The sequence below is a fragment of the Pseudomonas sp. Irchel 3A18 genome (assembly GCF_900187465.1).
In the GTDB taxonomy this organism is placed as follows: Bacteria; Pseudomonadota; Gammaproteobacteria; order Pseudomonadales; family Pseudomonadaceae; genus Aquipseudomonas; species Aquipseudomonas cichorii.
This window is the reverse complement of sequence record NZ_FYDI01000003.1, coordinates 57,672-516,619: the sequence shown is the minus strand read 5'-3', so window position 1 is coordinate 516,619 and position 458,948 is coordinate 57,672. Positions and strand designations below refer to the sequence as shown.

General features: G+C 58.4%; 404 protein-coding genes, 1 tRNA gene, 1 other RNA gene, 6 pseudogenes and 1 riboswitch (1 of these 413 only partly in view). Of the genes and pseudogenes, 201 read left to right on the top strand and 211 right to left on the bottom strand.

The window, feature by feature from the left end:
- The first annotated feature begins 269 nt into the window (after window positions 1-269).
- Window positions 270-1,229: a GDP-mannose 4,6-dehydratase gene (locus tag CKW23_RS08065; protein WP_095067361.1), complete on the top strand. Its 960-nt coding sequence runs from the start codon at window positions 270-272 to the stop codon at window positions 1,227-1,229.
- A 38-nt stretch (window positions 1,230-1,267) separates the two neighbouring features.
- On the opposite strand, the gene gmd is transcribed toward CKW23_RS08065, so the two are convergent.
- A complete protein-coding gene (gene gmd / locus CKW23_RS08060; RefSeq protein WP_025257911.1) occupies window positions 1,268-2,314 on the bottom strand; it encodes a GDP-mannose 4,6-dehydratase in 1,047 nt (348 codons plus the stop codon).
- Window positions 2,315-2,571: 257 nt separating this feature from the next.
- Window positions 2,572-3,351, bottom strand: a complete 780-nt coding sequence (locus tag CKW23_RS08055) for an exodeoxyribonuclease III (RefSeq protein ID WP_025257912.1) — start codon at window positions 3,349-3,351, stop codon at window positions 2,572-2,574.
- Window positions 3,352-3,433: 82 nt separating this feature from the next.
- Here CKW23_RS08055 and pyrE point away from each other — a divergent pair, with 82 nt between their 5' ends.
- Window positions 3,434-4,075: an orotate phosphoribosyltransferase gene (gene pyrE, locus CKW23_RS08050; RefSeq protein WP_095067392.1), complete on the top strand. Its 642-nt coding sequence runs from the start codon at window positions 3,434-3,436 to the stop codon at window positions 4,073-4,075.
- A 33-nt stretch (window positions 4,076-4,108) separates the two neighbouring features.
- A complete protein-coding gene (locus CKW23_RS08045; protein WP_095067391.1) occupies window positions 4,109-4,705 on the top strand; it encodes a DUF4124 domain-containing protein in 597 nt (198 codons plus the stop codon).
- 289 nt (window positions 4,706-4,994) lie between these two features.
- Here CKW23_RS08045 and argB read toward each other — a convergent pair whose 3' ends face one another.
- The 4 genes from argB to coaBC are packed head-to-tail and all read right to left on the bottom strand — an operon-like array spanning window position 4,995 to window position 10,227.
- The gene (gene argB / locus CKW23_RS08040) at window positions 4,995-5,900 is read right to left on the bottom strand and encodes an acetylglutamate kinase (RefSeq protein WP_025257915.1); all 906 of its coding nucleotides are present in this window, start codon (window positions 5,898-5,900) and stop codon (window positions 4,995-4,997) included.
- Window positions 5,901-5,929: 29 nt separating this feature from the next.
- Entirely contained in the window at window positions 5,930-8,500 is a 2,571-nt protein-coding gene (locus tag CKW23_RS27195; protein ID WP_025257916.1) for a phosphomannomutase/phosphoglucomutase, read from the bottom strand.
- 56 nt (window positions 8,501-8,556) lie between these two features.
- Window positions 8,557-9,012, bottom strand: coding sequence for a dUTP diphosphatase (dut, locus tag CKW23_RS08030; RefSeq protein WP_025257917.1), 456 nt, complete (start codon window positions 9,010-9,012; stop codon window positions 8,557-8,559).
- Between the two features lie 6 nt (window positions 9,013-9,018).
- Window positions 9,019-10,227 (bottom strand): bifunctional phosphopantothenoylcysteine decarboxylase/phosphopantothenate--cysteine ligase CoaBC, encoded by a 1,209-nt coding sequence (gene coaBC / locus CKW23_RS08025; protein WP_025257918.1) that lies wholly within the window; start codon window positions 10,225-10,227, stop codon window positions 9,019-9,021.
- A gap of 134 nt (window positions 10,228-10,361) precedes the next feature.
- Between coaBC and radC the strand changes: the two genes are divergently transcribed.
- Window positions 10,362-11,036 carry a DNA repair protein RadC gene (gene radC, locus CKW23_RS08020; protein WP_025257919.1) on the top strand — a complete coding sequence of 225 codons (675 nt, stop codon included), beginning with the start codon at window positions 10,362-10,364 and terminating at the stop codon, window positions 11,034-11,036.
- Between the two features lie 65 nt (window positions 11,037-11,101).
- On the opposite strand, the gene CKW23_RS08015 is transcribed toward radC, so the two are convergent.
- Window positions 11,102-12,688, bottom strand: coding sequence for an ABC transporter substrate-binding protein (locus tag CKW23_RS08015; RefSeq protein WP_025257920.1), 1,587 nt, complete (start codon window positions 12,686-12,688; stop codon window positions 11,102-11,104).
- Window positions 12,689-13,062: 374 nt separating this feature from the next.
- On the opposite strand from CKW23_RS08015, the gene rpmB reads away from it, so the two are divergent.
- Entirely contained in the window at window positions 13,063-13,296 is a 234-nt protein-coding gene (gene rpmB, locus CKW23_RS08010; protein ID WP_025257921.1) for a 50S ribosomal protein L28, read from the top strand.
- 10 nt (window positions 13,297-13,306) lie between these two features.
- Entirely contained in the window at window positions 13,307-13,462 is a 156-nt protein-coding gene (gene rpmG, locus CKW23_RS08005) for a 50S ribosomal protein L33 (protein WP_007894709.1), read from the top strand.
- A 184-nt stretch (window positions 13,463-13,646) separates the two neighbouring features.
- Here rpmG and CKW23_RS08000 read toward each other — a convergent pair whose 3' ends face one another.
- Window positions 13,647-13,850 carry a hypothetical protein gene (locus tag CKW23_RS08000; RefSeq protein ID WP_025257922.1) on the bottom strand — a complete coding sequence of 68 codons (204 nt, stop codon included), beginning with the start codon at window positions 13,848-13,850 and terminating at the stop codon, window positions 13,647-13,649.
- A 72-nt stretch (window positions 13,851-13,922) separates the two neighbouring features.
- Window positions 13,923-14,294 carry a cupin domain-containing protein gene (locus tag CKW23_RS07995; RefSeq protein WP_095067360.1) on the bottom strand — a complete coding sequence of 124 codons (372 nt, stop codon included), beginning with the start codon at window positions 14,292-14,294 and terminating at the stop codon, window positions 13,923-13,925.
- Window positions 14,295-14,543: 249 nt separating this feature from the next.
- On the opposite strand from CKW23_RS07995, the gene CKW23_RS07990 reads away from it, so the two are divergent.
- The gene (locus CKW23_RS07990; RefSeq protein ID WP_095067359.1) at window positions 14,544-16,037 is read left to right on the top strand and encodes an aldehyde dehydrogenase; all 1,494 of its coding nucleotides are present in this window, start codon (window positions 14,544-14,546) and stop codon (window positions 16,035-16,037) included.
- A gap of 282 nt (window positions 16,038-16,319) precedes the next feature.
- Window positions 16,320-17,468: an MFS transporter gene (locus CKW23_RS07985; RefSeq protein ID WP_095067358.1), complete on the top strand. Its 1,149-nt coding sequence runs from the start codon at window positions 16,320-16,322 to the stop codon at window positions 17,466-17,468.
- On the opposite strand, the gene CKW23_RS07980 is transcribed toward CKW23_RS07985, so the two are convergent.
- Both CKW23_RS07980 and CKW23_RS07975 read right to left on the bottom strand, forming a co-directional pair.
- On the bottom strand, window positions 17,465-19,042 hold the full coding sequence (locus CKW23_RS07980; protein WP_095067357.1) for a phospholipase D family protein: 1,578 nt from the start codon (window positions 19,040-19,042) through the stop codon (window positions 17,465-17,467). The two genes, CKW23_RS07985 and CKW23_RS07980, sit on opposite strands and share 4 nt — an antisense overlap.
- A gap of 67 nt (window positions 19,043-19,109) precedes the next feature.
- Entirely contained in the window at window positions 19,110-20,531 is a 1,422-nt protein-coding gene (locus CKW23_RS07975) for a PLP-dependent aminotransferase family protein (protein WP_025257927.1), read from the bottom strand.
- A gap of 174 nt (window positions 20,532-20,705) precedes the next feature.
- On the opposite strand from CKW23_RS07975, the gene CKW23_RS07970 reads away from it, so the two are divergent.
- A complete protein-coding gene (locus CKW23_RS07970) occupies window positions 20,706-20,942 on the top strand; it encodes a DUF1127 domain-containing protein (RefSeq protein ID WP_025257928.1) in 237 nt (78 codons plus the stop codon).
- A gap of 1 nt (window position 20,943) precedes the next feature.
- On the opposite strand, the gene CKW23_RS07965 is transcribed toward CKW23_RS07970, so the two are convergent.
- Window positions 20,944-22,245 (bottom strand): FAD-binding oxidoreductase, encoded by a 1,302-nt coding sequence (locus CKW23_RS07965; protein WP_095067356.1) that lies wholly within the window; start codon window positions 22,243-22,245, stop codon window positions 20,944-20,946.
- Window positions 22,246-22,352: 107 nt separating this feature from the next.
- On the opposite strand from CKW23_RS07965, the gene CKW23_RS07960 reads away from it, so the two are divergent.
- Complete coding sequence (locus CKW23_RS07960; protein ID WP_025257930.1) at window positions 22,353-22,706, top strand: YkgJ family cysteine cluster protein; 354 nt, start codon at window positions 22,353-22,355, stop codon at window positions 22,704-22,706.
- A gap of 28 nt (window positions 22,707-22,734) precedes the next feature.
- Here the strand turns inward: CKW23_RS07960 and CKW23_RS07955 are convergent, their stop codons facing one another.
- Window positions 22,735-23,223 carry an Lrp/AsnC ligand binding domain-containing protein gene (locus CKW23_RS07955; protein WP_025257931.1) on the bottom strand — a complete coding sequence of 163 codons (489 nt, stop codon included), beginning with the start codon at window positions 23,221-23,223 and terminating at the stop codon, window positions 22,735-22,737.
- A 156-nt stretch (window positions 23,224-23,379) separates the two neighbouring features.
- On the opposite strand from CKW23_RS07955, the gene dadA reads away from it, so the two are divergent.
- The 6 genes from dadA (at window position 23,380) to CKW23_RS07925 (ending at window position 29,571) form a co-directional block, all read left to right on the top strand.
- Entirely contained in the window at window positions 23,380-24,681 is a 1,302-nt protein-coding gene (gene dadA / locus CKW23_RS07950; protein ID WP_025257932.1) for a D-amino acid dehydrogenase, read from the top strand.
- On the top strand, window positions 24,653-25,006 hold the full coding sequence (locus tag CKW23_RS07945) for a RidA family protein (protein WP_025257933.1): 354 nt from the start codon (window positions 24,653-24,655) through the stop codon (window positions 25,004-25,006). The genes dadA and CKW23_RS07945 overlap by 29 nt, the downstream gene beginning before the upstream one ends.
- A 121-nt stretch (window positions 25,007-25,127) precedes the next feature.
- Complete coding sequence (gene alr, locus CKW23_RS07940) at window positions 25,128-26,201, top strand: alanine racemase (RefSeq protein WP_025257934.1); 1,074 nt, start codon at window positions 25,128-25,130, stop codon at window positions 26,199-26,201.
- A 106-nt stretch (window positions 26,202-26,307) separates the two neighbouring features.
- Complete coding sequence (locus tag CKW23_RS07935; protein ID WP_025257935.1) at window positions 26,308-26,856, top strand: cupin domain-containing protein; 549 nt, start codon at window positions 26,308-26,310, stop codon at window positions 26,854-26,856.
- A 182-nt stretch (window positions 26,857-27,038) separates the two neighbouring features.
- On the top strand, window positions 27,039-27,461 hold the full coding sequence (locus tag CKW23_RS07930) for a cytochrome c5 family protein (protein ID WP_025257936.1): 423 nt from the start codon (window positions 27,039-27,041) through the stop codon (window positions 27,459-27,461).
- Window positions 27,462-27,639: 178 nt separating this feature from the next.
- On the top strand, window positions 27,640-29,571 hold the full coding sequence (locus CKW23_RS07925) for an acetyl-CoA hydrolase/transferase C-terminal domain-containing protein (protein WP_095067355.1): 1,932 nt from the start codon (window positions 27,640-27,642) through the stop codon (window positions 29,569-29,571).
- Window positions 29,572-29,578: 7 nt separating this feature from the next.
- Here the strand turns inward: CKW23_RS07925 and CKW23_RS07920 are convergent, their stop codons facing one another.
- The 4 genes from CKW23_RS07920 to rep form a co-directional block, all read right to left on the bottom strand.
- Entirely contained in the window at window positions 29,579-30,403 is an 825-nt protein-coding gene (locus CKW23_RS07920; RefSeq protein WP_025257938.1) for a sulfite exporter TauE/SafE family protein, read from the bottom strand.
- A 74-nt stretch (window positions 30,404-30,477) separates the two neighbouring features.
- On the bottom strand, window positions 30,478-31,362 hold the full coding sequence (locus CKW23_RS07915) for an MBL fold metallo-hydrolase (protein WP_095067354.1): 885 nt from the start codon (window positions 31,360-31,362) through the stop codon (window positions 30,478-30,480).
- A 65-nt stretch (window positions 31,363-31,427) separates the two neighbouring features.
- Window positions 31,428-31,997 carry a xanthine phosphoribosyltransferase gene (locus CKW23_RS07910; RefSeq protein WP_095067353.1) on the bottom strand — a complete coding sequence of 190 codons (570 nt, stop codon included), beginning with the start codon at window positions 31,995-31,997 and terminating at the stop codon, window positions 31,428-31,430.
- 54 nt (window positions 31,998-32,051) lie between these two features.
- Entirely contained in the window at window positions 32,052-34,061 is a 2,010-nt protein-coding gene (rep, locus tag CKW23_RS07905) for a DNA helicase Rep (RefSeq protein WP_095067352.1), read from the bottom strand.
- Between the two features lie 203 nt (window positions 34,062-34,264).
- Between rep and CKW23_RS07900 the strand changes: the two genes are divergently transcribed.
- Complete coding sequence (locus CKW23_RS07900; protein WP_095067351.1) at window positions 34,265-35,929, top strand: bifunctional diguanylate cyclase/phosphodiesterase; 1,665 nt, start codon at window positions 34,265-34,267, stop codon at window positions 35,927-35,929.
- Between the two features lie 21 nt (window positions 35,930-35,950).
- Here the strand turns inward: CKW23_RS07900 and CKW23_RS07895 are convergent, their stop codons facing one another.
- Complete coding sequence (locus CKW23_RS07895) at window positions 35,951-37,351, bottom strand: NorM family multidrug efflux MATE transporter (protein ID WP_095067350.1); 1,401 nt, start codon at window positions 37,349-37,351, stop codon at window positions 35,951-35,953.
- A gap of 156 nt (window positions 37,352-37,507) precedes the next feature.
- Between CKW23_RS07895 and CKW23_RS07890 the strand changes: the two genes are divergently transcribed.
- From CKW23_RS07890 to CKW23_RS27185, 3 genes and pseudogenes are all read left to right on the top strand, one after another.
- Window positions 37,508-38,428: a LysR substrate-binding domain-containing protein gene (locus CKW23_RS07890; protein WP_095067349.1), complete on the top strand. Its 921-nt coding sequence runs from the start codon at window positions 37,508-37,510 to the stop codon at window positions 38,426-38,428.
- Window positions 38,429-38,618: 190 nt separating this feature from the next.
- Window positions 38,619-39,740: pseudogene (locus CKW23_RS27190) on the top strand (Cache 3/Cache 2 fusion domain-containing protein); the annotation flags it as partial.
- Window positions 39,735-40,595 carry a methyl-accepting chemotaxis protein gene (locus CKW23_RS27185; RefSeq protein WP_371856557.1) on the top strand — a complete coding sequence of 287 codons (861 nt, stop codon included), beginning with the start codon at window positions 39,735-39,737 and terminating at the stop codon, window positions 40,593-40,595. The pseudogene CKW23_RS27190 and the gene CKW23_RS27185, both read left to right, overlap by 6 nt.
- Before the next feature lie 57 nt (window positions 40,596-40,652).
- Here the strand turns inward: CKW23_RS27185 and CKW23_RS07880 are convergent, their stop codons facing one another.
- From CKW23_RS07880 to CKW23_RS07845, 8 genes and pseudogenes are all read right to left on the bottom strand, one after another.
- On the bottom strand, window positions 40,653-41,168 hold the full coding sequence (locus tag CKW23_RS07880; RefSeq protein ID WP_095067347.1) for a Bro-N domain-containing protein: 516 nt from the start codon (window positions 41,166-41,168) through the stop codon (window positions 40,653-40,655).
- 559 nt (window positions 41,169-41,727) lie between these two features.
- Window positions 41,728-43,221, bottom strand: a complete 1,494-nt coding sequence (locus CKW23_RS07875; RefSeq protein ID WP_095067346.1) for a YifB family Mg chelatase-like AAA ATPase — start codon at window positions 43,219-43,221, stop codon at window positions 41,728-41,730.
- 768 nt (window positions 43,222-43,989) lie between these two features.
- Entirely contained in the window at window positions 43,990-44,571 is a 582-nt protein-coding gene (locus CKW23_RS07870; protein ID WP_095067345.1) for a DUF4326 domain-containing protein, read from the bottom strand.
- The gene (locus CKW23_RS07865) at window positions 44,568-45,020 is read right to left on the bottom strand and encodes a DUF488 family protein (protein WP_256590430.1); all 453 of its coding nucleotides are present in this window, start codon (window positions 45,018-45,020) and stop codon (window positions 44,568-44,570) included. The genes CKW23_RS07870 and CKW23_RS07865 overlap by 4 nt, the downstream gene beginning before the upstream one ends.
- Before the next feature lie 8 nt (window positions 45,021-45,028).
- Entirely contained in the window at window positions 45,029-45,691 is a 663-nt protein-coding gene (locus tag CKW23_RS07860; RefSeq protein WP_095067344.1) for a hypothetical protein, read from the bottom strand.
- 266 nt (window positions 45,692-45,957) lie between these two features.
- Window positions 45,958-46,185 (bottom strand): annotated as a pseudogene (locus tag CKW23_RS07855) (magnesium chelatase); the annotation flags it as partial.
- Between the two features lie 205 nt (window positions 46,186-46,390).
- A complete protein-coding gene (locus tag CKW23_RS07850; protein WP_095067343.1) occupies window positions 46,391-46,855 on the bottom strand; it encodes a DUF6392 family protein in 465 nt (154 codons plus the stop codon).
- Complete coding sequence (locus CKW23_RS07845; RefSeq protein WP_095067342.1) at window positions 46,855-48,369, bottom strand: S-type pyocin domain-containing protein; 1,515 nt, start codon at window positions 48,367-48,369, stop codon at window positions 46,855-46,857. Before CKW23_RS07845 ends, CKW23_RS07850 begins: the two co-directional genes overlap by 1 nt.
- A 721-nt stretch (window positions 48,370-49,090) precedes the next feature.
- On the opposite strand from CKW23_RS07845, the gene CKW23_RS07840 reads away from it, so the two are divergent.
- Complete coding sequence (locus CKW23_RS07840; protein WP_095067341.1) at window positions 49,091-49,714, top strand: LysE family translocator; 624 nt, start codon at window positions 49,091-49,093, stop codon at window positions 49,712-49,714.
- On the opposite strand, the gene CKW23_RS07835 is transcribed toward CKW23_RS07840, so the two are convergent.
- Window positions 49,692-50,591, bottom strand: a complete 900-nt coding sequence (locus tag CKW23_RS07835; RefSeq protein ID WP_095067340.1) for a LysR family transcriptional regulator — start codon at window positions 50,589-50,591, stop codon at window positions 49,692-49,694. The genes CKW23_RS07840 and CKW23_RS07835 overlap by 23 nt on opposite strands.
- A 202-nt stretch (window positions 50,592-50,793) precedes the next feature.
- Here CKW23_RS07835 and CKW23_RS07830 point away from each other — a divergent pair, with 202 nt between their 5' ends.
- Window positions 50,794-51,336 carry a hypothetical protein gene (locus CKW23_RS07830; protein ID WP_095067339.1) on the top strand — a complete coding sequence of 181 codons (543 nt, stop codon included), beginning with the start codon at window positions 50,794-50,796 and terminating at the stop codon, window positions 51,334-51,336.
- 26 nt (window positions 51,337-51,362) lie between these two features.
- Here the strand turns inward: CKW23_RS07830 and CKW23_RS07825 are convergent, their stop codons facing one another.
- Entirely contained in the window at window positions 51,363-52,337 is a 975-nt protein-coding gene (locus CKW23_RS07825) for a hypothetical protein (RefSeq protein WP_025257951.1), read from the bottom strand.
- A 25-nt stretch (window positions 52,338-52,362) separates the two neighbouring features.
- Window positions 52,363-52,629, bottom strand: a complete 267-nt coding sequence (locus CKW23_RS07820) for an accessory factor UbiK family protein (RefSeq protein ID WP_025257952.1) — start codon at window positions 52,627-52,629, stop codon at window positions 52,363-52,365.
- 421 nt (window positions 52,630-53,050) lie between these two features.
- On the opposite strand from CKW23_RS07820, the gene glnK reads away from it, so the two are divergent.
- The 4 genes from glnK (at window position 53,051) to sutA (ending at window position 55,859) form a co-directional block, all read left to right on the top strand.
- Entirely contained in the window at window positions 53,051-53,389 is a 339-nt protein-coding gene (glnK, locus tag CKW23_RS07815; protein ID WP_002555808.1) for a P-II family nitrogen regulator, read from the top strand.
- 33 nt (window positions 53,390-53,422) lie between these two features.
- Window positions 53,423-54,760 (top strand): ammonium transporter, encoded by a 1,338-nt coding sequence (locus CKW23_RS07810; protein ID WP_025257953.1) that lies wholly within the window; start codon window positions 53,423-53,425, stop codon window positions 54,758-54,760.
- Window positions 54,761-55,002: 242 nt separating this feature from the next.
- Window positions 55,003-55,428: a secondary thiamine-phosphate synthase enzyme YjbQ gene (locus CKW23_RS07805; protein ID WP_038399722.1), complete on the top strand. Its 426-nt coding sequence runs from the start codon at window positions 55,003-55,005 to the stop codon at window positions 55,426-55,428.
- 98 nt (window positions 55,429-55,526) lie between these two features.
- Window positions 55,527-55,859: a transcriptional regulator SutA gene (gene sutA / locus CKW23_RS07800; protein ID WP_025257954.1), complete on the top strand. Its 333-nt coding sequence runs from the start codon at window positions 55,527-55,529 to the stop codon at window positions 55,857-55,859.
- A 114-nt stretch (window positions 55,860-55,973) separates the two neighbouring features.
- On the opposite strand, the gene CKW23_RS07795 is transcribed toward sutA, so the two are convergent.
- Genes CKW23_RS07795 through CKW23_RS07770 form a run of 6 tightly spaced genes read right to left on the bottom strand, consistent with a single transcriptional unit; the run spans window position 55,974 to window position 60,544 of the window.
- On the bottom strand, window positions 55,974-56,663 hold the full coding sequence (locus tag CKW23_RS07795; RefSeq protein ID WP_025257955.1) for an HAD family hydrolase: 690 nt from the start codon (window positions 56,661-56,663) through the stop codon (window positions 55,974-55,976).
- Window positions 56,656-57,555 (bottom strand): tyrosine recombinase XerC, encoded by a 900-nt coding sequence (gene xerC, locus CKW23_RS07790; RefSeq protein ID WP_025257956.1) that lies wholly within the window; start codon window positions 57,553-57,555, stop codon window positions 56,656-56,658. Before xerC ends, CKW23_RS07795 begins: the two co-directional genes overlap by 8 nt.
- A 2-nt stretch (window positions 57,556-57,557) precedes the next feature.
- A complete protein-coding gene (locus CKW23_RS07785; RefSeq protein WP_025257957.1) occupies window positions 57,558-58,292 on the bottom strand; it encodes a DUF484 family protein in 735 nt (244 codons plus the stop codon).
- 13 nt (window positions 58,293-58,305) lie between these two features.
- Window positions 58,306-59,136 (bottom strand): diaminopimelate epimerase, encoded by an 831-nt coding sequence (gene dapF / locus CKW23_RS07780; RefSeq protein ID WP_025257958.1) that lies wholly within the window; start codon window positions 59,134-59,136, stop codon window positions 58,306-58,308.
- 4 nt (window positions 59,137-59,140) lie between these two features.
- Window positions 59,141-60,388: a diaminopimelate decarboxylase gene (gene lysA / locus CKW23_RS07775; protein WP_025257959.1), complete on the bottom strand. Its 1,248-nt coding sequence runs from the start codon at window positions 60,386-60,388 to the stop codon at window positions 59,141-59,143.
- Between the two features lie 9 nt (window positions 60,389-60,397).
- Window positions 60,398-60,544, bottom strand: a complete 147-nt coding sequence (locus tag CKW23_RS07770; RefSeq protein WP_038399723.1) for a lipoprotein — start codon at window positions 60,542-60,544, stop codon at window positions 60,398-60,400.
- A gap of 217 nt (window positions 60,545-60,761) precedes the next feature.
- Between CKW23_RS07770 and cyaY the strand changes: the two genes are divergently transcribed.
- The 3 genes from cyaY to rnk all read left to right on the top strand — a co-directional run bounded on the left by cyaY (window position 60,762) and on the right by rnk (window position 61,890).
- Window positions 60,762-61,094 (top strand): iron donor protein CyaY, encoded by a 333-nt coding sequence (cyaY, locus tag CKW23_RS07760; protein ID WP_025257960.1) that lies wholly within the window; start codon window positions 60,762-60,764, stop codon window positions 61,092-61,094.
- A gap of 2 nt (window positions 61,095-61,096) precedes the next feature.
- Window positions 61,097-61,345 (top strand): DUF1289 domain-containing protein, encoded by a 249-nt coding sequence (locus tag CKW23_RS07755; RefSeq protein WP_025257961.1) that lies wholly within the window; start codon window positions 61,097-61,099, stop codon window positions 61,343-61,345.
- Window positions 61,346-61,482: 137 nt separating this feature from the next.
- On the top strand, window positions 61,483-61,890 hold the full coding sequence (rnk, locus tag CKW23_RS07750) for a nucleoside diphosphate kinase regulator (RefSeq protein WP_025257962.1): 408 nt from the start codon (window positions 61,483-61,485) through the stop codon (window positions 61,888-61,890).
- 35 nt (window positions 61,891-61,925) lie between these two features.
- Here rnk and CKW23_RS07745 read toward each other — a convergent pair whose 3' ends face one another.
- From CKW23_RS07745 to CKW23_RS07735, 3 genes are all read right to left on the bottom strand, one after another.
- Entirely contained in the window at window positions 61,926-64,778 is a 2,853-nt protein-coding gene (locus CKW23_RS07745) for a class I adenylate cyclase (RefSeq protein WP_025257963.1), read from the bottom strand.
- A 314-nt stretch (window positions 64,779-65,092) separates the two neighbouring features.
- Window positions 65,093-65,341 carry a TIGR02647 family protein gene (locus tag CKW23_RS07740; protein WP_025257964.1) on the bottom strand — a complete coding sequence of 83 codons (249 nt, stop codon included), beginning with the start codon at window positions 65,339-65,341 and terminating at the stop codon, window positions 65,093-65,095.
- A gap of 195 nt (window positions 65,342-65,536) precedes the next feature.
- On the bottom strand, window positions 65,537-65,812 hold the full coding sequence (locus tag CKW23_RS07735) for a hypothetical protein (protein WP_025257965.1): 276 nt from the start codon (window positions 65,810-65,812) through the stop codon (window positions 65,537-65,539).
- 178 nt (window positions 65,813-65,990) lie between these two features.
- On the opposite strand from CKW23_RS07735, the gene CKW23_RS07730 reads away from it, so the two are divergent.
- Window positions 65,991-66,665: a glutathione S-transferase family protein gene (locus CKW23_RS07730; protein ID WP_025257966.1), complete on the top strand. Its 675-nt coding sequence runs from the start codon at window positions 65,991-65,993 to the stop codon at window positions 66,663-66,665.
- Window positions 66,666-66,717: 52 nt separating this feature from the next.
- Here the strand turns inward: CKW23_RS07730 and argH are convergent, their stop codons facing one another.
- Window positions 66,718-68,112, bottom strand: coding sequence for an argininosuccinate lyase (gene argH / locus CKW23_RS07725; RefSeq protein ID WP_025257967.1), 1,395 nt, complete (start codon window positions 68,110-68,112; stop codon window positions 66,718-66,720).
- A gap of 147 nt (window positions 68,113-68,259) precedes the next feature.
- Here argH and CKW23_RS07720 point away from each other — a divergent pair, with 147 nt between their 5' ends.
- The 8 genes from CKW23_RS07720 to rsd all read left to right on the top strand — a co-directional run bounded on the left by CKW23_RS07720 (window position 68,260) and on the right by rsd (window position 75,818).
- Window positions 68,260-69,327, top strand: coding sequence for a sensor histidine kinase (locus tag CKW23_RS07720; protein WP_095067338.1), 1,068 nt, complete (start codon window positions 68,260-68,262; stop codon window positions 69,325-69,327).
- Window positions 69,324-70,070, top strand: coding sequence for a LytTR family DNA-binding domain-containing protein (locus CKW23_RS07715; protein ID WP_025257969.1), 747 nt, complete (start codon window positions 69,324-69,326; stop codon window positions 70,068-70,070). The genes CKW23_RS07720 and CKW23_RS07715 overlap by 4 nt, the downstream gene beginning before the upstream one ends.
- 228 nt (window positions 70,071-70,298) lie before the next feature.
- Entirely contained in the window at window positions 70,299-71,240 is a 942-nt protein-coding gene (hemC, locus tag CKW23_RS07710; protein ID WP_025257970.1) for a hydroxymethylbilane synthase, read from the top strand.
- On the top strand, window positions 71,237-72,016 hold the full coding sequence (locus tag CKW23_RS07705; protein WP_025257971.1) for a uroporphyrinogen-III synthase: 780 nt from the start codon (window positions 71,237-71,239) through the stop codon (window positions 72,014-72,016). Before hemC ends, CKW23_RS07705 begins: the two co-directional genes overlap by 4 nt.
- Before the next feature lie 50 nt (window positions 72,017-72,066).
- On the top strand, window positions 72,067-73,185 hold the full coding sequence (locus CKW23_RS07700) for a uroporphyrinogen-III C-methyltransferase (RefSeq protein ID WP_025257972.1): 1,119 nt from the start codon (window positions 72,067-72,069) through the stop codon (window positions 73,183-73,185).
- Window positions 73,182-74,426 carry a heme biosynthesis protein HemY gene (locus CKW23_RS07695; RefSeq protein WP_095067337.1) on the top strand — a complete coding sequence of 415 codons (1,245 nt, stop codon included), beginning with the start codon at window positions 73,182-73,184 and terminating at the stop codon, window positions 74,424-74,426. Before CKW23_RS07700 ends, CKW23_RS07695 begins: the two co-directional genes overlap by 4 nt.
- A 217-nt stretch (window positions 74,427-74,643) precedes the next feature.
- Entirely contained in the window at window positions 74,644-75,171 is a 528-nt protein-coding gene (locus CKW23_RS07690; RefSeq protein WP_095067336.1) for a disulfide bond formation protein B, read from the top strand.
- A 173-nt stretch (window positions 75,172-75,344) separates the two neighbouring features.
- The gene (gene rsd, locus CKW23_RS07680; protein WP_095067335.1) at window positions 75,345-75,818 is read left to right on the top strand and encodes a sigma D regulator; all 474 of its coding nucleotides are present in this window, start codon (window positions 75,345-75,347) and stop codon (window positions 75,816-75,818) included.
- A 59-nt stretch (window positions 75,819-75,877) separates the two neighbouring features.
- Here the strand turns inward: rsd and CKW23_RS07675 are convergent, their stop codons facing one another.
- Window positions 75,878-76,552 (bottom strand): FKBP-type peptidyl-prolyl cis-trans isomerase, encoded by a 675-nt coding sequence (locus tag CKW23_RS07675; protein ID WP_095067334.1) that lies wholly within the window; start codon window positions 76,550-76,552, stop codon window positions 75,878-75,880.
- 216 nt (window positions 76,553-76,768) lie between these two features.
- On the opposite strand from CKW23_RS07675, the gene CKW23_RS07670 reads away from it, so the two are divergent.
- Complete coding sequence (locus CKW23_RS07670) at window positions 76,769-77,770, top strand: AlgP family protein (RefSeq protein WP_095067333.1); 1,002 nt, start codon at window positions 76,769-76,771, stop codon at window positions 77,768-77,770.
- Here the strand turns inward: CKW23_RS07670 and CKW23_RS07665 are convergent.
- Window positions 77,767-78,231, bottom strand: a complete 465-nt coding sequence (locus tag CKW23_RS07665; protein WP_095067332.1) for a TIGR02444 family protein — start codon at window positions 78,229-78,231, stop codon at window positions 77,767-77,769. The two genes, CKW23_RS07670 and CKW23_RS07665, sit on opposite strands and share 4 nt — an antisense overlap.
- A 46-nt stretch (window positions 78,232-78,277) precedes the next feature.
- Between CKW23_RS07665 and CKW23_RS07660 the strand changes: the two genes are divergently transcribed.
- From CKW23_RS07660 to rhtB, 3 genes are all read left to right on the top strand, one after another.
- Entirely contained in the window at window positions 78,278-80,188 is a 1,911-nt protein-coding gene (locus tag CKW23_RS07660) for an ATP-binding cassette domain-containing protein (RefSeq protein ID WP_095067389.1), read from the top strand.
- Between the two features lie 16 nt (window positions 80,189-80,204).
- On the top strand, window positions 80,205-80,798 hold the full coding sequence (locus tag CKW23_RS07655; RefSeq protein ID WP_025257980.1) for a mechanosensitive ion channel family protein: 594 nt from the start codon (window positions 80,205-80,207) through the stop codon (window positions 80,796-80,798).
- Window positions 80,799-80,864: 66 nt separating this feature from the next.
- On the top strand, window positions 80,865-81,497 hold the full coding sequence (gene rhtB, locus CKW23_RS07650) for a homoserine/homoserine lactone efflux protein (RefSeq protein WP_025257981.1): 633 nt from the start codon (window positions 80,865-80,867) through the stop codon (window positions 81,495-81,497).
- 70 nt (window positions 81,498-81,567) lie between these two features.
- Here rhtB and CKW23_RS07645 read toward each other — a convergent pair whose 3' ends face one another.
- Genes CKW23_RS07645 through CKW23_RS07630 form a run of 4 tightly spaced genes read right to left on the bottom strand, consistent with a single transcriptional unit; the run spans window position 81,568 to window position 84,714 of the window.
- Window positions 81,568-82,305, bottom strand: coding sequence for a hypothetical protein (locus CKW23_RS07645; protein WP_025257982.1), 738 nt, complete (start codon window positions 82,303-82,305; stop codon window positions 81,568-81,570).
- A gap of 3 nt (window positions 82,306-82,308) precedes the next feature.
- The gene (gene lpoB, locus CKW23_RS07640) at window positions 82,309-82,896 is read right to left on the bottom strand and encodes a penicillin-binding protein activator LpoB (protein WP_177434630.1); all 588 of its coding nucleotides are present in this window, start codon (window positions 82,894-82,896) and stop codon (window positions 82,309-82,311) included.
- A gap of 38 nt (window positions 82,897-82,934) precedes the next feature.
- Entirely contained in the window at window positions 82,935-83,306 is a 372-nt protein-coding gene (locus tag CKW23_RS07635) for a YcfL family protein (protein WP_025257984.1), read from the bottom strand.
- Between the two features lie 13 nt (window positions 83,307-83,319).
- Complete coding sequence (locus CKW23_RS07630; protein ID WP_025257985.1) at window positions 83,320-84,714, bottom strand: COG3014 family protein; 1,395 nt, start codon at window positions 84,712-84,714, stop codon at window positions 83,320-83,322.
- 337 nt (window positions 84,715-85,051) lie between these two features.
- Between CKW23_RS07630 and CKW23_RS07625 the strand changes: the two genes are divergently transcribed.
- Entirely contained in the window at window positions 85,052-86,926 is a 1,875-nt protein-coding gene (locus CKW23_RS07625) for a cytochrome c/FTR1 family iron permease (RefSeq protein WP_025257986.1), read from the top strand.
- Window positions 86,927-86,984: 58 nt separating this feature from the next.
- On the opposite strand, the gene CKW23_RS07620 is transcribed toward CKW23_RS07625, so the two are convergent.
- Window positions 86,985-87,632, bottom strand: coding sequence for a DedA family protein (locus tag CKW23_RS07620; RefSeq protein WP_025257987.1), 648 nt, complete (start codon window positions 87,630-87,632; stop codon window positions 86,985-86,987).
- Window positions 87,633-87,864: 232 nt separating this feature from the next.
- Here CKW23_RS07620 and hemB point away from each other — a divergent pair, with 232 nt between their 5' ends.
- The gene (gene hemB, locus CKW23_RS07615) at window positions 87,865-88,875 is read left to right on the top strand and encodes a porphobilinogen synthase (protein WP_025257988.1); all 1,011 of its coding nucleotides are present in this window, start codon (window positions 87,865-87,867) and stop codon (window positions 88,873-88,875) included.
- A gap of 16 nt (window positions 88,876-88,891) precedes the next feature.
- The gene (gene ppk1 / locus CKW23_RS07610; RefSeq protein WP_025257989.1) at window positions 88,892-91,105 is read left to right on the top strand and encodes a polyphosphate kinase 1; all 2,214 of its coding nucleotides are present in this window, start codon (window positions 88,892-88,894) and stop codon (window positions 91,103-91,105) included.
- Here ppk1 and ppx read toward each other — a convergent pair.
- From ppx to CKW23_RS07585, 5 genes are all read right to left on the bottom strand, one after another.
- Window positions 91,092-92,594 carry an exopolyphosphatase gene (gene ppx, locus CKW23_RS07605; protein WP_025257990.1) on the bottom strand — a complete coding sequence of 501 codons (1,503 nt, stop codon included), beginning with the start codon at window positions 92,592-92,594 and terminating at the stop codon, window positions 91,092-91,094. The genes ppk1 and ppx overlap by 14 nt on opposite strands.
- Window positions 92,595-92,704: 110 nt before the next feature.
- Complete coding sequence (locus CKW23_RS07600; RefSeq protein ID WP_025257991.1) at window positions 92,705-93,439, bottom strand: amino acid ABC transporter ATP-binding protein; 735 nt, start codon at window positions 93,437-93,439, stop codon at window positions 92,705-92,707.
- On the bottom strand, window positions 93,426-94,076 hold the full coding sequence (locus CKW23_RS07595) for an amino acid ABC transporter permease (RefSeq protein WP_025257992.1): 651 nt from the start codon (window positions 94,074-94,076) through the stop codon (window positions 93,426-93,428). Before CKW23_RS07595 ends, CKW23_RS07600 begins: the two co-directional genes overlap by 14 nt.
- Window positions 94,073-94,738, bottom strand: a complete 666-nt coding sequence (locus CKW23_RS07590; protein ID WP_025257993.1) for an amino acid ABC transporter permease — start codon at window positions 94,736-94,738, stop codon at window positions 94,073-94,075. Before CKW23_RS07590 ends, CKW23_RS07595 begins: the two co-directional genes overlap by 4 nt.
- Before the next feature lie 29 nt (window positions 94,739-94,767).
- Complete coding sequence (locus tag CKW23_RS07585; RefSeq protein ID WP_025257994.1) at window positions 94,768-95,553, bottom strand: transporter substrate-binding domain-containing protein; 786 nt, start codon at window positions 95,551-95,553, stop codon at window positions 94,768-94,770.
- A gap of 251 nt (window positions 95,554-95,804) precedes the next feature.
- On the opposite strand from CKW23_RS07585, the gene CKW23_RS07580 reads away from it, so the two are divergent.
- The 6 genes from CKW23_RS07580 (at window position 95,805) to CKW23_RS07555 (ending at window position 102,050) form a co-directional block, all read left to right on the top strand.
- Window positions 95,805-96,509: a FadR/GntR family transcriptional regulator gene (locus CKW23_RS07580; RefSeq protein ID WP_025257995.1), complete on the top strand. Its 705-nt coding sequence runs from the start codon at window positions 95,805-95,807 to the stop codon at window positions 96,507-96,509.
- Window positions 96,510-96,631: 122 nt separating this feature from the next.
- A complete protein-coding gene (gene trxA, locus CKW23_RS07575) occupies window positions 96,632-96,961 on the top strand; it encodes a thioredoxin TrxA (protein ID WP_025257996.1) in 330 nt (109 codons plus the stop codon).
- A 227-nt stretch (window positions 96,962-97,188) separates the two neighbouring features.
- On the top strand, window positions 97,189-98,448 hold the full coding sequence (gene rho / locus CKW23_RS07570) for a transcription termination factor Rho (protein ID WP_025257997.1): 1,260 nt from the start codon (window positions 97,189-97,191) through the stop codon (window positions 98,446-98,448).
- 311 nt (window positions 98,449-98,759) lie between these two features.
- On the top strand, window positions 98,760-100,226 hold the full coding sequence (gene ubiD / locus CKW23_RS07565; RefSeq protein ID WP_025257998.1) for a 4-hydroxy-3-polyprenylbenzoate decarboxylase: 1,467 nt from the start codon (window positions 98,760-98,762) through the stop codon (window positions 100,224-100,226).
- Window positions 100,226-101,194 (top strand): CDP-6-deoxy-delta-3,4-glucoseen reductase, encoded by a 969-nt coding sequence (locus CKW23_RS07560; RefSeq protein ID WP_025257999.1) that lies wholly within the window; start codon window positions 100,226-100,228, stop codon window positions 101,192-101,194. Before ubiD ends, CKW23_RS07560 begins: the two co-directional genes overlap by 1 nt.
- Before the next feature lie 181 nt (window positions 101,195-101,375).
- On the top strand, window positions 101,376-102,050 hold the full coding sequence (locus CKW23_RS07555; RefSeq protein WP_025258000.1) for a gamma-glutamylcyclotransferase: 675 nt from the start codon (window positions 101,376-101,378) through the stop codon (window positions 102,048-102,050).
- Between the two features lie 7 nt (window positions 102,051-102,057).
- Here CKW23_RS07555 and glpT read toward each other — a convergent pair whose 3' ends face one another.
- Entirely contained in the window at window positions 102,058-103,395 is a 1,338-nt protein-coding gene (glpT, locus tag CKW23_RS07550) for a glycerol-3-phosphate transporter (RefSeq protein WP_038399726.1), read from the bottom strand.
- Between the two features lie 272 nt (window positions 103,396-103,667).
- On the opposite strand from glpT, the gene CKW23_RS07545 reads away from it, so the two are divergent.
- Genes CKW23_RS07545 through CKW23_RS26450 form a run of 3 tightly spaced genes read left to right on the top strand, consistent with a single transcriptional unit; the run spans window position 103,668 to window position 105,148 of the window.
- On the top strand, window positions 103,668-104,351 hold the full coding sequence (locus tag CKW23_RS07545; protein ID WP_095067330.1) for an energy transducer TonB: 684 nt from the start codon (window positions 103,668-103,670) through the stop codon (window positions 104,349-104,351).
- Complete coding sequence (locus tag CKW23_RS07540) at window positions 104,352-104,996, top strand: energy transducer TonB (protein WP_256590429.1); 645 nt, start codon at window positions 104,352-104,354, stop codon at window positions 104,994-104,996.
- A gap of 14 nt (window positions 104,997-105,010) precedes the next feature.
- A complete protein-coding gene (locus CKW23_RS26450; protein WP_159918419.1) occupies window positions 105,011-105,148 on the top strand; it encodes a hypothetical protein in 138 nt (45 codons plus the stop codon).
- A 446-nt stretch (window positions 105,149-105,594) separates the two neighbouring features.
- On the opposite strand, the gene CKW23_RS07530 is transcribed toward CKW23_RS26450, so the two are convergent.
- The gene (locus tag CKW23_RS07530) at window positions 105,595-106,572 is read right to left on the bottom strand and encodes an NADPH:quinone oxidoreductase family protein (protein WP_095067329.1); all 978 of its coding nucleotides are present in this window, start codon (window positions 106,570-106,572) and stop codon (window positions 105,595-105,597) included.
- 131 nt (window positions 106,573-106,703) lie between these two features.
- On the opposite strand from CKW23_RS07530, the gene CKW23_RS07525 reads away from it, so the two are divergent.
- Window positions 106,704-107,111 carry a flagellar basal body-associated protein FliL gene (locus tag CKW23_RS07525; protein ID WP_025258004.1) on the top strand — a complete coding sequence of 136 codons (408 nt, stop codon included), beginning with the start codon at window positions 106,704-106,706 and terminating at the stop codon, window positions 107,109-107,111.
- A gap of 5 nt (window positions 107,112-107,116) precedes the next feature.
- Here CKW23_RS07525 and CKW23_RS07520 read toward each other — a convergent pair whose 3' ends face one another.
- Window positions 107,117-107,566, bottom strand: a complete 450-nt coding sequence (locus CKW23_RS07520) for an EVE domain-containing protein (protein WP_025258005.1) — start codon at window positions 107,564-107,566, stop codon at window positions 107,117-107,119.
- A 188-nt stretch (window positions 107,567-107,754) separates the two neighbouring features.
- Between CKW23_RS07520 and CKW23_RS07515 the strand changes: the two genes are divergently transcribed.
- Window positions 107,755-107,907: a hypothetical protein gene (locus CKW23_RS07515; RefSeq protein WP_038399728.1), complete on the top strand. Its 153-nt coding sequence runs from the start codon at window positions 107,755-107,757 to the stop codon at window positions 107,905-107,907.
- Window positions 107,908-107,958: 51 nt separating this feature from the next.
- On the opposite strand, the gene CKW23_RS07510 is transcribed toward CKW23_RS07515, so the two are convergent.
- The 4 genes from CKW23_RS07510 to CKW23_RS07495 form a co-directional block, all read right to left on the bottom strand.
- Entirely contained in the window at window positions 107,959-108,579 is a 621-nt protein-coding gene (locus tag CKW23_RS07510; protein ID WP_095067387.1) for a 5-formyltetrahydrofolate cyclo-ligase, read from the bottom strand.
- A gap of 91 nt (window positions 108,580-108,670) precedes the next feature.
- A non-coding RNA gene (ssrS, locus tag CKW23_RS07505) (6S RNA) lies at window positions 108,671-108,849 on the bottom strand.
- Between the two features lie 30 nt (window positions 108,850-108,879).
- Window positions 108,880-109,209, bottom strand: a complete 330-nt coding sequence (locus CKW23_RS07500; RefSeq protein WP_025258007.1) for a cell division protein ZapA — start codon at window positions 109,207-109,209, stop codon at window positions 108,880-108,882.
- Window positions 109,206-109,415 (bottom strand): TIGR02449 family protein, encoded by a 210-nt coding sequence (locus CKW23_RS07495; protein ID WP_025258008.1) that lies wholly within the window; start codon window positions 109,413-109,415, stop codon window positions 109,206-109,208. Before CKW23_RS07495 ends, CKW23_RS07500 begins: the two co-directional genes overlap by 4 nt.
- Before the next feature lie 148 nt (window positions 109,416-109,563).
- On the opposite strand from CKW23_RS07495, the gene CKW23_RS07490 reads away from it, so the two are divergent.
- The 8 genes from CKW23_RS07490 to gcvH all read left to right on the top strand — a co-directional run bounded on the left by CKW23_RS07490 (window position 109,564) and on the right by gcvH (window position 118,467).
- Window positions 109,564-110,118 (top strand): YecA family protein, encoded by a 555-nt coding sequence (locus CKW23_RS07490; protein ID WP_025258009.1) that lies wholly within the window; start codon window positions 109,564-109,566, stop codon window positions 110,116-110,118.
- Window positions 110,119-110,192: 74 nt separating this feature from the next.
- On the top strand, window positions 110,193-111,527 hold the full coding sequence (gene pepP, locus CKW23_RS07485; protein WP_025258010.1) for a Xaa-Pro aminopeptidase: 1,335 nt from the start codon (window positions 110,193-110,195) through the stop codon (window positions 111,525-111,527).
- A complete protein-coding gene (gene ubiH, locus CKW23_RS07480) occupies window positions 111,524-112,711 on the top strand; it encodes a 2-octaprenyl-6-methoxyphenyl hydroxylase (RefSeq protein WP_025258011.1) in 1,188 nt (395 codons plus the stop codon). Before pepP ends, ubiH begins: the two co-directional genes overlap by 4 nt.
- 51 nt (window positions 112,712-112,762) lie before the next feature.
- Entirely contained in the window at window positions 112,763-113,983 is a 1,221-nt protein-coding gene (locus tag CKW23_RS07475) for a 2-octaprenyl-3-methyl-6-methoxy-1,4-benzoquinol hydroxylase (protein ID WP_025258012.1), read from the top strand.
- A 125-nt stretch (window positions 113,984-114,108) separates the two neighbouring features.
- Window positions 114,109-115,110 carry an extracellular solute-binding protein gene (locus tag CKW23_RS07470; protein ID WP_025258013.1) on the top strand — a complete coding sequence of 334 codons (1,002 nt, stop codon included), beginning with the start codon at window positions 114,109-114,111 and terminating at the stop codon, window positions 115,108-115,110.
- Window positions 115,111-115,187: 77 nt separating this feature from the next.
- Window positions 115,188-116,804 (top strand): iron ABC transporter permease, encoded by a 1,617-nt coding sequence (locus CKW23_RS07465; RefSeq protein WP_095067328.1) that lies wholly within the window; start codon window positions 115,188-115,190, stop codon window positions 116,802-116,804.
- Between the two features lie 148 nt (window positions 116,805-116,952).
- Window positions 116,953-118,035, top strand: a complete 1,083-nt coding sequence (gene gcvT, locus CKW23_RS07460; protein ID WP_025258015.1) for a glycine cleavage system aminomethyltransferase GcvT — start codon at window positions 116,953-116,955, stop codon at window positions 118,033-118,035.
- A gap of 45 nt (window positions 118,036-118,080) precedes the next feature.
- The gene (gene gcvH / locus CKW23_RS07455) at window positions 118,081-118,467 is read left to right on the top strand and encodes a glycine cleavage system protein GcvH (RefSeq protein WP_025258016.1); all 387 of its coding nucleotides are present in this window, start codon (window positions 118,081-118,083) and stop codon (window positions 118,465-118,467) included.
- A gap of 53 nt (window positions 118,468-118,520) precedes the next feature.
- On the opposite strand, the gene CKW23_RS07450 is transcribed toward gcvH, so the two are convergent.
- From CKW23_RS07450 to CKW23_RS07430, 5 genes are all read right to left on the bottom strand, one after another.
- The gene (locus tag CKW23_RS07450; RefSeq protein ID WP_025258017.1) at window positions 118,521-118,841 is read right to left on the bottom strand and encodes a DUF2388 domain-containing protein; all 321 of its coding nucleotides are present in this window, start codon (window positions 118,839-118,841) and stop codon (window positions 118,521-118,523) included.
- Window positions 118,842-118,898: 57 nt separating this feature from the next.
- Window positions 118,899-119,351, bottom strand: a complete 453-nt coding sequence (locus tag CKW23_RS07445) for an NfeD family protein (protein ID WP_025258018.1) — start codon at window positions 119,349-119,351, stop codon at window positions 118,899-118,901.
- 10 nt (window positions 119,352-119,361) lie between these two features.
- Entirely contained in the window at window positions 119,362-120,282 is a 921-nt protein-coding gene (locus CKW23_RS07440; RefSeq protein WP_025258019.1) for an SPFH domain-containing protein, read from the bottom strand.
- 39 nt (window positions 120,283-120,321) lie between these two features.
- Window positions 120,322-122,106 (bottom strand): GspE/PulE family protein, encoded by a 1,785-nt coding sequence (locus CKW23_RS07435; protein WP_025258020.1) that lies wholly within the window; start codon window positions 122,104-122,106, stop codon window positions 120,322-120,324.
- 110 nt (window positions 122,107-122,216) lie between these two features.
- The gene (locus CKW23_RS07430; protein WP_095067327.1) at window positions 122,217-122,564 is read right to left on the bottom strand and encodes a hypothetical protein; all 348 of its coding nucleotides are present in this window, start codon (window positions 122,562-122,564) and stop codon (window positions 122,217-122,219) included.
- Window positions 122,565-122,691: 127 nt separating this feature from the next.
- Here CKW23_RS07430 and CKW23_RS07425 point away from each other — a divergent pair, with 127 nt between their 5' ends.
- Window positions 122,692-123,162 carry an Lrp/AsnC family transcriptional regulator gene (locus CKW23_RS07425; RefSeq protein WP_025258022.1) on the top strand — a complete coding sequence of 157 codons (471 nt, stop codon included), beginning with the start codon at window positions 122,692-122,694 and terminating at the stop codon, window positions 123,160-123,162.
- Between the two features lie 223 nt (window positions 123,163-123,385).
- On the opposite strand, the gene CKW23_RS07420 is transcribed toward CKW23_RS07425, so the two are convergent.
- The gene (locus CKW23_RS07420; RefSeq protein ID WP_095067386.1) at window positions 123,386-124,753 is read right to left on the bottom strand and encodes a CYTH domain-containing protein; all 1,368 of its coding nucleotides are present in this window, start codon (window positions 124,751-124,753) and stop codon (window positions 123,386-123,388) included.
- Between the two features lie 160 nt (window positions 124,754-124,913).
- Here CKW23_RS07420 and argE point away from each other — a divergent pair, with 160 nt between their 5' ends.
- The gene (argE, locus tag CKW23_RS07415; protein ID WP_025258024.1) at window positions 124,914-126,062 is read left to right on the top strand and encodes an acetylornithine deacetylase; all 1,149 of its coding nucleotides are present in this window, start codon (window positions 124,914-124,916) and stop codon (window positions 126,060-126,062) included.
- 126 nt (window positions 126,063-126,188) lie between these two features.
- Complete coding sequence (argA, locus tag CKW23_RS07410; RefSeq protein ID WP_025258025.1) at window positions 126,189-127,487, top strand: amino-acid N-acetyltransferase; 1,299 nt, start codon at window positions 126,189-126,191, stop codon at window positions 127,485-127,487.
- Between the two features lie 57 nt (window positions 127,488-127,544).
- Here argA and CKW23_RS07405 read toward each other — a convergent pair whose 3' ends face one another.
- The gene (locus CKW23_RS07405; protein WP_095067326.1) at window positions 127,545-128,474 is read right to left on the bottom strand and encodes a glyoxylate/hydroxypyruvate reductase A; all 930 of its coding nucleotides are present in this window, start codon (window positions 128,472-128,474) and stop codon (window positions 127,545-127,547) included.
- Between the two features lie 273 nt (window positions 128,475-128,747).
- Here CKW23_RS07405 and gabT (CKW23_RS07400) point away from each other — a divergent pair, with 273 nt between their 5' ends.
- From gabT (CKW23_RS07400) to CKW23_RS07385, 4 genes are all read left to right on the top strand, one after another.
- Entirely contained in the window at window positions 128,748-130,052 is a 1,305-nt protein-coding gene (gene gabT, locus CKW23_RS07400; RefSeq protein WP_095067325.1) for a 4-aminobutyrate--2-oxoglutarate transaminase, read from the top strand.
- 77 nt (window positions 130,053-130,129) lie between these two features.
- On the top strand, window positions 130,130-130,786 hold the full coding sequence (locus tag CKW23_RS07395; RefSeq protein WP_025258028.1) for an HAD family hydrolase: 657 nt from the start codon (window positions 130,130-130,132) through the stop codon (window positions 130,784-130,786).
- Window positions 130,787-130,832: 46 nt separating this feature from the next.
- Window positions 130,833-131,321 (top strand): Lrp/AsnC family transcriptional regulator, encoded by a 489-nt coding sequence (locus CKW23_RS07390; RefSeq protein ID WP_002555947.1) that lies wholly within the window; start codon window positions 130,833-130,835, stop codon window positions 131,319-131,321.
- Window positions 131,322-131,471: 150 nt separating this feature from the next.
- Window positions 131,472-132,965 carry a methyl-accepting chemotaxis protein gene (locus CKW23_RS07385; protein ID WP_025258029.1) on the top strand — a complete coding sequence of 498 codons (1,494 nt, stop codon included), beginning with the start codon at window positions 131,472-131,474 and terminating at the stop codon, window positions 132,963-132,965.
- Between the two features lie 3 nt (window positions 132,966-132,968).
- Here the strand turns inward: CKW23_RS07385 and CKW23_RS07380 are convergent, their stop codons facing one another.
- The 8 genes from CKW23_RS07380 to CKW23_RS07345 all read right to left on the bottom strand — a co-directional run bounded on the left by CKW23_RS07380 (window position 132,969) and on the right by CKW23_RS07345 (window position 143,577).
- The gene (locus CKW23_RS07380) at window positions 132,969-134,552 is read right to left on the bottom strand and encodes an ABC transporter ATP-binding protein (protein ID WP_095067324.1); all 1,584 of its coding nucleotides are present in this window, start codon (window positions 134,550-134,552) and stop codon (window positions 132,969-132,971) included.
- 1 nt (window position 134,553) lies between these two features.
- The gene (locus tag CKW23_RS07375) at window positions 134,554-135,576 is read right to left on the bottom strand and encodes an ABC transporter permease (protein WP_025258031.1); all 1,023 of its coding nucleotides are present in this window, start codon (window positions 135,574-135,576) and stop codon (window positions 134,554-134,556) included.
- Entirely contained in the window at window positions 135,576-136,643 is a 1,068-nt protein-coding gene (locus tag CKW23_RS07370) for a microcin C ABC transporter permease YejB (RefSeq protein ID WP_025258032.1), read from the bottom strand. Before CKW23_RS07370 ends, CKW23_RS07375 begins: the two co-directional genes overlap by 1 nt.
- 1 nt (window position 136,644) lies before the next feature.
- The gene (locus CKW23_RS07365) at window positions 136,645-138,528 is read right to left on the bottom strand and encodes an extracellular solute-binding protein (protein WP_095067323.1); all 1,884 of its coding nucleotides are present in this window, start codon (window positions 138,526-138,528) and stop codon (window positions 136,645-136,647) included.
- 146 nt (window positions 138,529-138,674) lie between these two features.
- Window positions 138,675-141,398: a TonB-dependent receptor gene (locus CKW23_RS07360; protein WP_177434627.1), complete on the bottom strand. Its 2,724-nt coding sequence runs from the start codon at window positions 141,396-141,398 to the stop codon at window positions 138,675-138,677.
- Window positions 141,399-141,590: 192 nt separating this feature from the next.
- Window positions 141,591-141,992 carry a biopolymer transporter ExbD gene (locus CKW23_RS07355; protein WP_025258035.1) on the bottom strand — a complete coding sequence of 134 codons (402 nt, stop codon included), beginning with the start codon at window positions 141,990-141,992 and terminating at the stop codon, window positions 141,591-141,593.
- Window positions 141,992-142,678, bottom strand: coding sequence for a MotA/TolQ/ExbB proton channel family protein (locus tag CKW23_RS07350; RefSeq protein WP_038399729.1), 687 nt, complete (start codon window positions 142,676-142,678; stop codon window positions 141,992-141,994). Before CKW23_RS07350 ends, CKW23_RS07355 begins: the two co-directional genes overlap by 1 nt.
- 71 nt (window positions 142,679-142,749) lie before the next feature.
- Entirely contained in the window at window positions 142,750-143,577 is an 828-nt protein-coding gene (locus CKW23_RS07345) for an energy transducer TonB (RefSeq protein ID WP_095067322.1), read from the bottom strand.
- Between the two features lie 1,156 nt (window positions 143,578-144,733).
- Between CKW23_RS07345 and CKW23_RS07335 the strand changes: the two genes are divergently transcribed.
- Window positions 144,734-146,317, top strand: a complete 1,584-nt coding sequence (locus tag CKW23_RS07335; protein ID WP_025258039.1) for a methyl-accepting chemotaxis protein — start codon at window positions 144,734-144,736, stop codon at window positions 146,315-146,317.
- Between the two features lie 13 nt (window positions 146,318-146,330).
- On the opposite strand, the gene CKW23_RS07330 is transcribed toward CKW23_RS07335, so the two are convergent.
- Complete coding sequence (locus tag CKW23_RS07330; protein ID WP_025258040.1) at window positions 146,331-146,612, bottom strand: hypothetical protein; 282 nt, start codon at window positions 146,610-146,612, stop codon at window positions 146,331-146,333.
- A 394-nt stretch (window positions 146,613-147,006) separates the two neighbouring features.
- Between CKW23_RS07330 and CKW23_RS07325 the strand changes: the two genes are divergently transcribed.
- The 7 genes from CKW23_RS07325 (at window position 147,007) to CKW23_RS07295 (ending at window position 154,629) form a co-directional block, all read left to right on the top strand.
- Entirely contained in the window at window positions 147,007-147,411 is a 405-nt protein-coding gene (locus CKW23_RS07325) for an FdtA/QdtA family cupin domain-containing protein (protein ID WP_236249429.1), read from the top strand.
- Window positions 147,404-147,868 (top strand): acyltransferase, encoded by a 465-nt coding sequence (locus CKW23_RS07320; protein ID WP_025258042.1) that lies wholly within the window; start codon window positions 147,404-147,406, stop codon window positions 147,866-147,868. Before CKW23_RS07325 ends, CKW23_RS07320 begins: the two co-directional genes overlap by 8 nt.
- Complete coding sequence (locus CKW23_RS07315; RefSeq protein WP_025258043.1) at window positions 147,865-148,989, top strand: DegT/DnrJ/EryC1/StrS aminotransferase family protein; 1,125 nt, start codon at window positions 147,865-147,867, stop codon at window positions 148,987-148,989. The genes CKW23_RS07320 and CKW23_RS07315 overlap by 4 nt, the downstream gene beginning before the upstream one ends.
- Window positions 148,990-148,993: 4 nt before the next feature.
- On the top strand, window positions 148,994-150,754 hold the full coding sequence (locus tag CKW23_RS07310; protein WP_038399730.1) for an ABC transporter ATP-binding protein: 1,761 nt from the start codon (window positions 148,994-148,996) through the stop codon (window positions 150,752-150,754).
- A gap of 283 nt (window positions 150,755-151,037) precedes the next feature.
- Window positions 151,038-151,916, top strand: coding sequence for a hypothetical protein (locus CKW23_RS07305; RefSeq protein WP_025258045.1), 879 nt, complete (start codon window positions 151,038-151,040; stop codon window positions 151,914-151,916).
- Window positions 151,909-152,910 (top strand): glycosyltransferase, encoded by a 1,002-nt coding sequence (locus CKW23_RS07300; protein ID WP_025258046.1) that lies wholly within the window; start codon window positions 151,909-151,911, stop codon window positions 152,908-152,910. Before CKW23_RS07305 ends, CKW23_RS07300 begins: the two co-directional genes overlap by 8 nt.
- 66 nt (window positions 152,911-152,976) lie before the next feature.
- Window positions 152,977-154,629 carry a hypothetical protein gene (locus CKW23_RS07295; protein ID WP_143008713.1) on the top strand — a complete coding sequence of 551 codons (1,653 nt, stop codon included), beginning with the start codon at window positions 152,977-152,979 and terminating at the stop codon, window positions 154,627-154,629.
- 163 nt (window positions 154,630-154,792) lie between these two features.
- On the opposite strand, the gene CKW23_RS07290 is transcribed toward CKW23_RS07295, so the two are convergent.
- Window positions 154,793-154,869 (bottom strand) — tRNA-Arg (locus tag CKW23_RS07290).
- A 474-nt stretch (window positions 154,870-155,343) separates the two neighbouring features.
- On the opposite strand from CKW23_RS07290, the gene gabD reads away from it, so the two are divergent.
- The 3 genes from gabD to CKW23_RS07265 all read left to right on the top strand — a co-directional run bounded on the left by gabD (window position 155,344) and on the right by CKW23_RS07265 (window position 159,733).
- Complete coding sequence (gene gabD / locus CKW23_RS07280; protein ID WP_025258049.1) at window positions 155,344-156,786, top strand: NADP-dependent succinate-semialdehyde dehydrogenase; 1,443 nt, start codon at window positions 155,344-155,346, stop codon at window positions 156,784-156,786.
- A gap of 120 nt (window positions 156,787-156,906) precedes the next feature.
- Window positions 156,907-158,187 (top strand): 4-aminobutyrate--2-oxoglutarate transaminase, encoded by a 1,281-nt coding sequence (gene gabT / locus CKW23_RS07275; protein WP_025258050.1) that lies wholly within the window; start codon window positions 156,907-156,909, stop codon window positions 158,185-158,187.
- Window positions 158,188-158,347: 160 nt separating this feature from the next.
- The gene (locus CKW23_RS07265; RefSeq protein WP_038399732.1) at window positions 158,348-159,733 is read left to right on the top strand and encodes a response regulator; all 1,386 of its coding nucleotides are present in this window, start codon (window positions 158,348-158,350) and stop codon (window positions 159,731-159,733) included.
- Window positions 159,734-159,765: 32 nt separating this feature from the next.
- Here CKW23_RS07265 and CKW23_RS07260 read toward each other — a convergent pair whose 3' ends face one another.
- Together CKW23_RS07260 and desA are read right to left on the bottom strand one after the other, a co-directional pair.
- A complete protein-coding gene (locus tag CKW23_RS07260; protein ID WP_025258052.1) occupies window positions 159,766-160,767 on the bottom strand; it encodes a sensor domain-containing diguanylate cyclase in 1,002 nt (333 codons plus the stop codon).
- Between the two features lie 136 nt (window positions 160,768-160,903).
- Complete coding sequence (gene desA, locus CKW23_RS07255) at window positions 160,904-162,088, bottom strand: delta-9 fatty acid desaturase DesA (RefSeq protein WP_025258053.1); 1,185 nt, start codon at window positions 162,086-162,088, stop codon at window positions 160,904-160,906.
- Between the two features lie 157 nt (window positions 162,089-162,245).
- Between desA and dibA the strand changes: the two genes are divergently transcribed.
- The 6 genes from dibA (at window position 162,246) to CKW23_RS07225 (ending at window position 168,521) form a co-directional block, all read left to right on the top strand.
- Window positions 162,246-164,180, top strand: coding sequence for a phosphodiesterase DibA (gene dibA / locus CKW23_RS07250; protein ID WP_025258054.1), 1,935 nt, complete (start codon window positions 162,246-162,248; stop codon window positions 164,178-164,180).
- 206 nt (window positions 164,181-164,386) lie between these two features.
- The gene (gene oscA / locus CKW23_RS07245; protein ID WP_025258055.1) at window positions 164,387-164,569 is read left to right on the top strand and encodes a sulfur starvation response protein OscA; all 183 of its coding nucleotides are present in this window, start codon (window positions 164,387-164,389) and stop codon (window positions 164,567-164,569) included.
- 145 nt (window positions 164,570-164,714) lie between these two features.
- Entirely contained in the window at window positions 164,715-165,722 is a 1,008-nt protein-coding gene (locus CKW23_RS07240; protein ID WP_025258056.1) for a sulfate ABC transporter substrate-binding protein, read from the top strand.
- Window positions 165,723-165,826: 104 nt separating this feature from the next.
- Window positions 165,827-166,648, top strand: a complete 822-nt coding sequence (cysT, locus tag CKW23_RS07235; RefSeq protein WP_025258057.1) for a sulfate ABC transporter permease subunit CysT — start codon at window positions 165,827-165,829, stop codon at window positions 166,646-166,648.
- Between the two features lie 10 nt (window positions 166,649-166,658).
- Window positions 166,659-167,531 carry a sulfate ABC transporter permease subunit CysW gene (gene cysW / locus CKW23_RS07230; RefSeq protein ID WP_025258058.1) on the top strand — a complete coding sequence of 291 codons (873 nt, stop codon included), beginning with the start codon at window positions 166,659-166,661 and terminating at the stop codon, window positions 167,529-167,531.
- A 3-nt stretch (window positions 167,532-167,534) separates the two neighbouring features.
- Entirely contained in the window at window positions 167,535-168,521 is a 987-nt protein-coding gene (locus tag CKW23_RS07225; RefSeq protein ID WP_025258059.1) for a sulfate/molybdate ABC transporter ATP-binding protein, read from the top strand.
- Window positions 168,522-168,586: 65 nt separating this feature from the next.
- Here CKW23_RS07225 and CKW23_RS07220 read toward each other — a convergent pair whose 3' ends face one another.
- The gene (locus CKW23_RS07220; protein WP_025258060.1) at window positions 168,587-169,111 is read right to left on the bottom strand and encodes a DUF962 domain-containing protein; all 525 of its coding nucleotides are present in this window, start codon (window positions 169,109-169,111) and stop codon (window positions 168,587-168,589) included.
- A gap of 84 nt (window positions 169,112-169,195) precedes the next feature.
- Between CKW23_RS07220 and CKW23_RS07215 the strand changes: the two genes are divergently transcribed.
- Window positions 169,196-169,906, top strand: a complete 711-nt coding sequence (locus CKW23_RS07215) for a Crp/Fnr family transcriptional regulator (protein WP_095067321.1) — start codon at window positions 169,196-169,198, stop codon at window positions 169,904-169,906.
- Between the two features lies 1 nt (window position 169,907).
- Here CKW23_RS07215 and CKW23_RS07210 read toward each other — a convergent pair whose 3' ends face one another.
- Together CKW23_RS07210 and CKW23_RS07205 are read right to left on the bottom strand one after the other, a co-directional pair.
- On the bottom strand, window positions 169,908-170,582 hold the full coding sequence (locus CKW23_RS07210) for an Abi family protein (protein ID WP_095067320.1): 675 nt from the start codon (window positions 170,580-170,582) through the stop codon (window positions 169,908-169,910).
- Window positions 170,583-170,834: 252 nt separating this feature from the next.
- Window positions 170,835-171,827, bottom strand: coding sequence for an AraC family transcriptional regulator (locus CKW23_RS07205; protein ID WP_095067319.1), 993 nt, complete (start codon window positions 171,825-171,827; stop codon window positions 170,835-170,837).
- Between the two features lie 389 nt (window positions 171,828-172,216).
- Between CKW23_RS07205 and CKW23_RS07200 the strand changes: the two genes are divergently transcribed.
- The 7 genes from CKW23_RS07200 to CKW23_RS07170 all read left to right on the top strand — a co-directional run bounded on the left by CKW23_RS07200 (window position 172,217) and on the right by CKW23_RS07170 (window position 178,800).
- Window positions 172,217-172,798, top strand: coding sequence for an alpha/beta hydrolase (locus CKW23_RS07200; RefSeq protein WP_025258063.1), 582 nt, complete (start codon window positions 172,217-172,219; stop codon window positions 172,796-172,798).
- 97 nt (window positions 172,799-172,895) lie between these two features.
- Entirely contained in the window at window positions 172,896-173,828 is a 933-nt protein-coding gene (locus CKW23_RS07195; RefSeq protein ID WP_095067318.1) for a sigma 54-interacting transcriptional regulator, read from the top strand.
- Between the two features lie 219 nt (window positions 173,829-174,047).
- The gene (locus tag CKW23_RS07190; RefSeq protein WP_025258065.1) at window positions 174,048-174,830 is read left to right on the top strand and encodes a MetQ/NlpA family ABC transporter substrate-binding protein; all 783 of its coding nucleotides are present in this window, start codon (window positions 174,048-174,050) and stop codon (window positions 174,828-174,830) included.
- A 195-nt stretch (window positions 174,831-175,025) separates the two neighbouring features.
- Window positions 175,026-175,922: a TauD/TfdA family dioxygenase gene (locus CKW23_RS07185; protein WP_025258066.1), complete on the top strand. Its 897-nt coding sequence runs from the start codon at window positions 175,026-175,028 to the stop codon at window positions 175,920-175,922.
- 16 nt (window positions 175,923-175,938) lie between these two features.
- Complete coding sequence (locus CKW23_RS07180) at window positions 175,939-176,820, top strand: ABC transporter ATP-binding protein (protein ID WP_025258067.1); 882 nt, start codon at window positions 175,939-175,941, stop codon at window positions 176,818-176,820.
- A gap of 41 nt (window positions 176,821-176,861) precedes the next feature.
- A complete protein-coding gene (locus CKW23_RS07175) occupies window positions 176,862-177,728 on the top strand; it encodes an ABC transporter permease (RefSeq protein ID WP_025258068.1) in 867 nt (288 codons plus the stop codon).
- A 52-nt stretch (window positions 177,729-177,780) separates the two neighbouring features.
- Window positions 177,781-178,800 carry an ABC transporter substrate-binding protein gene (locus tag CKW23_RS07170; protein ID WP_025258069.1) on the top strand — a complete coding sequence of 340 codons (1,020 nt, stop codon included), beginning with the start codon at window positions 177,781-177,783 and terminating at the stop codon, window positions 178,798-178,800.
- Between the two features lie 748 nt (window positions 178,801-179,548).
- Here the strand turns inward: CKW23_RS07170 and CKW23_RS07160 are convergent.
- From CKW23_RS07160 to CKW23_RS07135, 7 genes and pseudogenes are all read right to left on the bottom strand, one after another.
- Window positions 179,549-180,091 carry a hypothetical protein gene (locus tag CKW23_RS07160; protein ID WP_177434626.1) on the bottom strand — a complete coding sequence of 181 codons (543 nt, stop codon included), beginning with the start codon at window positions 180,089-180,091 and terminating at the stop codon, window positions 179,549-179,551.
- Window positions 180,092-180,558: 467 nt separating this feature from the next.
- Window positions 180,559-180,786, bottom strand: coding sequence for a hypothetical protein (locus CKW23_RS26890; protein ID WP_236249425.1), 228 nt, complete (start codon window positions 180,784-180,786; stop codon window positions 180,559-180,561).
- 27 nt (window positions 180,787-180,813) lie between these two features.
- Window positions 180,814-181,284, bottom strand: coding sequence for a hypothetical protein (locus CKW23_RS07150; protein ID WP_095067316.1), 471 nt, complete (start codon window positions 181,282-181,284; stop codon window positions 180,814-180,816).
- A gap of 126 nt (window positions 181,285-181,410) precedes the next feature.
- Window positions 181,411-181,881: a hypothetical protein gene (locus CKW23_RS07145; RefSeq protein ID WP_025258077.1), complete on the bottom strand. Its 471-nt coding sequence runs from the start codon at window positions 181,879-181,881 to the stop codon at window positions 181,411-181,413.
- Window positions 181,878-182,402 (bottom strand): hypothetical protein, encoded by a 525-nt coding sequence (locus CKW23_RS07140; RefSeq protein ID WP_095067315.1) that lies wholly within the window; start codon window positions 182,400-182,402, stop codon window positions 181,878-181,880. Before CKW23_RS07140 ends, CKW23_RS07145 begins: the two co-directional genes overlap by 4 nt.
- A gap of 253 nt (window positions 182,403-182,655) precedes the next feature.
- The gene (locus CKW23_RS26165; protein WP_143498919.1) at window positions 182,656-182,928 is read right to left on the bottom strand and encodes a hypothetical protein; all 273 of its coding nucleotides are present in this window, start codon (window positions 182,926-182,928) and stop codon (window positions 182,656-182,658) included.
- A gap of 29 nt (window positions 182,929-182,957) precedes the next feature.
- Window positions 182,958-185,267 (bottom strand): annotated as a pseudogene (locus tag CKW23_RS07135) (polymorphic toxin type 46 domain-containing protein); the annotation flags it as partial.
- 361 nt (window positions 185,268-185,628) lie between these two features.
- Here CKW23_RS07135 and CKW23_RS07130 point away from each other — a divergent pair.
- Window positions 185,629-185,841 carry a DUF6124 family protein gene (locus CKW23_RS07130; protein ID WP_095067314.1) on the top strand — a complete coding sequence of 71 codons (213 nt, stop codon included), beginning with the start codon at window positions 185,629-185,631 and terminating at the stop codon, window positions 185,839-185,841.
- A 116-nt stretch (window positions 185,842-185,957) separates the two neighbouring features.
- On the opposite strand, the gene CKW23_RS07125 is transcribed toward CKW23_RS07130, so the two are convergent.
- From CKW23_RS07125 to CKW23_RS07115, 3 genes and pseudogenes are all read right to left on the bottom strand, one after another.
- Window positions 185,958-186,308: a hypothetical protein gene (locus tag CKW23_RS07125; protein ID WP_095067313.1), complete on the bottom strand. Its 351-nt coding sequence runs from the start codon at window positions 186,306-186,308 to the stop codon at window positions 185,958-185,960.
- A gap of 2 nt (window positions 186,309-186,310) precedes the next feature.
- Window positions 186,311-186,718: a hypothetical protein gene (locus CKW23_RS07120; RefSeq protein ID WP_095067312.1), complete on the bottom strand. Its 408-nt coding sequence runs from the start codon at window positions 186,716-186,718 to the stop codon at window positions 186,311-186,313.
- Between the two features lie 460 nt (window positions 186,719-187,178).
- A pseudogene (locus tag CKW23_RS07115) lies at window positions 187,179-187,674 on the bottom strand (RHS repeat-associated core domain-containing protein); the annotation flags it as partial.
- Between the two features lie 341 nt (window positions 187,675-188,015).
- On the opposite strand from CKW23_RS07115, the gene CKW23_RS07110 reads away from it, so the two are divergent.
- Window positions 188,016-188,228: a DUF6124 family protein gene (locus CKW23_RS07110; protein WP_095067311.1), complete on the top strand. Its 213-nt coding sequence runs from the start codon at window positions 188,016-188,018 to the stop codon at window positions 188,226-188,228.
- 124 nt (window positions 188,229-188,352) lie between these two features.
- On the opposite strand, the gene CKW23_RS07105 is transcribed toward CKW23_RS07110, so the two are convergent.
- Together CKW23_RS07105 and CKW23_RS07100 are read right to left on the bottom strand one after the other, a co-directional pair.
- Window positions 188,353-188,703 (bottom strand): hypothetical protein, encoded by a 351-nt coding sequence (locus CKW23_RS07105; RefSeq protein WP_095067310.1) that lies wholly within the window; start codon window positions 188,701-188,703, stop codon window positions 188,353-188,355.
- Window positions 188,704-189,086: 383 nt separating this feature from the next.
- Window positions 189,087-190,313: pseudogene (locus CKW23_RS07100) on the bottom strand (RHS repeat domain-containing protein); the annotation flags it as partial.
- A gap of 357 nt (window positions 190,314-190,670) precedes the next feature.
- Here CKW23_RS07100 and CKW23_RS07095 point away from each other — a divergent pair.
- Window positions 190,671-190,883, top strand: a complete 213-nt coding sequence (locus tag CKW23_RS07095; protein WP_095067309.1) for a DUF6124 family protein — start codon at window positions 190,671-190,673, stop codon at window positions 190,881-190,883.
- 115 nt (window positions 190,884-190,998) lie between these two features.
- Here CKW23_RS07095 and CKW23_RS07090 read toward each other — a convergent pair whose 3' ends face one another.
- The 10 genes and pseudogenes from CKW23_RS07090 to CKW23_RS07050 all read right to left on the bottom strand — a co-directional run bounded on the left by CKW23_RS07090 (window position 190,999) and on the right by CKW23_RS07050 (window position 201,659).
- Entirely contained in the window at window positions 190,999-191,349 is a 351-nt protein-coding gene (locus CKW23_RS07090; RefSeq protein ID WP_095067308.1) for a hypothetical protein, read from the bottom strand.
- 223 nt (window positions 191,350-191,572) lie between these two features.
- Entirely contained in the window at window positions 191,573-191,695 is a 123-nt protein-coding gene (locus CKW23_RS27180; RefSeq protein ID WP_369003502.1) for a hypothetical protein, read from the bottom strand.
- Window positions 191,681-191,880: pseudogene (locus tag CKW23_RS26885) on the bottom strand (IS5/IS1182 family transposase); the annotation flags it as partial. The gene CKW23_RS27180 and the pseudogene CKW23_RS26885, both read right to left, overlap by 15 nt.
- Window positions 191,881-192,087: 207 nt before the next feature.
- On the bottom strand, window positions 192,088-192,267 hold the full coding sequence (locus CKW23_RS27175) for a hypothetical protein (RefSeq protein WP_369003486.1): 180 nt from the start codon (window positions 192,265-192,267) through the stop codon (window positions 192,088-192,090).
- A gap of 346 nt (window positions 192,268-192,613) precedes the next feature.
- Window positions 192,614-193,054 carry an SMI1/KNR4 family protein gene (locus tag CKW23_RS07075; RefSeq protein WP_095067307.1) on the bottom strand — a complete coding sequence of 147 codons (441 nt, stop codon included), beginning with the start codon at window positions 193,052-193,054 and terminating at the stop codon, window positions 192,614-192,616.
- Between the two features lie 73 nt (window positions 193,055-193,127).
- Window positions 193,128-193,466, bottom strand: a complete 339-nt coding sequence (locus CKW23_RS07070; RefSeq protein WP_095067306.1) for a hypothetical protein — start codon at window positions 193,464-193,466, stop codon at window positions 193,128-193,130.
- Entirely contained in the window at window positions 193,463-198,292 is a 4,830-nt protein-coding gene (locus CKW23_RS07065) for an RHS repeat-associated core domain-containing protein (protein ID WP_256590423.1), read from the bottom strand. Before CKW23_RS07065 ends, CKW23_RS07070 begins: the two co-directional genes overlap by 4 nt.
- Entirely contained in the window at window positions 198,289-199,032 is a 744-nt protein-coding gene (locus CKW23_RS07060) for a DUF4123 domain-containing protein (RefSeq protein ID WP_095067305.1), read from the bottom strand. Before CKW23_RS07060 ends, CKW23_RS07065 begins: the two co-directional genes overlap by 4 nt.
- Window positions 199,022-201,064 carry a type VI secretion system tip protein VgrG gene (locus CKW23_RS07055; protein ID WP_095067304.1) on the bottom strand — a complete coding sequence of 681 codons (2,043 nt, stop codon included), beginning with the start codon at window positions 201,062-201,064 and terminating at the stop codon, window positions 199,022-199,024. The genes CKW23_RS07060 and CKW23_RS07055 overlap by 11 nt, the downstream gene beginning before the upstream one ends.
- Before the next feature lie 79 nt (window positions 201,065-201,143).
- Window positions 201,144-201,659: an Hcp family type VI secretion system effector gene (locus CKW23_RS07050; RefSeq protein WP_025258081.1), complete on the bottom strand. Its 516-nt coding sequence runs from the start codon at window positions 201,657-201,659 to the stop codon at window positions 201,144-201,146.
- Between the two features lie 471 nt (window positions 201,660-202,130).
- On the opposite strand from CKW23_RS07050, the gene CKW23_RS07045 reads away from it, so the two are divergent.
- From CKW23_RS07045 to CKW23_RS07030, 4 genes are all read left to right on the top strand, one after another.
- Complete coding sequence (locus CKW23_RS07045) at window positions 202,131-203,063, top strand: RHS repeat-associated core domain-containing protein (protein WP_095067303.1); 933 nt, start codon at window positions 202,131-202,133, stop codon at window positions 203,061-203,063.
- 150 nt (window positions 203,064-203,213) lie between these two features.
- A complete protein-coding gene (locus CKW23_RS07040; protein WP_095067302.1) occupies window positions 203,214-204,332 on the top strand; it encodes an efflux RND transporter periplasmic adaptor subunit in 1,119 nt (372 codons plus the stop codon).
- Window positions 204,329-205,399 carry an efflux RND transporter periplasmic adaptor subunit gene (locus tag CKW23_RS07035; protein WP_025258084.1) on the top strand — a complete coding sequence of 357 codons (1,071 nt, stop codon included), beginning with the start codon at window positions 204,329-204,331 and terminating at the stop codon, window positions 205,397-205,399. Before CKW23_RS07040 ends, CKW23_RS07035 begins: the two co-directional genes overlap by 4 nt.
- On the top strand, window positions 205,396-208,437 hold the full coding sequence (locus CKW23_RS07030) for an efflux RND transporter permease subunit (RefSeq protein ID WP_095067301.1): 3,042 nt from the start codon (window positions 205,396-205,398) through the stop codon (window positions 208,435-208,437). The genes CKW23_RS07035 and CKW23_RS07030 overlap by 4 nt, the downstream gene beginning before the upstream one ends.
- A gap of 33 nt (window positions 208,438-208,470) precedes the next feature.
- Here the strand turns inward: CKW23_RS07030 and CKW23_RS07025 are convergent, their stop codons facing one another.
- The 13 genes from CKW23_RS07025 to CKW23_RS06965 form a co-directional block, all read right to left on the bottom strand.
- Window positions 208,471-208,938, bottom strand: coding sequence for a hypothetical protein (locus tag CKW23_RS07025; protein ID WP_143498916.1), 468 nt, complete (start codon window positions 208,936-208,938; stop codon window positions 208,471-208,473).
- A 166-nt stretch (window positions 208,939-209,104) separates the two neighbouring features.
- On the bottom strand, window positions 209,105-209,731 hold the full coding sequence (locus CKW23_RS07020; RefSeq protein ID WP_095067299.1) for a bifunctional 2-polyprenyl-6-hydroxyphenol methylase/3-demethylubiquinol 3-O-methyltransferase UbiG: 627 nt from the start codon (window positions 209,729-209,731) through the stop codon (window positions 209,105-209,107).
- Window positions 209,732-209,795: 64 nt separating this feature from the next.
- Window positions 209,796-210,440: a methionine ABC transporter permease gene (locus tag CKW23_RS07015; RefSeq protein WP_025258088.1), complete on the bottom strand. Its 645-nt coding sequence runs from the start codon at window positions 210,438-210,440 to the stop codon at window positions 209,796-209,798.
- Window positions 210,430-211,551 (bottom strand): methionine ABC transporter ATP-binding protein, encoded by a 1,122-nt coding sequence (locus CKW23_RS07010; RefSeq protein WP_095067298.1) that lies wholly within the window; start codon window positions 211,549-211,551, stop codon window positions 210,430-210,432. Before CKW23_RS07010 ends, CKW23_RS07015 begins: the two co-directional genes overlap by 11 nt.
- Window position 211,552: 1 nt before the next feature.
- Window positions 211,553-212,341 carry a MetQ/NlpA family ABC transporter substrate-binding protein gene (locus CKW23_RS07005; protein ID WP_025258090.1) on the bottom strand — a complete coding sequence of 263 codons (789 nt, stop codon included), beginning with the start codon at window positions 212,339-212,341 and terminating at the stop codon, window positions 211,553-211,555.
- 62 nt (window positions 212,342-212,403) lie between these two features.
- A complete protein-coding gene (locus tag CKW23_RS07000) occupies window positions 212,404-213,798 on the bottom strand; it encodes an LLM class flavin-dependent oxidoreductase (RefSeq protein ID WP_025258091.1) in 1,395 nt (464 codons plus the stop codon).
- Window positions 213,798-214,991, bottom strand: coding sequence for an SfnB family sulfur acquisition oxidoreductase (locus CKW23_RS06995; RefSeq protein WP_025258092.1), 1,194 nt, complete (start codon window positions 214,989-214,991; stop codon window positions 213,798-213,800). Before CKW23_RS06995 ends, CKW23_RS07000 begins: the two co-directional genes overlap by 1 nt.
- 24 nt (window positions 214,992-215,015) lie before the next feature.
- Window positions 215,016-216,188: an SfnB family sulfur acquisition oxidoreductase gene (locus CKW23_RS06990; RefSeq protein WP_256590432.1), complete on the bottom strand. Its 1,173-nt coding sequence runs from the start codon at window positions 216,186-216,188 to the stop codon at window positions 215,016-215,018.
- A 502-nt stretch (window positions 216,189-216,690) separates the two neighbouring features.
- Entirely contained in the window at window positions 216,691-217,416 is a 726-nt protein-coding gene (locus tag CKW23_RS06985; protein WP_025258094.1) for a hypothetical protein, read from the bottom strand.
- Between the two features lie 580 nt (window positions 217,417-217,996).
- Window positions 217,997-218,740 (bottom strand): L-cystine ABC transporter ATP-binding protein TcyN, encoded by a 744-nt coding sequence (gene tcyN, locus CKW23_RS06980; protein ID WP_095067296.1) that lies wholly within the window; start codon window positions 218,738-218,740, stop codon window positions 217,997-217,999.
- Between the two features lie 3 nt (window positions 218,741-218,743).
- Window positions 218,744-219,412: a cystine ABC transporter permease gene (gene tcyL, locus CKW23_RS06975; RefSeq protein ID WP_025258096.1), complete on the bottom strand. Its 669-nt coding sequence runs from the start codon at window positions 219,410-219,412 to the stop codon at window positions 218,744-218,746.
- The gene (gene tcyJ, locus CKW23_RS06970) at window positions 219,409-220,206 is read right to left on the bottom strand and encodes a cystine ABC transporter substrate-binding protein (protein ID WP_025258097.1); all 798 of its coding nucleotides are present in this window, start codon (window positions 220,204-220,206) and stop codon (window positions 219,409-219,411) included. The genes tcyL and tcyJ overlap by 4 nt, the downstream gene beginning before the upstream one ends.
- Window positions 220,207-220,356: 150 nt before the next feature.
- Entirely contained in the window at window positions 220,357-221,355 is a 999-nt protein-coding gene (locus CKW23_RS06965; RefSeq protein ID WP_025258098.1) for a D-cysteine desulfhydrase, read from the bottom strand.
- Between the two features lie 197 nt (window positions 221,356-221,552).
- Between CKW23_RS06965 and epsC the strand changes: the two genes are divergently transcribed.
- Complete coding sequence (epsC, locus tag CKW23_RS06960) at window positions 221,553-222,506, top strand: serine O-acetyltransferase EpsC (protein WP_025258099.1); 954 nt, start codon at window positions 221,553-221,555, stop codon at window positions 222,504-222,506.
- A 247-nt stretch (window positions 222,507-222,753) separates the two neighbouring features.
- Entirely contained in the window at window positions 222,754-224,712 is a 1,959-nt protein-coding gene (gene betT / locus CKW23_RS06955; protein WP_218250565.1) for a choline transporter BetT, read from the top strand.
- Window positions 224,713-224,779: 67 nt separating this feature from the next.
- Here betT and CKW23_RS06950 read toward each other — a convergent pair whose 3' ends face one another.
- Window positions 224,780-225,826, bottom strand: a complete 1,047-nt coding sequence (locus CKW23_RS06950; RefSeq protein WP_095067294.1) for a LacI family DNA-binding transcriptional regulator — start codon at window positions 225,824-225,826, stop codon at window positions 224,780-224,782.
- A gap of 216 nt (window positions 225,827-226,042) precedes the next feature.
- Between CKW23_RS06950 and CKW23_RS06945 the strand changes: the two genes are divergently transcribed.
- The 4 genes from CKW23_RS06945 to mgrA all read left to right on the top strand — a co-directional run bounded on the left by CKW23_RS06945 (window position 226,043) and on the right by mgrA (window position 231,870).
- Entirely contained in the window at window positions 226,043-228,310 is a 2,268-nt protein-coding gene (locus tag CKW23_RS06945; RefSeq protein ID WP_095067293.1) for a TonB-dependent receptor, read from the top strand.
- A 45-nt stretch (window positions 228,311-228,355) separates the two neighbouring features.
- On the top strand, window positions 228,356-229,684 hold the full coding sequence (locus tag CKW23_RS06940; protein ID WP_025258103.1) for an LLM class flavin-dependent oxidoreductase: 1,329 nt from the start codon (window positions 228,356-228,358) through the stop codon (window positions 229,682-229,684).
- A gap of 154 nt (window positions 229,685-229,838) precedes the next feature.
- Window positions 229,839-230,783, top strand: coding sequence for a sulfonate ABC transporter substrate-binding protein (locus CKW23_RS06935; RefSeq protein WP_095067292.1), 945 nt, complete (start codon window positions 229,839-229,841; stop codon window positions 230,781-230,783).
- A 49-nt stretch (window positions 230,784-230,832) separates the two neighbouring features.
- On the top strand, window positions 230,833-231,870 hold the full coding sequence (mgrA, locus tag CKW23_RS06930; RefSeq protein WP_025258105.1) for an L-glyceraldehyde 3-phosphate reductase: 1,038 nt from the start codon (window positions 230,833-230,835) through the stop codon (window positions 231,868-231,870).
- Window positions 231,871-231,938: 68 nt separating this feature from the next.
- Here the strand turns inward: mgrA and ntrC are convergent, their stop codons facing one another.
- The 7 genes from ntrC to glnA all read right to left on the bottom strand — a co-directional run bounded on the left by ntrC (window position 231,939) and on the right by glnA (window position 238,623).
- Window positions 231,939-233,375, bottom strand: coding sequence for a nitrogen regulation protein NR(I) (ntrC, locus tag CKW23_RS06925; protein WP_025258106.1), 1,437 nt, complete (start codon window positions 233,373-233,375; stop codon window positions 231,939-231,941).
- Window positions 233,372-234,457 carry a nitrogen regulation protein NR(II) gene (glnL, locus tag CKW23_RS06920; RefSeq protein ID WP_025258107.1) on the bottom strand — a complete coding sequence of 362 codons (1,086 nt, stop codon included), beginning with the start codon at window positions 234,455-234,457 and terminating at the stop codon, window positions 233,372-233,374. Before glnL ends, ntrC begins: the two co-directional genes overlap by 4 nt.
- A gap of 303 nt (window positions 234,458-234,760) precedes the next feature.
- Entirely contained in the window at window positions 234,761-235,405 is a 645-nt protein-coding gene (locus tag CKW23_RS06910) for a DUF4124 domain-containing protein (protein ID WP_025258108.1), read from the bottom strand.
- Window positions 235,389-235,919, bottom strand: a complete 531-nt coding sequence (locus CKW23_RS06905) for a DUF4124 domain-containing protein (RefSeq protein ID WP_051427761.1) — start codon at window positions 235,917-235,919, stop codon at window positions 235,389-235,391. Before CKW23_RS06905 ends, CKW23_RS06910 begins: the two co-directional genes overlap by 17 nt.
- A 61-nt stretch (window positions 235,920-235,980) precedes the next feature.
- A complete protein-coding gene (locus CKW23_RS06900; RefSeq protein WP_025258110.1) occupies window positions 235,981-236,538 on the bottom strand; it encodes a chorismate mutase in 558 nt (185 codons plus the stop codon).
- 87 nt (window positions 236,539-236,625) lie between these two features.
- Window positions 236,626-237,048: a cupin domain-containing protein gene (locus tag CKW23_RS06895; RefSeq protein ID WP_025258111.1), complete on the bottom strand. Its 423-nt coding sequence runs from the start codon at window positions 237,046-237,048 to the stop codon at window positions 236,626-236,628.
- 168 nt (window positions 237,049-237,216) lie between these two features.
- Window positions 237,217-238,623, bottom strand: coding sequence for a glutamate--ammonia ligase (glnA, locus tag CKW23_RS06890; protein ID WP_025258112.1), 1,407 nt, complete (start codon window positions 238,621-238,623; stop codon window positions 237,217-237,219).
- Between the two features lie 332 nt (window positions 238,624-238,955).
- On the opposite strand from glnA, the gene thiI reads away from it, so the two are divergent.
- A complete protein-coding gene (gene thiI / locus CKW23_RS06880) occupies window positions 238,956-240,410 on the top strand; it encodes a tRNA uracil 4-sulfurtransferase ThiI (protein WP_025258113.1) in 1,455 nt (484 codons plus the stop codon).
- A gap of 140 nt (window positions 240,411-240,550) precedes the next feature.
- Window positions 240,551-242,371: a translational GTPase TypA gene (gene typA / locus CKW23_RS06875; RefSeq protein WP_025258114.1), complete on the top strand. Its 1,821-nt coding sequence runs from the start codon at window positions 240,551-240,553 to the stop codon at window positions 242,369-242,371.
- 100 nt (window positions 242,372-242,471) lie between these two features.
- Here typA and CKW23_RS06870 read toward each other — a convergent pair whose 3' ends face one another.
- The 3 genes from CKW23_RS06870 to CKW23_RS06860 form a co-directional block, all read right to left on the bottom strand.
- Window positions 242,472-242,927 carry a YkgJ family cysteine cluster protein gene (locus tag CKW23_RS06870; RefSeq protein ID WP_025258115.1) on the bottom strand — a complete coding sequence of 152 codons (456 nt, stop codon included), beginning with the start codon at window positions 242,925-242,927 and terminating at the stop codon, window positions 242,472-242,474.
- A 135-nt stretch (window positions 242,928-243,062) separates the two neighbouring features.
- Entirely contained in the window at window positions 243,063-244,448 is a 1,386-nt protein-coding gene (locus CKW23_RS06865) for a GTPase/DUF3482 domain-containing protein (RefSeq protein WP_025258116.1), read from the bottom strand.
- Window positions 244,441-245,820: a DUF2868 domain-containing protein gene (locus CKW23_RS06860; protein WP_025258117.1), complete on the bottom strand. Its 1,380-nt coding sequence runs from the start codon at window positions 245,818-245,820 to the stop codon at window positions 244,441-244,443. Before CKW23_RS06860 ends, CKW23_RS06865 begins: the two co-directional genes overlap by 8 nt.
- A gap of 103 nt (window positions 245,821-245,923) precedes the next feature.
- Here CKW23_RS06860 and CKW23_RS06855 point away from each other — a divergent pair, with 103 nt between their 5' ends.
- Complete coding sequence (locus CKW23_RS06855; RefSeq protein ID WP_025258118.1) at window positions 245,924-246,436, top strand: dihydrofolate reductase; 513 nt, start codon at window positions 245,924-245,926, stop codon at window positions 246,434-246,436.
- Between the two features lie 210 nt (window positions 246,437-246,646).
- Complete coding sequence (locus CKW23_RS06850) at window positions 246,647-247,702, top strand: phosphorylcholine phosphatase (RefSeq protein WP_025258119.1); 1,056 nt, start codon at window positions 246,647-246,649, stop codon at window positions 247,700-247,702.
- 78 nt (window positions 247,703-247,780) lie between these two features.
- On the opposite strand, the gene ilvD is transcribed toward CKW23_RS06850, so the two are convergent.
- Together ilvD and CKW23_RS06840 are read right to left on the bottom strand one after the other, a co-directional pair.
- Window positions 247,781-249,628: a dihydroxy-acid dehydratase gene (ilvD, locus tag CKW23_RS06845; RefSeq protein ID WP_025258120.1), complete on the bottom strand. Its 1,848-nt coding sequence runs from the start codon at window positions 249,626-249,628 to the stop codon at window positions 247,781-247,783.
- A 488-nt stretch (window positions 249,629-250,116) separates the two neighbouring features.
- Entirely contained in the window at window positions 250,117-251,313 is a 1,197-nt protein-coding gene (locus CKW23_RS06840) for a class I SAM-dependent rRNA methyltransferase (RefSeq protein WP_025258121.1), read from the bottom strand.
- A 190-nt stretch (window positions 251,314-251,503) separates the two neighbouring features.
- Between CKW23_RS06840 and CKW23_RS06835 the strand changes: the two genes are divergently transcribed.
- The 3 genes from CKW23_RS06835 (at window position 251,504) to CKW23_RS06825 (ending at window position 253,661) form a co-directional block, all read left to right on the top strand.
- Window positions 251,504-252,370: an HDOD domain-containing protein gene (locus CKW23_RS06835; protein ID WP_025258122.1), complete on the top strand. Its 867-nt coding sequence runs from the start codon at window positions 251,504-251,506 to the stop codon at window positions 252,368-252,370.
- A 45-nt stretch (window positions 252,371-252,415) separates the two neighbouring features.
- The gene (mutM, locus tag CKW23_RS06830; RefSeq protein WP_025258123.1) at window positions 252,416-253,228 is read left to right on the top strand and encodes a bifunctional DNA-formamidopyrimidine glycosylase/DNA-(apurinic or apyrimidinic site) lyase; all 813 of its coding nucleotides are present in this window, start codon (window positions 252,416-252,418) and stop codon (window positions 253,226-253,228) included.
- A 94-nt stretch (window positions 253,229-253,322) separates the two neighbouring features.
- Window positions 253,323-253,661 (top strand): hypothetical protein, encoded by a 339-nt coding sequence (locus CKW23_RS06825; protein ID WP_025258124.1) that lies wholly within the window; start codon window positions 253,323-253,325, stop codon window positions 253,659-253,661.
- 32 nt (window positions 253,662-253,693) lie between these two features.
- On the opposite strand, the gene CKW23_RS06820 is transcribed toward CKW23_RS06825, so the two are convergent.
- The 3 genes from CKW23_RS06820 to CKW23_RS06810 all read right to left on the bottom strand — a co-directional run bounded on the left by CKW23_RS06820 (window position 253,694) and on the right by CKW23_RS06810 (window position 256,084).
- Window positions 253,694-253,945 carry a YfhL family 4Fe-4S dicluster ferredoxin gene (locus CKW23_RS06820; RefSeq protein WP_025258125.1) on the bottom strand — a complete coding sequence of 84 codons (252 nt, stop codon included), beginning with the start codon at window positions 253,943-253,945 and terminating at the stop codon, window positions 253,694-253,696.
- Between the two features lie 88 nt (window positions 253,946-254,033).
- Entirely contained in the window at window positions 254,034-254,516 is a 483-nt protein-coding gene (gene coaD, locus CKW23_RS06815; RefSeq protein ID WP_025258126.1) for a pantetheine-phosphate adenylyltransferase, read from the bottom strand.
- Window positions 254,517-254,674: 158 nt separating this feature from the next.
- Window positions 254,675-256,084, bottom strand: coding sequence for a coniferyl aldehyde dehydrogenase (locus CKW23_RS06810; RefSeq protein ID WP_095067291.1), 1,410 nt, complete (start codon window positions 256,082-256,084; stop codon window positions 254,675-254,677).
- Window positions 256,085-256,250: 166 nt separating this feature from the next.
- Between CKW23_RS06810 and CKW23_RS06805 the strand changes: the two genes are divergently transcribed.
- Both CKW23_RS06805 and CKW23_RS06800 read left to right on the top strand, forming a co-directional pair.
- Window positions 256,251-256,922, top strand: coding sequence for a TetR/AcrR family transcriptional regulator (locus CKW23_RS06805; RefSeq protein ID WP_025258128.1), 672 nt, complete (start codon window positions 256,251-256,253; stop codon window positions 256,920-256,922).
- Between the two features lie 50 nt (window positions 256,923-256,972).
- On the top strand, window positions 256,973-257,827 hold the full coding sequence (locus tag CKW23_RS06800; RefSeq protein ID WP_095067290.1) for a sulfurtransferase: 855 nt from the start codon (window positions 256,973-256,975) through the stop codon (window positions 257,825-257,827).
- A 51-nt stretch (window positions 257,828-257,878) separates the two neighbouring features.
- Here the strand turns inward: CKW23_RS06800 and CKW23_RS06795 are convergent, their stop codons facing one another.
- Both CKW23_RS06795 and CKW23_RS06790 read right to left on the bottom strand, forming a co-directional pair.
- Window positions 257,879-258,925, bottom strand: a complete 1,047-nt coding sequence (locus CKW23_RS06795; RefSeq protein ID WP_095067289.1) for a hydrolase — start codon at window positions 258,923-258,925, stop codon at window positions 257,879-257,881.
- Between the two features lie 120 nt (window positions 258,926-259,045).
- Window positions 259,046-261,484 (bottom strand): penicillin-binding protein 1A, encoded by a 2,439-nt coding sequence (locus CKW23_RS06790; protein WP_371856556.1) that lies wholly within the window; start codon window positions 261,482-261,484, stop codon window positions 259,046-259,048.
- Window positions 261,485-261,695: 211 nt separating this feature from the next.
- Between CKW23_RS06790 and CKW23_RS06785 the strand changes: the two genes are divergently transcribed.
- The 11 genes from CKW23_RS06785 (at window position 261,696) to hemE (ending at window position 277,548) form a co-directional block, all read left to right on the top strand.
- Complete coding sequence (locus CKW23_RS06785) at window positions 261,696-262,760, top strand: pilus assembly protein PilM (protein WP_025258132.1); 1,065 nt, start codon at window positions 261,696-261,698, stop codon at window positions 262,758-262,760.
- Window positions 262,760-263,332: a PilN domain-containing protein gene (locus CKW23_RS06780; RefSeq protein WP_095067287.1), complete on the top strand. Its 573-nt coding sequence runs from the start codon at window positions 262,760-262,762 to the stop codon at window positions 263,330-263,332. The genes CKW23_RS06785 and CKW23_RS06780 overlap by 1 nt, the downstream gene beginning before the upstream one ends.
- The gene (pilO, locus tag CKW23_RS06775; RefSeq protein WP_025258134.1) at window positions 263,329-263,952 is read left to right on the top strand and encodes a type 4a pilus biogenesis protein PilO; all 624 of its coding nucleotides are present in this window, start codon (window positions 263,329-263,331) and stop codon (window positions 263,950-263,952) included. Before CKW23_RS06780 ends, pilO begins: the two co-directional genes overlap by 4 nt.
- Entirely contained in the window at window positions 263,949-264,476 is a 528-nt protein-coding gene (locus CKW23_RS06770) for a pilus assembly protein PilP (protein WP_095067286.1), read from the top strand. Before pilO ends, CKW23_RS06770 begins: the two co-directional genes overlap by 4 nt.
- Before the next feature lie 47 nt (window positions 264,477-264,523).
- Window positions 264,524-266,623, top strand: a complete 2,100-nt coding sequence (pilQ, locus tag CKW23_RS06765; protein WP_177434625.1) for a type IV pilus secretin PilQ — start codon at window positions 264,524-264,526, stop codon at window positions 266,621-266,623.
- 4 nt (window positions 266,624-266,627) lie between these two features.
- Window positions 266,628-267,146 (top strand): shikimate kinase AroK, encoded by a 519-nt coding sequence (aroK, locus tag CKW23_RS06760; protein WP_095067284.1) that lies wholly within the window; start codon window positions 266,628-266,630, stop codon window positions 267,144-267,146.
- 115 nt (window positions 267,147-267,261) lie between these two features.
- A complete protein-coding gene (gene aroB / locus CKW23_RS06755) occupies window positions 267,262-268,365 on the top strand; it encodes a 3-dehydroquinate synthase (protein ID WP_095067283.1) in 1,104 nt (367 codons plus the stop codon).
- Window positions 268,366-268,375: 10 nt separating this feature from the next.
- Window positions 268,376-269,995 (top strand): AAA family ATPase, encoded by a 1,620-nt coding sequence (locus tag CKW23_RS06750; RefSeq protein WP_095067282.1) that lies wholly within the window; start codon window positions 268,376-268,378, stop codon window positions 269,993-269,995.
- Between the two features lie 357 nt (window positions 269,996-270,352).
- Window positions 270,353-274,798, top strand: a complete 4,446-nt coding sequence (gene gltB / locus CKW23_RS06745; protein WP_025258140.1) for a glutamate synthase large subunit — start codon at window positions 270,353-270,355, stop codon at window positions 274,796-274,798.
- A gap of 121 nt (window positions 274,799-274,919) precedes the next feature.
- Window positions 274,920-276,338, top strand: coding sequence for an FAD-dependent oxidoreductase (locus CKW23_RS06740; protein WP_095067281.1), 1,419 nt, complete (start codon window positions 274,920-274,922; stop codon window positions 276,336-276,338).
- A 145-nt stretch (window positions 276,339-276,483) separates the two neighbouring features.
- Entirely contained in the window at window positions 276,484-277,548 is a 1,065-nt protein-coding gene (hemE, locus tag CKW23_RS06735; RefSeq protein ID WP_025258142.1) for a uroporphyrinogen decarboxylase, read from the top strand.
- 53 nt (window positions 277,549-277,601) lie between these two features.
- On the opposite strand, the gene CKW23_RS06730 is transcribed toward hemE, so the two are convergent.
- The 3 genes from CKW23_RS06730 to CKW23_RS06720 all read right to left on the bottom strand — a co-directional run bounded on the left by CKW23_RS06730 (window position 277,602) and on the right by CKW23_RS06720 (window position 280,860).
- A complete protein-coding gene (locus tag CKW23_RS06730) occupies window positions 277,602-278,264 on the bottom strand; it encodes a retron system putative HNH endonuclease (protein WP_095067280.1) in 663 nt (220 codons plus the stop codon).
- Window positions 278,261-279,529, bottom strand: coding sequence for an AAA family ATPase (locus tag CKW23_RS06725; RefSeq protein ID WP_025258144.1), 1,269 nt, complete (start codon window positions 279,527-279,529; stop codon window positions 278,261-278,263). The genes CKW23_RS06730 and CKW23_RS06725 overlap by 4 nt, the downstream gene beginning before the upstream one ends.
- A gap of 77 nt (window positions 279,530-279,606) precedes the next feature.
- Complete coding sequence (locus CKW23_RS06720; protein ID WP_038400143.1) at window positions 279,607-280,860, bottom strand: MFS transporter; 1,254 nt, start codon at window positions 280,858-280,860, stop codon at window positions 279,607-279,609.
- A gap of 116 nt (window positions 280,861-280,976) precedes the next feature.
- Here CKW23_RS06720 and CKW23_RS06715 point away from each other — a divergent pair, with 116 nt between their 5' ends.
- Complete coding sequence (locus tag CKW23_RS06715) at window positions 280,977-281,876, top strand: LysR family transcriptional regulator (RefSeq protein WP_025258146.1); 900 nt, start codon at window positions 280,977-280,979, stop codon at window positions 281,874-281,876.
- Between the two features lie 45 nt (window positions 281,877-281,921).
- Here CKW23_RS06715 and CKW23_RS06710 read toward each other — a convergent pair whose 3' ends face one another.
- The 21 genes from CKW23_RS06710 to CKW23_RS06610 are packed head-to-tail and all read right to left on the bottom strand — an operon-like array spanning window position 281,922 to window position 300,732.
- Entirely contained in the window at window positions 281,922-282,725 is an 804-nt protein-coding gene (locus tag CKW23_RS06710; protein WP_038399734.1) for a hypothetical protein, read from the bottom strand.
- Between the two features lie 26 nt (window positions 282,726-282,751).
- Window positions 282,752-283,978 carry a beta-ketoacyl-ACP synthase gene (locus CKW23_RS06705; protein ID WP_095067279.1) on the bottom strand — a complete coding sequence of 409 codons (1,227 nt, stop codon included), beginning with the start codon at window positions 283,976-283,978 and terminating at the stop codon, window positions 282,752-282,754.
- Window positions 283,978-284,706, bottom strand: coding sequence for a 3-oxoacyl-ACP reductase FabG (gene fabG / locus CKW23_RS06700; protein ID WP_095067278.1), 729 nt, complete (start codon window positions 284,704-284,706; stop codon window positions 283,978-283,980). Before fabG ends, CKW23_RS06705 begins: the two co-directional genes overlap by 1 nt.
- On the bottom strand, window positions 284,703-285,158 hold the full coding sequence (locus CKW23_RS06695) for a hotdog family protein (RefSeq protein ID WP_095067277.1): 456 nt from the start codon (window positions 285,156-285,158) through the stop codon (window positions 284,703-284,705). Before CKW23_RS06695 ends, fabG begins: the two co-directional genes overlap by 4 nt.
- Complete coding sequence (locus CKW23_RS06690) at window positions 285,155-286,351, bottom strand: beta-ketoacyl-[acyl-carrier-protein] synthase family protein (RefSeq protein ID WP_095067276.1); 1,197 nt, start codon at window positions 286,349-286,351, stop codon at window positions 285,155-285,157. The genes CKW23_RS06695 and CKW23_RS06690 overlap by 4 nt, the downstream gene beginning before the upstream one ends.
- On the bottom strand, window positions 286,348-286,830 hold the full coding sequence (locus CKW23_RS06685; protein WP_095067275.1) for a hypothetical protein: 483 nt from the start codon (window positions 286,828-286,830) through the stop codon (window positions 286,348-286,350). Before CKW23_RS06685 ends, CKW23_RS06690 begins: the two co-directional genes overlap by 4 nt.
- Complete coding sequence (locus tag CKW23_RS06680) at window positions 286,827-287,561, bottom strand: class I SAM-dependent methyltransferase (protein WP_025258152.1); 735 nt, start codon at window positions 287,559-287,561, stop codon at window positions 286,827-286,829. Before CKW23_RS06680 ends, CKW23_RS06685 begins: the two co-directional genes overlap by 4 nt.
- A complete protein-coding gene (locus CKW23_RS06675) occupies window positions 287,558-288,805 on the bottom strand; it encodes an NAD(P)/FAD-dependent oxidoreductase (protein WP_025258153.1) in 1,248 nt (415 codons plus the stop codon). The genes CKW23_RS06680 and CKW23_RS06675 overlap by 4 nt, the downstream gene beginning before the upstream one ends.
- The gene (locus tag CKW23_RS06670; RefSeq protein WP_025258154.1) at window positions 288,792-289,964 is read right to left on the bottom strand and encodes a sodium:proton antiporter; all 1,173 of its coding nucleotides are present in this window, start codon (window positions 289,962-289,964) and stop codon (window positions 288,792-288,794) included. Before CKW23_RS06670 ends, CKW23_RS06675 begins: the two co-directional genes overlap by 14 nt.
- On the bottom strand, window positions 289,961-292,282 hold the full coding sequence (locus tag CKW23_RS06665) for an MMPL family transporter (protein WP_025258155.1): 2,322 nt from the start codon (window positions 292,280-292,282) through the stop codon (window positions 289,961-289,963). The genes CKW23_RS06670 and CKW23_RS06665 overlap by 4 nt, the downstream gene beginning before the upstream one ends.
- On the bottom strand, window positions 292,266-292,877 hold the full coding sequence (locus CKW23_RS06660) for an outer membrane lipoprotein carrier protein LolA (RefSeq protein WP_025258156.1): 612 nt from the start codon (window positions 292,875-292,877) through the stop codon (window positions 292,266-292,268). Before CKW23_RS06660 ends, CKW23_RS06665 begins: the two co-directional genes overlap by 17 nt.
- Window positions 292,874-293,299 (bottom strand): thioesterase family protein, encoded by a 426-nt coding sequence (locus tag CKW23_RS06655; protein WP_095067274.1) that lies wholly within the window; start codon window positions 293,297-293,299, stop codon window positions 292,874-292,876. Before CKW23_RS06655 ends, CKW23_RS06660 begins: the two co-directional genes overlap by 4 nt.
- Window positions 293,289-294,836 (bottom strand): histidine ammonia-lyase, encoded by a 1,548-nt coding sequence (hutH, locus tag CKW23_RS06650; protein ID WP_095067273.1) that lies wholly within the window; start codon window positions 294,834-294,836, stop codon window positions 293,289-293,291. Before hutH ends, CKW23_RS06655 begins: the two co-directional genes overlap by 11 nt.
- Window positions 294,817-295,761, bottom strand: coding sequence for a glycosyl transferase (locus CKW23_RS06645; protein WP_025258159.1), 945 nt, complete (start codon window positions 295,759-295,761; stop codon window positions 294,817-294,819). The genes hutH and CKW23_RS06645 overlap by 20 nt, the downstream gene beginning before the upstream one ends.
- Window positions 295,758-296,492, bottom strand: coding sequence for a glycosyltransferase family 2 protein (locus CKW23_RS06640; RefSeq protein WP_025258160.1), 735 nt, complete (start codon window positions 296,490-296,492; stop codon window positions 295,758-295,760). The genes CKW23_RS06645 and CKW23_RS06640 overlap by 4 nt, the downstream gene beginning before the upstream one ends.
- Entirely contained in the window at window positions 296,485-298,173 is a 1,689-nt protein-coding gene (locus tag CKW23_RS06635) for an acyl-CoA synthetase family protein (RefSeq protein ID WP_177434629.1), read from the bottom strand. The genes CKW23_RS06640 and CKW23_RS06635 overlap by 8 nt, the downstream gene beginning before the upstream one ends.
- A 10-nt stretch (window positions 298,174-298,183) precedes the next feature.
- Window positions 298,184-298,729: a membrane protein gene (locus CKW23_RS06630; RefSeq protein WP_025258162.1), complete on the bottom strand. Its 546-nt coding sequence runs from the start codon at window positions 298,727-298,729 to the stop codon at window positions 298,184-298,186.
- Complete coding sequence (locus CKW23_RS06625; RefSeq protein ID WP_025258163.1) at window positions 298,726-298,980, bottom strand: acyl carrier protein; 255 nt, start codon at window positions 298,978-298,980, stop codon at window positions 298,726-298,728. The genes CKW23_RS06630 and CKW23_RS06625 overlap by 4 nt, the downstream gene beginning before the upstream one ends.
- A 9-nt stretch (window positions 298,981-298,989) precedes the next feature.
- A complete protein-coding gene (locus tag CKW23_RS06620; RefSeq protein ID WP_025258164.1) occupies window positions 298,990-299,250 on the bottom strand; it encodes a phosphopantetheine-binding protein in 261 nt (86 codons plus the stop codon).
- A complete protein-coding gene (locus CKW23_RS06615; protein ID WP_025258165.1) occupies window positions 299,225-300,037 on the bottom strand; it encodes a 1-acyl-sn-glycerol-3-phosphate acyltransferase in 813 nt (270 codons plus the stop codon). The genes CKW23_RS06620 and CKW23_RS06615 overlap by 26 nt, the downstream gene beginning before the upstream one ends.
- Window positions 300,013-300,732 (bottom strand): beta-ketoacyl synthase chain length factor, encoded by a 720-nt coding sequence (locus tag CKW23_RS06610; RefSeq protein WP_025258166.1) that lies wholly within the window; start codon window positions 300,730-300,732, stop codon window positions 300,013-300,015. Before CKW23_RS06610 ends, CKW23_RS06615 begins: the two co-directional genes overlap by 25 nt.
- Before the next feature lie 334 nt (window positions 300,733-301,066).
- Between CKW23_RS06610 and CKW23_RS06605 the strand changes: the two genes are divergently transcribed.
- On the top strand, window positions 301,067-301,846 hold the full coding sequence (locus tag CKW23_RS06605) for a ParA family protein (protein ID WP_025258167.1): 780 nt from the start codon (window positions 301,067-301,069) through the stop codon (window positions 301,844-301,846).
- A gap of 42 nt (window positions 301,847-301,888) precedes the next feature.
- On the opposite strand, the gene CKW23_RS06600 is transcribed toward CKW23_RS06605, so the two are convergent.
- A complete protein-coding gene (locus CKW23_RS06600) occupies window positions 301,889-302,290 on the bottom strand; it encodes a PAAR domain-containing protein (protein ID WP_038400145.1) in 402 nt (133 codons plus the stop codon).
- Window positions 302,291-302,544: 254 nt separating this feature from the next.
- On the opposite strand from CKW23_RS06600, the gene CKW23_RS26160 reads away from it, so the two are divergent.
- A complete protein-coding gene (locus tag CKW23_RS26160; protein ID WP_074568910.1) occupies window positions 302,545-302,991 on the top strand; it encodes a hypothetical protein in 447 nt (148 codons plus the stop codon).
- Between the two features lie 74 nt (window positions 302,992-303,065).
- Window positions 303,066-303,881: a hypothetical protein gene (locus CKW23_RS06595; protein WP_025258168.1), complete on the top strand. Its 816-nt coding sequence runs from the start codon at window positions 303,066-303,068 to the stop codon at window positions 303,879-303,881.
- Here CKW23_RS06595 and selO read toward each other — a convergent pair.
- From selO to CKW23_RS06580, 3 genes are read right to left on the bottom strand one after another with little or no spacing between them, the layout of a single operon-like run.
- The gene (selO, locus tag CKW23_RS06590) at window positions 303,865-305,328 is read right to left on the bottom strand and encodes a protein adenylyltransferase SelO (protein WP_095067271.1); all 1,464 of its coding nucleotides are present in this window, start codon (window positions 305,326-305,328) and stop codon (window positions 303,865-303,867) included. The two genes, CKW23_RS06595 and selO, sit on opposite strands and share 17 nt — an antisense overlap.
- Before the next feature lie 48 nt (window positions 305,329-305,376).
- Entirely contained in the window at window positions 305,377-308,763 is a 3,387-nt protein-coding gene (mscK, locus tag CKW23_RS06585; protein WP_025258170.1) for a mechanosensitive channel MscK, read from the bottom strand.
- 39 nt (window positions 308,764-308,802) lie between these two features.
- Window positions 308,803-310,545 carry a potassium/proton antiporter gene (locus CKW23_RS06580; RefSeq protein ID WP_025258171.1) on the bottom strand — a complete coding sequence of 581 codons (1,743 nt, stop codon included), beginning with the start codon at window positions 310,543-310,545 and terminating at the stop codon, window positions 308,803-308,805.
- A gap of 198 nt (window positions 310,546-310,743) precedes the next feature.
- On the opposite strand from CKW23_RS06580, the gene CKW23_RS06575 reads away from it, so the two are divergent.
- Window positions 310,744-313,323, top strand: a complete 2,580-nt coding sequence (locus tag CKW23_RS06575) for a dermonecrotic toxin domain-containing protein (protein ID WP_095067270.1) — start codon at window positions 310,744-310,746, stop codon at window positions 313,321-313,323.
- Here the strand turns inward: CKW23_RS06575 and CKW23_RS06570 are convergent.
- Together CKW23_RS06570 and putA are read right to left on the bottom strand one after the other, a co-directional pair.
- Window positions 313,320-315,122, bottom strand: a complete 1,803-nt coding sequence (locus tag CKW23_RS06570) for an acyl-CoA dehydrogenase (protein ID WP_025258173.1) — start codon at window positions 315,120-315,122, stop codon at window positions 313,320-313,322. The genes CKW23_RS06575 and CKW23_RS06570 overlap by 4 nt on opposite strands.
- 148 nt (window positions 315,123-315,270) lie before the next feature.
- Window positions 315,271-319,224, bottom strand: a complete 3,954-nt coding sequence (putA, locus tag CKW23_RS06565; RefSeq protein WP_095067269.1) for a trifunctional transcriptional regulator/proline dehydrogenase/L-glutamate gamma-semialdehyde dehydrogenase — start codon at window positions 319,222-319,224, stop codon at window positions 315,271-315,273.
- Between the two features lie 455 nt (window positions 319,225-319,679).
- Here putA and putP point away from each other — a divergent pair, with 455 nt between their 5' ends.
- On the top strand, window positions 319,680-321,167 hold the full coding sequence (gene putP, locus CKW23_RS06560; RefSeq protein WP_025258175.1) for a sodium/proline symporter PutP: 1,488 nt from the start codon (window positions 319,680-319,682) through the stop codon (window positions 321,165-321,167).
- A 67-nt stretch (window positions 321,168-321,234) separates the two neighbouring features.
- Here putP and CKW23_RS06555 read toward each other — a convergent pair whose 3' ends face one another.
- Window positions 321,235-321,906, bottom strand: coding sequence for a polysaccharide lyase family 7 protein (locus CKW23_RS06555; RefSeq protein WP_025258176.1), 672 nt, complete (start codon window positions 321,904-321,906; stop codon window positions 321,235-321,237).
- Window positions 321,907-322,215: 309 nt separating this feature from the next.
- Here CKW23_RS06555 and CKW23_RS06550 point away from each other — a divergent pair, with 309 nt between their 5' ends.
- Genes CKW23_RS06550 through CKW23_RS06540 form a run of 3 tightly spaced genes read left to right on the top strand, consistent with a single transcriptional unit; the run spans window position 322,216 to window position 325,234 of the window.
- The gene (locus CKW23_RS06550; RefSeq protein WP_095067268.1) at window positions 322,216-324,342 is read left to right on the top strand and encodes an EAL domain-containing protein; all 2,127 of its coding nucleotides are present in this window, start codon (window positions 322,216-322,218) and stop codon (window positions 324,340-324,342) included.
- A 41-nt stretch (window positions 324,343-324,383) separates the two neighbouring features.
- Window positions 324,384-324,911: a M48 family metallopeptidase gene (locus CKW23_RS06545; RefSeq protein WP_025258177.1), complete on the top strand. Its 528-nt coding sequence runs from the start codon at window positions 324,384-324,386 to the stop codon at window positions 324,909-324,911.
- A gap of 26 nt (window positions 324,912-324,937) precedes the next feature.
- A complete protein-coding gene (locus CKW23_RS06540; protein ID WP_095067267.1) occupies window positions 324,938-325,234 on the top strand; it encodes a helix-turn-helix domain-containing protein in 297 nt (98 codons plus the stop codon).
- A gap of 12 nt (window positions 325,235-325,246) precedes the next feature.
- Here the strand turns inward: CKW23_RS06540 and CKW23_RS06535 are convergent, their stop codons facing one another.
- A complete protein-coding gene (locus tag CKW23_RS06535) occupies window positions 325,247-325,705 on the bottom strand; it encodes a GNAT family N-acetyltransferase (RefSeq protein WP_095067266.1) in 459 nt (152 codons plus the stop codon).
- A gap of 256 nt (window positions 325,706-325,961) precedes the next feature.
- Here CKW23_RS06535 and CKW23_RS06530 point away from each other — a divergent pair, with 256 nt between their 5' ends.
- Window positions 325,962-326,714, top strand: a complete 753-nt coding sequence (locus tag CKW23_RS06530) for an ABC transporter substrate-binding protein (RefSeq protein ID WP_095067265.1) — start codon at window positions 325,962-325,964, stop codon at window positions 326,712-326,714.
- Here the strand turns inward: CKW23_RS06530 and yccS are convergent.
- The 12 genes from yccS to CKW23_RS06470 form a co-directional block, all read right to left on the bottom strand.
- Window positions 326,680-328,875, bottom strand: coding sequence for a YccS family putative transporter (yccS, locus tag CKW23_RS06525; protein WP_095067264.1), 2,196 nt, complete (start codon window positions 328,873-328,875; stop codon window positions 326,680-326,682). The two genes, CKW23_RS06530 and yccS, sit on opposite strands and share 35 nt — an antisense overlap.
- A gap of 124 nt (window positions 328,876-328,999) precedes the next feature.
- On the bottom strand, window positions 329,000-330,178 hold the full coding sequence (locus CKW23_RS06520; RefSeq protein ID WP_025258182.1) for an NAD(P)/FAD-dependent oxidoreductase: 1,179 nt from the start codon (window positions 330,176-330,178) through the stop codon (window positions 329,000-329,002).
- Between the two features lie 68 nt (window positions 330,179-330,246).
- A complete protein-coding gene (gene dbpA, locus CKW23_RS06515) occupies window positions 330,247-331,626 on the bottom strand; it encodes an ATP-dependent RNA helicase DbpA (protein WP_025258183.1) in 1,380 nt (459 codons plus the stop codon).
- A 185-nt stretch (window positions 331,627-331,811) separates the two neighbouring features.
- Window positions 331,812-333,206, bottom strand: a complete 1,395-nt coding sequence (mdtD, locus tag CKW23_RS06510; protein ID WP_371856554.1) for a multidrug transporter subunit MdtD — start codon at window positions 333,204-333,206, stop codon at window positions 331,812-331,814.
- 97 nt (window positions 333,207-333,303) lie between these two features.
- Window positions 333,304-334,629: a TldD/PmbA family protein gene (locus CKW23_RS06505; RefSeq protein WP_095067263.1), complete on the bottom strand. Its 1,326-nt coding sequence runs from the start codon at window positions 334,627-334,629 to the stop codon at window positions 333,304-333,306.
- Window positions 334,629-336,071: a TldD/PmbA family protein gene (locus CKW23_RS06500; protein WP_025258186.1), complete on the bottom strand. Its 1,443-nt coding sequence runs from the start codon at window positions 336,069-336,071 to the stop codon at window positions 334,629-334,631. The genes CKW23_RS06505 and CKW23_RS06500 overlap by 1 nt, the downstream gene beginning before the upstream one ends.
- A 75-nt stretch (window positions 336,072-336,146) precedes the next feature.
- Window positions 336,147-337,853: a choline dehydrogenase gene (betA, locus tag CKW23_RS06495; RefSeq protein WP_025258187.1), complete on the bottom strand. Its 1,707-nt coding sequence runs from the start codon at window positions 337,851-337,853 to the stop codon at window positions 336,147-336,149.
- 133 nt (window positions 337,854-337,986) lie between these two features.
- Entirely contained in the window at window positions 337,987-339,459 is a 1,473-nt protein-coding gene (gene betB, locus CKW23_RS06490) for a betaine-aldehyde dehydrogenase (protein WP_025258188.1), read from the bottom strand.
- A gap of 106 nt (window positions 339,460-339,565) precedes the next feature.
- Entirely contained in the window at window positions 339,566-340,159 is a 594-nt protein-coding gene (betI, locus tag CKW23_RS06485; RefSeq protein WP_095067262.1) for a transcriptional regulator BetI, read from the bottom strand.
- 202 nt (window positions 340,160-340,361) lie between these two features.
- Window positions 340,362-341,540 carry a choline ABC transporter ATP-binding protein gene (gene choV, locus CKW23_RS06480; protein ID WP_025258190.1) on the bottom strand — a complete coding sequence of 393 codons (1,179 nt, stop codon included), beginning with the start codon at window positions 341,538-341,540 and terminating at the stop codon, window positions 340,362-340,364.
- Window positions 341,537-342,382 (bottom strand): choline ABC transporter permease subunit, encoded by an 846-nt coding sequence (gene choW / locus CKW23_RS06475; RefSeq protein WP_025258191.1) that lies wholly within the window; start codon window positions 342,380-342,382, stop codon window positions 341,537-341,539. Before choW ends, choV begins: the two co-directional genes overlap by 4 nt.
- A 63-nt stretch (window positions 342,383-342,445) precedes the next feature.
- Window positions 342,446-343,393, bottom strand: coding sequence for a choline ABC transporter substrate-binding protein (locus CKW23_RS06470; RefSeq protein ID WP_025258192.1), 948 nt, complete (start codon window positions 343,391-343,393; stop codon window positions 342,446-342,448).
- Between the two features lie 706 nt (window positions 343,394-344,099).
- Here CKW23_RS06470 and CKW23_RS06465 point away from each other — a divergent pair.
- Complete coding sequence (locus tag CKW23_RS06465; RefSeq protein ID WP_025258193.1) at window positions 344,100-345,203, top strand: GlxA family transcriptional regulator; 1,104 nt, start codon at window positions 344,100-344,102, stop codon at window positions 345,201-345,203.
- Window positions 345,204-345,260: 57 nt separating this feature from the next.
- Here the strand turns inward: CKW23_RS06465 and CKW23_RS06460 are convergent, their stop codons facing one another.
- Entirely contained in the window at window positions 345,261-346,886 is a 1,626-nt protein-coding gene (locus CKW23_RS06460; RefSeq protein WP_095067261.1) for a methyl-accepting chemotaxis protein, read from the bottom strand.
- A 28-nt stretch (window positions 346,887-346,914) separates the two neighbouring features.
- Between CKW23_RS06460 and CKW23_RS26445 the strand changes: the two genes are divergently transcribed.
- The 3 genes from CKW23_RS26445 (at window position 346,915) to CKW23_RS06450 (ending at window position 347,799) form a co-directional block, all read left to right on the top strand.
- Window positions 346,915-347,088: a hypothetical protein gene (locus CKW23_RS26445; RefSeq protein WP_155951527.1), complete on the top strand. Its 174-nt coding sequence runs from the start codon at window positions 346,915-346,917 to the stop codon at window positions 347,086-347,088.
- Window positions 347,089-347,266: 178 nt separating this feature from the next.
- Entirely contained in the window at window positions 347,267-347,500 is a 234-nt protein-coding gene (locus tag CKW23_RS06455; protein ID WP_025258195.1) for a hypothetical protein, read from the top strand.
- Window positions 347,497-347,799, top strand: a complete 303-nt coding sequence (locus CKW23_RS06450; RefSeq protein WP_025258196.1) for a cell division protein ZapA — start codon at window positions 347,497-347,499, stop codon at window positions 347,797-347,799. The genes CKW23_RS06455 and CKW23_RS06450 overlap by 4 nt, the downstream gene beginning before the upstream one ends.
- 55 nt (window positions 347,800-347,854) lie before the next feature.
- Here the strand turns inward: CKW23_RS06450 and CKW23_RS06445 are convergent, their stop codons facing one another.
- On the bottom strand, window positions 347,855-348,895 hold the full coding sequence (locus CKW23_RS06445; RefSeq protein WP_025258197.1) for a low specificity L-threonine aldolase: 1,041 nt from the start codon (window positions 348,893-348,895) through the stop codon (window positions 347,855-347,857).
- A gap of 103 nt (window positions 348,896-348,998) precedes the next feature.
- Between CKW23_RS06445 and CKW23_RS06440 the strand changes: the two genes are divergently transcribed.
- The 10 genes from CKW23_RS06440 (at window position 348,999) to CKW23_RS06395 (ending at window position 361,063) form a co-directional block, all read left to right on the top strand.
- Entirely contained in the window at window positions 348,999-349,742 is a 744-nt protein-coding gene (locus CKW23_RS06440; protein WP_025258198.1) for a TraX family protein, read from the top strand.
- A gap of 205 nt (window positions 349,743-349,947) precedes the next feature.
- Window positions 349,948-351,150 carry an alanine transaminase gene (gene alaC / locus CKW23_RS06435; RefSeq protein ID WP_025258199.1) on the top strand — a complete coding sequence of 401 codons (1,203 nt, stop codon included), beginning with the start codon at window positions 349,948-349,950 and terminating at the stop codon, window positions 351,148-351,150.
- 220 nt (window positions 351,151-351,370) lie between these two features.
- On the top strand, window positions 351,371-352,624 hold the full coding sequence (gene glyA, locus CKW23_RS06430; RefSeq protein ID WP_025258200.1) for a serine hydroxymethyltransferase: 1,254 nt from the start codon (window positions 351,371-351,373) through the stop codon (window positions 352,622-352,624).
- A gap of 17 nt (window positions 352,625-352,641) precedes the next feature.
- Window positions 352,642-353,892, top strand: a complete 1,251-nt coding sequence (locus CKW23_RS06425; RefSeq protein ID WP_025258201.1) for a sarcosine oxidase subunit beta family protein — start codon at window positions 352,642-352,644, stop codon at window positions 353,890-353,892.
- 158 nt (window positions 353,893-354,050) lie between these two features.
- Window positions 354,051-354,347: a sarcosine oxidase subunit delta gene (locus tag CKW23_RS06420; protein ID WP_025258202.1), complete on the top strand. Its 297-nt coding sequence runs from the start codon at window positions 354,051-354,053 to the stop codon at window positions 354,345-354,347.
- Window positions 354,344-357,364 carry a sarcosine oxidase subunit alpha gene (locus CKW23_RS06415; protein WP_025258203.1) on the top strand — a complete coding sequence of 1,007 codons (3,021 nt, stop codon included), beginning with the start codon at window positions 354,344-354,346 and terminating at the stop codon, window positions 357,362-357,364. The genes CKW23_RS06420 and CKW23_RS06415 overlap by 4 nt, the downstream gene beginning before the upstream one ends.
- Before the next feature lie 79 nt (window positions 357,365-357,443).
- Window positions 357,444-358,076 carry a sarcosine oxidase subunit gamma gene (locus CKW23_RS06410; RefSeq protein WP_025258204.1) on the top strand — a complete coding sequence of 211 codons (633 nt, stop codon included), beginning with the start codon at window positions 357,444-357,446 and terminating at the stop codon, window positions 358,074-358,076.
- Window positions 358,077-358,153: 77 nt separating this feature from the next.
- Complete coding sequence (purU, locus tag CKW23_RS06405; protein WP_025258205.1) at window positions 358,154-359,011, top strand: formyltetrahydrofolate deformylase; 858 nt, start codon at window positions 358,154-358,156, stop codon at window positions 359,009-359,011.
- Window positions 359,012-359,134: 123 nt separating this feature from the next.
- Entirely contained in the window at window positions 359,135-360,334 is a 1,200-nt protein-coding gene (fdhA, locus tag CKW23_RS06400; protein WP_025258206.1) for a formaldehyde dehydrogenase, glutathione-independent, read from the top strand.
- Between the two features lie 162 nt (window positions 360,335-360,496).
- Window positions 360,497-361,063, top strand: a complete 567-nt coding sequence (locus CKW23_RS06395; RefSeq protein WP_025258207.1) for a DUF2780 domain-containing protein — start codon at window positions 360,497-360,499, stop codon at window positions 361,061-361,063.
- Here CKW23_RS06395 and CKW23_RS06390 read toward each other — a convergent pair.
- Entirely contained in the window at window positions 361,043-361,942 is a 900-nt protein-coding gene (locus tag CKW23_RS06390) for an acyltransferase (RefSeq protein ID WP_025258208.1), read from the bottom strand. The genes CKW23_RS06395 and CKW23_RS06390 overlap by 21 nt on opposite strands.
- 185 nt (window positions 361,943-362,127) lie before the next feature.
- On the opposite strand from CKW23_RS06390, the gene CKW23_RS06385 reads away from it, so the two are divergent.
- Window positions 362,128-362,628 carry an ATP-dependent zinc protease gene (locus CKW23_RS06385; RefSeq protein ID WP_025258209.1) on the top strand — a complete coding sequence of 167 codons (501 nt, stop codon included), beginning with the start codon at window positions 362,128-362,130 and terminating at the stop codon, window positions 362,626-362,628.
- A gap of 25 nt (window positions 362,629-362,653) precedes the next feature.
- Here the strand turns inward: CKW23_RS06385 and CKW23_RS06380 are convergent, their stop codons facing one another.
- From CKW23_RS06380 to CKW23_RS06350, 7 genes are all read right to left on the bottom strand, one after another.
- A complete protein-coding gene (locus CKW23_RS06380; protein WP_025258210.1) occupies window positions 362,654-363,283 on the bottom strand; it encodes a glutathione S-transferase family protein in 630 nt (209 codons plus the stop codon).
- Window positions 363,284-363,407: 124 nt separating this feature from the next.
- Complete coding sequence (locus CKW23_RS26560) at window positions 363,408-363,575, bottom strand: hypothetical protein (protein WP_038399736.1); 168 nt, start codon at window positions 363,573-363,575, stop codon at window positions 363,408-363,410.
- Window positions 363,572-364,678, bottom strand: a complete 1,107-nt coding sequence (locus CKW23_RS06370; RefSeq protein WP_025258211.1) for a PepSY domain-containing protein — start codon at window positions 364,676-364,678, stop codon at window positions 363,572-363,574. Before CKW23_RS06370 ends, CKW23_RS26560 begins: the two co-directional genes overlap by 4 nt.
- A gap of 61 nt (window positions 364,679-364,739) precedes the next feature.
- Window positions 364,740-367,157, bottom strand: coding sequence for a TonB-dependent siderophore receptor (locus CKW23_RS06365; protein ID WP_095067260.1), 2,418 nt, complete (start codon window positions 367,155-367,157; stop codon window positions 364,740-364,742).
- Window positions 367,158-367,245: 88 nt separating this feature from the next.
- Window positions 367,246-368,244, bottom strand: a complete 999-nt coding sequence (locus tag CKW23_RS06360; RefSeq protein ID WP_025258213.1) for a FecR domain-containing protein — start codon at window positions 368,242-368,244, stop codon at window positions 367,246-367,248.
- Window positions 368,241-368,759 (bottom strand): RNA polymerase sigma factor, encoded by a 519-nt coding sequence (locus CKW23_RS06355; RefSeq protein ID WP_025258214.1) that lies wholly within the window; start codon window positions 368,757-368,759, stop codon window positions 368,241-368,243. Before CKW23_RS06355 ends, CKW23_RS06360 begins: the two co-directional genes overlap by 4 nt.
- 155 nt (window positions 368,760-368,914) lie before the next feature.
- On the bottom strand, window positions 368,915-369,736 hold the full coding sequence (locus CKW23_RS06350; RefSeq protein WP_025258215.1) for a DeoR/GlpR family DNA-binding transcription regulator: 822 nt from the start codon (window positions 369,734-369,736) through the stop codon (window positions 368,915-368,917).
- A 165-nt stretch (window positions 369,737-369,901) separates the two neighbouring features.
- Between CKW23_RS06350 and CKW23_RS06345 the strand changes: the two genes are divergently transcribed.
- From CKW23_RS06345 to CKW23_RS06335, 3 genes are all read left to right on the top strand, one after another.
- Window positions 369,902-370,741, top strand: a complete 840-nt coding sequence (locus CKW23_RS06345) for a DMT family transporter (protein ID WP_025258216.1) — start codon at window positions 369,902-369,904, stop codon at window positions 370,739-370,741.
- Between the two features lie 11 nt (window positions 370,742-370,752).
- Window positions 370,753-371,151: an MAPEG family protein gene (locus tag CKW23_RS06340; RefSeq protein ID WP_025258217.1), complete on the top strand. Its 399-nt coding sequence runs from the start codon at window positions 370,753-370,755 to the stop codon at window positions 371,149-371,151.
- 80 nt (window positions 371,152-371,231) lie between these two features.
- A complete protein-coding gene (locus CKW23_RS06335; protein ID WP_236249396.1) occupies window positions 371,232-371,675 on the top strand; it encodes a cytochrome c in 444 nt (147 codons plus the stop codon).
- A gap of 60 nt (window positions 371,676-371,735) precedes the next feature.
- Here the strand turns inward: CKW23_RS06335 and CKW23_RS06330 are convergent, their stop codons facing one another.
- Both CKW23_RS06330 and ligB read right to left on the bottom strand, forming a co-directional pair.
- Window positions 371,736-372,137 carry a DUF1090 domain-containing protein gene (locus CKW23_RS06330; RefSeq protein ID WP_038399737.1) on the bottom strand — a complete coding sequence of 134 codons (402 nt, stop codon included), beginning with the start codon at window positions 372,135-372,137 and terminating at the stop codon, window positions 371,736-371,738.
- A 53-nt stretch (window positions 372,138-372,190) separates the two neighbouring features.
- Window positions 372,191-373,873: an NAD-dependent DNA ligase LigB gene (gene ligB / locus CKW23_RS06325; RefSeq protein ID WP_095067259.1), complete on the bottom strand. Its 1,683-nt coding sequence runs from the start codon at window positions 373,871-373,873 to the stop codon at window positions 372,191-372,193.
- A gap of 185 nt (window positions 373,874-374,058) precedes the next feature.
- Here ligB and CKW23_RS06320 point away from each other — a divergent pair, with 185 nt between their 5' ends.
- A complete protein-coding gene (locus CKW23_RS06320) occupies window positions 374,059-374,679 on the top strand; it encodes a LysE family translocator (RefSeq protein ID WP_025258220.1) in 621 nt (206 codons plus the stop codon).
- A gap of 7 nt (window positions 374,680-374,686) precedes the next feature.
- Here CKW23_RS06320 and CKW23_RS06315 read toward each other — a convergent pair whose 3' ends face one another.
- The 3 genes from CKW23_RS06315 to CKW23_RS06305 form a co-directional block, all read right to left on the bottom strand.
- Window positions 374,687-375,106 carry a hypothetical protein gene (locus CKW23_RS06315; RefSeq protein ID WP_025258221.1) on the bottom strand — a complete coding sequence of 140 codons (420 nt, stop codon included), beginning with the start codon at window positions 375,104-375,106 and terminating at the stop codon, window positions 374,687-374,689.
- A gap of 355 nt (window positions 375,107-375,461) precedes the next feature.
- Window positions 375,462-376,652: a methionine adenosyltransferase gene (gene metK, locus CKW23_RS06310; protein ID WP_025258222.1), complete on the bottom strand. Its 1,191-nt coding sequence runs from the start codon at window positions 376,650-376,652 to the stop codon at window positions 375,462-375,464.
- A 20-nt stretch (window positions 376,653-376,672) separates the two neighbouring features.
- Window positions 376,673-377,668 (bottom strand): metalloregulator ArsR/SmtB family transcription factor, encoded by a 996-nt coding sequence (locus CKW23_RS06305; protein WP_025258223.1) that lies wholly within the window; start codon window positions 377,666-377,668, stop codon window positions 376,673-376,675.
- A 257-nt stretch (window positions 377,669-377,925) separates the two neighbouring features.
- Here CKW23_RS06305 and tkt point away from each other — a divergent pair, with 257 nt between their 5' ends.
- From tkt to fba, 7 genes are all read left to right on the top strand, one after another.
- Entirely contained in the window at window positions 377,926-379,923 is a 1,998-nt protein-coding gene (tkt, locus tag CKW23_RS06300; RefSeq protein WP_095067258.1) for a transketolase, read from the top strand.
- 113 nt (window positions 379,924-380,036) lie between these two features.
- Window positions 380,037-381,086: an erythrose-4-phosphate dehydrogenase gene (gene epd / locus CKW23_RS06295; RefSeq protein WP_025258225.1), complete on the top strand. Its 1,050-nt coding sequence runs from the start codon at window positions 380,037-380,039 to the stop codon at window positions 381,084-381,086.
- Window positions 381,087-381,102: 16 nt separating this feature from the next.
- Window positions 381,103-382,266, top strand: coding sequence for a phosphoglycerate kinase (locus CKW23_RS06290; RefSeq protein ID WP_095067257.1), 1,164 nt, complete (start codon window positions 381,103-381,105; stop codon window positions 382,264-382,266).
- Between the two features lie 28 nt (window positions 382,267-382,294).
- Complete coding sequence (locus CKW23_RS06285; protein ID WP_095067256.1) at window positions 382,295-382,525, top strand: hypothetical protein; 231 nt, start codon at window positions 382,295-382,297, stop codon at window positions 382,523-382,525.
- A gap of 82 nt (window positions 382,526-382,607) precedes the next feature.
- Window positions 382,608-382,805 (top strand): hypothetical protein, encoded by a 198-nt coding sequence (locus CKW23_RS06280; protein WP_095067255.1) that lies wholly within the window; start codon window positions 382,608-382,610, stop codon window positions 382,803-382,805.
- Window positions 382,806-382,859: 54 nt separating this feature from the next.
- Window positions 382,860-383,186: an MliC family protein gene (locus CKW23_RS06275; RefSeq protein WP_095067254.1), complete on the top strand. Its 327-nt coding sequence runs from the start codon at window positions 382,860-382,862 to the stop codon at window positions 383,184-383,186.
- Between the two features lie 115 nt (window positions 383,187-383,301).
- Window positions 383,302-384,366 (top strand): class II fructose-bisphosphate aldolase, encoded by a 1,065-nt coding sequence (gene fba / locus CKW23_RS06270; RefSeq protein WP_025258230.1) that lies wholly within the window; start codon window positions 383,302-383,304, stop codon window positions 384,364-384,366.
- Window positions 384,367-384,580: 214 nt separating this feature from the next.
- Here fba and CKW23_RS06265 read toward each other — a convergent pair whose 3' ends face one another.
- The gene (locus tag CKW23_RS06265; RefSeq protein ID WP_095067253.1) at window positions 384,581-384,994 is read right to left on the bottom strand and encodes a DUF3010 family protein; all 414 of its coding nucleotides are present in this window, start codon (window positions 384,992-384,994) and stop codon (window positions 384,581-384,583) included.
- A gap of 56 nt (window positions 384,995-385,050) precedes the next feature.
- Window positions 385,051-385,461 (bottom strand): lysozyme inhibitor LprI family protein, encoded by a 411-nt coding sequence (locus CKW23_RS06260; protein WP_095067252.1) that lies wholly within the window; start codon window positions 385,459-385,461, stop codon window positions 385,051-385,053.
- A 228-nt stretch (window positions 385,462-385,689) separates the two neighbouring features.
- On the opposite strand from CKW23_RS06260, the gene CKW23_RS06255 reads away from it, so the two are divergent.
- From CKW23_RS06255 to CKW23_RS06230, 6 genes are all read left to right on the top strand, one after another.
- A complete protein-coding gene (locus tag CKW23_RS06255; RefSeq protein WP_025258233.1) occupies window positions 385,690-386,667 on the top strand; it encodes a dipeptidase in 978 nt (325 codons plus the stop codon).
- Between the two features lie 85 nt (window positions 386,668-386,752).
- Window positions 386,753-387,283, top strand: a complete 531-nt coding sequence (locus CKW23_RS06250; protein ID WP_025258234.1) for a DUF5943 domain-containing protein — start codon at window positions 386,753-386,755, stop codon at window positions 387,281-387,283.
- A gap of 15 nt (window positions 387,284-387,298) precedes the next feature.
- Entirely contained in the window at window positions 387,299-389,359 is a 2,061-nt protein-coding gene (gene dgcA, locus CKW23_RS06245) for a dimethylglycine demethylation protein DgcA (RefSeq protein WP_025258235.1), read from the top strand.
- A 109-nt stretch (window positions 389,360-389,468) separates the two neighbouring features.
- Entirely contained in the window at window positions 389,469-391,430 is a 1,962-nt protein-coding gene (gene dgcB / locus CKW23_RS06240) for a dimethylglycine demethylation protein DgcB (protein WP_095067251.1), read from the top strand.
- Entirely contained in the window at window positions 391,430-392,650 is a 1,221-nt protein-coding gene (locus CKW23_RS06235) for an electron transfer flavoprotein subunit alpha/FixB family protein (protein ID WP_095067250.1), read from the top strand. The genes dgcB and CKW23_RS06235 overlap by 1 nt, the downstream gene beginning before the upstream one ends.
- Window positions 392,640-393,461, top strand: coding sequence for an electron transfer flavoprotein subunit beta (locus tag CKW23_RS06230; RefSeq protein ID WP_095067249.1), 822 nt, complete (start codon window positions 392,640-392,642; stop codon window positions 393,459-393,461). Before CKW23_RS06235 ends, CKW23_RS06230 begins: the two co-directional genes overlap by 11 nt.
- Before the next feature lie 728 nt (window positions 393,462-394,189).
- Here the strand turns inward: CKW23_RS06230 and gbcA are convergent.
- On the bottom strand, window positions 394,190-395,488 hold the full coding sequence (gbcA, locus tag CKW23_RS06225) for a glycine-betaine demethylase subunit GbcA (RefSeq protein WP_025258239.1): 1,299 nt from the start codon (window positions 395,486-395,488) through the stop codon (window positions 394,190-394,192).
- Window positions 395,489-395,811: 323 nt separating this feature from the next.
- Here gbcA and gbcB point away from each other — a divergent pair, with 323 nt between their 5' ends.
- On the top strand, window positions 395,812-396,912 hold the full coding sequence (gene gbcB, locus CKW23_RS06220) for a glycine-betaine demethylase subunit GbcB (protein WP_095067248.1): 1,101 nt from the start codon (window positions 395,812-395,814) through the stop codon (window positions 396,910-396,912).
- Between the two features lie 44 nt (window positions 396,913-396,956).
- Here gbcB and CKW23_RS06215 read toward each other — a convergent pair whose 3' ends face one another.
- Window positions 396,957-397,217 (bottom strand): hypothetical protein, encoded by a 261-nt coding sequence (locus tag CKW23_RS06215; protein ID WP_095067247.1) that lies wholly within the window; start codon window positions 397,215-397,217, stop codon window positions 396,957-396,959.
- Between the two features lie 360 nt (window positions 397,218-397,577).
- On the opposite strand from CKW23_RS06215, the gene CKW23_RS06205 reads away from it, so the two are divergent.
- Both CKW23_RS06205 and CKW23_RS06200 read left to right on the top strand, forming a co-directional pair.
- Window positions 397,578-398,546: a YncE family protein gene (locus CKW23_RS06205; protein ID WP_143498910.1), complete on the top strand. Its 969-nt coding sequence runs from the start codon at window positions 397,578-397,580 to the stop codon at window positions 398,544-398,546.
- 131 nt (window positions 398,547-398,677) lie between these two features.
- Window positions 398,678-399,514: a 23S rRNA (adenine(2030)-N(6))-methyltransferase RlmJ gene (locus tag CKW23_RS06200; RefSeq protein ID WP_025258243.1), complete on the top strand. Its 837-nt coding sequence runs from the start codon at window positions 398,678-398,680 to the stop codon at window positions 399,512-399,514.
- Window positions 399,515-399,685: 171 nt separating this feature from the next.
- Here CKW23_RS06200 and msrA read toward each other — a convergent pair whose 3' ends face one another.
- From msrA to aceE, 4 genes are all read right to left on the bottom strand, one after another.
- On the bottom strand, window positions 399,686-400,333 hold the full coding sequence (gene msrA, locus CKW23_RS06195; RefSeq protein WP_025258244.1) for a peptide-methionine (S)-S-oxide reductase MsrA: 648 nt from the start codon (window positions 400,331-400,333) through the stop codon (window positions 399,686-399,688).
- An 89-nt stretch (window positions 400,334-400,422) separates the two neighbouring features.
- Entirely contained in the window at window positions 400,423-403,116 is a 2,694-nt protein-coding gene (locus CKW23_RS06190; protein WP_025258245.1) for a GGDEF and EAL domain-containing protein, read from the bottom strand.
- A 306-nt stretch (window positions 403,117-403,422) separates the two neighbouring features.
- Window positions 403,423-405,048 (bottom strand): dihydrolipoyllysine-residue acetyltransferase, encoded by a 1,626-nt coding sequence (gene aceF / locus CKW23_RS06185; RefSeq protein ID WP_095067244.1) that lies wholly within the window; start codon window positions 405,046-405,048, stop codon window positions 403,423-403,425.
- 152 nt (window positions 405,049-405,200) lie between these two features.
- Window positions 405,201-407,846, bottom strand: coding sequence for a pyruvate dehydrogenase (acetyl-transferring), homodimeric type (gene aceE / locus CKW23_RS06180; RefSeq protein ID WP_025258247.1), 2,646 nt, complete (start codon window positions 407,844-407,846; stop codon window positions 405,201-405,203).
- 384 nt (window positions 407,847-408,230) lie between these two features.
- Here aceE and glnE point away from each other — a divergent pair, with 384 nt between their 5' ends.
- From glnE to CKW23_RS06140, 8 genes are all read left to right on the top strand, one after another.
- Complete coding sequence (glnE, locus tag CKW23_RS06175; protein WP_095067243.1) at window positions 408,231-411,188, top strand: bifunctional [glutamate--ammonia ligase]-adenylyl-L-tyrosine phosphorylase/[glutamate--ammonia-ligase] adenylyltransferase; 2,958 nt, start codon at window positions 408,231-408,233, stop codon at window positions 411,186-411,188.
- Window positions 411,189-411,391: 203 nt separating this feature from the next.
- On the top strand, window positions 411,392-412,426 hold the full coding sequence (gene waaF, locus CKW23_RS06170) for a lipopolysaccharide heptosyltransferase II (RefSeq protein WP_095067242.1): 1,035 nt from the start codon (window positions 411,392-411,394) through the stop codon (window positions 412,424-412,426).
- Between the two features lie 2 nt (window positions 412,427-412,428).
- The gene (waaC, locus tag CKW23_RS06165; protein WP_025258250.1) at window positions 412,429-413,493 is read left to right on the top strand and encodes a lipopolysaccharide heptosyltransferase I; all 1,065 of its coding nucleotides are present in this window, start codon (window positions 412,429-412,431) and stop codon (window positions 413,491-413,493) included.
- On the top strand, window positions 413,493-414,617 hold the full coding sequence (locus CKW23_RS06160; RefSeq protein ID WP_025258251.1) for a glycosyltransferase family 4 protein: 1,125 nt from the start codon (window positions 413,493-413,495) through the stop codon (window positions 414,615-414,617). Before waaC ends, CKW23_RS06160 begins: the two co-directional genes overlap by 1 nt.
- On the top strand, window positions 414,614-415,420 hold the full coding sequence (gene rfaP / locus CKW23_RS06155) for a lipopolysaccharide core heptose(I) kinase RfaP (protein WP_095067241.1): 807 nt from the start codon (window positions 414,614-414,616) through the stop codon (window positions 415,418-415,420). The genes CKW23_RS06160 and rfaP overlap by 4 nt, the downstream gene beginning before the upstream one ends.
- Window positions 415,420-416,154 (top strand): lipopolysaccharide kinase InaA family protein, encoded by a 735-nt coding sequence (locus CKW23_RS06150; protein ID WP_025258253.1) that lies wholly within the window; start codon window positions 415,420-415,422, stop codon window positions 416,152-416,154. Before rfaP ends, CKW23_RS06150 begins: the two co-directional genes overlap by 1 nt.
- Complete coding sequence (locus CKW23_RS06145; protein WP_025258254.1) at window positions 416,151-416,930, top strand: lipopolysaccharide kinase InaA family protein; 780 nt, start codon at window positions 416,151-416,153, stop codon at window positions 416,928-416,930. The genes CKW23_RS06150 and CKW23_RS06145 overlap by 4 nt, the downstream gene beginning before the upstream one ends.
- Window positions 416,930-418,363, top strand: coding sequence for a lipopolysaccharide kinase InaA family protein (locus tag CKW23_RS06140; RefSeq protein WP_038399738.1), 1,434 nt, complete (start codon window positions 416,930-416,932; stop codon window positions 418,361-418,363). The genes CKW23_RS06145 and CKW23_RS06140 overlap by 1 nt, the downstream gene beginning before the upstream one ends.
- Before the next feature lie 115 nt (window positions 418,364-418,478).
- Here the strand turns inward: CKW23_RS06140 and CKW23_RS06135 are convergent, their stop codons facing one another.
- Window positions 418,479-424,571: a membrane-targeted effector domain-containing toxin gene (locus tag CKW23_RS06135; RefSeq protein ID WP_095067240.1), complete on the bottom strand. Its 6,093-nt coding sequence runs from the start codon at window positions 424,569-424,571 to the stop codon at window positions 418,479-418,481.
- 321 nt (window positions 424,572-424,892) lie between these two features.
- Between CKW23_RS06135 and CKW23_RS06130 the strand changes: the two genes are divergently transcribed.
- Genes CKW23_RS06130 through CKW23_RS06120 form a run of 3 tightly spaced genes read left to right on the top strand, consistent with a single transcriptional unit; the run spans window position 424,893 to window position 428,492 of the window.
- Complete coding sequence (locus tag CKW23_RS06130) at window positions 424,893-426,647, top strand: carbamoyltransferase (RefSeq protein ID WP_025258256.1); 1,755 nt, start codon at window positions 424,893-424,895, stop codon at window positions 426,645-426,647.
- Complete coding sequence (locus tag CKW23_RS06125; RefSeq protein ID WP_095067239.1) at window positions 426,640-427,536, top strand: glycosyltransferase family A protein; 897 nt, start codon at window positions 426,640-426,642, stop codon at window positions 427,534-427,536. Before CKW23_RS06130 ends, CKW23_RS06125 begins: the two co-directional genes overlap by 8 nt.
- Window positions 427,536-428,492 (top strand): glycosyltransferase, encoded by a 957-nt coding sequence (locus CKW23_RS06120; RefSeq protein WP_025258258.1) that lies wholly within the window; start codon window positions 427,536-427,538, stop codon window positions 428,490-428,492. Before CKW23_RS06125 ends, CKW23_RS06120 begins: the two co-directional genes overlap by 1 nt.
- A gap of 15 nt (window positions 428,493-428,507) precedes the next feature.
- Here the strand turns inward: CKW23_RS06120 and CKW23_RS06115 are convergent, their stop codons facing one another.
- Entirely contained in the window at window positions 428,508-429,101 is a 594-nt protein-coding gene (locus CKW23_RS06115) for a lipopolysaccharide kinase InaA family protein (RefSeq protein ID WP_236249395.1), read from the bottom strand.
- Between the two features lie 57 nt (window positions 429,102-429,158).
- Between CKW23_RS06115 and msbA the strand changes: the two genes are divergently transcribed.
- From msbA to hldE, 4 genes are all read left to right on the top strand, one after another.
- Window positions 429,159-430,946: a lipid A export permease/ATP-binding protein MsbA gene (gene msbA / locus CKW23_RS06110; protein WP_025258260.1), complete on the top strand. Its 1,788-nt coding sequence runs from the start codon at window positions 429,159-429,161 to the stop codon at window positions 430,944-430,946.
- Window positions 430,946-431,842: a GNAT family N-acetyltransferase gene (locus CKW23_RS06105; RefSeq protein WP_025258261.1), complete on the top strand. Its 897-nt coding sequence runs from the start codon at window positions 430,946-430,948 to the stop codon at window positions 431,840-431,842. The genes msbA and CKW23_RS06105 overlap by 1 nt, the downstream gene beginning before the upstream one ends.
- Window positions 431,843-431,856: 14 nt before the next feature.
- Entirely contained in the window at window positions 431,857-433,284 is a 1,428-nt protein-coding gene (locus CKW23_RS06100; protein WP_025258262.1) for a PIG-L deacetylase family protein, read from the top strand.
- Window positions 433,285-433,354: 70 nt separating this feature from the next.
- Window positions 433,355-434,776: a bifunctional D-glycero-beta-D-manno-heptose-7-phosphate kinase/D-glycero-beta-D-manno-heptose 1-phosphate adenylyltransferase HldE gene (gene hldE / locus CKW23_RS06095; protein ID WP_025258263.1), complete on the top strand. Its 1,422-nt coding sequence runs from the start codon at window positions 433,355-433,357 to the stop codon at window positions 434,774-434,776.
- Window positions 434,777-434,841: 65 nt separating this feature from the next.
- Here hldE and CKW23_RS06090 read toward each other — a convergent pair whose 3' ends face one another.
- Genes CKW23_RS06090 through CKW23_RS06075 form a run of 4 tightly spaced genes read right to left on the bottom strand, consistent with a single transcriptional unit; the run spans window position 434,842 to window position 438,209 of the window.
- Complete coding sequence (locus CKW23_RS06090; protein WP_025258264.1) at window positions 434,842-435,804, bottom strand: hypothetical protein; 963 nt, start codon at window positions 435,802-435,804, stop codon at window positions 434,842-434,844.
- 36 nt (window positions 435,805-435,840) lie between these two features.
- Window positions 435,841-436,656, bottom strand: coding sequence for an aldo/keto reductase (locus CKW23_RS06085; RefSeq protein WP_025258265.1), 816 nt, complete (start codon window positions 436,654-436,656; stop codon window positions 435,841-435,843).
- Window positions 436,653-437,828, bottom strand: a complete 1,176-nt coding sequence (locus tag CKW23_RS06080) for an FAD-binding oxidoreductase (protein ID WP_025258266.1) — start codon at window positions 437,826-437,828, stop codon at window positions 436,653-436,655. Before CKW23_RS06080 ends, CKW23_RS06085 begins: the two co-directional genes overlap by 4 nt.
- Window positions 437,829-437,876: 48 nt before the next feature.
- Window positions 437,877-438,209: a multidrug efflux SMR transporter gene (locus CKW23_RS06075; RefSeq protein WP_025258267.1), complete on the bottom strand. Its 333-nt coding sequence runs from the start codon at window positions 438,207-438,209 to the stop codon at window positions 437,877-437,879.
- A gap of 135 nt (window positions 438,210-438,344) precedes the next feature.
- On the opposite strand from CKW23_RS06075, the gene waaA reads away from it, so the two are divergent.
- The gene (gene waaA, locus CKW23_RS06070; protein WP_095067238.1) at window positions 438,345-439,622 is read left to right on the top strand and encodes a lipid IV(A) 3-deoxy-D-manno-octulosonic acid transferase; all 1,278 of its coding nucleotides are present in this window, start codon (window positions 438,345-438,347) and stop codon (window positions 439,620-439,622) included.
- 37 nt (window positions 439,623-439,659) lie between these two features.
- On the opposite strand, the gene CKW23_RS06065 is transcribed toward waaA, so the two are convergent.
- Window positions 439,660-441,099, bottom strand: coding sequence for a TolC family outer membrane protein (locus CKW23_RS06065; protein WP_095067237.1), 1,440 nt, complete (start codon window positions 441,097-441,099; stop codon window positions 439,660-439,662).
- A 157-nt stretch (window positions 441,100-441,256) separates the two neighbouring features.
- Window positions 441,257-441,361, top strand: a riboswitch (TPP riboswitch).
- A gap of 142 nt (window positions 441,362-441,503) precedes the next feature.
- Here CKW23_RS06065 and thiC point away from each other — a divergent pair.
- Window positions 441,504-443,393, top strand: coding sequence for a phosphomethylpyrimidine synthase ThiC (thiC, locus tag CKW23_RS06060; RefSeq protein ID WP_025258270.1), 1,890 nt, complete (start codon window positions 441,504-441,506; stop codon window positions 443,391-443,393).
- 72 nt (window positions 443,394-443,465) lie between these two features.
- Here the strand turns inward: thiC and CKW23_RS06055 are convergent, their stop codons facing one another.
- On the bottom strand, window positions 443,466-444,212 hold the full coding sequence (locus CKW23_RS06055; RefSeq protein WP_025258271.1) for an RsiV family protein: 747 nt from the start codon (window positions 444,210-444,212) through the stop codon (window positions 443,466-443,468).
- A 208-nt stretch (window positions 444,213-444,420) separates the two neighbouring features.
- On the opposite strand from CKW23_RS06055, the gene CKW23_RS06045 reads away from it, so the two are divergent.
- From CKW23_RS06045 to CKW23_RS06005, 9 genes are all read left to right on the top strand, one after another.
- A complete protein-coding gene (locus CKW23_RS06045; protein WP_025258272.1) occupies window positions 444,421-445,038 on the top strand; it encodes an NUDIX domain-containing protein in 618 nt (205 codons plus the stop codon).
- Window positions 445,029-445,481, top strand: a complete 453-nt coding sequence (locus CKW23_RS06040; protein WP_025258273.1) for a DUF1249 domain-containing protein — start codon at window positions 445,029-445,031, stop codon at window positions 445,479-445,481. Before CKW23_RS06045 ends, CKW23_RS06040 begins: the two co-directional genes overlap by 10 nt.
- A 99-nt stretch (window positions 445,482-445,580) precedes the next feature.
- On the top strand, window positions 445,581-446,387 hold the full coding sequence (gene cpdA, locus CKW23_RS06035) for a 3',5'-cyclic-AMP phosphodiesterase (protein ID WP_025258274.1): 807 nt from the start codon (window positions 445,581-445,583) through the stop codon (window positions 446,385-446,387).
- Window positions 446,388-446,476: 89 nt separating this feature from the next.
- Entirely contained in the window at window positions 446,477-447,112 is a 636-nt protein-coding gene (locus tag CKW23_RS06030) for a YqiA/YcfP family alpha/beta fold hydrolase (RefSeq protein WP_095067236.1), read from the top strand.
- Between the two features lie 16 nt (window positions 447,113-447,128).
- The gene (parE, locus tag CKW23_RS06025) at window positions 447,129-449,033 is read left to right on the top strand and encodes a DNA topoisomerase IV subunit B (protein WP_025258276.1); all 1,905 of its coding nucleotides are present in this window, start codon (window positions 447,129-447,131) and stop codon (window positions 449,031-449,033) included.
- A complete protein-coding gene (locus CKW23_RS06020) occupies window positions 449,030-450,010 on the top strand; it encodes an esterase-like activity of phytase family protein (protein ID WP_025258277.1) in 981 nt (326 codons plus the stop codon). The genes parE and CKW23_RS06020 overlap by 4 nt, the downstream gene beginning before the upstream one ends.
- Window positions 450,007-450,528 (top strand): TIGR02281 family clan AA aspartic protease, encoded by a 522-nt coding sequence (locus CKW23_RS06015; protein WP_025258278.1) that lies wholly within the window; start codon window positions 450,007-450,009, stop codon window positions 450,526-450,528. Before CKW23_RS06020 ends, CKW23_RS06015 begins: the two co-directional genes overlap by 4 nt.
- A gap of 10 nt (window positions 450,529-450,538) precedes the next feature.
- The gene (gene parC, locus CKW23_RS06010) at window positions 450,539-452,794 is read left to right on the top strand and encodes a DNA topoisomerase IV subunit A (RefSeq protein ID WP_025258279.1); all 2,256 of its coding nucleotides are present in this window, start codon (window positions 450,539-450,541) and stop codon (window positions 452,792-452,794) included.
- A 179-nt stretch (window positions 452,795-452,973) separates the two neighbouring features.
- The gene (locus tag CKW23_RS06005) at window positions 452,974-453,669 is read left to right on the top strand and encodes a membrane integrity-associated transporter subunit PqiC (RefSeq protein WP_025258280.1); all 696 of its coding nucleotides are present in this window, start codon (window positions 452,974-452,976) and stop codon (window positions 453,667-453,669) included.
- A gap of 74 nt (window positions 453,670-453,743) precedes the next feature.
- Here the strand turns inward: CKW23_RS06005 and CKW23_RS06000 are convergent, their stop codons facing one another.
- On the bottom strand, window positions 453,744-455,288 hold the full coding sequence (locus CKW23_RS06000) for a HAMP domain-containing protein (protein WP_095067235.1): 1,545 nt from the start codon (window positions 455,286-455,288) through the stop codon (window positions 453,744-453,746).
- 129 nt (window positions 455,289-455,417) lie between these two features.
- On the opposite strand from CKW23_RS06000, the gene serB reads away from it, so the two are divergent.
- A complete protein-coding gene (serB, locus tag CKW23_RS05995; protein ID WP_025258282.1) occupies window positions 455,418-456,632 on the top strand; it encodes a phosphoserine phosphatase SerB in 1,215 nt (404 codons plus the stop codon).
- 48 nt (window positions 456,633-456,680) lie between these two features.
- Here the strand turns inward: serB and CKW23_RS05990 are convergent, their stop codons facing one another.
- Together CKW23_RS05990 and asd are read right to left on the bottom strand one after the other, a co-directional pair.
- On the bottom strand, window positions 456,681-458,465 hold the full coding sequence (locus CKW23_RS05990; RefSeq protein WP_025258283.1) for a hypothetical protein: 1,785 nt from the start codon (window positions 458,463-458,465) through the stop codon (window positions 456,681-456,683).
- A 259-nt stretch (window positions 458,466-458,724) separates the two neighbouring features.
- A protein-coding gene (gene asd, locus CKW23_RS05985; protein WP_095067234.1) for an archaetidylserine decarboxylase crosses the window boundary here: on the bottom strand, window positions 458,725-458,948 show its 3' end. The gene runs 640 nt beyond the window's last position; 224 of the gene's 864 nt are visible here — the last part of the coding sequence; its start codon lies off the right edge, out of view; its stop codon occupies window positions 458,725-458,727.

Below are 458,948 nucleotides of genomic sequence, written 5' to 3'. Positions count from 1 at the left end.
TCAAGCTGGTATTGAACATAGGGGCTACACCAACAGTGATGGATATTCAGTGCTATCGACTGAAAGCGTAGAAGGGTTAATGCTCTTCGTCAGGTGACAGTGGGAAAAATTTCGGGCTGAACTCGGGCAGTAAAAAAAGCTCTGATAGTGACCCGCGAGTCCCATTTCAGGACAAAGCCGGATACTCGGGCTAGCCTGCTTGCAACGGCTCCAGAAAGCCTGTCTTTCAAGCTCCAATGCTTGCCAAAAGCCACTGAGGAAGCTCCACGATGCAGCGCATCCTGATCACCGGCGCCAACGGTTTCGTTGGGAAGATTCTATGTGAGAGCCTGCAGAGCGCCGGTCATCACGTGATTGCCCTGATAGGCAACACTTCGCCTGCGCCCTCCCATGCCGACCAGTACCTGCAATGCGATATTCGCGATGCCGAGGCTCTGGAGCAGGCAATTGCCGAAGCTGCGCCCACCCATGTCGTGCACCTGGCTGCCATTACCCATGTGCCGACCAGCTTCAAGGAGCCGCTGCTGACCTGGCAAACCAACGTCATGGGCAGCGTCAACCTGCTCCAGGCCTTGCAGAACAAGGCGCCCAAGGCATTTGTGCTGTTCGTCAGCTCTTCGGAGGTCTACGGCGGCAGCTTCAAACAGGCGATTCCCCTGACGGAAAGCAGCCCGTGCCAGCCGCTCAATCCTTACGCCGCCAGCAAACTGGCTGCCGAGGCCGCGGTCAACGAGTACTTCCGCCAAGGCCAGCCGGGCATTATCGTGCGCCCTTTCAATCATATCGGCGCACAACAGTCGCCCGACTTTGCCACGGCGTCCTTTGCCCGCCAGATCGCGCTTGTCGAAGCCGGCGAGCAGGCGCCGTTATTGAAGGTGGGAAACCTGCAGGCCGAACGCGATTTTCTTGATGTGCGGGATGTCTGCAACGCCTACATCGCGCTGCTGCAACTGGCCGACAGGGATGGCGACTATCCGCGCTGCTTCAATATCTGCAGCGGTCAGCCGCGCAAGATGCAGACGATGCTCGACCTGCTGCTGGCCATGAGTTCCAGAGACATTGAAGTGGGTGAAGATCCAGAGCGCATGCGCCCTTCGGATATCCCCAGCGCAGTCGGCGATAACTCGGCCATCCGCAATGCCATCGGCTGGCAACCCGGTATCGACCTTCAGGAAACCCTCGCCGCGCTGCTGGATTACTGGCGTGCCGAGGTAAAAGCGGCTCGCTGAGGACCGAATGCCAAGGCACTCGGGGGCGTCAGGATCGATCAGAACGAAGTGCCGTTCTTGTTGCGCTTCAGATCGGTTTCCACCATCAACTGGCAGAGTTGTTCCAGGTTGGTACTGGCTTGCCAGCCCAGCACTCGTTTGGCCTTTTCAGGGTTGCCGATCAGCAGTTCGACTTCTGCCGGGCGATAGAACTTCGGGTTGACCCGGATCACGGTCTTGCCGGTGCGGGTGTCGATGCCGTGCTCGTTATCGGCGCTGCCTTTCCAGTCCAGATGGATATCGACGGCCTTGAACGCCATGGACACGAAGTCGCGAACGGTTTCAGTGCGATTGGTGGCCAGCACGAAAGTGTCCGGCTCGTCGGCCTGCAACATGCGCCACATGCCTTCGACATATTCCTTGGCGAAGCCCCAGTCCCGTTTGGCGTCCATGTTCCCCAGCTCAAGCACGTCCTGCATGCCCAGGGAAATACGCGCCACGGCATCGGTGATCTTGCGGGTCACGAACTCTTTGCCGCGCAACGGAGATTCGTGGTTGAACAGAATGCCGCTCGCACCAAAGATGCCGTAGGACTCGCGATAGTTGATGGTCATCCAGTGCGCATACAGCTTGGCCACGCCATAAGGGCTGCGCGGGTAAAACGATGTTTCTTCGACTTGCGGAACCTGCTGCACCTTGCCGAACATCTCCGAGGTCGAGGCCTGGTAGAAGCGGATCTTCGGGTTGACGATGCGGATGGCTTCCAGCAGGTTGACTGCGCCAAGCCCGGTAATTTCGGCGGTGGTCAGCGGCTGGTCGAAAGAAACCCCCACAAAGCTCTGGGCTGCAAGGTTGTAGACTTGTGTCGGTTCGGCTTTTTGCAGGAGGCGAATGCTTGCGCTCAGATCCGTAAGGTCATGCTCGACCAGATGCAGATTGGGATGGTTAGTGACTCCAAGCTCCTCAAGCCGCCAGAAGGTGACTGAGCTGGTACGACGATAGGTACCGTAGACCTTGTAGCCTTTTTCCAGCAGCAATTGAGTCAGATAGGCGCCATCCTGGCCCGTGATGCCTGTGATGATGACGGATTCTTTCGGTGCATTCATGTCTGGTTTCCGGTCTGGGAGGCTGGTCCTGCTGTGTTGCATAGCCATGTGTTCATGCTCTCGGCGATACCTGCCATTCCTGCACAACAGGTTTTAGCCAAACTGAAGTCACTACTATAGATCGGAATTGGAACCGCACGCGGGCGTTGTGGAGTATCCAGTTATTACGCACAAGAAAAATGCCCGTATCTTGCGATACGGGCATTTTCTCTATCGACCTGCAACGGCCCGGTTTTCATGGGGACCGGGTGGCCGGATCAGATCGTCAGGGTCCAGTCGTAGTCCACGATCAGCGGCGCATGCTGCGAGAAGCGTGGCTGACGCGGCAAGCGAGCACTGCGCACGAAGCGACGCAGACCCGGCGTCAGGATCTGATAGTCGAAGCGCCAGCCCAGATTCAGCATCTCGGCCTGTTCGCTGTCAGGCCACCAGCTGTACTGATCGCCTTCGCGGTTGACTTCGCGCAGGGCATCGACATAACCCATGGTGCCGACAATCTCGTCCATCCAGGCACGTTCCGGTGCCAGGAAGCCGGGAGATTGCTGGCTGTCACGCCAGTTCTTGATGTCGAGCTTCTGCTGCGCCACATAGAACGAGCCACAGTAGATGTATTCGCGACGCTTGCGGCGTTGCTTGTCCATGTACTTGGCGAAGTCGTCCATGAGCTTGAATTTCTGATTCAAGTCTTCGTCCCCGTTCATTCCCGACGGGAAAAGCAGGGTTGCAATACTGACTTTATCGAAATCTGCTTGCAGGTAGCGCCCGTAGCGGTCGGCTGTTTCAAAGCCCAGGCCGCTGATTACCGCCTTCGGTTGCAACCGCGAATACAGCGCCACGCCACCCTGGGCAGGAACTTCGGCTTCGCAGGCATAGAGGAAGTAGCCATCCAGCTGAAAAGCCGGATCATCCAGTTCAAAGGTGGAGGCGCGGGTGTCCTGTAGACAGATGACGTCGGCATTCTGCGCTTGCAGCCAACTGAGCAAACCACGCTCGACTGCCGCTTGAATGCCATTTACGTTCACACTGATGATCCGCATAAATGGCCCCAAAAATCACGTGCGTGTATGATACCCGAGCTCTACCTATTTAGCTAAATCCGTGGTATTCGGGGCTTTTTTCATGCAGGCGTATCAACGCGATTTCATTCGTTTTGCCATCGATCGCGGGGTTTTGCGCTTCGGTGAGTTCACTCTCAAGTCCGGGCGCACCAGTCCGTACTTCTTCAATGCCGGTCTGTTCAACAGCGGTTCGGCCCTGTCTCAGCTGGGGCGTTTCTACGCCGCGGCGGTGGTCGACAGCGGCATTTCCTTCGACGTCCTGTTCGGGCCAGCCTACAAGGGTATTCCCCTGGCAGCCGCGACAGCCGTGGCTCTGGCTGAACATCACGGCATCGATCTGCCCTGGTGCTTCAACCGCAAAGAGGCCAAGGCACACGGCGAAGGCGGCAGTCTGGTGGGTGCTCCGTTGACCGGCAATGTGCTGATCATCGACGACGTCATCACCGCTGGCACCGCGATTCGCGAGGTCATGCAGATCATCAAGGGCCAGGACGCGACAGCGGCCGGTGTCCTGATCGCCCTCAACCGCCAGGAGCGCGGCAATGGCGAGCTTTCGGCCATTCAGGAAGTCGAGCGTGACTTTGGAATTCCGGTGGTGAGCATCGTATCCCTGAATCAGGTTCTACAATTCCTTGCAGACGATCCTCAACTCAAGCAGCACTTGCCTGCGGTTGAAGCCTACAGGGCGCAATACGGGATCTGACAAGGGGCGTGTATGGCTGTCGCTCGTATCGACATGCGTCTGCTGAGTGTTCTGGCGCTGTGGCTGTCACTGGGTGTTTTTGCGCCCGTGACGGCTCATGCCGCCGATCCTGACGCGCTGTTCTATCGCTACATCGACAGCCGTGGCGTGACCGTCCTGGATCGCCAGGGTGTACCGCCGGAATATGTCGCCAAGGGTTACGAAGTGCTCAATGCCCGCGGGCGAGTGGTACAGACCGTCCCTCCCGCACCGACTGCCGAAGAAGTCCGCAAGGCGGCAGCCGACAAGCTTCAGGCCAATGCCGATGCGCAGTTGCTGAGCCTCTACAGCAGCGTCGAAGAGGTGGACCGTGTCAAGGCCCGCAGACTGGCCGAGCTGGATGCCTTGATCGGCGTGGCCCAAGGCAATATCCAGGGGCTCAACGCCCAGCAACGCAACCTGCAAAGCCAGGCTGCCGACCTTGAGCGCGCAGGCCGTCCCATCCCCCAGGTTCTCATCGATCAGTTGAACGACGTGCAGGACCAGCAACAACGAATCCAGGCCGATATCACCCGCTACCAGAGCGCCCGCGTACAGGCCGAGGCAAGCTTTGCCGAGGACCGGGCGAGGGTGGAGAAACTGCTCAGGTAATGTGGCGTCTGGCGTTTTCGCGAGCGCCGCCCGATTTGCACAGGGTAATGATCATTTAAGGCACAGACAAAACTTGTGGGAGGCAGCTTGCTGGCGAAAAAGGCCTTGAAGCCGGCAGATATTCTGCGGTTGTACGCCAAAGTCGCCAGCAAGCTGCCTCCCACAGTCCTCTGACGGACTTGCAACACTTAACGCAGACAGAGCCAATTCATTCGCGAATAGGTTATCCACAGCATAAAAAAAGCCCCGCCAACACAAGCTGGCAGGGCTTTGGTGTCGCTTTTCGCAATCAGTGACGCTTGCGATTGGTGATCAGCGTGCCGACGCCGCTGTCGGTGAAGATTTCCAGCAGGACGGCGTTGGGTACGCGGCCGTCGATGATGTGCGAGCTGTGAACGCCGCCCTGGACTGCTTCCAGTGCGCAGCGGATCTTGGGCAGCATGCCGCCGTAGATGGTGCCGTCGGCGATCAGGCTGTCTACCTGTTCGGTGGTCAGGCCGGTGAGGACTTCACCTTGCTTGTCCATCAGGCCGGCGATGTTGGTCAGCAGCATCAGTTTTTCGGCTTTGAGGGCTTCTGCAACCTTGCCGGCAACCAGGTCGGCGTTGATGTTGTAGGACTCGCCGTCCGGGCCGACACCGATAGGTGCGATGACCGGGATGAAGTCGCCTTTGACCAGCATGTTCAGCAGTTCGGTGTTGACGCCCACGACTTCGCCTACATGGCCGATGTCGATGATTTCAGGCTTGGTCATTTCCGGTGTCTGGCGGCTGACGGTGAGCTTGCGCGCACGAATCAGTTCAGCGTCCTTACCGGTCAGGCCAATCGCGCTGCCGCCATGACGGTTGATCAGGTTGACGATGTCCTTGTTGACCTGGCCGCCCAGGACCATTTCTACCACGTCCATGGTCTGGGCATCGGTGACGCGCATGCCATCGATGAAGTGACTCTCGATGGACAGGCGCTTGAGCAGATCACCGATCTGAGGACCGCCGCCGTGAACGACCACCGGGTTGATGCCTACCGCTTTCATCAGCACGATGTCGCGCGCGAAGCCGGTTTTCAGCTCCTCGCTCTCCATGGCGTTGCCGCCGTACTTGATTACCAGCGTCTTGCCGACGAAGCGGCGAATGTAAGGCAGCGCTTCGGATAGAACCTTGGCTACATTAGAGGCGGCATCACGGTCGAGGGTCATTCAGGGCTCCAGTCAACAGGAAAAAACAATCAGAACGGAAGTTTGAGATCCGGTGCAACTTTATTGATCTCGGCGTGGAAAACATCCTTGATACGCTGCAATTCGGCTTCGGTTTCAGCCTCGAAGCGCAATACCAGCACTGGCGTAGTATTGGAAGCACGTACCAGGCCCCAGCCGTTCGGATAGTCCACGCGCACACCGTCGATGCTGGTCAGTTTAGCGTCGCCCCACTGGGCGTCTTTCTCAAGGGCCTCAATGATGCTGAACTTGGTGACATCGGTCACCTTAATGTTGATCTCAGGCGTCGAAATGTCGTTCGGGAAGGTCTCGAACAGGTCTTCGGCGCTCTGGGATTCCTGGCTGAGGATTTCCAGCAGGCGCGCAGCGCTGTAGATACCGTCGTCGAAACCGAACCAGCGTTCCTTGAAGAAGATATGGCCGCTCATCTCGCCGGCGAGCAGCGCACCGCTCTTTTTCATCTCTTTCTTGATCAGGGAGTGGCCGGTTTTCCACATGACCGGACGACCACCGTGCTCGCTGATCAGCGGTGTCAGGCGGCGGGTGCATTTCACGTCGAAAATGATATCGGCACCCGGATTACGCTTCAGCACGTCCAGGGCAAAGAGCATCAGCAGGCGGTCGGGGTAGACCACATTGCCTTTGTTGGTCACCACGCCGACGCGGTCACCGTCGCCATCGAAGGCCAGGCCCAGGTCTGCGCCGGTTTCCTTGACCTTGGCGATGAGGTCTTCGAGGTTTTCCAGCTTGCCCGGATCCGGGTGGTGGTTGGGGAAGTTGCCGTCGACTTCCTCGAACAGGGAAATCACTTCACAACCCAGGGCTTCGATCAGTTGCGGGGCGATGACACCTGCAGCGCCGTTGCCGCAGTCGACCACGACTTTCAGCTTGCGGGCCATCACGATGTCGTTCTTGATCTGCTGGAAGTAGCGATCAAGGATGTCGACCTTGGTGATGCTGCCTTTCTGGGAAGTCAGGTTGTTGGTCTTGATGCGCTCATGCAGCGCCTGGATCTGCTCGTTGGCCAGGGTGTCGCCAGCGATGACGATCTTGAAACCGTTGTAGTCCTTGGGGTTGTGGCTACCGGTCAGCATGACGCCGGTCTTGCCAGCCAGCACATTGGCCGCATAGTAAAGCGCAGGGGTCGGCACGAGGCCTACATCGCTGACGTGGCAGCCGCTGTCGTGCAGGCCTTGAATCAGCTGTTGCACCAGTTCAGGACCGGAAAGGCGTCCGTCGCGCCCAACGCTGACGTTCGGTTCGTTCTGGGCCAGGCTTTCAGAGCCGATGGCCCGGCCGATCCAGTAAGCCGTTTCAGCATTGAGGGTATCCCCGACCACGCCGCGGATGTCATAGGCGCGGAAGATGTTGTCGGGAAGAGTTGGTGCCGTGGATTCTTGACTGCTCATAACTGGGGGATGCTCCGATCTCAGGAAGTCCTGGTTTTCGTCGAGAAGGTCGATATCAAGAATATCGGTATCTTGAAACAGCGGATCGGTCCATTGGGTGTCAGGTGCCGCGAATGGGGTCGAAACACTGTTTCTCGCACTGTTTGCGGTGTCCGCTTCCTCGCTCGCGACCAGATGTTGTGGGCCGCGAGGCGAAAAGCGTGCAAGGGTCTGAGCCAGGCTGTTGAGTGCTTCAAGGCTCAAACCGAAGGGTTTGACGGCTTTTCCGTCAGAGAGTTCTTGAAGCAACTGATTCAGTTGCCGGGCATCCTCGCCAATGCGCCGTTGCAGAGCCCTTTCATTAAAGTGCAGACCCAGTAATGCGCCAGTCAGAGCAATGATCGCCGCCAGTAGCAGGAGCAGCAGGGAAGGTGAAGCCGTCAGTGATGAGCCAGGGGTGAATTCGAGTTTCCAGTTGGCATGGCCGGTATCGAAACTTGTTGCCTTGCCGCCACCGGCGTCCCCGCGTTGCAGGAAGACCTGCTCCTGGCCGGTGCCGAATTGCTGGCTCAGGACGACTTTTCCGGCATCGGTAGGCATGGCGGGCAATGCGTTGATCAGGCGTTGCGGGTCGAACGCCAGCAGCAGGGTGCCAAGGACCGGTTGCGTCGGATCGGCCCGCACCGGCGCGGCGCTATAGATCACCCAGCGTTCGCCGAGTTTGCGGGCTTCGGGCGGTGCGACCTGGCCCTGGGCGGCGTCGTTCAGCATGTCCAGGGTCGCAAAGCTTACTGGCAGTGAGCCTTGCGGATCCACGTCATTCAGGCCCTTCGGGTCGATTCGGGCACCGATCAGGCCATCCCACTTGAGTTGCTGTTGCAGTGCCGCCAGTGCAGCGGTGTCCTTGTTTTGCAAGGCTTGTACGAGTGCGGCACCGGAGGCGGCGGCCTGGGTGTCGGCGCTCATCTGCTTGAGAGCCTGATCCACGGCCGAGGCCTGGCTGCTTCCCCAGGCTTGGGTAAGCGGGCTCTGCTGCTGGGGATTGCTCGACAGCGCCAGCCCTACCAGCACCGTTGCGCACAGCAGGCCGACGAGGGCAGGGATGAGGCCGGGAAGCAGGCCTTGCAGGCTGGCAGCCGGAAGCGGGTTGGCGGCGGTTACCGATTGCTTTGACACGTTTTGACTGCCTTTCACCCGACCTCTCCTGCGATTCGTCCTGAAACGGGATGATCTTCCTGAACAGCGAGCGATCAGTGGCTGCCGGAGTGACCGAAGCCACCAGCGCCACGCTGGCTTTCATCGAACTCTTCGACCAGCTCGAAGCGGGCCTGAACCACCGGTACCAGCACCAGTTGAGCGATGCGTTCGCCGATGGAGATCTTGAATGCCGTCTGCCCGCGGTTCCAGCAGGAGACCATCAGTTCGCCCTGGTAATCGGAGTCGATCAGGCCGACCAGATTGCCCAGCACGATGCCGTGTTTGTGACCCAGGCCCGAGCGCGGCAGGATCATGGCTGCCAGGCCCGGATCACCGATGTAGATCGACAGGCCGGTAGGGATCAGCAGCGTCTGGCCTGGTTCCAGAAGGGTGTCTTCCTTGAGCATGGCGCGCAGGTCAAGGCCGGCCGAGCCTTCTGTGGCGTAGGCTGGGAGCGGGAATTCGTTGCCGATGCGAGGGTCGAGGATCTTGGCTTGTAGAGCGTGCATTCGTAGTTAAACCTGATTCATGCGTTCTGCGATAAAAGTGATCAGCTGGCGGGCAATCTTGGCCTTGCTGGTCTGGGCGAAAAGCGTTGCGTGCAACGCCCGGTCGATCACGCTGCAGGCGTTTTCCTCGCTGTTGAAGCCGATGCTGGGGTTGGCCACATCGTTGGCGACGATCAGGTCGAGGTTCTTGTCCTTGAGCTTGCGTGCAGCATAGTCGAGCAGATGTTCGGTCTCGGCGGCGAAGCCGACACTGAAAGGGCGATCCGGGCGTGTGGCGATGGTGGCCAGGATGTCCGGGTTGCGGACCATCTGGAGCAGCAGGCCGTCGCCGTTGGCAGGATCTTTCTTGAGTTTGTGGGGCGCGATGACTTCCGGGCGGTAGTCGGCCACGGCTGCGGAGGCGATGAACAGGTCGCAGGGGATCGCGGCTTCACAGGCGGCCAGCATGTCGCGGGCGCTGACCACATCGATACGCGATACGCGATCCGGCGTTTGCAGGTTGACCGGGCCGGTAATCAGCGTGACACGGGCACCCGCTTCCACGGCGGCCTCGGCCAGGGCAAAGCCCATCTTGCCGGAGCTGTGGTTGGTGATGTAGCGCACCGGGTCGATGTTTTCCTGGGTCGGACCGGCGGTGATCAGCACATGCTTGCCGGTCAGGGTCAGGCGCTGGAAGCAGTCGGCAGCGCACTGGGCCAGGTCGTTGGCTTCGAGCATGCGTCCGAAACCCACGTCGCCACAGGCCTGGCTGCCGGACGCCGGGCCGAAGACGCGGAAACCGCGGTCTTCGAGCAGGCGGGTATTGGCCTGCACCGACTCGTCGCGCCACATGGCCTGGTTCATGGCCGGGGCAATGGCGACCGTTGCGTCGGTGGCCAGGACGATGGTGGTCAGCAGGTCATTGGCAATGCCTTGTGACAGACGAGCGATCAGGTCGGCCGTGGCCGGTGCCACGAGTATCAGATCCGCCCACTTGGCCAGCTCGATATGGCCCATCGCGGCCTCGGCAGCGGGGTCCAGCAGGTCCAGGTGTACGGGGTGCCCGGAAAGGGCCTGCATGGTCAGAGGAGTGATGAACTCGGCGCCACCCTTGGTCATGACGACACGCACTTCTGCGCCGTGATCGCGCAACCGGCGAACCAGTTCGGCGCTCTTGTAGGCTGCGATGCCGCCGCCGACGCCCAGAACGATGCGTTTTCGATACAGCCGCTGCATAGACCTGCCTTTTTGGTCGAGTGAGTACGCGACAGCGATGACGCCTCCCCAGGCCAGGTCGCTGCGCAAAAAAGATGGGCTAAGATAGCACAGCGACCGCACCGGAACAGCGGCGCCACACACATGGAGGTGCTATGAGTATTCGCAATTGGCCTGCGTCCGAACGCCCGCGTGAGCGTTTGCTGGAGTCGGGGGCGCAAAGCCTCTCCGACGCCGAGTTGTTAGCCATCTTTTTACGGACCGGCGTGGCCGGAAAAAGCGCTGTAGACCTGGCGCGTCATCTGTTGATTCAATTTGGCAGCCTGAGAGCGCTGCTGGAAAGCGATCTGGGCAGGTTCAGCTCGCATCTTGGGCTCGGGCCTGCGAAGTTTGCCCAGTTGCAGGCGGTCATGGAGATGTCGCGTCGGCACATGGCTGAAACATTGCGTCGCGATTCAATTCTCGAAAGCCCGACACAGGTGCGCAGGTATCTCAAGGCAATACTTCGCCAGGAACAGCATGAAGTGTTCGGCTGCCTGTTTCTCGACAGCAAGAATCGCGTCCTGACGTTCGAGATCCTGTTTCACGGGACGATCAACGCCGCGTATGTGCATCCGCGACAGGTCGTCAAACGCGCCATGGTCCACAATGCCGCCAGCGTCATCCTGTGCCATAACCACCCTTCGGGCGTCACCGATCCCAGCCATTCCGACATCGAGCTGACCAAACACCTGAAACAGACGCTGGCGTTGATCGATGTGCGGGTGCTGGACCATGTGATCATCGGCGATGGAGAACCGCTGTCGATGGTGGAGATGGGGCTGGTGTAGGGTTTGTTCGCGAATGAATTGGCACTCTGTGAGAGCGAATTCATTCGCGAAGCTTCATAAAACCCTTACTTCACCTTCACCTTGTAGAAGTCCTGGCGCCCGAACGGGCTGACTTCATAGCCTGTCACGTCCTTGCGGGTCAGGGTGGCGGCGGTCGGATGGGCCAGTGGCAGCCAGAGGGCCTGCTGCTGGATCTGTGCCTGCGCCTGCTGATACAACTTGCTGCGCTGCGCCTGATCGCTGGTGGATTTGCCGTCGCTGATCAGCTTGTCCAGGGCTTTGTCGCAATAGCGGGCAAAGTTGGTGCCCGACTGCACGGCGGCGCAGGAGAACTGCGGTGTCAGGAAATTATCCGGGTCGCCGTTGTCGCCTGCCCAGCCCATGAACAGCAAGTCATGCTCGCCCGCCTTGGCGCGACGAATCAGCTCGCCCCACTCGATAACCTTGATCTCGGCGTCGATGCCGACTTTCTTCAAATCTGCTTGCAGCAACTGCGCGCCCAGGCTCGGGTTGGGGTTCAGCAGGCTGCTGGAAGGGCGAGTCCAGAGGGTGGTCTTGAAGCCGTCCTTCAGTCCGGCTTTGGCCAGCAACTCCTTGGCCTTGGCGACATCGTGTGGATAACCCGGCAGCTCTTTTGCGTAGCTCCAGGTGTTGGGCGGGTAAGGGCCGTTGGCGATTTCTGCGGTGTCTTCAAAAACGGCTTTCAGGTAGTTCGCCTTGTCGAAGGCCAGATTTACAGCCTGGCGCACTTCCGGTTTGTCGAACGGTGCGTGCTGGCTGTTGATCGCCACGAACGCGGTCATGAAGGCTTCGTTCTTTTCCACCTTGAGCGCCGGGTCTTTGCTGGCTTCCTGGATATCCAGTGGCTTGGGCGAAAGCGCGATCTGGCATTCATCACGACGGATCTTTTGCAGGCGCACATTCGCATCCGGCGTGATGGCGTAAATCAGCGTGTCGCTTCCAGGCTTGCCTGCGAAGTAATTTTCGTTGGCTTCGTAACGCACCACGGCATCTTTCTGGAAGCGTTTGAAGACGAAAGGCCCGGTGCCGATTGGCTGGCTGTTGAGCTTTTCCGGGGTGCCGGCTTTCAGCAACTGGGCGGTGTATTCAGCTGAGTAGATCGACGCGAACCCCATGCTCAGGGTGGCGAGGAAGGTCGAGTCTGCATGGTTCAGGACAAAGCGCACGGTGTGCTCGTCCGGCGCTTCGATCGTCTTGATGAGGGCTGGCAACTGCATGGACTGCGCGTGCGGGAACCCGCTCTGGGCAATCTTGTGCCAAGGGTTTTGCGGGTCGAGCATGCGCTTGAAGCTGAACACCACATCCTCGGCGCTGAATTCGCGGCTCGGAGTGAAATAAGGAGTGGTGTGGAATTTAACCCCGGAGCGCAGTTTGAAATCGTAGGTCAGGCCGTCGCTGGAGACAGTCCACTCCCGGGCAAGGCTTGGGACCAGTTTGCCGCTATTGGCATCGAAATCCACCAGGCGGTTCATCAGCACATCGGCCGAAGCGTTGGTGGTGGTCAGCGAGTTGTATTGCACGACATCGAAGCCTTCGGGGCTGGCTTCGGTGCAGACCACCAGGTTCGATGCCTGGGAAATGGCCGGCAATAGTAGTGGGGCCAGTAAAAAGGGTATTGCAGCAAGACGCATGGCGAAATTCCTGTCAGTTCAGAAAGTGTCCATCTGCCGGCGCAGTCTGGTGAGAGGCTTGATTCGCCACACTAGACCATGTGCTTGCCCAGAACAATCGCCATGGTGCGACGAGCGGTCAATTTGCCGGCGTGCCCGTATGGCTTGAGTGCGCGGCTTGAGCGTTGGCATTCCTGAGGCTTAAAGTGGATTGCTTGTTGTTGCATCAAAGGCTTTCTGGTATAAAGCAGCGCTCTTTTCTAGGGGCCCGGTTCCTTCACTGTAGGTGTAGCCGGTAAGACCCTTAAAGAAACGCGGCGCCTGGCGCCAAATGACTGAGAGATTAAGCGGCCAACCCATGCCGGGTTGGGCATGTGGTTTTAGAGGGCTGAGGCATGTCGAGAGTCTGTCAAGTTACTGGTAAGGGTCCAGTAACCGGGAATAACATTTCCCACGCAAACAACAAAACCCGTCGTCGTTTCCTGCCAAACCTGCAGCATCATCGCTTCTGGGTTGAAGGCGAGAAGCGTTTTGTTCGTCTGCGCGTATCTGCCAAAGGCATGCGTATCATCGACAAGCGTGGCATCGAAGCTGTGCTTGCTGATCTGCGCCGCGACGGCAAAATCTAAGGAGATAATCATGCGTGAATTGATTCGTTTGATCTCGAGCGCCGGTACTGGTCACTTCTACACTACCGACAAGAACAAGCGCACGACTCCGGACAAAATCGAAATCAAAAAATTCGATCCGGTTGTACGCAAGCACGTGATCTACAAAGAAGGCAAAATCAAGTAATTGATTCTGTCTCCTGCAAAAAAGCCCGCAGCAATGCGGGCTTTTTTGTGCCTGTCATTTGGTGCTTGCCTGGGGGCACCCTTGCAAGGCGCTTAAACGCAAAACGCCCGGTGCATTGCACCAGGCGCTTTAGACCCGACAGCAGTGCCCCCGGCACAAGGCCGATCAGGCACTTGCTTGGTGTTTAGCCAAAGGTGAAGCCCGAAATCAGGCCCGCGTCATCGGTACCGACATGAACGCGATTCAAATCGAATTCCTTGGTGCTGATGTCGCCTGCGCCAAGAACGCGAGTGCGGCTGGTCAGTTCGCTTATGTAGGGTTTAACGCTCGGTACATAGCGGGTGCTGATCAGATATTGAAGTGCCTGGGTAATTTGTTCGTTAGTCATTTTCATAGTCCTTTATGAGTAATGTCCGGCTTGGACACCCCTAGAATCTCGAATCCGAGAGCCCCCCATGCGTTACTTACTTATATCTTTTTCTTCAAATACCACATAAATCTTGCGGCATGTTTCCAGGACCTCCCAGGTCCCCTTGAAGCCTGCCGGAATCACGAACCGGTCTCCCGCCCGCAAGGTCTTGGCGCGGCCTTCCTCGTCGCGCAGCACTGAAACACCCTGCACGATCTCGCAATATTCATGCTCGGTGTAATTGACCCGCCATTGCCCCGGCGTACCTTCCCACACACCTGCATTCATTTGCCCGCACGGGCTGTTGTAATGGTTGTAGATTGTCTGTTGCGGATCGCCCTTGAAGACTTTTTCGGCTGCGGGACGATAGTGCTCGGCGGTCGTAGCGGCTTCGCTGAAATCGACAATGCTCTCGATGCTCATGTGTTCACCTGGCGCTGAAAAGTGATGCTGGTTGGATAGCCGGCAGCCCTGATAAGTGCCGCGCGGCTAAAAATCATCGTTGAATAAAATCAACATAAGCAGCCAAAAATGGCAATTTTTGTCAAATATATTGGAATTGCGAAGGTGCTGGTTTAGGGTGGCGGATGCTTCAGGCTGAACTCGCAGGCTCGGAATCGAGTCCTTGATGTTCCATAGCCGCGCAACGACCATCAAAAGGAGGACATGCGTATGACGACCCTGACTCATGCTGACTGGGAAAAACGTGCCCAGGATTTGAAGATAGAAGGCCGCGCCTTCATCCATGGCGAATACACCGCCGCCGCTTCAGACGCCACTTTTGATTGCCTGAGCCCCGTTGATGGCCGCTTGCTGGCCAAAGTCGCCAGTTGCGATGCCGCCGACGCCCAGCGCGCCGTAGACAGTGCGCGCAGCGTATTCAACTCCGGTGCATGGTCGCGTCTGGCGCCGACCAAGCGCAAGGCCACGATGATCCGCTTCGCAGGCCTGCTGAAAAAACACGTCGAAGAACTCGCTCTGCTTGAAACCCTGGACATGGGCAAGCCGATCAGCGACTCCTTCAATATCGACATTCCCGGCGCCGCCCAGGCGCTGAGCTGGAGTGGCGAGGCCATCGACAAGCTGTACGACGAAGTCGCCGCCACGCCCCATGATCAGTTGGGTCTGGTAACCCGCGAGCCAGTGGGCGTTGTAGCCGCCATTGTGCCGTGGAACTTCCCGCTGCTGATGGCCTGCTGGAAGCTGGGGCCTGCGCTGTCCACCGGTAACTCGGTGATTCTCAAGCCTTCGGAAAAGTCGCCGCTGACCGCCATCCGCATCGCGCAACTGGCGATTGAAGCCGGCATTCCGGCGGGTGTGCTCAACGTGCTGCCAGGCCATGGTCATACCGTGGGCAAGGCTCTGGCCCTGCATATGGATGTGGATACCGTGGTGTTCACCGGTTCGACCAAGATCGCCAGACAATTGATGGTCTACGCGGGCGAGTCGAACATGAAGCGTGTCTGGCTTGAGGCGGGCGGCAAGAGCCCGAATATCGTCTTTGCCGACGCGCCGGACCTGCAGGCCGCAGCCGAGGCGGCAGCCAGCGCCATTGCCTTCAACCAGGGCGAAGTCTGCACGGCCGGTTCGCGACTGTTGGTCGAGCGCTCGATCAAGGATCGCTTCCTGCCGCTGGTGATCGAGGCCCTCAAGGCCTGGAAACCAGGCAACCCGCTGGACCCGGCGACGACTGTCGGTGCGCTGGTCGATACCCAACAGATGAACACGGTGCTGTCGTACATCGAGGCCGGTCACGCCGATGGTGCCAAACTGGTTGCGGGCGGCAAGCGCATCCTGGAAGAAACGGGCGGCACTTATGTCGAGCCAACCATTTTCGATGGCGTGAACAACGCCATGAGAATCGCCCAGGAAGAGATCTTCGGACCGGTACTGTCCGTCCTGACCTTTGACAGCGCCGAAGAAGCGATCCAGATCGCCAACGACACGCAATATGGTCTGGCTGCGGCGGTATGGACCTCGAACCTGTCCAAGGCGCATCTGGCAGCCAAGGCATTGCGGGCCGGTAGCGTGTGGGTCAACCAGTATGACGGCGGCGACATGACCGCTCCGTTCGGTGGTTTCAAGCAATCGGGCAATGGCCGCGACAAGTCGCTGCATGCGTTCGATAAATACACCGAACTGAAATCGACCTGGATCAAGCTGTAAACCTGGTTTTGTAAGGCTTTAATCTGTGGGAGATAACTCGGCGCCTTGGCGCCGCGCTGCCGCGCAGCAAACTGTAGGAGCGAATTTATTCGCGAGAGGCCCGTGAAGCTGAAGAAAATCTATCGCCTTCAATGACGTCTCGCGAATAAATTCGCTCCTACAGAAACACCTTTTAATTCATCGTCTTACGTCTTGTTTGATGAGAGGGGCCTTGGCCTCTCCCACAAGTGACAGGTTTGCCTAAGTTTTATTGAACACTTCTTGACCCGTCGGAGCAGGGTAATGCGTTGGGGTACATATTTCGCCGTGCTGGCCTCTGTCTTGAGTGTCGGCCTGGCGGTGGGCGTCAGCATGCCGCTGGTGTCATTGCGGCTGGAAAGCTGGGGCTATGGCACGTTTGCCATCGGGATCATGGCGGCGATGCCTGCCATCGGGGTGCTGCTGGGCGCCGGGCTTGCGAGCCGACTGGCCTCACACTTCGGTACGGCGAACCTGATGCGTCTGTGTTTGTGGGCCGGTGCGTTTTCGGTCGGTCTGCTGGCGCTGTTGCCCTATTACGGGGTCTGGCTGGTCTTGCGCCTGATGCTGGGCGTTATCCTGACCATCGTCTTCATTCTGGGTGAAAGCTGGATCAACCAGTTGGTGATCGAGCGTTTGCGTGGGCGTCTGGTTGCGCTCTATGGCAGTTGCTATGCCCTGAGCCAACTGGCCGGGCCGCTGTTGCTGGGCGTGATCGGCACCCAGGCCGATTATGGTTTCTGGATCGGCGTGGCATTGCTGGTCAGTTCGCCCTTGCTGTTGCTCGGGCGCAGCGGGGCTCCGAATACCGAAGCCTGCTCGGTGACGTTCCGGGATTTGCTCGGCTTCTGCCGTGGCATGCCCGCCATCGCCTGGGCGGTTTCACTGTTTGCCGCCTTCGAGGCGCTGATCCTGACGCTCTTGCCGGTCTACAGTCTGCGTCAGGGCTTCACGCCGGAAGTCGCCTTGATGATGGTCAGTACCGTGGTCGTCGGTGATGCACTGCTGCAATTGCCCATCGGCCTGCTGGCTGATCGTGTCTCGCGTCGTGCCCTGTTCTCGGGGTGTGCGGTTGCTCTGCTGGCTTCCAGCCTGATGATTCCGTTGCTGATCGATACGGTTCTGATCTGGCCGCTTTGGGTGCTGTTTGGCGCCAGTGCGGGAGGCCTGTTCACCTTGTCGCTGATTCTGATCGGCGAGCGCTATCGCGATGATGCACTGGTGCGCGCCAATGCCCATGTGGCCCAGCTCTGGGGGATCGGCTGCCTGGTCGGGCCGCTGGTGGCGGGTGCCGGCAGCCAGTGGGTCAGCGGCCATGCCTTGCCGTTGATGATGGCGGCCGGGGCATTGGGGCTGGTGATTCTGTCGTTGCGAAACAATGCCTTTGGCGGCGCGCAAAAGGTTGTCGCTTAAAGCATCTTTTCCAGGCCAATGGCCTTGCTGACCCAGGAATTCATGCGGCGCCACCAGCCGCCTGGTTCCTTGTGCAGGGTGTGCATCTGGCCGTTGTCTTCGGTGACCCACACCACTTGGCCATTCTCCAGTTTCACTTCATAACTCAGGTTCGGGGCCATGCCTTGCAGGGTCAGCTCGCGCAGTTCTTCGGCCAGTTGCGGGCTATCGACCAGTACGCCGACTTCGGTGTTCCACAGCACCGAGCGCGGGTCGAAATTGAACGAGCCGACAAAGATTTTCTGTCGGTCGAAAATCATCGCCTTGCTGTGCAGGCTTGAATCGGAGCTGGTGAGGAACGAGCTTCTTTTGAACAGATGCGGACCGCTGCCGGTGCTTCCCGTGTCGCCGGGCTGGCGGCGCAGCTCGAAGAGTTTCACGTCGTGTTCCAGCAGCGCCTTGCGATAGGGCGCGTAGCCGCCATGTACCGCAGGCACGTCGGTGGCCTCCAGTGAGTTGGTCAGCAGGCTCACGGACACACCGGCGTCTGCACGGTTGGTGAGGTACAGCAAGCCTGCCTCGCCCGGTACGAAGTACGCCGAAATCAGCATCAGTTCCTGGTGGGCCTTCAGCAACTCGGGAGCCAGTTGCGTCGTGAGCAGCAGATGCGGATCGGGTTCCCCTCGCGCCAGGACCTTGGTCGGCGCGTCCCACAAGGCTTGGTTATGGGCCCACGCCAGTTCGTTGAGCCAGGTGTTCAGGCTGGGCCGGGTCTTGTAGCTCATCAGGCGCTCATACAGGGCCTTGTGCTGCTGATGGGCCTCTTCCAGAGACTTGGCCAGGCGTTTGCGAGCCTTCGCCAGGTCTTTGGTGGTGGGCAGGATGTACATGAACTCATCGATGGGTTTGCTCAGCGTGCTGTTCCAGTACTGATCGAAACTGTGCCCCAGTTGCTCGGCCACCGGACCGACGCTGAGCATGTCGATATCGGTGAAATTCATATTGGGTTCGGCATCGAAGTACTCGTCGCCCAGGTTGCGCCCGCCGACGATGGCCACGCTGCTGTCGGCCAGCCACAGCTTGTTGTGCATGCGCCGGTGCTGTTGCGAGAGGTTCATCAGGCGCCCGACACTGCGGGTCACGCCGGTTTCACGACCCAGGTTCTGCGGATTGAACAGGCGGATCTGGATGTTCGGGTGGGCGGCGAGGGTGGCGATGGGCTGATCGAGGCCGTCGCTGGTGGTGTCATCCAGCAGGATCCGCACACGAACCCCGCGATCTGCGGCCTTGAGCAGCTCATCGATCAGGACGCGGGTGCTCAGGCCGTCATGCACGATGTAGTACTGCAGATCCAGGCTGCTTTTGGCACTGCGGATCAGCTCGGCACGGGCCATGAACGCATCGGTGCTTTCGGGCAGCAGGCGAAATCCCGAGCGCCCTTCATGGGGCATTGCCAGGGCCTGGATCGAGCGCCCGAACTCGGACGTTGAAGGCGCCAGGGCCTGACTCGGCTCGTTGGGAACGCTGAGGTGAGTGCAGCCACTGACGCTCAGCGCAACCAGCAGGCAAAGGGGCAAGGCCCATGATGTCTTCAAATTTTTTGTCCGTCAGGCAGGTTTCGCATGCGATATGACCCTGAAATGACGGAAAGATTTTCAGGTTTCAGTCGGTTTGTGCACTCATTTTCTCAATCATCATGCCGATCTTGCGCACCGCGTTCTCGATTTCCGGTGTCGACTTGGGGGCGAAGTTCATGCGCAGGCAGTTTCGGTATTTCCCGGAGGCCGAGAAAATACTGCCTACAGCGATCTGCACATCGTATTCCAGCAAGGCGCGATTCAGACGCAATGTGTCGAAGTCTTCCGCCAGTTCCACCCACAACATGAACCCGCCCTGAGGTCGGCTGACCCGTGTGCCTTCAGGGAAATAACGCATGACCCAATCGATCATCTGGTCGCGGCTGCGCTGGTATTGCGTACGCATGCGCCGCAGATGCGGCTCGAAGTGGCCGCTCTGGAGGAATTCGGCAATCGCCAGTTGCGGCTGGGGTGCCGTGGAGCCGGTGCCGATGTATTTCATGTGCAGCACACGTTCCAGATAACGCCCCGGCGCGACCCAGCCGACACGCAGCCCTGGGGCAAGGCTCTTGGAGAACGAACTGCACAGCAGGACGCGACCGTCTTCATCGAAGGACTTGATGGTGCGCGGGCGAGGGTAGTTGAAAGCCAGGTCGCCATACACGTCGTCTTCGATGATTGCCACGTCGAAACGCTGGGCCAGTGTCAGCAAGGCCCGTTTGCGTGATTCGGGCATCACGTAGCCCAGTGGGTTATTGCAGCTGGGCGTCAGCTGTATGGCCTTGATGGGCCACTGCTCCAGCGCCAGTTCCAGGGCTTCGAGGCTGATGCCGGTGATCGGGTCGGTGGGGATTTCCAGCGCCTTCATGCCCAGCCCCTTGAGGGTCTGCATGGCGCCGAAGAAGCTGGGCGAGTCCACGGCCACGATATCGCCCGGTGAGCAGAGGGCGCGAATGCTCGCCGACAGGGCTTCGTGGCAGCCGGTGGTGATGATCAGGTCGTTGGCGGTGAGGTTACAGCCTGAGTCCAGAAGCAGTCGCGCAATCTGTTCGCGAAGTGTATGGACACCGTGGATATTGTCGTAATACAGACCGGGCATGCTCTGTTTGCGGCTCAACTGGCTGAGCGAGCGCATCAGTGGCTTGAGCGTCGGGCTGCTGATATCCGGCATGCCGCGGCCTAGCTGGGTGATCGCATGGGCAGGCGAGACGCGAATCAGGTCCAGCACCTGTTCCCACTGGGAGATATCCACCGGCCGTTGAACCGGGCGCCCCACCGCCGGGAGTGCCGGCGCCTTTCTGCTGGCAGGCACGAAATAGCCGGACTTGGGTTTTGGAGCTGCCAGCCCGCTGTCCTCAAGCACCCGATACGCCTGTTGCACGGTACTCAGGCTGACGCCGTGTTCAAGGCTCAGGGCCCGTACCGACGGCAAGCGGTCGCCCGGGCGATAGAAGCCGTTTTCAATGCGCGAGCCAAGCAGTTCGGCGAGGTTGACGTAGAGCGTCATGGCGTACTCTGGAATGTTATGGGCCGGGGAAGCGATACAGATTCGGCAAAAATATAGCATTCAGTGCTGATTCTGGCTTGTCTGTATTGAAATAAATAATTGTTTTTGAATCTGTAATGGTTTTTCGGGACGCGCCATCATGGCATCACACCAAAACATGATGGAGGGTTGAAAATGAACGGGCTCAGCGATGTGCGTCTAGCGCTTCACAGCCATGAACTGCAGGAGAAGAGTCTGGCGGCCAACGCCAGTGCGAACTCACAGCCCTGCATGAGCCGCTGGGCGCTGTACCGTCATCGCTGGACCACCCGTCATGCGCTGCTGAAGCTGACCGAGGATCAGCTTCGCGACATCGGGCTCGATGCCGGGCAGGCCATGGCCGAAGCCATGAAACCCTTCTGGAGAATGTGAGTCAGCGCAGTTCCTTGAGCCGATGCCAGAGCATTCCCAGCGCCAGCAATGGCGAGCGCAGGTACTTGCCGCCGGGGAAAGTCATGTGCGGCACCTTGGCAAACAACTCGAAGCCATCGCTGTGCTGACCGGCGATGGCTTCGGCCAGTAACCTGCCTGCCAGGTGAGTGGCATTGAGGCCATGGCCCGCATAGGCCTGGGCATAGAACACGTTCGGCTTGTCTTTGAGCTGGCCTATCTGCGGCAGGCGGTTGGCGCCGATGCCGATCATCCCGCCCCATTGATAATCGATTTTCACCCCGGCCAGTTGCGGGAAGACCTCAAGCATCTTGGGCCGCATGTAGGCGGCGATGTCCTGTGGGTCGCGCCCCGAGTAGTGACACGCGCCACCGAACAGCAGGCGCCGGTCGGCTGAAAGCCGGTAGTAATCCACAGTCACTCGCTGGTCACAGATCGCCATGTCCCGTGGGATCAGCTCGGCTGCCTGTACCGCGCTCAAGGGCTCGGTCGCAATGATGTAGCTGCCCGCGGGCAGGATCTTGCCGTCCAGTTCCGGGTTCAGGTCATTCATGTAGGCGTTGCAGCACAGCACCAGAGTCTTGGCCTGTACCGAGCCCGAAGCTGTATGGACCTTGACCTGCGAGCCGTAGTCGATGCGGGTCACGCCCGAATGCTCGAACAGCCTAACCCCCAGCGCCTGAGCAGCGGCGGCTTCGCCCAGCGCCAGATTCAAGGGATGCAGATGCCCGGAACCCATGTCGATCATGCCGCCGACATAGCGATCCGAGCCCACTACGCTGTGCATCTGTTCCGGTTGGACCAGTTGCAGGCTGTGGCGATAACCCAGGCTGCGCAATGCTTCGAGTTCTTCAGCGAAGCCAGCAAAGTCTCGGGGCTTGTTGGCTACATCGCAGTAACCCCATTTCAGGTCGCAGTCGATGCCATGGCGTTCGACCCGCTGGCGGACGATCTCCACGGCCTCGATCCCCATCAGCTTGAGCTGGCGCACGCCGTCATGGCCGATGACCGAGGTGAACTGCTCAAGGTCATGGCCGACGCCACGGATCAATTGCCCGCCATTGCGACCGCTGGCGCCCCAGCCGATTTTGCGGGCTTCCAGCAAGGCCACGCTCACACCACGCTCGGCCAGTTCAATGGCCGTGTTCAGCCCCGAAAACCCGCCGCCGACCACGCACACATCCGCCGTCAGTTCACCTTGCAGCGCAGGGTAATCCGCTTGCGGATGGCTGCTGGCGGCATAGTAAGAGGCGGCGTGCGGGTTGTTTTGAACGCGGGCGTTCATGGAATGATCCTGTTGGCGGCGTTGAATATCAGCAGGGAGGATAAGCCGCTGTCATGCACCTGCCAACTGAGGCAAAATTCCATCACTGTGTTCGGGTGGTCGATTCAATGAGCTGCAACCGTGAAAAAATCCGCGATCTGCGGCGCCAGATTCCTTCTTTCGAGTGCGTGCCTGGCTGCCACGATTGCTGTGGTCCGGTGACCACTTCACCCGAAGAAATGTCGCGCCTTCCCCGCAAGACTGCCGCCGAGCAGGAGGCTGCGCTGAACGAGCTGAACTGTGTCCACCTGGGCCCCAATGGCTGCACGGTGTATGACGAGCGCCCGCTGATCTGCCGCCTGTTCGGCACCACCCCGACCCTGCCATGCCCGAACGGGCGGCGGCCTGCCGAGCTGATTCATCCTCGGATCGAGAAACAGATCCATGAGTACATGGCTTCGACAAGGCAGGTGCTGGTTTGAGCGCGGAGCGAATTCACTCCCGCTGGGCTTAATCCGCAATCGGCAGGTTCAGGCTCTCTTTCACTTCTTCCATCACGATATAGCTTTTGGACTCCCGCACATGAGGCAGTTTGAGCAGGATGTCGCCCAGCAGCTTGCGGTATGAGGCCATTTCCGAGATGCGGGCCTTGACCAGGTAATCGAAGTCGCCTGATACCAGATGGCATTCCAGCACATGGGGCAGCTTCAGAATGGCCCGGCGAAATTCATCGAAGGTATCCCCCGATTTGTAGTCCAGGCTGATTTCCACGAATACCAGCAGGCTGGCCTTGAGGTATTGCGGGTTGAGACGGGCGTTGTAGCCCATGATGATGCCTTCGCGCTCCAGCCTGCGAACCCGTTCGGTGCAGGGTGTGGTCGACAGCCCGACCCGCTCGCCAAGCTCCGTGAACGAGATTCTTCCGTCTGCCTGAAGGATGCGCAGGATATTGCGGTCGATCTTGTCCAGCTCGCGTTTTGACTGGTGTTGAGTGCGCACAGGCAGTTTCCCCTCTACGAAAGCGTTCTTTGCCGAGAATTAGCGCTGAATATACGCATATATACAGTGAGATACACTGCTCGATGCTCAATATACTGCACACAATCCTGCTTTAAACTTCAAATGTCAGCGGATATCCGCGATGAGGCTGTCGACATGCGTGTTCTGGTACTTGGTGGTGGCGTAATTGGTACAACCAGTGCCTATTATCTGGCTCGGGCAGGTTTCCAGGTCACAGTGGTCGATCGTCAGCCGGCCGTTGCCATGGAAACCAGTTTTGCCAACGCCGGCCAGGTATCGCCAGGCTACGCATCGCCATGGGCTGCACCCGGTGTGCCGCTCAAGGCGATCAAGTGGCTGCTGCAACGTCATGCGCCGCTGGCCATCAAGGTCACAGCGGATATCGATCAATACCTGTGGATGGCGCAGATGCTGCGCAACTGCACGGCCAGCCGTTATGCGGTGAACAAGGAACGCATGGTGCGGTTGTCCGAATACAGCCGCGACTGCCTTGACGAACTGCGCCTTGAAACCGGTATCGCCTACGAAGGCCGCAGCCTGGGCACTACCCAGTTGTTCCGCACCCAGGAGCAACTGGACAACGCCGCCAAGGACATCGCCGTGCTCGAACAGTCCGGCGTGCCTTACGAACTGCTGGACCGCGAAGGCATTGCCCGGGTCGAACCGGCACTGGCTGGTGTCACCAACATTCTGAGCGGTGCGCTACGCTTGCCTAACGACCAGACCGGCGACTGCCAGCTGTTCACTACCCGTCTGGCGGAAATGGCCGTCAAACTGGGCGTCGAATTCCGTTACGGCCAGTCCATCGAGCGCCTCGACCATACAGGCGACCGCATCAATGGCGTCTGGATCGATGGCAAGCTCGAAACCGCAGACCGCTATGTGCTGGCGCTGGGCAGCTACTCGCCGCAATTGCTCAAGCCGCTGGGCATCCGGGCGCCGGTCTACCCGCTCAAGGGCTATTCCTTGACCGTGCCGATTACCAACCCGGACATGGCTCCGACCTCGACCATCCTCGATGAAACCTACAAGGTCGCCATCACTCGTTTCGACAACCGCATCCGTGTCGGTGGCATGGCTGAAATTGCAGGTTTCGATCTCTCGCTCAATCCTCGGCGTCGCGAAACGCTGGAGATGATCGTCAACGACCTCTATCCTCAGGGCGGCGATCTGACCCAGGCCGGTTTCTGGACCGGTCTGCGTCCGACCACGCCCGATGGCACACCTATCGTGGGTGCAACGCCATTGCGCAATCTGTTCCTCAATACCGGCCACGGAACACTGGGCTGGACCATGGCTTGCGGCTCCGGGCGTTTGCTGGCCGACCTCATGGCGAGTGAAAAACCCCAGATCAGCGCTGCAGGTCTCGATATTTCTCGCTATGGCAGTACCAAGGAGAGTGCAAAACATGTCCATTCAGCGCCAGCTCACCAATGAGCGCATGAGTCAGATCGTCGTCCACAATGGCACCGTTTATCTGGCGGGGCAGGTGGGTGACGACATGGCGGGCGGTATCGAAAAGCAGACCCGTGAGACGCTCGACAATATCGAGCGCCTGCTGGATCTGGCGGGCACCACCAAGAGTCGCATCCTGTCCGTCACGATTTACCTGAAGGACATCGATGCCCACTTTGCCGGCATGAACAGTGTCTGGGACAAATGGCTCCCCAAAGGTGTCGCGCCGGCGCGGGCGACAGTCGAAGCCAAACTGTGCGAGCCGCAAATCCTGGTCGAGCTTTCCGTGGTTGCTGCGTTGCCATAATCGCAGGAAACTCATTCGCGAAGTTCGACCACATACTGCAGGGATGTGTTGGGTTTGGCTTTCGCGAATGAATTCGCTCCTACATGAATTTTAAATTTTCCAATATCAGAACTCTCTTCCCATGCGTCCAGCTCGCGCCCTGATTGATCTTCAAGCCCTGCGTCACAACTACCGACTGGCCCGCGAAGCGACCGGCGCCAAAGCCCTCGCCGTCATCAAGGCCGATGCCTATGGCCATGGCGCGGTGCGTGTCGCCCAGGCACTGGAGGCCGAAGCCAACGGTTTTGCCGTGGCCTGCATCGAAGAGGCACTGGAACTGCGCGAAGCGGGCATTCGTGGGCCGATCCTGTTGCTGGAAGGCTTTTTCGAGGCCGACGAACTGGCGCTGATCGTCCAGCATGACCTGTGGTTCGTCGTGCATTCCCAGTGGCAGCTGGAAGCCATCGAAAAGGCCAGTATCGGCAAGCCGCTGACGGTGTGGCTCAAGCTCGACACCGGCATGCATCGGGTCGGTCTGCATCCGTCCGAATTTCAGGCGGGCTATCAACGCCTGCTGGCGACGGGCAAAGTGGCGAAGATCGTTCTGATGAGCCACTTCGCCCGTGCCGACGAACTGGGGTGTTCCCGTAGCGACGAGCAGATGGCCGTGTTTGAAGCCGCACGTCAGGGACTGGTCGCGGAAGTCAGCCTGCGCAACTCGCCAGCCGTTCTGGGCTGGCCGCACATCCCCAGCGACTGGGTGCGCCCCGGCATCATGCTGTACGGCGCTACGCCCTTCGATCAGTCCCAGGCGCTGGCCGATAGGCTGCAGCCGGTCATGACTCTGGAGTCGAAGATCATCGGTGTACGCGAACTGCCCGCTGGCGAGCCTGTGGGTTATGGCGCCATCTTCGTTACCGAGCGCCCGACCCGGGTCGGTGTGGTCGCCATGGGGTATGCCGATGGTTATCCGCGCCATGCGACTACTGGCACGCCAGTCTGGATCGATGGCAAGCCGAGCCGTTTGCTGGGGCGTGTTTCCATGGACATGCTTTGCGTTGACCTGACCGATCTGCCTCAGGCGGGGCTCGGGAGTCATGTCGAGCTGTGGGGCAAGAACGTGTTGGCCAGTGATGTGGCGGCGCATGCTGGCACCATTCCTTACCAGATCTTCTGCAATCTGCGGCGCGTCCCGAGGGTCTACTCACCAGAGTGAGCCCGCTGGCCGGGTTAAAAGTCTGAGGTGTTGTAAATACTGAACGCTGTTGCCATCATGGCGTTCATCTCGACTTTAACCTTACCGAACCAGGGGGAATGCCGCATTGGACGTCGGTGAACGACTGCAATCCATTCGCAAGCTCAAGGGCCTGTCCCAGCGTGAACTCGCCAAGCGGGCAGGTGTGACCAACAGCACCATTTCCATGATCGAGAAAAACAGCGTCAGCCCCTCGATCAGTTCCCTGCGCAAGGTGCTCGGCGGGATTCCCATGTCCATGGTCGAGTTCTTTTCCGAAGAGCTTGAACCGGAAAATCCGACTCAGGTGGTCTACAAGGCCAGCGAGTTGATCGATATCTCGGACGGTGCCGTTACCATGAAGCTGGTGGGCAAGTCGCATCCTGGCCGGGCCATCGCCTTTCTCAACGAAATCTATCCACCAGGCGCCGATACCGGTGAAGAGATGCTGGTGCATGAAGGCGAGGAAACCGGAATTCTGGTCGAAGGACGACTGGAGCTGGTCGTCGGTCTGGACACCTACATCCTCGAAGCGGGCGACAGCTACTATTTCGAGAGCACCAAACCGCATCGATTCCGTAATCCGTTCGATGTGCCGGCGCGACTAATCAGCGCAGCCACCCCGGCCAATTTTTGACCAGAAGTAGCGCAATCGCCTCATGTACAAGGGCTGGCTGGCCAGACACGCCATAAACGGGCTTCAAGGCTAATAACCTTTCTGTCTGTAGGGGTGTTTCGGCTCCAAAGGCTAGTCGCTATAATTCGCCCGCCTGCCAGACCGTGGTCGCGGGCGTGATTAGTCACCATGAGGGTGTAAGCGTGAACCTGATAAACAAGAGACTGGCAGTGGCTGCCATGTTGGCTTTTTGGGCATTCAACGCTCAGGCAGCGACGAATGATGAAATCGCCAAACGACTTGAGCCGGTCGGGCAGGTCTGTGTTCAAGGCAAGGAATGCGCAGGTATTGCAGTCACCGCTTCAGCCGGTGGTGGCAGCGCAAAATCCCCCGACGATGTCATCGCCAAGCACTGCACCGCCTGCCACAGCGTCGGGCTGCTGAATGCACCCAAGATCGGCGATACCCCCGCCTGGGAAGAGCGAGCCAAGAAAGAAGGCGGCCTTGATGGCCTGTTGGCCAAAGCCATCACCGGCCTCAACGCCATGCCACCCAAAGGCACCTGTGGCGACTGCACCGATGAAGACCTTAAAGGTGCGATTCAGAAGATGTCTGGGCTTAAGTAAGTCCTGAACGACTGGACCTGTAAGCGAATTCATTCGCGAAGATGGCTGCACATTATCTGTCGAATGTACCGGCCTCTCACGAATGAATTCGCTCCAGATCCAATGCTCAGCATATTTGCAGCACTTTCACGAGAACATCGGTCCAACCTCCATCCAGCCACAACCCCGGAGAGTTCGGATGCCCAAGTCCTGTTCCATTGAGCAAGCCGTCGATCATGTCCTCGCGCAGTTGCCCGAGCATATTCACATGGGCATGCCTCTGGGGTTGGGCAAGCCCAATCGGTTCGTCAATGCGTTGTACGAGCGCGTCAGTCAGCTTCCCGAGCGGCAACTGACGATTTATACCGCGTTGAGCCTGGGGCGGCCGCCGGCGGGTGAGGGGTTGCAGGGGCGTTTTCTGGAGCCGTTTCTGGAGCGGGTTTTCGGGGATTATCCTGAGCTGGAGTTCCTGTCGGCACTGCGCCGTGACGATCTGCCGCCGAACATTCACATCCAGCAATTCTTCATGCAGCCGGGCAGCCTGCTCAACAGCGAAGCGGCCCAGCAGAGCTACGTCAGCAGCAATTACAGCCATGCGGCCCGGGACATCAATGCCAGTGGCCTGAACCTGATTGCTCAACTGGTCGCTCACGATGAGCAACGGCCCGGCAAGTTGAGCCTGAGCTGTAATCCCGACGTAACCCTCGACCTGCTGCCGATGGTCGCCAAGCGACGGGCCGCAGGCGAGACGATTCTGATGCTGGGACAGATCCATGCCGATCTGCCCTATATGCCCGGCGATTCCGAGCTGGATGCCGATGCCTTCGATCTGCTGCTGGATGAGCGGGAGCGCAACGTCCTGTTCTCGACGCCCAATATGCCGGTGGGCTTTCAGGATCATTTCATCGGTCTGCATGCCAGCACCCTGGTTCGCGATGGCGGTACTTTGCAGATCGGCATCGGTTCCATGGGCGACGCGCTGACCGCGGCGCTGCTGGCCCGACAAGCCAATAACGAAACCTACAGCGGGTTGCTCGCGGAGCTGAACATGAGCAACTGGCAGACCCTGATTGATCGCGAAGGCGGCGTCCAGCCTTTTGCCAGCGGGCTTTACGGATGCAGCGAAATGTTCGTCAACGGCCTGCTGGTGCTGGCCGACGCGGGGATTGTGCGGCGCAAGGTGTATGCCGATGCCGAGTTGCAGCGTCTGGCCAATCTGGGAACCCTTGATGAAAGTGCTCACCCGGATGGCGTTGTGCTGCATGGCGGGTTCTTCCTTGGCCCGCTGAGTTTTTATGAGCGCCTGCGTGAGTTGCCAGCCGAGCGACTGGCGCAGTTCAACATGACCGCCATCAGTTACATCAACGAACTGTACGGCGACGAAGAGCTCAAGCGCCTGCAACGTCGGGATGCGCGTTTCATCAACAGCGCTTTCACCATGACCCTGATGGGTGCGGCGGTGTCCGATCAACTGGAAGACGGGCGTGTGCTCAGTGGCGTCGGCGGCCAGTACAACTTCGTTTCCCAGGCTCATGCGCTGGAAGATGCACGTTCGATTCTGATCCTGCGCAGCTGGCGGGAGTCGGGCGGCGAGATTACTTCCAATATCGTCTGGGAATACGGCCACGCGACCATTCCCCGTCACCTGCGCGATATCGTCGTGACCGAGTACGGGATTGCCGACCTGCGTGGCCAGACCGACGCCACGGTGATCGAGCGACTGCTGAATATCAGTGACTCGCGCTTTCAGAACGGCCTGATCGAGCAGGCGCAAAAGGCTGGCAAGCTGCCGAAAGGTTTTCATCTCGACCCGCGCTTTACCCAGAACACGCCCGAGCGCCTGAAGGACATTGCGTCCCGCTATCCGGCGCTGTTCACCGAATATCCGCTGGGCTGCGATTTCACTGCACGAGAGCGTGATCTGCTGCGGGCCTTGAACTGGCTCAAAAGCAAATTCAAGCTCACCGAGATTCTGGAGCTGGGCAAGGCCACGCTGGATGCGCCTGAGCCTTCGGCTTATATCGAGCACTTGCAGCGCATGCAACTCGACGAGCCTCAAGGTCTGAAGGAAGAGTTGTACCAGCGCCTGCTGCTGGCCGGGTTGCACAACTCTGCCGGATCAACGTTCTGAATGTTGCTCAGAGGACTGCCTTGAGTGCGCTGAACACCAGCATGGCTGCGGCAATCCAGCCTGCAATGGCGAACAGTTGCTGCAAGCGTGGGCCGGCGAGATAGCCGCTGACCTGTCTGCCGCCTATCAGGCCGATGATCGCTCCGGCCGCGAAGGGCGCGCCGACGCTCCAGTGCATCACGCCCGCCACGGAGGCGCTGATGACGCTGCCGGTGGAGACCAGCGCAATGACTGCCAGCGACGTGGCGACAACGCTTTTCATGTTCAGGTCGCTGTAGCGGGTCAGCGCCGGGATGATGACAAATCCACCACCGACTCCGATCAGTCCCGACAGCAGTCCTGCCGTCATGCCGGTGAGTGTCAGCGCCCGAATGCAGGGCATCGTCCAGCGCAATCTGCCTTGCAGCGGGTTGAGCACGCAGGGCAGAACTTCCTTGCGGCAGGCCGGTGGTCCGTATTTCAACTCGCGGGTGGCCTTGAGAAATATCCGCCCGCAGGCGTACACCATCACGACGGCGAAGATCAGCGCCAGCGGCGTATTGGGCAAGCGATGTGCGAGCCACAGGCCCAGTGGCGACATGAGCACACCGATCCCGGCGATATAGAGCGCGGCGCGGTAGCGGACAATGCCTTGCCTCAAGCCCAGAAACGCTCCGAGTGCTGCCGCCAGACCCACGGCCAGCAAACCGATGGGCGCGGCCTCGACCATGGACAGCCCGAGCCCGAAGACCAACAACGGCACGGCCAGAATGCCACCGCCTGCACCGGTCAGTGCCAGTATGGCTCCTACGATTGCCCCCAGGCCTGCGCCCAGCAGTTGATGCTCATCCATGCCGACTGACGACACGTTCAGGATGAGTGAGGAATATCGGGTTCATTTCAGGCTTTCCGGACGCACACAGCGATTCAAAGAACGTTAAGCGGGATTTTCAGGTAGCTGACGCCGTTGTCTTCCGGCGCGGGGAAGTGGCCGCAGCGCATGTTGATCTGCACCGACGGCAGCATCAGGACCGGCATTTCCAGGGTCGCATCCCGTGCCTCGCGCATGGTGACGAAAGCGTCTTCGTCGATGCCTTCATGCACATGGATATTATTGGCGCGTTGTTCGGCAACGGTGGTCATGTATTGCAGCTCGCGGCCATTGGGCAGGTAGTCATGGCACATGAACAACCGTGTCTGTGGCGGCAGGCTCAGGATCCGGTGAATGGAGCGATACAGCGTTCGCGCATCGGCGCCGGGGAAGTCACAACGGGCTGTGCCGTAATCGGGCATGAACAGCGTATCGCCGACGAACGCGACTGTTTCATCGCCGATCTGTACCAGATAGGTCATGCAGGCAGGCGTATGGCCGGGTGTATGCAGCGCCCTGGCCTGAAGCGAGCCAATGGAAAATACGCCATCGTCATCGAGCAGCACATCGAACTGGGCTCCGTCCCGTGCGAAGTCCTCAGGGGCATTGAACAGCTTGCCGAAGACCTGCTGCACGGACGTGATATGGCTGCCGATAGCGATCTGTCCGCCCAACTGCCGTTTCAGGTAGGGCGCTGCCGACACATGGTCCGCATGCACATGGGTTTCCAGTATCCACTGCACCGAAGCGTCCAGAGCCCTGACCCGTTCGATCAGGCGGTCGGCTGACTCGGTGCGGGTGCGCCCGGACTTCGGGTCGTAGTCCAGCACGCTGTCGATCAGCGCGCACTGCTTGCTGGTCAGGTCCATCACCAGATAACTGATCGTCCATGTATGGCTGTCGAAGAGTCCTTCGACATACAGCCTTTCCCCAATGATCATTGTGGTCTCTCCGTGGCCGTAAATGGCTGTTACCTGTGCAAGCGTAGACAGGCAGCGTGGACGTTCTACTTGAACGTCACCACGCCGTTCGCCAGTGACTCCACCCGTGCCAGGGATTCAACGCGATAACCCTGCGCATCCAGTTCGGCACGACCGCCCTGAAAGGACTTCTCGATCACAATACCCAGCCCGGCCACCTTGGCGCCTGCCTGCTTGATGATCGAGATCAGGGCCTGGGAAGCTTTGCCGTTGGCCAGGAAGTCATCGATGATCAGTACGTTGTCGTTGCTGTTCAGGTGCCGTGGCGAGATGGCGACGGTGCTTTCGACCTGCTTGGTGAAGGAGTAGACCGTAGCCGACAGCAGGTTTTCAGTCAGGGTCAGCGACTGATGCTTGCGGGCGAAGATCACCGGCACGCCGAGGTTCAGACCGGCCATCACTGCCGGAGCGATGCCCGAGGCTTCGATGGTGACGATCTTGGTGATGCCTGCATCCGCGAACAGCCTGGCGAACTCGTCACCGATGGCTTTCATCAGTGCCGGGTCGATCTGATGGTTGAGAAATGCATCGACCTTCAAGACCTGATCGGAAAGTACGATGCCTTCTTCGCGAATTTTCTTGTGCAGTGCTTCCACTTCGGTTCCTTGGGTGCGCCAGTGCGCATGAGTTGATCGTTTTCTGTTCAGGTGTCAGCGCTTGAGCATGGCGCGGATGTCCGCCAGTGCCGTATTGCCGCGCACGGCCTTTACTTCGGTTGGCGTATCGTCGTTGCCTTCCCAGGCCAGATCGTCCGGTGGCAGCTCATCGAGAAAGCGGCTTGGCGCGCAGTCGATGATCTCGCCGTATTGCTTGCGCTTGGCGGCAAAGGTGAACGCCAGCGTCTGTCGTGCGCGTGTGATGCCCACGTAGGCCAGACGGCGTTCTTCCTCGATGGTGTCGGCCTCGATGCTGGAGCGGTGCGGCAGGATTTCTTCTTCCATGCCCATGATGAACACGTAAGGAAATTCCAGGCCCTTGGAAGCATGCAGGGTCATCATCTGCACGCCTTCGGCACCGTCTTCCTCTTCCTGCTGGCGTTCGAGCATGTCGCGCAGGACCAGCTTGCCGATGGCCTCTTCGATGGTCATGCCGCCGTCTTCGTCTTTTTCCAGGGTGTTCTTCAGTGCCTCGATGAGGAACCAGACGTTGCCCATACGGTAATCGGCGGCCTTGTCGCTGGAGCTGTTCTGGCGAATCCAGTTCTCGTAATCGATATCCATGACCATGCTGCGCAGTGCCGCGATAGGGTCGTTCTGCGCACATTGCTGGCGCACGCCGTCCATCCAGCGTTTGAAGCGTTGCAGGCGGTCGGTGTAACGGCTGTCCAGATGTTCGCCCAGACCGATTTCCTCGGTGGCGGCGTACATCGACACCTTGCGCTCGGTGGCGTAGTTGCCGAGTTTTTCCAGGGTCGTGGAGCCGATTTCCCGGCGCGGCACGTTGATGACGCGCAGGAAGGCGTTGTCGTCGTCCGGATTCACGAGCAGGCGGAAGTAGGCCATCAGGTCCTTCACTTCCTGACGGCCGAAGAAGCTGTTGCCGCCGGACAGGCGATAGGGAACCTGATGGTGCTGCAATTTCAGCTCGATCAGCTTGGCCTGATAGTTACCGCGATAAAGGATGGCGAAATCGCTGTAGGGCCGGTCGGTGCGCAAGTGCAGGGTGAGGATTTCCATCGCCACCCGCTCGGCTTCGGCGTCTTCGTTGCGGCAGCGGATCACGCGGATCTCGTCGCCGTGACCCATTTCACTCCAGAGTTGTTTCTCGAAGGCGTGCGGGTTGTTGGAGATCAGCACGTTGGCGCAACGCAGGATGCGGCTGGTGGAGCGGTAGTTCTGCTCCAGCATCACGACTTTCAGGGATGGATAGTCTTCCTTGAGCAGCATCAGGTTTTCCGGCCGCGCACCACGCCAGGCATAGATCGACTGGTCGTCATCGCCCACGACCGTGAACTGGTGACGGGTGCCGATCAGCAGTTTGACCAGCAGATACTGGCTGGCGTTGGTGTCCTGGTATTCGTCCACCAGCAGGTAGCGGACCTTGTTCTGCCACTTCTCCAGAATGTCGGCGTGTTCCTGGAACAGTTTGACCGGCAGCAGGATCAGGTCGTCGAAGTCCACGGCGTTATACGCCTTGAGCGTGCGCTGGTAGTGGGTGTAGACGATGGCGGCGGTCTGTTCCTTGGGGTTGCGGGCATTGGCCAGCGCTTCGGGCGGCAGGATCAGGTCGTTCTTCCAGGCGCCGATCATGTTCTTGATTTCGTCGACGCCGTCGTCGCCCGAATACTCTTTCTGCATGATGTCGGTCATCAGGGCCTTGACGTCGGTTTCATCGAAGATCGAGAAACCGGGCTTGTAGCCCAGCCGCACATGCTCCTTGCGGATGATGTTCAGGCCCAGGTTGTGGAACGTCGATACCGTCAGGCCGCGCCCTTCGCCACCGCGCAGCAGCGTGCCGACCCGCTCTTTCATTTCCCGGGCGGCTTTGTTGGTAAAGGTCATGGCCACGATGTACTGCGCACGGATGCCGCAGTTCTGGATCAGGTGGGCGATCTTGCGTGTGATCACGCTGGTCTTGCCGGAGCCTGCACCGGCGAGCACCAAAAGAGGGCCGCCGACATAGTTCACGGCTTCCTGTTGCCGGGGATTGAGTCGGGACATGACGGTATGGGTAGTCTGTTGCGAAAAAGGTCGGGCATTTTAACAGGCCCGCGCATTTATGCAGCGCTCATCGTTGAACGGCAGGGACAGCTATCTAATTTTTTTGTTTTTGTTACATTTGCCGAATCGCGAATGTGCGTCTACCAGTCACACCCTTTCGTTTGGTTGGTAATCGGTTTTTCCTTTGCAGTTAAGGAGTTAGCGTGCCTGTGCCTGTCGAGCCCCTGAGATTGCTGCTGTTGGCCCGAGAATCTGCATGGCTGGCGCTGTTGAGCAATTGTCTGGCATCGCTGGGCGATGAGGTCATTTTGTATCAGGCCGCTGACTGGGATGCCTTCCAGAAGCAGCCTGACAGTCCGCGTCCTTCCTTGCTGCTGACCACTCCCGAGCTGCAACCTCCTGCCACAAGTTGCCTGTTGCCGACGGTAATGCTGCTCGAAGAGGAACCGTTCGTCGCGCCGATCGGGGCCAGCGACTGGCTGGTCCGCGAAAGTCTGACAGCCGATACCCTTCGCCGCTGCCTGCGCCATGTCCGTGAGCGCGGAGCACTGGAAGACACCCTGCAACGCCTGGCCGGCCAGGACCCGCTGACCGGTATCGCCAACCGACAGGGTTTTCAGACGTTGCTGACAGCCCGTCTGGCCGAAAAAACAGGTTTTGCCCTGGGCCACCTGGACCTCGACAGCTTCCGCCGCGCCAACGATGCCTTGGGCCATCAGGCCGGTGACCGGTTGATCCTGCAGGTGGTGGCGCGACTCAGGAACCCGTTGGACATCGGGGACCAGATCGCCCGTCTGGGCGGTGACGAGTTTGCTTTGCTGATCGACACCCGCCATACGCCCGAACGTGCGGCACAACTGGCCGAACGCATTACCGATGCATTGTCCGAACCCTACTGGATCGATGGTGAAAGCCTGTTGCTCGGCTGCAGCCTTGGCATCGCTCATTCACAGTCCGAAACCGGCGCCGACGCCTTGATGTGGCACGCCCATATCGCCATGCGCCAAGCCAAGAGTCTTCAGGGTTGTACCTTCCGTTTCTTCGACCACACCATCAACCGCAACGCCCGCAGCCTTGCGGACCTTGAGGCCGAACTGCGCAAGGCCTTGCGCACTGACGAACTTGAGCTGCATTACCAGCCGCGCCTGTGCCTGGAAAGCGGTGCGGTGGTGGGGCTGGAAGCATTGGTGCGCTGGCGCCACAGCGAGCGAGGGCTGTTACTGCCCAGCGAGTTCGTGCCTCTGGCCGAGCAGAGCGGCATGATCGTGCCGTTGGGTTACTGGGTCATCCATCGGGCCCTGCGGGACATGCAGGCTTTGCGCGACCGGGGTTTTGCGCCGCTGCACATGGCGATCAACCTGTCGTTCAGGCAGTTTCAGGACAGCCAGCTTCTGCCGACCCTCAGCCGCCTGATCACCGAGCATGAAATCGACGCGCGCTGGCTGGAATTCGAGCTGACCGAAACGTCGGTCATGCGCAGCAGTGAGCAGGTGCGGCAGATCATGGAAGCGCTGCGCCGATTGGGTGTGCGTTTTTCCCTGGACGACTTCGGCACCGGCTTTTCTTCCTTCATGCACCTCAACAGCCTGCCGATCGAACTGCTCAAGATCGACAAAAGCTTTGTCGGTGAAATGGAGCCGCGTGAGGAAAATCGCAAGCTGGTTCACGCAATGATCAACCTGGCCCATAACCTGAGCCTGGAAGTGGTGGCCGAAGGCGTGGAAACCCCTGAGCAACTGGCGCTGCTGCGTAGCTTTGGTTGCAATCAGGTGCAGGGTTACCTCATCAGCCGACCGTTGCCGATGGCTGAACTGGTCGACTATCTGGAGCGGCCGACAGGCGCGCACCCCTCCGCGAAAAAGGTGTAAAGCACGCCCTGTTCGCTTACGTCAGGGATGAATGGCACCCAGATTTTCTTGCGGCTCCTGCCTGGATTTCACCTTAATCAACCGTGCGGTCTTCTTCTCGAACGCATAGGTCAGCGCCACAGCCGAACACAGCAGGCCCAACGCCAGCCCCCACCAGACACCCTCTGCGCCCAGATCGGTCGAAAAGGCCAGCAGCCATGCCGCAGGCGCGGCCACCAGCCAGTAGCAGACCAGCCCGATCAGAAAGGTGGTCTTGGCGTCCTTGAGCCCGCGAATGGCGCCCATGGCGATGGTCTGCATGCCGTCCAGCAGCTCGAACCACGCCGCAATGGCCAGCAGCTTGACCGCAAGGATCACGATCTCGGTGAACGCCGGGTCATCGAGGTCAAGGAACAGGCCGATGACTTGATGAGGCGCGAGCCAGAAAAGTATGCCGAACATCAGCATCACTGCCCCGCCAAACGAAATGCCCAGTCGTCCGGCAGTACGAGCCATCAATACATTGCCCGCACCGTAATGCTGACCGATGCGCATGGTGACGGCGTAGGAAATTCCGACCGGAATCATGAACGCCATGGAGACGGTCTGTACGGCGATCTGATGCGCAGCCATCTGTGTGCTGCCCATGGCTCCCATGCAAAACGCTGCAAAAGTGAACAGGCCAACTTCCACGGCGTAGGTGCCGCCAATCGGCAAGCCGAGGTTCCAGAGCTCTTTAAGGTGGCTGCGGGACAACTGCCACAGCCCTTTGCGAATCGGATAGGCCGCATAAGCAGGATGGCGGCGGATATGCAGCGCCAGCGCCAGAGCCATGCAATTGGTCACTATGGCCGTGATCAGCCCGATGCCCATCAGGCCCAGATTCGGCAGACCGAACCAGCCATGGATCATCATGTAGTTGAGCGCAAAGTTGGCCCCGGCTCCGGCCAGGCTGATGGTCATGACCGGGCCTGCACGTCCAAGGGCACTGGTAAAGCCGCGCAAGGCCATGAACGTGAGCAGGCCGGGAAGCGCCAGCGGCAGGGTGGTCAGGAACTGAGTGGCCATATGGACGTTGACTTCGGTCTGGCCAAACCTGAGCAAAACCGGCTCAAGGTTCCACAACAGCAGCGCAGCCACCAGCGCCATGCCCCATGCCAGCCACAAACCGGCCTGGGTCAGGCGGGTAGCACCCTCTGCATCGTTTGCGCCGTGACGAATCGAAACCAGCGTGCCGACTGCCGCCATCACCCCCACACAGAAAAACGAAACAAAACTGTAGGTAGCTGCGCCCAGACCGCCGCCCGCCAGGGCTTCAGGCCCGATTTTGCCCATCATCACGGTATCGGTGAACACCATCAGCATGTGCGCCATCTGCGATGCGATCAACGGCCCGGCCAGGCGCAGGATGATCCAGAGTTCTTTGAGGGCAGGCTGTTGCATGATGGAAAGGCTCTACTTCAGGTGTACTGATGGGCTGCACATTCTCGGCATTCAAGTGCTCAAGCACAAAGCGATAAATCCGATCATCAGCATGATTAAAACTCATGCGAGTATATTTGGCGTACAGTGGCACATTATTGTGTGGGATATATTCATATGCCTCGTAGTCTTCCTCCGTTATATGCATTGCGCGCTTTTGAAGCGGCTGCTCGGCATACCTCGTTCACGCGAGCGGGAGAAGAACTCTCGATTACCCAAAGTGCTGTCAGTCGTCATATTCATACGCTCGAAGAGTACTTTTCCTGCCGACTGTTTCAGCGTAATGGCCGCAACTTGCAGCTGACTGAAGCCGCTCGTGCCTTATTGCCCGGAATCAGGGACGGTTTTCAGGCGCTTGAGCGTGCCTGCAGCACGTTACAGGCTGAAGAAGGCATATTGCGCATGAAGGCGCCGTCGACCCTGACCATGCGCTGGCTATTGGCGCGGCTCAGTCGTTTTCGTCATCTTCAGCTAGGCAACGAAGTCCAGTTGACCAGCGCCTGGATGGATATCGACGCCGTAGACTTCTCGCAAGAACCTTTCGATTGTGCCGTCCTCCTGAGTCGCGGGCATTTTCCGCCGGACTGGGAGTCGACCCTGTTGTTTCCAGAGTTTCTGATCCCGGTCGGTGCCCCTGCCTTTTTGCAGGATCCGCCCTGGGATGTCGAACGGCTGGCCAGTATCGAGCTGCTGCACCCGACACCGGATCGGCGTGACTGGCGCACCTGGCTGAACCGCATGGGGCTGGCGGACAAGGTTTCGCTCAAGGGCGGTCAGGTTTTCGACACCCTGGAGCTGGGTATGATCGCGGCGGCCCGAGGTTACGGGCTTTCGATGGGCGATTTATTGATGGTTGCTGAAGACGTGGCACAAGGTCGTTTGAGCCTGCCCTGGCGCACTGCAGTATTCAGTGGCGAGAACTATTATCTGGTCTGGCCCAAGACGAGGCCCGGTCTAGAGCGGTTAAGGCGGTTAAGTGACTTCCTGCAGAGCGAGGTTCAGGCGATGGAGTTGCCGAAAGTCGAAATACTTAAATAGTGGTGGCGGTTGGGCGATTTGCCATCTGTTTGCTAATATCCGCATAGCTGACTCAAGTATTTCACTTGCGCGCCGAAGTTACTCTTGAAAGGCCGTTTGTTCAAAACGGTTCAATCTCAAATCCTATTAGAATTTTGCTGGATGGTCGGCCAGGGAGTTGGCGAACCCGATAATTCAGCCTGGAGCCTTTATGTCCAAGCCCCGTGCCCGGATTGCCTCGCAACTCGGTATTGCTTTGGCTGTGATTCTTGCGGTGGTGATAAGCGGTAGCACTCTTTTCGCTTTGCGATCTCTGGACGCTGCCAACCTTGTCATCCGTGAAGAACACATGTCCAGTGAGGCTCGCCTGCTCGCTGACCAGCTCAACACTTTTCACAGCACCTTGCGTGACAGCACGCAGCGCCTGAGTGGGCTGTTTGAAAAGCGTTTTTCTGGCGGCCTGAGCCTGCAGACCGACAAGCCAGTCACCGTGGCCGGGACCCAGACTCCGGGTCTGTATCTGGGTGATACGCCCCTGAACAACGACTTTACCGAGGTCGACGAATTTCGTCGTCTGACGGCAGGTGTCGCCACCATTTTCGTGCGCAGCGGCGATGACTTCATTCGTATCAGCACGTCCCTGAGCAAACAGGATGGCACTCGCGCCATCGGCACCGTGCTCGATCGCAAAGGCCCGGCCTATGAGCGCCTGATGGCCGGTCAGGGTTATGTGGGCAAGGCGGTGTTGTTCGAACGCTACTACATGACTCAGTACAGCCCGGTTCGTGACAGCGGCGGCAAGATCATTGCTGCCCTGTTCGTCGGTTTCGATTACACCGACGCGCAGAATGCCCAGTTCGAGAACCTCAGAAACTTCCGTATCGGCAAGACCGGTTCGTTGGCATTGCTGGACGAGCAAAGCCGCTGGCTGGTTGCACCGGCTGGCGCCAAGTCCCCGGAGAATGCAGCCAAGTCCGTAGCCGACGTAGTCAAGCAGCCTGGCAAAGGCCTTTTCTGGCACGATGGCGAGCAAGACTTCTACAGCGTGGGTCAGCCTTTCAGCGGCGGGCCATGGACTGTAATGGCCAGCATGCCAAGGGACGAAATCAGCGAAGTAACCTGGAGTGTGGGTACCAAGCTGGCCATTGGCAGCCTGTTGGCGATGCTGATCGCGGTGAGCAGTGCCATCTGGCTGCTGCGCAGCAAACTGCGTCCATTATCCGAACTGGTACGTCAGGCCGATGCCCTGGGATCTGGTGACCTGAGCGTGCGCCTGAATGTCTCCAGCCACGATGAAATCGGGCAACTGGCGGGCAGCTTCAACAAGATGAGCGAAGCCCTGTCGAACATGGTTTCCCATATCCGTACTGCGGCTCAGGAAGTGAGCACTCGTGCCCATGCATTGTCCGGCCTGTCGGGCGGCGCTTATGAAGGCATGGAACAGCAGTCCGGTGAAATCACCAGCATGGCCGGCGCGGTTGAAGAATTCAGCGCGACCTCTCTGAACATCGCTGACAACATGAAGAACACCGAGCGTCTGGCGCAGGAAAACGCGCAGCAGACCCGCATCGGCCGTACCTCCATGGATGAAGCCTCGTCTGCGCTGCAACAGATCGCAAGCTCGCTGAACAGCACCGCTACCGTGATCGACACCCTGGGGCAGCGTTCCCAGGAAATCGGCAGCATCGTCGGCGTGATTACCTCGATTGCCGATCAGACCAACCTGCTGGCACTCAATGCAGCTATCGAAGCGGCTCGTGCCGGTGAACAGGGTCGCGGTTTTGCCGTGGTAGCCGACGAAGTCCGAAGCCTTGCTTCGCGTACCCGTCAGGCTACTGACGAAATCTCCGGCATGATCGCCAGCATCCAGCAACAGACCGGCAACGCCATCAGCACCATGCAGCAGGGCAACGTCCTGATGCAGGACGGCCTGTCGCGTAACGCCAAGGTTGCAGCTGCACTGGCCCAGATCGACGAACAAAGCCGCTCCGCCGGTCACCAGTTCGCCGCAATCACCACGGCCACGCAAGAACAAAGCAGCACCGCGACCATGCTCAGCAGCAACCTGCAAAGCATCGCCATGGCCAACAGCGAACAGCGCGAAGTGGTCTCCAACCTGGCAATCACCGCCCAGGAACTCAACTCCCTGGCGGCTGAACTGCGCCAAGAGGTTGATCGCTTCCGGTGATTGGTTTTTCGCGAATGAATTCGCTCCCACAAGGAGTGGATTCATTCGCGAACGGCTTTACGCCAATAATCGTCTCCACCACGGCGTCGCCTTCCCGATACCCTGACGTGACTGCTCCAGCAGAATCTCAGGCATATCCCGAAGGCGTATCCATGGTTCGCTCTGCCAGTTCAGCAAACTCATCGACACGCCCGGCCAATGCATCAAACTCAGCGTTGGGCGTTGCGATGTGGGTGCCTGATCCATATCTCGCAACGTGGGCACGACATGGTGCTCCAGCCACTCACGCAACGGTCCGTTATGTGGCGCGTGATGATAGATCAACAAGGCGTAAGCCCCCGATTCGCTGACCATCAACGTTTCCTGCGTATCCTCATAACGTTTGAGCCACAGGGTTTTGCGCTGATCCGGCGCGAGCTTGCGAGTTCGGTATTCATCCAGAAAAATCCCCATCAAATGACCGAGGTCACGGGCACAGAACCATGTCTTGTCTTGCAGGCGGATGGCGTGCAGATGGGCTTTGTGGCGGATGAAGAGGGTGGGGGTATGGGGTTGAGTCGCGTTTTTATCCATTAGCTGAAGTCCATGATGAAAAATGACTCCGCCACCTTTTGTCGCCAAACAAATAGGTGGCGGCTGTGTGCGGGTTGGCGAACCGGCATGGACACCCGGCAGACCCTAAGGTCTCCCACACACAACAGCCATATAAGCTATGGGCATTCCTGCTCAAGCTTGAAGGGCAATGTTATATGTCCATAAACCAGATCGCCAAATCCGGTAGCTGATTACTCAGATGACCAAGAGATTAATTGGGTGCTAAATCTATAGCTGTCGGGGTTCAGCGTGGCGTCTTCATGGATATATCTGGTCTTGCTGTAAGACCGATCTTTACGGGCATGTGAAGTGGATTGCTCACTAACAGGTGGATCAGGTCCAACTTCTGGGTGCTGTCCGAATTGTGGGAGGGGGCTTGCCCGCGACAGCAATCGAACCAACAAAACAGCCCGTGAAGGCTCAAACATCACTTTGAGCCGAACAAGATAGGTGGCAGCTGTATGCAGGTTGGCGAACCGGCAAGGAGAGACCGGCAGACCTGAAGGTCTCCCACACACAACCGCCATAGAAACCGATCTCAATTGCTGGAAGGCCGATACTGCAACGCCTCGGCCAGATGCCTGCGATCAATCGCATCCTCCTGCTCCAGATCCGCCAGGGTTCTTGCCACTTTCAGCAACCGGTGCGCGGCCCGCAGCGACAAGGTCAATCGCTCGCAGGCCGTTTCCAGCCAGTTTTCATCCGCTGCCGACAACGGACAATGCTCGCGCAGCCCAGGCAGATCGAGAAAGGCATTGGCACAGCCCTGGCGTCGTTGTTGGCGATCACGGGCTTTTGCCACCAAGGCAGCGGCGCTGGCAGTGTCATCGCCGGTTTGTGGTGTCGGGTTGAGGGCAGTGGCTTCGCGAGCGACAGTGAGATGCAGATCGATCCGGTCCAGCAACGGGCCTGACAGTTTGTTGCGATAGCGCTGAATCTGCTCGGTCGAACAACGACACCGCCCGGTGGGCTCACCCATATAACCGCACGGGCAAGGGTTCATGGCTGCAACCAATTGAAAGCGCGCCGGGAACCGTACCCGGTCCCGAGCCCGGGAAATCACGATATGGCCGGACTCCAGTGGCTCGCGTAAAACCTCCAGAACCCGGCGGTCGAACTCGGGCAACTCATCCAGAAACAAAACGCCGTGATGGGCTAATGTTATTTCGCCGGGTTGAGGACGACTGCCACCTCCCACCAACGCCGGCCCCGACGCCGAGTGATGAGGTTGTCGAAAAGGCCGCTGCGGCCAACTGCTCAGCGGCACCTGACTGGCCACCGATTGAATCGCCGCCACCTCCAGCGCTTCATACTCATCCAGCGGCGGTAGCAGACCGGGCAAGCGACTGGCGAGCAGGGTTTTGCCCGTACCCGGTGGGCCGCTGAAAAGCAGGTTGTGCGCCCCGGCCGCAGCAACCACTAATGCGCGCTTGGCGGCGGTCTGGCCCTGAACCTCGCTCAGATCCGGGTAAGGCTTGGGCTGATGCAAAAGCCCGCTGCTCTGATAAGGCGGGATGGGCGTGCGCCCATTGAAATGCGCGACCAGCTCCAGCAGATGATTCACCGCGATGACCCGCAACCCCGAAGCCAGACACGCCTCCTCGGCATTGGCCGCCGGCACGATCAGCGTACGCTCCGCCGCCCTGGCCGCCAGCGCCGCAGGCAACACCCCCTGAACCGACCGAATCGCCCCGGACAACGCCAGCTCGCCGAGACACTCCACATCCTGCAATGCCAGCAACGGCAACTGCCCGCTGGCCCCCAGCAACCCCAACGCAATGGCCAGATCAAACCGGCCGCCATCCTTCGGCAAATCCGCCGGGGCCAGATTGAGCGTGATCCGCCGCGCCGGAAAATCCAGCCCAGAATTGATAATGGCGCTGCGCACCCGATCCTTGCTTTCCTTGACCGCACCTTCCGGCAAACCGACCAGCGTCAGGGTTGGCAGGCCGTTGGCCAGATGGGCTTCGACCGTAACGGCAGGTGCTTCCACGCCAACCTGGGCGCGGCTGTGGACGATGGCGAGAGACATGATCTTCCTTGATAACGAGAGCCGCTTCCTGCGGTGTTGGGAAGGATAGATGGGGTTTGGGTTGGGTGGGAGAGGGGGATTTGTACTGTTTGTGTCTGTATTAGCGGATGCAGAACTCTGAAGGCTATAGGTATCAAACCTACTGCTAGTCTAGACTTTAATCTCAGTTGTTCAGCTAACTCGATAAAGAGTTTTATATAAGTTGCCCTGTGTTGACATAGTGGGAGTTTGATATGGTGCTCGTATTGTGAGGGTGTTCTAGATAAGTGTTAATTTTTCCAAGGTGAGTGTAATTATTTTCTTGGGTTTGTTTTTATTGGTGATTTATGTCGCGAGGTAGATGGATTTATAGCTAGTTGTATCGATTTTATAAAACATTTACCAGTTAGAGAGGGCTGAAAGTGTTCTAAGGGGGGTGCAATATTTGATGGCTAGATTTTTATGCCGGTATGTGAGTTCTTTTTTTGATAAATGATAGACTGTGTTTTTATAGTTCGCGTGTTTTTTTGCGTGAGCATGCAGATAAAATTATATGTCGAAGTTTTTACGCTGTTCGTATCCTCTTATCCAAGTAGGCCATGCAAGCGCTGCTATTGGTTGAGAAGAATATATGTTGATTTGTGGTGCGTGCTCTATGATTGCTTTCTATATGGCCTGTGAATCCACAATAAGAAAGTGATATGCAAGTAAAATCTGTGTTCTTTGCTTTTAAAGGCTGAAGTTGCTATCTCGCGATATATTTTCCATTGTCCAATAGTGGGGCGTCAACTATTTGCCGTCGTCGATTGAGTTTAGATATGAAGCAATAACGTCACCATGGCACGCTGCAGGCTTACAATGGCATGCAATAACTTTTCCGCGAACGATATCAAGATTTTTTTCAAGGCTTGTAGAAGCCTTTAGTAGCCCATTATCAAAATCATACTGAAACTTTCTAATGACCTCGTCTCGATCACCGTCAATACCCATCTGATATGGGTTGCCCCAGATAGTTCCTCTGCCTATGTATACGTCGTACTCATCACCCCTGTCCTTATTGACTACTACTGTTAAATCAAGAACAATAGTTCGGTATTTTATGCCAAGGTCGAATACCTGTTGTTTCATTGTAAAGTATGAGTCGCGGTCTTCAAAAAAGACAGCGTGTGTCGAATCTTTAATTGCGTTTTCTGCTGTGTCGAATGGCTGTGAAGTAATTCCGTAAGCCTCACAAAACTTTGTAATATACCCATTGGAGTCTTCATGATATGCAATACGAAACTCACCGCTGCTAAAAATGCGACTTAGCTTTCTTTCGAATTTCGTGTAGCAGAGAAATTCTGCTGGGTATACCACAAAGGCTGTTTTCACGTCAGATGCTTCACTTCAAATTTTAAATCTGGCCAGTGTGATTGTAAATATTCGACTATCAATCTTCTATGGCACTGGTGTGGAAGATGCTCACTGCAAAGCAAGCATGTATTATTAGTCATGTCAGGTGTCAGAATTTTTTCGACCTTTCTTTTTGCCATTAGTTCCATGAATTGATCGGCATATTTCTCCCATGTGATTTCTTTCTGTTGATATGGCTTTAGTAGTTGCTTGGTTGGAGCTAGGTCTGGCTCATGCCTATATCCAACATTGCAGATTTCAGATAGAAAATACTTTAGATCTTCTTTTTTGGCAAAGCCGGCCAGCTGAGAGACGTTGTTAAGTCTTACGTCAATAAGCTCTTTGCATTTAGAAAGTTGAATAAGTGAGAAGAAGTTTTCAGCCTTCTTCTCAGTGAAGCCTATGGTTGATATTTTTATATGGCTCATATCTTTCCTCAAAATACTGCTGCAATCAATTTGTATGCATATCCATCAAAGACTTCGCCTAAGCTTACTGTTAGATAGTCAATTTGTTTGTTGTAAGTTCCTGTTTTGTGTGATTCATACTGCTTTTCAAATTTTGGGTCGGTGATCTTAAATTTGTATGTTTCTTTATTGTAGATGAATTCACCGCGTACCTTGGGGTTTTTGTCTTCAATTTCTTCGATGTGGACAGTAAGTTCATTGATTTTTATTAAGTAAAGAGAGTCGCTTTTTGTAGTCAGTTTACCTTCTGATACTCGATCATTTTTACCATTCATCGAGTCGGGGCAGGTGTTGCTCCAAAGGGTTGTAGGAGAGTCAACCAGTTGAGCAAGTATCGCATTTTTGGCCTTTCCTGCACATTGCCATTGGCTTGGCTGCGAAATGAAATGGTTCTCTGATTGGAATCCGTCGGCTTCTGGTTCGGTAAATTCCGCAGTCACATAATCCAATGCAACTGCACTGTAGCCGTTAGCGTACTTGCGTTGCTCATTAGTAATCGCAGAGTCATCCCCCGGCGTAACCGGGCGAATCCAGCCTCCGAATCCACCATTAACCCATTCTTTTCCAGCAACGCATCTTCCTTCTGGTTTACGAGAGCAAGCGAGACAGAGAAATGTTTTTGTGTATGGCATGTGAACCTTCCTTGGGTAATGTCAAATGGGCATCTCTTTTACACTTGATTAGGTTCTGTCATCAAGTGCGAAATTCTTCTCTAGAAATGTGGCCTACCCATATACCGGTGGCTCGCGCAAAGCTCTAGAGCGGGGCGGTTGAACTCGGCTACTCATTCAGAGCATAGCGATGTGATGAGCTAATTTTTTCGCTATGTCGATGACGACTGCTACCTCCAGTGCTTTGTGCTCATCCAGGCGGCAACTGTGAGCATGGTTTTACCGTGCGCCACCACCAATGCGCGCTTGGCGGCGGTCAGGCCCTGAATCTCGCTCAGATTCAGGTAGGGCTTGGGCTGATGCAAAAGCCCGCTGCTTTGATAAGGCGGTTTGGGCGTGTTCCCGTTGAAATGTGCGACCAACTCCAGCAGATGATTCACGGCATTGACCCGCAGCCCCGAAGCCAGACACGCCTCTTCGGTATTGGTCGCCGGTACGAGCAGCGTCCGCTCTGCCGCCCAGATACTTAACATGCCGCCCAGCAAACACAGAGCAATGGCAGGTCAAAACAGCCACCATCCTTCGGTGCATGCGCGCTTTGCTGTGTACGAGCAAAAAGGAAAAGCAGCAGAACACAGGAGGGGCTGTGAGCCTTTTTTTTGTCAGTCCATACCCTGCCTTGGCAACTATGCGCGTCATTGGAGCGATGACTACCCAAAGCTACTGCTGCAGCACGAATGCCAGCGTTTGAACCAAGAGGGAAGGGGAGTAAGAAAAAACCACTCGGGTGCCTGGCCCACTATTGGTGTCCAAGGGATATGCATCCCAACCGCCTGTTTGCCCCAATGGTTTAGGCATTTTTATAGGGCCTCGCGACTCTACGGGGTCGCCAAAAGTAGTTCGAACATCAGCCTGCGTCATAGATTTTGCAAATGGGGAGGGGAGTTCGCCATTGTAAACGGTAACCCCTGGCATTGATGCCTCAAGGGTAATCAAAACCCGTTCAAGCACCTTTGAATCGGCAAAGAAACTAAGCTCGATACCGTCCGTCACTTTAAGCGCTAAACGTTCACGGCCTTTATAGAGTTCTGACAGTGGTTTGTTCGAAGCAATGTCCCTGGAGAGCATGTTTTCGTAAGTTTGGCCCAGGCAGTTGACCAGTGTCTGGATTTTTGCGGCGCTCATTAATACCACCCCTGTTCTTCGTTTAATTTGTGCAGTTGGTCGCGAGCCAGCTCGACATCGGCCTCTGCAAAACCTTCTTCCAGCAGTCCGCGCTTGATCGCCTCGAAGTTGCTGTCCACCGCCACCCGTAGGTCAGCTAAATCTTGGGCCTGCTTGGTCTTTGAGTTACGACCACCGTAGGTTTCACTATGTCTGCGATGAACTCCTGATGGAATGGCAATGCTTGAGGCATGCCTGAGAATCATCTTTATTTGATCTTCGGTGATGGTCGGATCATTAAGCAGAAGATGCATTTCCAACACAGCCTGAGCAGGGATATGGTCAATATCCAATCCATCTCGCTGGCTACGCGAGCTCAGGTCACTGTAAATACCCACCTCCAGCGGATTGACCATCGGTTTGGCAAACACTAGGTACAGCGGCGGTACGCCCGAGCCAGGAGGGAAGATCAGGATGCAGTCCTGCCAAGTCATATCCTCCGAGGCAGGATAGATTTCGATCTGGCTGTCGGTGTCTTCGGCGACCGGATGCACCAGAATATTTTTCAGTGCGTCGGTGACGCCTGGATAGGTAGTCGGTGCTTGCACCACGGGGCCGTTATTGGGTGTCCAGATAATGGTGACGCCGTTTAGCTTGGCCTCCATAGCGCTTCGGTCTGTGTTCCAGTCGACATCGACCACTGGCACGCTATCCATGCCAGAGGTTGCGCTGGTATGGATACCATAGACACGCATGATGCCTTCGGCATCACGGCGGAACTGAAAGCGCACTCGGGTCGGGGCCGTCGTCATCCCGCGCAACTGTTCCTCGGTCAGCGTCGAATCGCCCATGCTGGTAGGCCAAAGCGCTAACAACAGAGTGCTGGCTGCTGTACTCGCCGCCGCAGCGGCTCCGCGCAGACTCCAGGTGCCGAGCGTTTCAAAGGCAGCCTGTCCCGCTACCCTGCCAAAGGTTGCGCCGCCTTCCTTGCTAGCGATAGCTGTCGAACCCATCACCACAGTCTGGCCAAAATTGGCCGCTGGCTCGGTGACTGTACCTGCCTCTGTTGAGTCTGGAGGTACGGTGCAAGTTTTAGCGAATACGCATGCGTTTGGCGTTGCGAGTCCGCGCACTTGATTGGCCGGAATGCTGGCAGTTAGTTGGCTGGTGTAGGTGCCTTCACGGATTGCTTTAGCCCATACATGGGTAGCGGCCTCGGCCTTGGCTGCCAGATCCGGCGTGATACCTATAACAATATCTTCGGCTGCCATGACGCTGTTTTGCGTAGCGATCAGCCGATTGCTGCCAAATGGACAGCCGCATTTAACAGCATGGCCATGGGTGGCCAAGGCAACATATTCATCCATGACGGTTGGATTGCCTTCGGCGATGTAGCCCATGCATTTGCAGGCGGGGCACCACACCGGGTCGGATATTCGGGCAGTCTTTCGGTATTCGATGCTATTTGCGCAAGATCCAGCAACCACGATACCCCCCGTGGTAGTGGGATCTCCTTCCCTGATAACAAGAGCCATTTCTATCCCTCGAAGGCCTTTGAACGCGGGAGCCTACCAAAGACGTGCGATGTAAGCCCTATGCTCCATCCTCCCATATGGATACAAATTGTTAAGTGCCACTACTGGTGCATATGGTTTTAGGCCCTCCAAAAGGACTGGAGGAAGCATCTTTCTAAGACCAGCGCTTGCAAATTGACACGACTGTCAACTGCTCATAGCATTACTCTACAGGCTGGCAATGAGCTCCAATGAGCGAAAGTTTACGACTCACTGCAAAGACCACGAAACACCCACCCCGGCCTCGAGCCGGGGTTTTCGTTTCTGGACAATGGTCAGCTCATGCTCTGGAACGTCTCCTCCGCCTCCGCCTCCGCCTCCGCCCCTCGCCACATCGGCAAGACCTCCCAAAATCCTGATGCAATGACACGGCAGCTCTCGCCGCTTGCTCGATCACTTCGGGTTTTACATCGAGCCGCACCATAACAAACAGGCTCTGGAGTGTTGGGAAGCTGACAGCCATAGGCTTTTCAAACCGCACACCCAACACCTATCACCTGCAAATACAAAAAAATCAAAAATAGCTTTTAACGATACCCCATTAATACGGGACGCTTTTCTCTGTAAGTTTTGACCTGTTGACGGGCTATACCCCAGACGAAGCTAACCGACACGACGTTTGTCTGGCTGAAATTGCCAAGCTCGGAATGTCACGTTTCTGAACAGGTCAGGAGAATAAGAAATGGAGTTTGCGCTGGTTTTTACGATGTGCATGTTTTCGCTAAGCATGTCCATTTCCCCAGGTCCCGTGAACATGGTGATAATCGCCTCCGGTGCCAACCACGGTTTCTGGCGGACTTTCCCGTTTGTTTCCGGGGCGACCATTGGTTTTACCTTGCTTTTGATCTTTGTCGGGTTCTGGTTTCTCAGGGTGATCGAGAGTTACCCAGTATTCTTCGAGTACATGAGCGTCGCCGGGTCTGCCTTCATTATCTATATAGGCTACAAGATCGCCTCGTCGCACCCGGAGTTGGTCGTGGAGAAGGGCGACATCCCCGGTTTCATGCAGGGTTTTATGCTCCAGTGGCTCAATCCCAAAGCCTGGATTGCCTGCGCTTCAGGCGCCGCGCTGTTTTCTAACCCGCAGACGGACATCACATTGATAACCTTTATGGCGATCTATTTTGTCGTCTGCTACTTGTCGCTGGTCGCTTGGGCAGTGCTGGGAGACCGGGTTTCGATCCTTCTCAACAGCACGTTGCGAATCCGTATTTTCAATTGGGTGATGGGCGGAATGTTGATCGCTACTGCCTGTTACATGCTCTACCTGCAGTTCTTCTCGGCTACTCCAGCGACCGTGAGCTGAACGAGTCATAGAGGGTGTTGATGAGGGTATAGGCGATGCTGCTGGTGGTAATGTTTGGCGGCCATACGGCATAGACCTTTAGCGGGTCCAATGTCCATTCCGGAAGGACGGCAACTATCTCATTTCGGCGGATGCCTTCGTCGCTCAGGTAGTTCGGGGGCGCTGCCAGCCCGGCATTGAGTCGTGCGAGCTGGTATGAAGCTTCAACGTTATCCACGCGCAGGTGCGGTGTGTACTTGATCTGTACTTCCTCGCCGCTCTCAACGTGCCTGAACAGCCGCGTGTTGGGTCGCATGGTAAGGCCAATCCACTTCACTCTTTCCAGATCACGAGGGTGTCTGACCGGCTCGCTTTCGGCGAGTAACTCCTTCGCAGCAATCACTCGACGCGGCAATACAAACAGATGGCGCGCCTTCAATGAACTGTCAGGCAGCTCGCCGATGCGGAAGGCGACGTCGATGCTTTCGGAAATGATGTCGCTGCGATTGTCGTTGCAGAAGATACTCAAGGAGACATCAGGATATTTTTTGATGAAGTTGGCGATGTGTCGGGTGAATTCACTGTTGATGAAAACGGCAGGAATGGAGATACGCAGATTGTTCTTGGTCGAAATGGAGCGCTGCTTGAAATCGATAACGCCTTTTTCATAAAGCTCCAGCATGGACTTAGCCGTCTCTAGCAGGCTGGAGCCGTCATGGGTAAGCGAGAGCTTGCGAGTATTGCGGTAAAGCAGGGCGCAACCCAGGTTCTTTTCCAGTTTTGAGAGATGCAGGCTCGCCGTCGCGGTTGCAAGCCCTAATGCTTCCGCGCCGCCGGATATTGATCCGACCTCTGCGATTTTCGCGAAAACGATCAAATAACGTATGTCTTCAATCATCTATTCATCAACTCAGCAGTCATCCGGGCAAGATTATCAGTACTCGTGATTGGCAGCGAAGCGATCCAGTTGTGCTGGTTAGGCTCCAACCGCAGGCCTGTCAGGGTTTGCCTTTCATCCCCCTCTCGTAAAGTCTTCTGAACACCCAGCTCCCGCACCGGTCACTCTCCATTCAACCCAACCAGAATGGAAACCACGACTTTTGCCAAGAATTCTGACCTCCCAGACCGCAGACGCAAGCAGCAACGCCACCGAATACGACGCCAAGATGTTCGGCTCCCCCAAGGACCGTCTGGATTTCTATCGCAAGGAGATCCAGTACGAAACCACTATCCTGGCCAACCGAACGGATGCCTATCTGACGGCGCAATCCTTTCTGGTCATTGCTTTCGCTTCCTGCATGGCCAATCTCAATCCGGAGTGGGGCAAGCTGTTCACAATGTTTGTACCGCCGTTTCTGGCGTTGTTGGGGGCGTTGAGTTCGTTGAATGCCTGGCCGGGGATTCGTGCGGCTTACGACATCATCGATCACTGGCATTACAAGCAAAGCGAGTTGCTGCGCAGTGAGCCGATCATGGGAATAGCGTATGACGAGTCGCCGCTGTTCAATGAACATGAATCGACGCACAAGGGGTATCGCAAGGCGTTGCTCTTTTCGATGCGTACGCCCTGGATTTTCGCGGTTTTCTGGATTCTGCTCGGCGGTTGGGCTGTTTTTATTCAGGTGGTGGGTTTTTCCGGATAGCTTTGATCAAACCCTTGCCCTGATTTTCACAACCAATCGGGGAAGTGTTGCTCGTAGTTTCTTTTGCGTGGCAACCGGTCACCCGGTTTCAGTCTGGCGCGCCATTCGCGATAGGCGAGATTCAGGCGTGAACGTCTGAGAAACTCCTCCAGGTCACGCTGGCTCTTCTCTTCTGTCTCCTTGAAAAAAAGGGCTTCCTGGGCATCCTGTTTTTCTTTTTCTCGAAGCCAGTTTCTCTCTACGTGATCAATCCACTCGCTCAGTATGAGGTTGTCGGCTCTTTGCACCACGAAGTGGACCTTGGGCGCGTCGCTGGTCACTTCGCCGCCATCCTGCTCCAGTGCTTCTTTTACAAAGCCGACAAGGCCATAACGCTCGGCGTCCGACCAGAATACCGGCCCTCCGCTCATGCCACTCAGCTTTGTAATGGGAGGCAGTGCCTCTAGATCGCTGTAAAAGGTAACGCTGTGATGCTTGCCATCAGCGCCATTGCCTTCTGCGATGGCTCTCACAAACCTCATGCTCAGATTGGTATTGCCTGACTTGTCTGACACATCCCTTTTTTCGGCAGTCGGGAATCCTGTTGCCATGGCATAAGGCAATGGCCAGACAGGCTCATGTTCCTGGATCACGAATGGCCGTTTGCCGATACTCAGGACATAAGCTTCGTCGATTGGGGTTATAGCGACATCGGGCTGATTGTCTGCGAAGTCCCGTGGGGCCAATACAAATGGGCCTCTGATCGTCAGCCCCTTGTTTACCGGGCAGAAGTAACGAAGGGGTTGATAGCTCTCGGCTGCCTGGCGAGCAAGATAATCCACTACATGCTTGGCAGTGACGGCGTAGCACTTATTGCCATAGCGAATAAATGTGACCGTCCCCGTCAGGTCGTCTGGCTGGGGAAGGAAGCCACGATGCCCGAGTTTCAGCCTATGCAGTGCCAAGGTCGCTGAATGAGCCTTGGCGTCGTCAAGGTCATCGTGAAATTGAAACGTTGCCATGCATTCCTTCTTATCGTTCCAGCCTTTAGTCGTCCCGGCCGCTGGCCCCGATCTTCTCTTCCATCTCCGCCACCTTGGCCTCCAGTGCCTCAAGGCGAGCCCGCGTGCGGGCAAGTACGGCCATCTGGCTGTCGAATTCTTCGCGGCTGACCAGATCCAGTTTGCTGAAGCCGCTTTGCAGCAGGGCCTTGAACTGGGTTTCAAATTCGTTGCGGGGCAGCGGGGTCTCGCCGTTGAACAGGCGGGAGGCGTGGCCACTCAGGGCGTCGAGGAAAGCTTTGGGCGCGAGCATGATGATTTTCCTGTATCAGATGGGCGGCAGTGTAGCACGCAGCATCTATAGTCATTTTCAGGGCACCGGCGATGCACAGTTATTGAGCGTGGGGGCGTGCACGAGTGCACTGTAGTTGTGCGTTGCGTGGTGGCCAAAACGGGCCAGATGGCTGAAAAAGTGCTCAAGGCCCTGTATTTGATGAATATTCACGAGATGGCAAGCTTTCTGCTTAATGGCTTGTGACCCATGCACTGATGCAGTCGCTGTGACGAATGCAGTGCGGCAGGCGGAGCGGGGATGTGTTTCGTCAGAAGCGGTTTTCTGGAGTTGGTCGGGCCTTTAACTGGCCGCCGACGCGTTACAAAGCCAGGCACTGCGCTTAGACTTGAGTCGGGTTTGTTTTCCTGGGGCAAGTCCACCAATTCGGGAGAAAGTTTTCATGAAGCTAGTCACTGCCATCATCAAGCCGTTCAAACTGGACGACGTGCGCGAGTCGCTGTCCGAAATCGGCGTGCAGGGCATCACTGTTACCGAGGTAAAAGGTTTCGGTCGCCAAAAGGGACACACCGAGCTGTATCGCGGTGCTGAATACGTAGTCGACTTCCTTCCAAAAGTGAAGATCGACGTCGCTATCGATGACAAGGATCTGGATCGCGTCATCGAGGCCATCACCAAGGCTGCCAACACCGGCAAGATCGGGGACGGCAAAATTTTTGTTGTGAATCTGGAACAGGCTATACGCATCCGTACCGGCGAAACCGATACCGACGCCATTTAAGCCGCCAAACCCCACGCCCCAGGAGTAAACAATATGACTCTGCGTCAATTCGCAGGGCTAGGAGCCCTGTTGTCCCTCGTAACCCCTGGCCTGGCCATGGCGGCGGACGAAGTGGCAGCCCCTGTTCTCAACTCAGGTGACACCGCCTGGATGCTGACAGCCACCGCGCTGGTGCTGTTCATGACCATCCCCGGTCTTGCCCTGTTCTACGGCGGCATGGTCCGCTCTAAAAACATTCTTTCCGTGATGATGCAGTGCTTCGCCATTACCGGTCTGATCAGCATCCTGTGGGTCGTCTACGGCTACAGCCTTGCTTTCGACACCACGGGCATGGAAGCTGGCGTCGTCAACTTCAACTCCTTCTTCGGCGGTCTGGGCAAGGCGTTTCTGGCGGGTATCACGCCTTCGAGCATCACCGGTTCTGCGGCCTTGTTCCCTGAAGCAGTGTTCGTCACCTTCCAGATGACTTTCGCCATCATCACTCCAGCCCTGATCGTCGGTGCTTTCGCAGAACGCATGAAGTTCTCCGCGATGCTGATCTTCATGGCTATCTGGTTCACTCTGGTCTACGCGCCAATCGCCCACATGGTCTGGGGCGGCGTCGGTGGCCTGATGTGGGACTGGGGCGTTCTGGACTTCGCTGGCGGCACTGTCGTGCACATCAACGCTGGTGTGGCTGGTCTGGTTGCCTGTCTGGTGCTGGGCAAGCGTAAAGGCTTCCCGACCACTCCGATGGCTCCGCACAACCTGGGTTACACCCTGATCGGTGCTGCCATGCTGTGGATCGGCTGGTTCGGTTTCAACGCCGGTTCCGCTGCTGCTGCAAACGGCACTGCCGGTATGGCCATGCTGGTAACCCAGATCGCTACCGCGGCTGCTGCTCTGGGCTGGATGTTCGCCGAGTGGCTGACTCACGGCAAGCCAAGCGCCTTGGGTATCGCTTCGGGTGTGGTTGCCGGTCTGGTTGCCATCACTCCGGCTGCCGGTACAGCAGGCCCGATGGGTGCCCTGATCATCGGTCTGGCGTCTGGCGTGATCTGCTTCTTCTGCGCCACCAGCCTGAAACGCAAACTGGGCTACGATGACTCCCTGGATGCATTCGGTGTTCACGGTGTCGGCGGTATCGTCGGCGCGATCCTGACTGGCGTATTCGCTGCACCTGCACTGGGCGGCTTCGGCACTGTGACCGACATCGGTGCTCAAGTCTGGATTCAGTTCAAGGGCGTAGCCTTCACCGTCATCTACACCGCAATCGTGACCTACATCATCCTCAAGGTGCTGGACGTTGTCATCGGTCTGCGTGTGACCGACGAAGAAGAGTCCGTGGGTCTGGACCTTGCGCAACACAACGAGCGTGGCTACAACTTGTAATCAACCGTAGCTACAGAAAAATGCCCGGTCTTCCCGGGCATTTTTTTTATCCGGACTTTGTGAACCATCTGCGCATTCCAGCTTCAATTGTCTGTGTCGTTACCGATGATTGCGGCTTATCGGTACAGCGGTTGTAATGCTGTCACGGGGATGATCGTTAACTTGTAGACCGGCTTGTTTATTGCGCGCTTTGCTTTTTTCTCAGTCGAGTTAGAATGCGCGCCGAACGTGCGGAGAACGGTATGTGGCATCAATCCAGAATTACCCTCCGGGCAAGGCCTCGCGGGTTTCATCTGGTAACGGACGAGATACTTGCAGGGTTGCCCGAGCTGCGTGGTTGTCGAGTCGGATTGCTGCATTTGTGGCTGCAACATACCTCGGCCTCGTTGACCGTCAACGAGAATGCCGACCCGGCGGTACGTCGTGATTTCGAGCGCTTTTTCAGCCGTCTGGTCCCAGAGGGTACTGACGGATATGAACATAACGACGAAGGTCCTGACGATTTGCCGGCGCATTTCAAGGCCAGTTTGTTAGGCTGCCAGTTGGTTTTACCGGTAACGGCTGGGCGATTGGCGTTGGGCACCTGGCAAGGTGTTTATCTGGGTGAGCATCGAGAGGCTGGCGGTGCTCGCAGTGTCCTTGCAACCCTTCAGGGTGAATGGACATGACCGCTGGTTTCAGCGGTGTTGAATTTTTTCCGACAGCCTTCGATTTTCAGGGCTGTTGGGCTATAACTAATCTGCTTTCGCAAGTCATGAGGTAGAACATGAGCGACGACGACAACGATAACGACGATCTGGTAGACGATCTGGAAGGTGAGGAAGACGGCGAGGAGCTTGCTGCTGCTCCTGAAGACGACGCTGCCGACTCTGATGATGGTGCTGAAGTCTCGGCTACACCTGCCAAGGGCAAGTCCAAGGCTGCAGTTTCGGTCGATGAGCTTCCCAGTGTAGAAGCCAAGAACAAAGAGCGAGATGCTCTGGCCCGTGCGATGGAAGAATTCCTCGCCCGTGGTGGCAAGGTGCAGGAAGTGGAGGCCAATGTGGTCGCCGATCCGCCCAAGAAGCCGGACAACAAATACGGTAGCCGCCCTATCTAAGGGGGCAATGACCGTATGAGAAAAAGCCCGCTGTCGCTGCGGGCTTTTTCTTGGGCGATGCTTTTGTAGGCGCGAATTTCATTCGCGAATGAGCGGAGCGCCGCCCGATTGCTTCTACAGTCGCTTCAGGATCTCGGGCAACTGGTTCAGGTTGTTGATCTCTGCATCGGGCAGCCTGTCGGCTTCCCAGGCCTTGCCTTGCGGGTTGTACCAGATGGCCCGCAGGCCGGCGCGCTGGGCGCCTTCGATGTCGTCGCTGGGGTGATCGCCTATGTGGACGGCGTTGACGGCATCGCTATTGCCACGCTTTAGCGCTTCCAGAAACGGTGCTGGATCGGGCTTGCCGATGCCCAGGTCTTCGGCGCACAGGGCGAAGGCGAAGTAGTCCGCCAGCCCCAGGCGGCGCACATCAGCGTTGCCGTTGGTGATGACGCCCAGGGTGAAGGTCTTGGCGAGGATTTCCAGGGTTGGCTGCACTTGCGGGAATATCTGCACCTGATGCCTGGCATGCAGGAACACTTCAAAACTCTCGTCAGCCAGTTCCTGTGCCTGTGAAGCGTCATAGCCTGCGTCCTGCAAGGCATGAAACAGCACGCGGCGCCTCAGGGCGCTGATGCGGTGCTTGAGGGTCGGTTCGGCTTCGATCAGGCGTGAGCGGATTTCCCACAGGTGTTCGATCGGCAATGGTCCGAGCAGGGGCGCATGCTCGCCTAGCCAGTTGCGCAGTACCGTTTCGGCACTGGCGATGGCCGGGGCCGTGTCCCACAGGGTGTCATCGAGATCGAAGGTAATGAGTTTAATCATCGGCAACTCCTTTGCGCCTGGCGCGGGGGTGGGCGCTGTCGTACACGCTGGCCAGATGCTGGAAGTCCAGGTGGGTATAGATTTGCGTGGTCTTGATGTCGGCGTGACCAAGCAGTTCCTGCACGGCGCGCAGATCCTGGGAGGACTCCAGCAGGTGACTCGCGAATGAGTGGCGCAGCATGTGCGGGTGAAGGTTTTGGCCCAGCTCGCGTTCCCCGGCGGCCTTGAGCCGTTTCTGGATCGCTCTTGGCCCCAGTCGCCGGCCTTGCTGGCTGACGAATACCGCATCGTCCTGCGGATTGGCCAGGGCGCGCAGTGGCAGCCAGGTTTCCAGGGCCTGACGGGCCTTGGTGCCCACCGGAAGCACGCGGGTCTTGCTGCCTTTGCCGAGTACCTGGACCAGCCCGTCGCTCAGGTCCAGTTGATCCAGATTCAGGCTCGTAAGCTCCGACAGGCGCAGCCCTGAGGAATACAGCAGCTCCATGATGGCCTGATCGCGATGGGCCAGGAAGTCGTCCTCGACGGCGCCGTCCAGAAGTTGCGAAGTGCGGTCGGTGTCGAGGGTCTTGGGCAGCCGCCGCTCGCCTTTGGGCGGTGCCAGGCCATTGGCCGGGTCATGCTCGCACAGGCCTTCGCGACACAGGTATTTGTAGAGTCCGCGCACCGCCGACAGCATGCGCGCCAGGCTGCGTGAGGACTGGCCTTGCTGGTGCTGGCGGGCAGTAAAGCTGCGCAGAAGCTGGATATCCAGGTCTGTCCAGTTTGAAACGCCCGCCTTCTTGCTGAATTCGAGCACCTTGTTCAGGTCGCGTCGATAGGCATCCAGCGTATGAGGCGACACCTGACGCTCACTGCGCAGGTGAGTGCAGTAGGCGTCCAGATGCTGTTCCATGTTTAGCGAACCGAGCGTAGCGAATGAGTGAAGCGCGGCAGCAGGCGGCTCAGGACGTCGGCGATATAACTGAGGAACAGGGTGCCGACCGAGCTTTTATAGTGCTGCGGATCGCGGCTGCCGATGGCAAGTACGCCGTGCAGGCCCAGATGGTTCAGGGTCACGATGGCGGTGGAGCCCACTTCCTTGCTTTGTTCGTCGCCGAACAGGAAGGTCAGTTCATGCTCGCGTAAGGCGCCGCACACAGTTTTCTCGCCGATCAGGCCGCCAATGGCTTTCTGTGCGTCGGTACTGCTGACCCAGCGGCCGACGGGCATGGGGTTGTCGCTGAACAGGACCAGGCTGACAAAGGGCACCTTGAATTCCTGGCGCAGGCTGTCTTCCACCGCAATGATCAGTTCATCCAGGCTGGTGGCGTCCATCATGGCGAGGTTGAGGCGTCGGGTTTTCTCGAACAAACGGTCGTTGTCGCGGGCCACATCCATCAACTGCGAGAGTCGATGACGCATTTCGATATTGCGTTCACGCAGCAGCTTGAGCTGACGCTCGACCAGCGAGACGGTATCGCCGCGCTGGTGAGGGATACGCATCGACACCAGTAACTCGTCGTGTTCAGCGAAGAAATCCGGTTGTTTGAGCAGGAAAGCGATAACCGCCTCTGCTTCAAGGTTTGGCACTGCGCTATCGGCAGGCGATTCGCTGGTGTTGTCGGTTGAAGCCGGAGGCTGATCGGTCATCGCATTTGCTCACTCATAGACGAACTTGGCCTTCGTAAACCCGTACTGCCGGGCCTGTCATCATCACAGAATGCCCCGGACCTGCCCACTCGATGGACAGGCGTCCGCCGGGCAGATCGATCAACAGAGGCGAATCCATCCAGCCCTGGCTGATGGCCGCTACGGCTGCAGCACATGCGCCGGTGCCGCAGGCCTGGGTTTCACCTGCGCCGCGCTCCCAGACGCGCAATTGTGCGCGCTGGCGATCGATGACGTGAAGAAAGCCCACATTGACCCGTGCCGGGAAGCGCGGGTGATGCTCGATTTTCGGACCCAGTTCATGCACCGGCGCGCCGTTGATGTCGTCTACCCGCAGGACCGCATGGGGATTGCCCATGGACACCGCAGCCAGCTCGACGTTCTGGCCGTCGACATCGACGTTGTAGCTCAGTGCCTGAGCGGGGGCCGTGAACGGAATATCCTGTGGGGCCAGGCGTGGCGGCCCCATGTCGACGCTGATCTGCCCGTCGTTGCGCACATCCAGCTCGATGATGCCGCTCTTGGTTTCGACCCGGATCTGGCGCTTGGCCGTCAGGCGCTTGTCCAGCACGAAGCGGGCGAAGCAGCGGGCACCGTTGCCACACTGCTCCACTTCGGAACCGTCGGAGTTGAAAATCCGGTAACGGAAATCCACGTCCGGATTGCTGGGCGCTTCGACGATCAGCAACTGGTCGAAACCGATGCCGGTATGCCGGTCGCCCCATTGTTTGGCGTGCTTGGGCAAAATATGCGCGTGCTGACTCACCAGGTCCAGGACCATGAAGTCATTACCCAACCCATGCATCTTGGTAAAACGCAGCAGCATGGGTTTACTCCGGCAGCAGGCTTTCGCCAGCGAACAGCTCGGTCACGGTTTCGCGACGACGCACTTCAAAGGCTTGTGAACCATCGACCAACACTTCGGCAGCACGGCCGCGCGTGTTGTAGTTCGAACTCATGACAAAACCATAGGCGCCGGCCGAGTGAACAGCCAGCAAATCGCCTTCAGCCAGAGCCAGTTCGCGGCTCTTGGCCAGAAAATCACCGGTTTCGCAGATCGGGCCGACGATGTCATAAGTGCGTGCTGCGCCATCACGTGGGCGCACGGCTGTGACATCCATCCAGGCCTGATACAGCGCCGGACGGATCAGGTCGTTCATGGCCGCATCGACGATGGCGAAATCCTTGTGCTCGGTGTGCTTGAGGTACTCGACCTGAGTCAGCAGCACGCCGGCATTGGCCACGATGAAGCGGCCCGGCTCGAACATCAGCCCCAGGTCGCGACCGGCAAGGCGCTCGCGCACGGCCTTGATGTAGTTGGCCGCCAATGGTGGCTCTTCGTCGCGATAACGCACGCCCAGGCCGCCACCCAGATCGATATGACGCAAGTGAATGCCGCAATCGCCAAGACGATCCACCAGATCCAGCAGGCGATCCAGTGCATCGATGAAGGGTTCCAGGGTCGTCAGTTGCGAGCCGATATGGCAGTCGACACCCAGGACTTCCAGGTTCGGCAACTGCGAGGCGCGAACGTAGACGTCTTCGGCATCCGCGATGGCGATGCCGAACTTGTTCTCTTTAAGGCCTGTGGAAATGTACGGGTGAGTGCCTGCATCCACGTCCGGGTTGACGCGCAGGGAGATCGGCGCACGGACATTCAGCTCGGCCGCCACGACTTGAAGGCGTTCGAGTTCGTCAGTGGACTCGACGTTGAAGCAATGCACGCCGACTTCAAGGGCGCGGCGCATGTCGTCTCGGGTCTTGCCGACGCCGGAGAATACGATCTTGTCGGCTTTGCCGCCGGCTGCCAGCACACGCTCCAGTTCGCCACGGGACACGATGTCGAAACCGGCGCCCAGACGCGCCAGGACATTGAGTACGCCCAGGTTGGAGTTGGCTTTTACGGCGAAGCACACCAGATGAGGCATGCCGCTCAGGGCGTCGGCGTAGGCACGGTATTGCGCTTCGATATGAGCGCGGGAGTAGACATAGGTCGGCGTGCCGAAACGCTCGGCAATGGCAGACAGGGCTACTCCTTCCGCGAACAGCTCACCGTCGCGGTAGTTGAAGGCGTCCATGTAATTCCCTTAAAGATGCTTGTGCGATTGCGATTTGGCTTGTTCGTCGGATGATTTGGTGTCATCGGGCAGGTAGAGCGGGCCTTTCTGGCCGCACGCAGTGACAAGACAAGCGACCGCGACGAGCGCAGCAAGCGAAGAGATCAGGCGCTTCATGGCGAAATCCTTTGTAAAAGCATTAATTGCGCCCGAGTATACCGGCCACCCGGCGGCTTGCCTATGCAGGTGCCCACCCGTCCGGCGGGCCTTTGACGTTATCGTTGGATATGAACTGTTGCAGGGCGCGTCTGGCGGGTATGTTTTGCATTTGCCTTGCGGCGTCCGTATCTTGCGACCCTGTGCCATAAGCAGAAAATTTTTCGAGGTTCCCGTAATGAGTTTGACCGAAGCCCGTTTTCACGATCTGGTGGATGCTACCCAGCAAGCGCTGGAAGACATTTTCGACGAGAGCGATCTGGATCTGGACCTTGAAAACTCTGCTGGCGTACTGACCGTAAAGTTCGAGAACGGCACCCAGCTCATCTTCAGCCGTCAGGAGCCGCTGCGTCAGCTCTGGCTGGCAGCGCGTTCGGGCGGCTTTCATTTTGACTACGACGAAGAAACCAGCCGCTGGGTATGCGACAGCAGCGACGAGTTGCTGAGCGAGATGCTGGTACGCATCACTCAGGAGCAGGCTGGCGTCGAACTGGATTTCGACGAGATCTGATCGTGACCGATAACACTACGCCCGCACCTGCCCGGCCACCCAAACCGTTGTTCAGCAACGTCAGCCCTGCCGTGCCTTCGCCCTGTGTCAGCCTGTGTCGGCTCGACGAGCAGAAAGTTTGTCTGGGCTGCTTTCGCCATGTGGAAGACATTCGCGAATGGCGCTCGGCTGATGATGATCGACGCCGTCAGATTCGCCGCAACGCCGACCAGCGCCGGGCGCTTGCCCAGGAAAACCGCATCGCGGGCTAACGCCCTGTCGGGTTGTGTATTTATTGGCTGATGTTAATGTCAGAACCTGCTTCTCTAGATAGAGAGGCCTGTCAAAACCCCGCCGGATCGGCGGGGTTTTGCTTTTGTTGCGCAGAAAAAAGGAGACTGCCCGAATCATGAACACCGCACCTTCCATTATCCTCACCCGGCTCGATGTCCAGCGTCTTGAGCGCCTTATCGACAGCCAGACGCAGTCCATCCCCGGCATCGAGGCCTTGCAGGCTGAGCTGGACCGGGCCGAACAGATCGTCGGTCACGATGAAGTGCCTGCCGGGCTGGTGACCATGAATTCACGTGTGCATTGCCGTGAAGAGAGCAGTGGCAAGGACTATCACCTCAAGCTTGTATACCCGCAGGACGCGGGCGCCGAAGGCACGGTTTCGGTACTGGCACCGGTAGGCTCCGCCCTGCTGGGCTTGCAGGTCGGCCAACACATAGACTGGCCCGCCCCGGGCGGCAAGACACTCAAGCTCACCCTGCTGGCGGTGGAATATCAGCCGGAGGCGGCGGGGGAATATTTGTAGGGGAAGTTGCAAGCTGCAAGCTTTTGACTTGCAGCTTACTTACTGCTCTTCTCCATTTCCTCATTCAACGCCTTTTCCAGCTCTGCCTTGTGGCGCAGAAACAGGATGCTTTGTCCGTGGCCATCATCCAGCAGGCCGGAGAGGTCCAGGTCGGTGATGTAGCAGCGATAGCGTTGCGATTCCTGGCGGCGTTCGAGGATTTGTTGGGCGACCACGGCAAACAGTTGGTCGCCATGTTCCAGTTCCGAGAATTCGCTGTTGTCGCAATACAGCGTGACGTTCAACTGGCCCGGTGAGGTTTCTTCGATAATCGCCTGCACGTCGTAGTACGGCTTGTCCGCAGCGGTCGGCGCGGGGTGGGGTTCGATACGTCGGGCGCGGCCTGCGCCCGATGGCAATACCTGGTAATACAGCATGTCCAGCAGGACAGGTTCTGCCGGGTTATCCAGTGGTAGCGATGCGCCGCGTCGATAGACCAGTGAATGGAAGAAGCGCTGCAAGGGTAGCAGCAGGCTCTGTTCGTCGTGATACGGCAAGCGCTGGTGCCAGAGTGCGTTGTGTTCGTCGAGCACATACAGGTCGGCGTCCGGCTCGTTGACCCGATAGAACACCTGAATGCACTCCGGCTGCCCATGGGGCAGGATCAGCGCCAGGTCGTGGTCGTCCAGAGCTTGCGGGTCCAGGTGCAGCGGGCTGTAGAGCGGCGACTCCTCGCCCAGATAATTGAACAGCCCCGGCAGGCTGTTGACCACCACATGACCCACTTGCCCTGGTGTCATTTTCAGTACGTGATACTGCTGTTGCACCTGAATCAGGTAACGGTGGTTCAGCCCTCTGGCGAGCAGCAACTGCGCAGTATTGATCAACTCTTCGACCCGCTGCGCAATGGCCGGCGCCCGGTTATGGCAGAAGCAGCGCACACGTATGCGTGGCTGGGCCTCGCCTTCTGGCAGATTGCTGAGCAGTTCGCTCATGCAGTCGAGCAGGGCGTGAGGGCCGTCGTAGCGGCTGACCAGTGTTTCATTCCAGCTATTGAGAGTGATCTGGTCCAGCGTCAGCACCAGATTTTCCCGCACGCCTGCATAACTGAGCGAGTCGGTGCGCTCGGTCGTCATCAGGATATTCAGCTCGCGATGGTGCCTGAGCGGATCGACGCCCACGTTTACCAGCAGCAATATCTCATTGGGCACACTGGGTTTGAGCAGGTATTCGTCGCTGACTTCGCTCAGTGGCAGCGGGATCGTCTGCTGCAGGGCGCCCAGCAGGTTGAACAGCTCGAACTCGCTCAGGTCGCTGGGGCCTGGATGCAAGGCCAGTCGGGTGCTCGTGTCGATCACGCCGTTGCGATGGCACCAGGTCAGCAGCTCAAGCAGTTCGCGGCTTCGCTTGATGGGCGAGAAGTTCTGCCATTCATGGGTGCCCAGATTGCCGTTGTACAAGGCCCACTGGTTTTTCCCCGGCTCGCGCTTGTTGGGCGAGTTCACCAGGGTCAGAGTGTCTTCAGCCAGATCGGGGGCGATACCCGGGTTGATGAACTCGACTTTGCCCGCCTTGCGCTCGAAGGCGGCATACAAGCGCCGGCCCAGCACGCTGACGTCACGGGCCGTGATGGCGTTGGGTGCGTTTTGCGTACGGGCGAACTGCACCAGGAAGCGATAGCTGTAATTCAGTTCGTTGACCAGCGAGCGGCGCTCGTGGGCTACCTGCCGGACTTTCCACTGGCTGCGACTGTCCAGCAGCGCCAGTTGACGCTCATCCCAGCCCCATTCCCTGGTCAGGCGTTCCAGCAGCAGGCGTTGCCAGCTATTGCTGCGCTGACGGGCCGGGCCGGTGAGCTTTTTGTTGACCTTCAGATACAGGCTGCGACGTACCAGCTCCAGGCGCTCCGATTCGCTGCGGGCCTGCAGGTGCTCTTCGATCCGCTGGTACACGACCATGTAAGGGTCCAGTTCGTCCAGATCCAGCCTGTTGGCGAATACGGCCTGCTTGAATCGCAGGCTCAAGCACTGAACGTTGGGGTGTTCGCTGGAGTAGACCTCGATCAGCAACAGTTTGAGGACGGACTTGTAGGGTGACTCGATGCCTTTGAACAGTTGCCAGAGCCCTGCGCCGATGAATTCGCCGGGCGGAATGCCGGTCATTGGGCCAAGGTCGAGCACTTCGTTGGCGCGGATGAAGCGTTTGGACAGCAGCGTGTGGGTGTACTCGGCGTAGCGTTCTTCTTCATAAACCGGCACCAGCCACCACATCGGTGTGCGGCCAGCGAGCCAGATGGCGGTGCGGTAGAACTCATCCAGCAGCAGGTAGTGCTGGCTGGTGCCGCAGTCGTCGGAACTGAGCTGGGTGTCGCGATCCCCGGTCCGGAAACGTTGCGGGTCGATCAGAAAGAAATGCGCCTCTGCGCCCATGGACGCCGCCCAGATCTCCAGCGCCTGGCACTTTTTGCGTAGCTCGGCGATGGCTTCCGGGGCCAGATCCGAGTCGTGGCAGACCCAGACATCCATATCGCTCTGCTCTGCCTGGGCCAGAGTTCCAAGGCTACCCATCAGGAACAGACCGTGGATGGGCTGCGGCGGATTACCGTGGCGGGCCTTATAGGAAAAGGAGCGGGTCAGCCGCTGAGCCTCTGTCAGCGCCTGGGCGTCAGGTTCGTAATGGGAGACGCCAGCAGGTGTGCTGCTGGAAACGTAGCCGGGCAGCAGCGGGTGATTGACATGAAAGCACAGCGGCAGCAGCGTCAGCACGCTTTGCTGGCGAGTCGAAAGCCCTTCCATGGCACGGGCATACCGCCCGTCATTGAGAGTCAGGAAGCGGTTACGTAACTGGCTGAGCACCTTGCGGTCGATGCCCTCATCCAGGTCGGGACGAATTTCGGTATTACGCGTCATCGCAACTCAAGCATCTGGCCTGTGCAGGCGTTGAAGTGGTTAGCAGATGGCGAAGAAGACTACAGCCCAAGAGGATACATGCACGGTAGGGTTATTATTCTGACGCCGGTTTTTTATCGGCTTACATTCCCACAAATGGAGGGCCCGCTGCACCTTTTTGTTTGCGCGGCAGGCCCTGATGTCAGATATTCAAGGCAAAAACAAAGCTTGTAGGAGGCAGCTTGCTGGCGAAGGGGCAATGAAACCGGTACATCGTTGCGCCCGTTACTGAAGTCTTTGCCAGCAAGCGGCCTTCAACAAAGTGATGCGGCTTTTCAGGCGGCCTCTTCGGAGACGTTCAGGATGGTCAGCAGCGATTGGGCATGCTCGGCGGCTTCAAGCCCGAGGCTAGTCAGATAGCCACCATCAACTTGGGTGGTGAGGCCTTTTTCAAAAAGTCTTTTTGCAGCCGCAATGGCTGTCGGGGCGGCCACATGGTGGACTTTGAGGCCTTCCTGGGTGTTACCCAGATTGAACAGTGCAAGGATTTCCAGTTCGGCAACCAGCTCAGGGGTATACGACATAAGGACTCCAGACTTTTATAGTTGGCTGGATCGTGAGGGTTACAGAATCGACAAGGCTGTTTGACACGTCGGCTCTGTATGACCGTTAACGCCAGCTTGCAGGAAAGCCCCTATGGTTTGATTGGCAGAGGGGCCTTTGCAGTGTAGCCAGTGCCTGGAATCTTTGCAGCATATCTCTTGCCGGAATATCGCAAGTCAGGCTTCGGGCGGCAGTTCCGGCAAGGCGCGCAGGGCGGTTTCATACCACTGGGTATTGAATGGCCGGTCTTCTTCGAGCATGGCGTCAATCTCGATGGCCAGTACATGGGCCATCAGCTCAAGAATGTCTTCACGCTCATAACCGACCAGGGTCAGCTTGTTGTAGGTGGCCTTGGCGGCTGGCGGGTTATCTGCCTCGATCTGGTTTTCAATCGCTTCGATCAGGGTCGATGCGGTGAACTCTTCTTCATCGTTATCGATTGGGTCGGTCATGGTAAATCCTCAGTGAAGGCTGGCAGTTTAACTGGATTCTTTTGCCTGTGTCGGGATCAGTGAAGCCTGCCTGTCAGAACGGTCCTCAAGTTGTGTGAGGGACGCTTAACCCACTGACATTTATGGAAAAGTATATAAAAGTACCGCCACCGAAAACTTGAAGGTCATGGAGGCCGACGTGCTGAAGCTTTATGGTTTTGCCGCAAGCAATTATTTCAATATGGTCAAGCTGGCGCTGCTGGAGAAGCAGTTACCCTTTGAAATGGTTGCGCTGCATGGATGCCAGAATCCTGAGGTTCTGGCGATCAGTGCGCGAGGCAAGGTGCCGATACTGGAAACCGACCAGGGTTTCATCAGTGAGACGGATGTCATCCTGCGTTACATCGAGGAAACCCAGCCCGGTCGGGCACTGCTTCCCGAGGACCCATTCTCCCGCGCCCAGGTCTGGACCATCGCCAAGGAAATCGAACTGTATATCGAGTTGCCAGCGCGGCTGTGTTACGTCGAAGCGATCTTCGGTGGGCGGCCCACTCCTGAGGACCTCAAGGCCAAGGCTCGCCGGGACTTGCTCAAGGGGTTTCAGGCCTTGGCCCAGCGTGCCCGTTTTGCACCCTATGTGGCGGGCGAGAACTTCACTCTGGCGGATCTGTATTTTCTTTACAGCGTCGACCATGCCCAGCAAGTCGCTGAGAAACTGTTCGGTCTTGATCTGTTGCGGGACATGCCGGGTGCGCGGGCTCTGCTTGAGCATCTGGCACTCAATCCGAATGTGCAGCAGGTAGCGGCCGACAGGGAAGCTGAATGGCCATCATTCCTGGCGCGTGTCCAGGCGGTGGCGCGCAAGGCAGGGTAGATAAGGTTCTGCTCCGTCGCGGCCAGGTGGGCTGGCCGCGACGGCGACAGTTTTAGCGGTTTTCCAGCAGCGCCTTGCCACGAACCACGGCTGCCCGGACTTGCTCCGGAGCTGTGCCGCCAATGTGGTTACGGGCATTGACCGAGCCTTCCAGGGTCAGCACGGCAAATACGTCCTGCTCGATCTGATCGCTGAATTTACGCAGCTCTTCCAGACTCATTTCCGCCAGATCCTTGCCGGTTTCCACGCCGTACTTCACGGCATGACCGACGATTTCGTGGCAGTCACGGAATGGCAGGCCGCGGCGCACCAGATAGTCCGCCAGGTCGGTGGCGGTGGAGAAACCGCGCAGCGCCGCTTCACGCATGATGGCGTGCTTCGGTTTGATGGCCGGGATCATGTCGGCAAAGGCGCGCAACGAGTCACGCAAGGTGTCGGCTGCGTCGAACAGCGGCTCCTTGTCTTCCTGGTTGTCCTTGTTGTAGGCCAGCGGCTGGCCTTTCATCAAGGTCAGCAAACCCATCAGCGCACCAAACACGCGACCGCTCTTGCCACGAACCAGCTCCGGTACGTCAGGGTTCTTCTTCTGCGGCATGATCGAACTGCCTGTGCAGAAGCGGTCCGGAAGGTCGATGAACTGGAACTGGGCGCTGGTCCAGAGCACCAGCTCTTCGGAGAAGCGCGACAGGTGCATCATGGCAACCGAAGCGGCAGAGCAGAACTCGATGGCGAAGTCGCGATCCGAGACGCCGTCCAGGGAGTTGCCGCCTACGGCGTCGAAACCCAGCAGCTTGCAGGTCAGTTCGCGGTCGATCGGGTACGTGGTGCCTGCCAGTGCGGCGCTGCCCAGTGGCATGCGGTTCAGGCGCTTGCGGCAGTCGACCAGACGCTCGTAGTCGCGGCTGAGCATTTCGAACCAGGCCAGCATGTGGTGACCGAACGTCACGGGCTGGGCGGTCTGCAAGTGAGTGAAGCCCGGCATGATGGTTTCGGCTTCACGCTCGGCCTGCTCCAGCAGCCCTTTCTGCAGGCGCGTGATTTCGCTGAGGATCAGGTCGATTTCGTCACGCAGCCACAGGCGGATATCGGTAGCGACCTGATCGTTGCGGCTACGGCCGGTGTGCAGCTTCTTGCCGGTGATGCCGATGCGGTCGGTCAGACGCGCTTCGATGTTCATGTGCACGTCTTCCAGGTCGACGCGCCACTCGAAACTGCCCGCTTCGATCTCGCTCTGGATGGTTTTCAGGCCATCAATGATGGTGTCGCGCTCGGCTTCGGTCAGGACGCCGACCTGAGCCAGCATCGTAGCGTGGGCGATAGAACCCATGATGTCGTGACGATACAGGCGTTGGTCGAAGGTGACGGAGGCCGTGAAGCGCGCGACGAAGGCGTCGACGGGCTCACTGAAACGGCCGCCCCAGGACTGGTTGGTCTTGTCGGTGCTCATGGATTCGCTCGTTGCTCTGCTGAAAGTGGCGTGCCCGCTTCGTGGCACAAGGGCGTCAGCGATGATAACAGGTTGTTGCTTTTTTATTCTCGGATGGCTTGCCGCTGACGATGCCAGGGACGAGACTGGGCCTATGCGAGAGGACCTATGAAACCCGATTCCAGAACGACTCCCGGCAAGGATTTTTTCCTGCCTGAACTATGCTTGCCGCAGACGCTGCTGGTGCTCATTGTGCTGGCCGAACTGCTGGTGCTGGTCATGGTGCTGCTCGAACCCATGAGTCAGGGGTTCGATTGGGTGTGCCTGGCGCTGATGTCGATGTTCGTGCAGTGGATTGTCCTGCTGTCGGCGGCCCTGCTGTGCGGGCTGCGCCCCTGGCTGGCACGTCTTTCCCCGGGGCTTGCAGGTATTCTCAGCTGCATGCTGGTAGTGGGTCTAACCTTGTTGTGTACGGCGGTGACGGATGTCTGCCAACTGACCGGCAGGATTTCGCCGGGCAGTATGGTCGAGCGCTATATCCGCTATTCGTTGATCGCGTTGATCATGTCCGCGCTGATGTTGCGCTACTTTTATCTCCAGAGTCAGTGGCGAAAGCAGCAGCAGGGGGAATTGCAGGCCAGGATCGAATCGCTTCAGGCCAGGATTCGTCCGCATTTTCTGTTCAACACGCTCAACAGCATTGCCAGTCTGGTGGCCAGCAATCCGGTCAAGGCCGAGCAGGCCGTACTGGATCTGTCGGACCTGTTTCGCGCCAGCCTGGCCAAGCCCGGAAGCCTGGTGACCTGGCACGAAGAACTGGCGTTGGCGAAACGATATTTATCGATTGAGCAATATCGTCTCGGCGAGCGTCTACAGTTGGACTGGAGGGTGAGCGCAATTCCTGATGATTTGCCCATTCCCCAGCTGACCTTGCAGCCATTGCTGGAAAACGCCTTGATCTATGGCATTGCTCCGCGCATCGAAGGGGGCATAGTTACAGTCGAGGCAGACTATGAAGGGGGAGAGTTCATATTGTGTGTCAGCAATCCCTATGAAGAAGTTGCCACACGGCAGACTTCCAACGGTACTCAACAGGCCCTGTTGAATATAGGTGCACGTATTACGGCACTTTTTGGCCCGCACGCCAGTCTGAGCGTGGAGCGCCGTGATGGTCGTCACTACACCTGTCTACGCTATCCTTGTGCGAGACTCACGCAGGAAGCCAGAGCAATATGAATGTCCTGATCGTTGATGACGAACCCCTGGCCCGCGAGCGATTGAGCCGATTGGTCGGCGAAATCGAGGGTTACAGGGTACTTGAACCCAGCGCTACCAATGGCGAAGAAGCTTTGGCGCTGATTGAAAACCTCAAGCCAGATGTCGTGCTGCTCGATATCCGCATGCCGGGTCTCGACGGTCTTCAGGTCGCGGCGAAACTGTGCGAGCGTGAAACTCCGCCCGCTGTCGTCTTTTGTACTGCGCACGACGAATTTGCACTGGACGCCTTTCAGGTCAGTGCCGTCGGTTATCTGGTCAAACCTGTGCGCCCCGAGAATCTTGTCGAGGCGTTGAGAAAAGCCGAGCGCCCCAATCGCGTGCAGTTGGCCGCGATGACCCGTCCGGCTGCCGAAACGGGTAGCGGTCCGCGCAGCCATATCAGTGCGCGAACCCGTAAAGGCATTGAGCTGATCCCGCTGGATCAGGTGATCTTTTTCATTGCCGACCACAAATACGTCACCCTGCGCCATGAAGGCGGCGAAGTGCTGCTGGATGAACCGCTCAAGGCGCTGGAAGACGAGTTTGGTGACCGATTCGTGCGTATCCATCGCAATGCGCTGGTGGCACGGGAACGGATCGAGCGTTTGCAGCGCACGCCGCTGGGGCATTTCCAGTTGTTCCTCAAGGGGCTCAATGGCGATGCCTTGATCGTCAGCCGTAGGCATGTCGCCGGGGTGCGCAAGATGATGCAACAGCTTTAAGGTACGAAGAAGTGGCTGCCCTCGCCGCAAGTCCAGCAGGATGTCGAGCCGGTTTCTGTCCACAGAGCGTTGCCGTTGTGGAGGCCCATGGTTCGGGCGGGGGAAGTCTTAGCCACTGTCATTTCGTTGATCCGGGTCATGAAGCCGATTTTACTTTTTGAGTCAGCGCTGAAGTCGTTCCGGTTGTGCTGTTATTATCCGTCGCACTTATCAAGCACGGATTGATCCATGTCTTCTCGCGAAATCCGCATTGCCACCCGTAAAAGTGCGCTTGCCCTCTGGCAGGCCGAATATGTCAAAGCCAGGCTTGAACAGGCTCATCCTGGCCTGATCGTGACGCTGGTGCCCATGGTCAGCCGTGGCGACAAACTGCTCGACTCGCCGCTGTCGAAAATCGGCGGCAAGGGCTTGTTCGTCAAGGAGCTGGAAACGGCGCTTCTGGAAAACGAAGCCGATATCGCCGTGCATTCCATGAAAGACGTGCCGATGGATTTCCCCGAAGGCCTTGGGCTGTTCTGCATCTGTGAGCGCGAAGACCCGCGTGATGCATTCGTTTCCAACAACTTCAGCAGTCTGGAGCAGCTTCCTGCTGGCAGCATCGTGGGCACTTCCAGCCTGCGACGTCAGGCTCAACTGCTGACACGTCGTCCAGACCTGGAAATCCGGTTTCTGCGCGGCAACGTCAACACCCGTCTGGCCAAACTGGATGCCGGTGAGTACGACGCAATCATTCTTGCTGCCGCCGGCCTGATCCGTCTGGGCTTTGAAGATCGCATCACTTCGGCCATTAGCGTCGAGGACAGCCTGCCTGCCGGAGGCCAGGGCGCCGTAGGGATCGAGTGCCGTAGCGTCGATGCCGAAATTCACGCACTGCTTGCGCCGCTGCATCATGGCGACACGGCCGTGCGCGTGATTGCCGAGCGGGCGCTGAATAAACACCTCAACGGTGGCTGCCAGGTGCCGATTGCCTGCTACGCCGTTCTGGAAGACGATCAGGTGTGGCTGCGCGGGCTGGTGGGTGATCCGGCTGGCGGTCTGTTGCTGCATGCCGAGGCCCGCGCACCGCAGACATCGGCTCAGGCGCTGGGTGTGCAGGTCGCCGAAGACTTGCTGGCCCAGGGCGCAGGCCAGATTCTCAAGGCTGTCTATGGCGAGGCTCGGGACGAATGAGTACCTGGCGTCTGTTGCTGACCCGTCCCGCCGAAGAGTCGGCAGCGCTGGCCAGGGTGCTGGCCGATAACGGCGTGTTCAGCAGCAGTCTGCCTTTGCTTGAAATCGAGCCGTTGCCCATCCCCCCCGAGGACCGCTCGAAAATTTTCGATCTGCCTCTCTACAGCACGGTCATTGTGGTCAGCAAGCCAGCGGCTCGTCTTGGGCTGGAACTGGTGGATGAAATCTGGCCGCAACCCTTTGTCCAGCCCTGGTTCAGCGTAGGCGCGGCGACCGGACAGATTCTGCTCGACTACGGCCTGATCGGTGTTAAATGGCCCGAGCAGGGTGATGACAGCGAAGCCTTGCTTGAACTGCCTGAATTGCAGGACGCTATCTCCATACCGGGCAGCCGGGTGCTGATCATGCGTGGGGATGAAGGACGCGAGCTGTTGGCAGAGCGTCTGCGCGAGCAAGGTGTTAGTGTCGACTACTTGCCGCTGTACCGCCGTTTTCTGCCTCAGTATCCGCTCTCGACCCTTTCACAGCGCGTCGAATCGGAACGCTTGAACGGGCTGGTGGTCAGCAGTGGGCAGGGTTTTGAACATCTGCTTCAGTTGGCAGGTGATGCCTGGCCGAAACTGGCCGGGTTGCCTTTATTCGTACCGAGCCCCAGGGTTGCCGAAATGGCACGTGCCGCCGGGGCTCAAACCGTGGTTGATTGTCGTGGCGCGAACGCTGCGGCGTTGCTGGCCGCGTTGCGGGATCAGCCTCAGCCTGTCGTCAAGGCGTACTGAGCGACGAGTTGTCGTTCATGTAACTACGCCCAAATGCAAAGGATGGATACGTGAGCGAAACAGCCTTGCCTAAAGATGAAGAATCGGTGCTGAAAACATCGACATCCACACCTGATCCAGTGCGCCCGGTGCGTACCGGTAACCGCAGCAATGGTTTGGTGATCCTGGCCTTGTTGCTTGCCGTTGCAGGCGTTGCCGTCGCCGGTTGGGGAGTATGGCAACTGCGCATGCTGCAGGAAGGTCATTTGCAGCAGCGAGGGCAGGTCGAAGGCATCGCCCAGCAGACTCGGGTCCTGACCGAGAATGATCAGGAGCTGAGTGCCCGTCTTGCTCAATTTCCTCCGGTCGACCAACTGGAAGACAGCCGTCGTCTGGTTGCCCAGTTGCAGGGCGATCAGCAGCGTCTGAGCCAGCGTCTGGAAACCGTACTCGGCGCAAGCCGCAAGGACTGGCGTCTGGCCGAGGCCGAGCATCTGCTGCGTCTGGCCAGCCTGCGCCTGTCGGCCTTGCAGGATATCAACAGCGCCCAGGCGCTGGTTCAGGGCGCCGATGAAATTCTGCGCGAACAGGATGACCCAGGCTCGTTTGCCGCTCGCGAGCAACTGGCCAAAAGCCTGGCAGCGCTACGCAGTATCGAGCAGCCGGACCGTACCGGCTTGTTCCTGCAACTGGCTGCCCTGCGTGACCAGTCCGTTCAGCTCAACAGGCTGGCGCCCGAGTACGAAGATAAAGGCGAGCCGCTCCTGGGTGTGACTCCTGACAAGAATGATGACAGTTACTGGTCCCGCTGGTGGAGCCACATTTCCCATTACTTCCGCATCGACTTCAACGCCGACAAGGACATTCGACCGGTCCTGGCCGGCCAGAGTCTTGCTCAGGTCCGTCTGGCCCTGAGCCTGGCAATCGAGCAGGCGCAATGGGCCGCGCTCAATGGCGAGCCGAAGGTCTATACCCAGTCGCTGCTGGAAGCCAAGAGCGTCCTGATGGGCAACTTCAATCAGGATGAACCGCAGAGCAAGGTGATCGGTGAGCGTCTGGATACCCTGATCAAACAACCTGTTTCGGTAGTGACGCCGGATCTGGCTCAGAGCTTGAGTGCAGTCCAGGCCTACCTTGAACGTCGTCATGCATCCGGTCAGCCTGCCGAGGCTCGGGGGATCAGCCCATGAAGCGCGTCTACCTGCTGCTGTTCATTGCCGTTGCTGTTGCAGCGCTGATTGGTATCGCCATTGCCGAGCACTCCGGCTACGTATTGATCGCCTATCAGAACTTCCGCTATGAATCGAGCCTGTGGGCAACCCTTGGCCTGTTCGTGGCGATTCTGTTGCTGATCTTCCTTGCCCGGCTTCTGATCACCTTGCTCACGACATCCGGTGGTGTGGTCAATCCATGGTCGCGTCGCAATCGCCGCCGTCGGGTGCAACTGGCAATCGAGCAGGGGCAGATGGATCTTGCCGAAGGTCGCTGGTCCAGCGCACAGCGTCATCTGCATCGCGCCGCCGAAGCCGATCCCCAGCCGTTGCTGTATTACCTTGGCGCTGCACGTGCTGCCAACGAGCAGGGCCGCTACGACGAGTGTGACAGCCTGCTGGAGCGTGCTCTGGAGCGTCAGCCCCAGGCGGAGCTGGCGATTGCCCTGAGTCACGCGCAACTGCAACAGGACCGTGGTGACACCGATGGTGCGCTGACCACCTTGCAGGCCATGCATGAGCGCCATCCGCACAACCCGCAGGTGCTGCGCCAGTTGCAACGTCTTTATCAGCAGCGAGGCGACTGGTCCGAGCTGATCCGGCTGCTGCCCGAACTGCGCAAGGACAAGGTGCTGCCGCCCAGGGAACTGGCAGAGCTGGAGCGCCGTGCCTGGGGCGAGAATCTCACCCTGGCGGCCTATCGCGAAGAAGGTGACGGCGCCCTGACCGGGCTGCCTTCGCTGGAAAAAGCCTGGAAAGACCTCACCTCTGCCCAGCGGCAGGAGCCGCAACTGGTACTGGCGTATGCCGAGCAGTTGCGTCGTCTGGGGGCCGAAGCCCAGGCCGAAGAGGTGCTGCGAACAGCGCTCAAGAAGGACTACAACAGCCATCTGGCCAGGCTTTACGGTCTGGTGCGCGGCAGCGATGAGTCGAAGCAGTTGCAGGTTGCCGAGGCCTGGCTCAAGCATCATCCCGATGATCCGAGCCTGCTGCTGAGCCTGGGCCGCATCTGTCTGCAGGCCCGCCTGTGGGGCAAGGCTCGTGATTACCTGGAAAGCAGCCTGCGTTTGCAGCGCAACCCGGAAACCTGTGCCGAACTGGCTCGCCTGCTGGCCCGCTTGGGAGAGACCGATCGCAGCAATCAGCTGTTCCAGGAAGGTCTCGGGATGCTCGATGAGCGCTTTCTGGCTCGTCCGCTTCCTGCGTTGAGCAGTACCTGAGTCTGACGTCGTGAAAGCCCTTTTTCAGGGCTTTCACGCCTTAAACTCCTCGCCAGTTCAGGGATTGGATTGTTCCTACGTTCATTGGTAAAAAATCTCCCCGATCTGGTGTTTTCTTTCACCTGCAAACAGCGAAGCATCCGTACTTCGTCGCCTTGAAAGCGTTGTGTGCTTTCCTCTACCGTAACTGTCTCGTCTCATTCGTTACGGATTTGCCATGTATCTGGCCCGCACGCGTACCTTGTTCTTCCTGGCATTCATCGCAAGTGCACTGATCATTGGCGCTACCCTTTATCTGCAGCATGCGTTTGGCCTGGTTCCCTGCATCCTTTGTCTCATACAGCGAGCGTTCGTCATCGGATGTGGCCTGGTCTGTCTGATTGCGGCCATTCACGCGCCCCAGGAAGCCGGCTGGCGTCGTTATTGTGTGGTCTTGCTGGCACTGGCGCTGCCGGGTGCCCTGGTGGCGGGTTTTCATATATGGCTGCAGACCGCGTCGGTCGAAGAGTTGATGCCTGTCGTGACTCAATACCAGCATTTGCTCAATGCATTTTCTCTCGAGAACGTTAGTGAGCCTTCGCACAGCGGTACTTACCTGTGCGCCGAAATCAATTGGTCACTGTTCGATATCACTCTTCCCGAGTGGAGCCTGCTGGCTTTTGTGATCCTGTGCCTGCTGGCGTTGTACCCACTTTTCAGTGGGTTACATCGCTGGATGTCCGTCGATACTGACGCAGGGTATTAAACGCTTGTATGAACTTTCTCTCCTGCGTACCTTGATGGCCTTGTCGTGCGGGCATAATCTGAGCCGCACGCGTCATTGGGAGTATGCTGTCCTGACGCTTTTACAGGCTCGGTTCTTGCGATATTGTAAGGCCAGCAAAGGACCGCATGCCCCTTAAGGGAAGAGAGAACATCATGCTGGAAAGTTGTCGCAATGCTCAGGAACGCTGGGGTGGCGTCAATCTGTTGATTGATCGCTGGCTCCAGGACCGTCATGAATTGATTCGAGCCTATGACGTTCTCGGCGACACGCCCGAGCAACTGGCCGCGGATCGTGGTGCGCTGCTGAAGTTTTGTGAAATCCTGGTCGACTACGTTTCGGCTGGCCATTTCGAAATCTACGAGCAGCTCAACAGCGAAGCTCAGGCGTTCAACGATGAGCGCGGGCTTGAACTGGCCGATACGATTTATCCGCGTCTGGAAGGTATCACCAAGCTTGCTCTGGCTTTCAACGACCGCTGCGAAAAGGGCGATTGCTCCAACGGCGCAGGGTTTGCCAATGAGTTCAAGACGCTGGGTGGGCTGTTGCATGAGCGCTTCGAGCTGGAAGATTGCCTGATCGAAGTCCTGCACAACTCCCACAAGGAAGAGGCCGCTTCTCAGGCCTGATTCATTCCTGTCGTGTTGCCAAGGGTGCGTTCGCACCCTTTCGCATTTCAGGGCGTCGGTTACTGCGAGACAGCGACCAGCTCGATTTCAAAAACCAGCGGCGTGAACGGATCGATCAGATCGCCTGCGCCTTCTGCGCCATAGGCTTGGGCGGAAGGAATCACCAGACGCCACTTCGCGCCTACCGGCATGCCTTGCAGGGCCGTGGTCCAGCCACTGATCACGCTGTCGAGTCGAAACCACTGCGGTTGAGTGCTCTGATCGAAGATCGTGCCGTCGGGCAGGCGTCCGACATAGCGCACTTCGACACGGCCATTGGCTTCAGGCTTGGGACCGGTGCCCGGAGTCAGTTCCGTCATCAGAATACCGTCGGCCAGCGTCTTCACGCCGGGCTTGGCTTTCTCGCTGTCCATGAAACGACGCTCTGCTGTCAGCGCTGCCTCGCTCTGGGCATCTGTGCCCGAGGCTTCGGCTTGCGCGAGGGCTGCATCATGCTCCCTGAGAATCTGGTCGATGCGTTCTTGCTTGAGCGCCAGCGGCTTGCCTTGATAAGCCTGCTTCAAGCCTTCTACCAATGCCTTGAGGTCCAGGTCCGGGACCTCTTGATGCAGGCGCTCACCCAGGCTTGCACCCAGACTGTACGCGAGATCGTGAGAGTCCTGCGCCGGTGCGGTTTCACCGGCATGCGCCAGAGGAATCAAGAGGAACAACGACGTTAACAGGTAGCGCGACATGAATGCTCTCCGGCCCGGGAAGTCAGCGATTATGCCAGTGCGAGGGCTTGCGGTGATGACTCCTGGCAAGAGAATTTTGTATTGCCCCTGTAGCAGTTGCATCAATGATTTGTGCTCGTATGCAACAGGGTGCGTCCGACGCTGTCAAGATGCCCTAGCGGCACTGCGGACAGAGGTCTAGTATGGGCCGCAATTTCGTCAGCCAGGAGGTAAGTCATGTCGGCCAAAAAGAAGCCAGTAAACACTCCATTGCACCTGCTCCAACAATTGTCGGGCAGCTTGCTCGAACATCTGGAAGACGCCTGCTCCCAAGCCTTGTCCGATGCCGAGAAACTGCTCGCCAAGCTTGAAAAACAACGTGGTAAAGCGCAGGAAAAACTGCACAAGTCCCGCACCAAATTGCAGGATGCTGCGGCTGCCGGCAAGGCAAAGGCCCAGACCAAGGCCAAGAATGCCGTTGCAGAACTTGAAGACTTGCTCGACGCACTCAAGGATCGCCAGACCGAAACCCGCACTTACATCCTGCAGCTCAAGCGCGATGCTCAAGAGAGCCTGAAGCTTGCCCAGGGCGTTGGTCGCGTCAAAGAGGCCGTCGGCAAGATTCTGGACACTCGCGCAGCCAAGCCTGCTGCACCTGCCAAGGCTCCTGCTGCAAAAACCGCTGCTGCAAAAACCGTGAGCAAGACACCTGCTGCCAAGGCGCCAGCCAAAGCCGCGGCCAAGCCAGCTGCGAAACCGGCTGCCAGGGCTGCATCTGCTGCCAAGCCGGCCGCCAAGCCAACAGCCGCGAAAACTCCGGCTGCCGCCAAGCCAGTGGCTGCCAAACCTGCTGCGGCCAAGGCACCTGCTGCCAAGGCTCCGGTAAAAGCTGCAGCTAAAACCGCTGCTGCCAAACCAGCCGCCGCCAAAGCGACTGCCAAACCTGCAGCGAAACCCGCAGCCAAGCCAACAGCAACCAAAGCACCGGCAGCGGCCAAACCTGCTACCAGCAGCGCTGCCAAACCAGCGGCCAAAGCACCTGCCAAAACTGCCGCCAAGCCAGCAGCCAAGCCCGCCGCAAAACCGGCAGCCAAACCTGCTGCCAAGCCAGCGGTAAAACCGGCTGCCGCCAAACCGGCCACGCCAGCAACGGCTGCTACTCCAGCCGCTGCACCAGCCGCACCGGCTGCAACTGCTCCATCGACAGCCAATAGCGTCACGCCTAACACAGCGTCCTAAGGCTGATCCGCCGCGACGCGCAGCCTCTGCAGCGCGTCGCGGTCCTTGTCGGCGGCCTCTGCGGTCAGTCCGTTCAGCCAGTTCTGCAAGTCCTCAGTTTCATCAACTGACCAGTCCTGCGTCAGTGTCTGCAATCGTGCGAGCAACTGCTGCTCGGCTTCCAGTTCCAGCGCTTTCACCCGTTCACGCAACGATCCCAATGCCGGGTCGAGTCGTGCCGCGTCACGCCATTGCGTGCGCAATTCCCTGAGAGGGCGCACGACGTCGTCGTGCCATGGCATCGCCAACTGTCCGATTTCCTGTAATCGCCGGGTATCACATTTCACGCCGCGTTTGCCCAGCCAGACACCCAGAAGCACCATGCACACATTGGCCCCGTTGGTTTGCAGACGCAGGCAGGCCTCTTCGACGCCGGGTCTGGCATAGAAATCGAGGGTGAAACTCCAAAGGTCAGAAGGCATAGTGAGCTACCTGTTTGAGACGAAGCTGGTAGACTCCGCCGCCATTATGATTCGACTTCAAAGCCTTACCTTACAGCGTGGTCCGCAACGTCTGCTAGAAGACGCCGAGCTGACCCTGCACGCCGGCCAGAAAGCCGGTCTGATCGGTGCCAATGGCGCCGGTAAATCCAGCCTCTTCGCCTTGCTGCGCGGTGAACTGACGCCTGACTCCGGCGACTGCCTGCTGCCTGCCGATTGGCGTATCGCCCACATGCGCCAGGAGGTCGATACCCTTGAGCGTCTGGGCGTTGACTACGTTCTGGACGGCGACCTTCGCCTGCGCGAGGTTCAGCGTCAGCTCGCTGAAGCTGAAGCAGCCCAGGACGGTGCCGCCCAGGCGAGGCTGCATGCCGAACTCGACAGTGCCGATGGTTATACCGCTGATGCCCGCGCCCGCAAACTGCTGGCGGGCCTGGGGTTCACCAACGAGCAGATGGAACGTCAGGTCGGCAGTTTCTCCGGTGGCTGGCGGATGCGCCTGAACCTGGCTCAGGCCCTGATGTGTCCTTCGGACCTGTTGCTGCTCGATGAGCCGACCAACCACTTGGACCTGGACGCCATTCTGTGGCTGGAAGACTGGCTCAAAAGCTATCCCGGCACCTTGCTGCTGATTTCCCACGACCGTGACTTCCTGGATGCGGTGGTCGATCACATCGCTCATGTCGAGCAGCGCAAGATCACCCTCTATCGCGGTGGCTACAGCGCCTTCGAGCGCGCCCGTGCCGAACGTCTGGCCCAGCAGCAACAGGCCTACGAGAAGCAGCAGGCGCAACGTGCGCACATGGAAAAATACATTGCGCGCTTCAAGGCCCAGGCCACCAAGGCCCGTCAGGCACAGAGCCGGATCAAGGCCCTTGAGCGCATGGAAGAGCTGTCCGCTGCCCATGTAGATTCGCCATTCAACTTCGTTTTCCGTGAGTCCGACAAAATCTCCAGCCCGTTGCTGGATCTGTCCGAAGCACGTCTGGGCTATGGCGAAAAGACCATCCTGGAGAAGGTCAAACTGCAACTGACGCCGGGTGCGCGCATCGGTCTGCTGGGGCCTAACGGCGCGGGTAAATCGACCCTGATCAAAAACCTCGCGGGCGAACTTGAGCCTTTGGGCGGCCGTCTGGTACGGGGTGAAAACCTCACGGTTGGCTATTTTGCCCAGCATCAGCTCGACTCCCTGGATGCCAAGGCCAACCCCTTGCTGCATCTGCAGCGTCTTGCGCCTACCGAGCGTGAGCAGACACTGCGCGATTTCCTGGGTGGTTTCGACTTCCGTGGTGCTCGTCTGGATGAGCCGGTGGTGAATTTCTCTGGCGGTGAAAAGGCGCGTCTGGCACTGGCCCTGATTGCCTGGGAAAAACCCAACCTGTTGCTGCTCGACGAACCGACCAACCACCTGGACCTGGAAATGCGCCTGGCGCTGACCATGGCCCTGCAGGAATTCAGTGGCGCGGTACTGGTGGTTTCCCACGATCGGCATTTGCTCAAGAGCACCACCGATGATTTCCTGCTGGTCGCCGATGGCCGGGTTCAGGAATTCGATGGTGATCTGGACGACTACACGCGCTGGCTGGCTGATTACCGTTTGCGCAATGCGCCGGTCAGCAACACACCGGTCAACGCCGACAAGACCGACAAGAAAGCCCAGCGTCAGCAGGCGGCAGCCTTGCGTCAGCAACTGGCTCCGCACAAGCGCGAAGCCGACAAGCTGGAGCGTGAGCTGGGAACCCTGCATGAAAAACTGGCCAAGGTAGAAGAGGCCCTGGCCGACAGTACTAACTACGAGGCTGCCAACAAGGACAAGCTGCGCGATCTGCTGGCGGAACAGGCCAGGTTGAAGGCGCGGGAGTCCGAGCTGGAAGAGGCCTGGATGGAGGCGTTGGAGCTGCTGGAATCAATGCAGGCCGAACTGGAAGCATTGTCGTAATTGAAGTGAGGGGCTGATGGACTTTTTCGGGTTGACGCTGACGGCCTACTGGATCGAACCGCTCTGGCTGGGCGTGCAGATCCTGTTGATTCTGCTGGCGGGTTACGTATTGCAGCGGGTAATCGGCCGTTTTCTGACGGGCCTGGGCGAGCGTTATCCGCTGCCGCCGGAACTGCTGGTGCCGGTGCGTGGCGGTTTGCGCTGGTTGATCATGGGCAGTGCGTTTGTCGTTGTCCTGGGCCGGCTCGGCGTTTCTGCCACGGTACTGTGGACTGCGTTGTCGGGCTTTGTCGCGGTAGCCGCCGTTGCGTTCTTCGCGATGTGGAGTGTGCTGTCCAACCTGCTCTGCGCCATCCTGATCTTCACCATCGGCCCTTTCCGCATCGGCGATGTGGTTGAGCTGGTCGAAACACTCGACAAGCCCGGCGTCAAAGGCCGGGTCGTCGCCATCAACCTGATGTTCACCACCCTGATCGAAATGCCCGAGGCGGGTGGTGCGCTGGTGCAAGTGCCCAACAGTCAGTTCTTCCAGAAAGCGGTTCGCCGCTGGCGGGGCAGCGATATCGTCCCGCAGGTGATGATTGAGAAACCGATGGGCGAGCAGAAATAATTAGTCATCAATTGCATTACGCACTAAGTTAGCAGCTATCGGGCTTTACTGGACTTGAGGTGTTTGATGGCGCTTGAAACATGGCTGGCTTTTTTTGCCGCCTGCTGGATTATCAGTCTGTCTCCGGGAGCTGGCGCGATTGCGTCGATGTCCTGTGGTTTGCAATACGGTTTCTGGCGCGGCTACTGGAATGCCCTGGGTTTGCAGATCGCGCTGGTGGCGCAGATCGCAATTGTCGCGGCGGGCCTGGGCGCGGTATTGAGTGCCTCCGAGCTGGCATTCAACCTGATCAAATGGTTTGGCGTGGCTTACCTGGTTTACCTGGGTATCAAACAATGGCGGGCGCTGCCTGGGGATCTGTCTGATGACTCGGCGACTCGTCCCATCGGCAAGCCGCTGAGCCTGGTATTGCGGGGCTTTCTGGTCAACATCAGCAACCCCAAGGCGCTGGTGTTCATGCTGGCGATTCTGCCGCAGTTTATCGACCCCGCCCAACCGCTGCTGGCTCAGTACGTGATTATTGCGGTGACCATGGTTGTTGTGGATTCGGTGGTCATGGCCGGTTACACCGGGCTTGCGTCCCGCGTGCTGCGCCTGTTGAAAACGCCGAAACAACAACGCCGCCTGAACCGCACCTTCGCCAGCCTGTTTGTAGGGGCGGCGGGTTTCCTCGCCACCCTGCATCGCGGAACAGCATAAGCAGCAAGTTATAAGCAGTAAGCTTCAAGCTACAAGTCAAAAGCTTGAAGCTTGACGCTGTGCCCCACCGTTAGCGCAAAATCCGGGGCGCTTCGTCTCTCGGCAAGTTCTGCTGGATGGGCTGGCCGGTGTATTCCACTTCCCCACGCAATTGCTCACGCAACTGACGCGCCACGTCGACGCCGATCGACTTTGAGGCATCGCGCACCACGCGACCCCGGTTCATGGAAATCTTTACGTCCCGGCTGTTGACCAGCTTGGTGTCCTGGCTTTCGCCCATGGCGGTAAAGGCCGAGGTGATTTCGTAGGTGCGGGTGTTGATCAGGCTGAAATCACCGACCACCGTCAGCCCCATAATGGCCGAGTAGCTATTGGTGTTGGCAATTTCGCCCACGTCCTGGCGAAAGTCGATGTCCGACAGTGCGCCGAACAATACGTAATCAGCACCTTTGAAGTGCCCGCTCTTGATGCGTGCGATGACGTCGTAGACATCTTCTTTCGAGCCGGTCTTGTAAGGCGTGCCCTGCACCAGCTGGAACAGCCCGGACTTCAGGATCTCGCCCTTGATGTCACCACTGAATTTCTGCAGCTCGCTCTGTTCGATGTAGCTGGTGCGGGACTCGTATTCTTCATAGCTCGACGAGCCGCTTTCGCTGTAGTAGTTGGCTCGCATGTCGCTTTTCGCCGAAACGGTGTGGATGTATTGCTCCACACGTTCCTGATAGGCCATGCCTGTCACGGCGATCTTTGGGGCTGCCTGAACCGAGAAGGCGCAGGCCATGCCGATAATGCCAATCCATGCACGCATCACTCAGCGCTCCGTGGTCTTGCGGATTTCTTTTTCGTCCATCCACTCTGCCAGGCCGCTTTCGACATCGATCAGTTGCAGGCTGAATTTGTAGAAGACGTCCTTGTAATCCTCACTGCGCTTGACGATGGAACTGATCGAGCCTTCCAGGCGGTATTTGGCGGCGACCATGTTGCCGGTTTTGGCGACAGTGCTCTGCTTGTACAGACCGCTCTGGTTCTGCAACTTGAGCTGGTCGACCTGGCTCTGCATTTCAGTGTTGTCGCTGGCGAAACGGGCTACGCCGCTCTTCATCAACTGGGTCTTGATGGTGGTGGTGATTTCGCGAGTGTCGATGTACTCGCTGGTCTTGTTCTTCACATCGTAGACCTGAACCACCGGGCGGCCTTGCAGGATGCCGGACTGTGCCAGTGAGCGGGTCATGCTCTCGGCGATCATCTGCAGGTCGGTGGAGCCGAATTCGTTGGTAATCGTTTCGACTGCCTTGGTATCGCCATAACTGATGTTCTTGCTGCCAAGAACCGGAGAGTTATTGGCGCAGCCGCTGGCCAGCAGGGCGAGGGCGGCGATGGAGCAAAGACGTGTAAACAGCATGTGTGGACTCTTCTGTGAGCGTAACTGGGCGTGGATCAAGGCGTGTTGATTTCAAGGCGGAAATCGGTTGCCCGCGGATTGGGTGCGATAGCCGGCAGCGTGGTGCTTTGCGAGCCATAGATCATCAGGCTTTTCCAGGTTTCTTCGTCTGCTACAGGAAAACCATCGTTACCCAGCCACGCGAAGCGGTAGTACATCGTCTTGTTGCGGCTGCTGGTGTTGGTCAACTGAGCCTTGACGGTCAGGAAGCCATTTTCCCGAGCCACGCGCATGGCGCCGACTTCGATGTTTTTGACGTCGCCAAGCGCCACCACTTTACTGGCCGCGCTGCCCGGAGCCGGAGGTGGCGGGGTTGCGCAGCCTGCGAGCAGGGCCAGCGCCAGTGCGCCGAAAATCTTGATACGCATGGGGTATCTCCGTTCAGGGTTGTTTGACGGCAAGGGCTTGCGGGACATTCACGGGCGTGACCTGTGCCGCGAGGCCATTGGTGAATACCTGATTGCCCAGGGCGCGCAGGGTGACGACCTGATAGCGCTGATCGACCTTGACCTGCACATGCGTGCCGCCCAGCGTGCCCGGCAATACCACCTGATGCATGCCCGGCGTCAGACGCAGTCGTGCCACCAGTGTATTGTCCGGCAGGGTTCGCCAGGTGCGGGTGTCGGCACCTTCGGTAATGGCCGAAGCGATACCGACTGCCAGACCGGCCAGCGGGTTGACGTCGTTGAGCTGCTTCTGCGCAACGCCACGGGTAATGGCGCGCAGCGTGGTGCGCACGATGATGCCCGGCATGTCGTCGCGCAGGGCGCGGCGCGACATGTCAGTGGTGCTGTTGAGCAGCGTCAGGTTGAGCGGCTGGCCGTCCAGGGTGATCTGGCTGACGATCGGGGTGCTGGTATCCGGCTTGATCACCGGGAATGACAGCGGTGTGATGACCAGATTTCCGCTGATCGGCAATGGCAGCGGGATATTTACCGAATCACGGGCCGGAGCAAAACCGCTCTGGACCACGATCAGTACTTCGCTGCTGCCATCCTTGCTGGCAGCAGCGTCGAGATCGGCCAGGGATTTTTCCAGCAACGGAGTGTTGGGGCGCAGTTCTGCGGCCTTGCGATAGCCCGGCGCGGCGAGGTCTTTCTCTCCCAGGGCTTCGTAGACGAAACCTGCCAGATAATGGCTGAACGCACTTTGGTAGCTGTTCTTCAGGCCAACGACCTCGGGCGCGTCCAGTGATTCGACCGGGTAGCCCTTGAGGTCCTTGAACTGGTTTTTCACGCCTTTGCTTTCGGCTTCCTGCTCGCTCTTGAAGTATTCCTTGTCGCGCAGGTTGGCGATCACGGCTTCACGTTCGTGGGTCTTCTTGATTTCGGTACGGGCACCGTCGAAATCGTTCTGGCCCAGCAGATTGAGTGCCATCTGGGTGGTCAGCATGACTTTTTCATAGTCATAGCCTTCGTAGCGACGCACCTTGTCGTTGATCAGGAAGCTGCCGAACTGGGCGAGGTATTTTTCGGTATCGAACTTGACTGCCTCTTCCCACTTGAATACCACCTGATCGGCCGTGCGCCAGGCCGCCTGACTGCCGGCGAAATCACCCTTGGAGCGCAGCAGTTCGCCTTTCTCGAAGTAATAGAGCAGGTCTTTGTTTTCGCCAGTGTTGTTCTTTTCCAGTGTACCGAGGGCGGCATCGACATTGCCGCTGGCCAGTTGCTGGTTGGTTTCCTTCAATTCGGAGTCATAGCTACGGAAGACGGAGCACCCTGTCAGCAGAATAGAGGCGACCAGCGCAGATGCGGTCAGAAAACGGGAGGGCATGGTGATTTCCATTCTGTAGCCGAAGGCGGCTACGTAAGTCCATTTGGACAAGCAGCAAAGTGCTGCATGAGTATGTGTCTCTTCCATCTGCTGGAAAAAGCCGTGGGATTATAGGTCGGGTTTTCAGGCTGGCAATGGCATTTTGATGCTATTTGGCGCGATTGCTTTTGGCTGTCTGCAATCGACACTATTCGTGCAGGGGAACGGCCTTCGGAGCCGTAATCGCGCTGTATCGGGTTTTTAGTAATGTTTTGTCACAAATATCGGGGTCGAGTATTGAGTCGAGGCAGATGGAAAGGAACAATGCAGCGCATTGAATTTCTGTCGAGATCGATCCATGCCTCTGCATTCCCGTTTCATGGCCTGGCTGCTGGTGCCGCTGCTTGCGCTATGCAGCTTCGGCCTGCTGGCCGACCCCGTCGATGGCGCTGCCCAGGCGTTGCATCTGCTGGACTATATAGGTGCTGACTACCCGAGCACCGTAGCTGACGGCAAGGTCGTCGATGAAGCCGAATACCGGGAGCAGGTCGAGTTTCTCGACGCATTGCAGGGCCTGATTGTTGCCTTGCCGCAGCGTGCCGAGCGCGATGCGTTGGAGCAGGGTGTTGCAGCCCTGAAAGACGCGGTGAGCAAACGTGAGGATGGCGCGCTTGTCGCTCGTCAGGCCCGGCAATTGGGGGCACGCCTGGCCGTCGCCTATGAAGTCAGCCAGGCACCGATCATTACACCTGACCCTGCTCGCGGTGCGCCGCTGTATGCGCAGAACTGCTCGGTCTGCCATGGCGACACCGGTGCCGGCGATGGCCCGGCCGGCATTGGCCTGACACCTGCGCCTGCCAATTTGCGCGATGCAGCCCGGCTGGATCGCCTGAGTCTTTACGATATCTACAACACCTTGGGACTGGGGATTACCGGCACCGATATGCCCGCGTTTGCCGATCAACTGGATGATCGCCAGCGCTGGGATATCGCGACCTACATTGCCGGTTTCAGTGCTCAGCCGGTGAGCGCGCCCGCCAAGACCTTCAATCTGGCGGATCTGGCGCGTCAGACGCCAGCGGAGGTCAATGCCGCCGAAGGCTTTGAAGCCGCCGCGACATTCCGTGCCCAGCGTGCGCAACCGCCGCAGGTCCAGCGCGGCCCGGCGCAACTGCTCGATTACACCAGTACCACTCTGGACAAGAGCCTGGCGGCGTATAGCGCGGGGGATCATGAACAGGCTTACGACCTGTCGGTTGCAGCTTATCTGGAAGGTTTTGAACTGGTCGAAAGCTCGCTGGATAACGTCGACGCTAACGTGCGCAAGGACACCGAAAAAGCCCTGATGGCTTACCGGCAGTCATTGCAGGACGGTCTGCCGCTGGCTCAGGCGGCGCAGAAGCTGGAGGCCGCCAAGGCCAGACTCAAGGAGTCCGCAGCCCTGCTGGGCAACGATGGCCTGAGCGTTTCCCTGAGCTACATCTCCGGCCTTCTGATTCTGCTGCGTGAAGGTCTGGAAGCGATTCTGGTACTGGCAGCGATCCTGGCGTTCCTGCGCAACACCGGCCAGCAGTCTGCCGTTCGCAGCGTCAACGCGGGTTGGGGCCTGGCGCTGCTGGCTGGCTTGGCGACATGGGCGTTGGCGGCTTACGTCATCGATGTCAGCGGCGCGCAACGTGAACTGCTGGAAGGCGCGACGGCGCTGTTCGCCAGCGTCATGGTGCTGTGGCTCGGGGTCTGGATGCATGATCGTCGTCATGCCGATGCCTGGCAGGATTATGTGAAGAGCAGCCTGGTCGGTGGCGGCGGACGTTTTGGTTTTGCTGTGCTGGCGTTCTTCTCGGTCTATCGAGAGCTGTTCGAGGTCATTCTGTTCTACGAAACCCTGTGGCTACAGGCAGGACCTGCGGGGCACAACGCGGTATTGGCCGGTGGTGCCACTGCGCTGGTGCTGTTGGTCGGCCTGGCGTGGGTGATCTTGCGCGGTTCGGCAAAACTGCCGTTGTCGTTGTTCTTCGGGATCAACGCAGCGCTGCTGTGTGCATTGTCGGTGGTGTTCGCCGGGCATGGCGTCAAGGCATTGCAGGAAGCGGGCATCTTCGGCACACGCCCGGTGCCGTTCTTCGAGTTCGACTGGCTGGGCATTCACGCCGATGCGTATTCGTTGGGGGCGCAGGCGGTTGCGCTGCTGGCGATTGCGGTGTTGTACGGACGTAGCCGGTTCAGGGCTTGATGGCGGTTCGCGAATGAGTTCGCTCCTACCGTAGGAGCGAACTCATTCGCGAAGGGGATTATTGGCTGTCTGTCTTTTTCTGAAGATCGACCGGGGCTTCGACGTCTATATCAGATGCCGCTGCCGAGGCGCAGCAGAGTTTTTCCTGGCGTGCGATGCGGGCGTTCTTGATGCGGCGGCGCAGCCACAGGGCCAGGCCGAGCAGGAGCAGGCCACCCAGGACCCAAAGCTCGTATTTCTTGATGTTGCCCAGCAGGCCTTCCATCACGGCACCGAAATGGTAAGCCGCCGAACCCAGGGCCGCAGCCCAGATCGCAGCACCTATACCGTTGAGCACCAGATAACGCAAAGGCGGATAACCGGACATGCCGATGGCCACGGGCATGACCGTGCGCAGGCCGTAGACGAAGCGGAAGCTCAGCACCCAGATGTCCGGGTGTTTGCGTACCAGCCTCAGTGCCTTGTCGCCCATGAGCTGCCATCGTGGCTTGCGTGCAAGCAGTTTGCGGCCGTGCTTGCGCCCCATGTAGTACCACAGTTGATCGCCCGCGTAGCTTCCGCAGAAAGCCACGAGGATGACCATGTTGAGGTCCATGTATCCACGGAAAGCCAGAAATCCGGCAAGAACCAGAATGGTCTCGCCTTCAAAGAAGGTTCCCAGGAACAGGGCAAAGTAGCCGAAATCGTTCAAGAAATTCTGGAGCATTGTCTGGATGCTGGCGAAATGAACGCGCAGCCTAACTCGCCTAGGACAATCATGAAAGTGTCGATATGTGTCTCGACGTTAAAGATTCCTACAACCACAATGTCCCGTCCTTGTTGTAGGCCTTTTCTGCGGCCCACCGTCGCAGGTCACACTATGACTGTCACACATTGGTCATAATGGCGGCTTATAACTGTCGCGCTTGCCCGCGTATGCGGGCTACAGGAGTCTCGCCGTGAGCTTTACCCCCGCAAACCGCCTGTTTCCTCTCACTCGCCTGCGCCGTAATCGTCGCGACGACTTTTCTCGTCGACTGGTTCGCGAAAATGTACTGACCGTCGATGATCTGATTCTTCCCGTATTCGTACTCGATGGTGAAAACCGCCGGGAAACCATTGCCTCGATGCCGGGCGTCGAGCGCCTGACTATCGATCTGTTGCTGCAAGAGGCCGAAGGCTGGGTTGCGTTGGGAATTCCGGCGCTGGCGCTGTTCCCGGTGACGCCGCTGGAGAAAAAATCTCTGGATGGCGCTGAAGCCTGGAACCCGGACGGTATTGCCCAGCGTGCGACTCGTGCGTTGCGTGAGCGTTTCCCGGAGTTGGGCGTGATCACCGATGTGGCACTGGATCCGTTCACGACCCACGGTCAGGACGGCATCATTGATGAAGAAGGCTATGTACAGAACGACATCACTGTCGATGCACTGGTGAAACAGGCGCTGTCTCACGCTGACGCCGGTGCCCAGGTGGTCGCGCCTTCGGACATGATGGACGGTCGCATCCAGGCCATTCGTGAAGCCCTGGAACTTGCCGGGCACGTCAATGTCCGGATCATGGCGTATTCGGCGAAATATGCCAGCGCCTATTACGGTCCGTTCCGTGATGCGGTAGGTTCTTCACTGAACCTGGGCAAGGCCAACAAGGCGTCCTATCAGATGGACCCGGCCAACAGTAACGAAGCATTGCATGAAGTGGCCGCTGACCTGGCTGAAGGCGCGGACATGGTGATGGTCAAGCCGGGCATGCCTTATCTGGACATCCTTTACCGGGTCAAGGATGAGTTCAAGGTCCCGACCTTTGTCTATCAGGTGAGCGGCGAGTATGCGATGCATATGGCTGCAATCCAGAACGGCTGGCTGAGTGAGGGGGTGATTCTCGAATCCCTTACCGCCTTCAAACGCGCAGGTGCTGATGGCATTCTTACTTACTTCGCCGTCCGTGCTGCTCAACTGTTAAAAGGGCAATAGCCTCACAGGAACATTCATGAATACCGAAGGACTCACCGAAGCCACTGTTGAAGTCGATGTTCAGGAGGCTACACCAGTGGTTGAGCCTGAAATTGAAACCGTTACGGCCGTCATCGAAGCGCCTGCTTCTGCGGCGCCCGCAATCGTTGTCCCGAACCTGGACGACAGCAGCCTGTATATCCACCGCGAACTGTCGCAGTTGCAGTTCAACATCCGGGTATTGGAACAGGCTCTGGATGAGTCCTATCCGTTGCTGGAACGGCTGAAGTTTCTGCTGATCTTCTCCAGCAACCTTGATGAGTTCTTCGAGATTCGTGTCGCAGGCCTCAAGAAGCAGATCACCTTCGCTCGCGAACAGGCGGGTGCCGATGGTCTGCAACCGCATCAGGCCCTGGCCAGGATCAGCGAGCTGGTTCATGGTCATGTGGATCGCCAGTACGCGATCCTCAACGATATTCTGCTGCCGGAGCTGGAAAAGCATCAGGTCCGGTTCATTCGTCGTCGCTACTGGACGACCAAGCTCAAGACGTGGGTCCGTCGCTATTTCCGCGATGAAATCGCACCGATCATCACCCCGATCGGTCTGGACCCGACGCACCCGTTCCCGTTGCTGGTCAACAAGAGCCTGAACTTCATCGTCGAGCTGGAAGGTATCGATGCCTTCGGTCGTGACTCGGGTCTGGCGATCATTCCAGCTCCGCGTCTGCTGCCGCGCATCATCAAGGTGCCGGAAGATGTGGGCGGCGTTGGCGACAACTATGTGTTCCTGTCGTCCATGATCCATGCCCACGCCGATGACCTGTTCCAGGGCATGAAGGTCAAGGGCTGCTACCAGTTCCGTCTGACCCGTAACGCTGACCTGGCGCTGGACTCCGAAGATGTGGAAGACCTGGCACGCGCCCTGCGCGGCGAGTTGTTCTCGCGTCGTTATGGCGATGCGGTGCGCCTGGAAGTGGCGGACACCTGTCCCAAGCATCTGTCGGACTACCTGCTCAAGCAGTTCAACCTGACCGAGTCCGAGCTGTATCAGGTGAACGGCCCGGTGAACCTCACGCGCCTGTTCAGCATCACCAGCCTGGACAGCCACCCGGAGCTGCAATACACGCCGTTCACGCCCGCGATTCCCAAGCTGCTGCAGAACAGCGAGAACATTTTCAGCGTGGTCAGCAAGCAGGACATCCTGTTGCTGCACCCGTTCGAGTCATTTACTCCGGTCGTCGACATGCTGCGTCAGGCCGCGAAAGACCCGCATGTACTGGCCGTGCGTCAAACGCTGTACCGCAGCGGCGCGAACTCGGAAATCGTCGATGCGCTGGTCGATGCGGCGCGTAACGGCAAGGAGGTCACGGCAGTGATTGAATTGCGCGCCCGCTTCGATGAAGAGTCCAACCTGCAACTGGCCAGCCGTCTGCAGGCGGCCGGTGCGGTGGTGATCTACGGTGTGGTCGGCTTCAAGACTCACTCTAAGATGATGCTGATCCTGCGCCGCGAAGGCGGTGAAATCGTGCGTTATGCGCATCTGGGGACCGGCAACTATCACGCGGGCAATGCTCGTCTGTACACCGACTACAGCCTGCTGACCTCCGACGATGCCTTGTGCGAAGACGTCGGCAAACTGTTCAGCCAGTTGATCGGCATGGGCAAGATCCTGCGCATGAAGAAGCTGCTGCATGCGCCGTTCACCCTCAAGAAAGGCATGCTCGACATGATTGCCCGCGAGACGCAATTCGCGCTCGACGGCAAGCCTGCCCACATCATCGCCAAGTTCAACTCACTGACCGATCCGAAGATTATCCGGGCGCTCTACAAGGCCAGCCAATCAGGTGTGCGCATCGATCTGGTAGTGCGTGGCATGTGCTGCCTGCGTCCCGGCATTGCCGGTGTCTCGCACAACATCCAGGTGCGCTCGATCATCGGTCGCTTCCTGGAGCACACGCGGGTCTACTACTTCCTCAATGGCGGCGACGAGCAGATGTTCCTGTCCAGTGCCGACTGGATGGAGCGCAACCTCGACAAGCGTGTCGAGACCTGCTTCCCGGTGGATGGCAAGAAGTTGATCCTGCGGGTGAAGAAGGAGCTGGAGAGTTATCTGACCGACAACACCCACAGCTGGCTGTTGCAGCCTGACGGGCGTTACGTGCGCAGCACGCCGACCGGCAATCAGAACGCTCGAAGCGCCCAGGCGACTTTGCTTGAGCGCCTGAGCATTCCGGTACTCAGCGTGCAGTAAAGACGATACCGACCCGGGTCAGCCACTCCGCTTCCAGCGCGAAGTCGGCCTGGGTCAACTGGTTGTTTTCCAGCCAGCCTGCCGGGAATTCCGCGTCCAGATTCGGGCCGTCTGCACGCAGGATCACACGTGGCATCTCCTGGGTGCCGCGAATGTGGTGGAACAGAATCGCAAAGCGCAGCAGCACGCACAGACGAATCAGCTTGATGCCTTCATCGCCGAACTCGGCGAACTTGTCCTTGGGAATATTGCGACGATGACCGCGCACCAGCAGCGCGAGCATTTGCTGGTCTTCGCGTGAGAATCCGGCCAGATCCGAGTGCTCGATCAGGTAGGCGCCGTGCTTGTGGTAGTGGTAGTGGGCGATGTCGAGCCCCACTTCATGCACCTTGGCTGCCCAGCTCAGCAGCTCGGCGTAGATTTCGTCTTCCAGATCCCAGGCTTCCGCGACTTGCTCCAGGGCATGCAGCGCCTTGCGCTCAACGCGAGCGGCCTGCTCCAGATCGACGTGGTAGCGGTCCATCAGCGAGCTGAGGGTGCGCTCGCGCACGTCTTCATGGTGATGACGGCCCAGCAGGTCATACAGCACGCCTTCGCGCAGGGCACCTTCGCAGTGGTCCATGCGTTTGAGTTCCAGGGCGTCGAAGATCGCTTCCAGAATCGCCAGGCCGGCGGGGAAGATCGCGCGGCGGTCGGGTTTGATGCCATCAAAGTCGATTTTCTCGACATCGCCCAGCTTGAACAGCTTGCGCTTGAGCCACGCCAGACCTTCAGCGTTGACTTCGCCCGAGCCGTAGCCGTTGGCCTTGAGTGCCACGCCAATAGCCCGAATGGTGCCGGACGAGCCGATGGCTTCATCCCATTTCAGGCGGTGCAGGGCGTGTTCGATGCTCATGATTTCAAGACGTGCCGCGGTGTATGCCTGGGCGTAGCGGGCCGGTGTGACCTTGCCGTCCTTGAAGTAACGCTGGGTGAAACTCACGCAGCCCATCTGCAGGCTTTCGCGCAGCAGTGGCTCGAAGCGCTGGCCAATGATGAACTCGGTGCTGCCGCCGCCGATATCGGCCACCAGACGCTTGCCCGGAGTGTCGGCCAGGGTGTGTGAGACGCCGAGATAGATCAGGCGCGCTTCCTCGCGGCCGGAAATGACTTCCACGGGGTGTCCCAGGATCTTTTCGGCGCGATGGATGAATTCGTTGCGGTTGCGTGCTTCACGCAAGGCATTGGTGCCCACGATACGTACGGCGCCCAGCGGCAGGCCGTTGATCAGTTGGGCGAAGCGCTTGAGGCAATCGAGCCCGCGCTGCATGGACTCTTCGTTGAGCTGGCGCTCGTCATTGATGCCCGCCGCCAGCTGAACCTTTTCACCCAGGCGCTCAAGTATGCGGATCTCGCCCTGATTCGCCTTGGCAACGACCATATGAAAGCTGTTGGAGCCCAGGTCGATCGCTGCGATCAGGGAAAGATTCTTGGCTTTGGTGTGCGGCATGATCAAAATCTCGTTCGATAACCGCGCCATCCTGCCACGATCCATGCCTGCCGCCAACGTATCAGGTGCGTGAACCGCTCTGTGGGGCTTGTTCGCGAATGAATTCGCTCCTAATTCCCTTCTACCGAGCCGATGAAATTTGCCAGTTCCGGGGTCTTCGGGTTGGCGAACAGCTCTTTCGGGTCGCCCACCTCATGCACCTTGCCCTGGTGCATGAAGACCAGCTTGTCACCCACTTCACGGGCGAAGCGCATTTCGTGGGTCACCATGATCAGGGTCATGCCGTCGGCAGCCAGTTGGCGCACGACGCTGAGTACTTCGTTGACCAGTTCCGGGTCCAGCGCCGAGGTGATTTCATCGCACAGCAGCACCTTGGGTGACATCGCCAGGGCCCGGGCGATGGCCACGCGCTGTTGCTGACCGCCGGAAAGACGATCCGGGAAAGCGTCGAACTTCTCGCCCAGCCCGACACGCTCCAGCATCTGCCTGGCCAGTTTTGCAGCCTCGGCCTTGGGCACTTTCTGTACGACCTGAGGGGCGAGCATGACGTTTTCGCCCACACTCAGGTGCGGGAACAGGTTGAACTGCTGGAACACCATGCCGACCTTCTGCCGCAAGGTGCGCAGGTCGGCGCGGGCGGCGTCCAGGTATTCGCCGTCGACTTCGATTACGCCATCGTTGATCGACTCCAGTCCGTTGAGCGTGCGCAGCAGCGTGCTCTTGCCCGAGCCACTGCGACCGATGATCGCCACGACCTGGCCTTCCTCGACAGAAAGGTCGATGCCTTTGAGTACGTGATGGTCGCCGTAGTATTTATGCAGGGCGGAAATTCTAAGCAGAGGCATGCAGTCTCCTTTCCAGATGGCGCGCACAGAGCGACAAGGGGTAGCAAAGGATGAAGTAGCCCAGGGCAACGAAGCCGTAGACCATGAAGGGTTCAAAGGTAGCGTTGGCCAGCATGCTGCCGGTCTTGGTGAGTTCGGTGAAACCGATGATCGAGGTCACGGCCGTGCCCTTGACCACCTGGACCGAGAAGCCGACCGTCGGCGCCACGGCGATGCGCAGTGCCTGTGGCAGGATCACGTAGCGCATCTGCTCGATGGGCGTCATCGCCAGGCTGGCGGACGCTTCCCACTGGCCTTTCGATATCGACTCGACACAACCGCGCCAGATTTCGGCCAGGTAGGCACTGGTGAACAGCGTCAGGGCCAGCGCAGCGGCGGCCCATGGGGAAATATCCACGCCCATGAGGGCCACGCCGAAGAACACCAGGAACAACTGCATCAGCAGCGGAGTGCCCTGGAACAGTTCTATATAAAGAGTGGCTGCGACCCGTGGTCCGGTTTTGTCCGAGATGCGCATGCCCATTACCAGAAGGCCGATCAGGCCGCCGCCGATAAAGGCTACCAGCGAGAGGGCCACTGTCCATTGCAGGCCGGTCAGCAGGTTGCGCAGGATGTCCCAAAGAGTGAAATCCATCAGCGGCTCCTCGATATGTAGCGACGCCCGACCCAGGCCAGTAATTGGCGGATCAGCAACGCCATGCACAGGTAGACCAGCGTGGTGACGATGTACGTCTCGAAGGCGCGGAAGTTACGCGACTGGAGGAAGTTGGCGAAAAAGCTCAGCTCTTCGGTGGCGATCTGCGAGCAGACCGACGAGCCGAGCATGACGATGATGATCTGGCTGCTCAGTGCCGGCCAGACCTTGCTTAGCGCCGGCGCCAGCACTACGTAGCGAAAGGCTTCGTAGCGGTTCATGGCCAGTGCAGCGGCGGCTTCCAGTTGTCCCTTGGGGATCGCCTGAATGCCGGCGCGGATGATTTCCGTCGAATAGGCACCCAGGTTGATGACCATTGCCAGGATGGCTGCCTGCCATTCGGAAATCTGCATGCCCAGGGACGGCAGGCCGAAGAAGATGAAAAACAGCTGTACCAGAAACGGGGTGTTGCGGATCAGTTCGACGTAGATGCCGAAGATCGTGGCGAAAGGCTGGATTTTCCAGGCCCTCACGACCGCGCCAACGATGCCCAGGCTGACCCCGAGCAAAGTGCCAATGGCCGTCAGTTCCAGCGTGAACAAGGCCCCGCGCAGCAAGAGATCAGCGCTTTGCAGGACCGGTGTAAAGTCGAATTGATAAGCCATTGGCGGATCCTGTGATCAGAAAGCAGTGATCAGAGATCGGCTGGCAAAGGTTGCTTGAGCCAGGTCACAGAGGCTTTTTCCAGCGCGCCGTCAGCCTTGGCGGCATTGAGGATTTCGTTGACCTTGCCCAGCAGCTCGGGCTGACCCTTGTTCACGCCGACGTAGACTGGCGAATCCTTGAGTTTCACTTTCAGGGCCGGAATGCGTTTCGGGTTGCGCTCGCTGATAGCGACCATGACCACGTTACCGCTGGCGATCAGGTCGGTCTGGCCAGCCAGGTAAGCGGCGATGGTCGAGTTGTTGTCTTCAAAGCGCTTGATGGTTGCGCCTTCGGGAGCGACGGCGGTCAGTTCGATGTCCTCGATGGCGCCACGGGTCACGCTGATGGTCTTGCCCTTGAGGTCACTGATTTCCTTGACCGGCGAGTCAGGTGGACCGAACACCGCGAGGTAGAACGGCGCGTAGGCGCGGGAGAAGTCGATGACCTTCTCGCGATCCGGGTTCTTGCCGAGGCTGGAGATCACCAGATCGACCTTGCCGGTGGTCAGGAACGGGATGCGGTTGGTGCTGTTGACCGGCGTCAGTTCGAGTTTGACCTTCAGTCTGTCGGCCAGCAACTGTGCCGTGTCGATATCCAGACCGCGCGGTTTCATGTCCGGACCCACAGAGCCAAACGGCGGGAAGTCCTGAGGTACAGCGACTTTCAGGGTGCCGCGCGCTACGACGTCATCCAGGCCGTTGGCGTGGGCAGGGGCCTGGCTCAGCATCAGGCTGGCAAACAAGGCAGTAAGCAGTGCGCTGTAACGCTTGGTCATGGGAAATCTCCGGACGGAACGAAAGATGTTGGCTTGTCCCCTAGTGCACAGCCCATGCCATTCAGGCTGTTTGCGCCATAAGTCGGGCTCTGCGGACGGTATTTGGTCTTACTGGTCTGAACAGTTGGCGGATCGAATGCCCTGCTTTGGCGCGCCTGAAAGCCACGTCGCCCCAGCGCTGGGCGTCGCTTGCCGGATGATGTAGATGGCGATAAAAGGAGTTTTTACTGGACTGACTGGCCTGAACAGTGATGCCGCAGAATGCCCTCGCAGTACCTGAATCGGCCCTCCGGGCAATTCGCAAACTGATTGCCGAGCAAGGTTACAAACCTGGCGACAGCCTGCCTTCGCAGCGGGATCTGGCGGTATTGCTGGGCGTCAGTCGAGCCTCGCTGCGCGAAGCCTTGTCGTCGCTCAGTGCCTTGGGAATTGTCAGTGTGCAGCCAGGCAAAGGCGTGTTCATTCAGTCGATTTCTGAACCAGAACAGCGCACGGCCGGTTTTTCCTGGCCTTTCGACGCACGGGTTTCTCCGGCCGATACCTTTCAGTTGCGCTATGCGCTGGAAGGCTTTGCCGCAGGTCTTGCCGCTGTCACCCTGACTGCCGACGAGCGGGATGTGCTGGAGGACAATGTCGAAGCCATGCGCCTGGAGTTGCGTGCAGGGGATTTCGAGGCGGCAGCCAGGCTGGATTTCGAGTTTCATCGGCATATTCTGGTCGCCAGTGGTAATCAGGCCATGCTGGGCATTGTGACGGCGGGTGCTGATATCTTCCTCGAAAGTCAGAAAATGCCCTTCATTCGTGCAGGAAGAGTCATGGAAACCTGGCAGGAACATCGCAAAATTTTGCGCGCTCTTTCCCGACATGCCTCCGGTCCTGCGCAGAAGGCCATGCAGGAACATATCCGTGGAGCGGCATTGCGCACGGGGATTGTCTTTGTCTCGCCCGCCAGCTAAATACGGGGTTATAACCATATTCATGGCTTCCCATAGCCAGACTCAATGAGCCCCGGCTTCCTGAATGCCATAAGGCCCGCTATGATGGGCGTCGTTTTTAGCCTACGACCTCGGAGATCTCCATGAGTAGCGACCTGATCAAACACGTCACCGACGCAAGCTTCGAAGCCGATGTCCTCAAGGCTACCGGCCCTGTGCTTGTTGACTACTGGGCTGAGTGGTGCGGCCCATGCAAGATGATTGCACCGGTTCTTGACGACATCGCTACCACTTACGCAGGCAAGCTGACCGTTGCCAAGCTGAACATCGACAACAATCAGGAAACCCCGGCCAAGCATGGTGTGCGTGGTATCCCGACGCTGATGCTGTTCAAGGACGGTAATGTCGAAGCCACCAAAGTGGGCGCCTTGTCCAAGTCGCAATTGGCTGCTTTCATCGACGCCAATCTTTGATGTTTCTAAAGCCCCGCGAACAGCGGGGTTTTTTCTGGCTCCGTACTAGACGCCTGGAAAATCAAGTGGTACATTCGGCCCCGCAATGGAATCTCCATTGCCCCCTGCTAGCCGTCGCCGACGCTCTCCTTTTCGATTTAGTACGCGATCCTGTCGCCTTCTCTGCGGCGCGGCCTCATTAAGCCAAAAGCTTAATTTCCCTCCATACATGATTACGTCATTCCCATATGAACCTGACTGAACTCAAGCAAAAGCCGATTACCGATCTGCTCGAAATGGCCGAACAGATGGGCATAGAAAATATGGCCCGTTCGCGCAAGCAGGATGTGATTTTCTCCCTGCTGAAAAAGCACGCCAAAAGCGGCGAGGAAATTTCTGGTGATGGCGTGCTGGAGATCCTCCAGGACGGCTTCGGCTTCCTGCGCTCCGCAGACGCGTCCTATCTCGCTGGCCCGGACGATATCTACGTCTCGCCAAGCCAGATCCGTCGTTTCAACCTGCGTACCGGTGACACCATTGTTGGCAAGATTCGCCCGCCTAAAGAAGGCGAGCGTTACTTCGCGCTGCTCAAGGTCGACACGATCAACTTTGATCGTCCGGAAAATGCCAAGAACAAGATTCTGTTCGAAAACCTGACGCCGCTGTTCCCGAACGTGCGCATGAAGATGGAAGCCGGTAACGGTTCCACCGAAGACCTGACCGGTCGCGTGATCGATCTGTGTGCACCTATCGGTAAAGGCCAGCGTGGTCTGATCGTTGCTCCGCCAAAGGCGGGCAAGACCATCATGCTGCAGAACATCGCGTCGAACATCACTCGTAACAACCCGGAAGTTCACCTGATCGTTCTGCTGATCGACGAGCGTCCGGAAGAAGTGACCGAAATGCAGCGTACCGTACGCGGCGAAGTGGTTGCTTCTACGTTCGACGAGCCGCCAACCCGCCACGTGCAGGTTGCTGAAATGGTGATCGAGAAGGCCAAGCGCCTGGTCGAGCACAAGAAGGACGTCGTGATCCTGCTCGACTCCATTACCCGTCTGGCTCGCGCCTACAACACCGTGATTCCAAGCTCCGGCAAGGTACTGACCGGTGGTGTCGATGCTCACGCTCTCGAGAAGCCAAAGCGCTTCTTCGGTGCTGCGCGTAACATCGAAGAAGGCGGCTCGCTGACCATCATCGCCACCGCGCTGGTTGAAACCGGCTCGAAGATGGACGAAGTGATCTACGAGGAGTTCAAGGGTACGGGCAACATGGAGCTGCCGCTGGATCGCAAGATCGCAGAGAAGCGCGTGTTCCCGGCCATCAACATCAACCGCTCCGGCACCCGTCGTGAAGAGCTGCTGACTGCTGATGACGAACTGCAACGCATGTGGATCCTGCGCAAGCTGCTGCATCCTATGGATGAAGTCGCTGCCATCGAGTTCCTGGTCGACAAGCTCAAGCAGACCAAGACCAACGATGAATTCTTCCTGTCGATGAAACGCAAGTAACTGACAGGTTGAACAGAAAATGGCGTCCTTCGGGGCGCCATTTTTTTTGATGGTCGTCTGGGGAAGTAGTGCTGATCAGTTAAGGCACAAAAAACTTGTGGGAGGCAGCTTGCTGGCGAAAAAGGCCTGAAACCGGCAGATATTCTGCGGCTGTACGAGGAAGTCGCCAGCAAGCTGCTTCCCACGAATGACATTCACGTCTTTGGCCTGTCCCGCTTTCCAGAATAAATTCACTCCTGTGCCTGCTCATGGCTGCCACGAATCTGCAGAGCAGGTACGATGTGCACCTATTTGAATAAGTGGCCAGGTTAATGAAGTTCAAGGACCTAAGGGATTTCGTGCAGCAGCTTGAGCAGCGCGGAGAGTTGAAACGCATTCAGATGCCCATTTCCCCTGTGCTGGAAATGACTGAAATCTGCGACCGTACGCTGCGCGCCAAAGGCCCGGCCCTGCTGTTTGAAAAGCCGGTCGGTTTTGACATCCCGGTGTTGGGCAACCTGTTCGGAACGCCGGAGCGTGTCGCCATGGGCATGGGCGCCGAATCCGTCGACGAGCTGCGGGAAATCGGCAAGTTGCTGGCCTTCCTCAAGGAGCCGGAGCCGCCCAAAGGCCTCAAAGACGCCTGGTCAAAGCTGCCTATCTTCAAGAAAGTCATCTCCATGGCCCCCAAAGTGGTCAAGGATGCGCCGTGCCAGGAGATCGTCATCGAAGGCGATGACGTCGACCTGAACATGCTGCCTGTCCAGACCTGCTGGCCTGGCGACGTTGCGCCGCTGATCACCTGGGGCCTGACAGTTACGCGCGGTCCGAACAAGGAGCGCCAGAACCTGGGCATCTATCGCCAGCAGGTGATCGGTCGCAACAAGGTCATCATGCGCTGGCTCAGCCATCGCGGCGGCGCGCTGGACTTCAAGGAATGGTGCATCAAGCATCCCGGCGAGCCGTTCCCTGTAGCCGTTGCCCTGGGCGCGGACCCGGCGACCATTCTGGGTGCCGTGACGCCGGTGCCTGACAGCTTGTCCGAATATGCGTTTGCAGGCCTGCTGCGCGGCACTCGCACCGAACTGATCAAGTGCCGTGGCAACAACCTGCAAGTGCCTTCCAGTGCCGAAATCGTCCTTGAGGGCGTGATCCATCCCGGTGAAATGGCTGATGAGGGGCCTTATGGCGACCACACCGGTTATTACAACGAAGTGGACAGCTTCCCGGTGTTCACCGTCGAGCGTATTACGCACCGGATCAAGCCGATCTATCACAGCACTTACACCGGTCGTCCGCCGGATGAGCCGGCGATTCTGGGCGTGGCGCTGAACGAAGTGTTCGTACCGATCCTGCAAAAGCAGTTTCCGGAAATCATCGACTTCTACCTGCCGCCCGAAGGCTGTTCCTATCGCATGGCCGTCGTGACCATCAAAAAGCAGTACCCGGGCCATGCCAAGCGCGTGATGCTGGGTGTCTGGTCGTTCCTGCGACAGTTCATGTACACCAAGTTCGTTATTGTCACCGACGACGACATCAACGCTCGCGACTGGAACGACGTGATCTGGGCCATTACCACGCGCATGGACCCCAAGCGCGACACGGTAATGATCGAAAATACGCCGATCGATTACCTGGACTTCGCTTCACCGGTTTCCGGTCTGGGTTCCAAGATGGGGCTTGATGCGACGCATAAGTGGCCGGGCGAAACCACACGTGAGTGGGGCCGGGCTATCGTCAAGGACGAGGCGACTACACGTCGGGTCGATGAAATCTGGAATCAACTGGGAATAGATTGATGCGTGTAACGTTGCAGCCGTCGGGTGCAGTGCTGGAAACCCTGCCGGGCGAGCGGATTCTCGATGCTGCACAGCGCCTGGGCTATGAATGTCCACAGAGCTGCCGCAACGGTAATTGTCATGTCTGCTCGGCGCTGCTGGTGCAGGGGCGCGTGAAACAGGCCAGCGATGAGCTGACCCACGGTGAAATCTACACCTGCCTGGCAGAGCCGCTGGAAACCTGCGAAGTGCTGTGGGATGCGGTCCTGCCCCTTGGTCAGTTGCCGGTGCGCAAGTTTGCCTGCCAGCTCAGCGAGTGCGTTGAAGTGGGCGGCGATGTCTGGCGGGTCGGTCTGAGGGCGCCGGCTGGCAAGCTGCCCCGCTATCACGCCGGGCAATACCTGATGATCGAGCGCGAGAACGGTGAAAAGTCAGCCTTCTCGCTGGCTTCGGCGCCTCACAAGGGGCGCGACCTGGAATTGCACGTGCTGGTTCGTGAGGCCAGTGCTCGCACGCTGATCGAACAGCTTCAACGCAATGCCATGGCGCGGGTCGAGCTACCTCTTGGCGATACCCACCTTGCCGATCTGCCCGACGGCCCACTGGTACTGATCGCGGCTGGCACGGGTATGGCGCAGATGAGCAGCCTGATCGAGCATTGCCGCGCCAAGGGCTTCAGCCATCCAGTGCATCTGTACTGGGGCGTGCGCCGTCCCGAGGACTTTTACGAAATTCGTCAGTGGGACGAATGGGCCACGCTGCCGAATCTGTTCCTGCACAAGGTCGTCAGTGATCTGTGCGGCTGGGAAGGGCGCTGCGGGATGTTGCATGAAGCCGTACGCGACGACATCAGCGACCTGTCCTCGATCCATGTCTACGGCAGCGGCTCTCCGGCCATGATCTACGCGACGCTGGATGCCTTGGTCGGTGCCGGAATGGACGCTCATCAGATGCGTGCTGATGTCTTTGCCTACGCGCCTCGTCCATAGCTTCTGACTGGCGGCCTTGTAACTGGATTGCAATTTTTTTCAATCGCTTATAGCTTATAGCGATGAAAACACAGGCTCAGGCCTGTAGCAGCACCCGTACCGCGATACCTTGACGCCGCTTATCCATGAGCGGGTCCTCAAGGCTCGGTTATGACTGACAGTCAGGCTGTCAGGGAGGCAAATGGACAATCCAATCAATGAATTGGCGGCGGCCGTGCATGACGGCCTTGGTCTGAAATATCCGCCAGTAATCGATCTTGGCCCGCAACTCACCCGCGAGCAACTGCTCGCCTCGATGAACGCCACCCTGCGTCGCCACAAGGGCGGCCCTGTCTGGCTGTTCGCTTATGGCTCGCTGATCTGGCGCCCTGAATGCAAGGCTGTCGAGCGTCAGCGCGCACGGGTATATGGCTACCATCGCGGCTTGTACCTGTGGTCCCACGAACATCGGGGCACACCCGAAGTGCCTGGCCTGGTATTCGGCCTGGACCGTGGCGGCTCCTGCACGGGGTTCGCCTACCGCTTGCCGGATGAATGCCTTGAAGACTCCCTGTTCGCGCTCTGGCAGCGCGAAATGCCTTATCCCTCTTATCGCCCGCACTGGCTGAGCTGCCGTCTTGAAGATGGCACACAGGTTCAGGCGTTGGGATTTGTGCTGGAGAGGCATTTGCCCAGCTATGCGGGCAACCTGCCGGACAGTGTGCTGAGCCAGGTACTGGCCAGCGCAAGCGGGCGGTATGGCACGACTCGTGATTACGTCGAGCAGACCGCCAACGCCTTGCGCAGCCACGCCATGCCAGATCTGAATCTGGAGGCGCGGCTGAAGCGTTGCCGGTCCAACCCGGTTACGCTTTGACTCAGGCTTACCGAGACGTGCTGGCAACCTGTTTGTGACGTAGCGTTGGCGCAAGGAACGCCATAGCCAGGATGCACGCACTGATCAGCAGCACAAAACCGCCATCCCAGCCGAAGTGGTCAACGGTGTAGCCCATCGCCGCGCTTGCTGCGACCGAGCCGCCCAGGTAACCGAACAACCCTGTGAAACCTGCCGCAGTACCGGCTGCTTTCTTGGGCGCCAGTTCCAGTGCCTGCAGACCGATCAGCATCACCGGGCCGTAGATCAGGAAGCCGATGGAAACCAGAGCGATCATGTCGACGGTCGGGTTGCCTTCCGGGTTCAGCCAGTACACCAGCGTGGCGATGGTCACCAGGAACATGAACACCATACCGGTCAGGCCGCGGTTGCCCTTGAAGATCTTGTCCGACATCCAGCCGCACAGCAGCGTGCCAGGAATACCGGCCCACTCGTACAGGAAATAGGCCCATGAGGTCTTGTCGACCGTGAAGTGCTTGGCTTCTTTCAGGTAGGTCGGTGCCCAGTCCAGCACGCCATAGCGCAGCAGATAGACGAACACGTTAGCCAGGGCGATGTACCACAGCAGTTTGTTGCGCAGCACGTATTTGACGAAGATTTCCCTGGCGCTGAATTCTTCTTCATGGCTGGCGTCGTAGCCTTCCGGATAATCGTTCTTGTAGTGCTCGATGGGCGGCAGGCCAACCGATTGCGGGGTGTCGCGCATGGTTGCGAAGGCGAAGACCGCCACCAGCAGAGCCACGGCTGCCGGCACATAGAATGCGGCGTGCCAGTCGTTGGTCCAGCCCATGCCCAGCAGGAACAGCGGGCCGATCAGACCGCCACCCACGTTATGGGCCACGTTCCAGACCGAAACCACACCGCCGCGCTCTTTCTGCGACCACCAGTGCACCATCGTCCGCCCGCTCGGCGGCCAGCCCATGCCTTGTGCCCAGCCGTTTATGAACAGCAGCACAAACATGATCGTGACACTGGACGTCGCCCAGGGCGCGAAACCGAAAATGAACATCACCCCGGCCGACACCAGCAACCCGAACGGCAGGAAATAGCGCGGGTTGGAGCGGTCCGAAACCAGCCCCATCAGGAATTTCGACAAGCCGTAGGCAATCGCGATGGCCGACATGGCAACACCCAACTGCCCGCGTGTGTAGCCTTCTTCGATCAGGTAAGGCATCGCCAGGGAGAAGTTCTTGCGCAGCAGGTAGTAACCGGCATAGCCGATGAAAATACCGGCGAAGATCTGCCAGCGCAGACGACGGTAAGTGCTATCGACCTTTTCTTCGGGGATGGGTGCCATGTGCTTGGCAGGGCGGAAAAACGCAAACATGCAGACGCTCCGGGTTTTTATTTTTTGCGAAAGCGAATATTACATTTTCGTTACAGAAAAAAGCAGCGCTTTTTCCGAAAGTTGCATAGGAAATGTGAGGTTGTTCGTGTTCTTTTGTGAACATCTTGTTTGGGTAGATGCCGTCATTTTTTTTTGGGATTGCTCCTACGTTTGAATGGGATTGCATGTCCTTATGAGCACTGAGGGAGCCTTCTACTATCGCGGTCACTACGCCATGCAGGCGTTCATATCGCGGTTTTCAGGGGGTGTGTATGAGGTTTATTGCGTTTGTTTTTGTTCTTTTGCTGCCTCTTTCGGTGCAGTCTGCCGATGCCTTGATTGTCCCCCTGTTTACCCCCAAGCCTGTATATCCGCCAGCATTGATCAGAAGCCGATACACCGGAAAGGTACGGGTTCAGTTGGTGGTGAGTTCTGGCGGGAATGTGCAGGACGTTCGGGCGATAGAGAGCGGGCATCCACAATTGACTGAGGCTGCTGTGGGGGCTTTGGCTCAATGGCGCTATCGCCCATGGGCTGGAACCGTGGGCGCCCCACCGCAAATCAGCATCATGATCCCTGTCATTTTTGGATCTCACGGAAACAGGCATTTCAATCAGGAAGTCGATGTCGGCCTGAGCAATATCCGCTGTGCCTATTTGAATAACGAAGTCGATACGCAAAACAGAGACTTTCCGGAAGAGCCTTTAAATAAAGTCGACGTGTTCTGGTACACCGGTCAGTTTTTATTCAGTAGCTATGCGGCTCTTCTGCGTAGCGAGGATGAGCGCAAGGTCTTGCTTGAGCAGTTGGGGCGGTTGGTTCCAGAGATTGTGAAAAGCTGCCGGCTTAATCCACAGCACAGGTATGGCGACTACCTTCCTGTTTCTATCAAGAGCCTGTTGAGTGGGCTGGCACAGTCAGACGATGTGCCTGGCGCATTGCAAGGAGCCTTGTGAATGCCGAGCAGATTCCATGGGGTTGGTGTGCTGTTTACAGGTCTTTTGTTTGTGGGGTGTGTCACCGCGGAAGGCTCATACCCGGTGCCACTGTCTATGCCGGACATCGAGTATCCAGAGGAACTGAGCGGTTCGTCTGCAAAAGGCGAGGTCGTTGTACGGATCTTCATTCAGGCCGATGGCGGGGTGCGATTCCTTGAGGTGCTTGATGCTACCGAGCCCCGATTCGTGGAGGCGACCAAAAAGGCTGTTGAACAATGGCGTTTCGAGCCCTGGACGCCACCCGCCTCCAATCCAGAGGGGGAGGCAGTAAAAGTCACCTACCGCTTTTTAGGAAGACCGTATAAAGAACCGTCGCCGACAGCCAATGTCGAGTTAAAGAAGGTGGCATGCCGTCAGCTCAACAAGGAAGCGGAGAGCAACTGGCGCAAAAGCGGCCGCGCTCATGAGGCTGAAACCCTGGTCCGAACGGAGTTCTATCTTTCCAGTGGCAATGTCATCTATCCGTTTCTTTCAGGCGATGCGCGGGAGGCGCTGGTTATGGAATTTATTAACGCAATTCCGGGCATCCTGAAAAACTGCCAGAAAAATCCCCAAAGAAACTATGTGGATTATCTGCCGGAGAATGTCAGGCGGAATTTGTAGGCGGGATTTCGCGAATGAATATCTCTTTAGCGATCTGCCCGGCCTTTTCCAGCCCTTCGGCAGGGGCGGGCAAACTACCGGACGTGTTCGATGCGGCGATTGCCGACCACAATCGCTCGGTACTAGCTCGTGGCGATAGAGCATTGTTCTGACGGGCTTGCGACATCCGGGCGTGATGCTCGGACAACTCCGTAGAACGCTGTTCCAGAAATGCTGCCGACTCGGCGAGAAGCCTGGCTTCATGCTCATTGTTGACGGCATCCGCCCAGGCCTGATGGGCCTGTTGACGGGCGCGAGCATGCAGTCGTCGACGCCGTCTTCTTCGGCTTGAAGAGCCCGTATTAGTGAAACCCCGATCAAAGAAACCGGTATTTTGAGGTGCAGGATTGCTACTGGGGGTGATGTTTACCGTTCCAGTTGTATTGTCATGCAGTACGTTGGTTTGTCGCTTCCTTCGTGTAGCCATACAAATCTCCTTGTTTGTATGGCTGGACGTTACGAATTTGCTGTCGGACGACGCGGTATATGTTTGTTGTTTTTGATGGCCGTGAATTTATTTAAGTTGGTTTGTCAGAACTCTGTCTGTTTACCCTCCATATCAACCAACCTCCACCACCACCTTCCCCACCGCACTCCTTTTCCCCAACACCTCAATCGCTTCTGCGCCTCTTTCCAGCGGGTAAACCTGCGACACCAATGGTTTCAACTTTCCTTCTGCATACCAATCAAACAATTGCTTGAAGTTCGCGGCATTGTCTTGTGGTTGTCTTTGCGCGAAGGAGCCCCAGAATACGCCGACCACTGATGCGCCTTTCAATAAGGCGAGGTTTACGGGCAGTTCGGGAATGCGGCCGCTGGCGAAGCCGACGACCAGCAGGCGGCCGTTCCAGGCGATGGAGCGTACGGCCTGGTCGAAGAGGTCGCCGCCGACCGGGTCGTAGATGACGTCGACGCCGTTGCCTGCTGTCAGGCGTTTCACTTCGTCCTTGAGGCTGGTTTCGCTGTAGTTGATGAGTTCGTCTGCGCCGGCATTTCTGGCGACTTCAAGTTTTTCGGCGCTGCTGGCGGCAGCAATGACGCGAGCCCCTAGGGCTTTGCCGATTTCCACGGCGGCGAGGCCCACGCCGCCGGAGGCTCCGAGCACCAGCAGGGTTTCGCCGGGTTGCAGGTTGGCGCGTTGTTTGAGGGCGTGCATGGAGGTGCCGTAGGTCATGCTGAAAGCGGCGGCGGTGGTGAAGTCCATGGCTTCCGGGATCGGCAGTACGTTGTAGCCCGCTACGGCAACCTGCTCGGCGAAACTGCCCCAGCCGGTGAGGGCCATGACCCGGTCGCCGGGTTTGAGGTGGGTTATCTTTTCACCGACCTGCGAGATGATGCCTGCTGCTTCGCCGCCCGGTGAAAACGGGAAAGGCGGCTTGAACTGGTATTTGCCTTCGATGATCAGCGTGTCCGGGAAGTTGACGCCAGCAGCCTGTACATCGAGCAGGATTTCGTTCTTCTTGATGACGGGGCTGTCGACGTTTTCCAGGACCAGGGTGTCGGCAGGACCGAAGGCTTTGCACAGCAGGGCTTTCATCGGGCTATTCCTTTTCCAGTAATGGCCGATAAGGTCGGATATGCAGGTTTTCGGGTCAATGAGCATGGCCCGGCCTTATAAGCGTGTATAAGCTGTAACCTACGCGGGCAACCCGTATTAAGGAGTGGACTGTGAAAGCGTGGATCTTGATGTTGTTGGCCTTGTCGTTGCCTGCCCTGGCGCAGGAAGAAGCCAAAGAAGGTGAAGGCGAGCCCAAGGCGGCTTATGTGTCTCTGACGCCTCCGTTTGTGGGTAACTATGCCCTTGATGGCGGACCGAAGTTGCGCGTCTACAAGGCTGATATCGCCCTGCGCGTTACCGGCGCCGATGCCCAGGCGGCGGTCAAGCGTAATGACCCGCTGATCCGTAATCTGCTGGTTGCCCTGTTTACCCAACAGACCGTCGATTCCATGAGCAGCGCCGATGCGAAGGAAAAGATTCGTCAGGAAGCACTCAAGCAGGTCCAGCAAGTCATGACCAGTGAAGAGGGCAAGCCGATTGTTGAAGACTTGCTGTTCAACAACTTTATCGTTCAGTAACGCCCTCAGCGCAGTGCCAGGATCGCCGACCATTGTTCGGCGGTCACGGGCATCACAGACAGTCGGCTGCCTTTCTGCACGAGAGGCAGTTGTTCAAGCGTCGCTTGTTGTTTCAGGTAACCCAGCCCCAAAATTTTCGGGAAGATTTCCACGAAGGCGACATCGATTGCGCTCCATGGATTCTTTTCGGCGCTGGCCTTGGCGTCGAAGTAGTGACTTTCCGGCTCAAGGGCCGTGGGGTCCGGGTAGGCCGCCTCGATAATCCTGCCGATACCGGCAATTCCTGGCTCCGGGCAACTGGAGTGATAGAAAAAGAACTCGTCACCCACCGCCATGCTGCGCAGGAAGTTGCGGGCCTGATAGTTGCGCACGCCATCCCAGCGGGTTTTGTCGAGGCGTTGCAGGTCACTGATCGAGAGTTCGTCGGGTTCTGACTTCATCAGCCAATAGGCCATCGGGTGTTCTCCATGGAAATACACACCATCGGGATGTTTTTATGACAAACCGACAGTCGGTTGGCGCCACTATTTGCGTACTGGTTCACGTTATCGCAAAATGCCGCCTTTTTAAGCACCCTGCTGTTACATGGCCTTTACGAGAGCGGCTGTTGGCAGCGTATTGATTTGTCGAAGGAGGGCAGTCAATGAAACGCAAGCCGGATTTACTGTGGGTTTTAGTGGCATTGTTCGGCTTGGGTATCGTGACTACCGGTTATGCGCAGAGCCTGTGGGCCAACAAGGTGGATGCACCTGTCGAGATCACTCAGCAGCAACAAAAGGTGCCCGGGCGGCATTGATGCTTTAAGCTTCTTTCTTTTCCGGGGGCTATGCCTGTAGCTCCCGTCGCGTCACTTCTCTTCTTCCTGTTGTGCCAGATACCAGCGGCTGTCCGATACCGTGCCTTGCAGCGGAACATCCCAGCTTGCCTGCGCGAGCCGTTCGACTTTCTGACACTCATGGGCCAGGCCCAGCAGCAGCGGTTTTTTCCAGGTTTTTCGGCGTGCCAGATACACCAGGCTGCGGTCATAGAAACCGCCGCCCATTCCCAGGCGTCCGCCTTCGTCATCGAATCCGACCAGAGGCATCAGGATCAGATCCAGTGCCCAGATCCTGCGTTGCCGTGCGCGATTGATACGCGGCTCCGGGATGCGAAAACGGTTGGGGATGAATTTCTCGCCAGGGCGCACGCGCTGGAAAACCATCTTGGTACGTGGCCAGGCATCGAGCACCGGCAGATAAGTCGCCTTGCCCCGACGTTGGGCGGCCCGCAGCAAAAGCCGGGGATCGATCTCGCCGTCCATGGGCAGATACAGCGAGACATGCCGGGCGCGGCGAAACAGGGGATGTTGTGCCAGTTGGCGATACAGGCCGCGAGCGGCTGCGCGTTGCTGGCCAGGACTCAAGGCACGACGCGCCTTGCGTAGCTGGCGGCGCAGTTGCGGGCGTGTGATTGTCGGGTTGCTGGTCATGAGCGCAAGGTCATGCAGGCTGATCCGTGAGGTTGAAACCAGATACGGAATCGACATTGCCAGACAGCTGGACTGGCAATGGATTGAATGAGGACTCCCCGACGAACCGCTGTCGGTGTAGCCCTTGAACCCGAAAGTTCAAGGTGGTGATTGCAGGAGGTCTTAAGGCTTTCCGTCAAGCGGACATGCACACCGACCCCAACGTGCAACCCCCGTGGTTGTGCGTATCGGCTCAGGGACATGACCGACTGGCAAGCACTCCAGGGAGCGGCGCAAGTATACAGAAACGTCTGCAAATAATCAGCTACGAGGTGAATCGGGTGTTGTCGGGGTGTCTGTGGCCAGCACCAGATCGACTCTTTCCAGCAAGTCGCGCACCTGTTCGCGGGTCGAACCGCTGGTTTGCACGTCAGGCAGATTCTGTTTGTGCAGCAGGTCGTGAGTGATGTTCAGGGCAGCCATGACCGCAATGCGGTCTGCGCCAATCACTTTGCCGCTGCTGCGGATTTCACGCATCTTGCCATCCAGGTAGCGGGCGGCGCTGACCAGGTTGGTGCGCTCTTCCTGAGGGCAAATGATCGAATATTCCTTGTCGAGGATTTGAACGGTAACGCTGTTGCCATTACTCATGAGTCTTGCTCCAGGGCCTTGAGGCGCGAAATCATGGACTCGACCTTCTGCCGGGCGATTTCGTTCTTTTCGATGAGGTGGGCGCGTTCCTCGCGCCAGGATTTTTCCTGAGCTAATAGGAGTGCATTTTGGCTTTTAAGTTGCTCAATGTGTTTGAGCAGCAATTCCAACCGGTTCATCAGGGCTTGCAGATCGGTGTCTTCCATTGTTTTCCACTGAATACTTTCTGATGAATGGCACGGAGTGAGGTAACGCCACTGCCTCTAACCGCCGTGTTGATGATCTTGTTGCGCGGATAGTCTAGGATACAAGGCCTTCATTCTAGACATTGCGCCGTTTGGCGACTAGCTGCCCATGCCCATTCAGAATTCCCCGTACAAAGCATTTGCCACTCTGCTCAATACCAGTGGTCATCCTGTTTCCCCTGCCGAACTGCACGGCCTGTTGCTGGGGCGCAGTTGTGCCGGTGCCGGCTTCGATAGCGAAGGCTGGTTTGCCGATGCTTCCGTACTGCTTGAAACCGAGCCTGAGGACAATGTTCGCCAGGCGCTGATTGGCTTGCAGGAGATGGTCAAGGGCGAACTCACCGGCGATGACATGACGGTCGTGCTGTTGCTGCCCGGCGATGACGAGCCGCTGACCGAGCGCGCTGCTGCACTGGGTCAATGGTGCCAGGGTTTCCTGTCGGGCTTTGGCCTGGCGGTCGGAGATGCGGTGCTGAGCATCGAAGCCACTGAAGTGTTACAGGACTTGGCTGCAATCGCTCAGGTTCAGGATGCACTGGAAGAATCCGAAGACGGCGAAAGCGATTACATGGAAGTCATGGAATACCTGCGCGTCGCACCACTGCTGCTGTTCACCGAGTGCAGCAAGGCCGTTGCGCCACAGCCCAAGCCTTCCCTGCACTGATTGCTCATCACGGCGCGCCGGCAGGGTTTCTACAGACCTGACCGGCTCGCTCCACCAAGGGACCCCGTCTGCCCATGATCTCTATCCCGAAGTCCGAATACGCCCGCCGACGCAAGGCCCTGATGGCCCAGATGGTGCCCAACAGCATCGCCATTCTTCCGGCCGCGGCTGTTGCGATTCGCAATCGTGATGTCGAGCATGTCTACCGGCAGGACAGCGATTTCCAGTACCTGAGCGGCTTTCCCGAGCCCGAAGCTGTGGTGGTGTTGATTCCGGGGCGTGAATATGGCGAGTACGTGCTGTTTTGTCGTGAACGCAACCCGGAGCGCGAGTTGTGGGATGGCCTGCGTGCAGGCCAGGAAGGCGCCATTCGTGATTTCGGTGCAGATGATGCGTTTCCGATCAACGATATCGACGACATCCTGCCGGGCCTGATCGAAGGGCGCGAGCGGGTTTACTCGGCCATGGGCAGCAACCCTGAATTCGACCGGCATCTGATGGAGTGGATCAACACCATTCGCTCCAAGGCGCACCTGGGTGCGCAGCCGCCGAACGAGTTCGTTGCGCTGGATCATCTGCTTCACGACATGCGCCTGTATAAATCGGCAGCGGAAGTGAAGGTCATGCGTGAGGCAGCACAGATTTCTGCACGCGCCCATATCCGGGCGATGCAGGCCAGCCGTGCGGGGCTATATGAATTCAGCCTGGAAGCCGAGCTGGATTACGAGTTTCGCAAGGGCGGGGCAAGGATGCCGGCCTACGGGTCCATCGTCGCGTCGGGCCGTAATGCCTGCATCCTGCACTATCAGCAGAACGACGCGCCGCTCAAGGAGGGCGATCTGGTGTTGATCGACGCCGGTTGCGAGATCGACTGCTATGCCAGCGACATCACTCGCACCTTTCCGGTCAGCGGGACATTCTCGGCAGAGCAGAAGGCAATCTACGAACTGGTGCTCAAGTCTCAGGAAGCGGCGTTCGCGGCCATCGGACCGGGCAAGCACTGGAACCAGGCACACGAGGCGACGGTCAGGGTTATTACTGCCGGGCTGGTTGAGTTGGGCCTGTTGCAGGGCGATGTGGACGAGTTGATCGAGACCGAAGCGTACAAGCCGTTCTATATGCACCGTGCCGGGCACTGGCTGGGCATGGACGTGCATGATGTCGGCGAATACAAGGTCGGCGGCGAATGGCGGGTACTGGAGGTCGGCATGGCGCTGACCGTGGAGCCTGGGATTTATGTCTCTCCCGACAATCAGAACGTCGCGAAAAAATGGCGAGGTATCGGTGTGCGAATCGAGGATGACGTAGTGGTGACCAAGAAGGGGTGTGAAATTCTTTCTGGCGGCGTGCCCAAGACTGTCGCTGAAATCGAGGCCCTGATGGCCGCTGCACAGGCTCAGGTCGCATGAGCCGCTTCAATCTTGCCATCATCGGTGGCGGTCTGGTGGGTGCCAGCCTCGCTCTGGCCTTGCAGGCGGGCGCCAAGGCGCGCGGTTGGAAAATCGTCCTGATCGAACCTTTCGCCCCCGGCGACAGCTATCAGCCCAGCTACGATGCACGCTCTTCGGCGCTGTCGTTCGGGGCGCGGCGCATTTATGAACGCCTTGGCCTGTGGCATCAGATTACCCGGCGCGCCGAACCCATCATGCAGATTCAGGTGTCCGATCGCGGGCGCTTCGGTGCGACCCGTCTTGCTGCCATGGAAGAAGGCGTGCCGGCGCTGGGTTATGTGGTGGAAAACGCCTGGCTGGGCCAATGCTTGTGGGCGGGGCTGGATCGGGAGGTCGTGACATGGCGCGTGCCCGCCGAGGTTACGCACATGCAGGCCCTGGCCGGCGGCTATCGATTGACCCTCAATGACGAAACCGAACTGGAATGTGATCTGGCGGTGCTGGCCGATGGTGGCCGCTCCAGCCTGCGCGAACAGTTGGGTATTGGCGTGCGCGAACGCTCTTATGATCAGAGCGCCTTGATCGCCAACATCACCCCGAGCGAAGCCCATTGCGGACAGGCGTTCGAGCGCTTCACCGATGACGGTCCCATGGCTCTGTTGCCATTGCCGGAAAATCGCTGCGCGCTGGTCTGGACCCGCAAGGGCAACGACACCCAGCGGCTTGCGGCGCTGGATGACCGCAGCTTCCTCAGTGAACTGCAGAATGTATTCGGTTACCGCCTGGGCACCTTGCGTCAGGTCGGTTCGCGGCATGTGTATCCGCTTTCCCTGGTGGAAGCCGAAGAGCAGGTTCGTTCGCATCTGGTCGTGCTGGGCAATGCCGCCCACAGCCTGCACCCGATTGCCGGTCAGGGGTTCAACCTGTCGCTTCGTGATGCCGACGCCCTGGCTGAAGCATTGCTGGAAAGCGACAAGTCGCCGGGTGATCTGGCGACTTTGTTGGCCTATCGTGAAAGGCAACGCCTCGATCAACAGATGACCGTGGGCTTTTCCGACAAGGTCACCCGCCTGTTCGGCAGCACACAGCCTGTGGTCACCGCAGGCCGCAACCTGGGGTTGCTGGGGCTGGACCTGCTGCCGCCCGCCAAACGCTGGTTCGCCCGTCAGGCCATGGGCCTGGGGACTCGATCCGATGTGTGACCCACAAACTTTCAGAACACGGCCACGGCCGCAAGCGAGAACGATCTAAGCATGGAAACCCGCGCAGATGTGCTGATTGTCGGAGCCGGAATGGTCGGCAGCGCCCTTGCATTGGCCTTGCAGGGCAGCGGCCTGGATGTGGTGGTGGTCGATGGCGGCCCGCTGAGCGTCAAACCCTTCGACTCGCAATCGTCCTTCGAGCCCCGCGTCAGTGCTCTGTCGGCAGCCAGCCAGCGGATTCTGCAGCGTCTTGATGTCTGGGAAGGCATCACCGCCCGTCGCGTCAGCCCTTATGGGCAGATGCATGTGTGGGACGGCAGCGGCACTGGCGAAATCCATTTCTCAGCGTCCAGCGTGCATGCTGAAGTGCTGGGTCATATCGTCGAGAACCGTGTGGTGCAGGACGCTCTGCTGGAACGACTGCACGACAGCGATATCGGTTTACTGGCCAATGCCCGTCTGGAGCACATGCGTCATTCCGGTGACGACTGGCTGCTGACCCTGGCCGACGGTCGCCAGTTGCGTGCGCCGCTGGTCATTGCTGCCGATGGTGCCAATTCGGCTGTACGCCGCCTGACAGGCACACCGACCCGCGAGTGGGATTATCTGCATCACGCCATCGTCACCAGCGTGCGAACGGCCGACTCCCATCGCAAGACCGCCTGGCAGCGTTTTACCGACGATGGTCCGCTGGCGTTCCTGCCGCTGGAGCATGAAGAAGAGCACTGGTGTTCCATCGTCTGGTCGGTGACGCCGCTTGAAGCCGAGCGCCTGATGGCGCTGGATGACGAAACCTTCTGCCGCGAACTGGAGCGGGCTTTCGAGGGCCGTCTGGGGCAGGTGCTGACTGCCGACCCGCGAGTGTGTGTGCCGTTGCGTCAGCGTCACGCCAAGCGCTATGTCGCGCCGGGGCTGGCGCTGATTGGCGATGCCGCCCACACCATTCACCCGCTGGCCGGTCAGGGCGTGAACCTGGGCTTTCTCGATGCTGCCGTACTGGCTGAAGTGTTGCTGCATGCCGCTGAGCGTGGTGAGCGGCTGGCCGATGTCCGTGTGCTCGGCCGTTACGAGCGCCGCCGCATGCCTCACAACCTGTCATTGATGGCGGCCATGGAAGGTTTCGAGCGCCTGTTCCAGGCCAATCCGCTGCCGTTGCGCTGGTTGCGCAACACGGGTTTGAAGCTGGTCAACCAGATGCCGGAAGCCAAGGCCATGTTCGTGCGCGAAGCGTTGGGATTGTCCGGAGAGCTCCCGGAACTTGCCCGCCTGTAGGGGCGAATGAATTCGTTCCTACAGGGGTTTGAAACATCTGGTAACGCCTCGGGTGGTAGTTCGATTGTGATCGAAAATGGGATTAACTACCATTTCGCCTCATTTTTTGAACGCGAGAGACTCCCATGCAGGCTAGCAAGCGTCTTCTGGCTGCTTTGACACTGACCGTGCTCGGCAGCACTGCCCAGGCTGCCGATGAGGTCGTGGTGTACTCATCGCGTATCGATGAGCTGATCAAGCCTGTCTTCGATGCCTACACGGCCAAGACCGGTGTGAAGATCAAGTTCATTACCGACAAGGAAGCCCCGCTGATGCAGCGCATCAAGGCCGAAGGCGAAAACGCCACGGCTGACCTGCTGCTGACCGTCGATGCCGGTAACCTCTGGCAGGCCGAGCAGATGGGGATTCTCCAGCCGTTCACCTCGCCGGTGATCGACGCCAATATCCCGCCCCAATATCGTTCCTCCAGCCATGCCTGGACCGGCCTGAGCCTGCGGGCGCGGACCATCGCCTACTCGACGGATCGCGTCAAGCCTGCCGAACTGAGCACTTACGAAGCCCTGGCAGACAAGAACTGGGAAGGGCGCCTGTGCCTGCGCACGGCCAAGAAAGTCTATAACCAGTCCCTGACGGCGACCCTGATCGAAACCCATGGCGCCGAAGCATCCGAGAAGATTCTCAAGGGTTGGGTCAATAACCTGTCCACCGATGTGTTCTCCGATGACATCGCGGTGCTTGAGGCAATCAATGCCGGGCAATGCGACGTCGGTATCGTCAACACCTACTACTACGGTCGCCTGCACAAGGAAAACCCGGACCTGGCGGTGAAGCTGTTCTGGCCGAACCAGTCGGACCGCGGCGTACACGTCAACCTGTCGGGTATCGGCCTGACCAGGCATGCACCACACCCCGAAGCTGCCAAGGCGCTGGTGGAGTGGATGACGGGGCCAGAGGCACAAACCATCTTTTCCGGTACTAACCAGGAGTTTCCGGCCAACCCGAAAGTCGCGCCATCGGCAGAGGTTGCGAGCTGGGGCGCGTTCAAGGCTGACACCATTCCGGTCGAAGTGGCGGGCAAGCGTCAGGCCGAAGCGATTCGCATGATGGATCGTGCTGGCTGGAATTGATTTAATACCCGCCACACCCTCGTAGTGGCGAATTCATTCGCTCCTACGAGGTTCTCCATGATTTTTGAGAATCCCCCTTGGCCCATCCCGTCCAACGCCGCTGGTATCCCCTGGTTTTTGCCATCGCCGCTTTGGTGCTGCTGCCGCTGAGCGTGCTGTTGCTGTCCTGGGAGACCATCGACCGGGAGATCTGGTCCCATCTTCTGGAAACCCAGATGGTTCGCCTGCTGAGCAACACGCTGATTCTGGTGCTGGGGGTTGGCGTCGGTGTCACGGTGCTGGGCGTCAGTCTGGCGTGGCTGACCAGCCTTTGTGAGTTTCCCGGCAGACGCTGGCTGGACTGGGCCTTGATGCTGCCGTTCGCGATTCCTGCGTATGTGCTCGCCTTTGTCTTTGTCGGCCTGCTGGATTTCTCCGGCCCGGTGCAAACCCTGATGCGGGAATGGTTTGGCAGCGGCCTGCGACTGCCTCGGGTGCGTTCCACGGGCGGGGTGATCATCGTTCTGGTGCTGGTGTTCTATCCCTACGTCTATCTGCTTGCGCGCACGGCTTTCCTGGCCCAGGGCAAAGGCCTGATGGAAGCTGCGCGGGTGCTGGGGCAGTCGCCGTTGCAGGCTTTCTGGCGTGTGGCGCTGCCCATGGCGCGTCCGGCAATCGGCGCCGGTGTGGCGCTGGCGCTGATGGAGACCCTGGCGGATTTCGGCGCGGTGTCGGTATTCAACTTCGATACGTTCACCACCGCGATCTACAAGACCTGGTACGGTTTCTTCAGCCTGTCCAGCGCGGCGCAGTTGGCGAGCCTGTTGCTGTTGGCAGTCATGGTGGTGCTCTATGGCGAACGCCGCGCCCGTGGGGCCGGCCGCACGACCAACGAACGACCGCGAGGCAAGGCGCTCTATCACCTGCGTGGTATTAAAGCGCTGGCGGCCAGTAGCTGGTGTGGGCTGGTCTTCGTCTGTGCGTTTGCCGTGCCCATGCTGCAGTTGATTGTCTGGGTCTGGCAGCGGGGCCGTTTCGATCTGGATGAGCGTTATACCGGCCTGATCCTGCATACGCTGTATCTGGGCGGCATCGCTGCGCTTATAACCGTCGGCGTGGCGCTGATCCTGGTCTTTGCCCGACGCATGGCGCCAACCCCGGTGATTCGCTCCGGCGTGAGCCTGGCCAATCTCGGCTATGCACTGCCCGGTTCGGTACTGGCTGTTTCTATCATGCTGGCCTTCAGTTACCTGGACCGGCAGCTGGTGATCCCACTCTCCGGCTGGCTGGGCGGGGCCGGCAAGCCTTTGCTGCTGGGCAGCCTGTCAGCGCTGGTGCTGGCTTATCTGGTGCGCTTCATTGCAGTGGCCTATGGGCCGCTGGAAAACAGCCTTTCACGCATCCGGCCCTCGCTGCCGGAGGCGGCCCGCAGCCTTGGGGTCAGCGGGCCAAAGTTGTTTTTCAAAGTGTATCTGCCGCTCCTGATTCCGGGCGCACTGAGCGCGGCGTTATTGGTCTTTGTCGACGTGCTCAAAGAGATGCCCGCCACCTTGCTCATGCGTCCGTTTGGCTGGGATACCCTTGCCGTGCGCATCTTTGAGATGACCAGCGAGGGCGAGTGGGCGCGTGCTGCACTGCCCGCGCTGACACTGGTACTGGTCGGGCTGTTGCCCGTGATCGGGTTGATCCGGCGATCGGCGCGTCAGATTGGTTAGTCACTCCCCATACGGCTACAATGCGCCGCAATCGGTGCGGTCTGTCAGACCGTTCGGCGCGCTGTCATTTGCTGCATACCTCTATTCACGAGGGGCTTGCCTTTGATCTGCCTGTCCGCACCTTCGCCACGCCCGGAAGGAGAAACCCATGGGACAGCGTACCCCACTCTTTGACCTGCACCTCGCGCTTGGCGCGAAGATGGTCGATTTTGGTGGCTGGGACATGCCGTTGCATTACGGATCGCAAGTCGAAGAGCATCATCAGGTACGCCGCGATTGCGGAGTGTTCGATGTCTCTCACATGCATGTGATCGATGTCATGGGCAGTCAGGCAAAGGCCTGGTTGCGTTACCTGCTGGCCAACGACGTAGAACGGCTGAAAAGTCCGGGACGTGCGTTGTACAGCGCCATGCTCGATACCCGTGGCGGTATCGTCGACGACATGATCGTCTACCTCACCGCCAGCGGTTATCGCCTGGTGGTCAATGCGGCAACCGGTGCCAAGGACATGGCCTGGATGCAATCGCACCTCACCGGTTTCGATGTGCAACTGATCGAGCGCACGGGGCTGTCCATGCTGGCAATTCAAGGGCCACGGGCCAGAAGCCGGATTGCCGAACTGGTGTCCAGCGCTCGCGCCGAAACCATTCATCAGCTCAAGTATTTTGAAGCCCGTGACGATGGCGACTGGTTCATTGCCCGCACCGGCTACACCGGTGAAGACGGTCTGGAAATCATGCTGCCAGCCGAGCAGGCTCCCGGTTTTTTCAACGATCTGGTCGGCGCAGGCATTTCCCCTGTCGGTCTGGGCGCACGAGACACATTGCGTCTTGAGGCAGGCATGAACCTGTATGGGCAGGACATCGACGAAAACGCTTCGCCGCTCGTCTCGAACATGGCCTGGACCATTGCGTGGGAGCCGGCAGAGCGTGATTTCATCGGTCGCGATGCACTGGAAAGCGAGCGTGCCGCAGGCGTGGCCTCGAAACTGGTGGGGCTGGTGCTCGAAGAGCGCGGCGTGTTGCGGGCGCGTCAGGTCGTGCGTATCGCAGAAATTGGCGAAGGAGAGATCACCAGTGGTAGTTTCTCTCCTACGCTAAGCAAATCGATTGCCCTGGCACGTGTTCCGATGGCGACTGGCGACCGGGCCGAAGTCGAAATCCGCGGCAAATGGTATCCGGTGCGTGTCGTGCAGCCAGCGTTTGTACGTCATGGCAAAACCCTGATCTAACCTATCTGGCGGGTTTTCCGCTGACTCGATGTAGAGGATGACTAAATGAGCAATATTCCCGCCGAACTGCGTTTTGCCGAAAGCCACGAATGGGCGCGTCTGGAATCCGACGGCACGGTAACCGTGGGTATCTCCGATCATGCTCAGGAAGCGCTGGGCGATGTGGTGTTCGTCGAGCTGCCGGAAGTGGGCAAGGTTTTCGCCGCCACTGACGCTGCTGGTGTGGTCGAGTCGGTCAAGGCTGCTTCCGATATCTACTCGCCTGTTGCGGGCGAAGTCATTGCGGTCAATGAAGAATTGGCCGACGCTCCGGAATTGCTGAACAGCACTCCGTACGAAGCCTGGATCTTCAAGCTCAAGCCAAGCGATGCCACCGCCGATCTGGCAAAACTGCTGGATGCTGCCGGTTACAAAAACGCCATCGGCGAGTAACCCCCGGGGCAAAAAAATGCCGCTCGAATGAGCGGCATTTTTCATGGGGCCGATTACTGGTTTTCAGCGACCAGGTTCTTGGCCAGAATCGCGTTGGCCAGTTCCATGTCCGTGGCTTTCAGGCCAGGATTGTCAGTGCGCACCTGCTGGATAGCCGCTTCCAGGAATGGGCCGCGGATGCCGCCATTGCTGGCGACGAAGCTGCCTGCGTCATCCTGTGCGGCGACGATCAGCTTGTGATCCTTGAAGGTCAGGTAAGTCGAACCGGTGGTGGCACCGGAAGAAATCACGTTACGCCAGAAACCGTCGGCCATCGCTGAACCGACCGGAAGTGACAGTAAGGCACATGTGATGACAGCAAGTTTGAGACGCATGGTGTACTCCGACTGTGGTTGTTCTGAGGGGTTGGATAGCCGGAGCAGCACATGAGTTCAATTTAAGTCGAGGGCCTCGACCTTCAAGATCACACCGTCCTGACCAATGACCTTGACCAGGCTGCCCTCAGGCGCGTCCGGTCCTGTCACGATCCAGACGCTGTCAGCCGCCTTGATCTTGCCCCTTCCATCGACAATGGCGGTCTGGACGGTGAAGGTGCGCCCTATCAGTTCCTGCCCGCGCATGTTCAGCCCTGGCTGATCCGATGGACGGGCCACGCTGCGTTGCCGATGCCACCAATAGGCGGCAGTCAGCACGGAAAACAGGGCGAAAAGCAGAAACTGCAAGGCCCATGGCATGCCGGGCATGACGAAAGTCAGGACGCCGACCGATGCTGCCGCAATGCCGATCCACAGCAGATACCCGCCTGCACCGAACACCTCAAAGATCAACAGCACCGTGCCCAGCCCGAGCCAGTCCCAGGCCGACAGGTTTTGCAGGAAATTCATCGTCCTTGCCTCAGGCTTTCGGGTTGTTGAAGGTGGCTTTGACGATTTCTCCGATCCCGCCCACCGCACCGATCACCTGGCTGGCCTCCAGCGGCATCAGGATGACTTTGCTGTTATTGGCAGAGGCCAGTTTGCCCAGTGTCTCGACGTACTTCTGGGCGACGAAGTAGTTGATGGCCTGTACGTTTCCGCCAGCAATCGCTTCGGATACCACTTGGGTGGCCCGCGCTTCAGCTTCGGCCTGACGTTCCCGGGCTTCAGCCTCCAGAAATGCGGCCTGACGACCACCCTCGGCTTCCAGGATCTGCGCCTGCTTCTTGCCCTCAGCGGTAAGAATCGCAGAGGCGCGCAAGCCTTCGGCTTCCAGGATTTGCGCACGCTTGATCCGCTCGGCCTTCATCTGGCCGGACATCGCCGCCATCAGGTCTGCGGGTGGGCTGATGTCCTTGATTTCGATACGGGTGATCTTGATGCCCCAGGGCGCGGTGGCTTCATCGACCGTGCGCAGCAGGCGCTCGTTGATGTTGTCACGCTGACTGAGCATCGCATCCAGCTCCATGGAGCCGAGCACGGTACGGATGTTGGTTTGCAGCAGGTTGCGGATGGCGTGTTCGAGGTTGTTCACCTCATAAGCGGCCTGTGCCGTGTTGACCACCTGAAAGAAACATACGGCATCGATCTGCACGGTGGCGTTGTCGGCGGTGATGACTTCCTGGGGTGGAATATCCAGCACACTTTCCATGACGTTGATCTTGTGCCCGATGCGGTCCATCACGGGCACAATGATATTAAGGCCCGGTTTCAGGGTGGTCGTGTAGCGCCCAAAGCGCTCAACCGTCCACTGGAAGCCTTGCGGCACAACCTTGAAGCCCATGAAGACAATCGCAACTGCCAAACCTACGAATAACAGCACTACACTGCCGATTTGCATAACCTTTCCCTGTCGATTTCTGATGTTGAGTTCGTTTCTTTAGCGCTGCTCGCTCTGTGGCGTGACACGCAGCACTTCCTCCAGGGTCGTCAGCCCTGCCGAGACTTTTTGCGCGCCGGACAATCGCAGGCTGCGCATGCCCTCCTTGAAGGCCTGCCGACGCATGGCGGTCAGGTCCAGGTCGGCGCTGATCAAGGCTTTGACGCTGTCGGACATAAGCATGATCTCGTAGACGCCGGCGCGTCCACGGTAACCTGTTTCACGACATTCCACACAGCCGACGGCCTGATGTGCGCCGCTTGGCACGGGAGCCTGCCAGGGGCGTGTCAGGGTCTGCCAGTCGGTTTCATTCAGGTTGATCGGAGCCTTGCAGTGCGGGCACAAGGTACGCACCAGACGTTGCGCCATGACACCCAGAATGGTGGCCTTGAGCAGGTAATGCGGTACGCCGAGCTCCAGCATACGGCTGATGGCGCTGGGGGCATCGTTGGTGTGCAGGGTCGAGAGCACCAGGTGGCCGGTCAGCGCGGCCTGAATCGCCATCTCTGCGGTTTCCAGGTCACGAATCTCGCCGATCATGATGATGTCCGGATCCTGCCGCATCAGGGCTCGCACACCACTGGCGAAGGACAGGTCGATATTGTGCTGGACCTGCATCTGATTGAAGGCGGGTTCCACCATCTCGATGGGGTCTTCGATGGTGCACAGATTGACCTCGGAGGTCGCCAGCTTCTTGAGTGTGGTGTAGAGCGTGGTGGTCTTGCCCGAACCGGTCGGGCCGGTGACCAGAATGATGCCGTTGGGCTGATTGGTCATGCCCTGCCAGCGTCGCAAGTCATCGCTGGAGAAGCCCAACTGATCGAAATCCTTGAGCAGCACTTCGGGGTCGAAGATCCGCATCACCATTTTTTCGCCGAACGCGGTGGGCAGGGTCGAGAGCCGTAATTCCACTTCGCCGCCATCGGGCGTGGTGGTCTTGACCCTGCCGTCCTGCGGCTTGCGCTTTTCCGCGACGTTCATCCGGCCCAGGCTTTTCAGGCGGCTGACCACCGCCATGGTGACCTGTGACGGGAACTGGTAGACGTTATGCAGCACGCCATCGATACGAAAACGCACGGTGCCTTGCTCGCGGCGTGGCTCGATATGGATATCGCTGGCGCGTTGCTGGAAAGCGTACTGGAACAGCCAGTCCACGATATTGACGATATGCGCGTCGTTGGCGTCGGGTTCCTGATCGCTGGCACCCAGCTTGAGCAGTTGTTCGAAGTTGCCCATGTTGCTGGTTTTCAGATCTGTCGCATTGGCACCGCTGACAGATTTCGCCAGCCTGAAGAACTCCACCGTCACGCGCTGGATATCGACCGGGTTGGCCACCACGCGCTTGATAGTCAGCTTCAGCACATGGGCCAGGTCCTCTTCCCAGGCGCGCACATAAGGTTGCGCGCTGGCGATGGTCACGGATTCGCGATCCACGGCCACGGCGAGGATTTTGTGTCGCTGGGCAAAGGCATACGACATCAAGGGCATAACGGCCGCGACATTGATTTTCAGCGGATCGATACGCATATACGGCTGGTCACATTGCTGTGCGAGCCAGTTGGTCAGGGTTTCCAGGTCGAGCTTCTTGCCTGCGCGCTTGAGGTCATCGAACTGCAGGGTCGCAATGAACTCCAGCGGATGAAGCTGGATATTGGCCGCGCTACGGCGCTGGGTGAGGGCTGTTTCTGCATCGTTCTGACTCAGGACGCCTTGGGCGACCAGATCACGTAGCAGGTCGTTCAGATCGAGCCAGCGATCCTGTGACGATGGGGCGAGGACTGCCATGCGCGCTCCTTGAGGCAATTCATCATCGGACGATGAGCAAGAATAGCCCTCAAGCGTGACAGTGTTGAGCCCTCTGTGCGACCGGGAATTACGAATGTTTGCGAGACACTTCAGCCAGCGACCAGTGCAACATGCTGATGAGCGGCTTGCGGGGTGTGGATTTGCTCCAGTTCCACCGAGCATACATCGATCAGATTGCGCATTTTTTCGCCAATCACCTGAGCTCGATGCCAGCTCAGCCCGTCGACTGTGACATCAATGGCCATCAACCCGTCCTGCCGTGAAACAATGGCGTTCTGTGGTGTCAGGTATTGCATCGCAAACAGATTGAGTACCTGACACAGCAGAGCCGGTTCGGCCTCGGCCAGAACCTGATAGCGCGCGCAGCAGGACGTTGTGGCGGGTGACCAGGTGTCTGGGCGAAGTTCCGGTGCTGCAACGGCTTCGAGGTTGGGCATACTGGCCTCTCCTGTATTGAATGGAGGAATTCTTGCACGCCGAAACGGAAATTTCTGGTCTATGATCAATAGGTTTAGGCTTTTTTGGAATTGTTAATGCGCAATATGGATTTTAAAGGGATTGTTTATGCAAGTTGAGCTGGATGCTTACGACCGCAAGATATTGGCATTGCTTCAAGAGGATGCCTCGCTCTCCAGTGCCCAGGTTGCAGAGAAAGTGGGTTTGTCGCAGTCGCCCTGCTGGCGGCGTATACAGCGGCTGAAGGATGAGGGCGTGATACGGCGCAATGTGACACTGCTGGACCGCAAGAAAATCGGCCTCAACACGCAGATCTTTGCCGAGGTCAAACTCAACGCCCACGGACGCTCGAACTTCACCGAATTCACTGATTCGATCCGCGGCTTCCCTGAGGTGCTGGAGTGTTACGTGCTGATGGGCTCTGTGGACTTCCTGCTGCGCATCGTGACGTCGGATATCGAGGCGTATGAGCGGTTTTTCTTTGAAAAACTGTCGCTGGTGCCGGGTATTCAGGAAGTGAACTCGACCGTGGCGTTATCCGAGATCAAGTCCACAACCAGTTTGCCGATTGTGAAGTAGGGTTTCTTCGCGACTGAAGTCGCTCCTTCACAGACCGTGTGAAAACTACTGCGCTCGGTCATGCTGCGTTGAAAACAGGCTCGGAATGCTCATTTACAGCCAGTAAAGTCGAGCGCGACTCCGACCGTTCCTCGCCTGTTTTCGCTTTGCCTGACCTTCGCTCGCTACGTTTTCACACGGTCTGTACGGTTGTAGGGGCCAATTCATTCGCGAAAATGATGCATCACATACGCAACAGAAGCTTCCAGACGCGGCTCTGGAATACGGTCAGCGCCTGTTGTACGCGAGCATCGAGGACCTCATCACTGATGTCCTGGTGGGCCAGTTGCTCCAGCTTGTTCAATTCGCCATACAGACGATCCAGTTCCGGCAGGTCCAGTGCGCCACGTGCCCAGTGCAGCCAGACCTGGATGCGTTCGATGCGTGGCAATTGCTCGGCCAGGTCTTCGGGTTGCTGCTGGTAGCGGCCCAGTTGCAGAGCGGTCGCTTCGTCGGCGAGCAGGCGTGGCAGCCAGCTTGCCAACAGCGCTGCGCCCTGGCGGTTGCCGCGGTTGCTGCGCTCGGCGGTCCAGCTGCGGTTCAGCAGCCAGCGCGAAGTGTTCAGCGAGAACTCGCCCCAACGGGTGTCCAGCAACTCATCGAGAAATTGCTCGTGAGCTGCGCCGCGTACGTCTTCATCTTCCTGACCGGCCTGTACCAGCGGGCGCCAGTCTTCCAGCAGGGCATCCAGCGCGGCTCGCAGTTGTGCGGTAGAGGCGCGAGGCGCAGCCTGGCCCAGGCTGCTGGTCAGTGAACGCAGTTCCCCCAGCAACTCGACCCATTCCTGCAGCAGACGCCAGTGGCCGTTGAAGCGATATTGCTCGGCCAGGCGCTGGCTGCTGCCCAACAGATGCCAGGCCAGCGCCGTATAGGCATCGTCCAGTGGTGTTTCGGCTTCCAGTTTCGGTGCTGGCAGGCTCAGGGAGTAGCTGTTGGCATCGAACAGGCGATAGCCGCGTTCGGCCTTGCTGATATCGCAGGGCATCAACGGCAGGGTGGCGGCCAGTTCAGCGGCCAGCTCCAGGAGCGCGGCAGATTCGCCTTCGCGCAGCTCAAGTTCCAGTTCGCAGATTTCTTCTTTCTGCTTGCCGGCCACGACCTGGCCCAGGTCCAGAGCAGCCTCGATCACGACCTTGGTCTTGCCACGGCCCCAGGAGATTTCTGCCTTTTCACGAATGAAGTCGGTGGTGAACAGTGGCTTGATGGTTTTCTTGTCCAGATCCGCCAGTTGCTCGGGCCAGCAGTCGCCTTCGAGTTTTTTCAGGTCCAGCTTGGCCTTGGCCAGATCCCAGTTGAATTCGTTGCGCTCGGACAGGCCGGCCACGCTTTGGCCACGGGTCTTCATGGTCTGGATGATCTGATCGCCGTCGCGACGGATGCGCAGAGCGACCCTGGCCTTGGCCAGATCACGCTCAGGGGTGTCGAAATACTGGTTCGACAGCTCGATACGCTCCCAGCCACTTTTGTTGCGTTTCTTCAACAAGGGGTGCTCGCGCAGTGCAACGAGGGTCTCGCGGCTGACGCGGAGTTTGATTTCTGTTTCTTTTTGCATGGCCGGGAAGTCCAAACGCTGATGCTGATGACGGGAGCGCAGCCAATGATTGACGGCTGCTGAGGGCGGCAGTGTACAGGACATGGCTCGCAACGGTTTATTCCGCAGGTGCTATGGCCCTATGATGGTCCGTGTTCCGTCCCGATTACAGGAAGCATACATGCCCTTGCCGTCCATGAAAGATCAGTTCGCCGCGTTGATTGCCGTGCCTTCGGTGAGCTGCACCCAACCTTCGCTGGATCAATCCAACCGTGCGGTGATCGATCTGTTGGCGGGGTGGCTGGGCGATCTGGGCTTTGCCTGCGATATCCAGCAGGTTTCGCCGGGCAAGTTCAACCTGCTGGCGACTTATGGCTCGGGCCCCGGCGGGCTGGTGCTGGCCGGACACAGCGATACCGTGCCTTTCGATGAAGCGCTGTGGAAAACCGATCCGCTGAAACTGACCGAGGTCGATGGCCGCTGGGTCGGGCTGGGCAGTTGCGATATGAAGGGTTTTTTCGCGCTGGTGATCGAGGCCGTGCGCGGCCTGCTCGATCAGCCGTTCAAGCAGCCTCTGCTGATTCTTGCCACCTGCGACGAAGAAAGCTCCATGGCTGGCGCACGAGCTTTGGCCGAGGCCGGTCGGCCGCTGGGGCGTGCAGCGGTAATTGGCGAGCCCACCGGGCTCAAGCCGATTCGCTTGCACAAGGGCGTGATGATGGAGCGTATCGAGATTCTCGGGCGCAGCGGCCATTCCTCTGACCCAAGCCTGGGGCATAGCGCGCTGGAAGCCATGCATGACGCCATCAGTGAACTCAAGGGCCTGCGCCAGCAATGGCAGCGCGAATACCGCAACCCGCAGTTCAGCGTGCCGCAACCGACCATGAACTTCGGCTGCATTCATGGTGGCGATAACCCGAACCGGATTTGCGGCCAGTGCTCGCTGGAGTTCGACTTGCGCCCATTGCCGGGCATGGACCCCGATGCGCTGCGCGCCGCCATCCGTCAAAAGCTGCAACCGCTGGCCGAGCTGCATCAGGTGCAGATCGATTACGCACCCCTGTTCCCGGAGTGCGCGCCGTTCGAGCAGGCAGCGGATGCGGAACTGGTTCGCATTGCAGAACGTCTGACAGGTCATACGGCTGCAGCAGTAGCATTTGGCACCGAAGCGCCTTATCTTCAGCGCCTTGGCTGCGAGACACTGGTTCTGGGCCCTGGCGACATCGCCTGCGCGCATCAGCCGGGTGAGTACCTTGAAATGTCACGCCTGGAGCCTACAGTGGTTCTGTTGCGTCAGTTGATTCAGCATTACTGCCTGAGCCCCCAGTAAACCGGGCCAGACACAACCCCACAGAGAAGGAGATTGCGCGTGTTGCCAAGCCTGTTCCGACGATAACCACCACAGCGTTGTGCGTGTTTCTGTCTTTCGTCCATTCTTTTACAGGCTCTTTCGGTTATGCCCGATTACGTTAACTGGCTTCGTCACGCGTCTCCTTATATCAATGCCCACCGCGATTGCACCTTTGTCGTCATGCTCCCCGGCGATGGTGTCGCGCACCCCAATTTCGGCAATATCGTCCACGACCTGGTGTTGCTGCACAGCCTGGGCGTGCGACTGGTGCTGGTCCATGGTTCGCGTCCGCAGATCGAAAGCCGTCTGGCCCAGCGCGGCCTGACACCGCGTTTCCATCGCGACATGCGCGTGACGGATGCCGAAACCCTGGAATGCGTGATCGATGCGGTAGGGCAACTGCGTATTTCCATCGAAGCGCGTCTGTCCATGGACATGGCGGCTTCGCCGATGCAGGGCTCACGCCTGCGGGTGACCAGCGGCAACGTGGTCACGGCTCGACCTATCGGTGTGCTTGAGGGGGTCGATTATCAGCACACCGGCGAAGTGCGCCGTGTCGACCGCAAAGGTATCAACCGCCTGCTGGACGAGCGTCACATCGTGCTGCTGTCGCCATTGGGCTATTCGCCGACAGGCGAGATCTTCAACCTCGCCTGCGAAGACGTCGCGACCCGCGCAGCCATCGACCTTGCGGCGGACAAACTGCTGCTGTTCGGTGCCGAAACCGGCCTGCTGGATGAACAGGGCCGTCTGGTGCGTGAACTGCGCCCTCAGCAAGTGCCTGCTCATCTCTTGCGTCTGGGCAACAACTATCAGGCCGAACTGCTGGATGCTGCCGCCGAAGCCTGTCGCGGCGGTGTGGGCCGCAGCCATATCGTCAGCTATGCCGAAGACGGCGCGTTGCTGAATGAGCTGTTTACCCGTGATGGTGGCGGTACGCTGGTTGCGCAAGAGCAGTTCGAGCTGGTGCGTGAGGCGGCCATCGAAGACGTGGGCGGCCTGATGGACCTGATCACGCCGCTGGAAGAGCAGGGGATTCTGGTACGTCGCTCCCGTGAAGTGCTGGAGCGCGAGATCCAGCAGTTCAGCGTGGTCGAGCGTGAAGGCCTGATCATTGCCTGCGCGGCACTCTATCCGATTGCCGATTCCGAGGCCGGTGAGCTGGCGTGTCTGGCGGTCAACCCGGAGTATCGCCACGGCGGACGCGGGGATGAGTTGCTGGAGCGTATCGAAAACCGTGCCAGGGCTTTGGGCTTGAAGACGCTGTTCGTCCTCACCACTCGCACCGCACACTGGTTCCGCGAGCGGGGCTTTGAACCCAGCACCGTCGACCGTCTGCCCAGCGCACGAGCGTCGCTTTACAACTATCAGCGTAATTCGAAGATCTTCGAGAAAGCGATCTGATTGCTTGCGAATGAACCCGCTTCGGCGCGATGCCGGAGCGGGTTCATTCGCGAATGCCTAATAGCCTTGCCCACGATCCACTTGCCCTTCCATTGACTCGCCCCGCTCGAACCGACGAATGTTTTCCAGCAAGCCTGCAAATGCGCTTTCCGGTTGGGTCATGGCGGCGACATGGGGTGTCAGCAGAATGTTCGGGTGTTTCCAGAACGGGTGATCGCTGGCAGCCGGTTCCTTATGCAGCACATCCAGTACGGCGGCGCTGAGCTGGCCGCTGTCCAGCGCGGCCAACAGGTCGTCTTCCACCAGATGTTTGCCGCGCCCCATATTGATCAGCGCCGCGCCTTTGGGCAGGTGCTTGAAGAGTTCACGGTCGAGGATGCCTTCGGTCTGTTCGGTCAGTGGCAGCACACACAGCAGGATGTCGCACTGCGCCAGGAACGTGGGGAGTTGTTCAGGTCCCGCATGGCAGTCGACGCCCTCAATACGATGCTCACTGCGTGCCCAGCCTGACAAGGCAAAGCCGAAGCCTTTCAGGCTCCCGAGAATATGCTGCGCCTGCAAACCGAGCCCCATGACGCCGATGCGCCGTTTATGCGCCGGAATAAGCGGATGAGCCTGCCAGCGGCCTTCGATCTGCTGCTGACGATAGCGCAGCATTTCACGATGCAGGGTCAGCACGGCGAAGCAGGCGTATTCGCACATGCCGTGGCTGATACCAGGGTCCAGCAAGCGCACCACCGGCAATGACTTCGGGATACGGCTCAGGTCCAGTTGATCGACACCTGCTGACAGCGCAAACAGCACCTTGAGGTTGGGGAGTACCTGTTCCAGGTCGTCGGGAGCCAGCCAGGCCGCCAGATAATGGATGTCCTGCGGGTCGCCGATGTCAGGCCAGGCGCGCCACTCGATATCGGGCGCGTGCTCGGCGAACAGGGCTTTCCAGCGCTCGCTGCGGGCAGGATCGGCTTTATAGAGCAGGGCGGGCATGGGCATTTCCTGAGCGTGAAAGTGGGCCTTCATCATGCCTCAAGACTGGAGCAGGATCTGTTGAAAGCGCCACCGCAAAAGGGCGGCGCAGCCTGTAAACAGAGCGTTGTGCAGCAGATTGCATGGCCAGAAGGAATCTGCCGTTTGCAAGGGTTAAAACAGTGGATATGGGCATCTGGAGGGGCAAGTTCGGCGTAGATCGTTTCGCTGAACGCTTAACCTGAACAGCATCGCAATCACGTGCCGATTGCCCGGCCCACTACAGGTAAAGCCATGAACAGCAAAGTCGACGAAACACCTCATCTGCTCCGTCAACGCGATCAGTTCGTACCCCGTGGCGTGGTCACTGCTCACCCGCTGGTCATCGATCGTGCGCAGGGTTCCGAATTGTGGGATGTCGATGGCAAGCGCTATCTGGACTTCGTCGGCGGCATCGGTGTGCTGAACATCGGCCACAATCATCCGAATGTCGTCAAGGCCGTGCAGGGCCAGCTGGAAAAGGTCACCCATGCCTGCTTTCAGGTGGTTGCCTACCAGCCTTACGTGGAACTGGCCAAGCGCCTGAGCAACCTGGTGGCCGGTGACAGCGGCATCGACCACAAGGCGGTGTTTTTCACGTCCGGTGCCGAAGCGGTCGAGAACGCGGTGAAAATTGCCCGCGCCCATACCAATCGCCCGGCGATCATTTCGTTTCGTGGCGGCTTCCACGGTCGCACCTTGCTGGGCACGACCCTGACCGGCATGAGCCAGCCCTACAAGCAGAACTTCGGGCCGCTGGCGCCGGAAGTGTTCCACACCCCGTACCCCAACGAATACCGTGGCGTCACGGGTGAAATGGCCCTGGCTGCGCTGCATGAATTGCTGGCGACACAAGTTGCGCCGGATCGCGTGGCGGCCATCATCATCGAGCCTGTGCAGGGCGATGGCGGTTTTCTGGCTGCGCCAGTGGAGTTCCTGAAAGCGCTGCGGGCCTTGACCGAGCAGCATGGCATTGTCCTGATTCTCGATGAAATCCAGACCGGTTTTGGTCGTACGGGCACATGGTTCGGTTTCCAGCACGCCGGCATTCAGCCGGATCTGGTGACCGTTGCCAAAAGCCTGGCGGGAGGTCTGCCGCTGTCGGGTGTTGTCGGGCGTGCCGAAATCATGGATGCACCGCTTCCGGGTGGCCTGGGCGGCACCTATGGCGGCAATGCTCTGGCCTGCGCCGCAGCCCTGGCGGTAATCGATACCTACGAACAGGAAAAACTGCCGGAGCGCGGCGAGCAACTGGGCCACTACCTGCGTGCCGGCTTGCTCAAGCTTCAGTCCCGCTATTCCTGCATTGGTGACGTACGTGGTCCCGGTTTCATGCTGGCGATGGAAATCGTCAAGGACGATGCTGCGCGCAGCCCGGATGCCGATCTCAATCAGCGACTGATCGATCAGGCCCGTATCGGCGGCCTGCTGGTGATCAAGTGCGGCGTCTATCGCAACGTGCTGCGCTTCCTTGCGCCTCTGGTGACGACTGAAGAGCAGATCGACGAAGCCCTGACCATCCTCGACGGGGCCTTGGCACGAGTATTGAAGTCGAAGTAGTCGCTCAAGCCCGGCCGCGCAGGTGTTCACACTGCGTGGCCGTGGGTACTGAATGTTTAATGGAGGCTTGACCTGTCATGGCGCTGACTGATTACCGGGCACTGTTGATCGACTGCGATGAAGTTCTGGTGGACCGCGATTCCGGTGTCTGGTCGGCGTTGCAGCCATTGCTGGAACACAGCACTAACAAGCCCGACAGGGAGCAGGTGCTGACGGCGTTCGCAGAGGCCGTGAGTGCGCTTTATCCGCGTTTCGGAGAACTGGGTTTCAGTGGTCTGCTGTGTTTTGCCCACCGACAACTGGCCGAGCGCTTCGGCGCAAGGGTCACTTGGGAAGAAGGCATGGCTTTCGCGCGTTCGGTGGACACCTGGACGCTGTTCGAGGATGCGCCGGGTGCCATGCTGTACCTGCGCAAGTTTTACCGGCTGCTGGTTTATGCCGACCGCGATGCTCAGGATCGCAATGCCTTGTGCGAACGTCTGGGACTGGAACCCGACAGCTTGTTGTCGCTGACCACTCACCCGCTGGATGACACGACCTGGCTGGCCGAGATGGATCTGCACCCGAGTGAAACCCTGCTGGTGTCACGGCCTCCCGCGTCAGCGCTGGGCAGCGGCGGTCTGTGCCTGATCCGTCGCGACCGTGTCGAACATCGTCAGCCTTGCCCCGCCGATCTGTGTATCAACAGCATGGCCGACCTTGTGGCGCAGCATCAGTTGTCTTTAAGGCGCTGATTTTGCTAGAAGAGAGCTTTGGTGAACGGCAATCAAGAGGTAGCTGATGGAAGGCCTGGTCAAACTGGATCGTATTGATATCAATATCCTGGTCGAGCTTCAGAAAGACGGTCGCATGACCAACGTCAGCCTCGCAGATGCTGTAGGCCTGTCAGCCAGCCCTTGCCTGCAACGGGTCAAGCGCCTGGAATCGGCCGGTTATATCTCCAGCTACAAGGCTCACCTGAACCTCGCGAAGATCACCGAATCGGTCACGGTGTTCACCGAAATCTCCCTCAGCGACCACAAGCGCGAAGACTTTGCCAAGTTCGAGGCCAATATCCGGCACGTGGACGAAGTGCTCGAATGCCATCTGATCAGTGGCGGCTACGACTATCTGGTGCGCTTCATGACCCGCAGCATCCAGCACTATCAGGAAGTGATCGAGGAGTTGCTGGACAAGAATATCGGCATCTCCAAGTACTTCAGCTACATCGTCATCAAATCCCCTGTCATGAAAGACGGTGTGCCTTTACGCAAGCTTTTGCGTCATTGATAGCTAAAGGCCAATAGCCGAGTTGCGCAAAGTCACCGATTTGACACATTCTGTTGCGTGTCACTTGGTTGTCCTATGACTTGGCCGTGATTTTGCTGCGCCATGGTGCTTGCCATCTGTTGTCTGGTTTCTCCCATAAGGAAGTGTTTGATGCCTTCAGCTCCTCGTTTTCTTGAGCATTACCGCAAGGCCGATCGCATCATGCTTGGCCTGATCTGGCTGCTGTTTGTGTATTCGATCGGATTGGCGTTCTGGCACGACACCTTTACCCAGGCAATGCTGGTGGGCGGTGGCACTGCATTGGTGCTGACTGCACTGTATCGGGCCATAGGCGGCAGCCGTTTGATGCGCTGCTGCTTTGGCGTCGGCCTGATGCTCATGGCGGCCCTGCATATCAATCAGGCCCGGGGAGTGGTGGAAATCCACTTCGGCATCTTTGTATTCCTGGCGGTACTGACCTTCTACCGCGACTGGTTGCCGATCCTGGTGGCAGCCGTTGTCATCGCTGTTCATCACGTTGTGTTTCACGTCCTGCAACATTCGGGCTTCCCGGTGTATGTCATGCACCATGCCGGTGGCTGGGGCATGGTGATGGTGCATGCCGTCTATGTGGTGGTAGAGACTGCGATCCTCATGTACCTCGCCGTTCAGAACCAGGCCGAGGCTGTCGAGAATCAGGACATGCTCGACAAAATGCTCGCCACCGCTTTGCAGCTCACTACCGATGCGCGGGTTGATGAAAGAGCAGGCAGGGTTTCCCTTACTCAGCGTTTCGAGAGCTTTCTGGCGCAGATCACCGGACTGGTGGATGGCGTGGTACGTGACACCCGCGGCCTTGGCGAGCTGGGCCATGATCTGGCCAGGGCCAGCGGCACACTGGAAGCCGGAGCGCAGTATCAACTGACTGAAATCGCCCGCATGAGCGATGCGATGCAGCGCATGGGCGGCGCCATGAACGATATTTCCGGGCATGTCGCCCAGGCCGTCCAGCGTGCTGGTGATGCCCACGAACAGGTGGCGCACGGGCGTGAAAGCGTCGGTCGGGCGCAAACTGAAATCACCCGGCTTGCCGAGCGTATCAACACCACCGATGAAACGGTGCAGGCCCTTGCCGAGCAGTCGGAGCAGGTTGGCAAGGTGCTGGATGTGATCGGCAGCATCGCCGAGCAGACCAACCTGCTGGCACTCAATGCCGCCATCGAAGCCGCCCGGGCTGGCGAGCAGGGCCGTGGTTTTGCCGTCGTGGCCGATGAGGTCCGTAACCTGGCTCAGCGCACGGCTTCGTCCACCAAGGAAATCCAGGTCATCATCCATGACCTGCAACAAGGTAGCCGCCAGGCTGCCACGGCCATGCAGGACAGCCGCGAAGATGTCGGGCGCTGCGTCGAGAACAGCCAGCGCGCATCCGAATCGCTGCGCGCCGTGGGCGACGGGATCGGCTATATCACGCAACTCAACGGCCTGATTGCCACCACCACTGACGAGCAGTCCACGGCAAGTCGGGAAATCGCCGATCAACTGCGTTCGGTACAGAGCATCGCCGAAGACACCGCAGCCAATATCGACGTGCTGGCGCAGAGCAGCCAGCGCCTGCCACCGCTGGCCATGCGGCTTGAGGCGCTGGGCAAGACCTTCAATCGATAGGTTTCACGCGAAGACCAGTCCCGATGACTGCAGCAGTTCTTGTGTATAGGGCTGCTGCGGTCTGGCGAAGATCTCCCGTGAAGGGCCTTGCTCGACCACCTTGCCGTCCTTGATGACGATCAGGTCATGCGCCAGCGCATGAACCACTGCCAGATCATGGCTGATGAACAGATAAGTCAGGCCGTGGCGAATCTGCAGGTCGCGCAGCAAGGCGACGATCTGTTTCTGCACCGTGCGGTCCAGTGCCGAGGTGGGTTCGTCCAGCAGAATCAGCTCCGGCTCAAGCACCAGCGCCCGGGCAATCGAGATGCGCTGGCGCTGACCGCCGGAGAATTCATGAGGATAACGATGGCGGGTGGCCGGGTCGAGCCCGACTTCCTGCAGGACCCGGATGACCGCCTGCTCGCGTTCCTCGGCAGTGCCGATCCTGTGGGTGACCAGTCCTTCGGCAATGATCTGTTGCACGGTCATGCGTGGGCTGAGGCTGCCGAACGGATCTTGAAAGACCACTTGCAACTGGCGCCGCAAGGGGCGCATCAGGTGCTGACTATGCAGGCTCAGTTCCTTGGTGCCGAATCGGATGCTGCCTTCGGAGTCGACCAGGCGCAGGATCGCCTGGCCCAGGGTCGATTTGCCCGAACCGGACTCGCCGACGATGCCCAGCGTCTTGCCCTTGAGCAGTTCAAAACTCACCCCGTCCACAGCCTTGATGTAGCGAGGGTTGCGTTTGAGCCAGCCTTTGCTCAACGGGAACCAGACTTTCAGGTCCTGTACCGACAGCAGGGTGTTCCGATGGCTAGAAGGCACCGGCTCGCCGTCAGGCTCGGCGTTTATCAACAGTCGACTGTAAGGGTGCTGCGGGTGGTCGAACAGGGCCTGGCAGTCAGCCTGCTCGACGATCTGTCCTTCACGCATCACACAGACCCGCTGGGCTATGCGGCGGACCAGATTGAGGTCGTGGCTGATGAGCAGCAATGACATGCCCAGGCGCTGTTGCAGGGATTTGAGCAGTTCGAGGATCTTCACCTGCACCGTCACATCCAGCGCTGTGGTGGGTTCATCGGCAATCAGCAGGTCAGGCTCGTTGGCCAACGCCATGGCGATCATGATGCGCTGCCGCTGACCGCCGGAAAGCTGATGAGGGTAAGCCTTGAGCCGCGCGAGCGGGTCACGGATGCCCACCAGGTCCAGCAGTTCAAGCGTCCGGTCCCGGGCGGCCTTGCCCTTGAGGCCCTTGTGGGTGATCAGGATTTCGCCAATCTGTTTCTCGACCGTATGCAGCGGGTTCAACGAGCTCATGGGCTCTTGAAAGATCATTGCCACCCGGTTGCCGCGCAGGTTGCGCAGTTGCCTGTCACTGGCACTCACCAGGTCCACGCCGTCGTAGCGGATCGTACCCTGGGTGCTGACGGTCTTTGCCGGCAGCAGGCGCAGGATCGAGTGGGCTGTGACGGATTTGCCCGAGCCGGATTCACCCACCAGCGCCAGGCATTCGCCGCGTCGGATATCGAGGCTGACACCATGCACCACTTCGTGGCCGTTGAAGGCGACGCGCAGGTCGCGTATTTCAATCAGGGTCTCTTGCATGTCAGCTCCGGGGATCGAAAGCGTCGCGGCAGGCTTCGCCGATGAACACCAACAGGGAAAGAATCAGCGCCAGTACCACAAAGGCGGTCAGCCCCAGCCAGGGGGCTTGCAGATTGCGCTTGGCTTCACCGATCAGTTCACCCAGCGAGGCGCTGCCTGCGGGCATGCCGAAGCCGAGAAAATCCAGCGCGGTCAGGGTGGCGATGGCACCCGTGACGATGAAGGGCAGATAGGTCAGGGTGCTGGTCATGGCGTTGGGCAGGATATGCCGCCACATCAGCGCAGTATCGGTCAGGCCCAGGGCGCGGGCTGCCTTGACGTATTCCAGGCTGCGGCCGCGCAGGAATTCGGCCCGTACTACATCCACCAGTGCCAGCCAGGAAAACAGCGCCATGATGCCCAGCAACCACCAGAAATTCGGTGAAACGAAGCCGGACAGAATGATCAGCAGATACAGTACCGGCAAACCGGACCAGATTTCCTGAATCCGCTGGCCGATCAGGTCGGTCATGCCGCCGTAGTAACCCTGTATCGCACCGGCACAGACCCCGATCACGGTACTGATCGCGGTCAGCAGCAGGGCGAAGAGGATGGAAATCCGCGCACCGAACAGCACCCGCGCCAGCACATCCCGGGCCTGCTCGTCGGTGCCCAGCCAGTTGTGGCTGCTTGGCGGGCTGGGCGATGGGGCTTGCAGGTCGTAGTTGATGGTGTCATAGCTGAAAGGGATCGGCGCAAACAGCATCCAGCCGTTTTTGGCGGCGATCAGTTGGCGTACATAGTCGCTTGAGTAGTCCGGCTCGAAGGGCAGTTCGCCACCGAAATCGGTTTCCATGTAGGTGTGCAGGGCAGGGTAATACAGCGTGCCTTCGTAGCTCAGCACCAGTGGTTTGTCGTTGGCGATCAACTCGCCACACAGACAGACCAGCATCAGCGCGAGGAAGATCCACAGCGACCACCAGCCCCGCCGGTTGGTCTTGAACAGCGCCATGCGGCGTTTGCTCTGGGGAGAAAACTCGAACATCAGGCGCTCCTCGCGGAAAAGTCGATGCGCGGGTCGACCAGCGTGTAGCACAGGTCGCCCACCAGCTTGATCAGCAGGCCGAACAGCGTGAACAGAAACAGTGTGCCGAACACCACCGGATAGTCCCGCGACACCGCCGCCTCGTAGCTCATGCGCCCCAGCCCGTCGAGGCCGAAGATGGTTTCGATCAGCAGGGAGCCGGCGAAAAACACCTCGATCAAGGCCTGCGGAATCCCGGCGACCACCAGCAGCATGGCGTTGCGGAACACATGGCCATACAGAACCCGGTGCTCCGTAAGGCCCTTGGCTCGTGCCGTGACCACATACTGACGGCTGATCTCGTTGAGAAAGCTGTTCTTGGTGAGGATGGTCAGCGTGGCAAAACCGCCGATCACCAGGGCACTGACCGGCAGCACCAGATGCCAGAGGTAGTCCTTGACCTTGCCCCAGGCACTGAGGTTGTCGAAGTTGTCCGAGAGCAGGCCTTGCGCCGGAAACCAGCTGAGGTAACTGCCCCCGGCAAAGACCACGATCAATAAAATGGCGAACAGAAACGCGGGCGTGGCATAGCCGATGATGACCAGCGTGCTGCTCCAGACATCGAATGCACTGCCATGCCGCACGGCCTTGCGGATGCCCAGCGGTATGGAGATCAGGTAGGTAATCAGCGTTGCCCACAGTCCCAGAGACAGTGATACCGGCAGTTTCTGGGCAATCAGTTCCGTCACTTCGGCACCACGAAAGAAGCTGGTGCCGAAATCCAGCTGTGCATAATTCTTGAGCATCAGCCACAGACGTTCGTGCATGGGCTTGTCGAAGCCGTAATGCTCCTTGATCGCCTCGATCAGTGCCGGGTCCAGCCCACGAGTGCTGCGGCTTGCGGTGCCGGAGGCCGCCACTTCGCCGCCACCACCGCCGATCCCGTTGGGACTGAAGCCCTGAATGCGGGCGATGGCCTGCTCGACCGGGCCGCCGGGTGCCGCCTGTACGATCAGGAAGTTCACAATCAGGATGGCCAGCAGCGTGGGGATGATCAGCAGCAGGCGTCGAATCATATAAGCCAACATGTTACGGCTCCTTCGCGGCAGTGGTCTTGCCTGTCAGGGCCGAAGCCTGGGCATTGGTCAGTGCTGTCGGGCTGATCTGCCACCAGGTTTCCAGGCCAATGTCGTAGACGGGCTCTATCTCGGGTCGGCCAAAACGATTGGCGAACACCAGCGGCGTTCCCTTGGAGTAGTAGTTGGGAATCATGTAGTAGCCCCATTGCAGGACCCGATCCAGGGCGCGGGCATAAAGCACCATGTCCTGACGACTGTTGGCGGCGACCAGGCCGTCGATCAACCTGTCCACAGCGGGATTGCGCAAGACCATGGCGTTGGAGCTGCCCACTTGCGTGGCGCTTTGCGAGCCAAACAGGTTGTACAGTTCACGGCCCGGGGAAATCAGCGGATTGCCGTTTTTCGGCAGACTGACCACGATCATGTCGTAGTCCCGGGCGTTGAGCCGGTTGATGTACTGCGCCGAATCGATGCGCATGAAATTCAGGGTGATGCCGATCTGCGCCAGTGTTCGTTTGAACGGCAATATCAACCGGTCGAAGCCGCCCTGGCCGTCGAGAAAGCTGAAGGTCAGCGGTTCGCCCGCTGCGTTGACCAGCTTGTTATTGCGCGGATGCCAGCCCGCCTCGGCCAGCAGCTTCAGGGCCTGTAACTGTTTGTCGCGGATATAGCCGCTGCCGTCGGTGCTGGGTGGCTGGTAGACCTGTGTGAATACCTCATCCGGGACCTGGCCGCGCAGTGGCTCGAGAATCTTCAGTTCGGCTGCGTCCGGCAATTGCGTGGCGGCCATCTCGCTCTTGGGGAAGTAGCTCTGTTCCCGCACGTAGAAACTGCGCATGACCCGACGATTCAGCCACTCGAAGTCCCACAGCAGCGATAACGCCTCGCGTACCCGCCGATCCTGAAAGACGGGGTTGTCCAGATTGAAGACAAAGCCCTGTGCCGAAACGGGGCGTTGCCGGGCCAGAATGTGTTTTTGCAGACGTCCGTCGTCGATGGCCGGGCCGCTGTAGCCGACGGTGTAGCCCGCCGATGAGAACTCCCGGTTGTAGTCGAAGGCTCCGGCCTGCAGCAGTTGCCGGGCGATTTCCGTGTCACCGTAGAAATTCACGGTCAGGGTGTCGAAGTTATACAGCCCGCGGCTGACCGGCAGGTCTTTGGCCCACCAGTCCTTGACCCGTTCAAAGACCACACTGCGTCCGGCGTCGACTTTCGCGACCCGGTAAGGCCCGTTGCCCAGCGGTGCCTCGAAACCTCCACCGTTGGCAAAGTCTCTGTCCTTCCACCAGTGTTCGGGGAGGATGCGCATGCTGGCGATATCCAGGGCCAGCAGGCGGTTGAGGTTGTTCTTGAAGTCGAAGCGAATCTGTAGCGGTCCTTCCATGACCACATCCTTGACGTCCGCATACATGGGCCGGTAGCTGAAGCTGGCCTTGGTGGTCATCAGTTCAAAGGTATAGCGCACATCATTGGCGGTGACGGGTGTGCCGTCCTCGAAGCGCGCCTTGGGGTTGATGAAGAAACGAATCCAGAGGCCGTTGGGGTCCATTTCCATTTTTTCCGCGATCAGGCCGTACACCGTGTAGGGCTCATCCAGTGAGCGATAGGCCAGCGGGGAATAGACCCAGGTGTCGAGTTGAACCACGTTGATGCCTTGATCGACATACGGGTTCAGGTAATTGAACTGGCCGATTTCTTCGGCCGAGCGTGTCAGCGAGCCGCCCTTGGGGGCGTCCGGGTTGACGTAAGCGAAGTGCTGAAAGCCCGCAGGGTATTTCGGGGCTTCGCCATAGACCGTCAAGGCGTGGGTCGGCGCGGCCAGCAGTGCCTGCCCATAACCGTACAGAGCAACGCCCAGCAGCAGGCGCCTTAGAAAACGGGAGGTACGCAACATGATGGGGCTGTCCTTGTACGCACTGAATACTCATGTACTGCGAAAAAACCTCCGGCCGGGGAAGGTGGATGAAACCTGTAGGGCCGGAGGGGCGAAGCGCAACTCAAGGCGTGGCTCACGGAGCGGGTATGAGCCACGCCACCACCTCAGAAGTGATAGGTCATGCGGGCGAACAGCGTGCGGCCCAGCGGATCGGCATAGCGCGGGTCGTAGCCGGACTGGAAGTTGTAGGCCTGATTGGAGAACGGCGGATCGCGGTCGAACAGGTTGCGGACCCCGGCATCCACATCCAGCACCTTGTCGAAGGTATGCCCGACCGAAAGGTCCCAGAGCGTATACGACGCCACCCGGGCGTTGGTGGTGCGGTCATAGTCGTTGTAACCGCTGGTGAAGCGGTTGGTGAGGGACGCGCGGCTGTTGCCCAGCGACCATGTACCGGTCAGGACATGTTTCCAGCGCGAGATCACGCCATCGCCCTGAAAGTCCCCGACCTTGTCGGTGTAGGGGCCGTCGATGATGTTCTGGTAGTCGTAGCGGGTCACATAGGTGCCGGTCATGCCCAGGCCGAACTGGCCGTACGGCGTGTTCGGGAAGCGATAGTCCAGGGTGACGTCCACACCATTGGTCTTGACGATGCCCAGGTTCGCGTTGCCGGTCACGATATTGGCAATCGAACCATCCGGGTTGCGGATGAAGCGGTCGGCGTAGGTGGTGGGGTCGTCGAAGACGGTCGATTCAGGGAACGACTGAATCTGGTTGGAGATGTGAATCCACCAGAAATCCAGACCCATGGAAAGGTTGCTGACCGGCTGGTAGACGAAGCCCAGTGTCACGTTGCGGGCCTTTTCGGGAGCCAGCTCGGTATTGCCGCCACTGTTGTTGAGAAACTGCTGATTGCAATCGCGTCCGGCATTACCGCCAGGCTGCACGGTACCGCCTGCGCACAGGGTCGGGTCGTTGTAGTAACCCTGGGTGAAGCTCAGGCTGCGCGGCGCATAAAGCTCATACAGAGAAGGCGCGCGGAAGCCCTCGCTGTAGGCTCCTCTGACCACCAGTTGCTTGAACGGCTGGAAGCGGAATGAGTATTTGGGGTTGGTCGTGCTGCCGAAGTCGCTGTATTTGTCGTGACGAATGGCAGCACTCAGTTCCAGGCTGTCGAGGACCGGAACGTTCAATTCGGCGTATTGGGCCTTTACGCTGCGTTCGCCCGAAACACTGCCCGCCGCGTCTGCCCCCAGGCTGCTGACGTCATTGACGAAGGCTTCGTACTCCTGATGCATTTTCTCCTTGCGGTATTCACCGCCCAGCGCCAGGCCGGCCGGTCCGGCACCAAACCAGTCACCGATTTCCCGGCTGATACGGGCGTCGATACCGGCCACCCGGCCCACGGCGCTTGAGTACTGGCCATGGTATTCGTTGGCATCGATCAATGCCTGGCCTGCCGCGGTCTGCGGACCGAACGGGTTGATGATGCCGTTGGCCAGACCGGCGATCATGGCCGCATCGCTGACATAGCCGTTGGTGAGTGAGGAAATGACCTTGTTCTGGTTGTATGACGCGCCGACGTTGTAGTCCCAGCCGCTGACCATGCCATCGAAGCTCAGCAGAAAGCGCTGGCTGGTGTTCTGGTCGCTGGCACCCCGTGGCCCGGCTGCGGTTTCCCGCCATGCGGTATCGATGGGCTGTGTCGGGTCGAGCACGAAACTGGTCGGCAAGGGCGTGATGCCGTTGCCGGGGTAGTAGGGCGACGAAGCGTCCAGCGACAGGCCGGTCAGGGGGGCCGGGCCGATGTCGGTGTGGTTATTGTTGCGGGCCCAGAAGTATTCGATGTTGACGTTGTGGTCGTCCGCCAGCTTGCCGGTGGCCTTGCCGAAAAAGGAAGTCTTCTCGGTCTGCGGAATCAGGTCGATGTATTCGCGGGTGCTGAAACGGCAGATGCCGTTGCTGGCGATCAGGCTGGGCCCGTTGCAGTTGCCGCCGGCCAGCGGATTCGTGCCATTGTTGCCCTGGTAATAGTTGCCGGGGAAGGCGGTCCCTGAGGTCTGGTTAAGACCGCGTCCCGGCACATAATCCCTGGCGAATGAGCGGTCGTTGGCATCCAGGTTCTGCTGCTTGTTGTAGTTGAAGACCCCCATGACATTGAAGCGGTCTTCTTCAAGGTCACCGAAGCCCCAACTGGCGCTCATGTCCTTGGTGGCTCCGCCGCCACTGTTGGTGGGGGTTTCACCGCCCAGGCTCAAGGTGCCGTCGGTCATGGACTTCTTGGTGATGAAGTTGATAACCCCACCGATGGCGTCAGTGCCGTACAGCGCAGAGGCGCCGTCACGCAGCACTTCCACCCGGTCGATGGCGGCAAACGGGATCATGTTCAGGTCGATGGCGCTGCCGTTGGGTGTGCCGACACCCGACAGGGCGTTGTTCGCCAGACGGCGTCCGTTGAGCAGAACCAGCGTCTTGTTTGCGCCAATCCCGCGCATGTCGGCGTAGGACGCGCCTCCCGTTCCGGCACCGACCGAACCGGCACTGTTGTTGATCGACTGGCTGCCGGTGATGCGCTGGACCATTTCCTGAGTGGTAGTCACGCCCTGTTTTTTCAGGTCATCGGCGCGCAGGATGGTGATGGGCACGGCCGTCTCGGCATCGACCCTGCGGATCGCCGAACCTGTGACTTCGACACGCTGCAACTGGGTCGTGGCGGGTACGACGGCGGCGCTGGAGGAGACGCTTGTACTGCTTGTGTCCGCATCGACGGCATCGGCCGCCTGAGCACCGCTTATGCCCATGGCCAGTGCGCAGAGCAGCACACGGGGATGGCGCCGTACCGCAATGGCCAGGGGGTTGAGGGTGCAACCGGGAAGATTCATCAGCATGGTAATTTCCGACTTATTCCAGACGTTATTGAAATGGCCTTGTGAGCCCTCTTTTCCCGATGCGGTTGTGCCCATCAGGAGTTTCACTTCTTCCTTTCCGGCAAGCCGCTCCCCTCCAGGGGCTTTGCGGCCCACGGACGAGCGTGCTCACGGGAGTGCGGTCAACAGGCTTCGCGCGGCGAAGCCCTCATGTCATTTCGAGGTCATGACGGATATCTTCGTAATGCCCGATCGCTCGATCGAGGCCATGGCCTTGGCCACCTGGCCATAGTTCACGGCCGTATCGGCCTGCAACTGGACGCGGATTTCCGGGTCTTTGGCCTTCTCGTCCTGCAGGCTTCTTTCCAGCAGTTCGGGGGCAATTTCAGATTTGGCCAGATAGAACTTGCCGTCCTGATCGACGCTGACCACCACCGGGTCCTTTTTCTCGGCTGGTGCCACCGAGTCGGTCTTGGGCAGGTTGACCTTGATCGCATTGGTCATCAGCGGTGTGGTGACGATGAACACCACCAGCAGCACGAGCATCACATCCACCAATGGCGTGACGTTCATTTCGCTGAGCACTTCATCGCTGTCCTGGTTGGAAAAGGCCATTAGCTTGCCTCCCGAACGGAGTGGTTGTGGCGGGTGGCGATGGGTTGACGCGTGACGGCGAAGGCGCTGCGCTGAGCGAGCGAATCGAAGTCATGGGCGAAGTCGTCCATGTCGGCCACGGCCAGCTTCAGGCGGCGCAGGAAGAAGTTGTAGATCAGCACCGCTGGCACCGCGACGGCGATCCCGACCCCGGTGGCAACCAGAGCGTGGCCGATGGGGCCTGCCACCGCTTCAAGGCTGGCCGAACCCGTGAGGCCGATGCTTTGCAGTGCCTCCATGATGCCCCAGACCGTACCGAACAGGCCGATGAAAGGTGCGGTGCTGCCGATACTGGCCAGAATGGCCTGACCGTTTTCCAGTGCCCGGCGTTCTTTCTGGATCTGTTGGCGCAGATTGCGTTCCAGGCGGTCGGAACGGTTGATGGTGTGGGCCAGTTGCTGGGTGGTACGAGGTGCGTCTTCGACCGCCATCGCTTCAAAGCCGCTGTTGGCGATACGGGCCAGTGCGCCCGGATACTGGGAAGCGTGTTCGGCCGCCGTCAGCAGATCCGGGGCACTCCAGAAGGCCTGGGTGAACTGTTTGTTCTGGGATTTCTGCCTCATGTACTGCGCCGACTTGATCAGCAACAGGGCCCAGCTCAATACGGAAAACAGAATGAGTGCCCAGAGCACGGCCGGGACAATCATGGAAGAAAGCGATGCGTTCATGGTTTACACCTCACCAGCTTGAATAAAGTTGTCGGTTGTTATCCGCCGGATCATTCCGGAAGCTTGAAGTCGATGGTCTGTGTCGCGAAGCCTTCGATAGGCGTGTCACCACGTTTGGCCGGGATGAACTTCCAGTTGCGCACGGCTTCCACGGCTGCTTCGTCCAGGACCGGTTTGCCGCTGGATCTGGTCACCTCAACACTGCCGGCCCGGCCATTGGCCAGAACCTTGATGCGCAGAATCACGCGACCTTCCCAACTGCGTCGTAACGCCAGACCCGGGTACTCGGGCGGCGGATTACCAAGGCTGGCGAGCCCTGAAACGGCTGCGCTTTCCTTGACCGGCGCCGCAGGTGCTGGAGGGGCGGGCGAAGGTGTCGGCGGTGCCGGGGTACTCGGGGCACTGGGCGCAGGCGGTGCCGGCGGCGCGGGTGGCCTTGGCTTTTGTACGGGCTCCGGTTTCTTGACCGGTTTGGGTTTTTCGACTTTCGGCTTTTCCACCGGTTTGGGCGGTGGCTTGACCGCGTCCGGGTCCTCAACCGGTTTTTCGGGCTCGGGCTCGGGGGGCGGAGGTGGCGGCGCAGGTGGAGGTGGCTCCGGAGGCGGCGCTTGCGGTGTCGGTGGTGTCGGGCTGGTCAGCTCAATCGTCATTTCCGGAACCTGGGGCGCAACTTCCGGAAGCTCGGCTTTGGCGGTCTGCATGTACCACCAGACCACACCGTGAATAAGTACCGAAGCGGCAATCAACAGGAAAACCTGCGGTTTATTCAGACTGCCAGGTCGTGAGGTATTGGCTGTAAACGGAATACTCTGCCATGCCGTGGGAACTTCACCGGGTAATGGATCAGAGACCGATTTCAGGGTTGCCGCATCATTCATTAAAGCTCCCTCGGAATAGTTGAAGGGCAATAAAAGTCCGTTCAAACATTTCGTGAATGTTCAAATACTGGAGGGCTGCACATTTAACAGGCGCACGGTTCCGTGGAGCTGCAAGTCAGGCTCAATCGGATAAAAACGGTTTACGGATTATGAAGATGGCATTGAGCGTCCTTTTTCTTATCGCGTACCCGAAGGTAGCGAGGGTTCCTGAAGGCTAGTTAGCAACCGCTATGCCAGAAACTTTCAGGAAGTGGTCTGTAATGGATGAAATAGAGCGGATGTCGCATTCATGTAATTTTTTATCGAATCCTTGGAAAATCTGAGCTGGGCCCACTGTTTATCAAGGGGTGAGGTCATTAAGTCGAGGGCGAAAGAATACCCTCTGTTTTTTCAGACGATATCAAAAAGACACCAGTTAAAATCCGGCTGACGGCATGCACCAATGTTGTATGAGTCGAGTCAAGTTGGTGCAGTTGATAATCAAGGGCTCACAGAAAATTCTCCTTAGTGAAAGATGATGTGTTTTTAAAATCTTTATAAAAAGCAGGAAAAGTCCGAGCGCCCACTCTGAAAGAGTGGTGGCTATTTGGAACTAAATGATGGATTGTCGGACGAAATCCACTTTAATCTAGTTGAATAATTGTTCTCGTCTGAACCTGCCGATAGACCGCTGATAAAAGAAAGTGCATGAGTCAAAAAATACAAAACGGGAACGTGAATACTCTCGTTCTCGGTGCACTAATGATTCAGGAAAAAGACAGGTCGCTCAGGGCGACAGAAGGTCCATGCAAGGACGAACTCGGTGGCGGAACGAGCGGCGGGGTAGAAAAGACAGCGAGCGCTATAGGGCACGAATGGATCTCCTTATCTGAAGAGACACGACTTTTGATCGGGTCTTTGCACTGTTTATGGACGCTGTGGCATCCGGTGACTGCACAGTGGTGCGCGATGGGCGCTTTCCATGCAGCAAAACCAGTGATTTTCTGGTACGAGTGTTCCACTAGGAAGAAATGTGCCAACTTGTGTCTTTTTGTAACGGCGGACATACAGATCGTCGCACAGGGGATACCAAGGGATCATCCATGAGGCAGACGACGGAACCCGAAAGACCCTGAGGACACTCACCAGCACCTAAACGTGCACGGAGCGCTCTGAGATGGTCAACTGGTTCGCAGGTATGCTGGGCAATATCAGTGTCAGATCGAAATTGATCCTGGGGTTTGTCAGCGTTCTGCTGCTGACGACCCTGATCGCTGCTTTCAGTTGGGTGGAAATCGGTATCCTGCGTGATCGGGGCCAGAAGCTGACGTCCATTTCCCAGCTCAACGAAATGGTGCGGGACATGCGTATTGCGCGGTTGACCTACGCCGTCCAGCCCAGTGCGGATCGAGCGACAGCCGTGCTCAAGGCTAACGACAATCTTGAAACCCATTACGAAGAAGTCAGGGCTCTGCTCAGCCATCCGCAGGATCTGGCCCTGATTTACCGGGCCATGGAGACGACCCAGCGCTACCGCAGTCATTTTCAGGATTTTGTCCGGGCTACCGAGATCCATGACGAGTCAAAGCTCAGGCAAGCCCAGAGCGGTCTGGATACCGAAGTGGCCAGTCTCTTCGACGCAGGCGGGCAGCTGATGATCAGCCAGACCTCCAAACGCGATGAAGATATTGCCGAGGCCAGGCTCCTGCTGATCGCTGCGACGGCTTTCGCGCTCATTCTCGGTGCATTGGCGGCCTGGCTCATCACCCGATCAATCGTGGGCCCGCTGATGGAAACCCTGCAGGCTGCCGAAAGGGTGGCCGCCGGTGACCTGAGCGCCGACATTCCGGTCAATCGCAAGGACGAACTGGGCCTTCTGCAAACCAGCATGCAGCGCATGACCGTCAATCTGCGCGACCTGATTGGCGGGATTCGTGACGGTGTCGTGCAATTGGCCAGTGCTTCCGAACAGCTCTCGGCAGTCACCGAGCAAACCACCGCAGGGGTTACCAGCCAGAAGAGCGAGACGGATCAGGTTGCGGTCGCCATGAACCAGATGGCTGCTACTGTTCAGGAAGTGGCTCGCAACGCCGAAGACGCTTCCCACGCCGCTATCGCCGCTCACGACGAAGCCCGCAAGAGCGATGAGGTCGTGCTTCAGGCCATCGACCAGATCGGGCGTCTGGCTGAAGAGGTCAATCACTCGACTGACGCCATGAACGACCTGAGCCGCGAAAGCGACAAGATCGGCACAGTGCTGGATGTGATCAAGTCGGTCGCCCAGCAGACCAATCTCCTGGCCCTCAACGCCGCCATCGAAGCGGCGCGGGCAGGTGCTGCCGGTCGTGGCTTTGCCGTGGTCGCCGACGAAGTCCGAAGCCTCGCCCAGCGCACCCAGGCATCCACTGAGGAGATCGAAGGGCTGGTCAGCAGCCTGCAGAATGGTACTCAGAAAGTCGCCGCGTTCCTCGGCAATAGCCTGTCATTGAGCAAAAGCAGTGTGGAGCTGACTCGCCGGGCCGGAACCTCATTGATGAGCATCAGCCGTTCGGTTTCCACCGTCGAACAGATGAACACCCAGATCGCCGCAGCCGCCGAGCAACAGAGCATCGTCGCCGATGAAATCAACCGCCGGGTTGTGAACGTGCGAGTGATCTCGGAACAGACCTTCGTCGCCAGCGGCGAAACCGCCATGTCCAGCACCGAGTTGGCCAGGCTGGGCGGCAGCTTGCAGGCGAGTGTCGGGCGATTTAGGTTTTGAGATGAAAGGCGTCTTATTCGGGCTGGTTCGGTTTATCGGCAACCAGCCCGATCCGTTTGCGCCAGAACCAGGTCAGCATCAGCACACCGATTACTGCAATCGGTGTCATCAGATAGAGCGGCATCATGCTTTTCGTGTACAGCGATACCCCGGCCATCAGCACCATCATCGAAACAGCCCCCATGACCTTGGCCCAATAGCGGGTGCGATAGAAATCCAGCCAATAGCGTTGCAGGTTCAGCCGCTGCTGCTCGCGTATGCGCTGGGATCGGGCTGATCGTTTTTTTACCTTCATTGCATGTCCATCCGTGGTTTGGGCGGGGCATTGTCTTGCGCTGTGCTCCCTCGTGCCTACACTGAGATCGTTTTTTCATAGCCATGATACGAAACGCGTCTGCGGCATGGCGTGGGATACACAGATGTTTTCATCGATCAGGGCTCATAAAGGTATAACTGGTGGCCTGCCCTGCGTATTATCGGGGGGTTGAGTCGATGAGCGGACCTGCAGAGCCTCGGTGTACAATCTCTCGAAGATCTGGCGCATGCAGAGATAGCAAAAAGGCATTGCAGCTCCCCGGTGCAAAACGCAGGGTAAGTGCTGAGCCATTCGTTTTTCGTAGCGATTGCCGATCTCGATGAATTCTTATACAGCGCCAATCAGAAAATATAGCGGAGCATGTGAAGTGAGCATGATGAAATGGATTGACTTTCCCAGTCTGGGCGATGAACGAGGAGGGTTGGTCGCTTTGGAAATTGGTATGGAAAAAGCAATACCTTTTGATATTAAGCGCGTTTATTACATCTATCGGACCGGCGAAGGTGTCAGTCGCGGGTATCATGCTCACCGTAACCTGAAACAAGTTGCTATCTGCGTTGCCGGACAGTGCCGGATGGTGCTGGATAACGGAAAAGTTCGTGAAGAAACCGTGATGGACAGTGCTACCCGAGGATTGCTGATCGAAAGTATGGTCTGGCGTGAAATGCATGACTTCAGTGACGACTGCATATTGTTAGTACTGGCCAGCGAGCATTATGACGAGTCGGATTACATCAGAAATTATGATCGTTTTCTCACGGAGATAAATAATGTCTGAGATTCACGCTCTGGCCGATGTCAAAAGTTCAAGCATTGGTAGTTCGACACGTATCTGGCAATACTCCGTGGTTCTGGAGGGCGCGGTTATCGGTCGTAACTGTAATATCTGTGCCCATACGCTGATCGAAGGCGATGTCATCGTGGGCGACAATGTTACTGTCAAATCGGGTGTTTTCCTGTGGAGCGGCACTCGCGTGGAAGACAACGTTTTTATTGGTCCTAACGCAACGTTTACCAACGATCCAATGCCCAGGTCGAAAGTATATCCCGATGCGTTTCAAGGCATAACGGTCAAGGCCGGGGCAAGTATTGGGGCCAATGCAACATTGCTGCCGGGTATCACCATCGGTAGTAATGCAATGGTAGGTGCAGGTTCTGTGGTCACTAAAGATGTGCCCGACAGCGCTGTTGTAGTCGGCAACCCGGCAAGAATTATCAGGTACCTGGACAAATGATCAGCTTTCTGGATTTGAAAAAAATCAATTCGACGATGCGTGACGAATTGATCGAGTCGTGCACCCGTGTCATTGATTCGGGCTGGTACATCGGCGGTAATGAACTGTCGGCTTTTGAAGAAAGTTTTGCAGCCTACAGCGGTAGCCGGCATTGCATTGGCGTTGCCAACGGCCTCGATGCGCTGAACCTGACGTTGCGTGCCTGGAAAGAGCTGGGGAAACTCAAGGATGGCGACGAAGTCATCGTGCCGGCTAACACCTACATCGCCAGTGTTCTGGCTATTACCGAAAATCGCCTGGTGCCGGTTCTGGTCGAGCCCGATGCGAACACTTACAACCTGTGCCCTGTCAATGCCCGGGCTGCGGTGACTTCCAGAACCCGTGTGCTCATGCCAGTCCACCTGTACGGGCAATTGTCCGACATGACGGCATTGATGGCGCTGGCTGAGGAAAAGGGGCTTCTTGTTCTGGAAGACTCAGCCCAGGCCCATGGCGCGAGCTTCAATGGCCGAAGGGCAGGGAGCTGGGGCGATGCTTCGGGCTTCAGCTTTTATCCAGGAAAAAACCTGGGGGCTCTGGGCGATGCGGGCGCTGTTACCACCGACGACGACGAGCTGGCGAAAGTCCTGCGCGCACTGCGTAACTATGGCTCCCATGAAAAGTACAAGAATCTCTACCAGGGTGTGAACAGCCGTCTGGATGAAATTCAGGCAGCCATGCTCAGCGTCAAGCTCAAGTATCTGGATGACCAGACAGCACGCCGCAGGGAAATTGCCAGGATGTACATGGAGGGTATCAACAACCCTGCCGTAGAACTGCCACTTGCCACCGGCACTTGCCCGTTGTCGCTGCACAGCCATGTGTGGCATCTGTTTGTCGTTCAATGCCGGCAGCGTGATGTGTTGCAGCAGCATCTGGCCGCGCAAGGTATTCAAACCATCATTCACTACCCGATTCCTGTCCATCAGCAGCAGGCTTACAAAGAGCTCAATGGCCACAGCTATCCGGTGACCGAGAAGATCCATCAGCAAGTCCTGAGTTTGCCAATGAGTCCTGAAATGACATCGGCTGAAGTCGAACTGGTCATCGCAGCCGTTAATAATTTTTCTTGCGAAGAGTGACTCAATGATTCAGTTGCTAGGCCGCCTTTGGAAGTGTTTTACACTCAAGAGAAAGCTGCAGTTCTTTGTGATCCTCGGGCTCATGGTGGTTGCATCGCTTGCGGAAATAGTCAGCATCGGAGCCATCGTTCCCTTTCTGGCTGTCCTGATCAATCCCGAGAAGCTACTGAGCCAGCCGCTGGTGGGTGATCTCTTTGCAGCCATGGGAATCGACTCTGCCAACGGGCTTTTATTGCCGTTGACCGCCATTTTTGCTGTCGCGGCCATATTCTCCGGTGTCAGTCGTTTTGTGCTGATGTGGGCGCAGAACAGACTGAGTTCGGCCGTCGGTGGCGATCTGGCAGGCGATATATACAAGACGGTTATTCATCAGCCTTACAGCAAGCACATCTCCAGGAACAGCAGTGAAGTGATCACTGCCATTTTCAACAAGGTCGATACCGTGGTGCGGGAGTTTCTTTTCCCCTCCCTGACCATTGTCAGCTCGGCTTTCATGATGTTGGCAATCCTTGTGATTGTCCTGGCCATTCAGCCGGTCGTCGCCTTTCTCGCCTTTGCAAGTTTTGGCGGGGTCTACCTGGCGGTTGTACTGGTGACCAGGAAGCAGTTGAGAAAAGACAGTCTGGTGGTGAGCGTCACTTCCGATCGGCTGCTGAAGTTGATGAGTGAAAGTCTTGAAGGTATTCGGGACGTGATCATCGACTCGTCTCAGCGCACCTATCGAAAGGACTTCGATAGCGCCGATTACAAGCTGCGTCGGGCCAAGGCTAATATCCAGATCATCGCGAACTCACCACGATTCGCTATCGAATCGTTCGGCATGCTGATGATTGCGATTTTTGCCTATTGGCTTGCGCAGTTGCCCGGTGGGCTGCTTGCATCCATTCCCATGCTGGGCGCGCTGGCGCTGGCGGCGCAACGCCTGCTTCCGGTGCTGCAGCAATCCTATGCTGCCTGGGCATGTATCAGTGGTGCGCAGGACTCCTTGCGAGATGTATTGGACCTTCTGCCAGAAGAGCGTAATGACGTCGAAATCGAAACGACGCGCATTCCGCTGGACTTCAACGATCGTCTGTCGCTGGATAATGTCTCGTATCGCTATGGGAACGATGCGCCGTGGGTGTTGAAAAACATCAGCCTGAATATTCCCAAAGGTTCGCGTGTAGGCTTGATGGGGGCCACGGGCAGTGGAAAAAGTACCCTGATCGATATTCTGATGGGGTTGCTGACTCCAACTGACGGTGTCTTTACGGTCGACGGTGTCGAGGTGAACACGGACAACAGTCGAAACTGGCAAGGGAACATTGCCCACGTGCCACAGCAGATCTTTCTGTCCGATGCTTCAGTGGCTGAAAACATAGCCTTTGGGGTGCCTTACGAAAATATCGATTTCGATCGTGTGAAGCGAGCCGCCGCCAAGGCGCAAATATCCGATGTCATTGAATCGTGGTCTGCTGGTTATGAGACTCCGGTGGGAGAGCGAGGTGTCTTTCTTTCCGGCGGACAGCGCCAGCGCATTGCGATAGCGCGTGCTTTCTATAAAGAAGCCAGCGTTATCATTCTGGATGAAGCGACCAGTGCGCTGGACAGTAAAACCGAGCAGGAAGTCATGCGCGCCGTCGATGATCTGGGGGATGGCACGACATTGATCGTCATTGCGCACCGCCTTAATACGCTGGAGACCTGTGATACTGTTATCGAGGTCGAAGGTGGAACGGTGGTAAGGTATGGCTCTTATGAATCCGTGTGCGGTGCCGTTCGTTAGTTTTAAATGAGCGGGTCTTCGGGGGCATGGTTTCGTCCGGCAAGACCTCGCTACGCATATCGTCGATGTTAGAAACATTCATGCGCCCTGCTTTGAAGCAGGGCGCAGGTGCATCTGCAAGGTAGGAAGTGGCCGCTGCAAGATGCGCCTGATAGCGGAAAAACAGAATTGAGTGGAAGTCTATCCAAATGGATGGGTTTACTGCTTTGAGAATCAGGGGACAGCGGTCAGAAATGCATGGCTATTTCAGGCTCTCCCCCGGCGGTTTACGTTGGAGTGGGTCATGAGTGATAACGTTGGCAGGGTGAGTGGGAAGGATTGCACAATCATTGTTAACTCCTGCGACAGTTATGAAGATGTGTGGCTCCCTTTTTTCTACTCACTCAAGGAGATGTGGCCTGACTGTGACTGTCGGGTCATATTGAACACGGAGCGTAAAAGTTTCGAGTTTGACGGGTTTCAGATACGTACATTGAAACTGTCGGCTGATGAAGCCAAGCGACCTTGGGGCTGGCGGTTACGCAAAGCTCTGGCCCTGGTGGAAACTGAATTTGTTATCACTCTGTTTGATGATTTCATCCTGGAGTCTCCCGTCAATCAGTCGAAAATAGCTGACGGCATCCGGGCCATGAAAGAACGCTCCGAAATCGCTGTTTTTTATTTCAGCAATATTCCTGGCGTGAACAGGGTTGAAGGCGAGTTTGACGGTTTTGAAGTGGTAGGCGCGCGAGATGACTACCGCTTGAATTCTGCGCCTGCTCTCTGGAGAACCCGTAAGCTTGCCGAGTTTACCGGTGAAGTTGACTCGCCTTGGGCGTGGGAGTTTTTCGGTAGCGCGCGGACTTATAGCGGCGGCGACACCTTTTACTGCGCCCAGATCGGCAAGGAAGATACGTTTGTCTACAACTACACGCTTGGCGGCGCGATCCGTCGAGGGAAGTGGGTGCCTAGCGTTATTACACCGGTACTGAAGAAGTATGATTTGCCGATAGACATCAATAAAAGGGGTGTGGCAAGTGAGTCTTTGTCTGATGGAAAGTACAGCTTGAAATGGAAAGTCGATTTTTTTGTACTCGGCTTCAAGATGGTTGGTTTTAAGGCGTTCATCTTCTTGTACAGAGTGTTGGCAAAAAAATTGAGTGAAGGTGTTTCTCGTGGCTAAGAAGAAATTTACATTTGGTGTTTTGACGTTTAATCACGAGCTTTATATTGTCGAGCACCTCGAAAGCATAAGATTTCTGATAGAAAGCTTCGGTGCCGACTACGATTTTTGTCTGGTTATCGCGGATGACTGTTCCCGGGACAAGACCATTGAGCTGGTCAATCGCTGGCTGTCTGTTCATGGTCATCTGTTTCATGATGTCAAGGTTCTGGACCATTCAAAAAACAATGGTACCTGCTTTAACTACACCCGTATCTGGCCTCATGTTGAGAGTGAGCTGTTCAAGATTACCGCTGGCGATGATGTCTACTCGTGTGTGAATCTTTTCGAAGAGGCCGAACAGTTAAGCACTCATGACTATTATTCAGGTCTGCCGCTGCTGTTGATCGATGGTGAGATTATCAATTCACCTTCGACCCTGTTCCATATCCTGGCTTCTGATACCATCTATAAAGACAAGCCGTTCATGGCGCGTCTGAAAAACATCAGCAGCATCAATACGCCCAATCTCTTTTGCAATAAAAAACTTCTGCTGAATGATGAGCTTTGCCAGTTCATCAATAGCTACAGCGTGACTGAAGACTTCCCTATGTTGGTAAAGACTGCCGAGCTTTATGGAAATGTCAGTTTTCACCAGTCCAGCAAAGTGTATGTGTACTACCGGCGCACATCAGGATCGACGTATCTTGTCAGGGGGTCGGACTTCGACAAGGACAAGCTGAATATCTTCAACCACATGCTCTCTCTGGAGAAAGGCTGGTTCGGACGTATTCTCTTGAAGAATCGCCTGTATTGCTACAACCTGGATAACGGGTTTTTGAAAAAGCTGCTCAATCTGAACTACTATGTTTATCTGCTTCGATTGGTTACACGACTCGTGCCAACCGTGAAGCGTTATTCCGAGTCGACTCCCGATGCAGTGCGCCACAAGTCCCACTATGAACTGGTCAGCAAAAGGGCGTCTGATTTTCATGCAGGGCACCGCCAGGCATGAGTAAGCAGCGGATGAGCTTGAAGTTTCTGGGTATTGGAACAGGTTTAATCTTCTTCGGTGGGCTGGATGAAAACTGCTAAATTTTACATACCGCTTTTACTTGTTGAAAGCTATCTGCTCTTCACGCTGTGGCTGTTTTTTTTCGGTCCGGTGATCTGGCCTGTCGAAAACAAAAAAGAATTCCTTTTTGTCGTATCCCTGTATCACGCGTTTTTTATCGCCGGGTATCTTCTTTCCTGCCGTTTCTCGCTAAAACAGCCGGACAGGGCTGTTGAACCGAACGGTGATAATCTGTTTTTGAGATATTACTGGATTATTATCGTCTTCGCTTTCATTGCGATGGTTATCCTTCATCGCAATACGACGCTTTCCAGATCATATTTCCCCACCGGTTTTTTCTCGGAGTTGCTTAAGGGGTTATTGGCGCCTGCTGAGGTGAGAAGTTTTTATGCTTCTGCTGCCTCAAGAGAAGGGTTTTCGGGGAATGCCTATGTAACAGGAATGCTCCTGTTTTTCGGAGTGTTCAAGTACGTCCTGTTGCCAGGCCTGGTGTTCTTCTGGGACCGGCTGAGTACCACGCGCAAGCTTGTGGGTTTTCTGGTGGTCATGCTTCCGTTGTGCACGGGTATCATCTCCAGTCTGAGCGCAATCAATTTTTATTACCTGTTTGTTGTGTCGGTTTGCTTGTTTGGTGTGGTTATTTCGAATAAGTCTGCCGGGTTTTTTGTCGAACTCGGACGGCGCAAGACCTTTCTGTTCTTCCTGGTCTTTATATTCCTGTTCTCGTTCTGGCAGTTTTATAGCGTCAAATCCGGAGTATCGCCTTACAAGGTTTTCTTTGAAGACGAAAAGCCGGTTTCGTTCAGCTACTTGAATGAAACGGGAAGTGTGTTCAAAAGCGATCTGGATCCGGCTGAGAAAGCCAAGGGTGCAGACTCGCCTGTGAAAGACACTGCTCCAGCCGTACCGGAAAGCGTCGATATTACTGTGCGGCCTGCCAAGACCAATGTTGTAGCCTTGCCAGCGACGGTTGATAACAAGGAAGCTACAGCGAAGAGCAATACAGCACCTTTACCGGCAAAGGCGATGACTCCGGAGTTGCCTGCGAAGATCGAAACTGCGGCCTTGCCACAGATTGCCAAAGTGGCAGATGTGCCTGCCCAGGTTGCAGTCGCAGTCGTACCTGAGAAGTCCAACCTTACCGACTTCTATGAAAAGCTGACCGTCTATCTGGTTCAGGGCTACCAAGGCGTATCCATTGCGCTTGGAGAGAAATTCGATAGCTCATATGGCATCGGGCATTCGGTATTCCTGCAGCGAGTTTTCGCCGAGCACCTTGGCATTGATGTAAGGGATAGAACGTTCCAGCGCAAAATTACCGCACGGTGGGACGAGAATGTTTACTGGCATTCGTTCTACAGCTACATGGCAAATGATGTCGGCTTCTTTGGCGTGTCGATTGTCATGTTGATCCTGGGCTGGTATTTCGCAAACGTTTACCTTGCCGTGGTCAATGATGATGACTTCTTTGCGAAAATGCTGCTGCCGTTATTTGCCATCATGTTCTTGTATATCCCGGCGAATAACCAGGTTTTCAGCTTTCTGGAAACCATGATTTCGTTCTGGATACTCACGGCGCTCTATATTTTTCACAGGCGCCGTACCGCTGTCCGGCATGCTCAAGACTTCACTGAAGTGAGCGCGGCCCAGCACGTCTAGAGTTCGCATCAAGTGACTTCATACCCCACCTGCTTCAAGGTGGGGTTTGCGCTCAGCGATTACGCACAGGATATAACTAGCCCGTCAGCATTGGCGGTTCTGGTTGAGCAGCAAGAGAGTTTTCGGCTGAAGCGGCAACCCTTGGAACCAAGGGAAAGGAAGATGGCGCACTCGGCGGGATTCGAACCCACGACCCCTGCCTTCGGAGGGCAGTACTCTATCCAGCTGAGCTACGAGTGCAACGCGGGCGCCATGATACTCATCTGACGGGCGGGCGTCCATGCTGGCTTTAGCTTCTGGTGGGAAAACGCGACTTTTGCTTCTGTGGTTTCACATCTATGCTCTTTTGGCGACTCGCCCACTTTACAGCCTCGACACCACCTGCGCTGCCAAGGCGACTGAGGCGGTTGGCCAGTCTAGGGCGCCTGACAACCTTGCAAGCCTGCTGACGGTGCTCAAGAGCTTCCAATAGCCAGGGACGTTCATCTTTCCATTGTCGGCCTGTTCTTTTTTTTGAACAGCCTATTGTCCTTTACCCCAGCAGTCCCTAGGATTCGTTTGAGATTTCAAACGCTCTTGTTCGGTCTTCCCGTTTTTCCGCGACATGCGTCGCTGAGGCCGATGGAATGTTTTCCTGGCGATGGCTTCCAAACGGGGTGCATCGATATTCAATAGTTCGCTCCGCCCTTGTGCGGTGCTGTTTAGGAGGCCGACATGCAGCTCAAAGATTCCAAACTGTTCCGCCAGCAAGCCTATATCAACGGCCAGTGGCTGGATGCGGACGGTGGTCAGACGATCAAGGTCAATAACCCGGCGACCCATGAAATTCTCGGTACCGTGCCAAAGATGGGCGCTGCCGAAACCCGCCGTGCCATCGAAGCAGCCGACAAGGCGCTGCCAGCCTGGCGTGCCCTGACCGCCAAGGAGCGTGGCAACAAGCTGCGCCGCTGGTTCGAGCTGATGATCGAGAATCAGGATGACTTGGGCCGTCTGATGACGCTGGAGCAAGGCAAGCCGCTGGCCGAGGCCAAGGGCGAGATTGCTTATGCAGCTTCCTTTATCGAGTGGTTTGCCGAAGAAGCCAAGCGTGTCTATGGCGACGTGATTCCGGGCCATCAGCCGGACAAGCGCCTGATCGTGCTCAAGCAGCCGATTGGTGTGACAGCTGCCATTACGCCGTGGAACTTCCCGGCCGCGATGATCACCCGCAAGGCCGGTCCAGCTCTGGCCGCCGGCTGCACCATGGTGCTCAAGCCCGCTTCGCAGACCCCTTATTCTGCACTGGCCCTGGCTGAGCTGGCTGAGCGTGCTGGCATCCCTGCTGGCGTGTTCAGCGTGGTGACGGGCAGCGCTGGCGATATCGGCAGCGAGCTTACTGGCAACCCGATCGTGCGCAAGCTGTCCTTTACCGGCTCGACCGAAATCGGTCGCCAGTTGATGGCTGAATGTGCGCAGGACATCAAGAAAGTGTCGCTGGAGCTGGGCGGTAACGCGCCCTTCATCGTGTTCGACGATGCTGACCTGGACAAGGCCGTCGATGGCGCGATCATCTCCAAGTACCGCAACAACGGTCAGACCTGCGTCTGCGCCAACCGTATCTATGTGCAGGACGCCGTTTACGATGCATTCGCCGAGAAGCTTCAGGCCGCAGTTGCCAAGCTCAAGATCGGTAACGGTCTGGAAGAAGGCATTACCACCGGCCCGCTGATCGACGAGAAGGCCGTTGCCAAGGTTAAAGAGCATATTGCCGATGCTGTCGGCAAAGGCGCGAAAGTGCTGTTCGGCGGCAATAGCCTGGAAGGTACCTTCTTTGAGCCGACCATTCTGGTCAATGTGCCCAAGGATGCCGCTGTGGCGAAGGAAGAAACCTTCGGTCCGCTGGCGCCGCTGTTCCGCTTCAAGGACGAGGCTGAAGTGATCGCGCTGGCCAACGATACCGAGTTCGGTCTGGCTTCCTACTTCTATGCTCAGAACATGAGCCGCGTGTTCCGTGTGGCCGAAGCGCTGGAGTACGGCATGGTGGGTATTAACACCGGCCTGATCTCCAACGAACTGGCTCCGTTCGGTGGCATCAAGTCCTCGGGGCTGGGCCGCGAAGGCTCCAAGTACGGCATCGAAGACTATCTGGAAATCAAATACCTGTGCCTGAGCGTTTGACGCTGCGGGCTTGACCGGTAGCCGGGCGTTGCAGCAGTCGATCATCGTATGCTGCTGCAGCCCACCCCGGCTGCTTAATCCTTGAACTACGCCGACCGATGAGCGGCGAATGAGGAATACATGAGCAATACAAACGAATCCTTGATGCAACGCCGCCAGAACGCTGTCCCACGTGGCGTTGGTCAGATCCACCCGATCTTTGCCGCATCGGCAAAGAACGCCACCGTTACCGACGTCGAAGGTCGTGAGTTCATCGACTTCGCGGGCGGTATCGCAGTACTGAACACCGGTCACCTGCACCCGAAAATCATCGCCGCCGTACAAGAGCAACTGACCAAGCTGTCTCACACCTGCTTCCAGGTACTGGCTTACGAGCCGTATGTAGAGCTGTGCGAAAAAATCAACGCTCGGGTTCCAGGTGATTTCGCCAAGAAAACCCTGCTGGTGACCACCGGTTCCGAAGCTGTGGAAAACGCCGTCAAGATCGCTCGCGCAGCGACTGGCCGCGCAGGCGTGATTGCCTTCACCGGTGCCTATCACGGTCGTACCATGATGACCCTGGGGCTGACTGGTAAAGTCGTGCCTTACTCGGCCGGCATGGGCCTGATGCCGGGCGGTGTGTTCCGCGCCCTTTACCCGTGCGAGCTGCATGGTGTGAGCGTTGATGACTCCATTGCCAGCATCGAGCGCATCTTCAAGAACGACGCAGAGCCCAAGGATATTGCCGCTATCATCATCGAGCCTGTGCAGGGCGAAGGTGGTTTCTATGTGGCACCGAAGGCGTTCATGCTGCGTCTGCGTGAGCTGTGCGACAAGCACGGCATTCTGCTCATCGCTGATGAAGTGCAGACTGGCGCTGGCCGTACCGGCACTTTCTTCGCCATGGAGCAGATGGGCGTTGCTGCCGATCTGACCACCTTTGCCAAGTCCATCGCAGGCGGTTTCCCGCTGGCGGGCGTTTGCGGCAAGGCCGAGTACATGGATGCCATCGCTCCAGGCGGTCTGGGCGGTACTTATGCCGGCAGCCCGGTAGCCTGTGCCGCGGCCCTGGCTGTTCTGGAAGTGTTTGAAGAGGAAAACCTGCTGGCGCGCTGCAACACAGTGGGTGAGCACCTGGTTTCCGGTCTGAAAGCCATCCAGGCCAAATACCCGGTCATCGGCGAAGTTCGTGCCTTGGGCGCAATGATCGCTGTCGAGCTTTTTGAAGATGGTGACAGCCACAAGCCAAACGCTGCTGCTGTCGCTCAGGTTGTGGCCAAGGCCCGTGACAAGGGTCTGATCCTGTTGTCGTGCGGTACTTATGGCAACGTCCTGCGCGTTCTGGTGCCTCTGACGGCCGAGGATGAGCTGCTGAACAAAGGTCTGGCTATTCTGGAAGAGTGTTTCGCAGAGCTGGCCTGAAAAAGTGCGGTTACAGATTGAGTGATTTGTGACCAGACAGACAGAAAAAACCCTGCCTCGGCAGGGTTTTTTCGTCTTGAGAACAGGATTTATCGCTTACAGCTATATATCCGGACGAAGGCTTTGGCTAAGGTGAGCGAATCGATGTCGGAGAGTTCTGATGACTGCTGTAGATTTGACTGCGATGCCTCGCGTATTGATTGCTGAATCGGATCCATGGGTTCGCGAAACCCTCAGTGATCTGGTGTTGAGCGTGCGGGCTGACGTCGAATTGGAGATGTGCAGCGACGGCAAGCAGGCCGTTGAATGGATCAAGAAACATCTGCCGGACCTGGTGGTAGCGGCCAGGGAGTTGCCGGTTATCGACGGTTTGAGTCTGCTGCGGGGCATCCGCGCCTTGCGTCGTCAGCCTCCCATTCCTTTTATTCTGCTCAGCAACCGTAGCGACAGCGCCAGCGTGCGCGAAGTCCTGCCGCTTGCGCCTACGGCTTACCTGACCAAACCTCTGAATACCGAAGGGCTGCGTCAGCGCCTTGAAGGCCTGTTGCTGGAACGTCGTGCACCCGTGCCGGGTGAGATGCCTGCACTGACACCCGGGTTGACCCTGACCAAGTTTCTCGAAAAAAGACGTGATGTGGCTGATGGCGCGCCACTGTTTGTGGATGTCGCCACCGCGCTCAAGCTCAGCCAGAGTGGCGGTAGCATTGATGCTGCCTTGCTCGAGCAGGAGTTGCGCAACGACCCTCACATTACGGCGGTACTGATCGCGGCCGCCAATAGCGCGGCGCAGCACCTGGGCAAGCCTGTCCAGACCCTGGGGTTGGCCATTGGTGTGCTGGGGGCGGTACAGAGTGCGAGTATCGTGACCGCCCTTGCCAAGAAGCGCATGGCGGTGCTGACAAACGATGCACTGCTGGTCGAGGCCAGCAAGTTCTGGACAATGTCGCAACGCACAGCTGATTACGCACGCATTCTGGGTGGCATGCTGGAACTCGATGTCGAGCGATGCTTCTGCGCGGGTTTGCTGCAGTCGCTGGGAGATCTGGCGGTGCTGGGCTGTCTGCAGGAGTGGTTGCTGGCAGGCGGTCATCTGGACGAAGAGGTGATCAGGCAATCTCTGGAACAATACTCTGCTGCCTACGGCTCAGCCTTGCGCACTCGCTGGCGTCTGCCGCTTGAGCTGCGTGAGCTGATTGCGGCGGTGTATCAGTACAACACCGGCATCTACACCCGTGAAGTGCTGGCCATGAACCTCGCCGGGCAAATGGCCCGTCTGGGGGAGCATGAAAGCGTGACGACGCTGGTCAAGACCAAGTCTGCCAAGCTGCTGAAATTGAGCGTTGGGGACTTGCAGCGTCTGCGCAAGAAGCTCACGGGCGTAACCGACCCAAGCCTGCTGGCGCCGGTGGTGGCTGAAGTGGCAGAGCCTGAGCCTGAACAAGAGGCTGATAGGGACCTGCTGGATATTACGTCAGAGCCTGTGGATCCGGGAGTTGCCAGTGTGGAAGACCCGGGCGTCGGGGTTCAGGAGTTGCCGAAGGGGTGAGGCCTTCTCGAATGAGTTCATTCGAGAAGGCCTCACACCAGAACAATCTGGTTCTTGCCCTGACGCTTTGCCTGATACATCGCCGCATCCGCTCGTGCATAGAGCGCTTCCAGGCTGGTGTCTTCCGGGCCCAGGTTGGTCAGGCCCTGGCTGGCGGTGATACCGAACGTGGTGTTATTGCACTGGAAGCTCTGGCGCTGGATTTCACGTTGCAGGCGCTCGGCGATCTGCATGGCCATCTCAGGGGCGCAACCAGGAAATACCGCTGCAAACTCTTCACCGCCAATACGCCCGAACAGATCACCGCGACGTAGCGCCGAGCGGCCGCTTTCGGCGATACGCTGCAGCACCACATCACCTTCCTGGTGGCCGTAGGTATCGTTGACCAGTTTGAAGTCATCGACGTCCAGCAGCAGAAAGGCCAATGGTGTGTCATTGAGCCGTGCCAGCTCGAACTCGCGCTGGGCGCACTCGAAGAAGTGACGACGGTTGCTGCTCTGGGTCAACACGTCGGTGGTTGCCAGGCGCTGCAGTTCGTCTTCGAGGTGTTTTTTCTCGGTGATGTCTTCGGCGATGCCGACCACTATCAGGCGCTGGCTGGGATCGGTGCGGTGGCTGACGAAGCATTTGTCGCTCAGCCAGCGGATCTCGCCATCGGCCCGGATGATCCGGTATTCGCGATCTTCGATGGAGCCTTTTTCGATGACGTCGCTCAGGCTGCGTTCGGCGTAGTTCAGGTCATCGGGATAGATACTGTCGCGCCATTCCGCGAAGTCAGCCAGCAGCAGGCCTGCCGAGCGACCGAATATCTTCTCGTAGGCAGGGCTGACATAGACCATGCGCTGGGTTTCCCAGTCGAATGCCCACAGTACGGCATTGACGCTCACCAGCAGTGAACTGAAGAGTTGTTCGCGCTCGCTCAGGCGAGCTACTTCTGCCTGGGCATGCATCAGGGCCAGCAGGGTTTCTGCTGCCGCAGGCATCTCGGCTATTTGCGTAGCCGTGGGTAGGGCGATTGCTGTCTGCTTTTCCATCGTGCGGCATCTCAAATGACGTGCGGCCAAGGCCGCAGCATCCACCCAAACGGATTATGGGGAAGCCTTTGAGATTGATTTTCAGGAGGGAAGTTCCGGTATCGGCGCGCCCAGGTGGGCACGCCGATCAACGGTGTCAGGCTTGAGCGGGGCGCAGGGAGTAGGTTTTCAGCTGATCTGCAAAGTCGCGCAGTGACTGAATACCGCTGGCCTCGGCTTCCTGTACCCAGTCCTTGATGGCGCTGAGCATGTCATGGCCGTTGCTGCTGGTCTTGAGCCAGATCTGTTGCAGGGCAAGGCGTTTCTCGTAGATCACTTTCAGGGCATGACTGTGTTCGAGCATGGCCTGGATGCGTACGTGATGCTTGTCCTCCAGCAGGCTGGTTTCCCGGGAAAGCAGACGTTTGGCGCGGTGGAACTGGTGACGCACCGAGGCGTCGGCCTTGGCCAGCTCCTGTGCAACCAGCGGGCCGATGACCAGCTTGCGGTACTGAGCCATGATCTGGAAGCGGTTGTTGAGGATCGCCATGGCGGTGTCCATGTCCATATGGCCCTTGCCTTCGACCCGGTGGGCAATCGGCGCGACTCGCTGGACCTTGGCCAGACGCAGCGCGCTGAACAGCTTGATCCAGGCCCAGCCCATGTCGAACTCCCATGGCTTGACCGACAGCTTGGCCGAGTTGGGATAGGTGTGATGGTTGTTGTGCAGTTCTTCGCCACCGATCACGATACCCCATGGCACCAGATTGGTCGCCGCATCGCGGCACTCGAAGTTGCGATAGCCCACGGCATGACCCAGACCGTTGACCACGCCAGCGGCCCAGAACGGAATCCACATCATCTGCACGGCCCAGACGGTGATACCGAGCACGCCGAACAGCGCCAGGTCGATGACGGCCATCAGGGCGATGCCCAGCATCTTGTAGCGCGAATAGAGGTTGCGCTCGATCCAGTCTTCGGGGCAGTTCTTGCCGTAGATGCGCAAGGTGTCCTGATTCTGCGCCTCGGCACGATACAGCTCTGCACCCTTGCGCAGAACGGTGGAGAGGCCCTTGACGACCGGGCTGTGCGGGTCATCGGCGGTTTCGCATTTTGCGTGGTGCTTGCGGTGGATGGCTGTCCACTCGCGGGTGTTCTGCGCCGTGGTCAGCCACAGCCAGAAACGGAAGAAGTGCTTGAGCCCGGCGTTGAGTTCCAGGGAGCGGTGAGCGGAGTAGCGATGCAGGTAAACCGTAACGCCGACGATGGTCACGTGGGTCATTACCAGCGTGACTGCTATTAACTGCCAGACGGAAAGGTCGAGCAAACCGTTGTACCACATAGGCTGTTTGGCCCTCGGTAGAGACGCGTGTGAAAAACAAAGTAACAAGCGCATTATCACTTAGCTTTCACAGAAAACCAGTCGCTCTTTTAGATAAGAGTCGCAGGATGTTTCTTGCTTTATAATCCGGTCATTTTGTAAGGCTTTATGCATTCTTATGAACAATTCTTCTTATGAGGCCCTGCGGACCGCGCTTTTGTACGGGTTGTCCTCTGTTTTGTGGTTTGTGGCGTGCGACGAGCTGCTGCCACATTGGATCGAAGAACCGGCTCGATTGGCTTTCTGGCAGCAGGTTGGGGTTTATCTCTGGGTAGTGCTCAGCGCGGTCATGGTTTTTATCGCCCGTGGCCGATTGCTCAGGTTCATGGGCATCGACGCGCAATTGCGTCGCCAGCAGGAGGAAGATCAGGAGCGCCTGCGGCTGGCTTCGGCGGTCTTCGACAGTACCCGCGAAGGGGTATTGGTAACCGATGAAAAGGGCCTGATCGTTCATGTGAACCGCGCCTTCATGGAAATCACCGGCTATCAGGCCGATGAAGTGCTGGGCTTCAACCCGAGCAAGTTCAAGTCCGGGCGCCACGGCCCCGAGTTCTATCGGCAGATGTACCGTTCCATTCTCAGTGCCGGGCAATGGAGTGGCGAAATCTGGAACCGGCGCAAGAGCGGCGACATTTATCCACAGTGGCAGAGCATTCGTGGCATCAAGGATCAGGATGGCCAGATCAGGCACTTCGTGGCGGTGTTCTCGGACATCACGGCCATCAAGCGGTCCGAGCAGGAACTGGCCCAACTGGCTCATTACGACGCCCTGACAGACCTGCCCAATCGGCTGCTGTTCACGGATCGTGCCACTCAGGCGCTGGCCCATGCCCGTTCCAGCAAGCGCGGTTGCGCCTTGCTGCTCATCGACCTCGACCACTTCAAGAACATCAATGACAGCCTGGGTCACAGCGTTGGCGATCAGGTGCTCAAGGCAGTGGCCGAGCGCCTGAAGAGCCTGTTCGACAGCGAATTGACACTGGCGCGACTGGGCGGCGACGAGTTTGCGCTGCTGGTGAAGAACTGCCAGCAGACCGTGCAGGCCGCCGCCCTGGCCCAGCAGATCATCGACAGTTTCAAGAAGCCGTTTCTGCTCGACGATCACGAGCTGTTCATGACCGCCAGTATTGGCATCAGCCTGTTCCCCGGCGACGCGCTGACGGTGGTGCAATTGTTGCGCAACGCAGATTCCGCCCTGTTCAAGGCCAAGAGCGACGGGCGCGAAGGTTATGCGCTGTATACCGAAGAACTCACCGCGCATGCCCAGCAGCGGGTTGAACTGGCCAGTGAGTTGCACCGGGCCATCGAGCAGCAGGAGTTGCGGGTGTTCTACCAGCCGATTCATGACCTGCAGAACAGCCGTATCAAGGGGGTTGAGGCTCTGGTGCGTTGGGAGCATCCAAGGCGTGGCATGGTTTCGCCGGGAGAATTCATTCCGATCGCCGAGCAGAGCGGCCTGATTGCCGATATCGATGCCTGGGTCTTGAACACGGCCTGCCGACAGATGCGCACCTGGCTGGAAGAGGGCGTCAACCTGTCATTTGTTGCGGTGAATATCTCCAGCCGGCTGTTCAGTCATGGTGATCTGGACCGGCAAGTGGCTCAGGTGCTGCGCGATACCGGGCTCGACCCTGGCTTTCTGGAGCTGGAAGTTACCGAAAGTGCGGTAATGGACGACCCCGAGCAGGCCATCGAACAACTGCATCGATTGCGCAATCTGGGCCTGAGCCTGGCCATCGATGATTTCGGCACCGGCTACTCATCGTTGCTGCGGCTCAAGCGCATGCCCGTACAGAAACTCAAAATCGATCAGGGGTTCGTTGCCGGTTTGCCTGTCGATGAGGACGATATCGCGATTGTGCGCATCATCATTGCCCTGGCCAGGAGCATGGGGATGCGGGTGCTGGCTGAAGGTATCGAGCAGGCCGAGCAGGCAGGTTTTCTGCTGGAAAATGGTTGCCAGCTTGGCCAGGGCTATTGGTTCGCTCGGCCGATGCCTGCTGAAAAGATCGATTGGTTGCGAGCGCCGGACTTTCGTCAGCGCGTTATCTGAAGGATTTTCGCCTGTGGAATCCAGGCCTGCCGGGGCGTGCAAGGCGCTCCGGCTGCATGCTGCAACGCCAAATGACTTTTGGTTATATCTGCATTCTTAAATAGTCTTTTTAAGAATAACTCTGCGTATCTAATATTGCCTCACCGCCACAAGCCATCGCCCCCAGTCGCGACAGGCAGGCCTCTCAAATTTCAAGGAATACGATTATGAGCGCATCTCTACGTAGTGTTGACGGTCAGGACGAAGCAGCAATTCTGCGTGAAATTCAGAGTGCGCTGCGTGACCTGCGTTTTGGCGCCGTCGAAATCACTGTGCATAACGCCCAAGTGGTTCAGATCGAGCGTAAGGAAAAGTTTCGTTTGCAGAACTCTGGCGCCAAGCCGAGCTGATTGCATACCCGACTGGTTAACCGGAGGGCTTCACTTTGACTCCTGATACACCCGTGAACAGCAGCGCTCCCTTCCGAATGCGGTTTTGAAGCGCCAAGAAGAATCCAAAAAAGCCAACACTTAGAATTTCCAGGAGCTCCACCTTATGTCAATTCGCCGTTTCGCTTTGGCTGCTCTGGCCAGCGCTGTTTTTGCAGGTTCCGCTGTTGCAAAGGATTATGAATTGCTCAACGTGTCCTATGATCCGACACGCGAGCTGTATCAGGAGTACAACGCAGAGTTCGCCAGCTACTGGAAAAAGGCTCATCCGGACGACACCGTCACCGTCAAGCAGTCCCACGGTGGTTCGGGCAAGCAAGGCCGTGCGGTCATCGACGGTCTGCGCGCTGACGTCGTGACCCTGGCTTTGGCTGGTGATATCGATGAAATCGCCAAGCTGGGCAAGACTCTGCCAGAGAACTGGCAGACTCGCCTGCCAGATGCCAGCACGCCTTACACCTCGACCATCGTGTTCCTGGTGCGCAAGGGCAACCCTAAAGGCATCAAGGACTGGGGTGACCTGATCAAGAAGGATGTTTCGGTTATCACTCCGAATCCTAAAACCAGCGGCGGTGCGCGCTGGAACTTCCTGGCAGCCTGGGCCTATGGCCTGAAGTCCGGTGGCAGCGAAGCCAAGGCCAAGGAGTACGTGCAGACTTTGTTCAAGCACGTGCCGATCCTGGACACTGGTGCTCGCGGTTCGACCATTACCTTCGTCAACAACGGTCAGGGTGACGTGTTGCTGGCCTGGGAAAACGAAGCGTTCCTGGCTCTGAAGGAAGACGGTGGCAACGACAAGTTCGATATCGTCGTACCTTCCCTGTCGATCCTGGCCGAGCCGCCTGTTGCGGTCGTCGACAAGAACGCCGAGAAGAAAGGCAACACCGAAATCGCTACCGAATACCTGAAGCACCTGTACAGCAAGGCAGGTCAGGAAATCGCAGCCAAGAACTTCTACCGCCCGCGTGATCCGGAAGTTGCCGCCAAGTACGAGAAGCAATTCCCGAAACTGGAGCTGGTCACTATCGACAAAGACTTTGGCGGCTGGAAAACTGCGCAGCCGAAATTTTTCAATGACGGCGGTGTGTTCGACCAGATCTACCAAGCGCAGTAATCTGTGCAACCAGGCGGTACTGCCCCGAAAGCAGTGCCGTCCAGGACACGTTCATTAGCCCGGATTCGTTTCCGGGCTTTGTGCAAGCGGAACCAAGGACTTTTATGTCGCGTCGTATCTCCCCCGTCATACCCGGCTTCGGGCTGACGCTGGGCTACACCTTGGTGTACCTCAGTCTGATTGTGCTTATACCGCTGGCGGCCATGTTCGTTCATGCCGCGCAGCTCACCTGGGATCAGTTCTGGACCATCATCACCGCTCCGCGCGTGATTGCTGCCTTGAAGCTGAGTTTCGGTACCGCGTTCTACGCAGCCCTGATCAATGGCGTCATCGGTACGCTGCTGGCCTGGGTGCTGGTGCGTTATACCTTCCCCGGCCGCAAGATCATCGATGCGATGATCGATCTGCCGTTCGCTCTGCCAACCGCCGTTGCCGGTATCGCGCTGACCGCGCTTTATGCGCCCAATGGTCTGGTCGGGCAGTTCGCCACGGATCTGGGCTTCAAGATTGCCTACACCCCGCTGGGTATCACCCTGGCGCTGACGTTCGTGACCATGCCGTTTGTGGTGCGTACCGTGCAGCCCGTGCTGGCCGATATTCCCCGTGAGGTCGAAGAAGCGGCGGCCTGTCTGGGCGCTCGCCCTTTGCAGGTGTTTCGCTACATTCTGGTGCCTGCCTTGTTGCCCGCGTGGCTGACCGGGTTTGCCCTGGCCTTCGCCCGTGGTGTCGGGGAATACGGCTCGGTGATCTTCATCGCCGGTAACATGCCGATGAAAACCGAAATCCTGCCGCTGTTGATCATGGTCAAACTGGACCAGTACGACTACACCGGTGCGACGGCTATCGGCGTGATGATGCTGGTGGTTTCCTTCATTCTGTTGCTGCTGATCAACTTGTTGCAGCGGCGCATCGAAACCCCATCCTGAGGAGGCGCGCATGTCTTATTCATCTGTTTCTGCCGCCGCCGATGCCAACGCTGCACGCCGTGGCAATTCAACAGCGCGCCGGATCCTGATCGGTCTTGGCTGGCTGATCTTTGCCCTGTTTCTGGGCCTGCCGCTGTTCATCGTGGTTTCCCAGGGGCTGAAAAACGGTCTGGGTGCGTTCTTCTCCGCGATTCTTGAGCCCGATGCGCTGTCGGCCCTCAAGCTGACGGTGATTGCGGTGCTGATCTCGGTCCCGCTCAACCTGGTCTTCGGCGTCAGCGCCGCCTGGTGCGTGAGTAAGTACTCGTTCCGGGGCAAGAGCATTCTGGTGACCCTGATCGACCTGCCGTTCTCGGTATCGCCGGTCATCGCCGGTCTGGTCTATGTGCTGATGTTCGGCGCCCAGGGCCTGTTCGGGCCATGGTTGCAGGACCATGACATCCAGATCGTCTTTGCTCTGCCGGGAATTGTGCTGGCGACCATTTTCGTGACCGTGCCTTTCGTGGCCCGTGAACTGATCCCGCTGATGCAGGAGCAGGGCACCCAGGAAGAAGAGGCCGCACGCCTTCTGGGCGCCAATGGCTGGCAGATGTTCTGGCACGTCACGGTACCCAATATCAAATGGGGTCTGATCTACGGCGTGGTGCTCTGTACCGCACGGGCCATGGGTGAGTTCGGTGCGGTGTCGGTGGTGTCCGGCCACATCCGCGGCGTTACCAATACCCTGCCGCTGCACGTCGAAATCCTCTACAACGAGTACAACCACGTGGCAGCCTTTGCCGTGGCGAGCTTGTTGCTGATCCTGGCGCTGTTCATCCTGCTGCTCAAGCAGTGGAGCGAATCCCGCATTAACCGTCTGCGCCAAAGCGCGGCGGAGGAATAAATCATGTCGATCGAAGTCCGTAACGTCAGCAAGAACTTCAACGCCTTCAAGGCCCTGAACGCTATCAATCTGGATATCCAGAGTGGCGAGCTGGTTGCCTTGCTCGGCCCGTCAGGCTGCGGCAAGACCACCTTGCTGCGCATCATTGCCGGTCTGGAAACCCCGGATGCAGGCAGCATCGTGTTCCACGGTGAAGATGTATCCGGTCATGATGTCCGCGACCGTAATGTCGGGTTCGTATTCCAGCACTATGCGCTGTTCCGGCACATGACCGTGTTCGACAACGTTGCCTTTGGCTTGCGCATGAAGCCCAAGAATCAGCGTCCGAACGAAACCCAGATCGCCGCCAAGGTTCATGAGCTGTTGAACATGGTGCAACTGGACTGGCTGGCCGACCGTTACCCCGAGCAGCTTTCCGGTGGTCAGCGCCAGCGTATCGCCCTGGCGCGGGCCCTGGCGGTCGAGCCCAAGGTGCTGTTGCTGGACGAACCCTTCGGTGCGCTGGATGCCAAGGTTCGTAAAGAACTGCGCCGTTGGCTGGCGCGCCTGCACGAAGACATCAACCTGACGTCGGTCTTCGTGACCCACGACCAGGAAGAAGCTATGGAAGTGGCAGACCGCATCGTGGTGATGAACAAGGGCGTGATCGAACAGATCGGCTCGCCGGGTGAGGTTTACGAGGCGCCGTCCAACGACTTCGTCTATCACTTCCTGGGCGACTCGAACCGCCTGAGCCTGGGCGACGGTCATGTGCTGTTCCGTCCGCACGAAGTCTCGCTGTCACGTCAGGAGCTGGAAGACCACCACGCTGCTGAAGTCCGCGACATTCGTCCGTTGGGCGCCACCACGAGGATAACCCTCAAGGCCGAAGGCCAGAGCGATCTGATCGAGGTTGAAGTGGTGAAGGATCACGACAGCCTGGTAGGTCTGGCGCGGGGCGAGACGTTGTTCTTCAAACCGAAGGTCTGGCAGAAGGTTTCGGGCGTCTAGTACATGCTTGTAGGAGCGCATTCATTCGCGAACTTTTTCGCGAATGAATGCGCTCCTACACAGCGTTACACCGCTTCTTTTGCTGTGTTGCGCCGAACCGGCCCTGCACGCTCTTCGATCGCATGCTGCAATGGCTTGCGCATCCCCGCCAGAAACGCCAGTTCTGCCACGACGAATAATGGACCGATGATCAGGCCCGTCACATCGTCGATGAATGCCGGCTTGCGGCCTTCGTAGTAATGGCCTATGAACTGGATGATCCAGCCGATTACAAACAACCCGACTCCCGCACTCAGCCAGACCATGGTGGCCTGTTGCGCCAGATTCGCACCTGCCCAGATGCAAAGCCCGAGCATCACAGCCATCACCAGCCCCAGCGCCCGATCCAGCTTGAGATAGAACACAGTCGAGGCCAGCGCCACGAACGCCGCAGGCGATAACCAGAGCCCGCCCACGTCCCAGCCCGGACGCGACAGCAATACCGCCACAGCCAGCACGATCAGGGGTATTCCCACGAAGTGGGTCACGATATTGCGTGAATCGCGGTGATACGCCGCGTATTGGCTGAGATGATCGACAAGGTTTTTCATTATTATTCCTGCCTGAGACGATTATCGGGTTGGGCTACCGTATCGCTTTTGCAATACGAGCGTTTGGAAAAAAAGGGAGCAAACATGACAAATGGAGCGGGATGGCGGTCACGATTACTGTCCGATTACTGGTTTACCTATTTACCTGCCGACTTGCAGGATAGCTTGCTTGACGCTGCTCGGCAGCGGCGCAAGACACCCGGCAAACTGCTGTTTGAAAAAGGTGACCCTCCGTGCGGGCTTTATGTCCTGCTCGAAGGTTCTGTGCGCATGGGGGGCATTGACGAACAGCGCCTGGCGCCACGGCTCAAGGAGGTCCGGCCGCCTTACTGGTTTGGCGAAGTCTCGCTGTTTGACGGCATGCCCCGCATGCTGGATGCGTACTCGGTGGATCAGACGATCTTCCTGCAGATCCCCCATGAAACACTCGTCCAGTGGCTCGAAAAGAACCCGCAGCACTGGCGTTACTTCGAGGCATTGCTCAGCCACAAGCTGGGCCTGGCCTTGCCCGGCACCGAGAAAATGAAGCAACTGCCCGCCCGTGCCCGCGTGGCCTGGCGCCTGTTGCTGCTGTGCGAAGGTTATGGGCACTTGAGCCACGCACGACGCCTTGTCACGCTGGACGACATCCTGGCCTCGAACACCTTGTCGCTGTCCCGACCTGACGTACTCGAAGCCCTCGACGATTTGCATCAACGCAAGATCGTGCGTCTTGGCGACGAGCAGGTGGAAGTCTTCGATGTGGTCGCGTTGCGCAAGGTTGCCAATTTTTCGCGGACCAGGGTGTTGGGCTGATTCATGTCGAAAACGGTTTTGCCTGGATTGCAGCAAGAGCCTGTTGCTCACTCATCATCCAGGCAGCCGATACCATGCATCGTGCTTCCACCAAGTCATGTACCTTTGAAAATTCGTTGGCCAGGTTTCGTCTGAATATCGGCTCATGGTGCGCAATCCGGTTGCGTAGCAGGCGGATTGCTTCCAGATCCGTTGCCAGTCTCAATCTTTGAGTAGATACCGTTTTTGTCTGGTCCAGGTTGGGGAACAGGGAAAAGAGGTGCGTGTTCCAGATCCGTTGGTCGTGGCGGCTCGTCAACATTTTTTCCCAGAACACGAATTTGAGCTCGACAACAATTCGATCTGTGGTGCGACAACGGGTACGTGTGTCGATCAGATCCTGACGTTGCTGGTAGCCGTATCCTTTGGAGACAGGGAGACTGTTTTCAAAGTTTTTATCCCAAGGCCAGTGATTTCCATAGACCAACTTCAGTGCATCCGATACGGCATTGCGTACAGTTACCTCGCAAATGTGGAGTGGGGTCAGTAAGGCGCTAGAAACGTGCGCGTTCCAGGCGTAGAGTTTTACCGCATCCTCGCAGGAGAGCCCTGCTGCCGCTGCTGCGGTTTCGTAGGTTGCAAATCTTGCGGGTGACAAAGCGAGGCGGATAGCTGGCGCGACAGGTTGAGCAAGCATTGACGACAACGGTGAATATCCTTATATTCCGTTCACTAGCCGAGGGAAACGAGGGCGAAAGCCTCCACCCGCGGACATATGAAAGTAGTTCACGAAAAACCCACCTCACGGTGGGTTTTTTCGTTTTCGGCGCTGAATTTACCAGCAAATTTCCAACCTCTCCATGCCTGGTCGCTTTGATGTGCTATGAGGTTTTCATGGTTTTGTCATTTGGCTGATCAGCGCGGAGGCAGGCGATCTTGAGTCCGGCAGTCACCTCGCCAACTCATTGCGATACTGCTCCGGTGTCTGTCCTGTCCAGCGTTTGAAGGCGCGGTTCAGGCTGTCGATATTGGCAAAGCCCAGCAGGTAGGCGGCTTCGCTCAGTGAGACTTGTGGGTCGCTCATGTGCAGCAGTGCCAGGTTCTGGCGACATTGCTTGAGCAGCAGGTCATAACGACAGCCTTCGTCGGCCAGGTGCCGTTGCAGGCTGCGCGGGCTCAGGTTCAAGGCCTGGGCAATGCTTTCGGCCGAGGGTTCTCCTTCCGGTAGCAGATTCTCGATGGCCGAGCGTACGCGCTGTTCCCAGATCAGCGGCTGGAGCTGTTCGCTATTGTGGGGTGGCTCGCTCAGTTGCGAGGGGTTGTCGTCCAGATGGCTGTCGAAGTCGGCGCACGCGAATGTCAGCAGGTTTTCTGTTGCCGAGAAGTACAGTCGCGCTCGGAAGAAGTCCTGCCAGGGTTGGGGATTGGCGGGTGCGGGTCGCTGCAAGTGGACGCTCAGCGGGGCATAGTTGCGGCCCAGCCGGTTACGGCAGGTGCGCACATAAATGGCGGCAAACGCATCCAGCACTTCATGGGCGGGTGCCGCAGAACCTGCCGGTGTATTGAAGCGAAGCTCGTAGTGCTCATCGACTCGCTTGAAACTCAAGGCCAGTGCGTCATCGGCCATCGAGTGATAGCGCACGATGCGCTCGAATACTTCCCGCAAGGACTCGCTGGCCACCAGGGTGTAGCCCAGTGCATGAAAGGTGGTCGGGCTGACGAAGCGCGAGACCCGCAAGCCCAGCGCCGGATCATGGCTGGCGTCAACCGCCAGTTGCCAGAGTCGATGGGTTGCGTCTGGTGAGTATTCGGCGTTGGGAGCGTCAATGAGGTGGGGATCAAGTCCGGCGTCCTTGCACAGCGCAAAGCTGTCCAGGCCCAGAACATCGAGTTGTTTGCGCAAGGCGCGGGTCCAGGTGGAAAAGCTGTTTGACTCGGGCATATGAATGACCCTTCCTGTCATCGATTGTTACTCACGTCGGGCGGTGCCGACAGGTATCGATGGCAACTCCTTTGCACGATACCGAAATCAGAGCATGGAAGCATTTATGACAATTGTGCAAGTGCTGGCTGACTGAATGCATAACGAGTCATATGAAGATGCGGGTGATCGAGCCACGTTGTCCACTGTAGCTTTCCTGTAACCCGTCGGGTTTATCTTCCTTCCTGAAAGCAATTTTTAGAGGGATCGTCCTTGAGACAGGGGGCGGTTCCTTTTTTTTGTGTCTCATATTTGTTTTGGTTATTAATAAATAGCTACTTATTCCTTATCGGATATAAGTTTCCTCCCTATACTCGTTTCATGAGTGCCCACATGCAGGAGGCGAACCCATGCATAACGAGTCGATCCGTTACCTGATCGTGCCAGGCTGGCAAGGGTCGCCTGAGGATCATTGGCAAAGTCACTGGCAGGCCAGTCTCCCCAACAGCGCGCGCGTCGAGCAGTACGACTGGCTCAAGCCGCGCCGTGAGGACTGGGTTGGCGAGTTGCAGCGCATGATTTCTGCGCAAGACACGCCGGTGATCCTGATCGCTCATAGCCTGGGTTGCATCACCGTTGCGCATTGGGCGCAATTGGCTCCGCTGGAGTCCTTGCGTCAGGTGCATGGTGCGCTGTTGGTGGCCCCCGCTGATGTGGAGCGCCCCAACTGCCCTCCTGCATTACGTAATTTTGCACCGATTCCCCAGGACCTCCTGCCGTTCCCGACGCAGATCGTCAGCTCGGACAACGACCCTGCCGTCAGCTCCCAGCGTGCCCTGGAAATGGCTCGCAACTGGGGCGCGGAAGTCGGGTTCCTGAGTCAGGCGGGGCATATCAACGTCAAGTCGGGTCATCAACGCTGGGAGCAGGGTTTCGCTTACCTGTACCGCCTGCAGAACCGTTTGGAACAGCACGCACGTCGTCGGGCATGAGTTCATACCTGGCGGCCATATCACGTTTTCGTCGGGCCATTTCGGGTCTGCCTGTTTTTAACGCTTGAGCCTGGCAAGGCTCAGGCGGGAGTTTGTCATGAGCCTTGAAAATTTTGGTCAGCCGCTGCTGACGTTCCCTGAAGCGGACAAGAGTCCCCTCAGTATCCGCGCCAAAGCACTGGTTTTCATCGATCCACGCTCTCGTCAGTTGCGCGAAGAAATGGAGCAACTGGCCCCGCGCTCGTTGCCGGTTCTGATTCGCGGCGAGTCCGGCACCGGCAAGGAATTGCTGGCGCGGCACATTCACCGTGGCAGTGACCGCTCCGGGCTGTTCGTGTCGGTCAATTGCGGTGCCATCAGCCCGTCCTACGCCGATGCAGAGTTGTTCGGCTATGCCGCAGGCGCCCACAGCGTTTCGGGGAGCAGCCGTGCTGGCTGGTTCGGGTCGGCCAATGGCGGCACTCTGTATCTGGATGAAATCGGCGACTTGCCGCTGCCGATTCAGATCAAGCTGCTGTCGGCGCTGGAAAACCATGAAGTCACCCGCGTCGGCGCAAATCAACCCAGCCCTGTAGATGTGCGGCTGGTGGCTGCAACCAGTATCGACCTGGCCCAGGCTGTGGAAGCCGGGAAGTTTCACGAGCGGCTTTATCACTACCTGAGCGAAGGCCGGCTCGATCTACCGGCCTTGCGCGAACAGCCCGGCAACATCCTGCCATTGGCGGAATACTTCGTGGGCATCTACAGCCAGCGTCTGAACCTGCCGGTGCAGTTGCTCAGCGATGAGGCGCAGCATGCCCTGCAATCCCATAGCTGGCCTGGCAATACACGGGAGCTGGAAAACGTCATTCACTTTGCGCTGCTGGTCAGCAGTGGCGAAGAGATTCTGCCGGAACACCTGAACCTGCCGCAAAGCACCAATCCGGTTGCAGAGGTCGAGCGACTGGTGGGGCAGATACTGGTGGATGCCAAGGAGGAACAGCTTCTGGCCGTCAAACGCTTGCTGGAGCGCATTCAGTCCAAGGATTGAAACGTTGCCCTGTTTTTGTCCTGCGCCCCTTATGGGGCGTTTTTTTGCTTGCGATACGGTGGTTAAAATCAAACAGATATAAGGACTTATCAAAAAAATCTTTTCTAGGAATAAGAAAGCCCGGTAATGTCCGCTCCATGCCCCTGATAGCCTCTGCATCGGGGGCAACACATTGGTGAACTGTCGTTTCCGCGACTTTGATTTTCCTAAGGACATTGCATGAAAAAGACCTTGTTGTTGACCGCTCTGGCGGCTGCGCTTTCCATTGGCCTGGCTCAGGCTGGCGAAAAACTGGTGGTTGGCGCGACACCTGTCCCACACGCTGAAATTCTGGAGCTGATCAAGCCAACTCTGGCCAAGGAAGGCGTGGATCTGGAAGTCAAGGTCTTCACCGATTACGTGCAGCCTAACGTGCAGCTCAACGAGAAGCGTCTGGACGCCAACTACTTCCAGACCAAGCCTTACCTGGATGGCTTCAACAAGGGCAAGGGCGCCAGACTGGTGACCGGCGTCGGCGTTCACGTAGAACCTTTCGGTGCTTACTCCTCCAAGCACAAGAGCCTGGCCGATCTGCCAGAAGGCGCAACCGTTGCCATTCCAAACGAAGCCAGTAACGGCGGTCGTGCACTGCTTTTGCTGCAGAAGGGCGGTCTGATTACCCTCAAGGACCCGACCAACGCCCTGTCGACGGTAAAAGACATCGCCACCAACCCGAAAAAACTGAAGTTCCGCGAGCTGGAATCGGCTTTGCTACCGCGCTCTCTGGGCCAGGTTGACCTTGCGCTGATCAACACCAACTACGCGCTGGAAGCCAAGCTCAGCCCGCGTAAGGATGCACTGATCATTGAAGGCTCCGATTCGCCTTACGTGAACTACCTGGTCACTCGCGAAGACAACGCCAATAGCGACGCTATCCAGAAGCTGTCCAAGGCGTTGACCAGCCCTGAAGTGAAGGAATTCATCAACAAGAAGTACGACGGCGCGGTATTGCCAGCGTTCTGATTGTTGATCGGGTACGGTTAATCCCCTTTCCTGGCTGCCGCTTCTACAGAGTCCTCTGTGGGAGCGGCTTCAACCGCGAAGTCTGCTAGCTCATTCCGCGCTATGAATATTCCATAACGGTATTTAAATTTAGTTTCTTATACCTATAAAGTTCTGACTCTATATTCATCTACATGTTTTGGAGTCGGAGCCTATATGTCCGCAGCCGCCCTCGCTTCATCGTCTACCCAAGCCGCAGAGCAACAGTTCGAGGTGCGTCCATTCACCGGCAAGGTGGGTGCGGAAATCGTCGGGCTGGATCTGTCCAAAACCCTCAATGACGCCGACTTTGCCCGTGTGCACAAGGCGCATCTCGATTACCACCTGATCGTCTTTCGCGACCAGCACATCACCCCGCAGCAACAGATCGATTTCAGCCGCCGTTTCGGCGTGTTGCAGATCCATGTGCTCAAGCAGTTCCTGCTGGCCAACCACCCGGAAATCCTGATCGTCTCCAACATTGTCGAGAACGGCCAGCCTGTGGGTCTGGGAGATGCGGGCAAGTACTGGCATTCGGATCTGTCCTACAAGGAACTGCCGAGTCTGGGCTCGATGCTGTACGCCCAGGAACTGCCAAGCGAAGGCGGCGACACCCTGTTCGCGGACATGCACCTGGCCTGGGAAACCCTGCCGCAGCATCTGCGCGAGGCGGTCGAAGGTCGTTCAGCCGTTCACAGCTATACCGCCCGCTATGCCGAAGGGCATAACGCAGCCAGCTGGCGCCCGACTCTGACCCCGGAGCAACTGGCCCAAGTCGTGGAAGTGACCCATCCGATCGTCCGTACTCACCCGGAAAACGGCCGCAAGGCGCTGTTTGTCAGTGAGGGGTTCACCACCCGCATCGTGGGGCTGCCGGAGGACGAAAGCCGTCAGATTCTGAGCGAGATTTATGCCCATAGCGTGCGTCCCGAGCATATTTATCGCCATCAATGGCAGCCCAACGACATGGTCTTCTGGGACAACCGCTCCCTGATCCATCTGGCAGCCGGTTGCCCGGCCCATCTGCGACGCAAGTTGTATCGCACCACCATTCAAGGCGATGCGCCGTTTTGATTCAGGGGAATTGGTCATGAATGCTGCAGTGCAAAGCCATACGGCTAGCGAAGGTACAAACACGCAACAGGCCACTCAGCATGCTACTGAGGCCTTGTTGAAGGTTCAGGACGTGAGCCTTGAATACCGCACGCCCGAGCGGGTAGTGCGGGCCACCCACCAAGTCAGTTTTGAAGTCGATCCGGCGGATCGCTTCGTACTGCTCGGCCCTTCCGGTTGCGGCAAGTCCACCTTGCTCAAGGCCGTGGCCGGGTTCATTCAGCCCAGTGAAGGGCAGATTCGTCTGGCAGGTGTGCAGGTCAAGGAGCCAGGCCCGGACCGGATCGTGGTGTTCCAGGAGTTCGACCAGTTGCCGCCCTGGAAGACCGTGATCGAGAACGTGATATTCCCGTTACTGGCTTCGCGCACGCTCAAGCGTCCCGAAGCTCTGGAGCGTGCGCGTTACTACCTGGAAAAGGTTGGCCTCAGTGCCTTTGCCGACGCTTACCCGCACACCCTGTCCGGCGGCATGAAAGCCCGGGTGGCGATTGCACGTGCCCTGGCGATGCAACCGAAAATCCTGCTGATGGATGAGCCCTTTGCGGCTCTCGATGCCCTGACCCGACGCAAGATGCAGGAAGAACTGCTGGAGCTGTGGGAAGAAGTGCGTTTCACGCTGCTGTTCGTGACGCATTCCATCGAAGAAGCGCTGGTGGTCGGCAACCGCATTCTCTTGCTGTCACCTCATCCGGGTCGTGTGCGTGCGGAAATCAACAGCCATCAGTACGACCTGAAAAGCCTCGGCGGCATCGGTTTCCAGCAGACCGCGCAGCGCATCCATCGCTTACTGTTCGATGAAGGCGAAACCGGCCAGGCCGAGTCCGAGCTGAATTTCCAGGATATCCGCATCGCTTATTGAGGCCCGTCCAAGCGCCTCGACCTGAACACAGAGATCCCGACATGAGCCTTTCACCCCCCGTTCGTGAAGAATACGAAGTCACGCTGGAGCCCTTCACCCAGAAGGATCTGGTGCGCGATATCCCCTTGGCCCAACGCATCTGGCAACGGGGCTGGGTACGCAAGAGCGTGATCATGGTCCTGCTGGCCGTGCTCTGGGAAGTCGCCGCACGTATCCAGAACAATGACCTTCTGCTGCCCAGCTTTCTGCAAACCGCCACGGCGTTCTATGACGGCATCATCACCGGTGAATTGCCCGGCAAGGTCTGGATCTCCCTGAAGGTACTGATCCAGGGGTATGTGATCGGCATTGTCCTCGCGTTCGGCCTGACGACCCTGGCGGTTTCGACCCAACTGGGCCGTGACCTGCTCAGCACCCTGACCGCGATGTTCAACCCGCTGCCTGCCATTGCCCTGCTGCCGCTGGCGCTGCTGTGGTTCGGGCTTGGGCAGAACAGCCTTATCTTCGTGCTGGTGCATTCGGTGCTCTGGGCGCTGGCGCTCAATACTTACGCCGGTTTCCTCGGTGTCTCGGAAACCCAGCGCATGGCTGGTCGCAACTATGGCCTCAAGGGTTTGCGCTTTGTCTGGCACATCCTGATTCCGGCTGCGCTGCCTTCGATTCTCGCTGGCCTGAAAATCGGCTGGGCCTTCGCCTGGCGCACCCTGATCGCGGCCGAACTGGTCTTCGGCGCGTCCTCGGGAAAGGGCGGTCTGGGCTGGTACATCTTCCAGAACCGTAACGAGCTGTATACCGACAAAGTGTTTGCGGGGCTGGCGGCGGTGATTCTTATCGGCCTGCTGGTGGAAAACCTGCTGTTTGCCAACATCGAGCGCCTGACCGTCAAGCGCTGGGGCATGCAGCGTTAAGTGCATGGAACGCTTGGTTTCTTATCGTCTTTCGAATTTTTGTGAGGGTTTCATGGTTACTTCTTTCAAACGTCCGGTACTTACTGCACTGGCAGCAGCTCTGGGGCTGGCAGGCGCACTGCTCAGCGGTGGCGCGCAAGCCGAAGGCAAGATCAGCATCGCCCAGCAGTTCGGCATTGGCTATCTGATTCTGGATGTAGTGCGTGATCAGAAACTGATCGAAAAGCACGGTAAAGAGCAAGGCCTGGACATCAAGGTCGACTGGAACAGCATTTCCGGCGCTACCGCCATGAACGAAGCATTGCTGGCCGGGGCGCTGGACGTGGTATCGGCAGGCGTGCCACCGATGCTGACCATCTGGGACCGCACCAAGGGCAAGCAGAACGTCAAGGCCATTGCCTCGCTGGGCTCGATGCCCAACTACCTGCTGACCAACAACCCGAACGTCAAAACCCTGAAAGACTTCACCGACAAAGACCGCATCGCCGTGCCGGCGGCAGGGGTGGGCTTCCAGTCGCGTACCTTGCAGATCGAGACGGCCAAGGAGTTCGGAAACGAGAACTTCAAGAAGTTCGACAACATCTCCGTCAGCCTCGCGCACCCTGACGCCACCTCGGCGCTGATTGCCGGTGGTTCGGAAATCAACTCGCACTTCTCCAGCCCGCCCTTCCAATACCAGGCGCTGGAAAACCCCAACGTCCATAAAGTGCTGAGCAGCTACGACGTGCTGGGCGGCCAGGCCACCTTCAACGTGCTCTACACCACCGAAAAATTCCACGACGAAAACCCCAAGACCTACAAGGCGTTCTACGACGCGCTGGCCGAGGCCGAGAAAATCATCAAGGCCGACAAACCGGAAGCAGCCAAAACCTACATCCGCGTCGAACAATCCAAACTGCCGCTGCCGCTTGTAGAGAAAATCGTCTCCGACCCGGAAATCGATTTCACCATCACCCCGCAACGCACCTTCATCTATGCCGAAAAACTGCATGAACTGGGCGTGTTGAAAAACAAGGCTGCGAGCTGGAAGGATTACTTCTTTGAAGAAGCTCATGGCGGATCGGGTAGCTGATGGTGGGAGGCAGCTTGCTGGCGACTAATATCTGCCGGCTTTCTGCACATTAACTAATCGTCATTACTGAGTGGGAGCGAATTTATTCGCGATAGGCCCTTACATTCGAAGGACATGTATCGCCTTCAATGACGCCTCGCGAATGAATTCGCTCCTACGCAGTGCTCTGTAAACCAGCCAGTGCATGCCTTTGCCTGCCGGTTTTGCTCTTTCTTCTGTATGAACTTTCTTGGAAAAGCCAGGGCCCTTGCGCCTCTGATGTTCTGGCGCATAGGCTGCGTCGGTCACTGAAATGGCAGCTTTGCGTGGGGCATCTCCGGATGCGCCGGGTCTTGTGTTCTCTACCGGTCTGCTAACCCGCGTCAAGGCTGTCGCCTTCAACTCCCTTTGAAAAAATCAGAATTGTTTGAAACAAGCCATGAACCTGTTCTTCAAGAGACGCTTTGAAGTAAATATATTAGCCATACGCGTACAAAAGATCTTCGATTATCTCTAACTCTTGCTTGGTAAATGGCGGGTGGTCGTAATTCTTCATACATTCCAGTACGCCTTTGATTGGGACTTGGCGTGAACTATCCTCGACGACTCCTATGAGTCGGTCAGCCTCCGGGTCTTTGTTTTTCAGATATTTAATTATTAGGTTTTTTAATGATTTACGTGCTTGCTCATCGTTAAGTATTTTATTGTTTTACCTTTGCCGCCTAGCCCAAAAGAAGTGATCTGCAACATCGGCTAAATGCGTTACCCTCTAAAGATTCTCTATGTCATTAGGGCCGCCATCATTAATTAGCTTTACCATACGCCGATTGTAATGTTCCAAATCTTGGCTTTTATTAGTTCTGACCAACTCCTGATGTAGAAATCTAATAGTTTCGGATATTTTTTTCTTTTGCTCATCCGATAACTCACGAACTAAATCAAATCCGCCTGCAGCCAAGATAGGAGTTTTTTGGCGCATGTAATAATAGCAGCCTAAATTCTCAAAAAGATCTTCTGCGTCCTCGGCATTAATTTGCACCGTGTTCAGATATTTCTTAAAAGCGTTTCTTAAAATTAAGCTTGGGTTTCTTTGTGTTTCAAGAAAGCCACAAAGCCCTTCCCAATTTATAATATGCAAGTGATCACCCCAGTCAGGATCCCTTGCAAAGTAAATTCCCCTCCCTCTAAAATAATCGGGAAATTCACTTTTATTCAACGCCGTCTCAAAGTTACTTCTCATTGAGTTTTTTCCAGTCGTTAGCGTTTCACGCTCTATAATTTGCTGTAGGCAGGATAGGATTGCCCACTGCATGGGGCTTATAAAGCCTCAAGATCTGTAGTGCATTCCGTTCCCTTTGAAGAAGTCAGTGAACTCGTCTTGAGTTAGTGTAACCTCAAATCTGTTTTTCACTGAAATTTTTCCTGCTTTAAATTTGTCCTGAAATACTCAGGTGTCACCAATAATAAAGCATGTTTTATAAGCTTGAATGCATGTTGGTTTTTAGTTTTTTTGTTGTGCCTCCGACTATTCGAGAGCTTATAATTTTTCAAGCTCAATGTTGCATCCGTTTCTTTTGATTTTTTCAATTTCTACATTTATAGAGTTTTTGCCAGAGTCTTTGTTTTTATATCATATTCCTTTCTTAGTAATCTAAATAGACGTCCTGTTTTCTTTTTGCAATCATTATTAATGGCCTCTATCAAGTCGTAGTTGTCGAGCGAGAGAAAAGGAAACATACTTTTTGCTATATCGTAGGCGGAAATGTTTAGGAGTAATCCTTAAGCTTCTTTGCAGTTTTCTTTTAGATATTTTATATATTCTTCAAATATACTTGTTAGTAGGCTTTGTGCAGGTTTTTGGTTCTTTAGAACACTGCACATTTCTTGCCAGTTGCTTATGTATAGATGGTTGCCCCAGTCTGAGCCTCGGGCAAAATAAATACCACCCCCTTTGAAAAAATCTGAAATCTCGTGTTTATCTAAAGCCGTTTCAAAGGTGGTTGTCACGGAAATGCTCCAGAGTAAGATGTCTTTTTACAGCGTCTCTAAGTCTATCTTGCCACCATTACTCTTTATTTCGGAGAGGAATTGATCGAAGCTGATTACGGGGCTGCCGGCATTGTGTGCAGCATATTCTCTGCGAAGCAGTCTGAACAGTTCGCCTATTATTTTTTTGCTGCCAGAGTCGAGAGCAAGTATTAAGTCGAAATCATCAGTCGACATAAAACTAGTATCTGCTCGTATTGAATAGTAGCAGCTTATATTGAGTAATACGGAATCTGCATCTTTGTAGGTGATTTGCAATGATTGCAAGTATTCGCTGAATGCTTTTAGTAGTATATTGGCTGGCTGTTCTTTCTGCTTTAGGAAACCACATAAACCTTGCCAATTATTTATATGCAGGTGGTCACCCCAGTCCGGATCCCTTGAAAAGTATTCTCCTTGGCCTTTGAAGAACTCAGGGAGTTCGTTTTTTTCTAGGGCAGTCTGAAACTTTGTTTTCATTGGGGCTTTTCCCAGTCTTCAAATTGGCTTGGTGATTTATTTGAAGTTACAGGTTGTCAGGCGATACTCCAAGTGTCTTCTGTTGGGAGGCTCGCGTGTTACAGCATTATATAAATTCCGGATGATCTACAGATTCTCGATGTCTTTAGGACCACCATCCCTGATGAGTATTGCCATGCGTCGATTGTAAAGCTCTAGGTCCTGATTTTTGTCAGCTTTGGACAGCTCTTGGCGTAGAAAACGCATGATGTTTGATACCTTTTGTCTTTGTATGCTAGGTAAATCAAGAATCAGGTCGAGCCCATTTGCAGATAAAGCAGGAACTTTTTTGCGCATGTAGTAATAACAAACTATATTTTCAAATAAATCTTCGGCTTCTTTTAAAGTGGTATCTACTGTGTCCAAATACTTTGTAAAGGCATTCTTTAGTACTGTATCTGGGGTCTTGTGTGTTTTGATGAAGCCGCAGAGTCCTTGCCAGTTCATGATGTGAAGCTGATTACCCCAGTCAGGGTCTGCTGTGAAGTATATGCCAATCCCTCTGAAGTAGTCTGGGAATTCATCTCTGTTTAAGGCTGTTTCAAAATTACTTCTCATTGAAGTTGCTCCCAATCATCAAACTGGCTCAAAAGCTTGTTCATATCCATGCCGTGGTCGATTTTCTCTGATCCAACCAGTGCAGCTTCTTTCGTTCCACTCTTGGTTTCTCCCCCTGGAACCCATTCTTTAGGATAAGCGCCTGCTTCATTGCCATTTGGGATCTCATATTTAAATTTAGGGTCGTTAGGTTTAATGTTTACAAGATAAATTCTGGAGTTAGAGAGGTCTTTTGTGCCAAGGTTTAGCTCTCTGTTAAGTACCTCCCAGTTACCGCCGCTCGCTTTATATTTGGCGACTACCTTATCCATTTCGGATGGTAGGCCTACAAACTTTCTAGGCGGGAAAGTAGGGTAGCTCGAGAGTTCGATCCATTCGTCGATAACAACAAACGAGCCTCCTTGCTGCCGGAAGGCTTCTTCGTGCATTGTTACGTATTGCTCTGGCAGATATTCGCGCGTGTCAGTGGGTCTGTTTCCTCTCTCCAGATTGATCACTTCATCGTACTTAGCCTGAGACATGGGTATCCGGTCAGGTTTCGTTGCGTTCGCCGAATTGTTGGGAGGCGTGCTGCCGACAGCTATCACTCAACCCCAACGGATCCAACCACCCCGTAGGGTTAGGCACATACCGATAGTTATTCAACCCACCTGCCAGCTTGATCGGGGCGGGTGTCAATCAAGAGGGATCAGTATTATGTCTCCAAAGACTGCTGTTTTGTTTTTTGCTTTTTCGAGCGTATTTGCTATGGTTGGTTTTAATGTAAGATTTCTGTTAAACGCTTGAAAGCCAAAGTTCGCACTGTTTAAGTATGGCGCTTTCACTCATTGTAAATGTATTTTTTACATCTAGCTCTATGAAGTTGTTCGCATCTGCTGCATTGAAAAATGTAAGCCAGCTATCTCTGCCGTCATGTTCGATTACGTACCTTTGCTCGTCTCTATTGATGGTTAGTGACCAGGACGAAAAGAATTCTGGGTGATCTGAAAAAGCTGTCACTGTGAAATTACAATGACTTGCTATACTATATAAGTCAGATTGTTTCATTTGTACCTCCTGGGCTTTAATTATAAAAGTCATGGAATTTTTTCAAAATTCCCTGTGGCACTGCTGACGACTTGCGTTCCGCCGCCTGACGCCGGTTGCGTCATGTCTTTTACAGACCAAGTATCATCTATCGCTTTGGCCGTAGATTTTAGTACAGGTGTTTTTTGTGTTGTTCGATAAACACTTTGTAGTTTAAGCTCTATCGTGCGAGCGGCCCGATTTGTCCCGAGTGGCCCGATACCTAGTTCCGATGGAGTTGTAGCAGGGTTTAGGGAGTAGTAGTTGCCTTGCGGAGCACCGGGTGATTGAAATTGATACACTGTTTTTCCGCGATTTAAAGTTTCTACATTTACGGGTTGATCAAAGTCTATTCCATTTAAATGGCTTGGAATACGCGCTTCTTCAACGCCTTGTGCTCGATAAAACTCCGCAGCGGTCTCTTTTCTAGTTCGTATATTGATATCATTGTTGATATCACCTGTTCGGCCGTACTTTTGATTCAGCTCAGACCTTCTACTCCCTGGGCAGTCGATGGGGATGCTACTCAACCCCAACGGATCCACCCACCCCGTAGGGTTAGGCACATACCGATAGTTATTCAACCCACCCGCCAGCTTGATCGGGTCGGGCGTCAAGAACCGTCCAGTCCCCGGATTGTAGTAGCGATGGCGGTTGTAATGTAAGCCCGTTTCCGCATCGAAGTACTGGCCCTGGAACCGCAGCGGGTTGTCGATTTCGGCGACGTCCAGCGCGGCGAGGTTGCCGTAGGCGCGGTATTTGGCGGACCACATGATCTCGCCGCTGTAGTCGGTGAGTTCCTGTGGCGTGCCGAGGTGGTCGAGTTGGTAGTAGAACGGCGTGGCTTTGCGTGGGCCTTCGCCGTCGAGCATGGCCAGCGGGCGGAAGGTGCCGGGTTCGTAGATGTAGCTGCGGTAGCGGTTCTCGGCGCTTTCGGCGACGAGGCGTTCGCCTTGCCAGAGGAATTCGGTGGTGTGGCCGTCGACGGTCTTGGCGATGCGGCGGCCGAAGGCGTCGTATTTGTAAGTGGCGGTGCTGCCGCCCGGCAGGCTGACACCGATCAGGCGGTGTTGGGCGTCGTAGCGGTATTCGGTGACGAGTTTCTGCCCGGCGCCGCGACGTTCGCGGATCTGGTTGCCGTAGGCGTCGTAGTCGTAATGACGGTCGCCCTGCATCAGCAGGCGGTTGCCTTTGACGTTGGCCAGGTTGGCGGTGGGCAGGTCGCCCTGGCCCAGCAGGTTACCGGCCGGGTCGTGGGCGAAGGTTTCCGGGGTGTTGCCGCGGACGTTGATCAGGCGGTCCAGCGGGTCGTAATGGAAGCTGCGATTGCCCTTGCGGCTGTCGTCGATCCCCGCCAGGTTGCCGTTGGCATCGTAGGCATAGCGACGCTGGAACAGGCTGCGGTCCTGCTGGCTGACACTGTGAGCCTGCAAGCGACCCTGTTCGTCGTACTGATACTGACTGAGCAACAGGCCTTGCTGGCGCTGGCGTTCACGACCGCCGCTGAACTGGTGAGCGGTCAGGCGCGAACCGTTGAGGTCGATGCTGCTCAGTTGACCGCCACGCTGGTGGTGGTAATCCAGCTTGCTGCCATCCGGGAGGCGACAGTGTTTGAGCTGGCCGACGCTGTCGTATTCGTAGCGCAGCGTGCCCCAGCCTTGGTGTTCGGTGATGAGGCGATCTTGCAGGTCGTATTCGTAGGCCAGCGGCCAGTGGCCGTCGTCGACATTGACCAAGCGGCCAAGGGCGTCGTAGCTGTAGTGAATCGCTTCGCCGTCTGGCAGGGTCTTGACCAGCAGACGGCCAGCAGCGTCGCGCTGGTATTCGGTCACCAACTCGCTTTCGTCGTCGCCGAATTCGGTTTTCTTCAGCAACTGGCCGTTGAGGTCGTATTCATACGCGGTGCGGCGACCGTCGAAACCGGTTTCCTGCTGGATCAGGCCATTCGAGTAGTAATCGAGGTGGTAACGCTCGCCACGCTCGTTCTCGATTTCTGTGAGCAGCAGGCGCGAGTTGTTGTAGCGGTAGCGCAACTGGCTGCCGTCCGGGTTGATGCGACGGCTGACCAGGTGCAGGTTGTCGGCGTATTCGTAGCGCGTGACGCGACCCAGTTCATCGCGTTCGGCGGTGACGCGGCCATACGGGTTGTAGGTGAAGGCGCGGGTCGCACCGCCTGGCAAGGTCACCTGTGCCAGGCGGTTGGCAGCGTCCCATTGGTAATGGGTGATGGCACCGGTTTCGTCCTGACGGGTGATTTGCCGACCCAGGGCGTCGTAACGGTATTTACGTTGGCCGCCGTCGGGCAAGCGCTCTTCCAGCAATGTCTGGAATTTTGGAAAGCTAACTCACTCGTGAAATTTACGTTCACTAACGAAAATTCAGCCTCCGACCATCTAATCCGACACCCTTTTCCCTTTCCTCTGCATGAAGTTTCCGAGAGAATCCTGAGCCCTTGTGCAGGGGGATTCCGGGCTCTAGGCTGCATCCGTCGCTGAACATCAGCGATCGGGTTTAGCAGCCTGTTTGACCAGTCCCAGCGCAAGCTCCGTTTATGGCGGCTTTGTGCGGGGCACTTTCGAGTGCGCCGGTTTTGGGATGGTCACCGGTCTGCTAACCCGTATCAAAGCCGCCACCCTTGGACGTTTAGCAGCGTGCCTGGGTGGCCTGATGGAGATTGTCCCAATGGTTAAAGTAATCCCCGATCCACCGCAAATAACGCTCGAAGAATCCCTGTTGCATGTCAGTGATCTGCTGCGTTGCGCTGCTGCCACTGCATATGAAACCGGTGACAGCCTCAACGGCCCCAAACGTGATCTGGCGTTTTCGGTGGTGCATTTGATTGGCATGGCCAAGACGGAACTGGAGCGGTCTTTGGCGCGGGTAGAGGTGCGTTGATGTACGAGTGACCAATACCAGTGTGAAGGTGCGAGTGGGGTCAGACTTGCTCGCACATATTAAGAGTAGACGCATCCCAGCCAGTATTTGCGGCCCAAATCGAGACGTCTTTTTTATTACTCATAAAGTCCAGTTGAGGAGTCTAAAGCATTTAGGAGCTCATCCACGGGTACTGAGTACTTGCTAAGGTTTTGTACGTCTATGTCGCTCCAGTCTTGGTCGCTTTCAATTTCTAGCAATAGTAGCTCAATGTTTTTCTGCTGGAAAAAGTTAACTATGTCGCGTATTTCTTTTTCGCGTCGAACATGGTCGTTTTCATAGAGTTTGCAGGTGTAAAAAAAGCCTGCATTACCCATGGCAAGCTTTTTTTGACTACCAAGAAGCGACATTTTTAAACGTTGGTGTAAAAACTTAGCAGCCTCAACGTCTGTAACAGGAGATGCTGCCGCAATGCTTATCTTTGCCATTCTCACTTAATTGCTGCTGCTTTTTTTTCAACAAGTCCAGCGCCCATTACTAACATTTCCGGAAGGTTTTTTTTGTCTTCTTCTGACGCTGGGCCTAAGGTGGTGTCACCCTGCCAAAGATTACCAGCTACTACTCTAAGATCAAGATTTGTTTGGGTTGGTTTCAGCTCTTCATGCCCTACGTAAAACCAGCGTTGTTTCTGGATGGGTAGTTTTGATGTGTATAAAAGAAGCTCAAATACATCAGGAAGGTTTGTTGGCATTTCTTGACTAAAAACGGACTCTTTATAGATGCCAAGTAATATTACACCTTTGTAGTGCTTTGAGGTGTAAAGAACTTTTGCTGGCTTAAATCCCTCTTCAAGAGGAATCAGTATTATGTCACCAGGGACTGTTGTTTTGGTTTTCATTGTCCGATCCTCTTTAATGTTTCATTAAATAGTTGATCCGTACCCGCGTCGCGATAAAGCTGAGCATTCGGGTTTTCTGGTGCGTAGGATCGATACTCGTTCAGCAATGGCGTATCAGGGTTTTGTCTGCGAGCTCCACCATACAAGTCCATGATGCGTTGCTCTAAGCCTTTTGCCTGAGCTTTTGTCAAATTGTTTTCCCAAAGGGTTTGAGCTATCAGATCGTCCTTCCCTGGAGTGATAGCATGTTTATCTATCCTAGCGGGTGCGTCGCCTCTTCCTACGTACATGACGTCCCCTGCTTCGTTTTTCAGTACATAAAGCCCTTGCCCATTGACCTTGTCATAATTCGCCCCTGTCCCCCCTATTCCCGAAGGCAGCGGAACTGTAGGTTCACCTTGATTAACGTGGGCATTATCTGCCGGATCTACCACTTCGGGTGTTGAGGACCTAGTCGCTGCAGGGCATTCGCCCGTCAACCCCAACGGATCCACCCACCCCGTAGGGTTAGGCACATACCGATAGTTATTCAACCCACCCGCCAGCTTGATCGGATCCGGCGTCAAAAACCGTCCAGTCCCCGGATTGTAGTAGCGATGGCGGTTGTAGTGTAACCCTGTCTCCGCATCGAAATACTGGCCCTGGAAGCGCAGCGGGTTGTCGATTTCTGCGATGTCCAGGGCGGCGAGGTTGCCGTAGGCGCGGTATTTGGCGGACCACATGATCTCGCCGCTGTAGTCGGTGAGTTCCTGTGGGGTGCCGAGGTGGTCGAGTTGGTAGTAGAACGGCGTGGCTTTGCGCGGGCCTTCGCCGTCGAGCATGGCCAGCGGACGGAAGGTGCCGGGTTCGTAGATGTAGCTGCGGTAGCGGTTCTCGGCGCTTTCGGCGACGAGGCGTTCGCCTTGCCAGAGGAATTCGGTGGTGTGGCCATCGACGGTCTTGGGGATGCGGCTACCGTCGGACCTATTTACGTTCGCTAACGAAAATCCTGGCTCCCATCAGCAAATCCGACAGCCTTTTCCCTTTCTTCTGAGTGAAGTTTCCGAGAGAATCCCGAGCCCTTGCGCATGTGAATTCTGGCCTCTAGGCTGCGTCGGTCACTGAATATCAGTGATCGGGTTTAGCAGCCTGTTTCAGAACACATACAGCGCAAGCTCCGTTTATGGCGGCTTTGCGTGGGGCATCTTCGGGTGCGCCGGGTCTTGTGTTCTCTACCGGTCTGCTAACCCGCGTCAAAGCTGCCACCTTTCATTCGTTTAGCAGCGAATGCTGGTGGCCCCAATTCAGAGAGAACATCATGATCAATTCAATACCAGCTCCACCCCTTCAATCTCTTGAAGAATCGCTGCTGCATGTGAGCGAGCTATTGCGCTGTGCTGCCGCGACAGCCTATGAAAGCGGAGATACCCTCAATGGCCCGAAACGCGATCTGGCGTTCTCGGTTGTGCATCTTATCGGCATGGCCAAAGCAGAGCTGGATCGGTCGTTGGCGCGCGTGGAAGTGCGTTGATATCCCAGTCTGGGGTTGCTCACTTTCACAAGTAGTCAAACTGGTTTGAGGGCTCATTGCTAGGTGCGGGGAGGTCGGCCTTGCCCGCACACTTTGGGTTCATTGCAACGATGCTTATAGGTATCTATGACGTTTTTTCTGTTTCTGCCAAAAACAAACTCTGTAAATCGCCGCTCAGCGGGGCTTTATCTTTACCGTAGGTAAGAGAAAAATCATCGGTTGCGCCATCAAGCATGCTAACGCCATCGATGATTCCCAGTATGTTTGAGGTCGTATCTATTATTGTCTGCTTTATAATTGCAAAGAGAGCTTGCTGCTGCTCGGCAGTCAGGGAGTTGAAAAAGGTTAGCGATTGCTTCCAGTAGTCATCGGTTGCATCTTTAATTGATGTACTGGAAAGCAAATCTTTATAGAGGTCAATGTTGTCCTCTACGACGGATGCTTTAATTCCTATGATAAAATCTTTTGGATTCATTAGATGGGTACTCATTTTGAATAAGCCTCAGGATAAGAATCCTTGTTCGCTTTTATAAGTTTTTGTAGTTGCTTGTTGGGTATGTCAGTATATACTCGGCGAAGCTCGAAAATATCACGTGCAAGAACCTCTCGTGGATTATTTAGCCCGGTTGTACTCCTAGACACAATACCTCGCGGCCCCTTGATGGTATGCCCAACTTTAGGTACAAGAATCGATGGTGCGGTGTCTGGATTGTATCCGGGGATCATTTTTAACAACAACGCTTTCTGACCTACGTGATGAGCGTCTAAACCAGGAACGGTGCTCCTCATTTGGTCGTAAGGGCCTACAGCATATTTACCTGGAACATCAGGCGCTCCTTCCTCAACTTTGGCCGCCGCAGCTGGATCCTCTACTTCGCTTGTGGATTTTTTGGGCGCGGCCCCCGGACACGTATCCAACCCCAACGGATCCACCCACCCCGTAGGGTTAGGCACATACCGATAGTTATTCAACCCACCCGCCAGCTTGATCGGATCCGGCGTCAAAAACCGTCCAGTCCCCGGATTGTAGTAGCGATGGCGGTTGTAGTGTAACCCTGTCTCCGCATCGAAATACTGGCCCTGGAAGCGCAGCGGGTTGTCGATTTCTGCGATGTCCAGGGCGGCGAGGTTGCCGTAGGCGCGGTATTGGGCGGACCACATGATCTCGCCGCTGTAGTCGGTGAGTTCCTGTGGCGTGCCGAGGTGGTCGAGTTGGTAGTAGAACGGCGTGGCTTTGCGTGGGCCTTCGCCGTCGAGCATGGCCAGCGGGCGGAAGCTGCCGGGTTCGTAGATGTAACTGCGATAACGGTTGTCGGCACTTTCGGCGACGAGGCGTTCGCCTTGCCAGAGGAATTCGGTGGTGTGGCCGTCGACGGTCTTGGCGATGCGGCGGCCAAAGGCGTCGTATTTGTAAGTGGCGGTACTGCCGCCCGGCAGGCTGACGCCGATCAGGCGGTGTTGGGCGTCGTAGCGGTATTCGGTGACGAGTTTCTGGCCAGCACCACGACGTTCGCGGATCTGGTTGCCGTAGGCGTCGTAGTCGTAATGGCGGTCGCCCTGCATCAGCAGGCGGTTGCCCTTGACGTTGGCCAGGCTGGCGGTTGGCAAATCGCCCTGGCCCAGCAGGTTACCGGCCGGGTCGTGGGCGAAGCTTTCCGGCGTGGCACCACGAACGTTGATCAGACGGTCCAGCGGGTCGTAATAGAAACTGCGGTTGCCCTTGCGGCTGTCATCGATCCCCGCCAGGTTGCCGTTGGCATCGTAGGCGTAGCGACGATGGAACAGATCACGATCCTGCTGGCTGACGCTATGAGCCTGCAACCGGCCTTGTTCGTCGTACTGATACTGGCTGAGCAACAGACCTTGCTGACGCTGCCGCTCCCGACCGCCACTGAACTGGTGGGCGGTCAGGCGCGAACCGTTGAGGTCGATGCTGCTCAGTTGCCCGCCGCGCTGGTGGTGGTAGTCCAGCATGCTGCCGTCGGGCAGGCGGCAGTGTTTGAGCTGACCAACGCTGTCGTACTCGTAACGCAGGGTGCCCCAGCCCTGGTGCTCGGTGATGAGGCGGTCTTGCAGGTCGTATTCGTTACGGTGCGATTACCGACGAGCACGTTTACGTTCGCTAACGAAAATCCTGCCTCCGATCACCTAATCCGACACCCTTTTCCCTTTCTTCTGCATGAAGTTTCCGAGAGAATCCCGAGCCCTTGCGCATGTGAATTCTGGCCTCTAGGCTGCGTTGGTCGCTGAACATCAGTGATCGGGTTTAGCAGCCTGTTTCAGAACACATACAGCGCAAGCTCCGTTTATGGCGGCTTTGCGTGGGGCATCTTCGGATGCGCCGGGTCTTGTGTTCTCTACCGGTCTGCTAACCCGCGTCAAAGCTGCCACCTTCATTCGTTTAGCAGCGAATGCTGGTGGCCTCAATTCAGAGAGAACATCATGATCAATTCAACACCAGCTCCACCCCCTCAATCCCTTGAAGAGTCATTGCTGCATGTGAGCGAGCTATTGCGTTGTGCGGCCGCGACAGCCTATGAAAGCGGAGATACCCTCAACGGCCCGAAACGCGATCTGGCTTTCTCGGTTGTGCATCTGATCGGCATGGCCAAAGCCGAGCTGGATCGGTCGTTGGAGCGTGTGGAGGTGCGTTGATATACGAGTGACCAATACACGTGTGAAGGTGCGAGTGAGGTCTGCCTTGCTCGCATATATTAAGAGTAGACGCATCCCAGCCAGTATTTGCGGTCCAAATCGAGACGTCTTTTTATTACTCATAAAGTCCAGTTGAGGAGTCTAAAGCATTTAGGAGCTCATCCACGGATACTGAGTACTTGCTAAGGTTTTGTACGTTTATGTCGCTCCAGTCTTGGCCGCTTTCAATTTCTAGAAATAGTAGCTCAATGTTTTTCTGCTGGAAAAAGCTGATTATGTCGCGTATTTCTTTTTCGCGTTGAACATGGTCGTTTTCATAGAGTTCGCAGGTGTAAAAAAAGCCTGCATTGCCCATGGCAAGCTTTTTTTGACTACCAAGAAGCGACATTTTTAAACGTTGGTGTAAAAATTTAGCAGCCTCAACGTCTGTAACAGGAGATGCTGCCGCAATGCTTATCTTTGCCATTTCAAAAGTCCTCAGGAATCAGTGGGTTGAGTGGCTTGTCTTTAGTCTCATTTTGGAAGCTACCACTGTGCCATCTGTACAAGTGCTCGTCTCTTGTCGCGGGATAAATATTAAAAGCTTTATCCGCCAACTGCGGATAGTCCAGCGCATTGTACATGTGATGAACTTCGATCGTTTTATCATCAAACTTAGGACGTTTGTTTTTTACGATGTCATTTGCCTGCTACGGACTCCAATCTCTTGTACCCTCCTCACCCCGGAGAAGCTTTTTCCTTTCTTCTGACCAGAAGCGGTCTACGCCTCTTTGGCGTCTGTTCGAAAAACGCCTATTCCAATCCTGAAGCAGATGAATGCGCAGCATGGTTTCCAGCGTATAGGTTTTTTCTCCACCGGCTTTGGGATAGAACGATTCGATCAGGCCCAGCAGGTCCGCCCAAGGCACGACCTGATCCTTCTCGGCAAAAAACGTTCGCTGCGCGTCTGCTTACGCTTGCCCGCGTATTCGCAATCGGAAAAACTCATCTGGCTCATGGATAGCTCGGATCAGGTGGTCAGGCGTATTTCAACACATCTGCGAATTTGATCGGAGAGTCCTTAGGGTGGCGAGGTTGTTGTAGGTGTGATGTTTGGCGGTTGATTGAAGGGGGAACTGCGATGGTTGCAATACTCCTCTCTCGGCGGTGCTCATGCAGCCGCCTTTTGAAGAGCGTTTGAATAATTGTTCAGTACTGGTTGTACCTATTTATCAATCAGCACATCGCAGAGTTTACTCACTCCACAATTCAACAAAGTCATCAAACTATTAGCAACAAAGTAAATATTATTCGAGTTTGGAACGAAAATCTCGACAGGGATGGAGTCTGTCTTTAAGTTTAAACAAATCAAGAATCCACCTGCATCCCTTGCTACAGGAATCATCCCTCTGGGGAGGCCTGGATGAGTCCCCGGCCCTGAATACCATGAAATGGTATACGGGACTTTATCCGGCGAAAATGAAAAAACTCGCTTATGCAGGTTTCCTCGTTTCCATAAGAAAATGAACAAATCTCAGGTGATGCTTCGTCAGCGTACGTAACTAAATCTAAATATGACTGTGGAAAAAATATACCAAATAGCTTTTGAGTTTGGCGGATCGTATCTTCATCCACTATGAAATTTGGTTCGATTCCAAAAGATCCCCAGTTGAACGCTATATTAGGTTTTTGTAGTATTGCCATTCGTATAGCTCTATGGTGCAACTCGGTGGTTTTGAAAGGGGCGTTGTTTATTGGTTGGACAGGGCTATTTCACTAAGAAAATTTAATAGGCTTTCATATTTGGTTTTTTCCCATTCTCCGGTTTCATGGTCTAGAAAATAAATTTCGGACAGGCATTTTTCGTTGATTACTTTAAATCCATAAAAGTCCCCGCTACCATTCTCTGAGCATAATATGTAGCTATCTCTAGGGTGTGACTCTCTTTTGTTGATTTCTACGAGATTGAAGTCGCTTCCTGGATCTAGTGAAAATACTACTCCAAGTGCAAAGTACCCACCTCCATATCTCTTTATAAACTGAATATATTCATCCGGAAAAATAGCATTCAGCTGTTTCTGAGCTAGAGCTATGCTGTTTTCGTGTGCTGGGCTATCTGGCTCTAAGCCAAACCAAACGGGATTAGCTATTTCTTTTTCACTAACGAACTTTTCAAAGTCAGTAAAATTCATTGTTTTGGTATTTTTCGTAAATACATTCGGGCAGTGTCTAATTAGCTAAAGGCTGGGTTGACTTTTGTCTGCATTACAGCACGCGAAGATCTATCATTTGGAGAGCTGCTTCGTTTTTACTGTTTAAAATCTCAACTGAAAGGGTCAGATCGCTCATTCCCTCTTCTTCTGTCCATAATGGAATGTCAAGCCGTAGACCTGAGCCGTCGTTGTATTCATAGATATCTATTTTTTCCATGAATGAGGCTGGTGGCAATGTCAATGTATTACCGTACTCGGAGAGTCTTGTTTCAATATCTGGCTTGTTGAGTCTGCCATACCAGTTTTTTGCAGAGATTCTTTCAAAGTCGCCTTTTACTAATGCTTCAAGCAGGTCAACTATTTTCAGTTTTATACTTTCATCTATATTCATTTTCGTCTGTTTCCTGGAGTACGAGTCTGAGTCGCTGGCGTGACGCCAAGGGCTTTAAAGTGCTCGTCAGCATCTCTGATCAAGCCTTTTGCATCATTTTTCCCGATTCCTGCTTTTCGTAGTGCAATGTAGGCAATCTTTCGCTCATATCCATAACTTCCTCCGCCAGCTCTTCGCTGTGCCTGAGTGGCCTCGTAATGAGGAGTGCCTATCTGCGTGGATGGCCCAGGCAGTTGCACCGCTGGAGCCGCTTTTCGGTCGTACCCCGGTAAATCACGCACTGCAGCATCTTGAATAATGTGGTGTGCATCTTTTGCCTTCGCGTCAGTTAGCTCTTTATAGCTTCCGCTTACGACAGGAAGATCGGGTTCACCCTCGTTTACTTTCGCACCAGTCGCTGGGTCCTCTATTCCCGCTGATGTTTTATCCCCATCAGCCCCCGGACACGTCTCCAACCCCAACGGATCCACCCACCCCGTAGGGTTAGGCACATACCGATAGTTATTCAACCCACCCGCCAGCTTGATCGGGTCGGGCGTCAAGAACCGTCCGGTCCCCGGATTGTAGTAGCGATGCCGGTTGTAGTGTAAGCCCGTCTCCGCATCGAAGTACTGACCTTGAAAGCGCAGCGGGTTGTCGATTTCGGCGACGTCCAGGGCGGCGAGGTTGCCGTAGGCGCGGTATTTGGCGGACCACATGATCTCGCCGCTGTAGTCAGTGAGTTCCTGCGGGGTGCCGAGGTGGTCGAGTTGGTAGTAGAACGGCGTCGCTTTCAGCGGGCCTTCGCCGTCGAGCATGGCCAGCGGACGGAAGGTGCCGGGTTCGTAGATGTAGCTGCGGTAGCGGTTCTCGGCGCTTTCGGCGACGAGGCGTTCGCCTTGCCAGAGGAATTCGGTGGTGTGGCCGTCGACGGTCTTGGCGATGCGACGGCCGAAGGCGTCGTATTTGTAAGTGGCGGTGCTGCCGCCTGGCAGGCTGACGCCGATCAGGCGGTGCTGGGCGTCGTAGCGGTATTCGGTGACGAGTTTCTGCCCGGCGCCGCGACGTTCGCGGATCTGGTTGCCGTAGGCGTCGTAGTCGTAATGACGGTCGCCCTGCATTAGCAGGCGGTTGCCTTTGACGTTGGCCAGGTTGGCGGTGGGCAGGTCGCCCTGGCCCAGCAGGTTACCGGCCGGGTCGTGGGCGAAGCTTTCCGGCGTGGCACCACGGACGTTGATCAGGCGGTCCAGCGGGTCGTAGTGAAAGCTGCGATTGCCCTTGCGGCTGTCATCGATCCCCGCCAGGTTGCCGTTGGCATCGTAAGCGTAGCGACGCTGGAACAGGCTGCGATCCTGCTGGCTGACGCTATGAGCCTGCAACCGGCCTTGTTCGTCGTACTGATACTGGCTGAGCAACAGACCTTGCTGACGCTGCCGCTCCCGACCGCCACTGAACTGGTGGGCGGTCAGGCGCGAACCGTTGAGGTCGATGCTGCTCAGTTGACCGCCGCGATGGTGGTGGTAATCCAGCGTGCTGCCGTCCGGGAGGCGGCAGTGTTTGAGCTGGCCGACGCTGTCGTATTCGTAGCGCAGCGTGCCCCAGCCTTGGTGTTCGGTGATGAGGCGGTCTTGCAGGTCGTATTCGTAAGCCAGCGGCCAGTGGCCGTCGTCGACGTTGACCAGGCGACCAAGGGCGTCGTAGCTGTAGTGAATCTCTTCGCCGTCGGGCAGGGTTTTGACCAGCAGGCGGCCTGCGGCATCGCGCTGGTACTCGGTGACCAGCTCGCTGTCGTCATCGCCGAATTCGGTTTTCTTCAGCAACTGGCCGTTGAGGTCGTATTCATACGCGGTGCGGCGACCGTCGAAGCCGGTTTCCTGCTGGATCAGGCCGTTGGTGTAGTAATCGAGATGGTAACGCTCGCCACGCTCGTTCTCGATTTCGGTGAGCAGCAGGCGCGAGTTGTCGTAGCGGTAGCGCAATTGGCTGCCGTCGGGATTGATGCGGCGGCTGACCAGGTGCAGGTTGTCGGCGTATTCGTAACGGGTGATGCGACCCAGCTCATCGCGCTCGGCGGTGACGCGGCCATACGGGTTGTAAGTGAAGGCGCGGGTAGCACCGCCGGGCAATGTTACCTGGCTCAGGCGATTGACCGCATCCCACTGGTAATGGGTGATGGCACCGGTTTCGTCCTGACGGGTGATCTGCCGACCCAAGGCGTCATAACGGTATTTGCGCTGGCCGCCGTCGGGCAAACGCTCTTCCAGCAATTGACCCAGACCGTTCCAGCCCAGTTGATGACGGCTGCCATCGGGATGACGGATTTCCAGCAGACGGCCCTGGCGGTCGTAGCTGTAATGGGTTTCGTTGCCGTCCGGGTCGATTTGCTGGGTGATGTCGCCTTGTTCGTTACGGTCATACTGCCAGCGAGCCTTGCCGCGTTTGACCTCGACCAGTTGCCCGTCGAAGTAGTTGTAACGGGTCGGTTCGTCTTCCGGCGGGATCACGGCCACCAGTCGTCCGGCTTCGCTGTACTGATACTCGGTAATGGCCCCCAGCGGATCTTTCAGGGCGATCAGACGCCCCTTATCGTCATAGGCTTTCTGGGTTTGTGCACCATCGGGAGTGGTTTCGCTGATCAGGCGGGCATTTTCGTCATGCACGTAAACCTGTTCGCTGCCGTCGGCGTTATGGACGGTGACCGTGCCTTTGTCGTTCCACTCATAACGCGCTTCGAGTTGCGAGTAGTTGGCCCAGTGATGCACGCAGCGCGAGAGCTTGCCTTCGCGCTCCCATTCCCAGAAGAAGCTGGCACCACCGGCCATTTGCCGTTCCAGAATGACGTGCTGGTCGTTGTAGCGGTAATGCTCGGTTTCCCCCACCGCATTGGTTGCAGACACCAGTTGGTGACGGGCGTTATAGCCGTAGGTGACGAGGGTCTGGAGTGTCAGCCACGGGTCCTGGCGCTCGCCACGCTCGTTATATTCCGGGCGTTGTTGCTGATGATCCACGGCGACGATATGGCGGTCGTCGTAGCGCAAGAGCAGGGCGCGGCCAGCACCGTTGTCGATGCGCTGAATCCGGTCTACCAGGTCGTAGCTGATGTGGACCTGGTTGTCGTACGCGTCGCTGATGGTGGTCAGGCGACCGGCACGGAAGTGATAGAAGCGTGCTTTTGGCCCGGCCTGGGTCAGGATCAGTTCGCCAGGGGCATCCCCCAGGTAAATGGCGGCCTGGGCAAGGCTGTTGGTGATGGCCGGACGTTGCTCGGTCGGCATCGGGAAGCGGGTCTGACGGTTTTCATGGTCAGTCCAGAGCACGCCTTCATCGTCTAGTTGCAGACGATGTGACAGGGAATGGCTCCAGCCATAGCCGAGACGGCTATCGATTTCGACCGCACTGCTGCGGTACAGGCGCGTCCACTCCAGCGGCAACAAACCACCGAGTTCGCCGTCGGTCAGGGTCAGCAGTTCTTCGCCGGTCACCATCGACACCGGTTCGCCGTTGGTGCAGGTCTTGTCTGCGCACTGGGCTGATTGCTCGGCCGGGGTTTTCGATTGCTTGGAGGCGTCGTCGGTCTTTTCCGCCTGTTCCATGCGCGTTGCGTTTTCTTTCTTGCCGCGTGCATGAATCTGCGCATCGGTTTCGACTTCACCGCCTGAAACGGGTGCTTTGCGCTTGGGGGCCGTCGCCGTCTCTGCAGGTTTCGGCGTGGCTATTTCAACACTGGTCTTGCGCGCCGGGTTCATTGGCGAGTTGCCATTGAGCAGCAGGGGCTTGGCGGTTTCTGCGTGGCCGGTCGCGTTCTTTTTGCTGATCTTCATCAGCATGGACGTGAAGTCTTCGATCAGCTTCATGACCTTGCCGCTGTTTTTGGCAGCATTGAGCCCTTTGGCGCTGACCCGCACAGCCAGGCCGATACCGCCAGTCAGGACGATACCGATCAGGATGTTCAGCAGCACTTCAGTGGTCAGTTCCGCAAGAACTTCCGTGCAGGTCTGCGGCGGCAGCATCTTGACCCAGGCAACGATTGCCGCGACGTAGATCCACATCAGTGGTTCGTCGCTGGCGATCAGCAGGGCTGTTTGAATTGCTTCCTTGGAGGCGTTATAGATCTTCTTGATCTCTTCCTCGGTGAAGAACTTCTTGAGCTTTTCGTAGTTCTCGCGAGGATGAGCTACCAAGTCGTACAGACCCTTGATATCGCCCCACAGGCCCATGATCGCCTTGAGAAAACCTTTCCAGGCAGACTCCAGTTGTTGCATCGCTTTGCCGGCCATGGAAGCGTTGGTATGCGCTTGCCACAGCGGCAGGAAGTCGGTGCTCCATTCGGTTTGCAGCCAGCCGCTCAGATCACCGATGACGCCTTGATAGGAGTTGAACAAGCTGTCGATCTGCGCACGGGTAGGGTTCGGGAAAAAGGTAATTGCGTACTGTTGATTCGGCTTGAGGCCCGTGACTTCCAGAATTCCGCTCGGACCTATTTTCAGGTCGATTGCCTGACCGACCTCGTTTTTGCCGTAGACCCTTCCATCTTCCACGGGCACAAGACGCACTGGCGTATTGCCGATCGGCACAAAGCGCGCCGACTCGAAGCTGTGTACCAGCTTGAGCTTGCCGTTGGCCGGGCAGTTGGCATACAGGGTATTCTGCTGTTTGCTGTCCTTGTCCGCAGTGCCGACCTCGTCGCCCACCTTGAACTGCTGTTCGGCATCCAGCACGCCGCCATACCAGGCTTCGGCATGCTCGCGATAATCGGCCAGGCATTTCTTGAAGTCATTGATGATGGCCTGAGCATCAGGCTGTTTGGCCGTGAGGGCTCCGGTGATTCCGCCCATCAAAACGCTCATGCCGCCACCTCATTTTCCAGATGAGCCTTCAACAGCCCGGTAAAGTTTTCTTCCTTGAGCGGCGTGCGCTTCACGAAGCGCGCCACTTTTTCTCGCAGGTTGGATTCGGGGAACGAGAAGTACAGTTCGGCATGTTCATCCAGCAACCACTGCATCATGTTGTCGATGATGGTTGACGGGTTTTCAGCCATCAGGCCATCCAGCAGTGTCTGAGGCACTTCCCACCACGGCCAGTCCTTTGCTTTCGGCACCGACCTCGGCCCGACTTCCAGGCTGCGGCCATTGATCAGATAGCGCTCGAACATCGGCATCAGTTCACCCGCCGAATCACCCAGCCCTTTCAGAATCGGATAGATATGCCGCCCGTCCCAGAACCGGAAAAACACCTCGGTTTCGTCGGGCATTTTCACTTGGGTCAGGCTGCGCAGGTGTTCGAATACGGTATCGGGTTCCGAGCGCGATACGGCGAGCCAGCCCCAATCCTGAGCGTCGGTTTCGGCGATCCATTGCATGAAGCCTGCATCGGGTTTCAGCTCGACAAGGTAGGGCATCACGGGCTGCCAGTCGGCATAAGGTGTGCCGCCCCATATCGGGATCAGCTGAGGTGCATGGCTTTGTTGGTAGAAGGCCTTGAGGGGCTCGGCGTCGCTGGCCGCGCTGATAATCAGGTACAGGCGCTCGCCTTGTTGCAGCGGCTGCTCTGCCAACCATGCCGTTGGGCTCAAAAGATCAGATTGCACAGGCACCGTCCTTGCACTTCTCGCATTCTTCACAGAACGGCGCGTTGCGTTTAAGCGTATTGATTTGCGCTGGCGTCAGTACCGCACCGGCTCTGGCGGCGTCTGCCTGTTTCAACAATCCGGGCAGCAAAGCCGCTATGCCAGACCCGACGCCCGGGCTGCCGCCGGTATTGACGTTGACCTCCGGCCCGCTGATTGTCACGCCACTGGCGTCGATCTTGACGAAGCTGCCACCCGCCTTGAACGTCAGTTCGCTACCGGCTTCCAGGACGATCTTGATGCCGCTGTCGAGGTGAATCTCCTGCCCGGCCTCAATGAACTGCCCCGTCCCGATCTTGACGTGCTGGTTTGCCGCAACAGTCAGGTGGTCATCGGCCCGAGCTTCGACCTTGCGGTCGGCGTAGATCGTGCGATGTTCCTCGGCCTTGAACTCGCTGTAGCTGTTCTGCTCGACGGTGTCGTGTCGCTCGTTGCCGACGCGGATCTTCTGGTCGTGCTCGATGTTCTCGTCCCAGTCGCGCTGGGCGTGGAGGTAGATCTGCTCCTGACCTTTCTTGTCCTCGATGCGCAGTTCGTTGTAACCGCCACCGCCCGGTGAACTCAGGGTCTTGAAGGTGCTGCGGGTCTTGTTGGCGGGCAGTTCGTAGGGGACGACGTTTTCCTTGTGGTACAGGCAGCCGCTGATCAGCGGTTGATCGGGGTCGCCTTCCAGAAAGCTGACCAGCACTTCCATGCCGATGCGCGGGATGGCGATGCCGCCGTACTGGGCACCGGCCCAGGCGGACGAGACGCGCAGCCAGCAACTGGTCTTGTCGTCGGCCTGGCCTTCACGGTCCCAGTGGAACTGGACTTTGACCCGGCCATATTGGTCGCAATGGATCTCTTCACCTTTCGGGCCGGTCACCACGGCGCTCTGGCTGCCCAGGATACGCGGTTTGGGGTGGCGCAGCGGCGGGCGGTTCGGCACGTCCCAGGGCGTGGCCTGGAAGCGGTTGCGATAGCCCTGGTGGAAATCGTCCTTGAGGGCGGTGGTGTCGCTGGTGACCGACTCTTCCAGCACCTGGGGCTGTTTGCCCTCGTGGATGATTTCGGTCAGCAGCCACAGGTCGTTCCATTTGGCCTTGGGGTGTTGGGTCAGGGCCAGGAAGTGGCCGCTGACCAGCAACGGTTGATCACTTTTGCCTTCGGCCAGCTGGTAGTCGCTGCGGTGACGCTCAAGGGCACGTTTGGCCAGGTGCTTGCCGCGCTCGCGATCCACGAAGCGACCCGGATAGTCGTAGTCTTCAAGGTCGGGCAGGGCGTCGCCACGGTTTTCGCTTTCCAGCGTCAGGCGCGGTTTCTCGAAGTCGTAGTCGCGGCGGGTGGTGCGGCTGGTGCGGGTTTCCAGGCGCAGGTCGAAGCGCTTGATGACCGGGTCGTTGGCGACCAGGCCGGAGTCTTGCTGATAGGCCACGGGAGCGAGTTTCGGGAACACCGTCTGGTCATCGCCGAACACCAGCGTGTGGGCCGTGCTGCTGTGCTGGAAGTGGTAGTGAATCCCTTCTTCCTCGCACAGGCGCTGGATGAAATGCAGGTCCGATTCATCGTACTGAACGCAGTAGATGCGCTCGGGATAAACCGACCCGACCTTGAATTCGTAGGCGTTGCTCTGGATGCCATGCTCTTCGAGGACCTGGCCGATGATTTTCGGCACGCTGAGGTTCTGGAAGATGCGCTGGTTGATGCGGTGGGCCAGGTAGGACAGTTGCGGGCGAATGGTCACCGAGTAACGGGTCAGTCGCTTGCCGGAGTCACCCTGGGCGGCGCGATAGATCTGGCCGTGAATGCCGCTGCCGTCCGGCGAAAGCTGCAGGAAGGCGGGCTTGTGCAACAGGGTTTCAAGGTCCAGGGACGGCTGCTCGCTGACCAGCTCCACGTCGAACACGAACGGCTGGCTGATGGCTTCCCGTCCGTTGAGGGCCAGGACTTGCAGGTCGCTGTTTAAACCTTCTACGGTCAGGCTGAAGTGGGTCTGATTGGCCGGCGCGAACATCCCTTGTTCCTCGATTCTGAAAGGGCGTAAACAACATCGACCAGCAGAAGCTGGTCGATGCTTGAAACGTCAGCCGTTATCAGGCCACAGGCGAACGCCAGTCATCGGAGCCCGAAGTACCGGACACTTCGTGGGTCCAGGTGATTTTGCGGTAGGTCATTTCGATGTCTTCCAGGTGCGTGAAATGCGCGTTCGCAGGGTCCTGGCAGTTGTGCATGTAGTCCTTGGAGCTGACGAGGATCGCGTCTTCCAGAACGGTGGTGTAGTAGTGCTCTTGAGTACCTTGAGCCGAGGTACGGAACCATTTGATTTCGACTTTGCTCAGGCGCTCGCCGGAAGTCAGGGCCGCCTGCAGCAGAGGCGAAGACTTGTCGAACACTTTGGTGATTTTCACCGGCTTGTGAACGCGCTGGCCGGTAGGCTGGCCGGACTGTGGGTCACGCGGGATGATCACGTCGTGGTGGAAAGCCTGGACCATCACTTCGTCTTCGTGGCCTTCCTGAAAGGTGTTGCCCACGGAGTCGGCGGTGAAGGCGCCGGCAGTGATCAGGCCTTGTTTTTCGCCGGTGATGGACATGTACGCGGGTGTAGCCATGGATGCTCTCCTTGCTGAAACTTTGAGGGTCCCGGAAGGCGAATTTGCCTGATGGGTGGCGATTACTGATCAAGCTTTGTGCCACTCAATAAAATAGCTATATAAATCATATGGATGCGTGATTTGTTCGCGGCATGTTGAGCTTTTCATGGGGAAAACCCGTTGAAAGTGCGCAAGAAGTTGCGCACCACTGTGCAACTTCTTGCGCACTTCTCTGTAGGCCTTCATTAGCATGGGGTGTAGAGAACTGCTCACATGTTATCCACAGAAAAGTGCGCAACTTCTTGCGCATAATGGCGATGTGTCATCCGTGGGTCGGAAACGAAAGCCGGTTTGCACGTTCTTCTGTACAAGTTTTCCTGCCTGCAACTGTCATTTCTACGGGTAGCCAATATTCGCGTGTGAGTTCATTGTGACGGTGCGGGTGGGGTCAGCCGCGCTCGTACACATTGCCTGGAATGGTCACTTGCCATGCCTCATAAAATTGTCCTGTGTCACTATGAATATGACCCGCTGGATCGCCTTGCGACCCGCATGCCGCTTGCTGAGGCTGTCACCCGGTCTTTCTATCGGGCTGACAGACTGGCCAACGAAATCCAGGGTGCCGGGCAGCGCACTTTTTTCCACCGTGAGAATCAGTTGCTGGCACTGCAAACGATGATCGGCAAAGTCCTCGCTACGACCCTGACCAGCACCGATCAGCCAGGCAGCGTGCTCCATGCGGCGACATCGGGGCAGCGTACTGCCATCGCTTATGCACCGTATGGTCATCACGCTGCGCTCGGGAATCTGCCCGGTTTCAATGGTGAACGCCCTGATCCCGTCACGGGCCATTATCTGTTGGGCAAGGGGTATCGCGCCTACAACCCGGTACTGATGCGTTTCAACAGTCCGGACAGCTTGAGCCCGTTTGGCGAGGGGGGCGTGAATCCTTATGCCTATTGCCTGGGTGATCCGGTCAATCACTATGACCCCACGGGGCATGTGTCCTGGCAGTTCATCGTAGGCATAGTGCTCAGTGTGGCCGCGCTGACAGCTGCCACCGCCACTCTGCTCCCTTCGCTGCCTTTCCTGTTATCCGTGGAGGCCGCCCAGGCCGGTTTTTTCAGTGCGGGTAGCCTATCCACGATCATTACCGGGACGAGTGCGGTGGCAGGTGGCGCGCTTGGTATAGCCCGACAGATCGTAGCTGAAGCCGCCCCCGATTCTCCAGCACTGGAACCCATGGGCTGGGCCGCTCTGGCGCTCGGTGTCGTTGCTTCCAGCACGCGGGTCGGCACGGTGATCGCCGCCCGGAATCCGAAGAACCTGGTGAGCTTGCAGAGGGCGGTAGCTGTGGAATCGATAAAACGTCGGGAGGCGGTGACTGTGCACCTGAGAAATATCAGTACGCGTATCAGATAAAGTTCATCAATCCGTTCTCTGGATCTATACGAGTCCCCCCTCTGAAGACTTGAGCACCGCAAGGAACCCTCCCGCCTGCGCACAGTCGCATGTTCACGTTCCTCTCTCGTGATATCACTCTCGCATCTGGCAGCCGCAAAAGGAGTCTGCATGCCTGCTCGTTCTTCTGGACTGGTTATGCTCGGCCTTGCCGCAGCCATGGCGCTACTGACTGGCTGTGGCCAGGAAAAACCGGCGGCTCCCGATCTGCCGAGGGTATATGTGCAAACGGTGAAGACTGCCGACTTTGCAGCCAGTGTTGCCTTGACCGGTGATATTCAGGCGCGTGTGCAGACCCGGCTTTCATTCCGGGTCAATGGCAAGATCATCCAGCGTAATGTGGATGTCGGTGATCGTGTCACCGCCAACCAGGTTCTCGCCCTGCTCGACCCCAAAGACCTGCAGATCAATGTCGACTCGGCCCTCGCCTCGGTGGCCGCCGAGCAGGCGCGGGTCACTCAGGCTCGCGCCGCTTTCGGGCGTCAGGAAAAGCTGTTGCCCAAGGGCTACACCAGTCGCAGCGAATACGATTCGGCCCAGGCGGCATTGCGCGGCAGCGAGAGCGCGCTTAAGGCCGCTCAGGCGCAACTGGCCAATGCCCGCGAGCAGTTGAGTTACACCGCCCTGGTCGCCGATACGCCGGGTGTGATCACGGCGCGTCAGGCCGAAGTCGGGCAAGTGGTGCAGGCGACTGTGCCGATCTTCGACCTGGCCCGGGATGGCGAGCGCGATGCGGTGTTCAATGTTTACGAGTCGCTGTTCGTTCAGCCGCCTACCGACCAGCCAGTGCAAGTGACTCTGCTCGACAACCCGGCCATCAAGGTCAGCGGCAAGGTGCGCGAAGTGACCCCGGCGGTTTCGGCTGAAACCGGTACCTTGCAGGTCAAGGTCGCGCTTGATCCGCTGCCTGAAGGCATGGATCTGGGCTCTGTGGTCAGCGTGGCCCTGAGCGCGCCAGCCAATTCCAGTGTCGAGCTGCCGTGGTCGGCCCTGACCAAGGACCTTGGCGAGCATCTGGGCAAGCCCGCCGTGTGGGTGGTAGACGAGCAGGGCAAGGTCAACCTGCGCAAGGTTCAGGTCGCTCGTTACCTCACATCCAGAGTCATCATCGGTGACGGCCTCAAGAGTGGAGAGAAAGTCGTGGTGGCTGGCGGACAGTTGTTACACCCGGACATGCAGGTCGAGATCGCCGAGCAACCCCGGCAGCAAAATGCTCAGGTGCAGCCATGAAGCCTCTGGCCTGCCTGTTGTTGAGCGGTTTGCTGCTGAGTGGCTGTGGCAAGGATGAAACGCCACCCGAGCCGGTTCGGCCGGTGGTCTTTGTCGAGGCCCGGCCTGATTCTCAACTGGAGTTCGGACGTTTCGCCGGCAATATTCAGGCGCGCTATCAGAGCGTGCTGGGCTTTCGGGTGCCAGGTCGTATCGCACGCCGCCATGTGGACGTGGGCAGCGAAGTGAAGAAGGGCGACCTGCTCGCAACCCTGGACCCTACCGATCAGCAGAATAATGTGCGTGCTCGCCAGGGCGATCTGGCCCGTATCGAGGCGCAGTGGATCAATGCCCAGGCCAATGCCCGTCGTCAGCAGGAATTGTTCGACCGTGGCGTCGGCGCGCAGGCGCAACTGGACAATGCCCTGACCGAACTGAAAACCACGCGCTCGTCGCTGGATCAGGCCAGGGCAGCAGCGCAGCAGGCCCGCGATCAATTGAGTTACAGCGAATTGCGCACGGACCACGATGCGGTGGTTACCGAGTGGAAGGCCGAGGCCGGGCAAGTCGTCACGGCGGGGCAGGAGGTCGTGACGCTGGCACGGCCCGATATCAAGGAAGCAGTGATCGATCTGCCGGTTTCGCTGGTGGATCAATTGCCCGTCGATGTGGTGTTCAACGTGGCCAGCCAGCTTGATCCGCAGGTGAAAACCACCGCCACGCCTCGGGAAATCGAACCACAGCCCGACCGCTCGACCCGTACCCGTCGGGCGCGCCTGACTCTGACTGATACGCCACCGGGATTGCGGCTCGGTACCGCGATCAGCGTGACCCTGAGTTCCGCCATTGCCCCGCGCATGAGCCTGCCGATCACGGCATTGCAGGACATCGACGGCAAAGCCCGGGTCTGGATCATCGACCCGCAAAGCCAGACGGTAAATCCCAGAGAGGTGAATGTCGTCAGTCGTGACAACGACAGCTTCCTGCTGACGGGCGGAGTCAATGCCGGTGAGAAGGTGGTCAGTGCGGGCGTCAACAGCCTCAAGCCGGGGCAGAAAGTCAAAGTCGATGAGGAAAGCCCACGATGAAAGGAAGCTTCAATCTGTCCGAGTGGGCCATCAAGCATCAGTCGTTTGTCTGGTACCTGATGTTCGTTGCGCTGTTGATGGGCGTGTTTTCCTACATGAAGCTGGGGCGTGAAGAAGACCCGTCCTTCACCATCAAGACCATGGTTATCCAGACCCGCTGGCCCGGCGCAACCGTGGACGAAACCCTGAAGCAGGTAACCGACCGCATCGAGAAGAAGCTCGAAGAGCTGGACTCACTGGACTACGTGAAAAGTTATACCCGGCCCGGCGAGTCCACGGTTTTCGTTTACCTGCGCGACACCACCAGTGCCAAGGACATACCGCAGATCTGGTATCAGGTGCGCAAAAAGATCGACGACATTCGCGGGCAGTTCCCCCAAGGCTTGCAAGGACCGGCGTTCAACGACGAATTCGGTGATGTGTTCGGCTCGATCTACGCCTTTACCGCCGATGGTTTCTCGATGCGCCAGTTGCGCGATTACGTCGAGAAGGTCCGCGCCGATATCCGTGAAGTTCCTGGCCTTGGCAAGGTGGAAATGATCGGCCAGCAAGATGAGGTGATCTACCTTAACTTCTCCACCCGCAAGCTGGCGGCTCTGGGGCTGGATCAGCGTCAGGTGGTGCAAAGCCTGCAATCCCAGAACGCGGTGACGCCTGCCGGGGTGATCGAGGCCGGGCCGGAGCGTATTTCCGTGCGTACCTCAGGGCAGTTCGCTTCGGAAAAGGACCTGGCAGCGGTCAACCTGCGGCTCAATGACCGTTTCTATCGGTTGAGCGATATCGCCGAGATCACCCGAGGCTACACCGACCCGCCCAAACCGCTGTTCCGCTACAACGGCAAACCGGCCATCGGCCTGTCCATCGCCATGCAGAAGGGCGGCAACATCCAGGAGTTCGGCAAGGCTTTGCATGAACGCATGGACATTTCCACCGCCGAGCTGCCGGTGGGTGTTGGTGTGCACAAGGTTTCGGATCAGGCCGAAGTGGTCGACAAAGCTGTGGGTGGTTTCACCAGCGCGCTGTTCGAGGCAGTGATCATTGTGATGGTGGTCAGCTTTGTCAGCCTCGGGGTGCGTGCAGGTCTGGTGGTGGCCTGTTCCATCCCGCTGGTGCTGGCCATGGTCTTCGTGTTCATGGAGTACAGCGGCATCACCATGCAGCGGATTTCCCTCGGGGCGTTGATCATCGCCCTCGGGCTGCTGGTGGACGACGCCATGATTACCGTGGAAATGATGGTCACACGGCTGGAAATGGGGGAAACCAAGGAGCAGGCCGCGACCTATGCCTACACCTCGACTGCGTTCCCGATGCTGACCGGCACGCTGGTAACGGTGGCCGGTTTCGTGCCCATTGGCTTGAACAACAGCTCGGCGGGGGAATATACCTTCACGCTGTTTGCCGTGATTGCCGTGGCGATGCTGGTGTCGTGGATCGTGGCCGTGCTGTTTGCGCCGGTGATCGGTGTTCATATTCTGAGCAGCAATATCAAGCCCAAGTCCGAAGAGCCGGGCCGTGTAGGTCGTGCATTCAACAGCAGCATGCTGTGGGCCATGCGTCATCGCTGGCTGGCCATCGGCATGACCCTGTTGCTGTTTGCCGCCTCGCTGTTCTCGATGCAGTTCGTGCAGAACCAGTTCTTTCCGTCGTCGGACCGGCCTGAAATTCTGGTCGACCTGAACCTGCCGCAGAACGCCTCGATCAACGAGACGCGCCAGGTGGTGGACCGTTTTGAAGCCAGCCTCAAGGACGATCCCGATATCGAGCGCTGGAGCACCTATATCGGCCAGGGTGCGGTGCGTTTCTACCTGCCGCTGGATCAGCAACTGGAAAACCCGTTCTACGCCCAGTTGGTCATCGTCAGCAAAGGGCTGGAGGAGCGTGGTGCCCTGACTGCACGTCTGCAAAAGCGCCTGCGCGATGAATATGTCGGCATCGGCTCCTACGTGCAGCCGCTGGAAATGGGGCCTCCGGTCGGGCGTCCGCTGCAATATCGCGTCAGTGGCGAGAACATCGACAAGGTTCGCCAGCACGCCATCGAACTGGCCACGCTGCTGGGCAAGAACTCACACGTCGGTGAAGTGATCTACGACTGGAACGAGCCGGGCAAGGTGCTGCGCATCGACATCAATCAGGACAAGGCGCGGCAGTTGGGGTTGTCTTCCGAAGACGTTGCCCAACTGATGAACAGCGTTGTGAGCGGTTCGGCGGTGACGCAGGTGCGCGACGATATCTACCTGATCAACGTGGTAGGACGTGCCGAGGATGCCGAGCGCGGTACGCCGGAAACCCTGCAAAACCTGCAAATTGTCACGCCTGCCGGAACCTCGATTCCGCTGCTGGCCTTTGCCACGGTGGGGTATGAGCAGGAGCAGCCGCTGGTCTGGCGGCGTGACCGCAAACCGACCATCACCGTGAAAGGTGCGGTGCGCGACGAGATTCAGCCGACCGACCTGGTCAATCAACTGAAGCCGGAAATCGACAAGTTCGCTTCCGGATTACCCGTGGGCTACAAGGTGGCGACCGGCGGGACGGTGGAAGAAAGCAGCAAGGCTCAAGGGCCGATTGCCAGTGTCGTGCCATTGATGCTGTTCCTGATGGCGACCTTTTTGATGATCCAGCTGCACAGCGTTCAGAAGATGTTTCTGGTGGCCAGTGTCGCGCCGCTGGGGTTGATCGGCGTGGTGCTGGCGCTTATCCCGACCGGTACGCCACTGGGTTTCGTTGCGATTCTCGGGGTGCTGGCGCTGATCGGCATCATCATCCGCAACTCGGTGATTCTGGTGACCCAGATCCATGCCTACGAACAAAGCGGCTACTCGCCATGGAATGCGGTGGTCGAGGCCACCGAGCATCGCCGCCGCCCGATCCTGCTCACGGCGGCAGCGGCCAGTCTGGGCATGATCCCCATCGCACGCGAAGTGTTCTGGGGACCAATGGCCTACGCGATGATCGGCGGCATCATCATCGCCACCTTGCTGACCTTGTTGTTCCTGCCAGCGCTTTATGTGGCGTGGTACAGAATCAAGGAGCCCGCGTAGAAGCGGGCAAGCTTTCCCACGGCTTGTCCCGCGTTAGCCGATATCGCTTTCAACCAGGCTGAAATCTCCAAACCGCACAGGGCTCATGGTGAAAGTCCCCTCTGGATGTCTGGCAGAGACGGCCGGGCGAGGGGTCGAGACGTTCAGGAAGCAGGAGGTCAGATCGTTCTCGAAATACATATTGACCGAGAAACGTTGCCAGTCCGGCGTCGCAAAACCGCTGACAGGCGAAACCATTATTACTCCGTCAGCCCTGAAGCCACCCACACTGACGACAAATGAAGCGTCGTTCACGTCTGGATCTGCGCTGAGGGCATCGAATTCGATACGCAGGGTCTTGCCCGGCAGGTCCGGCAGGCTCTGGCTGATATTCGTCGCTACCGGCAACAGGATGCTTTGTCCCAAGCCGTAACGCTCGAAGTCGGGATCAAAACCCGCTGGCCCTTTCCAATAGTTGAAATCGTCTTTGAAATTGCCGTTCTGAATATATTGAGTAGCCATGATCATCTCCCTGATCGATTAACATTCGGTCCAGGTTTATGGGGTGCGAGCACCTTTTTCTGGAGTTCATCCTAAGCGCCATGCTGCTGCGCTGATACTGACAAAAATGCCAGTTACGCCATGCACGCAATAGGAGTTGAATGCTTTCGTCAAGTCGATGCAGCGCTCAATTTCTGCGCCAGACACTCGCCAGCCAGGGCTGCTGCTCCCTTGGCAAACCGGTAGGGCGATAGTAGTGCTCAAGCTCCACAAAGCCTGCGTCGGTCAGCACCTCGCGCCATGATTCCAGGTCGTGATACGAGCCATAGCGCTCGCCTTTCCAGCCTTCCTGGTTCTGGCCTCTGGGGTTGGAACTGAACAGCACGCCGTCCGGTTTGAGGGTGGCGTGCAACTGGCGCAGGACCTTGGGAAGTTCCTGTTTGGGGATGTGAAACAGCACGGCATTGGCGAAGATGCCGTCGAAGCGGGCGAGCGGCAGGTCCAGTTCCAGAAAGTTCTGGTGCAGCACTTCGCAGCCGCTGTCCTCGCGAGCCATTCGGGCGAATTCTTCACTGCCATCCAGACCGACTGCGACATGGCCCATGGCGCTGAAGGTCTTCAGATCACGGCCCGGTCCGCAGCCGAAATCCAGGATCTGCCAGGGCGTCGGCCCCTGGATATGGCGCAAGAGGGCGGCAATGTTCTGGCTGACGTCGTGGTCGCGGGTGCCTTCGCGAAAGTCTTCGGCCACCTGGTTGTAATGGCCGACGGTGACGGCGGTGATATGGGCGAGGTCTTGGGCGTCGAGCTTCATGGCAAACGGTTGTCCGGGCAATGGAGGTCGTCAATATACCTCCAGCCCGGACCGACGCAATGGCTCAGCGCTTGTTCAGAACCCGCGCCAGCCGGTCGCCACCCAGTTGAATGGCGGCCACCAGCACCACCAGCAATACGATCACGGTGAGCATGATCTGTGTGTCGAAGCGTTGATAACCGTAGCGGTAGGCGATATCCCCTAGCCCGCCGGCACCGATGGCTCCGGCCATGGCCGACGAGTTGATCATCGTGACGAGGGTGATGGTGAAACCACCGACGATGCCCGGCAAGGCTTCTGGCAGCAGCACATGCCAGACGATATGCCAGCGACGGCAGCCCATGGCTTGTGCGGCCTCGATCAAGCCATGATCGACCTCGCGCAGGCTGACTTCGGCAATGCGGGCGAAGAAGGGCGTTGCCGCAATGGTCAATGGCACCACGGCCGCCCATACACCGTAGCTGGTGCCCACGATCAGCCGCGTGAACGGAATCAGCGCGACCATCAGGATCAGGAACGGAATCGAGCGAAACAGGTTAACGAAAGCGCCGAGCACCTGATTCAGTACCGGTGCTTCGTAGATGCCGCCCCTGGAGCTGGTCACCAGAATCACCGCCATCGGAATGCCCAGCAGCAAGGCCACGAATGAGGACACGCCGACCATCAGAAAGGTATCGAGCACGCCTTGCAGTAAACGATCAACCCACATAACCCAATACCTCCGCGTGTGGCGCATGCTGGCGTGCGCGGGCCAGCAATTCGTCTCGACTGTGGGGTGAGCGGTTGATCGACAGGATCAGATGCCCGACGGCACGCTCCTGAATACGCTCCACGCCACCTTGCAATAACTTCACCTGGCCACCGAGGGCTGCGAACAATGCAGCCAGGTCCGGCTCTTCGGCACTGACACCGGTAAAGCTCAGGTCCAGCAGCAACGCGGCGTCCGGGTGAGTCGGTTGCGGTGCCAGGCGCTCCAGCAAGGCTTTCGGCAAGCCGAGTTGCAGCGGCGCGAGCAAGGTCTTGCTCACCTCATGCTGCGGGTTGCCAAACACTTGCCACACCGGGCCTTGCTCGACCACCTGGCCTCTTTCAAGCACCACTACACGGTTGCAGATATCACGGATCACCGACATCTCGTGAGTGATCAGCACGATGGTCAGGCCCAGGCGCTGGTTGATCTCGCGCAGCAGGCCCAGGATCGATTGAGTGGTTTCCGGGTCCAACGCCGAGGTCGCTTCGTCGCACAGCAGGATGGCCGGGTCATGCACCAGCGCACGGGCAATGCCCACGCGTTGTTTCTGCCCGCCGGAAAGCTGCGCCGGGTAGGACGTGTGCTTGTCCTGCAGGCCGACCAGCTCCAGCAGTTCAGTGACCTTGCGCTGGCGCTGCTCCTTGGGCACGCCCGCGACCTTGAGTGGCAGCTCAACGTTCTGCCACACGGTTTTGGCCGACATCAGGTTGAAGTGCTGGAAGATCATGCCGATGCGTCGGCGCAGTTCTACCAGCTTGTCTTCGTTGAATTCGCCAATGTCCACCTGATCGATCAACACCCTGCCGCTGCTGGGTTGTTCCAGACGGTTGATGGTGCGGATCAGCGATGACTTGCCCGCACCGCTGCGCCCGATGATGCCGAAGATCTCACCTTTCTGGATGGCCAGTTCGATGTTGCTCAGGGCTTGCACGGGACCTTGCTGGCCGTGGTAGGTCTTGCCCAGGTTGCTGAAACGAATATGGGCGTGATTCAAGTCCGGGTGCAATTCGGCCTGGCTGGCCGAATGTCCGGGAGCGGTCGGCTGTTGCCGTTGCGCAAGTGCGTTCATGTCATTCCTTCCAGCCCGGCTGGTAGAGCTTGCCGTTGACCTTGTCCAGAGAGGCGCGCACCACCGGGGAGTGCTGATAGATATCGACGAACTTTGCCAGGCGCGGATCGTCCTTGCGTTCAGGCTTGATCACGAACTGAATCACGTATTCCGGGTGGTCCAGGCCGTCGAACAGAATGGCCGAGTCAGCCGGGAAGGTCTTGGCCAGGCGGATATAGGCCGGATAGCCCTGAACCAGATCGGCATCATCGTAGGCGCGCACCAGTTGCACGGCTTCGACCTGAATGATCTTGATCTTCTTCGGGTTGGCGGTGATGTCTTCTTCGGTGGCTTTGTAGCCCACGCCTTGCTTGAGCGTGATCAGGCCAGCCTTGGCCAGCAGTTGCAGGCCGCGACCGCTGTTGATCGGGTCGTTGGCGATGGCCACGGTGGTGCCAGTAGGCAGCTCATCGAAGCTTTTGTATTTCTTCGAGTACAGCCCGACGTTATTGATGATGCCCGGCGCATAGGACACCAGATTGTAACCGGCGGCCTCGTTGGCGTTGGTCAGGAACGGGATGTGCTGGAAGTAGTTCACATCGATATCACCCGCCGCGAGGGTGACGTTGGGGGCGATCCAGTCGGTGAACTCCACCAGTTCGACCTTCAGGCCTTGCTTGGCGGCTTCTTCTACAGCAGCTTCCAGCGGGATGGCAAAGGCGGCGGTGGTGCCGACTTTCAAGGGCGCATCGGCGGCGTGAGCGGTGAGGGTCAACAGGCTGAGGGCCAGGGCGATAAAGGGTTTTTTCATGATGCTGTCCGTTGTTTTGAAATGTAGGAGCGCGAGACGCTTTTTCGCGAATGAATTCGTTCCTACGGGGAGTGTGTAAGAGCGACTTCAGTCGCGAAGCCGTGATGTCGATGTCTTGATCCTGCATGGTTGTCGGGCAGGTGCGCGTTGCCTTCGGGAAACAGCTTCTTGCGCAGGCTGCCGTCTTCATAAGCGGTCTTGTACGAGCCACGGCGTTGCAGTTCTGGGATCACCAGGTCGATGAAGTCCACATAGCTTTCCGGGGTGACGATGCGGGTCAGGTTGAAGCCGTCCAGACCGGTTTCCTCGATCCAGGATTCCAGCTCGTCCGCGACTTGCTCGGGCGAGCCCACCAGCGTGATATAGCGGCCGCCCAGCGCGTGTTGGTCGAGCAGGCGCTGGCGGGTCCAGTCGTTGTTCTTGAGGTTTTTCGTCGCGGACTGGATGGCGTTGCTTTTAACGTACTGGATAGGCTCGTCCAGCTCGTATTCGGCGAAGTCGATACCGGTGGAGGCCGCGAAATGCGCCACGCCGGCTTCGGCACTGGCGTAGCTGCGGTATTCGGCGTATTTCTCACGGGCAATGGCTTCGGTGGCACCGACAATCACGTTCAGGCCCATGAACACCTTGATGCCGTCGGGGTTGCGCCCGGCGGCTACGGCGCTGGCGCGGACCTTGTCCACTTGCTCACGGGTCGCGGCCTTGTTCTGGCCGCTGATGAATACGCACTCGGCATTCTGCCCGGCGAACTGCAAGCCTCGTTCCGAGCTGCCAGCCTGAAACAGTACCGGCGTTCGTTGCGGTGACGGTTCGCACAGGTGATAACCCTCGACCTGATAGAACTCGCCCTTGTGCCGGACCTTGTGGACTTTGTCCGGTCTGGCGTAGACGCGCTGTTCACGATCATTGATGACCGCGCCATCTTCCCAACTGCCTTCCCAGAGTTTGTACAGCACTTCCAGATATTCGTCGGCCTGATCGTAGCGGCGGTCATGTTCGACCTGCTCGGTCAGGCCCATGGCCCTGGCCGCGCTGTCGAGATAGCCAGTGACGATATTCCAGCCCACCCGGCCACGGCTCAGGTGATCCAGCGTCGACATGCGCCGGGCGAACAGATAGGGCGTTTCATAGGTCAGGTTGGCGGTCAGGCCGAAGCCGAGGTTGCGGGTGACCGCCGCCATGGCCGACACCAGCAGCAACGGGTCGTTGACCGGTAACTGGATCGACTCCTTGAGCGTGACGTCCACCGAGTTCTGATACACGTCGTACACGCCGACGATATCGGCGATGAACAGCCCGTCGAACAGGCCGCGCTCCAGCAGTTGTGCCAGCTCGGTCCAGTATTCCAGGGTCTTGTACTGGGTGGAGTTGTCCCGTGGATGTGTCCACAGACCATGGTTGATATGGCCGATGCAGTTCATGTTGAACGCATTGAGCAGGATTTTCTTCTTGGCCATCAGAGGGTCCCCCGGCGTGGAGGATTGGTGTCGTTGAGGTAGTAATTGCCGATGGCGTGATACTTCCAGCGCACCGGGTCATGCAGCGTATGCACGCGGGCATTGCGCCAGTGACGGTCCAGCCCGTGTTCGGCCAGCGTCGACTGGCTGCCGGCCAGTTCAAACAGTCTGCTTCCTGCTTCCAGCGAAATTTCCGTGCTGATGGCGCGGGCCTCTGCCACGGCGATGGACGCAGCGGCCAGGGTCTGGTCGTTGCTGTCGGCCTGGGCGATGTCGAGATATTCGCCAGCCCGTTCGAGCAAGGCTTCGGCTGCATGCAGGCGGATACCCAGCTTGCCGAAGCTGTGCAGGGTCAGCGGGTCGTCCACGGCTTTTTCTATACCTGAATCGATCCATGGCCGCGTGCGGGTGCGCACGAATACCAAGGCGTCTTCAAAGGCTGCACGGGCAATGCCGGTGTCGATGGCCGCATGGAGAATCTGCGCCAGCGGGCCGACCGTGGTCGGGCGCTCGAAAGCGCTCTGGAACGGGATGACATCCTCGGCGCTGACATACACATGCTCGAACACCACCGAGCCGCTGCCGGTGGTGCGCTGGCCGAAGCCGCTCCAGTCATCGATAACGCTCAGGCCCGTGCTGTCGTGGGGTACGAAAGCCAGTTGCTGAATGCCTTGGTCGTCAATGACCGAGGTCGGAATCCGCTGGGCGTACAGCGCGCCAGTGGCGTAGAACTTGCGGCCGTTGATGCGATAACCGTCGCCATCACGCTCCAGACGTGTGGTGCGTTCGCTGGCGGTTTTGGTGCCCAGCTCTGCGAGGGCATTGCCGAAGCGTTTCCCGGCCAGCACTTCGGCATACAGGCGTGCCTGTTGCTGTTCGCTGCCATTCACGCGCAGCACTTCAAGGGCGTAGAAATGGTTCTGCGGGATCTGCCCCAGCGAGCCGTCAGCCTGGGCGATTATCTGTACGACCTTGGCCAGGGTGACAGTGGACACGCCCGCGCCACCGAAGGCTTTGGGCACACTGATGCCCCACAGGCCGGACTGGCTGAACAGGTCGAGTTCGGGGGTCGGCAGACGGCGTTCGCGGTCACGCAGGGCGCTGTCGGTGGTGAATGTCTGCGCCAGTTCGCTGGCCACTTGCAGGGCCTGCGCGTCACTGGTGATCACGACAGGGGGTGGAGTGAAGCTCATAACGATGTTCTCCAGTTGTCTGGTTCAAATCCAGGAGTGGCGTGCGGGCAGGGTGCCGTTCAGATGCCAGGCGCCGACGGCGTAGTATTTCCAGCGCACCGGGTCATGGAGGGTGTGGACGCGGGCATTGCGCCAGTGACGGTCGAGATTGAACTGCGCCAGGGTGGCGCGGCTGCCGGCCAGCTCGAACAGCTTTTCACTGGCGAGCAACGAGATTTCCGTGGTCAGTACCTTAGCGCGGGCCACTGCAATGGAGGCGCGGGCTGCGGAGTCCTCGTCGATTGGCGCAGCATTCACTTTGTCGAGGGTCTGGGCGGCCTTGCGCAAGAGGGCTTCGGCGGCATGCAGGTCGAGTTTCAGCTTGCCGATATCAGCGATGACATAAGGGTCGTCACTGGCTCGCTCGACGTTGGCATCGACCCATGGACGAGCACGCTCGCGTACAAAGGTGATGGCCTCGTCGATGGCCTCGCGAGCGATACCTGCATCAATGGCGGCTTGAATCAGTTGTGAGACAGCGCCCTGAATATTTGGAGTCAGCGCCAGGCGCCAGTTGTCGACCACGTGCTCGGCTTCCACCGGTACGTTATTGAGCAATACCGTGCCACTGGCCGTAGTGCGCTGGCCGAAGCCTGACCAGTCATCGACGATGCTCAGGCCCGGCGCGCCGCGTTTCACGAAGGCCATGACCTGCCGACCTTCGTCATCCAGGGCCTTGACCGCGACCCAATGGGCGAACAAGGCGCCGGTGGAATAGAACTTCTGGCCGTTGATGACAAAGCGGTCGCCGTCGGCGGTGATACGGGCCTTGAGTTCCAGCGTGTTTTTCGTACCTCGCTCGGGCCCGGCATTGCCGATGCGCCAGCCATCGAGGACGCTTTGAAACAGGGACTTCTTTTGCTGTTCGTTGGCACCGTCCTGCAGCAGATGAAGGATGCCGAACTGGTTCTGCGGAATCTGCCCGAGTGCAGGGTCAGCGGCCGAGATGATCCGGAATACTTCGGCAATGGTCACGAAGGAAACCTGCGGGCCACCATAAGCCTTGGGAACGGAAATGCTGCCCAGCCCGTTACGGGTGAACTGCTCGATTTCCGGCCAGGGCAGCCTGCGTTCCTGATCCCTTCTGGCTGCATTCAGGCGTGCGATGCCTGCCAGCTCATGGGCGGCAGCAATGGCCTGGGCGTCGTTGTGCAACACCCTGGCCGGGAGTAACAAGGGCGCAACATCCGGCTCTTGTGAAGTCGAGATGTGCTGGGCAGTGTTTTTAGGCAATGCCCTGGTGTTATCCACGGGGGTAATTGTGAAAGAGACCATCGGAACCTCATAGCGGGTGCCGCCCGTGGGGGCAGCAAGAGAACATCGCGAAGTCCGGTGGTCCGGTTCATATACCCTAATCTTGTATCAATTATTTTAAAACGTGAATTTTGGAATAAGCATAGATGGCAAATGCTGGCTACCCGGTGGGTCCTTGACGGGAGGCCCTGGCAGCCAGGTAAGGTGGCCTTTTGCTTGATGTTAGTTGTATGTGCGCTGAGGGTTTTATGGCAGTTATATGGATGTAATCTTGTTAATTACTGAGTGAGCCCTCATGAGGTTTGTCGGGGTTTTTATAAATGATGATGTGAAAAACGCCAGCGGTTCATGAGCGCAAAACATACTCATGCAAGGCTGGCGTATAGGCGATGAGGGTTATTAAGGCTCACCGGGGTAGTTCACTTGATTTCCGGATTCTTATTTCCCGTGGCGGTGCCCAATGAGAGTTGTTTCCTACCCGGTCAATGACACAGTAAGTGGCCTCCAGTTGTTCGCCGCCGGCCTCGCGTATCAGGGTTGCCGGTACGACTACATCAATGGGTTCCCCGACATCTTCGAGAGTCAGAGGTGGCAGGTCCATGCGCAGGTCTCCCCATCGCAGGGTAATTTCGTCATGGGGTGCCATGTTCAGATAAGGCTCGATCGTCATCGGCAGACCGCTGTTCATATGCCGCGTGCTCAAGCCGCGGCGAACTACCGAAGGCGGCAGTGACAGTGGCGCCAGCCCCTGATTTTCCTCATCTACAGGGTCCAGCAACTGGCCGCCGGGTGCGTCCAGCTTGACCCAGATCTTGCAGATGGGCGAGGTTACAGGCGCTCCGCCTACTTTCATCATCCTGTAGTAGGTACGGGCCTTGCCGTTCTGCAGAAAGCTTTCCGGCACGCGCAGAGCGAGGGTCTGGTCGATGTCGGCTGCCGTCAGAATCTTTGATGCGGCGTAGCAGCCATCCCAGAACAGCTCGATCAGATCACCTTCATCCATGTCGTCGTAGGGATGGATATGGACCATCAGATGGGACGCTATCCTGACCCCGATGCCATGACGACTGGCCTGGGGAATGAAGGGGGGTAAAAGCTTTGATGAGTCGGGGTTGCAATAGGTTTGGCTCATGGTCGAATACTCGTGGTTAACAGAAGTGCCAGTAACTGTTTGTTATAGAATTTGTAATTCTTTCGGTAGTGGCCTGGTCTGAAAAGTAAAAGGCGATAAGTGTCTGAAAGTGCGGGGGTGTGGCAAACATTACAGGGCGTTGTAAATTAATACTTGTAACTTTGTAGTGTGCGCCAAGACCACTGTTCTGAGTGAGCTAATGGGTTTTGTGTAAGCCTGTCAATATACGGATGAGGTGTTATGAAGCAGTTTCGAAAAATTAGATTATTCCTACATGGATATACAAAGACTGTTTACTTTTAAGCAAACTGGCTTCCTACTCCATCCAGGCCTCCGATATGTTCGTTGCCCAAGCAGCGGCGACGCCATGATTGATGGCGTGAAGGAGAGGCGAGTGTGGTGGGATCCGCATCAAGGGCAGCCGAAAAATGCCCTGGATTGCTGCAGTAATTCGATGATTTTAGGTAGATGAGTGCTTTGGGCTGGCAAGTATTTTGATAGGTCAGCTTGTGTCGCATTGTAAGACGGAGGAGGAACAGCGTCCTTGCGGACGCTGTTTATGCGGACAGAGCTTGTAGGATCAGGCTCTGGTACGTTCCAGAAATTGCCTGGTACGTTCTTCTCTGGGGTTGGCAAACAAGGCTTTTGCTTCTCCCTGCTCAACGATCACGCCCTTGTCGATGAAAATCACCCGATTGGCCACATCCCGCGCAAAGCTCATCTCGTGCGTGACGATGACCATGGTGCGGTTTTCCTCGGCCAGTGCCCGAATGGCGGTCAGCACTTCGCCGACCAGTTCCGGGTCCAGCGCAGAGGTGGGTTCGTCGAAGAGAATGACCTCAGGCTCCATGGCCAATGCCCGGGCAATCGCGACCCGTTGCTGCTGACCGCCTGACAGACGGCGCGGGTAGGAATCTTCCTTGCCGGACAGTCCGACCTTGGCCAGCAACTGCCGAGCCAGGGCCTCGGCCTTTTCCTTGGCAATCTTCTTGACCACCACCGGGCCTTCGATGACGTTCTCCAGCGCTGTGCGATGGGGAAAGAGATTGAAGTTCTGGAACACGAACCCGACCTGCTGACGCAACTGGCGGATAAGGCCCTGTTGCTTGCTCAAGGCACGACTGCCATCAATCTGGATGTCACCCACCCTGATCGTGCCGCTGGTGGGGGTTTCCAGCAGGTTCAGGCAACGCAGCAGCGTGGTTTTCCCCGAACCGCTGGGGCCGATGATTGCCACGACTTCCCCGGACTCGATGCGCAGGTCGATGCCCTTGAGCACTTGCTGGCCTTTGAATTCCTTGGTGAGGTTTTCAACCACGATCATGCTTCAGGTCTCCAGATCATGCCGATTGACCCTCGCTTCAAGACGGTTTTGCAGGTGCGCGAGCAGCGATGCTAGGACCCAGTAGATCAGCGCGGCGGCAAGGTACATGGTGAAAATTTCAAAGGTCCGTGCGGTGATCAGTTGCGCCTGACGGAACAACTCCGGCACCTGAATCGTAGCGGCCAGGGCCGTGTCCTTGACCAGAGAAATGAAACTGTTGCCCAGCGGTGGCAGGGCCGTACGTGCTGCTTGCGGAAGGATCGCCCGGCGCATGGTCTGCCAGCGGGTCATGCCGATACTGGCAGCCGCTTCCCATTGCCCGCGATCCACTGCGCCGATGGCGGCGCGCAGGATTTCACAGGCGTAGGCCGCCATGTTCAACGAAAAGCCGATCAGCGCTGCAGGCAGCGGATCCAGTTCGACCCCCAGTTGTGGCAGGCCGTAATAGATCACGAACAGTTGCACGAGCAGCGGTGTACCGCGGAAAAACGACACGTAGACACGTGCCGGCCAGCTCACCAGCCTGAAGCGCGACAGACGCATCAGTGCCAGGCCGAAGCCCAGCAGCAATCCGAAAAACATCCCGCCCAGGCTGAGAACGACCGTGTAGTACGCGCCCTTGAGCAGAAAGGGCGCAGAGTCCGCTATGAGCTTTAGGCTCTCTTCGATCATTTGGTCACATCAGCGTTGAAGTACTTTTGCGACAGTTTGCCCAGAGTGCCGTCAGCACGCAGCTTGTCGATTGCCTTGTTGATGGCGTCCAGCAATTCAGGCTCGCCCTTGCGCAGGGCAATACCGGATTCCTGACGGGAAAACGGAGCGCCCGCGACACCAAAGGCATCCTTGGTCTTGGCAGCGATTTCCAGAGCAGCCAGACGGTCGACCAGAATGGCGTCGATACGGCCTACACGCAGGTCCTGAAACTTGGTCGGATCATCGTCGTAGGTCTTGACGATGGCCGTCGGGACATTGGTCTTGATCCACTGCTCATAGTTGGTGCCCAGGCCTACGCCGACTTTCTTGCCCGCCAGATCCTGAGGCGTCTTGATGGTGTCTGCGTTCTTCTTCTGGGTCAGCGCCTGCAGGCCGGAGATGGTGTAGGGCTGGGAGAAGTCGTACTTTTTCTTGCGCTCTTCGGAAATGGTCACCTGGTTGATCACCACATCCAGACGCTTGGATTCCAGAGCCGCGAGGATACCGTCCCATTTGGTCGGTTGTACCTTGGCCTTGACGCCCAGTTCCTTGGCCAGAGCTTCGGAAAGCTCGACTTCAAAGCCGGTGAGCTTGCCGTTTTCGTCCACGAAGCTGAACGGTGGATAAGTGCCTTCCAGGCCCACATTGAGCGTGCCGCTGTCCTTGATCTTTTGCAGTTGTTCGCCGGCCATGGCTTGCCCGGCAATACCGGTGCCGAGCACCAGGCTCAGAGCCGAGAAGAGAAACGTGCGACGAATAGCGGAAATGTTCATGCGAGCCCCTTGTTTGTATGGAGTGTCAGGCAAGTCAGACCTGGCGACAGCGTTTAGCGGTCGCGAATATAAAGCGAGTTTCTTATAAACAAAAAGAACTAAAAAGCATCTTCAGGTTTTCTTTTGGTATATGTGTCAGGCGTCGTGCTATCAGCCGCTGAACACATCCGGATATGCGAACAACGCTGGCGCTCCGCCGGTGTGCAGGAAGACCAGCGGCCCATCATTGAAACGCTGACGCCCGATGCCGTCGAGCAGGCCCGCCATGGCTTTGCCGGTATAGACCGGATCCAGTAACAGACCTTCGTGGCTGGCTACCAGTTTGATTGCCGAGAGCGTGCCAGCGTTCGGTTCACCATAGCGTGGACCGAAGTATTCGTCCCATAGTTGCACCTTGAAGGCTGGCGGCAGGGCGATATCCAGCAATTCTGCCGTACGCTCGGCCAGGCCCTGAACCTTGGGAAACTGGGCTTCTTCGCTACGGGAAACGGTTACGCCAATCACCGGCAGTTCCGGCAACTGCTCAGCCAGAGCCAGGGCCAGGCCGCTGTGTGTGCCCGCGCTGCCGGAGGCCAGCACCACGGCGGAAAAGTCCAGGCCGGTCTGTTTGATCTGCTCTGCCAGTTCCAGTCCGGCACGCACATAACCCAGCGCGCCTACGGCACTGGAGCCGCCAATCGGTACCAGATAAGGCTTCTTGCCACTGGTGCGCAGGCGAGCAGCCAGGGCTTGCAGTTGCTCGTCGGCGTTATCGAGGTTTTCCACCAGCTCGACCTTGGCGTCGAACAGATCCAGCAGCAGGCGATTGCCGTTGTGCAGGTAATTGGTGTCTTCGGTGCCGATGGGGTTTTCCAGCAGCGCGACACAACCCAGCCCCAGACGAGCGGCCAGTGCTGCGGTCTGGCGCACATGGTTGGACTGGATGGCGCCAGCGGTAATCAGCGTGTCGGCACCCTGTGCCAGCGCATCGGCGGCCAGGTATTCCAGTTTGCGCACCTTGTTGCCGCCCAGCGCGAGGGTCGTGGTGTCATCGCGCTTGATGTAGATATCGCGGCCCGCCCAGGTCGACAGGCGCTCAAGCTTTTCCAGTGGAGTGGGAGCGTCGATCAGGTCGAGGCGATTGAAACGAGCCAGCTGTTTTTTGATCATCGTGATGGGTAAGCCGAGTAGGGAGTAACGGGACTATATGCAGAGGTTTCCTGCACGGCAACCCGGGATGTCTTATGACAGGGAGGCTAAAGCCCTACGTAAATTGTTATTTTTTCCGTGCAAATGTTTGCCGTAGAGTGGAGGCCGCAGGGGCCTCCATCATCGGGTTGCCTTCTTTGACTCAAGGAGAGTTCAGCGTGAGCGATATTCCAGAAGCACCTGCCTCGGGCCGCTCCAGCCATTGGCAGTTGCAGCGCATCGTCAGCCAGTTGCGCACCGCGCGTGAAGACTGGCGTACTCGCAACAGGCGGGTGAGCGGTGAGCATGGTGGTCGGGAGCTGCCTTCCCGGGCGGCCATGGGCGAGATTCTCGAAGCCTTGAGCGGCGCTTTGTTCCCGATGCGTCTGGGGCCGGTAGATCTACGCGAAGAAAGCGAGGATTTCTACGTCGGCCATACCCTGGACGTGGCACTCAATGCGCTCCTTGCTCAGGCACGGCTGGAGTTGCGTTACGTGGCCCATCAGCAGGGCAGCGGGACTCAGGGGATCGACGAGCGGGCACTGGAGCTGATTCAGGATTTCGCCACGGCCTTGCCAGGCATTCGTCTGCTGCTCGATACCGATGTGCTGGCGGCCTATCACGGCGACCCGGCGGCGCGCAGTGTGGATGAAGTTCTGTTGTGCTATCCGGGGATTCTTGCGGTGATCCATCATCGGCTGGCGCATCACCTGTATCGGGCCGGCCTGCCTCTGTTGGCGCGCATCAGCTCGGAAATCGCCCATTCCTCCACCGGTATCGATATCCATCCCGGCGCGCAGATCGGCCCTAGCTTCTTCATCGACCATGGCACTGGCGTCGTGATTGGCGAAACGGCCATTATCGGCGAGCGGGTCAGAATCTATCAGGCTGTAACGCTGGGCGCCAAGCGCTTCCCGGCGGACGAAGATGGCCAGTTGCAGAAAGGCCATGCTCGCCACCCGATTGTCGAAGACGATGTGGTGATCTATGCCGGTGCAACCATTCTGGGGCGCATCACCATCGGCAAGGGTTCGACCATCGGCGGCAACGTCTGGCTGACCCGTAGCGTCCCGGCGGGCTGCAACCTGACCCAGGCCAACCTGCTGCAACAGGACGACGGAACTCAGAAGTAAGAGAGTTGGTAGCTTCAAGCTTGTGGCTTGCCGCTTGCCGTAGGGAACGATCCTGCGTCATCGTGCGTCATACCCCTGGTCTGAGCCCGCATCCCCTGTATGCGATTTGTTTTTTGCAGGTAGTTTTCTGCCCGCTCATACCAGGAGTCCTTCTCGTGTTTTCCTCTTTTTCTGGAGCTTTTTGTCTTGAAGCAGAGGCGTACCGTTCATGAGTACGTCTGTTTCCCCATCCAGCGGCCAGGTCCGCATGAATGCTCCGGTGTTCTACTTTGCCGCGAGCATCATCCTGATCTTCGGCGTCACCGTGATCGCCCTCCCCGAGGCCAGCGGCGAATGGTTATTGGCAGCGCAGAACTGGGCGGCCAATACGGTCGGCTGGTATTACATGTTGGCCATGACGCTGTATCTGGTCTTCGTGGTGGTCACCGCCTTGTCTGGCTACGGCAAGATCAAGCTCGGTGCCGACCACGACGAGCCCGAGTTCAGCTATCTGTCATGGGCGGGCATGTTGTTTGCCGCCGGGATCAGCATCACGCTGTTCTTCTTCTGTGTTTCCGAACCCCTGACCCACATGCTGCAACCGCCGCAGGGCGAGGGCAGCACCACTGAGTCCGCACGTCAGGCCATGCAGTTGCTGTTCCTGCACTGGGGCCTGCATGGCTGGGGCGTATTTGCCTTCGTCGGTATGGCGCTGGCGTATTTCGCTTACCGTCACAACCTGCCGCTGGCCTTGCGCTCGGCGTTGTATCCGCTGATCGGCAAGCGCATCAACGGCCCTATCGGCTATGCCGTCGATGGCTTTGGCATCATCGCGACCATCTTTGGTCTTGGCGCCGATATGGGATTCGGCGTGCTGCACCTCAACTCGGGTCTGGATTACCTGTTCGGTGTTTCCCATACCCAATGGATTCAGGTCGGGTTGATCACGCTGATGATGGGCGCAGCCATCCTGGTGGCTGTCTCGGGCGTCGACAAGGGCGTGCGGGTCATGTCCGACATCAACATGCTGCTCGCCTGCGCACTGCTGCTGTTCGTCCTGTTCGCCGGCCCGACTCAACACCTGCTCAACACGCTGGTGCAGAACATCGGTGACTACCTGGGCGCGCTGCCGACCAAGAGTTTCGATGTCTATGCCTACAGCAGCGACGCCAAGGGCTGGCTGGGCGGCTGGACAGTGTTCTACTGGGCCTGGTGGATTGCGTGGGCGCCTTTTGTCGGCCTGTTCATTGCGCGTATTTCCCGTGGCCGGACCATTCGCGAGTTTGTCTTTGGTGTGCTGTTGATCCCCTTGGGTTTCACACTTGCCTGGATGTCGATTTTCGGTAACAGCGCCATTGAGCAAGTGCTCAACCACGGCATGACTGCGCTGGGACAGTCGGCCATCGATGATCCGTCGATGACCCTGTACCTGCTGCTGGAAACCTATCCGTGGAGCAAGACGGTCATTGCGGTGACGGTATTCATCAGCTTCGTCTTCTTCGTCACGTCGGCGGATTCGGGCACCGTGGTGTTGTCCACCCTGTCTGCCAAAGGCGGTGGCCCGGATGAAGACGGCCCGAAATGGCTGCGTGTGTTCTGGGGCGTTGCAACCGCTGTGATCACCAGCGGACTGCTGTTCTCCGGCAGCATCGATGCGCTGAAGTCAGCGGTCGTGCTGACATCGCTGCCGTTCTCGCTGATCCTGCTGCTGATGATGTGGGGGCTGCACAAAGCATTCTTCATGGAGACCCAGCGCCAGATCGCCCAGACCTATTCCCTTGCCCCGGCTTCCGGTGCGCGACGTGGCGGCTGGCGGCAACGCTTGAGCCAAGCCGTGCACTATCCGTCGCGCGACGAGGTCTATCGCTTCCTCGACCAGACCGTACGCCCGGCGATTGAAGACGTGACAGCGGTGTTCGTCGAAAAGGGCCTGAGTGTCGATACTCAACCAGACCCGTCCAACGACTCGGTCAGCCTTGAAATCGGCCACGGTGAAGAGCGTCCGTTCATTTACCAGGTACAGATGAAAGGCTTCTTCACCCCGTCCTTCGCCCGTGGCGGCATGGGCTCCAAGCAACTGAACAACCGTCGCTACTACCGCGCCGAAGTCCACCTGAGCGAAGGCAGCCAGGATTACGACCTGGTGGGCTACACGAAGGAACAGGTCATCAACGACATACTGGACCAGTACGAACGGCATATGCAGTTTTTGCATTTGGTGAGGTAGAGCGTTAAAGCCTCAAGCTGCAAGCTTTAAGCTTCAAGTCAAAAGCTTGCAGCTTGCAGCTACGTTGTCACGTACTCTCCCGCTCAACCAGGCTGCAGTCGAGCAGGTTCAGTCGTTGTATTTCCCCTTCCAGCGGCAGCACGCCCAGGCTTTCCAGTACGCGCTGTGCGGCGAGGACGCCGATTTCCAGGGCGGGTGGTTTGATGGTGCTGAGGCTGGGCATCATCATTTGGGCGAAGGCGTAGTCGCCAAAGCCCATGACGGCGCAATCCTTGGGTATTTGCAGGCCTGCACGCTGGCTGGCGAGCAGTCCGCCAGCGGCCAGGTTGTCGTTGGCAAAGAAGATGGCGTCGGGTTTGTCCGGGCCGTTCATGAGTGTATCCATCGCCTGTTTGCCCGCCTCGAAGGGGGCCATTCCTTCAGCCGGGACGAACACCCTTGGCTTGAGGCCGAAGGTTTCCAGTGTGGCGATGTAGCCGTCACGGCGTTCAAGGGCGCTGAAGTCGCCCGCCATGCTGTTCTGCACGAAGGCGATGCGTCGGTAGCCTTTGCCATGCAGATAGCGGGTAGCGCTGACGCCCACGTCGTAATGCGAAAACCCGATCTGGATCGGGCTGCGGCCTGGCTGGTGGTCCCAGGTTTCGATCACCGGGATATCAGCCTGTTCGATCATCTTTTCAGTCGCTTCGCTGTGAAAGCGGCTGGTCAGGACCAGCGCGGCCGGTGACCAGCCCAGGAACGCCCGCACCGCGCTTTCTTCCTGTTCTGTTGAGAAGTAGCTGGAGGCCAGCAGCAACTGGAAACCGTGCTTGCTCAAGGTGTCGCTGAAACCCTGGATGGTATTGGCAAAGATCGGCCCCGAGATGTTGGGAATCACCATGGCCACTACCCGGCTGCGCGCCGAGGCCAGGCCGCCCGCCACCAGATTGGGCACGTAGCCGAGCTGATTGACCGCTGCGGCGATGCGCTCGCGCAACTCTGGGGACACCTGATCCGGCTGGTTGAAATAACGCGACACGGTAATGGCCGAAACACCTGCCTGCTTTGCCACGCCTGTGATGGTCACGCGGCCTGCGCCTCGGCGTTTGCGTGTCGCAGGGATGTCGTCAGCCATGGGCAGTCACTTCGTATAAAAGAAAAAGGAATATAAATCTAATTTTTCAGTATTTGACGATCTATGTGTCGGTTACTGATACTGGTGATGTTAGCGCTAACAAACTGGTTTGTCTGCTACTCGCCACCGCGAATGCCCGAACCCGGTTAGCCGGCAATTTCAGACGTCAGTGCATGAACACTGACCGACCAGAGCACATATCAGGCAGGCACGCAGATGCACACAACACTTGGGGATAGCGTCAAACACAACCTTCTGGCGCAAGCCATCGGCCAGGCCAATACGACGCGGGGACGTCGTTGCGGCATGCTGCTGATGAGCCTGGCGGCTTTGCCGCTGGCTCCGGCAATGGCTGAAACCGAAGCCACGCAGAATGCCGAGGCACCTACGCTCAAGGCTGTTACCGTTACCGCAACGCGCCGCGAAGAGTCGTTGCAGAAAGTGCCTGTCGCGGTTTCCGTGGTCGAGGGCGAGCAACTGGAGCGCGACAATCGCAATGGTGTGTCCAGCATCGTGCAGCAGATCCCGACCCTGAACTTCCGCACCGGCGCTTCCAACAAGGATACTTCGCTGTTCATTCGTGGCGTGGGCACTATCTCCACATCGCCGGGCGTCGAACCGACGGTTGCGACAGTCATCGACGGTGTCGTGCTCGGTCGTCCAGGCCAGGCAACCCTGGATTTGCTGGATCTGGAGCGCATCGAAGTCCTGCGCGGTCCTCAGGGCACGCTGTTCGGCAAGAACGCTTCGGCCGGTGTGCTCAACGTGGTCACCAAGGCGCCGACCGAAGAGACTCATGGCTACATCGATCAGTCCTATTTCAGCGGCAATGAAAGCCGCACGCGCTTCGGTATTGGCGGCAGCCTGATTCCGCAGACCCTCAAGGGCTCGATCACGACCCTGTTCGGCAGCTACGACGGCAACGTCGACAACAAACTCAATGGCCAGGAAGTCAACGGCTATAACCGCAAGGGCGCACGGGGCAAGCTGGAATTCACCCCCAATGACGACATCACATTCACTCTGATCGCCGACTACATGCAGGCCCATGACGATGCGCCAAACGGCGTAGTCAGCAAGTCGCTGACACCAGCGTTCAGCAGTGCCTTGTCACCGGTGCGCGCCGACAGCGACAACCGCGATGTGAACAGCGATTACCGCAGCCATGTGGACGACGTCAACAAAGGGTTGTCTGGCCAACTGGACTGGAAGCTGGGCGACTACACCCTGACGTCCATCACGGCCTGGCGCGGCTGGGACAACACCCAGTATCAGGATGGTGACCGTCTGGGCACCATCACCGCCGCGTTCCCCGGCACTGAAGACAAGGGCCAACTGGAGTACAACCAGTATTCTCAGGAGTTGCGTCTGGCTTCGCCTAAAGGTGAGTTTCTGGAGTACGTCGGCGGCCTGTTCTACATGCATGGCAAGAGCGACGAAACCTATCAACGCACCCTGATCACTCCCACCACCCAGGACCGCGGCGTCGCCGACTACAGCACCACCAGCGAAAGCTACTCGGTATTTGGTGAAACCACGTTCAACTTCACGCCTGATTTTCGTGCCATTGCCGGTCTGCGCTGGACCCACGACAAGCTGGAATACGACCACCGTCGTGTCTCCACCTCGGCCACTACGGTCAGTGGCATTCAGCCGGCCACCAGCAGCTCGGGTACAGTGGATGAAGATGGCAAGTCCGGTCGCCTGGGTCTGCAATACGACCTCAGCGATGCGGTCACCACTTATGTCACCTACTCGCGTGGTTACAAGGGCCCGGCCTATAACGTGTTCTTCAACATGCAGCCACGTGATACCGATGCGCTCAAGCCGGAAACCTCCAACACCTGGGAAGTCGGCATCAAGGCCACCAGTTGGAACAATCGCCTGACCACCAACCTGGCCGTGTTCCGCAGCGAGTACGACAACTACCAGGCGAACTTCTTCGACAGTGTGGCCGGGCAAGTGGTAACGCGCCTGATCAACGCCGGCAGTGTCAGCACTGAAGGTGTCGAACTCGACTACGCCTTGCAGGCCACCACCAACCTGAAAATCTCCGGTGCCCTGGCTTACACCCAGGCGCGCATCGACAGTTTCGCGTGCCCTGCCGGTGCGGCGGCGTCCTGCAACGTCGATGGCAAGACTCTGCCCTACAGCCCTGACTGGAAAAGCTACGTTCGTGCCGACTACACCATCCCGCTGGATAACGGCCTGGATATCGAACTGGGTACCGATTACAGCTGGCAGAGTGAAGTGCAGTACGACATCAGCCAGAACGCCGACACCAAACAAGGCGCCTACGGTATCTGGAACGCCAGCGTTGCCCTGGCCGATTACAACGCAGGCTGGCGTGTCGCGTTGCTGGGCAAGAACCTGGCTGACAAGTCTTACTCGCCAATGCTGGCCACTGGCGGTAACTACATCTACCGTGCAGTACCACGTGATGACGAGCGTTATTTCGGTGTGCAGTTGCGTAAGGATTTTTGAGCCGTTGCGTGCAACAACCCTCAATGAATCGGTAAGGAGTTGGTTATGAGCGAGTCCGCTCGTCAGTTGAAGTTAGGCGCGTTTCTGATGGCCACCGGGCACCACGTGGCGGCCTGGCGTCACCCGGATGTTCCGGCCAATGCGGGGCTTGATATCAAGCACTACAAGCATCTGGCCAAGGTGGCGGAGGCTGCACGGTTCGACGCGCTGTTCGTGGCCGACAGTGTGGCGGCCGCGACTGGAGATATCGCCAGTCACATGGCGCGCTCCGATCATTTCGAGCCGCTGACGCTGCTGTCGGCCCTGAGCGCGGTGACCGAGCACATCGGCCTGATTGCAACGGCGACCACGACCTATAACGAGCCTTACCACGTCGCCCGCAAGTTCGCCTCGCTGGATCATCTGTCTGGTGGGCGAGCCGGCTGGAATCTGGTGACGTCCGATGCTGCCGCCGAAGCTCAGAACTTTGGCCGTGAAGAACATGTGGGACACGCCGAGCGCTATAGCCGCGCCCGGGAGTTTCATCAGGTCGTGACCGGGCTCTGGGACAGTTGGGCGGACGATGCCTTTGTCCGCGACAAGGCCAGCGGGGAGTATTACGACCCTGCCAAGCTGCATGTGCTCGACCATCAGGGCGAACACTTCAAGGTCAAAGGCCCGCTGAATGTGGCGCGCTCTCCGCAAGGCCAGCCTGTCGTGGTGCAAGCGGGGTCTTCGGAGGTCGGGCGTGATCTGGCGGCGCAAACGGCGGAAGTGGTCTTCACGGCCCAGACGTCACTGGCCGATGCCCAGGCGTTCTACGCCGACATCAAGGGTCGGCTGAAGGCATACGGTCGCAGTGCCGAGTCGCTGAAGATCATGCCTGGTGTGTTTATCGTGGTGGCTGAAACCGAGGCCGAGGCTCAGGCAACATTCGAGTCGTTCCAGGATCTGGTCGACCCTCATGTGGGCGTGGCGTTGCTGGGCCGCATGCTGGGTAATTTCGACTTGTCGGGCTATCCGCTGGACGGACCGTTGCCGGAGCTGCCGTTGACCGACAGCGGCCAGCGCAGTCGGCAAAAGCTGCTGACCGATCTGGCCGAAAAGGAAAACCTGAACCTTGCGCAGTTGGGACGTCGCATCGCCGGTGGCCGAGGGCATTACAGCCTGATCGGCACGCCAGTGCAGATCGCCGATGAGCTACAGACCTGGTTCGAGCAAGGTGCTGCGGACGGCTTCAACGTGCTGGTGCCGCATTTACCGGGAGGCCTGGAAGATGTGGCTCGCCTGTTGGTGCCTGAGTTGCAACGCCGTGGCTTGTTCCGCACCGAATACGAAGGCTCGACCCTGCGTGAAAACCTCGGGCTGCAAAGACCGTCCAACCGGTTTGAGTAACTGACGACGGTAGGAGCGGATTCATCCGCGAGACGTCATTGAAGGCGGTAGATCTTCTTCGGATGTACGGGCCTCTCGCGAATTAAGCGGAGCGCCGCCCGATTCGCTCCTGCGAGGGCTCTGCAGTGCAATCATATTCACAAGGAAAAACCTCATGAAACCACTGGCCTTCATCGCTGCCGCCCTGACCTTGTGCGGGGTGTTCAACACCGCGATCGCCAAGGAGCCGGACGCCTTGCGCATCGGCTATCAGAAAGGCTCCATCACACTGGTACTGGCCAAGGAGCACGGCTTGCTGGAAAAGCGTTTTGCCAATACCCGGATCAAGTGGATCGAGTTTCCAGCCGGGCCGCAGATGCTTGAGGCCTTGAATATCGGCAGTCTGGATATCGCTTCGACCGGCGATATTCCGCCGATCTTCGCTCAGGTGGCGGGTGCCGATCTGGTGTACATCGGTGCCGAGCCCGCCAAGCCGCAAGCCGAAACCATCCTGGTGCGCAATGACAGCCCTCTCAAAGGCGTGACTGACCTCAAAGGCCGCAAGGTCGCTCTGCAGAAGGGCTCCAGCGCACACAATCTGGTGCTGCGGGCCTTGAACAAGGCCGGTCTGAGCTTCAAGGATATCCAGCCGGTCTACCTGACCCCGGCCGATGCCCGTGCCGCGTTCGAGAACGGCAGTGTCGATGCCTGGGCCATCTGGGACCCCTATTACTCAATCGCCATCAACGAAGGACATAGCCGTGTGCTGGCCAATGGCGAAGGGCTTGGCCTGTCTGGGCCGATCTATACTGCCCGCCGGGCCTATGCCGAAAGCAACAGGGCGTTCGTTCAGCAAGTCCTGGATGAGTTGAGCGCCGCCGATGCGCTGACCCGTAGTGACCGGGCCGGAAGCATTCAGATCCTGGTGCGCAGCATGGGCCTGCCTGAGGCGGTGATCGCCCAGTACATCGACCATCGTCCAGAATCACCCAGTCTGCCGATCACGCCCGAAATCATCCGCGCCCAACAGGCCACCGCCGATCTGTTCTACGAGAACCGACTGGTGCCCAAGCGGGTCGATGTACAACAGGCTGTATTGAAGGAAGGCGTTCGCGAATGAATGTATTTGCGAAAAAGCCATCCCAAACCACCTAACAAGAGAGGACTCAATGACCTACATCGCTGCCGAAAACCGCTATAACGACATGCCTTATCGCCGTACCGGCCGCAGTGGGCTGGTGTTGCCGGCCCTCTCGCTTGGTCTTTGGCACAACTTCGGTGACAGCACGCCCATCGAGACACAGCGCGCCATGCTGCGCACGGCATTCGACCTGGGTATCAACCATTTCGACCTGGCCAACAACTATGGCCCGCCTTATGGCAGTGCCGAGGTCAATTTTGGTCGCCTGCTGCGTGAAGATTTCAAGCAGTACCGTGACGAGTTGATCATCTCCACCAAGGCGGGCTGGGACATGTGGCCGGGGCCTTACGGGCAGGGCGGCGGGTCACGCAAGTACGTGCTGGCCAGTCTCGACCAGAGCCTGCAACGTCTGAGCCTCGACTATGTGGACATCTTCTATTCCCATCGCTTCGACCCTGATACTCCGCTGGAGGAAACCGCTGGCGCACTGGCCACTGCCGTACAGCAGGGCAAGGCGCTGTACATCGGTATTTCTTCCTACTCGGGCTCGAAAACCCGCGAAATCGCCGCGCTGCTGAAAGAGTGGAAGGTGCCGTTGTTGATTCATCAACCGGCTTATAACCTGCTCAACCGCTGGGTCGAGAAGGACCTGCTTGATGCCACCGAAGAGCTGGGCACGGGCGTGATTGCCTTTACTGCGCTGGCTCAGGGACTGCTGTCGGACAAGTATCTCAATGGCGTGCCGCAGGACGCCCGGGTCAATCGTCCGGGTGGCGGTTCGTTGCAGGCTTCGCATTTGTCGGAAGAGAACATTGCCCATGTGCGGGCGCTCAATGAGATCGCCAAGCGTCGCGGCCAGAGCCTGGCACAGATGGCTCTGGCCTGGACCCTGCGCGATCCACGTGTGACGTCAGCCCTGATCGGTGCGAGCCGTCCAGAGCAGATCATCGAGAACGTCGGCGCGTTGAAGAACCTTGAGTTCAGCAGTGAGGAACTGGCCGAGATCGATCGTTTCGCCGTGGAAGGCGGGATCAACCTCTGGGCCAAGCCATCGCTTGCCCAATAAGTAAGAGCGAATTCATTCGCGAATGAATTCGCCCTTACAGATCACATCATGAATGGGGGAGTGGGGGTTTAACCCTCATCCCCTTCATCGTCATCCCCACCATCGACCTTCATGCCCAGTTCCTTGATCTTGCGGGTCAAGGTGTTGCGGCCCCAGCCCAGCAGCACGGCGGCGTCGCGACGGCGACCTGCTGTGTGCTTGAGGGCGGTTTCGATCATGATGCGCTCGAAGGTCGGCACGGCGCTGTCCAGAAGGCTGGACTGCCCACGGGACAAGGCCTGGTCGGCCCACTGACGCAATGCCTGTTCCCAGTTGGTGACTGGCGCGGCATCTTGCGGCAGGCTGAGCAGTTCGGGTGGCAGGTCGCTGATATGCACTTCACGGCCTGAAGCCATGACCGTGATCCAGCGGCAGGTGTTCTCCAGTTGGCGAACGTTACCCGGCCATGGCAAGTGCTTGAGGTATTCCTCGGTCTCGGCCTTGAGCAGTTTTGGCTCGACCGCCAGTTCCTGCGCGGCGCGGCTCAGGAAGTGTTTGGCCAGGGTCGGAATGTCTTCGCGCCGGTCCGACATGCGTGGAATATGGATGCGGATCACGTTCAGGCGGTGGAACAAGTCTTCACGGAACTTGCCGGCTTGTACCAGGGTTTCGAGGTTCTGGTGAGTCGCGGCAATGATGCGCACATCGACCTTGACCGGCGTATGGCCGCCAACCCGATAGAACTCGCCGTCAGCCAGTACCCGCAATAGGCGCGTTTGGGTGTCAGCTGGCATGTCACCGATTTCATCGAGGAACAGCGTGCCGCCATCGGCCTGCTCGAAGCGACCGCGACGCAGGTTGGCCGCGCCGGTGAAGGCGCCTTTTTCGTGGCCAAACAGCTCCGACTCCATCAGATCCTTGGGAATCGCTGCCATGTTCAGCGCAATGAACGGCGAAGCCGAGCGCGGGCTGTGGCGGTGCAGAGCGTGGGCGACCAGCTCTTTACCAGTGCCCGACTCGCCATTGATCAGCACGGTGATGTTGGAGTGGCTCAAACGCCCGATGGCACGAAACACTTCCTGCATCGCAGGGGCTTCACCAATGATTTCCGGGGTGCGGGTCAGGGTCGGCGCTGCGTCCAGGCCTTGCTGCTCCTGGGCGTGCTGGTTGGCACGCTTGACCAGCGAGACGGCTTCGTCGACGTCGAACGGTTTGGGCAGGTACTCGAAGGCACCGCCCTGATACGACGCAACGGCGCTGTCCAGGTCCGAGTGGGCGGTCATGATGATCACCGGCAGGCGCGGATGCTGCTCGCGAATCCGGGCCAGCAGATCCAGGCCGCTGGCACCGGGCATGCGGATGTCGGAAATGATCACGTCCGGTTGCTGACGGGCCAGGCGACTCATCACCCCATCCGCGCTATCGAAGCTTTGTGTGGTCATGCCTTCCTGTTGCAGGGCCTTTTCCAGTACCCAGCGGATGGAACGATCGTCATCTACGATCCAGACAGTTTCACTACGGCTCATGGCGAAGCGGCTCCTTGTTCCAGCGGCAGGAAGATCGAGAAAGTGGTGTGGCCGGTATGGCTCTCACATTCGATCAGGCCCTGGTGCTGGCTAATGATGTTCTGGGTAATGGCAAGACCGAGTCCCGTACCATCCGGGCGGCCACTGACCATGGGGTAGAAAATGGTTTCCTGAAGTTCGGCCGGAATACCGGGGCCGTTGTCGATGATTTCGATCTTGCTCACCAGTCGATGGCGAATGTGCCCGATGGTGAACTGACGCATGGCGCGGGTGCGCAGGGTGATTCGTCCCAGGCGCAGCTCGTTCTGACTGCCGATGGCCTGCATCGCGTTGCGTACGATATTGAGTACGGCCTGAATCATTTGTTCACGGTCGATCAGAACGTCCGGGATGCTTGGATCATAGTCGCGCACCAGCGTGATGCATCCTTGGGTTTCTGCCTCGACCAGACTGCTGACCCGCTCAAGTACCTCGTGCACATTGGTCATGGCCAGCGAAGGCAGCTTGTTGGAGCCCAGCATCCGGTCGACCAGATTACGCAGGCGATCGGCCTCTTCGATGATGACGTTGGTGTAGTCCTTGAGGCTTTCTTCGGGCAGCTCGCGGGACAGCAACTGAGCCGCGCCGCGAATTCCGCCGAGGGGGTTCTTGATTTCGTGAGCCAGGCCACGCACCAGCATCTTGGTGGTTTCCTGCTTGGACAGCTGGGCTTCTTCCTTGGTGATGCGCAGAAGGCGATCACGAGGATGAACCTCAAGCAGTAACAGGGTTTCACCCTTGTTGAGGATAGGTGTCACCGCATAGTCGACGGTCAGGGTCTGACCGGTCAGTGCGGTAAGCATGGCTTCGCGCTTGGTGAAAGGGTGGGCCTGCTCCACGGCCTGACGAAGCGAACTGAGTGCTTCGGCGGACTCGGTGAACAGTTCGCTGATGAATTGTCCATGGCTGCGCTGACCACTGATGGCCAGCAGCATTTCCGCTGCCGGGTTCATGTACTCAAGGCGCAGATCGGCATTGAGCAGAATGGTGGCAGTGGTCAGGTTGTCCAGTAACAGACGGTGCAGCGCGTCGCTGATAGTCATGAATCTTGTTGACCTCTTTTGGCACATTGCAATCGCGGAGGTGCAGGGCTGAGCCGTCCTGGCCAGCATCAGCAAAGCCACTGATACGGTGCTTAACGGGGTGCTGTGCAAGCGAAGTTGCAAGAACCAAACCAAGGCTCCGAAAAGAAGCGTTTAATTCGCAAAATCGGGCTTTTTTTGGATCAGTGCTCACATAAGGCGCCATGCGACAGTCATTTCTGAACCATATTGGGCTGTCTTGAGGCGTGCCGAGGTACATGATGCACCATTAAGGTGCTTTGGTGGCGGGATGACCTTTTATGCCTAGAAAAAAGGCAGGATGCTGCTTTCTTCCTCGGGTTTGTCCTTGATCGGGCACTCGGGACGTACACCGTACTCGGGGAGCTGGCAGGGGTTGGCTTTGCGTTTTTGCGCCAGTGAGGTGCGCAGCATGTGGAAGGGCTGGTTGGGCGTTTTTTCCAGCACGCGGTCGTACTCATCGACTATCTCGACCGATAGCTGGTGCGTACCCCGATCAATATTGCTCAGCGGGATGACCGGGCTGCGTCCGGGCTGGCCTGCGGGTTGGCCATCCAGAAACAGGCGATAGTTGTGCCCGGGCTGCAGAGCCGGTTCGCTGGTGACGGTCACGATGACGTCGCCGCTGGTGCTGCGTACTGTTCCGTCCGGCTCGGGGACCAGAACCCGCAGCAGTTGATAGCGAAATATCGACTTGGCCTTGGGTTTTGCGGGTGCTGCCTGATAGGGGCGGGCGGGTGGTGTGCCCGTCATGTTGTTGCTGGGCGGTATCTCCACGCGCTTGGCATTCTTGCGCGGCTGATCGGTGAATACCCGGTTGCCGTTGGCATCGATGTAGGTATAGACGTCAGCGGCTGACGGCAAGGCTGTCAGCAGCAACAGGCACATCAGCAGGCCATGGAGCAGGTGTCGTTCAGGGCCGGTTGACATGGACGCGCTGCACGGTAAGGGTGATTGTCTGGCTTTGCTGGACGACACGTTGGGAATCCAGCACCACGACCGCAAAACTGTGTTCGCCCCGATCGATATTCACCACCTGCAGGCGGGGGATATTGGTGGGTGTTCCGTAAGGGTTGCCGTCCACCAGCAACTGGAGCTGGTGGCCGGGGTGCAGGCGCGGCTGAATCTTCACGCCCACCGTGAAGGTGCCGTTATTGGCGCGCAATGCTTCGTCTGTCGGCAGGTCGGTCAGTTCCAGTGTGCTGTATGCGTCCCGAGGCTGTGTCTGTGTGCTCGTCGGGTGTGGTGCGATGTTCGTGGCTGGTGCGGAGGGAACCCGGGTTTCCACGCTGTTGAGTGGCGGTAACTCGACGACCTCGGTCTTGATGCCGTTGGGCGGCTGATTGCTGAACGCGGTATTGCCATTCGCATCAGTGTACTTATAGATCTGTGCCACGGCAGGCAGGCTGATCAATAGGAACAGGCAGATGAGGCTTTGGCGCATGAGGCTCTCGGCAGCAAAGGGAAGGTCGTCAGCATAGAACACTTCGGTCGGGCGGTCAGGCTTACAGTTTCGCAGCGCACAGATCCGTGGTGGCAAGTACCAGTGCCTGATCGTGAATCGGGTCGGTACGGTGATGCTTGAGTGCGGCATCCAGCAGTGTCCGACAGTTGTCCGAGGCGCGGACCGGCTGGAAATCGGCATAGGTGCGCAGCAATTCGGTCTGCAGTCGATCCAGTCTGGGGCGGATGTCGTCGACCAGGCTCTGGCGTGCGGTATCGGGTGCCTTGCCTGCCGTGTGCCACTGTTCGAGCAGGGCGTTCTGCACACGTTTGTTGGCTTCGATCTGGGTGCGGAACAGTCGTTGAACATCGTCGGGATTGAGTTTGAATTCGGCGGCACGGGCCTGAGCGGCACTGATGACCTGCTGCTCGCGAGGTGGATCCTCGACAGCCTTGCCGCTGTCCCATTTGCTCAGGGCAACCTGATCGGCAATGGTCAGGCGCTCGCTGATGGCTTGCAGCAAAGGTTCAAGGGGGGATGGCTTCTGTTCGGCGGCGAGAGCAATGCCGGGAGAAATGCATGTCAGAGTCAGCAGCGAAGTGGCCAGAAGCAGGCGCATGGCAGTTCCATCTCGAATCTGTGGGTGGAGCGCAGATTTAACTCCAGGTCATCGACCAGAGCCAGTGGCAATACGAGGCATGGCCGTTTAGCGCGATAACGGTGTTCCAGCGGCTCCAGCATAGAACACAACGAGTTCGACCGGTGTATTGCCGGTCTTGCCGCGGTGAATGATATCCACCATTTCGGCCAGGGTTTCACCTGCTTTGATACGAATGGACTTGCCCCCTTCCTTTGCTTCGACCGTGAGTTCGCCGGAAAGGACGTAGGCGGCGTTTGGAACGGGGTGCTGGTGCCATTTCAGCGTGCTGTTCGCCGGGATGCTGATCTTGAGAATGCTCAGTTCCGGCTGGCCTTCGGGATAAGCCTTGTAGGGCGTTCCATCCCATGACTGGGTGGCTTCGAGCAATATCTGGGATGTGGGCTGGTTTGTGCCCTGCATGTTTTTGTCAGCGAAAGCCATGTTGCCCAATAACAGGCTGGCGACGACCAGCAGGATGTTGATGTTCATGGAAACCCCCGGTTTTGCGATTGATTGATCTCAAGGCGAAACGCAAGAATTCCAAAAAGCCAGGGCTGCAAGGTGCTAATTATTTACTACATGCCAGTAAAAACGCGGGCATGAAAAAGGCCTCCCGAAGGAGGCCTCATTTACGCCATTACCGCTGGCGCGACTGGATCAGCAGCTGTAGTACAGCTCGTATTCCAGTGGGTGTACGAAAGTACGTACCTTGATTTCTTCTTCGCTTTTCAGCTCGATGTAAGCGTCGATGAAGTCGTCGCTGAAAACGCCGCCTTTGGTCAGGAACGCACGACCTTTGTCCAGCTCTTCCAGGGCTTCTTTCAGGCTGCCGCAAACTTGTGGAATGCCTTTGGCCTCTTCTGGCGGCAGGTCATACAGGTTTTTGTCAGCTGCATCGCCAGGGTGGATCTTGTTCTGGATGCCGTCCAGGCCAGCCATCAACAGTGCGGCGAACGCCAGGTACGGGTTGGCTGCCGGATCCGGGAAGCGGGCTTCGATACGACGGCCGCGTGGGCTGGAGACGTAAGGAATACGGATCGAGGCGGAACGGTTACGAGCCGAGTAGGCCAGCATGACCGGAGCTTCGAAACCTGGGACCAGACGCTTGTAGGAGTTGGTCGACGGGTTGGTGAAGCCGTTCAGGGCCTTACCATGCTTGATGATACCGCCGATGAAGTACAGGGCGGTGTCGGACAGGCCGGCATAGCCTTCGCCCGCGAAGGTGTTCTTGCCATCTTTGGCGATGGACATGTGAACGTGCATACCCGAACCGTTATCGCCGTACAGAGGCTTGGGCATGAAGGTAGCGGTGCGACCGTAAGCGTCGGCAACGTTGTGCACGACATACTTGAGGGTCTGAACTTCGTCAGCCTTGGCAACCAGGGTGTTGAACTTCACGCCGATTTCGTTCTGGCCGGCAGTTGCCACTTCGTGGTGGTGAACTTCGACGACCTGACCCATTTCTTCCAGTGCGTTGCACATGGCAGTACGGATTTCGTGGTCGTGGTCGACCGGTGGAACCGGGAAGTAGCCGCCTTTGATACCTGGACGGTGGCCTTTGTTGCCGCCTTCCACGTCCTGGTCAGACATCCACGAGCCTTGTTCGGAGAAGATCTTGAACATGGAGCCGGAGATGTCGGACTTGTACTTGACCGAATCGAAGATGAAGAATTCTGGCTCCGGACCAACGAATACGGTGTCACCGATACCGGTGGACTTCAGGTATTCCTCGGCGCGGTGGGCGATGGCGCGTGGGTCGCGGTCATAGCCTTGCATGGTCGAAGGTTCGATGATGTCGCAGACCAGGATCAGGGTCGGCTCTTCGGTGAACGGGTCCAGAACTGCGGAGCTGTCGTCCGGCAGCAGGATCATGTCGGAGGCTTCGATACCTTTCCAGCCTTCAATGGAGGAACCGTCGAACATCTTGCCGACTTCAAAGAAGTCGTCGTCCAGCGCATCGCGAGCTGGCATGGTGACGTGTTGCTGCTTGCCTTTGGTGTCAGTGAAGCGCAGATCAATCCATTTAACGTCATGATCTTTGATGAGTTGAACCGACTTCGACATGGTGTCCTCCGGGTGGCTAGGGCCTGGTTATGGTTGTGGCCCCTTAAATTTGGGTGATGCCGGCGCAGATACTCTGCCAAGGCAACCTGCCTCACAAGGGAGCAAATTGCATGCCAGTGCCCCGTGTTGGGTTTTTTGCCCCAAACAAGGCCTTTTCGGGGGCGAAAATGGATTTATCGGCAAAATGACGCACTGTTGTGGTGCTTAAAAATGCCGCGACGTGCCTTTTTAGTGCGCTGATGATTGGTAGTACGATAACTGGTTAAACCTTGAGCAATTTCCGCTATAATCCGCGCCCCCCTTTTTCGGCCGGCACCTCACGTACCGTTTCCATGAAACTAATCGTCAAAGTTTTTCCCGAAATCACCATCAAAAGCCCGCCGGTGCGCAAGAAGTTCATCCGCCAGCTGGCCAAGAACATTCGTACCGTGCTCCGTGAACTGGACGCGGACATTGTCGTGGGTGGCGTATGGGACAACCTTGAGGTCGAAACACGGCTGACCGATCCAAAGGTCCTGCAGGGCATCACCGAGCGCCTGAGCTGTATGCCGGGCATTGCCAATTTCCTGCAGGTTGCCGAATACCCGCTGGGTGATCTGGATGACATCGTTGCCAAGTGCAAGATGCATTACGGCGACCTGCTGCCGGGCAAGATGTTTTCCGTGCGCTGCAAGCGTGCGGGGCGGCACGATTTCAGCTCCATGGACGTCGAGAAGTACGTCGGCAGCCAGTTGCGCCAGCAATGCGGTGCCGCGGGTATCGAGCTGCGCAAGCCCGAACTCGTGGTGCGCATGGAAATTCGCGACCAGCGTCTGTTTGTCATTCATGACCAGCACACTGGCATGGGTGGTTATCCGCTGGGCGCGCTTGAACAGACACTGGTGCTGATGTCCGGTGGTTTCGACTCGACCGTGGCGGCCTACCAGATCATGCGTCGTGGCCTGATGGCGCACTTCTGCTTCTTCAATCTGGGTGGTCGTGCCCATGAGCTGGGTGTGATGGAAGTCGCCCACTTCATCTGGAAGAAGTACGGCAGCTCCCAGAGAGTGCTGTTTGTAAGCGTACCTTTCGAAGAAGTTCTGGGAGAAATTCTGCAGAAAGTCGATAACAGTCATATGGGTGTAGTTTTGAAGCGTATGATGTTGCGCGCTGCCTCATCTGTTGCCGACCGTCTCGAAATTGATGTGCTGGTGACGGGGGAAGCGATTTCGCAGGTGTCCAGCCAGACGCTGCCCAATCTGTCGGTCATCGACTCGGCCACCGACAAACTTGTGCTGCGACCTCTGATTGCCAGCCACAAGCAGGATATCGTCGATCTGGCGACTGAAATCGGCACGGCCGACTTCGCCCGGCACATGCCTGAATATTGCGGGGTGATTTCGGTCAACCCCAAGACCAACGCCAAGCGTAATCGCGTTGAGTATGAAGAGAAGCAGTTCGACATGGCTGTTCTCGAGCGAGCGCTCGAACGTGCCAGGCTGGTGACCGTCGATCGGGTGATCGACGATCTGAGCCAGAATGTCGAAATAGAAGAAGTCAGCCAGGCGCTGGCCGGTCAGGTCGTCATCGACATCCGTCATCCGGATGCCCAGGAAGATCAGCCGTTGCAAGTGCCGGGCGTAGAGATACAGACGCTGCCGTTCTATGCATTGAACAGCCGCTTCAAGGAACTGGATAACACGCGCCAGTACCTGTTGTATTGCGACAAAGGCGTCATGAGTCGCCTGCATGCTCACCATCTGCTCAGTGAGGGGCATGCCAATGTGCGCGTTTATCGACCTAGCTAAGTGCCCGGGGCTGTTTGCCTGTGGCTTGCGTCACCGGCCCCCCGACACCAGTCGTCAAGCCGTAACGGCTTTTGCCGACTCAATGTTAATTGCTGCCTGACCACAGTCAGCTCACCGAATCCTCTGATCGAGATACACAAGTGATCGAAAATCTACGTAACATCGCCATCATTGCTCACGTTGACCATGGCAAAACCACCCTGGTAGACAAACTGCTGCGTCAGTCCGGCACTCTGGAGCGTAACGAGCTCAACGACGAGCGCGTCATGGACTCCAACGACCAGGAGAAAGAGCGCGGTATTACCATTCTCGCGAAGAACACCGCGATCAACTGGAACGGCTACCACATCAACATCGTGGACACCCCGGGCCACGCCGACTTCGGCGGTGAAGTAGAGCGCGTGATGTCGATGGTTGACTCCGTTCTGCTGCTGGTTGACGCTCAAGACGGCCCTATGCCGCAAACCCGTTTCGTGACCAAGAAGGCTTTCGAAGCCGGCCTGCGTCCAATCGTGGTCATCAACAAGGTTGACCGTCCAGGCGCGCGTCCTGACTGGGTTCTGGACCAGATCTTCGACCTGTTCGACAACCTGGGCGCCACCGAAGAACAGCTGGACTTCAAAGTCGTCTACGCCTCGGCCCTGAACGGTATTGCCGGTCTGGACCACACCGACATGGCTGAAGACATGACCCCGCTGTACCAGTCGATCGTCGACAACGTACCTGCGCCGTCTGTTGACCGTGACGGTCCGTTCCAGATGCAGATCTCCGCTCTGGACTACAACAGCTTCCTGGGTGTTATCGGTGTTGGCCGTATCGCTCGTGGTCGCGTCAAGCCGAACACTCCGGTTGTAGCGGTCAGCGCCGACGGCAAACGCCGTAACGGTCGTATCCTGAAGCTGATGGGTCACCACGGTCTGCATCGCATCGACGTTGAAGAAGCTGCAGCTGGCGACATCGTTTGCATCAGCGGTATGGATTCGCTGTTCATCTCCGACACCCTGTGCGACCCGCTGAACGTGGAAGCAATGGTGCCGTTGACCGTTGACGAACCTACCGTTTCGATGACCTTCCAGGTCAACGACTCGCCTTTCTGCGGTAAAGAAGGCAAGTTCGTCACCAGCCGTAACATCAAGGAACGTCTGGACAAAGAGCTGCTGTACAACGTTGCTCTGCGCGTTGAAGAAGGCGACTCGGCTGACAAGTTCAAGGTTTCCGGCCGTGGTGAGCTGCACCTCTCGGTTCTGATCGAAACCATGCGTCGCGAAGGCTTCGAAATGGCCGTAGGTCGTCCGGAAGTGATCATCCGTCTGGTTGACGGCGTGAAACATGAACCGTACGAAAACGTCACCATCGACCTGCCGGAAGATGCACAAGGCTCGATCATGGAGCAAATGGGTCTGCGTAAAGGCGACCTGACCAACATGGTCCCGGATGGCAAGGGCCGTGTTCGCCTTGAGTACAACATCCCGGCTCGTGGCCTGATCGGTTTCCGTAACGAGTTCCTGACCCTGACCTCCGGTGCAGGCATCCTGACCTCGATCTTCGACCGTTACGACGTGATGAAGTCTGGCGACATGTCCGGCCGTCAGAACGGCGTTCTGGTTTCGGTTGAAACCGGCAAGGCACTGACCTACTCCCTGGAAACCCTGCAAGCGCGCGGCAAGCTGTTTGTTGAGCACGGTCAGGAAATCTACAACGGTCAGATCGTTGGTCTGAACAGCCGTGACAACGACCTGGGCGTCAACCCTACCAAGGGCAAGAAGCTCGACAACATGCGTGCTTCGGGTAAAGACGAAACCATCGCTCTGGTTCCACCTGTTCGTTTCACTCTGGAACAGGCTCTGGAATTCATCCAGGACGACGAGCTGTGCGAAGTCACTCCAAAGTCGATCCGTCTTCGCAAGAAGATCCTCGACGAAAGCGAGCGTACCCGCGCTGCCAAGAAAGCCAAGGCTTGATATCTAGCCCCGGCTGAATGAAAACGCCCCCGGTCGAAAGGCCGGGGGCGTTTTTTTATGCCGGGTGTCTGGCGCTGGTGGTGGGAGCGAAAGCTGTTGATCAGAACTTCAGGGGGACGCGGCCTGAATTCGAGTTCAGCGCGCCGCTGTTCTGGCGCTCGACGGCCTTGGGCTTGTACGCGCAATACCCTGGGCGCGGGCCGATCTTCGGGTGGTTGCGGCAGGTGTCCGGGCGCTTTTCATAGATGGTGCACAGGCGGCTCTTGCGATCCAGATACAGGCAGTCGTTGTTGCTCATGCGCTGCAAGGTGAAGATCCCGGACTTCTGGTTGAAGCGCTCGACGATCCCTTCTTTCTGCAGGCGTTTGGCGATGTTCTTGGCGGGCTCGTCTTTCTCGAACTCGTCAACGATGCCGATGCGGATCAGATCCTTGATCTTCACTTCTACCGGCAAGGTGCAACAGCTGGAAATGCAGCCACCGCACATATGGCTGGAGTACTTGGCCCAGGTATCGAGACGGTCGATCTCTGCGGCTGCGATCAAGGTGGATTTCATTTCGGTTCAGGCTTCCGGGTGTATCGGGCGCGCGATCATACCGGGGCTTGCGGGTTTAGCGTAGGCAAAAATGAGTGAAGCGACTGCCGGTGCCCCTCTTGAACGGTGGTGGGAGGAGCCTTGGCCGCGACGGCATCACGCGATCCGGGAGTTGGCCAGATTCTCGATCTGCTCCTGCCGTTCGGCCTGGCTCAATTTTGCGCCGGGGTTGAGCGATGACCATTGCGGATGTGCCCGCGCCTTGTGCACGGCATCGGGAAGTTTGCCTTCGCGCCAGGCCTTGTCCTGAGGCTCGCTCACGTCGATGCTGTCCATCGCCGCATGGCCCCTCACGTCCAGTGCCTGTAACAGGTGTTGTTGTCGGAGCGCGAGCAGTCGCAGCACTGCATCGTCTACGGTCAGTTCCCGTTGCCCCTTGAGTTTGCCCAGCAACCGTCCGCCATAACTGCGGGCGGTTTGCAGTGCGCCCCCCGCAATGGCACCGACCAGTGCCGCTGCCCCCAGAGTGATGCCGCCGACCAGCAGGTCGACGCCGGCTCCGGCCGCAGCACCTGCCGCCACGCCGCCGCCGACACGTACGCCCAGTTGCTTGAGGGTTTCTGGGTTGAACAGGTCGTCGCCCCAGCGACCATCCAGTAACGGCAAGTCGGCCGCCGAGGCGTCCTGGGTGCGGAAGGCATACAGCTTGAGCAGCGCTTCGACGCAACGTTGTTCACGCTGGCGAATGGCTTTGCGCAGTTCTTCGATAGCTTTCTGTTCCTGCTGCGCATCGGTGTCCACGCTGCGCCGACAGGCTGCGCAATCAATCAGCATCTCTGCAATCAGCCGCGCCGCGCTGTGCCGTCGGGCCTTGCGCTGGGCCTGTTGGTCCTCGATCAGGCGCTCCAGTTGCGGGCGGGCGCTTTCCATCATCAGCGCCAGGCTTTCATAAAGCCGACGCTCACCATCTTCCGGCGGCGCCACGCTGTCGAAGCGCACCAGCGCATGGAGGCCAAGACGCGAAAGCGCCTCGCGCCAGTCCGGCTCGCGCTGTTGCGGGCTGCTGACGAAATTCAATACCGGCAGCAACGGTTTTCCACAGCTTGCCAGTACCGCCAGCTCATCACGGTATTTGGACAGAATCGGTTCTCGGGCATCGATCACGTACAGGCCAGCGTCCGAGTCGAGCAACTGACGCAATACCTTGGCCTCCTGCTCGAAGCGCTGGCGTGCCTCGCTGCTCTCCAGAAAACGCGCCAGTCGCGCCGGGCCGTCCAGTCGTTCGCCGGGACGATCCAGGCGCTCAAGGTAGTCAAGCAGGGCAATGGCATCTTCCAGGCCCGGCGTATCGTAAAGCTCAAGCAGAGCCTGACCTTCGACCGACAGACGCGCACCTTCTACATGACGTGTAGTGCTGGGGCGATGGGAAACTTCACCGAATCCGATGTCACGGGTCAGGGTGCGCAGCAATGAGGTCTTGCCGACATTGGTATGGCCTACGACCGCCAGCTTGAGTGCGCGAGGTTTGTTCAGCTCAGTCATTGCCTGTCTCCAGCCAGTTCACCAGCGAACCCTCGCTCCACGTCAGCTCCAGTTGCTGCAGGGCGGCGTGCCAGTCATTGAGACGTTGCGGGTCAAGCGTCTGACCGACTGGCGCGGGTAATAGCCAGATACGGGTCAGGCCGGCGTACCTGGCCAGTTCGGCAATCAATGCCAGGCTGCCGCGATCCGGCGAGCGGCGCGGGTCGCATGCAATGAGCAGTCGTGCCGGTGGGTAGTGAGTCAGTTGCTCCAGCAGCTTCTGCCGGGATTCGCGGCTATCGAGCACACCTGCATCCGCTACGCCCGTCGGCAGTTGTGGAGGCCATGGGTACTGATCGTCCAGCTCGATGGCGACCAGCAAGGCGCCTTCACTGTTGGCAGTACCCGCGTTGGGTTGTATCCGATGCAGCTGCGGCGGCGCGGCATCGTTGACGCCCAGGCGCTCGCTGCTGGGCATCAGGCGTTCGCGCAACTGCTGGTAGCCGGGCAATTCCAGATCCAGCTTCAGGGTTGCGCGTCCACGCCTCCAGCGCCACAGGCAGAACAGCGCCAGGATCAGGCGTGGCACGATGCCGAAGACCAGCAGGATGCCCACCAGCCAGGAAGCCCAGGCCTGTCGGGCATTTTCCAGGCTCAGTACGCCATTGCCGCTGGCGCGGATCATCAACTCATCGGGCGTGCTGAAACCCAGCATGGCCGGGATGATGCCCAGTGTCTGCGTCAGGCTGACGAAGGTTTCGCTGCCCAGAATGGTGGTTTCCCAGACAAAGCCGTAGCGCCGCGTCGCCATCAGCATCAACAGCATGACCATGGCGCTGAGCAAGGCAACCAGCCACATGCTGTTGACCAGCAAGCCAAGTGCCCAGCGATTGAGGCGTTGGCGTTGCAGCAGCACAATCAGTGCAGGAGCCAGTTGGGCGGCCTGTGCGTCGCGAGCGAGTTTTTCGCTGGCCCACAGCCAGAGCCGGCCCAGGCCCGAACTGCTGCGCCCGGTGAATATCAGTCCCAGCGCCCAACTGATCAGCAGCACCAGATTCAGCCCGAGCAGACTGCCCAATGCCCAGAACACATTGACCGGTGCCTGTCCGTTGCCCATGGCTGCAAAGGCCAGGCCCGCGCCGCTGAAAACCGCGATGACGATCAGTGCGATCAGTGCCAGGCGTGCGCCTTGCTTCCAGTGATGCAGGGCGCTGACCATGCCGTCACGTTCGGCCAGCCACAGGGCGCGCAGCTTGATCCGGCTGTTCAGGTCGCCTTCTGCGGCGCGGGCGCGGCGGTTGGCTTCCTGGTCGTCAAGGAGGCCTGCCTGTTCTTCTCGCAGGCGTACAGCTTCGGTCAGCCAGAGGGTATCGAGTGGGGTCAGAGCAGTCACACAGCGTCTCTTCGATGAATTAAGCACAAAGCATAACCGTTGCGGTGAAGCTTAGGGCCTATGTGGTGTCTATCAGTTCCGTTGCTCTGTTATTCTCGCGGCCATGAAAAAACATCTCCCTCTCAGCCTGATTGCCGCCCTCGGTGAAAACCGGGTGATCGGCGTCGACAATTCCATGCCCTGGCATTTGCCGGGGGATTTCAAGTATTTCAAGGCCACGACCCTTGGCAAGCCGATCATCATGGGTCGCAAGACCTGGGATTCCCTGGGCCGGCCACTGCCCGGTCGCCTGAATCTGGTGGTCAGTCGTCAGGCTGATCTGCAGCTTGAAGGCGCTGAAGTCTTTGCTTCCCTGGAAGCCGCCGTGGTGCGCGCCGAGCAATGGGCGCAGGAGCAGGGCGTTGATGAAGTGATGCTCATCGGTGGTGCCCAGCTCTATGCACAGGGCTTGCCTGATGCCGACCGGCTTTACCTCACCCGCGTGGCGCTGAGCCCTGAAGGCGATGCTTGGTTTCCGGAGTTCGATGCCGCTGAATGGGCGCTGGTATCCGAGAATCCGATCCCGGCGCAGGATGACAAGCCGGCCTACAGTTTTGAGGTCTGGGAGCGGCGCTAAGCTGTGTTCGCGGGTGATTCGTTCCTGTGCGACGGGAATGAACCGCTCGTGACGAGCGCGTAACTGTCACAAAAATGTCGCAATCAAATATCCCTGTCGCGAACCAATGCGCACATGACGCCGTCAGAACACGCGGGGTCGTTCACGCACGAAAATCGTAACACCACTTTGCTACGGTCGGCCCTATACATTTATCAGGGGAAACCATAGATGAAGTTCGCACCAAAAATACTCGCCGCTGCTCTGTGCCTGGGTCTGGCCAGCCAGGCTTTCGCCACTGATCTGAAACACTGGCCGGAGCCTGCCGCCAAGGCGCTGGACACCATGATCGCTGCCAACGCCAACAAGGGTAATTACGCAGTTTTTGATATGGACAACACCAGCTATCGCTTCGACCTCGAAGAGTCGCTGCTGCCGTACATGGAAAACAAGGGGCTGATCACCCGCGAGAAGCTGGACCCGTCCCTGAAGCTGATTCCGTTCAAGGACACCGCCGACCACAAGGAAAGCCTGTTCAGTTACTACTACCGCCTTTGCGAACTGGATGACATGGTCTGCTACCCCTGGGTGGCGCAAGTGTTTTCCGGCTTCACCCTCGCTGAGCTGAAAGGTTACGTCGACGAGCTGATGGCATCAGGCAAGCCGATCCCGGCGACCTACTACGAGGGCGATGCGGTCAAGAAGCTCGATGTCGAGCCGCCACGCATCTTTACCGGGCAGAAAGAGCTTTTCAACAAGCTGATGGAAAACGGCATTGAGGTTTATGTCATGACCGCCGCTTCCGAAGAGCTGGTGCGGATGGTCGCCTCCGATCCCAAGTATGGCTACAACGTCAAACCGCAGAATGTCATTGGCGTGACCATGTTGCTCAAGGACAGAAAAACCGGCGAGCTGACCACTGCCCGCAAGCAGATCACCGCGGGTAAATACGACGAGAAGAGCAACCTTGGTCTTGAGCTGACGCCTTATCTATGGACCCCGGCCACCTGGATGGCGGGCAAGCAGGCGGCAATCCTGACGTACATCGACCAATGGAAGAAACCGGTCCTGGTGGCTGGCGATACGCCAACCAGCGACGGCTACATGTTGTTCCATGGTGTGGACGTCAACAAAGGCGGCGTACACCTGTGGATCAATCGCAAGGACAAGTACATGAAGCAGATGGAAGGCATGATCAAGAGCAACGCCGAAGCTCAGGCCAAGGAAGGTTTGCCGGTGACTGCCGACAAGAACTGGGTGATCGTCAAGCCTGACGAGATTCAGTAAGGGGAAGTGTAGCTATAAGCTGCAAGCCATAAGCCGCAAGCTTTTGACTTGCAGCTTTTGACTTGTAGCTTGCAGCTTTTATGGCACCAATTTGTCCAGCAGTGCCTTGTCACGTACAGCGCCTTTGTCGGCGCTGGTGGCCAGCAGGGCGTAGGCCTTGAGGGCGGTGGTCACTTTGCGTGGGCGCACTTCCACAGGCTTCCAGCCTTTCTTGTCCTGTTCCGCACGACGCGCAGCCAGCTCTTCATCGCTGACCAGCAGGTTGATCGAGCGGTTCGGGATGTCGATCAGCACTTTGTCGCCATCGCGTACCAGGCCGATTGCGCCGCCTGCAGCCGCTTCCGGTGAAGCGTGGCCGATGGAGAGGCCCGAGGTGCCACCCGAGAAACGACCATCGGTCAGCAGGGCACAGTCTTTGCCCAGGCCTTTGGATTTCAGGTACGACGTCGGGTACAGCATTTCCTGCATGCCCGGGCCGCCTTTCGGGCCTTCGTAACGGATGATCACGATGTCGCCAGCTTTCACTTCGTCGGCGAGGATGCCGCGCACAGCGCTGTCCTGGCTCTCGAAGATCTTGGCGTTGCCTTCGAAGACATGGATCGACTCGTCCACGCCAGCGGTCTTCACCACGCAGCCATCCAGCGCGATGTTGCCGTACAGCACGGCCAGACCGCCTTCCTGGGAGTAGGCATGCTCGACACTGCGGATGCAGCCGTTTTCACGGTCGTCGTCCAGGCTCGGCCAGCGGGTCGACTGGCTGAAGGCCGTTTGCGTCGGGATGCCTGCCGGGCCTGCCTTGAAGAAGGTGTGCACGGCTTCGTCGTCAGTCTGGGTGATGTCCCATTTGGCGATGCCTTCGGCCAGGGTCTTGCTGTGTACGGTCGGCAGGTCGGTATGCAGCAGGCCGCCACGGGCCAGCGAGCCCAGAATGCTGAAGATGCCGCCTGCTCGGTGTACATCTTCCATGTGGTACTTCTGGATGTTCGGCGCAACCTTGCACAGCTGCGGAACGTTGCGCGACAGACGGTCGATATCGCGCAGATCGAAATCGATTTCGGCTTCCTGGGCTGCGGCCAGCAAATGCAGGATGGTGTTGGTGGAACCGCCCATGGCGATGTCCAGCGTCATGGCGTTTTCAAACGCCTTGAAGTTGGCGATATTGCGCGGCAGAACCGACTCATCGTTGTTGCCGTAATACTGCTTGCACAGCTCGACGATGGTGCGGCCGGCTGTCAGGAACAGTTGCTCGCGGTCGCTGTGGGTTGCCAGTGTCGAGCCGTTACCCGGCAATGCCAGGCCCAGCGCTTCGGTCAGGCAGTTCATCGAGTTGGCAGTGAACATACCTGAGCATGAACCGCAGGTCGGACAGGCGCTGCGCTCGTACTCGGCGACTTTTTCGTCACTGGCGGTGGAGTCGGCCGCGATGACCATGGCGTCGACCAGATCCAGGCCGTGGCTGGCCAGTTTGGTCTTGCCGGCTTCCATCGGGCCGCCGGACACGAAGATCACCGGGATATTGAGGCGCAACGACGCCATCAGCATGCCAGGGGTGATCTTGTCGCAGTTGGAGATACAGACGATGGCGTCGGCGCAGTGGGCGTTGACCATGTATTCCACGGAGTCGGCGATGATCTCGCGGCTCGGCAGCGAATACAGCATGCCATCGTGACCCATGGCGATACCGTCATCCACGGCGATGGTATTGAATTCCTTGGCCACGCCGCCAGCGCGTTCGACTTCACGAGCGACCAGTTGGCCCATGTCCTTGAGGTGGACATGCCCTGGTACGAACTGGGTGAACGAGTTGGCGATGGCGATGATCGGTTTCTTGAAATCTTCGTCCTTCATGCCGGTGGCGCGCCACAAGGCACGTGCGCCGGCCATGTTGCGGCCGTGGGTGGACGTTTTCGAGCGGTAATCAGGCATTGGAGCACTCCGGCAAAACAGGCTAATCAGTAAGGGGAGTGAGCTTCTATTGACGCTACACGCAAACGGCAGTGACCGGACGCAGCGAAGAAACCGAACACCACGGGATCACCGTGCACTCGGCCTGAGCTCATAAACCCGCCGGGGGATGACTGGCGATGAATAGCGTCGATTCTACACGGGTCGGAGCGTAGTTGGCATGAATGAAGGTGTTACTGCTCAGAATGTCGTTGATGCGCCTGGAGGGGTAAGAGCTGGCACATGGCCGTAAGGTTATTCAGCTGTGTCTGTAAGGCAGTTCTGAAGGCGGATGGTGTGGATTTTTTGATCCAAATGCCTCGGCAGTGGGGAGCGTCATCGCCTTTGGATTTCGGGTAGCGATCATTGGCCAGTTTATGATCAGTAGCGGATTTAAAGCTGCAACCCGCGATCGAGTTGTTCAACTGATGGAAAGTGGCTCTCTTTAGCGCCAAGAGAGCCACTATGGTTTAGCTATTAGGCAGCAACCGGCAGGTAATGCTCTTGATGTAGCGGGTTTCGGCGATTGCCGGGTGGACCGGATGATCCGGGCCTTGTGCGCCGCGCTCCAGCAACTGGATGTTGCGGTCCAGGTGGCGGGCGCTGGTCAGGAGGATGTTCTGCAGGTCGTCCTCTGGCAGGTGCATGGAGCACGAGGCGCTGACCAGGATGCCGTCCTTGCTGAGCAGGCGCATGGCCTGTTCGTTCAGGCGGCGATAGGCACCTTCACCGTTTTTCAGGTCTTTCTTGCGTTTGATGAACGCGGGCGGGTCGGCCACGATCACGTCGAAACGTTCTTCGCCGGCTTTCAGTTCTTTCAGGGCTTCAAACACGTCGCCTTCAATGCAGGTGATCTTTTCGGCGAAGCCGTTCAGGGCAGCGTTGCGCTCCACGCCGTCCAGGGCAAAGCCCGAGGCGTCGACGCAGGTGACTTCGCTGGCGCCAAAAGCACCAGCCTGGATACCCCAGCCGCCGATGTAGCTGTACAGGTCGAGTACGCGCTTGCCTTTGACGTAAGGGGCCAGACGGGCGCGGTTCATGCGGTGGTCGTAGAACCAGCCGGTTTTCTGACCCTGCATGACAGGGGCCTCGAACTTCACGCCGTTCTCTTCCAGTGCAACCCACTCCGGCACTGCGCCATATACGGTTTCGACATAGCGGTTCAGGCCTTCGGCGTCACGGGCAGCCGAGTCGTTCTTGAACAGAATGCCGCTAGGCTTGAGCACCTGCACCAGGGCGGCGATCACGTCTTCCTTGTGGTGCTCCATGGTGGCCGAGGCCAACTGCACCACGAGGATGTCGTCGAAACGATCGACCACCAGGCCCGGCAGCAAGTCCGAGTCGCCGTAGACCAGGCGATAGAACGGTTTGTCGAACAGGCGATCACGCAGGGACAGTGCCACGTTCAGGCGATGAACCAGCAGCGACTTGTCCAGCGGCAGCTTGATGTCCCGTGACAGCAGGCGGGCGCAGATCAGGTTGTTGGGGCTCATGGCGACGATACCCAGTGGCTTGCCGCCAGCGGCTTCGAGCAACGCCTGATCACCTGCTGCAAAACCGTGCAGTGGGGTGGCGGCTACATCGATTTCATTGCTGTAGACCCACAAGTGGCCGGCGCGCAGGCGACGGTCGGCGTTGGCTTTGAGGCGCAGGCTAGGCAGGGACATGACGTCGCTCCGGAAAAAAGAGCGGGATTATAGCCTGTGATTGGGTTATTGGAGGGGCATCCCGTCAATTAACCTCATCAATCGAGGTAAATGATGAAACTTGGCTAAAGTCATAGCCTTCTGCCCACGAGCGGGTGGACCGATTCTCATTAAGCGGGCAGAATCCTTGTATGGCCTTGAGTAAATTTCTATGTCCGAAGAGTTGACCCCCGAGCAGATCCAGCAAGCCCTTCAGGGTATCAGCGTACCTCCGCAGCCTCAGATCATGGTGGATCTGCAGATGGAGCAGTACATGCCTGATCCTGATCTGGCGGTGATTGCGCGGTTGATTTCCCAGGACCCGGGGCTTTCCGGCGCATTGCTCAAGATCGTCAACTCTCCGCATTACGGTCTGTCCAACAAGATTGCATCGATACAGAAAGCCGTGAATCTGCTGGGTAGCCGCACCGTCATCAACCTGATCAACGCACAGTCGATCAAGGGCGAGATGAGCGACGAAACCATCGTGACGCTCAATCGTTTCTGGGACAGTGCCCAGGACGTGGCAATCACCAGTCTGACCCTGGCCAAGCGAATCGGCTCACAAACCGTGGACGAATCCTACGCGCTGGGTCTGTTTCATGACTGCGGGATTCCGCTGATGCTCAAGCGTTTTCCGGATTACATGCCGGTGCTGGAAGAGTCTTACGCCAAGGCCGGTCCCGATTGGCGGATCGTGGATACCGAAAACAGCAAGTTCGACACCAACCATGCCGTTGTCGGCTATTTCACTGCCAAGTCCTGGCGTTTGCCAGAACATGTCTGCAATGCCATCGCCAACCACCACAATGCCCTGGCGATCTTCGAGGATGATACGAGCCGCAATGCCGCGCTCAAGAATCTCCTGGCTCCCCTGAAAATGGCCGAGCATATCTGTGAGTCCTCCCGGGTACTGGGCAATCAGGACGAAGACCACGAGTGGAACAGCATCGGTCATCTGGTGCTGGACTATGTCGGTCTGTCCGAGTACGACTTTGAATACCTCAGGGAAAGCATTCGCGAGCTGGGCGCCAACTGATTCTGCCCGCTGCCGGTTTTCCTCTTTTGCCTCTCCGAGTTATCCATGCCTGAATTACCTGAAGTCGAAACCACGCGCCGTGGCATTGCGCCCCATCTGGAAGGGCAGCGTGTCAGCCGCGTGATCGTGCGGGACCGGCGTTTGCGCTGGCCCATCCCCGAAGACCTCGATGTACGCCTTTCCGGGCAGCGTATCGTGGAAGTCGGCCGACGGGCCAAATACCTGCTGATCCAGGCCGAAGTCGGAACGCTCATCAGCCATCTGGGGATGTCAGGTAACCTGCGACTGGTCGAAGCTGGCCTGCCTGCGCTCAAGCATGAGCATGTGGATATCGAACTGGAGTCCGGTCTGGCGTTGCGCTATACCGATCCGCGCCGTTTCGGTGCCATGCTCTGGAGCCTTGAGCCCCACAGCCACGAGCTTCTGGTTCGACTGGGGCCGGAGCCACTGACGGATCTGTTCGACGGTGAGCGCCTGTACGAGCGCTCCCGAGGCAAGTCCATCGCGGTGAAGCCTTTCATCATGGATAACGCGGTGGTGGTCGGCGTGGGCAATATTTATGCGACCGAAGCGCTGTTTGCTGCCGGTATCGACCCGCGACGCGAGGCCAAGGGCATTTCCCGGGCGCGCTATCTGAAGCTGGCTGTCGAGATCAAGCGCATCCTGGCCTACGCCATCGAACGCGGCGGCACGACCTTGCGCGACTTCATCGGTGGTGACGGCAAACCTGGCTATTTCCAGCAGGAGCTTTTTGTCTACGGCCGTGGTGAGCAGCCATGCAAGGTGTGCGGCACGACCTTGCGTGAGGTCAAGCTGGGGCAGCGGGCAAGCGTTTACTGCCCCAAATGCCAGACCTGATCCTCAATACTTGAAATACTGCGCCGCTTGCTTAAGCCCCAGTGCTGTTTATAGTTATCAGCATTCCAACCTGCGACACCTGAAGGACCAAGCCATGCGCCCGTTTCGTATTATTGCCGCCACCTTGACCCTGCTTGTCGGGTTACAGGCTTTACCTGCCGTGGCTGCCGAGCTGCCTCCAGGCAGTGGTGACCCGGTCTACAGCATCCAGACCCCGCCAGCTTTCGCCATGATCGGCGACCTGATCATCGCCCGGCCATTGCTGATTGCCGCGACCATCATCGGCACGGGTCTGTTCGTGATTGCTGCACCTTTCGCCGCCGCGGGCGGCAACCTGGGCGCAACGGGCAAGGCGCTGGTGGTCGATCCTGGCAAGGCCGCATTCGTCAGGTGCCTGGGCTGCACCGGCGATGGATATGGCAAGCAGGAATGATGCAGAGCGCTTTTGTCACCAGCCTTTGAACGCTATGCCTTGCCGGTGATGAGGCGATATTTGGTCATCAGCTCGTCTTTGCTTTCGACACGATTCTCGTCCAGCGGAATGCAATCCACAGGACAGACCTGCTGGCATTGAGGCTCGTCGTAATGACCGACGCATTCGGTGCACAGGTTCGGGTTGATCACGTAGATCTCCTCACCCTGTGAAATGGCCTCGTTCGGGCACTCGGGTTCGCAGACGTCGCAGTTGATGCAATCGTCAGTGATGATAAGGGACATGAAACACTCCAGCCGCGGGGTGTCCCGGGGCGTATGAAAACCAATGCGGCGAATTGTGCCGCATTAGCGCCTTCGATGCACCTCGACGTTACGAGCGTTTGAAGCGATCGGTCAGTGCCTGGGCCACGGCCGGGTGCACGAACTTGTTGATATCACCGCCCAGCGCAGCGATTTCACGGACCAGCGTCGAAGAAATGAATGAATAACGTTCCGACGGAGTGAGAAACAGACTCTCGACGTCCGGTGCCAGTTGTCGGTTCATGTTGGCCAACTGGAATTCATACTCGAAATCCGAAACCGCGCGCAGGCCGCGCAGAAATACGTTGGCGTTCTGCTCCTTGGCAAACTGGGCAAGCAAGGTCGAAAAGCCTACGACTTCGACGTTGGGCAGGTGTTTGGTGACTTCTCGTGCCAGCTCTACACGCTGTTCCAGAGGGAACAGCGGGTTTTTCTTCGGGCTGGCAGCAACGGCAATGACCACTTGGTCGAACAGGCGCGAGGCGCGTTCGACCAGATCGCCGTGGCCCTTGGTGATAGGGTCGAAGGTTCCTGGGTACAACACTCGGTTCATCGCGTCGTCCTGGTCGGAGTCCGGTTGGGGACTCGGATGTTATCGCAGCCGCCCCGGTGGGCCAAGTCGAGGTGTAGCCAGTGAGGCTTTATTGTGCCGATTATCGGCGATTTTTTATCAGGCTGATGGCATCTCAATGGCCATCAGCATGGCTCTATTCAGCGCAGGAACACCTTGTAGACCAGTCTCTGAATGGCCTTACCGTACGGCGGGTAAATTAAGCGCGCCGCGTTGAAGCGTTGCTTGATAAACACGCTTTTGGCCTGGCTGAAGGTCAGAAAACCTTCCCGACCATGGTAATGGCCCATACCTGAAGGGCCGACGCCCCCGAAGGGCAAGTCGTCCTGAGCCGCATGCATCAGCGTATCGTTCAGGCAGACGCCGCCGGAATGAGTCTGTTCCAGCACTTTTTGCTGCTCGGCTTTGTTGTAGCCGAAGTAGTAAAGCGCCAGCGGACGAGGGCGCTGATTGATATAGGCAAAGGCTTCATCGAGATCCCTGTAGGGCACGATAGGCAGCAACGGCCCGAAAATCTCATCCTGCATGACCAGCATGTCATCGCTGACGTTGAGCAAGAGACTGAACGGCATGCGCTGCGCCTGCCCCTGATCGTACAGGGCGATTACCTCAGCGCCTTTGCTGGCGGCGTCTTCCAGATAGTGATTCAGTCGCGCCAATTGTCGCTGATTGATGATCGCCGTGTAATCCGGGTTGTCAGCAAGTGTAGGGTAAAAGCCCTGGACCGCTTGCCTGTAGGCTTCGACGAAACCCTGCACCCGATCCTGCGGCACCAGCACGTAGTCCGGTGCGATGCAGGTCTGTCCGGCATTCAAGGTCTTGCCGAACGCAATGCGCTCGGCGGCATCCTTGAGCGGGACATCCCGGGACACAATCACGGGAGATTTGCCGCCCAGTTCCAGAGTGACCGGCGTCAGGTTTTCGGCTGCAGCACGCATGACATGCTTGCCGATGCTGGTCGCGCCGGTAAACAGAAGGTGATCGAACGGCAGTCTGGAGAAGGCCATGCCCACATCGGCTTCGCCCAGCACCACAGCGATCAGGTCTTCGGGAAAGATCCGCGCGAACAGACGCTTGAGCAGGTCGCCCGTGGCAGGTGTGGATTCGCTGAGCTTGAGCATCACGCGATTGCCGGCCGCCAGGGCGCCAATCAGCGGACCGATGGCCAGGAACAGCGGGTAGTTCCAGGGCACGATAACCCCGACCACGCCCAAAGGCTGATACACCACTTTGGCCGAGGCAGGCTGAAAGGCCAGGCCCACATGGCGGCGCGAGGGTTTCATCCAGCGCTTGAGCCGTTTGCGCGCATCCCGGATGCCTAGCAAGCTTGGCAGCAACTCGGCCAGCAGGGTTTCGTCGGCGCTGCGGTGGCTGAAGTCGCTGCTGATGGCGTCGATCAATGCCTGACGGTGGTCGCTGAGCAGTTCACCCAGGCTTTTGAGCCACTGCGAGCGTTGTGCTGCCGAGGGCATCGGGTTGGCTGCGAACGCCTGGCGCTGTAGAGCGAACGTGTGTTCCAGTTCGCTGGAAAAAGAGGGGGCGTCAGGCATTTGGGGCGTTCCTTGCTGGATTTTTCGAGTGTTTTAGAGCTGTTGCTCTATAAAGTCAAATGGCCTGTGTCCCCCTTGTCCCTTAGGTTTCACGCACATCACTGCATCTATGCCGACCGCTTGCGCTACCATTCCCTACCAACATACCTGAGGGATCGAGCTGAGTATGGCTCCACGTATCAAAACCCGTGAACGTATCGTGCAGGTCAGTCTGGAGCTGTTCAATCAGCAGGGTGAGCGTAGCGTAAGCACCAATCACATTGCCGCGCACATGGAAATTTCGCCGGGTAATCTCTACTACCACTTTCCCAACAAGCAGGCGATCATCGCCTCGCTGTTCAACGAGTATGAAGCGTTGGTGGATGGTTTTCTGTTTCCTCCCAAGGGGCGGCAGTTGACGGTTGAAGACAAGCGTAGCTATTTGCTGGCGATACTCGACGGCATGTGGCGTTACCGGTTCCTGCACCGCGACCTTGAGCACCTGCTGGCTTGCGATCCGGAAATGGCGACCCGCTATCGGCGTTTTTCTCAGCGTTCCCTGACCCAGGCCATGGCGATTTACAGTGCTTTCGTCGAGGCGGGTGTCCTGAACATGGACAAGGCGCAGGTCGAATCGCTGACCCTCAATACCTGGATCATCCTCACCTCCTGGGTGCGTTTCCTGTGCACCACACGTGAACATTCCACGCACTTGAACGAAGATGCCATTCGACGCGGTGTCTATCAGGTGCTTATGCTGGAGTATGGCTACATCAGCGCCGAGGCCCGTGAAGAATTCAGTGCCTTGTGCGCTGCTTTTTATACGGCCCTGCCCAAGGTGCTGGGGGAAGTCGGCTGAGAGTCATCGTCAGCACCCACTATTCGCTTTTCTGCTTACAGGAGTGAGTCATGTCCATCGCGCAACTGATCAGCCCTCAGCAATTGGCTGCCCGCCAGCGAGAGCCCGGGCTGGTGATTCTCGATTGCCGCTTTGCTCTGGAAGATCCCGATTACGGGCAGCGCAGTTACGCTCAGGGTCATATCGATCGTGCGTCTTTCGCGGACCTGGAGCGTGATCTCAGTGGTCCGGTCACCAAGGGCAAGACCGGACGCCACCCCTTGCCGGACCCTGAAGCGCTGTTGCGTCGCTTTCAGGCGTGGGGCATCAACCCGGACAGCGAAATCGTGCTCTATGACGATGGTCCCGGTGCCTATGCGGCCCGTGCCTGGTGGCTGCTGGCGTGGCTGGGCAAGCGCGAGGGTGTGTACCTGCTCGATGGCGGTCTGAAAGCCTGGCATGCGGCGGGCCTGCCGCTGAGCCTGGATGCGCCTGGCAACAAGCCCGGTACGTTCACTGGCGAGCCCGATATGTCTCTGGTGCTCAATGCCAGTCGTTTGCAGGGCCGTCTCGGGCGGCCGGAACTGACCCTGATCGATGCACGCGCCGAAGCCCGTTTTCGCGGTGAAGTGGAGCCCATTGACCCGGTTGCCGGGCATATTCCGGGTGCGCAGTGCGTCGCCTTCAACGAAAACCTGGGGCCTGACGGACGCTTTCTGCCAGCCGATCAGCTCAGGCAGCGTTTTGCCGAGACGCTACAGGATCGCTCGCCGAAGGATCTGGTCGCCTATTGCGGTTCCGGTGTGACGGCCTGCCATAACCTGTTTGCCCTGTGTCTGGCAGGTTACCCATTGGGGACGCTGTATGCAGGTTCGTGGAGCGAATGGATTACCGATCCGGCCCGAGAGGTTGCGACGGGGGCATGACCCTGTCGCCAGCAAGCTGCCTCCCACAAGAACTGGTTTCTGTCCCGGGATTCATCCGCGAACAGCCTTGTCGCGCTCATACGCCAGGCTCAGCCAGTGCGGAATGCGACGCTCCAGATAATAACTGGGGTTTTTCAGCGATCCATCGACAAACCCCACATGCCCGCCCCTGGCCTGTAACTCGAACTCCGTACACGCTGAAAGCTCGTCGGGTTCGGGCAGGCTGTGGATAAAGACGAAAGGGTCGTCTGCGGCCTGGATGATCAGTGTCGGTGTGCGAATCTGGCCCAGAAAATACCGGCTCGACGCCCGGCGATAATAGTCCTCGGCATTGGCGAAACCATGCAGCGGCGCCGTCACCCGGCCATCGAAATCCCAGAACGTGCGCATATTCTCCAACGAGCCCAGGGCGGCCAGTTCTGCCAGGCCTTCGCTCATCCCTTCATGCTGGAAGCGGCGTTGCTTGTCCCGGATATAAGCCAGCATTTCGCGCATGAAGTGCCGTTGATAGACCTTGGAAAAGCCCTGGCCGATACGGTTGGCGCACTCGTCCAGCCGGAATGGCACCGAGACAGCCACCGCGCCCAGCAAACCGCTTTCTGTGCCGGATTCGCCCAGATGCTTGAGCAGAACGTTGCCGCCCAGTGAATAACCCACGGCATAAAGCGGCGCCAGAGGGCGCAAGGCTCGCAGGTGGGCAATGACTTCTGCCAGGTCTTCGCTGGCGCCGGAGTGATAGCTGCGCGACAACAGATTCGGCTCCCCGGAACAGCCGCGCCAGTTCAGTGCCACGCTGGCCCAGCCTTGGGAAGCCATTGCCTTTTGCAGACCTGCCACATAAGGCGAATTCGACGAGCCGGTCAGTCCGTGCAGGACCAGCACCAGTGGTGCATCGGCCTCATGGGGGCCATGCCAGTCCATATCGAGAAAGTCCCCGTCCTCCAGCCACATGCGCTCTCGTGTACGGGCAAGCAGGGTTCGTTTGCGCCACAGCGGTCCCCACAAGGTTTGCAGGTGCGGATTACCCAGGCCTGAAGCCGGGACGAAACGGTTTGCCGAGGATGGGTGCAGAGGGCTGGCTGGCACGGTCTTGCTCATCAATGAATGCAGAGACGTACGTTGCCATTAAGTGATGCGAGATGTAAGAGGTTTTTGGCTGAGTGGCTTGATTGTGAATGCGCTCCTGCAGCAGGAGCGCATTCGTCTGCGAGAGGGCCGTCAGAACAGGTCGATCGGTGCCGACTCGTCTGCTGGCAGCGGGCTGCCCGGTACGCTGCCGCCCAGTTCGTTCACGCTTGGAGGCGTGTCTTCGCTCTTGAACAGCTCGAAGAACGCATTGGGCGTACTCGGGGTCGCGGCGCGGCCACTTACAGGGTCGACCCGCAGGCTGAGGATGCCATCCGGTTCGGCCTGTTGATGCGGCGGCTTGTCCTTGAGGGCTGCGCTCATGTAGTCCATCCAGATTGGCAGGGCGACCGTACCGCCAAACTCGTGGCGTCCGAGGCTTTCCGGCTGGTCGAAGCCCGTCCAGACCGTTGTCACGTAATCCGCGTTATAGCCGGAGAACCACGCATCCTTGGATTCGTTGGTCGTACCGGTCTTGCCCGCGATATCCGGCCGGTTCATGGACAGTGCGCGACGCCCTGTGCCGCGCTTGATCACATCCTGCAGCATGCTGTTGAGGATGTAGGTCGTGCGACTGTCGACGATTCGCTCTGCAACCACAGGTGCCTGTGGCTCGGTGGCGGATGTCGGGGACGTGGTGGTCAGGCCCGGACTGTCATGGATCGCGAAGGTCGAGGTGTTGGCTGCTGTCTTGGCCTCTGTGGCCGGAACGCTGGCCGGATTGGCCAGGAACAGCGTCTGACCGTCACGGTTCTCGATCTTCTGGATCAGGTACGGGCTGACTTTATAGCCGCCGTTGGCAAATGCACTCCAGCCGGTGGCGATTTCCATCGGCGTCAGGGTTGCGGTGCCCAGCGCCAGGGACAGGTTGCGCGGCAGGTCCTGCTTGGCGAATCCGAAGCGAGTGATGTAGTCCATGGTGGAATCGATACCCAGGGCCTGCAGCAGACGGATCGAAACCAGGTTGCGGGACTTGTAGAGAGCCTCGCGCAACCTGATCGGGCCGAGGAAGGTGTTGGTGTCGTTCTTCGGACGCCAGACCTTGTCCAGGTATTCGTCCACGAACACGATAGGCGCATCGTTCACCAAGCTCGAAGCGGTATAACCGTTGTCCAGGGCGGCACTGTAGATGAAAGGCTTGAAGCTCGAACCCGGTTGACGCTTGGCCTGCATGGCGCGGTTGTAATTGCTCTGCTCGAAGGAAAAGCCACCGACCAGCGCACGAATGGCACCATTCTGCGGATCCAGAGAAACCAGAGCGCTTTGAGCGGCGGGAATTTGACTGAATTTCAGCGAGCCGTCTTCCTGACGCAGCAGGCGGACCAGATCGCCGACATGCGCCACGTCAGCCGGTTGACGTGGATTGGCGCCAAGACTGTTGGTGTTCAGGTAAGGGCGAGCCCATTTCATGCTGCTCCACTCGACGTTTTCTTCTTTTTCGCCGTTGCGGGTCAGGACGCGGATGCCGTTTTTATCGACCTGCGTGACGATGGCGGGCTCTACGCCGTTGATCGTGCGCTGTTTGGTCAGTTCCTGAGCCCAGCCGGCAGGCGTCATGCCCGGGAAGCGGCTTTCCGGGCCGCGATAGCCATGGCGCTGGTCGTATTCGATCAGCCCTTGCTGCACAGCCTTGTTGGCGTGCTCCTGAAGATCGCTCGGAACAGTAGTGGTGACGCGGAAGCCTTCGGTATAGGCTTCGCTGCCGTAGCGACCGACCATTTCGGCGCGGGCCATTTCTGCAATATAGGGCGCGTAGACTTCCGGCGTCGGGACGTGGTAGCTGGCGTTGAGAGGCTCGTTGAGAGCGGCCTGATAGGCGCTCTGGTCGATCTTGCCCAGTCGGTACATGCGCCCCAGGATCCAGTCGCGACGTTCCTTGGCACGTGCCGGGTTGGCCAGCGGGTTGAAGCGTGAAGGTGCTTTTGGCAGGCCTGCAATCATGGCCATTTGCGCAAGGCTTACATCGCGAATCGATTTGCCATAGTAGACTTGCGCCGCAGCCTCGATGCCATAGGCTCGGTTGCCCAGGTAGATCTTGTTGACGTACAGCTCAAGGATTTCATCCTTGGTCAGTTGGCGCTCGATTTGCAAGGCAAGGAGAATTTCGGTGGTTTTACGTGAAAAGCTTCTTTCGCTGGTCAGGAAAAAGTTTTTCGCGACCTGCATTGTGATGGTACTGCCGCCTGATTGAATATGGCCGCTTTTCACCAGTTGGGTGGCAGCGCGCATCAGGCTGCTTGGGTCGACGCCGTAGTGATTGGCGAAGTTGTCGTCTTCGGCCGACAGCAGGGCGTTGATGAAATTGGGCGGGATTTCGGCAAAGCGAATAGGGGTGCGGCGCATCTCGCCAAACTCGGCAATCAGCTTGCCGTCGCTGCTGTAGACGCGCAGGGGAATCTGCAACTGAATGCTCTTCAGTGCTTCGACAGAGGGCAGGTTCGGGCTCAGATAAAGGAATGCACCGCTCAGCGCGAGCAGCAGGCCGCAAAATACTGCTACGAGAGACCACCAGATAAACTTCAGCAGGCGTATCAAGGCTTTTGGATTTCCACAAAAAAGAATGGGTTGAGCGCAGGCATTTACAAACGAACACGCCTTGAAGCTTTGTTAAACGAAAAAACCGCCGGGCATTATAAGCATTTTTCGTCTCCAGGCGTGATTTGCGCTACTGTCAAGGCTGTTGACAATGGCGCAGGCCAAAAATTACGCCGTAAGTGGCGGAAAACTCATAGGAATACTGGTTGTGTTCGAACTCTTCGGTAAGAAGGCCAACACCCTTCTAGGGATCGATATTAGCTCTACCTCGGTAAAACTCCTTGAGTTGAGTCGTTCCGGCACTCGTTACAAGGTCGAGTCTTACGCGGTCGAACCGCTGCCGGCCAATGCCGTCGTCGAAAAGAATATTGCCGAACTCGAAGGGGTCGGCCAGGCGTTGTCGCGCGTACTGGTCAAGGCCAAGACGAACGCCAAAATAGTGGCGGTCGCCGTGGCGGGCTCGGCGGTCATCACCAAGACCATCGAGATGGACGCTGGTCTGTCCGACGACGATATGGAAAACCAGCTCAAGCTTGAAGCTGACCAGTACATTCCCTATCCCCTCGAAGAAGTCGCCATCGATTTTGAAGTCCAGGGCTATTCGGCGCGCAATCCCGAGCGCGTCGAAGTGCTGCTGGCCGCCTGCCGCAAGGAAAACGTGGAAGTGCGTGAGGCCGCATTGGCGCTGGCCGGGCTGACGGCACGTGTCGTCGATGTGGAGGCCTACGCGCTGGAGCGTTCTTTCGGTCTGCTGTCTGCCCAGTTGGGCAATGACCACGATCAACTGACCGTTGCCGTGGTGGACATCGGTGCAACCATGACCACCCTGAGCGTGCTGCATCACGGGCGCATCATCTATACACGTGAGCAATTGTTCGGTGGGCGCCAGCTGACCGAGGAAATCCAGCGTCGCTATGGCCTGTCCATGGAAGAGGCGGGGCTTGCGAAGAAGCAGGGCGGGCTGTCCGACGATTACGTCAGCGAAGTGTTGAACCCCTTCAAGGATGCCCTGGTGCAGCAAGTGTCCCGCTCGCTGCAGTTCTTCTTTGCCGCCGGGCAGTACAACACCGTCGACTACATCATGCTGGCGGGCGGTACGGCTTCCATTCCAGGACTTGAGCACTTGATCCAGAAACGTCTTGGTACGCCAACCCTGGTCGCCAACCCTTTTGCCGACATGGCCCTGAGTTCCAAGGTCAACGCCGGTGCATTGGCCAGTGATGCTCCCGCATTGATGATCGCCTGCGGTCTTGCCTTGAGGAGCTTCGACTAATGGCACGGATCAACCTTTTACCGTGGCGTGAAGAGCTTCGCGAAGAACGCAAGAAACGCTTTCTGACGGCGCTGGCCTGCGTACTGGTTTTCTCGGTGGGCGCGCTGTTTCTGCTGGATCGCTACATCAACAACGCGATCACTTATCAGGAAGCGCGCAACGCATTCATCCAGAAGGAAATCGCCCAACTCGATATCCGCATCAAGGAAATCAGCGACCTGAAAGCCCGGCGCAAACAGTTGCTGGAGCGGATGAAGATCATCCAGGACTTGCAGGGCAACCGTCCGATCATTGGCCGGGTGTTCGATCAGCTAGCGCGGACCTTGCCCGATGGCGTTTATTTTTCAGATGTCAAAATGACCGACAAATTGATTTCCATCAGTGGGGCTGCCGAGTCCAACAACCGGGTTTCGGACCTGATGCGCAACATGGAGGCCTCCGACTGGCTCGCCTCCCCGAGCCTGACCGAGGTCAAGGCGACCACGGCAGGTGCAGTGGATCAGGCGAACGTCTTTCAACTGACGGTCCGCCAGACCCAGCCTGTTGTTGTGGTTGAAGGGGCCAAGCCATGAATTTTTCTGAATGGCTGGAAGGGCTTCGCCGGGTCGACCTCAATGACCTGGATCTCAACAACCTGGGTTCCTGGCCTGCAGCGGTCAAGGCCATCTCCGGCGTGCTGGTGATGGTGCTGGTGTTTGCGCTGGGTTATTTCCTTTTCATCCAGGAGCTGGAAACCCGGCTCGAAGGTGCCCAGGCCAACGAACTGATGCTGCGCGAGCAGGTGTCGACCAAGGCCTTCCAGGCCGCGAACCTGGAGCCTTACAAGAAGCAGATGGAAGAAATGGAAAACACCTTCGGCGCACTGTTGCGGCAATTGCCCAGTGACACCGAGGTGCCTGGCCTGCTCGAAGACATCACTCGTACAGGCCTGGGAAGTGGTCTGGAGTTCGAGGAAATCAAGCTGTTGCCCGAAGGGGTCCAGCAGTTCTATATCGAGCTGCCGATCCAGATCACGGTCGTGGGTGGCTATCACGATCTTGCGACGTTCGTCAGTGGCGTTGCCAGCTTGCCGCGCATCGTGACGCTGCATGACTTCGAGATCAAACCGGTCGACCCCAAATCTCAGACCAAGCTACGCATGAACATTCTGGCCAAGACCTACCGCTACAACGATGAAGGGCTGAAGAAATGAGGGCGGCGCGACTGCTGTGCGTCAGTGTGGTCCTGATGGGGCTGGCCGGGTGTGATAACGATCCGGAGTTCGCCGATCTCAGCGCTTTTGTCGATGAGGTCAAGACGCGTCCTTCGGGCAATATCGATCCATTGCCCAAGTTCCGTCCCTATGAAACCTTTACCTATAACGCGGCCAACCTGCGCAGTCCGTTCCAGCCTCCGGTGAAGATCGATCTGCTCAATCGCCAGAAAGGCTCACGGCTGGTCAAGCCGGACGAGACGCGGGTCAGGCAGTTTCTCGAAGGGTTCAATATCGAATCCTTCGAGATGGTCGGAACCATTGGCAACGAATCGGGTACATTCGCCTTGTTGCGCGGTGCCGGAGGGGTTCATCGCGTAAAAGTGGGTGATTATCTGGGCCGCAATAACGGCCGGATTGTGTCGGTCAGCGATGCGCAGGTCGATGTCATTGAAATAGTTCCTGATGGAGAGGGGGCCTGGCTTGAAAGGCCGCGCAGTATTTCCCTCAAAGAACGCTCATGAAGTGGGCAAGGCCAAGCATGCTTAACACCGCACAACGGAAATTCATCATGATCAGGATTCTCTCGATTATCGGCGTTTCGCTAGGGATAGCGATGCTTTCGCCGGTTCTCCAGGCAGCCAATCTTAAAACGCTGGATGTTGCAGCCTTGCCAGGCGACCGGATCGAGCTGAAGCTTTCCTTCGATTCTCCGGTTCCTGCGCCGCGCGGTTATACCACCGAACAGCCGGCGCGCATCGCGCTGGACCTGCCGGGTGTGACCAGCCAGCTGGCAACCAAGAGTCGTGATCTGGGTGCGGGCAATGCGCGCAGTGTCGTGGTGGTTCAGGCCCAGGACCGCACGCGGGTCATCATCAACATGACGACGCTGTCTCCTTACAGCTCCCGAGTCGAAGGCAACAACCTGTTCGTGGTGGTCGGCCAGGGCGCTGCCGCTGCGCAATCCTCCCAGCCGAGCACGGCCATGGGAACACCGCGAGTCGCCGTCCCGACGCCCGCTCCGTCAGCGGCACGGCCTTACGTGCCGGCAGGTGTGAAAGCCATCAGGAATATCGACTTCCAGCGCGGCGAGCTGGGTGAAGGCAATGTAGTCATCGACCTGAGCAGTCCTGGCATTTCTCCGGACATTCAGGAGCAGGGCGGCAAGATTCGTATCGACTTTGCCAAGACCCAGTTGCCTGAGCCGCTGCGAGTCAGGCTGGACGTCAAGGATTTCGCCACGCCTGTGCAGTTCGTGAGTGCCACGACCTCCGGCGACAAGGCGAGCATCAGCATCGAGCCTTCGGGCGCCTTCGATTACTCGGCCTACCAGACTGAAAACAAGCTGACCATCAGCGTGCGCCCCCTGACCAATGAAGACCTGGATCGCCGTGCTGCCGACAAGCCGGTCTACACCGGTGAAAAACTGTCGCTGAATTTCCAGGACATCGATGTGCGCTCGGTGCTGCAACTGATTGCCGACTTCACTAACCTGAATCTGGTGGCCAGTGACACGGTTCAGGGCGGTATCACCCTGCGCCTGCAGAACGTGCCGTGGGATCAGGCGCTGGATCTGGTGCTCAAGACCAAGGGCCTCGACAAGCGCAAGGTCGGCAGTGTCCTGCTGGTCGCGCCAGCCGATGAAATCGCCGCCCGTGAGCGTCAGGAGCTGGAATCCCTCAAACAGATTTCCGAACTGGCGCCGTTACGGCGCGAGCTTCTGCAGGTCAATTACGCCAAGGCGGCCGACATCGCCAAGCTGTTCCAGTCGGTGACCAGCGTCGAATCGAAAGCCGACGAACGCGGTTCGATCACTGTGGATGAGCGTACCAACAATATCATTGCCTACCAGACCCAGGATCGCCTCGACGAGCTGCGTCGCATCGTGTCCCAGCTGGATATTCCTGTGCGTCAGGTGATGATCGAGGCGCGCATCGTTGAAGCCAACGTCGATTACGACAAGGCTCTGGGAGTGCGCTGGGGTGGTACCAAGGTTGGCAGTGGCAACTGGAATACCTACGGTCTGGACGATAACGGCGACGAGGCGGGCAATACTGGCAGCGACCTGAGCGCCAACACGCCATTCGTCGACCTGGGTGCCGGTGGCGCGACCTCCGGGATCGGCATCGCCTTCGTCACCAACAATACCCTGCTCGATCTCGAGTTGAGCGCAATGGAAAAGACCGGCAACGGTGAAATCGTCTCCCAGCCCAAAGTGGTCACTTCCGACAAGGAAACCGCCAAGATCCTCAAGGGTACGGAAATTCCTTATCAGGAATCCAGCTCCAGCGGCGCGACAACCGTGAGCTTCAAGGAGGCATCCCTGTCGCTGGAAGTGACGCCGCAGATCACGCCGGACAACCGCATCATCATGGAGGTCAAGGTCACCAAGGACGAGCCGGATTACCTCAATGCGGTACTGGGCGTGCCTCCGATCAAGAAAAACGAGGTGAACGCCAAGGTGCTGGTTTCCGATGGCGAGACGATCGTGATCGGGGGCGTGTTCTCCAATACGCAAAGTAAAGTAGTAGAGAAAGTGCCATTTCTTGGCGATGTACCGTATCTTGGCCGCCTTTTCCGTCGAGATACGGTTTCAGAAGCGAAATCCGAGCTGTTGGTATTTCTGACTCCGCGTATCATGAACAACCAGGCGATTGCTGTGAGTCGTTGATTCTGTGCGAAATTTAATACTTGTAGGGCCGATGGGGGCTGGTAAAAGCACTATCGGCCGTTTGCTTGCCAAAGAGCTGCGCCTACCGTTCAAGGATTCCGACAAGGAAATCGAGTTGCGCTCGGGCGCAAATATTCCGTGGATTTTCGACAAGGAAGGCGAACCGGGCTTTCGCGATCGCGAACAGGCAATGATTGCTGAGCTGTGTGAAGCCGATGGCGTCGTTCTGGCGACAGGTGGCGGTGCCGTCATGCGCAGCGAAAACCGTCAGGCGCTGCATGCCGGTGGGCGTGTGGTGTATCTGCACGCATCGGTCGAACAGCAGGTCGGGCGCACGGCTCGTGACCGCAATCGTCCTTTGCTGCGTACTGCCGATCCGGCCCGGGTATTGGGTGAATTGCTGGCCATTCGTGACCCGCTGTATCGGGAAATCGCCGATCTGGTGGTTGAAACCGATGAACGGCCACCCCGTATGGTCGTTCTTGACATACTTGCCCGCTTGGCAGAGCTTCCTCCCCGTTAAAGCGCAGACGAAAATGCGCTATCCTCGGCGACCATCAAAACAGCGACAGCCATTGGCTGTCCTGGCGCACGAAAAAACATGCGCAACGCCCAATCGTTAATCAATGTGGGGACACATGCAGACACTTAAGGTCGAGCTTGGTGAGCGTAGCTACCCGATTCATATTGGCGAAGGCCTTCTGGACAAGCCGGAGCTCCTGATCCCGCATATCGTCGGGCGGCAGGTGGCTATCGTTTCCAATACCACGGTGGCTCCTCTTTATCTCGAACGATTGACGCGAACGCTGGTGGGTTACAACGTCCTGTCAGTGGTGTTGCCCGATGGCGAAGCGTTCAAGAACTGGGAAACCCTGCAAACCATCTTCGACGGCCTGCTCACGGCACGGCACGACCGCCGCACGACGGTGATCGCCCTCGGTGGCGGTGTGATCGGCGACATGGCCGGATTCGCTGCCGCCTGTTATCAGCGTGGCGTGAATTTCATCCAGATCCCGACCACGCTGTTGTCCCAGGTGGATTCGTCGGTGGGCGGCAAGACCGGCATCAATCACCCGCTGGGCAAGAACATGGTGGGAGCTTTCTATCAGCCGGGCGTCGTGCTGATCGATACCACCACACTCAACACCCTGCCCGAGCGTGAACTGTCCGCCGGGCTGGCTGAAGTCATCAAGTACGGCCTGATCTGCGACGAGCCGTTCCTGACCTGGCTCGAAGAGCACGTCGACCAGTTGCGCGGCCTGGACCAGAAAGCCCTGACCATCGCCATCGAGCGCTCGTGCGCCGCCAAGGCGCTGGTGGTGGGTGCTGATGAGCGTGAGTCCGGCGTGAGGGCAACCTTGAACCTGGGTCACACTTTTGGCCACGCCATCGAAACCCATATGGGCTATGGTGTCTGGCTGCATGGCGAGGCGGTTGCCGCCGGTACGGTCATGGCTCTGGAGATGTCTTCGCGGCTTGGCTGGATCACCACCAGGGAGCGTGATCGCGGTATTCGCCTGTTGCAGCGTGCCGGCTTGCCGGTTGTGCCGCCACAGGACATGACGGAAAACGATTTTCTTGAACACATGGCGATCGACAAGAAAGTGATCGATGGTCGCCTGCGTCTGGTGCTTCTGCGTCAGATGGGTGAAGCGGTTATCACGGACGATTATCCAAAAGAAGTACTACAGGCCACTCTGAGGGCGGATTACCGCGCTCTGGTGGATCAGCTTAGAGGTTAACGGAAAACCCATGACTAGTTTGCATGCCGACGAGGCTTTCCTCGGCCATTATCAGTTGAGTCATGACCCCTTTGCAGCGCGGGTACCTGGCTTCAAGTTTTTTCCTGCCCAGCGCAAGTCGGTGCTGGGTCAGCTCCATCACCTGGCTCGCTACAGCCAGTTGCTGCTTGCAGTGACCGGCCCTCAGGGCAGCGGCAAGACTTTGTTGCGCCAGGCGCTCGTAGCCAGCACTAACAAGCAGTCGGTGCAGAGCGTGGTCATTTCGGCGCGTGGCGCCAGTGATGCCGCAGGCGTATTGCAGCAGGTCGCCCAGGCGCTGATTGTTGCCCAGGCTGAAATGCAGGCGATTCTGGCACAGGTCGTACAGCTTGCGCTGACCGGTCAGGAAGTCTATCTGCTGGTGGACGATGCGGAACAACTAGGCGATTCGGCGCTCGAAGCGTTGCTGGGTCTGGCCGCAGGTACGCCTGAGGGGCGTCCGCATGTGTTCCTGTTTGGCGAGCCGTCGCTGATCGACCGTCTCGATCAGTTGTGTGCCGACCTGCAGGGTGATGTCGAAGGCGAGCGCTTTCATGTCATCGAGTTGCAACCTTATACCGAAGAAGAAACCCGGGAGTATCTGGCTCAACGTCTGGAAGGTGCAGGGCAAGGAATCGCGTTGTTCACTGCCGAGCAGATTACCGATATTCATGAACAGTCCGATGGCTGGCCTGGGAATATCAACCAGGTTGCCCGCGATTCAATGATCGAGGCGATGATCGCGAGTCGCTCCGCGGTCAAGCGCCCAAGTGTGGGGTTCAACATGCCGAAAAAACACGTACTGGCCCTTGGTGCAGTTGTCGTGGTCGCAGTGGCAGCCGCGGTGCTGATCCCTGGCCGTGGCGACAAGAGCGCTGCGCCAGCCAATGCTCCGGCCCAGGCCCAGTTGCCACTGGGTCAGGGCACGCCCGCGAATCAGCAATCCAATAATGGCGGTCCGGCTATCGAGTTTGCGGGTAACTCGCAGCCGATGCCTCTGCCGCTGGTGGGTAACTCGCAACCTGTGATGCGCGGCCCTCTGGCTGAAGCGGCAGGTGCCGGTGAAACCGATGAAGATGCAGTGCCAATGGGCTCTCCAGCCCAGCCGGCCACGGTAACGACCACTGCACCACCTGCCGGTGCGCAGGCCGGTGCCGTGCCTCGCTCTTCCATTCCGGCTCCTGCGGCGGCAACGCCGGTGGCTCCGGCCGCCAAGCCTGCACCGGCGCCAGCTCCGGCTCCGGCTCAGGTCGCCACAGCCAAGCCGGCACCCGCAGCGGCTCCAGCCGCCAAACCTGCCGCAGCCGCTGCCAAGCCGGCTGCTGGTGGCAACTGGTACAGCGGCCAGGCGCCAGGGCATTATGTGGTGCAAATCCTGGGCACCAGCTCGGAAGCAACGGCTCAGGCCTATGTTGCCGAGCAGGGCGGCGAGTACCGTTATTTCAAGAAAACATTGCAGGGCAAGCCCCTGTATGTCGTGACATACGGTAATTTTTCGGACCGCGCTGCAGCCCTTGCAGCCATCAAAGTCTTGCCAGCAAAGGTTCAGGCTGGTAAACCTTGGCCCCGTACTGTCGCCAGCATCCAACAAGAGCTCGGCGCCAGTCGCTGAAGTCGCAGCGGCCTTATCCAGGCCGCTCACCCGGCAAACCTGATTTTACCTGCTCCGACGTGCCGCTTCTGGCGGCGCGCCTTGCAGTGTCTGCGTTACAAACGCCCTGACGTTTCGGTCGCTTCGGTCAGAATATTGAAAAATACTTTGACTAGCACAATGCTCAGCTATAAAACCTTCATAAATGCGACATTGATTTTCGGCTTTTCGCCGTTAAATTTGTGGGCCTTTGTGTCGCTGTGTACAATGACCTCCGTTTTGCCTCTCCGAAGCCGGCGTACGTTCGGCGTGACTGGTAATTGATTGAATTGAAAAGAAATTTGCCTCGCATAGAGGCAGCCTGGTGAGAAAGTGTCTATGAAAGCCGGTCTATACCAACCAGATGAATTCAAGGATAACTGCGGCTTCGGCCTGATCGCTCATATGCAGGGCGAGCCCAGTCATCACCTGTTGCAGACGGCTATTCAAGCCCTGACCTGCATGACCCACCGTGGTGGTATCAACGCCGACGGCAAGACCGGTGACGGTTGTGGCCTGTTGATTCAGAAGCCCGATGCATTCCTGCGTGCGGTCGCCAAGGAACACTTTGGTGCTGATCTGCCTCGCCAGTATGCCGTGGGCATGGTGTTCCTCAATCAGGACGACGCCAAAGCTGACATCGCTCGCGAGAACATGAATCGCGAAATCCTCGCCGAAGGCCTGACTCTGGTCGGCTGGCGTCAGGTGCCTATCGATACCAGCGTACTGGGCCGTCTGGCTCTTGAGCGTCTGCCGAAGATCGAGCAGGTATTTATCGGTGCAGAAGGCCTGAGCGATCAGGAGTTCGCCATCAAGCTGTTCAGTGCCCGTCGCCGTTCGTCGGTGTCCAACGCTGCCGATACCGACCACTATGTCTGCAGCTTTTCGCACAAGACCATCATCTATAAAGGTCTGATGATGCCGCGCGACCTGACGGCATTCTTCCCGGACCTGAGCGACGAGCGCCTGCAAACCGCGATCTGCGTGTTCCACCAGCGCTTCTCGACCAACACCCTGCCGAAATGGCCGCTTGCCCAGCCATTCCGCTTCCTCGCCCACAACGGCGAGATCAACACCATTACCGGTAACCGTAACTGGGCGCAGGCGCGTCGTACCAAGTTCACCAACGATCTGATGGATCTGGAAGAACTCGGCCCGCTGGTCAACCGTGTGGGTTCCGACTCATCGAGCATGGACAACATGCTTGAGCTGATGGTCACCGGCGGCATCGACCTGTTCCGTGGCGTGCGCATGATCATTCCGCCAGCGTGGCAGAACGTTGAAACCATGGACCCCGATCTGCGGGCGTTCTATGAGTACAACTCCATGCACATGGAGCCGTGGGACGGTCCGGCTGGCGTCGTGATGACCGAAGGCCGCCATGCGGTCTGCCTGCTCGACCGTAACGGTCTGCGCCCGGCGCGCTGGGTCACGACCAAGAACGGCTACATCACCCTGGCGTCGGAAATCGGCGTGTGGGACTACAAGCCTGAAGACGTCATTGCCAAGGGCCGTGTCGGTCCGGGCCAGATCTTCGCGGTAGATACCGAAACCGGTCAGATCCTCAATACTGATGCCATCGACAACCGCCTGAAGTCGCGTCATCCGTACAAGCAATGGCTGCGCAAGAACGCCTTGCGCATTCAGGCGACCATGGAAGACAACGACCACGGTTCGGCCTTCTACAATCCTGAGCAGCTCAAGCAGTACATGAAGATGTATCAGGTCACGTTCGAGGAGCGCGATCAGGTACTGCGCCCGCTGGGTGAACAGGGCCAGGAAGCGGTCGGCTCCATGGGCGACGACACGCCGATGGCGGTACTGTCGCGTCGTGTGCGTTCGCCGTTCGACTACTTCCGTCAGCAGTTCGCGCAGGTGACCAACCCGCCGATCGACCCGCTGCGTGAAGCCATTGTCATGTCGCTGGAGATCTGCCTCGGTGCCGAGCGCAACATTTTCCAGGAATCGCCTGAGCATGCCTCGCGTGTGATCCTCAGCTCGCCGGTCATTTCCCCGGCCAAGTGGCGTTCTCTGATGAACCTGGAGCGCCCTGGCTTCGAGCGCCATATCATCGACCTGAACTACGACGAAAGCGTCGGTCTGGAAGCGGCGATTCGCAACATCGCCGATCAGGCCGAAGAAGCCGTCCGCGCTGGCCGTACCCTGCTGGTGCTGAGCGACCGGCACATTGCTCCGGGCAAACTGCCTGCTCACGCTTCCCTGGCGGTTGGCGCGGTTCACCACCGTCTGACCGAAAAAGGTCTGCGATGCGACAGTAACATCCTGGTCGAAACCGCGACGGCCCGTGACCCGCACCACTTTGCCGTGCTGATCGGCTTCGGTGCTTCGGCGGTCTATCCGTTCCTGGCCTACGAAGTGCTGGGCGACCTGATCCGTACCGGTGAAGTACTGGGCGACCTTTACGAAGTCTTCAAGAACTACCGCAAAGGCATCACCAAGGGCCTGCTCAAGATTCTGTCGAAGATGGGTATCTCCACCGTTGCGTCCTACCGTGGCGCGCAACTGTTCGAGGCCATCGGCCTGTCCGAGGAAGTCTGCGACGTCAGCTTCCGTGGCGTACCGAGCCGCCTGAAAGGCGCCCGTTTCGTCGATATCGAAGCCGAACAGAAGGCGCTGGCAGCCGAAGCCTGGAGCCCGCGCAAGCCGATCCAGCAAGGTGGCCTGCTCAAGTTCGTGTTTGGTGGCGAGTACCACGCCTACAACCCGGACGTGGTCAGCACCCTGCAAGCTGCCGTGCAGCAGGGCGACTACAGCAAGTTCAAGGAATACACCTCGCTGGTTGACAAGCGTCCGGTGTCGATGATTCGCGACCTGTTCCAGGTCAAGACTCTCGACCAGCCGCTGAGCCTCGATGAAGTCGAGCCGCTGAGCGAGATCCTCAAGCGTTTCGACTCTGCCGGGATTTCCCTCGGCGCGCTGTCGCCGGAAGCTCACGAAGCGCTGGCCGAAGCCATGAACCGTCTGGGCGCTCGCTCCAACTCCGGTGAGGGCGGCGAAGACCCATCGCGCTACGGCACCATCCGCAGCTCCAAGATCAAACAGATCGCCACTGGCCGTTTCGGCGTGACGCCTGAGTATCTGGTCAATGCTGATGTGTTGCAGATCAAGGTCGCTCAAGGCGCCAAGCCGGGTGAAGGCGGGCAACTGCCGGGCGGCAAGGTCAACGGCCTGATCGCCAAGTTGCGCTATGCCGTACCGGGCGTGACCCTGATTTCGCCTCCGCCGCACCACGACATCTACTCCATCGAAGACTTGTCGCAGCTGATTTTCGACCTGAAACAGGTCAACCCGTTGGCACTGGTATCGGTCAAGCTGGTAGCAGAAGCCGGCGTTGGTACTATCGCCGCTGGCGTGGCCAAGGCCTATGCCGACCTGATCACCATTTCCGGCTACGACGGCGGCACAGGCGCTTCGCCTCTGACTTCGATCAAGTACGCCGGTGCGCCGTGGGAGCTTGGCCTGGCCGAGACTCACCAGACCCTGCGCGGCAACGACCTGCGCGGCAAGGTCCGGGTACAGACCGACGGTGGTCTGAAAACCGGTCTGGACGTGATCAAGGCCGCTATCCTCGGTGCTGAAAGCTTCGGCTTCGGTACGGCGCCGATGATTGCCCTGGGCTGCAAATACCTGCGCATCTGCCACCTGAACAACTGCGCCACCGGCGTAGCGACCCAGAACGAAAAACTGCGCAAGGATCACTACATCGGCACCGTCGATATGGTGATCAACTTCTTCACCTACGTGGCTGAAGAAACCCGCGAGTGGCTGGCCAAACTGGGCGTTCGCTCCCTGGAAGAGCTGATCGGTCGTACCGACCTGCTGGATATCCTGCCGGGCGAAACCGAGAAGCAGCAGCATCTGGACCTCACGCCTCTGTTGGGCAGCGACCACGTGCCTGCCGACAAGCCGCAGTTCAGCCTTGTTGACCGCAACCCGCCGTTCGACAAAGGCCTGCTGGCAGAGAAAATGGTGGAGCTGGCCAAACCGGCCATCGAATCCCTGAGTGGCGGTGAGTTCGAGCTGGATATCTGCAACTGCGACCGTTCCATCGGCGCGCGGATTTCCGGTGAGATCGCCAAACTGCATGGCAATCAGGGCATGAACAAGGCTCCGGTCACCTTCCGCTTCAAAGGCACGGCCGGGCAGAGTTTCGGCGTGTGGAACGCCGGTGGCCTTAACATGTATCTGGAAGGCGATGCCAACGACTACGTCGGCAAAGGCATGACCGCTGGTAAGCTGGTGATCGTTCCGCCTAAAGGCAGTCCGTTCAAGACCAACGAAAGCGCCATCGTGGGCAACACCTGCCTGTACGGCGCGACTGGCGGCAAGCTGTTCGCGGCCGGTACGGCGGGCGAGCGCTTCGCGGTGCGTAACTCGGGTGCTCACGCCGTCGTGGAAGGCACTGGCGACCACTGCTGCGAATACATGACCGGCGGTTTCGTCTGTGTGCTGGGCAAGACTGGCTACAACTTCGGTTCCGGCATGACCGGCGGTTTCGCCTACGTGCTCGACCAGGACAACACCTTCGTTGACCAGGTCAACCATGAGCTGGTCGAGATTCAGCGCATCAGCGGCGAGTCGATGGAAGCCTATCGTACTCACCTGCAAAGCGTGCTGAACGAGTATGTCGAGGAAACCGGCAGTGAGTGGGGTCGTAACCTGGCCGAAAACCTGGACGACTACCTGCGCCGTTTCTGGCTGGTCAAGCCCAAGGCTGCCAACCTGAAATCGCTGCTCTCCAGCACCCGGGCGAATCCGCAATAAGGCACAGCTGCAAGCGGCAAGTTTCAAGCCGCAAGTTAACAGCAGTGCGCGAATTGCCTGCGATCATGATTCTTGCAGCTTCAGGCTTGTAGCTTGAGGCTGCCGTTAGAGGTTCCAGAGTATGGCTGAACGTCTCAGTAACGACTTCCAGTTCATCGAGGTCGGACGTAAAGATCCGAAGAAGAAGCTGCTGCGCCAGCGCAAGAAAGAGTTCGTGGAAATCTACGAGCCCTTCAAGCCCCAGCAGTCCGCCGATCAGGCTCACCGTTGCCTGGGTTGCGGCAACCCGTATTGCGAGTGGAAGTGCCCGGTACACAACTTCATCCCCAACTGGCTGAAGCTGGTATCCGAAGGCAATATCCTGGCGGCCGCCGAGCTGTCGCACCAGACCAATACCCTGCCGGAAGTCTGCGGTCGCGTATGTCCTCAGGATCGTCTGTGTGAAGGTGCCTGCACCCTCAATGACGGTTTTGGTGCCGTCACCATCGGTTCGGTCGAGAAGTACATCACCGACACCGCATTCGCCATGGGCTGGCGTCCGGACATGTCTCGCGTTGTGCCGACCGGCAAGCGTGTGGCGATCATTGGCGCAGGTCCTGCGGGCCTGGGTTGTGCCGACGTGCTGGTGCGCGGTGGCGTGACGCCGGTGGTCTTCGACAAGAACCCGGAAATCGGCGGTCTGCTGACCTTCGGCATTCCCGAGTTCAAGCTTGAGAAAAGCGTCCTGAGCAATCGCCGTGAAGTGTTCACCGGCATGGGTATCGAGTTCCGCCTCAATACCGAAGTCGGCAAGGACGTCACCGTCGATCAACTGCTTGAAGAGTTCGATGCCGTATTCATGGGCATGGGCACCTACACCTACATGAAAGGTGGCTTTGCCGGTGAAGAACTGCCGGGCGTGCACGATGCCCTCGACTTCCTGATCGCCAACGTCAACCGCAATCTGGGCTTCGAGAAGTCGCCGGAAGATTTCGTCGACATGAAAGGCAAGAAAGTTGTGGTGCTGGGCGGTGGTGACACCGCGATGGACTGCAACCGTACGTCGATCCGCCAGGGTGCCAAATCGGTGACCTGCGCCTATCGTCGCGACGAAGAAAACATGCCGGGTTCGCGCAAGGAAGTGAAGAACGCCAAGGAAGAGGGCGTGAAGTTCCTCTACAACCGTCAGCCAATCGCTATCGTTGGCGAAGGCAAGGTTGAAGGTGTGAAAGTGGTCGAGACTCGCCTTGGCGAGCCTGACGCCCGCGGTCGCCGCAGCCCTGAGCCGATTCCGGGTTCCGAAGAAATCATCCCGGCTGACGCCGTGGTCATCGCCTTCGGCTTCCGCCCAAGCCCGGCGCCATGGTTCGAGCAGTTCGGCATCAACACCGACAGCCAGGGCCGTGTTATTGCCCCGGAACAGGCGAAATTCAAGCACCAGACCAGCAACCCGAAAATCTTCGCGGGTGGTGACATGGTGCGCGGCTCCGACCTCGTGGTCACTGCAATCTTTGAAGGCCGCAACGCGGCTGAAGGGATTCTGGATTACCTGGGCGTCTGATGGTGCCCCGCAGGAGCGAATTCATTCGCGAATTCGCTCCTGCGCGCTGCGACAAATCGCCCCGATAGAGAAAAGAAAAGGCTCTTGCCGTGCCTTTTATGTCCGCGTCTGAGAAAATGCCCGCACTTTTTTTGCGGATGCCGACATGACTGCCCTGAAGAACGACCGTTTCCTTCGTGCCCTGCTCAAGCAACCCGTAGACGTCACGCCTGTCTGGATGATGCGTCAGGCCGGTCGCTACTTGCCTGAATACCGCGCCAGCCGTGCCAAGGCGGGCGATTTCATGAGTCTGTGCAAGAACGCCGAGTTCGCTTGCGAGGTCACGTTGCAGCCGCTGGATCGCTATCCGCTGGATGCCGCGATCCTGTTCTCCGATATTCTGACCATCCCCGATGCCATGGGCCTGGGCCTGTACTTCGAGACCGGTGAAGGTCCGCGCTTCAAGAAAACCGTCAGCACCCTGGCCGACATCGAAGCCCTGCCGATTCCCGATGCGCAGCAGGACCTGGGCTATGTAATGAATGCGGTCAGCACCATCCGTCGCGAGCTCAATGGCCGTGTTCCGCTGATCGGTTTCTCCGGCAGCCCATGGACGCTGGCCACGTATATGGTCGAAGGCGGCTCTTCGAAAGATTTCCGCAAGTCCAAGGCCATGCTCTACGAAAACCCGCAAGCCATGCACCTGCTGCTCGACAAGCTGGCGCAGTCGGTGACCTCGTACCTCAATGGTCAGATCCTGGCGGGCGCCCAGGCTGTGCAGATCTTCGATAGCTGGGGTGGCAGCCTGTCCGCTGCGGCGTATCAGGAATTCTCGCTGGCCTACATGCGCAAGATCGTCAGCGGCCTGATCCGCGAGCACGATGGCCGCAAGGTGCCGGTCATCCTGTTCACCAAGGGTGGCGGCCTGTGGCTGGAAAGCATTGCCGGTGCCGGTGCCGATGCACTGGGCCTGGACTGGACCTGCGACCTCGGCGAAGCCCGTCAGCGCGTCGGCCACAAGGTTGCGCTGCAAGGCAACATGGACCCGACGGTCCTCTATGCACGCCCTGAAGCCATCCGTCAGGAAGTGGCACGCATCCTGGCCAGCTACGGCAGCGGCACTGGTCACGTCTTCAACCTCGGCCACGGCATCACCCCTGAAGTCGACCCGGCCAATGCCGGTGCCTTTATTGAAGCCGTGCATGAGCTTTCGGCGCAATATCACCAGTAATTTGTACTGCGGTCATGAAAACGCCCGGTTTTTGCCGGGCGTTTTCATGTGCGTCAGGGGGTGAGGAGTTGTTCGGCGTATCGGGCAATAACGTGGCAAAAGCGTGTTTGTTGTCCGCGGGCGCGTTGGGCGATTATTTGTAGTTCTTCCTTGCTTGCCGTCAGCAAGAAATCGTCATTGAAGATGCCGAGCATTGTTTCTTCCCGGCGATTATTCAATCGAAGGGTATCAAGCGCGAGAATTTCGATCATTTTTGAGGCGGCATCATCATCTGCGTCTGTCGGTTTTATCTCGCCATTCAGCGTATATTGAAAGCGGCTTTCGCAGTTTTCATCCTGTGGAGAGATATGCCGAGTTTCATCAAAGAGATTGCCTTTCTTATGACCGCAGTGCAGCAGGTAATCAGGTTCTCTTTGTTGTAGCTCACCCACGTCGCGCAAGCAGGAGGCATGCAAGTTGTTATAGTCAAGCTCCAAAGGCGTGTAGTCTGATTTCGGGCGAAAGTGCTCTATGTGGCTGGTTTGTTCGGATATCTCATCCCCGCAATAACAGCACAGATAGGCTTGCTCTCTTAGCAGGCTTTCATGAACCTCTTTTTTCTTTTGGGGCGCAGAGCGCGTCAGTGATTTATAGGTAGGCTTGCGGTTTTCTCTTTCTGCTTTGGCTTTCCAGTTTGTAAAAGACAGCGGCTCAATTCCCTTGAGTACTTTCCTCATCTGCCAATTATCTCTTTGCGAGTTATCAGCGCTTGGGCTCTTGCATACTCAGGAAGGTCTGGAGTCAGCGCTTTGAGCTTTTCCAGTTGCTGCTTGGCCTGTTCGAGATTGTTATCTTCCAGTGTCGAAAATAGCTGGTTCAGTAATTTTTCGATCTCTGGATCGCGCTGCGTAACGCCCATGACCTCTTCAAGCACGCTGCTGGAGTCCATTCCGTAGGTCGTTCTCGGGTTAGAGGCTTTACCGTTATGTAACAGAATGACTTCTTCGGGTTTCAGGCTGCCGATGATCTGTGGTGAATGGCTTGTGGCAATGAATTGCACTTTCGGGAATGCTTTTTTGAGCGTAGGGGCAATATTGCGTTGCCAGGCTGGGTGAAGATGTATGTCCAATTCATCGATAATCACGATGCCATTGGTACTCTCCAGAACATCTTTCCCCATCTGTGGATTGAGGATGCACATCCGACGCGCAATATCGGCTATCAGAGCAATCAAACTGCGCTGCCCATCACTGAGGTCGTGGAACGGGACAGTCTTGCCTGGCCCCATATCTACCACCAGACTTTGAAGTCTCAAGTCATATCTGAGGTCAAGCGCATCAGGGATTGCGAGCTGTATCGCTTGATTCACCCACTTGAGTTCATCCTCGGGTTCGCTGTCGGACTTCGAGTCCAGCTTGTCCTGAAGACGCTCAAGAGTCCTGGCGATTAACCAGCTTTCAAAGTCGCGCAAGTCGGCTACGGCATCAAACCAGTTCAGGTAGCCATCGAAACGAGATAATTTCTGTTGTGCCGAAAATTCTGCCGATACGTTAGCGCTTTTCCACCGGCGATTGGCGCGATAAAAAGCCAGCACCGGTAGATCGATACGCTCACCTGCATTCCACTTGGCATGTACTTCTTCCATATGCGTCAGGAATGATGGGTCGACGGCTGCTTCCCAGATATCAGCCAGCTGTATCGTTCCCCAGTCCGGAAGGCCAAAAATGTCACCCTCGGCTTTTATGAAAACAGGAAGTTTGCGTTCAAACCGGCTTCGCCCTTCGTACTTATCAACAACGAAGCGCACATCTTCGACGGGTAAATTCTTTTCGTCGCATTTCATAGCATTGCCAAACGGCACAAGAGACACTGCCACCCCCTGCAACAACGACGTCTTCCCACTCCCATTGACCCCAACCACCAGGTTAAACCCCGGCTGGAAATCAAAACGGGCATCTTCGTAACAACGAAAATTCTGTAGGTGGAGATGGTCGAGGCGCATGCTGGTTTCCTTTACCAAGTCTGGCAGATGCGCCAGTGTACCTTGGCTTGCCGTGTCTGCCAGCGTTCAGTCTATGTCTAGACCTTTGCCGCCAGCGGCTGCAACCTCGCCAGCCGCAACGCCACGCCCAGTGCGATCAGCAGTAGCGCGCCAATAAACAGGCCGATGCCGTTCCAGCCTGCGTAATGCCAGAACACGCCGCCGCCCGTTCCGGCCACGCTTGAGCCGGCGTAATAGCAGAACAGGTACAGCGAAGTGGCCTGGCCTCTGGCTTTTACGGCTCTGCGGCCCACCCAACTGCTGGCGAGCGAATGAGCACCGAAGAAGCCGAAGGTGAAGATCAAGACGCCGACAATGATGACCGCCAGCGGGCTGAACAGGGTCAGGGCCAGGCCGATCAGCATCATGACGATGACTGCCCACAACACTTTGCGCCGTCCCAGCCTGTCGCCCAGTGCGCCGATCTGCGCGGAGCTGTAGATGCCCGACAGGTAAACGATCGAAAACACACCCACCACCGCCTGGCTCAGGTTGTAGGGCTCGGTCAGCAGGCGATAGCCGATGTAGTTGAAGAGGGTGACGAACGCACCCATCAGCAGAAAGGCGAGCAGAAACAGCAGCGGCAGCCCGGCATCGCGAAATTGCAGGACGAAGCCGTCCAGCAGGCTGCGCGGATGCAGCGAACGGGGCTGGAAGTTGCGGGACTCGGGCAGGATTCTCCAGAACACAGCGGCTGCAATCAGTGCCATGCCGCCGACCACCAACATCGCGGTATGCCAGCTTACGTAATCGATCATCACCCCGGTAATCAGCCGTCCGCTCATGCCGCCGACCGCGCTGCCGCCGATATAAAGCCCCATGGCCAGGCCAAGGTGCATCGGGTGGATTTCCTCGCTCAGGTAGGTCATGGCCACCGCCGCCAGCCCGCTGAGCGACAGGCCGACCAGTGCACGGGTAATGAGCACGCCTTCCCAACTGGGCATCAACGCGCTGGCAATGGTGGAGATGGCTGCACAGAACAGCGCGAGCACCATCACCGGCTTGCGCCCCAACCGGTCGGAAATCGGCCCGGTGATCAACAGGCCAATGGCGAGCATCGCCGTCGCAACCGACAGGATCAGGCTGCTTTGTGCTGCATTGATCGAGAACTCCTGAGACAGCAGCGGCATCATCGGTTGCACGCAATACAACAGGGCGAAGGTTGCGAATCCACCCGCGAACAGTGCCAGTACCGTTCTGGTGAACGCCGGTGTGTTCTTTTCGATATAGCTGTCGCCTGCGGCAGCTGTGGGCTGTTGTTCAGTGGAGAGCGGGGCAACGGCAGGGTTCACGATGGACCTCGGGGTGCGGCAGGCTTGTAATGAAAAAAGCATATAGCGCTGAAATCATTCAATCCAATATATTGTTCGACCTGTTTGATATGTAAAACGACTTGATTGGAGGCCGCATGGAATTGCGCCATTTGCGTTACTTCATCGCGGTTGCCGAAGAGCTGCATTTCGGACGTGCTGCTCAAGTGCTGGGTATTTCCCAGCCACCGCTGAGCCAGCAGATTCAGGCGCTGGAGCAGGAGCTTGGCGCGCGTCTGTTCGACCGCACCAACCGACGGGTGCAACTGAGTGAGGCCGGGCGGCTGTTTCTCGAAGAGGCTCGCGGCGTACTGGCCCAGGTCGACAAGGCCGCCGATGTGGCGCGTCGGGCACAACTGGGTGAGCTTGGGGAGTTGAAAGTCGGATTCACGGCTTCGGCACCTTTTACGTCCAGCATCCCGCAGGCGATCTTTGCTTTTCGCCAGACCTACCCGGCTGTGCACCTGGCCTTGAAGGAAATGACCAGCAAGGATGTGTCCGAGCAACTGGAGGACAAGTCGATACAGGTCGGCATCATGCGGCCGCTTGCCTTGCCGGATTCATTGGTGTCTTTCGAGCTGCTGCGTGAACCGCTGGTAGCGATCATGCGTTCTGATCACCCTTTGGCCGCGGGCAGTGAGCAGGGGCTTTATATGTCGGAGCTGGCGGCCGAGCCGTTCGTGTTTTTCCCTCGTACTTACGGTAGCGGTTTGTACGCGCAGATACTGGAGCTGGCGCGAGAAGCCGGTTTCAGCCCCTTGATTACCCAGGAGGCCGGAGAGGTCATGACCATCATCGGGCTGGTGGCGGCAGGCCTTGGTGTGACGGTTCTGCCCGCGCCCTATCAGCGGATGCGCATCGAAGGCGTGGTCTATCGAACCTTGCTCGACCCCAAGGCAACCACCGCCGTGTGGCTGGTGCAGAGAAAGGACGAACAGTCACCGATGGCCAAGGCGTTCTTTGAGTTGGCGACGGGAGGGAAGGGGATTCGCGAATGAATTCGCTCCATGCTCTGTGGGAGCGAATTCATTTGCGAAAAAGGCTTACTTGACCTGCGCCAGATCCCCGCGCAGATCGACACTGGCTACCAGCGTGCCAGCGCGGCACTGGAATTTTTCGGTGTCCTTGTACAGGTCGCGCCCGACAACACTGGCAATGTTGATCACCGCGTTGGCATTGGCTTTCCTGGCTGCGTTCTGCAGGGTCGCCAAGGCGGATTGCAAGGCCCAGAAGCAGGCTTCCTCATCGGACTTGTTGCTGCCGTTGGTCTTGCGACTGCTGCCCACGGTGTCCAGCTTGCGAACCTGGGCTGGCAAGGTTTCACCGGCCAGGTAGAACTTGACGCTGCCGTCCAGCAAGCCCGCTTCGGTGGCACGCCTCACGCCTTCACGGAAGCTCAGGTAAGTCGGCGCATCGACGCCTTCCTTGATGATGCCCAGACCATTGACGGCCTCGATGTTCGGATCAATCGACAGCTCCTTGAGGATGTTGGCGCGCAGGCGATTGACCCAACGGTTGTAGTTGCCATGGATCTGACCGTCCTTGTAGTCCAGACCGGTGCTGCTGCGGTAGTCGATTTCAAACGAGGTCGGGGTGTATGGAATATCGACCTCGGCGTGATGACGACCACGTACGGTGATGGCGGCCTTGATCATGCCCGGTTTTACCGATTGCACGACCCATTGGCGATCATTGAGCGCCGTGACGATGGCACGGCTCATCTGCTCGTTGCTGAAACCCATCTCGCTGGAGAAGTTTTCCTTCGCGTTGTACACCGGCTTGCTGGTACAGCCTGTAATCAACAAGGCCAAAGCCATCAAGGCGAAGATGCGGTGGATCAGATTCATTCCCTTTACTCCGTAGGTCGATCTATTCAGTGCCAGCGGCGGAAAATCAGCGACGTGTTGACCCCGCCAAATGCAAAGTTGTTGTTCATCACATACTCGTTGTTCATCTGCCGGGGTTCACCGATCAGGTAATCCAGTTCGCCACATTGCGGGTCGACACTGTCGAGATTGAGGGTGTGGATGTAGCGGTCGCGATTGAGCATTTCGATGCTGAACCATGACTCCAGCGCCCCGCACGCGCCGAGCGTGTGACCGAAAAAGCTCTTCTGCGAACTGATCGGGATGCGTGGCCCGAAGAGGCTGCTGGTCGCCAGGGTTTCGGCGATATCGCCCTGTTCGGTGGCGGTGCCATGGCCGTTGACGTAACCGACAGCCTCTGGCGGCAGGTTCGCATCTTCCAGAGCCAGCTCCATGGCGCGACGCATGGTGATCTGCTCCGGGCGTGTGCTGTGGGCGCCATCGGCATTGCTGCCGAACCCGACGATTTCCGCATAGATATGCGCACCCCGTGCCAGCGCATGTTCAAGCTCTTCGAGCACCAGCATGCCGGCACCTTCACCAATCACCAGGCCATCTCGACCGCTGTCGTAAGGCCTTGGGCTGGTGTGTGGTGCGTCGTTTTTCAGGCTGGTGGCGTACAGCGCATCGAAAACCATGGCTTCGGTAGGGCACAGCTCTTCCGCGCCGCCTGCCAGCATCAGCGGCAAGCGTCCGAACTTGATCGCTTCATAGGCGTAGCCGATGCCCTGGCTGCCGCTGGTGCAGGCGCTGGAGGTCGGGATCAGGCGTCCGGTCAGGCCGAAGAAGATGCTGATGTTGGCTGCCGTGGTGTGCGGCATCATCCGCACGTAGGAGTTGGCGTTCAGGCCTTCGGCTACGGAGTTGAGCAGCATGTTACCGAACGCTTTTATGTCGTCGGTGCTGCCGGTTGAGGAGCCGCATGCAGTGCCCATGCGCCCGTCGCGAATGATCGGGTCATTCAGCAAGCCTGCGTCGATCAGGGCTTTTTCCGATGCACCCACCGCCATGCGCGATACCCGGCCCATGCTGCGCAACTGCTTGCGGGTCCAGTGTTCGGGCACCGTGAAATCATCGACAGGTCCGGCCAGTCGTGTATTGAGTTCGGGGAAACGGTCCCACTCGCCCATGCGCCGGATGCCGCTGCGGTTGGCGGTGAAGTTGGCTTCGATGCTGGCCCAGTCGCTGCCCAGTGAAGTAATGCCGGACATGCCGGTAACGACTACGCGCTTCATCAGCACAAGCCTCCGTTGACGGCCAGGACCTGGCGAGTGATGTAGGCGGCCTCAGAGGACATCAGGAAGTTCACCGCGCCGGCCACCTCTTCAGGCGTGCCCATGCGCTGTGCCGGGATCATTTTCATCAGTTCGTCCACCGGAACGTTTTCGTCCAGCATTGCTGTATCGATCAGGCCCGGTGCCACGCAGTTGACGGTGATCTTGCGTTTGCCCAGTTCGATGGCCAGAGCTTTGGCTGCACCGATGAGTCCCGCCTTGGAAGCGCTGTAATTGACCTGCCCGCGATTGCCGATCAGGCCGGACACCGACGTGATGCACACAATCCGGCCTGCTGCACGACGGCGAATCATCGGCATCATGACCGGGTGCAGCACGTTGTAGAAACCATCGAGGTTGGTGCGCAGTACCTGATCCCAGTCTTCTTCGCTGAGTGCCGGAAAGGCACCATCGCGAGTCAGGCCGGCGTTGAGCACGACGCCGTAATAGGCGCCATGGGTTTCAACGTCCTCTTCGAGAATTGCCTTGCAGGCAGCGCGGTCGCTCACGTCGAATTGCAGCACGCGGGCCTGGCGTCCCAGCGCGATGATTTCGGCCTGAACGGCTTCTGCTTCACTGCGACCGCTACGGCAATGCAGGACCAGGTCATATCCGGCCTGTGCCAGACGCAGTGCAATGGCGCGGCCGATGCCACGGCTGGAGCCGGTGACCAGTATTGATTCAGTCATGCCAGGGCTCCTTCGGTCAGGTATTGGGCGGCGTTGGGTGGGCAATAGACGCTGAGGCGGGCAAAGGCCTGGATGTCCGGGCCGGTCAGGTTGCATTCAAAGACACCCATGCCGCTGTCGTCCTGCAATGAGCGGGTGGCCTGGATCGTCAGTTCGCTGCCAGCGGGGAAATGCCCGACGTTGCATTCGAACTTTCGGCTGCCAAGCAGGAAGCCCAGCTGGACAGGCTCACCCTTGAGGCGTGCCTGACAACCGGCATAGGCTGCAACGCTCTGTGCCATCAGTTCTACGCCAAGCCAGGCGGGCAGGCTGCCATCCGGCTGGCTGAACAAGCCATCGGGGCGCACGGTGACGCGGGTCTGGATCTGTTCTTCGTCAAAGCTCAGGACCTGATCGATAAGGATCATGTCGGCAGCATGGGGAATCAACTCGGCGAGCGGCCAATCGATCATGGTGCATCTCCGATAATCAGGCTGATGTTGTTGCCGCCGAAAGCAAAGGAATTGCTCATCATGTAGCGGGAGTCAGTGGGCGCCAGTTGTGCGCCGGGCAGTGTCCATTGCAGGGTTGGCAGCAATGGATCGGCCTGACCGTCCCAAAGATGAGGAGGCAAGGCCCGTTCATGGTTCTGCGGGGCAAGAGTGAGCCAGCAGAAGGCGACCTCCAGGGCACCCGCGGCACCGAGGGTATGGCCGCTGAGGGGTTTGGTCGAGGAACACGAAACACCGTCGGGGAATACCGCCTGCACGGCCAGGCTTTCCATGGCGTCATTGTGCTGGGTCGCAGTGCCGTGCAGATTCAGATAGCCGATTTGACCGGCAACGAGCCGGGCATTGTCCAGTGCCTGTTGCATGGCTTGTCGTGCGCCACGACCGCCGGGTTCAGGCGCGGAAATATGATGAGCGTCGCAACTGGCACCAGCGCCCAGCAGGGCGATCGAGTGCGTGCCGCTGGCTTCACGGGTCATGAGGAACAGAACTGCCGCTTCGCCGATATTGATGCCGTCGCGGTTGACGGAAAATGGATTGCAGCGCTGTTGCGACACCGCTTCCAGCGCCGAAAAACCGTTGAGCGTCAGTTTGCAGAGGCTGTCCACGCCGCCACACAGGACGGCATCGCACAGACCCATGTCCAGCGCCCGTCGTGCGCTGAGCAAGGCGCGTGCGCTGGAGGTGCAGGCGGTGGAAATCACATAGGCCGGGCCGCGCAGTTCCAGCCAGGACGCCAGGAAGGTCGCCGGTGCGCTCAACTCCTGCTGCTGATAGTCGTAATGCTCGGGGAAACTCTGGTCGCGCAGCCAGGTCGCCATGCTGTTGCTGGCTTCGTCGATACCCGAGGTGCTGGTCCCCAGAATCACCCCGATACGCTCGGCGCCATAACGCTCGATGGCCTGACGGATATCGCTTTCGATCTGCAGGGCGGCGGTCAGCAACAATTGGTTATTGCGACTGCCCTGTGCGCTCAGTGACGCCGGGATGGGAGCCAGGGCATCTTTGATTGCGCCGACCGGCAATACCCGATCGGGCACCCAGCCGTTCTCTGCAACCATCCCCGAACTGTCGGCAGCGAACAGCTTGCGCGACACCTCTTCAGGACCATTGCCCAGGGCACAGATCAGCCCCATGGCATTGAGGTAGGCAGTCATTTTGAGGTCTCGACATTCAAGGGGGTGATTTCATAACTCAGCCCTTCCTTGAGCTTCAGCGTAAAGACAGTGGCAGAACGGTAGTCAACCCGCCAGCGGTCATTGAGGCGGCGCTGCGTATCCTGATTCTGCGCAGCAGGATAACTGACGGGCAGCTTTTCATTCGGTGTCAGGGCAAAGAGAAGAGCTGCAAACAGTTCGCGAGCCTCCGGGTTCGGCGGCAGCAGACCATCGGCCTGCCACTTGCCCTGAATCAGCAACTGGCGCGCTTGGGGAATGCCCAGCGGGTCCATCAAGGACCAGCGCAACCCGGCATTCTCACCCTGGATGATCAACAGCCAGTCCTGACGCTGATCGGCCTGCTCACGCTGGATATGCAGCTGCATCGGCAACTGCAACGACGGCATGGCCGCAGGCAGCGGTGCCTGGCTGGCACAGCCGCCCAGCAACAGAAGCACTAGAAACCATGCGCGGATCATGAGGACTCGCCGGTCAGAGGCTTGCGGGCCACGACATTGACCAGGGTTTCTTCGCGTTGCCCGAACGGCTTGGGCTTGAGCAGTTTCAGGCGCTCCAGCAAGCCGAAGTCTTTTGCACGGCTCCACCACAGATACGGGTACGAGACATTATCGGCTTCAAACTCGAAGCCCTGGCCGCGAATCATCTCCAGATACTGCGCTGCGCTTTTCTGCACATGCATGGGGTGGCGAAACAACCAGCGAATCACCCAGGTATCGATATAGGCCTCGGTGGATTCGGCGAACAGCAGATAGCCGCCCGGTTTGAGCACGCGATAGAACTCGGCAATGGCTTTTTCCTGCTCGACCAGATGGTGAAAGGTCTGGTGACAGAACAGCATGTCGACGCTGGCATCCGGCAATTGCAGGGCGGCGCAATCACTGCCGATCAGCTCGATATCGATACCCTGGCGGCGAGCTTCTTCACGGCTCATCTTCAGACTGTGCGGGTCGGCGTCCACACCCAGCAGGCGTGAAGGTGCGAAGACCTGGCGCAGGTACTGGAATGACTTGCCTTGCCCACACCCGGCATCCAGCAGCACCGGTGCTTCAGGTGGCTGGCCGTTGAACAGCGTGCGCAGATCATTGATCGCAACCCGCAGCACGTGATGCTGCCAGGTGTGGCTGCGCAGGAACCAGAAACCGAAACGGGTTTCTTCGACATAGCTGTCGCTCAGGAATGGCTGGTTCATGAGGCGTTACTCGCACAGAACTCGGCCAGCATGCGCAACCGGCGTTTGGGCTCGCTGACAAAGGGATTGCGTTCATCCCATGCATAACCGGCCAGGATGGCGCTGATCATACGGCGGATGTCCGGGGTACTGTCGGGATAGAAAATGACGTCCTGAAAGCTGTTGTCATACCAGCCCTCGACATAGGCGCGGAAGGTATCGACACCACGCTTGAGCGGGATGGCAAATTCGGTTTCCCAGTCCACGCTTTCGCCCTGCAACTGTCGGCTCAGCAGGTTGGCGGCCATGCTGGCCGAGCGCATGGCAATGGTCACGCCGGACGAAAACACCGGGTCGAGAAATTCCGCCGCGTTGCCCAGCAGTGCGAAGCCGGGGCCATGCAGGGTTTTGACGTTGGCTGAATAACCACCAATGGTCCGTGCCGGTGTATCCCAGACGGCATTTTTCAGCACCTTCTTGAGCTGTGGCGTTTCATCGACGAATGCTTGCAGGCAGTCGTCCAGGTCCTGCGGCTTATCTTTGAAGCGCTCAGCCGACGCAACCACGCCCAAGGAGCAGCGACCATTGCTGAACGGAATCGACCAGAACCAGACGTCCCGATGTTCGGGATGAATGCTGATCAGGATCTTTTCACGGTCGAAGGGCGGGCTTTCGATATGGTCTTCGATGTGAGTGAACACGGCCTGGCGCACCGGGAAGCCGGACGGCGCTTCAAGGTCCAGCAAGCGCGGCAGGACGCGGCCATAACCGCTGGCATCGAGCACGAACAGGGTTTGCACGCTGTACTCGCTGCCGTCTTCACGACGAACGCTCAGGATGGGTTGCGGGGCGCTGAAGTCGGCGTTGATGATTTCCTGCTGATAGCGGATTTCAACACCTTGCAGCGCTGCCTGATCGGCCAGCAGCTTGTCGAACTCACTGCGCTGGACCTGAAAGGTCGTGGGTTTGCCGTTGCTGAACGTGTCACCGAAATCGAAATCGCTGTACTGATCACCGACAGCAAAGGCTGCACCGTTTTTCTTCTGGAATCCGGCCGCCTCAACTGCTTCGAGCATGCCGGCTTCTTCGACGAAGTCCAGGCAATGGGAGAGCAGGCTTTCGCCAATCGAGAAGCGTGGAAACAGCTGGCGTTCGATGATCAGAACATCGTGGCCCTTGCGTTTGAGCAGCGCGGCAGCAATCGCCCCGGCAGGGCCTGCACCAATGACGACAACCTGCCGATTTTCCATGTCAGTGAGGGGCACAAGAGTTCCTTATCGGTTGGTCGGTGGTCAGGGAGGACGGCAACGGTTTGCGACCCATGCCGGTCAGGGCAGGCATGAGCGTCGCCAGCAGGCTCATCAGCATCAGCGCGAAATACAGCGCCGGACTGATGAGTTGCTGTTGCAGCAGAAGATTGAGAAAGACGATTTCGCTCAGCCCGCGGATATTCAGCAGCACGCTTTCGCGCCAGCGGCTTGCGCCTGCAAAAGAGGGTGGAGCCCAGCGCAGACCGATCCAGTTTCCCAGCATCTTGCTGACGATGGGAATGATGATCAGCGCGGCCAGTTGCAGCCCGCTCAGGGTGCTCATGGCACTGTGGATGTCGATTTGCACAATGCCGAAGGTCAGCAGCAACGGTATCGCCAGCTGGTTCTGCAAGCGTTTGAACAGGGCAGCAGGCAGCGGCAGCCTCCAGGTTTGCCCAAGGCGCGACATGTACAGCAGATAGCCAATGCCGAAGATCAGCGCGTTAAGTTTGTAGTGCTCGGCTACCACCAGCATTGCAAAGAACGTCAGGCTGTAGAGCAACGGCTGGCGCAGGCCCAGCAGGCGAAACAGCAAGGGAATGCAGGCTCCCAGCAACGGCAGTAACAGGCTGGCGGGTTTCAGGCTGCCCTGGCCCAGGGCGAACAGGCTCCAGCAGGCCAGATCGATAAGGATCGCGGTTTGTACCAGACGGCGTGTCGCCTGGGGCGGGTAGCCGATGTGTTGCAGGTAGAGATAAAGCACCGGGATCGCGGTGATGGCGAACACCAGTCCAATGGCCAGCGAGCCGAGCCAGGATTGATCCGCAAGCAGCCATAGCGCACAGGCCAGCCCTGCCACAAAGGGCACCAGAAAGCTGGGGATCGCGACTTTCAGGCTCTGGCGGTCCAGTCTGGCGTCGATGACATCGCTGAGGATATGCCCCAGGACTATCGCGAAGGCCAGGCTGTACAAGGTCTTGAGCCAGGCCGGCGACACCAGTTGTGCGCCGCTCAGTTGCCAGTGCGGCTCGATCCAGAACAGCATCAGCAGTGGCAAGCCAAAGGTCGCCAGCAGCAACTGGCTGACGATGGGAATCAGGCCCAGTCGCTGACCCGCCCAGGTTGCCAGGGCAAAGGCCAATAGCGCCATCAGCCAGAATAGAAGGATCATCACGAACGATGCTCCTTCTTCGGACTTGCCCAGGGAGCAAGGATGAAACTGAAAGCCAGCCCAAGGCTGACGGACAGCCCGAAATTGCTGATGGCCGGGGTACTGGAGATCGCCAGCAGACCAAATGAAAGCCATGTGGTGATGGCGGCCAGCAAGGTGCCCAGCAGGCTGACGGCAGCGCCGCCGATCTGCTCGCGCATGAGAATGGCGTAATCGACACTGATCGCCGTCACCAGCAGCAGGCCGAACAGGCTGAACAGGGTCAGCGGCTGGCCGAGCCAGCCCAGGCTTGCCAGACTGCACAGGGCTGCCAGCAAGGGCAGGGCAACAATTCGCAAGGCTCCGCCCAGGCCGAACGGCAGGAACAACAACAGGACGATCAGTACGCAGGAAAGCAGTTTCAGTTCGGCGGCGCTGATCTGGGTGGCGGCGAATACGCTGTTGAGTTCGCCCAGGCGATCCACCAGTTGTACACCTTCCAGCCCTTGCGCCTGAGTCTTCAGCAGAGCGGGATCGTTCAGGCCTCGCAAACTTACGATGCCGGCCACGCCGTTATCGTCATGGCCGAGCCAGAGCGTGCGCCAGGGTTCGCTGAGAGGTCCGGTGAGGGCGAGGTCGATACTTTGTGAGGGCAGCGCTTGCAGTCGGGCCAGCTCGGCCTGCAATGCGCTGGCCGATACGCCCAGTTGGACCAGAGGCTGCCAAAGCGGCTCCAGGCGGGAGAGTGCAGTGCGTGTGGCTTGCTGGTCGGCGGGTGATGCGACCAGTTGATTGAGCGCCATGTAGCCTTGCAGCTTGCCGACATTGACCAGTTGTTCCAGTCGTTGGGTGAGTGCCGACTGGCGCTCCAGCAATTGCTGCTCATCCTTGCCACGAACCAGAAAGAACTGGCTGGTGGGCTGGTAGCCGGTGATGCGGGCGATGGCTTGGGCTTCGTCTGTCAGTGCCTGAGGCGCCGAAACCCATTGGCGGATATCGTTCCGAGTGGTCAGTTGCCACAAGCCTGTTGCACAGAACGCCAACAGCACTGCCAACAGTACGGGAGTACTGATGCGTTGCAGCAAGGCTTCGCGGCAATCGAGCAGGTGTTGTGCCAGAGCCAGAGGCCATTGTGCGGGATGGATTTCGACCTTGGCGAGCAACGCAGGCAGCAGGCAAACCGCAGTCAGATAGGCTCCGATCAGACCGGCAGCCGAGAACACGGCGATTTGCGTCAAGGCTGGAAATGGCGTCCAGGCCAGGGCCAGATAGCCAATACAGCTGGTGATCAGGCTCAGGCTCAGGCCGGGTAATGTGAGTCGCAAGGCAGGCCAGCTCCGCCAGGGTTTCAGGCTCCAGCTTTTGGACAGATAGTGCAGCGGGTAGTCCACAGCCACGCCGATCAGGCTGGAGCCGAGCACCAGCGTCATGACATGCATGCTGCCAAAAAACGCCACGCAGGCTACGGCGCCGAACAGCATGCCCACCAGTACCGGCACGAAGGCCAAAAGCACTTTCCAGCGCCGGAAAGCCAGCAACAGCAGCAACAGAATGCCCACCGTCGCACCGCCACCCACCCAGGTGATTTCCCGGCTGGCCTGTTTCTGACCATTGGCGGCATACAGCAGGCCGCTGGCTGCCAGTAACTGGCCGTCGACCTGTCTGGCCTGTTCGCGAGCAGCGTCCAGCAGGTTCGCGACCTGGGTGGGCAGGTGCATATCGAATGCATCGCTGCGAGTGCGTGAGCGCAGCAATACCCAGCTTTTGTCATCGGCCACGGCAATCAATGCGCCGCTGGCCAGATCTGGCTGGACCGAGCCCTGTTTCGGCAGCCCGTTCTGAATCCGCCCGGTCAGGCCCAGCCAGTCGTCCTGACTCGCCACCAGACTGAACCCGGCAAATGGATCGAACAGGCTTTGTACGCGCTGATCGATGAAGGCCTGTGGATCGTTGATCAGCACGTTGCGGTCTGCGTCTGGCAACATTGCCAGTCGACCTTGCAACAGTTGGTTACGCAAGGCCGGCAGGTCCGCTTGCAGCGACCATTGCACCTTCTCGAACAACCCGCTGGCTTGCCATTGATCGCTCAACTGGCGCGCCAGCTCGATGGCCTGTTGTCGGTCGGCATGTCCGACCAGTACTAGCATTTCCCGGTTGAGCGGTTCCTGCATCCGTTGTTCGGCGCGCAGTACCAAGGCATCGGTGTTGGTGCCGGGGACCAACTCCATGAGGTTGGCCGACAGCGGAGAGCGGTCATGCCACTGCCACCCGGCCAGGGCCAGAACGCCTGCCAGGATCAGCAGGAACAGGCGCGGCAGCAGGCGTTCAGTTGCTGAAGTCATTGCGCTGCACGTCGGTCAAGGCCTGGGAGCTGCTGCTGTCGAGCATTTTCAGAACAGTGCTGTCGCCCTGGGTTTCCAGCAATTCGATACGGTTGACCAGTTCGCCGCCGTCGATATTGATCTGCTTGAAGACCTGTTGCAGCAGCAGCGAGCGCGGGATGAGTGTGAGGTGCCATGCCTGTGCATCGCCTTTCAATTGCAGCTCGAAGTCCCGTTGCAGGCCGCTGCTGTCGCCTTGCAATACGGCGAGAAAAAGACGGTTCTGTTCGGCCCCCGCGCTCTTGCCCGGCAGGAGTTTCCAGAGGCCGCTGCCCGGTGTTTCGCGGCGTGCGATACCGGCAGGCGTGATGCGGTAATCCTGTTTCAGTGGCGTATCCAGCAGCCAGAGCAAGCCGAACTCTCTGGACAGGACGAAGCGGCCTTTGCTGAGCAAAGGTTGCGGCAGGGCGCGCAGGTGTTTTTCCTGAACGAAGTTGCCCTGTACCACGACAGGTTTGGCCAACTGATCGCTCAGTTGCTGTAGATCGAACGCCAGAGCCAGTGACGGCAGGCACATCAGACCGAGCAGGCACAAAGCCCGCAGAGCACGATTCATGGCAGGGCCTTTTGAATGGCGTCGATAAAGACCTGAGGTGAAGCCAGTTGCATCTCGCGGCTTTCCACATGCACGGCGACTTGCACGGTACTGGCGCGGGTCATGCGCTCCCCGGTACTGGCGTCGGTAATCAGGTAGTTGATCTTCAGGCGGTTCTCCCACTCCACCAGACTGGCGCGCACGATCAGTTTCTGGCCGAACACGGCACCACGCATGTAGCGCAGTTGCAGGTCGATCACGGGCCAGCCATAGCCGGACTCCAGCATGTGGGTGTAGTTGTGGCCGATATGGTCCAGCAACGCACAGCGAGCGACTTCCAGGTATTTGACGTAATGGCCGTGCCAGACGATGTTCATTATGTCGACATCGAAAAACGGCACCAACACTTCAGTGTCGACGTGAATGAATCCCTTACTGCGCATGCAACCTCCAGTGGCGGTTGGCGATGCGATTCAGGCACAGGCGCAGTTCGGCTTCCAGTGCGCGATCCTCTATGACTGGCGGGAAGTCCTGAGCCAGTTGCTCGTGCATGGCGGCCAGTGCCGGTGGCAATGGACGTGCGTCATCTGCCTGGCTGCGCAGCCAGACGCCCTGATTGGCGGCGATCAGTGTGGCGGCGGCGACCTGCTCGGTCAGTTCCAGTACGCGGATGGCATCCCGGGCAGCAATCGTGCCCATGCTGACCTTGTCCTGGTTGTGGCATTCGGTCGAACGCGAGAACACGCTGGCGGGCATGGTGTTTTTAAGGGCTTCGGCGGTCCAGGCGCTGGCACCGATCTGCACGGCCTTGAAACCGTGATTGAGCATGGCCCGTTCGCTGCTGGCGCCGGACAGATTGCTCGGCAGGCCATGGTTGTAGCGTGTGTCCACCAGCAACGCCAGTTGCCGGTCCAGCAAATCGGCGACGTTGGCAACCAGGGTTTTCAGGCTGTCCATGGCAAAGGCGATATGCCCGCCGTAGAAGTGCCCGCCATGCAGAACACGCTCGGCTTCGGCATCGATGATCGGGTTGTCGTTGGCACTGTTGAACTCGGTTTCGATGAACGATCGCAACCAGTTCAGGCTGTCGGCCAGCACACCCAGTACATGGGGCGCGCAACGCAGCGAGTAGCGATCCTGCAGACGATGCAGCGGCGCGGTAGGCGCATCGATGGCCAGGTCCTGACGCAACCAGGCGGCCACCTGAGTCTGGCCCGGGTGAGGCTTGGCGGCGAACAGGCGCTCGTCGAAATGCTCCGGGTTACCTTGCAGCGCCACGACATTCAGGGCCGTGATGCGGGTTGCCAGTTGCAGCAGGTAGTCGGCGCGGGCGAACGCCAGACAGGCCAGACCGGTCATGACGGCGGTGCCGTTCATCAGTGCCAGTGCTTCCTTGGGCCTGAGCTGGAGCGGTTGCCAACCCAGTTCGCGATGTACATCGCTGGCCTGACGTCGCTCGCCACGGAACATCACTTCACGTTCGCCGGACAAGGTGGCTGCCACATAGGAAAGGGGTGTCAGGTCACCGCTGGCGCCTACCGAGCCTTCTTCCGGGATCAGCGGCAAGACGTCGTAGTCGATGAACGCCTGAAGGCGCTCCAGCAGTTCGACGCGTACACCGGAAACCCCGTGACACAAGGATTGCAGGCGCGCTGCCAGGACCGCACGGGTGGCCTGTGCATCCAGCAGCTTGCCCAGGCCGCAGCCGTGAAAGGTGTACAAGTGACGGGGCAGGGCCTCGACGTGCTGCAACGGCACGGCGACCACGCAGGAGTCACCGTAACCGGTGGTGACGCCGTAGATCACGCCTTCCTTGTCCAGCAGGGAATCAAGGAACTGCGCGCCTTTGGCGATGCGCTCCCGAAAGGCGCTGTCGTTTTGCAGGGCCGTAGGAACCTGGCGATTGGCCAAGGCCAGAACGTCCTCGATACGCAGTGCGCGTTCGCCAAACATGACCGTGTCAGGAGCTTGATTCGTCATCGGACTTCCAGAAAGGGTAGAAATTGAACCACTGTTGCGGAGCCTCCAGGCAATAGTGCCCAAGACGTTCGGCATAGCGGCTGGCCCAATGGGCAATCACTTCGGCGCGGTCGCTGCGGCGCCAGTGAATGGCATCGGTAAAGGGGTCGAGAATCACTCGGTAACCCTTCGGGCCCTTGAGGCAGAAAAACAGATTGACCGGGCATTTGAGCAGCCCGGCCAGTAACCATGGTCCCTGGGGGAAGCTTGCCGGTTGGCCGAGGAAGTCAGCCTGCACGTTGCGCCCGCCGTGCAGGGTGACGCGATCTCCGGCAATGGCCAGCCACTCGCCTTCATCCAGGCGCTGGCTCAGTTGCAGCATGATTGCCGGGTCCAGCTCACTGACCTGGATCAGACGCAGGTTGGTGGCGCCGGCCTGCCCCAGCAGACGGTTGAAACGTTCGGCGTGCTTGGTATGCACCAGCACATTCATGGTGACTTTTTCACCCAGCTCGGCCAGCGCCCGGCAGACTTCAAGGTTGCCCAGATGCGCCCCGACCAGCAGTTGCCCACGTTCGCCCCGCAGTTGATCGCGAAGATGTGCAGGGTCGACGATTTCAATCTGTTCGATCCCGAGCTTGCCGTTCCAGACGTCGAGCTTGTCCAGTAAGGCATCGGCAAAGGCCATGAACTGGCCGAAAACCCGCCAATGAGTGGGGCGCAGCTCAGGTTTGCCGCTCCAGTCCGCCAGTCGTTGCTGATATTCCCGGATGCTTCGGCGAGCCTGGCGACCAAACAGGAAGAAGTACAGAACGATGCCGTACAGCACCGGGCTGAGCACACGCCGGCCCAGCACACGCACGCCCCAGGCGGTGAGTTTCATCAACAGAAAGCTGCCGCGCTCTTCGTGGTGAGCCCAGTGCTGTTTTTGCGGGTTGTCACTCATGGCTTCAACCGCCGCCACAGGATCAGTGGCAGACGCAGCAGCATGCCGAAGAACAGCCGGGTATGCATTTGCGAAATCAGTGCGTTGTCATGGAATAGCCGGAAGTGCGACAGCCCGTCCTGGGGGTAGTGAACCCGAGTCGGCAACCAGCGCATCGGCTGCTTGCGCCATGACAGACGCACCAGAATTTCAGGGTCGAAGTCCATGCGTTTGCCGACGTGTACCGAGTCGATCAATTTCAGGACCGGCGGCAATGGATACACCCGGAAACCGCACATCGAGTCGCGAATCTGCAATGACAGGCTATTGATCCAGACCCATACATGGGTCAGGTAGCGGGCATACAGCCGACCTTTCGGAACGCTGGCGTCATACTCGGGATAGCCGCAGATGATCGCCTCCGGGTAGAGGCGCGAGTTGTCCAGAAAGACCGCGACATCGCTCAGGTCATGCTGACCATCTGCATCGACTTGCAGTGCATGGCTGAAACCCAGTCGCGAAGCTTCCCGCAACCCGGCCATGACCGCGCCGCCTTTGCCCTGGTTGACCGGAAGGGTGACCAGAAAGACCTGATCGTTTTCCGCCAGCGATTGCAGCACAGCCGCACAGCTCGGGCTGCTGGCATCATCGACCAGAACGCACGGCAACCCGGCTGCTCGCAGTGCCTTGACGACATCGGGCACGGCCAGTTCATGATCGAACACCGGGATAACGGCGCAGGGGTTATGCATCTTGGCTGGCCTTCAAGAGAATTCTGCCGCTGGAGCAGGGAGCGTTGTCGGTGTTGGTGAAGGCGAAGTACAGCTTGGAGCGTTCACTGTCGAAGCGCAGAGTCAGCTTGATCCGGTCGCCCGGACGCACCAGTTGCTGGAACTTGAGCACTTCCATGCCCGCGAACACCGGCGGCACCTCCAGCAGTTGCCGGGCCAGATGCATTGCCCACTCGACCTGCACCACGCCTGGCAACACCGGGATTTTAGGGAAGTGCCCGCTGAAATACGCCAGGTCCGGCGGAACCAGCAGGTCCAGGTGCAGTTCAGCGTCGACGGTTTGCTGTTCCAGCAGTTCCGGTTTCTTGGGGCGCGGTGCCAGAAGCAGCGCCTGGACTTGCGCCTGCGGCAGCTTGCCTTGGGCGTTGAATGGCAGGTGCCGCAGCATGCGCCAGCGACGCGGCAGGGCAATGGCCTCGCAATGGGGGCTCAGGTGCTGGCGAAGGCTCTGGGTCAAGGCACGTCGACCCTGGTTGCGTAGCGCATGCATTCCGCTCGGGCTCAACACAATCAAGGCACCCAGCGATGCCCGGCTTTCCTGAACGACTCCCAGGCGCGCTTCGTTGATCCACTCATGACTCATGAGGGCTTCTTCCAGAAGCGGCAGGGAAATGCGTTTTTCTTCAAGTTTGACGATGCGGTCCAGGCGCCCCAGCAGCTCGAAACGGCCATCTTCATCGATGCGGGCAGCATCGGCAGTCTGTTCGACATGATCGGCGGGCATGTAGGGCGAACGAATGCACAGCGCGCCATCGCTGTTCTGACTCAGTTGTACGCCATCGAACGCCTGCCAGAGGCTTTCGCCCTGACGCCAGGCGATCCCGCCTGTTTCGGAGCTGCCGAGAATCTCGGTGGGCCATTGCCCCAGGCGTTGCTGCAGGCTCTGAGCGGCATCGGCTGGTAATGCACCGCCGGATGAAAACACCCGGCGTACGGAGCTCAGGCAGGACCAGTCCAGGTTGTCGCCCATGCGCTTGAGCAGTGCCGGGCTGGCGACCCAGGCAAAAGCCGGGTATTCGCGGCTGGCGCGTTGCAGGTCTTCCGGGAAAGGCAGTTGTTTGCGTACGAACGGACGAGCAGCGCACAAAGGCCACAGCACGCGAAACAACAAGCCATAGATATGTTGCGATGCCACGCTACCGATGATGCAGGCCGAACCCAGTTCTTCACCCCAGAGTTGCTCCAGCGCCTGGACTTCATTGGCCAGTTGCCGAAGGCGCTTTTCGATCAGTTTGGGTTCGCCACTTGAGCCCGAAGTACACAGGCTCAGGCGACATTCGTCCAGATCCAGTGTCATGGGTGCAAGGGATGCCGCGTCCTGCAACTGCTGCGGCTTTGTATCGCCAGCCTGATCGGTCAGCCACATGTCCACATGCTTTGCCCAGCGTTGGCGGGTCTGGCCCTGCAGGTCGGCAGGCAGCAAGACTTCCACACCCGCGCGCCAGGCACCGAGCAGCGCAATGGACAGATCGCCTGCGTCTTCAAGGTGTACGGCCAGTCGCTTGATGTTCCGGGCCTGCAAACCGGCAGCCAGACGTAATGCCTGCTCACAGAATTGAGCATGATCGAGGGCGGGTTCTTGTGTCAGCAGTCGATCCTTCGAGGGGGCGAGCAGCAGGTTTTCGAGGTTTAACCAGTTCATGCGATCCATTTCATGCTCCGCCTCGAACACGTCGGCGGACTATCAATTCGCCTGCGAAGAGCAGGCCCATCAGTCCATAGGAAATAAGGCCGGTATACAGCGCCCACCATGACAGCGGTGCCCAAAGCGTCAAGGCTGCTGCGATCAGGCCGTTGCCCAGAAAGAACACACACCAGACCTGAGTGACCTGGCGCGTATAGCGGACAGCAACTTCGGGTAGCTCCGGCTCTTTCAAGCGCGCCAGTCGCTCCACCAGGGGCATGCCATACATCAGGCTTGAGCCGAACAGGCACAGCATGAACAGGCTGATGAGCACCGGATACCAGCGCAGCAGAAGCGGGCTGTCCAGTACGCCCAGCAACAGGCAGAACACGAGTGCAGCAATTGCCATTGCCAGAGTGCCTGCATGTCTTTCGCTCGTCAGGGCGCGTGTCAGCCACAGGCCACCCAGTAACAGGGCGAACTGCCAGGGCGCGAAATGCTCCGTGCCCCAATACACGGCAAACGGGTAGAGCACACCGATCAGTAGCAGACCGGGGCCAATCAGCCGTTTCATTCGGCTGGATTGGTCATGCGATAGACGGCTTCGACTACATCGTTGACCGTTCTTACCGACTTGAACTCTTCTGCGGCGATTTTCTTGCCGGTCTTGCGTTTGATGTGGTCGATCAGGTCTACGGCATCGATGCTGTCGATTTCCAGCTCCTGATACAGGTTGGCTTGCAGGGTGACGCGCTCCGGCTCAAGCTCGAACAACTCGACCATGGACGCACGCAGGGTCTCGAAAATGTCTTCGCGGGTTTGCATGTTCAGTCCTCAGGCCGATTGTCTGGCGCTGACGAAGGCCGCAAGGCTGTCCACGCAGGTGAAGTGATTGCGAGTGTCTTTTGCATCGGCATCGATCTTGATGCCGTAGCGCTTCTGAATCGCCAGCCCCAGTTCCAGCGCATCGACCGAGTCCAGTCCCAGGCCTTCGCCAAAGAGAATCTGGTCGTTGCCTATGTCGTGTGGGGTGATGTCTTCGAGGCCCAGGGCATCGATGATCAGTTGCTTAATGTCCCGGTGTAGATCGCTCATCTATGGCGAGCTCCTTGATGAAATACGCATGCAGGTAATCGTTGAGTTTGCGCGACGCCAGTGGCGGCGGGCCAAGTGCAGCAAAACTGTCGGGATCGATGTCTTCGCCGACGCGCAGGGTGAAATGCACACGGCGTTGGGGGATCCGGTACCAGGGCTCGGCCTTGGTCAGGGTGGTCGGGCTGACCTGGATGATGACCGGCGTAATCATGCTGGCACCGCGCAGGGCGATAGCGGCTGCACCTCGGTGAAAGGCGGGCGCCATGCCCGGCTGGGTCCGGGTGCCTTCCGGGAAAATGATCAGGGTCTGGCCTGTCTGCAGGCGGTCGACGGCCGCGTCGAGCATGTCCATGCTGCCGTCGTTGCTTATGTAGCCTGTGGAGCGAACGGGGCCGCGAGTGCAGGGGTTGTCCCACAGGCTGCGCTTGACCACGCAATTGGCATCGCGCACCAGCCCGATCAGGAACACCACATCGATCAACGAAGGGTGGTTGGCGATGATCATCTGCCCTGGGCGGCCCAGGCGGTCGGCACCTTGTACGTCATAGGTCAGGACACCCATGCGCGCCATGATGCGAATAAACAGCCAGAACAGACGGCTGATGGTGCGTCGGGCGCGGCGCTGATGGCTGGCTTTATCCCCAGGCAGGCAACCCAGCACCGGAAAAACGAACAGGCGCAGGCACAGCCCGCTCAACCCGAACAGGGCAAAACTGATTCCGGTGGCCAGCAGACGCCAGTAGTAAGCGTCCCGGCCTTTTTTCAGAGGTTGCGTTGCCAGTTCCATAACCGGTTATTCCAGAGATGTTGGCAAACGGATTGGTTGGTGTTCAGAGCGCGTAACAGATTCAGGGCATGAGGCCATTGGCTTCGCTCGGTGGCCTGGACATCGCCACCCAGAGACAGCTGCCATTCATCGCCCGGGGTCAGCAGCAGGCCAACGGCATAGGGGAAGGGCACGTCATCGATCCATTGCGCGTAGGCTTGCGGTGGTTGTTCTTCGGTCACCACCACCAGCACGGCGCTGCTGCCTTCGGCCAACAGCGTGACTGCTTCGAATATCCCGTGCTCCAGACCGTCGCCTGCCGCGGCCAGGGCGGTCATTTCGCAGGTTTCTCCACGCATGATCGACCACAGTCCAATCACGGCGTTGTGTACGGAAAGGCTGAATTGTGTCGGAGATAGCGGCTCGTTTGCCGCAAGGTCGCGCAATATATCAAAAGTGCGGGGCGTTTCCCCATGGCGCGACACGAATACCAGAGGCAGCCGCTCGTGGCCTTCAGCCAATGGCCAGCCCACCGTGAATGCCATGCGCGCCATTCTGCTCAGGCGTCTGCGCTGCATGGCGGGAAGGAAAGAGACGTCGGGGGCCGCATCGCTGCTTTGTAAAAGCGTCGGATTGCGGCTCCACTGCTGCCAGTCGTCGACGCTTGCCAGGCCAGGGGCCCAGGCACGCCATTGTGCGATGTTGAATGTGATCACAACTTCTCTTCCCGCCCCTGCGGGCTACTTCTTGTTGCTGCTTCAGGCGAGCGACAGCAGTCTTGATATGTAATTCCGACTGATTGCGCGCATTATCCTGATGGCCCGTATGAGTAGCAAATTTGTTACACATTATTTGTTTGCAAATGCTTTTTTTACGTCAATAAGCGCTTTTTTGATGCTTTATCAGAGCCATATTGCAGGTATGCGAGACCTCAGTGGGCTTCAGTCCTGTGGAAAACTCGCCCTTGTCATATGGATTGCCTAGACTCGGACTTCCTGTGGGCCTTATCGGCATTGCAGGGTGTTTCTTCACTGAACGAGGAGTTATTGCATGCGTCGCGTGGTGTTCAATCAGAAAGGGGGTGTCGGCAAGTCCAGCATCGCCTGCAATCTGGCAGCGGTCAGTGCCAGCGAAGGTTACCGAACACTGTTGATCGATCTGGACGCCCAGGCCAATTCGACCCAATACCTCACCGGCCTGACGGGCAACGATATTCCCATGGGGATTGCCGAGTTCTTCAAGCAGACGCTTTCTTCCGCGCCGTTTGGCAGGAAGAACCATGTCGATATCTATGAAACGCCTTACGACAACCTGCATGTGGTGACCGCGACCGCAGAGCTGGCCGACCTTCAGCCCAAGCTTGAGGCCAAGCACAAGATCAACAAGCTGCGAAAGTTGCTGGATGAACTGAGCGACGATTACGAGCGTATTTATCTGGATACCCCGCCGGCCTTGAACTTCTACGCCGTTTCGGCACTGATCGCGGCTGATCGTGTACTTATTCCCTTCGACTGCGACAGCTTTTCGCGTCAGGCCCTGTATGGCTTGCTGCATGAAGTCGAGGAACTCAAGGAAGATCATAACGACGGCCTTGAAGTAGAAGGGATCATCGTCAACCAGTTCCAGCCTCGTGCCAGCCTGCCCCAGCAAATGATCGACGAACTGATTGCCGAGGGACTGCCGGTCTTGCCGATTCACCTCAGTGCCTCGGTGAAAATGCGCGAGTCGCATCATGCCAGCATACCTTTGATTCATTTCGACCCTCGCCACAAGCTGACGCAGCAATTCGTTGACCTGCACCATTGGCTGGAAACCAGAGCTCAGGCTTGAAGATGGACCGGAATGGGGTGCAAAACCCCATTCCGGCAGGCATTAGCCCGGCGCATCGGATTTGAAGAGCGGGGAAGAAAAGGTACCGGCCTTGATCGAGCTGATGATCTGCTCGGCATTCACCAGCGCCTTTTCGGCCATTTCCGGTGGAATGCTGATGGTTGCCTCCATGTCGGCCCTGGAGTGTTCCTGAGAGGCTGTCAGTCGATTGTCGCCAGGTCGGCATCCGCATTTCACCTCATGCCCGTGCGTGGCAACGGCAACACAGCCATTGATATAGGTCGGATTCCCCTGGGCGATGTAGCCCACGCTCTTGCATGCCGGGCACCACACCGGATCGCCCATGCGCGCGACCCTGCGCTCATCTATCAATTCTGTTGCTGAGGCTGACAGCACGAAACCACCCGTGGTGGTTGGATCGCCTTCCCTGACTAAAAATGACATGACCTGCATTCCTCTGTCTTTTGGAAAGTGCAGAGGTTAGGCGCAAAACGATGTTTCAGGGGGCAACAATTAATATTAAGGAAAAGTCCTACAAACAAATAAGTGAATTCTGTTTTGTTCGCAAATGAATTCGCTCCTACAGAGTATTTTTATGCGAAAAACCTATCCTTTCGGGTTATCCGATCGGGTAGTTGAACGAAGCGCTCCGTGTCTTTAACCTTTTTTGCAGGAACTAACAAAAAAGGTATCAAGGAATGAGAGGTCTAAAAGTTATTAAAAGGGTCGTGGCTGTTGCCGCATTTATTGCAGCAGGTATGGCGCAGGCAGGACCGTCGGTGACAGTTGTTTTCAAGAACAGTGGTTCGTCGCCTGCGGTATATAGCCCCATTGATAGTAATGAGGGGTTGACCAGGAGTTTTGCAAGGTCAGCGCCGCTAAATAGTGTTTCAGCAGGCGCTACGGATAAGTATGTTGTTCAGGGGCGTCTTTCTCCAGATGCCAGTCATGCGTTTGTTCGCTACAGGGCGGGTGTTAAAGAATGTAAATTTAAATCGACTTATATCATGGCTCATACCCGTGGCGTGAGAGCGCCCAAGTGGATCAAGGAGGCTGTGGCAAGTGGTGGTGCGCGTTGTGATGCAAGAATAGTTTCTGTCAACAGCTCTACGCATGAATGGACGGTTGAGTTTGTAATGAGATAGGGCTTTCGGTTTTCGTACCGGGAACAGGGAGCTGTTTTCGGTACGAGTTTCCTTCCTCAAAGAGAGGGCTGTATATGATAAGTAGTATAGAAACTCACGGGACACCTTTACCCGTCACGCCGATATCATCGATAAAAACAGTTGCTACTCCAGATATCGATGCGGTTGCCGAAGTTCCAGCACCTTCGCCCGCGACCAATATATCGATACTGTCTCGCCAGCTAAGCGAAAGTGCTGCCCGAGCGGAGGCGCGTGATCAATCGCTGACCCGCAGTCAGCTGGGAAATCTGGCGAGCACATTGCGCGCTCAGTTCGATGCCGTACCCTATTTTCGCGCTGATGCAATGCAGGTTTTACCGGACTCCACAATAAATGACCCCTTCCTGAGAGAGCGAGATCGGCAGGCGGTGGAATATGTGATTCGCGATATGCAGCGTGATCCCAGCGCCAGAAATCCTTTTGCCGGTTTGTCATATGAGCAATTGACGGTGATTGCTTACGATGAGGGCGACACCTTCACCTTGCATGAAAGGCATGCGGCCTATCGTGGTGCATGGGAGATTGAGTTGGGTTGGAGAACAAATATGGGCAATCGAACCCAGCAAGGTGAGTTTACTCAAGAGCTTCATGTTTTTTATGCCGAACATTTAGCCCATTACCGATCTCTTCCTCTGATCGAGCAATCCCGATACCCCGAAGATTATGAGGCTCAAACAGAGGCTTGGATGCTTGAGGCAGCCGCTGGCCCAAAACAAGACGAACGACTACTCACGCTATTTGAAATCCTGGCAGGCGCGATTCCCGGCAAGGATGACACGGCTGAGGAAAAGCCTCCCAAGGAGGCCGAAACCCCTGCTGCTACCGGGCCAGCAATCAAGACGAACAACTGATCTCCAGATGCTTCCCCCAATCCGGCGGGCGTTGCGCGTAGTTAGTCATGCCGGGTTGTTCGGTGAAGGGGTTGCAGAGCACTTCATGCAGGCGGCGGACTTCCGTGTAGTCGCCTTTTTCTACCGCTTCGATTGCGTTTTGCGCCAGGTAGTTGCGCAGGATGTAGAGCGGATTGACGGCGTGCATGCGTGTCTGGCGGTCCTGCTCGGTGCCGTTTTCTTCTCTGGTCTGACGCGCCTGATAGCTTTCGGCCCAACTGTCGAAACCCTTGATGTCGACAAAGTCGTCGCGCAGTGTGCGCAGTGCATCGGCGGCGGGTTCGTCGCCCAGACGGCGGAAGAACAGGGTGTAATCGACGCCGCTGTTCTGCATCAGTTGCAGGAGGCGGCTGATCAGTTTGTCATCCTCGTCTTCGGCGCTGGTCAGGCCCAGGCGACGGCGCATGAGGTCCAGGTAGTGGGCCTGATAGAGCGGCAGGAACAGGCCGATGGTTTCGCGTAGCGCTTCGACGCTGATGAAGGGCGTCAGGGCTTGAGCCAGGGCGCTGAGGTTCCACTGCGCAATAGGCACCTGATTGCTGAAGGAGTAGCGGCCTTCATGGTCGGAATGGTTGCAGATGAAATGCTCATCGAAATCGTCCAGAAAGGCGAACGGGCCGAAGTCGAAGGTGATGCCCATGATCGACATGTTGTCGGTGTTCATCACGCCATGACAGAAACCATAGGCCTGCCATTTTGCGATCAGCTCGGCGTTGCGCTCGACGATTTCCCTGAACATCGCCAGATAAGGCTCGGGCTGTTCCAGGCAGTGTGGATAGTGCATCGCCAGTACATGCTCGCCCAGTTCTTTAAGGCGATCCGGCTGCTGGGTGTAGTAGAAGTATTCGAGGCTGCCGAAGCGGATATGGCTTGGAGCCAGCCGCAGAACCATCGCCGCCCGTTCCTGGGTTTCGCGCCATACCGGCGTGCTTGAGCCGATCACACAAGCTGCCCGGCTGGTGGGAATGCCCAGTGCGTGAAGGGCTTCAGAGGCCAGGAATTCACGGATCGAGGAGCGCAATACGGCGCGCCCGTCGCCCATGCGTGAATAAGGCGTGCGGCCAGCCCCCTTGAGGTGCAGGTCCCAATGCTCGCCTGCGTCGTTGTAGACCTCGCCCAGCAACAGGCCCCGCCCGTCTCCCAGCCTTGGGTTGTAGGAGCCGAACTGGTGACCTGAATAGACCATTGCTCGTGGATCGGCATCGCTCCAGAGCTTGTGACCGCTGAAGATTTCGGCGAACAGAGGGAGTTCGGCCTGGCTTGGGTCCAGGTCCAGAAGTGCCAGGGCCGACTCGCTGGCAACTACCAGTCGAGGCTCTTCAATGGGTTCGGGCAGGACCGCTGTGGAAAACACATCGCCCAGTCGGGCGAAGCGGTTGTCGAAGATGAGTTCGTCGAGGGCTTTCACGGGCCATCTCCAGCAGAATGTCCGAGCATTCTGCTGGGATTAGCCGCCTCAGTCGAGCCTGAGTTCAGGCGGCTCCGGTGCATCCTTGGGCGCGGGCTTCACTTTGGTCGTGACCGGCGGCGTCGCAGGCTCGGTAGGCAGGATGGTTTTGTCAGTGTTTTCGATCGGCACCATCTTGTATTCCTGGCCGTGAAGGTTCTTGAGATAGACCTCTACCTGGCGGAACGAGATGTTGATTTTCTGCTTCTTGAACTCACGGTTGATGAAGCGGTTGATCTCGTCCAGCACGGGGTTACGGTCGCCCAGGTCGCGTACATGCATGCGCAGTTCGTGGTCCAGGGTGCTTTCGCCGAAGTTCAGGAAGTAGACGATCGGTTCCGGCTCCTTCAGTACACGAGGGTTGTCACGGGCGGCCTGGAGCAGCAGGGTGCGGACCAGGTCCAGGTCCGAGCCGTAATCCACGCCCAGTTTCAGGGTGACGCGGGTGATGGTGTCGGTCAGCGACCAGTTGATGAGCTGGCCGGTGATGAAGGTCTTGTTCGGGACGATGATGTCCTTGCGGTCGAAGTCGGTGATGGTCGTGGCGCGGATGCGGATCTTGCTGACCGTACCCGACAGGTTGCCGATGGTGATGGTGTCGCCGATCCGCACCGGGCGCTCGAACAGGATCATGATGCCGGAGATGAAGTTCGCGAAGATTTCCTGCATGCCGAAACCCAGGCCTACCGACAGCGCAGCGACCAGCCATTGCAGCTTGTCCCAGCTCACGCCCAGGGTCGAGAGGGTAGAGACGAAGCCGATACCGGCAATGGCATAGGACAGCAGCGTGGTGGTGGCATAGGCACTGCCTTGCGCCAGATTCAGGCGTGACAGCACCAGCACTTCCAGCAGGCCTGGCAGGTTGCCGGCCAGCACGAAGGTGATACCGATAATCACCAGTGCGCCGATCATGTCGCCCAGGCTGATGGGCACCATGCTGACATTGGCACCCGTGCCACTGGTGTATTCGTAGAGCGTGATGTTGTCCAGGTACGCGAATACGGTGATCAGGTCGGCCCAGACCAGATAGAGCCCGCCGATGAAGCCGCCCAGCAAGGCCAGGCGAATCAGGCGCAGCGACTGCTGGTTGACCTGCTCGATGTCCAGCTTCGGTTCTTCTATCGCGATTTCGCCGTCACCGCTTTCCCGCGCGGCCTGACGCTTGGCCAGTGCGCGCTGGTAAGCCAGGCGACGTGCGGCAACGCTCAGGCCGCGCACGAAGGTGGCCTCTGTCACCAGCCAGAGCATGATCAGGTACAAGGTATCGATCAGGCGGTCGCTGAGTTTCAGCGCGGTGTAGTAGTAACCGAAGCAGACCGCCAGAAACAGCGCGATGGGGAGGGCCGTGAACGCAAGACCGACGGCTTTGCGGAACAGCGAAGCGTTGTGATGAGTCGGGCTGGAGAGCAGCAGGCGGCTGAGCAGCCAGGCCATCAAGGCGTAGCAGGTCAGTACCACGCCAATGCCCAGCACATCGTCGGCCAGTGCCGCCGGTTGGTGTTCGGCAACGGCGACCACTGCCACCAGCGCCAGTACCACCAGCCCCAGCCGACGAACCCAGCCACGCAGGAACTCTACCTGAGCGGTTTCCCAGCGGAAATGCAGTTGCGCAACGCCAGCCGGTGCCAGGACGCGATAGGCCGTGTAGAACACCAGCCAGGCCAAGGCAATCTGCAGCAATGCTTCGCCCAGATTGGCGTTCTGCCCGCGGGCATCGATCTGCAGGGCGTAGCCGCACAAGGCCAGGCCCAGCGCCACAGGCAAGGCCAGCAGCACGTTGATCAGCAGGGCCAGAGGCGTTTTCCACTGGCTGTCACGTTTGAAGTGGCCGATATCGGAGTGCAACCGTCCCAGCTTTTGATAAAGCGCCTTGCGTCGCCATGTCAGAACACCGATCAGCACCAGCAGCGGCAGGAACAGCAGTGGACGTTGGGTCAGTCCGTCGGACAGTTCGCTGAGGCTGGATGTCCAGGGAAGTGTGGCGAGCTGCTTGGTCAGGCGTGGCCAGATGTTCTGGAACCATTCCAGATCGAGCGGCTTGTTGCTGGGGATCCAGAACATCTGCTCGTCCAGCGTGGCGCGCAGGCTCAAGGCCGTGCTGGTCAGCTGTTTCTGGTTCAGTTGCAGGGTGATGGATTCGTTGAGCAGGGCACTGAGTTCGCGGTTCAGGCGTTCCAGCAGATCGCTGCGGGTAATGGCCAGATCCAGCAGGGTCTTGCGCAGTTGCGGGGTGATGTCTTCGGGCGGTTGGGTCGCCAGCAGTTTTTCGACATAGGCCGAAGGGCTGCTCATCTGTTCACGCTGCTGATTGACCTCGAACTGGTACAGGCGAATGTTGGCGATTTCGTCGGCCAGGCCTTTGTCCAGTTGCAGATGGGGCAGGGCTTGCTTCTGTTTGTAGAGAATCTTGGACAGTAACAGGCTGCCGCTCAGAACGTTGATCTGTTCGCTCAGGGCCTGATCGGTCTGGGTCAGGTTGTCCAGTTGCTGCTTGGTCTTGAGGTTCTGCTGGGTCAGCTCATTGAGGCGATCAGTGCCGCGCAGCAAATAGTCGGACAGCTTGAGGTTGGCCGCGCTTTCAGTGGCCAGCAGGCTGCTGCTGCCTGCTTTTTGCGCCTCCAGGGACAGCTCTGCCACGGTTTTCTGGGACTGGGCGCGGCGCTTATCGTTGATCAGGGTCTGCAGATCCTGGATTTCCTGTTCCTGGCGGGTCACCTTCTCGGTCAGCAGGTCATGCTGGCTGTTGCCCAGGTCTTGAAGCTGGCTGTTGCCGGCCAGTTCCTGGCGGCGCAGCAGGTTCAACGCATTGATCGAAGCCAGTTCGGCATTGAGCATGTTGCGCTGGTCGGCGTTGAGGGTCTTGCCGTTATCCTTGCCCAGCTTGAGCGTGGCGTTGATTTGCTGGATGCGGGTCTGGTTGGCGCTGATTTCTGCCTGAGCTCTTTCCGGCCGCGTCTGGGCGGTGATGGTCAGGCTGTTGGCTTCGTTGAGGGCCTTTTGCAGGTCGCTTTGCTGAGTGCTGCGCTGGCTGAGCATCTGCTCGAGTTGCGGCACGTCAAGGTTGCCATAGCGCTGGGCAACAGGGATGACTCTGCTTTCTTTCAGACGGCTCAGTTCGCGCTGGTTCTCGGTGGTCTGTTTGGGAGCCTGATTCAACTGCTGCTTGAGCGCGGCGAGTTTCTCCTGGCTGTCCTGCTGGCTGGCCAGAAACGCGAGGGTTTGCTCAAGCACCTGCTGCAGGGCCTTCTGATCGGCCTCCGGCAGTTTACGGTCGGCGATCTTGTCCAGGCTTTGCTGTACGGCTGCACTGGTTGGCGGGTCAGCCGCCAACGCCGGGAAAGTGGAAAGGCAAAGCCCGAGCAGAGTGACAGCAAAGAATGCACGCAGCGAAAACATAGACACCGGTCGCTTGATAAAACGGAGTGGATTGGCAGTTTAAAGGAACAATCCGGGACCCGGGCGGCTTCCTTCGGGGAATCTGACGCCGACTTTGAGGATCTTGTTCCCTTCCATCACCGCAACAGTCCAAATAGTTCCATTCCATTCGATCTGGTCGCCCACGACGGGCTCACCGCGATTCTTCTGAATGATGAACTGGCTGAGCGGCATATTGGTATCCAGACCGTCGAGCTTGAGGCCATACAACGCCGCGACGGCACCCAGTTGCGCATCGCCTTCAAGGACGAAGTCGCCGAAGAAACGCAGGTCCAGGCCGCGCTGCGGTGCCTGGCTGAACAGCTTGCCCAGCGCCGGAAGATCATGTTCGTGACCGATCACGCACAGCATGTCGCCCACTTCCAGCGTGGTACTGCCGGAAGGGTGGAGCAGTTGCTGATTGCGGAACAACGCCGCAATACGGGTGTTTTCGGGCATTTTCAATTCGCGCAGGGCCGCGCCGATGCACCATTTTTCAGCCCCCAGGCGATAGACGAACAGCTCCCATTCACTGGTGATATGCACTTCCAGCGCCGAACGGGTAATCGGTGCAGGATCAGGCGGAACCGTGACCTTGAGCAGTTTTGCCATCCACGGCAGGCTGGTGCCTTGCAGCAACAGCGAAACCAGAACGATGAAGAATGCGAGGTTGAAATACAGTTGCGCGTTGGGCAGGCCGGCCATCAGCGGGAACACCGCCAGAATGATCGGAACCGCGCCGCGCAGGCCGACCCAGGCAATGAACGCCTTTTCACGGCCATGGAACGCCTTGAACGGCAACAGGCCGACCATGACCGAAAGCGGGCGAGCCACCAGAATCATCCACAACGCCAGGCCCAGGGCCGGTATGGCGATAGGCAGCAGGTCATGCGGCGTGACCAGCAGGCCCAGCACCAGGAACATGCCGATCTGCGCGAGCCAGGCCATGCCGTCGAGCATGTGCAGAATGCCGTGGCGGCTGCGGATTGGCCGGTTGCCCAGCACCAGACCGCACAGGTAAACGGCCAGGAAGCCGCTGCCGTGAATGGCGTTGGTCAGGGCAAAGACCGCCAGACCACCTGCGATGACCAGGATCGGATACAGCCCGGCTGCCAGATTGATGCGGTTGACCAGTTGCAGCATCAGCCAGCCGCCACCCAGGCCGATGAAGCTGCCGATACCGAATTCTTGAATCAGATGCCCCACTAATCCCCAGTGCAGGCCGGTCTGGCCGCTGGCGAGCATGCCGATCAGGGTGACGGTCAGAAACACCGCCATGGGGTCGTTACTGCCGGATTCGATTTCCAGGCTGGCGGTCACCCGCTCGTTCAGGCCCTTGCCGCCCAACAGCGAGAACACCGCCGCGGCATCTGTGGAACCGACGATTGCGCCGATCAGCAGGCCCTGGATCATGTTCAGGTCGAAGAGCCATGCCGCGACCATGCCGGTCAGCCCGGTGGTAATCAGAACCCCGACCGTTGCCAGCGACAATGCAGGCCACAACGCGACCCGGAAGCTGGCGACCCTGGTACGCAGGCCGCCATCCAGCAGGATCACTGCCAGGGCCAGGTTGCCCACCAGATACGCAGTGGCGTAGTTGTCGAAGATGATCCCGCCGCCATCGACCCCGGCGACCATGCCCACGGCAAGAATAATGACCAGAATCGGAATGCCGAGGCGTGAAGACAGGGAGCTGACCAGAATACTTGCGCCCACCAGCAACGCGCCGATCAGGAACAGGCTGTTGATGGTCGTGGCATCCAAGGGCGGTACTCCAGATAGAAACGGTTGTGAACAGGCAGGATACAAACTGACCATGCAGTCCGCATGCCAAGGGATTCTAACCTGTTGAATTGGCTGGCTGTCAAAAAAGGTTACAGACTAATCCTATAAATAATTAACGCCTTACAATTTCCCTGTCTGCTCACGTGCATGGCTTGTCTCCTACAGGAAAAGAAAGTCATGCCCACACCTACCGCTGAAGTCACCCGTATGGCGATTGCAGATGACGAAACCCGACTCAAAGCCATCGCTCGCGCATTTATCGACGATTATCCGGATATCCACGGCCTTGCCTATTCCGAAGCTCGCAAGCTGTTGTTCAAGTACACCGGCAAGCGGCTGGACCCGGACACGGTCTATTGGCATCGATTTTCCACTGCGGTGAGCAGTCCGAGGACGTTCACCGGCTGGAAGCATTCCGGGCCGCCCGTGGAGTCGATGACCTTTGTCGAGTTGATGATTCGTCGCTTCAGCGTCAAGGACCAGATGGCAGGCGATGAGTTGTCATCCTATGGCGGTTTCTACCACGGCGGACCGCAACAGCATTGGTTCGACGAGCGCAACGAAGTTGCCCTTCTTCCCCAGCACGTTCTTGATGATTTCTGGGTGCTGGATTTCAATCGGCTTTTCACTGCCAGGATGGAGCGCTTCTGGAAGCTGCACAGTCAGAATTTCTGCACCCTGGCCCGTTCCGCATTTCTGGCGTCTGCCGGTCTGCAAATGCTCAAGGGGCGCTTGAACATCGAGCAGTTCAAGCTCGTCACTGAAGCGGTTATCGGCAAGTTGCAGCCCGTCATGACCTACGAATCGCTGCGTGCAGGCGTGATCCCGAGGGCCGGGCTGACCCTTCGCACCTTCGATGTCGGCGGTTATGTCTGCACCGAGAGCATTCGTATTGTTGATGGCACGGGGCAGCAATTTCTCTACCTGCCCAGCGACAGGAATACCTTTTATGTATTTGCCTCGGATAAAGTGCTGTATGAATGGGTGCAGGAGCGATTGCTCGATACTTCACCAACAGCCACCTTTAAACAGTTGTTCATTCGCTCGGCGGCGCGGCTGCAATTGTACAGTGCGGACTTCGATGAGCATGCACTGCAGATTCTGAACACTCCCTGGGTGGCAGGGCAAAACCTGATCAACAGCAGCGATTTCGCTATCAGTGGCGATGCGTTTGTCTACCTGCGCGGGCTCGCCAAAGAGCAGATGCGAGCAGATTCGCAGATATTGCTGACCTCCAACACCAGGCTGCGCAAGCAGATATGGCTCGGCTACCTGAATGCGTTCACCAATACTATCGGTAATCTGGCGCTGATGTCCTGGCCGATGGCTTTGCTTCTGGTTGGCGCGAGTGCTGCCAGCCTTGTGCTCGATATTGATCAGACCATCCGTGAACGTGACCCGCGACAACGCAAGGCCGGGCTCGTCAGTGTGATCTTTGGCTCGCTGTCTCTGGTGCTGAACCTCTCCATGTTGGTGGGCATGCTCAAGATGAGCGCGGGTAGCCGAAGCCTGGGTAGCGCGGTTTTGCCCGGTCCCCGGGAACTCACTCCCTTGGTAGAACTGAGTCCGACAGCGCCGACCCCGGCTGGTGCCAGCGCCAATATGCGCGGCATCCAGATGCTCTCCAATGGCGAAACCTGGATCAGCCTGGACGATGTGCCTTACAGGGTGGTGTTCAATGATGACCTCCATGCCTGGACCCTGACCGCCCCGACAAACCCCCATGTCAGTGACGCCAGTCGTGCCGTGCGTCTTAATGCCCGTAGCGAGTGGGAGTGGCGCGAGCCTTCGGCGGCGTCATCGCGAGGTGTCATCGCGGGTGAAGTGGGCAATGAGGTGGTGCCCTTATCATTGGTAAGCGTTCGCTCGTCTTTCTGGGACGTCTACATGCAGTTCAATCTTGCTGAGGAAGAGCGCCTCTCACAGATCGCCCTGGCCCGTCAAAAAGCGCTCATGAGTGTGCCGGAGCTGAAGCCTGGCGATCTGATCTCTCAGGATCTGCAGGGCAATCCGGTGTTTATCGACGAGTGGGGAGATATGCACCACCTCTACAAAAAATCGGATGGCCAATACGTGGGTGGACGTATTCCGTTGTATTCGAGCGCGGATATGTCTTTCAACCAGTACCTGCGCACCGGTATTTCGACCGGCCCGGCGCAAGTGGATTTAATCGACGAACTGGTCGATGACCTGCGCACTGTTGGTTTCGACAACAGCGTCACGCTTTATCGCGGCGGCAGTGAACTACGCGGCACCTCGGGGGCCTATTTTCGGAACGGACAGATCAAGAGCGGCGATGTGCTGGTCAGTACCGACATCTTGTCGTTCAGCGAAAACCCTTATGTGGCGAGGATTTTTTGCAGTAGCCAAGCGGGTGAATATTCAGCCAGTTTTGCCCGGAAAAGTGTGCCCATCAGCTTTAACGACACTTCCGTTGTGTTTGAATTGCCCGCCAAGAACTATCTGGGGGCGACCCCTGTTGCGCCGTTTTCCACGGAGCCTGAGGAAGTCGAGTCGATTTTCCTGCCGGGCCGTTACTTCCTGATTGATGACATTCATCAGGTGTCCGGCCTCAATTACAAGTTCATTAAAGTGCGTTTGATCGAAATCTCCTCGCCCAAGATCTGGCAAAAGCTCTATGACTTGCGCACCGGCGAGCCCTTCACTCGCGAGCACTACGCCACAAGGCTCGGAGAGCAAGGCCGGCGGCTGGTGGATCGGTTCTTTCCACCTGATACGATGGGGTTGAGTTTCTAGAACCAGTCGGCCTGCATGCTCAGGCAGGCATCATCGCGGTTTTCCAGCAACGTCAGTTCATGATTGCAGCCCGGTACTTCCCAGGTCAGGAAGTACCGGGCTGCTTGCAACTTGCCTTGATAGAAATCGGCATCGGTCGAGTTATTTCGAGACAGTCCCTCTGTGGCGCGAATGGCCTGTTCCAGCCAGCGCCAGCCGATGACGGTATGTCCGAAAACCTTCAGATAGAGCGCCGAATTGGCGAGCGTGGTACTGACCTTGCCCTGTGCCAGATCGGTCAGCAGGCCAACGGTCACGGTTTGCAGACGCGTCACCAGTTGCTCCAGTGGTTGGCGCAAGGCATCAAGGCTTTCGTGGGCGCTGGCCCGCTTTGTGGTGTCGGCAATCAGGCGGATCAACTGCTTGAGCCCTGCGCCATTATTTTGTGCCAGCTTGCGCCCCAGCAAGTCCAGCGACTGAATGCCGTGGGTGCCTTCGTGGATCGGGTTCAGGCGGTTGTCGCGGTAATACTGCTCCACCGGATATTCGCGGATATAGCCATGGCCGCCCAGAATCTGGATCGCCAGTTCGTTGGCTTTCAGACAGAACTCCGAAGGCCAGGACTTGACGATGGGTGTCAACAGATCGAGCAGTTCGTGGGCCTGGCGCTTCAGTTCTTCGGTTTCGCCGGTTTGGGTATCGTCAAACAGGCGAGCGCTGTACAGGCCGAGGTCGAAGGCGCCCTCCACGTAGGCTTTTTGCGTCAACAACATGCGCCTGACATCGGCGTGCTGAATGATAGGGACGGGCGGGCTTTCCGGGTTTCGGTTATCCGGCAGTCGTCCTTGCGGACGTTCACGGGCGTAGTCCAGAGAATACAGATAACCTGCATAACCCAGCATGATTGCACCCATGCCCACGCCAATCCGCGCTTCGTTCATCATCTGGAACATGTAGCTCAGGCCCTGATGGGGTTTGCCCACCAGATAGCCCACACATTGCCCGTTATCGCCGAAGTTCAGCGCTGTCGAGGTGGTGCCGCGCCAGCCCATCTTGTGAAACAGCCCGGCCAGAATCACGTCATTGCGTGGGCCGTTTGTGCCGTCTTCATTGACCAGAAACTTGGGCACGATAAACAGCGAAATACCTTTCACACCGGCAGGTGCGTCCGGCAACTTGGCCAGCACCATATGCACGATGTTCTCCGACAGTGAGTGATCACCACCGGAAATGAAAATCTTGTTGCCGCGCAAGCGATAGCTGCCATCCGCAGCGGGCTCGGCGCGGGTGCGGATATCCGACAGCGACGAGCCGGCATGAGGTTCGGTCAACGCCATGGTGCCGAAAAAACGGCCTTCGATGATCGGTTGCAGGAAACGCTGCTTTTGCTCGTTGCTGCCAAAGCTTTCGATGAGGTTCGCCACGCCCATGCTCAGGAACGGGTAAGCCGTGGTGCCCGCATTCGCAGCCTGGAAGTGAGCAAAGCAGGCTTGGGACAGCAGGGTCGGCAACTGCATGCCGCCTTCCTCGAAGTCCCGCGCCGCATTGAGGAAACCAGCTTCCAGAAACGCATCTACTGCAGGTTTGACCTCGGGGATCAGCACCGCCTCGCCATGCTCGTAGCGTGGCTCGTTTTCATCGGCCTTGCGGTTGTGCGGGGCGAAGTACTTCTCGGCAATCGTACGAGCCGTGCCGATGGCGGCATCGAACGTCTCGCGACTGTGCTCGGCAAAGCGCTCACGCCGGGTCAGCGCTTCGGCATCCAGCACTTCATACAGCTCGAAAGCCAGATTGCGGGAACTGAGCAGCGTCTCGGACATGACCTTCACCCTTTGTCTTGTAGTGGGCAGAGTCTAGGCTGGGGATGGAGTGCTGCCCAGCATGATTGATGGGAGTGATGGTGGTGAAGCGATTGGGCGCAAGCTGCAAGCTCCAAGTTAAAAGCTTGAAGCTTGCCGCTTCCCCTCGTCAACCTATCGTCATCAGGCTCGCATTCCCTCCCGCCGCTGCGGTGTTCACGCTCAAGGCGCGTTCGATCACCAGGCGTTCCAGAGCGACGTTGGTTTCGCCGTGTGACAGGCCGTTGACGCCGATGATCGCGCCGCAGCGCTGGGCTACCTGCTCGCAAATGGCGCGCAACTGGTCCGAATCGCCATGGTGCAGAACGGCGTCGATCAGCACTTCGTCCTTGCTCCAGTCTGCGACCAGCTTGATGCGGGCTTGAACCTCTTTGGGCAGGCGATTGCGCAGTGGCTTGCTGGTCGTGGTTTCCGGCCAGATGGCGGTACTGCCAACGGCCAGGACGGCGGCCAGTTGGGTCAGCAGGTCGGTTTCGTCATCGGCCAGACACAGCACATGCTCACGCGGCAGGATGCTGTAGCTGTTGCGCTCGCCGGTCGGGCCGGTCAGCAGGCGCGTGATGCCGCTTTGCGATTGCTCGGCAAACTGGCTGCACAATTCGTCCAGTGCGGTTTGCTGATTGCTTGCAGCCCAGGTTTTCAAGGCTTGCAGCGGTTTGCCCAAGGCTTCCTGCAGGCGGGTGTCGGGTGCGATCAGTTTGTCGCCACGGCCAAAGGACTGTTCGATGGCGTCCTGCGGGCGAGTCGACAGCAGGCGATACAGGTACAGCGGCCCGCCCGCTTTCGGGCCGGTGCCCGACAGGCCTTCGCCGCCGAACGGCTGCACACCGACCACGGCACCGACAATGTTGCGGTTGACGTAGACGTTACCGGCATTGACGTTATCGATGACCTTGGCAATCGTCTCGTCGATGCGCGTGTGTACGCCCAGTGTCAAGCCGTAACCGGTGGCATTGATCTGGCCGATAAGCTGGTCCAGTTCCTTGCGCTTGTAGCGAACCACGTGCAGCACCGGTCCGAAGATTTCCCGTTGCAGTTCGTCGAAGCTTTCCAGCTCGATCAGGGTCGGCATCACGTAGGTACCGCGCTTGAGGTCTGCACTGTTGGCGATTGCCACCTGATAGACCGTGCGGCCTTTGTCGCGCATGCCCTGAATGTGTTTCTCGATTCCGGCCTTGGCTTCGGCGTCGATCACCGGCCCGATATCCACGGACAAATGCTCCGGGTTGCCCAGGCGGTTTTCGGCCATGGCACCCTTGAGCATTTCGATCACGCGATCAGCCGAGTCTTCCTGCAGGCACAGCACGCGCAGTGCCGAGCAGCGTTGACCCGCGCTGTCGAAGGCCGAGGACAGAATGTCGATCACCACCTGTTCGGTGAGTGCCGAGGAGTCGACGATCATGGCGTTCTGGCCACCGGTTTCGGCGATCAGCGGGATCGGTCGGCCCTGGGCATCAAGACGCCCGGCAATGTTGCGTTGCAGCAGGCGCGCCACTTCGGTGGAGCCGGTGAACATCACACCTTTGACGCGCTCGTCGCCCACCAGTCGGGCTCCGACGGTTTCACCGCGTCCGGGCAGCAGTTGCAGCACACCTTCCGGGATACCGGCTTCCAGCAGCAGGCGCACGGCCTGGGCTGCGATCAGCGGGGTTTGCTCGGCAGGCTTGGCCAGCACCGGGTTGCCTGCGGCCAATGCTGCTGCAACCTGACCACTGAAAATCGCCAGCGGGAAGTTCCATGGGCTGATACAGACCACCGGCCCCAGCGGGCGGTGCGTATCGTTGCTGAAATCGCTGCGGGCCTGCACGGCGTAGTAGCGCAGGAAGTCCACGGCTTCGCGAACTTCGGCAATGGCGTTGACGAAGGTCTTGCCTGCTTCGCGGACCAGCAGGCCCATCAACGGCTGTATCTCGTTTTCCATCAGGTCTGCGGCGCGCTCAAGAATGGCGGCGCGCTCGGCTGGCGGCGTGGCCTGCCAGATCGGGCCGGAAATCAGTGCGCTCTGGATGGCGTTATCGACATCTTCCAGGCTGGCTTCCTGCACATGACCCACGACGTCTCTGTGGTCGGACGGGTTCAGAGTCGCCAGTGGCGTGCCTTCGCTCGCGGGGCAACCGAGCAGTGGCGCGGCTTTCCAGTCGGTGTGGGCGCTCGCCAGCAAGGCCGACGATAGCGAGGCCAGACGATGTTCGTTGGCCATGTCGATGCCGCTTGAGTTGGGGCGCTCCGAACCATACAGGTCGCGGGGCAGTGGAATGCGCGGGTGCGGCAGGCCGAAGCTGCCTTCCTGGGTCGCCATGCGCTCGATGCTGCTGACCGGGTCGGCTACCAGTTCCTGGATCGAAACCGACTGATCGGCGATGCGGTTGACGAACGAGGTGTTGGCACCGTTCTCCAGCAGGCGTCGCACCAGATACGCCAGCAGCGTTTCATGGGTACCGACCGGCGCATAGACACGGCACGGACGGTTCAGCTTGCCATCGGCAACCTTGCCCACCACCTGCTCGTAAAGCGGTTCGCCCATGCCGTGGAGGCACTGGAATTCGTACTGGCCGGGGTAATAGTTCTGACCGGCAATGTGATAAATGGCCGCCAGTGTATGGGCGTTGTGGGTCGCGAACTGCGGATAGATGACTTCCGGCGCGGCCAACAGTTTGCGGGCACAGGCGATATAGGAAACGTCGGTATAAACCTTGCGGGTATAGACCGGATAGCCTTCCAGGCCTTCGACCTGAGCGCGTTTGATTTCGCTGTCCCAGTACGCGCCTTTTACCAGACGGATCATCAGGCGATGGCGGCTGCGACGTGCCAGGTCGATCACGTAATCGATTACATAAGGGCAGCGCTTCTGGTACGCCTGAATGACGAAGCCGATGCCGTTCCAGCCGGTCAGTTGCGGCTCGAAGCACAGGCGCTCCAGCAGGTCCAGCGATAGCTCCAGGCGGTCGGCCTCTTCGGCATCGATATTCAGGCCGATATCGTATTGCTTGGCCAGCAGGGTCAGCGACAGCAGGCGCGGATACAGTTCTTCCATCACCCGCTCGTATTGGGCGCGGCTGTAGCGCGGGTGCAGCGCCGACAGCTTGATGGAAATGCCCGGTCCTTCATAAATGCCGCGACCGTGGGAGGCCTTGCCGATGGAGTGAATGGCCTGTTCGTAGGACGCCAGGTACTTCTGTGCGTCGTGCTCGGTCAGGGCCGCTTCACCCAGCATGTCGTAGGAGTAACGAAAGCCCTTGGCTTCAAAACGACTGGCGTTGGCCAGGGCTTCGCCAATGGTTTCGCCGGTCACGAACTGCTCGCCCATCAGGCGCATGGCCATGTCCACTCCCTTGCGGATCATGGGCTCGCCGCTTTTGCCGATGATACGGCTCAGAGACGAGGAAAGACCGGTTTCGTTGTGGGTGGACACCAGCTTGCCGGTCAACAGCAATCCCCAGGTGGCTGCGTTGACGAACAGCGAAGGGCTATTGCCCAAGTGAGGCTGCCAGTTGCCGTTGCTGATCTTGTCGCGGATCAGTGCATCGCGAGTACCTTTGTCGGGAATGCGCAGCAATGCTTCGGCCAGACACATCAATGCCACGCCTTCCTGGGAAGAGAGCGAGAACTCTTGCAGCAGCCCTTGAACGATTCCAGCGCGACCGCTCGCGCTCTTCTGGTTACGCAGTTTTTCGGCGATGGAGGCCGCCAGCTTGTGGGTGGCGTCGGCCATGGGGGCGGGCAGGCGAGCTTGCTCCAGCAGCATGGGGACCACTTCCGGCTCGGGGCGGCGGTAGGCGGCGGTGATGGCGGAGCGCAGAACCGATTGCGGCAGGATGCTTTCGGCAAACTCCAGAAAACTCTGGTAGCTCGTGTCGGCTGGCAACTCGCCGCTTTCATCGCCGTCCTTGCTGCCCAGGCCATTGAGTTCTTGCAGGGTTGCACCACTCTCCAGCTTTTCCAGGTAATTGAAGATGGCCTGCTTGATCAACCAGTGCGGCGTACGGTCGATGGAGTGTGCGGCTGCTTTCAATCGCTCGCGGGTCAGGTCGTCAAGCTTGACGCCCAGAGTGGTGGTGGCCATGTCTTGTCCTCATTGTCGCCACTCTGTATGTGGCCTCGGCTTTGGCGCAGGTTAGCTTTGCGTTGGTAAAGGTGCAACCGGGTGCAACCTGTTTTTTGCAGAATATTTCAAGGCTATTTCTCTTGAGGCCCTGTGATACGGGACAAATGAGTGATTCTGGTGCGTTTTCTTTTGCGTAAGCGTCATTTGCCGCTTCAAAATGGGGCGGAAATCACAGTGCAGTGATCATTTTGCAGAGGGTGCAACTGATTCGTTTAATTTGGTTGCACCTTTTTCAGTTTGTCTAATAGGATTCGCCACCACGGTGCAACCGTTAGCGAGTCGTTCAGTGGCTGCTTCCTTGCGGAAATTTCAGTCAGCGCTGCGTCGGGTATCAAGGCATGGATAGCGGGTTCGGTAACCGACTTTCTTCCGGGTATCTGGCGTTTCATAAAAACAATGCCAAGGCAGAACTCATGAGCTTCAACAACCCTATCCTGATCACCTTCGTGATCTACATCGCTGCGATGGTGCTGATCGGCCTCATGGCCTATCGCTCCACCAATAACCTTTCCGATTACATTCTTGGCGGGCGTAGCCTCGGCAGCGTGGTAACCGCCCTCTCGGCGGGTGCTTCGGACATGAGCGGCTGGCTGCTGATGGGCTTGCCCGGTGCCATCTACATGTCTGGCCTGTCGGAAGCCTGGATCGCTATCGGTCTGATCGCGGGTGCCTACCTGAACTGGCTGTTCGTGGCCGGTCGTCTGCGTGTGCAGACCGAGCACAACGGTGATGCGCTGACCCTTCCGGATTACTTCAGCAGCCGTTTTGAAGACAACAGCGGCGTGCTGCGTATCATCTCGGCCATCGTGATTCTGGTGTTCTTCACCATCTATTGCGCTTCGGGCATCGTGGCGGGCGCGCGTCTGTTCGAGAGCACCTTCGGCATGTCCTATGCAACGTCCTTGTGGGCGGGCGCTGCGGCAACCATCGTCTACACCTTCGTGGGTGGCTTCCTGGCGGTGAGCTGGACAGATACCGTCCAGGCCACGCTGATGATCTTCGCGCTGATTCTCACGCCGATCATCGCGCTGCTGGCGACCGGTGGCATCGACACCACCTTCCTGGCCATCGAAGCCCAGAACCCGGCCAGTTTCGACATGTTCAAGAACACTACCTTTATCGGCATTGTCTCGCTGCTGGCCTGGGGGCTGGGCTATTTCGGGCAGCCACATATCCTGGCCCGCTTCATGGCGGCGGATTCGGTCAAGTCGATTGCCAGTGCCCGTCGTATCTCCATGACCTGGATGATCTTGTGTCTGGCCGGTGCGGTTGCGGTGGGTTTCTTCGGTATCGCTTACTTCGCGGCAAACCCTGATGTGGCCGGTCCCGTGACCGAGAACCCGGAGCGGGTGTTCATCGAGCTGGCGAAGCTGCTGTTCAACCCCTGGATTGCCGGTGTGTTGCTGTCTGCTATTCTCGCGGCGGTGATGAGCACCTTGAGCTGCCAGTTGCTGGTGTGTTCCAGCGCCCTGACCGAAGACTTCTACAAGGCGTATCTGCGCAAGAACGCCTCGCAAATTGAGCTGGTCTGGGTTGGCCGGGCCATGGTGCTGCTGGTGGCGGTGATTGCCATCCTGCTGGCCGCCAACCCTGAAAACCGCGTATTGGGGCTGGTGAGTTACGCCTGGGCCGGTTTCGGTGCGGCGTTCGGCCCGGTGGTGCTGATTTCGGTGATGTGGAAAGGCATGACCCGCAATGGCGCGCTGGCTGGCGTGGTCGTCGGTGCAGTAACCGTGGTGCTCTGGAAACAGTTCAGCGCTATCGGCCTGTACGAAATCGTGCCGGGCTTTATCTTCGCCAGCCTCGCGATTGTGCTCTTCAGCCTGATTGGCAAAGGCCCGTCGACTTCGATGCAAGAGCGTTTCATCGCTGCCGAGAAAGAGTTCAAGGCTGCCCGTTGATCGGTCTGTCCTGAAATGAAAGAGGCCCGCCCATCGAGTGCGGGCCTTTCTTTTGGCGGGCGGTATATCAGATTTTGTTGTGATCGATATCCAGGTTATAGAACGTGGCTTTACCGCCTTCATTGCTGTAGCCGGAGTTGTCCTGGGTATATACGCCAGCCTTGAAATAGAGCGGTTTTGTTTTCCAGGAAGAACTGATGGATGTGCTCCAGTTCACGTCTTTGGCGCTGACGCTCAATTCTCCACCGGGACTCAGGTGGATGATGTATTTGAACTTCTCGTTGAGTGGCACGCCTTCGACAATCTTGATGACTTTGCTTTCGTCATCATCGAAGCGTTTGCGAACTTTCACCACGATATTTCCGGTCTGGGTCTTCTTCTTGTACTGATACTCGACCTTGAGCATCGGCTCGGTGCTGTCGTAGGCGTGGATCTGGCCGATGACGATCTTGCCCGATGAGGGCACCTGATTGACTTCAAGAGTCGCATTCAGAAAGTTGTCTGCATCGGGGTACAACCAGTTATGCAGCGTGCCGTCGGACCACGTCTCTCGTAGTTCGCTGCGTGGGTATTTGGCGTTTTCGGTGCGTGAGCCGGTGACGGGCGACCAGAAAAAAATGTACCCCGAATGGGACTCGAAGTACTTACCGTCATAGCCTTGACGCAACTGTGAGGTTTCTACGGTTTTGGGGGGTGAGCCTACCGGGATACTGAGATTCCACGATCCTAGATCTATCATTTTCGTTTCCAGAAAAATTCGTTCGACTGCTCTGAAGTCTCTGCTCAGAGGGTTTCGGCAGCTTTTATACGATTTGAACATGCATTTGTTAATGCTTGGCGAGCGAACTAATGACGTCAAAGTGCTGTCATTTTTCCTGTAGGACAGAATCTATATGGCCTGCAGGAATATACCGTTAGTCGGTTATGTGGAACTTTGGTGATGGCAGTAGGCTGCCTTGCTGCTGCTTTTTTCAGGAGCGACTAAAGTTGATGCAAATTGGACAGGGTTTTCTGTGACAGGCGCCGCCCACAAAAGTAGAGAAGCAGCATGGAATGCGTGCAATCCAAGCCCAATGATGGCTCTTCGGTTCTTCTGGTTGTTGATGACTACCCTGAGAATCTGGTGACGATGTGCGCGGTCCTTCAGCGAACGGACTGGCACATCGTCACAGCCAGCTCCGGTGTAGAAGCGTTGACGGTGCTTCTGGAGCAGGAAGTGGATCTGGTCCTGCTCGATGTCCAGATGCCCGACATGGATGGATTTGAAGTCGCACGCCTGATGCGCGGCAGTCAGCGCACAAGCCTGACACCGATCATTTTTCTGACCGCCAACGAGCAGAGCCCGGCTTCAGTACACAAGGGCTATGCAAGCGGGGCCATCGATTATCTGTTCAAGCCCTTCGACCCGAATGTGCTCAAGCCCAAGGTTCAGGCCTTGCTGGAGCAGCAGCGCAATCGTCGTGCCTTGCAGAGGCTCACCCAGGAACTGGAAAGCGCCAGGGCCTTCAATGCTTCTGTATTGGCCAATATGGCGGAAGGTATTGTGGTGGTGGATGAAACCGGCATTATCAGTTTCGCCAACCCGGCTATCTGCCACTTGCTCGATACGCCGGACGAACAGTTGCGCGGTACAAGCGTGCTCGATTATGTGCTGGAGCCCAAGGTCCAGAGCTGGCTTGAGTCGGATTTCTACAAGCACTATCGCAATGCCGACACTTACCGCGTGCATGATGCCGTTTTGCGTACGGCTGGGGGCGGGCAATTGCCGGTGGCCTTGTCCTGCGCGTCACTGCCTTGCGAGCAGAAGGCGATGGTGCTGACCGTTCTCGATATGTCGCTGGAGCGCAATCTGTATCAGCAGCTTGAACAGCAGGCGGTGACCGATGCCTTGACGGGTCTGCTCAATCGACGCGGCTTCTATCAGGCTGTCGAGGGCATGCTGCTGCGCAACGAGCATGCGGAGCAGTATCTGGTCGTGCTGTATCTGGACCTGGACGGCTTCAAGCAGATCAATGACTCGCTGGGCCATGATGCCGGCGATCAGGTTTTGTTGTGGGTGGCCACGCAGCTCAAGGATTGCCTGCGCCCCTACGATGTTCTGGCGCGCATGGGCGGTGACGAATTTACTGTAGTGATCGACGGCTTCGACTATCCCGAGCAGGCCGCCAAGGTGGCTGAAAAGCTTATCGAGCGGGTATCGATGAAACGTCAGGTCGACGGCGTGGACATTTCTCTGGGCGTCAGCATCGGGATTGCGACTTACCCCGAGTGCGGCTCCAACCTCGATGGCCTGCTGCGGGCGGCGGACATTGCCATGTACGAAGCCAAGCGGGCAGGGCGCCAGCAATATCGTTTCTATGACCAGAACATGAACGGTCGTGCACGTTCGCGTCTGATGCTCGAAGACAGCGTGCGCAATGCTATCGAAGGCAAGAATTTCTCGGTGGTCTATCAGCCTCAGGTGCATGTTGCGGATGGTCGCCTGCGGGGGTTTGAAGCCTTGTTGCGCTGGCAGCACGCCAGTGTCGGGGAAGTGCCGCCAGCCTTGTTCATTCCCTTGCTCGAGGAAACGCGGCTTATCAACCGGCTTGGCAGCTGGATCTTCGATCAGGGAGCCGAACAACGTCAGGCATTGGGTCGGGTCTTTGCTTCCGATCTGGTGGTGAGTGTCAGTGTCAGCCCGACGCAATTCTGCATGCCCAACCTGGCCGCAGAGCTTCGTCGGGCGATGGATCGTTTCGAGTTGCAGCCTGGCCAGCTGGAAGTCGAGATTACCGAAGCCTCACTGGTGAATAACCTGAGCCACAGTCACAAGCAGTTGCAGCAACTGCGCGAGATCGGTGTGCGCGTGGCGCTGGATGATTTCGGTGTGGGTGAGTGCTCCCTGTCGCACCTGCGCAACCTTCAACTCGATACCCTGAAGCTCGATAGACACTTCATTGCCGGTCTGCTCGACTCGCCTCGCGATGCGGTCTTTGCGCGCAGCATCATTGATCTGTGCCGCAACCTCGACATTCTGGTCATCGCCGAAGGCGTCGAGACTTTGCAGCAATATGAGTGGCTGGCCAACAATGGCTGTCAGGTCATCCAGGGGTTTCTGGTGGCTTATCCGCTGGATGCCGAAGATGCCCGCTCCTTCCCTGCACGTTTTGACTGGTCGAGGCTGCGTGGCTGATTGCGGTAGACTGGCACCTTTAAATCATCTGCCACGGCCCCATGACTGCTTCAGCACCTATACCGCTCAAATACCTGCAAGCCTATCCTGCTTCCCTTCAGGATCAGGTGCGGCAACTGATTGCTCAGGACAAACTGGGCGACTATCTGCAGCAGCGTTATCCGGAGCGTCATCAGATCCAGAGTGACAAGGCGCTGTACGCCTATGCCCTGGCCTTGAAGCAGGAGCATCTGCGCAATGCGCCGCCTGTGGATAAGGTGCTGTTCGACAATCGTCTTGACCTGACTCATCGCGCATTGGGCCTGCACACCACGGTTTCGCGAGTGCAGGGTGGTAAGCTCAAGGCCAAGAAAGAGATTCGCGTTGCTGCGCTGTTCAAGGAAGCAGCACCGCAGTTTCTGCGCATGATCGTGGTGCATGAGCTGGCTCACTTCAAGGAGTCGGATCACAACAAGGCATTCTACCAGTTGTGTGAACACATGCAGCCGGGCTATCACCAGCTTGAGTTCGACCTGCGGGTCTACCTGACGTATCGCGACCTGCAGGCTGGCGCCCGGTCGACTACCTGAATATCGCTCCAGAAAGGATTTTGAAGATGGATGTCAGCAAGACCAAAAGCAGCTTTTATCGTCGACTGTACGTTGCGTACCTCATCGACAGCCAGCTTGCCAGCACGGTGCCCGAATTGACGGAGGTCACCGGCATGCCGCGTCGTACGGCACAAGACACTATCGCGGCGCTGGCCGACCTGGATATCCAGTGCGAATTCGAACAACAGGAGGGTGCCCGCAACCATGCCGGGCATTACCGGATTCGGGACTGGGGTGCGATCGATAAAGCGTGGATAACCCGCAATCTGGCCAGCATCAAGGCCGTACTGGGTTATCCCTGACGGAAGCTGGCCTTATTCGAGGTCGCGGCGCATGCCGATGTGCGGGATGTCGTCCTCCAGATATTCCTCGCCTACTGCGTTGAAGCCGTAACGGCTGTAGTAACCCTGAAGATGAGCCTGGGCCGACAGATAGATGGGCTGGTCGGGCCATTTCTTTTCGGCGTGCTCCAGCGCCTGGACCATCAGTTCGTGGCCCATGCCCTTGTTGCGAATCGATGGCGCGGTCACCACGCGGCCAATGGTGACATCGCCGCCTTGCTGGATCGGGTCCAGCAAGCGCAGGTAAGCCACCAGCTTGCCGTCCTGCCAGGCCATCAAATGGCAGGTGTCACCTGTCAGGTCCAGCCCGTCCACATCCAGATACACGCACTGCTGCTCGACCACGAAAACCTCGGCGCGCAGTTTCAGAGCAGCGTAAAGCTGTTCGATACTCAGGTCGGTATGGTGTTTGCAGATCCATTTGATAGGCATGTTGTTGACTCGCAGAGAAACCAGAAGGGAATTCTAAACGTATACCGCCGCATTCCCAATAAAAGGCCGTGATGTCTGTCGATCGTTTTGGCTTTGGTCTGGAAAATATTTTTACATCAATCACATGGCTGTCACATGGGCGTGGGTTGTTTCCTGACGGGATAGGGTCTTCAATACAAGTCAGGATTCAAATGACGCTATTGATCAACGACTCTCGGTCTGGATCGGGCATGCTGCCCACCTGGGGAATTCAAGCATGTCGCGACTGCTTCAAGCTGTTGGGTTGCTGGGGTTACTGCTGATCGCTGAGGCAGGAGCAGGCGAGAAGCTGCGTCTGGTTGCCGATGCCTGGCCTCCCTTTACCGATGCCTCACTGCTTCACGACGGTCTGGCGACCGATATCGTCAGAACCGCGCTGCAGCGTGCCGGGTATCAGACCGTTTACGAGCAGGTACCCTGGGCGCGTGCCATGCATGGTATTGCCGAGGGGCGCAATGATGTCCTGATCAATGCCTGGTTCAATGAAGAGCGCACCCGGGTTGGCCAGTTTTCTGCCGAATATCTGGTCAATCGGGTGCGCTTTCTCAAGCGCAAGGACTCGAATATCGATGTCTCGAACCTCGATCAACTGCACAAGTACATCATTGCGGTGGTGCGTGGTTACGCCTATTACCCGTCGTTCGACAATGATCAGGCGTTACGCAAGGTCCCGGTCCACAGCTTTTCCATGGCGGCGAACATGCTGGCTGCAGGACGTGTCGATCTGGCACTGGAGGATGAGTTCGTGGCCCGTTACAGTCTGGCCAACGAGCCCGACGAAGTGCGCAATCACGTCGAGTTCCTGCCGGACTCACTCACCGAGAACAGCCTGCATATTCTGGTCAGCCTGAAGAACCCGAAGCATGCGCAAATCGTCGCCAGCTTTGATCGGGAAATCGCCGCCATGAAGGTTGATGGTACTTACGACGATCTGCTCAGGCTGCACGGTCTGATGCCTGTGGCCCCTTGATCAAATGCGCTGCCAACGTGCGTAAAGGTGCCAACTGACGATAGATCAAGGCCAGTTGCGTCTGGACCAGCCGCTGGCTCTCGTCCAGTTCGTCGGGCATCTGTTCCAGTTGGGTTGCCAGTTCCTCTTCGGCATCGTTCTGCACGGCAACCGGTTTCTTTTCGGCCAGGCTCTGGGCGATCTCATCGATGCTGGCTGCCAGCGCCGCGCCTGCGCCATCGATAAGCTGTTCGTGGACATCACTGGGCAGTTGCGTGTCGCGATGCGCGCCCAGCCCGGACAGATAACTCAGCAGCGTGTGCGACAACACCAGAAAGCGAAAGCCCACATCCGCCTCTTTGCGGAAGTGTCCAGGCTCCATCAGCATGTTCGCCAGCGTCGTTGAAAGCGCCGCATCGGCATTGTGCGCATTGCGCCGGGCCAGGCGATAAGCCAGGTCGTCGCTCTTGCCCTTGGCGTATTGCTGCATGATCTGGCGCAGGTAAATGCTGTTGCAGCTCAGGGTATTGGCCAGCACCTTGTTCAGCTTGCGACCTTGCCAGTCAGGCAGGAACAGGAACACCGCAAGCCCGGCAATCAGGCTGCCCAGCAAGGTATCGAACAGGCGTGGGAGGAACAGCCCGTAGCCATCGCCCACCTGATTGAAACAGAACAGCACCATCACCGTGATCGCAGCGGTCGAGAGGGTGTAGCGCGTCGTGCGGTTGACGAAGAACACCACGCCCGCCAGCACCGCACACATCGATTGCAGGACCGGGGTGGTCACCAGATCGAACAGTGCCCAACCCACGGTCAGGCCAAGGGCGGTGCCGATAATCCGTTGTACCAGCTTGCGCCGGGTCGCGCCGTAACTTGGCTGGCAGACGAAAACCGTGGTCAGGATGATCCAGTAGCCTTGGGAAGGATGGATCAGATGCACCATGGCGTAACCCACCGACAGGGCAAGCGGCAGGCGCAAGGCATGACGGAACAGCAGCGAGGTCGGCGTCATTTGCAGGCGCAGGCGTGTCCAGACATCCTTGAGAGTGCGTGGCGAGCGGTCCAGCAGGCTGCTGTCTGTCGCATCAGCCAGGGCATCCGGATTGCTGGCATCGCTGATCAGGCGGTCCAGGGTTTCAAGGTTGGCCGCCAGTGCCCGCAAGGAGCGCAACAGGCTGCGCCACGCCGGGTTGCTCTGGATGCGCAAGTGCTCAAGGGAGGCGCGCAGGTCTTCCATTGCTTCGGCAAAGCTTGGGTCGTAGACAAATGGCTGACGCAGTTGAATGGACTCGGATAACGCCTGGCAGGCAACCCCCTGCTGGCGCAGCAGGCGCTGACAGCGGAACAGCACATCGCTGTGGAAAAACGCTTCGGCCAGCGAGTTGTACGGGTAATGCGATGAACTGGCGCGCTCGTGAATGTCCTGTGCGATGAAGTACAGCTTCAGATAGCGGCTGACTTTCGAGCCGGGCCGGCCATTGCCTACCCGATGCAAGATGATTTCCTTGGTGGTGTTCAGTGCTGCAACGACCCGGCCGTTCTGCTTGGCCAGCTCCAGGCGTCGCTCTTCCACATTGAGGGTGCGAATCGGCTCGAACAGGGTCGACTTGAGTTTCAGGTACAGCCCCAGTTCGCGAAACAGCCGCGCCAGCGCCTGCTGCACCGGCTGGTTGGAAAACAGCATCTGCCACAGTACCGACAGCAGGCCGTACCAGGCTGCGCCCGCCACCAGCAGCATCGGTTCATGCCAGAAATCGAGAACCTCGCCACCACGCTGGTCCACGCCAATCATGGTGTAGACCGAGAGAATCAGGGTGCCGTAGGCAATTGCACCATAGCGCTCGCCCAGCGCCCCGAGCATGGTCAGGCAGAAACTGGCCAGGGCCAGTGCGCAAACGAACAGCCAGGGATAGGGGAACAGGAGTTCGACGGCCAGCGCGGCAATGCTGAAACACACCAGCGTCACGGCCAGGGCATTGAGGCGGCCTTGCCAGCTGTCATCGGTTTCGGCCAGGGCGCAGGCGATAATCCCCAGGAACAGCGGGATCAGCAAGCCCATCTCATTTTGATACCAGCACAGCGCCATGCTGCCGGTCAGTGCGATAAAGACCCGAACGCTATAGCTGAACTTGTCCAGTGCCCATAACCGACGGAGTGTATGACGCAGAGATTTTGATGCCATGAATGAGATGACGGCCTTGTTCGCAATTGATCGATCCCGCAGAAAGATATGTACAGGCCCGAGGCTGGCCTGTACATCCGCTTGGGAAAAAAATTATTGCCCGGGGTGTGTGGCTTTCCCGCTGTCAGACGTATTGTGCCGCCGCATAGGCCGATGCCCAGGCCCACTGGAAATTGAAACCGCCCAGATGGCCGCTCACATCCAGCACCTCACCCACGAAATACAGCCCTGGTGATTTCAGTGATTCCATGGTCTTGGAAGACACTTCACGGGTATCGATGCCGCCCAACGTAACCTCGGCCGTGCGATAGCCTTCGGTGCCCGCCGGCACGACCCGCCAGCTCGCCAGTTTTTCGGCGATGTCGGCCAGTTCGGCGTGGGTGTACTGCTTCATGGGTTTTGAAGCGAACCAGTGTTCGGCCAGCAGGTTGGCCATCTTCTTGGTGAAGATTTCCCCCAGCAGGGTTTTCAGTTCGCTGTTCGGGCGTTCTGCCTGCTGCTTGGCCAGCCAGCCCGGGACGTCGTGATCGGGCAGCAGGTTGATTTCCACACTGTCACCCGGTTGCCAGAACGACGAGATCTGCAGGATTGCCGGACCACTGAGGCCGCGGTGGGTAAACAGGATGTTTTCGCGAAAGCTTGTGTCATTGCAACTGACCAGACAGTCCACTGACGTCCCCGACAGCTCGCTGCACAACTCCTTGAGCTGGTCGGTGATGGTGAACGGCACCAGCCCGGCGCGAGTCGGCAGCAGCCTGTGGCCAAATTGCTTGCCGATCTGATAACCGAAACCTGTGGCACCCAGCGTCGGAATCGACAGGCCGCCCGTGGCGATCACCAACGACTCGCAGCTCAAGGTGCCAAGGGTGGTTTCCAGGCGGTAGCCGGTTTCAGTCTTTTCGATCTGCTGCACGGAAGTGTCCATGTGCAGACTGGCACCGGCCTGTCGGCACTCTTCGAGCAGCATTTCCAGGATGTCGCTGGACTTGTTATCGCAGAATAGCTGGCCCAGCTTCTTCTCGTGATAAGGCACGCCATGTTTGGCGACCATCTCGATGAAGTCCCACTGGGTATAGCGGGCCAGGGCCGATTTGCAGAAGTGTGGGTTCTGCGACAGGAAATTGCCCGGCTCCGTGTAGATGTTGGTGAAGTTGCAGCGCCCGCCACCGGACATGAGGATCTTCTTGCCCGGCTTGTTGGCGTGATCGATCAGCATCACCTTGCGGCCACGACCTGCGGCGGTGAGCGCACACATCAAACCTGCGGCGCCAGCGCCAATGATTACAACGTCAGTAACGGGCACAGCATGGTCCTCGTGTGGAGCCGGGAATAATGTTCAACCTGTGGGAGGGGGCTTGCCCGCGACGCTTTTTACAAGATACGAACCCGCAACGACTTGCCCTTGATCTTGCCATTGTTCAAACGCTCCAGCGCCTGCTTGGCGATGCTGCGCTCGACAGCCACATAAGCCTGGAAGTCGAAAATGGCGATCTTGCCGACCTGCGCGCCCGGAACACCGGCCTCGCCCGTCAATGCACCCAGAATATCGCCCGGACGCAGCTTGTCCTTGCGGCCGGAACCGATGCACAGAGTCGTCATGGCTGGCAGCAGCTTGCCGCCTTCCTTGACGCTCAGGTTGTCGTATTGCTGCCAGTTCAGGGGCGCTTTCTGCAACTCTTCGATAGCCCGGGCACGCTGGCTTTCCGAAGGGGCTACAAGGCTGACCGCGATACCTGTTTCACCCGCACGACCGGTACGACCGACGCGGTGGATGTGGATTTCCGAATCCCGGGCCAGCTCGACGTTGATGACCATGTCCAGCGCATCGATATCCAGACCTCGGGCCGCTACGTCAGTGGCCACCAGCACCGAAGTGCTGCGGTTGGCGAACATCGCCAGCACCTGGTCACGGTCACGCTGCTCCAGGTCGCCATGCAGGCCCACGGCGGACATGCCCTTGGCGGTCAGGTGATCGACCACTTCCTGAACCTGCTGCTTGGTGAAGCAGAACGCGACGCAGGACGTCGGACGGAAATGGCCAAGCACCTTGACCACGGCTTCCAGACGTTGCTCCGGAGAGATTTCGTAGAAAATCTGCTCGATCTGGCTGTCGGCATGCAGTGCCTCGACCTTGACGGTCTGCGGATCGCGCATGAATTTTGAAGCCAGTTGCTTGATGCCGACCGGGTAGGTGGCCGAGAACAGCAGGGTCTGGCGACGTTGCGGAGTCTGCTCGATGATGTCGGCGATGGCGTCGTAGAAACCCATGTCCAGCATGCGGTCCGCTTCATCGAGAATCAGCGTGTTCAGCCCATCCAGTACCAGCGAGCCCTTGCGCAGGTGCTGCTGGATACGGCCCGGCGTGCCGACGATGATGTGCGCGCCATGCTCCAGCGAGCCGATCTGCGGCCCAAAAGGCACGCCGCCGCACAGGGTCAGCACCTTGATGTTGTCTTCGGAGCGGGCCAGACGACGAATTTCCTTGGCCACCTGATCGGCCAGTTCGCGGGTCGGGCACATCACCAGAGCCTGGCAACCGAAGAAGCGCGGGTTGATCGGGTTCAGCAGACCGATACCAAAGGCGGCGGTCTTGCCGCTGCCGGTCTTGGCCTGAGCGATCAGGTCCATGCCCTTGAGAATCACCGGCAGGCTTTGCGCCTGAATCGGCGTCATCTGGGCGTAACCAAGCGACTCCAGGTTAGCCAGCATGGCGGCGGACAGGGGCAAAGTGTTGAAAGCGGTGTTAGTCACGACGGTGGACCTGCAAAACAAAAATGTCGCGCAGTGTATCAGGTCGTAAGGGTTGCTCAGATGGCAATGTCGATAAATGATGCAGCAAACTGCAGGAGCGAATTTATTCGCGAGGCGTCAATTGAAGGCGATACATTTTCTTCGGATGTACGGGCCTCTCGCGAATGAATTCGCTCCTACTCTCTTTACCTTAATCTCTTACCCTCCTGCGCAGGCAATTGCAGAAATATCCCCGCTGCAAACATCGCCAGTACTCCCACGCTCAGGAAGGTCAGTTGGAATGCCCCCAGTACACTGCTGACTTCGCCCGTGGCCACGTCATCGGTAAAGCCGCCCAGCAGGGCGGCAGCGGATGCCACGCCCAGGCTCAGTGACAATTGCGCGACGACCGACAGCAGGCTGTTGCCACTGGCGGTGCTGGCATCGTCCAGGTCGATCAGGGTCACGGTGTTCATGGCGGTGAACTGCAAGGCGTTCACTGCGCCCAGCAGGGCCAGATGGACAAGCAGCACCCAGTACGGGGTTTGAGTGTCCACCAGCGCCAGGGTCGCCAGCAGTATTCCCAACAGCAACGTGTTGCCGGTCAGGATGGTGCGATACCCCAGCAGTTCGATCAGCCTGCGGGCCACGGTTTTGGCGAACATTCCGGCGGCGGCCAGCGGCAGCATGCTCATGCCGGCCTGCGCCGGTGAATAACCCAGCGGGATCTGCAGCAGCAAGGGCACCAGAAACGGCAGGGCGCCACTGCCCAGTCGCGCAAACAGATTGCCCAGAATGCCCACCGCAAAGGTCCGGGTGCGAAACAACGACGGTGCAAAGAGTGGAAACTCCACATGCCCGGCCCGCAGCCAGTAGGCCGCCAGACAGCCCAGGCCGGCGAACAGCAGCAAGACCACGCGCATGTGCGGCAGGTGCAGCTCGCCCAGGCCTTCCAGCGCAATGGTGATCAGCACCATCGAGGCCCCGAACAGAATGAATCCTGTGCCGTCGAAGCGTGTGCGTCCGCCGCCTGGGATATCCGGGATGAAATGCTTGACCGCATAGCAGCCCAGCAACCCCACGGGAATATTGATCAGGAAGATCCAGTGCCAGCTCATGTACTCGACCATCCAGCCGCCCATGCTCGGCCCGAGTAGCGGCCCCAACAGGCCGGGCACGGTAATGAACCCCATGATCCGCACCAGCTCCGAGCGTGGGTAGGCGCGTAATACGATCAAGCGCCCGATAGGCAGCATCAACGCACCGCCAAGCCCCTGAATGACCCGTGCTGCCACCAGCATGTTCAGCGAGTTGGACAGTGCGCACAGCAACGAGCCGAAGCTGAACAAGAGGATGGCGCTGAAAAAGATGCGTTTGATGCCGAAGCGATCGGCAATCCAGCCCGAAGCGGGAATCAGCAGGGCGATGGTCAACATGTAGGCAATGACCACCGACTGCATGCGCAGCGGATCTTCTTCCAGCGAACGTGCCATGGACGGCAGAGCAGTATTGAGAATCGTGCCGTCCAGACTTTGCATGAAGAAGGCGATGGCGATGACCCAAGGCATCCAGCGCAGGGTTTTTTCGTCCAGATGTGGCATGTCGTTCTCTATGATTCGTTTCGCGAATGAGCGGAGCGCCGCCCGATTCGCTTCTACAGACAACCCCGTAGGAGCGAATTCATTCGCGAAGGGAGGGCTACAACGTCAATGTCAGCTTGCTTATCAAAGCCCCAGGCAACTGAATGGAGGCTGTCTGGCGCTGGCTATAAGTGCTGGCCGATAGAATCAGCTCCCGCTCGCGGGTCAGGTTTTCCAGGGCGTTACCCAGCAGGCTGTAAGCGCTGTCATCAAAACGCATGGTATTGACCGGTGCCACGATCTTGCCGTCTTCGACCCAGAAGGTCGCAAAACGGGTCATGCCCGTCAGGCGTGCCGCAGACTGATCGGAAAAATTCAGATACCAGAGGTTGCTGATATACAGGCCAGTGCCGAGCTGCTTGAGAATCTGTTCCTGCTCCAGAGTACCGCCCGCCATGCTCAGTGCGCTTGGCCACTCGCCGTTGTCCGCGCCGTTGGCTTGCAGGCCGTATTCGGCGGCGCTGCTGGAGTCGACCAGTTGCTCGCGGGCTTCGCCGCCGGCAATCAGGGACAGGTCCTTGCGTGGATAACCTTCGAGGGAGAACGCCGGTGACAGCGAACCGCTGACCTGTTCATCCAGGCTGAACAGCGGGCTGAAACGGGTATCGCCGCTGTACAGCCGCTGCAACGGGCTGTGCTTGCTGGCCAGCGCCTGTGCGGAAAACCCGCCCCAGCACAGCATGCCGATGATTTCATCCAGTGCTGCAGGTGCCAGATAAGCGCGGTATTGACCGGGCTCCAGAGTGCGCAGCGGACGACCGAGAAACTCCAACTGCTCGCGAGCCTGATTGAAGCGTCTGGCAAAGGCCTCGCTGTCCCAATCATGACCTGCATAGTTGGCTTTAACGGCCTGGCCGTTTTCGTGGAACAGGCTCCAGTCGAAATTGAAGCTATTTGCCTGATGCCAGCCCAGCGCGCCCCAGGAACTGGCGAAGCCGCGATATACCGGCCCGGCAGCGTAAAAGCCCACCAGATCCAGACCTTGTGACAATTCGGTGATCTGCTCCACGACTTGCCCGCTGTCCGGCAACGGCGGCTCTTGCAAGTTGTTGCTGTGCCAGGCCTCGGTATTGGGCAGCAGATACGGGTCCTTGGCGAGTGATACCAAGGTTTCGCGCAGTTGAACCAAAGCCTCGCTCAAACGCTGACCGTCGACCTGTGCATCGCCCGAAAGCGTCAGTTCCAGATCGGCATGCCGACCGTCATCGATCAGTTTGAAGGTCACGCCGGCTTGCTGCACATGCCCGGCCTGACGGACCTGGCCATGATTGAAGCGAATGAAGTCCGAGGCTTCGGCGTTGTAGGTCAGGGTGAAGTGTTCGTTCGGGCTGATACCTGCCTTGAGGACGGCGACCAATGCCTCGAATTGCTGTTGATGAGACATCAGGCATCACCTCCAAATACATCCACATTGGCGAACACACAGGCTGGGGAAGCGTGACCGACACGCACCACCTGATTGGGTTCGCCTTTCCCGCAATTGGGCGTGCCCAGGACCTTGAAGGTGCTGGCGTCGCCGACCGCGCTGAGGTTGCGCCAGAACTGCGCGGAAATCGCTCGATAGTTGGGGTTCTTGACCACGCCCTTGAGCTCGCCGTTTTCGATCAACTGGCCCCACTCGCAACCGAACTGGAATTTGTTGCGCGCATCGTCGATGGACCACGAGCGGTTGGTGGACATCAGGATGCCGTGCTCGATATTGCCGATCAGTTGATCCAGCGACTGGTCACCCGGTTCGATATTCAGGTTGGCCATGCGGTCGATGGGCGGACGGTTCCAGTTGCAGGCGCGGCTGTTGGCGACGCCCGGCAGACCGGAGCGGTATTGCGACAGCGCACCGCCCAATGGCCGCTGCAACAGGCCATCGCGAATCAGGAATTGCTTGCTTGCGGCTGTGCCATCGTCGTCATGCCCGTAGCTGGCCAGTTGCTCGGGAATCTCGGGATCGAAAGTCACGTTGAGCAGACTGGAGCCGTATTGCAGCGTGCCGAAGTCCGATGCCTTGACGAAGCTGGTGCCGGCGTAATTGCGCTCGTCACCCAGAATCCGGTCCAGTTCCAGCGGATGGCCTATGGATTCGTGGATCTGCAGAATCATCTGGTCCGGCATCAACAGCAGATCGCGGGGACCTGTGGGCGTGTTGGGGGCCAGGATCAATTGCAGTGCCTGATCGGCAACCTGTGCGGCTGCGCCGATCAGTCCGCAATTGCTGATGATCTCTGCGCCGCCCTGCTGGCCGAAGTTATCGCGGCCCAGGCTGCGGGTCTGGCTGTCACGCCCGTCATAGGCGGTCACGGTCAGGCCCGGGAAGACAAAACGCTGTGCCTGACGAATCTCGGCACCTGCGCTGTTGAGATAGATCTGTTCGACGTTTTCCAGGCCCAGGCCGACCTGCCAGTTCACCAGACGCTCGTCTCTGGGGACTGACTTCGACTCGGCCATCAGCAGATCAATGCAATCGCTCAGGCTCGGGAAGGCATTGCTCAGGTTGGGCGACAGGTAATCGGCGCGTGCCGTCGAGACAGCCTGTTCGGTCAGGTCCAGCAGCGAGTGCGGGGCCAGACGCCGCGCCAGTGCTTCGGCCTGTTGCAAGGCGGACTGCAGGCCACGTTGGGAAATATCGTTGGTGGCGGCGTAGGTTTCAACGCCGTTGAGGCGCACCGTCAGCATCGCCCCTTCATCGCTGCCCAGCGATGGCGGCTCGGCCACGTTCTTGCGTACGCTCAGGTGCTGGCTGGTTCTGCGGACATAACGTACGGAAAAGAATTGCGCATCGCTCTGCAGTGCGGCGAACCGCTGCTTGAGCTGAGCGGAGAAATCGAACATGCAGAGAGCTCCTTGTTGAGGCGGGCAAGGTGTTCGCGAATGGAACAGGCTTGCCCGCAGATCATAGAGCCTGAATCACACCTGTGCTACTGCGCCTCGCACCGGCGTACCGCGTGCCGGTCTGTCGCCTGCCACGAAGTAGTCGGCGGTGCTGCGCGGCAACGGCTGACGGCCACGGATCCTGTCGGCGATCTTCTCGGCAATCATGATGGTCGGTGCATTCAGGTTACCGGTGGTGATGATCGGCATGATCGAGGCATCCACCACGCGCAGGCTTTCCAGGCCATGGACACGACCCTGACCATCGACGACGGCCATCTCATCGGTGCCCATCTTGCAGGTGCACGAAGGGTGATACGCCGTTTCGGCGTGTTCACGGACGAACTTATCCAGCTCTTCGTCGGACTGTACTTCGATGCCAGGGCTGATTTCGCGGCCACGGTACGGGTCCAGTGCCGGTTGCTGCATGATCTCCCGAGTCAGGCGGATGCCGTCGCGGAACTCCTGCCAGTCCTGCTCGCTAGACATGTAGTTGAACAGGATGCTCGGGTACTCGCGTGGGTCCTTGGACTTGACCTGCACCCGGCCACGGCTCGGTGAGCGCATGGAGCCGACGTGAGCCTGGAAACCATGCTCTTTCACACCTTTGGTGCCGTTGTAGTTAATGGCAACCGGCAGGAAGTGGTACTGGATGTTCGGCCACTCGAACTCTTCGCTCGAACGAATGAACCCGCCCGCCTCGAACTGGTTGCTGGCACCGATGCCTGTGCCGAGGAACATCCATTCGGCGCCAATGGCCGGCTGGTTCCACCATAACAGGGAAGGGTAGAGCGAAACCGGCTGGGTGCAGCTGTATTGCAGGTACATCTCCAGGTGATCCTGAAGGTTCTGGCCGACACCCGGCAGGTCGTGAACCACGGGAATATCGAGCTTGTTCAGCAGTTCGGCCGGGCCGACACCGGAGCGTTGCAGGATCTGCGGCGAAGCGATGGCGCCGCTGCACAGCAGGACTTCCTTGCGGGCACGGGCTTCGATGCGGGTGTCGCTGGCACCGCGCAGATAAGCCACGCCGACGGCACGCTTGCCCTCGAACAGAATGCGGTCGGTCAGGGCGTGGGTGACGATGGTCAGTGTCGGGCGCTTCTTGGCTTCATCCAGATAACCACGAGCGGTGCTGGCGCGACGGCCATTGGGCGTCACGGTTCTGTCCATCGGGCCGAAGCCTTCCTGTTGATAACCGTTGAGGTCGTCGGTGCGTGGATAACCTGCCTGCACACCGGCTTCGACCATGGCGTGGAACAATGGGTTATTGCCCGCCTTGGGCGTGGTCACGCTGACCGGACCGTCACCGCCGTGATAATCGTTGGGGCCGATGTCGCGGGTTTCGGCCTTGCGGAAATACGGCAGGCAGTCGAGGTAGCTCCAGTCTTCCAGACCCGGCTCCTTGGCCCAGCCGTCATAGTCCATGGCGTTGCCGCGGATGTAGCACATACCGTTGATGAGCGACGAGCCACCCAGGCCCTTGCCGCGCCCGCATTCCATGCGGCGGTTATTCATGTGAGGTTCCGGCTCGGTCTCATAGGCCCAGTTGTAGCGACGGCCTTGCAGTGGAAACGCCAGCGCCGCAGGCATCTGGGTACGGAAATCCAGGCGATAATCCGGGCCGCCGGCTTCCAGCAACAGAACGGTGACGCCCGGATCTTCGGTGAGACGGGCTGCCAGGGTGTTACCGGCAGAGCCGGCACCGATGATGATGTAGTCGAATTCGGATTGCGTGGTCATAGAAAGTCCTTCGTAGAGCTGCAAGCTTCAAGTTTCAAGCCGCAAGCAAAGGCATTCAGGTGCTGCCTGTAAGAATGAGGGCGGCAAGCTGCTTCACTTGAAGCTTGTAACTTGCCGCTTACTGCTGGCTGCCTTAAAACACCGATGCGTAATCGCCCAGTTCCACCTGTACGGATTTGATGCGTGTGTATTGCGCCAGTGAGCTGATGCCGTTTTCGCGGCCCACGCCCGATTGCTTGTAGCCACCGACCGGCATTTCTGCCGCAGACTCGCCCCAGGTATTGATCCAGCAGATGCCGGCTTCAAGCTGGTGAATCACGCGGTGCGCACGGTTCAGGTCGCGGGTGACGATACCGGCTGCCAGGCCGAAGTCGGTGTCGTTGGCGCGGCGGATCACTTCGTCTTCGCTGTCGTAACCGAGGATGCTCATCACCGGGCCGAAGATTTCTTCGCGCACGATGGTCATCTCGTCGGTGCAGTCGGTGAACACGGTCGGCGCCACGAAGGCACCTTTGGCGAGGTCGCCTTCGGTCAGGCGTTCGCCGCCGCACAGCAGGCGCGCACCTTCTTCCTTGCCCTTGGTGATGTAGCCCAGCACGCTTTCCATATGCTCGAAGCTGACCAGCGGGCCGAAGTTGGTGTTGTCATCTTCCGGGTTGCCGATGCGGATGCGTTTTACGCGCTCCAGGATTTTGGCTTCCAGTTGTGCCTTCAGGGCGTTGGGGACGAAAACCCGCGTGCCGTTGGTGCAGACCTGACCGGAGCTGTAGAAGTTGGCCATCATTGCAATGTCGGCGGCGCGATCCAGGTCCGCGTCGTCGAAGATGATCAGCGGCGACTTGCCGCCCAGTTCCATGGTCACTTCCTTGAGCGAAGAACTCGACGCGCTGGCCATGACTTTCTTGCCGGTGTCGGTGCCGCCGGTGAAGGAAACCTTTTCGATGCGCGGGTGCTCGGTGATCCAGGTACCGACTTCACGGCCGCTGCCGGTCAGCACGTTGAACACGCCATCGGGTACGCCGGCTTCGGTGTAGATTTCCGCCAGTTTCAAGGTGGTCAGGGAAGTGACTTCACTCGGCTTGAAGATCATCGCGTTGCCCGCTGCCAGTGCCGGAGCGGATTTCCACAGGGCAATCTGGATCGGGTAGTTCCAGGCGCCGATACCGGCCACCACACCCAGCGGCTCGCGGCGGGTGTAGACGAAGGAAGAATTACGCAGCGGGATCTGTTCGCCCTCGATGGCGGGGACCAGACCTGCGTAGTACTCCAGCACATCGGCGCCGGTCACGACGTCGACATAACGGGTTTCGGAATAAGCCTTGCCGGTATCCAGGGTTTCCAGTGCTGCCAGTTCATCGTTGCGCTCGCGCAGGATGTCCACGGCACGGCGCAGGATGCGCGAGCGCTCCATCGCGGTCATGGCGGCCCAGATCTTCTGGCCTTTTTCTGCACTGGCGACAGCGCGTTCGACATCGTCTTTGCCTGCACGTTGTACTTGCGCGAGCACTTCGCCATTCGCCGGGTTGATGGCATCGAAAGTGGCGGGGTTGCTGGCGTCTACGTAGCCGCCATGGATATAGAGTTTCTGCAATTCAAAACGGGCCATAAAGTCCTCGCAAATTCATGTTGGGGGCGATGACTGATCTCAGCTTGCCGGTATGTTTGGTCAACATTCGGTGCCAGTCGTTCGATGAAAAGGGCTCTTGAGCGCTTCAGTCCACCGCTTTCGCCAGTTGAAAATCCATGTATTCGTAAGCGATCTGCTGCGCCTGCTCCGTGTCGAAAGCATCGCCCGACAAGGCGCCGCGCAACCACAAACCGTCGATGAGCGCTGCCAGGCCACGGGCTGCGCTGCGAGCCTGTTCCAGCGGTAAGACGCGGCGGAACTGGCAGCACAGGTTCGAGTACAGGCGGTGATCGTTGATCCGCTGCAACCTGTGCAGTGACGGGTGATGCATGCTGGTGGCCCAGAAGGCCAGCCAGGTTTTCATCGCCGGGCCATTGACCTGGCTGGCATCGAAGTTGCCCTCGATGATGACTTGCAGATGCGCCCTGGGGCTGTCATCGGTCAGCGCCTGACGGCGTTCGCTCACGCTCTGGATCAGGGCATTCATCAGGTGGCGCATGGTCGCCGCGATCAGGCCGTTCTTGTCCTGAAAGTAGTGGCTGATGATGCCGTTGGAGACGCCGGCCAAGCGCGCAATCAGAGCAATGCTGGCGTCGCTCATGCCGACCTTGTCCACCGCGCTGAGCGTGGCCTGGATCAGTTGCTGACGGCGGATGGGTTGCATACCAACCTTGGGCATTGGTTCGGGTCTCCGTGGCTTGCTGAGCCTTTTTAGCCTAGTTGTTTTTAATTGAACGATCAATCAATAAAAAACTGTGGACGTGACAAAAGGCCTCTAGGAGCGAATTCATTCGCGAGAAAACCGGGCCGATTTTGTGGGAGGGAGCTTGCTCGCGACGAGGCCGTCTGAAGCGACCAAGCCCTCTCTCACAGAGAAATATTTACCCCAGATTCTTGCCCAGCAGTGCGTGATACAACTCGCTGTCGCCCAGAATACCGACCACCTTGTCGCCATCCTGCAGCACCAGCTTATTGCCGGTCTGGTAGCGGATCTGCAAAGCATCGCGCATGCCGATATTGGAGTGAACCAGTGTCGGACGGCGATCCAGGCTGGCGACGTCCTGGCCCGGTGTCCAGTTCTGCAAATCGAGCTGCGCAGCCCCCTGGCGAGCGCTTTTGATCACGTTGCCTTCGGCCAGATCCAGCCAGGAATCCACGCCTGGGTCCAGGCACACGGAACCGTTGATCCGGGTGCAATTGTCGACCGTGCGCATCAGGCTGCGGCCGCACAGCACATTGAGCGGATTGGTGTGGGCAACGAAGGTTCGTACATAGTCATCGGCGGGGTTAAGGACGATTTCTTCGGGCACGCTGTACTGAATGATCCGGCCGTCTTTCATGATGGCGATGCGGCTGCCCAGCTTGAGGGCTTCATCCAGGTCGTGGCTGACGAAAACGATGGTCTTGCTCAGTTTGCTTTGCAGGGCCAGCAGTTCGTCCTGCAGGCCCTGGCGGATCAGCGGGTCGAGCGCAGAGAAAGGCTCGTCCATCAGCAGAATGTCGGCGTCCATCGCCAGTGCCCGTGCCAGGCCGACACGCTGCTGCATGCCGCCGGACAGTTCATCGGGCTTCTTGTTGCGCCATTGAGTCAGGCCGACCAGTTCCAGTTTTTCGTCGACCAGCTTGCGTCGTTCCTTTTCCGGTCGCCCCTGCATTTCCAGGCCGAAGCTGATGTTCTCGCGTACGGTCAGCCAGGGCATCAGGGCGAACTTCTGGAACACCATCGCGATGCGCTGGGTGCGCATCATTTTCAGTTCTGCCGCCGTGCAGTTGGCGATGTTGATCTGCGAGCCTTCATGCTCGACATACAACGAACCACGGCTGACGGTATTGAGACCGTTGATGCAGCGCAACAGACTGGACTTGCCCGAGCCTGACAGGCCCATCAGGACACAGATTTCGCCTTTCTCGATTTCCAGGGTGGCTTTTTCCACGCCGACGATCTGGCCGATTTTTTTCAGGATCTGGTCACGCGTGAGGCCTTGGTCCAGCAGCTTGAGAGCCTCACGCGGATCCTTGGCGAAGATGACGTCTACCTGGTCGAATTTGATGATACTCATGCGTCGGACCCTACCTTGGCTTCGGGTTGTTTGCAGATACGGTCGAGCATGATTGCCAGCAATACGATCGCCAGACCGGCTTCGAAGCCCAGGGCGATATCAGCGGTGTTCAGTGCATTGACCACGGGTTTGCCCAGACCGTCGGCACCCACCAGTGCTGCGATCACCACCATCGACAGCGACAGCATGATGCACTGGGTAATGCCTGCCGCGATGCTGGGCATGGCGTATGGCAGTTCAATACGGGTCAGCAACTGGCGACGTGACGAGCCAAAGGCCTTGCCCGCATCGAGCAGTTCATGGGGCACATCGCGAATGCCCAGATACGTCAGGCGGATCGGCGCGGCGATGGCGAAGACCACTGTGGAAATCAGACCAGGCACCACGCCCAGGCCGAACAGGGTCAGGGTTGGAATCAGGTACACGAAGGTCGGTACGGTCTGCATCAGGTCCAGCAGCGGACGGATGACGGTGTAGAACATGGGTTTGTGGGCAGCGATGATGCCCAGCGGCACACCGATGACCACGCAGACCAGTGTGGCGAACAGCACCTGGGCCAGTGTTTCCATGGTTTCCTGCCAGTAATGCAGGTTCAGGATCAGCAGGAAGGCCAGGATGACGAATACCGTCAGGCCCCATTTGCGCTGGATGTAATGCGCCAGTGCCGCAATCAGGCCAATCAATACCAACGGGTTGAACCAGGTCAGGCCGAAGGTCAGGCCGTGGATCATCATTTCCAGGGTCGAGGCAATGGCATCGAAGTAGTTGGCGCCGTTTTGCGTCAACCAGTCGACAAAGGCCGCGATGTACTCGCCCAGAGGGATTTTATGGTCAGTCAGCATGGTATCGATTGTCCGCTTGCGGGAAGAATGGGACAGCAGGCGGGCAGGCCGCCTGCCATCGTCTTACTGTGTCAGTTTGGCCTTTGCAGCCTCCAGGCCTGGCTTGCCGTCTACGGTGGTGACTCCGGCGAGCCAGGTGTCGAGCACTTGAGGGTTGTTCTTGATCCACGCCTTGGCGGCGGCATCGGGTTTCATCTTGTCGTCCAGTACATTGCCCATCAGGGTACTTTCCATGTTCAGGGTGAACGAGAGATTCTTCAGCAACTGGCCGACGTTGCTGCACTCTTGCACGTAACCCTTGCGTGTATTGGTGAAGATAGTGGCCTGGCCGAAGTTGGGCCCGAAATACTCGTCGCCACCGGTCAGGTACTGCATCTTGAAGCGGGTATTCATCGGATGGGGTTCCCATCCCAGGAAGACCACGTCCGTAGAACGACGCGTGGCACGGTCAACCTGCGACAGCATGCCGGCCTCACTGGATTCGACGACCTTGAAGCCTGCGTCCTTCAGGCCGAAGGCGTTCTTGTCGATCATGCTCTGGATCAGGCGATTGCCGTCGTTGCCCGGTTCGATCCCGTAGATCTTGCCGTCGAGCTCTTTCTTGAATTTGGCTATATCGGAGAAGTCCTTCAGGCCCTTGTCGTAAAGCGCCTGTGGAACGGCCAGCGTGTACTTGGCGTTTTCGAGGTTGGCGCGAACGGTTTCCACGGTGCCCGCTTCGCGGTAGGCCTTGATGTCGTTTTCCATGGTGGGCATCCAGTTGCCCAGGAAGACGTCCATGTTCTTGCCATCAGCCAGGGACTTGTAGGTCACGGGAACTGAAATCATGGTGGTCTTGGTCTGGTAGCCCAGAGACTCGAGTACGACGCTGGTCACCGCAGTGGTGACGGTAATGTCAGTCCAGCCGACGTCCGAGAATTTGACTGTGTGACAGGCTTCTGGCTCGGCGGCCTGGGCCAGCAGCGGCAAACCGAGCGTGGCGGCCAACAGCAAGGATTTAGAACCTTTCATGGGGTGGACTCCTGTGAATTCTGTCTATTCATCTCATCAGCAACGGGGCGCTGACGCGGCTTGTTGTGTTGGCAAAGTGTCTTGCGAAGCTCTTTCACTGCGCCCGGCGATCGAGTCGAAGCCGATCATGTAACAGTGAAAATCAAACGCCTACAGGGGGCGTCGTATCCAGTACAGGCGGGGTCGCATCCAGTGTGAGCAACGTCGCTTACAGCTTTTTTCCCACCTGCAAGCGCACTTTTACCGGGTTGGGCCAGCTAAAAACGGCCAGATAATGGAGACGACAACGTGTATTGAAGTTCACTTGTACGGCGCCTTCTTGCCTTTGGACAGCGAATGGCTTGCTCGCTTTTCGATCATACCTGTCAGGAACCGCCACCTTTTAGCGCGAAAAGAATGGGTTATGGCGCCGTGCTATTGCCCTGTGCGATGAGTGACACCGTTGGGCAACATCGTTCGTTCCCGTTTCCCGAAAGTGCTACCGAACTGCTCACGCTTCCTTGTCGTGCGTGGCTCGCACGTCGCAATTGGATACGCCGGTCGCACCTGAATAGACACATCACGACGTCGCTTTCAGGGGTTATTGAATGGCTATTCAGTTTTCGGCATGGGATTTGCGATGGGGTTGGAAGGCCATGCATGAAGCAAGGCTACTAAGAAGAGCCTCGCCTGAGGCCAACTACCGCCAAGAGTGAGGAGATACGTGATGACTTCGTTCAATGCAGGGGCACAACCCCAGAACCGCGCGCCACAGTCCATCGGCTTTCTGTTGCTGGACAACTTCACCCTGATCTCACTCGCATCGGCGGTCGAACCCCTGCGCATGGCCAATCAGCTTTCCGGTCGTGAACTCTATCGCTGGACCACCCTGAGCGTGGACGGCAACCAGGTCTGGGCCAGTGATGGTCTGCAGATCACTCCGGATGCCGCGATGCAAAAGGCACCGGCACTGGACACTATCATTGTCTGTGGCGGCGTCGGGATTCAGCGCACCGTTACCCGTGAGCACGTTAGCTGGCTGCAGAGCCAGGCCCGCCAGTCCCGTCGCCTGGGCGCCGTGTGTACTGGCAGTTGGGCATTGGCCTGTGCGGGCCTGCTCGATGGTTTCGATTGCAGTGTTCACTGGGAATGTCTGGCGGCGATGCAGGAAGCTTTCCCGCGTGTCTCGATGAGCACTCGCTTGTTCACTCTGGACCGCAACCGTTTCACCAGTTCTGGTGGCACCGCGCCGCTGGACATGATGCTGCACCTGATCAGCCGCGATCATGGCCGTGAATTGTCGGCTGCTATTTCCGAGATGTTCGTTTACGAGCGTATTCGTAACGAACAGGATCACCAGCGCGTACCGCTCAAGCACATGCTGGGCACCAACCAGCCCAAGCTGCAGGAAATCGTGGCCTTGATGGAGGCCAATCTTGAAGAGCCGATCGATCTGGATGAACTGGCGGTTTACGTGGCGGTTTCACGCAGGCAACTGGAGCGGTTGTTCCAGAAGTACCTGCACTGCTCGCCGTCGCGTTATTACCTCAAGCTGCGCCTGATCCGCGCCCGGCAACTGCTCAAGCAGACGCCCATGTCGATCATTGAAGTGGCATCGGTCTGTGGCTTCGTGTCGACGCCACATTTCTCCAAGTGCTACCGCGAATACTTCGGCATCCCGCCACGCGATGAGCGTGTGGGTTCAAACACGACCCAGCAAGTCGCCATGATGCCAATCCCCCAAGCCCTGGTACTGGCCCCGCTGTCCGGCCCCATGTCGGCATTGAGTCAGGCGCGTAACGAGTCGACGTTTGCGAGCGTGCGCTTGTAAGGCTTTTTCGCGAATGAATTCGCTCCCACCGCGTAGGAGCGAATTCATTCGCGGGTATTACAAGCTAAACCGCGAAACCATGCTGTTCAGATCGACTGCCAGACGCGACAGCTCATTGCTGGCGGCTGTGGTCTGGTTGGCACCTGTGGTGGATTGGGCTGACAGGTCGCGGATGTTCACCAGATTGCGGTCAACTTCCCGGGCGACTTGAGCCTGTTCTTCGGCGGCGCTGGCGATGACCAGGTTACGTTCGTTGATTTCTTCCACCGCCGCGTGAATGGTTTCCAGCGCCAGACCGGCACCTTTGGCGATGCTCAGGGTGGATTCTGCACGTTCGGTGCTGTTGCGCATCGAGTTCACGGCCTGTTCCGTGCCACCCTGAATGCTGCCGATCATGCGTTCGATTTCGCTGGTCGATTGCTGGGTGCGATGGGCCAGGGCGCGGACTTCATCGGCGACCACCGCGAAACCACGTCCGGCTTCACCGGCGCGGGCGGCTTCAATGGCGGCGTTGAGGGCCAGCAGGTTGGTCTGGTCGGCAAGGCCGCGAATCACATCCAGTACCTTGCCGATATCGCGGGATTCCTCAGCCAGATTGCTGATGAGTTCGGCTGTGCCTTGCACGTCGCCGCTCATGCGCTCGATGGCATTGACGGTTTCCACCACCAGATCGCGACCGTCGCCAGCCGACGTGGTTGCGCTCTTCGAGGCTTCGGAGGTGCTGGTTGCGTTGCGGGCAACCTCTTCGACGGCGCTGGTCATTTCGTTGACCGCAGTGGCTGCCTGTTCGATTTCGTTGTTCTGTTGCGACAGTCCGCGAGCACTTTCGTCGGTGACCGCATTCAGTTCTTCTGCTGCCGAAGCCAGTTGGGTAGCTGAGCCGGAAATGCGTTGCAGGGTGTCACGCAGCTTGCCTTGCATGGTTTGCATGGCCAGCAGCAAACGGCCTGCTTCGTCGGTGCCGTCGACTTCTATCGGGCGAGTCAGGTTGCCTTCGGCGATGGTTTCGGCTGCATGCAATGCCGCTGAAATCGGGCTGGTAATGCTCTTGGTCAACAGCCAGGCGAACAGGATGGTCAGCAGGGTGGCGATGATCAGCAGGCCGATGACCAGATTGAAGGCTGAAGCATATTCCTGGGCGGCCTGCTTTTTGGTGTTGTTCAACTGTTCCGTGTTGATGTCCACCAGTTTGCTGAGCACGACGTTCATCTGGTCGGAGTTGCTGAGCATTTCGTTATTGAGCAGGTCTTGCAACTCATCGACCTTGTTGGCCCGGGTCAGGACTTTCATACGGTCTTCGAGCTGGCGATATTGACCGAGCAATTGCACGTACTGGTTGTAGAGTGCTTGCTCTTTCGGGTCACCGATCAGTCTTTCGTAAATGGCCTGGGCTTCGCTGATCTGCTTGTTGCGCATGGCCAGCAAGTCGATGGTCTTCTGCTGGATATCCGGTTCCCGATTGACCAGCAGTCGATAGGAGAGCACCCGCAGGCGGATACTCACTTCTGCAAACCGATCCAGACTTTTGATGCTGGGAACACTGTTCTCGGCCAGGGTCTCGGTCGCTACGCGGATCTTGCTCATCTGCGAGAGCGCGAAAAAACCGAGAATCAGCATGAGTGCGCCGATCACGGCAAACCCGAGAAACGCGCGTGGCGCGATATTCATATTACGTAATGACATGGAAGCTTCCAGAAGTCAGGCGCGTTCCATGCGTCGTATAGAAAGAAAAGGCAATTTCGTGATGTTGGCTGCCTATCGGTTCTACGACGAAAGTCTTGAGGGCAGGGCACATACTTTGACGTGGATGAGTTTCTGGCGTTTTTTCCAGAAAATGAAAAATTGTCTGCAAGTACTTGAAACCACTGGGTTGGGCCGTTTATGAGTGATGGCACCGAGATTTTTGCTGTGCGCTTTTGTCGCAGCGGCGGTGTTCTGACGAACCGCAGGAACCCGGTGGTTAAAATGCAGTCACATGGCCCCTGAAGCCTTGCTTTGTTCTGGCATGCGTGGAGACTTTTCTTTATCGTGTGCGCCCGTTGAAATTTGCTTGAGAAATCAGAATGTTGGAAACCTCCCTTAGCCAGTTGGAACAGCTTGTCGGTGATCTGGTGCAACAGAACCAGCAACTGCAGGACACAAACGCGCAACTGAGCGCCGAACTTGCCAAAGCCAGGGATGAGAACGACAGCCTGCAATTGAGCCTGATGGAACAGGAAGAGAAACAAGGCAGTACCGCTGCGCGCATTCAGGCACTGGTCGAACGCGCAACCAGCGCCAGTGCTGTCAGCGCATGAACTACGACAGAAACGGGGTAACCGTTCTCTCCATTCTGGGTAGCGAGTATTCGGTCAAGGCGCCGGCAGGCGAAGACAAGACCCTCCTGCAGGCCGCGGCGATGCTCCAGGCATCCCTGACCGATACCAAGCGCAAATACCCGACCCTGATCGGCGACCGCCTGCTGGTGCTGGCGGCGCTGAACCTGTGTTCGCAGCAGATTGAGCTTGAGCAGCAACACAAGGTCGAGCTGGCGCGTTACCAGGAGCAGGTGAGCGCGACAGTGGATGTGATTTCCAAGACCATTTCGCAGGGTTGAGTGCTAACGGTTGTGGGAGCGATTCGCTCCCACACAGTTGAACAAGGCGATAATCCTAACCCTGCATCACCAGGCGAATATCTGCCGCCAGTTCCCGCACCCGTGCTTCTTCGGTATCCCAGGAGCACATGAAGCGTGCGCCGCCCTTGCCGATGAAGGTGTAGAAACGCCAGCCCCTGGCGGTCAACGCGGCAATTGCCGGTTCCGAGAGTTGCAGGAACACGCCGTTGGCCTGCACCGGGAACATCAGCTCCACACCTGGAATATCCTTGACCAGTTCGGCCAGCAATTGCGCGCAATGGTTGGCATGGCGCGCATGTTTGAGCCAGGCGTCGTTTTCCAGCAGCCCGACCCATGGCGCGGACAGGAAGCGCATTTTTGAAGCCAGTTGCCCGGCCTGTTTGCAGCGATAGTCGAAGTCTTCGGCCAGATCATGGTTGAAGAACAGGATGGCTTCACCCACCGCCATGCCGTTCTTGGTGCCGCCAAAGCACAGCACATCGACCCCCGATTTCCAGGTCAGCTCGGCGGGTGAGCAGTCCAGATAGGCGCAGGCATTGGAGAAACGGGCGCCATCCATATGCAGATGCAGGCCCAGCTCCTTGCAGGTTGCGCTGATCGCCCGCAGTTCTTCCGGCAGGTAGACACCGCCGACTTCCGTCGCCTGGGTCAGGGTTACGACCCGTGGTTTGGGATAGTGGATGTCCTGACGCTTGAGCGCCACTTCGCGGATCGATTCAGGCGTCAGCTTGCCGCCAGCGCTTGGGGCTGTGAGCAGTTTCGAGCCGTTGGAGAAGAACTCCGGTGCGCCGCATTCGTCTGTTTCGACGTGGGCAGTTTCCGAACAGATGACACTGTGATAACTCTGGCACAGCGACGACAGTGCCAACGAGTTGGCCGCTGTGCCGTTGAAGGCAAAGAACACTTCGCAATCGGTCTCGAACAGTCGACGGAAATCGTCGGAGGCGCGGGCAGTCCACTGGTCATCGCCATAGGCACGTTGATGCCCTTTGTTCGCCTGTTCCATGGCCGCCCAGGCTTCGGGGCAGATGCCGGAATAGTTGTCGCTGGCGAACTGTTGGCTTTGGTCTGTCATGGCCGATTCCTTGTGGTCGTTTATGGTGCGCACTTTAGCGAACAATGCCGTGTTGAGTAACGCCATTGTTAACGGTTGAAATGCTTTTATTTTCGGGAGCGACATGGATCTTTCAAACCCGCCCTTTCTGCCGGGACGCGACAAGGCGCTGGATCTGCTCAAATGGCTGGCGATGCTGAGCATGGTGCTCGATCACCTGCGCTATGTGGGCTGGGCGGTCAATGTTCTCTACGTACCGGGGCGCCTGGCGTTTCCCTGGTTTTGCCTGGCGATTGCCGTCAACCTGGCACGTCGCAGCGCCGCGTTGGTGACGCCCCGGGTGCAGTGGCGTTATCTGGGCTGGGTGTTGGCGTTTGCGGTCTTGTCTGAGATTCCCTATCGATTGTTCATGGCCGATGCCACGACCCTGAATGTCATGCCGACCCTGTTGCTCGGGCTTCTGGTTGCCCAGGGCTGGCGACACCGCAATGTCACGACACGACTCATGGCCATTGTTGCCTTGTTGTTTGCCGCGCTCTTTCAGCAACACCTTATGTTCGGTTTTGCGGGTGTGCTGCTGCCGCTGGTATTGCTGCTGGTCTTGCAGAAACCGCTCTGGTACGGGGTTTTTCCGGCGGTGCTCTGTGTCGCGGCCAATGCCTGGCCCGACATGTTCGCCGGTGCAGCGTGGGGTGATCCGATCTCCATTGGTTCGATCATCGCTTGCCTGATCGCGCCGGTCATGGGCATTGCACTGCTGCGCAGGAAACCCGGGTTTGCGGTAGCTCCCATGCGGCGCTGGGCTTATGCGATCTATCCCGGGCATTTCCTGGTCTTGCTGGGGCTGCGGGAGTTATTGGCCCTCTGAAAAACCAGTGGGACCGAATTCATTCGGGAAGGCGTCAGTGAGCTAGATACGAGCGTTGCGCCTGAACCGGCCTCTTCCCGAATGAATTCGGTCCCACAGATATCTGTAGACAAAGCGTCATTACTGCACTTATCTTCGCCGCAGGCCGCCTCATGTGGCCAACGTCGCTCGGACGGTTCCGGGCGCTTACGTCTGCGAGATACTCATGGCTGACCAAGGTTTGCCGCGCCGCTTTGCGCGCATAGATCGACTCCCCCCTTACGTGTTCAACATCACTGCCGAGCTGAAAATGGCGGCTCGTCGTCGTGGTGAAGACATTATCGACTTGAGCATGGGCAACCCCGATGGGGCGACGCCACCGCATATCGTCGAAAAGCTGGTCACCGTTGCCCAGCGCGAAGACACCCACGGCTATTCGACTTCACGGGGTATTCCTCGTCTGCGTCGTGCCATTTCCAACTGGTACAAGAAGCGCTACGAGGTCGATATCGACCCTGAAAGTGAAGCCATTGTCACCATTGGTTCCAAGGAAGGCCTGGCGCACCTGATGCTCGCCACCCTTGATCAGGGCGACACGGTGCTGGTGCCCAACCCCAGTTATCCGATTCACATCTACGGTGCCGTGATTGCCGGCGCCCAGGTGCGTTCGGTACCGCTGGTGCCAGGTGTCGACTTCTTTGCCGAACTGGAAAAGGCTATTCGTGGCTCGATCCCCAAGCCGAAGATGATGATCCTGGGTTTTCCGTCCAACCCCACTGCCCAGTGCGTGGAGCTGGATTTCTTCGAGCGCGTGGTTGCACTGGCCAAGCAATACGATGTGCTGGTGATTCACGATCTGGCCTATGCCGACATCGTCTATGACGGCTGGAAGGCTCCGTCGATCATGCAGGTTCCCGGTGCCAAAGACATTGCGGTGGAGTTCTTCACCCTGTCCAAGAGCTACAACATGGCGGGCTGGCGCATCGGTTTCATGGTGGGTAACCCGGAACTGGTCAGTGCTCTGGCGCGGATCAAGAGCTATCACGACTACGGCACCTTCACGCCTTTGCAGGTGGCCGCGATTGCTGCGCTCGAAGGCGACCAGCAATGCGTGCTGGATATCGCCGAGCAGTATCGTCAGCGCCGTAATGTGTTGGTCAAAGGCCTGCATGAACTGGGCTGGATGGTGGAAAATCCCAAGGCGTCGATGTATGTCTGGGCCAAGATCCCGCCTGCTTACGCGCACCTCGGCTCGCTGGAGTTCGCCAAGAAGCTGCTGGCCGAAGCCAAGGTCTGTGTGTCGCCGGGTATCGGTTTCGGTGAGTACGGCGACGACCATGTCCGTTTCGCCCTGATTGAAAACCAGGACCGCATCCGTCAGGCCGTGCGTGGCATTCGCACTATGTTCCGCGCTGACAAGCCTGCCTGAATGTAAGTTTTCCCGGATGAACCCGCTCCTTCGGATCTTGCAGGAGCGGATTCATCCGCCAATCGATTTGTCTCTCCCCGCCAAGCCATGTCGTAAACGCACCTTTGTGTGGCGTCCATAGGCATTTGGCTGGTTTGCGTCGGCCCTACCATCGCATCCAAAGGGCAGCTCAACGCCCTGCCGACAAGCCAGGCGCAACGCCGCCGCTGGGAGAACCGCGATGTTCAGCAAGCAAGACCAGATCCAGGGATATGACGATGCACTGTTGGCTGCGATCAATGCCGAGGAGCAGCGCCAGGAAGACCATATCGAGCTGATCGCCTCCGAAAACTACACCAGCAAGCGTGTGATGCAGGCTCAGGGCAGCGGACTGACCAACAAATATGCCGAAGGCTATCCGGGCAAGCGTTATTACGGTGGCTGCGAGCATGTCGATAAAGTCGAGCAACTGGCAATCGAGCGGGCCAAGCTGCTGTTTGGTGCCGATTACGCCAACGTCCAGCCCCACTCCGGCAGCCAGGCCAACGCCGCTGTCTATCTGGCTCTGCTGCAAGCGGGCGATACCGTGCTGGGCATGAGCCTGGCCCATGGCGGTCACCTGACCCACGGTGCCAAGGTGAGTTTCTCCGGTCGCCTTTATAACGCTGTGCAATACGGCATCGACACCAATACCGGGCTGATCGACTACGACGAAGTCGAGCGTATCGCCCTGGAAACCAAGCCGAAGATGATCATTGCCGGTTTCTCGGCCTACTCGAAAACCCTGGATTTTCCGCGCTTCCGTGAAATTGCCGACAAGGTGGGCGCTTACCTGTTCGTCGACATGGCCCACGTGGCCGGGCTGGTGGCTGCCGGTTTGTATCCGAACCCGCTGCCTTATGCCGATGTGGTGACCACCACCACCCACAAGACCCTGCGTGGTCCGCGTGGTGGCCTGATCCTGGCCAAGGCCAACGAAGACCTTGAGAAAAAACTCAACTCCGCCGTATTCCCCGGTGGGCAGGGCGGCCCGTTGATGCACGTCATCGCCGCCAAGGCCGTGTGCTTCAAGGAAGCGCTGGAGCCAGGTTTCAAGGCTTATCAACAACAAGTGATCGACAACGCCCAGGCCATGGCGCAGGTCTTCGTGGATCGCGGTTACGACGTGGTGTCCGGCGGTACCGACAACCACCTGTTCCTGGTCAGCCTGATTCGTCAGGGCCTGACCGGCAAGGATGCGGACGCCGCTCTGGGCCGTGCGCACATCACCGTCAACAAGAACTCGGTACCGAACGACCCGCAATCGCCGTTCGTGACTTCGGGCCTGCGGATCGGCACCCCGGCCGTCACCAGTCGCGGTTTCAAGGTGACCCAATGTACCGATCTGGCCGGCTGGATCTGCGACATTCTCGACAACCTCGGTGATGCCGATGTCGAGGCCAACGTTGCCAGTCAGGTCGCAGCACTGTGCGCCGATTTCCCGGTTTATCGCTGAGTCAGGAGTAGCCCTTCATGCAGCATTACTCAGGCTTCGGCCTTTTCAAACACTCCCTCAGCCATCATGAAAACTGGCAGCGCATGTGGCGCACGCCGACGCCCAAGAAAGTCTACGACGTCGTGATCGTCGGCGGTGGCGGTCACGGTCTGGCAACGGCCTATTATCTGGCCAAGGAGCACGGCGTGAAAAACGTGGCCGTGGTCGAGAAGGGCTGGCTGGGCGGCGGTAACACGGCACGCAACACCACCATCGTGCGTTCCAACTACCTGTGGGACGAGTCGGCTCATCTCTATGAGCATGCAATGAAACTGTGGGAAGGCCTGTCCCAGGACCTGAACTACAACGTCATGTTTTCCCAGCGTGGCGTGTACAACCTGTGCCACACGCTGCAAGACATGCGCGACTCGGAGCGTCGGGTCAGCGCCAACCGCCTGAACGGTGTGGATGGCGAACTGCTTAATGGCAAACAGGTTGCCGAAGAGATTCCGTACCTGGACTGCTCGAAAAACACGCGTTACCCGATCATCGGTGCAACGGTCCAGCGCCGTGGCGGCGTTGCCCGTCACGATGCCGTGGCCTGGGGTTTTGCCCGCGCCGCCGATGCCCTGGGTGTGGACCTGATCCAGCAGACCGAAGTGATCGGTTTCCGCAAGGAAAACGGTGTTTGCATCGGCGTCGAAACCAACAAGGGTTTCATCGGCGCCAAGCGTGTCGGCGTGGTGACGGCCGGTAACTCCGGGCACATGGCGAAACTGGCAGGCTTCCGTCTGCCGATCGAATCCCATCCGTTGCAGGCGCTGGTGTCCGAGCCGATCAAACCCATCATCGACAGCGTGATCATGTCCAACGCCGTTCACGGTTATATCAGCCAGTCCGACAAGGGCGATCTGGTGATCGGTGCCGGTATCGACGGCTGGGTCGGCTACGGCCAGCGCGGTTCGTACCCGGTGATCGAGCACACCATCCAGGCCATCGTCGAGATGTTCCCTGTGCTGTCGCGGGTGCGCATGAACCGTCAGTGGGGCGGCATCGTCGATACCACGCCGGACGCCTGCCCGATCATCTCCAAGACCCCCGTACCGAACATGTTCTTCAACTGCGGTTGGGGCACCGGTGGATTCAAGGCAACGCCTGGCTCGGGCAACGTATTTGCCGCGAGCCTGGCCAAGGGTGAGATGCACCCGTTGGCCAAGCCTTTCTCCATCGATCGTTTCCACAACGGCGCCCTCATTGATGAGCATGGCGCTGCCGCGGTCGCCCACTAACAAAAACCACGTGAGAACTACTGCGCTCGGTAATACGGCGTTAAAAACAGGCGAGAAATGCTCATTTAGAATTCTAAACTCCGCTTTCTCGCCTGTTTTTGCCTTGTCTTACCTTTGCTCGCTACGTTCTCACGAGGTTTTAAGAAGGAGAGTTTTTTATGTTGCATATCTTCTGTCCTCACTGTGGCGAACTGCGCTCCGAAGAGGAATTTCACAGCTCTGGCCAAGCGCACATCCCGCGTCCACTGGATCCGAACGCCTGCACTGATGAAGAGTGGGGCGACTACATGTTCTTCCGTGACAACCCCCGTGGTCTGCATCACGAACTGTGGATTCACGCTGCCGGTTGCCGCCAGTACTTCAATGCCACCCGCGACACCGTGACCTACGAGATTCTGGAAACCTATCCGATTGGCGCCAAGCCACAGTTCACGGCCAAGGGAGACAAGGCATGAGCCAGACCAACCGACTGCCCCATGGTGGCCGTATCGACCGTAGCAAGGTGCTGAATTTCACCTTCAACGGTCAGTCTTATCAGGGTTTCGAGGGCGATACCCTGGCCGCTGCGCTGCTGGCCAATGGTGTGGATATCATCGGCCGCAGCTTCAAGTATTCCCGTCCTCGCGGCATTTTCGCGGCGGGCTCCGAAGAGCCGAATGCGGTCTTGCAGATCGGCTCTACCGAAGCGACCCAGATCCCCAACGTGCGTGCTACCCAGCAGGCGCTGTATCCGGGTCTGGTGGCGACCAGCACCAACGGCTGGCCGAGTGTTAACAATGACGTGATGGGGATTCTCGGCAAGGTCGGCGGCAAGCTGATGCCACCGGGTTTCTACTACAAAACCTTCATGTACCCGCAATCGTTCTGGATGACTTACGAGAAGTACATCCGCAAGGCCGCCGGTCTTGGCCGTTCGCCGACCGAGAACGATCCGGACAGTTATGATGCGATGAACCAGCACTGCGACGTGCTGATCGTCGGCGCCGGGCCTGCCGGTCTGGCCGCTGCCCTGGCCGCTGCGCGCAGTGGCGCACGGGTGATTCTGGCCGATGAGCAGGAAGAGTTCGGCGGCAGCCTGCTCGACAGCCGTGAGAGCCTTGACGGTAAACCGGCCGCTGAATGGGTCGCTACTGTTATCGACGAGCTCAAGGGCCTGAAGAACGTGACCCTGCTGCCTCGTGCCACGGTCAACGGCTATCACGATCACAACTTCCTGACCATTCATGAGCGCCTGACCGATCATCTTGGCGATCGCGCCCCGATTGGCATGGTGCGTCAGCGCATGCATCGCGTACGCGCCAAGCGTGTCGTATTGGCCACCGGTACTCACGAACGCCCTCTGGTCTACGGCAACAACGACGTTCCGGGCAACATGCTGGCTGGCGCCGTCTCCACTTATGTTCGCCGTTATGGCGTGGCTCCGGGCCGCAAGCTGGTGCTGTCCACCAACAACGATCACGCCTATCGCGTTGCTCTGGACTGGATCGATGCCAGCCTGCAAGTGGTGGCGATTGCCGATGCACGCCATAACCCGCGTGGTCCGCTGGTTGAAGAAGCGCGGGCCAAGGGTATTCGTATCCTTACCTCCAGCGCTGTGATCGAAACCCGTGGCAGCAAGCGCGTGACGGCTGCCCGTGTGGCGGCCATCGACGTCAAGACACTGAGCGTTACCAGCCCTGGTGAATGGCTTGAGTGTGATCTGGTTGCCAGCTCCGGCGGTTACAGCCCGATCGTGCACTTGGCTTCGCACCTGGGCGGCAAGCCGGTCTGGCGTGAAGACATTCTCGGTTTCGTACCGGGCGAAGCACCACAGAAACGTGTCTGTGTCGGCGGCGTGAATGGCGTCTACAGCCTGGCCGATACCCTGGCCGACGGCTTTGAAGGTGGTGCTCGTGCTGCCAGCGAGGCCGGTTTCAAGGCGGTGGAGGGCGTCATGCCCAAAGCCCTGAGCCGCGCAGAAGAACCGGCGCTGGCGCTGTTCCATGTGCCCCATGAAAAAGGCACGGCCCGCGCACCCAAGCAGTTCGTCGACCTGCAGAACGACGTCACCGCCGCCGCCATCGAACTGGCGACCCGGGAAGGCTTCGAGTCGGTCGAGCACGTCAAGCGCTACACCGCGCTGGGTTTCGGCACTGATCAGGGCAAGTTGGGCAACGTCAACGGTCTGGCCATTGCTGCCCGTTCGCTGAAGGTTTCCATCCCGGAGATGGGCACCACCATGTTCCGCCCGAACTACACGCCTGTGACCTTCGGCGCCATTGCAGGCCGTCACTGCGGACACATCTTCGAGCCGGTACGCTTTACCGCACTGCATGCCTGGCACATCAAGAACGGTGCCGAGTTTGAAGATGTCGGCCAGTGGAAGCGCCCATGGTACTTCCCGAAAAACGGTGAAGACATGCATGCCGCTGTCGCCCGTGAATGCAAAGCCGTGCGCGCAAGCGTCGGTCTGCTGGACGCCTCGACACTGGGCAAGATCGACATTCAAGGCCCGGACGCCCGTGAATTCCTGAACCGCGTCTACACCAACGCCTGGACCAAGCTGGATGTGGGCAAAGCGCGTTATGGCCTGATGTGCAAGGAAGACGGCATGGTCTTCGACGACGGCGTGACCGCTTGCGTCGCTGACAATCATTTCATCATGACTACCACCACGGGCGGCGCGGCCCGTGTGTTGCAATGGCTGGAAATCTACCAGCAGACCGAATGGCCGGACCTGAAGGTGTATTTCACCTCTGTGACCGATCATTACGCGACCCTGACGTTGTCCGGCCCCAACAGCCGCAAGCTGCTCAGTGAAGTGACCGATATCGATCTGGGCCGTGAAGCGTTTCCGTTCATGACCTGGAAGGAAGGCCTGGTGGCTGGCGTGCCAGCACGTGTGTTCCGTATTTCCTTTACGGGCGAGCTGTCCTACGAGGTCAACATCCAGGCCGACTACGCCATGGGTGTTCTGGAAAAGATCGCCGAGGCAGGCAAGAAGTACAACCTGACGCCTTATGGCACAGAGACCATGCACGTGCTGCGGGCCGAGAAGGGGTTCATCATCGTCGGTCAGGACACCGATGGCTCGATGACCCCGGACGATCTGAACATGGGCTGGTGCGTGGGTCGCACCAAGCCGTTCTCCTGGATCGGCTGGCGCGGCATGAACCGCGAAGATTGCGTGCGTGAACAACGCAAGCAACTGGTGGGCCTCAAGCCGGTCGACCCGACCCAATGGCTGCCGGAAGGCGCGCAACTGGTCTTCGACACTCAGCAGACGATCCCGATGACCATGGTCGGCCACGTCACCTCCAGCTATGCCCATAACTCGCTGGGTTATTCGTTTGCGATGGGCGTGGTCAAGGGCGGTTTGCAGCGCATGGGCGAGCGGGTCTTTGCACCGCTGGCCGATGGCAGCGTGATCGAAGCCGAAATCGTTTCTTCGGTGTTCTTCGACCCGAAAGGCGATCAGCAGAACGTGGAGTGATAACACTGTAGGCGCGAATAAGCGGAGCGCCGCCCGATTCGCGCCTACGGCAAAAAACCGAATTCATGACAGGTGTCCCATGACCACAGTCAACGTATACCAACAGCGCCCCGAAGCGGGCGTAAAGGCTGAATCGCCGCTGTTCCACGCCGATCTCGGCAGCCTGGTCGGCAAAGGCCGCGCCAACCCCGGTGTCACGCTGCGCGAGAAGAAACTGCTCGGCCATCTGACCCTCCGTGGCGACGCTCGTGATCCGGCGTTCGCTGCCGGAGTTCACAAGGCTCTGGGCATGGAATTGCCTGCCGCGCTCACATTGGTCAGCAGTGGCGAAAGCTCGCTGCAATGGCTCGGCCCGGATGAGTGGCTGCTGATCGTGCCCACCGGCGAAGAGTTTGCGACCGAACAACGGCTGCGCGAAGCGCTGTCGGGGCTGCATATCTCTGTGGTGAATGTCAGCGGCGGCCAATCGATTCTGGAGCTGACCGGCCCCAATGTTCGTGAAGTGCTGATGAAGTCCACCAGCTATGACGTACACCCCGACAACTTCCCGGTGGGCAAGGCCGTTGGCACCGTGTTCGCCAAGTCGCAACTGGTGATTCGCCGCACGGGCGAAGAAACCTGGGAGCTGCTGATCCGTCGCAGCTTCTCGGATTACTGGTGGCTTTGGCTGCAGGATGCCAGTGCCGAATACGGATTGACCATCAAGGCGTAGGAGACTCCGCCGTGTCCCTGACACTGTAGGAGCGAATTCATTCGCGAACAGCGGCAGTAAACAGGAGTCACCTTTATATGAGTCGCGCCCCTGATACATGGATTTTGACTGCCGACTGCCCCAGTGTGCTGGGGACGGTGGATGCGGTAACCCGCTATCTGTTCGAGCAGGGCTGCTATGTCACTGAACACCATTCGTTCGATGACCGGCTCTCGGGACGTTTTTTCATTCGTGTTGAATTCCGTCAGCCCGACGGCTTCGACGAAGCGGCCTTTCGCTCTGGCCTGACCGAGCGCGGTGAAGCCTTTGGCATGATCTTCGAGCTGACGGCACCGAACTACCGGCCAAAAGTCGTGATCATGGTTTCCAAGGCCGACCACTGCCTGAACGATCTGCTCTATCGTCAGCGCATCAACCAGTTGTCCATGGATGTGGTGGCGGTGGTTTCCAATCACCCCGATCTTGAGCCTCTGGCTGGCTGGCACGGAATTCCGTACTACCATTTCCCACTTGACCCGAACGATAAGCCTTCTCAAGAAGCCAAGGTCTGGCAGGTCATCGAAGATTCAGGTGCGGAACTGGTGATTCTCGCCCGTTACATGCAGGTGCTGTCACCGGACCTGTGCCGCAAGCTCGACGGCAAGGCGATCAACATTCATCACTCGCTGCTGCCGGGCTTCAAGGGAGCCAAGCCTTACCATCAGGCCTACAACAAGGGCGTGAAACTGGTGGGCGCGACGGCGCATTACATCAACAACGACCTGGACGAAGGACCGATCATTGCCCAGGGCGTCGAAGTGGTAGACCACAGCCACTATCCCGAAGACCTGATTGCCAAAGGCCGGGATATCGAAGGGCTGACACTGGCACGCGCTGTCGGGTATCACATTGAACGGCGGGTTTTTCTGAATGCCAACAGAACGGTGGTTCTGTAGAGCTGCAAGTGACAAGTTTCAAGCTGCACGTTGAACGCTGGCGAGATCCTCTTGGCGCTTGAAGCTTGCCACTTGTAGCTACCGCCCCTCTTTTTTCCAACAACAAAATACAGAGGTGAAAGCATGTCTGGTAATCGCGGTGTGGTGTATCTCGGCGCTGGCAAGGTCGAGGTGCAAACAATTCCTTTCCCGAAAATGCAGGATCCAAGGGGCAAGCGCATCGAACACGGAGTCATTCTGCGCGTTGTTTCCACCAACATCTGCGGCTCGGACCAGCACATGGTTCGCGGTCGTACCACTGCCCAGACCGGGCTGGTGCTCGGTCATGAAATTACTGGCGAAGTGCTCGAAGCCGGGCGCGATGTCGAAAACCTCAAGGTCGGCGACCTGGTTTCGGTGCCGTTCAACGTGGCGTGCGGTCGTTGCCGCAGTTGCAAGGAGCAGCACACCGGCGTCTGCCTGACCGTCAACCCGGCACGTGCCGGTGGAGCGTATGGTTATGTTGATATGGGCGACTGGGTCGGCGGGCAAGCGGAATACGTGCTGGTGCCTTACGCCGATTTCAACCTGCTGAAACTGCCTGACCGCGATGCGGCCATGGAGAAGATCCGCGACCTGACCTGCCTCTCCGACATTCTGCCGACCGGTTATCACGGCGCAGTGACTGCGGGTGTCGGTCCGGGCAGCACCGTGTATGTCGCCGGTGCCGGGCCTGTCGGTCTGGCGGCTGCTGCTTCGGCACGCTTGCTGGGTGCTGCGGTGGTGATCGTCGGCGATGTGAACCCGACGCGTCTGGTTCACGCCAAGGCTCAGGGTTTCGAGATCGCCGACCTGTCGCTGGATACGCCACTTCACGAACAGATCGCCGCGCTACTGGGTGAGCCTGAAGTGGATTGCGCCATCGATGCCGTGGGCTTTGAAGCGCGTGGCCATGGTCATACAGGTGCGCAGTCCGAGGCGCCGGCCACGGTGCTCAACTCGTTGATGGGCGTGGTACGTGTTGCCGGCAAGATCGGTATCCCCGGCCTGTACGTCACCGAAGATCCGGGTGCCGTGGATGCCGCAGCGAAAATGGGCAGCCTGAGTATCCGCTTTGGCCTGGGCTGGGCCAAATCCCACAGCTTCCATACCGGCCAGACCCCGGTCATGAAGTACAACCGTCAATTGATGCAGGCCATCATGTGGGACCGCATCAAGATCGCCGATGTGGTGGGTGTCGAAGTCATCAGCCTGGATGACGCGCCCCGTGGCTACGGCGAGTTTGATGCGGGCGTGCCGAAGAAATTCGTGATCGACCCGCACAAGCTGTTCAGCGCTGCCTGATAGCTATAGGAGCGAATTCATTCGCGAATGAGTTCGCTCTCCTACAGGGTAGGAAATAACCTGTATTCAACTGTTTCTGGCGGGAACAAGCCCTCCATCCTCCAGTCAAACCGTCTGTTTTATCATCCACCACTGGATGGTTTCGGTTAGAGGTTGACTGTAATGAATACTGCTCGCGGTATGGTACTTGCTACATTGATGGCCCTGGCGGCAAGCCCGGCTTTTGCGTTCAATCTGAATGACGCAGCCAATGCGGTTTCCAACGCCACAGGCGGTAATCAGAAAGCCACGGCGGCACCTGAGGCTGCCGGCCTGCTCAATACCCTCGGTACACAACTGAATGTCACCCCCGAACAGGCTGTTGGCGGTACGGGCGCTTTACTTGGGTTGGCGAAGAACAAACTCACCGGCCCCGATTATTCCCAACTCACTAAATCCGTTCCGGGACTTGATCAGTTGTCGGGGCTTTCCGCGTTGAATACGCTGGGTGACGGCGGGCTTGGTGCCTTGCTGGGCGGCAGCGGCAAATCGGGAAGCGGTTCGGCGCTCGGCAGTGCGTTGGGCAATGTGCAGAACATGGATGACGTGAACAACGCATTCAAGGCGCTGGGCATGGACAGCAGCATGGTCAGCCAGTTTGTGCCGGTGATCCTGCAATACCTCGGCCAGCAAGGCGCCAGCGGCTCCGCATTGCAGAGCCTGAGCGGTCTATGGGGTGCCGGTAGCTGATTCGTTACGCAAGGCGCTGATATGGGCGTCCTTTTCGATCCAGAGCTGGTTGACCCAGTTCTGGATCCGTTCGCGAAACAGCGGATCGTTCTCGTAGTCGCCTTGCCACAGCGCAGGGTCCAGTTCCCGGGTCTTGATGTCGACGATCACCTTCGGCACTCGCCCGCACAGCATGTCCCAGAACCCCGGAATCCGTGAGCCGGGATACACCACCGTCACATCCAGAATCGCATCCAGTTGTTCGCCCATGGCAGCCAGCACGAACGCTACGCCTCCGGCCTTGGGCTTGAGCAGGTTCTTGTAGGGCGATGCTTGTGCCGCATGTTTGGCTTTTGTGAAGCGTGTGCCTTCCAGATAGTTGACGATGGTCACCGGCTGGCGCTTGAACAGCTCGCAGGCGGCCTTGGTGATTTCCAGATCCTTGCCCTTGAGTTCCGGGTGCTTTGCCAGGAACGCCTTGCTGTAGCGCTTCATGAACGGGTAATCCAGTCCCCACCAGGCCAGCCCCAGAAACGGTACCCAGATCAGTTCCTTTTTCAGGAAGAACTTGAAGAAGGGTGTGCGACGGTTGAGCGCCTGTACAAGGGCCGGGATATCAACCCACGACTGATGGTTGCAGATCAGCAGGTAGGAGGTATCGCCGCGCAGGTCTTCGTGGCCGCGAATCTCCCAGCGGGTCGGGGTGAATGCGCCGAAGATGTATTTGTTGATATGCGCCCAGGTTTCCGCAAACCACATCACCGCCGCTGAGCAGTGATCACGCATATGCCCCTGGAACAGCAGTTTGAGCAGGGCGCAAACCAATAGCGGGCCGATCAGCACGAGGGTGTTGATCAGCAGCAGAAGGGTGACGAAACAGCCACAAAGCACTCGACGCATAAGGTTCTCTTGAGTCTCTTCAAGGTTGGCAATGATAGAGACACTGATTTGCCGCGCCAATTACACAGGTGCTTACAAATGTTTCACGCGCTGACGATTATGCTGGTCATATCCGAACAAACTTCAAGTTCGCTGTCTAAAACCGGGCGTCAATAAGGCGCTGCCCCCTGCGAGGAACTTGCCACGTGAAACCGATTCTGGCGCTGTTGTCCCTGCTGGCGTTGCCTGTCATGGCCGCCGAACCGACGCTGTATGGTCGCTATGAAAACATCAAGGTCGCCGAGATCGGCCAGACCTTCAAGGCCAAGATGGACACCGGTGCACTGACAGCATCCCTGTCGGCCAAGGACATCGAGTTGTTCCAGCGTGATGGCGAGGACTGGGTACGTTTCCGTCTGGCGACCAAGGATGCCGACAGGAAAGTCTACGAACACAAGGTTTCCCGCATCAGCACGATCAAGGGCCGCGCTGAGGGCGATGACGACGATGAAGCCATCGATTCCGCCAAGCGCCCGGTCGTTGATCTTGAACTGTGCCTGGGCAACAAGAAGCGCACGGTCGAAGTGAACCTTGTGGATCGCAGCCACTTCAACTATCCATTGCTGATTGGTGCCAAGGCCCTGCGCGAGTTCGATGCCGCAGTAAATCCGGCGCGTCGCTATACCGCTGACCAGCCCGATTGCTGATTGACGTCACGGGCTGAAATCGCGATCAAACGAACGGCTGGGTCGCCAGCATCGATGGCCGCTGGCTGACGTCGGCGTACCAGTTGGCCAGCCGCGGATAGCTGCTGCGCCAGCGCAGGTCCGGCTGACGGAAGTCCAGATAGCCAAGGGCGGCTGCCACGCTGATGGAGGCTATATCGAAGGATGAGCTGAGTTCGGTGATTGCGTCCTGCTCGAAATAGCTCAGGGCGCGCTCGATCTTTTCCTGCTGGTTATCGAGCCACTGATCCCAGTGCTTTTCCTGAGGACGCAGCGCCGTTTCGTAACGGATCAGCAGAGCAGCGTCCATCAGGGCATCGGCCAGCGAAGCCAGGGTCAGACGCCTCCAGCGGGCCGAGCCTTCACGAGGGATCAGCGGGTTGCCTACGTGCTGGTGATCCAGATAGTCGAGGATCACCCGGCTGTCATGAATGATATTGCCGTCAGCCAGGCGCAAGGCCGGGATCTTGCCAGCAGGATTGTCATCGTTGAGTTCGGCAGAAGGGTTGACCGGTGTGAGCAGTGTCGTCTGCAACTTCACTCTGTCGAGCTGTCCGGTTTCATGCAGCAGGACAACCACCTTGCGGGCGAAGGGAGAAGCTGGGTTGGAATACAACGTCATGGTAGGTGCTGACATGAATGTTCCTCGGCGGGTACAGATTCATAGACTAGTCAGCGGGCTGTGGGTCTGCAATCCGGTTTTCGCGAATGAATTCGCTCCTGCGAGGTGGCGTAGGAGCCAATTCATTCGCTAAAAAAGGTCATCCCCGACGTTTCATCAATCCCCGAATACTCAACCCCGCCGCAATCCCCATCCCGACCCAGGCCAGGGTATCCCACCAGCCATCGCCCAGCAGGGCCATGAACAAGCCCGCGCCTGTCAGCGCGCCAACCAGACCGGGCACGGCAAAGGTCGAGCCCTTTTTCATGGTTTCACCTGCGTTCGACGTCTTACCCACCACAGATAAAGCCCGCTGCCCAGCACGATGATGGTCAGTACATCCAGCGCCGCCCACAGAATCTTCATCGGCATGCCGCCGTAATCACCGAAGTGTAACGGCTGCGACATGCCCAGAGCATCCATGTACCAGGGCCGTTCGACGATGGCGGTGACCTGCAGGGTCTGGGCGTCGATCAAGACCGGCGTCGCCAGGTGAGCGGTCAGGTGCGTGTCGCCCTTGAGGAACACGGCGTAATGGTGTTCGCTGGAAAAGCGCGTGCCGGGGAAGGCGATGAAATCCGGTTTCATGCCCGGCACGGCGGTTTCGGCGATGTCCAGCAGGCGTGTGGCAGGGGCTCGCTGGAGCAGCGGCGGGGCGTCGCGGTACGGTTCGATCATGGTCGCCAGAGCATCGTTGCGCCACGAGGCAATCAACAGATCGGCGCAGGCACTGATCACTCCGGTCACACCCACCACCAGCGCCCAGGTCAGGGTCACAACGCCGATCAGGTTATGCAGGTCCAGCCAGCGGGTGCGCGTGGACTTGCCTGCGCGCACGGTGCCGAATTCAAGCTTGCGCATGAAAGGCGCATACAGCACGGTCCCGGAAACAATCGCGACCACAAACAGTAACCCCATGAATGCCAGCAACAGTTTGCCCGGCAGCTCGGCATACATATCCACATGCAGGCGCAGCATGACCATCATGAAGCCGCCGTTGGCCGACGGCATTTCCTGGGCTTCACCGGTACGGGCATCCAGAGCGAAGGTATGGGACGAATTGGGTTCGGTGCCTGCCGTCGCTGCGGTAATTGCCATGACGCCATTGGGATCGTCTTCGTCCCAGCCGAAATACTGCAGCACTTCACCGGGCCGGTGGGCCTCGGCGGCCTGAACCAGTTGTTCAAGGTTCAGGCGCGGTGTGTCGGCGGGCATTTCCCGGTAGTGCGGTGCATCGCCCAGCAGATGGTCAATCTCGTGATGAAAGATCAGCGGCAGGCCGGTGATCGCCAGCATCAGCAGGAACAGTGTGCAGATCAGGCTGCTCCAGGTATGGATGATGGACCAGCGGCGCACGGTTTGGCTTTTCATTGCATGTTCCAAAAGCAAAAGGCCCGCTGACAATCAGAGGGCCTTTGGAATGTGTGTCAAATCACCACTTGTAATTGACGCTGGCGACGACGTTGCGCTGATCGCCGTAGTAGCACCAGAAGCCATCGCAGGTTGCCAGGTAGTCCTTGTTGAAAATGTTCTTGGCATCCACTGCCACCGAAGCCCCTTTCAGGCTGCTGGCCAGGCGGCCCAGGTCGTAATGTACCGAAGCGTCGTAGACGGTGTAGGAGCCTACATGGCCCAGAGCGGTATTGCTCTGGTTGCCATAAGTGTCACCCACATAACGTACGCCTGCGCCGACGCCGAATCCATCGAGTGCGCCGTTGTGCCAGGTGTAGTCAGCCCAGGCCGTGGCCTGATTGCGCGGTACTTGCGGGACACGGTTGCCCTTGTCGTCACCCTTGAGGATTTCGCTGTCGGTGTAGGTATAGGAACTGATCAGCTTCAGGTTGTCAGTCACGTCCGAAGTGGCTTCAAGCTCCAGGCCACGGACCTTGATCTCGCCGATCTGACTGGTGATGTTGTTCTCGGTGATCGATACGTTCTTCTGGCGCAGGTCGAATACGGCCGCCGTCAGCAGGGTTCTGGAGCCGGGTGGTTGATACTTCAGGCCTGCTTCGTACTGACGGCCTTCGGTGGGTTTGAACGACTCGGTGGCGCTGACGCCTGCGCCGGTCGCAGGCTGAAACGACTCGGTGTAGGAAATATACGGCGTGAAGCCGTTATCGAAGACATAACTCAAGCCCGCGTTGGCGCTGAAGTTTTTGTCGCGCTGGGTGCTGGTCACATCGTTGTTGTTATAGAACTTTGTGCCGGTATGCACCCAGTCTTCACGACCGCCCAGGGTCAGGCGCCACTTGTCCAGAGAGATCTGGTCTTGTGCATAAAGGCCGGTCTGCCGGGTTTTCTGGTTGTAGTCGTACAGTGACGAATAGAGCACGTTGGAGAAGTCAGCGCCGTACACCGGGCGGTTGACGTTGGTGCCTGGAACGTTGCCAAAGCCATACAGCCACTGGTAGTTGGTATTGGAGCGCTGATGGTCCAGACCCAGCAATACGGTATGGCTCAAGGCACCGGTCTGGAAGTCGGCCTGGAAGTTGTTGTCCACGGCAAACTGGCTGATGTCTTCGTTGACCACGCCTGTGGTGCGCCCGATGTTGCCGTTCGCATCGACGGCGGTCGGACCATTGTTGACGCTCAGGGCCTGGAACGACAGATCGCTCTTGGTGTAACGCAGGTTCTGGCGGAACTGCCAGACATCGTTCAGGCGATGATCGAATGCGTAGCCCAGCGCGTAGTAGGTGCGGTCATAGAATTCCCAGTCCGGATCCCCCAGGTTCTTGTGATGGGAAATCCTGCCGCTGGCCGACTCCAGCTTTGTACCCTGCAAGGGCAGGAACTGGCCGGTGATCCCGGTATCGTCACGGGTGTATTGGGAGATGAACGTCAGGTGCGTGTCGTCATCGATATTCCAGGTCACGCTGGGCGCAATGTTGTAGCGCTTGTCCGGGATGTGGTCGATGGCCGAGCCGCTGTCACGCACGACACCGCTGACGCGATACAGGAACTGGCCTTCATCGTCGATCTTGCCGGTGCTGTCGAAATTGATCTGCTTGTGTTCATTGTTGCCGACCTGCAGGCCGACTTCGTTGCTGCTTTCGGCTTGCGGGCGGCGGCTGACCATGTCGAGCATGCCGCCTGGAGGTGTCTGGCCGTAGACCGAGGACGACGGGCCGCGCAGGACCGCGATGCGCTCAAGGTTCCATGGCTCGGGCTTGGGGTTGGCATAGGAGCCGACCGGCATGGGCAGGCCGTCGAGGAACTGGGTCGGGACAAAGCCGCGAATCCGCAGCCAGTCGTTGCGCGAGTCGGAGCCATAACCGCTGCTGACGACGCCAGCGGTATAGCGCAGGGCATCATTGAGGTTGAGTACGGAGCGATCATCCATTTGCTGGCGGGTCACCACAGAGATCGAACGCGGCGCCTCGACGATAGGTGTGTCTGTCTTGCTGCCGGCCGCCGTGCGGGTCGCGGTATAACCCGTGACAGGGCCCCATGCGGTTTCATTGTCACCCTGCGAGCCCTGAATGGTGGTTTCCGGCAAGGCCAGTGTCCCTTCCGGTGCGGCTTCCAGGCTGTAAGTGCCTGCGCTGCTCTGCACCAGTTGCAGCCCTGTGCCACGCAAGGCCTGACGCATGGCCGCAGTGGCCTCGAACTGACCTTGCACCGGTGCTGACGTGCGACCGCTGACCAGCGATGGGTTGATCGCCAGGGCCAGGCCTGCCTGACTGGCAATCTGATTCAGCGTGGTGGACAGCGCGGCGGCGGGCAGGTTGTAGGCGCGAACGCTTGAAGCCTGTTCGGCGGCAATCGGCGCGGTGCTCACCAGCGGTGCGCCGAGGGCGATTGCCAATGCCAGCAGGCTGGGACGCATAAGGGTTTCAAGCGGGCGAGACATACAAGGCTCCAGGGCAAACGGTATCTATTGCCTCTCTGCCGCACGAGTCTGAAAAAGTGACAGGGCTGCTGGTGAAAATATTTCGGGATCAGGGTTTTTCGGGCGATGCGCCGTCGTTTTGCCCGGTCCGGGCCTGGACTTTCACCCACCATGGCGTGTGCTGCACGATCTGCACCGGCAAGGTCGGCGTCAAGGCCTTGAGGGCCAGATCGGTATTGCCCAGCGGGAAGCTGCCGGTAATCCGCAGGTCCGCGACCTGAGGCGACACACCCAGATAACCGACCCGGTAGCGGCTCAGTTCGTCGAGCATGTCGCCCAGGCGGGCGTTGTCCATGACCAGCATGCCGCGGGTCCAGGCATCGACGCCTGAAGGCAGGCTCAGCAGCGGGCCGAGCCCGTTTGCCGTCAGCAGGACCTGCTGGCCCTCGCGCAAGACCTGCTCGTTGCCGTTGTCACGAGGGTTGGCCGCGACTGCCGATTGCAGCACGCTCAGACGCGTGCCATCGGTTTCGCGCCTGACGAGGAAGCGAGTGCCCAGGGCGCGCATCCTGCCGTCGCTGGTTTCGACGATGAAGGGGCGTGGATCGTCATGGTTGCCGGTTTCGACCAGTATTTCCCCATCCTGCAGCACGACCCGACGCTGTTGCGCGTCGTAGTGAACATCGATTGCGCTGTGGGTATTGAGACGAATCAGGGTGTTGTCCGCCAGACGAATGTCCCGCTGTTCGCCGGTTGCGGTACGCTGGTCGGCCAGCCAGTAATCCAGCGGCAGGTAGCGCTCGCTCATGAACAGCGCCAGCCCGCAGCTCAGCAATATTCCGGCGAGCCCACCGCCCAATTTGCGTACGCGACGGCGAAGGGTGCCGGGTGATTGTTGCAAGGCCTTGCGTGCGGGACCTGCGGGAATGGCGAAGCGCTGGTTGAGCATGCCCAACTGGCTCCAGGCCCGGGCGTGCTCTTCGTTGGCGGCCAGCCATTTGCTGAATTCGTCTTGCTCGATCCCGTCGCCGGAATCCAGGCACAGTTGCCACGCAATGGCGGCATCCAGCACGTGGGCGGAAACGGGTCTTGAACCCGCGAATTTCATGTCGGCTCGCCATAAAGGGCGATGTAGCACTGGCGCATGGCCTGGGCCAGGTATTGCCGCACCCGTGAAACCGAAACCCCCAGACGCTCGGCGATTTCGCCATGGCTCAGGCCGTCCAGACGGTTGTACAGAAACGCCGCCCGGGCTTTGCTCGACAGCTTGTCCAGCATCCGGTCGATGGCCTTGAGGTCTTCAAGGATCAGTAATTGATCCTGCGGGGAAGGGTGTTCGGCTTCCGGGATCAGCATCAGCTCATTGAGATAAGCCTGTTCCAGCGCTGCGCGGCGGAAATAGTCGAACAACAGACCTTTGGCGATCGCTGCCAGAAAGGCGCGTGGTTCATTCGGGGTCTTGAGTTCGTCACGTCCCAGCAGGCGTACGAAAGTGTCCTGGCTCAGGTCTTCGGCCCGCTGCGGGCAGGCCACATTGCGTCGAAGCCAGGCCAGCAGCCAGCTGCGATGGTCGCGATACAACACGCCAACGATCTCGTTATGAGTGCTTGGGGCTGACGACACGAATGGCCTCGAATGGAAATGTGTTAAATAACGAGAACGATTCGCGATTCTGTCAGAGCGCGTGGATACTGGCAATTGACGCTTATCGGAATACCGACTTCGCGAATGAATTCGCTCCTGCACCTGTGGGCGAATTCATTCGCGAAACAATAAGATCAGCGCTTATTCCCGACCGGCGCCAGCAACAGCTCGATACGGTGCTTGCGAATACCATCGGCTGCGGCTTCTGCCAGCGCGGCATCGGTGATGATGGTGTCGAACTGTTCAAGGGCCGAAACCTTGTACATGCCGAAGGTGCCGTATTTTGAGCTGGTGGCGATCAGCACGGTCTGTGATGCTGACTGCATGGCCGCCTGTTTGACTTCGACTTTCAGCGCCGAAGGTGTGGTGGTGCCCCGTTGCAGGTCCCATGAGCTGGTGGACAGGAACGCCACATCCGTGGCCAGTTGACGCAATGTCGCAGCAGCCAGCCCGCCGACGCTGGAGCGATTGGGATGATCGAGCAGGCCACCGGTGTGAATGACATCCACATGAGAGGCATCGGCCAGGGCGTTGACGATGCCGAAGTCATTGGTGACCACGGTCATGCCGGACAGCGCCACGATATGCGGCACGATCTCCAGGGTGCTGGTGCCGGCGTCCAGATAAATGGTCATGTCCGGGTGCAGCAGCCCGGCCGCGAGCCTGGCCATGCCTTGCTTGTGGGGCAACTCCACGACAGCCTTGGATTGATGGCTGGGTTCGCTGTGGACCTGGCTGGCGATACGCACGCCACCGGTCACCGAATAGGCGCGTCCTTCCTGTTCCAGCACGGCGATATCGCGGCGGATGGTCATGTGCGAGCAATCGAACATCTCCATCAACTGGTGCACGCTGAGTACCTGGTGCTTGCGCAATTGACGAAGCATCAGCTCGCGGCGCTGATCTGGGATCATCGGTGTACCGCCAACGATGGCGATATCCTCTTCGGTGGACATTCCTACTCCTGGGCATCCATGACCCGCCAGCGGCAGGCGGCGGTCGTGGCATCTTAGCCAATCGCTTCGACAATCGCAGCAGCTCTCTCCACGGCAAGTCTGTGGGCAGCCGCCGAATCCACTATGCTCGCGCAGGTGCATAGAGTTGTTTGAAGGAGAGTATGAGTGCTGGCAACTGTTCTGGTGTTGATGGCAGCGGTGCTGCATGCAATATGGAACACCCTCGTCAAATTCAGTGTCGAACGGCTGCTCGTGATTGCCAGCATGGATGCCGTGGCTCTGCTCTGTGCGCTTCTGGCGCTGGGGTTTGTCACCGCTCCGCAAACTCATATCTGGCCATGGCTGGTGGCTTCGGCGCTTTTCGAGCTGCTTTATCGCTATCTGTTGATCAAGGCTTATCGGGTCGGAGACCTCGGGCTGGTCTATCCGCTGATGCGGGGGCTTTCGCCGTTGGTGGTGCTGGGGCTGACTCTGGTGTTTGCGGGCGAGCAATTGAGTGGGCAGCAGATTTTCGGGATCTTGCTGATTCCTCTGGGGATGGTCTGTCTGCTTTGGCAGGGTGGAGGTGGCGCTCGTCTGCCATGGTCGATGTTACCCGTGGTGGGCATGATTGGCGTATGCATCGGCAGCTACACTTGGATCGACGGGCAAGCCATTCGTTTGGGAGCACATCCGCTGGACTATCTGGTCTGGCTGACGCTGATCAGCGCCTGGCCTTTTCCGTTCCTTGCGGTCTGTCACAAGCGCTCGGCCTTCATGGGGTTCTGGCGAGAGCAGTGGCAATTGGGGCTGTGCGTCGGGCTGTGTGTCCTGTTCAGCTATGCGCTGGTGCTTTGGGCCATGCAATTGGGGTCGGTTGCCGAAGCTGCGGCATTGCGGGAGGTCAGCGTAGTGCTGGTGGTGCTGTTCGGTATGCGTTATCTGAAAGAGCCTTTTGGTCGCCCTCGGCTGTTGGCTTGCGGGCTGGTATTGCTCGGCATGTTTCTAATGAAGTTCAAGTTATAGGAAGTTGAGGTATGACAGTTGCATTCTGGTGCGTATTGATTGCGATCCTTTTGCCGATCGTTTGTGCTGCCATAGCCAAGATCGGAAGTGGCAGGTACACCAACAGGCATAATCGCGATCCACGAAGCTTTCTCGACTCACTGGAGGGTTTTCCCAAGCGCGCCCATGCGGCGCAATTGAACAGTTATGAAATCACTCCTGCTTTCGCTGCTGCGGTCATCATTGCTCATATAGCGGGCAATGCGCAGTTGGTCACTATCGATGTACTGGCCGTTCTATTCATTACCAGTCGGTTGCTCTACATCATCTTCTACGTTGCCGATCTGGCTACCATGCGTTCTGTGGTGTGGCTGATCGGTCTTGCTGCCATTGTAGGAATGTTTGTAGCTTCGGCTTTTCCGGCTGCCTGAGTGCGGCATTGCTGCACGTCTCTTCAAAGGTGGCCGAGGACACTGGCCACCGTTGCCCATCCGATGCATCGAGCCCTGATTTGAAAAGACTGTGTGCTGTCCTGTTTTGCTGTCTGGTACTGAGCGCCTGCGGCGGTGTCGACCCCGACTCGCCCTTGGGGCAGCGCAAGGCGATCTTCAAGGAAATGCTCAAGACCAGTGAGGATCTGGGGGGCATGTTGCGCGGGCGCATCGCATTCGATGGTCAGCGTTTCAGCGATGGGGCGATCCGTCTCGACAGCCTGGCCCATGAACCCTGGAAGCATTTTCCACAGGTCAGGGAATCCGGCCATACAAACGCAACGGATGCGGTCTGGCAGAAACAAACACGCTTTCAGGACATGGCCCGTGCCCTTGAAACCGCAACCGGCGAGCTGGTGACGGCATCCGGCGTCAGGCCGTTTTCAGCCAGTAACCTGGCGCCCGCAGTCGACAAGGTCGAGGCTGCGTGCCAGGCCTGTCACCGGGAATTCAGGAATCACTGAAACCAAATACCCCGTAGGAGCGAATTCATTCGCGAATAAGCGGAGCGCCGCCCGATTCTCCTACTGGACTTTTTCCAGCTCGGTCTGGGCTTCCTGCAATTGCTTGCGCGACTCGGCGAGCTTGTCTTTGCGCTTGTCGATCTTCTCCGGGTCGCCCTTGGCCATGGCCTTGTTCAGGTCGTTCTGGCGGCGGCTCACTTCGCGCTTGGCATCCAGCACGTTCTGTTCCCGCTGCTTGAGCAATGATGTTTCGGTGCAGTTGGCGTTGACCTCGCTCAGGGCTTTTTCCAGGCCTGCCTGCTCACGTTTATTGCCATCGGCCTTGGCTTCTTGAATCTTGCTGCTGATCTCCTGGCTCTTGACCAGGCACTCCGATGGAGGCGGGGCCTGTTCGGCGGCGAGTAACGAGGGGGCTGACAGCGTGAAGCTGCCGAGCAGAATAAGGGTGGAAAGAAACTTCATGTGAACTCCTTGAAAAACCATAACGTCCGGTCACGCGGGCGATGAAAAAAATATTAAAAACCTGCGATACCTTGCTCCCGTAGCTGCTCGCGCAATGCCTGCACCTGCGGGTCCTGAAAAAACTGCCAGAGTCGTGCGGCCCTTCCTGGGCCTATACCCGGTTCGCTTTGCCATTGTTCGACACTTCTTGCAGCCAGCTCGTGCCATTCCATCTCCGGATTCAGCCTGCCTGCCGGGGGTAGACCGATAGCGACAAGCCAGGTCTGAAACGGCCTTTCGCGAGCGATCTGCAGGCTGTCGAACAGTCTTGTGCTGCTGCGTTCTGCGAACCCTGGAATCTTAGCAAGCTGCGCACGATCCAGGGTCATCCAGTCGAGCAGACCGTTGATTTGGCCGGCTTCGATCAGTTTGTCCCAGGTTCCCGGTCCAACTCCCGGTAATGCCAGCCCCTTCTTGCTGCTGAGCCATACGAGTCTTGCCCGGAACTGACTTTCACATCCAGGTGTCGGCTGCCAGCAACTCAGACCATGAAAATCGCTTTGTTGTGGAACCGTCAGCACAATTCTTTCGCCATTGCGTGAAACCACCTTGTCCAGGCGTGGAATGGTAAGGCCTGCAAGGCTCAGGGAAACCTGATCGCCGGGTCGGATATCCAGCGTCTGCCAGCGTTGCAGTGAACCGACGCTGAGCCTGCTGATGGTCCGGTCATCCAGTCGCACAGGGCTTAGCTCCAGCACCGGGGTGATCCTGCCACTGCGTCCGATATTGAAGTTGACCTTGCGCACTTCTGCCAGCACCTGGGCGTAGGGGTATTTCCAGGCTGCTATCCAGTACGGTGCCTTGGCTTGCCAGCGCCGGGCGGGCGGACGTTCACCTTGACGCATGATGATGCCGTCAGTGGCAAATGGCAGTGCATTGCGGTACCAGTAATCCCGCCAGTCCCTGGCCTGGTCAAAGCTTTCCAGCGGCTGGGTGTAGGCGGTGCTGTCGTCGAACCCCATGGCTTTCAGGCCGGCGATTCGTTCTTGCAGGGTCGTCGGCCCGGTGGGCCAGTCCCAGACGAATAAACCGATCTGTTGCGCTTCTGCAGCGCTCATGTCGTTCCGAGCCATCCATCCGGCGACCTTGCTGCGGGCGTTGATGCTGCCTGCCGTGGCCTGTACATGCGCGGTCTGGCGCCAGTACAGTTCACCTTGCAGAACCATGGGGTCAGGCTGCGGCAATTGTTTGGGAATGGCGGATATGAGTTGTGCCTGATGTGTCCAGTCCTGGCCGTTGACGCCGTCGCCACGACTGATGGCCTTGCTCAGCCTGCCGTTCTTATACACCAGTGAGACCGCCACGCCATCGACTTTGGGCTGTATCCACACGTCCTTGCGACCTTTCAGCCAGGCCTGCACCGCTCGGTCGTCTGCCAGCTTGGTGACGCCGGTATGGGGAACGGGGTGAGGAAGTGGCCCTCTGGCTGTTTTCAGTGGGTTGCCTTCGGAAATGCCTGAGGCGAAGCAGGAACGCAGGGCATTCAGCCGCTGGCGGGACTGATCATAAATTTCATCTTCTATCAGCGAGACGCCTTCCCGGTGATAGCTGTCGTCCCATTGGCCGATTTGTTGCTGCAAAGACAGAATCTCGTTGTGGGCTCTGGCAGGTGACCAGTCGGGACATGGGCTGGCGGAAACCGCCGAGGCTATGAGAATCAGGGCTGCGCAGCCCGCTAGACGTACAGCGTTCAACATCGAAGCATCCTTGCTTGAGGGAGTGGCTTTGAGGCTAGACGTTGTTCGCTGCCGCGATGAGTCAGGTGATTACCGGGTTTTTCAGCGGGTACAGATGAGGGCGAATTCTGTGAGTAGCTGTGTCTTTAGTCTTTATTGCAAGCATGCAGAATAAGCATTCGGTTCAACTATCGATCGGGTGTCTCATGGATCTATCGACCCTCGCCGTTTTCATTCCTGCCTGTTTCGCCCTCAACATGGCGCCGGGCCCGAACAATCTGCTATCTATCAGCAACGCGACGCGCTATGGCTTTGTCCGGTCATGTGTCGGTGGTGTTGGACGATTATTGGCCTTTGTGATCATGATCTCGCTGGCTGCTGTGGGACTTGCGGCAGTGCTGCATACGTCCGAGTGGCTGTTTCATGTGATCAAGGTTGTCGGCGCTGCCTATCTGCTTTATCTGGCGGTGCAGTTGTGGCGAGCCAGTCCCCAGGATCAGGGCGATATGAGTGCTGTTTCGGCAAATAGGTGGAGCCTGGCGCGTCAGGAGTTTTTGGTGGCCATCGGCAATCCCAAAGCGATTCTATTGTTTACGGCTTTCTTGCCGCAGTTCATCGACCATACGGGCAATGTAACCAGTCAGTTCGCGATACTGGGCGGGCTGTTTATAGCTTTGGAGTGTGTGGCTATCAGTCTGTACGGCTACATGGGCGTGCATGCTCGTCGACTGTTTGCCCGGCCCAGCGGCAAGCGCTTGTTCAATCGCGCCTGCGCCGGGTTGCTTGCGGGAGCCGCTTCGGTGTTATTGGTGTCGCGGCGGGCTTGAGGGCCGGTTATTTCTGATGGTTTGTATCCTGCCCGCCAAAGATGTTCGAGCGGCTGTTTGAGCGGCTGCCATCATTGTTTTGTGTGTCTTGCCCGCCGAAGATATTTGAGCGGCTGGTTGAACGACTGCCGTCGCTATATTGCGTGTCTTGTCCACCGAAGATGTTTGCGCGGCTGTTTGAACTGCTGCCATCGTTGTTTTTTGTGTCTTGTCCGCCAAAGATGTTGGACCGGCTATTTGAACTTCTGCCATCACTGTATTGCGTGTCTTGCCCACCGAAGATGTTTGCCCTGCTTGTTGAAGTTGTTCCATTGTCATAGCGGCAGTCATAACCGCCAAAGATGTTGGCGCTGCACGTATCGGCAAAAGCTTGATGCAGCGGTGAGGCGAGCAGAATGGAGCCCAACAGAATAGCCTTGAGGTTCATGATGTTCCTTACAATAAGTGCAGGAATAACGGGGCAAAGTAATCAGCCTCACTCGACACGGCGAGAATGATTGAGTGGTTGGTGGCGGGAAAGCATTAATGGCTTGGTTTTCGGGACACCTCGTCAAGGGTTGAGTTAATAGAGTGGCCTTTTTCACCCTTTTAAACTTATGGGGTTATGGCATTGCGCTATTATCTATACAGACTGAATGTTCCAGACTAAGTTTCGAGTGCAAGAAAAAATAGCGTCACGTCACGCGCTCAGAGGCGAACTTGAAGCTTCTGTCATCGCCACAAACAACAAAGCCCCGGATGATCGGATCAACCGGGGCTTTGTGTTGAAGCGTTAAAGCGTATTACAGACCGGCAGCCTTGCGCAGTGCGTCGGCGCGGTCGGTTTTTTCCCAGGTGAACGTGGTGAAGGTGTCGTCACCCACGGTCTTGGTTTGCGGCGTGCGACCGAAGTGGCCGTAAGCTGCCGTTTCCTGATACATCGGGTGCAGCAGGTCGAGCATCGTGGTGATTGCGTATGGACGCAGGTCGAAGATGTCGCGAACCAGCTTGATGATCTTGTCATCGCTGATCTTGCCGGTGCCGAAGGTGTTCAGGGAGATCGAAGTCGGTTGAGCGACGCCGATGGCGTAGGAAACCTGAATCTCGCAGCGCTCGGCCAGGCCGGCAGCAACGATATTCTTGGCAACGTAGCGGCCAGCGTAGGCAGCGGAACGGTCAACCTTCGATGGATCCTTGCCGGAGAACGCGCCGCCGCCGTGGCGAGCCATGCCGCCGTAGCTGTCGACGATGATCTTGCGACCGGTCAGACCGCAGTCACCTACCGGGCCGCCAATGATGAACTGGCCAGTCGGGTTGATGTGGAACTGGGTGTCCTTGTGCAGCAGCTCGGCTGGCAGCACGTGCTTGACGATCAGCTCCATCACGCCTTCGCGCAGATCGTTGTAGGAAACTTCAGGGTTGTGCTGGGTCGACAGAACGATGGCGTCGATGCCAACCACCTTGCCGTCTTCATAGCGGCAAGTGACCTGGGATTTTGCATCCGGGCGCAGCCAAGGCAGCAGGCCGGACTTGCGGGCTTCGGCCTGGCGCTTCACCAGTTGGTGCGAGAACGCGATTGGCGCAGGCATCAGCTCGGCCGTTTCGTTGCTGGCGTAGCCGAACATCAGGCCCTGGTCACCGGCGCCCTGATCTTCAGGCTTGGCACGGTCAACACCCTGGTTGATGTCAGGAGACTGCTTGCCGATGATGTTCATCACGCCGCAGGTAGCGCCGTCGAAGCCGACGTCGGAGCTGGTGTAGCCAATGTCGCTGATCACGTCACGAACGATCTGCTCGAGGTCAACCCATGCACTGGTGGTGACTTCGCCAGCAACAATTGCAACACCAGTCTTGACCAGGGTTTCCACCGCTACGCGAGCGTGTTTGTCCTGGGCGATGATGGCGTCAAGAACCGCGTCGGAAATCTGGTCGGCGATCTTGTCTGGGTGTCCTTCGGACACGGACTCGGAGGTGAAAAGTGAGTATTCGCTCATCTCTACGGGTTTCCTGAATTTTACCGATGGTGAGTGTTGCCAGCCGGTCGCTGAAAATGGCGAACCTGGATCTGGAAACCATTACGTAAGCCTACATACAGGCTTTCCCCGGGAACTAGCCCCGCAGCGATGGCCCAACGGGCCAGATCATCCTGTTCAAAACCTAACCAGAGATCGCCACAGGCCTCCCTGGCCCAGCTCTGGTCATGACTACACAACTCTGTTACCAGCAGGCTACCGCCGGGTTGCAATCGCTCGGCCAGTTGCCTCAAGGCTTCGGCCGGTGCGGCGAAATGATGAAGCACCATGTTCAGAACGACACAGTCGGCGCTTACTTTAGTGCCCGTAAGGGCGTCGGCCAGTACCAGCTCGACATTGCCCAGCTTCTCGCGCTCGCAGACATCGCGGGCCAGTTCCAGCATCGCCGGGCTGTTGTCCATGGCGGTGACATGGGCAAAGCGCCTGGCCAGTTCCGGTAGAAAGCCGCCGTCGCCGGGGCCGACTTCCAGTGCTGTTGCCTGAGCGTTGAAGCTCAGTTTGTCCAGCAGACTCAACAGGCTGTCGCGGTATTGGGCAAGGCCTGCGATCAGATCCTGCTGGGCGCGAAACTTTTCTGCGGTACGGGCAAAGAAATCCTGACTGGCCTGGGCGCGTTGTCGGTGCACAAGGTCGATGCGCAGGCTGACATCCTCGGGGAGGGTCAGGACATCCACTTCATCGAGCAGGGCCGCGTGCAGCCTGCCACCGGTCAGTTGAGTGTGGGGCAGGGCGCGACGATAAAAGATCGCATTGCCTTCCCGGCGTGTCGCTACCAGAGAGGCTTGTGCCAGCACTTTCAGGTGATGACTCATGCCTGACTGGCCGATGGCAAAGATCTGCGCCAGCTCCAGTACGCCAAACGAATCGTTGGCCAGGGCGCGCAATACATTCAGCCGCAAAGGGTCGCCGCCGGCCTTGCACAAGGCAGAGAGGTCGTCGCAGTCGTCATGGCTGATTGCAGGCACACACAGGTTCATGGGGTCGCAGTCTAGTTAGCGACCGTTCCGGCTGCAAGAGCAATATCAAAAAGTTTTGATATTGGTTTGTCAGGGACTTTGTCCGTGATGGCCATCACGTTATTCCGCGGCACAACCTTCATTACTGAAGGGAAATAAGGCGACAAGGCAGGAAAAACACCTGCCAACGACTATCTTTCATTGCTCCCAGGCAGTGCCTGAGAGAAAATGGTCGCCTTTTTTCCGATCCCATTCCTTCATTCTCCAGGAGATCAGCGATGCCAAGCCGTCGTGAGCGTGCCAACGCCATTCGTGCCCTCAGCATGGATGCCGTGCAAAAAGCCAACAGCGGCCATCCCGGTGCCCCCATGGGCATGGCGGATATCGCCGAAGTTCTGTGGCGCGACTATCTGAAGCACAACCCGGCAAACCCTGCGTTCGCCGACCGTGACCGCTTCATTCTGTCCAACGGCCACGGCTCGATGTTGATTTACTCGTTGCTGCACCTGACCGGCTACGACCTGTCCATCGACGACCTGAAGAACTTCCGTCAACTGCACAGCCGCACGCCGGGTCACCCGGAATACGGCTACACCCCGGGTGTCGAAACCACCACCGGCCCGCTGGGTCAGGGTTTTGCCAACGCCGTCGGTTTTGCCGTGGCCGAAAAGACCCTGGCAGCACAGTTCAACCGCCCAGGCCACAACATCGTCGACCACAACACCTACGTGTTCATGGGCGATGGCTGCATGATGGAAGGTATTTCCCACGAAGTCGCTTCCCTGGCCGGTACTCTGGGCCTGGGCAAGCTGATCGCCTTCTACGATGACAACGGCATCTCCATCGACGGCGAAGTCGAAGGCTGGTTCACCGACGATACGCCGAAGCGTTTCGAGTCCTACGGCTGGCAGGTCATCCGCAATGTCGACGGTCACGATGCCGACGAAATCAAGACCGCCATCGACACCGCCCGCAAGAGCGAGCAGCCGACCCTGATCTGCTGCAAGACCACCATCGGTTTCGGTTCGCCCAACAAACAGGGCAAGGAAGAGTCCCACGGCGCTCCACTGGGTGCCGATGAAATCGCCCTGACCCGCACTGCGCTGAAATGGAACCACGGTCCTTTCGAAATCCCGGCCGATATCTACGCCCAGTGGGATGCGAAAGAAAAAGGCCTGGCTGCCGAAGCTGACTGGGATCAGCGTTTTGCTGCCTACTCCGCTGCTTTCCCTGAGCTGGCCAACGATTTCATCCGTCGCATGAGCGGTGAGCTGCCTGCCGACTTCGCTGAAAAATCGGCTGCTTATGTGGCTGAAGTCAACGCCAAGGGCGAAACCATTGCCAGCCGTAAAGCCAGCCAGAACGCTCTGGGTGCTTTCGGCCCGTTGCTGCCTGAGTTCCTGGGTGGTTCGGCTGACCTGGCCGGCTCCAACCTGACCATCTGGAAAGGCTGCAAAAGCATCACCGGCGAAGACGCCAACGGTAACTACCTGCATTACGGCGTGCGTGAATTCGGTCAGGCCGCAATGATGAACGGTATCGCCCTGCACGGCGGTTTCGTTCCTTACGGCGCGACCTTCCTGATCTTCATGGAATACGCCCGTAACGCAGTGCGCATGGCCGCTCTGATGAAGAAGCGTGTGATCCATGTGTTCACCCACGACTCCATCGGTCTGGGCGAAGACGGCCCGACTCACCAGCCGGTCGAGCAACTGACCAGCCTGCGTACCACGCCGAACCTGGACACCTGGCGCCCGGCGGATGCCGTGGAATCGGCCGTGGCCTGGAAATACGCCATCGAGCGTAACGATGGCCCGTCGGCGCTGATCTTCTCCCGTCAGAACCTGCCTCATCAGACCCGTGACGCAGCTCAACTGGCGGATATCGCCCGTGGTGGCTACGTGCTGCGCGACTGCGCCGGCGAGCCTGAGCTGATCCTGATCGCTACCGGTTCGGAAATTGGTCTGGCCGTGCAGGCTTACGACGCCCTGACCGCTCAAGGCCGCAAGGTGCGCGTGGTTTCCATGCCTTGCACCAGCGTCTTCGAGGCCCAGGACCCAGGTTACAAGCAAGCCGTTCTGCCGTTGCAGGTCAGCGCCCGTATCGCCATCGAAGCTGCCCACGCTGACTACTGGTACAAGTACGTCGGCCTGGAAGGTCGCGTGATCGGCATGACCACCTTCGGCGAGTCGGCACCTGCGCCTGCGCTATTCGAGGAGTTCGGCTTCACTCTGGAGAACATCCTGAGCACGGCTGAAGAGTTGTTGGAAGACTGAGAAAGGTCGCAATAATCCTGTAGGAGTGGATTCATCCGCGAAGGCCCCTTCGCGAATGAATTCGCTCCTACGGGTTTTATGTGCCGTCTGATTTATCTGCTTGCGAGCACTCCATGCCCCAAAACCGCACTTACAAAGTTGCTCTGAACGGCTACGGCCGGATCGGTCGTTGTGTCTTGCGTGCGCTCTGTGAGCGAGGTGCACGGGCAGGTTTTGAAGTGGTCGCGATCAATGATCTGGCCGATATGGCCAGTCTCGAATATCTCACCCGTTTCGATTCCACTCATGGCCGTTTCCCCGGCGATGTGCGGGTCGATGGGGAATACCTGCACATCAACGATCACCGGATCAAAGTGCTACGCAGCGCAACGCCCGAGGGTATCGACTGGGCGGCGCTGGGTGCGGATCTGGTGCTTGAGTGTTCAGGCGTCTACAACACCCGCGAAGATGGCCAGCGCTTTCTCGATGCGGGTGCCTCGCGGGTGCTGTTCTCGCAACCGATGGCCAGCGAATCCGATGTGGATGCGACCATCGTGTTCGGCATCAATCAGCAGAAGCTGACCGGCACCGAGCGACTGGTTTCCAACGCATCCTGCACCACCAACTGCAGCGTGCCGTTGCTGCGCCTGCTGGATAATGCGCTGGGCCTTGAATACATTTCGATCACCACCATCCACTCGGCAATGAACGATCAGCCGGTGATCGATGCTTATCACCACGAGGATTTGCGCCGTACGCGCTCGGCTTTCCAGTCCATCATTCCGGTATCCACTGGTCTGGCACGCGGAATCGAGCGGCTCCTGCCGGAACTTGCGGGCCGAATTCAGGCCAAAGCAGTTCGCGTACCGACGGTCAACGTCTCGTGCCTGGATATCACGCTGCAAACGGCGCGTGATACCGATGCTGTGGAAATCAATCGAATCTTGCGTGAGGCCGCCACCAGCGGCCCGCTCAAAGGCCTGCTGGCATACACCGAGCTGCCGCATGCCAGTTGTGATTTCAACCATGACCCTCATTCGGCCATTGTCGATGCGAGTCAGACCCGAGTTTCCGGCCCCCGGCTGGTAAACCTGCTGGCCTGGTTCGATAACGAATGGGGTTTTGCCAATCGAATGCTCGACGTTGCGGACCATTTCTTGCGCGTCGCGGATCAACAACAGTAAAAAACAGGAACGCCTCATGACCGTGTTGAAGATGACCGACCTCGATCTGCAAGGTAAGCGTGTGCTGATTCGCGAAGACCTCAACGTCCCGATCAAGGACGGCGTTGTCAGTAGCGATGCCCGAATCCTTGCTTCGCTGCCGACCATCAAACTGGCGCTGGAGAAGGGTGCTGCCGTACTGGTCTGCTCCCACCTGGGCCGTCCGACCGAAGGCGAGTTCTCGGCCGAGAACAGCCTCAAGCCGGTTGCCGACTACCTGAGCAAGGCGCTGGGCCGTGAAGTCCCGCTGGTTACCGATTACCTCGATGGCGTCGACGTCAAGGCTGGCGATGTCGTGCTGTTCGAGAACGTGCGCTTCAACAAGGGTGAGAAAAAGAACGCTGACGAGCTGGCGCAGAAATATGCCGCACTGTGCGACATCTTCGTGATGGACGCTTTCGGCACTGCTCACCGCGCCGAAGGCTCGACCCATGGTGTTGCCAAATTTGCCAAGGTCGCTGCAGCAGGTCCTTTGCTGGCGGCCGAGCTGGAAGCACTGGGCAAGGCACTGGGCGCTCCGGCCAAGCCGATGGCGGCCATCGTTGCCGGCTCCAAGGTTTCCACCAAGCTGGATGTACTCAACAGCCTGAGCGCAATCTGCGACCAGTTGATCGTCGGCGGCGGCATTGCCAACACCTTCCTGGCAGCAGCCGGTCACAAGGTCGGCAAATCACTGTACGAGCCGGACCTGCTGGATACCGCCCGCGCCATTGCCGCCAAGGTCAGCGTGCCATTGCCGGTGGACGTGGTGGTTGCCAAGGAATTCGCTGAAAGCGCTGCCGCGACCGTCAAACTCATCGCCGATGTGGCCGATGACGACATGATTCTCGACATCGGCCCGCAGACCGCTGCCCAGTTTGCCCAATTGTTGAAATCTTCCGGGACTATCCTGTGGAACGGTCCGGTCGGCGTGTTCGAGTTCGATCAGTTCGGCGAAGGGACCAAGACACTGGCCAAGGCCATTGCCGAAAGCGCAGCGTTCTCCATCGCTGGCGGCGGCGATACGCTGGCAGCCATCGACAAGTACGGCGTTGCACAGCAGATTTCCTACATTTCCACCGGTGGCGGCGCGTTCCTCGAGTTCGTCGAAGGCAAGGTCCTGCCAGCCGTTGAAGTGCTTGAACAGCGTGCAAAGGCCTGATTTTCCGGTTCAGGGAAGGGAGTAGTTCATGTTCAGGACGTTACCGTTATTGCTTGTCGCTGGGGTGCTGGCCGGTTGTGCGAGCAAGCCTGATGTTGACGATGCGGAACCTGAGCCTCAGGCGCAGCTGCTTCAATTGAGCTGCTATCAGGCCGGTTGGCAGGCTGAAACCGTGCCAGTGATCTACAAGCGTGGCGGTCAGGAGGTCTGGGACCGTTACGAGTTCATGCCTCGCACGGGAGATGTGGGCTGTCTCTGAGTCAGGTGAATGCTCGCAGGTAACATCTGCGAGCTTTGGCGGTCATTAAAGGGTGGGATCTTTTCCGAGAAGGAGTTTCGCCATGAAAATCGCCACCCTGGCTCTTGTGAGTTGCATTGTATTGGCAGGTTGCAGCAGTCCGGGCTCCAAAGCCCGAACCTGTGAAGTATTCAGCCCGGCTTCCGTGAATGTGCCGACGACCGACAACACCCAGCGGGTTGAGGCGCACGTCACGGGTGAACCGGCCAGTGATCGTAATCAGGAACAGAACTGCCCCTGATGTAGCGAAGCGAGCGGCACAGGCCGCGCTTCCCGGGGCAGGCCAGGAGACGTGATGAAAGGCTTGATTGCCCTTGCGGCATTTGCAGTGCTCGGTGGTTGCGCGACGTCAAAGGCGCCGCAGTCCAGTGATTCCTGGAACCACTGGGTATGTGACAGCAAGGCCGAGGTCCATTGGCGTTTTGCCGATTCGGCCAAAAAGGAAGTGGATGTACGCCTGAACCAGAGCGATCAGGTTTTCAGGCTCAAGGCCCAGCCTGGTGCTGCCAGCGGGACGCTCTACAGTAACAATGTGTTGGCGTTTGCCAACAAGGGTGACGAAGGCCTGATTTACTGGGACGCCACCAACGATTTGATCGGACGCGGCTGCAAGGCCAGATAAGTCGTAGCCGATGTACCACCTGCACGGCCCTTGTGGCCGTGCGTATAACTTGAATAGCAGTCGCCACTACGGCAGGCTTGCACGATTAACGACCCGACCGGGAGACACACAGACAATGGCACTTATCAGCATGCGCCAGATGTTGGACCACGCAGCCGAATTCGGCTACGGCGTTCCAGCTTTCAACGTAAACAACCTGGAACAGATGCGCGCCATTATGGAAGCGGCCGACAAGACCGATTCCCCGGTGATCGTCCAGGCTTCGGCCGGTGCCCGCAAATACGCCGGTGCCCCGTTTCTGCGCCACCTGATCCTCGCGGCAGTCGAAGAATTCCCGCATATCCCGGTGGTCATGCACCAGGACCACGGCACCAGCCCTGATATCTGCCAGCGTTCGATCCAGCTGGGCTTCAGCTCGGTGATGATGGACGGCTCGCTCGCCGAAGACGGCAAGACGCCTGCCAGCTACGAATACAACGTCGACGTAACCCGTCGCGTCGTTGCTTTCGCCCACGCCTGTGGCGTGTCGGTAGAAGGCGAACTGGGCGTTCTGGGCTCTCTGGAAACCGGTATGGCCGGTGAAGAAGACGGCGTTGGCGCAGAAGGCATCCTGGATCACAGCCAGATGCTGACCGACCCTGAAGAAGCCGCTGACTTCGTCAAGAAGACCCAGGTCGATGCCCTGGCAATCGCCATCGGCACCAGCCACGGCGCCTACAAGTTCACCAAGCCGCCTACCGGCGACATCCTGGCGATCGAGCGCATCAAAGAGATCCACAAACGCATTCCCAACACCCACCTGGTGATGCACGGTTCTTCGTCCGTTCCTCAGGAATGGCTGAAGATCATCAACGAATACGGCGGCGACATCAAAGAAACCTACGGTGTGCCGGTCGAAGAAATCGTTGAAGGCATCAAGTACGGCGTACGCAAGGTCAACATCGACACCGACCTGCGTCTGGCCTCTACTGGCGCCATCCGTGAGTTCATGGCCAAGAATCGCAGCGAGTTCGACCCGCGCAAATACCTGGCCAAGACCGTCGTCGCCATGCGCGATGTCTGCATCGCCCGCTACGAAGCCTTCGGCACCGCTGGCAATGCCTCGAAGATCAAGCCGATCTCCCTGGATCGCATGTTCGAGCGTTACGCCAAGGGCGAGCTGGATGCCAAGATCAACTGAGTGTTGATCCGGTAATGAAAAACCCGCAGAGATGCGGGTTTTTTTGTGGGCGCGAATCGGGTGGCGCTCCGCTTATCTTCGCGGATAAATCCGCTCCTACGGTTTGCTCAGCAAATAAAGAGGGAGCGAATTCATTCGCGAGAGGCCCGTACATTCAAAGAAAATCTGTCGTCTTCAATGATGTCTCGCGAATAAGCGGAGCGCCGCCCGATTCCTACTTCATGAGGCTGGCACATGCCGCTTTATAGGCCTCATGCTGATACTTGTTCAACGTATCGGGCAGGGCGAAGTCGTGTTTTCTGTTCTGGGCATTGATGGTCTGCGGTGACACAAGGATCACGTCGCAGTCGGCCAGGAGCTGGAAGACGGTTTCGATTTTGAAGGTGGTGGGGCCACCGGCGAATTCGCCTTTCTTGCTGCGTTTCTTGATCGCGACATGGCTGATGCCGTTTTCCCGCACAAAGCTTGCGATCTTTGTGGCGAAGGCTTTGACGTTGCCAGCTTCGTCGTCATCCTCCAGGGCGATCTTTCGGGTTGCCAGCGGCACATGCGCGGTGCCGCCGTTCTGACGGGTGGCCAGGGCGAAGATGGCTTCACTGCCTTTGATTTCTACACCACAAATAATCATGGAAATGCCTGATGCCTTCGATTCATGTAAAGGAACAGGTTATCTCATCGCTGGCGTTATTCCTGCGCAATTGATTCCAGATATTCCGAACGCTCATCGCTCATGCGCGCAATGCAGTCGTTTTCGTTGATGCTGTAGGCCTTGCTACCCGCGGCAGACGGGAAGACTTCGACCGCGCAATCGGCGTCGCGCAGCTTTTCCCAGGCCTGTTGAGCGGTCTTGAGCTTGCTGGTGAAGTCGTTGTATTGCGACTTGTTGGCGACGAACTGCGACTGGACGCGATTGAGCAGGTTCTGAAAGTTTTCCTTGAGCAGCTCTTCTGCGGTGTGTCGGCTGTAGACCGAGCATTCCAGGGTCTGGTTGTCGCTGTCGACGCCGTCGCATGGCGTGCTGTCCGAATCTTGAGCCGCTTGTGCGCCAGTCACGGCGGTCGCCATGAGGGCCAGTGTCAGGAAAATCGTTTTCATCGAGTGGCTCCGATCCATTGATGGCTTGAATTCTGGCCTAAGCGCGAGGCAAAGAACAGGTTTACGACACACGCCGAGAGCGTCTCATGGCCCTTTGTCGCATCTTGACGCTTTCGGCAAACCCCCTGTCGTTTTTGCACCCGGCTCGCCGGACCCTCCGGCATATGCTGACCCCAATAGCGCCGACAGCCGATTCGGCGCGCAAGTACCTAAAAAGGGGACAGCCTGATGAGCCCAGCCGAACTGCACGCCGACAGCATCGTCATTGACGGGCTGATTATCGCCAAATGGAATCGCGAGCTGTTTGAAGACATGCGCAAGGGTGGCCTGACCATGGCCAACTGCACGGTATCGGTGTGGGAAGGTTTCCAGGCCACCATCAACAGCATCTGCACCAGCCAGAAACTGATGCGCGAGAACAGCGACCTGGTGATGCCGGTCCATACCACCGCCGATATCCGCAAGGCCAAGGAACTGGGCAAGACCGGCATTCTGTTCGGCTTCCAGAATGCTCATGCCTACGAGGACCAGATCGGCTACGTCGAGATCTTCAAGCAACTGGGCGTTGGCATCGTGCAGATGTGCTACAACACCCAGAATCTGGTGGGCACCGGCTGCTACGAGCGCGACGGCGGCCTGTCAGGCTTCGGGCGCGAGATCGTGGCCGAGATGAACCGCGTGGGCGTCATGTGCGACCTGTCCCATGTGGGCTCCAAGACTTCCGAAGAAGTCATCCTCGAATCGAAGAAACCGGTCTGCTACTCCCACTGCCTGCCGTCCGGCCTCAAGGAACACCCACGCAACAAGTCCGATGCCGAACTGAAGTTCATCGCCGATCACGGCGGTTTTGTCGGGGTGACCATGTTTGCGCCGTTCTTGGCCAAAGGCATTGAGTCGACCATCGACGATTACGCCGAAGCCATCGAATACACCATGAACATCGTCGGTGAAGACGCCATCGGCATCGGCACCGACTTCACCCAGGGCCATGGCCAGGACTTCTTCGAGTACCTGACCCATGACAAGGGCTATGCCCGTCGGCTGACCAGCTTCGGCAAGATCATCAACCCGCTGGGCATCCGCACCGTGGGCGAATTCCCGAACCTGACCGAAACCCTGCTCAAGCGCGGCCATTCCGAGCGCGTCGTGCGCAAGATCATGGGCGAGAACTGGGTCAACGTGCTCCGGGATGTCTGGGGCGAATAACTTTCTACGCGACGCCCCCTTTGAATTGATAACCCCGCTGCCCTGCGCGCAGTGGGTGTAACCCGAATTTCTGGAGTTTGACCCCATGGCTAAAATCGCCCCGCAACTGCCTATCGAAGTCGACAGCGAAACAGGCGTCTGGACCTCCGATGCATTGCCGATGCTCTATGTGCCGCGCCATTTCTTCGTCAATAACCACATGGGTATTGAAGAAGTGCTGGGTGCCGAGGCCTACGCCGAAATTCTCTACAAGGCCGGCTACAAGTCCGCCTGGCACTGGTGCGAAAAGGAAGCCGAATGCCATGGCATCGAAGGCGTTGCGGTGTTCGAGCACTACATGAATCGCTTGTCCCAGCGTGGCTGGGGGCTGTTCAAGATTCAGGATATCGATCTGGAAAAAGGCACTGCCAGCGTCAAGCTCGAGCACTCGGCGTTCGTGTATGTGTACGGCAAGGTCGGGCGCAAGGTGGATTACATGTTCACCGGCTGGTTCGCCGGTGCAATGGATCAGATCCTGGCTGCCAGCGGCAGCTCGATCCGCACCGTTGCCGAACAGGTCTACGGTGGCTCCGAAGAAGGTCATGACGACGGTCTGTTTGTCGTCAAGCCGTTGTAAGTCGAGGATCGTGTTATGGCTTTCGAAGCGATGTTCCAGCCGATCCAGATTGGCAAACTGACGATCCGCAACCGTGTCCTGAGTACCGCTCACGCCGAGGTCTATGCCACCGATGGCGGGATGACCACCGACCGTTATGTGAAGTACTACGAAGAGAAGGCCAAGGGCGGCATCGGCCTGGCGATCTGTGGCGGTTCTTCCAGTGTGGCCATCGACAGCCCGCAGGGCTGGTGGAAGTCGGTCAACCTGGCCACTGACAAGATCATTCCGCACTTCCAGAACCTTGCCGACGCCATGCACAAGCATGGCGCCAAGATCATGATCCAGATTACCCACATGGGCCGTCGTTCCCGTTGGGATGGCGAGCACTGGCCGACTCTGATGTCGCCTTCCGGCATTCGTGAGCCGGTCCACCGTGCGACCTGCAAGACCATCGAGCCGGAAGAAATCTGGCGGGTGATCGGCAACTACGCCAGCGCTGCAGCCCGTGCCAAGGCCGGAGGCCTGGATGGTGTCGAGCTGTCTGCGGTGCACCAGCACATGATCGACCAGTTCTGGAGCCCGCGGGTCAACAAACGCACCGACGAGTGGGGCGGCAGTTTCGAGAATCGCATGCGTTTTGGCCTGGAAGTGATCAAGGCCGTGCGCAAGGAAGTGGGGCCTGATTTCTGTGTGGGCCTGCGTATCTGTGGTGATGAATTCCACCCCGATGGCTTGAGCCATGAGGACATGAAGGAAATCGCCAAGTATTACGACGCCACCGGCATGATCGATTTCCTCGGTGTCGTGGGCTCGGGTTGCGACACCCATAACACCCTGGCCAACGTTATTCCCAACATGAGTTATCCACCGGAGCCGTTCCTGCACCTGGCGGCTGGTATCAAGGAAGTAGTCAAGGTTCCGGTACTGCACGCGCAGAACATCAAAGACCCGAATCAGGCCACGCGGATCCTGGAAGGTGGCTATGTGGATATGGTCGGCATGACCCGCGCCCACATCGCCGACCCACACCTGATTGCCAAGATCAAGATGGGGCAGGTTGACCAGATCAAACAGTGCGTCGGCGCCAACTACTGCATCGACCGTCAGTATCAAGGGCTGGATGTGCTGTGCATCCAGAACGCCGCGACGTCCCGTGAGTACATGGGTGTGCCGCACATCATCGAGAAATCCGCCGGGCCGAAGCGCAAGGTGGTGATTGTCGGTGCCGGTCCTGCTGGCATGGAAGCCGCTCGCGTGTCAGCCGAGCGTGGTCATGACGTCACGCTGTTCGAGAAGAAGGACTTCATCGGCGGGCAGATCACTACGGCTTCCAAGGCACCGCAACGTGACCAGATTGCCGGTATCACTCGCTGGTACCAACTGGAACTGGCGCGTCTGAAGGTCGATCTGCGCCTGGGGACGGCTGCCGATCCGGCGACCATTCTCGACCTGCGCCCGGACATCGTGGTGCTGGCGGTGGGCGGTCATCCGTTCCTTGAGCAGAACGAACACTGGGGCGCGGCCGAAGGGCTGGTGGTCAGCAGTTGGGACGTGCTGGATGGCAAGGTCGCGCCGGGCAAGAACGTGCTGGTCTACGACACCATCTGCGAATTCACCGGCATGTCCGTGGCCGACTTCCTGGCCGACAAGGGCTCGCAGGTCGAGATCGTCACCGACGACATCAAACCCGGCGTCGCCATTGGCGGCACCTCGTTCCCGACCTACTACCGCAGCATGTACCCCAAGGAAGTGATCATGACCGGGGACATGATGCTGGAAAAGGTCTACCGCGAAGGCGACAAGCTGGTTGCCGTCCTGGAGAACGAATACACCGGTGCCAAGGAAGAGCGGGTGGTCGACCAGATTGTTGTCGAAAACGGTGTGCGTCCGGACGAAGAGCTCTATTACGGGCTCAAGGAAGGTTCGCGTAACAAAGGCCAGATCGACATCGACACCCTGTTCGCCATCCAGCCGCAACCTTCGCTGAGCCAACCGGGTGACGGCTACCTGCTGTTCCGCATCGGCGACTGCGTGGCCCAGCGTAATACCCATGCGGCGATCTATGACGGATTGCGGCTGTGTAAGGATTTTTGAGGAAAGCTGCAAGCCATAAGCTGTAAGCAGCAAGAGAAGGCAGCGGATCGGCTGTGCTTTTACTTGTCGCTTACCGCTTGTAGCTTGCACCTCGCCAGAGGTGATTCTGATGTTGAGCACCATTCTCCCCCTCCTGCTCTTCGCTGCCCTGGCCCTTGCGGTGCTGGGTGCTTTGCGGCGGGTAAAAATGTGGCGCAATGGCCGGGCTTCCAGGGTTGATCTGCTGGGCGGGCTGCTGGCCATGCCCAAGCGTTATATGGTCGATCTGCACCATGTCGTCGCCCGGGATAAATACATCGCCAACACACACGTCGCCACGGCGGGCGGTGCGGTGGCGTCTATCGTGCTGGCGATTCTGGTGCATGGCTTCGGTCTGCATAACCGCTTCTTGGGCTATGCGCTGCTGCTGATGTCGGCGGTGATGTTCGTGGGGGCGGTGTTTGTCTTTCGTCGTCGTCTCAACCCGCCATCGCGCCTGTCCAAAGGCCCGTGGATGCGCTTGCCGAAAAGCCTGATGGCGTTTTCCGTCAGCTTCTTTCTGGTGACCCTGCCTGTGGCGGGGATTCTTCCCGAGAACTTCGGTGGCTGGCTGCTGGCTGTGATTCTGGGCGTTGGCGTGCTGTGGGGCGTCAGCGAACTGTTTTTCGGCATGACCTGGGGCGGGCCGATGAAGCACGCCTTCGCTGGCGCTCTGCACCTGGCCTGGCACCGACGTGCCGAGCGCTTCGGTGGCGGTCGTTCCACCGGCTTGAAGCCTCTGGACCTTACTGACCCGAACGCGCCGCTGGGTGTGGAAAAGCCCGAGGATTTCACCTGGAACCAGCTGCTGGGTTTTGACGCCTGTGTGCAGTGCGGCAAATGCGAAGCCGCTTGTCCGGCGTTCGCTGCCGGCCAGCCGTTGAACCCCAAGAAGCTGATTCAGGACATGGTGGTCGGCCTCGCTGGCGGCACCGATGCCAAATTCGCAGGCAGCCCGTATCCATCCCTCGACGGCAAGGGCAAGCCCATCGGCGAACATGGCGGCAATCCACATCAACCCATCGTCAACGGACTGGTGGATGCCGAAACCCTGTGGTCCTGCACCACTTGCCGGGCATGTGTGGAAGAGTGCCCGATGATGATCGAGCACGTGGACGCCATCGTCGACATGCGCCGTCACCTGACCCTGGAAAAAGGCGCGACCCCCAACAAGGGCGCCGAAGTGCTGGATAACCTGATTGCCACCGACAACCCCGGAGGTTTTGCGCCGGGCGGGCGAATGAACTGGGCGGCGGATTTGAACCTCAGCCTGCTCAGCGAAAAGAAAACCACCGACGTGTTGTTCTGGGTCGGTGATGGCGCGTTCGATATGCGTAACCAGCGTACCTTGCGGGCGTTCGTCAAAGTCCTGAAAGCCGCGAAGGTCGACTTCGCCGTGCTGGGCCTTGAGGAGCGCGACAGTGGCGATGTGGCCCGCCGCCTGGGTGATGAAGCGACTTTCCAGATGCTGGCCAGGCGCAATATCCAGACGCTCTCCAAATACAGCTTCAAGCGCATCGTCACTTGCGACCCCCACAGCTTTCATGTGCTGAAAAACGAGTACGGCGCTTTTGGTGGCGACTACCTCGTGCAGCATCACAGCACTTACATGGCTGAACTGCTTCAGGGCGGCGCGCTCAAGCTCGGACAACACAAAGGCTCTAGCGTGACGTATCACGATCCATGCTATCTGGGCCGTTACAACGGCGAGTACGAAGCGCCGCGTGAGGTATTGCGCGCCCTGGGTATCGAGATCAAGGAAATGCAGCGCTCGGGCTTCCGCTCCCGTTGCTGCGGTGGCGGTGGCGGCGCGCCCATTACCGATATTCCCGGCAAGCAGCGGATTCCCGACATGCGTATGGAAGATATCCGCGAAACCGGTGCCGAACTGGTGGCAGTCGGTTGTCCACAATGCACGGCGATGCTTGAAGGCGTGGTCGAGCCACGACCGATGATCAAGGACATTGCCGAACTGGTGGCGGATGCCTTGATTGAAGAACCGGTGGCCAGCAAGCCAGAGCCAGCCAGGCGTGAACCTGCGGAGGTGCATTGATGAGCGACATTATCCGCCGCGACCCCCGTGCCGAATGGATCGCACGTAACCGTCTGCACCCTTTGCATGCAGCGATGCAGCCCGCACAGACCAGCTGGATGGGCCCCAACGGTCTCATGCGCAAGAACGTACACGGCCAGGGTTTCATCGGCCCCAATGGCATCAAGCGTATTGACCGCAGCGGCGCACAGCAGGGCGGAACGGTCAAACGTTCTGCAACTGTCGAGATCAGCCTGCCGCTGCATCAAGTATCGGAGCCGGCGTTTTACATCACCGTGGTGCCGGACATGGTCGGCGGTCGCCTGAGCAGCCACGACCGGGATCTGCTGGGGCTTGCCCATCAACTGGCTGGCAGCACTGGCGCTGTACTGGTGGTGGTATTTGGAGAACACAAGGAAAGCACTTTCGAGACGGCGGGTGTTGACCGTCTGCTGGTTCTTGAAGGTGATGAATTCAGCGGTTATTCACCGGAACAGCGCGTGCAAGGGCTGCGGGCTGTGGATAACCAGTTCAACCCTCGGCACTGGCTGCTGCCTGACAGCCGCAGCGGCGGCGGGGAGTTGGGACGGCGTTTTGCTGCCAGTCTGGGCGAGCGCCCGGCGACTCGTGTCTGGCAGGTCAAGGATGAGCAATGCATCGGGCGTGCTGGCGCGGGGCGTGAGGATCTGGCCCGCCCGCTGGCCCGTCTGATTCTGGCGGCTGCCGAATGCGCCGAGCCGGTCAGTGAAACTCGCCATGAAGCGCTGCCGGTGGAGTTATCCACACCTGTGGCGCGCAGTCTTGCACGCATCGAAGACCTTGGCGCGGTGGCCGTGGACCCTGCAGTTATCCCCATGGCCGAGGCAGAGTTCATCTTCTCCGGCGGCAATGGCGTCAGGGACTGGGACTTGTTCCATCGCACGGCAGCGGCTCTGGGCGCGACCGAAGGTGCGTCGCGGGTGGCGGTGGACGATGGTTTCATGAGCCGGGATCGTCAGGTAGGCGCCAGCGGCACCTGGGTCACCGCACGTGTGTATGTGGCTGTGGGTATCTCCGGCGCGATCCAGCACCTGCAAGGCATCGGCGCCTGCGACAAGGTGGTGGCGGTCAACCTGGATGCCAGCTGCGACATGATCAAACGCGCCGACCTGTCGGTGATCGGTGAAAGCGCAGCCATCCTCCAGGCCTTGATCGACGCGGTCGAGGCTTATCGCAACGAGGCAAAACGTGATGCGGCCTGAGCGCGGGAGTTCATCTGTGGATAATGCGTCATTGAACAAGGCCTTGTTGCAGGTCATGAGTCTGGTGTCCATTGGCGCTCACCCGACTTCGGGACGCGCTCGCCGCGCCGAGCAGGATGCCCGCGCCGTGGAACTGGGTTTGCAACTGGCTGGGGATAACTTGCAGGTGCTGCACGCCGGCAATGCCCAGGAGCCTGCACTGCGGGCTTATATGGGCATGGGTCTGGACGAACTGCAGGTGCTGGAGCAGCCTGAAGGCGCCGACGCACTGCCTGCGCTGACCGATTACATCCGTGATTCAGCGGTGCAGATCGTGCTCACCGGCAGCCAGGCTGAAACCGGCGAAGGCTCGGGCATGCTGCCGTTTCTGCTGGCGGAAAGGCTGGGCTGGCCGCTGGTGGTGGGGCTGGCCCAGGTGGAATCCCTGGATAACGGTGTGGCCCTTGTCCTGCAAGCCTTGCCGCGAGGCCAGCGACGTCGCCTCAAGGTTCGCCTGCCGTTTCTGGCCACTGTGGATAACGCAGCGCCAAAACCACGCCAGAGCGCTTACGGTCCTGCACAGCGTGGGGCCTTGGGTGTGGAGCAGGTGGAGGTGGTGGAGGATGAGTTACTCACAGCCCATGGCCTGCAACCTGCCAAACCCCGCCCCAAACGCCTGAAAGTGATCAAGGCCAAGAGCGGCGCCGACCGCATGAAAGCCGCAACCGCCAAGGCCAGCGGCGGCACCGGGCAAGTTCTCAAGGGCGTCAGCCCGCAAGAGGGTGCCGCAGCGATCCTCAAGTTGCTGGTGGAAGAGGGCGTCATTCGATAAAAACAGTCGCGAGCAAGCTCCCTCCCACAAATCCGTGGGAGGGAGCTTGCTCGCGACTGCTCCACAGGGAGTTGTGCACATTCCCTGTGCGTCCACCTGTGGATAACGTGTTCGCGGGTTTCTGAACCCCATGTAAACCGTGCCTTACAGGCCTCTGGTTGAAAAGTGATCAACCTAACTTGCGGTTTTTACTGGCTTTTCCATGTGGATAAACAATCCACTGCTTCTCATCTCCTTGCTCAATTGCCCACAAACTCTGTTGGCCTCTCTGTGGACAAGTTGTTCGTGATCTCCTGTAGCCCGTATAAAACGTGGCTTACAAGGTTTCGTATAAAAAATGATCAATTGATCGTCAATGGCTATAAATACCGGTGTAAAGCCTTGCTGTATCACGCCTGGAGCAGTTTTCCACAGTGCGTGACTCACAAACCCGAAGTTGCCCCCAAAGTCTGTTGGCGCTTCTGTGGATAAGGTGTTCGTGATCCCTTGAAGGCCAATGAACACAAGGCTTTCAAAGGTTTGATCAAAAAATGAACAGTATGTCCCGCAATGGAGGCAATCAGTAAGTCACGGTTTTTTCAGGCTTTTTGAGAGCGAAAAAATCGACTTTCCCACAATTGCTGTGGGCTGCTCTGTGGATAAGTTGTTTGTTGTGTGCGGGAGAGGGCGGCAGGCTTGGGGTATGAGGGGGTTGGATGTTTTTTGATCAACATCCAGCCCCCACTGGGTCATTCGTGGTTGACCGCTACACCTTTGAGGTAGGGCGCAGGTTCTGCTCCCAGGTTTTCCAGTACCCGCGAGCTGTACCAATCGATGAAGTTGACCACACCGAACTCATAGGTCTTGGAGTACGGGCCTGGCTGGTAGGCGCTGGAGTTGATACCGCGCTGGTTTTCCTCGGCCAGACGACGGTCCTGATCGTTGGTGGCGTCCCACACCTGACGCATGCGCTCAACGTCGTAATCGACGCCTTCCACGGCATCCTTGTGCACGATCCACTTGGTCGTGACCATGGTTTCCTGCGCGCTGATCGGCCATACCGTGAAGACGATGATGTGATCGCCCATGCAGTGGTTCCAGGAGTGAGGCAGGTGCAGGATGCGCATCGAGCCCAGGTCCGGGTTCTGGATACGGCCCATGAGTTTCTTGCAGCCGACCTTGCCATCCATGGTCATCGACACAGTGCCCTTTAGCAGCGGCATGCGCACGATGCGGTTGCGCAGGCCGAAGCTGGCGTGTGCGTAGGGAATCTTCTCGGCGTCCCAGGCAGCGGCGGAGGCGGCCACATGGTCCTTGAAGGTCTGATCGGCACGCGGGTCGGTGACGTCGTCCCATTCCAGCAGGGTTTTCAACAGCTCCGGGTGTGAGCCGTTGCAGTGGTAGCACTCGCGGTTGTTCTCGATCACCAGCTTCCAGTTGGCCTTTTCCATCAAGGTGGTCTGTACCGCCACCTTGGTGTTTTCCATGTCGTAGGGTTCCATGTAGTGCTTGAGCGTGGCCAGGAACTCATCGATAGCAGGCGGGTTTTCCGCCAGGCTGATGAAGATATAGCCGCCTGCGGTCTTGACGTTCACGGGCTTGAGGCTGAAGTTCTTCATGTCGAAGTCGTCGCCCATCTCGGTACCCGCGTACAGCAGGCGTCCGTCCAGCTCGTACGTCCACTGGTGGTAAGGGCAGACCAGCTTGGCGACCTTACCTTTCTCGCCGGTGCACAGGCGCGAGCCACGATGGCGGCAGACGTTATGGAAAGCATTCACGCTGCCATCCGGGGCGCGGACGACGAGGATCGGGTTCTTGCCGATCTGCAGCGTCAGGTAGTTGCCCTTGGCCGGGATTTCGCAGGTCATGCCCGCAATCAGCCATTCCTTGTGAAAGATTTCCTGCATGTCGATTTCAAACAGCCGGTCATCACTGTAGAAAGGCTGCGGCAGCGAATAGGTGCGCTCGCGGTTCTGCAGCATCTGGGCAGTGGCCTTGCGTGCAGGTTCCAGCGGGTCGCCAAGGCTCAGGGTTGCGGTGATGTCCATTGTTCAGATTCCCTCATGACCGCATCGTTGGCGGCCTGCGAATGTGGCTAATACGGTTCTTTGCAGCGCTGCACGCAAGGCGATTGGGGGTCGCTCATGCCGGTGAGTTTATTCATGGCTGTTAAGGGGCGAGTGTGGAGGCGGGCGCGGACTGAACCTTATCCATGGGCGACATGGCCGAATCCGTTCCCGACTAGGGAACCCACGGTCTGTGGGGGCTGGTCGCCGTAAGTACGTGAATGTCGTTGATAGGTAAATGCGCCTCCTGCGCGTTACGCAGAATCCCCACCATAAAGGCCGACAGTCGGTCGTGGAGATCAAGTATGTCCCAGAATTTTCTCAACCCGGTAACCACCCAGACATGGGCCAATGGCCGCCATCTTGTGCGGGTCGTCAAGGTGATCCAGGAAACCTGGGATGTAAGGACCTTCTGCTTCATGGCAGACCAGCCGATCCTGTTCTTCTTCAAACCCGGTCAGTTCGTCACCCTGGAGCTGGAAATCGATGGCGTGCCCATCATGCGCTCCTACACCATCTCCAGTTCGCCATCGGTGCCTTACAGCTTCTCGATTACCGTCAAGCGCGTGCCGGGAGGCAAGGTCTCCAATTACCTGCACGATACGCTGCATGAAGGCCAGGAGCTGGCAGTGCACGGGCCTGTCGGCTTGTTCAACGCCATCGACTTCCCCAATCCGAAGATCCTCTATCTCAGCGGCGGTGTCGGTATCACGCCGGTCATGTCCATGGCCCGCTGGTTCTACGACACCAATGCCAACGTCGACATGGTGTTTGTACACAGCGCCCGCTCGCCCAAGGACATCATCTATCACCGCGAGCTGGAGCACATGGCGTCGCGGATCGATAACTTCAGTCTGCATCTGATCTGTGAGAAGCACGGCCTTGGTGAGCCCTGGGCGGGTTATCGCGGTTACCTGAACCAACGGATGCTGGAGTTGATGTCGCCGGACTACAAGGACCGCGAGGTGTTCTGTTGCGGGCCGACGCCATACATGGCTGCGGTCAAGCGCATGCTGCAGGAAAGCGGCTTCAACATGGCGCAGTACCATGAAGAGTCCTTTGGCGCGACGCCACCAGAGGTGCGCGCCGAAGCCGTGGAGCATGCGGAAATCGCTGCGGATGCGCCGGAAGTCGATTTGGCGGATCTGCATCAGGTGGAATTCACCGACACCGGCAAGAGCATTCGTGTTGCGCCGGGGGAAACCGTCCATGCGGCAGCTTCCAAGCTGGGCCTGATGATTCCCAAGGCCTGCGGCATGGGCATCTGTGGCACCTGCAAGGTCATGAAACTCAGTGGCGAAGTAGAGATGGAGCACAATGGCGGGATTACCGACGAGGATGTCGAAGAAGGTTACATCCTGTCGTGCTGTAGCGTGCCCAAGGGTGATGTGCGGATCGAGTATTGATCCACAGAGGGCGCATCGAGCATGCGCCCGGTTTCTTTCCCGCTTTAGCCGTGATTCTGTTTATAGGTCGCCAGTGCTGGCAGCAATTGCTGATCGATGGCCTGACGTACCGCTGGCAATATGGTTGCACTGCCGGTCAGCAATTGCTCGACCAGACGCCGCAAGGCTGTTGCGCGTTCATCGGTCAGGCCACACACCGCTTGCGTACAGGCCTGCTCGGCTGTTGCGCCACTGGGCATCTCAAACCCCAGTGCCCTGAGCTGGCTCAGCAAGTCTTCTTGATCAATCAAATCCGCATGCATCATGACGAGTGTTCCTTTGATCGGGTAAGGCCTCGATTCTGGTAGTGCGCTGCTGACGCATCAACCCCGCTTGCCGTGAATGGCTCGATTACCTACGAGCATGTCGTTTTCAGTCAGGTTCTATCAGAAGAAAGTCGATCAATGGTCGGTTTTTTTCGTTTCACCTGTCATTTCTGACAGTACCCAACTTATTGCCTGGGGTATTCAATAATCCCCTGTTATTTCTGGCTAAAAAGGAGGGCTCGACTGGGTAATGACTCATCCAGTGAAGCACATGATTGATTGGCTAATGCTTGACGCTTTAAAGGCAGCACCTGTTTTCTCGAATGATGGTCTGAACAGGCCAAGGGATTGGTGGGTTAAATGCAAAGAAAAATATTTCCAGGCACGGTTTTTCCAAGCCAAAGAACAGCGTTTCCCTTTCCGCTATCACCTCCGCATGAGGCAAGACTTCTTGCCAGTATTCCTTTGAGTTTCGCACCCAAGGGGATAGATGTAAGCCCTGATGACACGATGCTTTTTGTCTCTCATGAAGACGGGAGTCGGGTCAGTTTTATCGATATTGACAGCCGTGAAGTTGTATCCAGCCTGCAGAGAGGCTGTGTAGGCGATGTGGCTGTCAGCCCGGATGGACGCAAGCTCTATGTGGCCGGGGAAGATGAATGCTCTGTCATTGATATCCAGCGCAACAAGCTCGTCGCTATCCTCGATTCTGAGGGGGTCGATAGAATTGCGGCCAGCCCGGACGGGCGTTTTATATGCTTGTCTTTCCGTTACGCGCCGGGCGGCCTTATCCGCATGGTTGATGCAGTTGATTACAATGCCGAGAGTAATTTTGACCTGGGCAGAATGTCGAATGCGGCCCTGGTCATGGCCGTCAGCCCGGATGGGCACTACATCTATGCTTCAGAACTTGCCGATGATCCCGACAGCGCGGTAGCGATGATTGATACACGGGATTATTCGCAAGTGGATATTCCAGGTTTCAGAAACCCCTGCTCCATGGCAGTCAGTTCGGATGGCAGACAGCTTTATGTCGGCGGTTTTGATGAGATGTTTGTGACGGACACGGCAACTCACAAGATCCTGTACACACTGGAGTTTGGTTCACGGGGTTACCCGGTCAATATCATCGGGGGAACAGCGGACGATAAGTATGTGTACGCCATTCATTCCTGTAATTTTGATTTGTATAGAGTCGATACGGCGGAGAAAACAGCGACGCGCATCGACTTCTTTCACTCTGTAGGGGACGCTGTCTTGAACCGTCAGGGTAATCGTCTCTATACCACTCATCCTGACAGGAAGTGGATTTCCGTTTATGCCTTGTAGTGTGGCAAGGCTGGATCTTATAACGCGCAATTTACCGGAAGGGTGATTAAAGCCATTCACCCTTACCCTTGAAAGCACTGTCTTGTTCCCGCCCGAGTTTTGCTAAACTGCGCAGCCTTCCAGGAGCTGCCATGAATTACCGTCACGCCTTCCACGCTGGCAACCATGCCGATGTGTTCAAACACCTGACCCTGACTCGCTTGATCGCCCTGATGGCGCGCAAGGAGCAACCTTTCGCCTATCTCGACACCCACGCCGGACTTGGGCTTTACGACCTCAAGGGCGATCAGGCCACCCGCACCGGTGAATGGCTGGAAGGTATCGGGCGCTTGTGGAATGCGCCGGACCTGCCTGCGCTGGCAGCCGATTACCTGCAAGTGCTGCACGACATGAACCCCGATGGCGAACTGCGGTATTACCCGGGCTCGCCGGAGCTGGCCCGTCGCCTGACCCGTGAGCGCGAACGCGTGCTGCTCAACGAGAAACACCCCGAAGACGGGCGGTTGCTCAAGGAGAACATGAAGGGTGATCGTCGGGTGGCCGTGCACCTGGGGGAAGGCTGGCATGTGCCACGGGCCTTGCTGCCGGTTGCCGAGAAGCGCGCCGTGATGCTGATCGATCCGCCTTTCGAGCAGCTCGATGAAATGAAGCGCTGTGCCGTCGCCCTCAAGGAAGCCATCGGCCGCATGCGCCAGACCGTCGCCGCGATCTGGTATCCGGTCAAGGACCAGCGCCAGCTCAAGCGCTTCTACCAGGACCTGGCCGAAACCGGCGCGCCGAAGCTGCTGCGCATAGAGCTTCATGTTCACCCGCTGGACACCCCGGCAAGCCTCAACGGCTCCGGCCTCGCCATCGCCAATCCGCCTTGGGGGCTGGAAGAGGAACTGCGCGAATTGATGCCTTATCTGGCCGAGAAGCTGGGACAGACCCGGGGTGGCTGGACGATGGATTGGTTGATAGCGGAATAGTTGGGGGGAGCTGCAAGCTATAAGCCGCAAGCTTCAAGTCAAAAGCTTGTAGCTTGTAGCTTGTAGCTTGTAGCTTGTAGCTTGTAGCTTGTAGCTTGTAGCTTGTAGCTTGTAGCTTGTAGCTTGTAGCTTGTAGCTTGTAGCTTGTAGCTTGTAGCTTGTAGCTGCCGGCTACGCTGGCAAACAGACCCCTGTCCCACCCAGCCCGCAATAACCCTGCGGGTTTTTTGCCAGGTACTGCTGGTGGTACGCCTCGGCGTAGTAGAAGGTCGGGGCCTGGTCGATTTCGGTGGTGATTTTGCCCAGCCCGGCTTTGCTCAGCTCGGCCTGGAAGGCTTTTTCGCTGGCCTGGGCGGCTTCGAGCTGTTCTGGTTTGGTGCAGTAGATCACCGAGCGGTACTGGGTGCCGATGTCGTTGCCCTGGCGCATGCCCTGGGTCGGGTTGTGCGCTTCCCAGAATACTTTGAGCAGCGCTTCGTAGCTGATCTCTTCTGGCTCATACACCACCAGAACCACTTCGCTATGGCCGGTCAGGCCCGAGCAGACTTCTTCATAGGTCGGGTTTGGCGTAATGCCGCCTGCATAGCCCACGGCAGTGCTGACCACGCCTGGTTGTTGCCAGAGGCGTCGTTCTGCGCCCCAGAAGCAGCCCAGGCCAAAGATTGCGAATTCAACCGTGCCGGAGAATGGCCCCAGCAAAGGGTTGCCATTGACGAAGTGCTGTTCAGGAACGGCGATAGGGGTTTCACGGCCTGGCAGTGCTTGCTGTGCGGTAGGGAGTACATTTTTGTTCACTAGAATTTCCGAGCGAAGAGTCATGAACCATATCCTCTCGATAAGTGAAAACAGATTAGAGGGATAAACAGTCCGACAGTGTGCCCGAGAGTCCGGTGTACAGGGAAGAGGGGTCAGGCCGACGGTCGGCGCGTGTAGCGTTTCAGTTTTTCGATCAGTTCTTCGCCGGGGATCGGCTTGTCGAACAGGTAGCCCTGGCCCACATCGCAGCGATGGCGGCGCAGGAATTTCAGTTGGGCCGCGGTTTCTATGCCTTCGGCCACGACCTTGAGCTTGAGGTTGTGGGCCATGGCGATCACCGCCGAGGTGATTTCCATGTCGTCCTCGTCGTCCGGAATGTCCCGGATGAAGCTGCGGTCGATCTTGATCACATCGATGGGGAATTTCTTCAGGTAACTGAAGGATGAGTAGCCGGTTCCGAAGTCATCCATGGCCAGCGACAGGCCGAGTTTTTTCAGCGAGTCGAGTTGTTGGCGAGTGTCTTCGGTGGCCTCCAGCAGCAGGCCTTCGGTCAGCTCCAGTTCCAGCAGGGAAGCATCCAGCGCTTCCTCTTCGAGAATCGAGGCGATGGAAGACACCAGGTCCGGGTCCGAGAACTGCTTGGGCGAGACGTTGATCGCTACCTGCAGATTGCCGAAACCGGCTTCGGTCAGCGCCTTGCTCATGCGGCAGGACTGGCGCGCGACCCATTTGCCGATGGGGATGATCAGGCCGGTTTCTTCGGCAACGCTGATGAACTGGTCCGGTCGGATCATGCCCTTTTCCGGATGGTTCCAGCGCAGCAGGGCTTCCATGCCCAGCAGACGGCCGCTGCGCAGGCACAGCTTGGGCTGGTAGAAGACTTCGAGTTCATTCTGGGTCAGGGCTCGACGCAGGTTGTTCTCGACGAACAGTTTGTAACTGGCTTCGGCGTTGAGCGCTTCGGTGAAGACCTGAACCTGATGCTTGCCGTTGGCTTTGGCCTTGTGCAACGCCAGACCGGCGTTTTTCATCAGGGTCTGCGGGTCACGGCCATGCAGCGGGGCGCAGGCCAGGCCGACTGAGCCGGTGACGCTGATGAGCTGGTTATCGACGAACATCGGTTTGTCCAGCGTCGCCAGCACCTGACTGGCAACGTTCTGCCCGGCTTCAAGCCCGCTCTGGTCGAGCAGCACGGCAAACTCGTTACTGGCAAACCGCGCCAGTATGTCGGACGGGCTGAGGGTATTACGCAGGCGCCGGGCCAGGCTGATCAGCAGCTTGTCGCCCGTCTGATGGCCCAGGCTGTCGTTGATTCGCTTGAAGTTGTCGATGTCCACCAGCAACAGGCTCATGGGCGTGTCGCTGTCCCGGGCGAAGCGTTCGTCCAGGTTGCGGATGAAGGCTGGCCGGTTGCCCAGGTTGGTCAGGTTGTCGGTGTAAGCCAGGCGTTCGATGCGCTGCTGCGCGAGTTTGCTCTGGGTGATGTCTTCGTAAATGCCGATGTAGTGGGTCAGTTCGCGGTTGTCGCCATACACCTTGGAAATCGACAACTGGCCCCAGTAGGGCTCCAGGTTCTTGCGTCGGCTCTTGAACTCGCCTTGCCAGCTGTTGCTCTTGTTCAGGCTGGAATTGGCATCGAGCAGTAGGGCATTGAGGTTTTCCAGTGCCGGCAGTTCCGACAGCTTGTGGCCGTGGACTTCTTCGGAGCTGTACTGGGTGATGGCGGTGAAGCTCGGATTGACGTACTCGATCATGCCCTCGCAGTTGACCAGCAGGAAGGCGTTGGCGCTTTGCTCGACAGCACGCTGGAACAGGTACAGCGCGTTGGTTGCGGCCCGCCGGCTGTGGTTGTTGATGACTTGCGCGAACTGGTCGGCCAGCTCACCGGCAAAGGTTATTTCGTCGGGCTGCCACTCACGGGCCGAGCCGGTCTGCTCCAGGCAGAGCACGCCGACCACCTGGCCATCGATGCGGATACTGGCGTCCAGAATGGCATTCACGCCCCTTGGCAGCAGGGTGTCTGCTATCTCGCGGGTGCGCGGATCGTTCTGCACATTACTGACATCGATTGCCCGGCTGTTGTGCAAGGCGTCCAGATAATTGGGGTACTGGCTGATATCCAGTGGCTTGCGCACCTGATAGTCGCAGCTTTGCCGGTGATAGTCGGCAATCGACTCCAGACGCTGCTCGTGCAGGCTCCAGATGCCCACGCGGTCGACATCGTAGATATCGCAGGCGCTCTTGGTGATCAGTTCGGCGGCTTCCAGCACCGAGTTGGCGGTGTTGTAGCGATGGCGTGTCAGGCGCAGGATCAGCTCTTGCTGGGCGCGAACTCGCTCCAGATGGGCGAGTTGGTCACGTTGCGCACGCTGGTTGAGTTCCAGAGCGATCTGCAGACGCGAGTTCTGGGTTTCCAGATCCGGACCATATGTCTGCTCGCCTTCGGCAATCATCCCCTCGACCACGAGGAAGTAGCCACGCAACAGATGACGATTGTGTTGTTTGTAGGCCTCACCGATTTCCAGAAGACCCAGCGGGCCTTTGGGGGTGTGCAAGGTATAGCGGGTCAGATAAAACGGAGCGGATGCCAGTTGCAACTGGATCTCGTCATGTAGCCTGTAGCGTGCCTCCGGCTCCATCAGGCTGGCGTAAGGCGAACCAATCAGGGCGCAGAGTTCCACGGCAGGCAGGCCGAACTGTTTTTCGCAGTTAGGATCGAGAAACAGCAGCGCCCAATTGGCTTCATTAAGCCGCTCGAAACGCAGCATGCCCAGGCGCGAAGGCACCGGCAATTGCGTTACTACCTCGGCTGCCGTTCTGCCGGCAGCATCGGTTTGGCTTTTCATGAACAAACTCGCTTCCGGAATACTGATCGCGGTAGGGCATTGGCCCGGATTACTTTCGCGTATGGCAAGGTTGCATCATGCAGCCCAGGCTTACAAGAGAGGGCGGTGGCTTAGTGCTATAAAAGTGTCGGCCGGTTGACCTGGTTCGCCAATACAGCAGATAAGCGCAGAAGTCAGAGGATTTTCCGAGCTATATAACCGGGACAGGCAGACAAAAAAAGCCCCGCTTGAAGGCGGGGTTGAGGTTCGAGCGTGGCAGCTCGCAAATACACGGCAAGGCCCGCCATGTGGCGGGCCTGCCTGGGCTTACAGCAGGATTGTGCGGATATCCGCCAGCAATTCGCTCAAGCGCTTGGTGAAGCGGGCAGCAGCCGCGCCGTTGATCACGCGGTGATCGTAGGACAGCGACAGAGGCAGCATCAGTTTCGGCTGGAAGGCTTTACCGTCCCAGACTGGCTGGATGGTGGCCTTGGAAACGCCCAGGATCGCGACTTCCGGTGCATTGACGATCGGCGTGAAGCCGGTGCCGCCGATGTGACCGAGGCTGGAGATCGTGAAGCATGCGCCTTGCATGTCGTTCGCGGTCAGCTTCTTGTTGCGTGCCTTTTCAGCCAGTGCGGCTGCTTCGGCTGCCAGTTGCAGCAGGTTCTTCTGGTCGACGTCGCGGATCACAGGGACCAGCAGGCCTTCCGGAGTGTCCACGGCGAAGCCGATGTGCACGTATTTCTTGCGGATGACCGCTTTGCCGCTTGGTGCAAGCGAAGCGTTGAAGTCCGGCAGTTCCTTGAGCAGGTGCGCGATGGACTTGAGCAGCAGTGGCAGGATGGTCAGCTTGACGCCAGCCTTCTCGGCAGCGGCTTTCTGCGCAACACGGAAAGCTTCCAGGTCGGTGATGTCGGCCTGGTCGAATTGCGTGACGTGCGGAATGTTCAGCCAGCTACGGTGCAGACCGCTCGCGCCCAGTTGCATCAGGCGGGTCATCGGCACTTCTTCGATTTCGCCGAAACGGCTGAAATCGACTTCCGGAATCGGCTGGATGCCTGTGCCGCCGCTTACGCCGCCGGCTGGTGCTTCCTTGGCCTTCAGCAGTTGGGCCTTGACGTAAACCTGTACGTCTTCTTTCAGCACGCGGCCGTGTGGACCGGTTGCGCTGACAGCGCTCAGCTCGACGCCGAACTCGCGAGCCAGTTGGCGAACCGCCGGGCCTGCATGAACCTTGGCACCGCTTTGAGCGGCGGCTGGCGCTGGAGCTGGAGCGGCTTCTGCCTTGGCGGCAGGTGCGGCAGCCGGAGCGGCTTCGGCCTTGGCCGGTGCCGGAGCGCTGGCAGCTGGAGCCGGTGCAGCGGCAGGCGCTGCGCCTGCGATTTTCAGTTTCAGGATCAGGTCGCCGGTACCGACTTCCTGTTCAAGCTTGACTTCAACGCTCTCGACCACGCCTGCGGCAGGAGATGGAATCTCCATGCTGGCCTTGTCGGATTCCAGGGTGATCAGCGATTGGTCGGCCTGGATGCTGTCGCCTGGCTTGACCAGGACTTCGATGATCTTGGCCTTGCCCGACGAGCCGATATCCGGAACGTGGATGTCCTGAACGGTGGCGCTGGCGGCAGGAGCCGGTGCAGCAGCAGGTGCTTCGGCCGGTTTCTCTGCAGCGGCTGGAGCTGGAGCAGGTTCGGCAGCAGCGGCCGGAGCAGCCGCTTCGCCTTCGACTTCCAGCTCGAACAGCTCGTCGCCTTCTTTCAGGCGGTCGCCCAGCTTGACCTTCATGGCCTTGATGACGCCAGCCTTGGGAGCAGGGATTTCCATGCTCGCCTTGTCGGACTCAAGGGTCAGGATGCTCTGGTCGGCTTCGATGCGATCACCGACCTTGACCAGCAACTCAATGACTTCACCTTCACCGTTGCCGATGTCGGGTACGCGAATTAACTCACTCACAATGTTTCTCCTTCGCAGAACCTGTTCATTCGATTGCGCCGTATCCAGTTGCAACGAAACAGCCTTGGATGCTCATTTACGGGTGTAAATTCCGCATCCTCGGCTGTTTCACGCCTTTGAACAGCGCAGGTTACCGATTTTGAAGCAGGTTCTTAACAGTCCAGTGGGTTGCGTTTTTCAGGATCGATACCGAACTTGGCAATGGCTTCAGCCACGACTTTAGGTTCGATGTCGCCACGGTCAGCCAAGGCTTCCAGGGCTGCCAGCACCACGAAGTTACGGTCGACTTCAAAGAAGTGACGCAGCTTGCGGCGGCTGTCGCTACGGCCGAAACCGTCGGTGCCCAGCACTTTGTATTCCTTGGACGGAACCCACTGACGGATCTGGTCAGCGAACAGCTTCATGTAGTCGGTGGAGGCGATGACCGGACCTTTACGGCCGCCCAGGCACTGCTCGACGTAAGTCTGCTGAGGCTTCTGGCCAGGGTGCAGACGGTTGGAGCGTTCTACCGCCAGGCCGTCACGACGCAGTTCGTTGAAGCTGGTAACGCTCCAGACGTCGGCACCGATGTTGAACTCGTCGCGCAGGATCTTCGCCGCTTCGCGGACTTCACGCAGGATGGTGCCCGAGCCCAGCAACTGGACGTGGTGAGCAGCCGCCTTGGTGTCTTCTTCGAGCAGGTACATGCCCTTGATGATGCCTTCCTCGGCGCCGGCCGGAATGGCTGGCTGGGTGTAGGCTTCGTTCATCACGGTGATGTAGTAGAAGATGTCCTGTTGTTCTTCGGTCATCTTCTTCATGCCGTCCTGGATGATCACCGCCAGCTCGTAGCCATAGGTCGGATCATAGGTGCGGCAGTTAGGCACAGTGGAGGCCAGGATGTGGCTGTGACCGTCTTCGTGCTGCAGGCCTTCGCCGTTCAGCGTGGTACGGCCGGCGGTGCCACCGATCAGGAAGCCACGGGTGCGGCTGTCGCCAGCGGCCCATGCCAGATCGCCAATACGCTGGAAGCCGAACATCGAGTAGAAGATGTAGAACGGCAGCATCGGCTGGTTGTGGTTGCTGTACGAAGTACCGGCAGCGATGAACGACGACATGGCGCCCGCTTCGTTGATGCCTTCTTCGAGGATCTGGCCCTTCTTGTCTTCGCGGTAGAACATCACCTGGTCTTTATCGACTGGCTCGTAGAGCTGGCCGACGGACGAGTAGATGCCCAACTGACGGAACATGCCTTCCATACCGAAGGTACGGGCTTCGTCCGGGATGATCGGAACGATGCGCTGACCGATTTCCTTGTCCTTGACCAGTTGCGCCAGGATGCGCACGAAAGCCATGGTGGTGGAAATTTCGCGGTCGCCCGAGCCGTCCAGGATCGCTTTCAGCGTTTCCAGTGGTGGCGTCGGGATGCTGATGCTCTTGGCGCGGCGCTGAGGTACGAAACCACCCAGGGCGCTGCGGCGCTCGGCCAGGTACTTGGCTTCGGCGCTGCCTTCTTCCGGACGGAAGAACGGCAGGTTTTCCAGCTCGGAGTCCTTGATCGGCACGTCGAAGCGGTCACGGAAGTGACGCAGGCTGTCGACATCGACTTTCTTGGTGTTGTGCGCGGTGTTCTTGGCTTCGCCTGCACCGGTACCGTAACCCTTGATGGTCTTGGCCAGGATGACAGTCGGCTGGTCCTTGTGGTTGACCGCCTGATGGTAGGCCGCGTAGACCTTGTACGGGTCGTGACCACCACGGTTGAGTTTCCAGATTTCGTCGTCGGACAGGTCTTCGACCATGGCCTTGAGTTCAGGCGTGTTGAAGAAGTGCTCGCGAACGAACGCTCCGTCCTTGGCCTTGTAGTTCTGGTACTCGCCGTCGATGACTTCGTCCATGCGGCGTTGCAGGGCACCGTTGGTGTCCTTGGCCAGCAGTGGGTCCCAGAAACGGCCCCAGATGACTTTGTTGACGTTCCATGCTGCACCGCGGAACACGCCTTCGAGTTCCTGGATGATCTTGGCGTTGCCGCGAACCGGGCCGTCGAGGCGCTGCAGGTTGCAGTTGATGACGAAGATCAGGTTGTCCAGCTTCTCGCGACCGGCCAGGGCGATTGCGCCCAGGGATTCCGGCTCGTCGGTCTCGCCGTCGCCCAGGAAACACCAGACTTTCTGCTTGCCTGCCGGGATGTAGCCGCGGTTTTCCAGGTACTTCATGAAGCGCGCCTGGTAGATCGCCTGGATCGGGCCCAGACCCATGGATACGGTCGGGAACTGCCAGAAATCAGGCATCAGCCATGGGTGCGGGTACGAGGACAGGCCATTGCCGTCGACTTCCTGACGGAAGTTGTTCATCTGGTCTTCGCTGATGCGGCCTTCGAGGAACGCACGGGCATAGACGCCCGGGGAGGCGTGGCCCTGGAAGTAGATCAGGTCGCCGCCGTGCTCGTCGGTCGGGGCCTGGAAGAAGTAGTTGAAACCGATGTCATACAGCGTCGCGCTGGAAGCGAAGCTGGAGATGTGACCGCCCAGGTCCGGGTCGTTCAGGTTGGTCTTGACGACCATTGCCAATGCGTTCCAGCGTACCAGCGAGCGAATGCGGCGTTCCATGAACAGGTCGCCAGGCATGCGTGCTTCGTGAGTAACCGGAATGGTGTTGCGGTATGGCGTGGTGATGGCGTACGGCAGCTGCGAACCACTTCTAGTGGCCAGCTCGCCCATACGGGTCATCAGGTAATGAGCACGGTCTTCGCCTTCTTTGTCGAGAACCGATTCCAGGGCGTCCAGCCATTCCTGGGTTTCGACGGGATCGAGGTCTTGCATGGCTTGCTCCAGGGCGGAAAGGCTTCCAGAATCGGTTGCCTGAGTTTGCGACTGGCCTTTTGGGCAGACGACATAAAATTCTTGGATTACCGGAGGGTTGTTCCGGCGGCGTGTAGTTTTACTACAAATCGACGACCATTTCAGCCCTTCGAGTTACATGCTCAGTAGTAAAACTACAGAGAAGCGACCAAATCGCTCCTGTCGTGTTGTGAGATAAAACGTTACCGTTGATGTGAATTTTATAATTTAGAGTGAAAAATTAGTGTTTGCTGCTAGTGATTCAGATTTTTCAGCAATTTATAACTTTTGTTCTACATTCGGCGGTTGCGCATGAAACTTGCGGACATGGCAGGTAGCCCATTGCACGCCGATCAAGGATAGACCATGAGCCTACCTTCGCTGGCCGATTTTCCGGCCATCCTGCTGCCTTTAGTTACTCGTGCACAACAGACATTTCGTACAGCGCTGGCTGCGTTGCCGGACGATTCGCTGGCATCTTTCGATGCCTGGCCGGAGTCGCGCCGCAAGGCGTTCGACCGGGTCTGTGCATCCAGCGACTTCGTCACCGAACAGGTTTGCCGCGACCCTCGCATGTTGCTGGAGTTGGCGGAGTCAGGCGAACTGGAGCGCAGTTTCAGCGTGGGCGAACTGCGCGGGCAAATCGCTGCCGCCGTACAGGCTGCCAGCAGCGATGATGAACTGGGGCGTAATCTACGTCGCCAGCGCATGCGTCAGCAAGTGCGGATTATCTGGCGCGATCTTACCCGTCAGGCAGAACTGATCGAAACCTGCCGTGATCTGTCCGAGATGGCAGATGGCTCTATCGATCTGGCGTATCAATGGCTGTACGAGCGTCACTGCCAGTTGCTCGGCACCCCGACCGGGCGCCGCACCGGTCAGCCACAGCATATGGTCATCCTCGGCATGGGCAAGCTGGGGGCGGTGGAACTGAACCTGTCTTCGGATATCGACCTGATCTTCGCTTACCCCGAAGGCGGCGAAACGGTGGGCGCCAAGCGTGCGCTGGATAACCAGGAATTCTTCATTCGTCTGGGCCAGCGGCTGATCAAGGCACTGGACCCGGTGACCGTCGACGGCTTCGTGTTCCGCGTCGACATGCGCTTGCGGCCTTATGGTTCATCGGGGGCGTTGGTGCTGAGCTTCAATGCGCTGGAGCAGTATTATCAGGATCAGGGTCGTGACTGGGAACGCTACGCCATGATCAAGGCTCGCGTCGTGGGCGGCGATCAGGTGGCTGGCGAGCAACTGCTGCAAATGCTGCGTCCGTTCGTGTACCGCCGTTACCTGGATTTCTCTGCCATCGAAGCGCTGCGCACCATGAAGCAGTTGATCCAGCAGGAAGTGCGGCGCAAGGGCATGGCCGAAAACATCAAGCTGGGCGCTGGCGGTATCCGCGAAGTGGAATTCATTGCCCAGGCCTTCCAGCTGATTCACGGCGGTCGCGATCTGAGCCTGCAGCAGCGCCCGCTGTTCAAGGTGCTTAAAACCCTTGAAGGCCAGGGCTACCTGCCTTCTGCCGTGACCGACGAGTTGCGCGAAGGTTACGAGTTCCTGCGCTACACCGAGCATGCCATCCAGGCTATTGCCGACCGCCAGACCCAGATGTTGCCGGACAACGAGCAGGATCAGGCGCGCATTGCTTTCATGCTGGGCTTTGCCGACTGGTCGGCCTTCCATGAGCAACTGATGCATTGGCGCAATCGGGTTTCATGGCATTTCCGTCAGGTGATTGCCGACCCGGATTCCGATGCCGATGACGAGCAACAGGATGACGATGAAGTCATCGTGGGCGGTGAGTGGTTGCCGCTGTGGCAGGAGTCTCAGGATGAAGAGGCGGCGTGCCGTCAGTTGTCCCAGGCCGGTTTTGTCGATGCCGACAAGGCTATCCGGCAACTGGCCAACCTGCGCGGCAGCCCGCAGTTGCGCTCGATGCAGCGCCTGGGGCGCGAGCGTCTGGATGCTTTCATTCCCCGTCTGCTGGCCCAGGCGGTCGAGCATGAAAGCCCGGATCTGGTCATTGAGCGGGTATTGCCGCTGGTCGAAGCGGTAGCCCGGCGTTCGGCTTATCTGGTGCTGCTCACGGAAAACCCCGATGCCCTGCGGCGCTTGCTGACGTTATGTGCGGCCAGCCCCTGGATTGCCGAGCAGATTGCCCGCTTCCCGTTGCTGCTGGACGAACTGCTCAATGAAGGTCGTCTGTTCAATCCGCCACTGGCACCGGAACTGGCGGCCGAGCTTCAGGAGCGGCTGATCCGTATCCCCGAGGACGATCTGGAGCAGCAGATGGAGGCCTTGCGACACTTCAAGCTGGCCCATCGTCTGCGGGTGGCCGCGTCCGAGATTTCGGGCAGTTTGCCGTTGATGAAAGTCAGCGATTACCTGACCTGGCTGGCCGAGGCGATTCTGGAACAGGTTCTGGCCCTGGCCTGGCGACATACTGTTGCCCGGCATGGCACGCCTTCGCGTCCCGACGGCAGTCTGTGCGATCCGAGTTTTGTCATCGTTGGTTACGGAAAAGTGGGCGGGATCGAACTGGGGCATGGCTCGGATCTGGATCTGGTCTTCATTCATGACGGCGATCCGCAGGCTGAAACCGATGGCGCCAAACCCATCGACGGGGCGCAATTCTTCACCCGTCTGGGCCAGCGCATCATTCACTTGCTGACAACCCAGACCAACTCCGGCCAGCTTTATGAGGTCGATATGCGGCTACGGCCCTCCGGGGCGTCGGGCCTGTTGGTCAGTTCGCTGGGGGCTTTTGGCCGCTATCAGGAAAATGAAGCATGGACCTGGGAGCATCAGGCACTGGTGCGTGCCCGGGTGCTGGTCGGAAGCCCTGATGTGGGCAATGAGTTCGGCAAGGTCCGGGCCACGGTATTGGCGCGCGAGCGCGATCTGGACAAGCTTCGTGCAGAAGTCAGCGAGATGCGCGCCAAGATGCGCGACAGCCTTGGGACTAAACTGACGGTGGCGGGAACGGCGGCCAATGCTTTCGATCCAGCCATGGTGTTCGACCTCAAGCAGGATGCCGGTGGTATCGTCGATATCGAATTTATGGTGCAATACGCGGCCTTGGCGTGGTCCAGAGAGCATCCCGCCCTGCTGCGCTACACCGATAACATTCGTATTCTCGAAGGCCTGGAAGAGGCCGGGTTGTTGCCTGATGCCGATGCCAGCCTGTTGCGCGAAGCCTATAAGGCATACCGCGCAGCGGCGCACCGTCAGGCCTTGCAGAACCAGGCCGGGACAGTGGCCGGTGATCAGTTTGAAGTCGAGCGGCGCGAAGTGATGCGGATCTGGAGTGAGTCAGGACTGACCTGACCCCCACGTTGTAGGAGCGGATTCATCCGCGAAGAGACCGGTACGATCAATACAGAATGTGTCGTCAGGTAATATCTTCGCGAATGAATTCGCTCCTACGGTTTATCGAACGCTATATATAGATAGCTATGACAGGGAGGCGTCAGGTTGTGTGGGAAGGTCACGCAACCTGACAAGCCTCCCTGGCTGTTTTTGGATCGAGCATGAAAATTTTGATCGTTGGGCCTAGCTGGGTCGGTGACATGGTGATGGCGCAGACGCTGTTCCAGTGTCTGAAGCAGCGTCATCCTGAGTGCGAAATCGATGTGCTGGCTCCGGAGTGGAGCCGTCCGCTTCTGGAGCGCATGCCTGAAGTGCGTGCCGCCCTGAGCTTTCCGCTGGGGCATGGCGCGCTGGAGCTGTCGACCCGACGCCGGATCGGCAAATCCCTGGCCGGCCAGTACGATCAGGCCATCCTGCTGCCCAACTCGCTCAAGTCCGCGCTGGTGCCTTTCTTTGCGGGCATTCCCAAGCGCACCGGCTGGCGTGGCGAGTTCCGCTATGGCCTGCTCAATGACGTGCGGATTCTGGACAAACAGCGCTATCCACTGATGATCGAGCGTTTCATGGCCATGGCGTTCGACAAGGACGCAGAGTTGCCGCGCCCTTATCCGAAGCCAAGCCTGCAAATCGACACCGCTGTTCGTGATGCCGCGTTGGCCAAGTTCGGCCTGACGCTGGACCGACCGGTGCTGGCGCTATGCCCGGGTGCCGAGTTCGGTGAGTCCAAGCGCTGGCCGTCCGAGCATTACGCACAGGTGGCCGAGTCCCGGATTCGTGAAGGCTGGCAAGTCTGGCTGTTCGGCTCGAAGAAGGATCATCCGGTCGGCGAGAGCATTCGCGACTATCTGATCCCCGGCCTGCGTGAAGAGGCGGTCAACCTCAGCGGTGAAACTTCATTGGCCGAGGCCATTGATCTGTTGTCTTGTGCTGATGCCGTGGTGTCCAACGACTCCGGGCTGATGCACGTGGCGGCTGCGCTGAATCGTCCGCTGGTGGCGGTCTACGGCTCTACATCGCCCGGTTTCACGCCGCCTCTGGCCGATGAGGTCGAGATCGTGCAACTGGGGATCGAATGCAGCCCCTGTTTCGAGCGCACATGCCGTTTTGGTCACTACAACTGCATGCGCCTGCTTGAGCCGAACTCCGTGGTCCAGGCATTGGGCCGTCTGGGCGGCACCCCGGTGGAGGTCGCCTGACTTTGCGGGTATTGCTGATAAAGACTTCTTCGCTGGGCGACGTGATTCACGCTTTGCCAGCGTTGACCGATGCGGCGCAGGCTCTGCCGGGCATTCAGTTCGACTGGGTGGTGGAAGAAGGCTTCGCCGAAATTCCGACCTGGCACCCGGCGGTGGACAAGGTGATTCCGGTGGCGATCCGTCGCTGGCGCAAGAACCTGTGGCAGACCTTCAAGACCGGTGAGTGGCAGGGTTTCAAGCAGCGTCTGCGCGAGACACATTACGACGTGGTCATTGATGCCCAAGGCCTGTTCAAGAGCGCCTGGCTGACCCGTTACGTCAACGCTCCGGTTGCTGGCCTGGACAAACACTCGGCACGCGAGCCCATTGCCAGCCGTTTCTACGACCGGCCTTACCCGGTGGCACGTGGGCAGCACGCGGTTGAGCGGTTGCGGCAGTTGTTCGCTCAGGCTCTGGGCTATGAACTGCCTGCGGGCCTTGGCAATTATGGCCTCAAGCGTCTGTCGGCACTGGATGAAACGCTTGAGGCGCCATTCGTGCTGTTTCTGCATGGCACCACCTGGGCAACCAAGCACTGGCCCGAGCATTATTGGCGGCAACTGGCGGAGCTGATGGCTGCGCGAGGCCTGAACGTGCGCCTGCCATGGGGCAACCCGGCTGAAAAGGCCCGCGCCGAGCGTATCGCCGAAGGCCTGGGCAATGCGCAGGTCTTGCCGAAGCTGAATCTGGCGGGCGTTGCCCGTGTACTGGCCAGTGCCCAGGCCTGCGTGGCGGTGGATACCGGCATCGGTCATCTGGCTGCGGCGCTGGATGTTCCGACCATTTCCCTGTTCGGGCCGACCAATCCGGGCCTGACCGGCGCCTACGGCAAGTCCCAGGTGCATCTGGCCGGTGATTACCCGGCATGTGCCCCTTGCCTGCAAAAGAAATGTACTTATCAACCGACGGCTGACGATCAGTTGCGGTTCGACCTGAAACGCGAGTGGCCCATGTGCTTCACTCGCTTGAATCCCGAGCGGGTAGCGAGCCAGTTGGGCGCGCTGTTGCTGGCAAAGGAGCACAACTGATGCAACTGGCTTTCGTACTCTACAAATATTTCCCGTTCGGCGGCCTGCAACGCGACTTCATGCGTATTGCGCTGGAGTGCCAGGAGCGCGGGCATCAGATTCGCGTCTACACCCTGATCTGGGAAGGCGATGTGCCGCCTGGCTTCGAGGTGCTGGTCGCGCCGGTCAAGGCGTTCTTCAACCATCGGCGCAATGAAAAGCTCAGCGCCTGGATGGAAGCGGACCTGGCCAAGCGCCCGGTGGATCGCTTGATCGGCTTCAACAAGATGCCCGGTCTGGACGTGTATTACGCCGCCGACGCCTGTTTCGAGGACAAGGCGCAGAACCTGCGTAACTCCCTGTACCGCAAATGGGGCCGTTATCGCCATTTTGCCGGGTACGAGCGGGCGGTATTCGCCAGAGAGGCGAAAACCCAGGTGCTGATGATTTCCGAAGTGCAGCAGCCGCTGTTCATCAAGTATTACGACACGCCATTGTCGCGCTTCCACCTGCTGCCGCCGGGTATTTCCCAGGACCGCCGTGCGCCACCCGATGCGCCCGAGATTCGCGCCGGGTTTCGCAAGGAATTCGGGCTGGCTGACGACGAGCTGCTGCTGGTCCAGATCGGTTCGGGCTTCAAGACCAAGGGCGTGGACCGCAGCCTCAAGGCGCTGGCCGCCTTGCCTGCCGAACTTAAAAAACGCACTCGCCTGTTTGTAATCGGCCAGGACGACCCCAAAGTATTCCAGTTGCAAAGCGCAGCACTGGGGCTGGGCGAACAGGTGACCTTCATGAAAGGGCGTAGCGATATTCCGCGTTTCCTGCTCGGCGCCGACCTGCTGATTCATCCGGCGTATAACGAGAACACTGGCACTGTGCTGCTTGAAGCGCTGGTGGCTGGCCTGCCAGTGCTGGTCAGTGCGGTCTGTGGGTATGCTCATTACATTGCCGAGGCCGACAGCGGTCTGGTGCTGGATGACCCGTTCGATCAGGCGCAGCTCAACCGTTATCTGGTCAAGATGCTCGAAGACGATGCAGCGCGTCGCACCTGGGGCTCGAATGGTCTGGCGTTCGCCGATACGGCGGACCTTTACAGCATGCCGCAGCACGCTGCCGATGTGATTCTGGCGGAGCCCCCTCAATGAAGCTGTTCCTCGCTGAACCGTTCAAGAGCCGATGGGCCGGGCGAGATGCATTCGTCGAGGTCGAGGCTCTGGAAGGGCAGGTCTATCGCGAGCTGGAAGGCCGTCGCACATTGCGCACCGAAGTCGATGGGCGAGGCTATTTCGTCAAGATTCACCGTGGCATCGGCTGGGGTGAAATCGCCAAGAATCTGGTGACCGCCAAGCTGCCGGTACTGGGCGCAGGCAAGGAGTGGGACGCGATAGCGCGTCTCAAGGAAGTCGGCGTGCCGACCATGACCGCCGTGGCCTATGGCGAGCGTGGCAGCAATCCGGCTGCTCAGCACTCGTTCATCGTTACCGAAGAACTGGCACCCACCGAAAGCCTGGAAGATGTCAGCATCAACTGGCGCAACGAGCCGCCCGAGCCGCGCCTGAAGCGGGCCTTCATCGCCGAAGTCGCACGTATGGTCGGGATGATGCATCGGGCTGGTGTAAACCATCGGGACTGCTACATCTGCCACTTCCTGCTGCACACCGACAAGCCGGTGACGGCCGACGACTTCAAATTGTCGGTCATCGACCTGCATCGTGCCCAGACCCGTCGCGCAATCACGCCGCGCTGGCGTAACAAGGACCTGGCCGCGCTGTATTTCTCGGCGCTGGACATCGGCCTGACCAAGCGCGACAAATTGCGTTTTCTCAAGGGGTACTTCCAGAAGCCTTTGCGCGAAGTGCTGGTTCGGGAAGCCTCATTGCTGCGTTGGCTGGATAAAAAGGCGGACAAGTTGTATCAGCGTAAATTGCGTTACGGAGATGCGCTCTGATGGCGGGTTGGAATCTTGAGCCGGAATACGCCTTTCTGGCTGAGGACTTCGGCAGTCTGGACGCGGTTTTTGCCTTGCAGGGCGAACAGCTGACCAGCGATCTGCTCTCCGAAGTGATTCGCGTGGCGCGTGGCGGAGTGACCTATTACGTCAAGCGCTACACCGGCGCAGGTAAAGGCCTGCGCCGCTATCTGGGCCGCCCTAGGGTCAAGTCCGAATGGCAGAACCTCAAACGCTTCGCCAAATGGGGAATCCCGACTGCGGATGTAGTGGCCTGGGGCCTGGAGCGCAAGGGCGCGGCCTATGATCGTGGCGCGCTCATCACCCGCGAGTTGCCTCGTACCGAAGACCTGTCCGAACTGGCGCGGCATAAAGACGCGCGGCTGGCGGATCGTGCCTGGGTCGATGTCATCAGCCGGCAGCTGGCGCGTTGCACCCGGGTCATGCACGACCAGCATTTCACTCATAACGATTTGAAGTGGCGCAACCTGCTGGTCGACGACGAGTCCAGGCTGTTTTTCATCGATTGCCCCAACGGTGCGTTCTGGTGGAGCTTCATGCTCCGCTATCGGATTACCAAGGATCTGGCCTGCCTGGACAAGGTCGCCAAATACCATTTATCCGCGACCCAGCGACTGCGCTTCTATTTGCAGTACCGTCAGCGGGATCGTTTGAATGCTTCCGACAAGAAGCGCATTCGCCACATCGTCAGTTTTTTCGAGGGGCGTGAATGAGCGTTTTCATTGCCGATGCCGACCGTGCCCTGCTTGAGCGCCATGGTCTGGCTGATTTTCAGTCGCTGTGGAATATAAAGCTCGATGCCGTCGATGAGCCCAATACCGGGCGTGGTGGCTGGAGCAGCGTGTTTCGTCTGGAGCTGGAAGGTCAGGGCTTTTACCTGAAGCGTCAGAGCAATTACCTGACCCATACGCTGCATCATCCATTGGGTGAACCATCGTTCTCCCGCGAATTCCGCAATATCAGCCGCTATAAAAAGCTGGGTATCCCGGCATTGCAGGCGGTGTTCTATGGCGAGAGCAAGGTCGATGGCGAGCGCCGGGCGATTCTGATGACCCGCGCACTGGACGGCTGGACTGATCTGTACGTTTTGCTTGAGCAATGGTCCAGTCTGGACGCCAGTCAGCACACCGCCATCATCAAGGCCTGTGGGCAACTGGCTCGCACCCTGCACCGGGCCGGGCAGGTTCACGGCTGTTTCTATCCCAAGCATATTTTCCTCCAGGCTCGTGGCGATGCTTATGTGGCGCAACTGATCGATCTGGAGAAAACCCGCCCGGTCTTCTTTGGCAAGCGTGATCTGATCAAGGATCTGGAGCCCTTGCTGCGTCGTGCCACGGCATGGGGGGCCGACGAGTTGCGCGTGCTGCTGGCCGCTTATCTGCAGGCGGCCCCCGACAGCGCACAGGTCAATGCCTGGTGTCTGCGCCTGGGCCAGCGTGGTCAACACAAGCGGGACGTACATCACCGCGACAACAAAGAGGCGCGCTGATGCGTTTGTCTGAACTCAAGAATGCCGGACGCACACCTGAGCTGCCCCTGAACGTGACCCTGGCCGATGCCATTGGCCCGGCCGATCTGCAACTCTTGACGCTATTGCGGGTGCTGCCGGGTCAACGCTATGTCGGCGCGGGTGTCTGGCGCGGTCGTACGGTGTTGGCGAAGCTGCTGGTGGGCAATAAGGCTGCCCGGCATTTCCAGCGTGAGCTGGATGGCGTCCGCTTGCTGGCCGAACAAGGTTTGACCACGCCTCTGCTACTGGCCGATGGCTTGCATGAAGGCGAGGGCGGCTGGTTATTGTTCGAGTTTCTGGATAACGCCCAGAGCCTGGGTGATGCCTGGAGTCAGGTTGAGAACCTGCCGCCGCTGGCCGATGAGCAACAGCTTGTGCTGGGGGAAGCCCTATCAGCCATTGCCCAACTGCATGCCAAAGGCCTGTGGCAGGAAGACCTGCATCTGGACAACCTGCTGCGCCATAGCGGCCAGTTGTACCTGATTGACGGCGCTGGCATTCGTGTCGAAGAGGCAGGCAAGCCGTTATCCCGTCAGGCCGTGCTGGAAAACCTTGGCGTGTTTTTCGCCCAGTTGCCCAAGGCACTGGAGCCGTTTACCGAAGAACTGCTGGTTCATTATCTGTTGAGCAACGCCGAACATGCCTTGCCCATGGAAGCCCTGCAAAAGCAGATCGACAAGGTGCGTAGCTGGCGCTTGAAGGATTACCTGAACAAGACCGGGCGTGATTGCAGCCTGTTCAGCGTCGAAGACACGGCTTCGCAATTCCGGGCGATCCGCCGCGAAGACGAGTCTGCCCTGTTGCCCGTTCTGGAGCAGGCCGACGCCTTGCTCGACAAAGGCCATCTGTACAAGACCGGCGGCGCGGCTACTGTAGGTCGGGTTGAGGTCAATGGCCGCACACTGCTCATCAAACGCTACAACATCAAGAACTTCGCCCACTGGCTCAAACGTTTCTGGCGTCCGAGCCGTGCCTGGCATTCCTGGCGTGAAGCCAATCGCCTGGAGTTCCTGGGGATCGCCACGCCCAGACCGCTGGCGGTGCTGGAACAGCGTGTACTGGGCTTGCGCCGCAAGGCGTATCTGGTCACCGAATTCCTGTCGGGGCCGGATATCATCAAACGGTTCGCGCCTTACGTTGAGTCAGGTGATGTGCCGGAAAATGAACTGCTGGCACTGGACCTGCTCTTCGAGCAACTGATCCGCGAACGCATCAGCCATGGCGACTTCAAGGGCCATAACCTGTTCTGGCATCAAGACCGCTGGGCCTTGATCGATCTGGACGCCATGCAGCAACACAGCTCCCAGTCGTCGTTTGCAGCCGCATATGCCCGCGACCGGGCGCGCTTCATACGTAACTGGCCCGCAGGAAGTGCACTGCACCAGTTGCTGGAGCAGCGCTTGCCTGGATAGGGAGTGTCTGTCATGTATGGCCTATTCGCTCCGGTGAAGATCGATGTGGTTTTTCATCCTTGAGTATCGACCTTCTCAGGGCGAACAGGCCTTGGCTTGTTCGCCCTGCCATCGATCAGGTCACGTGCATCAGGTTCAGTTCCTCAAGTGCCGCCACCAGCGCAAACATGTTGTTGTAAGGCGTCAGGTGGGCGTTGGTCCAGGTAGGGCGGTCGATGTAGAGCTTGCCTTCGGCATTGACCTGTATCGGCGTGCGGTGAATGAAGGTGTCCCGTGATCGGTGGACGATGGTTTGCAGGCCGTCCTCCGATTCTTCGATCAGGAACATTCCGGGCCGGGTCAGTCGCTGTTCGACGGGCAGCGTTTGCACAGGGCGTATGACGATGCCCTGGGTTGCTCCCGGGATTTCCATTTCCACCAGATAATCGCTTTTGATCGGCACGGTTTCAGGGATCAGGCCGCGTCTGATCCTGTCGCCCGGATCGGCTATCACGCCTCTGGATTGTCCGGGCGGGGTATCGATAACGCGCAGGCCGATCCCGGCTTCCAGTTCGGCGATGCCCGGTATGATCTGCTGGTAGGTGTTGGCGTGGGTGTTGCCCACCAGAGCGATCCATTTGTGCGAGCCCATGACTTCCTGGTGTTTGCGAATGGTGAGGTGCGCAAAGTAATTCATCATTTGCTGACGAGTGGTGGGTGCTTCTCCCAGGATGCCCTTGAGGTGGTAGCTCGCCGAGCAGTCGATCGCACGGATCTCCACGCCATTCTGCTGGGCCTTGAGTACTAATTGCTCGAAGGTATAGATCCTGTTCGGGTCGGTATAGTGTCCTCTGTCGAGCCTTTTCAGGTCATGCAGCAGGGTCTTGCTCATTTGCCCGGTCTCGAAAAACCGGTCCAGATCCGCCTGGTGCAGATCAGCCAGCAAATGCTCCAGGTACAGCGTCTTGACCTTCTGCTGCGACAGCAATGGCAGGTTGTCGATAATCAGCTTTTTGCTGGCCACTGAAGAGTGAGACTCGCCAATCACCACGCCATCGGTGTGCTGGTACAGCGTCTGTAGAAAGTCCGGCAATGGAGCCTTTGGCTCTACGTTAGGCATTTTCGGGCGCACAGGCAGTTCGATGGCTGCAATATTTCGGGCATCGGCTTGCAGCTTGGCGCGCACCTGGAAAAACTTTCCCCGTACCGCGCTCAGCTCCGGGTCCATGAAAAAGTAATGCTGATCCAGCCCTTTATGCTCGAAGTTCGCCAACTGATACAGGGTGCTTCTGTTCTCCAGCGGGACTTCGTACGTGGCATCTGCCAGCGACTTCTGAATGGCGCTCGATGGACTGTTGGGCGTCCAGTGATCGGGCTCTATACGCAACCAGCCCTTGGTGTCACCCCAGTGAAAACCGTATTCGCCCGACCAGAGTTTTGGGTTCTCGATGCTTTTCCTGTTGCCCAGTTCCTTGAACAGAGCCATGTCCAGCAGGGTGCTCTCGGGTAATGTTTTTGCGGGGGGGATGGTCAACGGGTTGGCGAACTCTATCGTGAAGTCGCAACGGGCTGCCGAGTCTGCTGACGCTGAGCCTGCAGTGGTTTTGATCCGTGTCGGGCTGCCGCTCGCAACGTCCTGGATATGAACGCTGGGCACGCCTTGAAGCTCGGCAATACCAGGAATCTGGCCATGGGTGGTTGCCAGCTTTTCATCCAGAAGGGCGATCCAGCGTCTTGATGGCTCACTCGCCACGTCGCTGCTGATGAGTTTATGACCAAAGAAATTGCTCATTTTCTGGCTGGCCGCTGTATCGCCTGCGGCAGCCGTTACGGGGTGTCGGATGAGCGGATAGCTGATCGAAGAGCTGAACGGGCGCACTTCGATGCCATGCCTGTGGGCGATCTTGATCAGGTGGTAATAGTCGTACTCTGTTGTCTGGTTATTCAGGGCCTTGTCGTTGAGGTATTCCAGATGCTCCTTGATTTCATGGGAGCCGGAGCGGGTCTTCTTGCCCAGTTGGCGATAGCGGGCAAGTTTTGGCAGATGTTTGTCAGTGAACATATGCTCGATGTACAGAATCTCGACCCGTTCCTTGGCCAGAAGAGGCATGTTCTGGATAAGCAGGCGCTTGCTGGCGACCGACTTGGGCGCTTCGCTCAGGACCAGGCCGCTGTTGTGTGCCAGCAGGCTCTCGAACAGCGTGTCGAGGCTTGCCCCGGACTCAAGCGTCGGTAATGAAGGACGCGCAGGCAATGATGGCGCGCTGAAAAAGGCATGGGCATCGTGGTAGAGCTTTTCCCTGAGCACGGTGAATCTCAGACGCATCTCCATGAAGTAGGTTTCAAAGTATTGCATCATGCCCAGCCCGCTCGGGTCATAGCCCTCCCCGCTGATAATGAGCTCCATATGGGGTTGCATCTGTGCCGGCAACTCGTAATCGCCAGGCGTCGTGCCTGTGCCGGTGGCTTCTGCTTCAGGCAACGGTCTGTAGTTCTGCGGGCTGTCCCGTCCGCCGCCTCGTAACTGCTGACGGTCAGCGAGCTGCCATTTGCCCTGTTCATCCAGTCGTACCGGTTGTTTGCCGAAAAAGGCGAACGGGTTTTGCGGATCGATGATCTGCCAGCAGTGAATCTGTGTGTCGTATTGCACCTCGAAGGTCTTGCCGGACAGTTCGATGTACTGCTTGCCATTGACTGTGCAGACGCCTTTGGCATGACCGTCGCCGATACGCGGCACGTTGTTCAATGAAAGACGGACTTCAAACCCGTCGTGCACGCCTGCTGGAGAGGGTGTTGCAGCATCGAGCGGCTGCCATGTGCCGCTGCCGGGTCTGATGAATTGTCCGGTGCTGCCTGCCTCGGTCGGAGAGCCGCTGACATTGCGCAGGACCGGGAAGTAACCGTTGGTGTCCGGTTTGCCGACCAGAAGGGCTTCGTCGTTCAGTTTTATGGGAAACAGGTCTTCGTAGCGGGGTAACGAGGGCACACGTTTCACCGGGCGTAGAGCCGAATCGGGTGAAGGTGGCGGACCGACTTGGCGTACCACGCTGCCGAAACCCTTGAGGCCTGAATGCAGATCACCTGCCGCGCCGAAGCTGTTGAGCATGGCGGTCAGTATGTAGGCGCTGGCGGTTTCGCTATCGCCGTCACGCAAGGACTGGAGCGCTCGAACTGTGTCATGCAGGGACAGCAAGGCACCTACGGCAAAGCTGGCAGGTGGAAAGGGCAGGGTGACAATGGTGGCTATCACTTCGATGCTGACCCAGATCAGCCTGGCCAGCATGTCATTGCGCCCGGTGGTGGTTTCTTTCACATCCCGCAGTTTGCGCAGGATCGGGCGATTGAAGCAGGTGTCGGCGAAGTCGGAAATGGGTTCTCTGGGTAGAAAAGGTGCTTTGTTGGCGTTGCCCTTTTGCATGTCTCTCAGGAAGAACGACAGGGCCTTGCGTGATTTGAGGCGGCAGCGGTCCTTGTAGTAGTCGATCATGCCCGGTGTGCCGAGTGACTCGGTGAAGCTGCTGAACAGACGGAACTCTATGCCGTCCGGTGCCCGTGGCGTATAGAGAAGCGCCGCCTGCCTGATGGACATGGGGAGAATGGCCACACAACCTTGCACGGTTTCGACATGGATCAGGTTGGTGTCGGAGATGACCAGTTGATTGATGCCTCCCAGTCCGGAGGCAATAAAGGGTTTATCCACATGGATCTGCAATGGATACAGCGGGTATTGCTCGCGGATCCGCGGTTCGCTCACATGGGCGTGATCGATAGAGTCCATTAGCCATTGATGCTGCGTCGGGCTGATATGCCCCTTGAGCAGGCTGCGCAAGGCCGCCGCTTTCATCTGTAGCTGGGTCATCAGCAGGCTGGTCTTGCGCCGGTATTCATAACCCTGCGAGTTCGGGTTGAGCAGGGTGCTGTTCACCAGAGCGATATAGTCGTCGGCCAGCCATTGATTGCGTACCGACTCGGCGACTTTCTCCGGCGACAGCGCGTTGAGGTTCACGCCTTGCGGGCCGCTGAAGGTCGCCTGAGTGTCGGCGGTGCTGCGAATGATGCCGATGCTGTCGTCATAGCCATTGAGCAGCATGTCGGTGTAGGAGAGGGTTTCGCGTTCGCTGCGGATCACGACCATGTCGGGGTCTATGCTGCCGGCCGGTACACCGAGCAGTTTGCCGATCTGCTTGCTGGCCCGTTCATGCACATAGGCTTTGAATGGCTGCATGTGGGTGTGGGGTTGGGCGTCGTAATTCTTGCGTGCGCCGTTGGCAGCGTCTTCCAGGGCTACCAGTTCCTGGCGCTGTGCGAGGCTGGCTTTTCGATACCAGTCAGGGGTGTGGCGCTCCTGCTCGGACAGCGCCACGCGAATATGCTGCTCGGCAAGGATGCGCAGGCCCGCGTCAAAGTTCGACAGGTTGACCAGCCCAAGGAAGTCCGCCGAGGGGTAAGGTTTGAGCTTCAATGCAGCCAGTTGTTCTGCCAGTGCAGCGCGAGCCGTAACCTCGATCTGTTTGAGCAGGTAGTCGCACAACGGGGCCGAACCGGCCCAGCCGACCAGCTCATTGCGCAGTTGGGTTTCATTGTCAAAGGCCCAGAAGCACTGAGGTTGCGCAGTATCGACCGCGACCAGAATCAGGCGCTCCAACTGGCCGGTTGCCGTTTCCTGGCGAATGACCAGCAGCTTGCTCAGTATCTGGCGGTTCAGCTTGACCTGCTGGACGATCAGCCGAGAGTCCGTTGGGGACTGTTCCGGGTTCGTCACGGCTTCGACCGTTGTGAAGTCCTCGGGCCGGATATGGCCCTGCATTTTCGCTGCGTACGCCAGGGAGCTTATCTGGCGGCGGGTCAGAAGCACCATGACTTGCTGGTTGTATTCCTTGTGGTACTCGGTTTGCTGAAAGGCAGCAAAACTCAGTCGCAGGTCAAGTTCGTCGATGAGCTTTGCCAGATAGGCCGGAGTCAGGGAGGCGTAATCTGTTGCCAACGGTACGTCTTCAAGGCTGAAGGTCGTATGTTCGAGAAATTCAGAACCCTGCTTGCGGTCACCAGGGTGCAGGCCGTACAGGGCCAGTTCTGTCAGTGAACGGGTCAGCGTGTAGGGGGCGCCTGTCACGGGAAGGGTGCGCTGAGTGGTTGCCTTGACGGCGCTCGGGTCCAGGTCGTAACCCAGGTCGTTGGCCAGTCGGGTGCGCAGTTGTGTCTTGGCAAACTGCTCCGGTGAAGCTGCCGCATTCAGTGCACTGATCGTGACTGCGCGAGCCTGATCATACTGTTGCAGACGCTCGGCATAGGCGTTGCGATCCTCCTGGCTGGCCATCTTGATCCAGTCCGGCAGGCTGCGGCGGTAGCGTCTCTCCAGTGAAGCCAGCTCGCGCAGTTCCAGCATGGCGGCGGGACCGAACAGGCCGCGCATGCCGATGGCCGCCTGGATAAGCGTCCGGCGTTTTGTTCTGTCATCGATTGCTGTCAGTGCGCAGGCGTAGCGGACATCTGCATACTGTTTATCCAGCAGCCTGTTCATGGCATAGGCGTAGGGCGCGCCAACGATGGGCTTGAGCAGCAGGTCGTTGGCCGTGAAGGGTTCGAGATGCAGATCGGGATCGTTGTCGATGGCTGTCAGCACGTCCTGATAGCGCTGCTCGAAGCAATTGAACAGCGCATCTTTCAACGTCGGATCATTGAGCCAGTTGGCGAGGGTTTCGCGCATCTCTGTCTGGCTGCTGAAGCCTGTGGCTCCAATACCGGGCAAGACCAGCAGGGTATGCCCCTGTTCCCGGGACATCACCAGTGCACCCGCCACTTCGGCCTGTTCGTTTTCCTGAAGCTGCACCTGCAAGGCAAAGTTTCTGGCGGGAACTGTCTGGGGGTTATCCGACCGACGGCGCGAGGCGGGCAGGCACGCAATATAGTGCGCGGCGAGATCGCGCTCGTGGATCTTGATGCTCAGTTCGTCTCGCAGAGCTTGTTGCATGCCGGTCAGAAATTTCTCGTAGCGGGTTCCGTCGGATGCACTGGGTGCGTCCCAGTAGTCATTGATACGCTGCAACAGGCGGACGGTTTCCTGCTCTTGCCGTGAGGCGTCCGCATCCAGCAGGTCGTCATCGACTGCTGGAAGTGCGTTGAGATCAGTGAGCAGACTGGCGCTCAGCTCAGCGAGCCTTTTGAGGGCGGCCGAAGCCGCAGGCAAGGTATCGTCGGGGAACCCGGTTGAAGGGGGCAATGTTTCCATGTGTCTACTTTCCGTTGAGCACTTCAAGCGCTGAGGTTTGATTGAGGGCCGTCGGGCCGACTGTGATGGGGCCCAATCAATCAGAAACAGTGCGCAGCGGGGGTGTAGATAATTATTGGATGCCGGATATGGGGTAGCCATTCAGCGCTTTTTCGTGATGGCACCTGGCTGTATATTCCGATCGGCTTTCAGTCCCCGAGCCAAATCCCCGGTCATTACGCTATAATCGCGCGCTTTAGCTGTCCCTGGCCCGCAGTGCGGGGGGCACACCTTTTCTCGGGCGCGACGCGCCTGCATGCAGACTAAAGAGGCTAGACCCTAGTGGCATTGACGATCCTTGGCCTGTCCGGCGCCCTTAGCCATGATCCTTCCGCAGCGCTTTATATCGACGGCAAGCTGATTGCGGCGGCTGAAGAAGAGCGTTTCGTTCGCGACAAACATGCAAAGAACCGCATGCCCTACGAGTCGGCGAAGTTCTGTCTGGAACAGGCAGGCATCAAGCCTTCGGACGTCGATGTGGTCGCGATTCCGTTCGCGCCGATCAGCCTGTTCGGCAAGGCTCGCTGGCACTATGCCAAGCGTTACTGGTACGCACCTGACCGCGCACTCGATGCACTGTTGATGGGCAACCGCCGCTACAAGCGCTACCGCAACAAGATTGTCTGGTGCCTTGAGCAATTGGGCTTCGATCCGAAAAAGATCAAGATCGAGCCGGTCGAGCACCACCTGGCCCACGCTTCCAGCGCTTACCACTGCTCCGGTTTCAAGGAAAAAACCGCGATCATGGGTATCGACGGCAAGGGTGAGTACGCCACGACCTTCTTCGGCTATGGCGAAAACGGCAAGATTCACAAGATCAAGGAATTCTTCGATCCGGACTCCCTCGGCGGCCTGTATGGCGCTATCACCGAGTTCCTCGGCTTCGAGATGCTCGACGGCGAGTTCAAGGTCATGGGCATGGCTCCGTATGGCGATGCCAGCAAGTATGACTTCTCGCGTCTGGCGACCTTTGAAAACGGCGAGTTGGTGATCAACACCGAACTGGCCAACGTCATCGGCCTGCGTCGCTATAAAGAGAACGGCAAGGGCTTCTACTTCTCGCCGAAACTGATCGAGTGGCTGGGTCCGAAGCGTGTGGGCGATGTGGCCGATGAGCCTTACATCCACTACGCCGCCAGCATGCAGGCGCTGTTCGAGAAACTGGCGCTGCAAATGATGGATCACTACCTGGGTGACATCCTCAAGGAAACCGGCAAGATCGCCTTCGCGGGCGGCTGTGCGCTGAACGTGAAGCTGAACCAGCGCATCATTGCCCGTCCGGAAGTGAAAGAACTGTTTGTCCAGCCTGCCTCCGGCGACGCCGGTACGGCAGTCGGCGCAGCCGCGTACGTGTCTCACGCCCGTGGCGTGCCGGTCGAGAAGATGGAGCACGTCTACCTCGGCCCGGCCTACAGCAACGAAGACGTGATCGCAGCCTGCGCCCGTCATCCGGACAAGCCAGTCTGGCGTCAGATCGAAAACACGCCTGAGCGCATCGCGAAAATCATGGTCGAAGGCAATCCGGTGGCGTGGTTCCAGGGTCGCATGGAGTTTGGTCCGCGTGCCCTGGGTGGTCGTTCGATCATCGGTTGCCCAAGCATTCCGGGTGTTGCCAACCGCATCAACGAACAGATCAAGTTCCGCGAGCGCTGGAGGCCTTTCTGCCCGTCGATGCTCGACACCGTGGCACCGCAGATGATCACCATCGATCATCCTGCGCCGTTCATGACCTTCACCTTTGAAGTGGCTGAAGAGTGGAAGACCCGTGTGCCGGAAGTCGTTCACGAAGACGGCACGTCCCGTGCCCAGGTGCTCAAGCGCGAATACAACCCGCGCTACTACGACATGATGAAGGCACTGGAAAACCTGACGGGCAACGGTGTGTCGCTCAACACCTCGCTTAACCGTCGTGGCGAGCCGATGATCTGCTCGCCCACCGATGCGCTGAACATGTTCTTCGGGTCGGATCTGCAGTACCTGATCATGGAAGACATTCTGGTGGTCAAAGACGGCGTGGATACGTACGAGAATGCCTGAGCCACTGATCAGCGTCGTCATCCCGGCTTACAACTATGCCTCGTTGTTGCCGCGAGCGATTGATTCGGTGCTGTCTCAGTTGGCAGATGATGTTGAGCTGGTGGTCGTCAATGATGGTTCCACCGACGACACCCGGCAGGTGCTCGATGACTATCAGGCTCGCCACGCAAGTGGCTTGACCGTGGTTCATCAGGCCAATGCCGGTGCGGCTGCTGCGCGTAACCATGGCGTTCGTCTGGCTCGGGGCCGCTATGCCCTGATGCTGGATGCCGATGACGAATTGTTGCCGGATGCCCTGGCCGCGTTGCGCAAGGCCGTGACGGATAATCCTGACGTCGGGCTGGTGCTGGGTGGGCAGGTTTCTGTCTACCCGGACGGGCGTGAGCGGGTCCGCCAGCCGACGCCGGCCCAAGGCAGCCCGGAGCAGTTGATTCGCCGGTATCTGTTGCAGAAGAAAATCGCGATTTCCCATTGCTGCACCCTGTTGCGGCGGGATCTTCTGCTCCAGCGTCCTTATCCGCAAAGCCTGCGCTCGGGCGAGGATATTCCGGTGTTTGCCTACGTTCTGGTCAGCGCACCTGTTGCGCTGGTGCAGCAGCCGATCGCGCGTATCTACAAGCACGCCGACAGCCTGCGCCATAGCCGTGCCGACGAAGAAAGTGTGGCCACAGGGCTGATCAAGGAAGTATTCGCACACCTGCCGGACGAGTGCCGTGTTCTTCTGCCTCGCTATTCTGCTCAGGTCTATCTCTCGTTGTTTCGCGCCGCTCAACTGGCTGGCGATTACTCCGTGGCGCGTCGCTATTACCTGCGTGCTCTTCGTTTCAGTCCCTTGCAGGCACTGAAGTGGAGTTACGTGCGCAAGGCGCTCAAGTTCGGGAAGCGCTGATGCGCATTCTGGTCCTGACCTGCACGCCGAGAGAGCCCGATAACCGCCAGCTATGGCAGGGCCTCAAGCGCTTTGGCGATGTGGAAGTGCGCTACGTCGATCGCGAGCAGCACAAGCAGTTGGGCCGTGTCTTGAGCGGGATCGATTTCTCGCTCTATGACCGCGTTGTGGTCGATCTGCTCTTTCGCTACCTGTGCAGGCAGGCTCGCCAGCTCAAGCGTATTTCAGGGCTGCTGATCTACGAGGAAGATGCCTGTCAGGAGTTCATTTCCGGCTCGCGGTGGCAGGGGAAGTTTTCCGCTTTCTATCGCAGGATACCCAACGCCAGGGTGATCATGACCGGCTTTCGAGTCGCCGAGCGCTTTCGTGAAATGGGCGTCGATGCCCACTTTCTGGCCAAGGGCTATAACTCTTCCTCGTTATACGTCAGTGGCATCGAGCGTGATATCGAGCTGGGATTCATCGGTCGTCTGGGCAGCGATACGTACCGTGAGCGGAGGGATTTCCTGCAACGTGCCGTTGAGCGCTATCAGCTTGAGCTCATGCGAACAGCGCCCGGCGACGAGTACCGTGAAGCGCTCAATCGCATCCGGGTATTTGTCAGTGCGGATATCGGGCTTGGCGAATACATGGCGAAGAACTTCGAGGCCATGGCTTGCGGCTGTGTATTGCTGGCTTACCGCCAGGGGCAGGGCGAAGAGCAGGCGATCGGCCTGGAGGATGGCGTCAATGCCATGCTCTACGACAATGAGCAGGAGTTTTCGGAAAAGCTGGCACTGTTACGCAGTGACCCCGCGCTGCTTGCCCGTGTCGGGGAGCAGGGGCTGCTTTTTGCGCAGCAGTATCTTGATTACTTCAAGCAGTCCGAAGTCGTTTTTCGGCACCTTTCGCAGGACTTCCCGGCGCCTGACGTCATGAGCCTCTTTGACCGGCTGATGTTCAAGCTCGGAAGATAATCGCTCCGGCTTTTCTCAGGCTCTTGCCTGATTCGCTGCCACTTCATAAGCACGCATGAGCTCATCCCACGGGAAGTCGGAAATCTTGCTGCGTCGCAGGTAATTCTGCAGATGCTGGAAGTTGCGTCTTACCATCGACTTGCTGAGCGGCTTTCTCTTGAAACGGGTGTCGAGGAAGTCGATCAGGCCAAAACCCTGGTCGGGCGTACGCAGCACATTGCCCAGATGCAACGAACGGAAATAGATGCCTCGTTGATGCAGGAAGTGGATGTAGCGGGCAAGTTCAGGCAGCAGGTTCATGAAAGTCTCGAACGACTGCTTGTAGAGCGAGTCCAGAGGCGTGCCGGGCAAAGGTTGATACAGGCATGCGCTGATCCCTTTGGAAGGCTCGACCCAGAACACATCGTTGACCTGCGGCGTATTGATGCCGCGCTCGCGCAGGCGGCAGCTTTGCTGATAGAAACGTTGAGCATCGGGGTTCAAACGAACCAGAAACGGATGGCGCCTGCTGCGAAAAATCTTCAATAGCTCACCGCTGGCAAGGCTGATGACCTTGGGGCCATGGCTGTCTTTTTCCAGAACGGTCCCTTCGGTTAGCCAATCTTGCATTTGGTTCGCTGTTACAATGCGCATCTGTCTCTCTTATGAATGGTACGGGGCGCTTTAATGGCCAGTTCTACCCAGCAGTCAAGCATGAAAATCTATCTGAGATTGTTGAAATACGTGGTCCCCTACTGGAGGTCGTTTGCCGTAAGTATCATCGGCTTTCTTCTGTTTGCCTCCAGTCAGCCCATGCTGGCCGACATGCTCAAACACTTTCTCAATGCCCTGCAGGAGCCGGATGGCAGCAAATTTCTTGGCGTGTCGCTGATTCTCGGGGTACCGCTGCTGATTGTACTCATTGCGGTCTACCAAGGCATAGGCTCATTTTTGGGTAACTATTACCTGGCAAAAGTGGCTCGCGGCGTCGTTCATGACCTGCGTTGCTCCTTGTTCGACAACCTGCTGACTCTGCCAAACCGTTATTTCGATAACCATAATTCGGGCCATTTGATTTCACGTATCACCTACAACGTGACCATGGTCACAGGTGCGGCCACCGATGCAATCAAAGTGGTGATTCGTGAAGGGTTCACGGTTGTATTCCTGATCGGTTACCTGCTGTACAGCAACTGGAAAATGACCCTCGTCATGCTGGCCATCCTGCCGATCATCGCGGTCATGGTCAGCAGCGCCAGCAAGAAATTTCGCAAGCAAAGCAAGAAAATCCAGGAAGCGATGGGCGACGTTACCCATGTCGCTTCAGAGGCGATTCAGGGGTATCGGGTTGTACGCAGTTTCGGTGGAGAAACCTACGAGAAGCAGCGTTTTCAGGATGCCAGCGCCAGCAACATGAACCGCAGCCTCGGCATGACCCGCACGCAGTCCATCTACACGCCCATGTTGCAGTTGGTCATTTATGTGGCGATGGCGATTCTGATGTATCTGGTGCTGTACATGCGTGGCGATGCTTCTGCTGGTGAACTGATCGCTTACATCACTGCGGCAGGCTTGCTGCCAAAGCCGATTCGTCAGCTTTCGGAAGTGAGTGCGACCATCCAGAAAGGCCTGGCGGCTGCCGAAAACATTTTCGAGCAACTGGACGAAGAGCCTGAAGTGGACAGCGGCACATGCGAACAGGAACATGTTTCCGGTCGTCTGGAAGTGCGTAACCTGACGTTCGCCTACCCGAATGTCGAAACGCCTGTACTCAAGGATATTTCCTTCACTGCCGAGCCGGGGCAGATGGTCGCGCTGGTGGGGCGCTCGGGTAGCGGGAAATCCACACTGGCCAACCTGATTCCGCGTTTCTATCACCACAGCGAAGGGCAGATCCTTCTTGATGGTGTCGATGTCGAAGATTACAAACTGAACAATCTGCGCCAGCACATCGCGCTGGTGAACCAGCAGGTCACCTTGTTCAACGATACCGTCACCAACAACATCGCCTACGGTGATCTTGCCGGTGCGCCCATCGAAGATGTGCAAAAGGCCGCCGAAGCCGCCTATGCCGCCGAGTTCATCGTACAGATGCCTCAGGGCTACGAGACGCTGGTGGGCGAGAACGGTGTCCTGCTTTCCGGCGGGCAGCGTCAGCGTCTGGCGATTGCTCGTGCGTTGCTCAAGAATGCGCCACTGCTGATCCTCGACGAAGCGACCTCGGCTCTCGATACCGAATCCGAGCGCCATATCCAGGCTGCACTGGATGAAGTGGTCAAGGGGCGCACGACACTGGTCATTGCTCACCGCCTGACGACCATTGAAAAGGCCGATCTGATCCTGGTCATGGACCGTGGGCAGATTGTCGAGCGCGGTACCCATGAGCAATTGCTTGCTCTCAATGGTTACTACGCACGTCTTCACGAGAAGGATTTCAAGGAAGAAAGCGAGGGCGTTACAGGAGGCGCCCTTTGATTCTCGGGCATCTTCGCAGTTGGCGTGAGCGTGGCTGGACCCCTGTTGATGCAAGCGAGTATGCCCGGATCTGGGAGCGTTATGGTGGCAGTGTTGCCACCCATCCTCAGGTCATAGAACGGTTGTCATCGCTGGTCGGCATCCCCGTGCGCTACCTGGCCGTAGTGCGTGACGGCCAGGCGATTGCAGGGCTGCCAGCCTGGGGGCGTCATATTGCTCTTTCGCGTGATGTCACCAAGCGCAAGGGATTGCGTGGCATGTTCGATCTGGGCAACTCCGAGATCATCCTGCCCGTGGCGGCAGATTGCAGCGTGCCAGTGCGCCATCGCATGCGTTATGTCTCGGAACTCAACAGCGGCCGGATCGGCAACCTGCGCCTTCAGTCCGAAGGCTTGGCGATGGCTCGTCGCCCCGAGGAATACAGCAAGAAGTTTCGTTATAACCAGCGTCGCGAGCAGCGCTTGCTAGAGGAGGCTGGCGGGCTGATTCGCCCGATGAATGAGCTGACCTCCGCGGAACAGGCTTCGATCTACGCAGACCTGTTTCACAAGCGCTGGGGGTTCGACGTGCCCGGCAAGGATCATCTGACCGAAGTCTTTTCCCTGTTGCGGGAATTCATGACGGGGTCGGTTGTATACATGGCCGACCGCCCTGCGGCCATACAGGTGCTGTACCGTGTCGAAGCTCCTGAATGGGTGAGTCTCGAGTACGTCAATGGCGGCGTCGATCCGCAGTTCAATGAACTGAGCCCCGGCAGTGTCCTGAGTTTCGTGAACACCCAGACGCAATGGGAGTACGCCGATTCTCTGGGCAAGCCACTGCGTTATTCGTTTGGTCGCGCAGACCGGGAATACAAAAGCCGCTGGTGTAACACTCACCCGGTGTATCAGATTTAAAGAAGAGGGCTGCCATGAGCGGGCGTAAGGACGAGTTGCTGAAGCGCCACAGGCGACGTAAGCGTTACCTGGCTGTTTCAGTGCTGATTGCATTGGTGCTGGTGGGTGTTCTTGTTACATGGTGGGTGCCGCCCGTGCTTGTGCTTCTGGCCTGGGTGGCTCACGAGGCCTGGTTTGCAGATCACCTGTTCTACGAGCCTGACAGTGACTATTGCTACGACTTTCCGGACAGCGCCCGGGTCGTCGAAGCCGGGTTGCGCAACGGCACGCTGGAACTGCCGGCCGGAGCATCGCTGTCAGGCAGCGACACCCTGATTCTGGCTGTTGAACTCAAGGCCAACTGGCTGGGGCGCTGGCTTGATCCTTATGTGCAGGTGGGCAACGATCGTCAGGATTTCGAGCGCGGGGTCGCAGGCAGGCGCTATCTGAACCTGACAGGCCAGGAAGCGGCATTGATGCAAGGGACGCTTTCACTTGTCCCGCACCGCTGCAAGGCTGTTGGCTCGTTCACGCTCTATGCCATGAGCAATCCCGATTACAGCGCTCAATCGCTTCTGGTGCTGGCCCCTCATGCCGATGATGCAGAACTTGCGGCCTTCGGTCTTTACAGTCGCGCACCTGACGCCGCGATCATGACCCTGACCCAGGGCGAGATAGAAGCCGAGAGCTACCGTCGCTTTGGTCTCGACGCTGAACAGTCTGCGGTGCTCAAGGGACGTCTGCGGACCTGGGACAGTCTGGCTGTGCCTTTGTGGGGCGGTGTGGCGCAGGATCATTGTGTACAGTTGGGTTATTACTGTTTGCGTCTGCCTGAAATGCAGGCGCAGCCCACCGTGCCGTTCGGCTCCCGCGAGTCAGGGGAGAGCGATATCCGTCTCTGGCGCCAGGCTTCGGCCTTTGCCTTACCTTCCGAAGCTGACGGGCTGGCGACCTGGACCAACCTGGTGGCTGACATTGTGCGTGTTCTGGAGCATTTCAGACCGCAAGTGGTTGTCACGCCGCATCTGGAGCTGGATCCTCACCGTGACCATGTCGCCGCGACCGAGGCCTTGCTGCAGGCCATCGAGTTGAGCGAGTGGCGACCCAGTACATTGCTGTTGTATGCCAATCACCTGCATGACAATGACCGCTGGCCCATGGGGCCGGCAGATTACGGTATAGCCCTGCCACCGGCGACGGCTGCGATGAAGCCTCTGGCTGTCTGCAGTATCCTTCTGGATGGCGCTCAACGCATGGACAAGGCAATGGCCCTGGCCATGCAGCATGACCTGCAGGATCCGCTGCCTTTCAAGAAGCAGGTCCGGCGGTGGATTCAGCAGTTGTTGGCTGGCAGGCGCTGGCCTGTTACAGGTAGTAACGAGTTTTTCCGCAAGGCTGTACGGCGCCATGAGCTGTTCTGGGTGCAGGATGTCAAACCTCGCACCAGCGCTGAAAAGGTATAGCTGCTTGCTGGCGTCTTGAGCCAAATTGGCTATGTTATGATCCGCGTCGTTTTTTGCCCCTGGAGTTTCCATGAAGTTGTCCATGCCCCGTTTCGATCAAGCGCCTGTCCTTGTGGTCGGCGATGTCATGCTCGACCGGTACTGGCATGGTGGTACCTCACGGATCTCTCCTGAGGCGCCTGTGCCGGTCGTCAAGGTCGATCAGATTGAAGACCGTCCCGGCGGTGCTGCCAACGTTGCGTTGAACATCGCCGCCCTGGGTGCACCTGCCGCGCTGGTCGGTGTGACCGGCGAAGACGAAGCTGCCGAAAGCCTGGCCAACAGCCTGAAGGCTGCCGGTGTGCGTGCGCACTTCCAGCGCATTGCCCATCAGCCGACCATCGTCAAACTGCGGGTCATGAGCCGTCACCAGCAATTGCTGCGCATCGACTTTGAAGAACCCTTCATGACCGACGCCCTGGCCTTGAGCGTGGAAGTCGATACCCTGCTCGATGGCATCAAGGTGCTGGTACTTTCCGATTACGGCAAAGGCGCGCTGAAAAACCATCAGGTGCTGATCAAGGCTGCGCGTGATCGAGGCATTCCGGTGCTGGCCGATCCCAAGGGCAAGGACTTTGCCATCTACCGGGGTGCGAGCCTGATTACCCCGAACCTGAGTGAGTTTGAAGCCATCGTCGGCCATTGTGTCGACGAGAGCGATTTGGTCGCCAAGGGCGCGAAACTGATGAGCGAACTGGAGCTGGGCGCGTTGCTGGTCACCCGTGGCGAGCACGGCATGACCCTGCTGCGTCTTGACCATCCACCTTTGCATCTGCCGGCCCGAGCCCGTGAAGTATTCGATGTGACCGGTGCTGGCGATACGGTCATTTCCACACTGGCGGCTGCCATTGCTGCTGGCGAAGACCTGCCTCATGCCGTGGCTCTGGCGAATCTGGCGGCAGGTATTGTCGTCGGCAAGCTGGGTACCGCAGCGATCAGCGCTCCGGAACTGCGTCGTGCCATTCAGCGTGAAGAAGGCTCCGAGCGTGGTGTTCTGGGGTTGGAGCAACTGCTGCTGGCCATTGACGACGCTCGGGCCCACCAGGAGAAGATCGTCTTCACCAACGGCTGTTTCGACATCCTGCATGCAGGCCATGTGACCTACCTGGAGCAGGCCCGCGCCCAGGGTGATCGGCTGATCGTCGCAATCAATGACGATGCTTCCGTCAGCCGCCTCAAAGGGCCGGGTCGTCCGATCAACAGCGTTGACCGACGCATGGCCGTTCTGGCCGGTCTGGGCGCTGTGGACTGGGTGATCAGCTTCCCTGAAGGCACTCCGGAAAACCTGCTGCGCCACGTCAAACCGGACGTGCTGGTCAAGGGAGGCGACTACGGAATCGATCAGGTGGTCGGCGCTGAAATCGTCCAGGCCTATGGTGGTGAAGTGAAAGTGCTGGGGCTGGTGGAAAACAGCTCGACCACAGCCATTGTCGAGAAAATCCGCGGTCAGTGACGCGGACCACCGGTAGAAGCTAACTCATTCGCGAAGGGGCATTTCGCGAATGAATTCGCTACGGTTTATTTACTCAGGCTCTTGCGCGCCATTTGCAGCAACTCTTTGGCCTTGCCGGTCAGGTTATTGAGGCTGCTCTTTCTGGGCAGTGGCGTCAGGCCTTGTTGCCGGAGCCAGTCCTTCCAGCGAATCCGCTCTTCATGCACCACCCAGCCATCCTGGGCGGCGAAGCTTTCTGCCAGGTACAAGCCGCGTGTGCTGACCGGTGCCAGCTTGTCCTGCTTGAGGGTATAAAGCTCGGGCAGCGGCACACCGTTTTCCAGCGGCATCAGATACAGGTCGGGCTTGCTGCGATTGAGGCGGGCGACCAGTTGCTCTTTTTCCAGGGTTTCATCCACATGAAACAGGCTCAGAGGGCGTGCTTCCTTGGGAATCTCCAGGCGCATGTCGTAGATCAGTTGCAGTGACGCGGTCGGTAAATGCACGTAAGCACGCGGGCGCTCGATCAGGGTCATGCTGCCGCAACGCACCGGCCGCGCTGCGCCCGACAGAGAACTCAGGCGAAAAGGCATGGCTTCGCGATAATGCAGCGCTGCGGCATAAGGCGCCGGCAACCAGGTGTCGTTGAAGCGCCCGCTCAGCCAGCCCTGAGGCGTTTCGATCAGGCACTCTTCAGCGACTTCCTGAATGGCGGTGTGCAGGGGCAGGGTGATTTCGTGAGCCGGGACATAGCCGGAAATCAGCTTGAGAACCACATCGCCACGGTCCTGGCGCCGTTGCCTGACCAGCACCCAGTAATCGCGATTCTGCCAGTTCAGGGTCAGCCGTATCGACACGCCCAGGTTGGCCAGCTCCGTGGCGAAGCGCTCGTTGTCCGGGACTTCGATCTTGCGGCGACGCTGCAAGGTCTGGGAAAAATTCAACGGCATCCCGACGCTCTGATAACTCAGGCTATCGGGAGTGGCTTCGACAAATAACGGCAGGGTCTTGAAGTCGCTGGGGTTTTTCCGGATCAGGGTTCGCGGCATATCGGCTCCTTCTTGCGTTGGGGTCGGCCGCCTGCATCAGGCTTGACGGCGAATCACAGCGGCTGCACATGCAACGTTGTGAGCCAGGTGCAGGGGATTGATAGTCCCGACAATAGCACTGGCAACACCCGGATGTTCAAACAGCAACTGAAAACTGGCCTGTACCGGGTCGACTCCTGGGGTCAGACATATGTGACCGCTGGCGAGAGCCTTTTTCACCAGAATCCCTTTGCCATGAGCGGCAGCGTAGTCCAGAACCGGTTTTTCACCCTGCTCATTGAGATTGTAGGTGACCATCGCACAGTCGCCTTCGCGCAATGCCAGCAGGCCTCCTTCGACCGTTTTGCCGGAAAAACCGAAACCACGAATCTTGCCTTCACGTTTGAGCTCGGCAAGGGTCTGATAGACCTCTGTATCGTTGAGAATCGCCAGATCGTTGCCGTCCGAATGCACCAGAACCAGGTCGATGAAATCGGTTTCAAGACGTTTCAGACTGCGCTCCACCGACACGCGTGTATGTTCGGCGCTGAAGTCATGGCTCGATTGTCCCTCCACGAATTCTTCTCCCACCTTGCTGACAATCACCCAGTCCTGACGCTGGCCGCGCAGCAGCGGGCCAAGGCGTTCTTCGCTGGTGCCGTAGGCCGGGGCCGTGTCGATCAGGTTGATGCCCATGTCCCGAGCCATTTTCAACAGCATTTGCGCTTGCTGATCGTCGGGGATCGTGAAGCCATTGGGGTATTTCACGCCTTGATCGCGGCCCAGTTTGACGGTGCCCAGGCCCAATGGCGAAATGCTCAGGCCGGTACTGCCCAGCGGGCGATGCAGGTCATGCAGGGTTTTGACGGTCATGGCAGCAGTTCATCCCAGACAGGTATCGCCAGAGGTGGCAGAGGCAGGTCGTTCATGGCCGGTTGTGGTGTCGGCTGAATGCCATCCTTCGACAGGGCCGCCAGGACGCGGTCCGCAAAGTCCGGTGCCAGGGCCAGTTTGGTCGGCCAGCCGATCATGAGGCGCTGCTGGACATCCACAAAAGCGTTGTCAGGCCTTACCAGACCCGATTGCGCCGGTTCTGCCCGATCGACACGCAAGGTGGCCCATTGCGCCTGGCTCAGGTCGACCCATGGCAGCAGCGATTCAAGCTCCTTGCGGGCAGCCGCGATCTGGGCCGCAGGCTCGCGTGCCACGCCATCGGCTTCGGCAAGGTCGCCACCCAGATACCAGACCCACTGGCCATCGGCCGCAGGGTGAGTGGTGACGGTAATGCGCGGCTTGGGGCCGCCGCCCAGGCAGTGAGCGTATAGCGGCTTCAGGGTTGGGCCTTTGACCAGCACCATATGCAAGGGGCGGCGCTGCATCCTGGGCTGGGAAACGCCCAGCGCTTCAAGCAGGTCAGCATTACCAGCACCAGCGCTGAGCACAATACGCTGGGCGCGGATCTCGCGGCCATCCACGCGCAAGCCTGCCAGTTCGCCATTTTCATGCAGTGGTTCGATCTGCTGAGCAGCAAGCAGGCTGTCACCGGCCAGCTCTGCAAGACGCGCGATCAGGCTGGGGACATCGACCACCAGTTCGGCCAGCCGATACACCTTGCCTTTGAATTTCGGGTTTTGCAGCGCGGGCGGCAGTTGCTCGCCCTTGACCTGATCCACGCGCCCGCGCACGGCCTTGCTGGCGAAGAAGCTGGTCAGGTTGCCCGCGATAGTGCCGGGCGACCATAAATAGTGGGCCTCCGACAACAGGCGCACGCCGGACAGGTCCAGCTCGCCTGTGCCGCTGAGAGATTCACGCCAGCGACGCGGCATGTCGGCAATCGCTTCGGAGGCACCCGACAGCGCACCATGCAGGGCGTATTTGGCACCCCCATGGATGATGCCCTGTGACTTCAGGCTTTGTCCGCCACCCAGGCTCGCGCTTTCTACCAGGACTGTCGAGAACCCTTGACGACGCAACCGGGCATTGAGCCAGAGGCCGGCAATACCGCCTCCGACAATCAGGACGTCAGTGGAAATAACAGATGGCATGGACACCTCAGTGGCGTGAAGAATGGGCCATTATAGGGGATCGCGATTTCAATGCCCGGCGGTTTTCGAGAACAACTGGATGACCACCACCCCGAGCACGATCATTCCCATGCCCAGCAAGGCCGGCAGGTCCAGTTTCTGACCGTAGATAAAGAACGCCGCGATACTCACCATGACGATCCCCATGCCCGACCAGATGGCATAGGTAATGCCCACCGGAATCGTACGCATCACCAGAATCAGCATCCAGAAGGCAATGCCGTAGCCGGCGATCACCAGCAGCAAAGGCAGCGGTGTGCTCAGGCCTTTGACGGCTTTCATGGACGTGGTGGCGATGACTTCGGCGCAGATCGCGATGGCCAGCAGATAGTAGGCAGTCATGGTGTCTCTCCTTGGGGGCTGCGTATCTTAGCGATTTCTTAAGGCGCCCATAGCATTCCGTGCGCCACGGGCAAGTGTGTTCACGCCTGCATGAGGTCGTGGCTTTGATGAGGCGTGCTGATAAACTCCGTGCCCATGAATAGAACTCTTTATACCCTGTTGTTTCACCTTGGTTTGCCGCTGGTTGCCCTGCGGCTGTGGTTGCGTGCACGCAAGGCTCCGGCGTATCGCCAGCGAATCGGCGAGCGTTTCGCTATCGACTTGCCTGCGATGCAGCGCGGCGGCATCTGGGTGCATGCGGTGTCGGTGGGCGAGAGCATCGCCGCGGCTCCCATGATTCGTGCCTTGCTGGCGCAATACCCGGCGTTGCCGATGACTGTGACCTGCATGACCCCGACAGGTTCGGAGCGGATCAAGGCGATGTTCGCCAATGAGCCACGGATTCAGCACTGTTATCTGCCCTATGACCTGCCTTGGGCGGCGGGTCGTTTTCTGGACCATGTGCAGCCTCGCCTCGGCATCATCATGGAAACCGAGTTATGGCCCAATCACATTCACCAGTGCGCCAAGCGCAATATTCCCGTGGTGCTCGCCAATGCGCGGCTGTCGGAGCGTTCGGCTCGCGGCTATGCACGTTTTGCAGGGCTGACTCGCCCGATGCTGGCGGCCATGAGCTGGTTTGCCGTGCAGACCGAAGCGGAAGCCCAGCGTTTTCGTGACCTGGGCGCACGGCCTGAATGCGTGACAGTGACCGGCTCGATCAAGTTCGACCTGAGTATCGACCCGCAACTGCTGGAGCGGGCGGCGCAGTTGCGCGAGCAATGGCAGGCCATGCATCGTCCGGTGTGGATCGCGGCCAGCACCCATGCAGGCGAAGACGAAAGTGTCCTGGCAGCCCATCGGCAAGTGCTGCGGGGCTATCCCGAGGCCTTGCTGATTCTGGTGCCGCGCCATCCCGAGCGTTTCGACAGTGTGCACGACTTGTGCCGGCAGACCGGTTTCACGACCGTACGACGTTCATCCGGGCAGCCGGTCACGCCGGATACGTCGGTGCTGCTGGGCGACACCATGGGTGAACTGCTGTTTCTGTATGCGTTGGCAGACAATGCCTTCGTCGGCGGCAGCCTTGTGCCCAATGGCGGGCATAACCTGCTGGAGCCTGCTGCACTGGCCAAGCCGGTACTGAGCGGCCCGCACCTGTTCAACTTCCTGGAAATTGCCGCGTTGCTGCGTCAGGCGGGAGCGTTGGAAGAAGTGAGTGATTCGGCTGCGCTGGCGGTAGCAGTGCAGCGTCTGTTCGGTCAGCCGAAACTGGCGCAGACCATGGCGGATGCCGGGACAGGAGTGATGAAGGCCAATCAAGGCGCGTTGCAGCGCCTGCTGGATGGAATTTCCATTTGCTTTCGCGAATGAATTCGCTCCCACAGGTGGCCGGGAGCGAAGAGAGATGTTACCGCTGTGCTGGCTTCTCGAAATTCTTCTGCGCCGCTGCCGCCAGATCCGGTGGCAGGAAGTCCTTGTCCGGGTTGTAGTCGGATTTCAGGTAGCGCGACAGGTCCTGCAAATCTCCCGGGCTCAGGGTGCCAGCCGCCTGTTTCAGGCGCAGGTTATCGATGATGTAGTCATAGCGGGTGTTGTTGTAATTACGCACCGAGGCATATAGCTGACGCTGAGCATCGAGTACGTCGACGATATTGCGGGTGCCGACCTGATAGCCGATTTCCGTGGCTTCCAGAGCACTCTGGTTGGAGATGATCGACTGCTTGCGAGCCTGCACCTGTTCCACATCGGTATTCACGGCGCGGTGCAGGTTGCGGGTGTTTTCCACCACTTGACGGCGCAGGCTTTCACGACGCTGCTCGCTCTGGGTCAGGCGTGAGTAGGCTTCGCGAACCTGCGAACTGGTCAGGCCACCGCTGTAGATCGGGATATTCAACTGCACGCCGATGCTGCGTTGCTCCACATCGCCGCCATAATTGCGACCCGTGTAGTTGGGGTTGCTGAAGCCCAGTGCATCGTTGTCGCCGCGCTGGTAAGTGGCGACCGCATCAAGGGTCGGTGCATGACCGGCCTTGCGCTGGCGCAGGGTTTCCTCGGCTGCGCTGACGGCATAGTTGCTGGCCAGCAGGTTCAGGTTCTGTTGGGCGGCGGTATCGACCCAGGCCTTGGCATCGTTGGGGATCGGCGCCAGCACCGGCAAGGTGTGGACGATTCCTTCGATGGAGTTGTATTCGCGATTGGTCAGTGTCACCAGCGCCTGGAAGGCATCGTCCACCTGACGCTTGGCAATGATCCGGTTGGCCCGTGCAGTGTCGTAACTGGCCTGTGCTTGCAGCACATCGGTCTTGTCGGAAAGGCCGACATCGAACCGTTCGTTGGCCTGATCCAGCTGCCGCTTGAAGGCGGCTTCTTCGGCCTTGGTCGAAGCCAGGTTGTCCTGGGCGCGCAAGACTGCGAAGTAACTCTGGGCTGACTCCAGGATCAGGTTCTGCTCGGTGGCCGAGAGTTCCAGTGCCGCTTGCTCATTGACGGCCTCGGCGGCCTGCAACTGGAACCAGCGGTCGGCGCGGAAGATCGGCTGGCTCAGGGTCGCTTGATAGACCGTGCCGCTGCGGGTTGCAATGGCGCTGGGCTGGTCGATGCTGGTGCGGGTGTTGTTGGCCTGTGCGCTTGCCGAAAGGTTGGGCAGCAAGCCGGCGCGAGCCTGGGGCACGACTTCCTTGCGGGCATCGTAATCGGCGCGGGCAGCCGCAAGATCGGCATTGTTATCTACGGCCTGTTGATAAACGTTGACCAGTCCGGTCTTGGTCGGAAGGGGCGCATCCGCGGCCAGGGCCTGTACGCTGCCGGCACACGACACGGCAATGACCAACGAAAGTTTGCGCAACATGAGGCATTCCCTGTTCATGGTAATGATGCCGGTTTGATGCAAAACCGGGTTAGCGAGTGTAGAGCCAGTTGTTGAGCGCAACAATCGGCTATTAGCCATTTATCGATGGCGGCATAAATAGGCTGGTGTTTGCAGGGCCGACCATCATAGACTTGCGACGTTCTTGTCGGGGTGCCTTGCTGTGAGGCTGAGATCGGTTAAACCGGATCCCGTTGAACCTGATCAGGTTAGCGCCTGCGTAGGGAACAAGATTTCTCGTCTCCCGGCGAGTCCTCTTGAGTGTCGTCCGGGGTCGATTGTTCAAAAAACGAACAGTAGCACGCCCGCCGATACTCAGCACCTCTCAGGGTGCGTCCGTCCGTATTATCAGGTTACTCCGACAACAAACTGTCTGGAGAGCCGTGATGAGTACAAAAGCAAAAAACGCCCCGCACTTGAGTGAGTCCGCCCAGGTCGATTCTGGATCGGTACAACCTTTTACCCGCTCGCAGAAAGTCTATGTCCAGGGTTCGCGCCCCGATATCCGTGTGCCGATGCGCGAGATCACCCTTGATGTCACGCCCACTGACTTCGGTGGCGAAATCAATGCTCCGGTAACGGTCTACGACACTTCCGGTCCCTACACCGATCCCAATGTGATCATCGATGTGCGTCAGGGCCTGGCCGACGTGCGTTCGGCCTGGATCGATTCGCGCAACGACACTGAACGTCTGGCCGGCCTGAGTTCCCACTTCGGCCAGCAACGTCTGGACGATCCAGAACTGACAGCCCTGCGCTTTGCCCACGTGCGTAATCCGCGTCGCGCCAAGGCGGGTGCCAACGTCAGCCAGATGCACTATGCGCGTCAGGGGATAATCACCGCCGAGATGGAATATGTCGCCATCCGCGAGAACATGAAACTTCAGGAAGCCCGGGCTGCGGGGCTGCTGAAACAACAGCACGCCGGCCACAGTTTCGGGGCCAGCATCCCGAAGGAAATCACCGCTGAGTTTGTGCGCGAAGAAATCGCCCGTGGTCGCGCAATCATTCCGGCCAACATCAACCACGTCGAGCTGGAGCCGATGATCATCGGCCGTAACTTCCTGGTGAAGATCAACGGCAACATCGGCAACAGTGCGTTGGGTTCTTCCATCGAGGAAGAAGTCGCCAAGCTGACCTGGGGTATCCGCTGGGGTTCGGACACGGTCATGGATCTGTCCACCGGCAAGCACATTCATGAAACCCGTGAGTGGATCATCCGCAACTCGCCTGTTCCGATCGGCACCGTGCCGATCTATCAGGCGCTGGAAAAGGTCAACGGCGTGGCCGAAGACCTGACCTGGGAGCTGTTCCGCGACACCCTGATCGAGCAGGCCGAGCAGGGCGTCGACTATTTCACCATCCATGCCGGTGTATTGCTGCGCTATGTGCCATTGACCGCCAAGCGCGTCACCGGGATCGTGAGCCGGGGTGGTTCGATCATGGCCAAGTGGTGTCTGGCGCATCACAAGGAAAACTTCCTCTATACGCATTTCGAGGACATCTGCGAAATCATGAAGGCCTATGACGTCAGCTTCTCGCTGGGCGATGGCCTGCGCCCCGGTTCGATTGCCGACGCCAACGACGAAGCCCAGTTCGGTGAGCTGGAAACCCTGGGTGAGCTGACCAAAATTGCCTGGAAGCACGATGTCCAGACCATGATCGAAGGCCCTGGCCATGTGCCGATGCAGCTGATCAAGGAGAACATGGACAAGCAGCTTGAGTGCTGCGACGAAGCGCCGTTCTACACCCTTGGCCCGCTGACCACGGATATCGCGCCCGGTTATGACCACATCACCTCGGGCATCGGTGCGGCCATGATCGGCTGGTTCGGTTGCGCCATGCTGTGCTACGTCACCCCCAAGGAGCACTTGGGTCTGCCGAACAAGGATGACGTGAAGACCGGGATCATCACCTACAAGATCGCCGCCCATGCTGCGGATTTGGCCAAGGGGCATCCGGGCGCACAGATTCGTGACAATGCCTTGAGCAAGGCGCGTTTCGAGTTCCGCTGGGAGGACCAGTTCAACCTCGGCCTGGATCCGGACACTGCCCGCTCGTACCACGACGAAACCCTGCCCAAGGACTCGGCCAAGGTGGCGCACTTCTGCTCCATGTGCGGGCCGAAGTTCTGTTCGATGAAGATCACTCAGGAAGTGCGCGAGTACGCCGCCAACCAGAAAATCGAGGCGGTTGACCTGTCAGTGGAAGAAGGGATGCGCGAGCAGGCGGAGCGTTTCAAGCAGGAGGGCAGCCAGCTCTACAAGAAAGTGTGACCTCGTCTTGGCCCGTCGCGAGCAAGCTCCCTCCCCACGGAATTGGGAGGGAGCTTGCTCGCGACAGCGGTTTTAGCCGCGGCCGGGGAACAGCTCCGGACGGATCACGCCATTGAGCTGTGGATAAGGAATCTTCAGCTCGATATGGCCCATGGAGTAGGGCGCAATGGTGGTGACTGGATACTTCAGGATCACCGAACCATAGGTCAGGGCAATGTTGGGCGTTCGCTTGAACGGCCAGGTCTTCACGAACTCACTGTCCTGATTCATCTTGGTCGAAACCAGCCAGCCCTGATGGGCCAGCTCGGCTTTGGCCCAGAATTCGTTTTCCTTGCCCGGGATCACCATGTCTGCCAGGGTCAGGACTTTCTGTTGCTGGCGCGAGTAGTTGATGAACGCTCTGCCGGGGTTGCCGTGGGCACCGCCGGTATCCAGATAACTCGACAGCTCGACTACCACGATACCGTCATGCTGTTCGCGTACCTTGGCTTGCAGATAGCTGCTGTTGCGACCCGAGGCACTGCTCAGGAATTGTTCCTGATAGTCCTTGATCGACGCAGGCACCGGCGCGCCGGAATCCGTGCGGGTCAGTTGCAGCAAGGTCTTCTGGACAATGGCGTCCAGCCTTGGCTCGTCGGGAAAGTGCACGGTATCGATATTGACCAGCGGGCAATCGCTGGTGGTGCAGCCTGGCTTTATCAGCTCGGAAGCATCGCGCTGGACTTGCAGCGGTGTACGCATGCCGGGTGTGAAAATGCTCTGGCAGGCGCCCAGCATCAGGCCCAGACAAGCCAGTGAAGTGATCCTCAATAACGACATGTTGGTCCTTGGCGATATCAATGGAGGCGGTTGCATTGTTCGTATGCAGGCTGCTTGGACTGCAAACAATGTCTTCGGTTCGCCACTTGGCGGATTAGAAGTGTTTTATGCCCTGGCCGTCTACCCTGCATCTTCAAGGGGGCTGCATCCTGGAGTCGATGCGCGTTAGGATGGTCTGAAGTCACAGATCACCGCAAGCGAGAAACCTATGCCCCAGAACACCCGATCAACGCCAACGGCTTTTGAGATCACCCGGCGCGAAAGCTGCTTCAAGGGGTTCTACAAGCTCGACAAGCTGTACTTGCGCCACGAGCTGTTTGCCGGTGGCATGAGTAATGAAATGAGTCGCGAACTGTTCGTTCGTCATGATGCCGTCTGTGTTCTGCCTTATGACGCCAAGCGCGATGAAGTGGTGCTGATCGAACAGTTTCGGGTAGGCGCTATGGAGAAAAGCGGCAACCCCTGGCTGATCGAACTGGTGGCCGGATTGATCGACAAGGACGAACAGCCGGAAGAAGTTGCTCATCGCGAAGCAGAAGAGGAAGCTGGGCTTGTCTTCAGCGCGTTATGGCCGATAACCAAGTACTTTCCTTCGCCCGGTGGCAGTGACGAATTCGTTCATCTGTTCATGGGGCAGTGTGACAGTCAGGGGGCGGGCGGTCTGCACGGGCTGGAGTCCGAGAACGAGGATATCCGCGTGTCGGTCTGGTCGTTCGATGATGCGATCCAGGCTGTGGCTGACGGGCGAATCATGAATGCGGCAACCATCATTGCCTTGCAATGGCTGGCGTTGAACCGTACGGAAATCAGGGGGCTATGGTCGTGAATCTTTTGCGCGAGCGCTACCGTGTCGATCTTGCCGGGCTACAGGCGGCGTGCGAGGCCAACTACGCGCGCTTGATGCGTCTGCTTCCCGATATGCGTACCCAGAAAAGCTCGCGCCGGGTGGCGGTCACCCAGGGCGACCAGATGCTCGGCGTGCTGGCAGTCGAAGTGCTTCTCGACTGCCCTTACACCACAACCCTGCAGGTTCGCCAGGAGCACAGCCTGGCCTGGCTGCCAGTGCCGCGCCTCGAAGTTCAGGTCTATCACGATGCGCGGATGGCCGAAGTGATCGGCGCCGAGCATGCCCGACGCTTTCGGGGGATTTATCCGTATCCCAATGCCGACATGCACCAGCCTGACGAAAAGGCCCAGCTCAATCTGTTCCTGGGCGAATGGCTGAGCCACTGTCTGGCGTGCGGTCACGAGTTTGAAGCGGTACGTTGACCCTGCCGCTCACTCAAATGTGATCCAGGCACACTTTCCCGATTTACCTGCCTCCTCCCGCATCTCATAATCGCGCTGAATTCGCTCAAGGAGACGGCCTTGCCGAGCGCATCCCGATCATCGTCAGTTTTAGTGGTGCAACTATCCGACAGTCACCTGTTCGCTGAAGCGGATGGCACGCTGCTGGGCATGAAGACCCGTGACAGCCTGGAAAAGGTCGTCGATCTGGTGCTGGCCGAGCAGTCGGGCATCGATCTTGTGATTGCCAGTGGTGATATTTCCCAGGATGGCAGCGTGCAGTCCTATCAGGCCTTTCGTCAGCTCAGCGGGCAGATCGCTGCACCTGTGCGCTGGTTCCCCGGCAATCACGACGAATTGCCGCAAATGGCCCATGCCTCACAAGACAGTGACTTGCAGCAGCCAGTGGTTGATGTCGGTCAGTGGCGAGTGACGCTGCTGGATTCTGCGGTTCCCGGCTCGGTGCCCGGTTTCCTGCAGGAGGAGCAACTGCAATTGCTGGAGCAATCCCTGAGCGAGGCTCCCGATCGTCATCATCTGGTTTGCCTGCACCATCATCCGGTGCCTATCGGCTGCGAATGGATGGCGCCCATCGGCTTGCGCAATGCCGACGCGCTGTTCGCGGTGCTGGATCGCTTTCCCCAGGTGCGTGCCGTTCTGTGGGGGCACGTGCATCAAGCGTTCGATCAGCAGCGTAATGGCTTGAGGCTATTGGCTTCGCCGTCCACTTGTATCCAGTTCGCGCCGGGCAGTGTGGATTTCACGCTCGACACCGCCGCGCCGGGCTATCGCTGGCTGCGCCTGCACGATGATGGACAGCTCGAAACCGGTGTTTCCCGCGTGGTCGGCATGCAGTTTGAAGTCGATTATGGCGGTACCGGCTATTGATCCTTGCCGGACCATGAATTCCCTTGAGGCCTTGAGCCATTTATCCCTGTAAACTACGCGGCTTTGTTCCGGGCTTCGGGAGAGACGGCTTGATCAGCGACACACCTTCATTGCTGTACATTCACGGTCTGAACAGCTCTGCCCTGTCGAACAAGGCCTCTCGGTTGATCGCCCTGATGAACTCGCTGGGTGTAGGCGAGCAATTGCGCGTCCCCGAACTTCATCACCATCCGCGCCAGGCCATGGTTCAGCTTGAGGCCGCGATACAGGCGCTTGGGCGGCCTTTGCTGGTCGGCAGCTCGCTCGGCGGCTACTATGCGACTCATTTGGCGCATCGGCACGGCCTCAAGGCGGTCCTGATCAACCCGGCGGTGAATCCGCACCAGTTGTTCGACGGCTACCTCGGTACCCAGCAAAACCTGTATACCGGTGAGCGCTGGGAGTTGACCCAAGACCACATAACGGCACTGGCGGAGCTTGAAGTACCGGCTCCACAGGACCCGGACCGCATTCAGGTATGGCTGCAGACCGGTGATGAAACTCTGGATTACCGCCGTGCCGAATCGTTTTATCGGGCCTGTGCATTGCGCATCCAGGCCGGTGGCGACCACAGTTATCAAGGCTTTGCCGAGCAGATGCCGGCCTTGCTGAGTTTTGCCGGATTTGCGCCTGAGCTGTTGCGGGCAATTGATCTATCCGATTCGCGCCTTCGTACCCATGAATAATTGATGATGAGAACCCATGGCCAATCCCAGCGCTAGCTCTTATAACGCAGACGCCATCGAAGTCCTCTCGGGCCTCGACCCGGTTCGCAAACGTCCGGGCATGTACACCGACACCGCTCGGCCGAATCACCTTGCCCAGGAAGTGATCGACAACAGTGTCGACGAAGCGCTGGCCGGGCATGCCAGATCGGTCCAGGTGATCCTGCACGCCGACAACTCTCTGGAAGTGTCCGACGACGGTCGCGGCATGCCGGTGGACATTCACCCGGAAGAGGGTGTGTCCGGTGTCGAACTGATCCTTACCAAGCTGCACGCCGGTGGCAAGTTCTCCAACAAGAACTATCAGTTCTCCGGCGGCCTGCACGGTGTCGGGATTTCCGTGGTCAACGCGCTTTCGACCCAGGTCCGGGTTCGGGTCAAGCGCGATGGCAACGAATACGAAATGACCTTTGCCGACGGCTTCAAGGCCTCGGAACTGGCCGTTGTCGGCACGGTTGGCAAGCGCAATACCGGCACCAGCGTATATTTCGCGCCGGACCCCAAGTATTTCGACAGCCCCAAATTCTCCGTCAGCCGCCTCAAGCACGTGCTCAAGGCCAAGGCCGTACTCTGCCCGGGGCTGCTGGTCAGTTTCGAGGACAAATCCACCGGCGAAAAGGTCGAGTGGCATTACGAAGACGGCCTGCGATCTTACCTTCAGGATTCGGTCACCGAGTTCCTGCGCCTGCCGGACGAACCGTTCTGTGGCAGCTTCGCCGGTAACAAGGAAGCCGTGGACTGGGCGCTGCTCTGGCTGCCCGAGGGCGGCGACAGTGTTCAGGAAAGCTATGTCAACCTGATCCCGACCGCTCAGGGCGGCACCCATGTCAATGGCCTGCGCCAGGGCTTGCTGGATGCGATGCGCGAGTTCTGCGAATTCCGCAACCTGCTGCCGCGTGGCGTGAAGCTGGCGCCGGAAGACGTCTGGGAGCGAATTGCTTTCGTGCTCTCGATGAAAATGCAGGAACCGCAGTTCTCCGGCCAGACCAAAGAGCGTCTGTCGTCCCGTGAAGCGGCAGCATTTGTGTCGGGCGTTGTAAAAGATGCTTTCAGCCTGTGGCTGAACACCCACTCCGAGCTGGGCCTGCAGTTGGCGGATCTGGCGATCAACAACGCTGGTCGTCGTCTCAAGGCCAGCAAGAAGGTCGAGCGCAAGCGCATTACCCAGGGGCCTGCACTGCCCGGCAAACTGGCCGACTGTGCCGGCCAGGATCCTGCGCGCTCCGAGCTGTTCCTGGTGGAAGGTGATTCCGCGGGTGGTTCAGCCAAGCAGGCGCGGGACAAGGAATTCCAGGCGATCCTGCCGTTGCGCGGCAAGATCCTCAACACCTGGGAAGTCGATGGCGGCGAAGTGCTTGCCAGCCAGGAAGTCCACAATATCGCGGTCGCCATTGGTGTCGATCCGGGCGCTGCCGATATCAGCCAGTTGCGTTACGGCAAGATCTGCATCCTCGCCGACGCCGACTCGGACGGTCTGCACATCGCAACCCTGCTGTGCGCGCTGTTCGTCCAGCATTTCCGTCCTCTGGTGGATGCGGGCCATGTGTATGTCGCCATGCCGCCGCTGTACCGGATCGATCTGGGCAAGGAAATCTTCTATGCCCTGGATGAAAGCGAGCGCGACGGCATTCTGGATCGTCTGGTTGCCGAGAAGAAACGCGGCAAGCCACAGGTCACCCGATTCAAGGGGTTGGGTGAGATGAACCCGCCGCAACTGCGTGAAACCACCATGGACCCGAACACCCGGCGTCTGGTGCAACTCACGCTGGATGACTTTGCCGCGACCTCTGAAATCATGGACATGCTGTTGGCCAAGAAACGCGCTGGCGATCGCAAGACCTGGCTTGAGTCCAAAGGCAACCTTGCCGAGGTCCTGACTTGACGAGAAGTTGGCTTGCCGCCTTGATGCTGGTCGTCGCACCGGCCCTTGCTGCGCCTGTTGAAGAACTGACACTGGTGTCCGAGCATCCGGTAGACGGTATGGTCGGCGGTAATCTGTCGGGTCTGGCGATGTGCAACGGCCGGTTGTGGACGGTATCGGATCGTGACGACAACCTGCTTTACAGCCTCGATACCACGAACAAGACCTGGGTGGCTGAGCCTCACGCCATGACTGTGCCTGAGCCGGTCAGCTATCTGCCTCTGAATCTGCGCTCGCTGGCCAGCCTGTCATCCGTGATACGTGGCGGCAGTATGGATTTCGAGGGCGTAAGCTGTGACGCTCAAGGTAATCGTTATCTGGTCAGCGAAGCTCACGGCACTGTTCTGAAAGTGCCGATCACCGGCGATCCTGTGTGGCTTGATCTGCCTGCGGCAATGGTAGAACAGGCCCGTGCCCGGGGCATGCTGCAGCATTTCAACGCGATCTTTGAAGGCATTGCTGTCAATGCGGCAGGCGACAAGGTCTGGCTGGCGGCCGAGCGTGAGAGTCGCGGGTTGCTGGTGGTCCAGCGTGAAAAGGACAAGTGGAACTGCAAGAAGAGCTGCGTACTGCTTGTCGATCCGGGGCAGGCCGCACCGCCACCGCAGTTGAAAGGCGACAAGTTATCCACAAAGGATTTCTCGGATATTTCGCTGTTCAACGGCAAGCTGTTCACCCTGGAGCGTTCGGTCTATCAGGTCTGTCGCCGGGCCCTGGAAAGCGGTGAGGTCGAGCATTGCTGGTCGTTCGCCAAAGAGGCCCTGCTGCCTGGGCGTATCTACGATCAGCCCTATGGCCTGACCGAAGCACTGGTGGTCGATGAAAGCGGAGCCTGGATCGGTATCGACAACAATTTCGGTGTCCGGGCTGATGGCGAGAAGCGCCCGATTGTCTGGCGCTTTGCGGCTCCCGCCGGTGGCTGGAGCGCTGGGCAATGAACCAGCCGCTTCCCGGCAGGCGTGCGGGCAGGATCCTGATGTTCCTGGCCTGGGGCGCGGGACTGTTTCTGGCCACGCGCTTTTTCGGCGACTGGGAAGAGCGGCAGCAGAACCCCAATACCCAGGTCGTTTCGCAACACGGCGAGGGTTATATCGAAGTGCAATTGCTGGCTGACCGCCGCGGGCACTTCGTCAGCACCGGCCGGATCAATGGTCAGACGGTCGAGTTCATGGTCGATACCGGGGCAACCGATGTGGCGATACCGGCTGAAGTGGCCGACACGCTGCGCCTGTCGCGAGGCGTACCGGTTACGGTGAGCACCGCCAATGGCGAAAGCCGCGGCTATCGGGCTGTGCTCGACAGCCTGCAGGTGGGTGACATCACCCTGCGCAACGTGCGCGCCATTGTGGCGCCCGGTCTTGAGGGCGAGCAGATATTGCTTGGCATGAGCGCAATGAAACAACTCGAATTTACCCAGCGCGGCGGCACCTTGCTGCTGCGTCAGACGACAAAATGATGAGGCCCGCATGAGCGACTCCCTTGACCTCAGCCTGGATGGCGTAGAACGCCGATCACTGGCTGACTTCACCGAACAGGCCTACCTCAACTACTCCATGTACGTAATCATGGACCGTGCCTTGCCGCATATCGGCGACGGCCTCAAGCCTGTACAGCGACGCATTGTCTACGCCATGAGCGAGTTGGGCCTCGGTGCTGACGCCAAGCACAAGAAGTCCGCACGTACCGTGGGCGACGTGCTCGGCAAGTTCCACCCGCACGGCGACTCGGCCTGCTACGAAGCCATGGTGCTTATGGCCCAGCCGTTCAGCTATCGCTACACGCTGGTGGACGGGCAGGGTAACTGGGGTGCGCCGGACGATCCCAAGTCGTTCGCGGCCATGCGCTACACCGAAGCCAGGCTGTCGCGTTATTCCGAAGTGCTGCTCAGCGAGCTGGGTCAGGGCACTGCGGACTGGGTGCCGAACTTTGACGGAACCCTGGATGAACCTGCCGTCTTGCCGGCGCGTTTGCCGAATATCCTGCTCAATGGCACCACCGGCATCGCCGTGGGCATGGCTACCGATGTGCCGCCGCACAACCTGCGGGAAGTGGCCAGTGCCTGCGTGCATCTGCTCGATGACCCCAAAGCCAGCATCGAAGACCTCTGCGTTCACGTCAAAGGCCCGGATTACCCGACCGAAGCGGAAATCATCACGCCCCAGGCCGACCTGCTGAAAATCTACGAAACCGGTCGTGGTTCGGTGCGCATGCGTGCCGTGTATCGCGTCGAAGATGGCGATATCGTGGTCACCGCGCTGCCGCACCAGGTGTCCGGCGCCAAGGTGCTGGAGCAGATCGCGGCCCAGATGCAGGCCAAGAAGCTGCCGATGGTGGCCGACCTGCGTGACGAGTCCGACCACGAAAATCCTTGCCGTATCGTCATTATCCCGCGCTCCAACCGGGTTGAAGTCGACGAGCTGATGCAGCATCTGTTCGCCACTACCGAGCTGGAATCCAGCTACCGGGTGAACGTCAATATCATCGGCCTGGACGGCAAGCCGCAGCTCAAGAACCTGAAGGCACTGCTCAATGAGTGGCTGGTATTCCGTATCGCCACCGTTCGTCGCCGCCTGCAATATCGCCTCGATAAAGTCGAGCACCGCCTGCACCTGTTGGACGGTTTGCTCACGGCGTATCTGAACCTGGATGAAGTGATCCATATCATCCGCACCGCCGAGCATCCGCGTGCCGAATTGATCGCACGCTTTGGTCTGACGGAAATCCAGGCTGACTACATCCTCGATACCCGTCTGCGTCAGTTGGCGCGTCTGGAAGAGATGAAGCTGCGCAGCGAGCAGGATGCCTTGCTCAAGGAACAGGCCAAGCTTCAAGCCCTGCTGGGCAGTGAATCCAAGCTGCGCAAGCTGGTGCGTGCCGAGCTGATTGCCGATGCCGAAACCTATGGGGACGACCGCCGGTCGCCGATCGTTGCGCGTGCCGAAGCTCGTGCCTTGTCCGAAAACGAACTGATGCCGACCGAGCCGGTGACGGTTGTGCTGTCCGAAAAAGGCTGGGTGCGTTGCGCCAAGGGCCATGATGTCGACGCCACGGGGCTTTCCTATAAAGCGGGCGATGGCTTCAAGACGTCAGCCATCGGACGCTCCAACCAGTTTGCGGTCTTTATCGATTCGACCGGTCGCAGCTACTCGGTTGCGGCGCATACGCTGCCGAATGCGCGGGGCCAGGGCGAGCCGTTAACCGGCAAGCTGCAACCACCGCCAGGCGCAAGCTTTGAGTGCGTGCTGCTGCCTGATGATGACGCGCTGTATGTCATCGCATCCGATGCAGGTTACGGTTTTGTGGTAAAAGGTGAAGACTTGCAGGCCAAGAACAAGGCTGGCAAGGCACTTCTGAGCCTGCCGGCAGGTGCAAAAGTCATTCTGCCGCGGCCTGTGGCCGATCGAGAGCAGAACTGGCTTGCAGCCGTGACCACTGAAGGCCGGTTGCTGGTTTTCAAGATCAGCGACCTGCCGCAACTGGGTAAGGGCAAGGGCAACAAGATCATCGGTATTCCGGGCGAGCGTGTGGCAAGTCGGGAAGAATACGTGACAGACCTGGCGGTAATCCCGCAAGGCGCTACGCTGGTGCTTCAGGCCGGCAAGCGTACACTGTCGCTCAAGGCCGATGATCTGGAACATTACAAAGGAGAGCGTGGACGACGAGGGAACAAACTGCCAAGAGGCTTCCAGCGTGTGGATACCTTGTTGGTGGAAAACAGCTAGGAATATTCATTTAGAGCCAGCGGTCTTCATTTTGCCATGAAGATCGACGCATAATCGCTGGAGTCATGGCGAATATTCACGGATGATATGGTGTCTTGGGGTCTCGGCTGGCTTAGTGCCCGTACGAGCCTATAAGTATCTACACTGTGGCCGCCCGTGGTGGCCACCTGGATGGGACGATGAATTTTCTACGCCTTCCCTTTGTCTTGTTGATGACGGGTGTTTTAGGTCTGGCTGGTTGCAGCATGCATCAGCCGACTGCACTGTATCAGCTCGATAGTGGTGACCCGGGCCAGCCGAAACAGAGCACCGGTCTTGCCGTTTTACTGGGCCCGGTTTCAGTTGCTGACTATCTGCAACGTGAAACCCTACTGCAACGTCAGCCTGACGGTACGCTGACGGCTTCATCCGATGGCCGCTGGGCCGGCAACCTTTCTTCGGACATTGACCAGCTCCTGCTGCGTCAACTGGCCTGGAAGCTGGACAGCCAGCGAGTTGTACTGGCGCCTGCGGTTGCGAACTTCAAGCCTGATGTTCAGGTCGTGTTGTCCATCACCCGTCTGGATTCGGGTGCCAAGCAACCTGCTGTGCTCGATGCGCAATGGCGTTTGCTGGATCGCAAGGGCAATGTTCGTGACAGCCGTCTGGTTCACCTGGAAGAGGTCCACAGCGGTGGCTCTGCCGATCAGGTCCGGGCGCAGGGTCTTTTGCTGCAGCGTCTGGCCGATCAGGTCAGCATGGCGGTCAAGCCAATTGCCTGGCAAGTCGTTGATGAGCCGAAAAAGGCTCCGGTTGCGAAGGCCAAAGAGCCCGATAAACCGAAGATCCCGATGGCTTCACCGATACGCACAGACCTTGAAGTGTTCCGCTTCTAAGTCTGAACCCAACAAAAAAGCCCGCAGCGATGCGGGCTTTTTTGTTGGCTCTATCCAGGTAGGAGCGAGGTCATTCAGGCCTTGTGCGTCTCATGCATTCGCGCCAGCTGGCGCTCCAGCATGGACGGATAAGGCTCCATCAGGCGCTCTACGCAGCAGGCGCCTTCCGGGCTTGCGATCGGGCGGATGCGGGCGCGTTGGCGGATCAGAGTGTCGTCGTTGATCTTGCGCTCCACCAGCAGCAGGTTGCGGCTGTGCTGAGAGAGCGCCAGTGCGTCCTGGGCGGTTTCGGTCAGCAGCAGATCGATCTGGCTCAGGCCGGAGAGGCCTTCACCCAGCGTCAGGCCCAACTGCAATTGCAGGGTGATGCCGCTGTCGGCGACTTCGATCTGCAAGGCATGGCTCAATGCACGCAGCAGTTCGCCACAGCAGATCGCATTGGTCAGGTAGTCCTCACCGCTTTCCTGGCTGTGGAACAGCATCAGTGTGCTGCCGTCATTCAGGGTGTGCAGTTCGCTGTCATAGAGCGAAGCTGCCTGATCGAGGCAGTCGCGATAGCGTTGCAGCAGGTCGGTCAGGCGAGCGCGTGGCAGGCGGCGCAGTTGATCCTGGGCGCCCAGTTGCACGGCCAGTACTGCGCTGTGCTGTGGCTCGCCTGGGGTGGACAGCCCAGCAGCAGGGCGAATGGCCGGTGTGTTGCTGGAGTTGTCGCGAAGATCGGCAAACGGATCTTCCTCGTCCTCTTCATCTTCTTCCGCCACGAAGCGACGTTGCGCGGGAGGCGCGATCACGCGAGGCTTGGGCGTTTCATCGAAGCTTGTATCCCGTGCCGAAAATGAAGGCGCTGGCTGCTCGTCTTCAGGCTCCAGGTATGTATCGTCGTCTTCGCTGTACTCGGGTTCCGGCGGCGTTTGCGGCTCTGGAACCGGTGGGGCGAAGGAGGAGCGCAGTTGCCGCGCCAGATCGCCGATTTCATCCTGGCGGTCTGTGGCGGGGGTGTAAGGGTCGATATCACGCAGCCAGATCCGCAGTTGCAGCAGTGGCGTGGATATGTGGCGGCCCAGGCGCAGGCTCAAGGTCAGCGCCAACGCAAGCAGGATGCCAGCCAGAATGCCCATGCTTTGCAGGCTGATGGTCATGGGCTGCTGGAATTGCGTCATGTCCAGGCTGATGCGTAGGTGTCCGGCCATGACATCCTGGAAAGTGATCTTTATTTCATAAAGACCCTGGGCTTCACCCAGCAGGCTGTTTTTCGGACGCTGCCCGGCCTCCGCAAGGATGCGGTTGTCGACGCTATAGATAGCAGCGTGGGCCACCAGCGGGTTCTTGACCAGATTGCCCAGCAGCACGTTGAGGCTGAGGATGTCGTTGGACACCAGCAGCTCGGTGGCCGACGTTGCAGTCTGTGTGGTCAGGGCCTGCCCCAGTGCGTCAGCCTGTTCGTGCATGGCCTGCTTGAATTGCAGGCCCATCACGCCGGCGTAAATCACCAACGCCAAGGCGACCAGGATCACGTTATGGCTGGCAATACGCAAAGCTATCGGTACACGGCGGTGGCGCAATGCACGAAAGATCAGCAGGAAGAAATTATCGGTTTTAACGGGCGTGGGCCGGTTCACAGAGCACGGCTCTTTCGGTGAAGTTGCGCGCAGTATAACGACCGTCCCAGTAGCGGCAAAGCGCTGGCTGTGCCCGACGGTCACAGAAAGTGGTTAGAATGCGGTTTTTTTCCACTGCTGGGGTGTGCCTTGCGCGAAATCGTCCTGATTAACATCACTGGTGTCGACCGTCCGGGTCTCACTGCGGCCATCACCGGTGTTCTTGCCCAGGGTGGCGTGAACATCCTCGATATTGGTCAGGCGGTGATTCACGACACCTTGTCGTTCGGCATCCTGGTCGAAATTCCGGATACCGAACAGGGCTCTTCCGTCCTCAAGGACATCCTGTTCACAGCCTACAAGCTCGATCAGCAGGTGCGTTTCACTGCGGTGTCCGAAGAGGATTATCAGCAATGGGTCGACGGGCAAGGCAAGGCACGGCATATCGTGACCCTGCTGACCCGCAAGGTCACGGCCGAGCAATTGCAGTGTGTCAGTTCTATCACCGCAAAATACGGCCTTAATATCGACCATATAGATCGTCTGTCCGGGCGCATGCCCCTCGACACGCCAGCCGACAAGGGCAAAGGCTGCATCGAGTTCTCCGTGCGCGGCGAGCCTGCGGATCCGAAGGCCATGCAGGCCGAATTCCTCAGCGTGGCCCAGGAGCTGAACGTCGATATTGCGTTCCAGCAGGATTCGCTGTTCCGTCGTAACCGCCGTCTGGCCGTGTTCGACATGGATTCGACCCTGATCGAAGCCGAAGTCATCGATGAGCTGGCCAAGGCGGCCGGCGTCGGTGAGCAGGTTTCGGAAATCACCGAGCGCGCCATGCGTGGCGAACTGGATTTCCGCGCCAGCTTCAAGGAGCGTCTGTCGCTGCTCAAAGGGCTGGATGTGAAGGTGCTGGATGAAATCGGTGCTTCCCTGCGCCTGACCGAAGGTGCTGAAACCCTGTTTGCCGAACTCAAGCGCCTGGGCTACAAGACCGCGATCCTCTCCGGCGGCTTCACTTACTTTGCCAAGCAGTTGCAGGCGAAGCTGGGCATCGACTATGTGTTCGCCAACGAGCTGGAAGTGGTCGACGGCAAAGTGACCGGTGTTGCAGTCGAGCCGATTGTCGATGCTCAACGCAAGGCCGATCTGCTGCGTGAGCTGGCGAACAAGGAAGGTTTGAGTCTGGAGCAGACTATCGCGGTGGGCGATGGCGCCAATGACTTGCCGATGCTGGCGATTGCCGGTCTTGGGGTCGCGTTCCGCGCCAAGCCACTGGTGAAGCAGTCTGCAAAACAGGCGATTTCGACACTGGGTCTGGACGGGGTTCTGTACCTGCTGGGCTTCCGGGACCGCGAGGGGCGCGGCTGACACGCCTGGTCTGTGTAGCTGTCGCAATCCTCTGAAGGCTTGCGGCGGCTACAGTGAACTCCACAACGAATCGAATTCCTGCCCCGGCTTCGGCTTTTCACTTTCCGTGGCCTTGGGCGCATCGTAGATCTTGTACTCGAACTGGTTGTAGCTGGCGCTGCTGATGTGCCGGTTGCTCAGCGCTGCCCGGCGTTCTTCGCCATTGACGTTGATCATGACCTGGCTGTTTTCCTGAAAGGGCAGGCGCGGGGCGAGCACGGTCGGTGGCTTGCCCATGGCGCGGACTTCCGGAAGCATCAGGGTGCGCAGGTACTGGCTGTTCTGCCCTTCACGTATCAATTGCATGCCACAGGGCTGCGCGAATGGGGCGATCAGTTCGATGCCCATCTGGGTGCCGCCGCTGCGCACCTGTCTGACCCAGCGCACGATGGCGATGCTCCAGCCCTGACCGGCGTCATCCTGAATACCCACCAGTTCACCGGCCTGTAATTGTGGCGGGACCTCTTTGGGCCACGCCAGACAATAGCCGCCGGGGCTGTGGTTGACGATATTCAGTTCAAAGGTCGCAAAGATGTTCTGGGCGTTGGAAGCCGACTCGTTGTCGCCATCGGCGGACTGGTATTCGATTTCCTCGAAAGGCAGCAAGACCGACGAGGTATTGCCGCGATGGGTATCGAAGGCGTTGGACCACGGGTCGTCGGTAGTGTCGTTGACCACCTTGAGGCTGAAATCCGCCACGCTGCTCGCGGCCGGCAGCAGTAACTGCTCGGTGAAGGACTTTTGGCCGCCGACGTAATAGTGCAGGGCGCTCATGCCGATGCACAGTTTGAGCGTGCCCTGGCCCGCAGTGCGCTGAAAGGTTCGTTCGGCCACATCGCCCCAGGCTGCTGCCAGATGTTGCAGCAGGTCGGTGGTGGTACGAGGCGGGACCAGTAATCTGGACTGCGAGCGCTGATCGGCGGGCAGTTCCAGGTATTTATTGAGGGCGTCGGCCAGTGCCAGGGAGTTGATCCCCAGCAGCTTGGGCAACTGCTCTTCGGTAAACAGCGTGCGATAAAGCGGCGGTTTGTCGGACGTGGGGTCCAGGGCAAACAGGCTGTTTTCATTGGCTGGCGATTGCAGCGTGATCAGCGTGCTCCAGGCTTCCAGAGCTTCGGCCATCTTGCCGATATTCAGCTGGCGCATCTGATTGCTGCGTGAGCAACCCATCAGCAGCGCGATGGCATAGGTCTGCTCGACGCTCAGGGTGCGAGTATGGGTGCCCAGCGGCTCATTCACCGGCGTGCTGTGCAACCGGTACTGGCGGGCAATCTGATAGATGTTGTGCAGCTCAAGCCAGAGGCCATCCTGCACCGGGCAATACAATTGACTGGCGCGGATCAAGGGGCCGTTGAGTGCGTGCATGGCGCGTTGCAAGGCGGTGGTGAGCAGGGCGCCCTGTTCCTTGCTGTAGCGCGTCGCCACATTCTGGATGATCTGTTTGTAGCCGGTTGCCAGGTGGTTTTGCAGCGCCTGGCAGAGATTGGCGACCTTGCGCGGACGTTCATCGAGCACGATGGCCTGATTGAGGAAGTGCCGCTCCAGATGGCTGCAGACGAAATAGACTTCCGGGCGCAGCAGCTCCAGCAGTTGGAGGCGGTTCTCGCCGGGGGTTATCAGTTGGTTGAGTTCGGACAGCCCTTGATAGAGCTGGCGGGCCATTTCGCCGATGTTTGCTTTGGGCAGGCTGGAGATCCAGCGTTTCAGGTCGCGGGGATTGGGTTCACAGAATGACAGGCTCGACTGTGTTGGCGTGGGTGCACGCAACAACAGAGGTAAGCTCAAATTACTCATGTGACAGGCAGACTCCAGCTACTTCAAAGGCCAGAACGGTGGCTTTGATTGACGAATTTCACGCATTTTTGCAGTGAATTTATCGTGCATGCGTCAATTAAAGTGCGCTGCTTCCTACAGCACCGATAAGGCGACTTTAACAGCATCGACACGTTCTCGCAGCTTTTATGGCCTCATGCCATTACCTGTCTGCTTCCCTTGGAGCACTGGCTTGAGCACAGGTTCCTGAGTACCTGTGCATTTCAAGTCAGGAGATGTTTCAGGCCTGGGCAGGTGCTGCCATGGCTTGTCCCATTTGCACCTTGGAACCAGCGGTCAGTTCCTCGGCCCATTTAACCTGATCCGGGCCAAACAGCACGATAGCGGTGGAACCCAGCTTGAAGCGGCCCATCTCGGCGCCTTTCTCCAGGTGTATTGGTGCGCGTGCGGCTTCGTCATAGCTCACGGTTTTCAGTTCGCGCTTGGGCGGCGTGACCAGCCCGG

What these genes read in the sequence shown, in the direction of transcription:
- CKW23_RS07745 (WP_025257963.1), bottom strand. Translation starts at nt 64,778, where the DNA reads ATGACGCGTAATACCGAAATTCGTCCCGACCTGGATGAGGGCATCGAC.
- tcyN (WP_095067296.1), bottom strand. Translation starts at nt 218,740, where the DNA reads ATGATCGTGGTTGAAAACCTCACCAAGGAATTCAAAGGCCAGCAAGTG.
- CKW23_RS06460 (WP_095067261.1), bottom strand. Translation starts at nt 346,886, where the DNA reads ATGTCATTACGTAATATGAATATCGCGCCACGCGCGTTTCTCGGGTTT.
- CKW23_RS07030 (WP_095067301.1), top strand. Translation starts at nt 205,396, where the DNA reads ATGAAAGGAAGCTTCAATCTGTCCGAGTGGGCCATCAAGCATCAGTCG.
- CKW23_RS07450 (WP_025258017.1), bottom strand. Translation starts at nt 118,841, where the DNA reads ATGCGTCTCAAACTTGCTGTCATCACATGTGCCTTACTGTCACTTCCG.
- CKW23_RS07375 (WP_025258031.1), bottom strand. Translation starts at nt 135,576, where the DNA reads ATGTTCGAGTTTTCTCCCCAGAGCAAACGCCGCATGGCGCTGTTCAAG.
- CKW23_RS07440 (WP_025258019.1), bottom strand. Translation starts at nt 120,282, where the DNA reads ATGCAAATCGGCAGTGTAGTGCTGTTATTCGTAGGTTTGGCAGTTGCG.
- CKW23_RS06450 (WP_025258196.1), top strand. Translation starts at nt 347,497, where the DNA reads ATGAACTACGACAGAAACGGGGTAACCGTTCTCTCCATTCTGGGTAGC.
- glpT (WP_038399726.1), bottom strand. Translation starts at nt 103,395, where the DNA reads ATGTTTGCGTTTTTCCGCCCTGCCAAGCACATGGCACCCATCCCCGAA.
- CKW23_RS07795 (WP_025257955.1), bottom strand. Translation starts at nt 56,663, where the DNA reads ATGATTAAACTCATTACCTTCGATCTCGATGACACCCTGTGGGACACG.
- dapF (WP_025257958.1), bottom strand. Translation starts at nt 59,136, where the DNA reads ATGCTGCTGCGTTTTACCAAGATGCATGGGTTGGGTAATGACTTCATG.
- CKW23_RS07345 (WP_095067322.1), bottom strand. Translation starts at nt 143,577, where the DNA reads ATGAATGATGCGGCAACCCTGAAATCGGTCTCTGATCCATTACCCGGT.
- CKW23_RS07655 (WP_025257980.1), top strand. Translation starts at nt 80,205, where the DNA reads ATGGACTTTTTCGGGTTGACGCTGACGGCCTACTGGATCGAACCGCTC.
- CKW23_RS07630 (WP_025257985.1), bottom strand. Translation starts at nt 84,714, where the DNA reads ATGCCCTCCCGTTTTCTGACCGCATCTGCGCTGGTCGCCTCTATTCTG.
- waaF (WP_095067242.1), top strand. Translation starts at nt 411,392, where the DNA reads ATGAAAATTTTGATCGTTGGGCCTAGCTGGGTCGGTGACATGGTGATG.
- CKW23_RS06835 (WP_025258122.1), top strand. Translation starts at nt 251,504, where the DNA reads ATGTCCGAAGAGTTGACCCCCGAGCAGATCCAGCAAGCCCTTCAGGGT.
- tcyJ (WP_025258097.1), bottom strand. Translation starts at nt 220,206, where the DNA reads ATGAACATTTCCGCTATTCGTCGCACGTTTCTCTTCTCGGCTCTGAGC.
- cysT (WP_025258057.1), top strand. Translation starts at nt 165,827, where the DNA reads ATGTCGCGTCGTATCTCCCCCGTCATACCCGGCTTCGGGCTGACGCTG.
- CKW23_RS07185 (WP_025258066.1), top strand. Translation starts at nt 175,026, where the DNA reads ATGTCCGCAGCCGCCCTCGCTTCATCGTCTACCCAAGCCGCAGAGCAA.
- CKW23_RS07540 (WP_256590429.1), top strand. Translation starts at nt 104,352, where the DNA reads ATGCCGAGCAGATTCCATGGGGTTGGTGTGCTGTTTACAGGTCTTTTG.
- mscK (WP_025258170.1), bottom strand. Translation starts at nt 308,763, where the DNA reads ATGTTTTCGCTGCGTGCATTCTTTGCTGTCACTCTGCTCGGGCTTTGC.
- CKW23_RS06870 (WP_025258115.1), bottom strand. Translation starts at nt 242,927, where the DNA reads ATGAAATCCACCTTGATCGCAGCCGCAGAGATCGACCGTCTCGATACC.
- glnE (WP_095067243.1), top strand. Translation starts at nt 408,231, where the DNA reads ATGAGCCTACCTTCGCTGGCCGATTTTCCGGCCATCCTGCTGCCTTTA.
- CKW23_RS27185 (WP_371856557.1), top strand. Translation starts at nt 39,735, where the DNA reads ATGAGCGAAGCCCTGTCGAACATGGTTTCCCATATCCGTACTGCGGCT.
- argH (WP_025257967.1), bottom strand. Translation starts at nt 68,112, where the DNA reads ATGAGCACCGACAAGACCAACCAGTCCTGGGGCGGCCGTTTCAGTGAG.
- CKW23_RS07875 (WP_095067346.1), bottom strand. Translation starts at nt 43,221, where the DNA reads ATGTCTCTCGCCATCGTCCACAGCCGCGCCCAGGTTGGCGTGGAAGCA.
- CKW23_RS06910 (WP_025258108.1), bottom strand. Translation starts at nt 235,405, where the DNA reads ATGTCAACCGGCCCTGAACGACACCTGCTCCATGGCCTGCTGATGTGC.
- CKW23_RS07880 (WP_095067347.1), bottom strand. Translation starts at nt 41,168, where the DNA reads ATGGATAAAAACGCGACTCAACCCCATACCCCCACCCTCTTCATCCGC.
- aceE (WP_025258247.1), bottom strand. Translation starts at nt 407,846, where the DNA reads ATGCAAGACCTCGATCCCGTCGAAACCCAGGAATGGCTGGACGCCCTG.
- CKW23_RS26450 (WP_159918419.1), top strand. Translation starts at nt 105,011, where the DNA reads ATGAATATCTCTTTAGCGATCTGCCCGGCCTTTTCCAGCCCTTCGGCA.
- dgcB (WP_095067251.1), top strand. Translation starts at nt 389,469, where the DNA reads ATGTTGAGCACCATTCTCCCCCTCCTGCTCTTCGCTGCCCTGGCCCTT.
- CKW23_RS07620 (WP_025257987.1), bottom strand. Translation starts at nt 87,632, where the DNA reads ATGCTCCAGAATTTCTTGAACGATTTCGGCTACTTTGCCCTGTTCCTG.
- desA (WP_025258053.1), bottom strand. Translation starts at nt 162,088, where the DNA reads ATGTGGTACAACGGTTTGCTCGACCTTTCCGTCTGGCAGTTAATAGCA.
- parC (WP_025258279.1), top strand. Translation starts at nt 450,539, where the DNA reads ATGAGCGACTCCCTTGACCTCAGCCTGGATGGCGTAGAACGCCGATCA.
- CKW23_RS06015 (WP_025258278.1), top strand. Translation starts at nt 450,007, where the DNA reads ATGAACCAGCCGCTTCCCGGCAGGCGTGCGGGCAGGATCCTGATGTTC.
- CKW23_RS06820 (WP_025258125.1), bottom strand. Translation starts at nt 253,945, where the DNA reads ATGTCCCTTATCATCACTGACGATTGCATCAACTGCGACGTCTGCGAA.
- thiI (WP_025258113.1), top strand. Translation starts at nt 238,956, where the DNA reads ATGAAACTAATCGTCAAAGTTTTTCCCGAAATCACCATCAAAAGCCCG.
- CKW23_RS06605 (WP_025258167.1), top strand. Translation starts at nt 301,067, where the DNA reads ATGCGTCGCGTGGTGTTCAATCAGAAAGGGGGTGTCGGCAAGTCCAGC.
- CKW23_RS06045 (WP_025258272.1), top strand. Translation starts at nt 444,421, where the DNA reads ATGCCCCAGAACACCCGATCAACGCCAACGGCTTTTGAGATCACCCGG.
- CKW23_RS07515 (WP_038399728.1), top strand. Translation starts at nt 107,755, where the DNA reads ATGAAACGCAAGCCGGATTTACTGTGGGTTTTAGTGGCATTGTTCGGC.
- CKW23_RS06285 (WP_095067256.1), top strand. Translation starts at nt 382,295, where the DNA reads ATGTTCAGGACGTTACCGTTATTGCTTGTCGCTGGGGTGCTGGCCGGT.
- CKW23_RS06085 (WP_025258265.1), bottom strand. Translation starts at nt 436,656, where the DNA reads ATGACCGTCAAAACCCTGCATGACCTGCATCGCCCGCTGGGCAGTACC.
- CKW23_RS07105 (WP_095067310.1), bottom strand. Translation starts at nt 188,703, where the DNA reads ATGAATCCAAAAGATTTTATCATAGGAATTAAAGCATCCGTCGTAGAG.
- CKW23_RS06505 (WP_095067263.1), bottom strand. Translation starts at nt 334,629, where the DNA reads ATGTCTCATCAACAGCAATTCGAGGCATTGGTCGCCGTCCTCAAGGCA.
- CKW23_RS07310 (WP_038399730.1), top strand. Translation starts at nt 148,994, where the DNA reads ATGATTCAGTTGCTAGGCCGCCTTTGGAAGTGTTTTACACTCAAGAGA.
- CKW23_RS07170 (WP_025258069.1), top strand. Translation starts at nt 177,781, where the DNA reads ATGGTTACTTCTTTCAAACGTCCGGTACTTACTGCACTGGCAGCAGCT.
- CKW23_RS06215 (WP_095067247.1), bottom strand. Translation starts at nt 397,217, where the DNA reads ATGATGCATGCGGATTTGATTGATCAAGAAGACTTGCTGAGCCAGCTC.
- CKW23_RS06750 (WP_095067282.1), top strand. Translation starts at nt 268,376, where the DNA reads ATGACTAGTTTGCATGCCGACGAGGCTTTCCTCGGCCATTATCAGTTG.
- CKW23_RS07470 (WP_025258013.1), top strand. Translation starts at nt 114,109, where the DNA reads ATGCAGGCTAGCAAGCGTCTTCTGGCTGCTTTGACACTGACCGTGCTC.
- gbcA (WP_025258239.1), bottom strand. Translation starts at nt 395,488, where the DNA reads ATGGACATCACCGCAACCCTGAGCCTTGGCGACCCGCTGGAACCTGCA.
- CKW23_RS07380 (WP_095067324.1), bottom strand. Translation starts at nt 134,552, where the DNA reads ATGCAAGAGACCCTGATTGAAATACGCGACCTGCGCGTCGCCTTCAAC.
- CKW23_RS07020 (WP_095067299.1), bottom strand. Translation starts at nt 209,731, where the DNA reads ATGAAGCTCGACGCCCAAGACCTCGCCCATATCACCGCCGTCACCGTC.
- CKW23_RS07555 (WP_025258000.1), top strand. Translation starts at nt 101,376, where the DNA reads ATGGACAATCCAATCAATGAATTGGCGGCGGCCGTGCATGACGGCCTT.
- gcvT (WP_025258015.1), top strand. Translation starts at nt 116,953, where the DNA reads ATGGGACAGCGTACCCCACTCTTTGACCTGCACCTCGCGCTTGGCGCG.
- CKW23_RS06055 (WP_025258271.1), bottom strand. Translation starts at nt 444,212, where the DNA reads ATGTCGTTATTGAGGATCACTTCACTGGCTTGTCTGGGCCTGATGCTG.
- CKW23_RS07670 (WP_095067333.1), top strand. Translation starts at nt 76,769, where the DNA reads ATGTCGGCCAAAAAGAAGCCAGTAAACACTCCATTGCACCTGCTCCAA.
- ubiH (WP_025258011.1), top strand. Translation starts at nt 111,524, where the DNA reads ATGAGCCGCTTCAATCTTGCCATCATCGGTGGCGGTCTGGTGGGTGCC.
- hutH (WP_095067273.1), bottom strand. Translation starts at nt 294,836, where the DNA reads ATGACGAATCAAGCTCCTGACACGGTCATGTTTGGCGAACGCGCACTG.
- CKW23_RS07180 (WP_025258067.1), top strand. Translation starts at nt 175,939, where the DNA reads ATGAATGCTGCAGTGCAAAGCCATACGGCTAGCGAAGGTACAAACACG.
- CKW23_RS08015 (WP_025257920.1), bottom strand. Translation starts at nt 12,688, where the DNA reads ATGCGTCTTGCTGCAATACCCTTTTTACTGGCCCCACTACTATTGCCG.
- pilO (WP_025258134.1), top strand. Translation starts at nt 263,329, where the DNA reads ATGAATTTTTCTGAATGGCTGGAAGGGCTTCGCCGGGTCGACCTCAAT.
- CKW23_RS06680 (WP_025258152.1), bottom strand. Translation starts at nt 287,561, where the DNA reads ATGAACCAGCCATTCCTGAGCGACAGCTATGTCGAAGAAACCCGTTTC.
- CKW23_RS06005 (WP_025258280.1), top strand. Translation starts at nt 452,974, where the DNA reads ATGAATTTTCTACGCCTTCCCTTTGTCTTGTTGATGACGGGTGTTTTA.
- CKW23_RS06865 (WP_025258116.1), bottom strand. Translation starts at nt 244,448, where the DNA reads ATGACTGAGCTGAACAAACCTCGCGCACTCAAGCTGGCGGTCGTAGGC.
- CKW23_RS07925 (WP_095067355.1), top strand. Translation starts at nt 27,640, where the DNA reads ATGCCCAAGTCCTGTTCCATTGAGCAAGCCGTCGATCATGTCCTCGCG.
- CKW23_RS06330 (WP_038399737.1), bottom strand. Translation starts at nt 372,137, where the DNA reads ATGAAGTTTCTTTCCACCCTTATTCTGCTCGGCAGCTTCACGCTGTCA.
- CKW23_RS06770 (WP_095067286.1), top strand. Translation starts at nt 263,949, where the DNA reads ATGAGGGCGGCGCGACTGCTGTGCGTCAGTGTGGTCCTGATGGGGCTG.
- CKW23_RS07295 (WP_143008713.1), top strand. Translation starts at nt 152,977, where the DNA reads ATGAAAACTGCTAAATTTTACATACCGCTTTTACTTGTTGAAAGCTAT.
- tcyL (WP_025258096.1), bottom strand. Translation starts at nt 219,412, where the DNA reads ATGATCGAAGAGAGCCTAAAGCTCATAGCGGACTCTGCGCCCTTTCTG.
- CKW23_RS27175 (WP_369003486.1), bottom strand. Translation starts at nt 192,267, where the DNA reads ATGATTCCTGTAGCAAGGGATGCAGGTGGATTCTTGATTTGTTTAAAC.
- CKW23_RS26445 (WP_155951527.1), top strand. Translation starts at nt 346,915, where the DNA reads ATGCGTCGTATAGAAAGAAAAGGCAATTTCGTGATGTTGGCTGCCTAT.
- CKW23_RS06895 (WP_025258111.1), bottom strand. Translation starts at nt 237,048, where the DNA reads ATGAACATCAACATCCTGCTGGTCGTCGCCAGCCTGTTATTGGGCAAC.
- CKW23_RS06800 (WP_095067290.1), top strand. Translation starts at nt 256,973, where the DNA reads ATGTCCATCGCGCAACTGATCAGCCCTCAGCAATTGGCTGCCCGCCAG.
- CKW23_RS07820 (WP_025257952.1), bottom strand. Translation starts at nt 52,629, where the DNA reads ATGCTCGCGCCCAAAGCTTTCCTCGACGCCCTGAGTGGCCACGCCTCC.
- CKW23_RS07965 (WP_095067356.1), bottom strand. Translation starts at nt 22,245, where the DNA reads ATGAACGCCCGCGTTCAAAACAACCCGCACGCCGCCTCTTACTATGCC.
- CKW23_RS06340 (WP_025258217.1), top strand. Translation starts at nt 370,753, where the DNA reads ATGACAGTTGCATTCTGGTGCGTATTGATTGCGATCCTTTTGCCGATC.
- CKW23_RS07990 (WP_095067359.1), top strand. Translation starts at nt 14,544, where the DNA reads ATGACGACCCTGACTCATGCTGACTGGGAAAAACGTGCCCAGGATTTG.
- CKW23_RS07325 (WP_236249429.1), top strand. Translation starts at nt 147,007, where the DNA reads ATGATGAAATGGATTGACTTTCCCAGTCTGGGCGATGAACGAGGAGGG.
- CKW23_RS07315 (WP_025258043.1), top strand. Translation starts at nt 147,865, where the DNA reads ATGATCAGCTTTCTGGATTTGAAAAAAATCAATTCGACGATGCGTGAC.
- epd (WP_025258225.1), top strand. Translation starts at nt 380,037, where the DNA reads ATGCCCCAAAACCGCACTTACAAAGTTGCTCTGAACGGCTACGGCCGG.
- CKW23_RS07770 (WP_038399723.1), bottom strand. Translation starts at nt 60,544, where the DNA reads ATGAAGCGCCTGATCTCTTCGCTTGCTGCGCTCGTCGCGGTCGCTTGT.
- CKW23_RS06545 (WP_025258177.1), top strand. Translation starts at nt 324,384, where the DNA reads ATGACTGCTTCAGCACCTATACCGCTCAAATACCTGCAAGCCTATCCT.
- CKW23_RS07370 (WP_025258032.1), bottom strand. Translation starts at nt 136,643, where the DNA reads ATGTTGGCTTATATGATTCGACGCCTGCTGCTGATCATCCCCACGCTG.
- CKW23_RS07975 (WP_025257927.1), bottom strand. Translation starts at nt 20,531, where the DNA reads ATGACGCTCTACGTCAACCTCGCCGAACTGCTTGGCTCGCGCATTGAA.
- CKW23_RS07895 (WP_095067350.1), bottom strand. Translation starts at nt 37,351, where the DNA reads ATGCAACAGCCTGCCCTCAAAGAACTCTGGATCATCCTGCGCCTGGCC.
- betI (WP_095067262.1), bottom strand. Translation starts at nt 340,159, where the DNA reads ATGCCCAAGGTTGGTATGCAACCCATCCGCCGTCAGCAACTGATCCAG.
- CKW23_RS07430 (WP_095067327.1), bottom strand. Translation starts at nt 122,564, where the DNA reads ATGCCCAACCTCGAAGCCGTTGCAGCACCGGAACTTCGCCCAGACACC.
- CKW23_RS06630 (WP_025258162.1), bottom strand. Translation starts at nt 298,729, where the DNA reads ATGAAACGGCTGATTGGCCCCGGTCTGCTACTGATCGGTGTGCTCTAC.
- gabD (WP_025258049.1), top strand. Translation starts at nt 155,344, where the DNA reads ATGCAGCTCAAAGATTCCAAACTGTTCCGCCAGCAAGCCTATATCAAC.
- CKW23_RS07260 (WP_025258052.1), bottom strand. Translation starts at nt 160,767, where the DNA reads ATGGAAAAGCAGACAGCAATCGCCCTACCCACGGCTACGCAAATAGCC.
- CKW23_RS06640 (WP_025258160.1), bottom strand. Translation starts at nt 296,492, where the DNA reads ATGCATAACCCCTGCGCCGTTATCCCGGTGTTCGATCATGAACTGGCC.
- CKW23_RS06595 (WP_025258168.1), top strand. Translation starts at nt 303,066, where the DNA reads ATGATAAGTAGTATAGAAACTCACGGGACACCTTTACCCGTCACGCCG.
- CKW23_RS07970 (WP_025257928.1), top strand. Translation starts at nt 20,706, where the DNA reads ATGAACGGGCTCAGCGATGTGCGTCTAGCGCTTCACAGCCATGAACTG.
- cyaY (WP_025257960.1), top strand. Translation starts at nt 60,762, where the DNA reads ATGAGTTTGACCGAAGCCCGTTTTCACGATCTGGTGGATGCTACCCAG.
- CKW23_RS07035 (WP_025258084.1), top strand. Translation starts at nt 204,329, where the DNA reads ATGAAGCCTCTGGCCTGCCTGTTGTTGAGCGGTTTGCTGCTGAGTGGC.
- CKW23_RS07120 (WP_095067312.1), bottom strand. Translation starts at nt 186,718, where the DNA reads ATGAAAACCAAAACAACAGTCCCTGGTGACATAATACTGATTCCTCTT.
- CKW23_RS06445 (WP_025258197.1), bottom strand. Translation starts at nt 348,895, where the DNA reads ATGACAGACCAAAGCCAACAGTTCGCCAGCGACAACTATTCCGGCATC.
- alr (WP_025257934.1), top strand. Translation starts at nt 25,128, where the DNA reads ATGCGTCCAGCTCGCGCCCTGATTGATCTTCAAGCCCTGCGTCACAAC.
- CKW23_RS07065 (WP_256590423.1), bottom strand. Translation starts at nt 198,292, where the DNA reads ATGAGCGTTTTGATGGGCGGAATCACCGGAGCCCTCACGGCCAAACAG.
- CKW23_RS07215 (WP_095067321.1), top strand. Translation starts at nt 169,196, where the DNA reads ATGACAAATGGAGCGGGATGGCGGTCACGATTACTGTCCGATTACTGG.
- CKW23_RS07075 (WP_095067307.1), bottom strand. Translation starts at nt 193,054, where the DNA reads ATGAATTTTACTGACTTTGAAAAGTTCGTTAGTGAAAAAGAAATAGCT.
- CKW23_RS06380 (WP_025258210.1), bottom strand. Translation starts at nt 363,283, where the DNA reads ATGTCAGCACCTACCATGACGTTGTATTCCAACCCAGCTTCTCCCTTC.
- CKW23_RS07735 (WP_025257965.1), bottom strand. Translation starts at nt 65,812, where the DNA reads ATGACCGACCCAATCGATAACGATGAAGAAGAGTTCACCGCATCGACC.
- CKW23_RS07890 (WP_095067349.1), top strand. Translation starts at nt 37,508, where the DNA reads ATGCCTCGTAGTCTTCCTCCGTTATATGCATTGCGCGCTTTTGAAGCG.
- CKW23_RS07705 (WP_025257971.1), top strand. Translation starts at nt 71,237, where the DNA reads ATGAGTACCTGGCGTCTGTTGCTGACCCGTCCCGCCGAAGAGTCGGCA.
- dgcA (WP_025258235.1), top strand. Translation starts at nt 387,299, where the DNA reads ATGGCTTTCGAAGCGATGTTCCAGCCGATCCAGATTGGCAAACTGACG.
- CKW23_RS05990 (WP_025258283.1), bottom strand. Translation starts at nt 458,465, where the DNA reads ATGAGTAATTTGAGCTTACCTCTGTTGTTGCGTGCACCCACGCCAACA.
- CKW23_RS07145 (WP_025258077.1), bottom strand. Translation starts at nt 181,881, where the DNA reads ATGAGAAGTAATTTTGAAACAGCCTTAAACAGAGATGAATTCCCAGAC.
- CKW23_RS06500 (WP_025258186.1), bottom strand. Translation starts at nt 336,071, where the DNA reads ATGTTCGATTTCTCCGCTCAGCTCAAGCAGCGGTTCGCCGCACTGCAG.
- CKW23_RS07665 (WP_095067332.1), bottom strand. Translation starts at nt 78,231, where the DNA reads ATGCCTTCTGACCTTTGGAGTTTCACCCTCGATTTCTATGCCAGACCC.
- CKW23_RS06690 (WP_095067276.1), bottom strand. Translation starts at nt 286,351, where the DNA reads ATGACTGCCTACCTCAATGCCATGGGGCTGATCTGTGCCCTGGGCAAT.
- argA (WP_025258025.1), top strand. Translation starts at nt 126,189, where the DNA reads ATGCCCGATTACGTTAACTGGCTTCGTCACGCGTCTCCTTATATCAAT.
- CKW23_RS06365 (WP_095067260.1), bottom strand. Translation starts at nt 367,157, where the DNA reads ATGTCTCGCCCGCTTGAAACCCTTATGCGTCCCAGCCTGCTGGCATTG.
- argE (WP_025258024.1), top strand. Translation starts at nt 124,914, where the DNA reads ATGCCCTTGCCGTCCATGAAAGATCAGTTCGCCGCGTTGATTGCCGTG.
- CKW23_RS07125 (WP_095067313.1), bottom strand. Translation starts at nt 186,308, where the DNA reads ATGGCAAAGATAAGCATTGCGGCAGCATCTCCTGTTACAGACGTTGAG.
- aroB (WP_095067283.1), top strand. Translation starts at nt 267,262, where the DNA reads ATGCAGACACTTAAGGTCGAGCTTGGTGAGCGTAGCTACCCGATTCAT.
- glyA (WP_025258200.1), top strand. Translation starts at nt 351,371, where the DNA reads ATGTTCAGCAAGCAAGACCAGATCCAGGGATATGACGATGCACTGTTG.
- CKW23_RS06740 (WP_095067281.1), top strand. Translation starts at nt 274,920, where the DNA reads ATGGCTGAACGTCTCAGTAACGACTTCCAGTTCATCGAGGTCGGACGT.
- fdhA (WP_025258206.1), top strand. Translation starts at nt 359,135, where the DNA reads ATGTCTGGTAATCGCGGTGTGGTGTATCTCGGCGCTGGCAAGGTCGAG.
- CKW23_RS07395 (WP_025258028.1), top strand. Translation starts at nt 130,130, where the DNA reads ATGGCGCTGACTGATTACCGGGCACTGTTGATCGACTGCGATGAAGTT.
- CKW23_RS07320 (WP_025258042.1), top strand. Translation starts at nt 147,404, where the DNA reads ATGTCTGAGATTCACGCTCTGGCCGATGTCAAAAGTTCAAGCATTGGT.
- CKW23_RS06705 (WP_095067279.1), bottom strand. Translation starts at nt 283,978, where the DNA reads ATGAAGCGCGTAGTCGTTACCGGCATGTCCGGCATTACTTCACTGGGC.
- gmd (WP_025257911.1), bottom strand. Translation starts at nt 2,314, where the DNA reads ATGAATGCACCGAAAGAATCCGTCATCATCACAGGCATCACGGGCCAG.
- rep (WP_095067352.1), bottom strand. Translation starts at nt 34,061, where the DNA reads ATGTCCCGACTCAATCCCCGGCAACAGGAAGCCGTGAACTATGTCGGC.
- CKW23_RS06255 (WP_025258233.1), top strand. Translation starts at nt 385,690, where the DNA reads ATGAGCCCAGCCGAACTGCACGCCGACAGCATCGTCATTGACGGGCTG.
- ppk1 (WP_025257989.1), top strand. Translation starts at nt 88,892, where the DNA reads ATGAATACCGAAGGACTCACCGAAGCCACTGTTGAAGTCGATGTTCAG.
- alaC (WP_025258199.1), top strand. Translation starts at nt 349,948, where the DNA reads ATGGCTGACCAAGGTTTGCCGCGCCGCTTTGCGCGCATAGATCGACTC.
- dut (WP_025257917.1), bottom strand. Translation starts at nt 9,012, where the DNA reads ATGCACGCTCTACAAGCCAAGATCCTCGACCCTCGCATCGGCAACGAA.
- CKW23_RS06440 (WP_025258198.1), top strand. Translation starts at nt 348,999, where the DNA reads ATGGATCTTTCAAACCCGCCCTTTCTGCCGGGACGCGACAAGGCGCTG.
- CKW23_RS07720 (WP_095067338.1), top strand. Translation starts at nt 68,260, where the DNA reads ATGAAACCCGATTCCAGAACGACTCCCGGCAAGGATTTTTTCCTGCCT.
- betB (WP_025258188.1), bottom strand. Translation starts at nt 339,459, where the DNA reads ATGGCCCGTTTTGAATTGCAGAAACTCTATATCCATGGCGGCTACGTA.
- CKW23_RS06265 (WP_095067253.1), bottom strand. Translation starts at nt 384,994, where the DNA reads ATGATTATTTGTGGTGTAGAAATCAAAGGCAGTGAAGCCATCTTCGCC.
- mdtD (WP_371856554.1), bottom strand. Translation starts at nt 333,206, where the DNA reads ATGCCACATCTGGACGAAAAAACCCTGCGCTGGATGCCTTGGGTCATC.
- CKW23_RS06900 (WP_025258110.1), bottom strand. Translation starts at nt 236,538, where the DNA reads ATGCGCCTGCTTCTGGCCACTTCGCTGCTGACTCTGACATGCATTTCT.
- hemE (WP_025258142.1), top strand. Translation starts at nt 276,484, where the DNA reads ATGACTGCCCTGAAGAACGACCGTTTCCTTCGTGCCCTGCTCAAGCAA.
- CKW23_RS06395 (WP_025258207.1), top strand. Translation starts at nt 360,497, where the DNA reads ATGAATACTGCTCGCGGTATGGTACTTGCTACATTGATGGCCCTGGCG.
- CKW23_RS07860 (WP_095067344.1), bottom strand. Translation starts at nt 45,691, where the DNA reads ATGCCATACACAAAAACATTTCTCTGTCTCGCTTGCTCTCGTAAACCA.
- CKW23_RS06660 (WP_025258156.1), bottom strand. Translation starts at nt 292,877, where the DNA reads ATGAATCGTGCTCTGCGGGCTTTGTGCCTGCTCGGTCTGATGTGCCTG.
- CKW23_RS06135 (WP_095067240.1), bottom strand. Translation starts at nt 424,571, where the DNA reads ATGGAAACATTGCCCCCTTCAACCGGGTTCCCCGACGATACCTTGCCT.
- CKW23_RS06075 (WP_025258267.1), bottom strand. Translation starts at nt 438,209, where the DNA reads ATGACTGCCTACTATCTGCTGGCCATCGCGATCTGCGCCGAAGTCATC.
- CKW23_RS07805 (WP_038399722.1), top strand. Translation starts at nt 55,003, where the DNA reads ATGTGGCATCAATCCAGAATTACCCTCCGGGCAAGGCCTCGCGGGTTT.
- hldE (WP_025258263.1), top strand. Translation starts at nt 433,355, where the DNA reads ATGAAGTTGTCCATGCCCCGTTTCGATCAAGCGCCTGTCCTTGTGGTC.
- CKW23_RS06665 (WP_025258155.1), bottom strand. Translation starts at nt 292,282, where the DNA reads ATGACTTCAGCAACTGAACGCCTGCTGCCGCGCCTGTTCCTGCTGATC.
- CKW23_RS07405 (WP_095067326.1), bottom strand. Translation starts at nt 128,474, where the DNA reads ATGCCCGCCCTGCTCTATAAAGCCGATCCTGCCCGCAGCGAGCGCTGG.
- CKW23_RS07045 (WP_095067303.1), top strand. Translation starts at nt 202,131, where the DNA reads ATGCCTCATAAAATTGTCCTGTGTCACTATGAATATGACCCGCTGGAT.
- gabT (WP_025258050.1), top strand. Translation starts at nt 156,907, where the DNA reads ATGAGCAATACAAACGAATCCTTGATGCAACGCCGCCAGAACGCTGTC.
- CKW23_RS07920 (WP_025257938.1), bottom strand. Translation starts at nt 30,403, where the DNA reads ATGGATGAGCATCAACTGCTGGGCGCAGGCCTGGGGGCAATCGTAGGA.
- tkt (WP_095067258.1), top strand. Translation starts at nt 377,926, where the DNA reads ATGCCAAGCCGTCGTGAGCGTGCCAACGCCATTCGTGCCCTCAGCATG.
- trxA (WP_025257996.1), top strand. Translation starts at nt 96,632, where the DNA reads ATGAGTAGCGACCTGATCAAACACGTCACCGACGCAAGCTTCGAAGCC.
- CKW23_RS06370 (WP_025258211.1), bottom strand. Translation starts at nt 364,678, where the DNA reads ATGAAAAGCCAAACCGTGCGCCGCTGGTCCATCATCCATACCTGGAGC.
- CKW23_RS07645 (WP_025257982.1), bottom strand. Translation starts at nt 82,305, where the DNA reads ATGCGTGCATGGATTGGCATTATCGGCATGGCCTGCGCCTTCTCGGTT.
- CKW23_RS07520 (WP_025258005.1), bottom strand. Translation starts at nt 107,566, where the DNA reads ATGGCCTATTGGCTGATGAAGTCAGAACCCGACGAACTCTCGATCAGT.
- purU (WP_025258205.1), top strand. Translation starts at nt 358,154, where the DNA reads ATGAGTCGCGCCCCTGATACATGGATTTTGACTGCCGACTGCCCCAGT.
- CKW23_RS06150 (WP_025258253.1), top strand. Translation starts at nt 415,420, where the DNA reads ATGGCGGGTTGGAATCTTGAGCCGGAATACGCCTTTCTGGCTGAGGAC.
- CKW23_RS06850 (WP_025258119.1), top strand. Translation starts at nt 246,647, where the DNA reads ATGAAGTTCGCACCAAAAATACTCGCCGCTGCTCTGTGCCTGGGTCTG.
- glnA (WP_025258112.1), bottom strand. Translation starts at nt 238,623, where the DNA reads ATGTCGAAGTCGGTTCAACTCATCAAAGATCATGACGTTAAATGGATT.
- CKW23_RS07050 (WP_025258081.1), bottom strand. Translation starts at nt 201,659, where the DNA reads ATGGCTACACCCGCGTACATGTCCATCACCGGCGAAAAACAAGGCCTG.
- CKW23_RS26165 (WP_143498919.1), bottom strand. Translation starts at nt 182,928, where the DNA reads ATGAAACAATCTGACTTATATAGTATAGCAAGTCATTGTAATTTCACA.
- pyrE (WP_095067392.1), top strand. Translation starts at nt 3,434, where the DNA reads ATGCAGGCGTATCAACGCGATTTCATTCGTTTTGCCATCGATCGCGGG.
- CKW23_RS07330 (WP_025258040.1), bottom strand. Translation starts at nt 146,612, where the DNA reads ATGAAGGTAAAAAAACGATCAGCCCGATCCCAGCGCATACGCGAGCAG.
- CKW23_RS06275 (WP_095067254.1), top strand. Translation starts at nt 382,860, where the DNA reads ATGAAAGGCTTGATTGCCCTTGCGGCATTTGCAGTGCTCGGTGGTTGC.
- CKW23_RS07240 (WP_025258056.1), top strand. Translation starts at nt 164,715, where the DNA reads ATGTCAATTCGCCGTTTCGCTTTGGCTGCTCTGGCCAGCGCTGTTTTT.
- ntrC (WP_025258106.1), bottom strand. Translation starts at nt 233,375, where the DNA reads ATGAGCCGTAGTGAAACTGTCTGGATCGTAGATGACGATCGTTCCATC.
- CKW23_RS07055 (WP_095067304.1), bottom strand. Translation starts at nt 201,064, where the DNA reads ATGTTCGCGCCGGCCAATCAGACCCACTTCAGCCTGACCGTAGAAGGT.
- lysA (WP_025257959.1), bottom strand. Translation starts at nt 60,388, where the DNA reads ATGGACGCCTTCAACTACCGCGACGGTGAGCTGTTCGCGGAAGGAGTA.
- rpmB (WP_025257921.1), top strand. Translation starts at nt 13,063, where the DNA reads ATGTCGAGAGTCTGTCAAGTTACTGGTAAGGGTCCAGTAACCGGGAAT.
- CKW23_RS07130 (WP_095067314.1), top strand. Translation starts at nt 185,629, where the DNA reads ATGGTTAAAGTAATCCCCGATCCACCGCAAATAACGCTCGAAGAATCC.
- CKW23_RS06415 (WP_025258203.1), top strand. Translation starts at nt 354,344, where the DNA reads ATGAGCCAGACCAACCGACTGCCCCATGGTGGCCGTATCGACCGTAGC.
- CKW23_RS06570 (WP_025258173.1), bottom strand. Translation starts at nt 315,122, where the DNA reads ATGTCCGAGACGCTGCTCAGTTCCCGCAATCTGGCTTTCGAGCTGTAT.
- CKW23_RS06080 (WP_025258266.1), bottom strand. Translation starts at nt 437,828, where the DNA reads ATGCCATCTGTTATTTCCACTGACGTCCTGATTGTCGGAGGCGGTATT.
- CKW23_RS07835 (WP_095067340.1), bottom strand. Translation starts at nt 50,591, where the DNA reads ATGATTGAAGACATACGTTATTTGATCGTTTTCGCGAAAATCGCAGAG.
- pilQ (WP_177434625.1), top strand. Translation starts at nt 264,524, where the DNA reads ATGATCAGGATTCTCTCGATTATCGGCGTTTCGCTAGGGATAGCGATG.
- CKW23_RS07365 (WP_095067323.1), bottom strand. Translation starts at nt 138,528, where the DNA reads ATGTTGCGTACCTCCCGTTTTCTAAGGCGCCTGCTGCTGGGCGTTGCT.
- radC (WP_025257919.1), top strand. Translation starts at nt 10,362, where the DNA reads ATGAGTATTCGCAATTGGCCTGCGTCCGAACGCCCGCGTGAGCGTTTG.
- CKW23_RS08045 (WP_095067391.1), top strand. Translation starts at nt 4,109, where the DNA reads ATGCGTCTGCTGAGTGTTCTGGCGCTGTGGCTGTCACTGGGTGTTTTT.
- CKW23_RS07160 (WP_177434626.1), bottom strand. Translation starts at nt 180,091, where the DNA reads ATGCAGTGGGCAATCCTATCCTGCCTACAGCAAATTATAGAGCGTGAA.
- oscA (WP_025258055.1), top strand. Translation starts at nt 164,387, where the DNA reads ATGAGCGCATCTCTACGTAGTGTTGACGGTCAGGACGAAGCAGCAATT.
- CKW23_RS07510 (WP_095067387.1), bottom strand. Translation starts at nt 108,579, where the DNA reads ATGACCAGCAACCCGACAATCACACGCCCGCAACTGCGCCGCCAGCTA.
- CKW23_RS06465 (WP_025258193.1), top strand. Translation starts at nt 344,100, where the DNA reads ATGACTTCGTTCAATGCAGGGGCACAACCCCAGAACCGCGCGCCACAG.
- fba (WP_025258230.1), top strand. Translation starts at nt 383,302, where the DNA reads ATGGCACTTATCAGCATGCGCCAGATGTTGGACCACGCAGCCGAATTC.
- mgrA (WP_025258105.1), top strand. Translation starts at nt 230,833, where the DNA reads ATGACCTACATCGCTGCCGAAAACCGCTATAACGACATGCCTTATCGC.
- CKW23_RS06935 (WP_095067292.1), top strand. Translation starts at nt 229,839, where the DNA reads ATGAAACCACTGGCCTTCATCGCTGCCGCCCTGACCTTGTGCGGGGTG.
- CKW23_RS06725 (WP_025258144.1), bottom strand. Translation starts at nt 279,529, where the DNA reads ATGCGCCTCGACCATCTCCACCTACAGAATTTTCGTTGTTACGAAGAT.
- ligB (WP_095067259.1), bottom strand. Translation starts at nt 373,873, where the DNA reads ATGTTGAACGCTGTACGTCTAGCGGGCTGCGCAGCCCTGATTCTCATA.
- CKW23_RS06250 (WP_025258234.1), top strand. Translation starts at nt 386,753, where the DNA reads ATGGCTAAAATCGCCCCGCAACTGCCTATCGAAGTCGACAGCGAAACA.
- CKW23_RS06995 (WP_025258092.1), bottom strand. Translation starts at nt 214,991, where the DNA reads ATGAGCTTCACTCCACCCCCTGTCGTGATCACCAGTGACGCGCAGGCC.
- CKW23_RS07225 (WP_025258059.1), top strand. Translation starts at nt 167,535, where the DNA reads ATGTCGATCGAAGTCCGTAACGTCAGCAAGAACTTCAACGCCTTCAAG.
- CKW23_RS07305 (WP_025258045.1), top strand. Translation starts at nt 151,038, where the DNA reads ATGAGTGATAACGTTGGCAGGGTGAGTGGGAAGGATTGCACAATCATT.
- CKW23_RS07445 (WP_025258018.1), bottom strand. Translation starts at nt 119,351, where the DNA reads ATGAATTTCCTGCAAAACCTGTCGGCCTGGGACTGGCTCGGGCTGGGC.
- CKW23_RS07110 (WP_095067311.1), top strand. Translation starts at nt 188,016, where the DNA reads ATGATCAATTCAATACCAGCTCCACCCCTTCAATCTCTTGAAGAATCG.
- CKW23_RS06260 (WP_095067252.1), bottom strand. Translation starts at nt 385,461, where the DNA reads ATGAAAACGATTTTCCTGACACTGGCCCTCATGGCGACCGCCGTGACT.
- CKW23_RS07985 (WP_095067358.1), top strand. Translation starts at nt 16,320, where the DNA reads ATGCGTTGGGGTACATATTTCGCCGTGCTGGCCTCTGTCTTGAGTGTC.
- CKW23_RS07915 (WP_095067354.1), bottom strand. Translation starts at nt 31,362, where the DNA reads ATGATCATTGGGGAAAGGCTGTATGTCGAAGGACTCTTCGACAGCCAT.
- CKW23_RS06115 (WP_236249395.1), bottom strand. Translation starts at nt 429,101, where the DNA reads ATGCAAGATTGGCTAACCGAAGGGACCGTTCTGGAAAAAGACAGCCAT.
- parE (WP_025258276.1), top strand. Translation starts at nt 447,129, where the DNA reads ATGGCCAATCCCAGCGCTAGCTCTTATAACGCAGACGCCATCGAAGTC.
- CKW23_RS06470 (WP_025258192.1), bottom strand. Translation starts at nt 343,393, where the DNA reads ATGAAAGGTTCTAAATCCTTGCTGTTGGCCGCCACGCTCGGTTTGCCG.
- CKW23_RS07350 (WP_038399729.1), bottom strand. Translation starts at nt 142,678, where the DNA reads ATGATTGTCCCGGCCGTGCTCTGGGCACTCATTCTGTTTTCCGTATTG.
- xerC (WP_025257956.1), bottom strand. Translation starts at nt 57,555, where the DNA reads ATGGAACAGCATCTGGACGCCTACTGCACTCACCTGCGCAGTGAGCGT.
- CKW23_RS07175 (WP_025258068.1), top strand. Translation starts at nt 176,862, where the DNA reads ATGAGCCTTTCACCCCCCGTTCGTGAAGAATACGAAGTCACGCTGGAG.
- pepP (WP_025258010.1), top strand. Translation starts at nt 110,193, where the DNA reads ATGATCTCTATCCCGAAGTCCGAATACGCCCGCCGACGCAAGGCCCTG.
- CKW23_RS07600 (WP_025257991.1), bottom strand. Translation starts at nt 93,439, where the DNA reads ATGCCTCTGCTTAGAATTTCCGCCCTGCATAAATACTACGGCGACCAT.
- CKW23_RS07090 (WP_095067308.1), bottom strand. Translation starts at nt 191,349, where the DNA reads ATGGCAAAGATAAGCATTGCGGCAGCATCTCCTGTTACAGACGTTGAG.
- CKW23_RS07140 (WP_095067315.1), bottom strand. Translation starts at nt 182,402, where the DNA reads ATGTCTCAGGCTAAGTACGATGAAGTGATCAATCTGGAGAGAGGAAAC.
- CKW23_RS06305 (WP_025258223.1), bottom strand. Translation starts at nt 377,668, where the DNA reads ATGAACCTGTGTGTGCCTGCAATCAGCCATGACGACTGCGACGACCTC.
- CKW23_RS07355 (WP_025258035.1), bottom strand. Translation starts at nt 141,992, where the DNA reads ATGGCCTTTTCCAACCAGGACAGCGATGAAGTGCTCAGCGAAATGAAC.
- sutA (WP_025257954.1), top strand. Translation starts at nt 55,527, where the DNA reads ATGAGCGACGACGACAACGATAACGACGATCTGGTAGACGATCTGGAA.
- CKW23_RS07500 (WP_025258007.1), bottom strand. Translation starts at nt 109,209, where the DNA reads ATGAGTAATGGCAACAGCGTTACCGTTCAAATCCTCGACAAGGAATAT.
- CKW23_RS06065 (WP_095067237.1), bottom strand. Translation starts at nt 441,099, where the DNA reads ATGTTGCGCAAACTTTCGTTGGTCATTGCCGTGTCGTGTGCCGGCAGC.
- thiC (WP_025258270.1), top strand. Translation starts at nt 441,504, where the DNA reads ATGAGTACAAAAGCAAAAAACGCCCCGCACTTGAGTGAGTCCGCCCAG.
- dibA (WP_025258054.1), top strand. Translation starts at nt 162,246, where the DNA reads ATGAACAATTCTTCTTATGAGGCCCTGCGGACCGCGCTTTTGTACGGG.
- CKW23_RS07490 (WP_025258009.1), top strand. Translation starts at nt 109,564, where the DNA reads ATGCCCATTCAGAATTCCCCGTACAAAGCATTTGCCACTCTGCTCAAT.
- rfaP (WP_095067241.1), top strand. Translation starts at nt 414,614, where the DNA reads ATGAAGCTGTTCCTCGCTGAACCGTTCAAGAGCCGATGGGCCGGGCGA.
- CKW23_RS06455 (WP_025258195.1), top strand. Translation starts at nt 347,267, where the DNA reads ATGTTGGAAACCTCCCTTAGCCAGTTGGAACAGCTTGTCGGTGATCTG.
- choV (WP_025258190.1), bottom strand. Translation starts at nt 341,540, where the DNA reads ATGAGTATCATCAAATTCGACCAGGTAGACGTCATCTTCGCCAAGGAT.
- CKW23_RS07635 (WP_025257984.1), bottom strand. Translation starts at nt 83,306, where the DNA reads ATGCGTATCAAGATTTTCGGCGCACTGGCGCTGGCCCTGCTCGCAGGC.
- CKW23_RS08065 (WP_095067361.1), top strand. Translation starts at nt 270, where the DNA reads ATGCAGCGCATCCTGATCACCGGCGCCAACGGTTTCGTTGGGAAGATT.
- CKW23_RS06710 (WP_038399734.1), bottom strand. Translation starts at nt 282,725, where the DNA reads ATGAATCTGATCCACCGCATCTTCGCCTTGATGGCTTTGGCCTTGTTG.
- CKW23_RS07865 (WP_256590430.1), bottom strand. Translation starts at nt 45,020, where the DNA reads ATGAGCCATATAAAAATATCAACCATAGGCTTCACTGAGAAGAAGGCT.
- glnK (WP_002555808.1), top strand. Translation starts at nt 53,051, where the DNA reads ATGAAGCTAGTCACTGCCATCATCAAGCCGTTCAAACTGGACGACGTG.
- CKW23_RS07545 (WP_095067330.1), top strand. Translation starts at nt 103,668, where the DNA reads ATGAGGTTTATTGCGTTTGTTTTTGTTCTTTTGCTGCCTCTTTCGGTG.
- argB (WP_025257915.1), bottom strand. Translation starts at nt 5,900, where the DNA reads ATGACCCTCGACCGTGATGCCGCCTCTAATGTAGCCAAGGTTCTATCC.
- CKW23_RS07690 (WP_095067336.1), top strand. Translation starts at nt 74,644, where the DNA reads ATGTATCTGGCCCGCACGCGTACCTTGTTCTTCCTGGCATTCATCGCA.
- CKW23_RS07010 (WP_095067298.1), bottom strand. Translation starts at nt 211,551, where the DNA reads ATGAACGCACTTGCGCAACGGCAACAGCCGACCGCTCCCGGACATTCG.
- CKW23_RS06290 (WP_095067257.1), top strand. Translation starts at nt 381,103, where the DNA reads ATGACCGTGTTGAAGATGACCGACCTCGATCTGCAAGGTAAGCGTGTG.
- CKW23_RS07150 (WP_095067316.1), bottom strand. Translation starts at nt 181,284, where the DNA reads ATGAAAACAAAGTTTCAGACTGCCCTAGAAAAAAACGAACTCCCTGAG.
- CKW23_RS07810 (WP_025257953.1), top strand. Translation starts at nt 53,423, where the DNA reads ATGACTCTGCGTCAATTCGCAGGGCTAGGAGCCCTGTTGTCCCTCGTA.
- CKW23_RS07945 (WP_025257933.1), top strand. Translation starts at nt 24,653, where the DNA reads ATGTCCATTCAGCGCCAGCTCACCAATGAGCGCATGAGTCAGATCGTC.
- metK (WP_025258222.1), bottom strand. Translation starts at nt 376,652, where the DNA reads ATGAGCGAATACTCACTTTTCACCTCCGAGTCCGTGTCCGAAGGACAC.
- CKW23_RS06840 (WP_025258121.1), bottom strand. Translation starts at nt 251,313, where the DNA reads ATGTCCCTGCCTAGCCTGCGCCTCAAAGCCAACGCCGACCGTCGCCTG.
- CKW23_RS07335 (WP_025258039.1), top strand. Translation starts at nt 144,734, where the DNA reads ATGGTCAACTGGTTCGCAGGTATGCTGGGCAATATCAGTGTCAGATCG.
- CKW23_RS07585 (WP_025257994.1), bottom strand. Translation starts at nt 95,553, where the DNA reads ATGACCAAGCGTTACAGCGCACTGCTTACTGCCTTGTTTGCCAGCCTG.
- coaBC (WP_025257918.1), bottom strand. Translation starts at nt 10,227, where the DNA reads ATGCAGCGGCTGTATCGAAAACGCATCGTTCTGGGCGTCGGCGGCGGC.
- CKW23_RS06575 (WP_095067270.1), top strand. Translation starts at nt 310,744, where the DNA reads ATGCCCACACCTACCGCTGAAGTCACCCGTATGGCGATTGCAGATGAC.
- CKW23_RS06715 (WP_025258146.1), top strand. Translation starts at nt 280,977, where the DNA reads ATGGAATTGCGCCATTTGCGTTACTTCATCGCGGTTGCCGAAGAGCTG.
- CKW23_RS07850 (WP_095067343.1), bottom strand. Translation starts at nt 46,855, where the DNA reads ATGAGCGCCGCAAAAATCCAGACACTGGTCAACTGCCTGGGCCAAACT.
- CKW23_RS06425 (WP_025258201.1), top strand. Translation starts at nt 352,642, where the DNA reads ATGCAGCATTACTCAGGCTTCGGCCTTTTCAAACACTCCCTCAGCCAT.
- CKW23_RS07560 (WP_025257999.1), top strand. Translation starts at nt 100,226, where the DNA reads ATGCGTGTAACGTTGCAGCCGTCGGGTGCAGTGCTGGAAACCCTGCCG.
- CKW23_RS07660 (WP_095067389.1), top strand. Translation starts at nt 78,278, where the DNA reads ATGATTCGACTTCAAAGCCTTACCTTACAGCGTGGTCCGCAACGTCTG.
- CKW23_RS06615 (WP_025258165.1), bottom strand. Translation starts at nt 300,037, where the DNA reads ATGGAACTGGCAACGCAACCTCTGAAAAAAGGCCGGGACGCTTACTAC.
- choW (WP_025258191.1), bottom strand. Translation starts at nt 342,382, where the DNA reads ATGCTGACTGACCATAAAATCCCTCTGGGCGAGTACATCGCGGCCTTT.
- CKW23_RS06235 (WP_095067250.1), top strand. Translation starts at nt 391,430, where the DNA reads ATGAGCGACATTATCCGCCGCGACCCCCGTGCCGAATGGATCGCACGT.
- CKW23_RS07420 (WP_095067386.1), bottom strand. Translation starts at nt 124,753, where the DNA reads ATGCAAAAAGAAACAGAAATCAAACTCCGCGTCAGCCGCGAGACCCTC.
- CKW23_RS07210 (WP_095067320.1), bottom strand. Translation starts at nt 170,582, where the DNA reads ATGCTTGCTCAACCTGTCGCGCCAGCTATCCGCCTCGCTTTGTCACCC.
- CKW23_RS07845 (WP_095067342.1), bottom strand. Translation starts at nt 48,369, where the DNA reads ATGGCTCTTGTTATCAGGGAAGGAGATCCCACTACCACGGGGGGTATC.
- CKW23_RS07995 (WP_095067360.1), bottom strand. Translation starts at nt 14,294, where the DNA reads ATGAGCATCGAGAGCATTGTCGATTTCAGCGAAGCCGCTACGACCGCC.
- CKW23_RS06905 (WP_051427761.1), bottom strand. Translation starts at nt 235,919, where the DNA reads ATGCGCCAAAGCCTCATCTGCCTGTTCCTATTGATCAGCCTGCCTGCC.
- CKW23_RS06795 (WP_095067289.1), bottom strand. Translation starts at nt 258,925, where the DNA reads ATGAGCAAGACCGTGCCAGCCAGCCCTCTGCACCCATCCTCGGCAAAC.
- ilvD (WP_025258120.1), bottom strand. Translation starts at nt 249,628, where the DNA reads ATGCCTGATTACCGCTCGAAAACGTCCACCCACGGCCGCAACATGGCC.
- ubiD (WP_025257998.1), top strand. Translation starts at nt 98,760, where the DNA reads ATGAAGTTCAAGGACCTAAGGGATTTCGTGCAGCAGCTTGAGCAGCGC.
- CKW23_RS06825 (WP_025258124.1), top strand. Translation starts at nt 253,323, where the DNA reads ATGCGCCCGTTTCGTATTATTGCCGCCACCTTGACCCTGCTTGTCGGG.
- cysW (WP_025258058.1), top strand. Translation starts at nt 166,659, where the DNA reads ATGTCTTATTCATCTGTTTCTGCCGCCGCCGATGCCAACGCTGCACGC.
- CKW23_RS06985 (WP_025258094.1), bottom strand. Translation starts at nt 217,416, where the DNA reads ATGAGCCAAACCTATTGCAACCCCGACTCATCAAAGCTTTTACCCCCC.
- CKW23_RS06125 (WP_095067239.1), top strand. Translation starts at nt 426,640, where the DNA reads ATGCCTGAGCCACTGATCAGCGTCGTCATCCCGGCTTACAACTATGCC.
- gltB (WP_025258140.1), top strand. Translation starts at nt 270,353, where the DNA reads ATGAAAGCCGGTCTATACCAACCAGATGAATTCAAGGATAACTGCGGC.
- CKW23_RS07825 (WP_025257951.1), bottom strand. Translation starts at nt 52,337, where the DNA reads ATGGCAACGTTTCAATTTCACGATGACCTTGACGACGCCAAGGCTCAT.
- CKW23_RS07435 (WP_025258020.1), bottom strand. Translation starts at nt 122,106, where the DNA reads ATGGCAGTCCTCGCCCCATCGTCACAGGATCGCTGGCTCGATCTGAAC.
- betT (WP_218250565.1), top strand. Translation starts at nt 222,754, where the DNA reads ATGAATGCTCCGGTGTTCTACTTTGCCGCGAGCATCATCCTGATCTTC.
- CKW23_RS07695 (WP_095067337.1), top strand. Translation starts at nt 73,182, where the DNA reads ATGAAGCGCGTCTACCTGCTGCTGTTCATTGCCGTTGCTGTTGCAGCG.
- CKW23_RS06965 (WP_025258098.1), bottom strand. Translation starts at nt 221,355, where the DNA reads ATGATCAAAAAACAGCTGGCTCGTTTCAATCGCCTCGACCTGATCGAC.
- CKW23_RS07785 (WP_025257957.1), bottom strand. Translation starts at nt 58,292, where the DNA reads ATGACCGATCAGCCTCCGGCTTCAACCGACAACACCAGCGAATCGCCT.
- CKW23_RS06390 (WP_025258208.1), bottom strand. Translation starts at nt 361,942, where the DNA reads ATGCGTCGAGTGCTTTGTGGCTGTTTCGTCACCCTTCTGCTGCTGATC.
- CKW23_RS06620 (WP_025258164.1), bottom strand. Translation starts at nt 299,250, where the DNA reads ATGAGCGATCTACACCGGGACATTAAGCAACTGATCATCGATGCCCTG.
- CKW23_RS07025 (WP_143498916.1), bottom strand. Translation starts at nt 208,938, where the DNA reads ATGGCTACTCAATATATTCAGAACGGCAATTTCAAAGACGATTTCAAC.
- yccS (WP_095067264.1), bottom strand. Translation starts at nt 328,875, where the DNA reads ATGGCATCAAAATCTCTGCGTCATACACTCCGTCGGTTATGGGCACTG.
- CKW23_RS07070 (WP_095067306.1), bottom strand. Translation starts at nt 193,466, where the DNA reads ATGAATATAGATGAAAGTATAAAACTGAAAATAGTTGACCTGCTTGAA.
- CKW23_RS07475 (WP_025258012.1), top strand. Translation starts at nt 112,763, where the DNA reads ATGGAAACCCGCGCAGATGTGCTGATTGTCGGAGCCGGAATGGTCGGC.
- betA (WP_025258187.1), bottom strand. Translation starts at nt 337,853, where the DNA reads ATGACCACGCAATCCGAATTCGACTACATCATCATCGGTGCCGGCTCT.
- CKW23_RS07220 (WP_025258060.1), bottom strand. Translation starts at nt 169,111, where the DNA reads ATGAAAAACCTTGTCGATCATCTCAGCCAATACGCGGCGTATCACCGC.
- CKW23_RS06635 (WP_177434629.1), bottom strand. Translation starts at nt 298,173, where the DNA reads ATGAACTGGTTAAACCTCGAAAACCTGCTGCTCGCCCCCTCGAAGGAT.
- CKW23_RS06280 (WP_095067255.1), top strand. Translation starts at nt 382,608, where the DNA reads ATGAAAATCGCCACCCTGGCTCTTGTGAGTTGCATTGTATTGGCAGGT.
- CKW23_RS06730 (WP_095067280.1), bottom strand. Translation starts at nt 278,264, where the DNA reads ATGAGGAAAGTACTCAAGGGAATTGAGCCGCTGTCTTTTACAAACTGG.
- msrA (WP_025258244.1), bottom strand. Translation starts at nt 400,333, where the DNA reads ATGACTCTTCGCTCGGAAATTCTAGTGAACAAAAATGTACTCCCTACC.
- CKW23_RS06205 (WP_143498910.1), top strand. Translation starts at nt 397,578, where the DNA reads ATGCAAAGAAAAATATTTCCAGGCACGGTTTTTCCAAGCCAAAGAACA.
- CKW23_RS06360 (WP_025258213.1), bottom strand. Translation starts at nt 368,244, where the DNA reads ATGAAATTCGCGGGTTCAAGACCCGTTTCCGCCCACGTGCTGGATGCC.
- CKW23_RS06950 (WP_095067294.1), bottom strand. Translation starts at nt 225,826, where the DNA reads ATGGCTGACGACATCCCTGCGACACGCAAACGCCGAGGCGCAGGCCGC.
- CKW23_RS06945 (WP_095067293.1), top strand. Translation starts at nt 226,043, where the DNA reads ATGCACACAACACTTGGGGATAGCGTCAAACACAACCTTCTGGCGCAA.
- CKW23_RS06625 (WP_025258163.1), bottom strand. Translation starts at nt 298,980, where the DNA reads ATGCAAACCCGCGAAGACATTTTCGAGACCCTGCGTGCGTCCATGGTC.
- CKW23_RS06805 (WP_025258128.1), top strand. Translation starts at nt 256,251, where the DNA reads ATGGCTCCACGTATCAAAACCCGTGAACGTATCGTGCAGGTCAGTCTG.
- CKW23_RS06145 (WP_025258254.1), top strand. Translation starts at nt 416,151, where the DNA reads ATGAGCGTTTTCATTGCCGATGCCGACCGTGCCCTGCTTGAGCGCCAT.
- CKW23_RS07715 (WP_025257969.1), top strand. Translation starts at nt 69,324, where the DNA reads ATGAATGTCCTGATCGTTGATGACGAACCCCTGGCCCGCGAGCGATTG.
- CKW23_RS07590 (WP_025257993.1), bottom strand. Translation starts at nt 94,738, where the DNA reads ATGGCTTATCAATTCGACTTTACACCGGTCCTGCAAAGCGCTGATCTC.
- CKW23_RS06530 (WP_095067265.1), top strand. Translation starts at nt 325,962, where the DNA reads ATGTCGCGACTGCTTCAAGCTGTTGGGTTGCTGGGGTTACTGCTGATC.
- rpmG (WP_007894709.1), top strand. Translation starts at nt 13,307, where the DNA reads ATGCGTGAATTGATTCGTTTGATCTCGAGCGCCGGTACTGGTCACTTC.
- CKW23_RS06555 (WP_025258176.1), bottom strand. Translation starts at nt 321,906, where the DNA reads ATGATAGATCTAGGATCGTGGAATCTCAGTATCCCGGTAGGCTCACCC.
- msbA (WP_025258260.1), top strand. Translation starts at nt 429,159, where the DNA reads ATGGCCAGTTCTACCCAGCAGTCAAGCATGAAAATCTATCTGAGATTG.
- CKW23_RS07195 (WP_095067318.1), top strand. Translation starts at nt 172,896, where the DNA reads ATGAGCCTTGAAAATTTTGGTCAGCCGCTGCTGACGTTCCCTGAAGCG.
- glnL (WP_025258107.1), bottom strand. Translation starts at nt 234,457, where the DNA reads ATGACTATCAGCGACGCGCTGCACCGTCTGTTACTGGACAACCTGACC.
- CKW23_RS07960 (WP_025257930.1), top strand. Translation starts at nt 22,353, where the DNA reads ATGAGCTGCAACCGTGAAAAAATCCGCGATCTGCGGCGCCAGATTCCT.
- CKW23_RS07580 (WP_025257995.1), top strand. Translation starts at nt 95,805, where the DNA reads ATGCCGCAGAATGCCCTCGCAGTACCTGAATCGGCCCTCCGGGCAATT.
- CKW23_RS07200 (WP_025258063.1), top strand. Translation starts at nt 172,217, where the DNA reads ATGCATAACGAGTCGATCCGTTACCTGATCGTGCCAGGCTGGCAAGGG.
- CKW23_RS06420 (WP_025258202.1), top strand. Translation starts at nt 354,051, where the DNA reads ATGTTGCATATCTTCTGTCCTCACTGTGGCGAACTGCGCTCCGAAGAG.
- CKW23_RS07360 (WP_177434627.1), bottom strand. Translation starts at nt 141,398, where the DNA reads ATGCTGATGAATCTTCCCGGTTGCACCCTCAACCCCCTGGCCATTGCG.
- CKW23_RS06780 (WP_095067287.1), top strand. Translation starts at nt 262,760, where the DNA reads ATGGCACGGATCAACCTTTTACCGTGGCGTGAAGAGCTTCGCGAAGAA.
- CKW23_RS06315 (WP_025258221.1), bottom strand. Translation starts at nt 375,106, where the DNA reads ATGAACCTCAAGGCTATTCTGTTGGGCTCCATTCTGCTCGCCTCACCG.
- CKW23_RS06160 (WP_025258251.1), top strand. Translation starts at nt 413,493, where the DNA reads ATGCAACTGGCTTTCGTACTCTACAAATATTTCCCGTTCGGCGGCCTG.
- gabT (WP_095067325.1), top strand. Translation starts at nt 128,748, where the DNA reads ATGAACAGCAAAGTCGACGAAACACCTCATCTGCTCCGTCAACGCGAT.
- CKW23_RS07385 (WP_025258029.1), top strand. Translation starts at nt 131,472, where the DNA reads ATGCCTTCAGCTCCTCGTTTTCTTGAGCATTACCGCAAGGCCGATCGC.
- CKW23_RS06140 (WP_038399738.1), top strand. Translation starts at nt 416,930, where the DNA reads ATGCGTTTGTCTGAACTCAAGAATGCCGGACGCACACCTGAGCTGCCC.
- dadA (WP_025257932.1), top strand. Translation starts at nt 23,380, where the DNA reads ATGCGTGTTCTGGTACTTGGTGGTGGCGTAATTGGTACAACCAGTGCC.
- CKW23_RS08055 (WP_025257912.1), bottom strand. Translation starts at nt 3,351, where the DNA reads ATGCGGATCATCAGTGTGAACGTAAATGGCATTCAAGCGGCAGTCGAG.
- CKW23_RS07425 (WP_025258022.1), top strand. Translation starts at nt 122,692, where the DNA reads ATGCAAGTTGAGCTGGATGCTTACGACCGCAAGATATTGGCATTGCTT.
- CKW23_RS06655 (WP_095067274.1), bottom strand. Translation starts at nt 293,299, where the DNA reads ATGCGCAGTAAGGGATTCATTCACGTCGACACTGAAGTGTTGGTGCCG.
- CKW23_RS07095 (WP_095067309.1), top strand. Translation starts at nt 190,671, where the DNA reads ATGATCAATTCAACACCAGCTCCACCCCCTCAATCCCTTGAAGAGTCA.
- CKW23_RS06645 (WP_025258159.1), bottom strand. Translation starts at nt 295,761, where the DNA reads ATGAGTGACAACCCGCAAAAACAGCACTGGGCTCACCACGAAGAGCGC.
- rsd (WP_095067335.1), top strand. Translation starts at nt 75,345, where the DNA reads ATGCTGGAAAGTTGTCGCAATGCTCAGGAACGCTGGGGTGGCGTCAAT.
- ppx (WP_025257990.1), bottom strand. Translation starts at nt 92,594, where the DNA reads ATGCCGCACACCAAAGCCAAGAATCTTTCCCTGATCGCAGCGATCGAC.
- CKW23_RS06230 (WP_095067249.1), top strand. Translation starts at nt 392,640, where the DNA reads ATGCGGCCTGAGCGCGGGAGTTCATCTGTGGATAATGCGTCATTGAAC.
- CKW23_RS07675 (WP_095067334.1), bottom strand. Translation starts at nt 76,552, where the DNA reads ATGTCGCGCTACCTGTTAACGTCGTTGTTCCTCTTGATTCCTCTGGCG.
- CKW23_RS06810 (WP_095067291.1), bottom strand. Translation starts at nt 256,084, where the DNA reads ATGCCTGACGCCCCCTCTTTTTCCAGCGAACTGGAACACACGTTCGCT.
- CKW23_RS06190 (WP_025258245.1), bottom strand. Translation starts at nt 403,116, where the DNA reads ATGAAAAGCCAAACCGATGCTGCCGGCAGAACGGCAGCCGAGGTAGTA.
- hemC (WP_025257970.1), top strand. Translation starts at nt 70,299, where the DNA reads ATGTCTTCTCGCGAAATCCGCATTGCCACCCGTAAAAGTGCGCTTGCC.
- CKW23_RS07040 (WP_095067302.1), top strand. Translation starts at nt 203,214, where the DNA reads ATGCCTGCTCGTTCTTCTGGACTGGTTATGCTCGGCCTTGCCGCAGCC.
- gcvH (WP_025258016.1), top strand. Translation starts at nt 118,081, where the DNA reads ATGAGCAATATTCCCGCCGAACTGCGTTTTGCCGAAAGCCACGAATGG.
- CKW23_RS07190 (WP_025258065.1), top strand. Translation starts at nt 174,048, where the DNA reads ATGAAAAAGACCTTGTTGTTGACCGCTCTGGCGGCTGCGCTTTCCATT.
- CKW23_RS06350 (WP_025258215.1), bottom strand. Translation starts at nt 369,736, where the DNA reads ATGTCCACCGAAGAGGATATCGCCATCGTTGGCGGTACACCGATGATC.
- CKW23_RS07530 (WP_095067329.1), bottom strand. Translation starts at nt 106,572, where the DNA reads ATGAAAGCCCTGCTGTGCAAAGCCTTCGGTCCTGCCGACACCCTGGTC.
- CKW23_RS26560 (WP_038399736.1), bottom strand. Translation starts at nt 363,575, where the DNA reads ATGAAAAAGGGCTCGACCTTTGCCGTGCCCGGTCTGGTTGGCGCGCTG.
- CKW23_RS06320 (WP_025258220.1), top strand. Translation starts at nt 374,059, where the DNA reads ATGGATCTATCGACCCTCGCCGTTTTCATTCCTGCCTGTTTCGCCCTC.
- CKW23_RS07015 (WP_025258088.1), bottom strand. Translation starts at nt 210,440, where the DNA reads ATGTGGGTTGATCGTTTACTGCAAGGCGTGCTCGATACCTTTCTGATG.
- waaA (WP_095067238.1), top strand. Translation starts at nt 438,345, where the DNA reads ATGAATAGAACTCTTTATACCCTGTTGTTTCACCTTGGTTTGCCGCTG.
- CKW23_RS07000 (WP_025258091.1), bottom strand. Translation starts at nt 213,798, where the DNA reads ATGGCCAAGAAGAAAATCCTGCTCAATGCGTTCAACATGAACTGCATC.
- CKW23_RS07005 (WP_025258090.1), bottom strand. Translation starts at nt 212,341, where the DNA reads ATGAAAAAACCCTTTATCGCCCTGGCCCTCAGCCTGTTGACCCTCACC.
- CKW23_RS26160 (WP_074568910.1), top strand. Translation starts at nt 302,545, where the DNA reads ATGAGAGGTCTAAAAGTTATTAAAAGGGTCGTGGCTGTTGCCGCATTT.
- CKW23_RS07390 (WP_002555947.1), top strand. Translation starts at nt 130,833, where the DNA reads ATGGAAGGCCTGGTCAAACTGGATCGTATTGATATCAATATCCTGGTC.
- CKW23_RS06090 (WP_025258264.1), bottom strand. Translation starts at nt 435,804, where the DNA reads ATGCCGCGAACCCTGATCCGGAAAAACCCCAGCGACTTCAAGACCCTG.
- CKW23_RS06100 (WP_025258262.1), top strand. Translation starts at nt 431,857, where the DNA reads ATGAGCGGGCGTAAGGACGAGTTGCTGAAGCGCCACAGGCGACGTAAG.
- coaD (WP_025258126.1), bottom strand. Translation starts at nt 254,516, where the DNA reads ATGAACCGAGTGTTGTACCCAGGAACCTTCGACCCTATCACCAAGGGC.
- CKW23_RS06040 (WP_025258273.1), top strand. Translation starts at nt 445,029, where the DNA reads ATGGTCGTGAATCTTTTGCGCGAGCGCTACCGTGTCGATCTTGCCGGG.
- CKW23_RS06940 (WP_025258103.1), top strand. Translation starts at nt 228,356, where the DNA reads ATGAGCGAGTCCGCTCGTCAGTTGAAGTTAGGCGCGTTTCTGATGGCC.
- CKW23_RS07740 (WP_025257964.1), bottom strand. Translation starts at nt 65,341, where the DNA reads ATGTCGTATACCCCTGAGCTGGTTGCCGAACTGGAAATCCTTGCACTG.
- CKW23_RS06695 (WP_095067277.1), bottom strand. Translation starts at nt 285,158, where the DNA reads ATGATCGATTGGCCGCTCGCCGAGTTGATTCCCCATGCTGCCGACATG.
- CKW23_RS07265 (WP_038399732.1), top strand. Translation starts at nt 158,348, where the DNA reads ATGACTGCTGTAGATTTGACTGCGATGCCTCGCGTATTGATTGCTGAA.
- gbcB (WP_095067248.1), top strand. Translation starts at nt 395,812, where the DNA reads ATGTCCCAGAATTTTCTCAACCCGGTAACCACCCAGACATGGGCCAAT.
- CKW23_RS06410 (WP_025258204.1), top strand. Translation starts at nt 357,444, where the DNA reads ATGACCACAGTCAACGTATACCAACAGCGCCCCGAAGCGGGCGTAAAG.
- CKW23_RS06535 (WP_095067266.1), bottom strand. Translation starts at nt 325,705, where the DNA reads ATGCCTATCAAATGGATCTGCAAACACCATACCGACCTGAGTATCGAA.
- CKW23_RS07840 (WP_095067341.1), top strand. Translation starts at nt 49,091, where the DNA reads ATGGAGTTTGCGCTGGTTTTTACGATGTGCATGTTTTCGCTAAGCATG.
- CKW23_RS06550 (WP_095067268.1), top strand. Translation starts at nt 322,216, where the DNA reads ATGGAATGCGTGCAATCCAAGCCCAATGATGGCTCTTCGGTTCTTCTG.
- CKW23_RS06540 (WP_095067267.1), top strand. Translation starts at nt 324,938, where the DNA reads ATGGATGTCAGCAAGACCAAAAGCAGCTTTTATCGTCGACTGTACGTT.
- CKW23_RS06855 (WP_025258118.1), top strand. Translation starts at nt 245,924, where the DNA reads ATGAAAAAACATCTCCCTCTCAGCCTGATTGCCGCCCTCGGTGAAAAC.
- CKW23_RS06600 (WP_038400145.1), bottom strand. Translation starts at nt 302,290, where the DNA reads ATGTCATTTTTAGTCAGGGAAGGCGATCCAACCACCACGGGTGGTTTC.
- CKW23_RS07625 (WP_025257986.1), top strand. Translation starts at nt 85,052, where the DNA reads ATGCCTCTGCATTCCCGTTTCATGGCCTGGCTGCTGGTGCCGCTGCTT.
- fabG (WP_095067278.1), bottom strand. Translation starts at nt 284,706, where the DNA reads ATGACTGAATCAATACTGGTCACCGGCTCCAGCCGTGGCATCGGCCGC.
- CKW23_RS06120 (WP_025258258.1), top strand. Translation starts at nt 427,536, where the DNA reads ATGCGCATTCTGGTCCTGACCTGCACGCCGAGAGAGCCCGATAACCGC.
- CKW23_RS07495 (WP_025258008.1), bottom strand. Translation starts at nt 109,415, where the DNA reads ATGGAAGACACCGATCTGCAAGCCCTGATGAACCGGTTGGAATTGCTG.
- mutM (WP_025258123.1), top strand. Translation starts at nt 252,416, where the DNA reads ATGCCTGAATTACCTGAAGTCGAAACCACGCGCCGTGGCATTGCGCCC.
- rhtB (WP_025257981.1), top strand. Translation starts at nt 80,865, where the DNA reads ATGGCGCTTGAAACATGGCTGGCTTTTTTTGCCGCCTGCTGGATTATC.
- rnk (WP_025257962.1), top strand. Translation starts at nt 61,483, where the DNA reads ATGAACACCGCACCTTCCATTATCCTCACCCGGCTCGATGTCCAGCGT.
- putA (WP_095067269.1), bottom strand. Translation starts at nt 319,224, where the DNA reads ATGGCCACCACCACTCTGGGCGTCAAGCTTGACGACCTGACCCGCGAG.
- putP (WP_025258175.1), top strand. Translation starts at nt 319,680, where the DNA reads ATGAGCTTCAACAACCCTATCCTGATCACCTTCGTGATCTACATCGCT.
- CKW23_RS07205 (WP_095067319.1), bottom strand. Translation starts at nt 171,827, where the DNA reads ATGCCCGAGTCAAACAGCTTTTCCACCTGGACCCGCGCCTTGCGCAAA.
- CKW23_RS08000 (WP_025257922.1), bottom strand. Translation starts at nt 13,850, where the DNA reads ATGACTAACGAACAAATTACCCAGGCACTTCAATATCTGATCAGCACC.
- rho (WP_025257997.1), top strand. Translation starts at nt 97,189, where the DNA reads ATGAACCTGACTGAACTCAAGCAAAAGCCGATTACCGATCTGCTCGAA.
- CKW23_RS06200 (WP_025258243.1), top strand. Translation starts at nt 398,678, where the DNA reads ATGAATTACCGTCACGCCTTCCACGCTGGCAACCATGCCGATGTGTTC.
- CKW23_RS06685 (WP_095067275.1), bottom strand. Translation starts at nt 286,830, where the DNA reads ATGATCCGCGCATGGTTTCTAGTGCTTCTGTTGCTGGGCGGCTGTGCC.